Genomic DNA, 461373 nt, shown 5'->3' with positions numbered 1-461373 from the left:
GAGAGTCCGTTCGTCTATCGCCGGCTGCAGGAGGTGCTGGATGCCCACGCAGAGACGATCGACGTGCTGCACGTGCTGAAGCCGATCGGGGTGTGCATGGCGGGCGCGGACGAGTTCGATCCGTACAAGGATTAGCCGTCGCGCCGCTTGCGATCAGGCTGTCGGACATCGAGCCCGAAAATGAGCATTTTAAACAAATCGCAGCCAATCTGCTGTTCGAGGTGGCGAAGGAAAAGGAGATCGATCCGAGGCTGTAAACATGCCTCCGCAGGCGAGGCATCTTACGGCGGTCGCTTGAATCGGTCAACGAACGTGGCGCTCCGACGATCCTATCCGAAATCCGGTCCATGAGGGCTGGATTTCTTTTGCGCATGCCCAGCACGGGCCCCCACTCCCGACATAACATGCTCTATCCTATATATTCGCCGCCTGCCTGAGCGGGAGCGCAACGGATGTGAACGGCATCATTTCTATGGAGCGGGGGGGAAGCGGGCGATGACAACAATCACGATGGCCGCGGTCGGGGATTTGTTAATGAAGAAAAACATGATCGCCTCGGCCGCGCGAGAAGGCGGATTCTCGCCTATTTTTTACCGCGTAAAGCCTTACTTGAGAAAAGCGGATTTCACGATCGGCAATCTGGAGACGACCTTCTCCGGCAGCCGGTTCAAAGGAAAGCCCGGCAAGCTTCTGTTCAGCTCGCCGGACGCCTTCGCAGCCACGCTTCGCAGTCTCGGCTTCGATGTGCTCAGTACGGCCAACAACCATTGCATGGACGGGACATCGGCCGGATTGAAGCGGACGCTGAATGTCCTCGACCGGCACGGCCTGCGGCATACGGGCACTTACCGTTTCCGTGGGGAGTCCCGCCGGAAGCTCATCGTTAACGTAAAGGGAATCAGGATCGGCATATTGTCTTATACGTACGGAACCAACGGGATTCGCGTGCCGGTGCCCTGGATGGTCAACCGTATCGCACGCCATAAAATAGCGGCGGACGTGCGCAGCTTGAAGCGCGCTGCGGATTTAATCGTCGCATGCCTGCATTTCGGAAAAGAATTTCATTCGCGACCCAGTCGGGGACAGGTTCGCCTGATGCATCAATTATTCCGAAATGGCGTGAATGTCGTGCTTGGCGCGCATCCCCACGTCCTGCATCCGGTCAAAATGTATAAAGTGAAGGACAGGGACGGACGCGTCCGCAATCGGGTAGCGGCTTCCTCCTTGGGCAACTTCGTTTCGACCGAGCTGCCGCAGCATACGGCGAGATTAAGAGGCGCGATCCTGAAGCTGACCATTACGAAAAACGCAAAGGGAGAAACGGACGTACGGAAAATATCCAGCGTGCCCACCCGCATTTTGCAAAATGTCGGTCCTAAACGGGTGTATCGGGTTGTGCCGGCGAGATCGGATAAAATTTGATTCTGTCCGACTAACCCGGGTGTTTGGTAAACTAGAAGAGTCTAAGGAGATACTCGCTTGTGCCCTCGGCAGGATGTAAAGCAAGCCTGTTTGCTACGGCATCGCCAGAAAAGGGAGTGCGCCCAAACTACGGAGGAATCTATGCCATTTCCCATTGAAGAAAAGTTCGTCGTCGCGGTCGCTTCCAGCGCGCTGTTCGATCTGGAGGCTTCGGACAAGGTGTTCAAGGAAAAAGGAGAAGAGGAATACCGGCAGTACCAGCATGCGCACGAGGAAGAGGTGCTGCGTCCCGGCGTCGCCTTCCCGCTGATCAAGCGGCTGCTTAGGATCAACGGCGAGGCGCCGGACGACCAGCCGGTCGAGGTCGTGCTGCTGTCGCGCAACGATCCGGATACGGGACTGCGCGTGTTCAAGTCGATTCAGCATTACGGCCTGCCGATCACGCGCGCCGCGTTCGTCGCCGGACGCAATCCGTTTACTTATATGGACGCGTTCAACGCGTCGTTGTTTCTCTCGGCCGATCCCGACGACGTGCGCTCGGCGATCCGGGTGGGGCTGCCTGCGGCGCAGGTGTTCCCGACCGGTTTCGTCGACGACGACCGGGAGCAGGAGCTGCGCATCGCCTTCGACTTCGACGGCATTATCGCGGACGACTCCGCGGAAGGCATCTTCCAAGCCCAAGGCATGCAAGGCTTCCATGACAGCGAGCGGATGAACGCAGGAGAGGCGCTTCCGCCGGGGCCGCTCTTCCGGTTCTTCAGCGAGGTCAGCCGGCTGCAGAGGCGGGAATGGGAGAAAAGAAGACGGACCCCGACTACTCGCCGCGCGTTCGGATTGCTATCGTGACCGCCCGGAACGCACCGGCTCACGAGCGCGTCGTCACGACGCTGCGTGCTGCCGGCATTCGAGTGGACGACGCTTTTTTCCTCGGCGGCATCGAGAAGGCGCGCGTGCTTAAGGTGTTCCGGCCGCATATTTTCATCGACGATCAGGTCGGCCATATCGAAGGCGTGTCCGGCTATTATCCGACGGCGCACGTGCCGTTCGGAGCGATCAACGGCGTGACGTCCGCTTAAAACAGGAAGGAGTCCCTACCAATGAAAATAAACAATCCGATTGTAGCCGGCTGGTATGCAGACCCCGAGGCCAGAACGTATGAGGGAAAGCACTGGATCTATGCGACGCGCTCATTCACGGAGTATACGATGCAGATGAATCTGGACGCGTTCAGCTCGGACGACCTGGTCCACTGGGACAAACACGAGGGCATTGTAGACATGACGGATTTTCCCTGGGTATGGAGAGCGGTCTGGGCGCCGACGCAGATCGAGCATCGGGGACGATATTACCTCGTATTCGCCTCGAACGATATTCAGTCGAACGAGGAAATCGGGGGCTTGGAGATTGCCGTGGCGGATCGTCCCGAGGGTCCGTATCGAGGCTATCTTGGGAAGCCGTTGGTAGACAAGTTCATTCATCAGGCGCAGCCGATCGATGCGCACCTGTTCAAGGACGACGATGGAACCATCTATCTGTATTACGGCGGCTGGGGGCACTGCAACGTCGCGCGGATGAACGAGGAGATGACCGGGTTCGTTCCTTTGAAGGGCGGGGACGATGAAGTGTTCCGTTCCATCACGCCGGAGGGATACGTAGAAGGCCCTTGCATGATCAAGAAGGACGGGCTTTATTACCTGATGTGGTCCATGGGCGGATGGACGAACGGCACTTATCGCGTAGCATACGGCGTGAGCGACAGTCCGCTCGGTCCGTTCGAGAACGAGGGTACGATTCTGGAAAGGCAGGAGCCGATCGCGGAGGGGCCCGGTCACCACGGCTACCTGCACCTGCCGGAGACGGACGAATGGCTGATCGTATACCATCGCAGAACGATCGGCGACACGGAGCCGGGCAATCGCCGGTTATGCATCGATCGCATGCGAATCGGCCGCGGCAGGATCGAGCCGGTCGTCATGACCGATTCGTGGGAGTGCTGACGTCGCGGTCTTGAGCACGAAGCCCGATGTGAGAAAGAAGATGCCAGGCTTCCCCTTGGTTGCGGGAGGCCTGGTATCTTATAGATCGGTGAAGCGGCGCCGACGGTCCGAATTGCTTTTCTCCGTCCTGTATGGTATAGTTGGTTTATTGGAATTTTGACCTTAAATTCATCTATTGCAGAGGGTTATTATTTTAATGACTAACCTTGTGCAATATATGAATTTTTTATTTTGTACCTAAAATGAGAAGCTCATGTAAAAATTGGAGGTGTTTCTATGCAAACAGGAACAGTAAAATGGTTTAACGCAGAAAAAGGATTCGGTTTTATCGAGGTCGAGGGCGGCGAAGACGTATTCGTACACTTCAGCGCGATCACGGGCGAGGGCTTCAAGTCGCTGGATGAAGGCCAACGCGTCGAATTCAACGTAGTCCAAGGCAATCGCGGCCAGCAAGCCGAGAACGTCGTAAAACTGTAAATGAAGATTTAAATCCCCGAACGTATCGTTTTGGGGATTTTTTAATGAAGAGGCTTTTGTACGTGGATAGTAGCGCGTTCATCTAAGGGGGACGATCCATTGAATTATTCCTGGAATAAACCGTTGGAAAATTTGCCCGAAGAAATGACGACCATCTGGTCCTGCACCAAAGACGGCTGCAAGGGATGGATCCGGGACAACTTTTCGTTCGAGGACGTGCCTACGTGCATGATCTGCAAGTCGGTCATGGTCCGAAGCGAAAAGGTGCTGCCGATTCTGATCTCGTCGGACCACCAGCTCAAGCAGCATCGGAAAAACCAGCGGAAAGCGGCGCTGTAGGCCGTTCCTTGGCGCAAGCAGGCGTTTTTTTCCCATACGCGATCCTAGTCCGCAGCCTGCCGAGGTTGTGGATTTTTCTTTTTCCCACTAGAATAGGACCCGCAGGTATACGCTTGCAAAGCAATCTATCATCCGGGAAAAGAAGTGATAAGGTGAGACCGCTTCAGCTCAAGGCGCGGACGCACGCTTATCTGGACAAGCGTTTGACCGGGTCGTCCATGGACTACCGCAAAGTGATCGCGTTGTTCATCCCGATCCTGATCGACCAGGCCTTTATCGTAGGCCTGAACCTTGTGAACACCGCTATGATCAGTTCATCCGGCGTCGCGGCGGTCGGCGCGGTCAGCACGGTCGATTCGCTGAACATTTTCCTGATCAACGTCTTCGTCGCCGTGGCAACCGGAGGTACGGTCGTCGTCGCCCAATACAAGGGCAGCGGCAACGACGAGATGATCTCCAAGGCCGCCGCGGGCACGGTCGCATCGGTCGCGCTGCTGTCGCTGGGCATCGGCTTGTTGGTGGCGTCCCTGCATGCGCCCGTGCTGCAGGTATTGTTCGGCAGAGCGTCGGCCGACGTGCTGGACCATGCCCGCGTGTATCTGATCGGCAGCTGCGCGTCCTACCTCGGCATCGGCGTCGTTCAAGCGGTATGCGGCGCGATGCGGGGCATCGGGCGGTCCCGGGTGTCGCTGATCTTGTCGCTCATTATGAACCTGCTGTACGTGGTGTTGAATTTCGTCTTTATCAACGCACTCGACATGGGCGTGCTCGGCATGACGATCGCGGTCAATATCGCGCGCTATACGGCGGCCGTCTGCGCATTGGCGTACATTTTGCGGATCGACAGGTCGCTGCGCCTGCGCGTCGGTCAGCTGGTCCGCGTGCCGTGGGACATGCTGAAGAGGATCATGACGATCGGCGTGCCGTTCGCGGCGGAGCAGATGTTTTTTAACGGCGGCAAAATGCTCACCCAGGTGTTCATCGTCAGCATGGGCACCTACGCGCTCGCGGCGAACGCCATCGGCGGCACGATCGCCATGGTGTACCAGATTCCGGCAGGTGCGATGTCGCTGACGATCGTCACGGTCGTGGGCCAATGCATCGGCGGACGCAACGTCGGAGACGCCCGCAAGTTCATCAAGTCGTTTATCTGGCTCTCATCTTGCTCGTTCGTGGTGATGACCGCCATCTTGATGCCGCTCTTCCATCCGCTGGTGAGCCTGTTCCACCCGCCGGCCGACATCGTGGACGATATCTTCTGGCTGACGCTCATCAATGCGATCGCGCAGATCCCGCTTTGGTCGATCAGCTTCATCCTGCCCGCGGGACTTCGGGCGGCCGGGGACGCTCGCTTCACCTCGATCGCGTCGATGCTGTCGATGTGGCTGTTCAGGATCGTGCTCGGCTATATACTGGGGATTACTTTCGGACTCGGCATTATCGGCGTATGGCTCGCGATGAACTGCGAATGGGGCGTGCGGGGAATCTTGTTCCTCAAGCGGTTCCGCGGGGACAAGTGGTATGCGCGGAAGCTGATATGAAGATTCGCCAGTTTAGTGTGCAAGGGCAATCGTCCAAGCGCTGATTTAAAAAGGGATGAGGCAGAGTTGGTCTGCTTCATCCCTTTTTTTGCGGCGCCTTTTTCCTATGAAGGAGCACATGGAGTGATTCGCGCTTGCCGAAGGCCGGCGTTGTTCCTGGCTAGGAACAACCGGACGCTTCGCGCTTGCCGGAGGCCGGGGTTGTTCCCGGCTAGGAACAACCGGACGCTCCGCGCTTGCCGTAGGCCGGCGTTGTTCCCGGCTAGGAACAACCGGGCGCTTCGCGCTTGCCGTAGGCCGGGGTTGTTCCCGGCTAGGAACAACCGGGCGCTTCGCGCATGCCGAAGGCCGGCGTTGTTCCCGGCTAGGAACAACCGGGCGCTTCGCGCTTGCCGGAGGCCGGGGTTGTTCCCGGCTAGGAACAACCGGCCGCTCCGCGCTTGCCGGAGGCCCGCGTTGTTCCTGGCTAGGAACAACCGGCCGCTCCGCGCTTGCCGGAGGCCGGCGTTGTTCCTGGCTAGGAACACCTGGGCACCACTCGTTTGCCGCCAGCCGCGGGTGCTCCAGCCAGGAAAGCGGCCGCCCGAATGCACGCGCGACTAGCCCCGGCGTGCCGCCTCGCGGCCCGCCCGCACAAAGCGCGCCGCGGCTTCCATCTGCGGCACCGCGACGGCTTCCAGCGTGACGAAGCCGTGGGGCTTCTGCGCTTCGAGCTTCTCCCAGAAGCGGGCATAATGCAGCTGGCCAAGCCCGGCGGCCGTCTCTCGGACGCCGCCGTCCTCGGCGCGGACCAGATCCTTGGCATGGGCGCTGACGATTCGCGGCCCGAGCAGCCGGAAAGCTTCGTCGACGACCCGATCCTGATCGTCCAGCGTGCGGCCGTTCAGCAGGTTGCACGGATCGAGGACGACGCCGACGCACGACGACGGGAACCGTTCGATCGCGGCCGCCAGCGTCTCTGGCGTATCGATCAGGTGGCCCTGCGCAGCCTCCAGCCCGATGACCGCGCCCCACCGCTCGGCTTCCTCGACGAGCTCCTCGAGCGCGCGGTCGAGCAGGGCCGCGTGCTGCGCGAGACGGCTAGGGTCCTGGGGCGAGCCGACCTCGGTCGCCACGATCGGCGCGCCGAAGTGCCGCGCGTGACGCAGATGCTCCTTGAACCGGTCTACATTATAGCGATAGTTGTCCTCGTTCAGATCGATCAGGGAGGCGTAGCAGCCGAGTACGGCGATCCGAACGCCGCGGTCGGCGAACGCGCCGCCGATCTCGCTTGCCAGTCCGGGACTGAGCTTGCCGAGGGAGAAGTCGATATCGGCAATGGCCTTGGACAGCGCGAGCTGCACGTACGAGAAACGATGCTCGGCTACCTTCTCGGCCAATTGCGCATAAGGCAGCGTACCGAGCAAATGCGCCAATATTCCTACCGTCATAGGTCCGCTCCTTTCCTGCGCGTATGAACGCGCGCTTCATTGTTGATGGCGTTAACTTTCATTTCGACTTACGGCGTTAATCCTAATTCGACGCCGGGCCGCCGCTTCCTTCCTTGCCTCTTACCTCCGTTCCGCGCCGTTCCGTCTTCTCCGCCCTTTCTGTCAGGCATAACGATCGACCGGCTGGGGACAATGAGCGAATGCACACCATTCATGGGACGAAGGAGCGTAAGCTGAATTGGACAAGAAGTTCGTCAAAGAAACCCGCTGCGTCAAAACCTCCAGAGTATTCCCCACCGACGTCAACAATCACGAGACGCTGTTCGGCGGCAGGCTGATGTCCCACATCGACGACATCGCGTCGATCTCCGCCTCCAAGCTGTGCCGGGTCACCGCGGTTACGGCCTCGACGGACTCGGTCGACTTTCTGCTCCCGATCCGGCAGACGGATTCGGTATCGCTCGAAGCCTTCGTATCGTGGACGGGCAAGCGGTCGATGGAGGTATTCGTCAAAGTGATCCGCGAGGATCTTCGGACGGGCAAGCGCAGGATCGCGGCGACTTCGTTCCTCACGTTCGTGGGACTCGGCGACGACAATAAGCCTGTCTACGTGCCGCAGGTCATTCCGGAGACGGACGAGGAGAAGAAGCTGTTCGAGACCGCGGAGCACCGCAAGGAGATGCGCGCCATTCGGCGGGAACAGAGCAAGGCGTTCGCGGATTTTCTGCTGGCGAAGTACCCTTGGGAGTGAGGCGCGCGCCGGTTTCGGCGCTTTTTTTGTTTTTTCTGGCGAACGATCCCTTGACATCCTTTAATAATGTCATTATGATAATATAAAAATGACAGTATGAAATGAGGCGATCCCGATGGACTTCTATCTGGAAGACGAACACGTCGTTTCCCGGCTGGTGGCGGAATGGCGCAAGTACGGCCGGCTCGTCGTGGCGTACGACTACGACAATACCGTGTTCGATTATCATCGCGCGGGACTTTCGTTTGACGACGTGCCGCGGCTGCTCAGGGAATGCCAGGCGCAAGGCGCCTACCTGGTCGTCTTCACCGCCTGCGGCGAGAGACAGTACCCCGAGATCGCGTCCTACCTGAAGGACAACGGTATTCCGTTCGATGCGATCAACGAAGATGCGCCGTTCGTGCCTTCCTCGGGCGGCAGGAAGATCTATTTTAACATTCTGCTCGACGATCGGGCGGGACTCGGCTCGGCCTACCGGTGCCTGCAGGCGGCACTGAACATCATGAAGCGGGGAGCGTGAACGACATGATTCGGCTAAACGGACAGAAGCTGGACTTCGAGCCTTATCCGAACGGGGAGACACGGGTGAACGGGGAGCAGATCAGCGCGCTGGCTCTCGCAGAGAACGGCAACCGGATCGCCTTCAAGTACGAGACGGATGCGGACCTGATCAAGCTGATGTTCGTCAAAAGCTATCTCGACGATCACGGGCTCGGCCTGGCGTCGCTGGACATCTACTACATGCCATACAGCCGGATGGACCGGGCGGAGGGGGCTTCGGCTTTTACGCTGAAGTACACGGCGCGAATGATTAACGCCATGAACTTCGCGCGCGTGACGGTCGTCGAGCCGCATTCGGACGTCACCCTCGCGCTGCTCGACCGCAGCGGCGCGGTGTACCCGACGCTTGATCTGCTGGACAGGGTGACGGCAGAGACCGGATTCGATCCGGCGGCGGATTATCTGTTCTTCCCGGATGCCGGGGCGCAGAAGCGATACGGCCGGATTGAAGGCTTCAGGCAGCTGGTCGGCCACAAGGAGAGGGACTTCCGTACGGGACGCATTCAGAAGCTGGATGTCGCAGGCAGCGTCGATCGAACGGGGTTCAAGGCCATCGTCATCGACGATCTCTGCTCTTACGGCGGCACGTTCCTGCTGAGCGCGGAGCGGCTTCGCGAACTGGGGGCCTCGCACATATACCTGCTCGTGACGCACTGCGAGAACGCGATTCATCTGGGCAAGCTCCCGGCTTCGGGATTGATCGAGCGCGTCTACACGACGGACACGATTCTGGACGGGCCAAGCACGGACTTTATTCACATTTATCCGATTGGAGGCATGCTGCCATGACTATCGCCCATACCAACAACTACGTTTACCCTGCCACGCTACTCTGCGACTTTTACAAGGTGAGCCACAAAAACCAGTATCCGCAAGGCACGGAGCTCGTCTACTCGACCTGGACGGCGCGCGCAAGCCGTATTGCCGAGATCGACAGGATCGTAGCGTTCGGCTTCCAGGCCTTTATCCAGGAATACCTGATCGATTACTTCAACGACCATTTCTTCGGTCGGCCAAAGTCGGAGGTGGCGGAAGAATACAAGCGCGTCATCCGTCTTGCGCTCGGCGCTCCCGACCCGGATGCAGCCCATATCGAAGCGCTGCATGACCTCGGATACCTGCCAATCAAGATTAAGGCCGTTAAGGAAGGCAACCTCGTGCCGGTCAAGGTGCCGATGCTCACGATCGAGAACACGCAGCCCGCGTTTTTCTGGCTCACGAATTACCTGGAGACGCTCATGTCGTGCCAGCTGTGGCTGCCTGCGACGAGCGCGACGCTCGCCTTCGAATACCGCAAGCTGCTCGAGGACTTCGCGCTTCGGACGAACGGCGACGCAGCAGGCGTGCCGTTCCAGGGACACGACTTCTCGATGCGGGGCATGGGCTCGCTCGAGGCGGCCAAGGCCAGCGGCGCGGGGCATCTGCTCTCGTTCACCGGCACGGATACGATTCCGGCGATTCTGTATCTCGAGGACCATTACGGCGCCGATATGGAAAAGGAGCTGATCGGCACGTCGATTCCCGCCACCGAGCATAGCGTCATGTGCGCGCATGGCCGGGACGAGGCCGCATCGTACCGTTACCTGATCAAGAACGTATACCCGAACGGGTTCGTGTCGATCGTGTCGGATACGTGGGATCTGTGGACCGTCCTCGACGTCGTCATCCGCGGGCTGAAGGACGATATTCTGAGCCGGGACGGCAAGGTCGTCATTCGCCCGGACAGCGGCGATCCGGTCAAGATCATCTGCGGCGATCCCGACGCGGAGGAGCCGCTCGCGCGGCGCGGGGTCATCGAGATTTTGTGGGACATTTTCGGGGGCACGACCACCGCGCGCGGCTACAAGCAGCTGGACAGCCATATCGGCGCCATCTACGGAGACGCGATCACGATCGCGCGCTGCCGGGAGATCTGCGAGCGGCTCGCGGCCAAGGGCTTCGCGTCGACCAACATGGTGTTCGGCATCGGCTCGTTTACGTACCAGTACAACACGCGAGACACGTTCGGCTACGCGCTCAAGTCGACGTACGCGGTCGTGGACGGCGAGGAGCGGAAGATCTACAAGGATCCGAAGACCGACGCGGGCAAAGTCAAAAAGTCGCAAACGGGGCTCGTTCGCGTCGTCCAGCAGGACGATACGATGGCTTGTATTGATAATCTGAACAAGGAAGAATACGATCGATACAGCGGGATCGATCTCTTGGAGGACGTGTTCGTCGACGGGCGCCTCGTGCGCGAGCAGACGCTTGGCGACATCAGAGCCAGACTCCTCGGGAACCTGTAGGACGAAGCGATAGGAGCAAATATAGATGAACGATCAAAGTGCCGGGCATTATTCGGCCGCGGGGTTTCGCACGCCCGACGGCGCGCCCACGGACATCGTCGTGTTCACGATCACGAGGACCGAGCGGACGGGCGCGAAGAAGGCGCTGCCGCTCCGTCGTCTCGAGGTCATGCTCATTAAGCGGAAGCAGTGGCCGTGCGAAGGCTTGTGGGCGCTGCCGGGCGGCTTCACCCGCGAGGGCGAGACCGTCGAGGCGTGCGCGCGGCGGGAATTGCTGGAGGAGACCGGCGTAGCGGACGTGCGCCTCGCGTACTTTAACGTCTACAGCGCGCCGGACCGCGATCCGCGCGGCTGGATGATCTCTCACGCGTTCGTCGCGCTCGTCGAGGAGCGGTACGTGGCGAGCCGCAGGACGTCGGACGAAGCGTCGGACGTGCGGCTGTGGCCGGTCGAGGAGGCGCTCGCGGCGGAGCTGGCGTTCGACCACCGTACGATCGTGCAGGACGCCCTGGAGCGGATTCGCCGGGAGATGCTGACGACGACGATCGCCAGGGAGTTTCTGCCGGAGACGTTCACGATCAGCGAGCTGTACCAGGTGATCACGACCGTCGTGCCGACCTTCGAGGAGAAGAATTTCATCCGCAAGGTCACCTCCACGCAGAGCCGCAGAGGCATTCTGGAGGAGGCGCGCGACGCGGAAGGACGGCCGTTGATGTCCAATCGGTACTCACAACGGCCGGCGCAGCTGTACCGGTTCACCGATTATGCGCCGGAGCTGTCGATCTACGGTTAGAAGACGGGCGTTAAAATGAAAGATAACGGGGAGACGGAGGCGGAGAAAATGGAACTGGCGGAACGGATACGGGGCGGGCTGTACGGCGTGGCGGTCGGGGACGCGCTGGGCGGCACGACGGAGTTCATGTCCCCGCGGGAGATCGCGGCACGCCACGGCTATTTGACCGAAATCGTCGGGGGCGGCGTGTGGCGCCTTGAACCGGGCGAGGTGACCAACGACACGATGATGACGCTGTGCGTAGCGGATGGGATATTGGCAGCGCCCGACGATCCGAAGGAGGCGATCGGCGAACGGTTTTTGCGCTGGTATGCTTCCGGTCCCGAAGATGTCGGGAATATCATCCGGACCGTGCTCGCCACGTATGAGGGCGACTGGTTCCAGGCCGCGATGCTCGCGGATCTGGATCTCGGGCAAAGCGCGGGCAACGGTTCCCTGATGCGATGCCTGCCCGCGGCGCTGTGCTACCCGGCTTGGGCGGACGTGTCGCGCGTGTCGCGCATGCAGTCGAAGATGACGCATTACGACGAGCTCTGCAACGAGGCGTGCGAGATTTATAACCGGATCGCGTTCGCCATGTTGGACGGCGAGGCTCCGCTCCGCGAGGCGGTCGGCGCCGCCGTCGCGGGCACCCCGTACGAAGCGATGCTCTCGTCGAATCCCGACTGCGAGACCAGCGGCTATGTCGTGCACACGTTCCGCTGGGTGCTGCACCTGCTGCTGACGTCGAATTCTTTCGAAGAGGTCGTACAGCGGGCGGCGAATCAGGGCGGAGACTCGGACACGATCGGCGCGATCGCCGGCGGCCTGGCAGGCGTGCACTGGGGATTTGCGGGCATCCCGGAGCGCTATGCTGCCGGCATTCTCATCCGGGAGCGGCTGGACGCGACGTCCGAGCGGATCCTGGCGCTGCGTCGATCGCTGGCGCCGGGCGCTTAGCGCGGCTTTCAACTTCGCCGACCGGGCGTCCTCGCCCGTGGCTACTTCGCTCACGCTGTCCGAAGCCCCGTGCTGGCCGCGAGAATCCGTCGCGCAGCCAAGCGCAGAAACGGAAAAAACAAGGTATTCGGAGACCGCGTCCGGTTCGGACGCGGTTTTTGGACATGCGCGCTTACGCAGCCAACCCCCCTGTTTATGAGCTAATGATCGCTATTTTCGAAGGATTTCGGACAAGCAAACGCTTTCCTAGGATGAAAAATCACTCATATTTAAATTTTTCCTTTTTTAATGTCTGTATAATAGCGAACAGTGCTGATCATGGATTTCATTCCGCTAAAAAAGGAGATGAAGCTCATTCAACGGCTGACTAGAATCGCGACCCTGGCGCTAACGCTTTTCCTGGCGCTAGGCGCAGGCGCGACATTCGCAAGCGCGAATAGCACGAATAGCATCCTATACATAGCAGATGTAAAGGTCGACCTGAACCGAAGCTTATGGACGGTCGGCGGGTGGACTTACGCTCCGGTCAAGGAACTCGTCGAGCACATGGGCTGGACGCTCGAATACGACGGGGAGTCCGGACGCACCACGATTGCCAACGATCTGGGAGACGTGCTCGCTTTCAAGGCGGGATCGTCCGATGTCGCGCTGAACGGCCGCACCTATGACATCGGCGGCACGGTCCGTTTAAAGGACGGCGTCACTTACGCGCCGCTGCGCGTCGTCGCCGAATCGATGCACGCCAGCGTCGGCTGGAAGGATCAGGAGAAGGTCGCCGTCCTTCAACAAGAGGCGTTGTATACGGTCGTCGCGGGCGACACGCTCTGGCGCATCGCCGAGGCGCACGATACGACCGCGACCGCGCTGAAGGTTCGCAACGGGTTGGCGAGCGAAGCGCTGGCCGTCGGTCAGCAGCTCAAGGTGGTCGCGCCCGAATTCCTCGATCCGGACGTCTCCGGGCAGAAGGCGACCGCCGCTGCCGCGGAAGCGATCGATCCCGTCGAGCTGACGCTGCTCGCGAAGCTGGTGGAGGCCGAAGCGGGCAGCGAGCCGTACGAGGGCAAGCTCGCCGTCGCGAGCGTCGTCATGAACCGTCTGCACAACGACAGGTATCCCGACACCTTGCGGGGCGTTATTTACGCGCCTGGCCAGTTTTCGCCGGCCGGCAACGGCAGCCTGGAGCGGGAGACGCCTTCCAAGGACAGCCTCAAAGCGGCCAAGTCCGCCCTGTCCGGCGAGAACAACGTACCGGGGGCCTACTCTTTCTTTAATCCGCAGCTCGAGCCTGCCAAGGCCAAGCGGCTCAAGGCCATCAAGAAAATCGGCCATCATGTTTTCGTCTAACGATCGAATGTCGGTTTGCGAATGAAGAGCGGGGCCGAGGCCCCGCTTTTTTGCCGTATCGGGACATGCGCGGAGATTGGGTAAACTGATAATAGATTCTATGGAAAGAGGCGAAGGTCATGGAGAAAAGAACGTACGGCAAGACGGGCATGCAAGTAAGCGTACTCGGATTCGGCGGCGCGGAGATCGGGTTCGGCGACGCCGATCAGCGGGTCGTGGACAGGCTGCTGGGCAGCGCGCTGGACGCGGGGCTCAACCTGATCGATACGGCGGAGTGCTATAAAAACAGCGAAGAGCTCATCGGCCGTGCCGTCGCGGACAGGCGCGGCGACTATTTCCTGTTCACCAAATGCGGGCATGCCGCCGGCCTCGATCTGCCCGACTGGGATCCCCCGCATGCTGGCGCAGAGCATCGACCGCAGCCTCGAACGGCTCAAGACCGATTATGTCGACGTGATCCATCTTCATAGCTGCTCCGAGGAGGTGCTGAGGCAGGGCGACGTCATCGACGTGCTGAAGCGCGCCAAGGAACAGGGCAAGACACGGTTTATCGGTTACAGCGGGGATCATACGAACGCGCTGTACGCCGTACGCACCGGGGCGTTCGATTCGCTCATGACCTCCTTGAACATCGCGGACCAGGAAGCTGCGGACCTCACCTTGAAGGAAGCGGCCGAGCGAGGCATGGGCGTCGTCATTAAGCGCCCTGTGGCCAACGTAGCCTGGCGGCATGCCCAAGCGCCGGATCCGAAGGCCTACGAGTACCCGTACTGGCAGCGGCTGCAGAAGCTGAAATACGACTTCCTGGAAGGAGACTTGGAAGAATCGGTCGGCAAGGCGCTGCGCTTCGCGCTGTCGACGCCGGGCGTACACTCGGCGATCGTCGGGACCGCGAACCCGGACCGTTGGACGACCAACGCCAGGCTGTTGGCGAAGGGCGCGCTGCCTGCGGCGGAGTACGAGGCGATCCGCGAGCGTTGGCGCTCGGTCGCCGAGGCCGATTGGATCGGTTTGGAATAAAATTGACGAACGTATATTCCCTTTTTGCGGTTATTGTGGTTTAATAAAAGCAATACGTTAGCGGTGAAGCACACCCCGACGGTCGTCCATGACGGCTTGGTCGGGGTTTTTGCTTTTCCGGGGGGGGAGGGAGAGCAAAGGTGAGCTTGCGCATGCTTTTGCGGCGGAGTGCCGTGCATTATAATGGAGTTATTATAGCGGAGGAACGGGTATGAGCGGCAGGGAGAAGACCGCAGGCCCCTCTTTTCCGCACGATACGTCTTACCGTTACCTGTTATCGAGCAAAAAGTTGTTCGTCGAGCTCATCCGCTCGTTCGTTGCCCGCGAATGGGCCGAAGCGATCGACGAGTCCGATTTGGAAGCGATCGATCACGCATTCGTTTTGCCGGATTTCGGCCGGAGAGAAGCGGATTTGGTTTATCGGCTCCACATGAAGGACAGGGAGATTATTTTCTACTTGTTGCTGGAGCTTCAATCAACCGTGGATATGGCCATGCCATATCGGCTGCTTCAGTACCAGGTGGAGATCTGGCGTTATCTGCTCCGCAACCGTCCGGCTGCGGAGGGCGGCCGCTTCGGGCTCCCCCGCGATCGTGCCGATCGTGCTGTACAACGGCCAGCGTCCATGGACGGCGCCGAAGCGGTTTCGCGCGTTGATGGAGGGACAGGATGCCTTTGGCGAGGAGCTATTGGACTTTGAATATGTACTGATCGACGTAGAACGATACACTGAGCGAGAGCTCCTGGAGCTTTCGAATACGATCGGCGCCGTGTTCTTGCTCGATCAGACGGCGGACCGGCAGCAGCTGCACGATCGGCTTTCCAAACTGATGGGTACCGTGCGGTCGATGCCCGAGGAATTAAAAAAATCAATTTCTGAATTGGCTGGCGAATATGGTCGCAAAGCAGCTGCCGGAGCCGCGTGAAGCGTTCGACGAATTGATTCGTCATTTTAACGAGAGGGGAGACGGGACCATGGGACTGCAGCAGAACCTGGAGGCAATCCGGAACAGCGGCTTGGAAGAAGGACGCGAGCAAGGCTTGAGAAAAGGTTTGGAGCAAGGTCTTGAACAAGGTCTGGAGCAAGGTCTGGAACAGGGACTCGAGCAAGCGGCGTCTCGCATGCTCAGGCTTGGTCTTGACCTTGAAATCATCGGCGAAGCCACCGGTTTTTCTAAAGAAAAGCTGCAGAAGCTTCGCGAGCGATTGAAATAGATTTCAGGTTCTCTGCGGCGCTAAGCCGAGCCCAGGCCGCAGAGGACGACGCTGGTTTTAGCCGTTACGTTCCCGATTTAGCCTTTCCGCACTTCAAGCAATATCGCCTGCCGTACCTGCGCCCATAGCGCACGATCCTGCGTATCGCCGTCTGGTCTTCCAGCTTGACGAAGGGGCAAGGGTCCGGGCGGGTATTGACCTCCAGGATCCAGGGCTTCAGCCTGCGGTCGACGGCAATGTCGATGCCGAGCTCGTTCATGGCCGGGTATTCGCGTCCGAAGCGGCCCGCCGCCAGCAGCGCCAGCTCTTGCATGAGGCCGATCGTTTTTGCAGTCCCCGTACGGCCTGCAGCGGGCTGGAGCAGCCGCCCCGCTTCGTAGATCGTGCCGCCCTGGCTGCCGTTCGAGACGATCTTGCCCGGATGCGCGACGCGGCCCGCGATGCCGGTGACGACCCACCGGCCCGCCGCGTTTTTCTGCGTCATGATTCGAAAATCGAAATGCCGTCCTTCGTACAGCGGCACGCGTACGCCCTGTTGAATCAGATGGCGTCTCTGATCCGTCCAGCGCCGTATGGACCCGTACATCTCCTCATAAGAGCCGAAGTCATGCCGCTCGGTGCCGATCCGATAACGATAGCTGTTCGGCTTCCGTTCGACGCGCATGACGCCTATGCCCTGCGACCCCGTGTCGGGCTTCACGTAAACCATCCCGCACTTCCCCAACATATCCCGCAGCCGATCCGGAGAGAACGGTACGGTGAGCGGCACGTGTTTTCCCAGTTTACCGCCGCGAAGCAGCTCCGTCTTGATCAGCTTGCTGGACACGGTCTGTGCATAACGATTTTTCACGGCGCGCCCTCCCGCTTTTGCCTTTATCTATCATACGAACGAAAAGGGCCTTTTGCGATTGCCGCCGGTACGGCGCCGACTGCTTTCGCACGCGTACTTCGAACGTCGGGCCGCCCGTCGACATATGGTGATAGCAACCCGGTTTAGGCTTCGACCTCGACGGGCAAGGAGTGGATCGAATGTCCGAGCCTACGGGCCGCAAGGCGCTCGCCGAGCGGACGGCGCAGCGATTTCCTTGGTATCGCGGGCTCCCTGGCTGGGACGCAGCGCCGCCGGAGCCATTGCCTTTGATCACAGCTTCCGTGCTGGAGGCTTTTTTATTATACCGAAGACAATCCGCTCGCGCTCCGCAGCGATCTCTACTGCTACCGAACCTCGGGCACGAGCTCCGGGCGGCGCAAGACGATCTACTATTCCGAGCGGGACGAAGCGGAATACTTGCGCATCAAGCAGGGCGTCTTCCGCGACATTCTCGGAGACGGCGGCTATCGGACCGCGGCATCGGACATGGGGACGGGACATGCCGAAGCGACGGCCTCGAGCGTCTTCCGAAGCCTGGGCATGACGGTCGATACGCTGTCGTACCGGGAGCCGATCGAACGTCACGTCGAGCGGTTGCAGCATATTCGTCCCGAGGTGCTCTATACGATGCCTTCGATTCTGGACCGGATCCTGCTCGCGGCGGACGATCCGCCGTCCTTCGGCATACGGCAGGTCATCCTGGTCGGAGAGATCGCGGCGCCCGGCTGGATGAGGCACGCTGCCGGCAGACTCGGCATCGGACCGGACGCGATCGCCGACACGTACGGCTCGATCGAGATCGGCACTGTCGCTTATTACGATCGTCGGCACGGACGGTACTTGCTGGCCGAAGGCCTCGAGGCGGAAGGGATCGGCGCCGAGGCGCTCGGCGAAGCGTATGAGCCGCTGCCGGCGGGCGAGCAGGTGCTCGTGCTCACGTCGGCCGTCCGGGAGGCGTTCCCGGCGCTTCGCTACGTCACGTACGACGTCGTCCGCGACCTGCGTCCGATCGTCGCGGACGGCGTTCGCAGGCAGAGCTTTCAGAGCATCGTGAAGCGTATCGGCCCTGACCTTAAGCACGGGGAAAAAATCAGCATATACGATATCGAAAACGCGGTTTACCGGCACATCCGCGACGCGGTCGTCCGCGTCAACGTGGCGGGCAACGCCTTGCGCGTCCATCTGCACGGGGCATCGAATGCAGACCAGGCGCTGATCGGCCGGGTGCGCGCGGATCTGCAGGACCGCATTCCCGAGATCGGCGCCATGATTCGCGGCGGCATGCTGGCCGGCATCGAGGTCGTCGCCGAAGCCGGCTTCGACGACGAGCAGAGTCGCGGCGCCGTCAAAAACAAAAAAATCTTTTACACGTAAAGGTCGGGGTCGCATGAGGCTCGAAGGAGGCATCGCGGAAGCGATCGGGCGCACGCCGCTGATTCGGCTCGGACGGCTGTACGCCGGCGAACCGTTCGAGGTGCACGGCAAGCTGGAGTGGATGAATCCCGGGGGCAGCGCCAAAGACCGCCCGGCCCTGCACATGCTGCGCGAGGCGATCGGGCGCGGCGAGGTGTCCGAAGGCAGCGTGATCGTCGAGTCCAGCTCCGGCAATCTCGGCATCAGCCTCGCGCAGCTGTGCGCATATCTGGGGCTTCGGTTCATCTGCGTGGCGGATACCCGGACCACGCAGCGGCACCTGCAGATCATCCGGAGCTTCGGCGGCGAGATCGAGCTCGTGACCGAGCCGGACGCGCATACGGGTGAATACTTGCCTGCGCGCATTCGTCGGGTGCAGGAGCTGGTAAGCGAGATTCCCGGGGCCTACTGGACCAATCAATACGGCAATCCGGATAACGCGCTGGCCCATGCGGAGACGACGATGCGCGAGATCGGGGAGCGGCTGGAAGCGGTCGATTATTTGTTCTGCGGCGTCAGCTCGTGCGGCACGATCCGGGGATGCCGGGATTATATCCGCAGCCGCGATTGGCCGACGAAGATCGTAGCCGTGGACGCCGAGGGCAGCGCGCTGTTCGGCGGGTCCGACGGCCGGCGGAGATTTCCCGGTCTCGGCGCCGCGCAGTTGCCGGGCCTGCACGAAGAGTCGCTGGCGGACCTCGTCGTGCGCGTATCGGACGCCGATTGCGTGCGGGGTTGCCGGGCGCTCGTGCGGCGCGAAGCCATACTAGCCGGGGCGTCTGCAGGGGGCGTCGTCGCGGCGATCGGCCGGATGAGCCGAGACATACCTGCCGGCGCTGTTTGCGTCGCGATCTTGCCGGACCGGGGCGAGCGTTACATGGACACGGTGTACGACGACGAATGGGTTCGTCGGGAGCTCGGTCCCGAGACGGCGACTGGGTTGGAATCGGAACGGGGGACTTCCGCCCGGGCGGAAATCGAAGGTGGCAGCCGATGATCTATTTGCACGACGGTCATATCCGCGCGCTCGGCATCGATTGGCGCCGGCTGACCGGCGTCGTCGAGGCGGTCGTTCGCGAACGGGACCTCGGCGCGTGCGTCAGTCCGGTCAAAACGTATTTGCGCTTCGGGGACATGCGCAACCGTATCATCGCGATGCCGGCCTATGTCGGCGGGCCGTTCGGCCTGGCGGGCATGAAGTGGGTGGCGGGCTTCCCCGGCAATATCCTTCGCGGCCTGCCGCGCGCGAGCAACGCGATCGTGCTCAACGACGCGCATACCGGCATTCCCTTCGCTTTTATCCGGAGCGGGCTGTTGAACGGTCTGCGCGCGGCCGCGGTCAGCGGCCTCATGCTGAAGGCGTATATGGAGGCGCGGCAGCCGGAGGAAGTGCGGCTCGGCATCGTCGGCTGGGGCCCGATCGGCCGTCTTCATCTCGACATGTGCGCGGACCTGCTCGGCGATCGGTTGAAGCGTGCGGCGCTTTTTGATCTACGGCCGATCGATCCGGAGACGATTCCCGCTAGCCTGCGAGGCATCGTCTCCGTCGCGGACGATTGGCGCGAGGTTTACGGCGCATCGAACGTGTTCGCGACGTGCACGGTTGCCGCTGAGCGATACGTCGACGAGACGCCGCCGCCCGGCGCGCTGCTGCTCAATGTCTCGCTGCGCGACTACGAGCCCGGCAGCGTGTTCGGGAAGGCGATGCCGGTCGTGGACGACTGGTCCGAGGTATGCCGGGAAAATACGGATATCGAGCGGCTCCACGCAGCATTCGGACTCGGCGAGGCGGATGCGCGCACGCTCGCGGACGTCGTAACCAGGGATGCGCTGCTCGCTATTCCGGCGGGGATGCCGATCTACTTCAATCCGATGGGACTGGGCGTCTTCGATATCGCGATCGCGGGCGATTACGCGAGGCGCGCGGCGGAGCGCGGGATCGGAATTCCGCTGGATGAAGCGTGAATTCGAATAGGTCATAAGACATATTAGCCGGCGCCGGATCTTTCAGGGCGTCGGCTTTTTCGTTGGATGAAATGCGTATCTTCTGCCGCTCCGTTGCGCGTGACCGCAAAAAACTTGCTAAAGGCCGCGAATATTTGCGGTACCGCGCAATGGATTTTCGGTTACAGGCAAAAGGTGGGACTTTATGATTAATATAGTTCGAAATAACCGGTCAGGAGGCCATTATGAACATAGAGGCGAACACGTCGGCAATCGAGAGGGACGGGAAGAGCGAACGGGCGGACGAGCTGTTGCAGGATATTCTGCAGGCGACGCGCCAGGTCGTTCCGCTGTCGCTCAGCGTTACGGAACCTCGCTCGGCGGATGCAGAATGGCAGGATGAATGGGGCGTTCTAATCGGCGTTACGGGGGACATATACGGACGCGTCGTCATCTTGGGCGAGGGCGACGTGTTCGGCAGGCTCGGGGAATCGATGTTCGGCATGCTGCTCGAGGGGGGAGATGCTGCATTCTTTCGTCGGGGAGCTGGCCAATATGGTCACGGGACAGGCAGCGACGCTCGTTTCCGGCAGAGGTTATAGGATCGACATCACGCCGCCCACCGTCATCACCGGCCGCATGCACTTTTTCGGATTAAAAAAACGTCGTCAAGATGTCGGTCGCGTTCGAGCGAGCGGGAGAACTCCATTTCATCATATCCAGAGATACCGAAGGGAAGGTGTGACGCCATGGCAACGATATTGGTCGTAGACGATGCGGCGTTCATGCGGATGATGCTCAAATCGATTTTGCAAAAGAGCGGGCACGAGGTCGTCGGCGAAGCGGAAAACGGCGCGGTCGCGGTGGAGAAATACGCCATGCTGAAGCCGGATCTCGTGACGATGGACATCACGATGCCGGTCATGGAAGGGATCGAAGCGGTTCGATTGATCAGGGCGAACCATTCGGACGCGAGGATCATCATGTGCTCGGCGATGGGCCAGCAGGGCATGATCATCCAGGCCATTCAGGCCGGCGCGAAGGACTTCATCGTCAAGCCGTTCCAAGAGGATCGCGTCATCGAGTCGGTCAACAAGCTGCTCAAAGCCGAGGGGAGACCGGTGCCGTGATGAACCTTTCCGTTAAAAACCGACTGGCGATCGTGCTGTTGCTCATCCTGCTGCTGCCAAGCTCGGCGATCGGCTGGTTTGCCTACCGCAGCGCGGCGGGAGAGGTCAGGTCGCAGATTCGGAGCGCAGCAAAAGAGAGCGTGCAAGCGGCGGAGATGAAAATCCAGGACGAAATCTCGTCCGGCATGCAGGACGTCGACTACCTGTCGGGCCTGATGAGCGCGAAGCTGCTCGCGGGCAGCGACCCGGCCAAGGCGGAGGCGCTGCTCGCGCCCTTCCAAGCCGCCAAGCCGAATTACGAAAACGTCATCTTCGGAACGACGGAAGGAAAGACGGCGGCGGTGCCGCCTTCCGATCTGTCCGGGGACTACGATCCGCGAGAGCGCGACTGGTACAAGCAGGCGATGGCGCATCCGGGAACCGCGATCGTCTCCAACCCGATCGTGTCGGCCTCGAACGGCGAAATGATCGTCGTCATCGCCAAGACCGTCTCCGACGGAACGGGCGTCGTAGGCGCGGTCGTGGGGCTGAACGGGCTCAGCGAACAGATGAAGCAATACACCGTAGGTCAGCGGGGGTATGTATTCGTCCTCGACGGGAACCGCAATTACCTCGCCCATCCGTCGAGAAAGCCGGGGGGAACCGAATACCAACAGCTACATCCAGCAAGTGTACGGCACCGATAGCGGGGTCGCGCATTATACGCTGGATGGCGTGAAAAAAGAAGCGGCCTACGCGACGAACAAGCTCACCGGCTGGAAAGTCATGGGCACGATCGAGCTGACCGAAATCGCGGACGCGACGCGCGGCATTTTGTATACGACGCTTATCGTTGTCGCGGCTACCGCGCTCGTCGGTTTCCTGCTGGCGTACTGGCTGATCCGTTCGATCAGCGCGCCGTTGAAGCGCCTGATGCAGGCGACGGAACGGATCGCGGACGGCGATCTGACGGAGGAGGTGCCGGTTCGGAGCAAGGACGAGCTCGGCCAGCTCTCCTCGGCCGTCAATCGCATGATCCTCAAACTCAGGACGCTGATCGGCGACGTCGTACGTTCCTCCGAGAGCGTCGCGGCGTCGTCGGAGCAGATCTCGGCCAGCACCTACGAGATCGCCAGCGGCACGAACGTGCAGTCCCAAGCGGCCGTAGACATTCGCGAACGCTTCAGCGAGCTGTCCGCCGCGATCGCTGCCGTCGCCGAAGGCGCGGAGGCGGCAGCGCTGCTGGCGTCGCAAACTTCGGCGATCGCCCGGGATGGCGGCGCCGTCGTCAACCGTTCCGTGGCCAGCATGGGAGAAGTCAGCAACCAGGTCGCGCATTTGGCCGAAGATAGCGCCAAGATCGGCGAGATCCTCGAGGTGATCGGCGACATCGCCGAGCAGACGAACCTGCTGGCGCTGAACGCGGCGATCGAGGCGGCCCGCGCGGGCGATCAGGGACGCGGCTTCGCCGTCGTCGCCGACGAAGTCCGCAAGCTCGCGGAGCGCAGCGGAGAAGCGACCAAGCAAATTTCCGCGATCATCAAGGAAATGCAGCGCAACACCGAACGGAGCGTAGGGGCGGTCGCCGAAGGCGTGAGCCATTCCAGAGAGACGGGCGAAGCGTTCGAGCGCATCCTGTCCATGGTCTCCGCCACGGAGGACAAGGTCGGGGAGATTGCCGCCGCCAGCGAGGAGCAGGCCGCGCAGTCCGACGAGGTCAGACGCTCCATCGAGAGCATCTCCGCCGCCAGCGAGGAGGCTGCGGCCGCCTCCGAGGAGACGGCGTCGACTTCCCAATCGCTCGCGCAGCTCGCGGAGCGGCTGCACGAGTCCGCATCCGTCTTCAAGGTCGACTGACCGATACCGCCGCGATCGGCGAGAGCCAACACCGAGAGGAGCAACCGCCATGACGGCGCAAGAACAGTACGTGGAGTTCGGCATCGAGCGCGAGCAGTACGCCATCCGCATACAGGACATCCACGAGATCATCAAGATGCAGGACATCACGCATATTCCGGGCGTCATGCCGTACGTCAAAGGGGTCATCAACCTCCGGGGCAAGATCGTGCCTGTGCTCAGCCTGCGCGACCTGTTCGGGATGGAGGAGCAGCCCTATTCGAAGCAGACTCGCATCGTCGTCGTGAACCACGCCGTCGACACGGTCGGCATCATCGTCGACCGCGTCAGCAAAGTGACGACGTTCAACGACATTCAAGCGCCGCAGGGACGCTTCGGCGGGCTCGACGGCCGGCTGTTCACGGGGATCGGGCTGACGAGCGGCGGGTTGGTCGGCATCCTGCAGCTGGAGGAAGTTCTGCTTCAAGACTAGGGGGATACCGAATATGCTGTCTGAATACAAAGAGGTATTTCTGGAAGAGCTGGACGAGCAGCTTCAGCTGATGGACGAGGTGATCATGCGGCTAGAGCGGGATTGCGAGTCCGGCGAGGTGATCCAGAGCCTTTTCCGCGCGGCGCATACCTTGAAGGGTTCGTCGGCCGCCATGGGCTTCGAGGAGATGAAGCGCCTGACCCACCGGATGGAGCATCTGCTCGACCTGGTCCGGTCCAAGGAAAGAACGGTCACGCCGCCCTTGATCGACCTGCTGTTCCGTTCGCTCGACAGCCTCAAGCTGATGAAGGAGGATATCCTGAACCAGGATTGCATTACCGTGGACGTGTCCGCATGCTTGCAGGCGCTAGAGCGATTCGATTCGGAAAAAGAAGGCGGAGCTGCTCCAGGCCGCCGGCAAGTGGCGGACTCCGTTGCCGGCCAGACGGCGGAGGGGGGCTTCTGCCCCTGTCGCCGCCCCGGGCTTGAAGCGTCCGGCGCTGTCCTTATCGATCCGCCTTCACATGAAAAGCGCGCTCGAGCAAGGACTTCGCCTCTCCTGGGTGTCCGTTCGTCTGTCGCCCGATTGCTTCATTCAGGGCGCCAGGGCCTACGTCATCCAGACGATGCTCGCGGAGTGGGGCGAAGTGCTTCTAGCCTCGCCCGATTACGAGAGCATCGGCGAGAGCGGCGGAGATTCGCCGGAGCTGACGTATCTGTACGCGGGAACGCAGGAACCGTCCGAGTTGGCCGCGATGACGGCCGGTCTGGCAGACGTCGCGAGCGCGCAAGCCGAGCCTGTGCTCCCCGAGGAGGCGGAGATGGATTATCGTGCGCTGGAGCATGAGGAAGTGTCTCCGTCGCCAGTTGCGGTGACGGCTGCTCCGGCGACGGCCGCGAACGCGGGGCGCTCTGACCGGCAGCCCGCGTCGCCTCCGCCTGCGCCGCAGCCTCCAGCGGCCGCCAAGCCCAAAGCGCAGACGATCCGCGTGAGCGTGGAGCGGCTCGACGATCTGATGAACCTCGTCGGCGAGCTCGTCATCGACCAGACGCGCATCCAGCAGGTGGCCCGCACGCAGCGACGCCGCTTCCAGGACGATTCGGTCGGCGAGCTCGGGCATATCGCGGACCATCTCTCGCGGATTATCGGCGATCTGCAGGAGAGCGTCATGAAGGCCAGGATGCTGCCGATCGAGCAGCTGATGGGCCGCTTCCCGCGGATGATCCGGGATCTCTCCCGGGATCTGGGCAAGGAGCTCGAGCTCGTCATGGAGGGGCAGGACACGGAGCTGGACCGCACCCTCATCGAGGAGATCGCCGATCCGCTCATCCATCTCATCCGCAATGCCGTCGACCACGGCCTGGAGCTGCCCGAGGTTCGGGAGCGGGCGGGCAAGCCCCGCCAGGGCATCCTGCGCATCAAAGCCGCGCACGAAGACAATCAAGTCGTCATCTACGTCGAGGACGACGGGGCGGGAATCGATCCGGCGAAAATGCGGTCCTCGGCGGTCGCCAAAGGAATCATCACGCAGGAGGAAGCGGACGCCCTGGGAGACCGGGAGGCGATCGACCTGATCTTCCGGCCGGGGTTCTCTACGGCGCAGCGGGTGAGCGACGTGTCCGGACGCGGGGTGGGGATGGACATCGTGGCGAGCCATCTCGAAAAGCTGAACGGCATGATCGATATCCGTTCGGAGCTGGGCCGCGGGACGACGTTCAAGATCAAGCTGCCGCTGACGCTGGCGATCATCGTCGGGCTGCTGGTCAAGTGCAATGGCCAGACGCTGATCATCCCGATGAACAACATCGCGGAGATCGTGCGGGTTCCCGCCGAAGAGATTCGCTCCGTCCGCGGCCAGCCGGTCGTGCTGATTCGCAATCAGGTCATCCCGGTGGCGGATATCCGCGACAGATTCGGCGTTGCCGGGGCGAACGACAGCCGGAAGCAGATCCCGCTGGTCATCATCGGCTCCGCCGAGAAGCGCCTCGCCTTGACGGTGGACGAGCTCATCGGCAATCAGGAGATCGTCATCAAGTCGCTCGGCTCCTACATCGGCAAGGTGGAAGGCATCGCCGGCGCGACGATCCTGGGCGACGGCAGCGTGGCCCTGATTCTCGAGATATCGGCGCTGTTCGCAAGGACGGGCGCCCGATGAACGGTTAACGAAAAAACGGAGGGAACACCTATGAGCTGGTTCGGACATTTGAAAATATCCTTCAAGCTAGGCATCGCTTTCGCGCTGATGGCCGCGCTGTTAATCTTCATCGGAATGATGGGACTGGGTCAGCTTGGCAAGATCAACGACGCGCTAGGCAACATGTACGACAACAATCTGATCCCGATCGCAAGCCTCTCGGAGGCGCAAACGCAGTATGAACTCATCCGCGTTAACATTCGCGATTACAACGCGTTCGGCAAGACCGCTGCCGAAAAGAAGGAATACGAAGACCAAGCGCGGGCTGCTGCGGCTGAGTTGCTTCGCCAAGTGGATATCTACAGCAAGACTAAAATGACTGCTGAGGAAGTGGCGTTGTTCGCGCACTTTGATCCGGACTGGCAGGCATACGACGTAAAGCTCCAGGAGGCGCTCCAGCTTGCCCGAAACGATGAGCACGACGCGTTCATGAAGCTTATGCAAGGGGATCTCAAAACAACGGGCGCCGCCGTGTCCAAAGAAATCGACGACCTGGTGGCGCTGAACGTCAAGATCGCCAATGAAACGAGCGACAGCGGCGACAGCATGTACGCGTCTGCCCGCAAGTCGACGTTCGTCGTGATCGCGGCTGCGCTGCTGCTGAGCGTAGCGCTCGGTTTTTACATCTCCAGGCATATCTCCCGCCCGCTCCGCCGCACGGTCGAGCTTGTCGGCCGCGTGGCGCAGGGCGACCTGAGAGAGACCTCGGACATCGACACGCGGGACGAAGTCGGCAGTCTGGCGGCCTCTATCAATCGCATGATCGAGGATCTGCGGGGGACGGTCGCGCGCATTCAGTTTTCCGCCGAAAACGTATCTTCCGCCACGCAGCAAATATCGGCCAGCACGGAAGAAATCGCGGGAGGCAGCTCTACCCAGGCGAACTCCGCGCAGACGATGACCGAGCTGTTCAAGGAGCTGTCCGAGGCGATCGGATCGGTCGCCAGAAGCGCGGAGCACGCCTCGGACCTGTCGAACGCGGCGATGGAGATCGCGCAGGACGGCAGCCGGGTCGTGGAGGCATCGATTCAAGGCATGAACGAAGTGAACGCGCAGATGTCGCGGCTTGCGCAGGATTCGGAGCAGGTCGGCGAGATCGTCTCGGTCATCGACGATATCGCGGAGCAGACGAATTTGCTCGCGCTGAACGCGGCGATCGAAGCCGCCCGCGCGGGGGATCAAGGGCGCGGCTTCGCCGTCGTGGCCGACGAGGTGCGCAAGCTCGCCGAGCGAAGCGGAGAGGCGACCAAGCAGATCGCGCAGATCGTCAAGGGCATGCAGGCGAACACGCGGCGCAGCGTGGAGGCCGTGGCGAGCGGACTGGCAGGCTCGGAGCGCACGGGCGAAGCGTTCGGCGGCATCCTCGCCAAGGTGAGCGAGTCGGCGGGCCGGGTCGCGGAGATCGCGGCGGCGAGCGAGCAGCAGGCGGCGCAGTCGTCGGACATGATGGCATCGATCGAGAGCATCTCCGCCGCGGCCGAGGAAGCGGCCGCCAGCAGCCAAGAGACCGCGGCGACCGCGCAGACGCTCGCAGGCCTTGCGGAAGAGCTGAATGCGTCGGTGGCGATGTTCCGCACGCGCAAAGCATAGAGAAGGCGGGATGAACGATGATGGCAGCGAAAGCCGACGATCTTGACTTTGCGCAGTTCGTCGCGAAGCTGAAGGGCAAGACGAGCATTGACCTGCTGCAGTACAAAGAAGACCAGATGCGCAGGCGGCTCGCCACGTTCAGGGACCGGCGGGGCTATCGCACGTTTTGCGAGCTGTTCGAGGGCATGCTGCGCGACGCCGATCTGTACGAGGAATTTCTGGACCGCATGACGATCAACGTATCCGAGTTTTACCGCAACGCCAAGCGGTGGGAGACGCTGGAGAAAAAAATCATTCCCGATCTGGCCGCAAGCCGCGGCAAGCTCCGCTGCTGGAGCGCCGCTTGCTCGACCGGCGACGAGCCCTACACGCTGTCCATCGTGCTCTCCGGCCTGCTTAAGCGGCATGAATACGAGCTTCTGGCGACGGACATCGACAAGACGGCGATCAAAAAGGCGCGGGAAGGCCTGTACGGGTCCTCCTCGGTCCGAGAGGTACCGAAGCCGATCCTGAGCCGGCATTTCAAAGTGACGGGGGAAACGTACGCGATATCCGAGGAGATCAAGCGGAGCGTCACGTTCAAGCAGCACAATTTGCTCGCCGATCCGTACGAGCAGGGCTTCGACCTCATCGTATGCCGCAACGTGCTCATTTATTTTACCGACGCCGCCAAGGAAAGCGTATTCAGGAACTTCGCCAAGTCGCTGAACAAAGGCGGGTACTTATTTATCGGGGGGGACCGAGCAGGTCTTTCAACCGGAGCGGTACGGGCTGGAGACGACAGACGCTTTTTTCTATCGCAAGACGTGAGGTCCGCTTGGGCGGTCAAGGAAAGGAGAGGGACGCGATGGCTGCGATTCGGGTGCTGGTGGTCGACGACTCGATCTTCATGCGCAAGCTGATCAAGCGCCTGCTCGAGGAGGACCCGGCGCTGACCGTGCCGGGGGTGGCGACGAACGGCGCCGAAGCGGTGCGCATGGCCCAGGAGCTCAAGCCGGACGTCATCACGATGGACGTCGAGATGCCCGGCATGAACGGCCTGGATGCGGTATCCGCCATCATGAGGTCGCGCCCGGTGCCGATCGTCATGCTGAGCTCGCAGACGCAAGAGGGCGCCGTCGCCACCATTGACGCGCTGCGGCGGGGCGCCGTGGACTTCGTCGGCAAGCCTTCGGGCTCGACCTCCTTCGACTTGTACAAGGTGAGGACGGAACTGGTCGCGAAGGTCAAAGCGGCGTCCAAAACGCAAAAGGCGGCGCTGAAGACGCCGCCCGAGGCGAACCCCGCCGCCAAGCGCGCCGTCGCCGGCGCGGGCCGCGAGGATTCGCCGGGCTTCAGGACGTTCGGCCAGGTCGTCGCGATCGGCACGTCCACCGGGGGGGCCGCGCGCGCTGGATGCCGTCCTGTCGGCGCTGCCGGCGGGATTCCCTTACCCGGTGCTGGTCGTGCAGCATATGCCTCCGCGCTTCACCAAGTCGCTCGCCGAACGGCTGAACACGATCTGCGAGGTGCGCGTATCCGAAGCGGAGGACGGAGAGGCCTTGCGAGGAGGCTGCGTCTATATCGCGCCCGGCGACCGGCATCTGACCGTCGCGGAGAAGAACGGCGAGTATCTCGTGAAGCTCACGGAGGACCCGCTGCGAAGCGGCCACCGTCCTTCCGTGGACGTGCTGTTCGAATCGGTGACCCGCCTGTCCAAGCTGAAGCGCCACTACGTCATCATGACGGGCATGGGACAGGACGGCGCGAAGGGGATGCTGCTGGCCAAGGAACTCGGCGCCGCCTCGACGATCGCGGAGTCGCAGGAGACTTGCGTCGTATACGGCATGCCGCGGTCCGCGATCGAGCTTGGCTGCGTGGGGCATGTGTTGCCGCTCGGGCGAATCGCCGACAAGATCGTACAAGTCACGGGCAAGGGCTGAGCGTGGGAGGACAGGCGTTCGGATTGTTGGAAAAAGGGCAGTGCGCGTCATGGAAAAATGACGCTGCACCGCCCTTTTTTCGTGCGTTCACGCGCGCTGGCGCCCGAACGCGGGACTCGGAACGATCCGTTGAAAGACTAAAGGTAAAAAATGGAACGCCCCATTTTGAAAATTTAAGCAAATGTTCAGTGATTCGGACTAAAATTATGATCCAAGGATATCGAAATATATAGAATAGTGTCGAAATTTGCGCGAAAAAAGTTTGATTATATTACCAATGAGTAATTTACCATTCATCTTATTTTAGAATTTAGAAATATGGTGCGCGAGGAAGGGAATGCACGTGAAAAAATCGCCTATCATCTCTCAGCGAGCGTTGACTGCCACCCGGAACCAGACCTACAAGAAATCGTCTACGGCTTCGCTTGACCTGGAACGAATCAAAATGCGCCGCATCATGGAATCGGTAGGCGTGGCGATTTGTTCGTACGAGGCAGAGACGGGGCGCTGCGATTATTTATCCGATTCCGTGCTGTCGATTACGGGATACGAGAAGGAACAGCTGCAAGATATGCGCGCATGGAGCCGGATCGTGCATCCGGACGATTACGGCGAATTTCTAGCGCTGGACATGACGGTGCCGGACGTCAGGGAGACCGACCTGGAGTGCCGCATCATTCGCGCGGACGGAGAGCTGCGATGGCTGCGGGTCAGCGTCGCATTCCCGACGGACGCATCCGAACGCATTTTCATCAATGCGATCATTCGCGACGCGACCGCGGAAAAGCTGGCCGTCCGACAAGCGGCGGCGGACGCGCCGCGGGTCGACGCGGAGATGGCGGCGGCGTTCGCGCTCGAAGGAATGGACCTTCGTTTGGTCGAACAGAGCCCTGACGCGATCGTTTTTCACCGGGATTACCGGGTCGAATACGCCAATCCGGCGGCGAAGGCGCTGTTCGGCGCGGATAAGGAATTGACGGAAGCCAGAATTTTCGGGATGATCCATCCCGAAGATTTGGACCTGGCGCTGTCGCGCTTGTCGAAGGCGTACCGCGAGAGCAGCACGAGCGCGCCGGTCGAGCAGCGGATCGTGCGAATGGACGGCTCGTTCGTCCACGTGGAGGCCATCTCGGGTCCCGTGCCTTATAAGGGAGGCGTCGCGGCGATCTCCGTCCTGCGCGACATCACCGAACGCAAGCAGGCGGAGCGAGACCGGCTGGAGACCGAGAGACTGGTCCGGGAGAACGGCGAGCTGTACGTTCGCTTGCAAAATAGCCTGGACGGATTCTCGAGCGCCCTGTTCGGCATGGTCAAGGTATCCGAGATGGAGAGCCGCCTCATCCAGGTCGTGCGGGACGTACTCGGGACCGAAGAAATCTCGCTGCTGGAAGTTCGGCCCGATCGCCGCAGCGTCCTGCGCGGCGGGGCGCGCATTCCCCGCTGGCTGACTTCGGCGCCACGGGCGTGGAGCGCCGGCCTGCCGCTGTGCCGCCTCGTCGAAGGGCCGGACGGCTATCTCATCCGGATCGGGGATATCCGCACATCGGCCTGCGTGCTGTGCGTGGGCGAGCGCCCCGAGCCGCTTCGGCTCGAGCAGGTCCGCATATGGCTCGAGACGATCTGCCGTTACGTCAGCGTGCTGTATGACAACTTCCTCGTGATCGAGGATTTGACCCGGGAGGTGGAGTCGGCATCGACGCAGGCCGCCGTGCCGTCCAAGCTGCTCCGGCTGCTGTTCAAGCTGAACGAGCACGAGCGCAAGCGATTCGCCCAGGATCTGCACGACTCGGTGCTCCAGGAGCAGATCGTCTGGTATCGCAAGGCGGAGCAGATGATCGCCGATCCGACGCTGGACCCGGATACGCGGGGCAAGCTCCAGTCGATCGCGGAAGGATTGCTTGACGTCATGTACCAGATCCGCATGACGTGCATCGATTTGCGCCCGCCCATGCTGAAGGAAGCCGGGCTCGCATCCTCGCTGGCGTCGCTATTCGAGCTGACCCAGCTTCGCGCCGATTATGCGATCGACTACCAGCTGGGCGATATCGGGCAAGCTTTGTGCGAGGACCAGATGCTCGGCATATACCGCGTCGTGCAGGAGCTGCTCGCGAATGCGTCCAAGCATTCGCGGGCGACCCGGGTGAAGATCTCGCTCGCGGCGTCCGCAGGCTTGATTCAATTGCACTACGAAGACAACGGCGTTGGCATGGACATCGAGAAAGCGGAGAGCGCATTCGCAAGCATGGGCGTATACGGCATGAAGGAGCGCGTGCATAGCATGAGCGGCCAGATCGTTTTCTGCTCGGCTCCGAACGACGGGCTCTCCATCAGCATCCGCATACCGGCTGCCGGCTAGACCGGGCTGCGACGGGAGGGCATTCACATGATAGAAGTTTTGACGGTAGACGACCATCCCTCGGTCATGGAAGGAACGAAGCTGCTGCTCGAGCAGGAGGGCGACATCCGGGTGCGCTTCGCGAATACGGCCGCGGCGGCGATCGAGCTGACGGAGCGGCTGCGGTTCGACGTGATCCTCGTCGATCTGCAGATGCCCGATATGAACGGACTCGAGCTGTCGAAGCGCATGCTCGGCATCCGGCCGGACGCGACGATTCTTATTTATACGGGCTTTGACTTCAAAAATCACTTTAACCTGATGGTGGAGTCGGGACTCTCCGGTTTTCTGCCCAAGACGGTGAACAGGGAGCAGCTGGTGACGGCGGTCCGGTGCGCGGCGCGCGGAGAAGCCGTCCTGCCGCTGGAGTTGCTCAAGCAGCTCAGACGTCCGAGCGAGCCGCGTCCCGAGCCGCGCGCCGATCAAGCGTGCATGGCCGTGTCCGAGCGGGATCGGCAGATTCTGACGGAGATCGCCCGGGGCAAGAGCAACAAAGAAATCGCCCAAGCGCTGTTGATCAGCCAGCGGTCGCTCGAGTACGCGCTGACGGATCTTTTTCACAAGCTGAAGGTCAAATCGAGGGTCGAGGCCGTCATCAAAGCGCGCCAGCTCGGCATCGTGGACGAGACGGAACAGGGGGGCGGAGCGTCGGGACGACCTCCCGTTCGTCGGGCATCCCGGTCTGGACGCGATTTAAATATCGGCATGCGCCGAAATCCCCCGCTTGCATTAGCGGGGATGTTGCTGTATATTTATCTTAAATTAAAGATAAACAATTTAAAGATAAAGCGAATCGCCAACAGGCGAAGGAGACGATATCGATGACCCAGAAGACGTCCGGCATTCACCACATTACGGCATTCGTTCGCAACGCGCAGGAAAACGTGGATTTTTACGCGGGCGTACTGGGGCTGAGGCTCGTGAAGAAGACGGTCAACTTCGACGGACCGGAGGTCTACCACCTCTACTTCGGCAATGAAAGCGGAAGCCCCGGTACGGCGATTACGTTTTTCCCGTTCGGGCACGGCCGCAAGGGACTGATCGGCGGCGGGCAGGTGGGCTGGTCGACGTTCGCGGTGCCGGTCGGCGCGCTCCCCTTCTGGGAGGGACGTCTGACGAAGCTGGGGATCGCCTTCGAGCGGACGACGCGGTTCGGAGAGACCTTCCTGCGATTCCGCGACCGCGACGGGCTGCAGCTTGAGCTGGTCGAGCGCGAGCAGGGCGAGCCAAGCAAGTGGTCGTTCGGCGGCGTGCCGGCGGATAAGGCGATCAAGGGCCTTGGCGGCGCCGTGCTCTTCAGCCTCGCGCCGGACAAGACGATGGAGACGCTGGAGGGGCTGCTCGGACTCGAGAAGGTCGGCTCGGAAGGCGGCCTCGTCCGGTTCCGCGCGTACGGCGAGCTGGGCAATATCGTCGAGGTGCGGGAGGATGCCGCCCCGGGCGGTCATGGCGGCTCCGGCACGGTACACCATATCGCATGGCGCGCGAAGAACGACGAGGATCACCGCGTTTGGCGCGAGCGGACGCTCGTGCACGGCTTCCAGCCGACGCCGTTTACCGACCGGCAGTACTTCAATGCCATCTACTTCCGCGAGAGCGGGGGCATCTATTCGAGATCGCGACGGACCCGCCCGGCTTCGCCCGCGACGAGCCGACCGAGGCGCTCGGCGAGCGGCTGATGCTGCCCGAATGGTTCGAACCGAGACGCGCCGAGCTTGAAGCCGTGCTGCCGCCGATCGAGGTTCGCGTGCTGGACGCCGACCGGGCTTAATTTCAGGGATGCCGCGCAGGCCGCGCATGACGGCCGCGGCGAAGGGAGAGAGCAAGCATGATCGCGATCGATCCATCCGAACAGACCGAACGGGACAACTACAAACTCATGATCGGCAGCATCGTGCCGCGCCCGATCGCGCTGATGACGACGCTGTCGGCGGACGGGGTGGTCAACGCGGCGCCGTTCAGCTACTTCAATATCGTGACCGCCAATCCGCCGATGGTGTCGATCTCGGTCCAGCGCAAGGGCGGGGCCCAAAAAGGACACCGCGCGCAACGCCGTGGCGACCGGCAGCTTCGTCGTCCACGTCACCGACGAGTCGAACGTAGGCGCGGCGAATCTCGCGGCGGCAAATCTGCCGCCGGAGGAGAGCGAGCTCGGCTTTGCGGGCTTCACGGCCGTGCCGAGCAGCGCCGTGCCCGTGCCGGGGCTCGCCGAGGCGAAGATACGCATGGAATGCGTGCTCGAGCACGCCTATCCGCTGGGCGGAACGGCCGACGCGCCGGCGTGCGACCTGCTGATCGGGCGCGTGGTCCGCTTCCATGTCGCTGACGAGCTGCTGAGCGGCGGCAGGATCGACGCGCAGCTGCTGCAGCCGGTGAGCCGGCTCGCCGGCAACGCCTACGCGAAGCTGGGCGAAGCGTTTTCGCTGGATCGGCCGGAGTGAAAGGGCTTTGAAAAGCATGGCGCCTCCCTGTCTGGTATACTCGAATCAAAGCCCGGCGCCGCCGGGAAACGAGATTCGGAGGATGCCGGGGGGGAGGCGCCATATGTCTTTTCGCTACGAGATGTATGCTTATCGGGATATTCAGGAAGCGCATTCAGACGCACTGCTGTCGGGCAACGGGCTGTCGATCTCCTATTCGCCGCGGTTCAGCTACGGCTCGCTCTTTCAGGCCGCGACGCCGTTTATGGAGGAGACGGTGTCCGCGATCTTCCGGGCGCTCGGCACGACCAATTTCGAGCTGGCGCTGCGGGAGATCAACCAGGCGATCAGCCTGAACGGGCTCGTCGGGAATGACAGCGGCAGACTGCCGGGCCTGTACGCGGACATCCGCCATGCGCTCGTCCGTGTCGTGCAGCAGGTGCATCCCGAGAAGACCGATATCGACACCCCGGCAGACGCGCAGCCCGCGGAAGGCCGCAGACACGGAAGGCTCGCCGAGCTGGGCGTGCAGCTTGCCCGGTTCAAAGCGATTTTCACCACCTCTTACGACCTGATTCCGTATTGGGCCATCATGACTTCGCCATCCTCCTTCAAGGATTACTTTTTCGACTGCATTTTCTCGCCCTTGGTGCCGGAGAAGTACGCGGAGCGCATCCCGCTTCATTTCCTGCACGGCGCGCTGCACCTGTACACGGAGGACAAGCGCACGCGCAAGATCGTGGCCGAGAGCCGCCAGCTGACGCTGCCGCGCACGCTGGACCAGCTGTACCGAAGCGGGGACGCGGTGCCGCTGTTCGTGTCCGAAGGACTGAGCCGGCACAAAATGTCGCGCATTTTGGAAAACGAGTACCTCTCGTTCTGCTATGACAGCCTGAAGCGCTTGACCGGCGGGCTTACGGTGTTCGGCTTGTCGTTCGACGGGGACGAGCATATCGTCCAGGCCGTCCGCGAGTCGGCGCTAAGCCGCATCGCGATCGGCATCTATACGCCGGGAATGAGCCCCGAAGCGATCATGCTCGAGCAGGCGAGGTATGCAGGCAAGTTCGGAAGCGACCGCGAGCTGGTGTTTTTCGATTCGGCTTCGTTCGGAGAGGCGGGCGATGGATCAGCCTGTTGACAATCCCGCAGGACCTCCGTTAAAATGAGCAAACAATCGCAGATCGGAATCATGCCCGTGAAGAGCATCCAACTCGGAGGCGTTCCCGTCAAGAGCGGCCCGTTATCGCGAGATGCGGCCGCATCCTAAGTTTACCGGCCCCGCCCGTTACCGCGGAACCAAGAGGATGAGCCGCGCCCCGCGCGCCGGTTCATCAAGTTGGGTGGCACCGCGAGCTGACGCTCCTCGTCCCAATTCGGACGAGGGGCGTCTTTGCGTTTTCAACCGACTATCTTGGAGAAAGAGGCGAAGGAAAATGGATCGGACGTACAACTTCAATCCGGGACCGGCGGCGCTGCCGCTCGAGGTGCTGGAGCAGGGACGGGACAGCTTCGTGGATTATGGTGGGCAGGGGATGTCGCTCCTGGAAATGTCGCATCGCAGCAAGCCGGTGGAAGGCATGATCGCGGAGACGGAGCGGCAGCTGCTTGAGCTGATCGGCCTGCGGGATGCGGGCTACCGCGTGCTGTTCATGTCGGGCGGGGCGAGCGCGCAGTTCGCTTTGCTGGCGATGAACCTGTTGACGGCGGGCAAGGTCGGGCGTTACGTGCTGTCGGGAAGCTTCTCGGAAAAGGCGTACGAGGAGGCGCTGACGGTCGGAGCCGCGGAGGTGCTGGCGAGCGGCAAGGCGACCGGGTGGGCGAAACTGCCGGACGTGGAAGCGGCATTGGCGAGTCTGACTGAGGGAGATACCGCTTACGCCCATGTGACGACGAACAATACGATCGAAGGTTCGCAGTTCAAGACATTTCCGGACACGGGCGGCATTCCGCTGATCGGCGACATGACGAGCGACATATTGAGCCGGCAGATCGACTGGAAGAGATTCGCTATGTTCTATGCGGGCGCACAGAAAAACCTGGGACCGGCGGGCGTCACGGCCGTCGTGATCCGCGAGGACCTGCTGGCGGCGGCGGCGAATGCCAAGGTACCTGCGATTTTCCGATATGCAACCTACGCGAGCAACAATTCCCTGTACAACACGCCGCCGGTGCACAGCATCTACATGATGAAGCTGATGCTGGCTTGGACGGCCCGGGAAGGGGGCGTCGCCGCGATGGAGACGCGGAGCGCGGAGAAGGCAGCGATGCTCTACGAGGCGATCGACGGGAGCGGCGGATTTTACCGCGGCATCGTGGAGAAGCCGGACCGTTCGGCGATGAACGCGACGTGGCGTTTGCCGGATGAAGCGCTCGAGAAGGCGTTCGTGCAGGAGGCGCAGGCTGCCGGCTTTGCGGGTCTTGCGGGTCATCGGAGCGTCGGCGGGATCCGGGCCTCGATCTACAACGGCGTGCCCGTGGAGGCTTGCCGGGCGTTAGCCGGATTCATGAACGACTTCCGCAAGCGGCGGGGCTAGGGAAGGAGGCTGGCAAGCATGCTGGATATGACCTATATTCGCGAACATGCGGAGCTGCTGCAGCATACGGCGGACCGCAAAGGAATCGCGGTGTCGATTCGCGAGCTGCTGAAGCTGGACGCGTCGCGCAGGTCGCTGCTGCAGGAGGTCGAGGGGCTGCGGGCCGAGCGCAACAGGCAGAGCGAGGCAATCGCCGCGCTCGTCAAGTCGCAGCGGGCGCCGAGCGGGGCTAACGTTAGAAACGCCGGGGAACGGGGCGCGAGACTCGGCAATGCGGCGTTGCCTGGCGAAGCCTCGGGCGCCGCCGCATACGAAGCGCTGGTCGGCGAAGCAAAAGGAAAGGTGCGGGAGGCAAACGCGAAGCTCGAGGCGCTCGAGGCGCGGTTAACGGAAGTCTCGGCCGCGTGGCGATCGCTGCTCGAGCTCGTGCCGAATCCGGTATCGGCGGACACGCCGGACGGGCGATCGGACGCGGACAATGTCGAGCTGCGCCGGGTCGGAGAGATTCCCGCGTTCGCGTTCGAACCGCTGGATCATGTTCGGCTTGGCGAGCGGCTCGGCCTGCTCGATCTGGGGCGCGGGGTGAAGCTCGGAGGCACGCGGAGCTACGTGCTGAAGGGCATCGGCAGCCGCCTGCATCGGGCGGTGCAGCAGCTGGCGATGGACGTGATGGAGCGGCGGGGCTTCACGCCGCTCGAGCTGCCGGCCGTGATGCGCGGCGAGGCGTTCGAAAATACCGGCTTTTTCCCGGCGGGAAAGGACCAGACCTACGCGCTTGCCGAAGGCGACAAGTATCTGATCGGTACGTCGGAGGTCGGCCTGGTATCGTATTACGCGGGCGAGACGGTGAACCTGGAGGAACCGATCCGCCTTGCGGCAGCGACGCCATGCTTTCGAAGCGAGGTCGGCTCGGCAGGGCGAGACGTACACGGGCTGTATCGGGTGCATCAGTTCGCCAAGGTCGAGCAGGTCGTGGTATGTCGCGGCGAAGCCGCGGAGTCGGACGCGATGCTGGCGGAGATCACGGCCAACGCCGAGGAAATATTGCGGCTGCTCGAGCTGCCGTACCGCGTCGTGGCGGTCTGCATCGGCGACATGTCGCAGAAGACGCACAAGCAGTACGACATCGAGACGTGGATGCCGAGCCGCGGCGCTTACGGGGAGACGCACTCGTCGTCGAACGTGCTGGACTTTCAGGCGCGACGGGCGGGGATTCGCTACCGCGACGCGGACGGGACGCTGCGCTACGCGCACACCCTTAACAATACGGCGGTCGCCACGCCGCGCATCCTGATCCCGCTGCTGGAGAACCACCAGCGGGAGGATGGCTCGGTCTACGTGCCGTTGGCGCTGCGGCCCTACATGGGCGGCGCGGCGGAAATTCGGACGGAGCATGCCGAGGCGCGGGGCGGGGGTTAAGGTCGAACCTCGCCGAGACGCAGAGATCGCTCGCGGAAGAACTATACCGGACGCTGCAAGCAAGCGGCGTCGATCCCCTGCTCGACGACCGGGACGAGCGCATGGGCGTCAAGCTCAAGGATGCGGGTCTATTCGGCATACCGCTTCGCATCGTCGTCGGCAAGCGCGCGGCGGAGGGGATCGTCGAGCATTCGGAACGCTCGCGCCCGGAAGCCGAAGCGGTTTCCGCAGCGGATGCTGCGGGACGCTGCAAGCAGCGAGTGGCGACGACGTAGCGATAGACCAAAGAGAGCGGCGGTTCGCGGTAAGCCGCTCAGCTCCGTTCCGTCACGCTATTCGGCCTTGAACAGCCCGTCCAGATGTGCGGATACGATTCGCATCAGCCCGGCGGGGTCCAGATGCTCGGCGTAGATCGTATGATGGACGACGAGTCCGTCGACGAGCGCGTGCAGCAGGCGGGCCTCGAGCTCCGGATCGATGCCGGGCCGGGCGAGTCCCCGCTCGCACAGGGCGACGATCATGCGCTTGAAACCTTCATACAGCGCCTTGTGAGCCTCTTCGCTGAGCGCGCGGATCGCGGGATCGGACACCGCCTTGCCCGCGAACGCCAGCCAGACTTCGGCTTCCGCCAGGCGCTCTTCGTCCAGCGGCACGAGCTGCGCGACGATCGTCTCCATGTCCGCTCGCAGCTCTCCCGAGAGCGGAAGCCTTTCGATTCGCGCGCCGACCCGCTCGATCAGCAGGCGCATCGCGTAGGCGAGCAAATCGTGCTGCGCGTCGAAGTAATGCCGCAGCGCGCCGAGCGTCAGGCCTGCCTCCTCCGCGACTCTTCGCACGGATGCGCCGTCGATGCCCTCGCGCCGGACGAGGCGCCAGACGGCTTCGGCGATATGCTGTTTTCGTTTCTCATGGTCGACGATTTTTGGCATGTCCTTATTATAATACGATTGTATTATTAAAAGAAGCTGATATACTGGTCTTATTTAATACGATTGTATGGTAAAAGGAGAGGTTGAAATGCTCGGCGTCATCATCGGCTGCGAAGTCGCGTTCTGGGTGCTTATTCTGGCGGGGCTTGCTTGCCGTTACCTTTTGAAATGGAAAAAGACGGGCTCCGCCCTGCTCCTGCTGACACCGGTCGTCGATATCGTCCTGCTCGCGGTGACGGTCGCGCACTTGAGACAGGGCGCCGAAGCGACGTTCGCGCACGGACTCTCCGCGGTGTATATCGGCGTCTCGATCGCGTTCGGCCACGCGATGGTCCGGTGGGCGGACGAACGCTTCGCCCATCGGTTCGCCGGGGGGGGCGGCGCCGGCGCCCAAGGCGCGATTCGGACGCGAGCATGCGCGGCAGGAACGCCTCGGCTGGTTCAAGCATCTGCTGGCTTGGGCGATCGGCTGTCTCTGCCTGGCCGGCATGATCTACCTCGTCGACGATGCGAACGGCACGGAGCAGCTCGTCCGGGTCATCCGGCTCTGGTCCGTCGTGCTGGGCATCGACTTTTTGATCAGCTTCAGTTACACGATTTCTCCCAAAAAAGAAAAGCGTCCGTCTTGATCCGGTCTCGCCTCCATTCCACGCTGACCTTGACTATGGCTTCAACCTCCCGGATGGCCGGATCCCGATCATCTTTTCCCTCGCCAGCTAATAAGATGAGATAACGGCGCATGGGCCGAATCATCGGGCGAGGGGCGGGGGGAGCGGCATGTGGATCTGGCTGGCGTTTATGGTTCCGGCGTGCGCCGCGGGCTTTGTCCTTTTCCGAAGGAATACGATCCCGCAATCAGCTTCGCGGTCTTCTGAGACATCCCGACTGTCGGTCGTCATTCCGGCAAGGAACGAGGAGGAGAACCTGCCGCACCTGCTCTCGTCGCTTCGCGCGCAGCGTTATCGGCCGTATGAGATCATCGTCGTCGACGACGGATCCGCGGACCGGACAGGCCCGATCGCCAGAGAATTCGGTGCGACGCTCGTCGAAGGCTTGCCGCTGCCGGAAGGCTGGACGGGAAAGAACTGGGCGGTGTGGAACGGCTATTTGCGGGCGACGGGAGACTTGATCGCGTTTTTGGACGCGGACGTGCGGCTCGCGCCCGACGCGCTCGGCGCGCTGGTCGAAGCGAGGTCTCGCACGAACGGCGTCGTATCCGTCGTTCCTTACCACTACACGGAAAAGTTGTACGAACGGCTGGCACTGGTCCCGAACCTGCTCGGCCTATTCGCGTTTACGTCGCCGTTCGAGCGGGCCAACGCGCAGAAGGGGCTGTACGGCTCCTGCATCCTGACGTCGCGCGCCGACTACGAGCTTGCGAAAGGCCATGAGGGCGTCAAAGGCGAGCTCCTGGACGATTTGACGCTCGGGGCGCGGTTCGCCGAGGCCGGCGTGCCGGTCACGAATTTTATCGGTCGCGGCTTGGTGACGTTTCGCATGTATCCGGGCGGCATTCGCAGCGAAGTCGAGGGCTTCGGCAAAGGCGCGGTGCAGAGCACGGGCAAGCTCGCCAAGCCGACGGTGCTGCTGATCGCCTTATGGCTGGTCGGTTTGATTGGCGCCGAGGCCGCGCCATTCGTCCTCCATACGGCCGTGGCGCCCGCATGGGCGGCCGGCTATTTGCTGTATACGCTGCAGATCTATTATTTTTCCCGCCATACCGGGCGCTTCGGGCTTTGGCTGCCGGCGCTTCATCCGATCAGCACCGCGTTTTTCCTGTACATCATGCTTTACTCGTCGTATCGCGTGCTGATCGTCGGACATGTGCCTTGGAAAGGGAGAAAAATCCGCGTGAGGGGCGATTCGAAGTGACGTTCCTCCTCTGGTCGGCGGCGCTGTTCCTGTGCGGCTCGCTCATGTTCTCCTACTGGCTGGGCCTTGCGGCGCGCAGCAACCTTCGCGAGATCGGCGACGGCAATCCGGGTGCCCTGAATCTGTGGCGGGCGGCCGGCTTCGCATATGGCATCGCAGGAATCGCGCTCGACTTTGCCAAAGGCTTGGCTCCTGTAGCTATCATGCTCGCTTCCGGACGCATGTCGGGCTATGCCGCTGCCGCGTCTGCCTTGATGCCCGTACTTGGTCATGCCTTCTCCCCGTTCCTTCGGGGAAGAGGCGGCAAAGCGATCGCGACCACGTTCGGCGTCTGGTGCGCGCTCTCGTTCGAGAGCGCGCTCGCTTATGCGGTCATCCTCGCGGCGCTGCTCTTTGGCGGCCGCCTGACGCGAGGCCCAAAGAAGGCGTCCGCCGAAGCGGACGCCTTCCAGGTCGTGCTGGGGATGCTGCTGCTGTTCGTCTACGCGCTCGCACGCGCCTTCCCTGCGCCGATCGCGGCACTCGCGCTCGCGAACGGGCTGCTGCTTGCCTTTACGCATCGGCGCGAGCTGCGGCGATTGGCCGCGCGCAAGGGAGAGGATCGCATGCATCGCTAGCGAGCGACAGCCGCTAAAGTCGTAGACTGACAGCCAGCATTTAGCGAGCTGGAACGATAGCGCAGCTTTTCATTCGCGGCTTCTCCACATGGACTACAAACAATGCTTCGGATGTTATTAAGTCTGGGCTAAGACTTTGTTTCAAGTCTTAGTCCACCGCTGTTTCATTTAGTCAGCATAGAACTTATTTTTCGGCGTCGGAAGATTTTCAATCTTCATACACGCCGATAAATCTTACGACGCAAACGCCTTAGGCGCTCGTCTGCGCCATGCCCTCGGCGGCGTGCACCGGCGGGCGCTGTCTGACGATCGCCAGCATCGCGAACGTGCCGATCAGGAACAGGGCGCCGGCCGCCGAGAAGATGACCTCGAGCGGAAAGGACTTCTTGAGCGCGCCCGCCGCGGACATCGAGATGACCATCATGCCGGTGAACATCGGGCTCAGCACGCCGTTGACGCGTCCGATGATCGTCGGCTTGGACCACTTGAGGATCATCGTGCTGATGCCGATGTGGATGCAAGGGAAGACGAGCCCGTTAATGAACTGGACGACCAGCGTGAGCGGCACGCTCGTGGAATAGCCGACGATCACGGTGCAGACCGCGCCGAAGAACATGCCTGTAGCAAGCAGCGCCTGCGGCGGCACCTTCTGGGCGAACGCGGCGACGAGTCCGCCGCCGATGAGCATCGCGCCGCCGCTGACCATGAGCATGTACTGGAGGAAGTCCTCCGGCTTGCCGAGCCGTTCGATGACGACGAACAGGTTGAGCGCCTGGGCGGTGCCGACGGCGAGGCCCGCCAGCAGGAAGGCCAGTCCGAGCATGCGAAGCACGGGGCTCTGCCAGACGTAGCTGAATCCTTCGACGAATTCCCGGCGGAAATGGCTCTGCGCGGCATTGCGCTCCTGCGGCAGGTCGGCGGGCAGCCGGACGAGCACGGCCGCGGACAGCAGGAATGCGACGCCCATGACCGCGATCGACGTCTCCAGTCCGAAGCGGCTGTAGGCGAACGTGCCGAGCATCGGGCCAAGCACCATGAAGATGGCCATCAGGGACTGGAAGATAGCCATGCCCTGCTGCATCTGGGCTTCCGGCACGTGCTGCTTGAACAGGCGCATGCCGGAGGGCTGGGAGAACTGCGACAGGATGGCGGATATAAAGGTCACGAGGTAGACGGCATGCCAGGTGCCGAAGTGGATGCTGAGCAGCACGACGAATACGGACACGGCGGACAGCAGGTCGCACCATACCATCGTGCGCTTCGGCTTCCAGCGGTCGGCGAAGGTGCCGCCGATGAACGAAAAGACGAAGATCGGGGCGAACTCGGCGACGCTGATGAGCGAGATGGCGTAGGGGTCGTTGTCCGTCTTGGCCGCGACGTACAGCAGGATCGCGAAGTTGCGGACCCAGATGCCGATTTGCAGCAGGACGTTGGACAGCAGGATGGTTTGCAGGAAGCGGCTCGACAGCAGGCTGGGCGGCTTTCCCGTTGCGACAGGGGATGCCGAATTCATAGGTTCATACACTCCTTAATATTGGCGGCGTTCATAGCGATGCGGTCGGTTTTCACAAAGTAAACGCTTTTCCGGCTCGCTTTGTTGCTCGATTCTACCATAGCATACGAATGTTGCGAATATTTCTTTTGGATTGCTCTTTTTTTTGCTTTGGATCGCACGGTAGGGGAGATCGCGAATTCGTCCAAGCCCGTATCGGCGGGCATGGACGAATTCAGCAGAGCCTTGGCGCCTATCGCGGAAGTCGCCGGGCAGCTGTCGGACGCGGCGAACAACTACGGCCAGTGACGGAAAGGCGCCGGCGCAATCCGTGCGGACTGCGGATAGCCGACCAGCTCCATGAAGCCGTAGCCCGCGATCCGCGCCGGCGCCCCGTCGCCGTCCCGTCCGTCGCCTTCGAAGGAGACGACGCCTTCCCAGATCGCCCGCAGCGGTCCGAGCACGGGCATCTCCTGCCGGTCCATGAGCGGCGCGACGCGAAGCGCCATCCCGTAGTCGGGCAGCGATATCGTCCAGGCTACGGGATAGTCGGCGCCCGTCTCTTCGCTTCGCCAATGCCTTAAGGGGCGAAGAACGACACGGTCCGACGGCGCCGTCGAGCCGTCCCGCCCGATGAGCCTGGCCTCGGTGCGAGCTTCAGCGCCGTTTGCCATGCCCGAACCGGCCGGCCGCAGCCGGCTGACGAGCAGCTCGCGGCCGTCGTCGAGTTGCAGCCCGAACCAGTCCCAGCCCTCGCCCGTCAGCAGCCCGTAGCTGCGCCCCCATTGATGATCGAACCAGCCTTCGCCGCGCAGCGTCTCCGCGCGTCCTTCTTCGTACAGCTCTCCGTACACGCGGCTGCGCGTCTGGGAGTAATAGCGCAAGCCGTTAAGCCCGCCCGACTCGTCGATGACGGATACGGGCTTGTTCGGCGCGAACTTCAAGCGAAGCCGAGCGGTGTCGGCGCTCAGCGTCAGTTCGAAGCCGGCCTCGGCGTCATTCGCGAACGTCATCCGGTTCTGGCCGTAGGCGAGCCTGGTCGGACGGGCTTTGGCGGACGAAGACGGCATATAGCGATGCGGCTCGGGCAGGGCGCTCGCGAGCAGCCGGCTGTAGATGTCCCACGTATGTCCGTCGGTCGGATGCGCCAGCAAATAAGCGGGCAAGTAGACGCCGGCCATCTGGAGCGCGAGCGACCGGTCGAGCTCCGAATGACTTTCGAACCGCGCCCTGTCCAAGCGGGCGAGCGAGTGGATGATATAATGTCCTTTGGGGGCCGCCCATTCCCCGACGCGGAAAAAGGAAGCCATGACGGCGTAGCGCCCGCCCCTGCTCCCGGTCAGCAAGGCGTAGCAGTACCACCACTCCACGTTGGACAAAGGATGGGCGCCCGCATCCTCGGGCAAGGCGATGAGGCCGGAGCGGCTGATCATGGATCGCACCCGCTTTGCTTTTTAACCAAAGTATGTGGGCGCTTGGGCCGGGGTGAATAGCGTCGCGGTGGCAGATGCGGCTTCGCGCGGGGAATACGGGCGGTGGTATTCTTTCGGCGGTACGATTTATAATCAAGCTATAGCGCTATACTTGGATACAGGATATGAGTCCGGTCCGGGATTATTCATGGATAAAAGGCGGGATAAGATGGTTTACGCGTTTGTCATTGAGCCGGCGAGTTATATTGCGTTCGCGGACGAAGCGGAGCAGCTCGACAAGCTGAAGGAATGGGACCTGGTCTCCGAGAAGGCGACCAAGGCCAAGACGTTCTACTACAAGGGCAACGGACTGAAGGAAGCCTGCGGCATCGTCGGCTACGTCGATCATATGACCGCCGTCATCGAGCTCCCGAACAAGCAGAAGCACTGCATTCACCCCTCTTATTTGAAGGAAATGCAGGCGGCGAACTTTGGCCAGCGCTATGCGAGCGCCGCGGATACGGAGGATGCGGGAGGCGAGCGCGAGGAGACGGCCGCGGAGACTGCATCCGAGACGGCCCCCGTCGCGGCGAGCCCGGCATCGGCGTCTCCCCCGGGCGTAGAGGCGCCGGCAGAGGACGATCGTTCGGCGGCGGACGCGTTCGCTTCGTTCGTCGCATCGGGGGATGCGTCTCCTGCGTCTCCTGCTGCCACCAGGGCGCTGCCCAAGGCGAAGGCCGGTGCGGCGCGGTCGAAGAAGGTGCAGCTTCCCGAGGAAAAGGTCAAGCTGACGGCGACCGTCAAGGAGTTCACGACGGTGCCCAACCACTTCGCGGACAACGACGACGAGGTCATCATCTATGAGGCGGTCACAATCGCCGGCACGGAGACGGAGCTGGGCGAGGCATGGTCGAGCCACAGCGCCACGCTGAAGAAGCTTGAGCTCGAGGCGGGGGACAAGCTCACGTTCGAGGCCAAGGTCGTCGCCAAAAAGCTTGCGAAGCATCCGATTCCTTACAAAATCAACAATCCGGCCAAGATCGCGAAGGTATAACCGGCCGTATTCTGGAGGCTCCTGTAATCCGGCGCTCTTTCCTGCGTTGCATCGTCATCCGTCCGAACCTGCACCGGAAAAGTCGGACCTCTCCGTGTCGGTCTTGCTAATCTTGAAGGCGAAGGGAGGTCGTTCCGCATGAACGGACTTGACCGGTTGAACGAGGGGCTGGCGTATCTGGAGGCGCATCTCGCGGACGAGGAAGCGCCCGATATCGGCGAAGCCGCGCGGCGGGCTTGCTGCGGCGAGCATCATTTTCGCCGCATGTTCGCTTCGCTCGCGGGCGTGACGCTGACGGAGTACGTGAGGCGCAGACGCCTGACCTTGGCGGCGTTCGAGCTGATCGGCAGCGAAGCGAGAATCCTCGATATCGCGGTGAAGTACGGCTACGGCACGGCGGATTCGTTCGCCCGCGCCTTTCAGGCGATGCACGGCTTGGCGCCCTCCGAGGCGCGCCGGCTCGGCCGGCCGCTCAAAGCCTATCCGCGGATGACCTTCCGATTGACGATCGAGGGAGGCGACGAGATGAAGTATCGGTTGGTTGAAAAAGAGGCGTTTCGCATCGTCGGTATCATGAAGCGGGTGCCCCTGATCTATGAGGGCGTCAACCCGCACATCGCGGAGCTTTGGGGCCGTCTGACGGGGGGAATTGATCGCGGAGCTGAAGGGGCTGTCCGACGTCGAGCCGGCCGGATTGATCAGCGCTTCGGCGAACTTTTCGGAGGGAAGGAAAGACGGCGGCGAGGTCGACCAGTACATCGGTGCCGCGACGACGCGGGAATGCCCGGCGCACCTGAACGCGCTGGAGGTCGCCGCTTCGGAGTGGGCCGTATTCGAGGCGGTCGGCGCTTTCCCGTCCGCGCTGCAATCCGTCTGGGGGCGGATTTACGCCGAGTGGTTTCCGTCTTCGAGCTACGAGCTGGCGCCAGGTCCCGAGCTGCTGTGGAACGAGGGCCAGGACACGAGCAAGCCGGACTACCGGAGCGAGATCTGGATCCCGGTGCGAAGAAGACAATAAGGCGATGGTTAAGGAATCTCCCGAACCGCGGATAGCGGGGAGGGAGATTTTTTGTGCTGCGCTGCGATGATGTGCAAGCGAGGAAAGCAACGTTACTGGAATCGCGCCCGGAAACAAGCGAGAAAAGCGAGCTTACAGCGGTGTGCGGGCGAAAAGCGGGTGCTGCAAGCGCGAAAAGCACCGTTACTTAAAAGACGACCAGCTACAACCGCAGAAATTGCGATTACTGCGACGCGCGAAGTCCGATGTTTCGCAAACCATTATCAATCCATTTTGAAGCCATATTAAGAAAACAAACATCGACTCCTAAGTATACGCATTGTATGCGATTACACCTCCGAGCATAATGAGGCTATACCAAGTCAAGGGGGGATTCGAACATGATTACGACCGGCAAAAAAGGTGGCTGGCACCGCGATGGCGGGCTTCCTCGCCGTCAGCTTGGCAGCCTGCGGCTCTTCCAATAATGGGAACAACGGCGGCGACGCGGCGGCTTCCCCATCGGCTTCGGCCTCTACGCCGGCCTCGGCTTCGGCCAGCGCGCCCGCCTCCTCCAGCGCCGCCAGCGGCGAAAAAGTAACGATTACGTTCCAGAACATTTATCCGGACCCGACCGATCCGAAGTACAACATGCTGCACAAGATCGTGAAGCAGTACGAGACCGACCACCCGAACGTCCATATCGAGCTCGACTCGCTGAACACCGACCAGCAGAAGCAGAAGCTGAAGACGCAAGCCGCCTCCAACGAGGTGCCGGACATCACGATCGTCAACCCGTCCGCGCAGATGAAGCCTTACGTCGACGCCGGCCTGTTCGCGCCCCTCAACGAGATGGTCGAGAAGAACGGCCTGAAGGACTCGTTCCAATCCGGGATCCTGGACTACTACACCTTCGACGGCAACCTGTACGCGCTGCCCGACGGCAACAACATCGCGCTGCTCTACTATAATAAGGCGCTGTTCAAGCAAGCCGGCATCGACGCGCCGCCGACGACGTTCGAGGATCTCGTCGCCGACGTGAAGAAGCTGAAGGAAAAAGGCATCCAGCCGATGGCCATCGGCGAGAAGGACACCTGGACGGGCTCGTTCCTGTTCATGAACGTGCTGCTCCGCACGAACGGCGGTCCGGGCTTCCTGCAGGACATCGTCGACGGCAAGAAGACGTTCGAAGACCCGGCGTTCACGAGCGCGGTCGACGCGTTCGAGCAGCTCGTGCAAGCCGGCGCATTCCAGGAAGGCGCGACGAGCTTCGACTACAACGCCGGCGAGAACCTGTTCAAGACGGGCAAGGCCGCCATGTACTTCATGGGCAGCTGGGCGACCGGCGGCATCGAGGTATCCGACGCGAACAAAGACGGCAACGTCGGCGTGTTCAAGTTCCCGACGGTCGGCGGCAAGGGCGATCCGAACCAGTTCATGCTGGCGCCGGGCAGCGCGTTCGCGGTATCCAAGAACAGCAAGCACCTGCCGGAGACGCTCGACTTCCTGAACTACTTCATGCTGAACTATCCGAAGGAAGCGTTCGCGGTCAAGGGCGCCGTCGGGGTCGCGCAAAAGGTGGACGGCGACTTCAAGGCGGCAGGCTACTCCGACATGGCGATGGAAGTGCTCGCGATGTTCAAGGACGTCAAGGGCGGCGACATCTCCTTCGACAACACGATGAATCCGGCCACGTCTCAGGCGCATCTGTCCAGCATCCAGAACCTGTTCGTCTCCAAGAAGGATGCCGCGGCGGTCGCCAAGGAGCACCAGCAAGCTTACGAAGACAACAAAGAATAATCGGCGCTGACGATCGCGGTACGGAGGGGGACGCCTGGCGCCTCCCTCCGTCTCCGTATCGCCCATGCCGCCGAAGGAGGCGCCCGCCTTGAATGTGCTGAAGGTATCCCGCTGGACGATCGCGGCGTTCGTGCTGCCCTGTCTGCTGCTGTACGTCGGCCTCGTATTCGCGCCGATCATCGTATCCTTTTACAACGCCACCCTGAATTGGAACGGCATCGGCGTCGCTAAGCACGTCGGCCTCGACAATTTCCGCCGCATGTTCACGAACGACTCGGTATTCTGGCCGTCCGTCAGGCGGACGTTCATGCTGGCCGGCTTCTCCATGCTGGTGCAGCTGCCGCTCGCTTTGTTCGTCGCCATCCTGATCAGCCGCTTTGTCCGCAAGCCTAACTTTCTCGTATCGAGCTACTTTATGCCCGTCATTCTGTCCGTCGCCGTGATCGGGCAGCTGTGGAAGACCATCTACAACCCTGCGTCGCAGGGAGGCATGATCAATCAGATCCTCATCAAGCTCGGACTCGGTTCCTGGACGCATGCCTGGCTGTCGGAGCCGAAGGTGGCGATCTACGCCATCATCGTCATCGGGCTGTGGCAGTATCTGGGCTATCACATCCTCATTCAGTTCACCGGGATACAGAACATTCCGGCCGATATCTACGAAGCCGCCAAGATCGACGGCGCCGAGGGCTTCAAGGCCGACCGATATATTACCCTGCCGATGATCGTGCCGATCTTCAAGATCTCCGTCGTGCTCTCGTTCATCGGATCGCTACAGTCGTTCGACCTCATCATGGTCACGACGGCCGGCGGACCCGCGCATGCGACGGACGTTCTCGCCAGCCATATGTACAATATCTCGATTCTGTCGCAAAAGTACGGCTACGGCAGCGCCATCGCCTGCTTTCTCGTGGTCGTGTGCCTGGCCGCTACGGTCGTCATCAATCTCCTCTTCAACCGCATCGAAAAGCGTTACAACTAGTGCGGCGATCCTACGAAAGGGGGCGCTAACCCCATGAGCCAATCCGCCAGCATCGCCGTCCGGGAGCCGACCGTGCAAGTCCGTCGGCGTGGGTTCTCCCTTAAAAAGACGATCGTATTCGGCTTCTTCGGCGTCCTGCTCGTCACGCAGCTCTATCCGCTGCTGTGGCTGCTCATCTACTCGGTCAAGACCAACGAGGAGATCTTGTCGGGCAGCTTCTTCGCCCTCCCGGCTTCCCTGCAATGGAGCAACTATTCGAACGCGCTCGCCGGCGGCCGTTACTGGCACTACCTGCTGAACAGCGTGATCGTCACCTCCGTCACGATGGTCTGCGTCATCCTGCTCGCGTCGCTGGCCGCGTTCGCGATCACGCGCTTCCGCTGGAAATACGGCAACGTCGTCATGCTGATTTTCCTGATGGGCCTGATGATTCCGCTGCAGAGCACGCTGCTGCCGCTCATGCTCATTTTCAAAAACATTCACGTCCTGAATACCCGCTGGGCGATGATCCTGCCGTATATCGCGTTCCAGATTCCGATCGCCGTCTTCATCATGAGCGGCTTCCTGCGCACGATTCCGCACGAGATCGAGGAGTCGGCCATCATGGACGGGGCGAACGTGTTCCGCATTTTCCGCAGCATCATCCTGCCCGTGTCGGTGCCGCCGATCATGACCGTATGCATCCTGACGTTCATCAACGTGTGGAACGAGTACATTCTCGCCGCCACGTTCATCTCCAAGGAAGCGCTCAAGACGCTGCCGTTCGGCGTATACAGCTTCGTCAGCCAGTATTCGGTCAACTACGGGGCGATCGGCGCCTTCCTCGTGCTCGGAGCGCTGCCCGTCATCCTCGTCTACTTCCTGCTGGCCGAGAAAATCACGAAGGGCATGGTAGCTGGCGCAGTTAAAGGTTAAGATGTGGGGATGAGACGATTCCAATCCATCCACGGCCGCCTGTTCCTGATCTTCCTGTTCAGCATGCTCGGACTCCTGCTCGTCGTCAGCCTCGTCTACTACCAACGGGCGACCGAGCAGATCAGGGGCAGGGTCGGCGTGATCGCGGAAAAAAACATATCGCAGACGGTCGGCCTGTTCGAGCTCATGCTCAAAGGCTACGACAGCGTCACCAAGTCGCTCAACAGCAACAACGAGCTGATGCAGCTGCTGCAGCAGAAGACGCCCGCGGGCTCTCCGGAAGTCAGCTCGGTCAACCGGGAACGGCAGATAACGGACATCCTCGGCGCTATCTTCTATTCGCGCAGCGATATCGTCGGCATCCACGTCATCTCGAGCCAGGGCAAGGTATACAGCTTCGATCGCTCGGTCGGCTCTTCGACGCGGGATTACAATTCCACCGACTGGTATACCGAGCTGCAAAAGTCCAAAGGGGACATGCGCTGGCTCGGCGTCTTCCCGCAGGCGCCCATGAGCGGCGGGATCGACAGCCCGGTGTTCGCGTTCGGCCGCCAGCTGTTCGAGCTCAGCACGATGAAGTCGGTCGGCTACGTGCTGATCGAGACGGAGGAGGATCCGATTCTCTCCGCGCTGTCCAACGCCAGCATCGGGCCGGGCAGCAGCGTCGTCATCCGCGACTCGGCCGGGAACGTGATCGTCCGGACGAGGCCCGAGGTGGATGGGGACGGGGAAGCGTTGCCCGCCGATTGGCCGGGCACGCTGAAAAAGGGCGAGGTCGCCGTCCGCGACCGCCAGGACGCGCTGCTGACCGCGGCCCGGATCGGCACTGCGGACTGGACGGTCGTCGGCGTGACGCCGAAGCGCGACCTGAAGCTGGAGCTGAAGCAGACGCAGCGCTTCCTGCTCACGGTCGTCATCCTGCTCGTCGTCGCCGCGACGGCGCTCGCGACGCTCGTGTCGCGCTCGTTTTCCTCGCCGTTCAAGCGGCTGATTCAGCAAATGAAGCAGGTCGAGCTAGGGAACTTTCAGGGGCGGGTCCGCGTCCATTCCTATCAGGAGCTTAACGTGCTCGTCGGCTCGTTCAACCGAATGGTCCAGCAGATGGACAACTTGATCGAGCGGGAAAAGCTGTTGTCGATCAGCGAGAAAAACGCCCAGCTGCAGGCGCTGCAGTCCCAGGTCAATCCGCACTTTTTGTTCAATACGCTCGACATGATCTACTGGATGCTCGACGAGCGGGAGAACGACAGGCTTGGCCGCCTGATTCTGGCGCTATCCCGGATATTCAGATACAGCAGCGACTGGGAAGAAGCCTCGCGCGCGCCGCTCCGGCTTGAGCTCGAGCAGCTGCGCCACTATCTCACCATTATCGAGACCCGGCTGGGCGGCCGCGTGAATACGGAGATCGAAGTCGAAGAGCGCTGGCTTGGCGCTCAAGTGCCGAAGATGATCCTGCAGCCGATCGTGGAGAATGCCGTGAAGTACGGGCTCGAGCCGCTAAGTCGCGAAGGCGCGCTCCGGATCCGCTCCGAGGAGACGGAGGACGCGCTCGTCATCGTCGTCGAAGACAACGGCGTCGGCATGGACGAGGAGGCGCTGCTCCGCATTCGGCAGTCGCTGGAGGAGGCGGCGGCCGTGGCGCCGGGCCGGCAGGAGGATCCCGCGGGACGCCGGGGTATCGGGCTCGCGAACGTGCATCGCCGCATTGCATTGATGTACGGGGAAGGGTTCGGACTTCGGATCGAGAGCGAACGCGAGCGCGGCACGAAGATTACGGTTTCGTTTCCGAAACCTACAGAAGAGGGGGATTCCCGATGAATATTCTCGTCGTCGACGATGAGGAGATCATCCGCAGCGGCATCGAGCGGACGATCTCCCGCGGGTTCCCCCGAGCATCGCGTCCTGCTCGCCGGGAATCCGGAGGAAGCCGTGGAAGCGCTGCGGACGAGGCACGTCGATCTGGTGCTAACCGACGTACTGATGCCGGGCATGACGGGGCTCGAGCTGATGGCGTTCTCACGTCGGATGCAGCCGCAGGTCAAATGGGTGGTCATCTCGGCGCACTCCGAGTTCGCGTACGCGCAGGAGGCCGTGCGGCTCGGCGCCAGGGATTATATGCTCAAGCCGATCGGCAAGGAATCGCTCGTCGGACTGATCGAAGAGCTCGCGCGCGAGATCGCGGAAGAGAGCGAGCGCAACAAGGAAGCCGACCTGATGAAGCGCAATCTGCGGTTCCTCCGGGAAGGCGTATTCGCGCGATGGGCGTCAGGGCTCGACCTGGGCGGCATTGACGTCGCGCCGTTTACGGAGAGCCACCCGTACTTCAATCTGCTCATGGTACGTCTGGATAGCGACGCGGACACGAAGCTGGAGCACTTCATCGTGGAAAACGTGCTGACCGAACTTATGGATGCCGCCGGCAAAGGGTTCGTCGCGAGCATCGACGCGCACAGTCTGCTCGGGCTCGTGACGCTCCGGGAGGAGGCGGGGCTCGGCCTGCTGGTCGACAAGCTCCGCACGCATCTGAAGCGGTATTTGAAGACGCCGTTCCAGGTGCTGCACTCGGGGCGCATCGACGATCTGGCGGCCGTGCCCGGCGAGGTGCGCCGTATGCGGAGCGCGTCGGCCGCGCAGGTGTACGATCATTACGCGAGCGGCGGGGAAAAGGCAATCGAGGTGGCGGTGCAGTACATCCACGCGCACTTCGGCGCCGAGATTAATCTGGAGAAAGTGGCGTCGATCGTTTACCTGAACCCGGTGTACTTCAGCCAGCTGTTCAAGCAGAAGACAGGGACGGGCTTCAAAGAGTACGTCACCAACCTGCGAATCTCGCGCGCGATGGAGCTGCTGGGCGGATCGGAGCTGAAGATCGGGGACATCGCGGAGCGGGTCGGCTACCCCGACGTGCGTCACTTCTCGCAAGTATTCCGCAAGAAGGCGGGCTGCACGCCGTCGGAGTACCGGCAGGAAGGTATGGAGGCGGAGAGTCGCGATCCGCGGGATGCGGAGGGGCGGGACGTATAGGAGACAAACGGGCGGAACGCGAAAAGTGAGTGACAAGAAAGCCGTTAAGCATGAGTCTGTCCGGGCTGCGCAGAGTTACGCGCCACTGGCTGGCGTACGAAGAATCGGGGTTTGCCCCAGCGATAAAGTTGGATGAGGATGAACAACTCGATGATGCCGATCAGGTAGGCACCCAACACATCGCTTGCCCAGTGAGCGCCTAAGTATATGCGCGAGGGACCGACCAGCAGTACGGAGCCGCCGGATAGAATCAGCAGCAGCGTGCGTTTCCAGGACGGCTTAAGCAGGACATACGTCAGAAAGAACATAAACCCGAAGAAGCCCGTATAGAACATGACATGACCGCTTGGAAAACTGTAGCTTTGGAACATGCCGTTCACATGCACAAGGTCGGCAGCAGGCCGCGGACGGTGTATGACTACCTTCAGAATCAGGTTGGATACTTCAACGAACACGGCCGTAATCACCGAGGCAAGCGCCTCCCAGTGCAAGCCGAGGAGGAATAACATCAATACGAGCAGCAGCGGAACAATGGCCGCCTGAGGGGCATTGCCCGCCCAGCTGACGATACGCCACAGCGCTTCAATCAGCGGAGGATTCCATGATTGTACAGCATGTGTGATCGATAGATCGACCGGGAAATAAGCAGACTTCCGGACCAGCCAGGTCAATATGCCGAAGGCGATCACGAGCACCGCGATTCCAATCTGAAAGGCCACAGCCCGATGCCGCCGCTCATGCGGATGCGCTGCTTCGGCCTGAACCGTCTGCTGCGCTTTTTTTTGCGCGACGCCGGCTGGTTTCTTATCGCTCGCCGCAGCTCCTTGTTCCATTAATCTATTCATTCTGATTCAACTCCTTCAATCCTTCTTCCTCCTTAACCTCCATGACATAAGGAGAAACCGGGGCAGGCATATCCTCTTTGATTTCCTCCTGCGGCCTTTCCGTGGTGACCGCTAATTGCGGCGCATATACCCGCAGGGCGCCCGGGCAGACTTTGATCGTCGTCTTGCCTTTCCCGATAGGAATGCCGTCGGCCGCGACTTCGAGCTTGGGCTTCGTCTTGATCTTGACCTTGCGTGCCCGGAAGCGCTGAAGCTTTCCGTCCGGGATCAAGCCCTCTTTGGCGGTATTCTTGAAATACCGCAGCACCTCGGCTTTGTTGAATTCAGGATAGACCGAGATATCCAGGAGGCCGTCGCCCATCGAAGCGTCCGGCGCCATTAAATTTCTCGATGCGATCAGCGGCGAATTGGCGACGGTGACGAGCATCGATTCCACCTTGACCTTGCTGTCGTCGTCCAGCGTCATAACGACTTCAGGCTTGGGATCGAATTTCATAAACGTCGTAAAAGCGTCTTTAAGACCCGTTAATTTCCCTTTCGGCACTTTCTTCACCTTCGGATACATGGTCGCGGTCAGACCGATCGAGGTGCACATGACAAAATAGAATTTCTTGTGCTTCTTCGTCTTCACCCGTCCTAAATCCATCTTGCGCGCGCGGCCGGAGACGATAAGCGCACAGGCTTCTTCAGGATCCTCGGGGATTCCCAGACTTCCGGCGATATCGTTCATCGTGCCTCCGACAAGGATGCCAAGTCGGGTCTTCGAGCCGACCAGTCCGCGGATGACCTCAACGATCGTTCCGTCTCCTCCCATGGCGATTACCGTTTTGTATCCGTCCTTTACTGCTTTCTTGGCAATCTTGCAGGCCTTTTTCTTGGGAGCCGCATAAACGACATCCACCTCGATATTCTCATTCTTCAGGTACCGGACTGCCTTCTCCACCCGTTCGGGTGTTTTCTCGGCATCGCCGGAGCCTGGATTAACGATCAGTTTCACGCGTTTCGGCTTTTTTAGACATGTTTGTTTTCCCCCTTCTTAAATAGCAGCTCGATGACTGTAAATACCAGTGCCGTCCAAGCAAAGCCCATGGCCAGCCCGCCGGCGACGTCCGTCAGATAATGGGACCCCATGAAGAATCGGCTGAATCCGATATAGACCATTAGCAGCAGGGCGATGATGATCACCATGCCCCTCCACAGGCGGGAGGCGATTCTCGGGAGCAGCAAGTACGCCAATAACCCAAAGCCGATGACGCCGCTCATCGTATGGCCGCTCGGGAAGCTCGGATAGGGGATCGTCCCCCCCGATCGGATTGTCCAGCACGGGCCGATCGCGATGGAAGACGTTCGCCAGCCCGATCCAGAGCGCACCTTGACCGCCGCAGCCGATTGCGATCATCAGGAATTCTTTCCAGAACCGTTTATAGAGGAAATACAGTCCCATCAGCACGACAACGCCGATATAGCCATGCAAGCCCACATAGAACCCGGCCACCATGAGCGCTCTCACCCATGCAGGACTGGCTAGGGCTGACGTATGCATGCTGTTCTCCATTCGATTATCCCAAGCCATCATCGGACCCTGCGTATAGACGTTAAAAGCAAGTATTCCAAATATGGCCAGTCCAATGATCGTAATCCATACACCGATCATGGGCTTCCTGGCGAACCAATCGGGTGTTCTGAAATCCGTTGAAGCAAGCCGGTGCGTCTCGGTTCTTCTCTGAATAGATGTCGTCGCCATGCGAACACCGCCCTCTTCCCTATAGATGAATGCCGCGGTTACCTCTTAAGACGAAACCAAAGTGCAATGAACATGGAATAGAGGCCCATTGCGATTAAACCAGCAGCGACGATGCCCATCAGCCAGACCCCATAAGGCTGTCTCAGCAGCATCCGCAGCGCGCCGTCAAAGCCCTGCGCTTTGCCCGGATTGACTTGGTATGCCGATAACAGGACCAGAACGCCCACGATGATAAAAAGTACCCCGCGGGATACCATGCCGTAACGTCCCAGGTGTTTGACCCAAACGGCATGACGGGAGCTTAATCCGCGCGGCTGCGTCTGCCGGTCAAAATGAAGCCGGATACCGCGGTAAATCTGGATCAAGCCGACTGCAATGACGATCAGCCCTGCCAAGCCGGCCAACCAACGGCCTAAAGGCATGCTCAACACTTTCGCAACGGAATGCTGGGTTTGCGTAGTCTGCGCACCGTTATGAGCTTTTCCAGGCCCGCCTGCAAGGATGCGGTATGTCGGCCGAACGAGCAGGCCATAGGACACGGCGCTGCACAGGAATCCAATCCGCTCGAGAATTCCCTTCGGATCTCGGCCTACGCGGAGGGGATCGAACAAGGCGCGGACGAGCCCCCCATAAGGAGTAGCACACTAAGCCGATTAAGAGCAACAAGAGGAAAATCCAGCCTACGTGCTGTTTGCCGATCGCGGCAATGGCGCCCTGCTGATCGGTCGCTTGGCCGCCAGCGCCAAGTGCCAGCTTGACGGAGAAGAGACCCATGAAGAAATAAATAAGTCCCCGTGCCCCGTAACCGAGACGGGCCATCCATTCAACGACGGGATGGTAGGCCGCCTTGTCTGCCGCCTTCTTGCCGGTTTCTTTGATTTGCCCAAGGGCTTCGGAACTGCCTGACATAAGAACCGACCTCCTGTCTGCAATGGGATTCAATCTATAGCCGATCTCTCCTGGCTGTGAACAGGCGCATTTAATCATGCTACTGATCAATACATACCCCGCTTTGATCGATCCAATCTGCGACATGCAATCGGATACATCAATTTCAGGCAATGCTGGTAATTCGTCTATCTCCCTATCATCCATCCGTTTGTCCTTTTCCTTAAGCGGGTACAAAACGGGCATTACAGCACATGTTGAGGAGGTAGGCGGGCCATGCAGACCAATAAGAAGATTCATGATTCTCCCAGTGAGACGTTAATTGAATTTCTTAACTACTATCTTGTCGATGGTCCGCTCGAAGTTCTGACGGAAGATAAGCCGTTAATTGCATATATAACCGATCTCTTCCCAAGGGAAGAAGCAGTACGCCGTTATCGTCAAGAGCTCGGAGGCGTATTTACTTCTACAGAACAATTGAAGCAGATTCCCCAGCTGACGGAAGCGCATTGGACTGCGCTGGAAGAAGCGATCAAGGGGCTGGATGCAGTCAAGCTGCATGCCTTGGCTCCGAAGACCAGCTGGAACAACCGGATCGACGCCTACGCGAACGGACCGGACAGTCTGGAGATGATGCTGGGCGAACTCCGTAAAGCTGCGCGGTACATTCATTTGTCCGTGATGCTGTTCTTCAATGACCAATCGGGCAACCTCATCGCCGATGCGCTGATCGAAGCCCTTCATAGAGGCGTCGAGGTGCGCGTGATGGTCGATTTCACGGTTACCCTGCTGCATAGATTGAGATCCGATGCCGGTCATTTTGATGTGCTGGCCGACCGCATCACGCGTGCCGGCGGGAAGGTCGTGAATACCTTCCAAGTCTGCTACAACCAGAGCAAATGGGAAGAGATACGGAGGGAACTGGAGAAGCAGGGGGTTCAGGAAGAGGCCTTGTTCTTGCAGGATCTGGTTCAAGACGGACTGATCAACGGCCTCGATGTCGTGAATCACCGGAAGTTTATCGTGATCGACGGTCAGACGGCCATCATGGGAAGCCAAAATATCGGCGATATGCACTTATACCGGACCCCGCTCAAGACCTCCGGGTCGGTCAAGGTAGATGGAAGGGCGATGGGCATCCCCCCGCGGCCAAGAGGAATGGCATGATGGTTGTTTTCGCATTCAAGGCGCGGCGGTAGAGCACCTTCACCAGCTTTTCTATGACCAGTGGGTCGTATTAGGAGGAGATGTATTCGATGCCAAGGATCCCTTCTATTGGCCACTGGCGGATCGCAACTGCGGGGAGGAAGAATGTACGCTATTCACCTGTTTCCCCGGCAATCCGGTGAACCTGATCCAAGCGTACTTTCTGGATCTCGTCACTTATGCGGCGGAGGAGACGGTGATCGTCAATCCTTATCTGATCGATAAAGTATTCTGGGAGCGGCTGAAGGGTCTGCCTGCCGCGGAGGCCTCCCATATTGCCATCTGCAACCCGATAGCCGTCAATGACATTCCCATGAATGAGAAGTCCGTACGCTGCAATATGTATAAGCCCTGGGAGAATGGCATCACCTTCTACGATTATAGTAAAACCGGCCGCTTCTCCCACTGGAAGATCGCTTACGATAAGCGGTCGAACTGCGTTTTTCACGGTTCCTATAATTTAAATACGCGCAGCGCCATTCATGATTTTGAGATGGGGATGCTGGTCAGAAGCCCTTCTTTGGCCGGCAAAATCAAACAGATGATCGCGTACGACCTTCAGCAATCCGAGAAAATTGAGGATGAAGCGGAATTCTATAAATACCCGCTGCTTCATCCCGAATTTTATTTGCATGCGGGGGTCAGGTACTTCTGTTGATCGCACGACTGCCGACTGCATGGTCCTGAACAACAAGATGACCGCGCCGCTGCACTTCGGATTCCCGGAGACCGCGGAGATCGGCTTGCCGCCGGCGCCGTACAAGCGCCGGTTCGACGAGTTCGAGATCGGCGACTTCATGCTGGAGATGATCAACCGGGTGTGGGAGCGCAGATCGTTTAATTAGGTAAAACAATTTTACGATCCGAGCGCGGTCATCCATGACTTCTGCAATCGCGATCTGGTAGACGCGCAGGAGATCAAAGCATGTTCATCAGCTTCTTCGCCTCGATTCCGAACGGCAAGACCCATATCGACCGCATCATCTGCAACCGGCGCGGCTCCGATCTGCTTTATAGAGACGGGGGCGGATGCGGTGGCCGGATCGTCTGCCGGCGGCGAGGGGAGCTTCCCTGGCGTGTCATGGGTCGCTTGCGACTGCGACAAACCCGCCAGATACAGGGAAAGTCGAAGTTTGCAATAATAAGTCAGATATATTGACGCGAAATCCTGCTTGGATTAAGCTAACCATGTAAATTCCTATATTCGCGGATGAAGATGGCAGGGAGAGACTGCGCCGACGGCGCGGCACCGAAGGAGCAAGTCTTGACGGCCTGCCGGCCTCGAGATCAAACTTTCAGGTAAAAGTACCGCCATCCGACGCGCCTCTGGAGAGAGCGAACAGCCACCAAAGGGGTAAGGGCGAAGCGAACGCCTCGTCTAATCTCTCAGGTACCCGGGACAGAGCTTACGGCAGCTTGCCGTTGCTCTGTCCTTTTTTTGCCGTTCGGCGTTCATCGGGCGGGCAGCGGTGCGACCATAAACGAGAGGGATGAAGAAGATGAGCGAGATCAAGACGGGATTAGGCTACACGGAAGAGCACGAGTGGGCGGAGGCGACGGCGACCGTCGTACGGGTCGGCATCACCGACTATGCGCAGAGTTTGCTGGGGGACATCGTTTTCGTCGAACTGCCAGGCGTAGGCGATGCGCTCGCGGCGAACCAGCCGATGGGAACTATCGAATCGGTCAAGACGGTGTCGGATCTGTTCAGCCCGGTGGACGGCAAAGTCGTGCGCGTGAACGAAGAGCTGCTAACCGCGCCGGAGAAGGTCAACGCCGATCCGTACGGAGAGGGTTGGATCGTCGAGGTCGAGGTGGAAGGCGATCCCGCGGAGGCGGTCGGCGGATTGATGGATGCCGGGCAATACGAGGCGCTTCTGGCGAGTAAGTAGCGGGTTGGCCGCGGCTTCCAAGCCGATTGGTAGTGGCAGTGTCCCTGCGGCGGCCTTAGACGTATTTGGCGTGCAGCCTCGCATTCTCGCGAAGTAACGCTGACGAGAGCTACATCGACGCGCACCGTCTCGCATTTTTGCAAAGCAACGCTGACGAGAGCCACATCGATGCGTGCCGCCTCGCCGATGGATTTTCGCTGATTTCATTCGTTTTGCATAAACGTAAAAAGCGACGCCACTCCGCCAACCGCGGAAGAGGTGCCGCTTTTTTTCGTTCATTGCTACAATCCTGCGGAACTACTTCCCGTCCTTCGCAGCAGCACCCATCCGCATCAGCTGCGCAATGTCCCGGTCGTGGCTGCCGGAGGTTCCTTCCGCGCCCTGCGCCCGCAGGCGGTCGATCAGCGCGACGGCTTCGGGGCTCGCGATGGTGACGATGCGCTCGCCGAAGCCGCGGTCTTTCAGCCATTGCTCGGCCGCGGCCAGCGTATCCGTCGACTCCGTATCGACGGAGCGGATGCCGACGCCGCCGTGCGGACCGGGCTCGGGGCCTTTGCCGGACAGGCCGCCTGTGCTGCTCAGCAGCTTGCGCTGCAGGCGATCCGTCGAGGCGGCGGACGGTCCCCGGTCCTTGGCCGCGAGAAATACGGTATCGTTCGCGACGAGGACGCGAACGCCTGCCAGTCCGGCGCCCGCAAGCTCGGCCTCGAGGTCGGAGGAGGCGCCGCGGCCGCGCAGGCCGGAGCTGCCGATCCGGCTCATCACGCCGTTGCCCATGCCTTGCCCCGTCGCGCCGTATTGGTTGGTCGTCCGCGTCTTGTCCCGATCGACGCTCGGGATGACCGCCGGATCGTACAGGCCGGCGATCTGGGGCGGCTGAACGGACTTGAGCTTAAGACGATCGTCGACGATGCGCTGCGCATCTGCCGCTTGCCTCGCCGACTGCTCGCGCAGGCTGTGGCTCTGGCAAGCCGTCAGCGTTAGCACGCCTGCCGCGCAGGCGATCGCGAGCATCCGGCGCTTGGTTGCGATTGAGGTTGCGGTTGCCATGGCGAATCTCCACCTTATATTGGATTGGTTTAAAGTTAGCATGGCCAGCCGACGGAAATGCATAAGGACTTAATTTTGGAAAAAACTAATCGGGAAAATCCGGAATGAAAGTGGAGGTGAAAGGATGGCTGACCCGAATCAACCGGGCGGCTCCGGCCGCGACAAGGTCGAGCAGCCTTCCCGGCGGAAGTTTCTCGTCCAGGCCGGCTATGCGGTCGGGGGCGTCATCGTAGGCGGAGCGCTCGGCAGCCTGATCCGGCCGTCGAAGAAAACGGAGACCGCGCCTCAGACAGGCGAAGGCACGACGGCCGAGATTAAAAATTACAACCGCGCGCCCATGTTCTTTAACCAGGAGCAGCTTGGTATCGTATCCGCGGCTACGGAACGGATCTTTCCCGCGGACGACGCGGGCCCCGGCGCGCTCGCGCTCGGCGTTCCGTTTTTTATCGACCACCAGCTGGCCGGCGAATGGGGATTCAATTCCAGGGAGTATATGTCGCCGCCCTTTTATGCAGGGGAAAAGGTGCAAGGCTATCAAGGCCGGCTGAAACGGCGGGAAATGTTCGAGATCGGACTGCGCGAATTGGAGAACTACAGCCAAACGAAGTTTACGAAGGGCTTCGCTGCGCTTGCGCCCGAGCAGCAGGACGAAGTACTGAAGGCGTTCGAGTCCGACGAGGTGAAGCTGACGACGATCTCGGCGAGCGGATTTTTCAAAATGCTGCGGAGCAGCACGCTCGAAGGCGCGTACAGCGATCCGCTGTACGGCGGCAACGCGGACATGAACGGCTGGAAGATGCGCAGCTATCCCGGTAACCAGATGAGCTACGCGGACGTCATCGACAAGGATTTCTCGGTCATCGCGCCGAGCAGCCTGCAAGACCATCTAAGCGCCCACTAGGGCGGAGAGGACAGAAGCGATTATGGCCAAAACGCTGCCGAAAACGGACGTCGTCATCGTGGGCGTCGGCTGGGCGGGCGGCATCATCGCCGCCGAGCTGACGAAGAGCGGGCTGAACGTCGTCGGCCTGGAGCGGGGCAAGGAGCGCAAGACGGAAGACTACTTTATGGTCCACGACGAGCTGCGCTACGGGCTGCGGTACGAGCTGATGCAGGATTTGTCGAAGGACACGGTCACTTTCCGAAGCACGGAGAAAATCCGCGCGCTGCCGATGCGTTCGTACGGCTCGTTCCTGCTGGGCGAGGGGCTCGGCGGAGCCGGCGTCCACTGGAACGGTCAAACCTACCGTTTCCTGCCGTATGACTTCCAGATCCGCACGAAGACGATCGAGCGATACGGCAAGAGCAAGATTCCCGACGGCATGACCATCCAGGACTGGGGCCTTACCTACGACGAGATGGAGCCTTATTACGACAAGTTCGAAAAGCTAACCGGCATCTCGGGAGAGCCCAACCCGCTCGGCGGCAAGCGCTCGGCCGACTACCCGACGCCGCCGATGAAAAAGTCGCCCGCGCTCAGCATGTTCAGCGACGCGGCGTCCAAGCTGAAGCTCCATCCGTATATGATGCCGTCGGCCAATCTGTCGGAGGCCTACACGAATCCGGACGGCATCTCCCGCGCCGCCTGCCAGTATTGCGCGTTCTGCGAACGCTTCGGCTGCGAGTACGGCGCGAAGGCGGATCCGGTCGTCACCGTGCTCCCCGTGGCGCTGAAGACCGGCAAGTTCGAGATTCGTACGCACTCGCACGTTCGACGCATCCTGCACCAAGGCGGCAAGGCGACCGGCGTCATGTATACGGACGTCACGACGGGCGAGGAGCTCGTGCAGCCGGCGGACATCGTCGTCGTCACCAGCTACGTGTTCAACAACGTCAAGCTGATGCTGATGTCGGGGCTCGGCAAGCCGTACGATCCCGCGAGCGGGACGGGCGTGATCGGCCGCAACTATGCTTACCAGGTGCTGAAGGGCAACGCGGCCGGCTTTTTCGACGACAAGCAGTTCAACACGTACGCGGGCGCGGGCTCGCTCGGCGTGACGCTCGACGATTACAACGGGGATAACTTCGACCACACCGACCTGAAGTTTATCCACGGGGGCTCGATCAGCCTCAGCCAGACCGGCATGCGCCCGATCGCGAACAACCCCGTGCCCGGAGGTACCGCCTCCTGGGGGGCGGCGTTCAAGGCCAATTCGGTCAAGTACGCCAATCGCTTCCTGTCCGTGGGCGGGCAAGGGTCGTGCATGCCGTTCCGCCACCACTTCCTTGACCTCGATCCTACATACAAGGATGCGTACGGGGATCCGCTCGTGCGGCTCACCTTCGACTTCGAGGAGCAGGACCGTCAGCTCGCGCTGTACCTGTCGGGCAAATGCGCGGAGATCATGAAGGAGATGGGCGCGAGCCATATCGACCAGCTCAAGGAGCTCGGGCCGTACGAGATCACGACGTACCAGTCGACGCACAATACCGGCGGCGTCGTCATGGGCGCCTCGCCGGACACGTCCGCGGTCAATACGTACTTGCAGATGTGGGACGCGGAAAACGTGTTCGTCGTCGGCGCCAGCGCCTTCCCGCACAACTCGGGGTACAATCCGACCGACACGGTCGGCGCCCTCGCCTTCCGGGCCGCGGAGGGCATCTTCAAGTATCGGCAAAAGGGCGGCAGTCTGGTGTAATCGAATAGGCGAAGAGCCCCCCGCTTCGAGCGAGCGGGGCTCTTCGTTATGCTCCGGCTAGGGGTTAATCCTGTTTATGAAAGTTCATAACCTTGCAATGAGATCATTCTATTCGCTTTTTTCGGATGCCATAATGAATGAAGTGCCGGTTGGAAGAAGGGAGGCATTCGTCTGTTCCATCCTTCCGACGGATATGCCGCAATCGGGACACAATGACCAACGAAATGCAGGCATACGCGGCGCGAACGAGAATTTGCAGAAAATGGCGGCCGAACAAGGCGCGATCTACGTCGATTACCATTCGCGGATGACCCGCGAATACGGTCTCCGGCTGCGCGAAGAGCTTGCGGACGACGGTCTGCATCCGCATGTGCTGGGTTACGACATCATGGCCGGAGCGCTGCGCGAGACACTGGAGCAGAAGGGGATTCATATCTAAACGCGTGACGCGCTGGATATTGGGACCGCCTCAACAGTCATCCCCATGACGAAGAGGCGATCCTTCTTTTTATCTACGCGGGATCGTGCCGCCAAACGCGCCGAAGAAGTTCCAGCCAGAACCACTTTGCTGTCTCCGCCGCCAACGCGCCGAAGAAGTCCCAGCCAGAACCACTTTGCTGTCTCCGCCGCCAACGCGCCGAAGAAGTCCCAGCTAGAACCACCTAGCTGTCCCCGCCGCCAAACGCGCCGAAGAAGTCCCAGCCAGAACCACTTTGCTGTCTCCGCCGGCAAACGCGCCGAAGAAGTTCCAGCCAGAACCACTTTGCTGTCTCCGCCGCCAACGCGCCGAAGAAGTCCCAGCTAGAACCACCTAGCTGTCCCCGCCGCCAAACGCGCCAAAGAACTCCCAGCCAGAACCAACTTGCTGTCTCCGCCGCCAAACGCGCCGAAGAAGTCCCAGCTAGAACCAACTTGCCAGAACCAACTTGCTGTCCCCGCCGCCAAACGCGCCGGAGAAGTCCCAGCTAGAACCAACTTGCTGTCTCCGCCGCCAAACGCGCCGAAGAAGTCCCAGCTAGAACCAACTTGCTGTCCCCGCCGCCAAACGCGCCGAAGAAGTCCTAGCTAGAACCACTTAGCTGTCTCTGCCGCCAAACGCGCCCAAGAAGTCCCAGCCAGAACCACTTTGCTGTCTCCGCCGCCAAACGCGCCGAAGAAGTCCCAGCTAGAACCATTTCGCCGCGTGACCGCACCGCCAACGAAACAAAGAGGCTCCATCCAGAGCCTCTTCGCGTACCGCTTTTCGATTGTTTTAGCCCTTTACAGCGCCGGCCGTCACGCCCTTGGTAATCTGCTCGTTGAACAGCGCGTAGATGACGATCGCCGGCACGCTGGTCAGCACCATGACGGCGAACTGGGAGCCGTAGTCGGACGAGTACTGGCCCGCGAAGTTCATCACCGAGAAAGGCAGCGTCTTGAGCGCGTCCTTGCTGAGGAACGTCGACGCCATGATGAATTCGTTCCAGCAGTTCAGGAACGTCGTGACGACGACCGTCACGAGGGCCGGCGCCATGAGCGGCGCGATGATCTGGAAGACGATGCGGTAGATGCTGCAGCCGTCCATCACGGCCGATTCCTCGACCGCCTTCGGGATGCTCCGCAGGAAGCCCGTCAGCATGAACGTGCCGAGCGGCACGGACACGGCCGTATACGGCAGGATGAGGCCGAGGTACGAATCCGTCAGGCCAAGCTGCTTGAAGATGGCGAAGTTCGGCAGCAGCGTCGCATGGATCGGAATCATGATGCCGAGCAGAATGACGGAGAAAAAGAAGGAGCGCATCCGCCACTGCATGCGGGTGAACGCGTACGACAGCGTCAGCGACAGGACGACGGTGAGCACGATCGTGACGCCGGATACCAGCACGCTGTTCAGGAAGTATTTCAGGAACTTGCCGTCGATCCAGGCGTTCTTGTAGTTCTGCCATTGCGGATCGGTCGGCCACTTCAGGATGTGGTCGGAGTAGAAGTCCGCGCTGCTGTTGAACGAGAAGTCGACCAGCCAGATCAGCGGGAACAGCTGCAGGAGGGCGACGATCAGGAAAAAGATCCAGATGCCTGTCTTGTATCGCGATCTCATATTCGTCGCCTCCTTAGGCTTCCGCCGCGTCGCTGCGGATGAATTTGTTGCTCAGGTACGTCGCGACCAGACAGACGACGATGAACAGGATCGAGATGGCGTTGGCATAGCCGTATTGGCTGGCGGAGAACGCTTTGTTGTACAAGTAGACCGCGATGAATTGCGTAGAGTCGCCCGGGCCGCCGTTGGTGGTCAGGAAGACGAGCTCCATTTGCTTGAGCGCCGTGATCATGGCCAGCGTCACCTGAACGGCGATGACCGGCTTCAGCAGCGGCACGGTGATACGAAGGTGCAGCTTCAGGCCCGACGCGCCGTCGAGGCTCGCGGCCTCGTACAGATCCTCCGGGATGCCCTTCACGCCGGCGTAGTAGAACAGCAGTCCCCAGCCGAAGCCGGCCCATATCAGGATGAACAGCATCGTGCCGAGCGCCGTGCTGCTCTCGCCGAGCCAGGCGTGCTGCAGGGACTCCAGGCCGACGGCGGCCAGCAGCTTGTTCAGGATGCCGAACGTCGGGTCGAGCAGCGACAGCCACATTTTCGAGATGACGACGACGGAGATTACGCAAGGGATGAAGAAGATGGTGCGGAAAATCTTCTCCGCCTTGCCGCCGATCCGGTCGAGCAGGACGGCGAAGAAAATGCTGAGCGGATGCTGCAGTACGATGAAGCCGATGCCGAGCAGGACGGCATTGCGGAGCGCGATCCAGAATCTTGTATCGTGAAGGATCAGATCTGCGTAATTCTGCAGGCCGACCATATGGATTTTCGTACCCGGGGCTAGCGTGTCCGTGAGGGAGTAGTATCCGCTCAATAGGATCAGGGGCCAGAAAGGTAAGTATAAACAGCAGAAGACCTGGGAAAACGAAGAGGAAAATCGCCGTTTTATTGCGTAGCACTCGGTGCATAGGTACCCGCTCCATCCTTGAGAATACGGCGGGGACACGAATGCTGCCGTCCCCGCCGCTTTCCTTTATCTGTGGCTCATACGTGGCGTCGAATCGCGATTACTGGCTGTCGGCGGCGGCCTGCAGAGCGGCTACGAGCTCTTCGGGCTTCTGGCTGCCGGAGAAGAACTTGCCGAACGCGTTTTGCACGTCGTCCTTGAACTTCGGCGTGCCGTAGTCGATGAACGATGCGCCCGGGGTAGAAGTCGCCTGCACGAGCACGTCGGTCAACTGCTTCTGGACTTCGCTTTCTTTGCCGGTCAGCTCGTACTTCTGCGCCGGTACGGCTGCGCCCGTATCCCAGGCGACCTTCGCCCATTGGTTGGCGTTGAAAAGGTAATCGAAGAACTTCTTCGCTGCCTCGGGGTGCTTGGAGCTGTTCACCAGCGCGTACCCGCCGCCGTTCCAGGCGATCAGGTCGGTCGCTACGCCCTTGCCGTCCTCGGCGATCGGGAACTTGGCGACCTGCAGATTGTTGCGGAATTCTTCGGGCAGGCTGGCGTTGGTCGCCATGCCGGCTTCCCAGGAGCCCATGTACCACATCGCGGCTTTGCCCTGCGTGAACAGGTTCTGCGACGCGCCGTAATCGGCGGTCATGAACGCGTCCTGGAACAGCTTGTCGTCCCGCAGCTGCGCCATGTACTGCGCCGCCTTGAGGAAGCTCTCGTCTTCCGTGAACTTCTTCTTGCCTTCGACCGCGTCAAGGATGAGGTTCTGGTCGCCGCTGTAGCGCTGCACGATGTTCTGGTACAGCTCGCCGAAACTCCACAGATCCTTGCCGTTGATCGACATCGGCGCGATCTTCTTGGCGCGGAACGCCTTGATGGCATCCGTCAGTTCGGTGAAGGTCGTCGGCACTTTGACGCCGTTGTCGTCGAACAGCTTCTTGTTGTAGTAAATGACCTCGTAGTCGCTGTTGCGCGGCAGGCCGTACAGCTTGCCGTCGAACGTAAACGACTTGTAGACGCCCGGGAGGAAGTTGAACTGTTCGCCTTCGTAGGCGGCCGGGTCGATCGCCTTGACGTAGTTGGCCTGAACCAGCGTGCTCAGCTCGGCGCCGCCGTGGACCATCGTGATGTCGACCGGCTCGTTGGAAGCCATGTACGCCTTCAGCTTGTTCTTGAACGGCTCCTCGGCGAGCGCTTCGACGTCGATCTTCACGTTCGGGTTTTCCTTTATATAGTTGTCGATGACCGTCTGCTCGGCCAGCCCTTGACCGGACTTGCGGTCGGGCAGGTTGGAGAACAGGCGCAGCGTGACCTTCTCGTTGCTTGCCGCGCCGCTGCTGGCCGCACCGCTGCTTGCGCTTGCGTTCGGACTCGCGCTTGCGCTGCCTGCCGCGTTGTTGTTGCCGTTGTTGCCGCAAGCGGAGAGGACGGTGACGGATGCGAGGACGGCTGCCGTGGCGGTCAGGCCGCTCCATTTTTTATGCTTAGCCATTCGGTATTCCCCCCTGAACGATGGATTGTGGAGTGTGCGACGTTTCTGATTGCATCATAGCTTACAGTCCGGCTGCCGGTCAGTAGAGAAAAGAACGGGAAAGTTGAAGTTTATCGAAACCAAGAGCCGATCCGTTGTGGAATGTCCTGCGGTTGGCTATCATGAGTACAAACCGAGGGAACGCCTGGGGGAACGGCATGCTGCGCATCTACCTGAACATGAGTCTCACCTATAAGATCGTCATTTTATTTTCGCTGCTGATGACTATATTTTCCCTGGTGCTCGGGTACTATGCTTTCCGGACGTCGGAGAAGCAGATCGTCAGCAAGGTCAGCGCGACGAACCAGGGGGCCGTCAAGGCGATCGACAACAATGTCGCTTCGCTGCAGCGCGCGATGCAGAACTGGGTGACGGTGTTCAGCATCGCGCCCGTCATTCAGACGATGCTGGCGAAGGAAGCGGACGCGCAGGAGCCGCTCGATCCGCTCCTGTACAGCGACGCGAACTCTACGTTGATCGACCAGATGCTCGTCACCGGCAACTTCGATTATGTCGCGCTGTACGGCAGGACGGGCCAGCCGCTGTTCCAGCTGGCGACGGACGACAGCAGCGGGCCTTATTCGATCGAAGACATCAGGAATAGCGGCATCTACCGCAAGACGGTCGCGTTGAACGGTTCTTCCTATTGGTTTCCGCTCACGGAAGCGAACAATACGTTTATCCAGAACAACCGCAATGCCAAGATCGGCATGACCCGGGTCGTGCGCAACGTGAAAAACGGACGCAATATCGGCTTTATCTTCGTCGGCGTGAATGTGCAGACGGTGCTGAGCCGGTATCTGAACACGATGTACGACAAGGATCACGGCATCGTCATCCTGGATGCCGACGGCGTGCCGCTGTTGTCCGCGGGGATGCCTTTTTACGACGGTTCGGCGGCGGACACGGCGCGCATCCGTGCGCTGGCGAGCGGAGACGGCTCGGATGTCGTCACGGTCGGCGGCGAGAAGCTGCTGCTGTCGTACAGCACCGGCGAGAACGGCTGGCAGATCCTGTACGGCGTCCCGCTCAGCAACCTGACGCGGGAGCTGAATTCGATCAAGCTGTTCGTCATTTTATCGATCGCCGGCTGGCTGCTGCTGTGCATTCCGATTCTGATGCTGCTGTCCTCGTTCCTCACGGCGCCGCTCAAAAAGCTGCTGCTGTCGATGCGCCGGTTCCAGAACGGCCAGTTCGACGAGAAGATCGCGGTCAAGTACGGAGACGAGATCGGTCACCTGGGCCGCGGCTACAACAGCATGGTCGCCAACATCAAGACGCTCGTCGACGACGTCTACGTGCTCAAGCTTCGCGAGCAGGAAGCGGAGCTGAAGGCGCTGCAGTCGCAGATCAATCCGCATTTCCTGTACAACATGCTCGACACGATCTTCTGGGAGGCCGAGGCCGCGGGGCAGGACCGGATCAGCGAGATGATCATCAATCTGTCGCGGCTGTTCCGCCTCAGCTTGAACCGGGGCAAGAGCTTCACCAGCGTGGCGAAGGAACGGGAGCTGCTGGAGCTGTATTTGTCGCTGCAGCAGATGCGCTTCAAGGACCTGCTTGCCTACGAGATCGACATACCGGACGAGATCGGCGGCTTCGTCATTTTGAAGCTGAGCCTGCAGCCGTTCGTGGAAAACGCGATCGTGCACGGCATCGAGCGCAAGCGCGGAGGCGGCCGCATCCGCGTATCGGGCGTACGGGAGGGGAATCGCCTCCGATTCCGCATCGAGGACAACGGACCGGGGATGTCGGCGGAGACACTAGAGCGGATCCGGGAGATCCGCAGCGACGGCGATATTTACACCGCGAAGGATACCGGGGGGCTACGCCGTGCAGAACGTGCAAGAACGGCTGCGGCATTTTTACAAGGACGACTATCGAATCGCCTATGTCAGCGAGCCGGGACAAGGCACCGTCGTCGAGATCGAGATTCCCGCGACGACCGAGATGGAAGGGGGGGGCGGACGCATGATTCGTATGATGATCGTCGACGACGAGGAGCGGGCGCGCAGCGGCATCCGGACGCTGATCGACTGGGCGCAGCACGATATCGCGATCGTCGCCGAGGCCAGGGACGGGGAGGAAGCCCTCGAACGGATGGCGCAGGTGCCTGTCGATATCGTACTGACGGACATCCGGATGCCGGAAATGGACGGCCTCGAGCTGATCGAGCGAATTTCCAAGCAATATCCGGCCGTCAAATGCGTCATCATGAGCGGCTACGACGAGTTCTCCTATGCCCAGAAGGCGATGTCGCTCGGGGCCAGTCACTACCTGCTCAAGCCGAGCCGCAGGCAGGAGATTCTGGATCTCGTGCTCCAGCTCCGGGCGGAGATCGACCGGGAACGGCAGCAGTCGAGCAGGCTCGAGGAGCTGAAGGCGGGCTTCCGCGACAGCTTCCCGCTGCTGCGGGACAAGATGCTTGGCAGGCTCGTGCTGACCGACAATCCGCCGTACGAGCGGCTCCTCGCGAGCCTGAAGACGAACGGGATCGTCTTCGGCCATCCGTTTTACGGCGCGCTCGTCGTGCAGATCGACAACTTCCATTCGTTCCAGCAGCGAGTAGGCGACGAGGACGTCGAGCTGTACAAGTACGGACTCAAAAACATCGCCGAGGAGACGCTCGCTCCTCTGGGCATGTGCGCCGCCTTCGAGCATAACGACGACCTGATCGCGCTGCTGAACGCGGAGGAGATGCCGGACAGCGAGGCGATCGACCGCTATGCGCAGCGGATTCAGCAGAACGCGGAGACGTATCTCAAGTTCACGGTCAGTATCGGCATCGGCAGCGTGGGCGCCGAGATCGGCCATCTGCGTCTCTCGTATCAGGAAGCGGCGCGGGCGCTGGACATGCGGTTCTACATGGGCGACCGCAAGATCGTCGACTATATGGAGTCCGTGGATGGCGAGACGGATCGCACTTCTTATCCATTCGCGCTGGAGAAGGCGTTCATCCAGGCGGTCATGCACGGGGAAGAAGGCGCGATCCGCGAGCAGCTCCAGGCGTTTTTGCAGGCGCTGCGGCCGGAGAGCGCATCGAAGGAGCCGGTGCTGAATTCGATTTTTTCCCTGTTCTTCGCGCTGTATCGGCTGTGCATCGAGAAAAACGTCAACGTGCAGGAGGTGTTCGGCCGGGATCTGGCCGGGATCACGCATATGCTGGCCCGCTCGAGCCTCGAAGGAATCGTGCAGGCGCTGGACGAGACCGCTCGGCTCGTCGCCGCCCAACTGAACGCGAAGAAGAACGGGAACAAGCTGTTCGACGCGGTCATCGCTTATATCCGCAACAACTACAGCAAGGATATCAGCCGGGAAACGGTGGCGCGGGAGGTATTCATCACGCCCGGCTACGTGAGCCTGCTGTTCAAGCAGCAGCTGCAGACGAGCTTCCTTGATTATCTGCACCAGACCCGGATCGACCAGGCCTGCCGGCTGTTCGAGGACAGCGGGGCGCGAATCGCGGACGTGGCGCACGAGGTAGGTTATCAGGACGAGAAGTACTTCTTCCAGGTGTTCAAAAAGTATAAGGGGATGACCCCGAACCAGTACCGCAATCAATGAGCCTGAGCCGCTTGAGGACGGGATTCGAATGACAGGTGCGATAAGAATGAACGATAAGAATGAACCGCAGGGAGTGGACGAACTTGGATAAACTGCTGTACGGCGTCGCCTACTACGATGAATATATGCCTTATGACCGGCTGGCCGAAGATATCCGCATGATGAAGGAAGCCGGCATCAATACGGTGCGGATCGCCGAGTCGACCTGGAGCACGCACGAGCCGCAGAACGGCGTGTTCGACTTTTCCTCCGTCGACAGGGTGCTCGATGCGATGCACGAAGCGGGCATCCGCGTGATCGTCGGCACGCCGACCTACGCGGTCCCCGCCTGGATGGTGAAGGAGGATCCTGCCGTGCTGGCGGAGACGGCGGCGGGCGGACCCGGCCGCTACGGTGCCCGCCAGATCATGGACATTACGAACAAGACGTACCTGTTCTACGCGGAGCGGATCATCCGCAAGCTCATCGGTCGCGTCAAGGACCATCCGGCCGTCATCGGCTACCAGACCGACAACGAGACGAAGCACTACGATACGGCGGGGCCAAACGTCCAGCTGCGGTTCGTGAAGTACATGCGCGAGAAGTACGGCAGCCTGGACGTCGTTAACCGGCGGTTCGGACTGGACTACTGGAGCAACCGCATCGACAGCTGGGAGGACTTCCCTTCGGTAAACGGCACGATCAACGGCAGCCTGGGCGCCGAGTTCGCGAGGTTCCAGCGCGGGCTCGTGACCGAATTCCTGGCCTGGCAGGTCGGCCTCGTCCGCGAGTATGCGCGGCCGGATCAGTTCGTGACGCAGAACTTCGACTTCGAGTGGCGGGGGCACTCGTTCGGCGTGCAGCCTTCGGTCGACCACTTCGAGGCGGCGCAGCCGTTCGATATCGCGGGCGTCGACATCTATCATCCGTCGCAGGCCAAGCTGACCGGCGCCGAGATCTCGTTCGGGGGCGATATGACCCGGTCGCTCAAGGGATCGAACTATCTCGTGCTCGAGACGCAGGCGCAGGCGTTCCCGGATTGGACGCCGTATCCCGGCCAGCTGCGGCAGCTCGCGTTCAGCCATCTGGCCTCCGGGGCCAATATGGTCGCGTACTGGCACTGGCACTCGATCCACAATTCGTTCGAGACGTACTGGAAGGGGCTGCTCAGCCACGATCTCAAGCCGAATCCGGTGTACGACGAAGCGAAGACGGTTGGCAGGGACTTCGCGCGGCTCAGCGAGCAGTTGGTCAATCTGAAAAAGAAGAGCGACGTCGCCGTGATGGTCAGCAACGAGGCGTTGACCGCGCTCGAATGGTTCAAGCTGCCCGGCGGTTTGAAATATAACGACGTCGTCAGGTGGATGTACGACGAGCTGTACAAGCTGAACGTGCAATGCGATTTCATTCCCGCCTCTTGCAAGCGGCTGGCGGATTACCGCATGATCGTCGTGCCGGCCCTCTATGCGGCGCCCGACGATACGCTCGAACGGCTGAACGCCTACGTGCGGGACGGCGGCCACGTCGTCTATTCGTTCAAGTCCGGATTCGCGGACGATGTCGTCCAGGTGCGCGCCGCGCAGCAGCCCGGCATCATCCATGAGGCTTGCGGCGTCGGGTACAGCGTATTCGTAGAGCCGGACGCGGTCGCCTTGCGCGACGGCGCGCTGTCGTTCGATCCGGAGGCGCGAGAGGTGCGCACGTGGATGGAGCTGCTGACGCCGACGACGGCGGAGGCGCTCGCCTATTACGATCATCCGCATTGGGGGACGTACGCGGCCGTCACGCGCAACCGGTACGGAGCCGGCACGGCGACCTACGTGGGCTGCATGACGACGGCGGATGCGATGCGCCGCATATTCAGGGAAGCGCTGGCGAGCGCGGACCTGCTGGGCGCCGACCAGGAGCTCGTTTTTCCGATCGTCGTCAAGACCGGCGTCAACGGGCAGGGACGCGTCGTCCGTTACTATTTTAATTACTCGGATGCTCCGGTTACCTTGCGTTACCCGCACGGCGCCGGACGCGAATTGCTGGCGGACGTGCCGGTCGAGACGGGAGACAGTCTGCAGCTTGGGCGCTGGGACGTCAAGATTGTCGTCGCGGAAGTCTAGGCAGAATCGTTGAAATAAAAAATCCCTTCCCTGCCGACATGTTGCCGTCGGAACGGGGAAGGGATTTTTGTTTGCGTTCTTTTCCGCTTGGCGCCGCACCGCTTCAGGATGGATTCCGCTCCTTGATCAGCTCGGCGGCAGGCTCGTGCTTGTCGTCCTCGATGATGCCGCGCGTGGAACTGCGGAATTCGCGGAGCGTCTCGCCGAAGGCTTTGCCGAGCTGGGGGAGCTTGGCCGGGCCGAAGACGATCAGCGCGATGGCGAAAATGATCAGCAGTCCGGAGATGCCGATATTGTGGAACATCGTGGGTTCACCTCCTTTGAAGGCATTTGAACGTGTTCATATTTCGCAGGCTTAAACATCAACGCCTTTAACCCGTCGCCGGCCCCGCCGCGCGGCGCAGCCTGAACTGACGGTTCGCGACGAGCGCGCTGCACTCGAACAGCAGCAGGAGCGGCACCGTCACGGACAAGTGGGAAAAAAGGTCCGGCGGCGAAATGCAGGAGCCTACCACCGCGAGCCCTACATAGGCGTATTTGCGGATAAACTTGATGCGCGCAGGATCCAGCAGGCCGAGCTTCGTCAGGAATAGCATGACGAGCGGCATCTCGAAGGCGATGCCAAGCGGCATCAGCACGCCGAACATAAAGGCGAAGTACCGCTCGATCCCGTACATTTCCACGGCGCCCACGCGCTCGTTCATCGACTGCATGAACCGGAGCATCATCGGGAAGACGAGGAAGTACCCGAACGAGACGCCGCCGAGAAAAAGCAGGAACGACGCCGGAACGTAGCCGAGCGTCCCGCGGGCTTCCCTGCCGGTCAATCCGGGCCGGACGAACGCCCAAGCTTGATACATCGCGAGCGGGAACGTCAGCAGCGCGGCGAGCAAGAAGGCGCACCGGAGATAGACGAACAAGCCGTCGGTAAAGGAGAAAACGTGCCAATCGATCGGCGCGCCCGACGCCGCCCGCGACTTAAGCATCAGCAGGATGGAAGGGGACAGGTACAAGCCGGCGCCCATCGAAGCGACGAACCAGACGCCCGTGACGATCAGCCGCTTGCGCAGCTCGGACAGATGGCCGATCCATTCTTGATTCGCGTTCAAACGCCTCACCGCCGTTGCCATAAATTGCATAGCTTCGTCCTTATCGTGTCCAATATGCCCGGGGCTATTCCCAAGTCGCCAAGCAAGCCGTCGCGTGTATGCCATTCGGGGAAATGGAGAAACTTAACCGCAAACGGTCAGAAGGAGGTCAAGCTCGCAATGAGAAAATGGGCGGCAATCGCGGCGACAGCCGCGCTGCTGGCAATGACGACGGCGGCATGCGGAAAAAGCAACAATAACGCGTCCACGACGCCGCCGTCGAGCGAAGCGCCGGCATCGCCCGGCGGTACGACGACGGCATCCGGCGAAGACGCGGAGACGATCTACAAGGCGCAATGCATCGCCTGCCATGCCGCGGATCTGAGCGGCGGCGTCGGTCCGAATCTGACGAACGTCGGCGCGCGCCTGTCCGCGGACGAGATCTCGACGCGCATTCACAACGGCGGCGGCGGCATGCCCGCGTTCAAGGGAACGCTGACGGACGATCAGATCAACACGCTCGTGAACTGGTTAAGCACGAAGAAGGGCTGATCTCGCCGGCAGCGGGAAAAGCGCGGCAAAAAGCCCGCGAAGGCAAAGAGACGGACGTCTCCTGCTGACCGAGAAACGATAAAACGGACCCGTTCGCCTCTGCTTCAAGGGGGGAAGGGTCCGTTTGTTTTGCGGATTAGAGCCGCGCTTGCACGCCTTGCAGCACCTTGCTTCGCATGTCGGCGTCGACCGGGGCGCCGCGGGCCAGCTCCAGCGCCCAGAGCACCGCGCCGGTCGCGGGAGGCACGGCGAGCGGGAGGAAGCGGCAGCGGCGGCCGGTCAGCTCGCCGACCTCCCGCATATATCGCTGCATCATCAGCGGGCTCTCGGCTTTGATCCAGACGGAGCCGGACAGCACGATCTCGATCTCGTCGTTCGCGCCGAAGTCGAGATTGGCGATGCAGCCGGCCGTGGAGAGCGCCATCTGCCGGGCCGAGTGCGCCACCAGCGTGAGTGCGGCCTCGTCGCCCGCGTCCGCGGCGGCGAACAGCACGCGCATCAGCTCCGTGTTCGGGAGCGCGCGTTGGTATGCGGCTTCGGCGGCGCACGCCATGAACCGCTCGCGCGACGGCGCGCCGAGCAGCGCCATGACCGGCTCGGCCATCGCGGTCGGCGGTCCCAGCCGGTAGAAGCCGTCATAGACCGCGCGCACGACCTTGCGGCCCAGATAGTAGCCGCCGCCCTCGTCCCCGGCGAGCTCGCTGCCGATGCCGCCGACCTGCAGCCGCAGGCCGCTCGGCGAGATGCCGCCGGTGACGGCGCCCGAGCCGTTGACCGAGCAGATGCCGTAGCCGCGCTCGGTACCCGCCTTGATGCCGAGGAACGAATCGTTGTCCACGGCATACTGCCGCAGCCCGATCCGCCCGGCGATCCGGCAGAGCTCCTCCTGCTGCGTGGGCAGGTCGCAGCCTGCGAGGCCGAACGCCGCGGCATCGATCTGCGAAGGCGCGATGCCGCATGGCGCGAGCAGCTCGCGGATGCGCGCGTCCATCTCGCGGTGGGCGCCCGCATAGCCGTCTGCGAACCGCTCGTGGCTGCATGTGCCCGCGTTAATATGGTTGACAAAGCCGCCCTCGCGGTCGAACAGGAAATAGTCGGTCTTGCTGTTGCCGCCGTCCACGCCGATGACGTAGCCGCTGCCAAACCCCGCTCCGTTCATGGGTATCACGCTCGTTTCTTCTCGTTCATGTAACACATTTGCTTATTTATTCCGGTTCGCCTCGCGTTATTGAGGAAAAAACGTCCTCTACGCGGCCCAAACCGGCTCGCCCCGCTCCATAGAGGAAAAAACGTCCTCTATCGCGTCTCAAATCGGCTCGCCCCGCTCCATAGAGGAAAAAACGTCCTTTATCGCGGCCCAAACCGGCTCGCCCCGCTCCATAGAGGAAAAAAACGTCGTCTATCGCGGTCCAAACGGCTCGCCCCGACCAAACTAGCTTGCCCTGCCCAAACCGGCTTGCACCACTTCGAACTCGCTGCCGGTACTCACCCGAACTGCGGCAAATACGCCTTGTGCGCTTCCTTCAGCTCGTTGAAGCACGCCAGCGCCGTGTTGTAGTCGCCGACGAGCGGGTTCATGAGCAGCGCGCGCATCGCGGCGTCCTCGCTGCCGCTCACCGCCGCCGCTACCGTCTCGCGCTCGTACGCCTTCACCATCCGCATATAATCGATGATATGGCGATTCGCGAAGCCCGGCACCGCGACCGGCACCGCGCCGTCTTTGCCGATGACCGCTGACACTTCGACCGCGTCGTCGTCGTCCATGAATGTCAATGCGCCGCGATTCAGCAGATTAACGACATGCACTTCGCGCTTGTCGTTCCAGATCGCGTCCACGAGGCTGATCGCCACTTCCGAATAGTTGGCCCCGCCGCGCGAGGAGAGCAGCTCCGGTTTCACGTGCAGCTCGGCGTCCTCGTAAATCCGCAGCAGGTCCGCCTCGATGCCGATGCACTTCTCGCCGCGCGTCTGCTCGCTCTCCTTCAGCAGCTTCAGCTTCTTGTCCTTGAAGTAGTAATACTCGAGGTAGGAGGAGGGAATCGCGCCGACCATGTTCACCAGCTCGCGGCTGAAGCCGCTCGACGGAATGTTTTTCATCGCCTCGCTGTTGAGCCCGAGCTCGAGCGCCGTTTTCAGATAGTCCTTGCCGTCTTGTTCGATCGCGGTGATCCAGCTCAGGTGGTTAAGTCCGACATACGTCATCTTGGCGTCCGGCAGCGCGAGCGACTCGCGGATGCTCTTGTACATATTATACGGAACGTTGCAAAGGCCGAGCATCTTGACGCCGGTATGCTTGAGCAGCGCCTCGGTGATGATGCCCGCCGGGTTCGAGAAGTTGATCAGCCAAGCGTTCGGGCACAGCTCCTGCATGCGCTCCGCGATCTGCAACATGACCGGGATCGTGCGCATCGCCTTAAAAAAGCCGCCGATGCCGCAGGTCTCCTGACCGATCAGGCCGTACTTGAGCGGGATTTTCTCGTCGAGCACGCGGGCGGACAGCTTGCCGACGCGAATCTGCGCGAGCACGAAGTCGGCGTCCCGCAGCGCCTCGTCCAGGTCCTGGGTCAGCGTGACGCGGCAGGACAGATTTTCCGCTTCGATCATCCGCCGGCACAGGCTGCCGACGACGTTCAGCTTATGCGCATCGATATCCATCAGCACGAGCTCGCTGACGGGCAGGATGCCCTTGCGCTTGATGATGCCTTCGATCAGCTCCGGCGTGTACGTGCTGCCGGAACCGATAATCGCGATTTTCAGCTTGCTCATGACGTTCCTCCTGTGGGCCTTTTTCGGTGCAGCATGTCCTCTAAGCTCGGGCCCTTCATTTGCGGCTATTATAGCATGGGGTCTCCCTGCCAACAATAAAATATAGAAATTTTATTTCAGTATGATATATTTATTTCAAAATAATATTTCTAAGCTACAGAAGGCTAATCCGCTTCGCCGTCCCTTGTCTTTTGGAAAAAATGGCCTTACTATTTACTAAAATACGACAGAATGCGCAGGTACCTACCATGGCGATCCAGAACAATATATTGCTCAAGATCCGCGACATGAAGGACAGCATGACGCCCGTCGAACGGATGGTGGCCGAATACATCCTCGCCAATACGGAGGAGATTCCGCACCTCTCGATCAAGAGCCTGGCGCAGTTCAGCCGGACGAGCGACGCGTCGGTGCTGCGGTTCTGCAAGACGCTCGGCTACAGCGGCTACCGCAGCTTCATCGTGAGCATCTCGGCGTCGGTCGGCTCGATGGACGAGGAGCAGAAGGACGAGTACACCGACATCCAGCCGGGGGACGACCTGAACGTCGTCGTCGCGAACATCTCGTACAACAACATGAAGTCGATCGAGGACACGCTCAGCATCATCGACCGTGGGGCCGTCGCGAAGGCGGTCCAGGCGCTGCGTGAGACGAATCGGATCGTGTTTTTCGGCATCGGGGCTTCGGGACTCGTTTGCATGGACGGCGAGCAGAAGTTTTCCCGCATCAACAAGATGTGCCACGCCTATACGGACGGGCACAGCCAGCTCACGGCCGCCACGCTGCTCGGCAAGGGCGACGTCGCCTTCTTCGTCTCGAACTCGGGCGATACGATCGAGATTCTGGAGGCGCTCGAGATCACGCAGCGCGCAGGCGCGACTTCGATCGCGCTGACGAAGTTCAACAAGAGCGAGCTTGCGGACAAAGCAGACATCGTGCTCAGCATCTCGACGCCGGAGGTCACGATCCGCAGCGGGGCGATGGGGTCGCGCATCGCGATGCTGACCGTCATCGACATCCTGTTCGCGGGGGTCGCGAGCGCGGAATATCCGAATATCAAAAAGTATTTGTTGAAAACCCACAATATTTTGGCGGGCAAGCACCGCAGATAACGGTTGCAAACCTTGAAAGGCACTCTCGGCAGTGTCTTTTTTTTGTTGCTTTTCTGAAAATAAAAATGCAATTAAAATTTTTACAATGAAATTTTATTTCAAAAAGTATTGACGCTTACAAAGCGGAGGCGATAAGATAGAGCCCAAGAGGGGGCAATAAATAGATCCATGAAAGGACGATCCTCACAAACAAAGGGTAGGAGAATGGCCATGAACGAATATCTCGCGGGTCTAACCACAGAGAAGATCAATCCGGCAACCCGGACGATCGACGAGTGTACAACGGAGCAGATGCTGCATCTTCTCAACCGGGAGGATGCCGCCGTTCCGGCCGCGGTGGCGGAAGAAATTCCGAACATCATGGAGGCGGTGGACGTTCTGCATGCCCGGCTCAGGAGCGGGGGCAGAATGTTCTACATTGGCGCCGGGTCTTCCGGCAGAATCGGCGTACTGGACGCTTCCGAGTGTCCGCCCACCTTCGGGGTCGACCCTGAGCTCGTGCAGGGGCATATAGCAGGCGGGGACACGGCGCTTCGGACGGCGGTGGAAGGATTCGAGGACAACGCGGAGGAGGGAATGGCGCTCATCGAGCGCATCGGCGTGACCGACAAGGACGCGGTCGTCGGCATCTCCGCCAGCGGCAGCGCGGCCTTCGTCATCGCCGCGATCCGTCGGGCCGGGGAGATCGGCGCGGCCACGATCGGGGTCGTCAACAACAAGGGCTCGAAGCTCGGCGAAGTATGCGACATCTGCATCGCGCCCGTCGTCGGACCGGAGGTCATCATGGGCTCCACGCGGCTGAAAGCCGGCTCGGCGCAGAAGCTGGTGCTTAACATGCTGACGACGGCGACAATGGTCAAATTGGGGAAAACCTACAACAATCTGATGGTCGACCTCAAGGCGAGCAACAAGAAGCTGCAGGATCGCTCGATCCGCATCATCAAGGCCGCGACCGGCGTCGACGCCGAGACGGCGTCCGATTACCTGGCGCGGGCGTCGCAGAGCTGCAAGCTCGCGATTCTGATGATCGAGACGGGGCTCGCCGCTTCGGAGGCGGCCGCATCGCTGGCCCGCTTCGAAGGCAATCTCAAGGCGACGATCCGCGCGCACAAGCAAGTCGTTTAACCGGCAAGCGTTAGTCTTCATTCACCCGATTGAGGGGCCATCCCAAGGAGGAGTCATCCGAATGATGAACAAAGGCAAAGCACTCTCGCTCATGCTCGCAGCGACGCTGTCCGTATCCGCGCTGACCGCGTGCGGCGGCAACAACAACAAGAACGGCGCGGCCAGCCCGGCCGCATCCGGCTCAGCTGCCGCATCCGGCTCCGCCGATTCCGGCGCCAAAGATACGATCACGGCGCTGCTGCCGCCCGTATCGCCGACGTACCAGGACAATTTCGACCAGATGGAAAAGGACTTCAACGCCAAGTATCCGAACCTGACGCTCAAAATCGAGCCGGCCAGCTGGGAGGACATGACGCAGAAGCTCGACACGCAGGTCAACGCGGGCAGCCCGCCTGACATCGCGTTCATCGGCTCCGACGGCATCTCCAAGTACGTACAGCAGGGCATGGCGCTCGACCTGACGGACGTCGCGACGCCGGAGATGACGGGCGACTACGACGCTACACCGCTTGAGTACATGAAAAACGGCACGGGCCTGTACGGCTTCCCGGCGTATATGGAAGTCCACGCCCTCGGCGGCAACAAGGAATTCCTCGAGGCCGCGGGCATCGATTGGAAAAACGTTCAGAAAAACGGCTGGACCTACGACGTATTCCGCGACGCGATCAAGAAGGGCGTCGTGAAGAACGGCGAAGCGACTTCCCGCTACGGCTTCGTCTTCGCGACGGCAGGCGTCGCTTCCAAGGATTACCTCGGCATCATGGCCAAGAGCGCGGGCATGCCGGCGGCATTCAACAAGGATTTGAAGTACGCTTATACGAGCAAAAACTATCTCGAGCTGCTGACGGATCTTCGCCAGATGATCGACGACGGCTCGATGCCGAAGGAGCTGAGCTCCGTCGACGCCGGCAAGCGCTGGAACATGTTCCTCACCGGACAGACGATGATCACCGGCAAGGGCCTGGCGACGTTCGAGAACTCCGCGAAGAAGAACAACGCGAAGATCGACGCCAAGGACGGCAGCGCGGTGAAAGACAGCATCAAGGTCGACTACATCGTCCTGCCGGTACCGACCTTCGCAGGCGCGGAGCCGGTGTCCTCCACGGTCGTCGACGGTTACGTCGCGTTCCGCGGCAAGAAGGAGCCGACCGCCGAGCACAAGGCGAACATCGCGAAGGCCGCCTACTTCCTGTCGAGCGGCAAGGTCGCGGCCACGACGAACAACGACCTGTTCGCCGCCCATATCACCAAGAGCGGACGCGAAGCGGCGGCTTCCATGACGATCGACCGCAACCCGGACAACGTCGCCGCCGTCGAGACGATGCTCTCTCACGCCGCGCCGGCCCGCCCGGACATCCCGGCGGATCTCGGCGCCAAGGCGATCAAGATCGAAAACGAGGTCATCGTTCCGAAGATGCAAGCCTTGCTCGCCGGCGAGATCAAGCCGCAGGACATGTACGACGCGGTGAAGAAGGCCGCGATCGACGCCTTCGGCCAGGACGGCATCGTCCAAGATTAACGACGCATTCGCAATAACGCATTCGCGTACGGATAGCCGCGTGATCACCCCGCATGCGGCTATCCTTCTTCATAAGCGGACGCGAGGAGAGGAGTCCTGCACATGGCCCAGTCGGCACAACCGGTCAAAAAGCGCAAGATCAAAGGCGACGGCGCATGGGGCTACGCGTTCATCGCGGTCGCGCTCATCGTGTACGCCCTGTTTACGGCTTATCCGGTCTTCAGCGCGTTCATCATCAGCTTCCAGGAATACAAGCCGCTGGGTTCGACCTACATCGGCTTCGACAATTATACGGCGACGTTCAAGGACGACCTGTTCTGGAAGTCGATCAAAAACACGCTCGTCTACACCGTGCTGACCGTTCCGGTCGCGCTGCTGCTGTCCTTTCTCGTCGCGATCATGATCCTGCCGCTGCGCAAGAAGCTGCAGACGGTATTCAAGGCGGTCTATTACCTGCCCGTCGTGGCTTCGGGCGTCGCGCTCTCGCTCGTCTGGCTGTGGATCTTCGATCCGATGCCGGGCGGCATTTTTAACCAATTCATCGGCTGGTTCGGCGCCCACAACCAGAACTGGCTCGGATCGAGCGCCACGGCGATGTTCTCGCTCGTCATCATGGCGTGGCTGTCCAGTCACGGCGCGAGCATCATCATCTACCTGGCCGCCCTGCTCGGCATCGACGACAGCTACTACGAAGCGGCGGACCTGGACGGCGCGTCCTTCTTGCAGAAGCTATGGCATATCGTCATTCCGAGCCTGAAGCCGACGACGCTGTTCCTTCTGGTGACGGCGATCATCGGATCGTTCCAGGTGTTCCAGAACGCGTACCTGATGACCGGCGGCGGACCGGACCATGCGACGACAATGGTCGGCCTGCTCATTTTCGACAATGCCTTCAAGTACTTTGAATTCGGCAAAGCCGCGGCCCAATCGTTGATATTGGCGCTTATCATAGCTCTGGTCTCGCTGTTCCAGTTCAAGTTCCTGGGCAAAGACGTGGACTACTAGGGGGAAGGAGGCAACCGCAGATGTCACTTTACAATAACCATACCGGCAGCCGGGCGGGCAAGACCGCCCGCAATACCGTGATTGTCGTCCTTCTCCTGCTCTTCGCGCTGGCGACGCTGTTCCCCATCTACTTCATGGTGATCTCCTCGTTCGGGGACCCGGTCGAGGCGGGGGCCGTCAGCTATTCGATCTGGCCGGGCAAGTTCACGCTGGATTCGTATTCTTTTTTCTTCAACTATAGCGAGTATTCGTACCGGTGGATTCTGAACTCGACCATCGTCGCGGGCGCCGTGACGATCACGAACGTCTTCTTCGCGACATTGGCGGGGTATGCGTTCTCCAAGCTGCGCTTCAGGGGCAGGGGCGTGCTCTTCTCCATCCTGCTGGCGGCGATGATGATCCCGTACCAGGTGACGCAGGTGCCGCTGTACATTCTGATCGTCAACACGTTCCATATCGAAAATACGTACAGCGCGCTCATCCTGCCGGGCCTCGTGACGGTCTACAACGTCTTCCTCGCCAAGCAGTTCATGAGCAGCATCCCGACCGAGATCATGGAGTCCGCGAAGGTGGAGGGCTGCAGCCAGCTGCAGATTTTTTTCCGGATCATCATGCCTTTGTCCAAGACGGTCATGGCCGTCATCGCGATCCTGACGTTCATGGAGAGCTGGAATACGTTCTTCTGGCCGTTCCTCGTCACGAACACGATGGATATGCAGACGATCCAGGTCGGTCTGAAAAACTTCCGGTTTGCGAACACGACGTACTTCTCCCCCGATGATGGCGGGCGCGACGATCTCGGCGGTGCCGATGTTCATCCTGTTCTTCAGCCTGCAGAAGTACTTCCTCGAGGGCGTCACCGTCGGCGCGGTCAAGGGCTGATATGGGCGGGGGAAAGGAAGGGACTCGGCGGGTGGCGATGCCGGAGAGCGGCGAAGTTGCGGACGAGCGGCGCGGGACTGCGACGGCAGATCCGGCTGTGGCGGTAGAACGCAGCGAAGCCGACGGAGGATTCAAAGGCGGCGGGCAGCAGCAGCGCTCGCGGTTCGAGGCTGGTTCGATGCCGGGCATGTTCGGGGAGAAGGGCGAACCATCGCTGCTAGGCGCCTCAGAACCGGGGGCGGGCATATCCTGGGAGAAGGGCGAGCAGCTGCGGCGCTACGCGGTCGGCCTGATGTCGGGCACGTCCGTCGACGGCATCGACGCCGCGGCTGTCGAGATCATAGGCGTGCCGGGCGGGGACGGAGGAGTGTCCGTGCGCCTGCTCGCCTTCGAGAACAAGCCGTATCCGGCGGACGTGCGGCGCGAGATCTTCGAGTTGTTCGACCCGGCGCGGGCGACGGTGGACCGGGTGGGCGCGATGAACGTCCGCCTCGGACGGCTGTATGCGGACGCGGCGCTGTCCGTCATCGGCAAGGCGGGCCTCTCGCCGGCGGACGTGTCGGTCGTCGGCTCGCACGGGCAGACGATCTATCATGCGCCGGAGGCGGGCTTCACGGTGCAGATCGGCGAAGGAGCCGTCATCGCCGCGCGCACGGGCATTCCGTGCGTGTCGGACTTCCGTCCCGCCGACCTCGCGGTCGGCGGTCAGGGCGCGCCGCTCGTCCCGTTTACAGAATATTTGCTCTATCGCGAGCCCGACAGGACGCTGCTGCTGCAGAACATCGGCGGCATCGGCAATGTCACCGTCATCCCGGCGGGCTGCGGCCCTGAAGACGTTTACGCCTTCGACACGGGCCCGGGGAACATGCTCATCGACGGCGTCGCGAGCCTCGTGACGGGCGGCGCGCTCGCGATGGACGCGGGCGGCGCGCTGGCGGCGCGGGGCAGCGCGAACGAGACGCTGCTCGGCGAGCTCCGGCAGGACGCGTATTACGCGCTGCCCGTGCCGAAGTCGACGGGCCGCGAGCGGTTCGGCGCGGACTACTTGGAGCGCATCGTGCGCCGCGGCCGCGAGCTTGGCCTATCGGACGCGGATCTTGCGGCCACGGTCACGAGGCTCACCGCCTGGTCGATCGGCGACGCGTACGATCGGTTTATCGCAGCCAGGTATGCCGCGGATTTGATGATCGTCGGCGGGGGAGGCAGCTACAACCCCGTGCTCATGCGCGATCTCGCCGCCGAGATGGCGGCGCGCGGCGTGACGGTCGCGACGCAGGAGGCGGTGGGCGGCAGCAGCGACGCGAAGGAAGCGATCGCGTTCGCGCTGCTCGCGGACTACGCGATGGCGCGGCAGCCGGCCAACCTGCCGGCGGCGACGGGCGCGGCGCGACCGGCAGTGCTGGGAAGATCTCGTACTGAGCACAGTACGAGGCTTGGGCTGCAAGCGAGACAAGCGCTGTTGGAGCGTGGGTATTCGCGTGTGCGTGCGCAGTAGCAGTAAGCGAGGAAAGCGCGGTTACAGCGCGGAGCTTGAGTAGTAAGCGAGAAAAGCGCGGTTACAGCGCGGAGCTTGATCCTAGCTCAACGGCAGCGGCTACTTAACGGAGAGGGTGCAGGAGGATGACTCAACTGAAGGTAGCGACCTGGGAAGAACGATATGCGGACGCAGTCGTCGCGTTCTGGAACGAATCGGCCGTCCGCGACGGGTATAAGGAGCTGACGCGAGACACCTTCGCCGAGATCTTCACGGCGAACCGGTACTTCGATCCGGCCTGCGCGTTCGTGCTGCTGGACGGGGGAGAGGTTCGCGGCTTCGCTTGCGGCTGCACGGGCGACGATCTGCCGCTCGGAGATGCGGCAGGCTATATCACCTGCATCGTGCTGGCCGAAGGCTTCGACACGGACGCGAACCGGGCGGCGCTGCTCGAAGCGCTGGAAGCGCGCTTCCGCGCGCTGGGCAAGCGCCAGTCCGACGTACTGTTTTTTAACCCGATGCGCCTGCCTTGGTACATACCGGGCACGCCGGGACACGAGCACAACAACGCGCCTGGCGTGCCCGCCGACTCCGCGCTGTATCGCTTCCTCCTGAGCGAAGGGTATACGGATCGGGCGCGGCAGTGCGCGATGTACAGGCCGCTCGCGGACTTCGCGATCCCCGCGGATATCCGCGTCAAGGAAGCCAAGGCAGCGGAAGCGGGCTACGCGGTGGAACTGTTCGACCCGCGCAGACATACAGGGTTGGCCGAGATGCTGGCCGGTCTCGACAATCCCGCTTGGGAGCGGGAGATCGCGGCCTGCGCCGCGGACGGCGTGCCCGTCGTGATCGCGGCGGCGCCCGGCTGCCAAGCGGCCGGCTTCGCGGGACCGGTCGTCCGGCAGGACAACGGCCGGGGCTACTTCGCCGGCATCGGCGTCCACCCGGACCATGAGGGCCGCGGACTCGGGAGCATTTTGTTCTTCAAGCTTTGCGAGGCGCTGCGCGATGTCGGCGCCGATTATATGTCGCTGTTCACGGGGAGCAACAACCCCGCGATTCGAATCTACGAGAAAGCCGGCTTCACAACGGTACGTCAATTCGCGATCATGCGGAAGGAGCTAACACAATGAGCGACAAGCAGACGATCCTGGCCATCGGGGGCCACGTAGGAGATATGGAATTGACGGCGGGCGGCGTGCTCGCGAGTCATTCGCTCAAAGGCGACCGCATCGTGACGTTGGCGCTGACGCCGGGAGAGCGCGGCGTGCCCGCCGGACAGGACATGGCGGACTACAAGGCGCAGAAAATCCGGGAGGCGCAGGCGTTCGCGGAATTGCTGGGCGGCGAAGCGATCGTGTTCGACGACATCCCCGACGGCGAGCTGCCGGACGACGCGGCGATCCGCTGGCGCGTGTGCGACGTGATCCGCCAGGTGCGGCCGAGCATCATCATCACGCATTTTAAAAACAGCATGCACAAGGACCACATGACGACGCACCGGATCGTCAACGACGCGCGCTTCTTCGCGGGCCTGCCGTCTATCGAGCGGGAGCTGCCGGCAGCCTTCGCGGGCAAGCTGTATTATGCGGAAAACTGGGAGGATGCCGTCGACTATCGTCCATACGTTTATGTAGACTTTGACCAAGAGGCATACGACCTGTGGATCAAGGCGCTGTCGACGCACTGGTTCGTGACCGGCAGCAAGTCGTTCCCTTATATGGAGTATTACAAGCACCTGGCACGCGTGCGCGGCATCGAGGCGCGCAAGACATACGCGGAGACGTTCATGGTTCCCGAGGAGACGCTGCGCCTGCGTCAGTCGGAGCTGTAAGCGATGATCCTGAACGGCGTAGACAATATCGAGCGCTACGGCGGCCTTTTTTAGAGGGAAACGCCTCGGTCTGATCACGTCGCCCACCGGCCTATCGCGCGGCTTCAAGTCTACGATCGAGCTGCTGCATGAGCGGTACGCGCTGGCGGCGCTGTTCTCGCCCGAGCACGGCGTGCGCGGCGATCAGGATGCCGGCGGGCTGGTGGAGACGTATACCGACGAGCGGACGGGCGTGCCGGTATACAGCTTGTATAGGCGCGACTCGAAGCGGCTCACGCAGGAGATGCTGGACGCGGTCGACATGGTCGTCTACGACATCCAGGACGTCGGCGTCCGTTATTATACGTTTATCTATACGATGCTCTATGCGTTGGAGGACTGCGCCAAGGCGGGCAAGCCGTTCGTCGTGCTGGATCGCCTCAATCCGCTGGACGGCGTCACGGTCGAAGGCAATGTGCTGAAAGACGGCTACCGTTCGTTCGTCGGCGGTTATCCGTTATGCGTGAGGTACGGGCTGACGGCCGGCGAGGTCGCGACGATGGCGAACGCGCAGCAGGGCTGGGGCGCCGAGCTGCACGTCGTCCGCTGCGAGGGGTGGACGCGCGACATGTTGTTCCCGGATACGGGCAGACTGTGGATCCATCCGTCGATCGGCATCCCTCGGTTCGAAACGGCGCTGCTCTACAGCGGCACGTGCCTTTTTGAAGGGACGAACCTGTCGGAGGGACGGGGGACGACGTTTCCGTTCGAGATGATCGGGGCCCCCTTCATCGACGCGGAACGGCTTGCGGACGAGATGAACGGCTTGGCGCTGCCGGGCGTGTTTTTCCGGCCTGCCTACTTCAAGCCTTCCATCTCCAAGCATCAAGGCGCGTTCTGCCGGGGCGTTCAGCTTCATGTCACCGATATCCGCGCCGTGCGTCCGTTAGAAACCGGCGTGAACCTGCTATATGCGATCAAGCGCAATTTCGAGCAATTCTCGTTTCTTCCGCCGCTGCGGGAAGGCTCGCGTCCGTTCATCGACCTGCTCGGCGGGGACGACCTGTATCGGTCGGAGCGCGCGGAGGCGGACATGCCGGGATTGCTCGCGGGCTTCCGCGAAGAGAGCCGGGCGTTCGGGGAGATCAAGGCGCAGTTCCATTTGTATTGAAACGAAGCCGCGGACGACCGGAACGCTGCGCATGCGCAGCCGACCGGAGCCGCTTTTCTTTTAAGAAGGAGGAATCGCAGGATGGCGAGCGTGGAAGCGACATACCGGAGGCCGCAGTCGCTGCGCGAGAAGATCGGCCAGCTGATCGTGACGGGATTCCCCGGAGCGTCGGTCACGGAGGAGCTCAAGGCGCTCGTGCGGGATTGGAAGATCGGCAATATCATTTTGTTCTCCCATAATGCGGAAAACAAATCGCAGCTCGCGCGGCTGTGCGGGGACCTGCAGGGGCTCATTGGGACGGAGACTGGATATCCGGCGCTCATCTCGATCGACCAGGAGGGCGGGAGAGTGACACGCTTGCCCCGCGATGCCGTGAACGTCCCGGGCGCGATGGCGATCGCGGCCGCGGGAGATCCGTCGGGCGCGCTGACGGCGGGCCGAATCACGGCGGCGGAGCTGCGGGCGCTCGGCATCAACTTCAATCTGGCGCCCGTGCTCGATATTAACAACAACAAGCGGAATCCGGTCATCAACGTCCGCTCGTACGGCGATACGGCGGAGACCGTGGCCAAGTATGGCCTGCAGATGCTGCGCGGGCTTCAGGAAGGCGGCGTGCTGGCCGCGCTCAAGCATTTCCCGGGGCACGGGGACACCGAGGTAGATTCACACCTGGGCCTGCCGTCTTCGGGCAAAACGCTGGCGGAGCTGGAGGTGCTCGAGCTCCTGCCGTTCCGCGCCGCGATCGCGGCCGGGGCCGAGGCGATCATGATCGCGCACATGATGTTTCCCGCGATCGAGCCGCGGCGGGTGCCCGCTACGATGTCGTCCGTTATTGTCGAGGACTTGCTGAAGGGAAAGTTAGGCTACGAGGGGTTGGTCGTCTCGGACTGCCTGGAGATGGACGCGGTGAAAAAGTACTACGGCACGGCGCAAGGCGCGCTCGGCGCCTTGAAGGCGGGCATCCACCTGCTGTTCGTCAGCCATACGCCGTCGCTCGTCCGCGAGACGGTGCTGGCGATCGAGCAGGCCGTGCAGTCCGGCGAGCTGCCGATGGAGACAGTGGACCGCGCGGTGGACAAGGTGCTGTATTATAAGGAGAAATACGCTTCGGGATCGGAGGCGTCCCCGCTCTCCGTCGTCGGCTGCGAGGCGCACCGCAAGGAAGCCGCGGCGATCAGCGATGCGAGCATCTGCGTCGTGTCGGGAGGTCTCGACCCCTTGCTGCCGGGAGAGACGCGCACGTTGTTTGTCGGCAGTCTTCCGTACCGGACCGATCAGGCGTCGAGCCAGGTTGCGGGCGGTCTTAGCTTCCCCGACGTCATGGCGGACCGGCTGGGAGGCGGGCGGATGCTCGTTGGCATCGATCCGGTCGAAGCGGAGATCGATAGCGTGTTGCGGGAAGCCGAACGCTATGACCGCGTCGTGTACGGGCTATTCAACGGGATCGACAATCCGGGACAGCTCGAGGTTGTGCGCAGGCTCGTCGCCGCTGGCAAGCGGGTGACGGCGGTCGCGCTCGGCAAGCCGTACGATCTGGAGGCCTTGGAAGGCGTCGACTGCGGGCTCGCCGCGTTCGAGTACACGGCGCTGTCGCTGGAGTCGGTGGCACGAGTGTTGTCTGAAAAAGTTCGTCCTGCGGGACGCATCGGGAATGTGTGGCATCGTTAAAGAACCGCGGCGCCGGCCTCAGATTCGGAAGGGCGAACATCGTGCCAAAGCCATAGAGCGCGTATGACGACGGGGAAACGGCCGAAGGTTCCGGATAGCGGGTTTCCGGGTTCCGGTAACGGATTAAGCTTGGGCAGGATCGAGCCGGTGCGAACGTAGGCGGATACGACAGACTTCGGGAGCAAACGAATGGGATGAGGAAGGCGGGGGGAGGCGCGGATGATATATGCGGCGGGACTGGACGGAGGCGGCACGAAGACGGCCGTGACCGTGCTGGACGAGACCGGGCGCGCGGTGCTCGCGTTCGAGTCGGGCGGGATCAATTACAATGGGCGTGACGAGGCCGATATCCGGCGGAGCCTGGCGGAGATTGCCGGCGCGATCTCCGCGGCTTGCGGCGGTCCGGACGCTTGCCGGCAAATGGTTGTCGGCGCGGCCGGCGTCAGCAATCCGACGGTACCGGGCCGCCTGGTCGCCGCCTTGCGCGATGCCGGCTACGGAGGCGGCGTACATGTCGTGGGCGACCACGAGACGGCGCTGTTCGGCGCGCTGGAGCGCGAGCACGGCATGATTCTTATCGCGGGCACGGGATCGATCTGCTTCGGCCGGAGCGAATCGGGGCTGGTCCACCGGACGGGGGGCTTCGGCTACCTGATCGACGACGAAGGAAGCGGCTACAGCATCGGCCGCGATCTGCTCGCGGCCGTCGTGCGCGCCCATGACGGGCGGGCGCCGGCGACCGTGCTGACGGAGATGGTCTACGATCGGCTCCAGATCGGATCGGTGGAGGAGATCGTGCGCTTCGTCTATGACAAGGCTACCGGCAAGCAGGACATCGCGGCGCTCGCGCCGCTGCTCTCGGACGGCTGTGCGCTCGGGGACGAAGCCGCGCTAGGCATCGCGCGGCGCACGGCGTCCGAGCTCGTGCAGCTGGTGCTGCCCGTCGCGGAGCGGCTGTCGCTGGGCAACGGCGAGCTCGCGATGGCGGGCAGCGTGCTGCTGCGGAGCGCGCATGTGCGCGAAGCGTTTCAGGCGGGACTGCGCGAGCGCTGTCCCGGCATCCGGGCGGTCGCGCCCCGCCGGGACGCCTCGGCCGGCGCCGCGCTGATGGCGCTGCGCATGCTGGCGGACGCAAAGTGAGCGGATGCCCGCCTTGTCATCGGAGATGACGGGCGGGCGTTTTCGTATTATCAGGTCAGCCAGAATTTCTGGTTGGCCTTTTTACATGGCCGGTTTAAGATGGCGGTAGCCGGGAGAACGAGGGCGTTTTTCGGGAGTTTTACCCCGTCGCAAAAACTGTTCTCCCACTACCCCCCAATGACCATGTTTGAGCTGGTTGAGGCATTTGGACCTCGCATCACAAGCGAAGCTGTGGGATTGGAACCATCGTGGGAATGCCGGCTACGATTGTAGGAGGAGATGACATGAGACCGGTTGTCGGAGTGGATGTGGCGAAAGGGACAAGCATGCTCCAAGCGTTTACGGATCGGAACAAGCCGTACAGTAAGATTATCAGCATCACGCATACGGAGGAAGGGTGCGAGCGATTAGGAGGCTTGCTGGAGGAATTACGACAGATAACGAAGCTGGAGCCTGCGGTGGTGTTGGAAGCGACGGGGCATTACCATCGCAGTCTGGTTGCCTATTTGGAACGTGAAGGATATTGCCACTACATCGTGAATCCTCTGCAATCCAAACGTGCCAAGGGGACACAGCTGCGAAAGGTGAAGACGGACGCGGTGGATGCCTGGCATCTGGCCGAGATGTTCTACCGCGGGGATGTTAAGCCGCACCGAGCATGGAACGAGGAGATGACAGAACTGCAACATCTGACGCGGCAGCACGAGTTTATGACGTCTCTGCTCGTTCAAGCCAAACTGAATGCCAGGGCCCTGCTTGACCAGGTATGTCCAGCTTACGAGGACGTTTTCTATAACCTGTTCTCCTCAACCTCTTTACATGTCCTACGCTATAGGTTAAGCGGTGGCACCATCACGGTTGAAACGATTCGGGAAACAGCCGGCTCTTCACACGGAAAAGCATGGGTGCAGGCAAAAGCAGAGCAAATACAAGCTTTGCCTCCTCTGAGCCAGTCAAGCAAAGCGCAGCAGACAGCTCTGCTATGTATGGTGGAAACGATACTCGCTCAGCAAGAACAGCTTCGCCAACTTGAGAATGCCATCGAGGAGACGGCGCTGACGCTTCCGGAAGTGGAGCTGCTGAAGACGATTCCCGGCGTGGGGGATAAACTTGCGGCTGCCATTGCGGCGGAGATCGGGGATGCGGCTCAATTTAAGGACCCCAAGAAACTTGTCGCCTATGCGGGTCTTGATCCAGGTGTGCACAGCTCGGGGGAAGTTCACGGCCAGCAGCAGCCGTATTTCGAAAAGGGGTTCCAAACGCTTACGCAGAGCGCTGTATGTCGCTGTGCAGTGCGGGCTTAGAAAGGGTGTAAACGAACGGCTAAAAGCCTATTACGACAAGAAAAGGAAAGAGGGCAAGCCCTACAAGGTAGTCGTGATCGCTTGCGCCAACAAGCTTTTGCATCACGTCCATGCCATCCTCGTAAAAGGCGAGCCCTACAAAGCCTAAATTCCATATTCACCCAGAAGTATCCGCGCCAACGGAGGCTTCTTTGTGTTAGTTCAAAAACAGTATAGCAATAACGATGCCGCAATCCAACCACATAGGGTTGACAAACATTAGCTGGTTTTTGCGTACGCCCAGCATGGGCGTCATCTTTAGGGTGAAAGTCCCGAACGGGGGCTGGCGAGCGCCTACCGTAGCCAAGGGCAAGGGTGTCGGCCGTGAGGCAGAATCTGAAGGAAGCCGGAGGCAAATGCACGGGCCAAGGTATACGAACTGGATTCGAGGCAGGGTTAACCGGATGAGTCTCCTCAACAAGGCGAAATCCAAAGCCGCCAAGGGTTATCTCTGTAAACTCCAGTGGTCGCGGGCAGACAGATGACGTTCTTATCTGGGGAGACCTGTGGGATGGAAAAAAAAATGCGAAGTCACTTCGTAACCGCAACCGGGAGGTTGCGCTGAACCCACAGGAGTCAGCAGAGGTCATAGTACGCGAGTACGGGACGCCGGAAAGCGGAAGGGCCGAACCGAAAGGAGAGAGGAAACCGATGCGTTCGCGCGATGAGCAAAGACAGCTGAATATCCCGCAAGGGAGCTTGCTGCAAAGAGAAGCGGTGAAGCCGTCAGGGTATGCAGGAGCGCCGAGTTCAACGCCGGCACAAGTCGTCACTTCCTCTCGCGAAGCCAATGACGACGTGCTGGAGGGGGATGCTCGCAAGCGCGAACCTCAGGAACGCGTACAAGCGAGTGGTCCAAAACGGAGGAGCGCCCGGTGTGGACGGTGTAACGGTAGCACAGCTACAAGCTTACCTGAAAACGCATTGGGAGTCGGTGAAAACCGAACTCCTGACGGGAACTTACAGACCTGCGCCAGTCAGGCGGGTGGAAATCCCCAAACCCGGAGGCGGCGTAAGGCTGCTGGGCATCCCGACCGTCATGGACCGTCTGCTTCAGCAAGCGCTTCTGCAAGTGATGAACCCGATTTTCGACGCGGAGTTTTCTCCAAGCAGCTACGGCTTCCGGCCGGGCAAGCGAGCGCACGATGCGATGCGGCAGGCTCAATCCCACATCCAGAGCGGACTGCGCTGGGTGGTGGACATGGACCTGGAGAAGTTCTTTGACCGGGTGAACCACGACATGCTCATGGCCAGAGTCGCCAGAAAGGTAACGGACAAGCGTGTCCTAAAACTGATCCGTGCCTACCTAACCGCCGGAGTCATGGAGAACGGGGTTTTGCCAGCGCACGGAAGAAGGAACGCCGCAAGGCGGGCCGCTTAGTCCACTGCTTGCGAACATCCTGTTGGACGACCTGGACAAGGAACTCACCCGCAGGGGGCTGCATTTCGTTCGTTATGCGGACGACTGCAATATCTTCGTAGCAAGCAAGCGCGCCGGAGAACGCGTCATGGCGTCGATGATTCGCTTTGTAGAAGGAAAGCTAAGACTGAAAGTGAACCGGGAAAAGAGCGCGGTAGCAAGACCGTGGGAACGCAAGTTTCTAGGGTTTAGCTTCACGAACCACAGACAAGCGGCGATTCGGTTGGCGCCAAAGACGATTTCTCGGTTCAAGGATAGGATCCGAGAACTGACGGATCGTACGAAGTCTATGCCGATGGAGGAACGTATAAACCGGCTGAACCGCTATACGATGGGATGGCTCGGCTACTTCCGGCTGGCTGCGGCAAAGAGCCACCTCCAGCAATTCGATGGCTGGATTCGCAGAAGGCTGCGCATGTGCCTGTGGAAACAGTGGAAGCGAGTGCGAACGCGAATCCGCGAACTGAGGGCGCTGAGGGTGCCGGAATGGGCTTGTTTTGTCATGGCCAACTCTCGGCGAGGCCCGTGGGAAATGTCCCGGAATACAAATAACGCCCTTCCGACCTCCTACTGGGAGGCGAAAGGGCTGAAAAGTCTGCTTTCTCGTTATTTGGAGCTTTGTTAACCTTTTGGAACCGCCGTATGCGGACCCGCATGTGCGGTGGTGTGAGAGGACGGAGGCTAGCCGCCTCCTCCTACTCGATTGTACAGGCGGGGGATCGTCTCCATCAGGACCACCTTGGGCGCGTGTCCGGTCATGCGGGCTGAAGTAGTCTCCATCAGGACCACTTTGGGCGCGTGTCCGGTCATGCGGGCTGAAGTGTCTCCATCAGGACCACCTTGGGCGCGTGTCCGGTCATGCGGGCTGAAGTAGTCTCCATCAGGACCACTTTGGGCGCGTGTCCGGTCATGCGGGCTGAAGTAGTCTCCATCAGGACCACCTTGGGCGCGTGTCCGGTCATGCGGGCTGAAGTAGTCTCCATCAGGACCACCTTGGGCGCGTGTCCGGTCATGCGGGCTGAAGTAGTCTCCATCAGGACCACCTTGGTCGTGTTTCCGGTCATGTTTCCGGTCATGCGAGCTGAAGTAGTCTCCATCAGAACCACTTTGGGCGCGTGTCCCGTTAGATATGCCGATTTCGGTCTTAACTTAACTGCATGACCAATTATTCAAGCCCCGTGAATCCATACGCCCACCAGCAGCGCGGTGGCGCTGCCGAGCAGCATGCCGGCGACGGTGTCGCTCGGGTAGTGGAGACCGAAGTACACGCGGGACAGCGCGACGCCGGCGCCGATCGGGAGGAGCAGCGGGATCAGGGCGGGGCTCGCGACCATCCATGGCGTCAGCAGGGCGAAAGCCGCTGTCGTATGGCCCGACGGGAAGGAGGGATCCCGCAGCGGACGGGGGCCGGTCCTGGCTTGGGGCAATACTTGATAAGGGCGGGACCTGGGGGACAGGCGTTTGGCGAGCGCGACGGGAATATGGCTGATGACGACCGCTGCCAGCGCCTGCCAGCCAGCCGTGCGCCAGATGCCTTCGGCCAGCAGGCCGACGGCGAGGGAGACGCAGAGCGAGAACGTGGCTCCGCCGATCAGCGACAACAGCCGGAACAGCGCGGTCAGCGCTGCCCGGTTCCACCGGATGTTAATATAAAGGAACCAGTTGCTCTCGAAGCGGCTCAACATGCGATAGAACTGTGCCATGGCCATCTCTCCTTCGGCGCGCGGTCGCGGCTTCATGTGACACCAGTCTAACCGCGAATTGTCATTGGGGTATGAAGTTCCGTCGGCCTTACTGTAAAGGAACAAGCCTGCCGCGATTTGACACTCCGCTGATTCCGCGCTAATGCAGGCGCAGTACGATGGGCGTAAAACGCATCGTCGGAGGAGGAATCGTCGCATGAACGAGATCCGCCTGGCCTTGTTTACGGACACGTACGCCCCGGAGATCAACGGCGTAGCCAAAACGCTGCAGCGATGGACGGATTATCTGGAGAAAAGGGGGATCGCCTGCAAAGTATTCGCGCCGGCGGGTCCGCGGCGCGCGCCGGGCTACCAGGAGACGGCGGAGCGCCTCGCCAGCCTGCCGTTTTTCCTGTATCCGGAATGCCGGCTGGCGACACCGATCTCCGCCTCGGCGGAGCGCAGCTTGCTGGCTTTCAAGCCGACGGTGGTACATGTGGCCACGCCGTTCGGCACCGGCCTTACCGGGCGGCGCCTCGCGCTGAAGCACGGCATCCCGCTGCTCGCGTCGCATCATACGCACTTCGCGCGCTATCTTCCTTATTACAACCTCACCTGGGCGGGCGCGCTGCTCCGCAAGTACTTGCATTGGTTCCACCGTCCCTGCCGGCGTATTTTCGTGCCTTCGCCGTCCGTGCTCGAGGAATGCCGGCGCGACGGTTGGCTGGGCCTTCGCGTATGGAGTCGCGGCATCGACGCCTCGCTCTTCGGCAGAGAGGGAGACCGCGCGGGATGGCTGAGCGAGCACGGCCTGCCCGCTTCCAGCTTCCCGGTTCTGTGCGCGGGCAGGCTCGCGCCGGAGAAAAATCTGGGTACGGCGATGCGCGCTTTCCGCGGCTTCAAAGAAAAGACGAACGCCGACGCCCGGCTGGTGATCGCCGGGGACGGGCCGCAGGAAGGCGAGCTGCGCAGGCTCTCCGAGCAGCTCGGCATCGACGCGCTGTTCCTTGGCGCGGTGTCGCAAGGCGAGCTCCAGCGCTGGATGCAGGCATCCGACGCGCTGCTGTTCCCGTCGCCGACGGAGACGTTCGGCAATGTCGCGCTGGAGGCGATGGCCTGCGGCTTGCCCGTGATCGCGGCGAACGCGGGGGCGCTGCCCGATCTCGTGAAGGACGGCGAGACCGGCTTGCTCTGCCCGCCGGACGAAGCGGACGCCTTCGCAGCGGCGCTCGCCCGGCTGTATGAGGAGCCTGCGCTGCGCGAAGCGATCTCGGATCGGGCTTACGCGTATGCCGGGTCGCGCGATTGGGACGGCGTATTCGGCGAGCTGCTTGCTGAGCTGGCGGGCGTCTGCGGAGAAGCGTCAGCGATGTAAATAATTTCGCAAAATAACGATTGACCTTCACGTTGCGTCAACGTTTACAGTAAAGTCGTCGGGAGGCGATCGCATGGAATACACGGTACAGAAGCTGGGCAGGCTGGCGGGCGTAAGCGCCCGGACGCTGCGGTTCTACGACGAGGTCGGGATTCTGAAGCCGGCCAGAATCAGCTCGTCGGGCTACCGCATCTACGGGGCCGCGGAAGTCGACAGGCTGCAGCAGATACTGTTCTACCGCGAGCTCGGCGTCGGGCTGGACCGGATCAAGGAAATCATGGACGATCCGGACTACGACGGCGTGCGGGCGCTGCGGCTTCATCGCGAGGAGCTTCTCGAACGAAGGGAACGGCTGGATGCGCTGATCGCGAACGTCGAGCGCACCATCGACGCCCGTGAAGGAGGAACGGACATGAGCGACGAAGAGAAATTCGAAGGCTTCAAGGATAAGCTGATCGCGGACAACGAGGCCAAGTACGGCGCGGAGGTGCGCGCCAAATACGGCGACGAGACGATCGACCGGTCCAACGCGAAGCTGCGGGGGATGAGCGAGGCGGATTACGCCGAGATGAACAAGCTGGCGGACGAGATCCACGCCTCGCTGGCCCAAGCGTTCAAGACCGGCGACCCCGAAGGGGAAGCCGCTCGGCGAACGGCGGAGCTGCACAAGCAGTGGCTCTCCTACTCCTGGGGCAGCTATTCCAAGGAGGCGCACGCAGGACTCGCGCAGATGTACGTCGACGACGAGCGGTTCAAGGCTTATTATGAAAAGGAACCGGGCATGACGGCGTTTTTGCGGGACGCGATCGTGGCGTATACGCGGCAGTAACGCAACGTGGCATTCCAAAAAGAAGGCGGAATCGCGCAAGGTAGCTGCGCGATCCCGCCTTTTGCCGCCCTTACCGTACGTTCCATGCCCCGCAATCCGGCGCTCTACAAGCCGGTATACTGGATCGTGGGGTTCCAAAGCGTGCCGTCCGAAGTCAGATTGCTCCGCTTATTGACGATGAAGTAGATATAATCGCCCGCGGAGACGGACACGGAGACGTCGTGAGAGATGCCTGAGAAATCGTTGTAGGCCAGCGTTGCGGAACTTCCGACGCTGGGCCAGATTTGCGAACCGTTTTTCATGATTTTCAGGTTGACGCCGTCGCCGACTCCGCTGCCCGGCTCCTTCTTCGCGGTGCCGGAGATTCGGATTTTCCCCGCCTTCGGCGCCAGCCAGGCGCGAACGGAATCGTTCGCGTCCGGATGCTGAAGGACGCTGCCGACGAGGACATAGGTTTGCGCACCCTTCCAGCGTCCGTTTGCCGCGTCCCAGGTCATATCGCTGTAGGCGGAGCCGTCCCACTGCTTGTAATACCACTGGTTCGCGCCCTGGGTCTGGCTGAAGCCGCTCGAGGCTTCGTAAAGATCGTATTGAATCGTCGGGTCCCACCAGGTGGCGTCGGTCGATATCGTACCGCCTTTGTTGACGACGAAGCGGATCTTGTCGTTCTGGGCGACGCTAACCGTCAGGTTGTGCGCGAAGCCGTTCGTGTCCGAAGCGCCGATCGCTTGCCAGCCGCTCGCCGGCCAGATTTGCGTATTGTTTTTCATGATCTTGACCTGCACGCCGTCCCCGCCCAGCGCGTTGTCCGCCTTGCGCGCGACGCCGGAGACATTGACCGAGCCCGCCTTCGGCGCCGTCCACGTTCGCACGGAATCGTTCGTGTCGGGATGCTGCCAGCCGCCGCCGACGATCGCGTAAGTCTGCGCGCCCTTCCAGCGTCCGTTCGCGGGGTCCCATGTCATATTGCTGTAAGCGGAGCCGTCCCATTGTTCATAGGACCAGCCGTTCGCGCCCTGCGTCTGGCCGTAGCCGCCGGAAGCGGAGTATCGGTCGGCTTGATCGGCCGAGATCGTAATCGAGCGCCGATACAGGTCGTCGTGCTCGTAGTTGCCCCAGGTTTTGCGCGGATACAGAATGGAGAACGCGCCGTCGACCTCGCGGCCGTCGTCGGTCCCGCCTTCGTAATCGACGAAGGTCGAATACGGCTGCATGACCGAGCCCGGAGCGGCGACGTCCAGCGCGGCCTCCATGCTCCAGACGACGCCGTCGGAGGAAGAGTAGAGGTTAAGCCGGCTCGATTGATGCGTCTGCACGGTCATCAGATACTTGCCGAGCGCAGTGCTGTATGCAGCGTCCGAGTGCGCGTCTTCGTACAGGTAGGTGTTGTCGAGGACGGCGCTGCCGACGCTCGTCACGGCGTTCCCGGTCCAGCTGCCGTTGACGTATTTCGTCCAGGTCGTCGTCTGCAGATTGCGTGCCGCGTTCACGACGTCCTGTACGTTCGCCTTGGCTACGGCGACATGTCGCGGATAGCCCATGCCGTCCCCTTCTCCGTAGATGCCGTCGTTGAAGTACACGTAAAATTCGCCGTTTTGGACGATGTAGGGGACGCCGCCGATGTTGACGCCCGTATTTTTCGGCCGCACGATCTCGCCGCAGTATTCCCATGTCGCGCCGCCGTCGGTCGAGTAGACGATGCCGAGACTGAAGTTCGTAGGCAAGCCCGTCGGCTGCGGCGTCGACCATGCCTCGTTGTGCGTGAAGCCGAGCAGCTCGCCGGGTCCGATCTCGTACATGTTCATAATCCAGATCTTATAGGCGCTGTAGCCGGCGCCGAAGCCGTTTTTATTGATCAAATTGCTGCCGCCCGCCGACACGTAAGTTTGGAACGGAGCGTCCAGCGGGCCTTTCAGATGCTGGAGGAACTCGGCATGGTAAAAATGCATCGCGCTCGCGCTCTCCCGCAGCGTGGCGAACGATGCGTCCATCGTGATCGGCATCTGCGCGTCCGCGTAAAGCAGGTTCGGGCTGCCGACGTTGATCGTGTAAGGCAGATCGGGCCCCGACACGCTCACGTTGTCGAACGCCCAACTGCTCGTGCTCGCTGCAAGTCCGGCGTACCCGCTGGCGAAGGTCGAATCGGTATAGTCGATGCGAGGCGTAGACTCATTGTTGACGTACACCTTGATGTTGTGGGCGCTGTTGACGACCTTCAGATGGCGGTAGGTGCCGAAGGATAGGCCGGTGGCGGCCGACACAAGCACCTTGTTTACCTTGTACAGCTCGATGGTGCCGTTCGCCCGCACGTACAGCAGCATGCCGCTATCGAACGGACCGTCGTCCTGGCCCATTTTTTTGAACTGCAGGCCGGCCCAGCTCAGACTGCTGCCGCCGTTGTCGAGCAGCTTCAGATCCAGCTCGTAGGTGGCGTCGCCCCAACGCTTGCCTGCAATCGAGGTCCAGTAGGTGCCGTTCGCCGTCGCGCTCTGCACGTACTCGTCTCCCGCGGCGGACCAGGACCCCGACGCGGCTCTCCAGCCGCCTGCGCCGCCGGAGAACGTATCCTTGAGCCCGTTGCCGGCGGCATCCGCCGCTTGCGGTCCTGCCGCGAGCGCCAGCCCCGCCGTCAATAGCCAAGCCATCAGGCCGTACCATAGCTTTTTTCGCACGTCATTGCCTCCTCGATATTGTTGTAAGCGCAACCACGAAAAGCTTACACCCGAGGAAGGGAGAACGAAATGGACGAATCTCAGCATGCGGCTTGTAAAATTCGCAGGCTTGCTCGCGCAGTAACCTCCGCTGCACTTTCCGCTGCACCTTTAGGGGCGCCCTCCGTGGCACCCTCCGCGTGACGCTAAGCGGCACACTTCACGGACTGGGCATACCTGCCAAAGCCGGGGCGCAGCTAGTCGAAGCGCTGACCCCGCTTGTACTCCGTAGGCGTCATGCCGGCCCATTGCTTGAACAGCTTGCTGAAGTAATACGGATCGGGGTAACCGACCTGCTCCGCGATGTCCTTGAACAGCAGCCGGGGAAACTCGCGGATGAGCCGCTTCGCTTCTTCGATCCGCAGCTCGATCAGGTAATCGCCCGGCGACTTGCCCCGTTTGCTTTTGAACACGAAGCTCAGATAAGAGGGGTTCAGACCGAAGCGCTCCGCGAGGTCCGCGAGCGACAGATTGGAGGTGAAGTTCGCCTTCAAGTATGCCTCGACCTCCTCGGGCCATCCGGCGCCCTCCTCGTCAGAGCCGTCCTCCTCGCACAGCCGTCCGAATATCCGCGTTAGATGCGCCAGCGCGATCTCCGGTTGCGCCGCCCCCCATATCGCCTGGGCGATCTCATTTTCCATCCGCTCCGGCATGCCGTCCGTCCCCGCAGCGGTCGCATGAGGCGCGAGCTCGCTTGCGAGGCGCTGCAGCGTTCTGATCCACGTCGACCGCGGTAGACTGCCCAGTCCGATGTCGCCGATCGCCGCCGTCAGCGCCTGCATGAACTCCGGTTTCCTGCGCTTGCGCACAAAGGCGGTCATGTGCGACACGGCTGCGGCCGGAAGCTCCGCCCGCAGCGACTCGCCCGGCCCCTCGCCCGGAGAGAGGACGGCGAACGCCGCGCCGGCCATGCGGCTGAGCTGCGGCGCCGCCCGCCGGGCCAGCCGGAGCGCGCGGGGCACGCCGGCGATGCCGCCGCTGCGGAGCGGGATCGCCAGCACGGCGGCCGAGTCCGGGGAGTCCGGACCGCCGGCCGCCGCCCAGGCGCCGAGCCGCGTCCCGCCAAGCTCGTGCACGCCGAGCAGCAGGATGCACTCGTGCGACGGAGCGGCGAGCGCGTAGCATCGCTCGCCGTCCTGCAGCCATGCCTCCGCGGCGTTCCGCAGCTGCGCTGCCGGGAAGTCTTGCTCCAGCTCGGGAGGCAGCCAGGCGTACAGCAGCATATAGCTGGCATGGTAAAAGTACTCCCGCGCATACCGTTCCAGCTCCGCGCCCGCATGGGCGACGGACGAATGGGGCAGCAGCAGGCGCTGCAAAATAAACGACTCGACCAGCGTCTGGTTTTGCAGCAGCCGCCTGCGGAGCGAGACCAGCAGTTCGCCGATCGTAGCCTCGGTAGGCGGCTTCAGCAAGTAGTCGACGACGCCCATGCGGACCGCCATGCGCGCGTACTCGAACTGCTGGTAGCCGGTGAGGATGACGCAGAGCATGTCCGGGTACCGCTCGCGCACGCGTTCGAGCAGCGCTTCTCCGTCCATGACGGGCATGTGCAGGTCGGTGATCAGCACGTGCGGCTGCACGATATCCATCTCGAGCAGCGCCGCCGCGCCGTTATAGTACTCGCCGACGACCTTGAAGTCGGGATCGATGGCGGCGATTTTCTCCTTGATGCTGCGCAAAATGGGCGGCTCGTCTTCGACGATCACGACGCGGAACATCAGTCGCATTCCTCCTTGCGGACGATGATGACAATCTCGGTGCCCTCGGGCAGTCGGCCGACGTTGAAGCGGACCCGGTCGCCCCAGAACAGCCGGCAGCGCGCCAGCGTATTCTCGATGCCGACATGGCCGAGACCGCGCGAGGTGATCTGCGAGAGCTCGCCGTCCCCGTCCGCGCGCAGCGTCTCGATCCGCCGGCGCACGGCGGCCAGCGTCTCGTCGCCGATGCCGGCGCCGTTGTCCGCGATCGACAGCTCCCAGCAGCCGGGCTCGTCCTGCCTCGCGCGGACGGCGACGGATATATGCCACGGGGGGCTCGACCTGCCTGAAGGCGTGGGCGAAGCAATTTTCCAGAAAGGGCTGCACGATCAGCTTGGGTATCGGCTCTTCGGCCAGAAGCGGGTCGAGCGCGATATCGAATTGCAGCTGGAATTCGTAGCGAAGCTTCATGAGCTCCAAGTAGGCGCGGGCGTTGGCCAGCTCCTCGCGCACGGCGACGGGGGCGGCCGGCGCGACGCTGCTGTAGCGCAGCATCTGCGTGAGCGCGTAGCACATCTCCGCGACGTCGCGATCGTTCGCCTCTTCTGCATGCCGGCCGATCGAAGTGAGCGTGTTGTAAAGAAAGTGCGGGTTCGTCTGCGCATAGAGCGCCTGGATCTGCGCCGTGCTCTCGCGACTGCGAAGGTCGATGAGCTCGTTCATGGATCGGTGCAGCCGCTGCGTCATCTTGACGAAGGTCTCGTACAGGTCGTTCACCTCGCGGGAGTACGCGAACGCGCGAGGCGCCGGCGTCGCGGGATGGGAGTCGAGTTCTACGCTGCGCACGTACCGCTGCAGCCGGAAGATCGGCGACGTGATCGTGCGCGCGATCGCGTAGGAGAGCGCCAGCGCGAGCAGCTCCGCCGCGCCTATGATGACGATGCTGAGCTGATGGAGCCGCTGAATGGGCCTCAGCAGCGCTTCCTTTGGCTGCAGCAAGGCGACATTGAGGCCGGTATACGAGGAACGGGTCAGGTTGGCGACGTTCGTCTCTCCGGTATCGTGCCGCCGGATCTCGCTGCCGTCCGCCCCGCCTGCGAACGCCCGGCCGTCGAACGGGATGCGCGCAGCGCCGTAGGGATAGAAGATGCGCCCGTCGTCATCGTAAATAAACAGGCTGGCTTCGGCGGCATCCCGCCCCTCGGTCAGCGTCTGCTCGAGCAGCGCATAGGGCTGCTGAACCTCGATCAGCGTATGCGCGTTCAGACGCCGGGCGACCGAGAAGACAACCTCCGACGTCGTCTGCCATTCCGTCGGCCGGGGCGGCACGAGCAGCTTCTCGCCGCCGAGCGCCAGCGTATCTTCAATCCAAGACGCCTGGTGGAAGCGCTCCCGTAAACTTGGATACGTGTCCCAGTTCAAGCCGTAATCGATATAGTCGCCGTTCAGGTTGAAGACGAGAATGCGCTTGGCCGTCATCTGCGGTCCGTTGAAGTACTCGAGCAGATTCGTCAGCTTCTGCACTTTGACGAAGGCGGCGTAAGAGCTGTCGAAGTCCGGCTCGGGGGGCGAAAAATAGGCGGCAATATCGTTGTTGTACAAGATCTGCGCGGAAATCCGGTCAAGGTCCTTGTACATCCGGTCGATGGACGTGACGAACCTGTACAGCATCTGCTGGGTCGCCTCCCGGTTGCGCAGGTAGATGACGTCCGCCGTCTGTCGATAGTATAAGTAGCTGAGCAATCCGATGATGATGTTGACGCACAGCGTAAACGCCAGAAACAGCTTGACCCGTATGCTCAGCCGGCTTAGCATGACTCCACCTCTTGCTAGCAGTATAGCACCGACGGTCGCGCGGCGGCGCCGATCTAGGAATTTTACAGGCCGCCACCTGCACATTTTCCATTTCCATGACGGGGCGGCTTCATTATCGTTAGGAATACGGCACACGTGCTGCCATCATTCAACTCTGGAGGGTCAACCTATGCATGCAAAACAGATCAAGTCCGGCCTGACCGCGGCCGTGTCCGTGCTCATGGCCGCAGCGCTCGCAGCCTGCGGAGGAGGCGAGAGCGGCAGCGGCGCCTCGCCTTCCTCGTCCACATCCCCTTCGCCGTCCGCTTCGGCAAGCGCTTCCGCGAAGCCGTCGGAGACGGCCCCCGCCGCCAAGCCGGTGACGCTGTCCGTCATTATGCACGCCGACTGGGCCAAGGGCGGACCCTGGGAACAAATCATGAAGGGCTACGAGGAGAAAAGCGGCAACAAGGTCGATCTGCAGATCGTATCCGACAACTTCGAGCAGATGGTGCTGACCAAGATCGCGACCGAAGACATCCCTGACGTCCTCTTTTTCTTCAGCCAGAGCAGCGCCATCAAAAAGCTCAATCCGGAAAAAAACCTCGTCGATTTGTCGGGCGAATCCTACATTTCGCGGATCAATCCCACCATTTTGAAATATTACTTGCAGGACGGCGGCAAGGTGTACGGCATTCCGACGAGCGGGATGAACGTGTCGGGCGTCCTCTACAACAAAAAAAGTATTTGCCGACCTCGGCCTGTCCGTGCCCCGCACGTACGACGAGCTGCTCGCAGACGCCGAGAAGATCAAAGCCGCGGGCATCACCCCCTTCTACGAGGCGGGGAAGGACGGATGGCCGCTCCAGGTATTCACCTTCAGCGGGTTCGCCAATCTGCTCGCCAAGCAGCCCGACCTGATGGACAAGATCAACGCGCACCAGACGACGTTCGACCAGATCCCCGAGTTCGTGGATATGCTGCAGAAGCAGGCGGATCTCGTGAAAAAGGGCTATGCGAATAAAAACCTGTTCTCCGGCACGTACGATCTGTCGCTCGACGAGCTGGCTACCGGCAAGTCGGCCATGGTCATCAACGCGGACTGGGCGCTGCCGACGCTGCTGGCCAAGTACCCGGACGCGCCGGTCGGCATGTTCCCGCAGCCGTTCGAGGCGGACAGCTACGTCGGCATCAGCGATCCGCAGGCGGCTTTTGCTTTCAAAAATTCCAAGAACGTCGAGCAGGCCAAAGACCTGCTTGCCTACATCGCGGAGCCGGAAACGCTCAAAACGTATTATGACGCCGCCAAGACGATGCCGAGCTGGCTCGGCGTGGAAGCCGCGTTGAACGGAGGCACGGCCGATCTGCAGCCGGTCGTCGAAGCCGGGCGCGCCGCGCCGTTCTTCAACGGACTGACGGCCGTGTCGGTCGGCGACTATACGAAGGAGCTGCAGGCGCTGTACGGCGGCGACAAGACGGCGGCCGAAGTCGCAAAGGCGCTGCAGAAAAACATCGACACCGCCGCCAAGGCGGCGGGTCTCGCGGGCTGGTAAGCGGGTGGGCCCGGCCGGCGCGCCGGCCGGGCAGGAGGGAGCTGACACCACATGCACATCAAAAAAATGTACCCCCTATGGCTGCTGCTGCCCGTGCTGGCCGTCTACGGAGCGCTCTACATTTATCCGACGCTGTCGGGCTTCTATTATTCGCTGACGGACTGGAACATTTATAAAGAAAGCATCCGCTTCGTCGGCCTGCAGCAATACCGCGATCTGCTGGCGGCCGGGGATCTCGTCAACGCCGTCCGGCACACGCTCGTCTACGCCGCCATCGTCACCGTCTTCCAGAACGGGCTGGGCCTCGGCCTGGCCCTGATCCTGACGACCAGGGTGCCGGGCCGCAACGCGTTCCGCACGGTCTTTTTCCTGCCCTGCGTGCTCAGTACGCTCGTGATCGGGTATGTCTTCTCCGCCATCTACCGGCCGGAGGGGATCCTGAACGAGCTGCTGCGCTTCGTCGGTCTCGGGTTCGCGACGACGGACTGGCTGGGCAACGCCGACGTGGCGCTTTACGCCATCTCCGTCGCCAACGTCTGGCAGTATGCCGGCTTCGCGATGGCGATCTACATCGCCGGCATCCTGGTCATTCCCAAGGAGCTGATCGAAGCGTCGATCATCGACGGCAGCGGCTACCTGAAGCGCGTGCGCTACGTGATATTTCCGCTGCTCGCGCCTTCGTTCACCATTAACGTCATTCTGAGCCTGATCGGTTCGCTTAAAGTATTCGAGATCGTGTTCGCGCTGACGAGCGGCGGACCCGGCGACGCGACGGAGGTCGTCAACACGTACATCTTCGACCGGTTCTCGGACGGCCTGTACGCTTACGGTACGGCGGCCAACGTCTGTCTGTTCCTCGTCATCGCCGTCATCTCCTTCTACGCGCTGCACCTGCTGCGCAGAAGGGAGGTTCAGCTATGAGGATGAGCGGCGCGCTCACGGCGCTCAGGCTGGTCCTGCTGCTGGCGCTCAGCCTCATTGTCGTCGTTCCGCTGCTGTTCATCTTGCTCAGCGCGGTCAAGGACGCGCAGCAGGCGGCGCTCATGCGGCTCGAACTGCCCGACGCCTGGCATTGGAGCAACTTCAAGATCGTATTCGAGCAGGGCCGGATGCTGCGGGGGGCTGACCAACAGCGCGATCGTCACGACCGGCTCCGTCGTATTGTCTATCTCCATAGGCGTCATGGGCGCGTTTATCGCGGCCCGGCGGTCGGGAAGGCTTATCGCGGTCATTTATACGCTGTTCCTGGCGGGACTGATCGCGCCGCCCTCGATCATCCCGACCGTCAAGCTGATGCAGTCGCTGCACCTGAACAATCAATTTCTGGGCGTCATCCTGCTGTACGCGGCGCTGCAGACGCCGTTCATTTTGCTCATGATGACCGGCTTCGTCAAGGCGATCCCGCGCGAGATCGACGAATCCGCCTTCGTCGACGGGGCGAGGGGCTTCGGCCTTTTCATACGGATCATCCTGCCGCTGCTGCTGCCCTCGATTACGACGGCGACCGTATTCGTTTTTCTCGGCGTCTGGAACGACTTTCAATGGCCGCTCTACCTGCTCGGCAGCTCCGACATGTGGACGATCCCGATGTCCGTCTACATGTTCAAGTCGAAGTTCGGCACGGACTGGAATTACGTCTTCGCCGACCTGCTGATCGCGATGGCGCCCGTACTGCTCGTGTACGCCGTCGGTCAGCGGTTCATCATCGAAGAGATGACGGCCGGCGCGATCAAAGGGTGAGACTGCGGAAGGGAGGATGACGGTGGAAAAATTTGCTTTTGAACGCGCCGAGCCTGTCTGGCTGTCAGGGCTCGAAGACACGATGAATTTGACGGCTGGCTTCAGAGCCCGCGTCGTCGCCCCTGTCGGGCGGGGGGCGCGGCTGCGGATTGCCGCCGCGTCGATCTACCGCTGCTATGCGAACGGACGGTTCGTCGGACACGGTCCGGCGGCCGCGCCTCACGGGTACTGCCGCGTCGACGAATGGGCGCTTCCGGGAGACGGTGCGGAGCAAGAGACGATCGTGGCGATCGAGGTCGCCGGCTATAACGTAAACAGCTTCTATACGCTGGCGGAGCCCTCCTTCCTGCAGGCCGAGCTGCTGACATCTGACGGCCGCCCGCTCTGCTGGACGGGGGCGGACGGCGAGCGGGGGGTTCGAGGCCGGCGAGCTGCGGGAGCGGCTGCGCCGTACGCAGCGCTACAGCTTCCAGCGAGCCTTCACGGAGGCGTACCGGCTAGAGGCAGGCGCGGCGGACTGGCGATCCTCCGCAGCCGCCGTCCCGAGTGCAAGGTCGGACTGGGCGCGCGTGCCCGCCCGACTGGCGCTGCCCAGAGGCGTGCCGCTGCCGGCTTTATCGACGCTGCGGCCGCTCTGCGTAAGCGAATCCGGCGCCGTGGCGCATCGCCTGCCGCCCGACGGCTACCGCAAAGACCGGTCGCTGACGGGCGTCGGTCCGCTCTTCCTCGGCTATCCCGAGGCGGAGCTGGAGACGATCCCGTCGCTGCTGCTGCAAGAGATTGTCACGACCGAGCGGCACGCCTGCGATCGGCCTTATACGCCGGACGCGCCGCTGAAGGTCGAAGCGCGGAGCTACCGCATCGTGGACTTCGGCCGCGTCGCCGCGGGCTTCATACGGGCCGAGGTCGTCTGCGCGGAACCGGCGCGATTGTATCTGCTGTTCGACGAGGTGCTAAGCGGCGGCGAGGTCGACTTTCTGCGGCTCGATGCCGTCAATGCCGTCGCTTATGAGCTGGGTCCGGGCGTCCACCGGCTCGAGACGATGGAGCCTTATTCCCTCCGTTATCTAAAGCTGCTCGTATGGGAAGGGACGGCCGATGTCCGCGGCATCTCCGTCCGGGAATACGCGTGCGGCGATACTGTCCGGGGCTCGTTCGCGAGCGGCGACCCGGCGCTCGACGCGATCGTCGCGGCGGGCATCGAGACCTACAGGCAGAATGCAGTCGACATCTTCATGGACTGCCCGTCGCGCGAGCGCGCGGGCTGGCTGTGCGACAGCTTTTTCATGGCGCGCACGGCGGCGGCGTTGGGCGGCACGACGTTATACGAACGGCTGTTTCTGGAAAATTACGCGCTGCCCGAACGCTTCGCCCATCTCCCCGAAGGCATGGTGCCGATGTGTTACCCGGCCGACCACTTCGACGGCAATTTTATTCCGAACTGGGGGCTGTGGTTCGTCCTTCAGCTGGGCGAATACGCCGCGCGCAGCGGCGATGCGGACATGCTGGCGCGCCTGAGGCCGCGCGTCGAGTCGCTGATGCGGTACTTCGAGCCCTTCCGCAACGGGGACGGACTGCTGGAGCGGCTGGACGGCTGGATCTTCGTCGACTGGTCGCCGGCGCGCGAATGGGTGCAGGATGTCAGCTATCCGACCAACATGCTGTATGCGGCGGCGCTCGAGGCGGCGGGCCGGCTGTACGGCTCCGGCGACTGGCTGCGGCAGGCCGAAGCGGTGAGGAACGCGGTGCGGTCTCAATCCTATACGGGCGAATACTTCGCGGACCATGCCGTGCGGACCGCGGAAGGCTTGCGGATCGAGACCGGCCACGTGTCGGAGGCGTGCCAGTACTACGCCTTCTGCTTCGGCATCGCGGAGCCGGATACTTACCCGGAGCTGTGGCGCACGCTTGTGGAGCGTCTTGGGCCGCGCCGCCGCGGTATCAAGAGCGGGCGCGCGCCGGGCGTCGCGCCGACGAACCAGCTCATCGGCAACATGCTGCGCCTCGAGGCCCTGTCCGCCGCTGGCCGGGCCGACGTCATCGCGGCCGAGCTGCCCGACTTGCTGGGCGAGATGGCGAGCGCCACAGGCACGCTGTGGGAGCAGGACGAGCCGATCGCCAGCTGCAGCCACGGCTTCGTCAGCCACGTCGTCCATGTCGCGTATCGCGACCTGCTCGGCTTCCGCCATGTCGACCCGCTGCGCCGGACGGTTGTGCTCCGCCCGGGCCAGTTGGGGCTGCTGTCTTGCGCGGGCGCGCTGCCTGTCGGCGACGAGCTGTTGGCGTTGTCCTGGAGCTATGCCGACGGGAAGCTGTACATCGAGACGGACATCCCGGACGATTATGAAGTCGCGCTTGAGATTGAAGGGCCTTATACATGGCAACGGAAGGAGCGGCCGAGATGACGGAGGAGCAAGCATGGCGCAGTCCGGAGCGGTCCGGCATGCAAGTCGTCTGCTATGGCGGCGACCAACGCTTCTGGGCGATCGAATATACGGGCGGAAACGCAGCGGGCTGGACGTTCGGCAGTCCGGCGTTCGAACTGGAAGGGCGGATGGTGTCCGGCGCGCTCGCCTCGCTCGCGGAGACCGCGCCGCGCCGGACGCTGCCGTGCGGCGTGACCGAATACCGGGTGGGCGGACCGCTGCGCGACGCGCCGGGTACCGACCTGCATTGGATCGTGCGCGTGGCGGACGGCGGCAATCCCGTCGTCCGCTTCCGTTATGAGCTGGCGTCGCGGGACGGCGCGCGTTTGACGAAGCGTACCGGCAGGGACCGGCTGCGCTACGTCTCGGCCTCGCTCGACGGCTGCGAACTTACGGTCGAGCGGCGGCTGTCCGAATTCGTGGAACCGGTGCACAGCTATTGCCCGACCGAGCGCCCGGCGGACGAGCTGCATTTCAGGCGGGGAGAGACGTTGATGGGGCCGCTGCTGACTGCGGGAGACGGGAGCCGTCAACTGCTGCTCGCTTACGAGCATGGCTCCCAGTACCCGGACGCCTTCATTCAGTACCGGCTTCGGCCTGACCGTACGGTCGAACTGGAGGCGGTCAAGGGCAATTATCTGGACGGCAGCGCCCCGACGCCGGAGCGGCCCTATCGAACGGTATGGATGCAAGCGGCTGCGATCGGGGGAGACGAAGGCGCGCTCGCTTCGCATTACCGCCGCTTCGCCCTGCGGCACTGGTCGGAAAACGCGGAGAGCCGCAGGCCCTATATTTTCTATAACACCTGGAACTATCAAGAACGCGTCCGCAACGATCAGGGCGGCAAATATCTGGACCCGATGCGCCTCAAGCGGACGCTGCTCGATATCGACGCCGCGCACGAGCTGGGCGTGGAGGTATACGTCCTCGATACGGGCTGGTACGGCCGGACCGGCGACTGGCGGGCGGACCCGCAGCGCTTCCCCCGACGATCTGCGCGAGGTCAGGGCGCGGCTTGACGGCTACGGCATGAAGCTCGGGCTGTGGTTCAACCCGACGGTGGCCGCGCTCGGCAGCGACATGCTCGCCGCTCATCGGGACTGCGTCATGTCGGAGGAGGGGCGGGAGGCCGAGCCGGCCGAGGTGTGGGAGACGGAGGCGAGCGTGCCGCTCTGCCTTGCGAGCCGTTATGCGGACGCATTCGCCGGGGAGCTGATCCGGCTGGCTCGGGATTACGGCGTCCGGTATTTCAAGTGGGATGCGATCGCGCAGTACGGCTGCGACGCGCCCGGGCACGATCACGGCGACGCGGGACATACCCGCCTGGAACGGCGGGAGAGCTACGCGTTCCAGCAGGTGCAGGCCATGGCGCGCATTGTCGATCGGCTGTGCGCGGCATGTCCGCAGGCGATCGTCGACTTCGACGTGACCGAGGGCGGACGCGCGATGGGCCTGGCATTCCTGGGTTCCGGCAAGTACTTTCTGGTGAACAACGGTCCGTACTACTTTAATTACGATGTGCCGATCGACCGGGAGCGGGACAACTGGAACCTGTTTTTTCATCCCGGTCCCGCGCGAGGCTGGATCTGCCGCCGTCCGCTCGCCTACGATCGCTGGCTCCCGTCGACGCTGTTCCTCGCGCATTATTTGCCGGATGCGCCGCGGGACAACCAGCTGATCTCCCTTGCCTCGCTCATGCTCGGCCATAACGGCCTGTGGGGGGGATCTGCCGGCGCTGTCGCGAGCGGACCGCGAATTTATACGCGAGACGCTTGAACGCTACAAGCAAGTACGCGACGATATTGCGGACAGCGATCCGGTCCGCGAGGGGGGAGATCGGTGGAGCGGCGGAAGTGCATGAGAAGCTGTCCGCAATAAACGGCCGCGGTCTCGTCGCGCTTTTCTCGGCGACGCCCGGAAGCTATACTTACGCCACCAAGGGCAAGCCGACGCGGCCCGTCTGGCACTCCGAGCGAGTAAGCGTCGCATGGGACGCGTCGGGACGAGCGATCATCGAGGCCGAATTTCCCTCCTCCTCCGCGGCGATCGTCTTGTTCGGCGCGCAGTAGCGATTTCGGCGAGTACGGCAAAAAACAGCCTTTCTGCCTAAGCGTGCCACAGCGAACGCGTTACGTTCGCGCTGGCGCGACTTCAGGGGGGCTGTTTTCGTTTTGCGCGCATTCAGGCGACAGGGCCGCTCAACCTTCAAGTTTCAAGTCCGGCGCGGCGCGCCGTCCAAATATTTCTCCGTCAGCACCGTGAGCAGCTCGATGCCGACCTGGTTGTGCCCGCCTTCGGGCAGGATCAGGTCGGCGTACTTCTTCGACGGCTCGATGAACGCCTCGTGCATCGGCTTGACTGTCTCCATGTACTGGCGGTATACCGACTGGATCGTCCGCCCGCGCTCCTCGATGTCGCGCACGACCCGGCGCAGGATGCGCACGTCGGGATCCGTGTCGACGAATACCTTGATGTCGAGCAGCTCCCGCAGCTTTTCCTCGTACAGCACGTGGAGCCCTTCGAGGATGACGATCGGATTGGGGAGCAGTGCCTCCCGCGCGTCGGCTGAACGGCCGTAGAAGCCGAAGTCGTACACCGGCGCGTATGCCGTCCGCCCCGCCTTCAGCATGCCCAGATGCTCGACGAGCAGGTCGTTGTCGAACATCAGCGGATGATCGTAATTCATCCTGGCGCGCTCTTCCATGCTCAGGTGCGGATAATCCATGTAATAGCTGTCCTGCGAAATAAACGTGACCTTGCCGGCGCCCAGACGTTCGATGACGGAGCGCGCGACGGTCGTCTTGCCGGAGCCCGTGCCTCCGGCGATGCCGATGATCAGCATAAGTACGATCAACCTTCCCGCTTGCCCGGATTGAAGGGCTATTCTCGATTTCAGTATTGTAGCATAGGCCGGCGGCTCATCGCAGCATTCCTTCCGACGCAAAGTAGGTCTTTTCGCAGGGGAGTATATTCCTGTATACTTAAAAAATGAATGTCGACGCAGGTCGGAAAAATAGGATTTGCCATTCCTTTTGAAAACGCTGTCGTATGATAGACTGAAATTAGCGATTTGCGGATCCATCCTAAGTTAATCTACCAAAATGGGCCCATGACGCTGCGCAGCCCGGGAAGGATCTCCGATGACAGAGCTCCATGGCACCTATTATACGCCGTTGGTTGTTTTATCGGTGCTTATTTCCGTACTATCCTCCTACTGCTCCTTGGTCGTCTACGAGCGCGTGCTGAAGCTCCGGGGGAAGCTACCGGAATTTGTGGCTGCTGCTCGGCTCGACGGCCATGGGGTTCGGCATATGGTCCATGCATTTTATCGGCATGCTGGCCTATCATCTTCCCGTTGACATCCACTACCACCCGGGATGGCTCGCGATCTCCATCCTTTTACCCGTACTAGCCGTGTATGCGGCCTTCCGAATGATGGCCCGCGATCTGGCGAGCAATCTCGCCATGGCGATCGGCAGCTTCTGGCTCTGCGTCGCCATCGTCGGCATGCATTACAGCGGCATGGCCGCGATTCGCATGCCCTATGATCAGCGCTACGACTGGCTGCTGGTCGCGGCATCGATCGGCATCGCGTTCGCCGTGTCCTTCGCCGCGCTCAAGCTGTCCCACGCCAATCAGCAGAAGGGACAGGCCCCCAGCCAAGGCGCCAAAATGCTGCTCTCCCTCTTGCTTGGCGCGGCCATCGCAGGCATGCACTATACCGGGATGGCGGCCGTCTCGTTCGTGGGCACGGAAGCCGACGCGGCGCATGTGCGGGAGACGGCGGAGCGTATGCAAACGGGGAATGCTTTGCTGGCCGCCGTCATCGGCGGCTCGATGCTCTTTATCCTCGCGCTGGTCATGGCTAGCCAGATTTTGGACAAGCGGCTTGCGCTTCGGATTGCGGACTCCAACCAACGAAGATACGATTCGATTTTCGAGCATCATCCCGATATGGTATGCCTGTACGATCCGAGCGGGCGAATTCTCAAGGCCAATCCCGCTGCGGAGCGGATCATGGGGTATGCGGCGTCCGAGCTGCCGAGCAGGTTCCACAATGAGATGGTGAATCCCGACGAGTTCGAGCAGCTCAAGGCTTGCTTCATGGCTGCGCTGCAGGGCGAATCGGGCACGGTCGAAGTGACGGTTCGCCACAAAGAGGGGCATCTGCTCCATCTGAGCTGCACGATGGTGCCTTGGGTGGAGAACGGGCGCGTGCAGGATATTTATACGATATCCAAAGATATTACCGGCAGCGTCGAGACGGAGCGCCAGCTGCTCGCCGCCAAACGGGACGCGGAGGAGGCGCTGCGCGTCAAGAGCGACTTCCTGGCCGTGATGAGCCACGAGATCCGCACGCCGCTGAACGGCGTGATCGGCATGAGCGCGATTCTGCTCGAGACCGAGCTCAGCGAGGAGCAGCACGAGTTCGTGCAGGTGATCCACGGCAGCGGCGCGCTGCTGCTGTCGACGATCAACGACGTGCTGGACTATTCCAAGCTCGAAGCCGGCAAGATGCAGCTGTCGATCGCGCCTTTCAGCTTGCACGGTCTCGTGCGGGATACGGCGATGCTTTTCCAGACCCAATGCAAGCAAAAGGGGCTCGAGCTCGCTTGCGCGGTCGACGAAGGCTTGACCGATGGGATGCTCGGAGACGAGCAGCGGATCTGTCAGGTGCTGATCAACTTGGTCGGCAACGCGGTGAAGTTCACTGCCAAGGGCGGGATCGAAGTCGTGGTGCAACCTGGCGGGCACGGCGCGGCGGAGGTCGGACAGCGCGTTCGCTTCGAGGTCCGGGACACGGGCATCGGCATTCCGGGCGAGGAGCTGGAGCATTTGTTCCAGCCGTTCTACCAGGCGAAGAACGGCCGCGCCAAGCGACACGAAGGGACAGGCCTGGGCCTCGCGATCTGCAAGGATCTCGTGGAAATGATGGGCGGGACGATCTCCGTGACGTCGGTCGTCGGCGAAGGAACGTGCTTCGTTTTCGAGCTGCCGCTTGAGGCGGCATCGTTCGCAGGTCCGAATGCGTAAAGGGCCGCTGTAGCGGCGAATCACCAGAAGGACAATACAAGGCGTGGGCCGACTTGTACAAGCGGGCATCGATCACGCTGAAGGTGGAATCCAACCTGCGCAACGTCGGCCTCAAGCAATGATATGAACCGCGAGCAGGAGGGAGCGTATGGGCGATTCGGTCTATCGGTTCGAGCATGTGTGGCGCGTGGATCGGGATAAAGAGAGGCTGTGGGCGATGATCGCTGATTTCCGGTACGACGGTTGGTGGCCGAACGTCGAGATCGAGCGGATCGCGACGGGCGCTTCGGGCGACGGTTCGGGCAACGCGTACGCGTCCGTATTCCGACCCTGCGCGCTCTACGCGCTCAAGCTGTGCGTAGTCGTCGTCGAGAGCCGCCCGCCTACTGCGATCGCGCTGCGCGTTGCGGGCGACTTGGAAGGGCATGCCGTCGTTCGGCTGCACGGCGCCGGACGCGCGACGGAAGTGCATTTCCTGATGGAGCTGGCAACCAAGCGCAAATGGATGTCCGCGCTGGCGCCGCTCCTGCGTCCCGTCTTCGTCCGCAGTCACCGCCGGATGATGGCGGCGGGCGTCGCGGGCTTGGCGGCCTACCTGGACGCGGATATCGTGCCCGGCAGCGTCCATGCGCCTTACCGGCGGCTTGCGCGCGGGTAAGGTCGCGAGGCGCCGCAAGCATCGCAAGCAAAAACAAAGAGACCGTCCGAAGACGGTCTCTCGTACCCGAGCGGCGCTGCTTGATTGAACCGTATCCCGCGCCTCCAGCCGGATTAGAGACTGGATCGGGTAAGGGATACGTTCAACATATGGGAACTAATGTTGACGCACCTCCTTTCCTGTAACTGCATTCTATCACAGCTCCGGGCAAAAAAAGATAGTCTATTTAGAATAATCAGAATAATATATTTAGGCCGGTTCGCCGCCATCGCTTGGATGCATGGCGGGGCGATCTTTCGTGTAACCAGTTCCTTAACCGGATGGCCTGTTAGCCATATGAACGCTTAAAAAGGCGCGAAAAGCGTAACTTTTTCTCTTCAATATATTTCCTCATTTACTCTGCTTTCTGATTAACAATAACAATATGCGACTCGTTTGAATTAGCACTAAAAGGCAATGATATTTTTTCATTATTCATATAATTTAATGTCCAGTTTTTTGCTTCGGCAACTAAGAGTAATTTCGTATTAGGATACCATGGTCTATAGGTTTCTCCATTTTTTTTGTAAGCGATATTGAGAATTGACTTTGTATCCCAATAGCCAAAAATCTGTACGCTGTCTGCTTTCTTGCTGTTTAAAATAATTTCTTCCGGCAACTCGACAAGTATTCGATTGAGTTGGGAGGCTAAATAATGGGGTTTAGTACTGTCTTGTTGTTCATTTACAACTTCCACCAATTTCCCTGATTCAATTCTAATCGTGAAAACCAATATTTTTCCATCGTCAATAAAACTAATTTCAGAAGTAATGAATTCCTTTTCGGCATCTGAAAGACGGTGGTCGTATTCATTTTTGATGGTTTCCTCGAAGGATGGTGCGGAGGAAGGGATTGCTCGCGAGATCAAAACGCCGACATAAAATAGTAAAGGAAGGAGAAATATAAATGCGTCGATTTTATACTTCTTTTTCTTTTGTTTTAAAGTAAACAGATAAATAGATAACATCAAAGATATTCCGATGAAGTAGGGGAATAGTAGGATGATCAGGACGTCAAAGTGCGTTTGCGCGTACCAATACCCTAATCCCCATAAGACCAGCAAAACATAAAATATGTAAATTGTAATATTTAGTTTTTTATCCGGCATCCTCTGTTCCCCTTTTTAAAACACGTGCTTGATTTAACGAAATTATTGATAATTTTACCACCTACTTTAAGTTACAGGGAAATTTGTATTTGTCCAAATAAATTTGTCCACATACTACTAACGCCAAGCGGCGGACGAAGTCGTTCGTTCATTCAACGCTCCGGCGTGTAAAATAGACGTAAGGATAAATTTGGCGCAAGGGAGACGACGGCGATGATCCGAATCGGACTGACAGGCTTCGGCGATCACGAGGAGCTGTACGGCAAACTGAAGTCCGGGGAGCGGCTTCGCGAGTACGGCAAGCACTTCGACGTGGTAGAGATCGATAGCTCGTTCTATGCGGTGCCCTCCGTGAAGAATACGGCCAAGTGGACGGCGGACACGCCGGACGGCTTCAAGTTCGTCGTAAAGGCCTATCAAGGGATGACAGGACATTTGCGCGGCAAGAAAAACTACTTCGACGACGAAGAAACCATGTACAAGGCGTTCCACGAGGCGATCGCGCCCATGCGGGAGGCCGGCAAGCTGGCGGCCGCGCTGTTCCAATATCCGCCTTGGTTCGACTGCACCCGGCAGAACGTCGATTTACTGCGCCGCACGCGGGCATATATGGCCGACGTCCCGTGCGCGCTGGAGCTGCGCAACAGAAGCTGGTACGCCCCGGAATTCAAGGAGAAGACGATCGACTTTATGAAAAAGGAAAACTGGATCCACACGATCGTCGACGAGCCGCAGGCGGGAGAAGGCTCGATCCCGATCGTGCCGGTCGCCACGACGGACGACATGACTTACGTGCGGCTGCACGGGCGCAACGAGGGCGGCTGGCATGCAAGCGGGAATCCGGATTGGCGCAAGCTGCGCTACCTGTACCGCTACGATGCGGACGAGCTCGCCGAGTGGCGGGACCGGCTGCTGGCGCTGGAGAAGGGGACGGAGACGGTGTACGTCGTCTTCAACAACAACTCTGCCGGCGACGCCACCCCCAACGCCAAGGCGCTGATGGACATGCTGTCCGGCATGGCGCCGGAGGCGGCCGCGGCCCGTGCGGACGAGAAATATCCGGTCACGGTCTAAATGGCAATCGTCGATTAAAACAAAAAAATAGTTTTAATACAAAATTATTGATTATATCGATGCCTTCATGTAGAATTTTTGTTGAAAAGAACATTGGCGAGGACGGGGAAGGCATGCTGGAGCTGAGCTTTAACGATCCGGAAGGGCTGGTCAAGGTTTCGCACGCGCTCTCCACGCGGTCCCGCGTCGATATCCTCAGGTTGCTGAGCACCAAGCATATGAATGTGGCGGAGCTTGCGGAGACGTTGGGATTGCCGATGTCGACGGTCGCGAACAACGTCAAGATTCTCGAAGCGGCGAACCTGATCAATACCGAATTGCTGCCTGCTTCCCGCGGCGCCATGAAGGTGTGCAGCCGGAACTACGACGATATTCATATCGCCTTCAGCCTGGAGAAGTCGATGCCGAAGAAGGCGATCGACCTGTACGAGGTCGAAGTGCCGATCGGCCACTATACCGACTGCGAAGTTCAGCCGACATGCGGCATGGCGAACGCGGAGGGCATGATCATACGGGAGGACGAGCCTGCCAGCTTCTATCATCCCAAACATATCGGAGCCCAGATCATCTGGTTCCGCAAAGGCTACGTAGAGTATTTGCTGCCGCTCGAGCTGCCGCCCAAGGCGCGCATCGAAGCGCTGGAGCTGTCGGCCGAGATTTGTTCGGAAGCCCCGAACTACGATAACAACTGGCCCTCCGACATCTCCTTCTGGATTAACGGCGTCGAGATCGGCGTATGGACAAGTCCCGGGGATTTCGGCGACCGCAGAGGCAAGCTGAATCCGTCGTGGTGGCTCGACTGGACGACGCAATACGGCTTGCTGAAGACGTGGAGGATCGACGGCGAACGGACGACGCTGGACATGGAGCGGATATCGGGCGTCAAGCTGGGCGACCTGAACCTGATGCAGCGCCCGAACATTCGGCTGCGCATCGGCGTGAAGCCGGACGCCGTTCATGCCGGCGGCGTGAACCTGTTCGGCAAGCAGTTCGGCGATTATGAGCAGGATATCGTCATGAAAGTGCATTATTCGCTAGAAGATCGCATGACGGAAGACCTTTAATTACAGAATTTCTGTAATTCAAGGTCTTTTTGTTTGTTTTTAATACAAAAAAACGGTTTGAAACCGTTGACATGGTATAGTGAAGAAGTTATTATAGGCTCATAGATACAAAATAAATGTAATAAAACAATATTATTGTTTTGTATCTAATTACTTTTAGGATTAAGGGGGAGGCAAACATGAAGAAGAGCTATGGTTTGTCCGTAACGGCATTACTCTCGGTATCCCTCATGTTGAGCGCGTGCGGCGGCAACAACAACAACGGCGGCAACGCATCTCCGGCCGATTCGTCGGCGCCCGCATCCTCGGCACCGGCATCTTCGGCCGCGGCTTCTGAAAGCGCTGCACCCGCGGATAACGGCGGCAGCGGCGAAAAGGTCAATCTCAGCTTCTGGACGCTGTTCGACGGCGGCGACGGCGCGAACATGCAGGCGCTGGTCGACGAGTTCAACAAGACGCATCCGGACATTCAAGTGAAAAACACGAAGCTCGTATGGGGCGAGTACTACACCAAGCTCATTACGGCCGTCGGCAACGGAACCGGTCCGGACGTCGGCATCTCCCACACGTCCCGCCTCCCCGACCTGATCGACCAAGGCGTCGTGACGGCCTACGACGACGTCGCCCAGGACGCGGGCGTCGACTGGAGCACGTTCAACCAAAATCTCCTGAACGCGACGGTCGTCGACGGCGAACACTACGCGGTGCCGATCGATACGCATCCGTTCATTATGTATTACAACAAGAAGCTGCTGAAGGACGCCGGATTGCTCGGCGAAGACGGCAAGCCGGTGCTCGAGCAATCCGCCGACGGCTTCATCAAATTCCTCGATGCGCTGAAGGCGAAGCTGCCGGCCAAGACGACGCCGTTCGCCCTGTCCAACTCGAACGACGATCCGTACCGCCTCTGGTGGGCGCTGTATTCGCAGCTCGGCGGCAACGACGTCGTCGCCGACGACCTGAAGACGGCTGCCGTCGATGCCGACAAGGGCGCCAAAGCCGCCGATTATATTCAGAAGCTGTACACGAACGGCTATATCAAGAAGAACGATCCGGACTTCTACAAAAACTTCCAGAGCGGCACGGCTGCCATCATGATGACCGGCGTATGGGCGACGGGCACGTGGGAGTCGACGAAGGGGCTCGACTTCGGCGCCATGCCGATCCCGAAGATCTTCGACCAGCCGGCGACCTGGGGCGATTCGCACACGATCATCCTGCCGACGACCAAGGCGAACGATCCGGCCAAGCGCAAGGCCGCGGCAATCTTCGCGAACTGGATCGCGGACAACGGGCAGATCTGGGCGAAGGCGGGCCATATCCCATCCAAGCCTTCCGTGCTCGAGAAGGAAGAGTTCAAGGCGCTGCCGTACCGGAGCGACTATGCTTCCGTCGCCGACACCGTCAAGTTCAGCAAGCCGTCCACCAAGGTCTGGCAAATTCGCGACAACAGCTCCTTCAAATTCCTGAACGAAGTGTGGGCAGGCAAGATGACCCCTGCGGACGCCATGGCCAAAATGCAAGAGGCCACGCAGAAGATTCTGAACGAGTAGAGCTTGCATAGCGGCGCCTGGCGGGCTTGCGGTTCCTTAAGAGCCGCAAGCTTGCCCGGCGATCAGGGAAGAGGTGAAGCGCGAATGAGAATGAACAAGATGAGAGCGGACGTGCTTGCCCTGCTGTTCCTGCTCCCGTTTTTGGCCGTATATGGCTTATTCACGATCTGGCCGATGGTCAAAGGCGTTCAGATGACTTTTTACAAATGGACCTTGATCAAGAAAATGAAATACGTTGGCTGGGACAACTACAGCAAAATGTTCCACGATCAGGAAGTATGGGCGGCCATCTGGCACTCCGCGATCTTCGTCATCCTGACGACGCCGACGATGATCGTGCTCGCGATTGTGCTCGCAATGATCGCCAACCGCAAATCGCGGCTGCAAAAGCTATACCGCAGCGTGTTCTTCCTGCCCAGCGTGCTGTCGGTAGCGGTCGCCTCTTATTTGGGCCTTTTTGTTTTTCAGCCGTACAACGGCTTCGTCAATACGCTGCTCCATCTGATCCGGCTGCTGCCCGAGAATCGCGAGATCTTCTGGCTGACGGAACTGAGCCTGTCCTGGATCGCCCTTACGCTCATCACGCTGTGGTGGACGGTCGGCTTCAACTTTATTCTCTACCTGTCGGCGATGCAGGACATTCCCGACGAGATCGTCGAAGCCGCGAAGCTGGACGGCGCGAGCGACTCCGTGATTTTCTGGAAGATCACGCTTCCTTATCTGACGCCGATTACGAAGACGATCGCGATGCTGCAGATCATCAGCTCGTTCAAAGTCTTTTTTGCAAATCTATATCATCACGGGCGGCGGTCCGCTGGACAAGACGAGACCGATCATCCAGCTTATCTACCAGACCGGCTTCCGCAAAAACGATCTGGGCTACGCGGCTACCATGTCCTACATGCTGTTCGTCATCCTGCTCGTGCTGTCCGCCATCCAGTACTTCATCAACAACCGGAAAGGAGCGAATGCCTGATGTGGAAGTGGATCTATCGGATCGTATCCGTCATTTTCGGCTTCCTGTTCATCGCTCCGATCGTCTGGATGCTGGTCGTCTCCATTAAAAAAGGAAGGCATGAAAATCGTCACGCTCATAGACTGGTTCACGCCGCCGTATTCGTTCGCCGTGTACGAAGATATCCTGAGCGCCACCAAGCTGTCCAACTGGATGTTCAACAGCTTCTTCGTCGCGATCTGCGTCACCGTATTCACGGTCGCGTTCGCGGCGATGGCCGGGTTCGTCATGTCGAAGCTGCCCTTCCGCTATAAATCGGCCATGTTCTTCCTGGTGCTGTCGGGGCTGCTCATTCCCGGCGAAGCGATCATCATCCCGCTGTACCAGGTCGCCAAGGATATGAGCCTCTTAAACTCTTATCAAGGCCTCATCATACCCGCGCTCGCGTCTCCGGTCGCCGTCATCGTCCTGAAAAGCTTTTTCGACGGCGTGCCGAACGATCTGCTCGAGAGCGTGCAGATCGACGGCGGCGGCACCTGGCGCATTTTCACCCAGATCATGCTGCCGCTGAATCGTCCCGCGCTTGCCTCGATGGCGATCCTGACGTTCATCGGCTCCTGGAACAACTTCCTGTGGCCGTTCCTGTCGGTCACGGACGACAATCTGTTCACGCTGCCGATGGGGATCCCGACGCTGATGAGCCAGTACTCCGAGGATTACGTGAAGCCGATGGTCGTCAACACGATCTCGTCCATTCCGATCATTCTGCTGTTCATTATTTTCGAGCGCCAGATCATCAAGGGCGTCAGCCTGTCCGGGATTAAGGGATGAGCGCGCAGCAAGCGGTCAAGAAGCGGGAGCGGGCCATCGATCTCTTCAAAGGTCTGCTTGTCATCGGCATGGTGTACTGCCATACGCTTCAGTTTTTCAGCGATCAGCAGGTGTATCCGAACGGTCAGCCGTTCATCGACGCGATCAACCTGATCACCTTCTCCGGCTTCGTATTCGCCTTCGGCTACGTGTCGCAGCTTGCCTACTACGCGAAGACGTTCCGCAGGGCGGCGCCCCGCATGCTGGCCGCGGCGGCCAAGACGCTGGTCGCCTTCTACTTGTCCGGCACCGCCTACCGCGTGTTCATCGACGGGCGCGGCCTGACCTGGGCGAACATCAAGCCGATCCTGTTGCTGGACGACATGCCGGGCTGGTCGGAGTTTCTCGCTTCCTTCACGTACTTGACGATCGTCGGACTCGCGCTGTTCGTGCCGCTCAAGAAGCTGTCGGCGCGCAAATGGCTCGGCTTCGCCGTCGCCGCCGCGCTGCTGCTGGCGACTTGGATGCCGTACGGCTCCGTGCATGCGGCGCAGCTCGGTCCGCTCCTGGGGACGCGCGACTTCGCATCGTTTCCGGTCCTGCAGTATTTTCCGTATTACATCGTCGGCATGCTGTTCGCCCGTCACCGCATCGCATGGGATTGGCGGGTGCTGGCGGGTGCTGCCGCCTCGACCGGCGCGTTCCTGTGGAAGTGGCTGTCGGCCGAAGGTCAGGCGCTGCCCGGCAGATTCCCGCCGACCGTCTGGTGGATCGTCGGACCCGCGCTCGTCCTCTACGGCTATTACCTGCTGTCGAAGCTGATGGAGCGCTATCCGGCTCCCTTTGCGCCGATCGAGGCGATGGGCCGCAACGTGCTGTGGTTCCTCGTGATGAGCAACATGCTCATCTTCGCGTTAAAGAGCAAGCAGACCGACCTCATGCTCAGCGCTTCGGATAGCTGCTGGATGGCGCTCGCGTTGCTGACCGTCGTGTCCTTCAGCGTGTGGATCGTCACGAAGCCGTCCGGAGGGCGACCCCCGGCGGAAAGAGAGAGCCGTCCCGCCGCGGACGGCACGACATCTATGAATATGTCATCATCGGCATAGAAAAAGGAGCAGGAAAGCAATGACTGAACAATGGCGCAGCGAGTATCCGCGCCCGCAGTTCGTCCGGGAGCAATGGATGAGCCTGAACGGGGAATGGGAGTTCGAATTCGACGACGCACGGGTCGGGGACAAAGAGAACTGGTACGAGAAGGGCGCGTTCTCCCGCGTCATCAACGTGCCGTTCTGCTACCAGAGCGAGCTGAGCGGCATCGGCGACCCGTCGTTCCACGACGTCGTCTGGTACCGCCGGACGTTCGCGCTGCCGGACGCATACGCGGGCAAACGGATCTGGCTGCACTTCGGCGCGGTGGATTACGAGGCTGCGGTATGGGTGAACGGCAAGCTCGTCGCGACGCACGAGGGCGGGCATACGCCGTTTCGCGCCGACATTACCGAAGCGCTGAAGGACGGGGACAACGTCGTCGCCGTCAAGGCGGTCGATTACAGCCAGGACGTCACGCTGCCGCGCGGCAAGCAGTTCTGGGAGGAGAAGTCCGCGGGCATCTTCTACACGCGGACGACCGGCATCTGGCAGAGCGTGTGGCTGGAGCCGGTATCGCAGACGCACATCTCCCGCGTCCGCATGACGCCGGACATCGATCGCGGCGAGCTCAAGCTGCAGACGTTCGTCGGCGGCTTCGCGCCGGGGCGCGACGTGACGCTGGAGGCGACGGTGTCGTTCGAAGGTCAAGTCCTGTCTCGCGACGCGTTCACGATCGCACGGGAGGCGGAGAGCCGGTCGATCGGCATTCACGACTTCAACGACCACGGCCTTGGCCGCTGGTGGAGTCCGGAAAAGCCGCACCTGTACGATCTGAGGCTGCGTCTCCTCGTCGACGGCGAAGAGGCGGACCGCGTCGACAGCTACTTCGGGATGCGCAAGGTCTCGATCGAGGACGGCGTCGTGCAGCTCAACAACCGCCCCTACACGATGCGGCTCGTGCTGGATCAAGGGTACTTCCCGACGGGACTGCTTACCGCGCCGAGCGACGACGATCTGCGCCGGGACGTCGAACTGACCAAGGAGATGGGGTTCAACGGCGCGCGCAAGCATCAGAAGATCGAGGATCCGCGCTATCTGTACTGGGCGGACCGGCTGGGCCTGCTCGTCTGGGGGGAGATGGCCAATTCCTATCATTTCTCGGAAACGTACGTCGGACGCGTGACGAGAGAATGGCTGCAGGCGGTCGAACGGGATTACAATCATCCTTCGATCGTAGCTTGGGTGCCGATCAACGAGAGCTGGGGCGTCACCAACATCCTGGTCGACGAGCAGCAGCAGCAGCACGCGCTCGCCATGTACCACATGACCAAGTCGCTGGATCCGATGCGGCCCGTCATCTCCAACGACGGCTGGGAGCTCGTGCGGACGGATCTGGTCACGATCCACGACTACGAGTGGCGCCGGGACGTGCTGGCCGACCGTTACTCCGCGCTGGACAAGGCGCTGTCCGCCCGGCCGGGCAACCGATTTATCCTTGTGCCCGGCTACGAATACGAGGGGCAGCCGCTGCTGCTCACCGAATTCGGCGGCATCTCGTTCCGGAAGAGCGATTGGGAGGGCTGGGGCTACTCCGGCGCCGAGGACGACGAAGACTTCGTTCGCCGTCTGCGCGACGTGCTGGAGCCCGTGCGCGAGGCGCCGCTGATCCAAGGCTTCTGCTACACGCAGCTGACCGACGTCGAACAGGAGATCAACGGCCTGCTGACCTACGACCGCCGGCCGAAGGTGCCGCTCGCGGAGATCCGCAAGCTCGTGCAAGGCGACTGACCGAGGCGCCGACCGGCAATAAGCAGGGACGAGGGGCGTCCGCACCGGAAGCCTTTTTGTCCGAAGGAGGAGCGAACGCGATGAAGCGCGCGATCCGAACGGCGGGACGCTGGCTGCTTGCCTTGACGCTCGCGGCGAGCGGCACGGGCTGCGCCAGGGGCGGGGATCCGGCGCCGGAGGTGCCCGCCCGCACTTACGCCAATCCGGTCTCGCTGCCGGACGAGTGGGGCGAATACGGGCTCGGCGATCCGTTCGTGTTCAAATACGACGGCTATTACTACCTGTATGTCAGCACGCGGGATACGGACGCCGGCATCAAAGTCTGGCGATCGCCGAATCTGGTCGATTGGCATTACGAAGGGCTCTGCACGGAGGACCCGCTCACGACCGCGGCCTACGCGCCTGAAGTCCGCTATTGGAACGGCAAGTTCTACATGTACACGTCGCCAGCGGGCCAGGGCCATTACGCGCTCGTCGCGGACAGTCCGACCGGTCCGTTCAAGATCGCGACCGACAACTTCGGCCGGACGATCGACGGCACGACGTTCGTCGACGACGACGGCCGCTGGTACTTTTACTACGCGGGCTCCGGCGGCATTCAAGCCGCGCCGATGACCGATCCGCTGACGGTCGAGCCGGAGGAGGCCAGACCGGCGCGTACATGGATGGGTGGACCGAGGGGCCGACCGTGTTCAAGCGCGGCGGCAAGTATTACATGACTTATACGGGCAACCACGTGTTCAGCGCCGGCTATCGCGTGAACGCCGCGGTCAGCGACGATCCGCTGCGGGGGTTCGAGGGCTTTGCGGGCAATCCGTTGCTGCTGCGTACGGACGGGGCGACGGTCGGACTCGGGCATAACTCCTTGGTGCGCGGGCCGGATCTCGACAGCGACTACATGATCTACCACAACCTCGAAGGGCACGGCGTCGTCGGCCCGCTGCGGCACATGGACATCGACCGCGTCGTCTGGAACGGGGAGCGGTTCGCGGTCTGGGGACCGACGGCCGAGGCGCAGCCGGCGCCGGAGCCGCCTGCGTTCGAGGACCGCTTCGAGCGCGGCGAGCTCGGCAAGGCGTGGCGCAACGAGGGCAAAGGACGTTGGACGGTGAAGGCGGGCGAAGGCTTGCGTGTTAAGACGGACGGAGGGGACGCGAGCGCGCTGCTGATCGCGAAAAAGGACGCCGCGAGCGACTTTACGGCGGAGTATCACGTGAAGCTTGAATCCGGCGGGCGCGCGGGAGCGGTCTTCGCATATGCGGACGACAAGAACTACGGAACCGCGCTCATCGATGCGGACGCCCGGACGCTGCGCGTGCGGGTGCTCCGCAAAGGCAAGGCTGCGGAGCAAGCCGAGGCGCAGCTGCCGAACGGGGTGGACCCGGCGCAGCTGCACGAGCTTCGGCTGGAAAAGTCGGGCCTTGAGCTGCGGGTGTACGCGGACGAGATGAAGCTGGTTTCGCTGCAGTTGACGACGCCGCTCGAAGCCGGGAGCATCGGGTACGCGGCCGAGGGGACCGACGCCTCGTTCGGATACGTCGCGTTCAGCGACAAGGCGGACGGCAGCGGCTCCCTGACGGCTTACGCGCCGGTGCCGGGACGCATGGACGCCGTGCATGCCGAAGAGGCCGGCGGGAAGGCGAAGCTGGCGGACGATGGCGCAGGCGGGTTCAATCTGGCGGGCCTGGCAGGCGGCCAGAAGCTGAGCTACCGCGTGAACGTCGCCAAAGAAGGCGAGTATGGCATTCGGCTGCGCATGAAGCCCGTCGCGGAAGGAGCGAAGCTGCGGCTAACGACGGAGAGCGGCGGGACGGCGATCGAACTGCAGCCGTCAAGCCTGGGCGGCGCAGCCGAAGCGGGCGCATGGACGATCGTCGGCGCGGACGGCGTCAAGCTCCAAGCGGGCGCGCAGACGTGGAAGCTGGAGGTCGCGGCGGGAGAGGCGAGCCTCGCCTGGCTGGAGGCATGGGCCGATGTGCCGGTCGAGCCCGCGCAGGAAGGCTTCGACGATCGCAACGACTTCGGCTGGTCGCGTTACGAAGGCGAATGGTCGGTGCGGCAGGGCCAGCTTCGCGCTTCGTCGGTTCAGCCGGCCAAGTCGCTATGGGGTAATTACGGATATGCGGATTATGCGTTCGAAGCCGATATTACCGTCCCCGGCGCCGGCGGGCAGACCGGCATGCTCGTCCGGGCGACGGATCCCGCGAACGGCATGGAGCTGAACCAGAATCGAACGGATTTCATAAGAGGCTACTACGTCTACCTGGACGCGTCGGGCATACACCTGGTCAAGCAGGATTACGGCTCGATTCCGCTGGCTGACGCGGCCTACAAGCTACCGGAGGCGGGCGAATGGCTTCATCTCAAAGTCGAGGCTAGCGGCAATCGGATATCCGTGTACGCAGGGGGAGCAGGCGATCCGGTCATCCGCTACGAAGACCGAAGCGATACGCCGCTGCTGCACGGCAAAGCCGGCTTCAAATCGATCGACGCGGCCTCGCGGTTCGATCAGGCGAGCCTCGCGCCGCTCTGACGTTCCCCGGCCGCATACTTTTAAAAAAAAGGATTGGTGAAACGACATGTCGCTTAGCATGTATCGCGAAGAATACCCGAGACCGCAGTTCGTTCGCGAATTTTGGCTCGATTTGAACGGCGAATGGGACTTCGGCTTCGACGACGGCAACGAAGGAGAGTCGAGGCAGTGGTACCGGACGTTTCCGGGAGACCGCAAGATTCAAGTGCCGTTCGCCTACGAGACGAAGGCGAGCGGCATCGGCGAAGAGCAGTTCCACCCGTACGTCTGGTACCGCCGGACGTTCGAGGTGCCGGCCGAGCAGCGGGGCAAACGCGTCATCCTTCATTTCCAAGCCGTCGACTATATCGCCAAGCTGTGGGTGAACGGGGAATACGTCGGTCTCCACGAAGGCGGATATACCGCGTTTTCCTTCGATATCACGCGATATCTGAACGACGGCGTCAACGCGATCGTCCTTAAGGCGGAAGACAGCGACAGCTGCACGCAGCCGCGAGGCAAGCAGCGCTGGCGCGAAGCGAACTTCGGCTGCTGGTACGTGCAGACGACCGGCATCTGGCAGCCCGTGTGGCTGGAGTGCGTCGACGCGCGGCATGTGGAGTCCGTCAAGATCACGCCGGACGTCGACGCCAACGCCGTGCGCTTCGACTACCGGGTGCAAGGCCGGACGGCCGGCGCCGCGCTTCGATTGACGACGCGCATCGCTATGGACGGTGAGCTGATCAAGGAGACGAGCATCGCCGTCGACCGCGACGCCGTGTCGGCGAGCGTCGAGCTGATCAGCGAGGCGCGGGAATGGCGGGTCGAGCTCTGGAGTCCGCAAAACCCCAAGCTCTACGAGGTCGAGTTCGTGCTGACGGACGGAGATCGGGTCGCGGACCGCGTCAGCTCGTATTTCGGCATGCGCAAGGTGTCGATCTTGAAGAGCCAGATCCTTCTTAACAATCAGCCGATCTATCAGCGTCTCATTCTGGACCAAGGCTACTGGACCGACACCCATCTGACGCCGCCCTCGGTCGAAGCGCTCGTCAAGGATATCGACCTGATCATGGAAATGGGCTACAACGGCGTGCGCAAGCACCAGAAGATCGAGGATCCGCGCTTCCTGTACTGGTGCGACGTGAAGGGCTTGCTCGTCTGGTCGGAGGTTCCCGCGACGTACGAGTTCAACGACGAGGCCGTGTCGAGGTTCACGCGGGAGTGGCTGGACATCGTCCGGCAGCATTACAATCACCCGTCGATCATCACCTGGGTGCCGTTCAACGAGTCGTGGGGCATCGGCAACGTGTTCGCGGACCGCAAGCAGCAGCAGTTTACCGAATCGATCTATTACCTGACCAAGGCGATCGATCCTTACCGTCCAGTCGTCGTGAACGACGGCTGGGAGCATACGATCTCCGATATTCTCACGCTTCACGACTATGAAGAGGACGGGGCGGCATTCGCCGAGCGCTACGCCGGCAAGGAAGCGATCACGTCGAACGATATCGCCCACTGCAACCACAGATATGCGCTGGCGCAAGGCTACGAGTACCGCGGACAGCCGATCGTGATCAGCGAATTCGGCGGCATCGCCTTCCGCACCGACAAGGGCTGGGGCTACGGCAACCAGGTCGATTCGGAAGAGGCGTTCCTCGAACGGTTCCGGAGCATTACGCAGGCGATCAAGGATACCGATTACATTTGCGGGTACTGCTATACCCAAGTCTCCGACGTTCAGCAAGAGGTGAACGGGTTGCTCGCCGAGGACCGGACGCCGAAGATCTCGCTGGACAAGATTCGGGACGTCAATCTGGCCAAGGGCCGGGGCGGCTTGCTCAGATAATCGGCGGCATTGGCTGAAGGCATGCCGAGTCTACTTCGCGATAGGCGGTCACCCGCGGCTGTGGTATTATAAATTAAACTACAGCTAGACAGGCGGGATGGCTTATGACTTCCGAATTGCGCGTGGACCATTGCCCCGGTTGCGGCAGAATCTATCAGATTAATCTCAGGCAGCTGTGCGCGGCCTGCACCGCCGCCGAAGACGCGCTGATGAATCGTATGGAAAAAGAGCTTCGCGCGAACCGCAAGCTGACCACGGAGGAGCTGGCGGAGCGGGTAGAAGAGCGTCCCGAGCTGATCCGCGCGTGGATCCGTAAAGGGAAGCTGAAGGTATACGATTATCCGAACCTGACCGACGCTTGCGACCTGTGCGAGGCGCCAATCCGAAAGGGCAAGCTGTGCCAGAGCTGTTCGATGAGGATCCAGAGCGAGGTCGCGCATGTCTACGAGCAGGAACGGCTGATGCAGGAGCGCAAGCGCAGGGAAAATATCTTTTTTGAACAAGCGCAAATAAAAAAAGGGAAGCCGCGTCGCATAGGCGCGTGCTTCCCTTTTTTAAGAGCCGGCTAGACAGGAATCTCTTTATGCCGAATGGCGCCGCTCTCCACCTGGATGGTTGAGTGGCTGATGCCGAAGCGGTCTTCGATCAAGGAGATCGCGCGCTGCAGCACGTCCTGGCACTGGACCCCTTCCTCGACGAGGATGTGGCAGCTGAAAGAGTCGAGGCCGGAGGTGATCGTCCAGATATGCAGGTCGTGCACGTCGCGTACGCCGTCGAGCGTGAGCAGCGCGGACCTCACCTCTGCGTGGTCGATGCCGGCCGGCGTACCTTCCATCAGCACGTGGACCGTCTGCGCGATGACGAGCCATGCGCTCCGCAGGATCAGGACGGATACGACGATCGAGATGATCGGATCGGCGATGTACCAGCCGAAGGCCATCATAAGAATGCCGGCCGCGATGGCGCCGACGGAGCCGAGCGCGTCGCCGAGCACATGCAAGTACGCGCTGCGCATGTTGACGTTGTTCTCCACGTCGCCTTGGCGCGTGAGCGCCCAGGCGCTGGCCAGATTGGCGATGAGGCCGACGGCCGCGATCGCCATCATCGGGCCGCCGGACACCTCCGGCGGAGACGCCATCCGGCGGATAGCTTCGTAGACGATGAAGCCCGCGATGACGAACAGCGCGACGCCGTTGAACAGCGCGGCGAGAATCTCGAAGCGGTGAAAGCCGTAGGTGCGCTTCGCCGAGGCCGGACGGGAGGCGAACCAGAGCGCGGCCAGGCTCAAGGCCAGCGCGCTCGTGTCGCTCAGCATATGCCCCGAGTCCGACAGCAACGCGAGGCTGTCGGTTAGCAGCCCGCCGACGAACTCCAGCAGCATGATGCCCGCGGTGATCGCGAGGGCGATCGTCAGTCCTCGGCGGTCGCCTTCGCGCCCGTGATGATGCCCGCCGATCCCGTGATGGTGGCCGTGATGGCCGTGCCCATGCGCGTGTCCGTCATGGCCGTGCGCGTGTCCGTGGGCATGTCCGTGCGAATGATCGTGCGAATGACTGTCCTCGCGCTCGTGCGAGTGCCCATCCGAACGATCGTGCGAATGTCCTTCGCCGTGATCGTGCGCATGGGCGCAGGCGTCCGAATGCGCACGATCGCCGCCAGGATTTTGTGCTTGCGCGTTGTCTGCGGCCCGGTCGGCCGTCAACCGCTCGTTTCGTTTATCCATTGCAGTCAGCCCTTCCGTCCTAGCGAGCATTTTAACATATGAATACTTGCTCATATTATAATGTATTTAAACCGATCGCACAATGACGAAACCGCGGCATAACTCTCCCTCTTGCCTGAACGCGGTCTCGCCGGACCTCCGCTGAATAACCGCGAGCGAAGCGGGTATATAGTAGTATATGCCATAGCGGCTGATTAGAGGAGGCGAACGCCATGAGCAGTCCGATCGAGGGCATCAAAAAAGAAATGAACAGCATGAAAGGACATATCGATAGCATCAAATCCGACGTTCAAGATACGATCGGCAGCGTGAAGGATACCGTGTCAGAGGCGAAGGATACATTCAAGGGCTGGAAGAAAAAAGACGAGGTCGGCGTCATTCATAAAGAAGGCAATGCCTTCGTCGTTCGCGAGAACGGCGAGCAGGTAGGCGAGATCACGTTCATGCCGGACGGGGAGAACACCTGGCTGCTGAACCATACGTACGTATCGCCGGAATACCGGGGCGGCGACATCGCCCGTCGGTTGCTGGACAGAGTCGTCGAGGAGGCCCGCTCGGAAGGGAAAAAGATCGTGCCTTTGTGCTCCTACGCGCTCGTGCAATTTAAACGCAACGCCCAATACGGGGACGTCTGGCGCAAAAGTTAATCGTGTCTTGCGAATGGAGCGCACGGGCTGGGGCCCCTGCGCTCCTTTTTCTTCGTGGCTACGCGTTGACCTTGCGATAAGCGCCGGGGCTCCATCCCGTCTCGCGTTTGAACAAGCTGCAGAACTGCGAGTCGCTCGCGAAGCCGCAGTCCGCCGCGATCTCGGAGATGCTGCGCTTCGTCTCTCGCAGCAGCGTCCGGGCATGCGCGATTCGCCTGCCGAGCACATAGCGTCCGGGCGACGCGCCGGTCTGCGCCTTGAACAAATGGCGGTACCGGTCGAGACTGTAGCCCGCCATGGCGGCGAGCGAGCCGAAGTCGATCCGCCGGTGAAAATTTTCGTTCATATAATTAATGGCGTAACGGAACTTATCCTCCGCATACGCCGGCGAACCTCCGGTCAGCCTCCGCCGCCGAAGCGTCAGGACGAGCTGGGAGGTCAGCAGATCGAGCATGTCGGCGTAATCCTCGTCTTTATTTTTCATTTCGGGATCGACGGCTTACTTGCCCGGTCCAGACGAGCCGGTGGAAAGCGAGGCCGCCCGAGATCTGATTCGCCGGGCGATGGCGCGCGGTAAGGATGATCCTCTCTATGTCGTCGCCATCGGCGCGATCACCAACATCGCCTCGGCGCTGCTGCTACAGCCTGCCATAGCGAACCGGATCGTGCTCGTCTGGCTAGGCGGCCACGCTTTCCACTGGCAGGATACGCGCGAGTTCAATCTTGCGCAAGATCTGCATGCGGCTCGCGTCGTGCTGGACGCGGGCGTGCCGCTGGTTCTGCTGCCCTGCATGGGCGTCGTGTCGCATCTGACGACGACGCTATCCGAGCTGCGGGACTACGTTAAGGACCAAGGTCCGCTCGGGCAATACCTATACGAGACGTATCGCAATTGTATGGCTGATCACGTCGGGCACTCACGCGTGATCTGGGATCTATCCGCAATCGCATGGCTGGTCCGGCCAGAGTGGTGTCCGAGCGAGCTCACGCCGAGTCCGCGCGTGACCGACGACTGCCGCTGGGCCGAGGCGGAGGCGGAGTGGCGCCATCCGATCCGCTACGTGACGCATGTCGACCGGGACGCGATCTTCAGGGATCTGTTAGCGAAGCTGGATCAAGCGAGCGGGGCCGAGTGACGCGAGGGCGCAATCGGTAAGGCCAAACCGACCCATACAATTTAAAGCTATCCCCTTCGCGCAGGCGAAGGGGATATTGGCGTCGGACCAAATGGCAGCGACAGGCAAGTTGACGGACTGTAGGTCCCTTTCGAAAACTATTCGAAAGGATAGCGGCCTTAAAGGACTATAGTTCCGCTATGGCGACTCGCAGCTTCGATATCGCATGCATTCCAGGGAAACAGCGGATTCTGTGTCCGGCGCCTCTGGTTTCGTGTGTTTTATGCAGAATAGCGGAACCTGCGTCCGTAGAATTGGACGAGGTCGGCAGTGTCGGCCATTTCAAAATCGTCAGCTAAGATCAGTATTGGTCAAAATGAGCCTTGCGAGTGAGATAAATAGAGATTATGGTCTGAAAATCGCCTCAAAACGCCTGAAATCGGCTTTGGCATATGCGCCTGACAGGTCTATAATGGCATTAAGGTCAAAAAAGGTCAGAAGAGACCGCCCGGGGGAGGAGATGCGCAATGAAGATCGGCAATCCGTATGAAGCGCTCGGCGTCGGCAAGGACGCGACGAAGCAGGAGATCAAGAAGGCTTACCAGAAGCTGGCCAAGAAGTGGCATCCCGACGTGAATAAAGCCCCCCGAGGCGGAGTCGAAGTTCAAGGAGATCGCGGAGGCTTATGACATTCTAAGCCATGACGATAAAAAGCAGGCTTACGAGGAAGAACAGCGCTATGACGCGATGCGGCGCGAGTATGCGGGACGGGCAGGAGGCGGCGGACCGAGCGGCGCGCAGAACGGCGAAGCGTGGAGCTGGAGCGGAGGCGGTCAAGGCTCGGCAGGATTGTCCGAGGAGGAGCTGTACGAGATGCTCTTCGGCAATGGCGGGATCGGCAGCAGAGCGGGCTTCGGCGCCTACGGCAGCGCCTCCGGCGGGAGGAGCGGCTTCGGCGGTTACGGCGCTTATGGCGGCGGTCCGGGCGGGTTCGGCGCCGAAAACGCGTGGGACGCTTCGGGGTTCGATCCGTTCGGCGCGAGCGCGCGAACGCAGCATGCCAAGCTGAACGTCAGCCTGGAGCAGGCTTGGCAGGGCGCCAAGGTCAACGTGAGGGTCGGGACCAAAGACATCGCGCTTCGCGTGCCCGAACGAATGGCGGACGGCACCGTCATCCGGCTCAAGGGAGACGGCGCGAACGGCGTGCAGGAAGGCGACGAGCTGCTGATCGAGCTGTCCGTCGAGCCGAATGCATCGTATGCGCTCGGGGAAGACGGAGATTTGCGAGCGACCGTGGAGGCTGCGCCGTGGCAGGCCGTGCTGGGCGGAGAAGCCATCGTCCGGCTGCCGGACGGCGGCCAGGTCAAGCTTCGGATTCCGCCCGATTTTCCCGCGGGCAAGCAGCTGCGCATACCGTCCAAGGGCCTGCGCCGCAAGGACGGCGGATACGGCGACATTCTGTTCGACGTCGCGCTCGCCGTACAGCCGAATCCGAGCGAGGAGGAGCGGAATTTGTACCGCCAGCTCGCGGAACGCAGCAGCTTCAAGGCAGGCATTAAGCCGCGTACAAAAAGCTGATGCTTCGGGGCGCACGCTTAACCAGCATGAATCCGCTGCAAGCGGGACATCATTTTAACCGATAAGGAGAGACGCATATGGACTTCAACAAATATACGCAAAAACTGCAGGAAGCCGTCGCAGGCGCGCAATCGCTGGCCGGCGCGAGCGGACATCCGGAGATCGATTCGCTCCATCTGCTCGCAGCGCTGCTGAAGCAGCAGGACGGACTGCTGCCGCGGCTGCTGCAGCGGGCCGACATTCAGCCGGCCGAGATGGACCGGCAAGCGATGGGGCGGTTAATGAAACGCCCGCGCGTCGGCGGTTCGGATTCGGTCAAGCGGTACGCATCGCCGGCGCTCGTGGCCGTGCTGGAGCAGGCGGAGCGCGAAGCGGCGGCCATGACGGACGAGTACGTGGCGGTCGAGCATGCGGCGCTCGCGATGGCTTCCGCGCCGAGGGAAGGCAACCGCGACGTGCGCGAGCTGTTCGACGCCTTCGGACTGACGCGGGACCGGCTGCTCGCCGTCCTCAAGGAGATCCGGGGCCATCAGCGCGTAACGAGCCGGGAGCCTGAAGCGACGTACGAGGTGTTGGAAAAGTACGGGCGCGACCTCGTCGCCGAGGTGCGGGCGGGCAAGGTCGATCCGGTCATCGGCCGGGACGGCGAGATCCGGCGGGTCATCCGCATTCTTTCCCGCAAGACGAAAAACAATCCGGTACTGATCGGCGAACCGGGCGTCGGCAAAACGGCGATCGTCGAAGGGTTGGCGCAGCGGATCGTGCGCAAGGACGTGCCGGAAGGACTGAAGGACAAGACCGTATTTTCGCTGGATATGAGCGCGCTTGTCGCGGGTGCGAAGTACCGCGGGGAGTTCGAGGAGCGGCTTCAAGCCGTGCTGAAGGAAGTGAAGGAGAGCGACGGCCGTATCATCCTGTTCATCGACGAGCTGCATACGATCGTCGGCGCCGGCAAGACCGAGGGCGCGATGGACGCCGGCAACATGCTGAAGCCGATGCTGGCGCGGGGCGAGCTTCACTGTATCGGCGCGACCACGCTCGACGAATACCGGACGTATATCGAAAAGGACCCGGCGCTTGAGCGCAGATTCCAGCAGGTGCTCGTCAGCGAGCCGAACGTCGAGGATACGATCTCCATTTTGCGCGGCTTGAAGGAACGCTTCGAGCTCCATCACGGCGTTAAAATCCACGACAGCGCGCTGGTGGCGGCGGGCACGCTCTCCAACCGGTATATCGCGGACCGCTTCCTGCCGGACAAGGCGATCGACCTGGTCGACGAAGCCTGCGCGATGATCCGCACGGAGATCGACTCGATGCCCGGCGAGATGGACGAGGTCATGCGGCGCATGATGCAGATGGAGATCGAAGAAGCCGCGCTCAAGAAGGAGTCCGACGACGCGAGCAAGCGCCGGCTGGAGTCGCTTCAGCGGGAGCTGGCGGATCTCAAGGAAAAGCATCTGGGCATGATGGCGCGCTGGGAAAAGGAAAAAGCCGCGATCCAAGGCGTGCGCGAGCTGCAAAAGCGGCTTGAGCAAGCGCGCAAGGACTTGGTCGACGCGCAGGAGGAATACGATCTGAACCGCTCGGCCGAGCTGAGCTACGGCATCATCCCCGATCTTGAGCGTCAGCTCAAGGCGGCGGAAGAGGCGGCCGAGCAAGAAGGCGAGACGCGCCTGCTGCGGGAGTCGGTGACCGAGGAAGAGATCGCCGACATCGTCTCGCGCTGGACGGGGATCCCGGTCAAGCGTCTGGTCGAAGGCGAGCGAGACAAGCTGCTGCGACTGGAAGAGACGCTGCACGAGCGCGTCGTCGGCCAGGAAGAGGCCGTCGGTCTCGTCGCCGACGCCGTGCTGCGGGCCCGCGCGGGCATTCAGGATCCCAACCGGCCGATCGGATCGTTCCTGTTCCTGGGGCCGACGGGCGTAGGCAAGACGGAGCTGGCCAAGGCGCTCGCGGCGACGCTGTTCGACCGCGAAGACGGCATGATCCGGATCGACATGTCGGAGTATATGGAAAAGCACAGCGTGTCCCGACTGGTCGGAGCGCCTCCCGGATACGTGGGCTACGAGGAAGGCGGACAGCTCACCGAAGCCGTTCGCAGGCAGCCGTACACCGTCGTATTGCTCGACGAAGTCGAGAAGGCGCATCCCGACGTATTCAACGTCCTGCTGCAGCTGCTTGACGACGGCCGTCTGACCGACTCGCAAGGGCGCGTCGTCGATTTTAAAAATACGATCGTCATCATGACGTCGAACATCGGCTCCCCGCACCTGCTGCAGGGCGTGGACGACAACGGCGACATCGCGCCGGCCGTTCGCGACCGCGTCATGAAGGAGCTGTCCGGACACTTCCGGCCGGAGTTCCTGAACCGCGTCGACGACATCGTCTTGTTCAAGCCGCTGTCGCGGGACGAGATCGAATCGATCGTGCGCAAGCTGGCGCGCGGTCTGGCAGACCGCCTGTCCGAGCGCGGCATTGCCCTGCGGCTGACGGACGAAGCCGTCCGGTTCATCGCGAAGGAAGGCTTCGATCCCGTATACGGCGCGCGTCCGCTGAAGCGGTTCATCCAGCGTCATCTCGAGACGCGGGTGGCGAGGGCGCTGATCGCAGGCTCGGCGCCGGAAGGCTCGACCATGGCGGTCGAAGCATCGGAAGGCGGCTTGTCGGTGGAGATCCGGCAGGCCGGCGAGGTAGCGTCTGAAGCGGGGGAACCCGCCGCAGAGCGACTGCAGACCGTGTGATACCCAGCTTCATATACAGCCATCCGCTATTCCGGTTCGTGCCGGGGAGCGGATGGCTTTTTCGCGCGATAAACGTCTTTTTTTACGTTTGAACGGTATCCCCTTCGCGCAGGAAGGCTGGCAAAGCTCTATTCGACTCGTCTTCATTTGAAACGCCTCCATTTGATTCGTCTCCATTTGAACAGTGTCCCTTTCCGTCAGGCGGGGATAGTCGTGGGCTCGGAAGGGGAAGCAGCTTGTTCCTGACCGAAGGGGATATCGTTCAAATATGCGAACTGCGCGCATCTTCCTGATTGAAGGGGATATCGTTAAAATGCAAAATAGCGGAACAAACGGGAACGGTCCGTTGTCTTTATGGCGTAGGGGGAGGCGAGGCGCTTGGCGGACATCGAGGATCGTGACCTCAAATATCGCTCCGGGCTGGACGCGGGCGAGTTGACTGGATTGATCGCCAAGTACTGGCATGACGTATGGCAGTATGCGTTGTTTCTGACCCGGCGGGAACACATGGCGGAGGATATCGCGCAGGATACGTTCGTGCAGGCGATACGGGCGATCGATTCTTATCGGGGGGGGACGGACCGGTTAAAAATTGGCTGTTTCGGATCGCGCGCAATACGGCGTTCAATTATCGTAAGTCCGCTTTTTGGCGCAAGGTGACGCTCGTCGGTCTCATTCCGGACGGCCAGCGGGCTGCTTCTGCGGAGAGCGAATATTGGCGGAGCGAATTCGCGAACGAAGTATGGACAGCGGTGTGGGACTTGCCCCGGAAGTATCGCGAGCCGATCATTCTGTTCGCGCACTATGAATGGTCCTACGGCGAGATCGCGCGCTTGCTCGGCATCGCGGAAGGCACGGTGAAGTCTAGACTTTCGAGAGGCAGGGCGATGTTGGCCGGACGAATGAAAGGGGAGGAGAACAATGGGCAGCCGGATAACGGATGAGGACTTGAGGCGGGATGCGCTGTTCGCGAGGCTGAGAGTAAAGCCCTTAAGCGAGCGGCGGAGACTTGACGATCATAAGTTAGCCGCCATTCTGGCCACTACGGATGATCGCGTCCCCCCCTGCAAAGCGCGTTATGCGAAGATGGGCGATCAGGGGATGCGCTGCGCTGGCGGTTTTGCTGCTGCTGGCGGGATTCGGCTATGCTTGGGAAGCGCCGGGCGGATTCGCGGATCGGCGGCTGTCGAGCGCGATGGGGCTGCACGCCGGCGCGTTGCGCATTCCGATCGGACGCACGCCGGAGGAGGCGGTGGAAAAGTTTCGGCACTTCGATACGATGCGGGTCGTTCACCGCGAAGCCGTAGAGGGCGGCGTGCTGCTGTTCATCAAACGGAGTATGCAGCCGAACGGCACGGATCTGCAGATTGAATTCGTTCGCCATACGTGGCTGGGCTGGAAATGGGGCATGGGCGGAGGTTACGGCATCGGCTACGGCGAGCCGGGGGAGACGGGCGTTCGCACGCTGTTGAATTATATGACGATGCCCAACAAATATCCGGACGTACCCGGTCCTTATCCGTTGGCGGTTGGGGAGCTGACCGATGCGTCCATCTCAGGCGTCATTCTGAAGACCAGTGGCGGGAAACCGGGCAAATACGCAGCAAATGTCGTTGAATATGAACCGGGCAAGAGGCTTTGGTTCGTCCTGCTGCCCGGCTTCGCGTCGGTGCCCTATACGGTTCAGGCGCTGGATGCGGATGGGAACATCGCCGCGGAGAAGACGCTCAGCGACCCGGTCAACGATACGGGAGATATTAAAACAAGCGCGAATCGATAAATCGGTGATGGAGCGGAATGCGCTTCAGCTGTTCGTCGATTGGCCGCCGTCGACGTGGAGGACCTGTGCGGTGACGTAGCGGGAGTCGTCCGAAGCGAGATAGACGTAGGTCGGCGCGAGTTCGAACGGCTGTCCGGGACGGCCCAGCATCGTATTCGTGCCCAAGACAGCCACCTGATCCGGGGAGAAGCTGCTCGGGATGAGCGGCGTCCAGATCGAACCGGGGGCGACTGCGTTGACGCGAATGCCTTTGGGTGCCAGGTTGCGCGCCAGCGCGCGCGTCCAGCCGACGATGGCGCCTTTGGTCGCGGTGTAGTCGAGGAGCGTTTTTTCGCCGACATAAGCGACGACCGAGGCCGTGCCGATGATCGACGCGCCGGGCTTCAGGTAAGGAAGCGCCGCGCGAGTCGTATGGAAGTGCGAGAAGAAGTTTACTTTGAACGTATTCTCGAACTGCTCGTCGGTGATGTCCGCCAGCTCGTTTTGCTGAAACTGGATGCCGACGTTGTTGACGAGGACGTCCAGGCGTCCGAATGCTTTTGCCGTGTCGTGGACGATCGATTCGCACACGGCTTTGCCGCGCACGTCGCCGGGAAGCAGCAGGCAGCTTCGGCCGTACGCCTCGATGCAGGTTTTGGTACGCTCCGCGTCCTCGTGCTCGTCGAGGTAGGAGATGGCGACGTCGGCGCCTTCCTTGGCGAAAGCGATGGCGGCCGCAGCGCCGATGCCGCTGTCGCCGCCGGTGATCAGCGCGGCTTTGCCCTCGAGCTTGGCGCTGCCTTTGTAGTGCGGATTGTCGACGATAGGCTTCGGCACCATCAGATTCTCGATGCCGGGCTGACGGTATTGACGCTGCTCGGGTACGCTGATCGCGATATCCTCGTAGCGCGTGACGGTGCCGTAGCTGGGATAGAGGGGATAAGGGGCGTCGATTTTCGCCTCTTCGAATTTGAACTGCATGCTTCGTATTTGCTCCAGCTCGCGCTCGCTATCGCGTTTGTCGGTCATGTCGGCCTCCCGTGAATCGGCGACTCGCGCTTCGAACCTGGAAGCTGCGGGTCTTCCTCGATATCGTTATTTCTCACCCTATGCGGAAGCGGCTAGACGGGTGCCTAGCCGCTTCGGGGCGGGACGATGAAGAGGGCTTCGCGACGAGAGGACGACGTTGGGAGAAAAATGAGGTCAAAGCGTTTTGGTAAACGAGAAGCCGGGTTTGCGATAACCCATTTTCGTCTCGTAAAATCGGTGGGCATCCACGCGCGCGAACCCCGACTCCAAGGCCACCGTCTGGCATCCGTTCTCTTTTGCATACTGATGAACGTAATCGAGCAAGGTCTCGCCGTGTCCCTTCGAACGCTCGGAAGCTTTGGTGACCAGGTCATAGACGAATACATGCTTGCCAAAATAGAAATTCGTCATCATGATGACGCCGGCCAACGCTACGATTCGGCCTTCGTCGTATAGCGCAAGCATTTTGTAGCCTTGGGCATTCATTTCGCGTAACAAGCCGAGATAAGCGCCTTGATCCAAATTCGTCCGCAGCTCGTTCATGACCGGATACGCTTCGAGCCATTGCGTTTCTCCGGCTAATTCTTTAATCATCTTAAGTGTCCCCTTTGTATAGTCGTCTATCACCGACCGGCCCGATCCGACATAGGCTATGAGGCGAACAGCCCGATGGAGGGTGATCTATTGTGAAAGTGCCATACGCGTTCAGCAAGAAAGCGGACGCGCTGCTAATCAATGAATCGGACGCTATGGTTAAGGTCGCCTACGGAGATTTTTTTTACGCTGAATCTGCCGTTGATCGGTCCGCGTCCGCCGTACTACGCGCATCCGCGCTACGAAGGACATTACCCGCTCATTTGAACCCGCCTGCCGGGTACATCGAACGCCATGCAAAAACGCCTCTTTGCCAGAGGCGTTTTTGCGTCAGCCGTTCATTCCCCGCCGAAGCGTGATCAAGTCGCGCAGATCGTCGGTCGACAGCTCGGTGATCCAGCCCTCGGAGGAGGAGATGACGTTGTCGCTGAGCTGCTGCTTGCTCTCCAGCATCTCGTCGATGCGCTCCTCGAGGGTGCCGAGGGAAATGAACTTGTGCACCTGCACGTCCTTGGTCTGGCCCATTCGGTAGGCGCGGTCGGTCGCCTGGTTCTCGACGGCGGGATTCCACCAGCGGTCGAAGTGGAACACGTGGTTGGCCGCTGTCAGGTTCAGGCCGACGCCTCCCGCCTTGAGCGAGAGGATAAACACGCTCGGCTGCTCGTCCTGCGGCAGCGTCTGCGACTGGAAGCGCTCGATCATCCGGTCGCGCGCCGTCTTGGACGTGCTGCCGTTCAGGTAGAGCACGGGCTCGCCGAGCTCCTGGGACAGCACGAGGCGCAGCATCTCTCCCATGCCGACGTATTGGGTGAAAATGAGGCAGCGGTCGCCCTCGTCCCGGAGTTCCTTGACCATGGCGAGCAGCCGCTCGAGCTTGGCCGAACGGGAGACCAGCTCGGCCAGCTCCGCCTCCGAAGGCGCCGATGCTTCGTCGGCCGACTTGCCAGGCGACTTGCTTGGCAACTTGTCTGGCGACTTGCCTGGCGACGCGGACTCCGCCCCGCCGGCGCGCCCCTTTTTGTCCGCCGAAGCGGCAGCTGCCGTCGTCTCTTGTTCCTTGTTCAGCAGCGCCGGATGATCGCACACCTGTTTGAGACGGGTGAGCGCCGCGAGGATCGCGCCTTTGCGCTCGATGCCTTCGAGCGCCTTCATCCGTTCCAGCAGCTCGTTCACGGTCTGCTCGTAGAGCGCGCTCTGCTCGGGCGTCAGCGGGACGTAAGTCTTCATCTCGTTTTTGTCCGGCAGGTCGAGCTGGATGTTCGGATCTTTCTTCTTGCGCCGCAGCATAAAAGGTCCGACGAGGCGCTTGAGCTCGGCCGTTCTTCGCTCGTCATGGTTGCGCTCGATCGGCGTGGCGAACCGCTCCTGAAAGGCGCGCTGCGTCCCGAGGTAGCCCGGCGCGATGAAGTCGTAGATCGACCACAGCTCGGCCAGCCGGTTCTCGATCGGCGTGCCGGTGAGGGCGATGCGCTGTCCCGCGGACAAGCTGCGCACGGCGACGGACTGCTTGGTCTGCGCGTTTTTGATATTTTGCGCTTCGTCGAGGCAGATCGCCGCCCACACATAGGTCTGCAGCAGCTCCTGATCGAGCGACGCCGTGGCGAACGAGGTGAGCACGACATCGGAGCTCGCCGCCTGGGCGCCGAAGGCCTCCGCGTCCGTGATCCGGCCGCCGCCGTAATGCAGGCTGACCGTAAGCGAAGGCGCGAAGCGCGCGATCTCCTTCTGCCAGTTGCCCAGCACCGAGGTGGGGCAGACGATCAGCGCGGCGCGGCGCCGTTCCGGCGGCGTATCGTGGCGCAGCTGCAGCAGATAAGCGATGAGCTGGACGGTCTTGCCAAGGCCCATATCGTCCGCCAGCACCGCGCCGAGGCCGAAGCGCCGAAGCGAGGTGAGCCAGCCGAAGCCTTCGCGTTGGTACGTCCGCAGCGTGGCCTGCAGATCCGGCGGAGGTTCTGGCAGCGGCCACTCCGAAGGCCGTCCGAGCTGCGCGAAGAACGAGGCGAGATGCTCGTTCAGCTCGACCTCCAGCCGCACGCGCGCGGCGGACGCCTCCGCCGATTCCTCCGTCCCGGCGTCGTCCGCATCCTCTCCTTCGCCAAGCAGGTGAAGCTGCAGCACGTCTTGGAAGGAGAGGCCCGCGTGCTTGTCCATGCCCGTCATCATCCGCCGGATCTGCGAGAGCAGCGCCGGATCGAGCGCGATCCATTGGCCGCGGTGGCGGACGAGCCGCTGATTGCGCGCGACCAGCGCGGCGAACTCCTCTTCGCTGAGGTCCAGGTCTCCGATGGCGACGCGCCAGTCGAAGTCGATGATCGCGTCCAGCCCGAACAGCGAGCTGCCCTTGCCGCCGGACTCGGGCGCGATCTTGGCGCGCAGCCGCGGCTTCTTGCGGGTCGCCGCCTCCCACCAGGCGGGCAGCAGCACTCGCCAGCCGGCCTCGAGCAGCCGATTGCTATCGGCCGAGAGGAAGCGCCAGGCTGCTTCGTCGTCCAACGGCGCGCCCAGCAAGTCCCGCGGCCCGCCGGCGAGCCGTTCGGGCGGCAGCGCCGCCCGCAGCCGATCCAGCCAGCCGGGTGCCCGCTCGCTCGCTTCTTCGTTCCAGGCGGCCGGCCAGCGCCCGGACACCGAGCCGTCCGCGCCGAGCTTGGCGGGATGCACGATCGTCTCGTCCCGCTTGCTCTGCAGCGCGAGCTGCAGCCGCCAATCGTCCGGCGCGTTGCCCGCCGCATAAGGCTCGAGCAGCCGCAGGATCGGCCGGAACGGCGCCATGTCCGGCCGCCAGCCGATCGCTTCGAGCCAGGCGCGTTCGTCCATGCCGGCCGCGGACGCGGCGCTCTTGTCGAACAACAGCGGGTACTCCCGTCGCAGGTCGGAATAACCCGTCTCCGTACCGTAGTGACGCTCCCGCACGGCCGCCGAGAAAGCGGCGCGGAGGCCTTGCATCCATTCGCCGTCCGCCGGGTCCGCGCTCGCCGTCTCGCCGTCCTCCGCTTCTCGGTCAGCCGGCGGCAGCTCGCCTTCCCAGGTCCAGCGCAGCAAGCCGCGGCGATAATCGTCCAGGCTCGGCATGTATCGGCGCTCCTCGATCCAGCCCGCCAGGACGGGCGCCCATCTTGCGAGCAGCCGGCCTTCTCCGGCAATCCGCCACTCTACATGCCTCAGCAGGCGAGGCTCCGCGAAGAAAGCCAATACATGCTCGGCAGGGAGAATGACGATCTCCGCCTTGCCTCGAACCAGATCGACGCCCGCGGGCAGCTCGACTTGGCTCACGTCCAGATTCGTTCCGTAGAACGAAGCTTCGTGCCAGGCGAACAGCCTATGCTTCAGAAGGAGTCCGGGCACGTAGCCGTAGCCTTCCAATACCCCGTATATCAGCGCGTCGCCGTGCTCGCTCAGCCGCACGTCGACGCTGATCGTATCCCGCTGCGCGTTCATGACAGCTTTCCTTTCCGCAGCTCTTCCTGTAGCGCGCGCAGCCTGCTGTGGCGCAGCTCGAACAGCTCGTAAAATTCGATCCAGCGCTCCTCGCGCTTCATTTTCTTGTACAGCTTGGCGAGCCGCTTCAGCAGCTTCACCGCCGATTTGTAGCTGGCCCTGTTTTTCATCGCCACATAACGTTCGACCGCCTGATGGTAAAAAGGGAGCAGCGCATGCGGCGCTTCCTTCTCCAACGGCGCCAGCTCGGTCGCCCGGTAGTCGAGCGGCTCGCGGCCGAACGACAGCTGGATGTCGATCCATTCTTCGTACCGTCCCGCGGCGAGCAGCCGACTCTCGTAGATCGACTGGGAGGACGGCAGCAGCGACTCCAGCGTCTCCCACATCCGGGGCTCCGCCTCGGGCAGCTTGGCGACGACGGCATCCCACAGCCCGGCGTACGTCTCGAGCTCCCGCAAGCGCCTGCCGCTCATCAAGGGCCCCAGCTCGGTCAGCCATCGGAGCAGGCGCTGCCATTCTTCCCTCCGGGCGAGCTCGCCGAGCATCTCCGAGAGCTGAGCGACGTGGGCCGAGCCCAGACGGCCCGATTCGCCGGCGAGCAAGGCAAGCGCGCGGTCGTCGTCGTTCAGGCCGAATAGCATCCGCAGCACGGCCGCGTTCCATGCGCCTTTGCTCTGGGGAGGCAGGCCGGGCTCGGCCGCCTCGAGCTTGCGGAGCTCCTCCGCGCAGAGGGCTTCGCTTCCGTACGGGGGGCGCGAGCCACGTCTCCCACAGGCGGCCGTAATGCTTCAGCTCATAGTCCTGCGTCGGGCCGGGCGCCAGCATCGCTGCCCGGAGGATGTCGGCCGTCCCGAGCAGGCGATCGCGCGCGAGCGGTTCGTCCGCTGCGGGCAGCGGGCGATCCAGGCAGCCCATCGCGGCTTCGTGAAGGTCCGTCACGGCCAGATGCGTGAAATAGCCGAGGTACGAATTCGGCCCAAGCGCGGGGTTGCTCTGGGTCTCGGCCGCATGGCGCATGAGGAACAGCAGCGCGTTCAGCTCGAACAGCCGCTCCGCGACGGGCGGGAGCGCCGGCTTGATCTTGTAAAAGAGGCCGAGCGCCTGCTTCACGTACTGCGTGTTGCGCACTTGGCCGGCGATCGGCGCCAGGCACCTGCCGAACAGATCCAGCCACTCCGGGACGCTCATCTCGGGAATGCGGACCGCGTCTCTCGAGAGCCGCTCGATCTCGGCGTTCTGCTGCCGCCCGGCGGAGACGGGACGCGGGCGCGACGCAAGCGTCTTGGCGTTGGCCAGCGTCGGGACGGGATAGCCGTGGTAGCCGGCCCATGCCATGAGCACCGCTGTCATGTGCTTGCACGGGCGACCGACAGGACAGTTGCATTTGCCGTCCTCCAAGGCTTCGAGGTCGACCCGCGTCCGATAGGTCGCCGTGCCCGTCACCTCGGCCTGCAGATGCCGCATGTCCTCGGGATCGGATAGCTCGACGCGCCCTTGCTTGTAATATTGATAGCCGCGCTTAAGCGTCAGGTCGTCGAACGTTTCCGCGACGCGGCGCAGCAGGTCTTCCCACCGCGGGTCGTTTTCCGGCGGCGTATCTTCTGTGAACATCGATAGACCTCGCTTCGGTTTCCGGTTTACTAGGAGTTTTTATTATATCATTTCTCGCACACATGTTCGCAAAATGGCGCATTTTCGGCGCGCGAAATTTCGATATTTTTGTAACGCCGGACACATAATCGCGGTCGCCCGCTCTGTTAAGCTGACATAGCACGATACGTAAGAGAGGGAGAAAAGATGAGATTCATGGGAATCAAAAACGGAATCATAAACAGAATCGGAAAAAAAGCGATCGCGGCGATGGCCGCGGCGGCGCTGCTCCTGGGCAGTCTGGCGTCCGCGGGCGCGGATAGGGCGGTCTATGCCGCTGCAGAAGCGTACGCCACGTCGGCGACCGTGTCGCCGGGCACGGTAAAGGCAGGCGAAGAATTGACGATCGACGTTCGCGTGACGGCCGCGGAGGACGCCGCCGTGCTGCTCGACGCCGAAGTGTTCGATCCGGCGCTCGCGAAGGTCGGCCAAACGTTCAAGGACAACGTGCAGCTGCAGGCGGGCGTGGAAAAGACGGTCGCGTTCACCTGGCGCGTGCCGGCCGGCGCGGCGCCGGGCAAGTATACGATCAGCCTTGGCGTATTCGGCGCCGGCTGGAGCGCCTATCACAAGTGGCATGCCGGCGCGGCGTTCGTCAACGTAGAAGCGGGCGCCGGCAGCGGCGGTCAGACGCCGACGCCGGAGCCGACTGCGACGCCTACGGCAACGACAACGCCGACTGCGACGCCTACAGCGACGCCGGCACCGACTGCTGCGCCTAGTACGACGCCGAGCGCAACGCCGACCGCGACGCCTACGGCGTCCCCGACCGCCGCGCCTACGGCGACGCCGCCGGCCGGTCCGGCGCTCGAGGTTCGCGTCAAGACGGGGAACAAGGCGACCGCGCAAATGCCGACGCCGGAGCTCGAGATCTTCAACATGGGCGCGGCGCCGATCGACCTGGGCGGCGTAACGGCGCGCTATTACTTCACGATCGACGGCGAACGGCCGCTGTCGATCGGCTTCTGGAGCACCGTGGCCAAAGAAAAGGTGACCGCGCGCTTCGTCAAGATGCCGATTCCCGCAGAGACGGCAGACTACTATCTGGAGCTCGACTTCGCGGCCGATGCCGGCATGCTGAAGCCGGGAGCGAAGGCAGGCGTCTACACGTGGATTAACAAAGACAACTGGACCGACTTTACGCAGACCAACGATTATTCCTTTACGGGCGCCATCTCGTCCACCGCGAGCGATAAGGCGACGGCTTATGTCGACGGACAGCTCGCGTGGGGCGCCGAACCAAAGCTGCTGGACATCCCGGCCGCGCCGTCCGCCATCGCAGGCGAGCCAACCGAGACCGAAGTGCTGCTGTCCTGGGAGCCGGTCGAAGGCGCGACGAGCTATGACGTAAGCGCGGACGGCACGATCGTCCAAGGCATCGCGGAGACGTCTTACTTGGATTCGTGGCTCAAGACGGGGACAAAGCATACGTACAAGGTTCGTACGCGCAAGGGGGACAAGGCCGGCATCTGGAGCGGCGCCGTCGTCGTCCGCACGTTGGGCGAGCAGGACCTGCCCGCGCCGGTCAATGTCCGGGGCAAGACGACGGAGAACAGCGTCGCGCTGACCTGGTCCCCGATCGGAGAGGAAGTAACCGGCTACGAGGTTGAGGTCGACGGCGCCGTGACGGATGTCGGACTGGAGACCTCCTATGCGCATAGCGCGCTGGCCGCAGGCACGAAGCACGTATACCGGGTGCGGGCGAAGGACGGGGAGACGCGCGGCAAGTGGAGCGACAAGATCGTGACCAACACGGTGCTGACGCCGACCGGCGACTTCGACGTGCAATTCGAGATCGATCCGGATGCGGAGCGCGCGCCGATCAGCCCTTACATTTACGGCACGAACGACGATCTGACCGGCACCGAGCATTGGGGCGCGCGCCGCACGGGCGGCAACCGGCTGACCACCTACAACTGGGAGACGAACGCCTCCAACGCCGGCGACGACTACGGTCACAGAAGCGACGACTACGTCCCTTGGTATTATGGCGGCGTGCCGTACGGCGGCAATATGGACGAGCCGGGCATCGGCATCGCCGGCTTCCATCAGAAGTCGCTGGCGATGGGATCGTACACGCTGGCCACGCTGCAGACCGGCGGCTACGTCGCCGCGGACAAGGACGGGGCGGTTCAATCCTGGGAGACCGCGCCTTCGAACCGCTGGGTGCCGGTGTACGCCGCGAAGAACGCGCCGCTCAGCCTGACGCCCGATTTGAACGACAACGCCGTTTATATGGACGAATTCGTCAATTCGCTCGTTCACCGCTTCGGCGACGCGAGCACCGCGACCGGCATCAAGGGCTACTCGATCGACAACGAACCGAGCCTATGGCAGAAGACGCATCCGTATATGCATCCGGACAAGCCGGGCGCGGCGGAGGTGACGCACAAGGGCATCGAGCTCGCCAAGGCGGTCAAGAACGTAGATCCCTATGCGGAAATGTACGGCCCCGCCTCTTACAGCTTCGACGAGTTGTACAGCATGCATGCGGCCGACGATTGGGAGTCGCTGAAGAGCGGCGGTTACAAGTGGTTCATGGACTATTACCTGGACAAGTTCCGCGCGGCCTCCGCCCAGCAAGGCAAGCGACTGCTGGACGCGGTCGACTACCACTGGTATCCCGAGATTTCCGCGGGCGGCTCGCGCATAACGGATCTGGCTTCTTACAACAATCTCGAGGCGAACGAGGCCCGCATGCAGGCGCCGCGATCGCTATGGGACCCGACCTATACGGAGAACAGCTGGATCGGCCAATGGTACAGCGCGTTCCTGCCGATCCTGCCGCGGACGCAGCAATCGATCGACGCCTACAATCCCGGCACGAAGATCGCGATTACCGAGTATAACTACGGCGGCGAAAATAACGTGTACGGCGGCATCGCGCAAGCGGACGCGCTCGGCATTTTCGGCAAATACGGCGTTCATCTCGCGACCTTCTGGAAGATGGTGAACGGGCTGAAGGAGGCGCCTTATATCTCGGCCGCGGTCAAGCTGTTCACCAGCTATGACGGCCAAGGTGCGCACTTCGGTTCGATCAAGGTCAAGGCAGAGACGAACAACGTGGAGAACAGCTCGGTCTACGGCTCGATATCGGACGAGAACGCCGGCGAGCTGCACCTGATCGCGCTGAACAAAAACAACGATTACGCGATGAACGCGACGATCCATATCGCCGGCGGGACGCCATACCGGCATGCGCGCGTCTATGCGTTCGACGGCTCGCGTGCCGAGATCGTCGAGCTGCAAGGCGTGGCGGATATCGTCAACAATACTTTTACGTACAAGCTGCCTAAGCTGACGGCCGCACATATCGTTTTGACGCCATAATGACTTGTTCTCCTGCGAGGCCCGCGGATCTGATCCGTGCGCCTCGTTTTCTGCGTGCCCGGACGTATGCCGCCCCGTTTTCCGATGCAATATCTGCCAGGCGGGTAATACATACGTAACGGCAATCCGGCTTGATACGGCCAGACCGATTGCCGGTCGGAAGGAAGAGATCCGTATGCTTCACCACACAGCCGTCGCCCCGCTGTATCCTTGGGCCGGCAAGCCGTCGGCCTACGATATGATCGTCCTGCGGACGGGTCAGGACGGCAAGCTGAAGTCGCAGGCGCTGCCGGACGACGATGAATACGCGGACAAGCCCGAACGCCGGGAGGCGCTGCGCCAGCAGGACTTGGAGGACATCGGCCCGATCGGGGCCGCTTGGGATGACGGCGTCGCCAAGGAATTGACGCGCCTGCTCGCCCGGCTCAGCCGGGACCGCAATGTCCGCAACCGAAGAGCCGCCTATCTCGCGCTCATGCGCAAGGATTCGCTGGATGCGATCAGCCCGGCGCTTCAGGCCTTACATAAGCTTCCGGGATTAAACGCCGGCAATCTGTACGAAGAGGCGTTGTGGATGGCTCGGCATAGCGTGCATCGCAATGTCGTGAAGTTCGGACTCGCCTTGCTGAGCCAATACGGCAGCGAGCGGCACAGGGAGCTAACGTTCACGCTAGGCAAGCATGAGGAGTTCACGCTGTACGCGGCTTCTGCGCTCATGAGCATGGATCAGTCCAGCAAATCGCTCTGCGAGCTGGCGCGGTGCGTCGACGGATGGGGCCGGATTTACCTCGTCGAACGCCTCGATCCGGAGACGCAGGAGATTCGGGACTGGCTGCTGCGCGAGGGATTCCGCAATCGGATCGGCGACGGGCTGCTCGCCTATACTTGCGCGCTCAAGGGCGATTTGGAGGAGGCGCTTCAAGCGGATACGATCGATCCGTCGCTCTACGAGGGAGCCGGCGGGATCTTGGCTGCGCTGATCGCGGGCGGTCCGGCGGAAGACATCGACGACTATGAGCAGGCGATGCCCGTCATCGGCGAATATTTGCGTCACGCGGAGCGCATGTGCGCGGACGCCGCGCGCCTGGCCCCGGTTCGGGCGATCGAGCGCTTCCTCGAACAGGACGAACGCGTCTGGAAGAAGAGATACGGCAACGGCTGGACGCCCGAAGCGCGCCAGGCCTACCTGGCGATGTGCCGCTCGATCGCAGAGGGGGGCGTCGTCGATCGGACGCGCGGCGGATGAACGAACGATGCGTACATAAGTTTCAACTGACGGGCGATCGGCATCTGCTACCGTAGAGCAGTCGCCTGGATCTATTTGCGGGCTTTCGCAAAAAAAAAGAATGTCGCGCCTAACCCGCGACATTCTTTTTTTTGCTCAAACATTTTGATTAACTTTTTTTTCATATAAAAAAATTCAATATACGCTTTAAATTGGCCCATGTGGTGTATGAATGTGCGTTTTCTTAAATGATTGTTTAAAAATGCCTGCCCCTTTCCCTTCCGACAAGCCCTCCTTTTTTTTTCGCGGATAGGTACTCTAAAAAAGTCGTGTTTCTTCTATTAAAAATACATTATAAATTCCTTTCTTTAAATCCGGCAAAAGCATGCTAAAATAGGCCGCAGGAAACAATTGGCATGCTAAATAGATTGCCAATGTATTCATGCAATCCCATGTCGATCCGATATATCAATTATAGCTGCTTCGAAGCTTGCAATTATGGCTATTACTCCGTCTTTACCCAGTGTCAATCATATTCAAACATACGGAGGTTATCTTTTTTGAAAAAAATCGGTTTGACGGCAATGGCGTTCGTCCTAGGTGTCAGCATTACGAATTCGTTCGTGTCCGTACAGAACGCGCAAGCCGTCAGCGTTGCAAGTTTATATGCCGCTCCGCAAGATTTCGCGGTCGCGCAGGGGCAGAATCAATGGTTTTATCAAAAACGCGCAGGCTCGGTGTATAGCAATCTCGCCTACAACGCTGCCGAAGACCGTTGGCAAGCGGCCGCGAATACCGGCTATCCCTGGGTGAACAAGGACGCGATGCATCCGAGCAAGGACTTCGACGCCGTGCTGAAGTGGGTATCCCCGGGCAAGGGGACGATCACGATCGGCGGCACCGTCAAGAAGGGCGACAGCCAAGGCGACGGCATCCTCGCCACCATCAAGGTGGACAAGACGACGCTGTGGAGCGCCATCGTCAAGACGACCGACGGCAAGACGCCCGCGCTGAAACCGATCGCGGTGGAGAAGGGCACGTCCGTTTACTTCCAAGTCAACAGCAGGACGACGATGAATAACGATCATACGTTGTGGGATCCGACTGTATCCTTTACGGCTGCCGAGGCGCAGCCTGCGACGACGCCGTCAGTCACGCCTAGCGCGACGCCAACCGCGCAACCGGCTGCGACGGCGCAGCCGACCGCAACCGCGGCGCCAATCGCGCAAACGACCGCGACGGCGCAGCCGATCGCAACCGCGGCGCCAATCGCGCAAACGACCGCGACGTCGCAGCCGATCGCAACCGCAACGCCAACCGCGCAAACGACGGCTTCGCCCGTCGCGCTGCCGCTGGCTACGCCGGTGCCCGCGGACGCCTACGCGCTGTCCGTCGAGAGCTGCGGCGCCGTGGCGAACGACGGCAAGGATGACTACGGCGCGTTCGCGGCTTGCCTGGACAAGGCGAAGTCGCAGGGCAAGTACGTAGCCGTGCCGGAAGGCGAATATCACCTGAGCAAGATTCTGACGCTTGACGGCGTCAAGCTGATCGGCGCGGGCATGTCGAAGACGACGCTGATCTCCACGGACCCCTTGAACGGCTCGATCGATCTCAAGGGCAACAATGCCAAGCTGAGCAATGTCAAGCATGTCTACCAGACGACGGTCGCGCGGGGCAACGGCTCCAACGAGAAAAACAGCATCACCGTGCGGGGCGCGACGAACTTCACGATCGACCACGTCTACGTGTACAAGTCGAGCACGGCCGGCATTCTCGTTCAAGGCGCATCCAAGGGCGGCACCATCACGAACAACACCGTCGATTCCACCGGTGCGGACGGCATTCATATTACGGACGGCAGCAGCGACATCCTGATCGAAGACAATACGGTCAAAGCGACGGGCGACGATACGATCGCGGTCGTCAGCTACGCGCAGGACGGTCCCGCGGTGCATGACGTCACGATCCGCGGCAATGACGTCGGATACCTCTCCAAGGCGCGCGGCATCACGGTCGTCGGCGGCACGGACGTGCTGATCGAAGGCAATTCGGTGAAGGACACCCAGATGGCGGGCATCTATATCGCTTGCGAAGGCTCTTACAATACGGTGAACGTCGACCGGATCACGGTGAAGAACAATACGGTCGATCACGCGGGCATCCACGAGCCGGAAAATCATCCGAACGTGTTGGTCTATGCCTCGCAGGGCGTCATCGACAACGTGACGTTCACGGGCAACACGATTAAAAACGCGGCCCATCGCGGAATCGGCGTCTGGGGCGACGGGCAGATCAAAGACATCTACTTTACCGGAAATACGTTGATCAATACGGTAGGCGCGAATACGACTTTCAAGGCGGGCACCATTCATCTGAGCGACAACACGGGATTTTAAAGGCAGGCCAATCCGGTTATCCGGGTTGGCTTTTTTTTGTGTCCATACGGCTGCTTCATGCGGCTTCTTAACGTTTTCTAATGTGCGAGATTGTTTTACCCAGGTGCATAGGGGGTGAAACTCTGGTAAGTCCGATAAATCTAGGTCCGATAAATCTAAAAAAAGAGAGCCTAATGGAGGTCGGGATGGAAAGAATCCGGAAAAAACGCTATGCGCTAGGGTTTGGAGTCGCCCTGCTCGCGGTGCTGGTCGTCGTCTTGCTGTGGCCGCGCGGGGGGGGACGAGAAGGTGTCGGGGCCCGAGGGGCACCCCTCTCCCTCGTCAACGCAGGAGGCATCGCCTTCCGGCGTGCCGACGGACGAGCAGGACGAGCCGGCCTGGACGATCGAAGACGGCTCGCTGCATTGCCTGGCGGGAGCGGACGATCGCGAAGACGATCTGAAGACGCTTGAAGCTTGCACGGAGAAAGCCAAGGCGGACGGACTTCAGCTTCGCCTGTCCGAAGGCGAATATCGCATCGGCGACATCTGGGTCGTCGACGGCGTGAAGGTGCGGGGAGCGGGCGCGGACAAGACGATCATCGTATCGACCGATCCGAAGCGCGGCTCGATCGATCTGGAGGGCGGCGGCCCTTCGCTGAGCGACTTGAGCCACGTCTACGAGAGTACGGTCAAGCGGGGCAACGGCGAGAATGCGAAAAATAGCATCACCGTCAGAAACGCCAACGGCTTCCGCATCGAAAACGTGCATATCGACAAAGCGAGCACGGCGGGCATTCTCGTACAGGAGTCTTCCGAGGATGGCGTCATCGCGGACAACCTGATCGAGAATACGGGGGCCGACGGCATACACATCACGGACGGAAGCACCCGCATCCGAATCGAGAACAACAAAGTGTCCGGCACGGGGGACGACGCCATCGCGGTCGTCAGCTACCTGAAGGACAGCGCGGTGACGCACGACGTGACGATCGCCGGCAATGACGTCGGCTACGACTCCAAGGCGAGAGGCATATCTGTCGTCGGCGGCGAGGATGTCACGATCGAGCGCAATACCATCCAACGGACGGAGATGGCTGGCATCTATATCTCCGTCGAGAAGGAGTGGGAGACCGCCGATACGAAAAACGTCACGGTGCAGAAAAACACGATCGAGCATACGGGCATGCGCGAGAGCAGCGATCACCCGAACATTCTGGTCTACGCGTCGCAAGGCAAACTGGACGATATCACCTTCGACGCGAACACGATCAAAAACGCCGTGAACGACGGTATCGGCGTGTGGGGGGGACGGGGACCTAGGGAACATTTATTTCTCGAACAACGTCCTCAGCGATTCTAGCAAGTCCCCTACCAATTTCAAGGGCGGCAATATCCATCTGGAAGGAAACACAGGATTTTAATAATTCTTATTGACAAAGCGCGCCGTTGCGATAACGGCGCGCTTTTTCGCGTTTTTGAAAAATGAGAAAACCCACTTGAAAACGTTACCACTTTATGCTTGTTTGTTTCAGATTCGGAGCCGAAGGTTTAAGTTGGGGTCAAGAATGAGAGAGACGGACGAGCCGGCTAAAAGGGGTACCCCGCACCTACATAACCTGACCTTCCTCCAGGGGTCTTTCGTTCGTCGGGGTCGTCCAAATCTCCCAATCCGGCAAGGCGCAAAAATCACACAAAACGAAGCGGAGGCTATCTAGAATGGAGCTGCAGCACTACCTGAAGGTCGTTAAGAGATACTGGTGGATCCCCGCCCTGCTGGTCATCGTCATCTGCACGGCCGCCTATGTTTACACCAACAAGTACGTGAAGCCCGTCTATCAAGCGTCGACGGACCTGATCGTCAACAAGACCGAATCGACGGTCGCGGGGCAGCAGATCATCGACCAGAACTCCATCAACACCAACCTCATGCTTATCAACACCTACAAGCAGATCATCAAATCCCCGTCCGTCATGAAGCGCGTCGCGGACCAGCATCCCGAATTCGGCATGTCGGCTACCCAGATTAGCGACAAGATCGCGGTCAATACGATGAAGGACGCGCAGATCATCACGCTGGTCGCCAAGGCCGACGACTACGGCACGGCCGTGCAGCTCGTGAACGGCGTATCGAACGCCTTCCGCGGCAGCGTCACCGAACTCATGAAGCTTAACAACATTACGGTGCTCACCGAGCCGGATCCGCTGGCCGCGCCGGGTCCGATCAACAGCAGCCACACCGTCCTGTATATATTCAGCTTTCTGCTCGCCGCGCTTCTTGGCTTCGGCATCGCGTTTTTGGTCGACTACCTGGACGACAAGGTCAGGACCGCGGACGATCTCGAGAGCGAGCTTGGCATCACGATGCTGGCGAGCATCGGCAAGATCAAGCAAAAGGATATGGCGCAAGGCAAAGTCCGCACGGCGATTCCTTTCGCCAGGGAGGCCGCCGTACGCGGCAAGCAAGAGCTTAGACCCGCCGAAGAGCAGCGCTGACCTGCCAAGGCGAGCGAAGGAGGCGGGATCGGCCGGTCATGACGTTACGAAACATCCTCATCTACCGAGACAGTTTGTTGGCGCCATCCGAAACTTTTATACGATCTCAAGCGGAAGGCATGCGGTTTTACCGGGCCCACTATGCGGGCTCCAAGCGCAATGCGGGTATCGCCCTCGATCCCGAGCGCGTCACCGTGCTGAACGAGGGCGGCGCCGGCGGAAGGCTGCGCGAGCTGTTGTTCAAGGCGACAGGGCTCGGGTTCCCGCTCGAGCGCAAGTTCAGGCAGATGGATTTCCGCCTGCTGCACGCGCACTTCGGTCCCGACGGCGTGCTGGCCACGCCGATCGCGAGGCGGCTTCGCATCCCGCTCATCGTCACGTTTCACGGCTACGATGCGACGGTCAAAGACGAACACGCCCGCAAGTCCTACTACACGCACCGGCAATACATTCGCAAGCGAGAGCAATTGCAGCGATCCGCCGCGGTATTCATTGCCGTATCGGACTTCATCCGCGGGAAGCTGATCGAACAGGGATATCCTGCGGACAAGATCGTGCGCCACTATATCGGCGTCGATACGGAGCTGTTCAAGCCCGATCCGGAACAGGCACAGTCCCGGGAAAATATCGTGCTGTTCGTGGGCCGTCTGGTCGAGGTGAAGGGCGCTGCCTATCTTATACGGGCGATGAACGAGGTGCAGCGGCAAATGCCGGATGCAGAGCTCGTCGTCATCGGGGACGGGCCGCTCCGGGCGGAGCTTGAAGCGATGGCTGCCAGGACGCTTGGCAAATACCGGTTCCTGGGCACGCAGCCTCCCGACGTCGTGAAGCACTGGATGAGCCGCGCGAAGGTATTCTCGGTGCCGAGCGTGCCGACGCCGACGGGCGCAGAAGAGGCATTCGGCATCTCCTTCATCGAGGCGGCCTCGATGCGGCTCCCCGTAGCGAGCTTCCGCACGGGCGGCATCTCGGAGGCGGTGAGCCACGGCGAGACCGGACTGCTGGCCGCCCCGCACGACTGGCTCGACCTCGCGGCCGGCATCTCGCGGCTGCTGAGCGACGAAGCGCTGTGGCGGCGGATGAGCGCGAGGAGCAGGGAACGGGCTTGCGAATCGTTCGACCTGAAGGAGCAGAACCAGAAGCTGGAACGAATCTATCACTCCGTGCTGGCAGGCAATACAAGCCAGGCGACGGGCTACCAACTGATGCCGAGCCGCATCGACGCGTGAGCGGAAGGACACAGATCGTCGCAATCCTAAACAAGAGACAGGCAGGGATCTTCTATGACAAGAGAAAACGGCAAGCATCGCCAAATCGCCAAAGCGGGCCCCGGCTCCTCGGTGTTCGAATCCTACAAGAAACTGCGTACGAATATCCGGTTCTCCTCGATGGGACAAGCGGTCAAGCTGATCCTCGTCGCTTCGGCGGTCACCGGCGAAGGCCGCACGACGACCGCGATCAATCTGGCAATGAGCTACGCGCAGGAAAACAAAAACGTGCTGCTGCTCGACGCCGATCTCAGGCGGCCGGCGGTGGGACAAGCCTTCTTCCGCACGAGCCGAAACGGTCTAAGCGACATCCTGATCGGGCGCGGCAAGCCGGAGGACGCGATTCAGCAGACCGACGTCGCGGGGCTGTACGTGCTCCCGGCAGGCACCGTGCCGCCGAATCCTTCGGAGCTGCTCGGTTCCGAATCGATGCGCAGGCTGCTTGAGGAGCTGAAGACGCAGTTCGACGTGATCGTCGTCGATTCGCCGCCGGCCTCGTCGTTCGCCGACGCCCAGATCGTCGGCGCGATGTCCGACGGCGTCGTCCTCGTCGCCCGCTCGGGCAAGGTCACCAAGGAAGCCGTTCGCCGGACCCGTCTGGGCCTGGAGCACGTCGGCGCCCATATCCTCGGCGCCGTCCTGAACAATACGAACCGCGACCGCATTGAATCCAGCTACGCCAATTACTACGGATACGGGGGAGATTAAACCATGAGTCTAGTCGGCAACGAGCTTGAGATCGCCAGCCGCGCCACCGCCACGACGTCCGCCCAGCCTATCGTCCAGTCCACAGTCCAGAAAAGCGGAACCAACTATCTCTTCTTAAGCGCCAAGCGTGCGATCGACCTGCTCGGATCGGGCATCGGATTGATCCTCCTTTCCCCGGTATTTGCCGTTATTGCACTGCTCGTCAAGCTCGAGGATCCGAAGGGGCCCGTCTTCTTCAGGCAGCACCGCATCGGCAAGGGAGCAAGCATGTTCAACATCTACAAGTTCCGTTCCATGAACACCAACTCCGAGCAGCTGCTGCGGGAGGACAAGGCGCTGTACGCCAAATACGTAGCGAGCAACTACAAGCTCGAGCCGCATGAGGACCCTCGCATCACGCGCATCGGCCGCTTCCTCCGCAAGACCAGCCTCGACGAGCTGCCGCAGCTGTTCAACGTGCTGAAGGGCGAGATGAGCCTCGTCGGCCCGCGGCCCGTCGTCGCCCAGGAGCTCAAGGAATACCGGGATAAAAAAGCGCGAATTCCTGTCGGTCAAGCCCGGCATCACCGGCTATTGGCAGGTGAGCGGCCGCAGCGAAGTCGGCTATCCCGAGCGCGTCGACCTGGAGCTCTACTACGTTTACAATAAATCGCTCGCGCTCGACATCAAGATTCTGCTCGCGACGGTACGCAGCGTGCTGCTCAAGAAGGGCGCTTATTAAATCAACCAGATGTCATCGGGTACGGACAGGAGGACGACAGCCAAATGAAGGTCGCGATCGTTCACGAATGGTTGACGACATACGCGGGTTCGGAAAAAGTGGTCGAACAAATGCTCGAGGTGTATCCCGAAGCGGACGTGTTCGCCATGGTCGATTTCCTGCCGGAGAAGGACCGGGGCTTCCTCAAGAACCGGAAGGTCCGAACCTCTTTTCTGCAAAACATGCCTTTCGCCAAAAAAGAAGTATAGGCAGTACCTGCCGCTCATGCCCCTCGCCATCGAACAGTTCGATCTGTCCGCTTACGATCTCATTTTATCGAGCTCCCACGCGGTCGCTAAAGGCGTCATCACGGGGCCGAACCAACTCCATATCTCTTACGTGCATTCGCCGATTCGCTACGCTTGGGACATGCAGCATCAATATCTCAGGGAATCGGGCCTGCAGCGCGGCCTGAAGGGCGCCTTCGCCAAGTGGATGCTGAGCCGCATGCGGATGTGGGATTACCGGACCGCCAACGGCGTGGATTATTTTATCGCCAACTCCGAATTCATCGCCAGCCGCATCTGGAAGGTGTACCGCAGAGAGTCCAGCGTCATCTATCCGCCCGTCAACGTGAACGCCTTCGCCTACCGCGAGGACAAGGAAGACTTCTACCTGACGGCGTCCCGCATGGTCCCCTACAAGAAGATGGACATGATCGCCGAAGCCTTCGCCGGCATGCCGGACAAGAAGCTGGTCGTCATCGGCAGCGGACCCGACATGGAGAAGGTCAAGGCACAGGCGGCCAAGGCGCCTAACATCCAGGTGCTCGGCTATCAGCCGGACGCCGTGCTGATCGACCATATGCAGCGGGCCAAGGCGTTCGTGTTCGCGGCCGAAGAAGACTTCGGCATCACGCCGGTCGAGGCGCAGGCTTGCGGCACGCCCGTCATCGCGTACGGCAAGGGCGGATCGCTCGAGACCGTCCGCGGCCTCGGCGTTCCGCAGCCGACGGGCGTCTTCTTCGAGGAGCAGACCGCGGCGCAGGTGATGGCGGCCGTGAGCCGGTTTGAGAATGAAGGCGGCGCGATCCAGGCAGCGAACTGCCGCAAAAACGCGGTGCGCTTCTCGCCGGAGTCGTTCCGCAAGAAGCTGCAGCAGCACGTCGACAACAAGCTGCATCAAAATACGCGCCAGGCGGGAAGCGTCCAGGCCGTTCTATAGGGGAAAAGACAACTATGAAACTGACTTTCATCGGCACCGGGTACGTCGGGCTCGTATCCGGCGTCTGCTTCTCGGAGATCGGCAACGACGTCACTTGCCTGGACAAGGATCTGGGCAAGATCGAGCGCCTGAACCGCGGCGAAGTGCCGATCTACGAGCCGGGCCTTCAGGAGCTCATCGCCAAAAACCGCGAACTCGGGCGCCTGCGCTTCACCGGCGAGTTGACGCCTGCCGTGGAGGGCGCCGAGGCGATCTTCCTCTGCGTCGGCACGCCGCCGCTGCCGAACGGCGAAGCGAACCTGGCGTTCATTGAGCAGGCCGCGCAGGAGATCGCGCTCGCGATGAACGGCTACAAGATCATCGCGACCAAGAGCACTGTGCCGGTCGGCACGAACGACCGTATCCGGGATATCGTCTCGCGGCTCACGCCGCATCCGTTCGACGTCGTCTCGATTCCAGAATTCCTGCGGGAGGGCTCGGCCATCTCGGACACGCTGCACCCGGACCGCATCATCATCGGCACCGACAGCCCCGAGGCGGCGGAGAAGATCGCCGAGCTGCACCGGCCGCTGACCGATCGGATCATGGTGACCGACGTGCGCAGCGCGGAGATGATCAAGTACGCGTCCAACGCCTTCCTCGCGACCAAGATCTCCTTCATCAACGAGATCGCCAACATCTGCGAGAAGGTCGGCGCGGACGTCACGGACGTCGCGAAGGGCATGGGCCACGACCGGCGGATCGGCCCGTCGTTCCTTCAAGCCGGGATCGGCTACGGCGGCTCCTGCTTCCCGAAGGACACGAACGCGCTCATCCAGATCGCGGGCAACGTCGACTACGAGTTCAAGCTGCTGAAGTCGGTCGTCGAGGTCAACCAGGGCCAGCGCTTCAACGTGATGACGAAGCTGCGGCGCTCGCTCGGCGAGCTCGGCGGCAAGCGGATCGGCGTCTGGGGGCTGGCGTTCAAGCCGGACACCGACGACGTGCGCGAGTCGCCGGCGCTGGACATCATCGGCGCGCTGCTGGCCGAAGGCGCGGAGGTGCAGGCCTATGATCCGGTGGCGACGGCCAACTTCCGGGCAATCTTCGAACAGTCGGACGAGGTCGTCTGGAAGGAAAATCCGATCGAGGCGGCGCGGGACTGCGACGCGTTGTGCCTGCTGACCGACTGGCCGGCGTTCAAGTCGCTGTCCCTGCCCGAGGTGCAGGCGGTCATGCGGCAAAACATCCTGATCGACGGCCGCAACGTGTACACGAGCGAGCAGGTGAACGAGGCCGACCTCCGATACTACTCGGTCGGACGGCCGCATGTCGGCAGCCTGTCGCAGTTCGAGGCGGAGCCGGTCGCTTTTTATGGCAGGTGAACGCGCCGCGCCGGCGCAATCAAGACGAGGGAGTGCCCGTGAGATGAGAAAGAATGCTTCGGTCTGGTGGATGAACCCGACCATCCTGTTCGCCATCGTGATGGGGGTCGTCATCGCGGGCGCTTACCTGATCCCGGCCCAGAACTACCTGATGTTCTATCGCGTCGAGAAATTCATCGACAGCGGCAACATCTGGCTCGCCGTCTATCCGGCAGTCGCCTTCGTCCTGGGCGGCTTGCTGTCGTCGATGCTGAACAAGGGCGTGAAGCCCGTATCGGTGCTGCCCGATGCCGTGCTGAAGCGCGACAGCTTCATCAAGTTCGTCGTCTACGCCCTGTTCGCCATGACGCTGTTCGGCTACGCGGTCTACTTTCTGATCATGGTCCGCAGCGGCTTCACGGTGGCGCTATTCTTGTCCGTCATCAAGGGAGAGCCCGGCGCCATCTATTCGATCAAGCAGAACTTCGACAAGATTACGGGTGTCACCTCGTTCACGAACTTCGGCATCGCCTTCACGATCCTCGCGACCTACTACCAATGCCTGAAGGGGAAAAAGACGTTCCTGCCCGCGATGGCGGTCGTCTTCCTGCTGACGCTCATGCGCTCGATCTTCTTCTCGGAGCGGCTCGCCTTAATGGAGATTCTGGTGCCGGCGGCCATCATCTGGATCTCGATGCGCCTGAAGCAGGGAAAACGGGTGCCGTTCGTCAAGCTGTATCCGCTCATCGGCATCGTGTTCGTCATCGGGTTTTTCGGACTCAGCGAGTACTTCCGTTCCTGGCTGAGCTACTACGTCCACATCTATCCTTCGTTTTGGGAGTTCGTGGTCACCCGGTTTTTCGGCTACTACGTCACCGCGCTTAATACCGGCACCTTATACATAAGAGAGCTCGGGTTTCCGTCGATCCCGTTCCCTTACTACACTTGGGAGTGGCTGTGGAAGATTCCGCCCGGCGGCGAGGCGTACGCCAACGTATACGGCGTGCGGCCGATGGGCCTGCTGGACAACATACTCTCAACGATGGGCAATCCGGAGTTCAACAATCCATCGGGGCTCATGCTCCCTTATCACGATTACGGCTTCGGCGGGGCGCTGGTCTACATGGCGCTTCTCGGTTATATCAGCGGCGTGCTGTACGCGCACTTCCGCAACAATCACACGTTCGGCATGCTGATGTACCCGATCTGGATGGTGGGCATCCTGGAGTTTCCGCGTTACCTGTACTTCACGAGCGGCCGGTTTTTCCCTTGCTGGGTCGTGCTGCTCCTGTTCACGCTGGTCCTGCATTACAACAAGCGAAAAATCAAGAGCTGGCGGCTCTCGGGGGTGAACCGGACATGACCATGCAGAGAATCTATATCAACGGCCGATTCCTGACGCATCCCGTCACGGGCGTGCAGCGATACGCGATCGAGGTGCTTCGCTCGCTCGACGCGTTGGTCGGGGAACGCGACGCGGCGGTCGAAGGATACGAATTCGTCGTGCTGGCGCCGAAGGGAGAGCTGAAGCCGATCGGCCTTCGCCATATCCCGACGAAGCAGGCGGGGCGCGGCTCCGGTCACGCCTGGGAGCAGCTGAGCCTGCCGGCGCTCAGCGCGGACGGATTCCTGCTCAGCCTGTGCAACACGGGGCCGATGACCAAGCGAAGCCAAGCCGTCACGATGCACGACGCGGCGGTATACGCGGCGCCGGATACGTACTCCTTCGCTTTTCGCGCCTGGTACAAGGTGCTGCAGCGCGTGCTCGGCATGAACGCGAAAGGCGTCTTGACCTGCTCGGCATTCTCCCGCGCGCAGTTGACCGAGCACTTCGGCGTTCCCGCGCGCAAGATCAAGACGATCTACCACGGTCGGGAGCATATCCTTCGGATCCAGGCCGACGAGACGGTATTCGAGCGTCACGGACTGACGCGTCCTTACGTGCTGGCGGTCAGCAGCATGAGCCCGAACAAGAACTTCGCGTCCGTCGCGAAGGCGATCGAGCTGATGGGCGACGTCGGCTTCGACATCGTCATCGCCGGCGGCAGCAGCAAGATCTTCAAGCCCGCCGGCGGCCGGATCGGGGGCGAAGTCAAGACGCTGGGCTACGTGACGGACGAAGAGCTGAGAGCCCTGTACGACCGGGCTTCCTGCTTCGTCTTCCCCTTCTTTCTATGAAGGATTCGGCTTCCCGGCGCTGGAGGCGATGGCCTGCGGGTGCCCCGTAGTCGCCTCGAATGCCGCTTCGATCCCCGAAGTATGCAGGGATGCCGTGCTCTACTGCGACCCGCGCGATCCGGCGGACATCGCGGCCAAGATCAGGCGTCTCATGGAGGACGACGGGCTGCGGACGCAGCTGCGCGAGCGGGGGCTTGCGAGAGCCGGCACCTTCTCCTGGGACAAGTGCGCGAGGGAGACGCTGGACGCGGTCCGGCCGCATCTGGCCGCGGCCGAACCGGCGTACGTTCCGGAGCGGGAGAGGGGGTATAGCCGATGAACATCGTGTTCGCGAGCCATACGTACATGGGCGGACCGTTCGTCGTCGGCTCCCACCATCTCGCCCGCGAGATGAAGCGGCTCGGCCATCGCGTCCTCCACATGAGCACGCCGCTGAGTCCCATGCATCTGCTCAAGTATAAGGACCGGGATATCCGCGCGCGGCTCAAGATTTACCGGGGGCAGCCCGAGGCCGAACCGGACCAGGCGGCGAACAGCGTACCGATGTCGCTGCTGCCGTGGGAGCTGGCCGGACCGATCTACGCCCGCACGGGCAAAAACTGGACGCTGCCGCGCATGAAACGGCTGCTGCGCGAGCAGGGCATGGACAGCGTGGACTTGCTGCTCATCGACCAGCCGCGGTTCGCCGGGCTCGACGCGATCGTGAAGCCCGCCGTCACCGTGTACAGGCCTACCGACCTGTACGCCCAAATGACGGGCGATCGCTCGATCGCCGCTGCCGAAGCCGCCATCATGGCGCGGGCGCACGGCCTTGTCTCCACGTCGGAGCCGGTGCTCGAGGAGCTGCTGCCGTACAATCCGGCGCTGCCGAGCCTGCTGCTCGAGAACGGCGTCGAGTACGAGCACTTCGCGCGAGGCGGCGCGGAGCCCGAGGATCTGCGGGCGATTCCCGGACCCCGCGCCGTCTACGTCGGCGCGCTCGACGAGCGGCTCGACCTGGGCGCGCTGCGCAAGCTGGCGGACGCTCGCCCGGAGCTTGCGCTCGTCGTCATCGGGCCGTACGACGACGCGACGGCCGCCGTATTCGCCGGTCGGCCCAACGTGCATCTGCTCGGCCCGAAGAAGTACAAGGACGTGCCGAGGTACCTTCACCATGCCGACGTCGCGCTGCTGCCGCTGAGCGGCCATGCGGCCAACAAAGGGCGCAGCCCGATGAAGCTGTATGAGTACGCGGCCGCGGGGCTGCCGGTCGTCGTGACCGAGACGCCCGAGCTGCTGCGTCGCGAAGAGCCGTTTCTGTACTTTTACCGGCACGCGGACGAATTCCCGGGCCGAGTGGGGGGAAGCGATCGCCGCGAAGCACGGCCGCGACCGCATCCGCGCCTTGGCCGAGCGCCATGCCTGGGACGCCAAAGCCAAGACGCTGCTTGAATTCGCCGAGGGCCTTCGGCGGACAGCCTCATCCAAGGAAGTGACCCGATCATCATGAGCTCGCTCAAGAAAAAGGGATCGCGGCGGCCAAGTGGTCCACGCTCGCGACCGTCGTCTCCATCGTCGTGCAAGTGCTGCAGCTCGTCACCGTCTCCCATTTGCTGACGCCCAAGGACTACGGTCTCATGGGGATGGTCATGGTCATCGTCGCGGCTGCCGTCAATCTGACCGACATGGGCATCTCCAACGCGATCATTCACCGGCAGGACGTCACCAGGGACCACCTCTCGAGTCTCTACATACTGAACCTGGCGACGAGCTTCTTCATCAGTCTGGCGATTTTCCTGTCCGCGCCGCTCGTTGCGGCCTTCTATCACGAGCCGGATCTCGTGAACCCGGTCCGATGGATGTCGCTGCTGTGCCTGATCCCGGCTTTCGGCCAACAGTTCGAGGTGCTGTCGCGCAAGGAGCTTAAGTTCAACGCGATCTCGAAAATCCAGATCGCCGCCTACTTCGCGGGCTTCCTGATCGCGATCGCGGGCGCTTATTACGGCTACGGCGTCTACGCGCTGGTCGGCTCCTATCTGGGCAACGCGCTTGTCCGCTCCGCCGCCCTCATGATCATGGGCTGGCGCAGATGGACGCCGGCACTCCATTTCGCGCGCGACGACCTCAAGGGTTATCTCAGCTTCGGCGTCTATCAGATGTCCTCGAATCTCCTTCAATCCTTTATCTCGAATCTGGATTATCTGATTCTGGGCCGCATGTACGGCGCGCAGACGCTGGGCTACTATTCGTGGGCCTATCAGCTCTGCATCATGCCGGTACAGAAGCTGACGCCGCTCATCAACTCGGTCACGCTGCCGATTTTCGCCAAGATTCAGGACGACCTGACGCAGCTGCGCAAGGGTTACATCAAGATCGCCGAAGGGGTCAGCTATCTGAACGCGCCGATCTACCTGGGCCTGCTCGTCACGGCGCCGATGCTCGTCACGTTCGCCTTTAGCGAGAAATGGCTGCCCAGCGTGCCGCTGATCCAGATCCTGTGCGTCATGTTCCTCATCCGCTCGCTCGTCGTCACCGTCCAACCGCTGCTGCAATCCAAAGGGCGAATGGACATGTACTTCCGCTATACGCTGCTCTGCATGGCGGTGCAGGTGCCCGGCCTGTTCATCGGCGCTTATCTCGGCGGCATGATCGGACTGTGCTATGCGTTCGTCGCGGTACAGATCGTCATCTTCTGCATCCAGTACAGCTACGCCGTACGGCGCGTGCTGGGGCCGTGCCTGTCCCCGCTGCTGCGCGGAATCGCGCCCGGATTGCTATGCGGATTGGTCATGGTCGTCGGCGTGCTGGCCTTCGATTGGCTCTCCCGGGCGCTGTTCGAGCTCAATACGGGCTTTATCCTGCAGGTCATTTGCGGTGCGCTGCTTTACTTCGCTGTCATATTCTATTTCAACCGGAATCTGATTCACGCGGTACGCGATAAGGTATATAGGAGACATAAGTCCGTGAAGCCGGGGTGACGCCCACGCGGCGCCCCCTGAGATCATATCGCCACCTCCCCCTTATCCCCGTCGTCATGTCCTGCGAACATTAACCGTCGCACTTTTCACAGCAGATAGGAGGGTACCATACGAATGACTAAAGTCAAAAAAGCGATCATCCCCGCAGCCGGCCTCGGCACGAGATTTCTTCCTGCCACGAAGGCGATGCCCAAAGAAATGCTCCCGATCGTCGACAAGCCGACGATCCAATACATCGTTGAAGAAGCGATCTGCTCGGGCATCGAGGATATCATCATCGTGACCGGCCGAAGCAAGCGCGCCATCGAGGATCACTTCGACAAAAATCACGAGCTCGAGGCGGATCTCGAATGCAAGCAGAAAAACGAACTGCTGGAAATCGTCCGGGGCGTCACGAACCTCGTCGAGATTCACTGCGTCCGGCAGAAGGAGCCGCTCGGGCTCGGACATGCCATTTGGTGCGCCCGCAAGTTCGTGGCCGGCGAGCCGTTCGCGGTACTTCTCGGCGACATGATCATCGAGAGCGAGGTGCCCTGCCTGAAGCAGATGATCGACGTCTACGACGAGCGTGCCGGCAGTATTATAGCTGTAGAAGAAGTGCCGTGGGAGAGCGTGTCCAGCTACGGCGTCATCCAGGGCGACATGATCAACAAGCGGCTGAACCGGATCACGAATCTGGTCGAAAAGCCGAAGGTCAACCCGCCGTCGAACCTGGCGATGATCGGACGCTACATCCTCGATCCGGCGATCATGGATATCCTCGCGCATCAGCAGCCCGGCGTGGGCGGCGAGATCCAGCTGACGGACGCGATGAAGCAGCTCGCTACGCGCCAGAACATGTACAGCTACCGCTACGACGGCAAGCTGTACGACGTCGGCAGCAAGCTGGGTTTCCTGAAGGCGAACATCGACTTCGCGCTGAAGCGCGAAGAGCTCGGACTGGGCTTGTGGGAGCACCTGTACGAGCTGACCGGCTCTGCCGAAGCCGCGGGCATAAAGGAAGAACGCAGAATCGGCTAAGCGGACGCGAGTCCAATTCAACGCGAGCTCAAGCGGGAGAGCAAGAGAGAACATCATGCAGAACATCTGGAGGGGAAAAAATAGAATGAAATTAGTACTGCTGTCCGGGGGTTCCGGCAAAAGACTGTGGCCGTTGTCCAACGATGCGAGAAGCAAGCAGTTCCTCAAGGTGCTCGAGAACGAAAACAAAGAAATGGAATCGATGGTCCAGCGGGTGTGGGGGCAGATTCGCGCGGTCGGACTCGATCAATCGACCGTGATCGCGACGGGCAAGCAGCAGCTCGACATCCTTCAGAGTCAGCTCGGCCAAGTGCCGATCATCGTCGAGCCCGAGCGGCGGGACACGTTCCCGGCGATCGCGCTGGCGGCGGCTTACCTGTATTCGCTGAAGCAGGTCGACCTGAACGAGACGGTGTGCATCCTGCCCGTCGACCCGTACGTCGAAGACCGGTTCTTCGAGCGGATCCAGGATCTCGAGGACGTGCTGAACCGTACGGACGCGAAAATCGCGCTCATGGGCGTGACGCCGACGCTGCCCTCCTCGAAGTACGGCTACATCGTGCCAGAGCAGGGAGCCGGGGACGATTCGTACAGCCGCGTGGCGCGGTTCACGGAGAAGCCGTCCGAGGAGAAGGCGAAGTCGCTGATCGCCGAGGGCGCGCTGTGGAACTGCGGCGTGTTCGCGTTCAAGCTCGGCTACTTGATCGGGCTGTTGCTCGAGCGCGGAGTGCCGATCCAATACGAGGAGCTGCAGCGGAGCTACGACAAGCTTGCCAAGATCAGCTTCGACTACGAGGTCGTCGAGAAGGAATCCGATATCGTCGTCATTCCTTACGACGGCTACTGGAAGGACCTCGGCACTTGGAATACGCTCACGGACAACATGGGCGCCTGCGTTATCGGCAACGGCATGCTGAGCGAGGACAGCGCCAACACGCACCTGGTAAACGAGTTGGACATTCCGGTGACGATCATCGGCATCCAGAACGCCATCGTCGCGGTCAGTCCGGACGGTATCCTCGTATCCGAGAAAAACGCGAGCCCGCGGATCAAGGACATGGTCGTGCCGAACCAGCGGCCGATGTACGAAGAGCGGACGTGGGGCTGGTATCGCGTGCTCGATTACTCCAAGAGCCCGGACGCGGAGGTGCTGACCAAGCGCATCTGTCTCAAGTCCGGCAAGCACCTGAACTATCACTATCATGCGGAGCGGACCGATACGATGACCGTCGTCTCGGGTGAAGGAGAACTGGTGCTTGGCGAAGAATTATATATCCTGAAGCCGGGAGACGTATTCCGAATCCCAGCCGGTTCCTACCACGCGCTGCGCGCGGCGACAGATATGGAATTCATCGAGATTCAGCAGGGAGAATCGGTGAAGGAAGACGACGAGATCGATCTCTACGGTACCTGGGAGGAGATGGAGTTCCATTGTCTGTCAAGAGGAATCCCCTCGTAAAAAAGAGTTCTCGTCATCGCGTCCGCGGCGGTGCTGCTGCTTGTGCTCGGCGCGGGCGGATATGCGTGGTACCTATACCATGAAGCCACGGACACGATCAGCGACATCTATCAGCCGATCGGCACCGTCCCCCCGGCGGGGGACGGCACGCAGGCCGTGGCCGGCGGCGCGGGAGCGGGCGGCGGCGAGGCCGGGAAGGCTACGGGCGCCGTTCAACTCGCCGCGTCGGGCGATGCCGACCCATCCGATACGGCGCGCCGCATCGTCGACCTGAACGCCAAGGACCCGTTCACGGTGCTGCTGCTCGGCGTGGACGAGCGGAGCGGCGACGTCGGCCGGTCCGACACGATCATGGTCGTCGGGGTCAATCCGGCCAAGCATTCCGTCCTTCTCTACAACATCCCCCCGAGATACCCGCACCGAGATCGTCGGCAAAGGCACGACGGACAAGATCAACCACGCGTACGCCTTCGGCGGCGTCGACATGTCGATCCGTACGGTCGAGCGTTTCATGAACATGCCCATCGACTACTATGTGAAGGTCAATATGGAAGGCTTCGAGCGGATCATCGATATTCTCGGCGGCGTGTCGGTGGACAATCCGTTCGGCTTTACGATCGACGGCGTCACCTACCCGCAGGGACGTCTTGAGCTCGACGGCGAGAATGCGCTGCTCTATTCCCGCATGCGCTACGACGACCCGAAGGGCGATATCGGCCGCATCGAGCGTCAGCAGTCGGTGCTCGGCGAGCTGATCGGCAAGGCGAAGCGGCTGAAGACCGTCGCGAAGCTGCCGGACATTCTCGACCAGATCCGGGCGAACGCCAAGACGAATCTGACGGCGGACGATATGAAGGCGCTGTTCAACAACTACCGCAAGGAAATCGATACCGTCAGCAAAGACCAAGTCAACGGCGGCGGTCAGCGCATCGGCGGGATCTACTATTATATGGTCAGCGAGCAGGAGCGGGCGCGCATGCACGACAAGCTCGCCGCGCAGCTTGCGGACGACGGGGTTTAACCGGAAAGCTCGCTTCGCGTATGGCCGTCGTGCCGGCGCGAGACGGGCTTTTATTTCTGTTAGATAGAAGGGAGGCATACGCGGCATGGCGATCAATTTGTTTTTCGTGCCTCATCAGGACGACGAGGCGCTGACGTTCGGCGCGGGCATCCGCAATCATCTCGACGTCGGCGACGAATGCCACGTTATTCTCTATACGGACGGGCGTTCCTCTGGTGTGCGGCGGCAGCTTAACGGCGAGACGAGGAGCGCACTCGCCAGGCGCTATTACGATCCGGCCGCGGAAGGATACGGCTATCTCGAGGAGGCGGATATGGTGCGTCTGCGCAACGACGAATTCCGCCGGTCGTGCCTCGCGCTGGGCGTCCCCGAGACGCATATTCACTTTGCGGACGGGCAGATGCGGGACGGGTCGACGACGGTGGAGGGCTGCGAGGAGGTGATCCGCGAGTATTTGAGGAGGTATCCCGACGCGCGGGTCAAGGCGTTCACGGATCTGGGCGGCAACCACGCCGATCACGCCAACATGGGGCGCGCCGCGCGCCGGCTGGCGCGGACGGGCGCGATCGCGGACCTTCGCCTTTACGTCGAGCCGTACAATCTTCGCAACGCGAAGCGGGAGGCTAAGCGGATGGAGCTGCTCGTCGAGCGGTCGCGCGACCATTCGCACAAGGTCGTCGCATCCCTGCAAGAGTACAAACGCTGGGATCCGGCCCGCGGGCAGCTCGCGATCGGCTATCATTCCGTCAAGCGCTGCTTCGACCGGGCGATCGCGAAGCCCGTCTCTTATTATCACAAGCCGTAGCAGTTTAGCTTCGCGGCGCTCGAATGTCGCGGATCGGGGTAAGGGATAGAGAGTACGAGAATAGAGAATGACGATGGAGGTGCACGGACATGAGCGCATTGTACGATAACGGAACGCCCGAGGTACGGCCCGAGGAGGAGATCGTCGCGGAGCGGGAAGGCAACGGCTACATCCTGCGCGGCGTCAAGGGCAGGATCGGCCAGATCACCTATACGATGGCGGACGCGGACACCTGGATCATCGATCATACGTCGGTGGACGGCGATTACCGCGGGCGCGGCCTGGCGCGGCAGCTGCTGGACTTCGTCGTCGAAGAAGCGAGGGAGAAGGGGCGCAAGATCATCCCTTCCTGCTCTTACGCGCTGCAGCAATTCCAGGCCGACCCGTCGCTCACCGACGTGTGGGCCGAGGGAGACGCGAGCCGCTACTCGGATTCTTACAGCAGCAACGGCGTCGAGTCGCGCTGAGCCATTCCAGTAACGGCTCATTCATGAATAATGCCGACTGGACAGCCCCGCATGATCCTAGCAGGATTGTGCGGGGTATTTGTCGTTTCGGGGGGCGGCGGGGGAAGAGGTTCGGAGAGCCTTGGGCTGTGCCGATAAGCGCAAATGGGCGCTAACGCCGCCTCCGTGACGCTCACGGGTGCGCCGATAAGCGCCTAGGGGGTACTATCGTTGAGCGAGATAGCCGGAAAAACCGGCTAACGGGGCCGAAGTTAGTGTGCAGAGGCTGAGATAGCCGGAAAAACCGGCTAACGGGGCCGAAGCTAGTGAGTTCGAGGCCGAGATAGCCGGAAAAACAGGCTAACGGGGCCGAAGCTAGTGTGTACGAGGCCGAGATAGCCGGAAAAACCGGCTAACGGGGCCGAAGCTAGTGTGTACGAGGCCGAGATAGCCGGAAAAACCGGCTAACGGGGCCGAAGCTAGTATGTTCGAGGCCGAGATAGCCGGAAAAACCGGCTAACGGGGCCGAAGCTAGTGTGTTCGAGGCCGAGATAGCCGGAAAACCGGCTAACGGTTCCAAAGCTAGTGTGTTCGAGGCCGAGATAGCCGGAAAAACCGGCTAACGGGGCCGAAGCTAGTGTGCAGAGGCTGAGATAGCCGGAAAAACCGGCTAACGGGGCCGAAGCTAGTGTGCAGAGGCTGAGATAGCCGGAAAAACCGGCTAACGGGGCCGAAGCTAGTATGTTCGAGGCCGAGATAGCCGGAAAAACCGGCTAACGGGCCCAAAGCTAGTTTGTACGAGGCCGAGATAGCCGGAAAAACCGGCTAACTAAGCGACAGGACACTGGCACGAAAAATCCCTCCTCCCGTTGGGAAGAGGGATTTTTATGTGCGTGAAAGATCAGACGATATACGTATCCGAGTTCAGCGTATTGTTCGTCCGGAACGTGTCGTAGATATGCGCGCGGCGGTCGGGATCCGTGTCCACGAGCACCAAGATCCGGCCAGAATTCAGATCCTCGTCGTAGCGCTTCGCTTCATCCTCCGGAATGCCGAGGCCGATGAGACCGCCGACGATGCCGCCCGTGCCGGCGCCGACAGCCAGGCCTGTGAGCGTCGCCGCGATCGGCCCCGCCGCGAGGATCGGTCCGATGCCCGGCACGACGAGCAGTCCCAAGCCGGCCAGCAGGCCGGTCAGGCCGCCGACCACGCCGCCCGTCGCCGCGCCGGCCGCGGCGCCTTCGGGCGCTTCGGTGCCGGTCTCTTCCGTGACATAGTCCAGGTCGTCCCGGTTTTTGCTGATGACCGAGATGTCGTCCGAGGTATAGCCTTGACGCTTCAGGTCCTCGATCGCTTTTACCGCGCCTTGCTCGGTATCGAATACGCCGACGATTCTGCGTTCCTGGGTGCCGCGTTCCTGTGCCATGACGAATCCCTCCTGAATGGATCGAATTTGGTTTAACGTCGAAGCGGATGCTTGAATAGGGCCGTTCAGTATCTAATACCCACTATGGGCCATTCTCATGCAGCGGTTCGGTTAATAAAGGCGGAAGCGGGTAAATATAACGGTTGGCGCGGTCAGCGCGGCCTGCAACCGAATTCGGAGGTGACCATGCGATGGAAAAACCGTTTGCCAATCAGTCCATGGCAGCCGATACGCACCTAGAAGACCCGATGCAGCTGCATAATCGGACGGTAGACGCGCTCGAGGGGCTGTCCGGCGTACATCCGGGAAAAAGGCGCGTGCATGCGAAAGGCCTTTGCTGCCGCGCGGTCTTCAGGCCGAGCGGATTTGCGGCAGGGCTTACGATCGCGGCGCATTTGCGCGATAAGACCGCGGAGATCGAGGCGATCGTCCGCTTCTCGGGCAGCTCGTCCGACCCTTCGCTGGCCGATGTCCTGTCGCCGGGCAAAGGGCTGGCCGTGCGATTCATGCCGGCGGGCGGCGATGTCTCGGTGCTGACGGCGGTGACGGTCCCGGTTTTCTTCGCCAAGTCGCCGGCGTCGTTCCTCGACCTTATAAAGGAAGCGAATCGTTTGAAGGGCGGCGGCATCGAAGCGATTGCCGCCGCGGCGGAGCTGGCCGCGCACTTTCCGGAGGCGCGTCATGCGATGGCGCATGTCGGCAAACTGCGTCCTCCGGCGAGCTATGGCACATGCCGCTACTATGCGATTCATGCGTTCATGCTCGTCGACGAGAAGGGGAATCGCAGGCCGGCGAAGTTCGAGTGGATGCCGGAGCTCGGCGTCGAGACGCTGTCGATCGGGGAGCTGAAGTCGCTGCCGGAAGACTATCTGGAGCGCGATGCGGCAGAACGTATTAAGAAAGCGCCGCTTCGCTTTCGCTTAAATATCGTACTGGGGCGGGAGGAGGATCCCACGGACGATCCCACCCTGCCGTGGCCCGACGACCGGGAACGGATCGAGGCCGGCATCCTGGACGTCACGGACGTCATCGAGGAGCCGGACGGGCTGCTGATGGATCCGACTATCACGGGCGAGGGCATCGAGCCTTCGGACGATCCGATCCTCCGGTTTCGCAGCCCCGTGTACGAAGAGTCGATGCGAAGGCGAAGTCGCGGCGAATAAGCGGGCGGTGCGGGCGTTTTCGGCTCGCGCCGCTTATTTGTTTGTTATACGCTTTCATTGACGAATGAACGCTTTCACATTTAAACTGTAGTTTAAACTCATAGGACAAGGGGCCAAGAAGAGATGAAGAAAAGAATTTGGGCATCGGCGCTCCTCTCGCTCGCCATGCTGGCGACGGCGGGCTGCGGCGCGAAGGGCAACGGCAACAACGAAAACGGAGCGGCCAGCCCGTCGGCATCGCCGTCGGCGGGCGCTTCCGCAAGCGCAAGCGCGTCAGCGCCTGCGGACGACAAGACCTACTCGATCGCGATCTCGCAGATCGTCGAGCACCCGTCGCTGGACGCGACGCGCGAAGGCTTCATCGCCGCGCTGAAGGATGCCGGCCTCGAAGAAGGCAAGAACCTCAAGATCTCGCTGAACAACGCGCAGGGCGACCAGAACACGAACTTGTCGATCGGCCAGAAAATCGCGTCGGAGAAGTACGATCTCGTCTTCGGCATCGCGACGCCTTCCGCGGTCGCATTGGCGCAGTACGTAAAGAATACGCCGATTCTGTTCGCGGCCGTCACCGATCCGCTCGACGCCAAGCTGGTAACGAATCTGGACAAGCCGGGCGCCAACATCTCCGGTATTTCCGACACGAACCCGGTCGCGGTGCAGCAGCTGATGGATTTCATCGCATCCGATTTTCCGAACGTGAAGAAGGTCGGCCTCGTCATCAACGAAGGCGAATCGAACGCCGTCGTCATGGCGAAGAACGCCGAAGAGCAGCTCAAGAAGCACAACATCGAGCTGGTTAAGGCGCCTGTCACGAACACGTCCGAGGTGAAGCAGGCAGCCGAGTCGCTCGTAGGCCGCGCGGACGCGCTGTTCATCACGCTGGACAACACGGTCGTCAGCAGCGTCGACGCGATCATCAAGGTCGCCAACGACAATCACCTGCCGTTCTTCTCCAGCGACCGCGATACGGTCGAGAAGGGCGCTTTTGCCACCTATGGCTTTAAGTACTACGACCATGGCTACCAAGCCGGCCAGATGGCGGTCGAAGTGCTGAAGAACGGCGCCAACATCGGCGACATGAAGGTCGGCATGCAGGAGAAGCTCGACCTGATCCTGAACCTCAAGGCCGCCGCCGCGCAGAACATTACGGTGACGGACGATATGAAGAGCAAGGTGCAGGACCCGACCAACAACATTATTCAATAGGAGTAGGTGTCGTCATTGATCCATTCCCTGACCGGCGCAGTCGAGCTTGGCTTCATGTATGCCTTGATGGCGCTCGGGGTATACATCACGTATCGCATCTTGGATTTCCCCGACCTGACCGTAGACGCCAGCTTCACGACGGGAGCCGGCATCGCCGCGGTGATGATCTCGCACGGCCAGGCCCCTTGGCTCGCGACGCTGGCGGCCTTCGGCGGCGGTCTGGCGGCGGGCATCTGCACCGGCCTGCTGCATACCAAGGGCAAGGTCAACGGCCTGCTCGCGGGCATTATCATGATGATCGCGCTTTACTCGATCAACATACGGATCATGGGCAAGCCGAACATCTCGCTGCTTAATACGGACACGCTGTTCTCCGGCGTCGCTTCGCATGAGTGGCACGATTTCCGCCTCGCGTACATCGTCGTCCTGTTCGCGGTCGCGATCGTCGTCAAACTGCTGCTCGACGCGTTCTTGCATACGGACCTCGGGCTCGCGCTTCGCGCGACGGGCGACAACAAGCGCATGATCCGCAGCTTCGGCTCCAACACGGACCTGACGACGATCCTCGGCGTCAGCCTGTCGAACGGCCTCGTCGCGCTGTCGGGCGCGCTGATTGCCCAAGACGGCGGCTCCGCCGACATCTCCATGGGCATCGGCATGATCGTCATCGGGCTCGCCTCCGTCATCATCGGGGAAGCGATGCTCGGGCCGAAGCGCGTCTTCTGGGCGACGCTTGCCGTCGTGGTCGGCTCCTTAGCCTACCGGATCGTCTTCGCGCTTGCCTTGCGCGCCGAATTTTTGCATCTGAAGGCGACGGACCTTAAGCTGATCACCGCCGTCATCGTCATCCTGGCGCTCGTCATCCCGACGATGAGCCGATCGGCCAAACAGAAGCAGCAAGCGAAGCGCCGCACGGCCGAGCTGGCGGCCGGCATGCGCGGCAAGGGGGCGATCTGATGCTGGAGATCTACCAAGTATCCAAGCTGTTCAACCCCGGGACGGCGGACGAGAAAATCGCGCTCATGGACATCAACCTGAAGCTGAACGAGGGCGACTTCGTCACGGTCATCGGCAGCAACGGAGCAGGCAAGTCGACGCTGATGAACATCATCTCGGGCGTCATGCAGCCCGATATCGGCGACGTCCGGATCGACGGGCAATCCGTCGCGTCGAAGTCCGAGTCCGAGCGCAGCAGATGGGTCGGACGGGTGTTCCAGGATCCGATGGCGGGCACGGCGCCCAACATGACGATCGAGGAAAATCTGTCGATGGCCTATGCGCGCGGCAAGCCGCGGGGCTTCGGCTGGGCGGTGACGGGACGCAAGCGCGCCCTTTTCAAGGAGGAGCTGAAGCGTCTTGGCATCGGTCTGGACGCAAGACTGCGCGCCAAGGTCGGACTGCTGTCCGGCGGCGAGCGGCAAGCGCTCAGCCTGTTGATGTCCACGTTCACGCGGCCGGGCATCCTGCTGCTCGACGAGCATACGGCCGCGCTTGACCCGGCCCGCGCAGAGCTGATCACTCGTCTTACCGAGGAGATCGTCCGCAGCATGAAGCTCACGACGCTGATGGTCACGCACAACATGGAGCAGGCGATCCGTCTCGGCAACCGCCTCATCATGATGGACAAGGGACGCATCATCCTCGACATCCCGCCTGAACGCAAGCAGGACCTGACCGTGCAAAAGCTGCTCGGCGAGTTCGAACGCATCAGCGGCCACAAGCTGGCGGACGACCGGGTGGTACTGGGCTAATTCCTGAGAGCGTATTATGGCATGCCGGTTGGAAAAAGTATAAGGGCGAAGCGGACAACCGCTTCGTCCTTTTTTTGACGGCTCAAAAAGTATAAGTTTTACCTGCAGAAGCGCTTATTTTTAAGCAGGGGGCTGCTTTGGAGGGAGAGCAAGCGCAAATGGAACTGAACTTGAGACGGTTGAGCCGGGAGGAGGAGCGGTAAGTGTTCAAAAGCAGTTAATCGGCGCGCTACCCGAGGCTACTGAGGAAATAAGTGTTCAAACGCATTTATTTGGTTCAAACCGGGTCAAAACGTTCGAACGCGAATAATTAATTGCGTCTCAACACTTAATTGCCCAAGGACGTCGTGATCTAGGAAATTAACTGCGTTTCAACATTTATTTTATAAGCGGCGGGCACAAGAACGCAAAGCCCGAAGGCTTTGCGTTTGATCTGGCGCAAACTTCACTCTTGCGTTCATTTCTTAACGCGATTTATCAATAAATCGCGCGCGGACGTGCGAGGACGCGATAATACAAGAGCCGCTTGCTTGTAACCGCTCTCTTGATGCGCTAACCGGCTGCGGCGCTGTTTCATCTCCTTCGGCGGCAGTTTACATGGAGATGAAACGTGACGTATGATTCATTTCGTGATTCAACATCCTAATCGCTGAATCCCGCGGGAGCGGGAACGGGGGAACCAACCGGGTGCCGCGCATGCGCGCCCAGGGGTGAATCGCTTGGCTATGCCAGGCGTAGGGCTGCTTGCCGAGCCCGAATCCGACAGCTAACCTCGCAAGCGTCCGGAAGAGGAACCTGCGCCGCTATTCGCCTACGAATAAGCTGCGGGAGATCCTTTCCCGCGGCATTTTTTTTATGCGCCGGAGCGGCGCCGGAACAGCAAAGGAGATAACCCCATGGTTAGCAAAGTAAAACGGTTACTGATCGGCCGGCCCATGAAGAGCGCGGAGATCGAGGGCGCGAAGCTGGGGAAATTCAAGGCGCTCGCCGTACTGTCGTCGGACGCCCTGTCATCGGTAGCGTACGGCACGGAGCAGATCCTGCTCGTGCTCATGGCGGCGGGATTCGCGGCCGTCTGGTACTCGGTGCCGATCTCGCTGGCGGTACTCGGACTTTTATTCATCCTCATCCTGTCTTATCGCCAGACCATTTATGCCTATCCGGCAGGCGGCGGCGCCTATATCGTGGCCAAGGACAATCTCGGCGTCTCGACGGGACTCCTGGCTGGCGGCTCCCTGCTGGTCGATTATATATTGACGGTCGCGGTCAGCTCGTCCGCGGGAACGGACGCGATCACGTCGGCATTCCCGTCGCTGCATGAGCATCGGGTCTTGATCGCGCTCGTCATCATCCTGATCCTGACCGTCATGAACCTCCGGGGCGTGACCGAGTCGGCTTCCATGCTCGCCACGCCAATCTACCTGTTCGTCGTCGCGATCTTCGTGCTCATCGCCGCGGGCATCGTCAAGTACGCGACGGGCGGCGCCGCCGCCCATACCCCGGAGTTCGGCGCCGCCGTGTCCAACGTGAGCCTTTTCCTGCTGCTTAAGGCGTTCAGCTCCGGCTGCTCGGCGCTTACCGGCGTCGAAGCGGTGTCCAACGCGATTCCTGAATTTCAAAAAGCCCGCCGAGCGCAACGCGGCCGCCACGCTGATCATGATGGGGACGATTCTGGGCGCGATGTTTATCGGCATCAGCCTGCTCGCTTACTGGTACGGCGTGGCGCCGGACGAAAAGCAGACGGTCGTCTCGCAGATCGCCGAATCGACCTTCGGGCGCGGTACGATCTATTACGTCATCCAGGCGCTGACCGCGCTCATCCTGGTTCTGGCGGCGAATACGGCATACTCCGCGTTTCCGCTGCTGGCCTTTATGCTGGCCAAGGACAAATACATGCCGCACGCCTTCATGGTTCGCGGCGACCGGCTCGGTTACTCCAACGGCATCATTTTTCTCGGCGTATTTTCCGCGCTGCTCGTCATTCTCTTCCACGGCAATACGGAAAACCTGATTCCGCTGTACGCGGTCGGCGTCTTTATCCCGTTCACGCTGTCGCAGCTCGGCATGATGGTGCGTTGGATCCGGCTTCGCCCGCAGGGCTGGGTGACGCGCCTGATCGTCAACACGATCGGCATGCTCACGACGCTGAGCATCACGCTCATCTTCATTTTCACCAAGTTTACGCATGTATGGATGGTCTTCGTTTTCCTGCCGATCGTCATGTGGACCTTCTTCGCCATCGCGCGCCACTACCGGAATACGGCCGACGAGCTCCGCATCGATCCGACCAAGGAAAAGCCGTGCATCAAGGGCAGCACGATCGTGGTGCCGGTGGCGGGCGTCACCCGCGTCGTCATGAACTCGCTCAGCTACGCCAAGTCGCTTACCGACAACGTGGTCGCCGTCTATGTCGGCTTCGATGACGAGGAGATCGAGCGCATGGAAAAAAGATGGGCCGACTGGGATCCCGGCGTCCGGCTCATCACGCTGAGGTCCAGCTACCGCAGCATCATCCGGCCGATCATGAAGTTCATCGATACGATCGAGTGGAAAACCGCCGAGACCGACCATATCACCGTCCTCATTCCGCAGTTCATCGCCAAGCACTGGTGGCAGCATATCTTGCACAACCAGTCTAGCCTGCTGCTCCGCGCGTACCTCTACAATCAGAAGGACGTCATCATCGCGACCGTGCCTTACCACTTGCGGCGTTAACGTTCATCTTGCGCTTTACGATCGTCTCGTCCGCGGTTCGCGGGCGAGGTTTTTTTTGTATCGTAATTCCGCACACACATCCCATAGGAATGTACATCGTCGGCCAGTTTGTAAGCGCTTATAATTTAAAAGAAAGCATCATCATTATCCGGGAGGAGGAGGTTCGCAACGCCGCAAACTGTGCCTGGGTCGCTGATCAGCCGCTGAAGACGGAAGGGACCGGAAAGTCGCGTTATCCATTTTAAAAGGAGGCAGATCATGTTCATGAAATTGCAGACGGGAAAACGGAAGCCGTGGACGGCTTCTTTGCTGGCGCTTGCGCTGATGGCCGGACTGCTCGCCAACCTGGCCGTACTGCCGGCGTCCAAGACTTATGCGGACGGTCCGAATCTGGCGGCGAACAAGCCGGTGACCGCAAGCTCGTACGCGGACGTGTATCAAGCGGGCAATGCCGTAGACGGCAACGCCGGCACCTACTGGGAGAGCGCGAACAACGCATGGCCGCAGTGGATCCGGGTCGACCTGGGCGCGGCTTCGTCGGTCAATCAGGTCGTGCTGAAGCTGCCGTCCGGATGGGGAACGCGCTCCCAGACGTTGTCCGTGCAGGGCAGCCTTAACGATTCGACGTACAGCACGATGGCGGCCTCCGCGTCTTATTCATTTAACCCGGCGACCGGCAACGCGGTGACGATCAGCTTCTCAGCGACCAGCGCGCGTTACGTCAAGGTCAACTTCACGGCCAACAGCGGCTGGCCCGCCGGCCAGGTTTCCGAGCTGGAAGTGTACGGCGCCGTCTCTCCGCCGGCCAACAACGTATACGAAGCCGAGGCCGCGGCGCTGTCCGGCGGGGCCAAGGTGAACTCGGACCATACCGGATATGCGGGGACGGGATTCGTGGACGGCTATTGGACGCAGGGCGCGCAGACGCAGTTTACCGTCAATGCGGCGGCAGCGGGCAACTACGCGGTCGCGCTGAAGTACGGCAACGCGAACGGCGCAGCCAGAACGCTGAGCGTCTACGTGAACGGCGCGAAGGTGAAGCAGACGACGCTCGCGAATCTCGCCAACTGGGACACGTGGGGAACCCAGTCCGAGACGTTTGCGCTGAACGCGGGCAGCAATACGATCGCCTATAAATACGATACAACCGACTCCGGCAACGTCAACCTGGACCAAATTGCGCTCACCGCGGTGTCCGCCACGCCGACCCCGACGGCGACGCCAACCGCAACCCCGACGGCGACGCCAACCGCAACCCCGACAGCCACGCCAACGGCCACGCCAACGGCGACGCCGACGGCAACGCCAACGGCGACGCCGACGGCAACGCCTACAGCTACGCCGACCGCAACGCCAACGGCTACGCCTCCGCCGACCGGCTCCAACTTGGCGCAGGGCAAGCCGATCACAGCTTCGTCCGTCAACTGGACTTATGTGGCTACGAACGCCAACGATGGGAATACGGCTACCTACTGGGAGAGCAATACGAACAGCTACCCCGCCACGCTGACCGTCTCGCTCGGCGCGAACGCCAGCATCTCCCAGATCGTGCTGAAGCTGAATCCGGACAATGCCTGGGCGACGCGCACGCAGACGATCCAGGTGCTGGGCCGCGATCAGAACGCGACTGCATTCAACAACCTGGTCTCGTCCGCGCAGTATACGTTTAACCCGGCGACCGGCAATACGGTCACGATCCCTGTCAGCGCTACGGCCAGCGACGTGCAGCTGAAGTTCACGGCGAATACGGGTGCGACGGGCGGGCAGGTGGCCGAGTTCCAGGTCATCGGCGTACCCGCGCCGAATCCGGATCTGACCGTGACGGGCTTGTCCTGGACGCCGTCCGCGCCGGTCGAGACGGACAGCGTCACCCTGACGGCGACCGTCAAAAACGCCGGCACGCTGGCTTCCGCGGCGACGACCGTCAATTTCTACCTTGGCACGACCAAGGTAGGGACCGCGAACGTCGGCGCGCTCGCGGCAGGCGCTCAAGCCAATGTCAGCGTCAACATCGGCGCTAAGGACGCAGGCAGCTACGCCGTCTCCGCCAAAGTCGACGAAGATAACGCCGTCATCGAGCAAAACGAGAACAACAACAGCTACACCAGCGCTTCCAACCTGTCGGTCAGCCCGGTTCAGAGCTCGGACCTGGTCGCCACGTCGGTGAGCTGGAGCCCGAGCAATCCGGCAGCGGGCAATACGACGAATTTTTCCGTCATTCTGAAAAATCAAGGCACGATCGCTTCGGCCGCCGGCGCGCACGCCGTCACGCTGACGCTGACGGATGCCACGACCAATGCGGTCGTGAAGACGCTGACCGCCAGCTATACCGGCACGCTCGCCGCCGGCGCGTCCAGCCCGTCGATCGCCCTTGGCAGCTGGACCGCGGCTAACGGCAAGTACAACGTCAAGGTCCAGATCGCGGCCGACGGCAACGAATTGTCCGTCAAGCAAGCGAACAACGTCTCCACGCAGCCGTTGTTCGTCGGTCGCGGCGCGAACATGCCGTTCGACATGTACGAGGCCGAGGACGGCACGATCGGCGGCGGCGCAGCCGTCGTCGGACCGAACCGCAACATCGGCGACCTCGCCGGCGAGGCTTCCGGCCGCAAGGCGGTCACGCTTAACTCGACCGGCAGCTACGTGCAGTTCACGACCAAGGCGAGCGCCAATACGCTGGTCGCCCGCTTCTCGATCCCGGACGCGCCGGGCGGCGACGGCATCGACGCGACGCTGAACGTCTACGTCAACGGCACGTTCGCCAAGGCCATCGACCTGACGTCCAGGTATGCCTGGCTGTACGGCTCCGAGACCGCGCCGGGCAACAGCCCGGGCTCCGGCTCGCCGCGCCACATTTATGACGAAGCGAATCTCATGTTCGACACGACGATTCCGGCGGGCAGCACGATCCGCCTGCAGAAGGACGCGGCCAACACGACGAGCTACGCCATCGACTTCATTAGCCTCGAGCAGGCGACGCCGATCGCGAATCCCGACCCCGCCAAGTACGTCGTGCCGACGGGCTTCACGCACCAGGACGTGCAAAACGCGCTCGACAAGGTGCGGATGGATACGACCGGCAACTACGTGGGCGTCTACCTGCCGGCGGGCACGTACACGACGTCGAACAAGTTTCAGGTATACGGCAAGGCGATCAAGGTCATCGGCGCAGGTCCGTGGTATACGCGCTTCGTCGCGCCTTCGAACCAAACCAACACCGACATCGGCTTCTCGGCGACGTCCACGGCGAACGGCTCCACCTTTGCCAACTTCGCCTACTTCGGCAACTACACGTCCCGGATCGACGGACCGGGCAAGGTGTTCGACTTTTCCAACGTCGCCAACATGACGATCGACAACATCTGGACCGAGCACATGGTGTGCATGTACTGGGGCGCGAACACGGACTACGTGACGATCAAAAATTCGCGCATCCGCAACACGTTCGCCGACGGCATTAACATGACCAACGGCAGCACGAACAACCTGATCTCCAACAACGAGGCGCGCGCGACCGGCGACGACAGCTTCGCGCTGTTCTCGGCGATCGATGCGGGCGGAGCCGACGAGAAGGACAACATTTTCGAAAACCTGACGTCCATCCTCACCTGGCGCGCGGCCGGCCTCGCGGTATATGGCGGCTACGCCAACACGTTCCGCAACATTTATATCGCGGATACGCTCTGCTACTCGGGCATCACGATCAGCTCGCTCGACTTCGGCTATCCGATGAACGGCTTCGGCGCAAGTCCGACCACGAACCTGCAAAACATCTCGATCGTGCGCGCGGGCGGTCACTTCTGGGGGCAGCAGACGTTCCCGGCCATCTGGGTGTTCTCCGCGTCCAAAGTGTTCCAGGGCATTCGCGTGAGCGACGTGGATATCGTCGATCCGACGTACCACGGCATCATGTTCCAGACGAAGTACAACGGCTCGCAACCGGAAAATCCGGTTACCGACACGATCTTCACCAACATCACGATCTCGGGCGCGCAAAAGAGCGGCGACGCGTTCGACGCGAAGAGCGGCGTCGGCATCTGGGCCAATGAACTGCCCGAGCCGGGCCAAGGTCCGGCGGTCGGCTCCGTTACGTTTAACAATCTGAAGTTCAACAATGTCGTGACGCCGATCAAGAATACGACCTCGACCTTTACGATCAACGTCAATCCTTAATTAAGGACGCTAAGCAGTCCGTTCGCCGTCAGGCGGGCGGGCTGTTTGCGTTAGCGGCAGCAATCATTAACGACGCATTTCTTTCAACGGATTAACTTTCGATAATCGTCTTCGCCTTCCCCGGCCCCTTACAATAGCGGCAGAAGCCGGACTGCGCGCCGGCAAGCGGGGAGGAATTCAATTGAAACGCAAGACGAGTATGCTGATGTGTCTGGCGCTGCTGTTCGGCCTTATTCCCATATACGGAATCGGAGAGGCCGCCCATGCAGCTGCGCCGGCGATAGAGCCGCAGTTGGTCGCGGGTTATTACCACAACGTCGGCCTGTCGACGGACGGTACGATGTGGGGCTGGGGCGGCAACGAATTCGGCGGCCTCGCGGACGGCACGCAGACGAATCGCGCCGCGCCGGTCGCCGCCTCCGGCATGACCGGCGTCGCTTCGATCGCGGCGGGCGTGCGGCAGTCGTTCGCGGTTAAGCAGGACGGAACCGTATGGGCTTGGGGTTCGAACAATAACGGACAGCTGGGAGACGGCACGACGACGGACAGGCTGCTGCCCGTTCAGATCGCGATCGACGACGTGTCGTCGCTATCCGGCGGCATCGGTTATCATACGCTGGCTTTGAAGAAGGACGGAACGGTATGGGCTTGGGGCAAAAACGACAACGGCGAGCTTGGCGACGGCACGCTGACAAGTCGTTCGGTACCGTCCGCCGTTCCCGGTATGACGGATATCGTCGCGGTATCCGCCGGCGGCTATCATAGCCTCGCCTTGAAGGCCGACGGAACGGTATGGGCTTGGGGGCTTAATTCGGCGGGCGAGATGGGCAACGGAACCGAATCGGCAGCGCAGAAGACGCCGGTGCAGGTAACGGGCCTGGATCATGTGATCGCGATCTCCGCCGGCAATTATCATAATCTGGCCATCAAAGAAAACGGTACCGTGTGGGCATGGGGCGACAACAGCTGGGGCGCGCTCGGCGACGGGACGACGAGCAAACGAATCGTGCCGGTCCAAGTGCAGGGGCTGGGCGACGTCAAGGCGGTGTCCGCCGGCGGCTGGCATAGCGTCGCGTTAAAGGGGGGACGGGACCGTATGGACTTGGGGGCTGAATACGCACGGCCAAGTCGGCGACGGGACATATGCGCTCAAAAATGTGCCCGTGCAGCTGGCTGGCCTTACCGGTATCGTGCAGGTCGCGGCCGGTTCGTTTCACTCGGCTGCGCTTCGCAACGACGGTTCGGTCTGGGGCTGGGGCTACGCCGGTTACGGGCAGCTCGGTACCGGCAACTTTAACGAGTCCGTCTCTCCGGTTCAAAGCAAGGCGTGGCTCGATGGCATAACGCCGGACGTAGCTAATGGTACGATCGCGGCATCGGGAGTCACGACGGACAGCGCTGCGCTGACGTGGACGAAGGCGACCGACGATATGACCGAGCAGTCCGGTTTGCAGTATCGCGTCTATCGTTCCTTTAAAAACAATATTCAGTCGGTTGCGGACATGGAATCCAAGGGCATCGCCGTCAATACCTATACGGCGGATCTCGACAGCGTTCAGCTGACGAATTTAATTGACGGCATGCCTTACTATTTTAACGTCATCGTCAAGGACAAGGCCGGCAATAAAACGGCATATACGATGCAGCAGGTGGTCACGGTCGCGATCCCGACCTACAGCGTCATCTATCGAGGGAACGGCCACACCTCCGGCAAGGTGCCGGTGGACGAATACTATTACTATGCGGACGAGCAGGCCGAGATCCTGGGCAATTCCGGCGGGCTGGTCAGAACCGGATACGCGTTCGCGGATTGGAATACGGCGGCCGACGGTACCGGCACGTCCTATGCGGAAGGCGACCTGGCTACGATTGGGCAGGAGGACCTCGTGCTTTATGCGCAATGGACGAAAAATCCGACGTATAAGGTGTTGTATGACGGCAATGGAGAAACGGGCGGCACGGGTCCGGTCGACAACGAAGAATACGAGCCTGGCGCTGTGGCGACCGTCTTGAGCAATGCCGGCGGCTTCGTCAAGGGCGGCTATGCCTTTGACGGTTGGAATACGGAGCCGTATGGAGACGGTACGCCGTACGCGGCGGGGGGATTCGCTCGCGATGAGCGCCGCAGACGTGACGCTGTACGCGCAGTGGGAGATCGATACGGGAGAAGGGCCGGGACCGGATCCCGATCCCGATCCGGTGGCCGCGCCAAAGCTAACATCGCTCCAGCTATCGACGGGCGTATGGAGCGCTGCCTTTGAAGCGGAGACGCCGGAGTATACGATTACCGTATCGGAAGAAGTCGCTTCAGTCGACGTCAAGGCGGCAGCAGCGAACGAACGTCAATCCGTGACGGCCAGCGTCTACGACGCGAAAAACCTGAGGATCGGCGGCCCAGTCGTGCTCGGCGCCGAATCCCGGCCCGTTTCGCTTGACGCATCGGCAGCCTCCCTGCTGATTGCCGTCGTCGCCGAAGACGGCAGGGCGTTGACTTACACGCTGCATATCCGAAGAGAAAAAGCGCAGGATCCGGCAACGCCCACACCAGTGCCGACAACGACGCCAGTGCCCACAGCGACGCCTGCGCCGACCCCGCCTCCGTTCAAACTGACGATCGGCGGGACCGAGCAATCCCTCATCGGATCGGCGACCATGAACGTGCGCGATCTTAACGTGCAGCTGCGATCGTCGGCGCTAAGCGCCGGCTTGTCGGCCGCGGCCGACGGGACCTCGATCGCGATCACTGCGCCGGACGATGCGTTGAGCCTGACCGTGCGGTTCGACAAAGCGGCGCTTAATGCGATGAAGGAGAAGCGCGCATCGCTCGAGCTCGTGACGGCCCAAGGGAGCTATACGCTTCCGATCGCGGATCTTCCGGTAGAGACGGCCGATGGCGCGACAATCGGCTTGACCGTGAGCCGAGGAGGAGATGGGACTGCGTTGCAGCTGTCCCGGGCGGCAACGGATTCGGGGTATGCCGTCATCGGATCGCCAGTGTCGTTCGAATTGAAGGTAGACGATGCAGGCCGAGCGACGGTCGTCGACAGCTTCCACTCCTTTGTAAAAAGAGAGCTGCCGCTGCCGGCAGGCACCGATCCGGCAGGCGTAACGGCCGTCGCAATCGAACCCGACGGCAACCTGCGGCCGGTTCCGACGGAGATCGTAGCCCGCGACGGCCGGTATTACGCAGTCGTTCGCAGTCTGACGAACAGCGCCTACGCGCTCGTCCGATCGACGGCGCTCGACTTCACGGATCTAAGCGGGCATTGGGCAGGCGAAGCGATCGCCGACATGGCGGCCCGGCTGATCGTGAACGGCTACACGAGCGGGGAATTCCGCCCGAACGGGGCCGTCAGCCGCGCGGAATTCGCCGCGATGCTGATCCGTGCGCTGGGCCTGCCGCAAACGAACGGCGGAACGACCGCGTTCACGGATCTGAAGGTAGGGGCCTGGTACGGAGGCGCCGTCGCACAAGCGGCGGCATACGGCTTGCTGCTCGGCGGCAGCGACGGTCGATTCCGGCCGGACGAGACGATCACCCGCGAGGAGGCGTTCGCGGTGGTCATGCGCGCGGCGAAGCTTGCCGGCATTCAAGGCACGGCAGCGACGGTGGATTCGGACGGCATCTTGCTTGCATTCGCCGATGGCGCCGAGATTCAAGGATGGGCGCGCGAAGATGTAGCTAGCGCCGTGCAGGTAGGTCTTATACAAGGCGCAGGAGGCCGGCTTGATCCAGGTGAGGCGGTGACCCGCGCCGAGACGGCCGCTATGCTTCGTCGCTTGCTCGTGCAGGCGGGCTTAATCCAAGATTAACGTTCACACAGAGAGGGACAACCCCGGCGGTCTGCCTGGCGCGTCCTTCTCTTTTTTTTGAAGGTCGCTCGATTAATTGCCTGCGATTCCCGTCAATTTGGTACAATAAGAAACGGTCAAGCGCAAGAAGAGTTACCGGCAGTCAAGGAGGCATCGGAATGGAAAAAACGGCGCAGGACGTCGCGGCCTGGATGGTGAGCGAGATTCGCCATCGGGGAATGTTGAAGCAGGAGGAAGCGGTCGTTTATATCCGCGAGCAGTTCGGCGAACGATTCGTGTTCGTGAACGAACGCGGCCATACGGCGCTCGACCGCGAGGTGGTCAAAGCGTTTCGCAAGCTCCACGGAGGCCGCGTCGCTTGGGATCGCGACGGTTTTTTCTGGGGATGGACCTGAAGCGGCCGGATGAGGGCGCGACAAGCGCAGCTATATATAGGGATCATGACAAGGAGCGTGCATGCATGCTGAGCTTCGAGCAAAAGCTGGCGATCGCCGACGAATTCAAAGAGCTGACGCGCAAGGACGTATCACTCGGCCGCGTCAATTATCAATTCGAAGGCAGCGCCTTCGACAAGAAAAACGTCATATATCACTTGCACCGCAGCGGCAACGGCTTCGTCTATGCGGGGCGGCTTGAAGGCTACGACACGGACGACAAAGGTTTCGCGAATATCGCGGCATTCTCGGAGGAGCAGCTGCGAACGATCGTCGCGGCATCCATCGATTCGCTCAGAGGCGAAGCGGGCGAAGCATCCGAGCCGGCGCTTGAAGAAATCTGGCGGAACGAGAAGCGGCAGACGCTGGAATTAAAGTACGACGAAGAAGATGCGATGTGGTACGTCTATGCGGGCCTTAACTTGGACGGCGCCTTCGACTCCTATGACGAAGCCGCGGCTTACTTGATGGAAGAGGGATTCGCCAAGGCCTGAAGCGTGCTTTGAAGAGGGCGGAAATCCATGAAAGGACCATTTTGGATTTGCCATCCGTTCTTTTATGGGCTATGATGGATATAATGCATGTACGTGGAGAATCATATATCGTCAAGGTTCCATGGCAGTTAGCGAAGCCTTGTCGCGTATATGATTTTTTTAGTTTTGACGGTTCGAGGCTGCTTGTGTTACGCCCAATACAAGGAACAAGGCTAAGCCTTGGAGAGGAGCGCTCCATGTACAATTCCCGCAAAAAACCGGTTGAAGAGGTCCCCCCTCGAGCCGACTTCCGTATGGTCCTGCGCCAGCGATAGCTGCAACGGATGGATTCGCGAAAATTTTGCGTTTTCGGACGAACCGGCATGCACGCTCTGCGGATCGCCGATGGAAAAGACCGAGCGCATGCTTCCCGCCCTCGTGAACACGAGTCTGTCGATGTCGAGCCGCAGCTGAGGCTGACCGCCGCATCGAACTTGGGTACTCGCGATCGCGCCCGATGCCGTTTCTCCTTATGGAGAGCGGCATCTTTGCATCTGAGAGGGGAATTCGCGTATCTCCAAAAAAAAGTTGCGCGGCCCTGTTTAAGATCCTCCGTATTTGGTTAAGCTATATACGAGCGACGCTTTACCCTGCCGAGGGTAGTGAAGCCGGCAAGGAAGAGCGTTTTCTTGTTCTGCCTTACATTGGACCATTTCTGCATTTGCGTTCCTGGACAAGATATGATAAGATGAATCTAATCTAAATCTTGACCTGAGTTCACATATTGTAGAGGGTTATTATTTTAGAAGATTTAATAACCTTGTACAATATGTGAATTTTATTTTCTACGCAAAATAAAGGTCATGTAGAAAAAACATTTTTGGAGGTAATACCAAATGGCTCAACAAGGTACAGTTAAGTGGTTCAACGCAGAAAAAGGCTTCGGTTTCATCGAAGTTGAAGGCGGCAACGACGTATTCGTTCACTTCTCCGCTATCGTCGGCGAAGGCTTCAAGACGCTTGACGAAGGCCAACGCGTTGAATTCAACGTTGTTCAAGGCAACCGCGGTCCGCAAGCTGAGAACGTTGTAAAGCTGTAATTTGATTTTAAGCGGCGGCGACGCCCTTAAATAGCAAAGCCCGGCCTATGGCCGGGCTTTTGTGCGTGCATGAACCTTCATTCGGTTGCTTGCTCCTGCCTTTCGGGCGCTCATGCCGCGGCCAAAGACGAGGCGCGTGCGATCGCCTCCGAGATCTTCTGCTCGAACGCGTATTGATTTTGCTTGGCCTCGTTGATCTGGCCGGCTATTTTGAGCAGGCTCGCAAGCGCGTTGGAAGCGTCCCGAGGGGCGTTCTTTTTCGCGGCTGCATTAAAGCTGCTCCAGAGCGTCTTACCAGCCTGCTTTGCGGCAGAAGCGGCCCGTTTTTCCGCTTGAATGCGGGTCTTCAGCCCGTCGATCGATTCCAGCGGCTCCTTGGCTCGCTTCGACTTCGCGGTGGCGGCGCTTTTGGCGAGCTTGAGCTTGTCTTGCTTGGCTCGAATATCGTCGCGGGCGAGTTGAACCGTCACCTTCATAATATCGGCTTGAAGCTTGAGCGCCGCGTTCAGATCTTTGTTTTTCAACATGCGTGCCGCTTCGATCCGCTTGTTGAGCGCCGTGTAACCGTCGAAGAGCGGCTTGTACTTAACCTGCGCAGCCTTGACCTGCCCGTCCAGCTTGGCGATCTCGTCGGCGTCGATGTCTTTGATCCGCTGCTTGGCCGTCTTCAATTGCAGCTCGTTGCGATCGTGCAGGGCGGCGGTCGCTTCGTCCGTCTGATCTCCCTTGGCCTCCAGCGACACGAGCGCGTCGTGTTGAGATGCGATCTTGGCGCGCAGGGCCGGCTCCGTCGCTGCGTTCATCTTGTCGTAAGCGGTCTTGGCCGCCGCAGAGAAGGTGAACGACGCGGCCTCCGACACCCCCGGCAACATCGCAAACCACGTCAGTACCGCCGCAAGCACTACTTTACATCCCCATCGCATAACGAATTTCCTCCCTGAAAAGTTTGAATGGACAGCAAAAAAAGCACCAGCAAGCAAGGCCTTGGCCTTGACTCACGGGTGCTTCCCCTGTCGGATGATAAGTATTCTGTTCGTTCAATATACACGGAATAGAGGTTGGAAGTCAATCCCTTTTTTGAGAACGTACATTCCCGTCGGGAGCGGGCGAATGATTATTTCTGGATCAGCACCGGCGTTTTGCTCGGAACCTCGTCGTACAGCCAACGGATGTCTTTATTGTGCAGGCGTATGCAGCCGGCGGATACGTATTTGCCGATCGATTTTTCATTGTTCGTGCCGTGGATGCCGTATGCGTAGGAGACATTGCCGTTTTTCAGCGTCACCTTAAGGCCGAGCCAGCGATCGCCCAGCGGATTTTTGGGGTCGCCGCCTTTGATTTTTTCCTTGTAATAGGGGCGATTTTTAATTTTCTCCTGAATGACGAAGAGCCCCTCGGGGGTGTACGATGGCTTGGCGCCGGTCGCGACCGGGAATGATTTGACGAGCTTGCCTTCTTTGAAGTAAGCCAGCTTGTTGAGCGATTTGTCGATAACGATGAAGTTCTCGTAGCCGCTGTACTTGGCATCCAGTTGAATCTGGGCGGCGGATGCCGCGGACGCGGTACCTAAGGGAATCAGGCAAATCATGCAGATGAACAGGCCGAGCAACATCGAAAAAGCTCTTTTCAAATGGATCGCCTCCTTGCGCTGTTCCCCATGGATATGCGCGAGAGGAGGCGAATATGGTTGGATAAGCTCAGGTTTTCCGCTTCAGCTCGAAAAATTCGCAGTCCCGCCTATTGTGATAGGCCAGCTCGCTGACGCTTGTCTGAATGACGACGGTGTTGTCGTCGAAGCGAAGAATGACGCCGCCGCTGTCCACGATATGGTCGTCTTTGAAGACGCGCATGCGAAGCTGACGCTCCATTGCCTCTTGGAAATCCGCGTCCGTCGTCAGCCTGCGGTTGATTGACATAAGGGTACCCCTTTCTTGGCCCGGTTCCGCTAACGTTCGAGTCGGGGCGGTCGGGAGTCATGGAAGAACGGCTCTATCCATCATAATGCCGGGGAACGGCGATATCAATGATCCACCGCTGGCTAACCTTTGCTTATGACCGTCGAACCTGTTCGAAGGGGATGCCGTTAAAACTTACGAAACATACGAAAGGGAAGTTCCGCCCCGTACACCGGGACGAACGCCCGCCCGCCTCTCCGCATACGATGTAGCAGTCTTCGAGGAGAGGCAGAGGGTGATGATATTGGAGATAGCCCTGACTTCCTTGCATTGGGTGTACCTGGCTTTTATTTTATTTATCATGGCGATGCTCGTCATGCGCCGGGATACGATGCTGGTGTGCGTGTTCGGCATTCTTGCGCTGGGCTTGATCGCGACGGACAGCCTCGGCAGCTCGGTATCGGGCATATTCAACAGCTTCATTTATGCGATTAAAGAGCTCATCGGCACGATCCTCATCATCTCGATCATCGTCTCGATGAGCCGGATACTGATTCGGACGGGGATCAATGAGGTCATGGTTGCGCCGCTCACGCGGTTCATCCGGACGCCCGCAATGGCCTATTGGGGCATCGGGATCATCATGATGGTCACTTCGTGGTTTTTCTGGCCGTCGCCCGGCGTCGCGCTGATCGGAGCGGTGCTGCTGCCGGTCGCCACACGCGTCGGACTGCCGGCGCTCGGGGCCGCGATGGCGATGAACTTGTTCGGACACGGCATCGCGCTGTCCGGCGACTATATCATCCAGGGCGCGCCGAAGCTGACGGCGGACGCAGCCGGTCTGCCCGTGTCGCAAGTCATGGAGGCGAGCGTTCCGCTCGTGGCGGTGATGGGCGTCGTCACGACGGCGACGGCGTTTTGGCTGATTCGGAGGGACTTGAAGCGCGGCGCATTCCGCGACGGCTTGGTCGCGGAGCCGCCCGCAGGCGACGCCGGCAGGAAGAACGATGCGATTCCGATGGCGCCCTCGCTTAAGCGGGTGCTTGCCGCGATTATTCCGCTGCTGTTCCTGGCCGACGTCGGCGCCATGATCGCGTTCAAGCTGCAAGGCGGCGATGCCACGGCGCTCATCGGCGGCACGGCCGTGCTCATCCTCATCGGCGTGACGCTGCTGGCGCATGGCGACCGGGGGGCTCGAGGCCACGACGGATTACCTCATTGAGGGGCTGCAGTTCGGCTTCCGCGTATTCGGCCCCGTCATACCGATCGCCGCCTTCTTCTATCTTGGCGATTCGGCGTTCGCGGACCTGATCGGCAAGCTGCCTGCGGGCTCGCACGGCATCGTGAACGATCTTGGCGTTGCTCTCGCGAACGCGGTGCCGCTGAACGGCGCGGTGAGCTCCGTGACGCTGACCGTCGTGGGCGCCATTACCGGGCTCGACGGCTCGGGCTTTTCCGGCATCTCGCTGGCGGGCTCCATCGCGAATATGTTCGGCGCTTCGGTCGGCGGCACCGACACGTTGACGGCGCTCGGTCAAGTCGCGGCCATCTGGGTGGGGGGCGGCACGCTGATCCCGTGGGCGCTCATCCCAGCGGCGGCCATTTGCGGCGTCAGCCCGTTCGAACTGGCGCGGCGCAATCTGCTGCCGGTGCTGATCGGACTCGCGGTGACGACCGTCGTCGCGATGTTCCTGATCTGACGCGTCGCGCGGGCGTCATCCGAACGCCCAAGGAAAAAAAAGGGGAGGCCGTCAATCGGCTTCCCCTTTCACGCGTTTTATGACTTTCGATACTGGTTCGGCGACAGCCCCGTGAGTTTTTTGAACACCTTGCTGAAATACTTTTCATCCTGGTAGCCGACCATCTCGGCGACCTGCGCGATTTTAAAGTGCGGATTCTCGAGCAGCAGCTTCGCCTTGTCGATGCGGATGCGGCAGAGGAAGTCGATCAGGTTTTCCCCGGTCTCCTGCTTGAACCGGCGGGAGATATACTCCCGGCTTAAATAAAATTGGCTCGCGATGTCCTGCAAGGTGAGCTCCTTGTTGTAATGCTGCTCGATGTAGCGGACGACGGCGGGAATCGCGCTCTGAGCTTGTTGACCGGCGGCCGAGCGGCTGCGGGCATAAGCGGTCAGAAAATCGCGCAGCATCGCTTCCAGGCGGTCGAGATCGAGTCGTCCGTGCGCGTCCATCGGGATGACGCCGGACGGATTCGGGTCTTCGTCCGCCTCTCCGGAGAGAGCTCGTCCGTCGCCCGGCGCGTCCGCCCGCGTGCCTTTCGTCTCGCGCCACCGCCGCAGCATCTCGGCAAGATCGGTCCTCCACCGCTGCAGTTGCTCGCCGCTGATGCGGGGCATGCGGCGCACCTCGGCCATCCAGCGGGCGACGGCATCCCCGATCTGCCTGTCGGAGCCGCCAAGCACGGCGAGCCGGAGTCCTTCCTCGAAGGCGTCCAGCCGCGGCGCCGCAAAGGAGGGACGGGCGCCCGCCGATTCGGGCTGGTAATAGTAAGCCCGCTCCGCGAGCAGGTTCCGATCGTGCAGCGCGGAGCGGGCCGATTGATAAGAGATGGAGGCGCCTTGGGGAAAAGGTTGCGCGGTGCCGATACCGAAATCGAAGCGGCACTTGAGCGTCATAAAGCAGCCGTCGTTGATCTCGGAAAGCGTCTCCTCCAATGTCGGATCCGGACGTGCCGCGCGGGAATCGGTCCATACAAACAGCAGGATCTCGTTTTCCGCGCGAAGATTGCGGCAGGCGATGCCGCGGTCGCTTCGCCGCAGCACTTCGTCCGCGATGTTCGTCAGCGTAAAATAGAGCAGGTCCCGATGGCGGGCGTACCGGTCCGCCACCTCGGCCGAAGCCGAATCGACGTCCAGGACGGCGACGAGACAGGAGGACGGATGCGGCGCGCCGGACTCGCTCAGCAGGACGGTTTGCGCGTTGCCGTAGGGATCGCTGCCGCCAAGCAGGTCGGAAAAAATACGGTCGCGCATGACCGGGCGAAGCTGGTTGATCTCCATATTCCGCGCCAGCTCGTGCTTGCGGGATTGATCCTGCTCGTTCCACCTCGCGACCGCGCGCGCCAGCGCGCCGGTCAGCTGTTCGGGATCGATCGGCTTGAGCAGGTAATCCTGCCCGCCGTGCTGCATCGTGCCGCGCACGAGGTGAAAATCGTCATGACCGCTAATGACGATTTTCTGAATCTCGGGCCTGTGCGCTTGAAGCCAGGCCAACAAGTCAAGACCGCCACGTACCGGCATCATCATGTCGGTGACGACGATGCCCGGGCGCACGCGCTCGATGAGCGCGGACGCTTCCTCGCCGTTGGCCGCTTCGTGAACCTCCCGTATGCCGAGCGTCTCCCAATCGACGAGCAGCCGGACGGCCTCCCGGACATGGCGCTCGTCGTCTACGATGACGACCTTCATCTCGTTCCCTCCTTATCGTCGCGGGCTCCGGGCGCTTGCTCGCCGGCCGGCATATCTTCCGCGGACGGCGTCTGCCGAAGCGGAATCCGGAGCGCGGCTTTGAATCCGCCGCCCGGCGAAGCGTCCACCGCCATGCCCGCCTCTTCGCCGAAGTACAAGCGAAGCCGCATGTGGACGTTGGCCAGACCGATCTGCCCGCCCGTGACGTCTTCCGCGGCCGCGCGGTTCAGGCGGGCGCGAAGGTGCTCCAGCGGTCCCGGCTCCATGCCCCGGCCGTTGTCCGCGACCTCGACGCGCAGCCATTCGCGCTCGCCCTCCAGCCAAGCGCGAACGTACAGGCGGGCGCCCGCCTGACCCGCGGCGCCGGCCTCGCCAGTTCCGCTCGCTCCGGCTATTGCCGCTTCTATTTCAGCGCTAACGCCGCCTGCGCCGCCATCTCCCGGGCTACCGCCCGCCCCCGGCTCGTAGCCGTGCTTGAAGTAATTTTCGACGAGCGGCTGAAGCAGCATTTTCGGAACCGCGACATCCATCGTCTCCGGATCGATCTCGTAGAATGCGTCCAGATCCTCGCCGAACCGCTGCTTCTGCAGCTCTAAGTAAGCCTTGGCATGGGCGAGCTCCGCCGACAAGGGCACGATGCTCTCCTCGGTGTGCATGCTGTACCGCATCATCCGGGCCATGGCCGCGACGAGCCCATAAACCTTGGGCGCGTTCGACTGCAGCGCGAGCGTCCCGATGGATTGCAGCGCGTTGTTCAGGAAATGGGGGTTAATCTGGGCTTGCATCGCCTTCAGCTGGTTCGTCTTGTTCGCGAGCGCCAGCTTGTACTCCCGGTTGATCAGCTCCTCGATCGTCGATACCATCGTGCCGAAGCGCCGCTCCAGGACGCCGAATTCATCGCTGCTCCGGGCGAGGCGGGCGTCCGCGCCCGCGCTCCATTTGCCGGCTTGAACCAGGTTCATGCGCGCGATCAGCTTCTTGATCGGGCTGGTGAACTGCACGGACACGACGAGCGTCGCGATGACGGCGATGATGAGCGACAGCGCGATGATCAGCGAGTTGATCGTGCGGATGCCCTGCGCATTCTGGTACAGATAGGCGTAGGGCAGCTGCTTCACGACGATCCAGTCCATGAACTGCGTCTGCAGCGTATCGTAGACCACATAGCCGGAAAAGGCCGAATCCGACCACTTGAAGTCCCCGGTGCCGCCGGGATCCGTCAGCAGCTTGCGCGTCCAGCCTGTATTTTTAAGCAGATCTCCGTCCTCCGGCTCCTTGCCGCATACGACGTTGCCTCCGCGGTCGAGCACGTACAGCTTCTCCTCCTCCGACAGCGCGAGCCGCCCGCAGATGTCGCCCAGCTCGGTCAGCAGGACGTCGATCGACAAATAGCCGATGACCTGGTCGCTCGGCGTGCGAATGATCGGCCGCCTGAGCGTGATCACGTCCCGTGCGGATACGGACTGCCGCGAATCGAGCGCGTAGCTCGCGCTCTTGTGAGCCGGCTCCATGAACGGCGCCGGGTCGTCCGCGCGCCCCGCGGGCCAGCCGCCTTCGGCTTCGTGTCCGCTGCGGAACAGGCCTCGCGCCAGCAGATAGGACCAGCTGTCTTCGCCTCGTCCGATTTGCAGATGGATCTGGTGAATTTCTTTGTTCGACTGGTACATGTTCAAGAGGTGCTGGTAGATGGTCGTGCGATAGGCGAGATCCGCGGCCTCCGCATCCGCGCCGGGCGCCGTAAAGCGCTCGATGATGGCGTACAGGGAAGTCGGCGAATTGATCGAGTTGTAGACGCTTAACGAGTTGCGGTTGAGCGTGTTCATGTAGTTCAGGATATTGTCTTTGCCGACCTCGAGGAGGCTGCGGTTTTCCGCGATCGCCTTGCCCGTCACCTGGTTTTTGATATAAAAATCCGAGATGACCATGGACAGCGCCATCGGCACGATGGTGGCCGCGAGGAGCAGCGCCATTAACTTGGTGCGAATGCTTTTTTTCAAGGCGGTTCCCCCCGAGGTCAATATATTACACCAAACCCATCATATCTATCGGTGGTCGATGCCGCAATATGGCTTTATATTTTACATAACGGAAAGGGAGTGTGCCTCATGATCAAACGCGGCGGTAAATCCGGAGAGTGGCTGCAGCAGCTCGTATTCGTGGGACCCGGCCTGATCGCTTTCTCGATCATCGTGCTCGTGCCGTTTCTGCTCGGGTTTTACTACTCGTTCACCGAGTGGAACGGCCTCGACCTGAACAAGGCGCAGTGGACGGGCATGGACAATCTGAACCGTATTTTTATGCGCGACGACAAATTCTGGGCCGCCTTCGGCTTCACGCTTCGCTTCACGGCGGTCACGGTGCTGGCGTCGAACCTGCTGGCGTTCCTGCTGGCGCTGATGCTGACGCGGGCGCTCAAGACCCGCAACTTGCTGCGGACGGTCTTCTTCGTGCCGAACGTGATCGGCGGCATCCTGCTCGGTTATATCTGGCAATTCATCTTCACCAAGGGCTTCAAGACGATCGGGGAAATGACCGGCTGGTCCTTCTTCGAGCAGCCCTGGCTCGGCACGGCGGGCACCGGCTTCTGGGGGCTCGTCATCGTGTTCGTCTGGCAGTCGGCGGGCTACATGATGGTCATCTACATCGCGGCGCTGACCGGCGTGCCGAAGGACATGCTCGAGGCGGCCACGATCGACGGCGCGGGCTACTGGCAGAGCATCCGCAAGGTGACGCTGCCGCTCATCATGCCGGCGGTCACGGTATGCTTGTTCCTCACCATCTCCAATGCCTTCAAGATGTTCGACCTGAACCTGTCGCTCACCAAGGGCGGCCCGGGCACGTCGACCCAGTCGCTAGCCTACAACATTTACGCGGAAGCCCTGGTCAACAACCGCTACGGGCTCGGCACGGCAAAAGCGATGCTGTTCTTCCTGGCCGTCTCGCTGATCGCGGTGACGCAGGTATGGCTCACCAAGCGCAAGGAGGTGGAGGCCTGATGAACCGCGACCGCTCGCTTCGCTACCGGCTCGCCGGCATCGAGATATTCGCGATCTTGCTGGCACTGCTGTTTCTCGCTCCGTTTTACTTCGTGCTGGCGAATTCGCTTAAGACGCTGGGCGAGATCCTCGTCGACGCGGCTTCGCTGCCGGAAGCCTACAAGTTCACGAATTACTCGCGGGTATGGGAGATGATTCGCTTCCCGACCGCGCTTCGCAACTCCGTCGTCATCACGGCGATCAGTGTCGCCGGCATCGTGACGATCAGCTCGATGACCGCCTACCGGCTCGTACGCAGGCCGACGCGCTTCAACAACCTGCTGTTTCTCGCGTTCATCTCGTCGATGATTATCCCGTTCCAGTCGGTCATGCTGCAGCTGGTGCGCGTGACGAGCATTCTGGAGCTGCGCGGCGACCTGCTCGGCATCGTCGTTTGTTATCTCGGCTTCGGACTCGCGCTGTCCGTGTTTTTATTCCACGGCTTCATCAAGGGCGTGCCGCTCGAGATCGAGGAGGCCGCGGTGATGGACGGCTGCTCGCCGTACGGCGTGTTCTGGCGGATCGTCTTCCCGCTGCTCAAGCCGATCGCCGTCACGGTCGTCATTTTGAATACGCTGTGGATCTGGAACGACTACCTGCTGCCCGTGCTTATCATCGGATCGAACAAAGACCTGACGACGATTCCGCTCGCGGTCACGCGGTTTTTCGGCCAATATACCAAGCAGTGGGATCTCGCGCTCGCCGGTCTCGCCATGAGCGTCACGCCGATCGTCGTGCTTTTCCTGCTGCTGCAGAAGCACATCGTCGAAGGGATCACTTCCGGATCGGTCAAAGGTTAGGCTGGATCAATATGTTACACTTTTGACAACAACATCGTCGGTTTTGTGCAAACGTTTTCTCCACTATACTCGACACTGTAGCCAGATGATTGAATACATGGGAGGTCATGACATGAAACGCATCTCCGCAGGCATCTTGATCGCATCGCTCCTGACGGTCGCCGCAGGCTGCGGCAACAACAACAACGGCAACGCTTCGCCGGCATCTTCGGAAGCCGCTTCGGGCGCCGGGTCGTCCGCGCCGGCATCGTCCGCGGCAGCATCCTCCGACGCGCCGAAGAAAGACGTCACGATCAAAGTGTTCCAGTTCAAGGTCGAGATCGCCGACGCCTTGAACAAGATGGCCGAAGCCTATGAAAGGGAAACGGGCGTCAAGGTCGACGTCGAAACGCACGGCGGCGGCGAGGACTACAACGCGCTGCTGAAGGCCGAGATCGCTTCGGGCTCCGAGCCCGAGATCTTCAACTCCGAAGGCTATGCGGCGCTCCAGCCGTACTATGATCGCGCGACGGATCTGTCGGGCGAATCCTGGGCCGCCGACGTCGTCAACTCGGCTGCGGCGCCGGCCCAGGTGGACGGCAAGCTGCTGGGCATGCCGATGAATATCGAGGGCTATGGCATCATTTACAACAAGGACTTGTTCGCCAAGGCAGGCATCACTGAGCTCCCGAAGACGCTGACCGAGCTCGAGGCCGCGGCCAAGAAGCTGCAGGACGCCGGCATCACGCCGTTCTCCACGACGAACGAATGGTGGTCGATCGGCCATCACACGATCAACGTCGGTCTCTCCGAGCAAGCCGATCCCGTCAAGTTCATCGAGGACAACAAGGCGGGCACCGCATCCTTCAAAGGCAATGAAGTGTTCGGCAAATGGATCAACTACGTCGATCTCGTCTTCAAGTATTCCCAGAAGGATAAGCTCACGACCGACTACGCGACCCAAGTCGCCACGTTCGCCAGCGGCAAAGCGGCCATGATCCAGCAAGGCAACTGGATCCAAGGCGATGTCGACAAGGTAGCGAAGCTCAACCTCGGCATGATGCCGATCCCGATCGACGACAGCGGCAAGGCGCGCATCTACACCGGCCCGGCGAACTTCTGGATCGTCAACAGCAAGTCCAAGAACGCCGAAGAGGCAAAGAAGTTCCTGGCGTGGATGGTCACTTCCGAGACGGGCAAGAGCTACATTACCAAGGAGTTCAAGTTCATCCCCGCGCTCGTTACGATTCCTGCGACCTCGGAGGACATCGGTCAACTGGGCGCGGCCGTATCCGAGCAGGCGAAGGATGCGGGCGGCTGGAACTGGGGGCGGTACCCGGACGGCGTCATCCAGGGCTGGGGCGCGGCGATGCAGGAGTATCAAGGCGGTTCGATCGACAAGGACAAATTGTTCGAAAAGTTCGATCAGGCCGTCAAGGATATCGTGAGCAAATAAGAAGCTACTATTTATATAGTAGAAACAGGTGCGCACGAAGATCAGGGCTTCATGGGAGGAATGCCTCTCGTGAAGCCCTTTTCGGCCTATCGGAACAGGCTGAAAGGCGAGCGGACTTGCCTGCCCGGCATTTGCAGGCATTCGTCGGTTATACCTCGCGCAGGCGGATTGCGAACAGGGAGCTGCGTCCAATCATCCCCTTGCCGGGCGGCTCCGCAGAAATGAGCGCGTTTCGTGCGTGAAAATAAAAATCTTAGTGAATTATACTTATGTTTAATATAATATTCCATTTCGTGTTAACTTTTGAAGCTAAAATTAATTATTTCCATTGCCATCCTTGCATTCTAGCTGATAGAATGATTGCTGACTAGAAAGCAGGAGGTTATTCATGTTGAGAAAGCTGACATCTATTATATTGACTGCCGCGCTGGCAGTCGGCCTGTCCGCATGCGGCGCGAAGGAGTCGTCCAACGCGAACGCGGGCGTGGCGTCCTCGGCGGACGCGGGCGAGATCACGCTGAAGTTCGCGACCGACGCGAGCTACGCGCCGATGGAGAGCATGGACAAGGACAAGATCGTGGGCTTCGACGTCGATTTCCTGGACGCCGTCATGAAGGAAGCCGGCTACGACTACAAGCTGGACAACACGGGCTGGGACCCGTTGTTCGCGGATCTGGGCGGCGGCAATCACAAGTACGACGGGGGTATTTCATCGATCTCTATTACCGACGACCGCAAGCAGACGTTCGATTTTACCGTTCCTTACTTCGAATCGGTGAACATGATCCTGACCAAAGAGAACAAGCCGGTTAAGGACGCCCTTGAGCTTAAGGACAAGAAGGTCGCCGTTCAGGGCGGCACGACCGCCGAGACGCTGATGAAGGGCATTATGGGCGACGACAATCCGAACCTGAAGCGCTTCGACAGCAACACGCTGGCGCTGATGGAGCTGGAGAGCAACGGCGTCGACGCCGTCGTCGCGGACTTCGCGGTCGTGCAGTCTTACGTGCAGCAGAATCCGGACAAAAAGTTCAACGCGATCTACGACCGTACGAACTTCGCGTCCGAGTACTACGGCATCCTGCTGCCGAAGGATACGGACCCGGCCGTTAAGGAGAAGATCGACGCGGCCGTCGAAAAGGTGCGCGCGAGCGACGAATACAAAGCGATCTACAAAAAGTGGATCGGCGTCGAACCGGATACGAGCAATTTGGTTACGGCGAAGTAAGATCGGGCATAATCAGCAACGATTAGGAAGCAGAGGGCATGCGGCCCGGGCAGACCGGGCGCATGCCCTCTTTTGATGAGAGAGGGTGCAGGCGTGTATTACGCGTTTAGATTCGATATTATCGAGGATTACTTGCCCCTGCTGCTGAAGGGGACGCTGCTGACGATCGGCATTTCGCTGGCGGCGATCGCCATCGGCGTCGTGTTGGGGCTTTTCATAGGCTTCGGCAAGATGGCCCGGTTCTGGCCGCTGCGGTGGCTGATGAGCGGCTACATCAACGTGTTCCGAGGAACCCCGCTCATCCTGCAGGTGCTCATCATCCACTTCGGCGTGATTCCGCCGATCCTGGGGACCACCAACGGCATCGTCGCCGCCATTCTGGCGCTCGGGCTCAACTGCGCGGCTTACTCCGCGGAGATCTACCGGGCGGGCATCGAATCGATCGACGCCGGGCAGCGCGAAGCGGCGTACTCGCTGGGCATGACCCATGCGCAGACGCTGCGCCACATCATCGTGCCGCAGGCGGTGCGGCGGATGATCCCGGCGTTCGGCAACGAATTTATCGTCCTCGTGAAGGATTCTTCGTTCGTCGCATGGATCGCTGTGCCCGAGATCATGTACTGGGCCAACGCGGCCAAGGGACAATACTACAAAGTATGGGAGCCTTACCTGGCCGCGGGCGTGATCTATTTTGTGCTCACGTACACGCTTAGCAAGCTGCTCCTATGGTTCGAGAGGAGGGTGAAGTGATGGAGCCGATCATTCGAATGCGAGGGGTCGCCAAGTCCTTCGGCAAAAACAAGGTGCTTCACGACATTAACCTGGAGGTCGCGCCGCGCGAGGTGGTCGTCGTCATTGGTCCTTCCGGCTCCGGCAAGTCGACGATGCTGCGCTGCATCAACCTGCTCGAGCGCCCGGACGAAGGCGAAGTCGTCATCGACGGGCATTCGCTCATGGCGAAGGGCACGAACATCGCGGACATCCGCACCGAAGCGGGCATGGTGTTTCAGCGTTTCAACTTGTTCCCTCATATGAAGGTGATGGACAATTTGACGCTGGCGCAGGTGCAGGTGCGCGGACGCAAGTCCGAAGAAGCCAAGGAGCGGGCGATGTCGCTGCTGCGCAAGGTGGGGCTCGAGGACAAGGCGGACGCCTATCCGGACTCGCTGTCCGGCGGGCAGGCCCAGCGGGTCGCGATCGCGCGCGCGCTCGCCATGGACCCGAAGATCATGCTGTTCGACGAGCCGACGTCGGCGCTCGATCCCGAGATGGTCGGCGAAGTGCTCGCGGTCATGAAGGAACTGGCCGCGGAAGGGATGACGATGGTCGTCGTGACGCACGAGATGGGGTTCGCGCGCGAGGTCGGCGACCGGATTCTGTTCATGGAGTCGGGGACGATCGTCGAAGAAGGCCCGCCCGAGCAGTTGTTCGAACGCCCGCGCACCGAGCGGACCCGGCTGTTTCTTTCCAAAGTGCTGTGAAAAAAACGACGCTCTTTCCGCGGCCGCGGCGGCCAAGGAGGGAGCTTTTTTTAATGAGGAATCGCTTGGCAAGCCGAAGTTTGTCTGCGTTTAACTACATTTAAGCAAGCGATACGGAACTTTGTCCAACCGTGCTTCGTTTAAGTTAGAGGAGCGTAAGTAAGGGTAAGGACCTATTTATTCCAGACCTTTTCAATTTATTCCCATTCAATGCGGTCATATCGGCCCGATTTGGCCGGCAGGAACGCTTAAGAAGCCGGATTTTCAGCTTTTTTCGCGGCTTATGTCTTTTGACATGCGGCTGCATTCGAGGCATAATTAGAAACGTTGTTTACAGACCGATTACAAAAAAAAGATAGAGATTGCGCGCATGGATACTGTCTGCAAATAAGGCTATGCTGCAAGAAGGAGAGTGCTGAAGATGCGACTTTGGAATGCGATTAAATCCAAGCCGATCCTATGGTTTTCGTTGATATTGCTCTTAAAAGGCGCCCTGGCTTGGTTCGTCATCTTTGACGACGGCCCGTCCTGGATGACGGTGCTGACCGAGATTCCGTTCATTCTGATCGTCTTCTGCCTGATCGAGTGGTTTGCGTCCAAGCGCAAGCTGCTCTATTACATGATCGTCAACCTGTCGATTACCCTGCTCTACTTCGCCGTTCTTATGTACTACAAATACTACGGCGTCATCGTCACCTACCATGCGCTCGAGCAAGCGGACAAGGTGACGAAGGTGGGAGAGAGCACCTACTCGCTGCTTGATCCGTACTACCTGCTGATCTTCATCGATATCGTCATTTTCGCGTTCTATATGGTCCGGCCGAAGTATATCGCCCGCTTCACGAGCATCGGCATGCGCAAGGTGAACCGCACTGCGCTGCTCGCGACGTTCATCGTATCCGCCGCGCTCTGCATCTTCAACATCTGGCCTAATCACGCCAGCATGAACGAGAATAAAAAAGGCAGAGGGCATGGGCATTCTCAATTACGAGGTTTACACCATTTTCGCGGACAGCACGGTGCAAGAAGAAGCCATCGACATGAAGGAGATCAATCAACAGTCGATCGACGCGCTTAAGGGCGGAGAGCAGTCCGTCGACCCGGCGCTCTGGGCTGCGGCCAAGGGCAAGAACCTGATCGTCGTGCAGATGGAGTCATTCCAAAATTTCCTGATCGGCCTCACGATCGACGGCCAGGAGATCACGCCTAATATCAACAAGCTGGCGGCCGGCGATTTCTACTTCAACAACTTCTACACCAACGTCGGCCAGGGCACGACGTCCGACGCCGAGTTCGTCGTCAACACGTCGCTCTACGTGCCGCATCACGAGGCCGCCACGTCTTCGAACTACATGGATAAGACGCTGCCGAGCCTGCCGCGCCTGATGTCGTCGAACGGCTACAATACGGCGACGTTCCATACGAACAGCGTGGATTTCTGGAATCGTTCGTTGTTGTACAAGGCGATCGGCTTCGACAAATATTACGACCAAGCGTTCTACGGCGACGACGATCATATCGCGTTCGGCGCTTCCGACGAAGTGCTGTATGCCAAGACCGTGCCGGAGCTGGCCAAGATGGACGCGGAGGATAAGCCGTTCTACGCGATGGTCATCTCGATGAGCGCGCATCACCCTTACCGGATTCCCGAAGCCAAGGACAAGATCAAGCTGCCGGCCGAGTACGACGGCACGCTCGTCGGCAATTACATTCTGGCTCAGAACTATGCCGACTATGCGATGGGTCAGTTCCTTGAAGAGCTGAAGTCCAGCGGCCTGTGGGACGACAGCGTCATCGTATTTTACGGCGACCACCAGGGGCTGCCGCTATACTCGCTGGACAACAAGGAAAAGGGACTGATGCAGGGCATCTTCGGTCGCGAGTACGGCTACACGGATATGTTCAACATTCCGTTTATCGTCCACGCGCCCGGCGTCTCGTACGGCAAGACCTTCGAGCAAACGGGCGGTCAGATCGACGTCCTGCCGACGGTCGCCAACCTGCTGGGCGTGTCCGTGAAGGACCAGATCCACTTCGGCGAGGATCTCATGAACCGCACGAGCAACCTGCTGCCGATGCGCCACTTCCTGCCGACCGGCTCGTTCGTCAACGACACCTCGGTGTTCCTGCCGGGCGTCGGGTTCGAGGACGGCACTAACTACGACGTCAAGAACAACAGCATCAGCGCCGGCGGCTCTACCGAAGCGCAGTACAATGCGGCGCTTCGCCTGCTGAACATGTCGGACAGCTACGTCAAGCAGCTGCCCGAGCTGCCGCTGGACGGCGGTCCCGTATCGGGCGCCGAATCCAAGTGAGGCGAAGCTTGCGCGATGACGGACGGAGAAGCCGGGTGAATCCCGCGCTTCCCCGTCCGTTCTCTTTTTGGGTATCATATAGACATAGAATATCGAAGCTGAAGGAGTCTACCGAACATGCCCGGACAAGCTAAACATACGGCCGCCATTTCCCTTGGCGTCATGGGGGGCGGGATTTCTGGCCACGTTCCCCTTCGGAGGCTGGGGCGGCGCGCTGCTCCACGGCGGCTTCGAGGCCGGGCTCGTCGGCGGTCTCGCCGACTGGTTCGCGGTCACCGCCCTGTTCCGCCACCCGCTCGGCATCCCGATCCCGCATACGGCGCTGCTGCCGCGCAACCGGGACAAGGTCGTCCGCTCGCTCATCCAGGCGATCGAGACCGAGCTGCTAACCAAGGAGAGCATCGTCACCAAGACGACTGAATTCAAGATCGGCGAGCGGCTGCTCGATCTGCTGGAGACGCATCGCGAGGACGCCGCCGCCGTGGCCGTTCGCGTGAGCGAATTCGCGCTGGAGCATCTGCCGATGGACCGGATCGTTCCGGTGCTCGCCCGCGCGCTCGAGTCGAAGATACGCGAGCTCGATACGGCAGGCCTGCTGCGCAAGCTTGGCGACGAGACGCTGGCCAGAGGCTACGATGAGAAGGCGCTGGCCTTCCTGATCGACAAGGCAGGCGGGCTTGCCTCCCGCGAGGAGACGCGGCGGCAGCTTGGCATCATCGGCGCGGCGGCGCTGCAGAAATTGCAGGTCGGCGGGCTGATGGGGTTTGCCGTGAACGCGTTTATTTCCTTCATGGATGAGGAGAAGATCGGCGGCCTGCTCCAAAACGCGATCGTCGGCACGCTGTCGGAGATGCAGCAGCGAGAGGACCACCCGCTTCGCGAGATGCTTCTCAACGGGATGAGGAACGCCATTCGCAATCTGCCGGAGTCGGCTGCCGTATCGGTCGAGCTCGAAGGCTGGAAAGCGCGTCTGGCGGACGGCGGCGCGATCGAGCGCCAACTTGCCGGGTGGCTGGAGGATCTGCGCGTCAAGGCGCTGGCCTTCGTGCGCGAGCCCCGTTTCACCGATGATTACGTACTGCCTGCTATATCCGGCCTGCTCGCCAGCCTCAGGGCTAACCCGCAGGTGATCGAGCTGTTCCAGACGTGGGTGCAGGAGCGGATCTCCGGCTTCGTCGAACGCAATCACTGGAAGATCGGCAAGCTCGTCAAGGAAAATATCGACAAGCTGGACAACGATGCCTTGATCGAGATGATGGAGGACAAGATCGGCGGCGATCTGCAGTGGATCCGCGTCAATGGCGCCGTCTGCGGCTTCCTCATCGGATTGGCGTTGGAAGGGATCAATCTGCTCGTATAGGAGCAACTAGAATTTTCGGCAGGTGCGGGGCGCATGCGACCCGCGCCTATTCGAGGTTGGTTCGAAGCGTGAAAAGCCGATGCGCTTCCGTCAAATTATTCGTTCGACCGCGTGCTGGGGGGGAGCGATTTGCTATAATGGTTACAAGCTCCCAAGAGGCGGTGCACCGTGAACGATATCAGCGCGTTTTTGCGTATCTTTTTTTATCAACGTCAGCACGATGCTGACGCTCCTTTACCTGGCAAGCTTGCTATACAAATACGTCGTTTATAAGTGGCCCTCCGCGTGGAAGGAAACGCTGTTTATCGTACTTGCGATCGCGTGCGGCTGGACGACGATGAAGCTCGGTTTCAGCTTTTCGAAGACGGTCATGTTCGACATGCGCTATTTGGCCGTCATCGTCGCGCCGCTGTTCGTGCGAAAATGGCTGTCGGTTCTGGTCATCGGGCTCGGCATCGGCCTCGCGCGTCTGTCCTTCGGGGTCAATCAGGCAGCGCTCGTCGGCAGTTTTAACGTCGTCGCGATGAGCTTGCTCGTACTCTTCATCCTATGGCTGGCGCGCAGCAGGCGGTGGCCGGAGCTCCGCAAGATGGTCACGATCGTCATCTCCGTCAACGTCGGCAACGTGGCGTTTATCGCGCTGTTCGGCATCATCCCCCCGCAGACATTACCTGGTCGATATCGCGCCGGGCACCTTTCTCGTCAGCCTGTTTTTATGCTTCGCCTTCATGTTCATCCTGCGGGAGTTCATGACGGAGGACAAGCGCTCGCACAAGCTGAAAATCTATGCGGCGCGGCTGGAAAAGCAGTACCGCATCTCCGAGGACAAGGGACGTTCGCTCGAGCAGGCGAAGCAGGAGCTGGAGACGATGTACGCCCAGGTCCAATCGGCCTCGCGTTATAAAACCGAATTTCTCGCCAACATGTCCCATGAGCTGCGTACGCCGCTGAATTCGGTGCTCGTGCTGGCACAGCTGCTCGAGGAGAACGTCGACGGCCGGCTCAGCGAGGAGGAGGTCGGCTACGCCCGCATCATCCATCATTCCGGCAAAGAACTGCTCGGCCTCATCAACGACGTGCTGGACTTGTCGAAAATCGAGGCGGGCCACCTAGAGCTTGACCGCTCGGTGTTCAGCGTACGCGAGCTGCTCGGTCATATGGACGAGCTGTTCCGCCCGATCGCGGCGCGCAAGCGGGTGACGTTCACGCTGCGCAGCGAGCCGGACGTGCCCGAATATTTACACACGGACGAGCAGCGGTTGAAGCAGATCATCAACAATCTGCTGTCCAATGCCTTGAAGTTCACGCATGAAGGCCATGTGCGCTTCGTCGTCTCGCGCGTGCCCGAAGGCGGGCCGCTGGCAGAAGGCGGTTTGGCCTTCGGGGTGGAAGACACCGGCATCGGGATCGCGGCAGACAAACAGGAGGCTATTTTCGACGCGTTCTTCCAGGCCGACGGCTCGATCAGCCGCGCATACGGCGGAACCGGGCTCGGCCTGTCCATCGCGAAGCAGTTCGCGATGCTGCTGGGCGGCGATATCCGGCTCGAGAGCGAGCCCGGTCGCGGCAGCCGATTCACGCTGCTCCTGCCATGGCCGGCGCTGGTCACTTCGGCGGCTGACGCGCTGGCGCCGTCGGGGCGGGATCCGGCCAAGGTGGAAGAGGCGGCGTCCCTGGAGGCGCCGCCGAGGCAGGAGTCGAGGCGTCCTGGGGGCGGCGGCGTCCCGGCATCCGGCGTGCCCGCGACACATCATCTGCTGATCGTGGACGACGACGAGCACAACGTCTACTCGCTGCGGGTCGCGCTCGCGGCGAAGGGCTTCGGCGTCGTGACGGCCTCTTCCGGAGGCGAGGCGCTAGGCTTGCTGTCCGGGAACGCGAGTATCGATCTCGTGCTTATGGACATTATGATGCCGGGTATGAGCGGTCTAGAAGCGATCGGTCGCATTCGGGCGATGCCCGGCCGCAGGGAGCTGCCGATCATCGCCCTTACGGCGAAGGCATTCGCGGAGGACGGCGATGATTGCCTTCGCGCGGGAGCGGACGGCTACATGACCAAGCCGGTGAACTTGAACGAGCTCGTCCGCGAGATCGGCGTTCGCATACGGCAAGGACGGACGAAGGGGGAAGGCGTGAACAGCAGGGAGCCAGGGCGAGGGGCAAGACCGGAAGCGCAAGTGACGGATCAAAGCCATACAATGACGCTAGTCCGTATTTGAGAGATGCAGGCAACCTACAGGAATAGAGATTGGGGGCACGCGGTCATGGGGGGGAACGGGCAAGGGAATATCGGAGGCGCTGCTGGCGCACGTTCGAGAGGCTGCGGCAGCTACCGAACGCGCCGGCAGTTTGTCGCCGGATATCCTGGAGCGGATCTACGAGGAGCGCCTGTTCAAGCTGTTCGTGCCGGATGAGCTGGGCGGACGCATGACGCCGCTGCCGGATGCCGCGCGTATTTTCGAGCAGGCAGCCTATGCTGACGGCAGCTTCGGCTGGCTGGTGACGATCGGCTCGGGCGGCGGCTTTTTCGCGGCGACGCTGCCGGCGGAGACGGCCGAGACATTGTTCATAGACCGGCGCGCGGTCATTGCGGGCAGCGGCCATCCGACGGGCATCGCGACGGCAGTGCCGGGCGGCTACCAGGTGAACGGCAGTTGGAAATATTGCAGCGGGTCCGGGTATGCCAGCTTTTACACCGCGAATTGTATCGTGGAGCGGGGCGGCGAAGCGGGCGGTGATAACGACGGTCCTGATAATGATCGCGCGCCTGAAATTCGTTCGTTCGCCTTCCTGCCCGATCAAGTGGAGATCGTCCGGGACTGGAACGCGATGGGGCTCCAAGCGACGGAAAGTCATACGATCCGCGTCGCGAGTGCGTTCGTGCCGGAAGCGCGGACCTTCGATATCGCGTCCGAGCCGCGTTACGACGATCCGATTTACCGCTATCCGTTTTTGCCGTTCGCGCAGGTTTCGTTTGCGGCGGTCGTTCTTGGGCTGGGACGGCGATTCCTTGATGAGGCCGCCGCGCTCGCGGACGCGAAGCGGGGCGAGTGGGACCGCGCTTATGAGGGCAGGCACGGGGAGGTTTCAGATGCGATCGCGGGGCAGCGACTGCTGCTGGATGCGGCTTCCGACCGGTTTTATCGGGAGACCGAGTCATCTTGGCGGACGTTTGCCGACATGCGCGTGTTGTCGGAAGAGGCGGCGAGTCGAGTTAGCAGCGCCTGCGTCGATGTCGCGCGATCGGCGGTGGCGGCCGCGCATGCGGTATGGCCAATGCTGGGCATGACCGCGCTGATGCAGCGGGAGACGGTCAATCGCGCGTGGCGCGATCTGCATACGGCCGCGCAGCACGGCGTGCTGAATATGTAGCTTTGCAGACGGAAAGGGGAGAGGCGGCATGCTGCTGATGAACGAAAAAATAAAAGCCTCCGAGGTTGCGCTGACTGGGCTGCGCGGAGAGGATTTAGGAATCGTCGGACGGGAGGAAGCGCTCGCGATGGCAAGAGAAGCGAAGGTGGACCTCGTCTGCACTTCGCTCCTCAGCAGCCCGCCGCCGTGCAAGCTCGTCGCGCGTGGCGCCGCCAAGCAGACGGACGCGCAAGAAAAGAAGGCGGAGCGCATCCAGGGCGGCGCGGTCAAGACCAAAGAACTTCGGCTGACCGCGCACATCGAGGAGCACGACTACGAGACCAAGCTGCGCCAGGCGGAGAAGCTGCTGACCTCGGGGCACGCCGTGCAGCTCACGGTCAAGCTGGCAGGCGCCAAAGAAGGCGAGCGCGCCAAGGCGCTCATCGATCGCATGCTGAAGGAGCTTGCGCCGCACGGCACGCGAGAGACCGGGATCCAAGTCAGCGGCAAACAGGCCGCCGTGAAGGTGAATCCGGCCTGAGCGCCGGAGTGTCAGCAGAGCGCCGGGAGTTTGGTGGAGTGATGGGAGATCTGCGATGGCGCCCGTAGCCGCGCGAAAGTCCCGATCGCCTTCTCTACAGAAGGCGACCGGTTCGCTCGCTCCAGCAACCCCCATAAAAAAACGAACAACGCTCCTCCTCGAGGAGCGTTGTTCGCTTTGCGCGGCTCGGGATGCGATGTCCTATATTACCTGCACCTCGCGTCCCGCCGCCCGCTTATTTCCCCGTCAGCTGGTCGAACAAGCCGCCGTCGGCGAACTGGGTACTGTTGAGCTCCTCCCAGCCCGAGAGGTTGTCGTCGACCGTGAGGACGGTCGTCTCGGGGAACTGCGAGGCGAACTGCTCGGCGATGGACGCGAACCGCGGGCGGTAATAGTGCTCCGCGGCGATCTGCTGCGCCGGCTCGGTGAACAGGAAGTCCGCGTAGCCGTTGGCCGCTTCGCGCGTGCCCGCTTCGGTCGCGTTTTTGTCGACGACGGACACGATCGGCTCGACGGCGAGCGTGACGGGCGGCACGACGACTTCGATCTTGCCCTGCGCTTCGCCGACGGCCAAGGCCAGCGCCCGCGCTTCCGTCGTAAGCCAGACATCGCCGTCTCCGCCGAGGAAACGCGCCTGCGCAGCCGCTTCGTCGGCATCCAGCGCGCCCGCGTTCGCGTACACGCTCTTTACGAACGTCTTGGCGGCTTCCTCGTCGGCCGCTTGGTCGAAGGCGTACGCCCAAGCCCCCCGCATACGTCCACCTGGCATCGCTGTACGTCTTCGGATCCGCCGCCACGAGCTTGACGCCCGGCGCGGCGATGTCGTCCCAAGTCTTGATGCCTTTCGGATTGCCGGTTCGAACGGCGAACGCCACTGTGGTGTAAAAGGGAGAGCTGTTGTAGTCGTAGCGCTGCTGCCAGCCTTCCTCGACCAACCCTGCGGCCTGGATCGCATCGATGTCGGTGCCGACGCCGAGCACGGCCAGGTCGGCCTTGAGCGTACCGCCGTTCACGGCGTCTTTCTCCACGGAAGAAGGACCGGTCGTTTGCTTGATCGACACGTCTTGCCCGGTCTTGGACTTCCAGTCGCCAGCGAACGCGTCGTTCAATGCGGCGAACAACGACTCCGTCCCGTCCGGCGAGACGCCGCTGAGCGTGAGCGCCTTGCTGTAGTCCGAGCTGGCGGACGGCGAGGCGTCCCCAGCCGCCGCATCCATCGGCTTGCCGTCCCCCGAAGCGCAGGCGGACAGGGCCAACGCAGACGAGATCAGCATCGCGGCGGTTAGGACAGGAAGCTTTCTATTTCTTTTCATCATCGGTATGACGCCCCTTCAAGCCCTTATTAGTAATTCCAATAGGAAAAATAGGTTTAACGGAGCGATTGTAGCAACTTCGGCTGAAAAGTGTCAATAGATAATTGTAAAATAAAGTTTATAAAACCTAGTTGACAGGTTGGAATAATGAATTGTATGATCGATCCAAGAAATGGATTCACCTACCGGACGACCGGAGGCCCGATATGCATTTCTCCGCCGCAGACCGAGAACGCCGATAGGCGTCAGGCTGCATCCCTTGATCATGCTAGCTGGCCGCTCATGCCGCCGCATCGCGGATCAACAGGGGACGAGGACGAAAGGACGCCAATTCGGGTACTTCATCCTCGTGCGGAGAAGCGGATCGCGGCCTCTTTGTTTTCCGATAAAAAAACCAAATGGGGACAAAGGGAGAATGCAAAGATGAAAAGAAGCCTGCAAATCGCCATGTTCGTAATTCTGGCGTTCGCGCTGACGACTTCCAGCGCGTTCGCGGCCGTATCGAAGAAGAACGAAAAGAAAAGCATCACCCTGCTGAACGTATCCTACGATCCGACCCGCGAGCTTTACGTGGACTACAATGCGGCATTCGCGAAGTACTGGAAAAAGAAAACCGGCCAAAGCGTCACCGTCAAGCAATCCCACGGCGGCTCCGGCGCCCAGGCCCGCTCCGTCATCGACGGCCTCGAAGCCGACGTCGTCACGCTGGCGTTGGAATACGACGTCTCCGCAATCGAACAGAAGGGCCTGATCAGCAAAGGCTGGCAGAGCCGTTTGGCCAACAACAGCGCACCGTACAAGTCGACGATCGTCTTCCTCGTGCGCAAGGGCAATCCGAAGGGCATCAAGGACTGGGACGATCTCGTGAAAAACGACGTGAAGGTCATCACGCCGAATCCGAAGACGTCCGGCGGCGCGCGTTGGAACTACCTCGCGGCCTGGGCTTACGCGCTCAAGCATAACAACAACAGCGACGACAAAGCCAAGGCTTTCGTCAAAGATCTTTTCACGCACGTTCCCGTACTCGACACCGGCGCGCGCGGCTCGACGACGACGTTCGTAGAGAAGGGCATCGGCGACGTGCTCCTCGCGTGGGAGAACGAAGCGTTTCTCGCGAAAAAGGAGTACGGCGACAAGTTCGAGATCGTCACGCCGTCGCTCAGCATTCTCGCCGAACCGACCGTAGCCGTCGTTACCAAAAACGTGCAAAAGCACGATACGCGCCAAGTCGCTACCGCCTATCTGGACTACCTGTATACGGAGGAAGGCCAACGCATCGCGGCCCGCAACTTCTACCGCCCGATCAATCCGAAGGTCGCGCTCGAGTATTCGAAGCAATTCCCGAAGCTCAATCTGGTCACGATCAAGGACTTCGGCGGATGGGATAAGGCGCAGAAGACGCACTTCTCGGACGGCGGCACGTTCGACCAGATCTATCTGAAGAAATAAGCCGGCGCGACAGCGTTCACGCTCGACATGCAGTCATCTTCCAATATGAAGGGGTAACCGAGATGTTCTATAGCCGCAGCATCCAACAACGTATCGCCAAAACCGCGCTCGCCGTCGCCATCGGCGCGCAAGCGCTCGCCTTCGCTGCCGTGCCGGGCGCCTACGCGGCGCCTGCCGCGAAGCCTTATGTGTCGGTGGACGGCACGAGCCAGCAATCCCTCTGGGCGCCCGTCACGAAAAACGGCGCGACGTACGGACCGCTCGCTGGCGTCTCCGCCGCTCTGGGCGCAGCGGGCAAGTACGATGCCAAGACGAACACGATCTCGATCAAAAAAGGCAACCGCCTGATCATTCTTCAGCCCGAGTCGAAGACGGCGAAGGTGAACGGCGCGAAAAGCGCGATCGTCGCGGCGCCGATCCTCATCGGGGGCGTGCCTTACGTGCCGCTTCGGTTCGTCGCCGAATCGCTCGGCGCTTCGCTCTCGTGGAACGCATCGACCGGCGCCTATGAAGTGAACACGCGGCTGCATCCGTTCACCAAGGACGGCAACACGTCGTTCGTTAACGTCTACGGGGAATCCGTGATCGGCGCTACCTACGGCATCGCGAGCGCGTTCAGCGGCGGCCTGTCGGTGCTGCAGCAAGGCGACGCGTTCGGTTACGAGGATCGCAGCGGCAAGATCGCGATTCCGGTGCAATACAGCAGCGCGTACGACTTCTCCGACGGTTTGGCGCTCGTCACTTCGAAGGACGGCACGCAGAGCTACATCGACAAGTCCGGCAAAGTGGTGCTGAACCCGGCTTACGACGAGCTGTTCGACTTCTCCGAAGGATTGGCCGCGGTTCGCAGCGGCGACAGCTTCGGCTATATCGACAAGACGGGCAAGCTCGTCATTCCCGCGCAGTACGAGGACGCCTTCTACTTCAGCGGCGGTCTCGCGGCCGTGCAGATCGACGGCAGCTACGGCTTTATCGACAAGACGGGCAAGCTGGTCATTCCGGCAAAGTACCAGTCGGTATCGGACTTCAAGGGGGGGGGCTGGCGCTCGCTTCAACGCTCGTGAGCGCGGAGACTGACGGCGTCGAGCAATCGACCGGCGTATTCGGCTACCTGAACGCGAAGGGCGAATGGGCGATTCCCGCGCAATACGAGGAAGGCTACGCCTTCAGCGACGGGCTCGCGGCGGTCGTTAAAGACGGCGCCGTTCAATTCATCGACAAGACCGGCAAGACGGTATTGGAGACGGACTACGACGACGTCGGCGACTTCAGCGAAGGTCTGGCGGCGTTCGAGCAGGACGGCAAGTACGGCTATATTAACAAAAAAGGGCGCTGTCGTCATCGAGCCGACCTTCGATCAGGCGGATGCCTTCAAAGACGGATTGGCGTACGCCATCAAGGGCGAATGGGAAGGCTTGATCAACGCGAAGGGCGCGTTCGTCGTGAAGAAGGCTTATGTAGTGCCCGTAGAAACTGAGGGAGCTGCGGCCAAGTAATGTTTAAGAAAAGTCTCATTCCAGGCGAATTCATTTCGCGGGATGAGGCTTTTTTAATATTGGCGAACCAGGCTGGGGCTGCTTTCTCAGGGCTTGAAAATCGAGCCTTCGAAACGGCGGCTTCGCTCGTTGCGGGAGACTGCCGGAGGGAGGAGGTCGGCCGCGTTACTTTAAGATTGTGCGCGATCTCCCATGCGAGACGCTGCAGATCGTCCAACGACTCGGCGATCCGGGCCGCGGCGATGGCGGCGTCGGCGAGCGGTTTGGCGCTCGGCGGCATTCCGGCACCGCTTGGTACGCCCTCCGCCATTTTGCGCGCGCAAATTTGCATGTGAAGGGCGGCGGCCCGGATGAAACCGGCCATCGCCTCTTCCTGACACGTGACGGCTTGCCGCAACGTCTCTTCGAGGAGCGACCGCAGCTCTTGGCTTCGCGTTTCTGTCGTCATGCCGACACCTGCTTTCCCTCGCCGTGCCTAATGGACGCGACTGTGCTTGTTTGAGCCTATGAGGAACGCCCCTTCCTATAGAACCCATCAACGTCGAGCAATCTTGCTACGGCCCGCGCGCATGACAAACGGGCACCCGCAGGGGTGCCCGTCTTTAACTTCATTAATGTTTAATCGAATTCATCTTTTACATCGTCATCTGCACGATCTTCTTCACGTTGTCGTACGAGACGACCTTCCAGCCCAGCAGCGTGCCCATGTCGCGAAGCGGGACGACGACGCGTCCGCTCTTGACGGTCAGCTTGGCCGCGAGCGTTTTTTCTTCGCCGTTGTACATGTACTTGTTCGAGCCGATCGTGAACGTGTACGTATCCTTGTTGTTGCTCTTTTTCATGTAAATTGTCTTCTTGCCGTTGTAGTTGATGCGCGCGCCGGACTTGTCGGCGATGACCGCGAACGGCACGAACGTGACGCCGTTCTCGATGTAAGGCGTCGTGTCGAGCGTCTCGACGCCGTCGTCGATGCCGATGTTGTGGTTGCCGACCTGGAACCACAGCTTCGACGGCATCGGCGTTTCTTCCGCGTATGCGGCGGCACCCGTAGCGGACATCGCGATGGCGGCGCCGAGCACCAGCGCGGCTGTTTTCTTCATGGACTTTTTCATGAAAGATCACTCCTTAGTAGGATGATATGTAATACGCCAGAGGTACTGGCGAATATTTCATGAATTTTATACCCCGAAGTTTTAATTTGCAATCAATACGGGACAACAAATATTGGATTAAATGTTCAGCAGCTCGCGAATCTCGTCTTCTGTCATAGCGGAGAGGCTCTCTTCGCCCGGTTGGATGACCTCGGCGATGAGGTCGCGCTTGCGCTGCTGCAGCTCGACCATCTTTTCCTCGATGGTTCCTTCCGCGACGAGCTTGATGACCTGCACGACGTTTTTCTGCCCGATCCGGTGCGCCCGGTCAGCCGCCTGCTGCTCGACTGCCGGATTCCACCACAGGTCGTACAGGATGACCGTATCGGCGCCGGTCAGATTCAGGCCCGTGCCGCCCGCGCGCAGCGAGATCAGGAAGATATCGTGCTCGCCCTCGTTGAACCGGGCGCACAGCTCGACGCGTTCCGCCGCGGGCGTCTGGCCGTCCAGGTAGAAGTAGGGCAGACCGCGCAGCGACAGCTCGTCGCGGATGATCGCGAGCATGGACGTGAACTGGGAAAACAGCAGAATTCGCTTGCCCGCGTCCAGCGCGTCCCCTAAGATCTCAAGCAGCTGGTCCAGCTTGCCGGAGCTGCCTTCGTAGCCTTCGACGAACAGCGCCGGATGGCAGCAGAGCTGCCGAAGCCGCGTGAGGCCGGCCAGAATCCGCATGCGGCTCTTCTGGAAGCCCTCGTGTTCGAGCTGCTGAAGCGTCTCGGTTTGGAGTCTGGACAAATAAGCGACGTACAGCTTCTTTTGATCGTCGGTCAGCTCCGAATGCTGCAGCGTCTCGATCTTGTCGGGCAGCTCCTTCAGCACGTCGCGCTTCATCCGGCGCAGCAGGAAGGGACGCACGCGCTTCGCCACGAGCTCGCGGGAGAGCGAGGCGAATTCCCGCCGGCTGCCGAACAGCTCGGGGAAGACGGCGTCGTACAGCGACCACAGCTCGTCGAGCGAATTTTCGATCGGCGTGCCGGTGAGCGCGAAGCGAATGCCCGCCTGGATGCGTCCCACGGCCTGCGCGGTCTGGGTCGCATGGTTCTTGATCGCCTGCGCTTCGTCGAGGAAAAGGCAGTAGAACTTCAGCTCCCCCGTACAGCTCCATGTCGCGGCGCAGCAGCGGATAGGAGGTGATCACGACGTCGGCGTCCTCCATGCCGGATAGCGTGTCGGCGCGCTCGTGCTTGTCGCCGGCGGCCATGCGGACCCGGAGACCGGGCGCGAAGCGAGAGAGCTCGTGCTTCCAGTTGAAGATGAGCGAAGCCGGCGACACGATCAGCGCGGGACGCCCGGAGGCGCGGATCTCGTCTGCGACGGACGCGATAAAGGCGATCCCTTGGAGCGTCTTGCCGAGGCCCATGTCGTCCGCGAGCACGCCGCCGAACCGGTAGTGCGCGAGCGTGCGCATCCACTGGTAGCCGAATTTTTGATAGTCGCGGAGCGTTGCCTTCAAGCCGTCCGGAATCGGGAAATCGAGATTGTCCGGATTGCGCATGTTGTCGAGCAGCTCGCGCAGCGCCCGCGTGAGCCTGACGCTGCCGCCGCGAACGTCGGCGTCCATGAGCGGCAGGCCTCGCACGGCTGCGAGATCGAGCCGCGAGCCCTTGATCTCGGATTTGCGGATGCCCATCTCGTCCATGAGCCGGGAGATCTCGGCATAGCTGGCGTCCTCAAGCGATAGTAGGCCGCCGCCGGACAGGCGGTAATAAGGCTTCTTTTCGACCAGATTGCGCAGGATGTCGCGGATCTCGTCGTCGTCGATGCCCTCGACGTCGAAGCGCACCTCCAGCCAGGAGGCGTGCGCGTCGTAGTCGATCGTCATGCGCGGCGCAGGAGGCAGGTCCTGGATGAGCCGCCGCATCGGCGCCGTCGCGTTGACCTGGACGAGCCGCTCGAGCTCGGGCAGCAGCCGGTATTGGAATCGGTAGATCTGATCTTCTTCTTCCAGATACAGCTCGCTGCCGTTGTACTTGAACGAAGCGCGCTCGATCAAGGCCATGATCCGATGCTCGGTGTCGACGTCGCGCACGAGGATGGCGTCATTGTCGATGGCGTCGCGCCGCAGCGGGCTGTCCGCCTGCAGGGCATTGATCTCCTTGTCGCCGTAACGGTAAGTGAGCCGGGCGAGCAGCCTGCCGTTCAGCCAGTCGAGGTCGAGCCGCGCGGCGAGCGGCGGACTGACGATGCGGTCCGCGATCGGCTGCGCGATGTCCACCCGTCCGATCCGCTTGAGGGAGGGGACGACGCGGTCCAGGAAAGACTCCATCTGGGCGGGCGCGATCAGCGCTTGCTTGGCCGGCTTGTAGGCGAACATCCGCTTGAGCTCTTCGAGACGCCGGATCGCCGCGTCGCCGGTGCGATGGAGCGTTCCGTCCGCAAGAATAAAACCGTAATTTTCCAGAATGACGAGCTTTTCGAGGCCGCGGATGTCTAGCCGGTAGCCTTCGAGGTCTTCGGCGCTGTCCAACTCGAAGACGAGGGGCAGCGGCTCCTCGGTCACGGCGACGGCGTCGGCGGTCCGCATGCCGTACTCGAAGCGGACGTTCGCGCGAGCGAACAGCGGCAGCAGGTCCTCCCAGGCGAGGGGCGGCAAGATGAGCAGCCGGTCCATCGCGAAGGCCATGCCGCCGGGAGCCGCGCGGAAGGCGTCGCGATAAGCGGCCTCGCTGCGCGCGACGACGATGAGCTTGTCGACGATCGCGCGGTCCTCGGGCTTGAAGACGTGAACGGCGGGATCGTAGACGAAGTGCTTGGCGAAGACACACGATTGCCCGAGCTCGATCCGTTCGAGGAACTCCTTGAGCTTCGGCACGACATACAACCGCTTCGGGCCGACCTTCATCTCGATCGCGAGCAGCGGAGAGCGGGTATTCTCCGTTACGGCCTTGCAGATGAACTCGACGTCGAGCGGGACGATCTCGCCGGCCTCGGTCCCGCTATCTTCGACCGCGTCAGCCGCTCCGGCGGGGCCGTCGAAGAGCGAGATCAATCCTTTTGTAAAGAGCAGGTCGCGAGTCGGGATCAGCGCTTCCCGCTTGACCGAAGGCGCCGCGGGAAAAGGGCGTTCCTCCGGCTCGGGCGCCCGCTCTTCGTGGAGATGGATCAGCGCGGCGGCGATATGCTCGCAGTAATATTGCGAATGCGCGGCCGAGCAATCGCAGCGGGCGTCGACGATGCCGGAGTCGCCCAGGTCGATGCGCACGCTACGGCGCCCTTCGGCGCCCCATACGTACGCTTCGTACCGGCGTTCGTCCTTTTGCTCGTCGGCGGCCAGCGCCTTGCCCGCTTTATCCAGCTTCATGCCGCGCTCGTAAGCGGTTTGCCCGCACAGCAGCTTGATCTGCTGGAGGGACGGGTGATAAATCATGCGTAAGCTTCCTTCCCCGCGGCAGCGCGCGCGAATGGTAATATTTCATTATACCACAGCCCCGATCGCTTTTAGACGATGCCCATACCCCCCTCTGCATGCTATACTGTGAAGAAAACGTTTTTATGGCAAGAGAACCTTATCCTATAGCTTTGGCGAAGCGGTTCGCTTCGTAAGTTGTCAGCTGCGTTAACGATCAAGTGTATTAAATGTCAGCCTTATTAAAGGGCAATTGAAGGAGAATCGGACATGAACCGCAACGGATATACATTGACAAGGCCGGCGGCACGCTGGGAGGAAGGCATGCTGTGCGGCAACGGCACGATCGGGGCGATCGTGATGGGGGGAAGCCGCATCGGAGCGAATCGTTTTGGCTCACGAGCGGCTGGTCGTGCCCTTCAATCAGGGGATCGAGCCGATCGGGATGGCGCCTCGTCTGCCGGCCATCCGCGAGCTCATCGCGGCGGGGCGCGAGGCGGAGGCCTGCAACACGATCGTGGACCTGTACCGGCAGGAGCATGACGGCGACGACAGGCTCGTATGGACCGAGCCCTTCTTTCCAGCGGCGGAGCTGCGCATCGCGACCGAGCTCGCGGACGGCTGCGCCGGTTACCGCCGCTCGCTCGATTTTGAGAACGGCGAAGCGAGCGTCCAGTTCGACGACGGCGACCGTGCATTGGCAAGACGCGTCTTTGCATCGAGAACCGCGCAAGCCTGCGTCATTCAGCTGGAATCGGGCGGGCTGGCGGCCAATTATGAATTGTCGTTGGGCGAGCCGCTCTATACGGAAGCGGATGCCGAGTTTTATCGGTCCCATTTCTACGCCGAACCTGAATTCGTCGCGCATGCCAGCGACGCGCGGCAGGCTGTCGTCCGCATCCGGGAGTTCGCGGGGACCGGCGCCGGCTATGCGACCGTAGCGATCGTGGCGGCCTGCGACGGCGAGGTGTCGTTCGCTGATGCGAAGGTAGCGATCAGAGCGGCCAAGACGGCTCTGATCCTGGTATCTCTGGTCGTCATCGACGATCTGGCAGCGTTCTCCGCCGCGCATGAAGCCAGCCGGCTGTCCGCGCTGCCCGCCGCCTACGAGCGGTTGCTGCGCGAGCATGCGTCGGTCCACCAAGAGCGCTATTCGCGAATCTCGCTGCAGCTGCAGGATGACGCGCTGCCCGCAGACGACGAGGCGCTATGGGCGGCGGGCAGGCAAAGCGGCAGCGCGCCGGCTTCGTTCATGGAGAAAATTTTTAACGCCGGGCGTTACGAGATCTTATCCAGCTGCGGCGGGCTGCCGCCGAACCTGCAAGGGGTATGGGCCGGCGTCTACCCCGTTCCGTGGAGCAGCGATTACACGCAGAACGGCAACGTGCAGACCGCGATATCCGGCCTCTTGCCGTCGGGGGACTTCGAGAGCCTGCTGAGCTACTTCGATTACCAGGAAGCAAATCTGGCGCATTACCGCGAGAACAGCAGGAGGCTCTTCGGCTGCCGGGGCATTCATATACCTTCCCGTACGAGCGCCGGCGGCTACGACATCCACTTCAGCACGGCTTATCCGATGCTGTTCTGGACGGCGGGAGCGGCTTGGGCCGCTCATTTTTACTATGACTACTGGCTCTATACGGGAGATGACGAATTCTTCAGGACACGCGCGCTGCCGTTTATGAAGGAGGCGGCTTTGTTTTACGAGGACTTCCTGATTCCGGATGCGGACGGCCGCTGGCTGTTCATCCCTTCCTATTCGCCGGAAAACACGCCTATGCATCGGGAAAGTTCGGCAACGGTCAATGCGACGATGGACATCGCGGTCGCCAAGGCGCTGTTCACGAATCTGATCGTCGGCTGCCGAACGCTCGGGCTAGAGGACGAACCGGTCGAAAAATGGGAGGACATGCTGGCGAAAATGCCGGCCTATCAGGTCAATGAAGACGGAGCGCTTAAGGAATGGGCGGCGCCGCAATACGCGGACAATTACGATCATCGCCATGCCTCGCAGCTGTACATGCTCTATTACGACATTCCCGAAGAGATCCGGCGCGACCGCGCTTTGTATGAAGCGTGCGAGACGACATACCGGCTGAAGCGGGAGCGGAAAAAGAACGAGCAGGGCACGATGGCTTTCGGGCTCGTGCAAATGGGGATGGCCGCCGCGCATCTGCAGGACGCGGAGATGGTGGAGACGATGCTGCAGTCGATGGCGAACAACAACTATTACGCCACCTTCGCATCCTCTCACGATTACGGACCGTCGCTATTCAACGCCGATATCAGCGGAGGCGTGCCTGCCCTGATTCTCGAAGCGATCGCCCAGTCCAGTCCGGTGACGGATCCGCAAGGCCGGATCGAGCGCTACGATCTTCGCCTGCTGCCTGCGCTGCCGGCAAGTCTGCACGGAGGCGAACTCCAAGGCTTGCGGTTGAGAGGCGGCTTCAGCCTGGATATCAGCTGGCGGAACGGCGTTGTCGAAGCGTACGTCGTGCACAACCCTTTTGATCGAAAGTATCGGATCGTTCATTAAGGGAAGTAATCGCCTAGTTGTTAAACTTCATTTCCAATGCGCAAAAGCCCTCGCGCCGTATCTGGCGGAGGGCTTTTTGCGAGCGGATTTACAGTATCGGGACGGCGTCAGGCCTTTTCCCTGAGGCCCACGATATGAACGAGCTGCGGCGTCGACACGACCTTGATGACATGATGCGCCTTGTCGTACTCGACGCTGCCGGAGCCAGCGCTTGCAGACTTCTCCGCGCCCAACACGTAGAAGAGATCGTCGGCCAGCGTGCGGATGCACACGTCCTTTTCCGCCTGGGTCAAGTCCGCCCACTCCTGCGCCTCCATCTCGAACGTATCGTAGCAGTCCGGGATGGTCGCCAGCGCCTCGGAGAGCTCATCCAGAATCTCGTCGTAGGGTCTTGTATACCGAATGGCCATGTTCGCTCACTTCCTTTCGTATGTCCACATTATAGCTTATTTTTACCAAGCGCGAAGCGTGCGGCAGGCCCGATTCCGTCGGCGGCTGGCAATTGCATGCATCGCTTTATTTGAAGGCGGCAAAGGACTATAATGATGAAGTTGATTTTGGTTGGTCCGGTTAACTTGCAGTTTACATTAATCGGCCTCTTAGGCGAGCGTTTTACATTTAAATAGAGGGACGGTCTTGTATTCTATGATGGCATGGCAACGGGTGCGGTTTTGGCTTACGAAGCCGTTTGTGCTTTTTTCCCTCCTGATGATTCTGAAGATGTACCTGGCGGGGTACGTCATCTTCGAGGGCTGGCGGCTGTGGCTGCCGCTCGCGACGGGGCTGCCGTCCGTGTGGGTCGTCTTCTGCCTGATCGAACTGCTCGCGCCCAGGCGCAAGCTCGGCTTGTATTTGACGGCGAACGGCGTTCTGACGTCGGTCTATTTTGCCGTGATTATGTATTATAAATATTTTGGCGTCATCGTCACCTATCACGCGCTTCAGCAGGTCAACCAGGTGACCGAGGTCAAGGGGGAGCGTCTTCTCGCTGCTCCATCCGTATTTTCTGCTCATCTATACGGACTTCGTCGCGCTGCTGCTCCTGCTGTGCCTGAGCAAGTCGTTCCGCGCCTGGGGACGCGGGCTCAAGGTGCGCGAACGGCGCAGCGTGCTGTCCGTCATCGGCGTGCTGGCGCTGGCCGCATGCATCTTCACCGTCTGGCCCTACCGGCACAGCATGAACGAGGTCGTGCAGGCGGAGAAAATGGGAATTATCAACTATGAAGTCTATGCTGCGTTCGCGCCTTCCAAGGACGAGCACGTCGACGTCTCGGGCATGACGCAGTCGCAGATCGACCAGCTTAAAGGCTACACGCCGCCGTCCGGCACGCCGCTCTATTGGGGCAAGGCGAGCGGGAAAAACGTGCTGGTCGTCCAGATGGAGGCGCTGCAGAACTTCCTGATCGGCAAGTCCGTGGACGGTCAGGTTATCACGCCGAACCTGAACGCGCTGGTCGGAGACAGCCTGTACTTCGACCGATTCTACCAGCAGGTCGGCCAGGGCAATACGGCGGACGCCGAATTCGTCGTGAACACGTCGATGTTCGTGCCGAGCCACGGCGCGGCTTCGCAGGAGTACGCGGGCAAGGAGTTGCCGAGCATGCCGCGTTTGTTCGGCGCGAACGGGTACGATACCGCGACGTTCCATACGAACGACGCCGTGTTCTGGAACCGTACCGAATTGTATCCGGCGCTCGGCTGGCAGACGTATTACGACAAAAAGCTGTTCGGCGACGAAGACACGGTCATGTTCGGCGCCTCCGACGAAGTGCTGTACGCCAAGTCCACCGCGAAGCTGGCGGAGATGGCGGCGAGCGGCAAGCCGTTCTACGCGCAGCTGATCTCCATGTCCGGCCATCATCCGTACAAGATTCCGTCCCGCAAGTACAAGATGGAGCTGCCGGACCGCTTCAAGGGCACGCTCGTCGGCGACTACATCCGCGCGCAGAACTACGCGGACTTCGCCCTCGGCGGGCTGATCGCCGATCTGAAGGCGCGCGGGTTGTGGGACGACACGACGATCGTGCTGTACGGCGACCATCAGGGTCTGCCGATCTACTCGCTGACGGCCGGCGAGAAGAAGCTCATGAAGGAGCTGCTCGGCCGCGATTACGTGCTGACCGACATGCTTAATATTCCGCTGCTCGTCAAGCTGCCTGCAGGGGCGGCGGAGCACCGCACGGTCGGCACGCTGGGCGGGCAATCCGATATTTTCCCGACGATCGCGAATCTCGCGGGCCTGTCGATGTCCGATCATCTTCATTTTGGCCAAGATCTGCTTAATTCAACCGGGAATATGCTGCCGGAACGCTATTATTTGCCGACGGGCTCCTATATCGACGACAGCGGCATGTTCATCTCCGGCACGGGCTTCGAGGACGGGCGCACGCTCGGCTTCCAGGACGGCGGAGAGACGCCGGGCGGCGACAGCCGCGCCAACTATGACAACGCGATGAAGCTGCTCAGCATGTCCGACGGGTACGTGCGATCCCTGCCGGACCGCAAATAGCCGTCCCGAGGAGGGGATCTGCATGAAAACAATTCGGATGGCGTCCTTCAAGCGGTTCGCGCCGCTGCTCGCCATGCTCGTATTCCCGGTGCTTGGCATGATTTACGCGGCCGTGAACCGGGGGGGCGGACACGTCTGGCAGCTGGTAACGCCGCTCGACCGCGCGGTTCCGTTCGTCTCATGGTTCGCCGTGCCGTATTCCGTATGGATCGTTTATATCTACGCGTGCGTGCTGTTCTTTTTTCGTCAAGGACGTCCGAACGTTCTATCGCGCCATCGCGACATATACGATCTGCGCGCTCGTTTGCTACCTCGTCTACAGCGTCTTTCAGACGACCGTGCCCCGACCGGATCTTGTCGGGCACGATCCGCTGACTCGTCTTGTCGCTTATATTTATCATCGGGATCAGCCGTTCAATTGCTTTCCGAGCATTCACTGCTTCTCGAGCTACATGGTGTTCCGCATGCTGGCAAGCAGCAGCTTCAAGACCCGCCGCAGCCTGACGCTGGTCGGCATCGGCTCCGGACTGATCATCCTGTCGACGCAGTTCATCAAGCAGCACGTCCTGCTCGATCTCGTCGCCGCGATCGCGCTCGTCGAGCTGGCGCTGCCCGCGGTCATGCTGGCCGAGCGCTGGCTCGCCAGAGAAGTGCCGGTGGCGGAGCGTTCGTATTATAGCTCTTAAGGAAAAAGCTGCATCCCCGTCGTCGCGACGGAGATGCAGCTTTTTTGTATGGCGATGGCGTTGTGGCGCAGATGCGCTTATCTGCGGCGCGAAACCGCGGCGCATCGCCCGCTACCGCGCGAACAGCTCGCAGTAATATCGCGTGATCTGCTCCCGGTCCAAGCCCATCCCTTCGCGCATGTGAATGATGCCGGCGGGGTTCAGAGAGCTGAGGAGAATATGCGCTTTGGCGGATGCGCGTTGCCAAGCCGCGTCGCGTTCCTCCCGGCCCGCCGCCTTCGCCTCCTGAGCGGGAGCTGCGCTAGCATCGTATCCCGGCTCCAGCTCGGCGTACAGGCCGGTCAGCTTATCCCAGACCAGGCGGTACATCGGCGAGCGAAAGAAGGCGGACTCGTCCTCGCAGTCATGGACCGTGTGGATCGGCAGCAGCAGCTGAAATTTTTCGTCGATGAACTGAATAATGTATTGAAGCACGCCGCCGATCCGCTCGGAGGCGGGCAAGTCTTTGTTGGTCAGTAGAAAAGCCTCCAGCTGCTTCACCGTATCCATGCCGACCTGCTCGGCGATCGCCGCGCACAGATCTCCCTTATGGGCATAACAGCGGTAGAGCGTGCCTTGCCCGACCCCGGCCGTCTTGGCGATCTGATGCATGCTGACCGTCTGGACGCCTTGCTCCGCGAACAGCTTCTTCGCGGCCTGCAGGATCAGGCGGCAATTCTCGGCGGCGTCGCTGCGCTTGCGTGGCTTGATCATCGAGGGACGCTCCTTCCAATGATTAGAATTTCGCGTTGACAAACGGACAATTGTCCGGTAACATGGCAATGAAAAGCGGACATCTGTCCGCTTAAAGAAGCCGCGGCCCTTTATGGCCTTGAATGAATCTATTGTAACGTTGAAGCCAAGCGGCGGTCAACGGCGCGATAGGTCGAAGAGAGGCGCGGGGGCGAGCGGCGACTCAAGGGAGAGTGGAGCGCTACAATGCAAGCCAATGCTGCATCGCCAGGTCAGCCGACATCCATTCGGGATGTATTCGCGCCGCTGATCGCCATCATCGTCGGCATTTTCATGGTCATCCTGGACGGGACCGCCGTGAACGTCGCCCTGCCACAGCTGATGGTCGAGTTCAAACAAAACAGCCTGTCGCTCGTCCAATGGACGGTCACCGGCTACGCGCTGGCGCAAGCCGCCGTCATTCCGCTCGCGGGCTGGCTGTCCGACCGCTTCGGCGCGAAGCGGGTGTTCCTGATCGCGATCGGTTTGTTCACGATCGGATCGATCCTGTGCGCGCTGTCCAATTCGGTCGAGATGCTCATCGCTTTCCGCATCCTTCAAGGTCTCGGCGGTGGCGTCGTGAGCCCGATCGCCATGGCGTTTATCTACAGGCTGTCGCCTCCGGGCAAAGTCGGGCAGGTCATGGGCATGCTAGGCATCCCGATTCTGCTCGCGCCTGCGCTCGGCCCGGTCATCGCCGGCTGGCTCGTCGAATACGCGAGCTGGGAATGGATTTTCCTGCTTAACCTGCCGATCGGCGTCATCGGCATTCTGCTCGGCATCCGCACGCTGCCGAAGATGGATCGCCAATCCGTCGCTTCGCTCGATATGCTGGGCATCATCCTGGCGCCGATCGCGTTCGCCGCGCTCGTGTACGGCGTGTCGGAGGGCGGCAAGACGGTGGCCACGGGCAACAACTGGACGGCGTCAACGACGCTGACCGGCATCGGCATCGGCGTTGTCGCGCTTATCCTGTTCATCATCGTCGAGCTCAGGCGTCGCGATCCGCTGCTCGAACTGCGGGTATTTCGCTCCAGCACGTTCACCCGCGGCATCATCGTCCAGTGGGTATCGCAGATCGCTTTGTTCGGCACGATGTTCCTCGTCCCGATCTTCCTGCAGCAGGCTAAGGGATACTCGCCTTTCGAGACCGGCTTGATCATGATTCCCCAAGCGCTCGCCTCTGCGATCATGATGCCGATCGGCGGCAAGCTGAGCGACAAGTTCGGCGCCCGCCCGCTCGTGCTCGCAGGCATGATCGTCACGACGGCGTCCGCCTTCCTGCTGTCCGGCATCTCCGCAGACGCCGGCGTGAGCGCGATTATCCTGCCGCTGGCTTTGCTCGGCGCCGGAATGGGATTGTTCATGATGCCGCTCAATACGTACCTGATCCAATCCGCTCCGCAAAATCTCGTCGGCCGCGTGACCTCGCTCACGAACGCCGCGCAGCAGGTCATGATGTCGTTCGCGGTAGCAGGTCTCACGACGCTGTCCGCATCGCGAATGAAGGATATTATGGTCGACAAGCAACTGCAGGCACCCGATCTGCACACGTACGCGGATGCGTTCGGCTTTACATTCCTCGTGCTGACGGGCGTCGCCGTCGTGGGCCTCGTGCTCGGCGTGCTGCTCTCCAAGCCGAAAAACCCGCTGCCCGAAGGGGAAGCCGGAGCCGAGATGCACATGATCGTCGGCTAACGCGCGTCCGTCCGCGTTCGCGCGCGGACGGACTCCGTCCCAATTGGACGACCCCCGCAGGGTACCTGCGGGGGTCTGATTTGTATTGCTATGCTATTGAACTTGCCATACAAGCGAAACCGCGCAATTCTTCCTGTAAATCACATGCACGAAAGCAACGAAAGCCCTGCCTCTCAGTCGTTCTTGCGGCTCCGATGACCGCGCCAGTCTTGAATTCGTGTCCTTCCAGCAGCCTTGGTAAAAAGGAATGATGTGGAAACGGGAGGGGGGTCGACCCCTATTGAGAGGAAAAATAAGAGGGTTAACACTTGTCTAATATATTATAATACATGAAGGCAATATATATTGTCAATGTCGAGACGGCAAGCAGGGGATTGACCGCGAATTGCGGATTCGTTAGAATAACAATGTAAACACGCGTTTACAACCCCGGATTGGCGTTCTAAAAGGATGGCTATACATGAAGAAAACGGAAATCAACTCGGTCGAGATCGCAAGGCTTGCCGGCGTGTCCCGAAGCACGGTCAGCCGCGTCATCAACAACTACGCCAACGTGCCGCCCGAGACGCGCAGGAAGGTCATGGAGGTCATCGACGCCTACCATTACGTGCCGAACCTGTCGGCGCAGGTGCTCGCGGGCAAGGGCACGAGGACGATCGGCCTGTTCGTCATCGAAGCCGGCCGCGTATCGGGCGACATGCTCACGAACCTGCTGCTGGCGAGCGTCGTCGAGCATGCGTCCGCGCGCGGTTACTACGTGCTGACCTATATTATCCGCAGCACGTCCGACGCGGACAACGTGCGGGGCGTCAAGGACGCTTTTTACCAGCGGCGCGTGGACGGGGGCATCTTCATCGGCGCGGCCAACGAGGAGCCCCTCATCGAGGAGCTGATCGGGGAAGGCTTTGCGATCGGCGTCGTGGACCAGCACTTGCCCGACAGGAACGAAGGCAACCGGATCGTCGCCAACTTCGACAATGCCTATGGCATGAGCTTGGCGGTCGGCTATCTCTCCGAGCTGGGTCATCGCGATATCGGCATCGTGAACGGCGACATGAACCGCTACTCCGGCATCGACAAGTACAACGGCTTCCTGCAAGCGATGCGCGAGCACGGCTTGGAGGTGCGCGAGCCTTGGGTGCGGCCGGGATCCTTCCACGAAGAGGCCGGCTACCAGGCGGCGCGCAAGCTGCTGGAAGAAGAGAAGCGGCTGCCCACGGCGATGATCATGGCCAACGACAGCATAGCGTTCGGCGCGATCCGGGCCTTTCAGGAGGCGGGCATGTCGGTGCCTGCGGACATGTCCGTCATCGGCTTCGACGATCACGCGCTGAGCGCCAGGTACAAGCCGGCGTTGACGACGGTGGCGATCGATTTCGGCGAGATGATGCGCAGCCTGACGGACTACGTGATCGGCCATATCGAAGGCGCCGAAGGCACGGCGATTCGTTACATGTCTAGATCCAAGCTTATTCGGCGGGAGTCCTGCCGTCCGATCGGTCAATCGTCAATCAGAGACACAGAATAAGTGGCAGAAATTAGGCGGCAGAAAACAAGTGACAGAGGAGCGATTGAACGTGGAGAAAAACTTGCTGGGCAACAAAACGATTACGCAAATCGGTCTGGTCGTCCGCGACATCGAGAAAACCTCGCAAGCGTACGCCGACTTCTTCGGCGTCGACAAGCCCCACTGGTTCTGGACGGACGCGCCCGAGGTCGCGCGCACCGAGTACGGCGGACAGCCCTCGCAGGCGCGGGCGAAGCTGGCGTTTTTCGACATGGGCTCGCTGCAGCTCGAGCTCATCGAACCCGACGAGCACCCGAGCACCTGGCGCGAGTCGCTCGAGCGCGACGGCGAGGGCTTTCACCATATCGCCTTCGTCATCGAAGGCATGCAGCAAAAAGTCGAGCTGCTCGGCCGCCACGGCCACAAGCTGCTGCAGAAGGGCGAGTACACGGGCGGGCGCTATGCCTATATGGATACGTCGTCCGAGCTGAAGCTGCTGGTCGAGCTGCTGGAGAACGATCGATGAACCTGCTTATCACGGGAGCTGCGCGCGGCCTCGGATACGAGCTTGCCAAGCTCGCGGCGGCCCGCGGCCATGCGGTGGCGGCCTGCGTGCGCGACGCCGGCCGCGCGGGAGACGGTCTTGCGGAGCTCGCCGAACGCTATCCGGGTCTCGTCCGCATCGAGACGCTCGACGTATCGGAGGAGTCGCAGGCGCGGGCGCTCGCCGCGAAGCTTCGCGACGAAGGCTTCGTCTTGGATGCGCTCGTGAACAACGCGGGCATCCTGCTGGGCCGAAGCGGCGGCATCGCCTCCCTGGAGATGGACGATCTGAAGCGTACGTTCGAAGTGAATCTTTACGGCCCTTTGATCGTGGCCAAGCATCTGACGCCGCTCATGCGAGAGAGCATGTCGGGTGCGGAGATCGTCGTGCATGTCGCCTCGGATGCAGGCAGCTTTGCGGGAGCGTACGGCGGAGACTACCCTTATGCGCTGTCCAAGATCGCGCTGTCGATGTTCACGAAGCAGTTGAACGAAGAGCTGAAGCCTAGAGGCATCCGGGCGCTCGCCGTTCATCCCGGCTGGATGCGCACGGACATGGGCGGACAGGCGGCGCCGCTGTCCCCGGCGGAGAGCGCGCTCGGCATTATCGACCTCGTCGAGGGTACGACCGAAGTGCCGGCCGAGACTTGGTTCGTCGATTATACGGGCAGGGCTATGCCGGTTTGACCGCCTTACGACAATATACAGGATGGACGCGCTTTTCCGGGGATCGGCTGCCGGCGGAGCGCGTCTTTTTGTCGAGCGGGCCAGGAAGGTCGGATCCATATCACGTCGCGTTAAATCTGAAACGGCTTTGCCGAAGACGGCGTATACAAAGGTGTCGGCCATCGACTTGAACGATTGTTCGAATGGAATTGAATGCGGATTTATTATCTAGCGATGGAAGTAAGAATAACGTGGTTCACTGGCGCTAATTGACATTTGAACGGTCGTTCGATAGGATGGCAGAAGAAGCGTGCGGACGCGGCGTTGCGATCCTAACGCCATGCTCGTGTCGGCGGTTAAAGAGATCAAAGGAGCGGAGTGCATGAGGAGTATTATCGGGTTTTCGCTGAAAAACAAATTCGCCGTCTGGATGATCACCATTATCGTTCTCGTGGCCGGGTTGTATTCCGGTCTGAACATGAAGCAGGAGAGCCTGCCCAACCTGTCGTTTCCGTATTTAAGCGTCACGACGGTCCTGCCGGGCGCAGCCCCGCAAGGCGTCATCGAGCAAGTGACGGAGCCGCTGGAGCAGCGCCTGCAGAGCGTCGAGAACGTGAAGAACGTGACGTCGACGTCGATGTCGAACGTATCCAACATCAATCTCGAATTCGACTTTGGCCAAAATATGGACAAGGCGATGAGCGACGTCCGCGAAGCGATCGCGGCGGCGAAGCTGCCCGAAGGCGCGCAGACGCCGACGATCTCCAAGTTCTCGATCAATACGTTCCCGGTCATGTCGCTCAGCGCATCGGGCGAGGGCAGCCTGGAGGACCTGACGAAGATCGTGAGCGAAGTCGTGAAGCCGGCGCTCGAGGATATCCCGGGCGTGGCGTCCGTGCAGATCTCGGGCCAATCGGTCAAAGAGGTCAAGCTGGCCTTCGACCAAGCCAAGCTCGCGCAGTTCGGCATGACCGAAGCTTCGGTCGAGCAGATGATCCAGGCGTCCGCGGTCGAAGTGCCGCTGGGCATTTTCACCATGGGCAAGTCGGAAAAATCGATCCTCGTCGACGGCGGCATCGTCACGTTGGACGACCTGAAAAACCTCGCGATCCCCGCGGTGCCCGCATCGGCCGGCTCGGGCGCATCGGGAGCCGGACAAGGCGGCGCTGCGGCAGGCGGTGATGGCGCTAACGGCGCTGCCGGAGGCGCAGTCGGCAACGGCGCGGCAGGCAACGGCGCGGCAGGCGCAGGCAACGGAGCCGGCGCGGCGGCGGGCATCCCGACCGTCAAGCTGAGCGATCTCGCCAGCGTAGAGCTCGTATCCCAATCCGAATCGGTATCCCGCACCAACGGCAAGGACTCGATCGGCATCCAGATCGTCAAGTCGAATGACGCCAACACGGTCGATGTCGTCAACGCCGTCAAGGACAAGGCCGAAGAACTGAAGGCAGACCATCCGGATCTGTCGCTGACGACGCTGCTCGACCAGGGCAAGCCGATCGAAAAATCGGTCGAGACGATGCTGAACAAGGCGCTGTTCGGCGCGCTGTTCGCGGTCATCATCATCCTGCTTTTCCTGCGCAACATCCGCACTACGCTGATCTCCATTTTGTCGATCCCGCTGTCGCTCATCATCGGCGTGCTGCTGCTCAAGCAGTTCGACATCACGCTTAACATCATGACGCTGGGCGCGATGACGGTCGCGATCGGCCGGGTCGTGGACGACTCGATCGTCGTCATTGAAAATATATACAGGCGGATGTCGCTTACGGGCGAAAAACTAAGAGGCAAGGAACTCGTGCTGGAGGCGACGCGCGAGATGTTCATGCCGATCATGTCGTCGACGATCGTCACGATCGCCGTCTTCTTGCCGCTCGGTACCGTCAGCGGTATGGTCGGTCAGCTGTTCCTGCCCTTCGCGCTTACGATCGTATTCGCCCTGCTCGCCTCGCTGCTCGTGGCGATTACCGTCGTGCCGATGCTGGCGCACACGTTGTTCAAGAACGGCGTGAAGCCGGGCAAAGGGCATGGCCACGAGGACAAGCCCGGCAAGATGGCGCTGGGCTACCGCCGGATTCTGTCCGCCGCGCTGCGCCACAAGGTGATCACGGTCGTCATTTCGGTCGTTATCCTCGTCGCGAGCCTGTTCCTGATCCCGGTCATCGGCGCGAGCTTCCTCCCCGAAGAGGAAGAGAAGTACACGATGATCACCTATTCGCCGGAACCGGGCGCCTTGCTGTCCGACGTCGAGGCGCGCGCGCTCAAGGTGGAAGAGGCGCTGCTCAAGGATTCGGATATCACGAACATGCAGTATTCGATCGGTGGCAGCAACCCGCTGTCGCCCGGACCATCCAAGAGCGGTCTGTTCTACCTGCAGTTCAAAAACGAGACGAAGCATTTCGCCGACAAAAAGGAGAAGCTCGTCGCAGACCTGCAGGCGCTTGTGCCTGAAGGAACGTGGTCGGAGATGGACTTCTCCGGCGGCGTCGGCGGCAGCACGTTCAGCATGAGCATCTACGGCGACGACCTGACGGCTGTCGGTACGGCGGCGAATCAAGTCGCCGAGCTGATGAAGAAAGACAGCAATTTCAAGAAGGTCGATACGAGCTTGTCCAAGACGTACGAACAGTATACGCTCGCGGCGAATCAGCAAAAGCTGAGCCAATACGGCCTGACGGCCGGCCAAGTCGCGATGGCGCTTATGCCGAAGCAGCAGTCCCAAGCGCTGGCCCGGATCCAAGAGGACGGCAAGAAGTACGACGTCTTCGTGGAAAAGGAAACGGCGACCTACGGCGGCATCGAGGATATCGGCAACGTCAAGCTGCAATCGCCGCTCGGCATTCAAGTGCCGATCAAGGACGTCGTCGACGTCCAGGAAGGCACGGCGCCGAATTCGATCGCGCGGGAGAACGGGCGTCTGGTCGCGACGGTAAGCGCCGAGATCACGGCGTCCAACGTCGCCAAGGCTTCGTCCGACTTGCAAGACAAAGTCGACGAGCTGAAGCTGCCTGAAGGCGTCGAGATCAGTTACGGCGGCGTCACCGAGCAGATCAACGAGACGTTCACGCAGCTCGGATTGGCCATGGCCGCGGCGATCGCGATCGTTTACCTGGTGCTCGTGCTGACGTTCGGCGGCGGTCTGGCGCCGTTCGCGATCATGTTCTCGCTGCCGTTCGCCATCATCGGCGGCCTGGTCGCGCTCTGGCTGACGGGGGGAGACGCTCAGCGTATCCGCGCTCATGGGCGCGCTCATGCTGATCGGCATCGTCGTCACCAACGCGATCGTCCTGATCGACCGGGTCATTCACAAAGAGCAGGAAGGCCTCTCCACAAGGGAAGCGATCCTGGAAGCGGCGGGCACGCGTCTGCGCCCGATCCTCATGACGGCGCTCGCCACGATCGGCGCGCTGCTGCCGCTCGCGTTCGGCTTCGAGAGCGCGGGCATCATCTCCAAGGGGCTTGGCGTCACCGTCATCGGCGGCCTGGTCAGCTCCACGTTGCTCACGCTGCTGATCGTGCCGATCGCTTACGAGACGCTGATGAAGCTGCGCGCGAAGCTGAGCCGCAAGTCCAAGCCGAGCGTTTAAGGTTGAAGCTAGCTTCTTCCGCAAGGGAGGGTCCGATATGAATGCCCGCAAGCATCAGATTATCGAAGCGGCCATGCGCTGCTTTGCGCGGAAGGGATTCCACGCAACGTCCATCCAGGAGATCGTCGACGAACTGGGGATGGCGAAGGGCTCGATTTACTTTTACTTCAAAGGCAAGGAAGAACTCCTGCTGGCCGTCATCTGGCACTTCGTCGAGCAGATGATGGCAGAGCTTGCCGTGCTGCCGGATGAGCGGCAGCTCGGCCCGCGCGAGCAGTTCAGGCTGCAGCTCGTACGGCATTTCGAGTACTTCCAGAACAATTGGGATTTTCTCATGATGCTGATGCAGGAGCCGCAGGCCAATATCGGGCAGGAGCAGAAGTCCAAGCTGCTGCACGAGCTGCGACATCGGCTGTTGATGTGGAAGCGTCAGTATATCGTCGCGATCTATGGCGAGGCCGCCGCCGCATACGGCCGGGATGGCGCGCATCTGCTCAGCGGCATGCTGAACGAGGTCATGCACACCTGTCTGCTGGAAAAGCGGAAAATGAAAGGCGAGCGAGTCGGGGACTATTTGCTGGAACGGCTCGACGACGTGATGGCCGGATTTGCCGGACGAGGCTCCGCGCCGCTCATGGACGAAGAGGAGACGAAGCGCGGACTGGACGGCGAGTACGGCGCCGCGCTGCGCGAATTCGTCCGTACCGTCGAACAAAGCGGTCCGGAGGAGCTCGCGCCCGAACGCCGATCCGACCTGCTCGAGGCGGCGGGCAGACTGATCGAGGAGATCGGCCAGCCGATCCCGGATCGCATCCTCGCACGCAGCCTGTACGCCTATCTCAAGGCGCTTTGCCTGCCGGCATGGCGCGCCCGTCTTGAAGCGGCGGGCGCCATGCTGAAGCTTGAACCGTAAAAAGCGGCCTGCCGCCCTCTTCATCCCTCAGGATGATCAGGCGCGGCAGGCCGCTTTGCAGTACGGTCGCAATTTTCACGAGCTTCGCTTTAAACTTCGGTCTCGATCGTGAAGTCCGCGTCCAGACTATCACCCGGCGGCACCAGGATGAGGCCTTCTTTGCGGTTAAACGCTTCGTTCAATGCGGTCCAAGGCTCGACGCAGACGAAGGGCTTGCCTTCGACGGACCAGAACACGACGACGCCGAATACGTCGCTGTAGCTCAGCTTGATCCTGCGTCCGGACGGCGACGGGAAGGAGATCTCCGGCGTCTTCGGATCGAGAAGCGCGACCGATTCGACCAGGCTGCCGAGGTCGAACGCGCCTTCGAACGGCTTGACTTGACCGTCATTGTAGTCGAGTGCCTTGGTGGCATCGGATGTGTACTTGAGCTGCTTGTCAGCCGATATAAAGTAAGGGTGGAACCCGGCCTGTACCGGCATATCCCGCTCGGACAGGTTGTTGTAGGACTGCTCGATATAGAGCTTGCCCGCTTTGAGACGATAGGTGAAATGAAGCTCGAATTCGAAAGGATACGATGCGAGCGTCTCCTCGTTGCTGTGAAGCTCGAGCGTCAGCGCGGCTTCGTCTTCGTCCGCGTAGGCGTTTACGACTTCCCACGCGGAAGTGCGGGCGACGCCGTGGTTGCGCATGCGGTAGGTTTGTCCTTCCCACTCGTAGGTGCCGCCTTGAAGCTGGCCGCAAATGGGGAACAGCACCGGAATCCCGCCCCGAATGTTCGCAGCCGGGTCAATGAAGGTGTCTCGGTCGAGATAGAGCAGCTCCTCGCCGTTCAGGCGGCAGCCAATGACGATGCCCCCGCGTTGCGGGCATACGGTCACTTTGGAATCCGTCGCGCTGTCCGTCAATTCGTAGACGACATATGTATCGGTGCGGTTTGTTATTCCGTAGGTTTTCGTTTTCGTGTTCTCGCTCATTGAGCAGGCCTCCGATCCGATGTGCCGCAGCGGGTCCTGCATGGCGGCTTTCGGTTCATTATAACAAGTTCGTTACCCTTATGGTAACCGAATATGACGGCAATTGCGAAGGTTGAACGACAATTTTAGCTGTCATTTCCTGGGCAGTGATGTCGGACGCCGGCGAGACGGTCGGGCTCTATACCCATTTTGCGGGGAGATGCAACCCGCTGCGCAATTAAATCGTCTAATTCGGTAGATTTTCCAACAGACAGGAGCGTGTCATCATTCCTAATCCTCACGTATCGACACCCGGAGGTGCCCCTGGCGGGCGGTCCCGGGCGGAGGTCTATGCCAATAAGTCTACGCGCTCGGCTTCGGGCCAGCACCGCAAGAAAAATAGAGCTTGGCGGCGTTTCGTCGCTTTTTTCTGGACGATGGTCGTTCTCGCGCTGGCGTTTGCCATTTGGTTTTTCGTGACGCCGTCGGGCACTTCGGTTCGCTATCGACTGGCGGATGCGATCATCACGACGCAGCATCGCGACTACGCGAAGTATCTGATCGGCAAGGAAGGGCTAGAAGCCCGGGTGGCCGCTTATGCCGAGCAGTTCAAAGACATGGGCGAAGAAAAGGATACCCATGAGATCGCGCTTCCCGCGGACGCGCCGCACGAAGACGACGCGACGGCTTCGGAGCCGCTTACGTCGGTCGAAGAAGTCGACGGCAAGGGCTATCACGGCTACCTGCTGACCGTATCGGATCCGACCAAGATTCGGCTCGTCGTGCCGGAGAAGGCGGGCAAGGGCGAGAAGGTGCCGAGCATGGTCAAGCGGACCGGCGCGATCGCGGGCGTCAATGCCGGCGGCTTCGCGGATCCGAACTGGCAGGGCAACGGCTTCCAGCCGATCGGGCTCGTCATCACGCAGGGCAAGATTTATTACAACGGGCTGGGCAAGAACAGCAGCACGCAGATCGTGGGGCTGGACAAGAACGGCAAAATGATCGCGGGGCATTATTCGATCAAGGAGCTCTTGGACCTCGGCATCTCCGAGGCGGTCAGCTTCGAGCCGCGGATCATCGTGAATGGCAAGGGACTGATTAAAAACCACGCCAACGGCTGGGGCATCGCGCCGCGAACGGTCATGGGCCAGCGGGCGGACGGCAAGATTCTGTTCCTGATCATCGACGGCCGGCAGATCGGCTACAGCATCGGAGCGGACTTGTACGATTGCCAGCAGATCATGCTGGAGCACGGGGCGGTCATCGCGGCCAACCTCGATGGCGGCTCGTCCACCGTGCTCGTCAAAGAGGGCGGCGAGCTTGTGAACAAGCCTTCGTCCAAAGGCGAGGGCGGACGATACTTGCCGACGGCATTCCTGGTATTCAACGATCCGGCTTCGGTGGATGTGCCGAACGTCTGGGCCGGGCTAACGCCGCAGGACATCGATCCGAGCAAATGGTAAAGTCGATGGCGCGTTGAGGCCTCGTGAAATCCGGGGAGGCTTGAGCGCGGTAAAGCGTGACCGTAAAAGCATGACCGGGAAAGCATGACCGGTAAAGCATGACCGTAAAAGCATGACCGGGAAAACATGGCCGGGAAAGCATGGCCGGGAAAGCATGGCCGGGAAAGCATGCCCGGTAAAGCATGACCGGTAAAGCATGACCGGTAAAGCATGACCGTAAAAGCATGACCGGGAAAGCATGGCCGGAAAACCATAAAGGAAGGCTGCCGAACCGCATCCAGCGGCGATGGCGGCCTTCCTTTTTTCGAGGTCGGATGTCGTGCCGACCGGCCTCAATACATCATCGCGCCGAGCGGACCGTCCTCGTCGATGATGTCTTGAATGGCGTATACGGAAATCGGGAAGTAGGGAAAACCCCACGCGTAAGGGACCAGATCGTAGAGCTGGAAGTAAATGACGAGCGCTTTGTCCGCGATGTAGTAATCCTGGTCCGCCGCGATGCCGGGATAGGAGGACAACAGCGGGAGCTTGCGCGCCTTGATCTGGGCTTCGATGAGCGCATTGAGCTTCTTTTCGTAATCGGCGCCCTTCTTAAACAAGTCCTTAAGCTTGTAAGAGCGGCCCGTGTCCGCATCGAAGGTCAGCGACTTCTGGATCGTATTGCCGTGCGCGCCGCCCGTGAACACATAGTTAAGCAGCGACAGGCTAAGGACGCCTCGTTGGTTCGTCTTCACCTCGAACGTGCCGTCCATCTCCTGTACGTCGGGAGACGGATAGCCCTGGGTGGACATCAGCGACGTCTCTTCGCGCTTGATCGCTTCGTTCATGGTCTTGCGGGCTGCCTCGCCCGTGCCGCCCGTGATGACGGGCGTACTGAGCTTCAGCGGAGGCTTCTCGGTCCGCTCGATCGAGATCGGGAGCATCAAGGTCTGTACGTTCATTTTCATTCCCCTTTGCCTGCGCTAGGCGATTGTCATCACAGCTTATGCGCGGGGAGAGAAGGGGGTGCCGGGCATGGAAGTACGAGAGGGGCCGGCGGGTATTGAAGAAGTGCCTCGGATGTCGTTAGAAAAGCGCCAACTGCACGGGCTGGCACGGCGAAGCGCCTGCGTCGCTTGGAAACGGCGAATCGGCCGCCGGGCTGGTGGGCGAAGCAGCATGAGCGCTGGCTGGCGCTGAACCCAAGGCATAAGCGGCATCGCCCTTCGGTACCTCCATAGCGCCGATCTCGGAAAGTCCATAGCGCTTCATCTGCGCTGCGATTCGGGCGTAGACCGGTCGGCGGTAGCTGTCCGGCAGCCGCGCAGAATGCCAGTAAAGCTTGCCGTAGGCTTCGGCGAGCTCGGGGTAGGCTGCGCGCAGCACCGAGAAAAACCAGCTCTTGACCTCCGGCGTCGACAACCGCAGGAACGACGACATCATATGGCGGACGCCGGCGTTCGCCAGCGCTTCGACGAGCGCCTCGGTATCGGATTCGCCGTCGGTGAGCAGCGGCAGAATCGGCGCGCCGAAGGCGTGCACGCGAATGCCGGCCTCGGTCAGCGTGCGTGCGCATTCGAGCCGGCGCGCGGGCGAAGGCGTAGAGGGCTCGAACGTCCGCCAGATTCGGGTGTCCAGCGTATGAATGCTGATATTCACCGAGGCGCCGGGTAGTGCGCGCAGCAGGTCGAGGTCCCGCAGCACAAGCGGCGAGCGGGTGGTGATGCTGACGCCGACGTCGAATTCGGCGAGCGTCTCCAGGCAACCGCGCGTCAGCCTGGCCTTGGCCTCGAGCTGTTGGTACGGGTCCGTCGCGGTGCCGATCGCCACGTGCGAAGGGAGCTTGCCCCGCGCGCGCATGCGCTGCAGCTGGGCGCGCAGAATGGCCGGCGCATCGTCCTTGTAGAAGATTCGATGTTGGAACGCGTCGTCCGCCGCCTCGCCGAGATAAGCGTGCGTGCTCCGCGCATAGCAGAAGCTGCAGCCGTGCTGGCAGCCCCGGTACGGATTAATGGACCAGTCGAAGGGCATCGACGGGGCGCTTACTGCGTTCAGGATCGTTTTGGCCCGCATGGGCAAATATTGAGTCGGATTCATCCTGGGGCCTCCTCCGAAGCATACGAATTAAAATAGGAACATTTGTTCCTGTTTTAGAATAGCAAACTTCAGGAGGAGAGTAAAGAAGGGAGATTGCCAGCAGGGTATTGCAGGATGGGGGGAGAGGGAAGTACGGTGCTGTCCATGGGAAGTACATCCGCCTGGAGAGGCTTCGCAGGAGGCAAAGGGCTTTCGGTGGAGAAGACATGTGGCCGGAGGAGGCTGACGACCTGCAAGGTGCTTTCGAGGGATAGTGCGAACGTAGGAGCGAGCGCCGGAAAAACCGGGTGCTGACGTGGACAGCACCCGGTTTGTGACGTTGTTAAGAAGTCTCTTTTCCTGGCTCCTCATCTGCCGCGCGCCGGGTGGCGAGCCGAATGATCCATCTTAGCAACGGTGGAATGGCGAAGAAGATGAAGAAAGTCCGGAACAGCTGGTACCCGGCCACGGTCGACAGGTCCGCGCCGATCTCGTGAGCGACCAGGCCCATCTGGTCCATGCCGCCGGGCGCAAGGCTGAGCAAGGCCGTAGGCAGCGACAGCGGATGAATCTTTGTCAGCAGGAAGCTTAAGCCGATCGCGCAGGCGAGCAAACCGATGCCGCTTAGCGCCGCGAGCGAGAGGATGCGCAGTTTGCGTTCGAGCTGCGCGGGCTTTAGCAGAAGGCCGACGTAGGTCCCGATGGCAAGCTGCGCCGCGTCGATGATCGGCGCCGGCAGCGCCGGTCCGTGCAGGCCGGCCGCTTGGAGCAGCGCCGCGCCGAGCGCGGGGGCGAGCAGGAAAGCCGTCGGAAATCGGACTTTGTCGCCCAAAAGCGCAAATAGCGTGCAAACGACGGCGTAAATGGGCAGCGCGGGCCAAAGCCCGGCCCAGTCGTTGTGCTCGCCCGAAGTTGCGACCGCGCTTACGGCGTCGCCGACTTGAAAACCGAATATCGGGCTGAAAATCAGCAGCGGAATGCAAATTACGATCATCATCAGCCGTACGACCTGGATGATCGTAACGACGGTCAGATTGACGCCCTTCGTTTCCTCCGCCAATATGAGCACCTGCGTCAGTCCGCCGGGTATGCTGCCCATCAGCGCGGTGAGATAGGGGATTCCGCCGAGCTTCGCGACGACGGCGGCGAGGGTCGCGCACAGCAGGAGCAGCATCGCGGTCATCAGCAGCATCGTAGGCAGCTGCGCGCCCATCTCTCGCAGCGCGGCGCCGGTGAGCGACAGGCCGATCGTATAGCCGACGGCGATCATGCCCGCGTTGCGCACGGGGCTCGGCCAATGATATTTGCCCCGCCATATCGAAGAGCCGCTCAAGACGCCGATCATGGGTCCGAGAAGCCAAGGCAGCGGCCAGCCTAACAGATGCATCAGGGTACCGCCCGCCATCGCGGTGACCAGCGCGACGAGCCCCCGAACCGACCGGCCGGGGGCAAAATTCGAAACATTCGCGTTCATGATGTCGTATGTCCTTTCTTGAACGAATGCCGGGACTGCCGCAGCGCGACCAGGATCAGCCGCCCGCCATCTCCTTCAGCCAAATGACCGCCTGCGTGCGATCGTTCGTTCCGATCTTGTCGTAGATGGTGCTCACGTAATTTTTAACGGTGCCTTCGCTCATGAACAGCTGGCCGGCGATCTCCCGGTTCGTTCTGCCCTCGACCATCAGCGCGATGATGCTGAGCTCGCGGTCCGTGAACTTAAGGCCGTCGGTCCGGCCGCGCGCGCGCAAGCCCGTCGGCTTGCCTGCATGCGGGGAGGCGAGGCGGGCCGCCAGCTTGGCCGCGATGCCGGCGGGCAGCATCATCTCGCCGCGGGCGGCGTCCCGGATCGCCTGGAGCAGCTTGTCGCTCTGGATGTCCTTGAGCAGAAACCCCACGGCGCCGCTCGCGAGCGCTTCGATAATATAATCGTCCTCGTCGAACGTGGTCAGCATGAGCACTCTTACGCCAGGGGCGTCCTGCCGGAGCTTTTTTGACCGCCTCGATGCCGTTCATCACGGGCATGCGGATGTCCATGAGCACCAGGTCCGGCTTGTGCCGGATCGCGAGCGCGCATGCGTACTCGCCGTTCTCGGCGGTCCCGACGACCTCCATGTCGTCTTCGAGCTGTATTATCGTCTGCAGACCGTCCCGCATAAGCGTCTGGTCGTCGGCGATCAGAATCCTATACACCCGCGTTCACTCCTTTGAGCCTCATTATAAGGCACATTCGGTCCTTATCGAACCCCCCATAAAGGAATATCAAAAAAAAATCGAAAAAGGGCTTGACTATGGGCGGCGAATTCGGTATTCTGTTTAAGTGTTCGCTGATGTAGCTCAGCTGGTAGAGCAACGCATTCGTAATGCGTAGGTCGGGGGTTCGAATCCCTTCATCAGCACCATAAGACGCCAACGACGGCGCGGTTTCCGAATTCGGAATCGCGTCTTTTTTTGTTGTTTGAGGACTGATTTTCTAAGATTTTCTAAGGTCCGATTTATCGTCTGAATATGATTCGATTTGTTGCATGCATACCCTGCGGGGGTATGTTGAGATCATATTTACAATCGGGTAAAGGAGATGACGCTCGAAAATGATAAGATTATTGGTGTTGCTCGGCCTTGCTGCCGCGTTAGTTGTAAGTGGATGCGGGAACTCAAATAATAACGAATCTATAGTAAGCAGCACATCAAACGAAATAAGCCGTTCAGATGACATGAGCCATTCGGAGATGAGCGCAAATGCAGAAGTGCCTGCCGGACTGAAGGAAGCTGAAAATCCGACTTTTAAAGCAGGGAGCCAGGCGATCATTCAAGCAGACCATATGCCCGGAATGAAAGGCGCGGTCGCAAAAATCGTCGGGGCTTATGATACGACGGCGTATGTCGTTACCTATACGCCGACGACCGGCGGCGAACCTGTCAAAAACCACAAATGGATTATTCATCAGGAAATTAAAGATGCAGGCGATAAACCGTTTGCGCCCGGTTCGGAAGTTATCATAGAAGCGGATCACATGCCTGGGATGAAAGGTGCGACGGGGAAGATTGAATCAGCGAAAGCGACCACAGTATACATGTTTGATTACACGCCGACTACGGGGGGGAGATGTAGTCAAAAACCATAAATGGGTTACAGAAAGCGAATTGTCTGCCGAATAAGTCATGAAATCATTGTTCGTTGTCGGATGATGAGATCGCCACAGTAAGCGAGCTTTCTTGTCAGCCTTTTGCAACGCGACGTCTGTCGCGGTGCAAAAGGCTTTTTTTATAGGCAAAAAAAAGTGACCCCTCGGGGTCACGGCGCGTTCCGCTTATTTTTTCGCTGCCAGCCAAGCGGTTAGCGTGGCGATCTGATCGTCCGTCAGCGTTCCCTTAAAGGCCGGCATGCCGCCGCCGCCATTCAGGATCTGCTTGTGAATGTCCGCTTCGGACATTACCGAGCCGACCTTCGTCAGATTGGGGCCCATGCCGCCCTGCAATTGATCGCCATGGCAAGCCAGGCAATTGCTCTTGTAGATGGCCGTGGCCGCTTCGGCGTCGACCGTGGCGGGCGCTTCGCCGGCCGACGCGGAAGGCGCGGCCTCGTGCGTACCGGCAGACGGTTCTTTTTCCCTCAAGGAGAAAAACACCATCAAAATGGCGATCAAGCAGCAAGCGGTAATTAAGCCGGGCATGAACCATCTTTTCATCGTTCGAGTTCCTCCTTTTACGCATCTTTAGATTAAGATTACCCGTTTCTCCGAATGTTAGTTAGGCCCGAACGGGCTACTTCATGATTTAATGGTAAAAAGATGCGTGGACTTTTTTGTTATCGGGGCATTAAAATTGTTTAATGATTGAAAGCGGTTAAAGCCGGTTCGTGCCTGTACCAGCGGGTAATAATAAGAGCAAGGCCATTCCACCCTTGAAGGAGTGATTCAAATGGCACGAGCAGATCCAGACGTCAGCACGAGGCGCGAAGCCAACATGCACGGCGGAGAAGCGAGGGCAAGATCTCCGGATCGTGAACACGACTACGAAGAGTTGGGACGCGCAAATGCCGAATCAAGGGCATCATGGGATCAGAAGGCCGGGCTGCAGCCGGATATCGGGAACCAGGTTCGTGACGATCACGGCAGGTTCGCGAGCGAACGTTGAAGCTGTTAGGCAGTGATTCCGGATACGAATGGCATGGCAAACTTGCTATCGCCTAAGGACAGGATGTGATTCCGTTGAACCAGGAAGGACAGCGCGGAATCGCGGAGTTGAAGTAGCGCTCCGCAGCATCACGGCCAAGGGTTTGAGTTGACGCTTGCTCAGGTCACCGCCACAGCCCGCAACAATCCTCGGTTCGAATGAGGCAGGGCTTAACAATCGGGCAACCGTCTGAAATGTTCCCGGCACCCGCGCGAAGCGAACGAATGAATTGTTGTTGTCGAGGATGATCATTCTTATAGAAGTCAGGGAGCAGAACGCGGCAACGCAAGCCGCGTTCTGCTTCCGTACATACAAAATGAACAAGAGGTGATTCGATATGGCAACCGTTAAGCAAGGCCTCCGTAAGGTCGCGTTTTTGCTGGAGGAAGGCTACGAGGATTCGGAAATGAAAAATCCATACGACGCGTTGGTTGAAAACGGCAACGATATCGACATCATCAGCACGGAAAAGGGCAAGGAGCTGAAAGGAAAGAAGGGAACGGTGACGTACACGTCTCATCTGGCGGCGGGCGATGCAAAAGCCGGAGATTATGAAGCCATCGTCATTCCGGGCGGCGGCTCGCCGGCCAAGCTCCGGGAAGATCCGGCTGTCATCGCGTTCGTCGCCGAAGCGGACAGCGCCGGCATCCCGATCGCGGCGATCTGCCACGGTCCGCAGGTGCTCGCGAAGGCGGGCGTACTCAGCGGCAAGACGCTGACGGCGACAGCGTCCATTCAAGAGGAAGTCGAAGCCGCCGGCGGCGTATTCGTGGACCAAGAAGTCGTCGTGGACGGCAATCTGATCACGTCGCGCAAGCCCGAGGACGAGCCCGCGTTCATTCGCGAGACGATCGCGAAGCTCGGCGTGTCGGCCTACTGAGCCTTTGTTTGAGATTGAAGGATGCGCGGCAGCGATGCCGTTCGCATCCTTTTTGGCGTTAAATAGGCGGCTCGTCGCCCGGAATGGACGATTGGTTTTTTTCCAGGGCGACCTCCGCGGGCGATTCCCGGTTCATTCTGCCGATCTCCTCCCAGAGGACGGCCTCGAAAGCCCGGCGCTGAAATTGGTCTAGCCGAACGTCCGCCAGTTCGCAGGTCACGCCGAATCGGCTGGCCAGCTGCTGCACCGCCTCGCCGCGAACGGCAGGAAGCTTCATATCCTTGATCATCGAAAAGGGCATCGAAGCGTAAAGGACGAACCGCTTCGCCTCGGCCTCCTGATGCTCCAAAAAAAGACCGGGGCATCACCGTCTGATTGCCTGCGTGCCGGAGAATGTGGCATAGCTCGTGCAAATAATCCTCCCATTGCCGTTCGGCCGTCAGGCGCAGGTCGATCAGCACCGACCGTATCCCCATCCACTCGAGCGCTTTGCTGGATTCGCTCATATAATGAACCCATACGTCCAACCGGTCGGACACTTCCTCAATGGTCAACTGATCGGGCGTCAAGATCCCGGCTCTGAGCCATAGCGCCTCGATCCACTGTTCGAAGGGCGTCGGTTGATAATATTGGAGCATCTATGGCACCTCGAAATGAGAATGTATGTTCGGTCGAGCGGCGAAAAGAAACGCCCGAAGGCGCGGCTTTGACTATTCTTTATCCCGATCCGATTTGCGGAGACGTTCCTGTTCCCTGATAAACGTCCAAAAACGCAGCATCTCCTCTTGCCGGGCTTCGGGCGCATCCAGGTAATCTTTGAAAAACAATCCGTGCTCCGGGTTGCGCATGAATTCCTCGAATGCCGCCGCTTCCGTAGCGGGCGCCGCCGTTCCTTCGAGCGTCGAATCGTTCGTTAGACCAAGGAGATAATCGGCGGTCGTCTTGTAATACTCGGCGAAGCGGCCAAGCAGGTCGGGCTCGGGCTTGCGGTCGTCGGATTCGTAGCGCGATAGCTGGACATTGCTGATCCCCAGATCCTTGGCGGCGGTCAACTGCGTCTTCCCGAGTCGCTCGCGCCGTTCTCTGAGCCGGCTTCCCAACGTCATGACCATCTTTCCCTCCGGTAAGAAGTTACCTTTATCCTAACACGGTTTTTCCGTAATGGCAAATTTATTTCCAATAATCCATTAAATAAGGAATTGACAGTTGCCATGTTGGCAATATATGATGGATGCACAACTAAATATACGAACAAATGTTCCTAATTCGATTTAGCGTTCTATGTTAATGAGAAGGATTGAACCTTTAACAAAATGCTGTTGCATGTATCGTGAACGGCCTTATTCAGATCATGGTTTGCCATTTTGGCAAAGAGGGGTGTTTACCAATGAATGATATTACGGATCAAGCTACGCCGGAAAGCTATCGCCACACGCGCCGTCTGCTGATGATCGCGGCGGACAAGCTCACGCAGCGGATGGGAGCGTTAGAAGACCAGGCAGGAAAAGAGAGCGCCGCAGGAAAGGCCTGGTTCGATCTGGACAGGCAGCGGAGGCTTGTCATCGACATGATCGCCAGCTGCTCCTATATTATCGACTGGCTGGAGACCGGTCGCATGCCGGGCAACCGCAGGGGAATCGAACGGCGGGCGGGCTACCAGCGGGAGGTCCCGACCGATCCTTCGGTACTGTCTGCCGTGCTGGAAGGGAGAAGCTCCCAGAATACCCGGGAATCGACCGTCCACCTAGACGGCGCGCCCAGCTTGGCGCTTGAGCGAGCGCTTTGCGGACTAACTGAAAGGGAGCGCGAATGCTATAGGCTATCCCAGGCCGAAGGATTTACGCTCGCCGAGGCGGCGGACGTACTTAAAATCAGCAAGTCCAGCGCAAGTACGTATCTGCTGAGAGCGAGGCGCAAGATCGAAGCGAACCTGCGCGATGGCGGCGGCAGCAGCGTCGGATAGCTTGTCGTACGTTTGCCACCAATAGATGAGAATGCGAACAAGTGTTCTTAAAAAATGGCTGCAGCAAGGCGCTTAGGCGCGGCGGCATGAAGGCGAGGGAGCTTCGGTGAGCGGAGACGAAGGTTGGATGCAAGCGCTCGCGAGTTGGACGGCGCAGACGCTTGACGACGCCGAGTGGCAAGTGTACGAGCATGCATGGCCCGCCGATTATGAGCGGCCTGCCGTGTTGTGGCGGCTGACAGGCGTCGAGACGAAGACCGGCAATGCGGCCTTCGGCGAGGAACTGCGGCGCTACGCCGGGCATGTGCTAGGGCGGGATCCGGCGCAGGAAGCGGACGCGGTCGCAAGGCTGACGAGCGCGCTGAACGCCGCGGTCAAGCTGCCGCTCGACGCGGCGCAACGGCGGTATCTGCTCGTCGGCGAGGCCGTTGCCGACCTCAAGGCGGACGCGATCGCGACCGGGCAGCTCGGCTTGGCGCTGAACCGGAAGAACCGCCGGCCTTCGGAGACGGCGCCGCTGATGCAGGAAGTCGCGTTTCAACAAAAAGAAGAATAGAGGTGGCCGGCGAATGGCGGGGAAAAAACAAGGCGACGACACGGTCGCGACTTACGGCAAGGATGAGCTGATCGCCTATGCGGGCGAGCTGTTCGGCGTCAGCCCGGAGGCAGTGCAAGGCGCTTTGCACGGTTCGGATGCCGGAGAACGCTTCACCATCGAGAGCGCCAGGGCGCTCGTCGACAATTTCATGAACAGGAAGGTGAACTGAGCATGGCTGGAGGCACTTGGAATCAGACGGATCTGCCGGTATTGCCCGGCTTCTATATGGCGTTCCGTTCGGCGGCCGCGGCCGCGGTGCAAGCAGGGGAACGAGGCGTCGTTATCATGCCGGTCAAAGCTCACTGGGGACCGGTCAAGCAATTCGCGGAGGTGACGAGAGAGGCCGACATCGCGAGCCTGTTCGCGGTCGACGAGACGGGCGGCGCTACGGCGTACACGTCGCTTCGCTTCGCGCTGCTCGGCGGCGCGAGCAAGGTGCTCGCTTACCGGCTGTCGGACGGTACGGACGCGAAGGCGTCCAAGACGCTGAAGGACGGGGCCGGCACGCCGGCTGACGTGCTGAAGCTCGAAGCCAAGCAGACCGGGGCGCGGGGCAACAACTTCAAGGTGACGGTGCAGGTCAATCCGGCGGATGCCGCCATGAAGGACATCAAGCTGTTCGAGGGCAGCACGCTCCTGCGTACCTTCACCTTCGCCGACGGCTCGGTGCAGGCGGCCGTCGATGCCGTCAACCAGGACGTGGCCAACGTCTGGGTGACGGCCTCCAAGATCGCGAGCGGTAACGGCTCGCTGGCGCCTGTAGCCGGGGCCGCGTTGACGGGCGGCGCGTCGGGCATCTCGGGCATCGCGAACGCGGACTATGTGAACGCGCTATCCGCCTTCGAGACGCAGACGTTTAACACGGTCGCGCTCGACGGCGTATCCGATGCGCAGTTGCACGCAAGCCTGGTTGCCTGGGTGGCGCGCATCCGCGGCGAGGGACACGGCGCGATCGCCGTCCTCGGCGGCTCGCTCGCGGACGACAAAGCGGCGGATGCCGTCGGCAAAGCCGCGCAGCGCAGCGCGTCCTTCAACCACGAAGGCATCGTGAACGTCGGCACGGGCGCCGTGCTGGCCGACGTCGAATACAGCTCCGCGCAGGTGGCGGCGTATGTCGCCGGCCTGATCGCCGGCCAGCCGCTGAACGGGTCGACGACGTACGCATCGTCGCCGTTTCAGGATGTCGTGCGCCGCTGGACCCGCTCCGAGCAGGAGCAAGCCGTGCGCGGCGGCGTCTTCCTTCACGTTCACGACGGCCGCATGGTCAAGGCGCTGCGCGGCGTGAACAGCCGCGTGACCTTGGCTTCCGGTCAGAACGCGGCCTGGAAGAAGATCCGGACGATCCGCGTGCTCGACAGCGTGAACGCCGATCTCCAGCGCACCGCCGAGGACCAATATATCGGCAAGGTGAACAACACCGAAGAGGGCCGCCTTGCGCTGATCGGCGCCTGCAAGCAGTACTTGGACGCGCTGGCGTCGGCCGGCGTCATCGAAGCGACGGGATACGACGTCGCGGTCGATGCGTCCATTCCCGCGGCGGCGGACCAGGTGTTCCTGAAGTGGGAAGCGCGCTTGACCGATGTGGTCGAACAAATTTTCGGCACGTTTATCGTGCAATAACGAGGGGGACTACGGCAAATGATGGATCCGACCAGAGCGATTCTCGGCACTTACGGACAAGTGTTCATCGACGGCACCTGGCAGACGAATATCAACCACCTGGAGGCTTCGGTCGAGGTGGAGAAGCGGGAGCTCAAGCTCGCCGGCTCGGAGTGGACGCAGCACAAGCTCGGCGCCAAGAAAGGCACCGGCACGATGAGCGGCTACAAGGTGACGAGCGATATGATCTCGCGCGGCTTCGCCAAGTTCAATATTATCAACAAGCTGTCCGATCCGGAGGCGTACGGCTTCGAGCGCATCCAGCTTACCAACTGCGTGGCGGACAAGCTGCAGCTGGCCAACTGGACAGCGGGCGAGGAAGTGGCGGAAGAGACGGCATTCACGTTCGAGGGCTACGTGCTGCTCGATCCGATCAAGGCGAACTAAAGGAGGCGCAGGCATGACGATCGACATCGGTCAAATGACGGAAGAACAAGTGCTGCAGCGGCTGCTTGACGCCGACACGCTGCCCGAACGCACGGTGCTGCTGGAGCGGCTCGGCATCCCGGTGAAGGTCCGGGGGCTCACGGGCAAGCAGGTATTCGGCATCCGCGAGCGCTGCACGGAGCGCAAAGAAAGACGCGGCCAGACCGTCGAACGGCTCGACGAGGAGCTGTTCAACGTGTCGCTGATCGCAGCGGCCACCGTGTCGCCCTCCTGGGGCGACGGCAAGCTGCTCGCCAAATTCAGCGCGAGCAGCGCCGAAGAAGTCGTGAAGCGCATCCTGCTCGCCGGCGAGCTGTCGGCGCTCGGCGACGTCGTGCTCGACCTCTCCGGCTTCAACACGGAGCTCGAAGACGTAAAAAACTGATCGCCTCCGGGGCGCTGGCCGGCATGCTCCATGCCATCTGGGTCCGGCACCATCTGCGCCCCGGACAGTTCTGGCTGCTTCCCCGGGGGGAGCAGCTCTTTTTTGATGGCGAGCATGGAGCTTGAGCTCGAAGCCGAGCGCGGGCAGAACGGCGGGAGAGGAGGTTAGGCATATATGGCGGAAAACGCTGTGCCTTACGATTACATTATCGATGCCGACGGGTTGAAGGAGAGCGTGACGCTGCTGCGCACGGTCACCCGTTACATGGACAGCATCCAGCGGCGTCTGGACCGGCTGTCCCGAATGCGGGTGGTCATTCCGATTCGGCTGAGCGATTGTTTGTGCGAGCCGATCAAGCGGATCAGGACGCACTTGGAGGCGCTCACCAAGAAAGACTGGAGAATTCGCGTTCAAGCCAGCTTTACGGAGAAAATGAAGGCCGCGATGAAGGTGTCGGTTAAGACGGTCGTAAAGACTTCCGTAAAGACCGTCGTAAAAACCGTCGTAAAAACGATCGTCAACACAAGCGTCAACGTGGATGTGCGCGTCACGGCGCTGGCGATAGCCGCAGCGGGAACCGGTGCCGGCGCCGCCGGCGGACAAGGACCTCCCGATAAAGGGAAGGACAAATCCTTGTGGGAACGCATTCTCGACTACGTGAAGGATCTTGGCAAGGAAATTCTTGACGTATACAAGGACCGCCTGAAGGAATGGGCCGTCGGCATGATCGACAAAGGTATCAAGACGCTTTCCGGCATACCCGGGATGGGTTGGCTTAAAATATTGCTTCCGGAAGAGAAAGAAGAAGAAAAAGGCAAAGACAACATCACCGTCAAGGTCAATTGTGTTTGCCGTTGCAAATGCCAAGGAACGTCTTATGGCGGAAACGGGGGGCGTGGCGGACGCGGTGGACGCGGCTCGCGCGGCGGCGGCCGAGGCGCCAGAGCCGGCGGCTTGCTCGGACGGGCGGTCGGCGGATTGGGCAGAGCGCTCGGCGGGCTCATCCGTACGGTAGGTAAAGGGCTGATCGTCAAGACGCTTCTCGGCGGAGGGAAGCGTATCGCGGGAAGGGCTTTGTCGGCAGGAAAAGCTGTCGCAGGCAAGGCTTTGGAGAAAGGCAGGATGGCAGCGGGCCAAGTATTAGGTAAGGGCAGAGCGGCTGCGGGTCAAGTCATTGATAAAGGTAAGGCAGTCGCGGGACGGGCGGCGAGCGCGGTTAAAAACGCCGCGAGCAGCGCCTGGGACGCAGGCAAAAGTACCGCCGGCCGGCTATGGAGCGGCGAGAAGGCGCTGGCAGGACAGGCGTTGGACAAGGGCAAGAACGCCGCCGGTCGTGCAGCCGGCGCGGTGAAGAGCGCGGCTAGCAATGCCTGGGGAGTCGGTAAGGCGCTCTGGGGCAAATTGCGCAGGGGCGGCGATTTAGCCGACAAGGCAGGGGACATCGTCTCTGCGCCTGCTTCCGGCAAAGCATTCAAGCGCTTGCTGAAGGTTGGCAAGATCGGCGGCAAGCTGCTGCGTCCGCTTGGCGCGATCTCCGACGTGGCCAGCATCGTCACGGCCAAAAACGGAGACGAGCGAGCGAAGGCGATCGGCAGCGCGGCCGGCGGCTGGGCCGGCGCGGCGGGAGGCGCCGCGATGGGCGCCGCCATCGGATCGATAATTCCGGGAATCGGCACCGCAATCGGCGGATTGGTCGGCGGCGCGATCGGCGGTCTTGGAGGCAGCGCCGTCGGCGAAAAGTTGGGCTCCTACGCCAAGAAGGCGTTTGGTTGGTTAGGCAGGAACAAGCATAAGAAAAAAAACGACACGTCAGCGGCTGGGGACTTGTTACCCTCAAACGAACCTGCGTCTTCTTCTGCCAAAGGGTTCGGGCTTGCGGCCATTCAAGCAGGCGGTTTGCTCGGCGGAGCAGCCATTTCTCGGTTCTCCTTAGGCGTTCCCGTGCTGCCTTCCGTTCAACAATTAATGAATCGCTCCTTGTCCCAGATACAGGCGCTTCCGGCGCCCGCCACACCTTTAAACCCGACGAATCCGGGTGCGACTCGCGGACAGGGAACCTCTCAATCGGCCCCAACGATTAACATCAATATCCCCGCAGGCGCCGTCCAACTGACGGTCAAGGAGACCGAGATCGACTACAACGCCATCACGGCGCAGGTCGGCACCCGACTTTCGGCCTCGATCCGGCAGACGCTGGAGAACCGGCCTTAATATAAAATACCGCGCGGCGGAAGGGGGAGAAACGTGGAATTTTACCTGATCGACGCGGCGGGAAAGGACAAGTTCCGATTCCCCGTCAATCCGGAGGAAGTCTCGATCCGGCGCGAAAAGCAGCTCGAAACGGTCAATATCCTCTCGCTCGGCGAAGTGGATATGGCGCAGGAAGAGAAGCTGAAGGAGGTCTCATTCTCCTCCTTCTTTCCGGCGGACCAGGATCCGATCGGCTCGATGAACCTGCTCACGAGCTATATGGTCAGCAAGCAACCGGTGCGTCTCCTCATCACGGAGGCCGGTATTAACATACTCGGCTACATCTCCTCCCACGCGACCAGCTTGCGGGGCGGCGAGCCGGGCGACATTTACTTCGATCTCGCGATTCGCACTTGGCGTGAACCGAAGGTTCGGACTACGGCTTCGTCTGGCGCCACGATCCGAACGGACATGAAGCCGGTTCCGAAGACGTACGCGGTTCGCCAAGGCGACACGCTCTATGCCATCGCCAAGCGGGAACTCGGCAGCAGCGCGAGATGGAACGAGATTTACGCGAAAAACAAAGCGCTGATCGGCAACGACCCGGGCCTGATCCGTCCGGGGCAGAAGCTGGTGATGCCGTGAGCTACGAGGTGGTTTTGGATGGGAAGTATTATTTGGGCGACCTGGCGGAAGAAATCACGCTGGAAGATTCGCTGGAGGAGATCGCTTACCGGGCGAACATTCGCCTGACGGTTCAACCGGGACTGCCGGCGATCGCGCCGGGCCAAGAAATTCGCATCTCGGGCGTGCCTTACGGGGCATCCGGCATGGCCTATCTGCTTCATCCTGCGCTCGTGTGGGAGTGCGAGAGCGAGCGTTCGGCGGGCAGCGGCAAGCATTTGAACGTCACGGCTTACGACAGGACGCTGTATTTATCCAAATCCGAGGACGAACGGCTGATGCCGGACGGTCAGACGGCGGCGGAGCGGCTTGCATCCTACGCTTCAGGCTGGAACATTCCGCTCGCGACGCTGCCGGACACGAAGATCAAGCTCAAGCGCAGCGTGAAGCGCAGCCAATCGATTTTCAGCATGATCCTCGAGGATCTGAAGGAGACGGCGAGAAAGGGCGGCGATCTGTATCGTCCGCGCATGACGCCAAGCGGGTTGACGCTCGTTAAGCTGGGCGGCAATGAGGTCGTTTGGCAGTTGGAGTCGCTGGAATCGGTCAGTCAGAAACGAACGCTCGAGGGGGCCGTCACGCAAGTGAAGGTACTGGGCAGCGAGGGAAGCGAGACGAAGCTGTCTCCCGTGCTGGCGATCGTCAAAGGCGAGATCGACAAGTACGGCACGCTGCAAAAGGTGCTGCAGGACTGCGCGATCGAGACGCCCGCCCAGGCGCGCAAGGCCGCGGAGCCGTTGCTGCTAGGTTTGCAGGAAACGATGTCGGTAACGGCGCTCGATATCAACCTGATTCGGGCGGGAGACATGGTCGAGCTGGACGGACAGCGCCTGTTCGTGACGTCCGTCCGGCATCAGCTGGGCGAGCCGGGGCACATGCAGCTGGAGCTGGCTCGCGAAGCCAAGGTGAGGAGGGATTATTGTGGCTGATCCTTACAAACAGCTGGCCTCCGCGCTGGAGAGCCGCATGAATCGGGTGGCGGCCAAGCAAGTCGCGGGCGTGCCCGCGGAGCTGGGGACGATGACGGGAGCCGGCTTGAAGCTGGATTCTTTTAAATATGAAATGCCGGATTATTTGCAGGCGGAGGGCCTGCAGCTGATGCCGGGGGACCGGGTGCTCGCGATCCCGGTTGCGGGCGGCAGTCAGGCCATCGTCGTGTGCAAGGTGGTGAGCGCGGGTGGCTAATTTATTTCCGGCGGCGACGATCGGTGCGGAAGTGCTGCCGGACGAGACAGAGGCTTTTAGCGCATCGTTTGGTCGAAGCTGGCGGTTCGATTTTGATGCGGGGGGAGTTCGTGCTGACGCCTACAGGGAAAATCGCGGAGGCTTCGGCAGATGCCGAGGCATGGCTTGAATGGTGCCGCAAAGCGCTCGCTACCGAGCGGTACAGGCATCTCGTTTATTCACGGCTATATGGGCAGGAGTTCGAGTCGCTCATCGGGCTTGGACTGTCCCGTGCTGCCGTTGAGAGCGAGATCGCGCGCATCGCCTCGGAGACGCTGCTGGCCGATCCGCGGACGGCGCGCGTTGGAGGATTTGTTTTTACATGGCAAGGCGATGCCTGCAGCTTCGCCTGCTCGGTGACCAGCGTGCGGGACGAAGCGGGAACGATTGAGGGAAGCGTGGTGAGCTTGTGATGACGGCGTTGCCGGATTATTTGACGGAGCAAAAGGAAGAGCGCATTCTGGCGCGCATGCTGGGACGGATCCCGACGGACGTAGACAAGGCTGAGGGTTCGTATATTTGGGACGCGCTCGCGCCTGCGGCGTACGAGCTGTTCTTGTCTGCGGGCTGGGCGCAGGAGGTGCTGCGGCGCGGATTCGCGACGACGACATTCGGCGCTTACCTGGATCTCAGGTGCGGCGAGCATGGCGTAGAGCGTCGTCCGGCGGAGCGGGCAACGGGAAAGGTGACGTTCGCGGGCGCGTCGGGCGTCGTGGTGCCGGCGGGCACCCGCGTGGCCACGGCAGCGGATGCCGTCACGTCGACGCCGTCGGTGGAGTTCGAGACGGTTGAGACGGTGACGATCGGAGGCGTCGGGCTGGTCGAAGCGGGCGTGACGGCCGTCGAGGCTGGCGTTTCGGGCAACATCGCGGCCGGGGCGATCGCGGTGCTGGTCGAACCGGTGCCGGGCGTAACGGGTATCGCAAACGCCGCGGCGATGAGCGGTGGCGCCGAGACTGAGAGCGACGCGTCGCTGCTGGAACGTTATCTGCTCAAGGTGCGCAATCCGGGTACGAGCGGCAATCGGGCGGATTATCTGCAGTGGGCGCTCGAGACGGACGGCGTGGGCGGCGCGCAGGTGCATCCGCTGTGGAACGGGCCGGGCACGGTGAAGGTTTATGTGCTGAACCAGGAAAAGCGCGCGGCTTCCGCTGCGATCGTGGCTGCAGTGCAGGATGTGATCGCGCCGGGGACGGCGGGCACGGGAGCGGGCAAGGCGCCGATCGGAGCGAGCGTGGTCGTGGCTGCGCCGATCGAGCTGCCGATTGTCATCGGCGTTAAGTTGACGCTTCGCGTCGGCTGGACGCTCGCGCAGGCGGTGTCGGGCATTCAAGAGACGCTGACGGCGTATTTGAAGTCGCTTGCCTTTGCCGATTCCGTCGTTCGTTATTCGAAAGTAAACAGCCTGCTGCTCGACGTTCCAGCCATCGTGGATCTCTCGGATTTGACCATGAATGGCGGCATCTCCAACGTAACGGTCGGGATCGGTCAGGTCGCGGTGCCCGGGGCGGTGAACGCGAGTGTCTGAGGCGGTAACGATCACGAGCGCACGGGGACAGGTGATGCTCGGCTATTTGCCGGGTTACTATGCTCCTTCGCGAGTCATGTGCTCGCTGATGGAAGCGGAGGGAACAGAGCTAGATCTGCTCCAGCGCGCGCTGGACGAGACGCTGACACAGTTTTTCGTAGACACGGCGACGTGGGGCTTGGATCGCTGGGAGAGCGACCTGGGCATCGCGACGGATCCGTCTAAACCGCTGGACCAACGGCGCAGCCTGGTGAAGTCCAAGCTTCGCGGGACCGGGACGGTGACGGTCGCGTTAATGCGCAGCGTAGCGGAGTCGTTCGATAACGGCGCGATCGAGGTGACGCAGCAGCCGTCGCTTTACACGGTGACGATCCGGTTCGTCGATACGGTCGGGCGGCCGCCTAACCTGGACGATATCAAGGACGCCTTGAACGCGATCGTGCCCGCGCATCTGGCCGTGTCGTATTCGTTCAGGTACTTGACCGTTAACGAGGTTAACGGGCTGACGATCAATCAAATGCAGAGTCATCCGCTGACGGACTTCGCGCCGTTCTTGGATGCATAGGAAAGGGGGCGGCTTATCGCATGGCTATTTTCACGAGCATATTGAACTTGCTGAAGAAGAACCCGGCGACGGACGGCGCGGATACGTTCAATATCCAGACGATGCTGAACGACAACTGGGATAAGATTGACGCGGCCTTGGCGCTGAAGGGGGGCTAACGGGAGTGTTCGCGCGGCGACGGTGAGCAACACGACGCTGTCGGGCTTGCAGACGGTGGATGGCGTTTCGCTGGCCGCGGGCGATCGCGTGCTGGTCAAAGACCAGACGACGGGCAGCCAGAACGGGATCTACGTGGCAGCCTCCGGCGCCTGGGCGCGGGCGGCTGACGCGGATGCGTCCGTGAAGTTGGCCGCCGGGGTGTCATTGTACGTACGGGAAGGGACGATCAACGCGGGCAAAAGCTTTGTGCTGAGTAATGCGGGGGCGTTGACGTTAGGGACGACGGCGTTGACGTTCGCGCAACTGAGCGGCGCAGGTGCGGCAAGTGACGCCGTGATCGGGAACCGCACGGCAACCGACAGCGCGACGCCTGCGATGTCCGGTACGCTGACGGGGCTATTGTCCAGTCTCTTTACCTTGGTCAAAGGGATTACCGGCAAATCGAGCGCCCTGACCGGTCCGGCGATCACGCTGGAGGCAACGAAGTCGCACGTGGACGCGGGCATGGCTCATGGCGCCGTATCCGCGCCGACGGCGTCGACGATGATGGCGCGCGACAGCGCCGGCCGTGCGCAGGTGGCGGCGCCGTCCGCGGCGGCGGACGTGGCGAGAAAAGATACCGTCGACGCAGCGATCGCGACCGCGGCATTAGATGCGACAGCTAAGGCAAACGCCGTTCAAAGCAATTTGACGACTCATATTTCTAGCAACTCCCATATTCCGTACGCAGTCGCCACGGGTTCCGCTAATGCATATTCCGTTACGATTTCTCCCGAGCCGTCTTCTCTCGCAGCCGGAGTCGCGCTCGCGGTTCAGATCAATGTCGCCAATACTGGCGCATCCACGATTAATGTCAACGGCTTAGGCGCAAAGAGCATTCTGACGTCCAAAGGTGCCGCATTGACTTCGGGGGAAGATGGTAGCGAATGGTATCTATACGCTTAGGTATAACGGCACAGCTTTTATATTACAGGGTGAAGGGGGGGGGAGTATGGAACAGCTACTAATGCCCAAGTTCTGTCCGGGTTTACTATTGGTACAGAGGCGGGTATCGCAACTGGATCGATGCCAAACAGGTCAGGAATTCAGCTGGGAGCAAGTGCAGTCTTGAGCGATGGTGGCGGTGGAATATTACTGACTCCCCTGGCGGGTTATTATGATGGCTCGACGAGCAAGTCAACAGCATGGGATCCAAACTTTATTCCAACCAACATCATGAGTGGTAAGACTATTTTTGGGTTAACAGGAACGGCGATCCAGGGCAAACGATATGCCGCAGGCACAGCTTCTACACATACATCTGTAATTTTTACCCGAATTGATGGTACCCTGCAGAATATGGCCAAGCTGGATGTAACCGGTCTCAATTTCACGCCACGGGCAGTCATTATTTATGATCAGAATGGATATTTTTGTACCGCATTGCAAACAGATGCGCCGGTATATTCAGGCAATCAAGTATTCCTTGCCTCTGGAACTTACATGCTGCTTATAAGTCCCGCTTCAGTTTTCGCAGGTGGTTTTTCACTACCAGTGAGTCAATGGGACATTTTGTATTATTGGTATGCGTTTGAATAAGAAGTGGATCAAAGATCTTAAATGTAGAGATTTATTTCGGCCAGCGACTGGGAATGTAATAACAACATGCAATTTACCCCCAAAATTTCAGCCGCTGTGAATTATAAAAATTTTTTCTTGAGGGGGGGGCGAAATGGAACAACTGAAACAACTACTATCCAACGCCTGGTGTGCGGCCGCAGCTGGTGGCAAGGAGGCATTCGCGGGCGGAATGGGGGCGGCTATCGGCATGCTTCTCACTTCTATTTTAGGCGGATGGGACAAAGCGCTTGAAGTGCTGTTTACGCTCATTGTCTTGGATTACGTTAGTGGTGTCACTGGTGCGGTTAAAAATCACAATTTGAACTCGGACAAACTCTACTGGGGAGGCATTCGGAAAATCGTCGTTCTGGCGGTAGTCGCGCTTGCGGCCCAACTTGACAACTGGTTACAGCCGGGTGTGCCACTGTTTCGGACCGCAGCAATCTACTTCTATGTCGGGAGAGAGGGTCTCAGCCTGGTTGAGAACTTCGGCGCACTGGGCGTCACGCTGCCTGTCACCATTACGAAGCGGCTGGAACAGTTTAATCAAAAGGGAGAGGATTCGACGGTCAACCCTATAAGGGAAAATGGTACCAACGGAAAATGATGAATATAACTCTTCTGAGCATTTGTTGTAACTACTTGTAGTACGATTGCCAGAAAAGTTTAAGGAGCGGACCCCACGGCTTCGGACAAGCACTATTTTGAGAAAGACTTTTTTAGAAGAAAGAGGAGGTGGCGGTAGACAGCTCTATATCGGCAGAATCACGCTTACAAAGCCGGTAGCCCGATCCCCCAAGAATATTCCCTTCACAATAGCGGTGGATGAGGCAGGAGCGATCTCCCTCAGTTTACAGGCGTCGTCTACGCATATGTTTACTCTTCCGAATGCTTACGCGCTCGGCAGCACAAATGTCGGAGGTGCATCGATGACACTCCGCGAAGTGGAATCGCATCGTAGTAGAACATGTTTGAAGCCGTTTCTCGCATTAGGACAAGTGCCGTGCCACCAACGCTTGTCCCCGAATAAAATACAACAACCACGACCTCATCATTTCTTCCTCACAGTCTTTTAACACTCCCAAGAAAGGAGCCACCCCCATGGCCAAAGGCATCGACAAAGCCACGCCCGTCACGGCCGCCCAGGCCAAGTCGTTCGCGTCCGCAGGCTACGCCTTCGCAGCGCGTTACCTGGTGCCGCCGTCGTACGGCTGGAAGCGGATGACCGCGGACGAGGCGAAGCTGATCACGGCGGCGGGCATGCGGATCGTCTCGGTGTACGAGACGACGGCGAATCGCGCGGCGAGCGGGGCGGACGCGGGGCGCGACGACGGGCTTGCCGCCAACGCGGAGGCGCTTGCCGTCGGGCAGCCGAAGGGCACCGTGATCTACTTCGCGGTGGACTACGATGCGCAGTCGAAGGATTTCGACGCCATCGAGGCGTACCTGAAGGCGGCGGCCAAGCAGATAGCGGGCTACGAGACGGGCGTCTACGGCTCTTATGCGGTCGTCGAGGAGATGGCGAAGCGCGGCGCTTGCGCGCATTTCTGGCAGACGTACGCGTGGAGCCGGGGCAAACGCAGCGATAAAGCGAACATTTTCCAATACAAGATCGACACGACGGTATCCGGCATCCCGCTGGACTTGAACGAGTCCTACGGCAACGAAGGCTGGTGGGACACGAATCCGAGCAAGAATCCGGGCACAAATCCGGACACGAATCCGAACACGAGTCCCGAGCACGACGAGGAGGAGATCACGATGAAGCCGGAGGACGCGGAGAAGATCATCAAGTTCCTGTCCGCAGCATGGTTCGCGGCGACGACGAAGACGGATAAGGCGGAGTTCAACCGCCTGGCCAACGAGGTTCGTAAAGCTGCGGGCATGCCGACCGAGTAAGAAGGAGTTTCCCGCCGGCCGACGAAGGTTATATCTTATTATAACTTTCCGAAGGTCGGTGGGCTGCATGCCTCAAGGCAAGTACTTCAGGATCGGCTACGGCATCATTGTCGTGCTGGTGATCGTCTTTTTTGGCTTCCAAGGTCAGGTTCATTTTTAACCCGCTCGTGACGGTGCTCGAGGTGCTGCTGCTGCCGATGCTGCTGTCCGCGATCATGTACTATTTGCTGCGGCCGGTCGTCGTTGTATTGGAAAAAAGGGGCCTCACCAAGCCGATGGCGATCGCGATCGTGTACTTGGCGCTGGCTGCGTTGTTCACCTTTTTCATCATGCTGGTCGGCCCGATCATCCGCGATCAGATCGACAGTCTCATCGACAGCGTGCCGCAGCTCGTCCAGCTCGCGCAGGATCAAGTGAACAAGCTGCAGGAGTACGAATGGGCGACCAAGTATCTGAATGATCCGAAGTTCGATCTGACGTCGCGCATCCCGGATCTGGTGAACGGCGTCATTTCCAACACGGGCAATGCCTTCAACAAGATCATGGGCTGGATCTCGCAGTTCGTGCTGCTGCTCTCTACGGTTCCTTTTATCGCGTACTATATGCTCAAGACCGGCTACAAGGTACCGGACTATGTCGTAAAGATCGTGCCCGACAAGCACGACGATCAAGCCAAGTCGATCATGATGGAAATGGACAAGGCGCTCAGCGCCTACATACAAGGCAAGATTCTGGTGAGCGTCGGCCTCGGCATCATGATGCTGACCGGCTACCTCATCATCGGACTCAAATACGCGCTGCTGCTCGCGATCGTCTTCACGTTTCTCAACGTCATCCCGTATGTCGGCGTGCTCATCGGCTCGGTGCCGAGCGTCATCGTCGCCTTCATTGATTCGCCGTGGAAGGTCGTCTGGACGATCGTCGTCATCGTGATCGCGCAGCAGATCGAGGACCGGCTGTTGTCGCCGCAGATCATGGGCAAGAAGCTCGACATCCATCCGCTCACCATCATCATCGTGCTGCTCATCGTGGGGAGCTTGTTCGGCTTGCTGGGCATGTTCCTGGCCGTGCCGGGCTATGCAGTGCTGAAGGTCATCGTGACGCATCTCTACCAGATCTATCGCCTGCGGAAAATCGAGATTATCGAGTGAGGCATGAATCGTCCCGTTCACCGGATTCACCTTAAGCCCAATCCCGTGCATACAATGACTGCAAACAGGCGAATGCCCTGAGCCGTTTCGGCTGGAGGCATAGGGGAGGCTGGACGGTAATGCCGACGATAGCGAACTTTCCGGAGGATCTGCTGGAAGAACATAAGAATTGGCACCATGCGCATCACGTAGACGATCCGTCGCAGCTGCGTCCGGGATACGGCTCGCAGTTCCTTCAGTTTCACCGCGGATTCATCCGCAGGGCGCTGGATTGGTACGGCCGGCAAAGTTACGATTCGTCCTTGGTCGCGCCCTGGCAGCGCGTGCCCGAAGAGATCCGGCAGGCGCCGTGCTACGATCGGTCCGCGGAGGCAAGGATTCTTATGCAGCCGCAGACGTTTCGGACGGCCGACGAGCTGGGACTGTTCATCGAGGGCTCCGGCCTTCACGGGTGTATTCACGAGACGGCGGCGGCCGTATTCAACGAGCCTGATCTCAACGACTTCGACGTCGCCCCGCGCAACACGGTGTTCTACAACATCCACGGCATGATCGACGGATGGTACCGCAACTGGGAAGCGGCGGGCCGCGTCAATCAAGGCATGCTGGAATGGGGAGGTCGCTTCGCGGCGGGTGCGGGCGAACGGGGCGACTCGGCCGAGACGGAGGAAATGCTCCGGTACGTGCCGGAGAGTGGGCGCTGGTGGCTAGGCGGTGTTCCGGAAGGGAACTCGGCGCGAGGAAAGTTCCTCCCTCTGAACTGGCGGCTTGTCGGGGAAAACGGCGTGCTCGGCGCGAAGCCAGACGCGCGTTTCCTGCGGGTATGGGATACGGACGGGGACGGCCGGAGCGAGGTGCTGTATTACAGCTTGCCCGACGGGAAATGGTGGGAAGGCAAGCTGAGCTCCGGCAAGCTGAACTGGCAGGAAATTAAGCGGTCGTTAGCGTGATGAAAAGCGCAGCCCCGGAACGAGTCGGTTCCGGGGCTGCGCTTTGTTTGTGCTCGATTAGGGAAAGAAGTCCCAACTGAAACTACCTGAACGTGCCTTGCCGTTCTATGGATTGAAGTAGTCCTAATGGGGACTACCTGAGTCGGCATTGTCGCCTGAGGGCTTGAAGAAGTCCCAGTTGGGACTTCTTGAGTCGGCATTGCCGCCCAATCGTTTGAAATAGTCTTCGTCGGGACTTTCCGAGCCGGCATTGCCGAGGAAGGCTTGAAGTAGTCTTCGCTGGGACTATCTGAGCGGCATCGCCACCTGATGGATTGAAATAGTCCCATCTGGAACTTCCTGACCGCACCACGCTGCCCGATGACCTGAAGTAGTCCTAACTAGAACTACTGCCTTCCATCAACAAGAGGCCGAGGCCGGCCAGCTCTTCACGCTGCAGCCGGAAGGTTTCCGGCCCACGGTCCGTCACGTAGCCGTACACCTCGCTAACCTCGCGGTCGATGTACCTTACGCCCTGGGCGAAACCTTCGTCCTGCTCGCGAAACGTGCCGAGCGGCGCCAAATCCTCGAGCGAGACGCGAAGCCCCAGCTCCTCCTGCAGCTCGCGGACCGCGTCCCGCACCGTCTCGCCGGCGGACAGATGCCCGGCCGCCGTGATGTCGAAGCGGTCGGGATTGGTGTCCTTGTCCCGGCTGCGGCGCTGGAACAGAATGCGAGCCCGGCCGTCCTCGCCGCGGCGCGCGAGCCAGCAGTGGAACGTATGATGCCACAGCCCGCGGGCATGCGCCTCCGAACGCGTTGCCGTGCCGATCGGCCGGTCCAGTTCATCGTAAATATCGAACCGCTCCTCCGGCTTATGCTTTGCGCTGTTACCCATCTCCCCGCCGCCGCTCACTTCCTCCTTGCTTCCCATCTCCTCGTCGCAGCTCACTTGTTCCTTGCTTCCAGTCTCCTCGCCGTCGCTCGCTTGTTTCTCGCCGTCGCTCGCTTGTTCCTCGCCGCTCATGCGCTTGCCGTTGCCTCAAGCTCCGACGTGCAGTGCGCGCAGCGCACCGCCTTGATCGGCACGACGGACAGGCAGTACGGGCATTCCTTCGACGACGGTTCGGCGAGCGGCTCGTCCTTTTTTGCGGCCCTCGGTCAGCTTGTTGATGACCTTCACCAGCATGAATACGCAGAAGGCGATGATGAGGAAGTTGATGAGGATATTAATGAATTGCCCGTAAGCGATGACCGGCGCGCCGGCTGCGCGGACTTCTTCAAGCGAATGCTCGTTAATAGGCACTTTAGGAGATTCCTTGTAATCGCCGATTTTCCAGAACAAATCCTTAAAATCCACGCCCCCCAGCAGCCGCCCGATCGGCGGCATGACGATATCGTTGACGAGCGAGGTGACGATCTGTCCGAACGCGCCGCCGATGATGACGCCGACCGCCAGGTCGATGACATTGCCGCGCATCGCGAACGTCTTGAACTCTCCTGCCATTTTTCTTAACATTTCATGCAAAACCTCCATTTTTTTTAAGTTGGAAAAAGTAGGATTTTCTTAAAACTTGTCGAAGTCTATCACAAAGCATTCACATCTCCATCACATCTTCGACTGCGGGGGATCAACACGATGTACGATTCCGAGACGTCCTGGAAGATCGGTCTTCTGCTGTTGGCGCTGATTATCAGCATAATCGCATCCTACACCATGTTCAACTTCACAGGCAATCTCCAGCGCAAAGACAATCACTTCCGCGTATTTTGGCTGTCGGGCGGAGCCTTTGTATTCGGCATCGGGATGTGGGTCAAGCAATTTCTGACTACGCTGGCATGGGACCAGACGATCGTTTTCACATGGGCGGCCGTCGTTTCGCTGCTGTTCACGATCTTTTTTCAGTTCGATGGCTTTTGTCATGCTCGCTTTTCAAAATACGATCCGATACCGATTGGCCGCCGGCAGCTTCATCCTGGCCTTCGGCGTCGCCTTCATGAGCTACTTCGGCGAATTGGGGGAGGCCGTATCGGAGATCCGCACGGCGACGGTCTACATCGTGCTCGGCGTCCTCTTACTGTTCAGCGGGATCTATGCGGCGCTTCGCCTCTCGGAATGGCCCGGGGAGCGGAATAAATGGCTGGCGAGCCTGACGCTGGGGATGGCCGTATTCGTCGAGAGCCAGATCTCGAAGCAAGCGATGCTGCTGCAATATCGGGACAGCGCCGCGTACGCGTCCGCCGACCGGCTGCAGGAGGATATTTACCGGCTGTCGATCATTATCGGCATCGGCATGCTGCTTATTTTGACTTCGACGCTGTTTACCTGGTATATCGACAAGCGCATGAATCATATGGATGAACGGTACAAGCTGCTCGTCGAAAACTCGCTGGACACGATCGCCATTTTCAAAAAGGATAAATGGGTGTTCGTGAACGAAGCGGGACTTCGAATGTTCGACGCGACCGAGCCGGACGAGCTGCTGGGTTCTTCCATCTTCGCGTATCTGCTGCCCCAGGACCACGACAGGGTGCGGGAACGCATGCACAATCTCGCCCTGACAGGCAACAGCGGCCCGCTCGAGCAGGAGTGGGTCACGCTCAAGGGGCGGACGCTCAATACGGAGATCGTCGAGTTGATGACCTCGATCGAGAACGAGCCCGCCCTGCAGATCATCATCCGCGACATCTCCGAACGCAAAAAAAACGAAGAGCTGCTGATCAACTCGGAAAAGCTGTACGTAGCGGGTCAACTGGCGGCCGGCATCGCGCACGAGATTCGCAATCCGCTGACGTCGCTGAAGGGATTTCTTCAACTGCTTTCTTCGGGAAGAAAAAACAACGGCACGTACTACGACATCATGAAGTCGGAGCTCACCCGCATCGAAAATATCGTCAGCGAGATGCTCATGCTGTCCAAGCCTCAGGTGTATGAGCTGTCTTACCACGATATCCGGCACGTCATGCGCGAGACCGTCACGCTGCTCGAGACGCAGGCGATCCTGCACAGCATTCAGATCGAGAGAGACTTCGGTCCGGATCCGCTCTGGATCTACGGCGTCGAGAGCCAGATCAAGCAAGTGTTCATCAACGTCATCAAAAACGCGATCGAAGCGATGACGGACGGCGGCGCGATCCACGTCCATATGAAGCGAATCGACAATTCGGTGCGCATCCGCATCATGGACGAAGGGCCCGGCATCGAGGACAGCCAGCTCGCCAAGATGGGGCAGCCGTTCTACACGACCAAGGACAAAGGGACGGGACTCGGACTGATGGTCAGCTACAAGATCGTGGACAACCATCAAGGCAAGATACAAGTTTACAGCCAGCTCGGGAGCGGCACGACCTTCGAGATCTTGCTGCCGTTCCGTTATCCGGACACCGCGCCGGTCAAGACCGGATGACGCAAGAGCGTCCGCAATCGCCTTTCGAGGAGGGATGAATGGGGTTATAACTAAGAGAATCCAAGTGAACCTGAAAGGGAGGCAGCGATCATGTCCCACCACTCGAAGGCCGTCATCATCACGGCTAGAGGCAGAAGCACCTTTACGGAAGCCCAAGCCGCGCGGCTGGAAAAGACGGCCGATGTCCGGTTCCTCCCGGCGGAGGGGCCGATTCCGCCCGACGACCTCGTCGACATGCTCAAGGAGGCGGACGTGTGCGGGCTGACGCCGCGTTCCGTACCGTCGATCGACGGCTCTTGGCTGTCCCGTCTGCCAAGGCTCCGAGGCATCGCCGTGTTCGCGACCGGCGTGGACTATATCGATACCGACTGGCTGCGCGCCCGCGGCATCGCACTCAGCCATCTGCCCGAGTACTCGGCGGATTCGGTGGCCGAGCACGCGCTCGGCATGATGCTGACGATGTCCAGGCGCATCCACCTGAGCCAGGATCGCGTGCGCGGTCGCGTGCCGCCCGGCACGAGCGTGCTCGGGTTCGAGCTGCGCGGCAAAACGCTCGGCATCGTCGGGCTCGGCCGGATCGGCACGCGCGTCGCGGAGCTGGCCGCCGCCTTCGGGATGCGCGTGCTGGCATGCGACCCTCGCGGGAAAAACGCGGCGGGCGTCCGCCTGGTCGGCCTCGACGAGCTGCTCGCCTCCAGCGACATTGTCAGCTTACATATGCCTGCGCAATGGCAAGGGCCTGCCGCCTTCGGCGAGGCGGAGCTTGCCCGCATCAAGAGCGGCGCGACGCTAATTAACGTATCGCGCTGCGCGCTGGTCGATCCCTACGCCGTGGTGCACGCGATCGAGGAAGGCCGTCTGCGCGGCTATGCGGTGGACGATCTGTTTCCGATCGCGGACAAGGACGATCGCGCGGCGAAGCAGATCGCCGAAGGCCGGCTGCTGCAGACGGGGCATACGGCCTGGTATTCCGTCGAAGTGCTCGAGCGGGGTTACGATACGTGGGTAGACAATATTTGCGGGCTCGCGACCGGGGAGCCGCTGAATCTGGTATAAGGCAGGGCGCATGATGCAGCTGAAAATGAACCTGAGAAGGAGGTCGGCGCATGCGAGCGTCTGAGAGAGAGGCGAGCGGTTCGGGCGGCGTGGCGGCAGGGGGGGCAGTTGCCGTCTGCCGGAAAAAGGCTGCTGGTGGCGCTATGGCTGGCCGTCTTGCTGTTCACGGTCGGCATGATCGCAGCCGGTTGGCCGCGATATTGGATTTACGTCGCCGCGGAGACGACGCCGCAGGGTTGGCTCGAGAGCGTGCTGCTCGTGCTGGCCGCGGCGGTGGCGGCGCTGAACGCCTTCGCGGCGTCGCTAGAAAGAGGGAACGGGAGCGCGTTCGGCGGGCGTAGCCGCGAAGCAGGGAATAGTGCGCTAGATAGCAATGAAGCCAGGAAGACAGCGCAAGACAGTCATCATGAAGCGGGGGGAGATGGCGCCGGATGCGCTATCGAGCGGACGGAGAAGGCGCGGCGGATCTCTTCCCGCCGCGCGATCCGGGACAGGCGCCGCCCGTTTGTCCGCATGGATCGCGAGGCATGGCGCCTGGGGCTGGACGATCACGGCCGCGGCCTTCGCCTGGCTGGCGCTCGACGAGCGGTTCGCGCTGCACGAGCGGCTGCGGGACCGCTACTTGAAGCAGACGGGCATCCGGCTGTTGCCCTGGATGGAAGCGGGCGATTGGCTCATCCCGTTGTACGCGGTTTGCGGGCTGGCGGCGGTATGGGCGTTGTGGCGCCTGCTTGGCAAGGGCAGGGCCGCGCGCGTTTTTTCGCGGCGGGACTCGTGCTTGCTTTTTGCGCCGTCTCGATGGACACGATCGACATCCGCAGCCTGGGCAAGAGCAGCGAACGGCTGCTGCAGACGATCGAGGAATGCCTGGAGACCGCCGCGATGACGGCGTTCGCGTCGGCGTTCCTGTCCGTGCTGACCGGCCGGCTGTCCGCATGGTATAATAAAGCTTCGATTCGGCGGGACATACGGGATGGAGACGCCAGATAGAGGAGGAGTTTTATCGTGGCGGAGCCGCTTAAAAATATGTACGACGAAGCTTTTTTTAAGAGAATTCGGGGCTCGGGTCACCCGTGCGTGGCAGCCGTTCGACACGGATCGCTTCGTGCGCCTCTCGCTCGCGGAAGGGTGGGAAGCGCTCGCTCTCAAGGCGCGCATTCGCCGCATCTCCCTGTCGCTTGGCGCCGTGCTGCCGGATGACTACGAGCGTGCGCTTGATATCTTGGAGGGGATAGCCGACGAATGCCGCGGCTTTCCTTATTTGTTTTTCCCCGACTTCGTCGAGTCGTTCGGGCTATCCCACTGGGACAGGTCCGTGCGCGCGCTCGCGCTGTTCACGCGGTCGTCGTCCGCCGAATTCGCGGTACGTCCCTTTATCAAGCTGGATTGTGCGCGCATGATGGCGCAGATGCGGGCATGGAGCGCCGATCCGGATGAGCACGTGCGCAGGCTCGCCAGCGAGGGCTGCCGTCCGCGGCTGCCGTGGGCGGACGCGCTGCCGGCGTTCAAGCGGGATCCGTCGCCGATCCTGCCGATCCTGGAGGCGCTGAAGGCCGACCCGTCCGAGTACGTGCGCCGCAGCGTCGCCAACAACCTGAACGACATCTCCAAGGACCATCCCGGTCTGGTGATGGAGCTGGCGGCCCGCTGGCACGGGGCCGATCCGCAGACGGACGCGCTGCTGCGCCATGCCTGCCGCGGACTGATCCGGGGCCGGGCCGACGAAGACGCGATGCGTCTGTTCGGACTGCTGCCCGCGCCGGAGGCGGTCGTGCGCGCATGGTCCGTCTCGCCGGAGGCAGCCGCGATCGGGGACGCCGTGATGATCGCCTATTCGGTGGAGCTGCTGTTGCCCGAAGCGGAATCGCGCAAGCTGAGGCTCGAGCTCGCGGTGACCTATCCGCGCAGCGCCGAGGGGAGCGGCTACCGCAAGCTGTTCAGGCTGGCTGAGCGACAGGTTGCGGGCGGCGGTGCGTTAGAAGGGACGAGGAAACTCTCCTTTAAGGACCTGTCCACCAGACGCCACTATCCGGGAACGCACACGCTCGCCCTCGTCGTCAACGGGAAAGAAACCGCGACGACCGCGGTGGTGCTGGAGGCTGCAAAGGAGGCGGCGCCTTGACGATCGGAGCCCGCGTATTCAAGACCGGCCTGTCCGTAGCGATCGCGCTCTGGATCGGCAGCCTCATCGGTCTGAAGCTGCCGCTCATCGCGGCGATCGCCTCGGTCGTGATGATCCAGCCTTCGATTTACCGCAGCTGGGTTCAAGTGCTCCAACAGCTGCAGAGCAACGTGCTCGGCGCCGCCGCGGCGATCGCCGCGGTGTGGCTGGTCGGCAGCAGCCCGCTGTCTATCGGCATCGTCAGCGTCCTGATGATCCTGCTTTGCATTCGCCTTCGCGCCGAGGAGACGATCGGCCTCACCGTCGTGACCGTCGTCGTCCTGATGGAGGCGCACGGCCTCGGCTGGCCGCTGGTCATGGACCGGCTGGCGGCGCTGCTGACGGGCATCGTCACGGCCTTCGTCGTCAACATCGCGATCGCGCCGCCGCGCCATCGCGGCCGGTTCGTCGCCCAGGTGAAAAAGTCGCAGACGCTGCTGTCGCTGCTGCTGCGGACGGCCGTGTCCAACGAGCTTCGCGAGAACGTGTTCAACCGGGAGCTATCGGGGTTGAAGGGACAGCTTCGCAAGCTCGAAGACGCCTATGACCTGTATGCCGAGGAGCGGGTCGTCCGCAAGGCGTCCCGGGCGGACCGCGCTCGCCTGCTGGTCGTGTACCAAGGCATGCTGAACGCGCTGGAGCGGGGCGTCACGCTGATCGAGGCGGTGGAAGTACACTACTTTGCCGCGGCTGCGGACGGGGCGTGGCGTCGCGAGATTGACGGTCACATCGAGTCGCTCTGCGCCTATCACGAGCATTTGATGTGGAAATGGGACGGGCTGCTAAAGCCCGGCGCCTCTGCCTCCGCGCCTCCGCCCGAGTCGTCCGCGCTCCTGGAGAGCATCGCATGCTCGGCGGAGATGGAGCGCGCGGACAAGACGCGCCTGGCCGTCGTCGCTTCGGCGATCTACGCCTATGAGGAGCGGCTGCGCCGGCTCGACAAGCTGATCGAGCATTGGCTGGACCGCAGAGACGGCTCGACGGAGGACTCGGAGCGGCTGCTGGGACTGTAGCAGCGCGCACGACTAGCGGTAGTTACGCGGAAAAACCGCGTATCTGTGTGAGAAATGTTGCTCGGAGGACGGTGTTACGCGGAGAAACCGTGTAACTATGGAGCAAGCATCACGCAGTGTTCGCCATCATTTTATCGTGCGTTGCCGATAAGCGCGAAAGGGCACTATCGCCGCCTTGTTCGCCGACCGAGCGGCCGCATTCGTTGGCCTAGCGGCCGAATCTCGCTTCAATCAAAAAATCGGCGATCGCCACCCGACTGGGGGGCGATCGCCGATTTTCATGTGGAACCTTTGGAACCCCGGTCCACCTGTCTGCGCGGATGTTCGATTTTTTCCTGCTTGTTGATATCCTTTTCCTTAGGGACCAGGCGCGGGTCCGTCTCGCCGTCGTGGTGGTTGTCGTATACCGCCTCGACCCATTCCCATTCCGTGCTGCCGACCATCGGGTCGGACGGATATTCGTCCCCGCGTTCGAGCTTCAGCTCGCGTCCCCACTCGTCGCGGTAGATGCCGTCGGATTCGACCTTATCGCCCGATAACGGCAGCATTTCGTTATTTTCGCTCATCTGAAGACACCGCCTCGCTAGAATTACTTGCCGTGCTTGCGCATGGCGGAATGGTCGGATTCGGATTGGAGGCGGCTGGCCGCGTCTTTGCCGGAGCCCGTTCTATCGGCTTTGGACTGCGCTTTTCTGGCCTCGATCTGAGCGCCTGACGGTTGTTCGCCGGACATGGCGATCCCTCCTTCCGGTGATATCGTCGACTCCCGGATAGGTTGCCACGCGCACGGCGTCCTTATGCCGGGCGTTCAGCATAAGGACGCCCGGCATAAGGACGCCCGGCATAAGGACGCCCGGCATAAGGACGCCCGGCATAAGGACGCCGCGCTATCGGCGACTTTTGGCATCTGAAGCCAGGCTCTGTGCCAAGCTCCATGCCGGCCTCGGATGCCAATGTCGGTCCGCCCGCGACCCGCAGCGCGGCGCGACAACTCAGCCCACGTACCGGCCCTCGAGCCTTTTGCCCGCTAACCACAGCGCGGCGAGGATGACGGCGGCGACGAGCAGCCGCCACGGCTGGTGGACGAGCGCATTCAGATCGTGGCCAAGAAAGCAGAGCGTGAAGATCATCACCGCTTTGCCCATGATGATGGCGGTGACGAACGTATGCGTGGGAATTTTGGAGATGCCCGATGCGATATTAACGACGGCTGAGGGGGAGAACGGCAGGCAGGACAGAATAAAAATCGGCGTGAACCCTTTGCGCTCCACCCAAGAGAAGAGGCGCTCCATGCGGGGCAGTCGCTTGCGGATGCGCTCGCCGTAGCGGGAGCCGAAGCGACGGGCGAGCATGAAGACGAGGATCGCGCCGCAGCTGGCGCCGATCCAGGAATAAAGGAAGCCAAGCCATAGTCCGTAGGACAAGGCATTGCCCACTACGATGACGATGAGCGGCAAAAAAGGCAGCAGCGACTCGGCCAGGGGCAGCAAGATTCCCGGCAGCGGCCCGAGAGCCGAATAGCGGTCGAGCAGCGCCTGGATATCGTCCAGACTCATGCCTTTTAGATAAGTCATCCACTCCTGCCAGCGCGTGGCGGCAAATGCGGCGATTCTGTCGGACAATAGCTGAAGCATAGATTACCTCACATGCGCTGTGCGGGCTTTTCCCCGCGGAACAGGCGGAATGGGAACAGCAGGTAGATGACGCCGATGACCGCGAAGATAACCGCCGTGCTGAGCACGACGGACGGCTCGCCGAAGCCCGTGGCCGCGAAGCCTCCGATGATCGGGCCGAGGAGGCCGCCGACGCCTTCGACGGCGGAGAGTACGCCCCAGCCGAGACCCTTTTTGATCGGGCGGCACGTAAGCCGCGAGCAACGCGTTCCATGCGGGCAGCACGGCCGCGTAGGACAACCCGAGCGTGACGGCCCATACAAAGGCGAGCACGGTCACGGGTCCGAGCGTCAAGCCGTAGAGCGCCACGCCGAACAGGATGAAGCCGACGACCAGAAACCACTTTTTCCCCAGCCGGTCCGACAGCCTGCCCATCGGGATCAGCCCGAGCGCGGTGAAGCCGCCGCCGGCAAGCAGGAGCAGCGTATATTGCCAGGAAGCCATCCCGAGATGATCTTTTACGAAGCTGGGCAGGATCGGTTGCAGCATGCCGGCCGCCAGCGTCTGCAGGATCATGCCGGGCAGCAGCAGGCGCATGTCCTTTAAGTGCGTGCCGAGCACGGCCAATTGCTTGCGAAAAGGCACGGCAGCCACGTCGGCGTGCGCTTCCTTCGGTATCATCAGAGAGAGCAGCCAAGCGCCGGCGGATACGAGCACCATGATCCAGTAACTCGCTATCTCGCTGTGGACGAGCACCAGATTAAGGACGACGGGACCGGAGCCGAGGCCGACGAGCCAGATCATGTACAAGAAGCCCATCTGGGCGCCGCGGCTTTCCTCCTTGACCTTGGTCAGGCAATAAATCCAGATCGGCGAGATGCCGAGTCCGTACAGTCCCGCGGCCGAGATGAAGATCCAGGGCACGTCCGCCCAACCGATTAGCGCCATCCCGGCCAGGGAGGCGAGCAAGCCGATATTAATGATCTTTTTTGACGTGAAACCGGTGGACGAGGTAACCCATCCCAAGTTTAAGCGCCGTATCGATCAAGTAATGCGCCGTAATGGCCGCGCCGATGACGTCCAAGTCCAGTCCGAGCGTCTCCTTGCCGTAGATGGGCAAAAAGCCGATGAGCGCCGCGCCCCGCACGAACTCCACCAGATACAGGATGATGGCCAGCAGCGATATTTCTTTGGTAAACATCGATTTGATCGAAGCCGTCTTCAACGGAATTCTCCTTTGAAGCCCTCTGGCGCACAAGCGGCGGGCGGGATGCATGACCTCACCATTATAGCCATAATTTGCATGCGATCAAAGTCGCGTTGCGGTCTCCGGTCAGATCAGCAGGTTGAACAGCAGCGGATCTTTGTTCAGCTCCATATACCGGAACCCTTTATGGTTCATGCGCTCGACCAGAGGGCCGTAGTCGTCCGGACTCTTGAGCTCGATGCCCACGAGCGCGGGGCCGTTCTCCTTATTATGCTTTTTCGTATATTCGAATTGAACGATGTCGTCGTCCGGCCCGAGCACGTCGTCCAGGAACTCCCTGAGCGCGCCGGAGCGCTGCGGGAAGTTGACCATGAAGTAATGCTTGAGTCCTTCGTAGATCATCGAGCGTTCCTTGATCTCCTGCATCCGGTCGACATCGTTGTTGCCGCCGCTAACGACGCAGACGACGCTGAGGCCGGCCAGCCGTTCCGCAAGCATAGGCAAGGCAGCGACGGTCAGCGCGCCGGCAGGTTCGGCGACGATCGCATGCTCGTTGTACAGCTCGAGGATCGTCGTGCATACCCGCCCTTCCGGCACGACGATCACTTCGTCGAGCAGGTCTCGGCACAGCGCATACGTGAGATCGCCGACTCGCTTGACGGCGGCGCCGTCCACGAACTTGTCGATCTCTTCGAGCGGTACGACCTCGCCGCGTTCCATCGCGGCCAGCATCGAGGGAGCGCCTTCGGGCTCGACGCCGATGATGCGCGTATTCGGGCTGACGGCTTTGACGTAGGCGGCGACGCCCGCGGCGAGCCCGCCTCCGCCGACCGTCACGAGCAGCACGTCGACCGGTTCCTTGCAAGCCTCCATGATCTCTTTACCCACCGTTCCGTTGCCTGCGATGATGCGCGCATCGTCGAAAGGGTGCACGAAGGTCATGCCCGTCTCGCGCACCGCCCGCTGGGCTTCGGCATAGGCGTCGTCGAACGTATCGCCGATGAGTCTGACCTCGACTTTGTCCCCGCCGAACAGCTCGACCTGTCCGATCTTCTGGCGCGGCGTCGTCGCGGGCATGTAGATGATGCCCGGAATGTCGAGCGCGGCGCAGGAATAGGCGACCCCCCTGCGCGTGATTGCCGGCGCTCGCGCAAATGACGCCGCGTTCGCGCTCTTCCGTCGGCAGGCCGGAGATCAGGTTGTAGGCGCCGCGAATCTTGAAGGAGCGCACGACCTGCTGGTCCTCGCGCTTCAGATGGATCCGGCAGCCGTGCTTGGCCGACAGCCGCTGGTTGAACTGCAGCGGAGTGGGGGACACGACGCCGCGAAGCGTATGGGCCGCGAACAGAATATCCTCCATTCTGATGGAGGCAGGTGCGCTGCGGGGTAATGAGTCTGACAAGGTCATCATCTTCCTTCCTGATCCTAAATGAATAGCCGCCCCCGAAGGGACGGCTGGCTGTGGCGCGGGCAGGGCGTCAGATCCGCGCGGCGATCGAACCCTGTCCGACGTTTGAATTACTAATGTTATACTCTTAAGAAGGGATACAAGTCAATTCGCGCGCGGGATGCGCGCTCTTGCTTGCGCGAGGATCAGTCCAAAGGAGGCTTTCCGTTGAAAAAACTGCTGTTCGCGTTCATTGCCCTCGTCGTGCTGATCGCCGTGGGAAGCGTCATATTATATCAATTGATCAAGCCCGCCGAGCGTCTGGACCTGGCCTACGAGCCGGTCAAACTCGAGAGCAAGGCCTTGCAGATGTTCAGGGACCTGTCGACGGAGCTCGTGCTGTCCGAGACCGACGTCAACAATCTGGCCAAGGAATCGATCGCGCGCAACCCGATGTACGGTCCGGACGTGCTGATCACGGGCGCCAGGTTCCGCTTGCTCGCGGAAGATCGTCTGGCTGCGGACGTCAACTTGAAGATCAAGGATCGGATTCCCGTCGGGTTGACCATCGTATACCGGTTGAAGTGGGTTTCGCCCAATCTGACGGCGGAGGTTCAGGAGGCTTCGATCAGGGGCGTGCCGTTGCCCGCGGACCGGTTCGACGACGTCGTCATCCCGCTGGGGGCGGAGCTGCCGAAGGTCGTGCGAATCAAGGACGTTTCTTCGGACGCGGACGGCCTTAAGGTTTCTTTTCGCATGCCTTCCGCAAACGAGCTTCGCGAGTTGATCGGCGGCCTTTAATCAGGCCGTCGACCGTCCGGGGGAAACAGGTCAAAGATTGAACGGACCGCCGAATCAAGCTATAATCGAGATCATAAGCGGTATTAAATAATGAATCGACGCATACGGATTAGTAAGCGTTTACATGAATAGGAGGAGCCGCCATGAAAAGAAGGTCCGGCTTCCGCGCCCTGCCGGCCGCCATGCTGGCATTCGCCGCCGCGGTATGGCCGGGCCCGAAGGCGGAGGCGGCGCCGTCCGCCGCCCGCGCGGCTGCGGAGCGCATTGAATCGCAAGGCATGCTTCCTTTGTTGGCGGCCATGGCGATCGGCATCGCCGTATCGGTTATCGCGGTACTTGCGTTTCTGCAGATGACCTCCCGGGGTAAGAGTATGAAGGAGGACGAGTCCAGGCCTGCGAATTCGGACTTGTTTGCCTCGAACCAAGCCGGATCCGGCTCCAATGACGAGGCGGAGGAAGGCGACGATCTCGGCTATACGATCCCGCTGCGGAGCTTAGGCGACGCGTCGGACGGCATCGAGCGGCGCAAGGCCGCGATCGCCGGCGCCCACGAGCCTCGGCTCGTAGGCGTCGCGGGTCAGCTCGCCGGCGCCAGTTACAGCCTGGCGGACAGGCCTTTGGCGATCGGCAGGGACGGCCACCAATGCGAGCTCGTCTATCCGGACGGGCACGCCGAGATCAGCCGCAAGCACTGTACCGTCAGCTACGATTCGTCGCGCGGGGTTTTTTCGTTGGTCGACCACGGTTCCTCCAACGGTACATACTTGCCGGACGGCACGCGGCTGGCGGCGGGAGATCGGCGAGAGCTCAGGGCTGGCGATCGATTTAGCCTGCCAGGCGGGGAGCAATGGTTCGAGGTAGACGTCTGAAGACGGTTTTTCTGTTAAACCTCTGGTCGAACTGGTATAATGAGGCGAACGGGAAGTAAACATCTAAATATAGGCAGCCGGGCGTCAACTCTGTACGAATCTTGCGGGAAGTTTCCGCCGGGAGGGATTATGGCATGGCAAAGCGCGGTCATAACGAAGTTCAGGAGAGTCTGCAGGAGCTAACGAGAATTTTTCGCCCCAAGGATCCGCGCAAGTTCGTCAAGGACTATATCCGGAAATACAGAATCACCGGCGGCTATGAAGATGAACTAACCGTTATCGTTGAACGCGAGCTGATGAGAATCAACTCATCCGCTTCCTGACCACCGATTTTTCGCAAGGCCTCTGCGATTGGGGCCTTGTTTTTTTGTTTAGCGGCATTTTAGATCTTTCAACGCGCTTTCAGGTTTCTTTTCGCTTTTGGCGCTTCAATTAATAAAGAGGGTTGCAGCAGAGACCGCTCGTCTTTGCGCAACCCGCTATCATTATGTTCATCGCTTGGCCGTTCCGTTCATGCTTCCGCCGCGCGCCGTGGGCTCCGGAACCGGGATCGGCACCTCGTCACCCGCCGCGAACATATACTTGGCCAGTTTATTGAAGCTTGGCGTAAGCGGGGCGAGCGGCTGGCCGTCCCACGAAGCTTTGGCGTAGCCGAGCAGTTGGTTCATGTACTCCATGTTGGCGGAGATATGGACGCCCGTCACGTTGGGCGCCATCTTGCGAACCTCGTTAGAAAGCGTCTGGCGGAATTCGGTCGACAGATCCGAGATGTCCTTATGCGAAAAGGAGGAATTGTACGGCGTCACGATTTTCGTTAAATCCCATGAAGTGCTGCCCGTATCCACGTTATATACGCCTTCGGTCGTGCCTGTGTTGTCCTGCTCGCGGGTGCGCAAGCCGCCGTGCGATCGGATACCCGTAGCGGTTTGGTCCGTGGTAATGCCGACGTAGGCATTTTTATCCGTCAACATGACGATGGCGTTCGCGACGCCGGGGACGTTGGACAAGCGGTAAGACATGGCCGAGCTGTATTCGAAATAACGGTTGTCGTGCGCGCGCGGATCGGTGACGACATGGCTGTAGGCGCGGACGCCGGACATTTTCGGGTCGTTCGCCGTCCTGCTGCCGTAATCGTTGGCGCTTTGCTGATGATGGGCTTTATAATTGCAGCCGCCCAACGCGCCTGTCAGCGCGGCTGCGAGCAGACATACGTTCGCGCAACGGCGCTTATTCATTACGGGCTCCTCCTCGAGATCTGCATGCGATGCGACTAGTGTTCGCCGCGGCGGCAAAAGTATGCCAGGCCCGACGTACATAAAACAAGCCGACAATGGTAAAAGCTGATGGAAAGGGCTGCGGCGCCGCGATCGGGAGATCCGGGGCTTTGCGGCCGAAGAAAGCCTTTGCAGGAAGGTCCGAAAGGGACCGATAAACGCAAAAATGAGCCTTGAAACCCTTGTGGCGCAACGATTTTGACAGTTTTGAGAACAATTTGTGAACTGTTGTGTGAACATTGACAAACTGTCGTGCCAATCTTTATATTTATTAGAGGGTTTAGGCACGTGCGTGACCAAAGTTCGACATCGCGCAACACATGGATCGCCGCCGCCACAGTCAGAGAAGAGGGCGATCCGTGATTATGTCAAAGTGGGGATGAATGGATGATGAATCGGTGGCGCGTATTAAAGCGGTTGCTTCCGCTAATGGCCGGCATGGCGCTATTGCTGTCGGCATGCGGTAGGGACGACCTGTCGACGCTGAGCCCGCAGGGCCCCGTCGCGCAAAAACAATTTGACCTGATGACGCTCTCGATCTCGATCATGGCGCTAGTCGTTGTCGTCGTGTTTGCGATCTGTATTTACGTACTGATCCGCTTCCGCCGGCGCAAAGGCGACAACACGATCCCGAAGCAAGTCGAAGGGAATCACACGCTGGAGATTATCTGGACGGTCGTTCCGATTATTTTGCTGCTTATTCTGGGCGTGCCGACGATCAACACGGTTTTCGGTCTGTCCAAGGACTATTCCAAGGATCCCGAGGCGGTGCAGGTTACCGTTACTTCTCACCAGTACTGGTGGGAGTTCGAGTATCCGGAGTACGGCATTAAGACCGCGCAGGAACTGATCGTGCCGACAGGGCGCAAGATTCAGTTCAAGCTCGCGTCCGGCGACGTGACGCACGCTTTCTGGATTCCTTCCATCGGCGGCAAGATCGATACCAACGCGGGTCTTGGCACGACGAACAAACTGTACCTCGAATTCCCCAACGAAGGCGTATTCAGAGGCAAGTGCGCCGAGCTCTGCGGCCCTTCCCACGCTTTGATGGACTTCAAGGCGAAGGCCGTCAACCAGGCTTCGTTCGACCGCTGGGTCGCGGCGATGAAGGCGCCGGTAGCCATGCCGGCCGACGAGAAAGTCAAGGCCGCGTTCGAGAGCAAGTGCCTGACCTGCCATGCGATCGGCGAGACGAACGCAGGCAGCGCGGCGCCGAACTTGACCGGCGTCGGCAGCAGGCTGACCGTCGGCGGCATTCTGTACAACGACGAGAAGTCGGTCGAGGAGAACCTGAAGGACTGGATCTCCCATGCGCAGACGATCAAGCCGGGCAACCAAATGCCGGACGTCAGCACGAACGTAAAGTACGGACCTGGCAAGGGCACGACGGCAACCGGCCTTACCGAAGAAGAGCTCGACGGCATCGCGAAGTATCTGGCCGGCCAAAAGCTCGAATACTAATACTCTAGCTTCTGCGGGGAATGAAGGAGGACGCGGCTTTGGCTGCACACGCGCACACGGTCAAGCGTTATCGGGGCTTGATGGACTGGCTGACGACCGTCGACCACAAGAAAATAGGGATCTTGTACTTAATCGCCGGCGGATTGTTCTTTCTGGTCGGCGGCCTTGAGGCGATCCTGATCCGGATTCAACTGATTAAGCCCATGAACAATTTCGTCGGGGCGGATACCTTTAACCAACTGATCACGATGCACGGCACGACGATGATCTTCCTGGCGGCGATGCCGATGCTGTTCGCGCTCATGAACGCGGTCATCCCGCTGCAGATCGGGGCGCGCGACGTCGCGTTCCCGTTCCTGAATTCTCTCGGCTTCTGGACCTTCTTCGCCGGCGGCGTCCTGCTGAACATCAGCTGGTTCGCGGGCGACATTCCGGATGCAGGCTGGACGTCGTACGTACCGCTGGCAGGCCCGACTTACGGCGGCGGCCACGGCGTCGATTACTACCTGATGGGCCTTCAGATTGCCGGTATCGGCACGCTGATCGGCGGCATTAACTTCATGGCGACGATCATCAACATGCGCGCGCCGGGCATGTCCTTCATGCGCATGCCGATGTTCACCTGGACGATCTTCATTACTTCCGCCCTGATCGTGTTCGCCTTCCCGGTACTGACGGTCGGCCTCGTCGCACTGACGTTCGACCGCTTGTTCCAAGCGAATTTCTTCGAGACGGGCAACGGCGGCAACGCCGTGCTCTGGGAACACATCTTCTGGGTGTTCGGTCACCCCGAAGTTTACATCCTGATCCTGCCAGCCTTCGGCGTCATCTCCGAAGTCATCAGCACCTTCTCGCGCAAGCGGCTGTTCGGCTATAGCTCGATGGTATTCGCGACCGTGCTGATCGCGTTCCTCGGCTTCATGGTTTGGGCGCACCATATGTTCACGACGGGCCTCGGCCCTGTGGCGAACGGCCTGTTCTCCATCGCGACGATGCTGATCGCGGTGCCGACGGGGGTCAAGATCTTCAACTGGCTGTTCACGCTCTGGGGCGGTTCGATCTCGTTCACGTCCGCGAGCCTGTTCGCGATCGGGTTCATCCCGACGTTCGTCATGGGCGGCGTCACCGGCGTCATGCTGGCCGTCGCGCCGGCTGACTTCCAGTATCACGATACGTACTTCGTCGTCGCTCACTTCCACTACGTCATCGTAGGCGGATTGATCTTCGGCATCTTCTCCGGCCTTCACTACTGGTGGCCGAAGATGTTCGGCCGCATGTTGAACGAGAAGCTGGGCAAGGCAACGTTCTGGACGTTCTTCATCGGCTTCCACCTGACCTTCTTCATCCAGCACTTCCTGGGTCTGATCGGGATGCCGCGCCGCGTATGGACGTATCTGCCGGGTCAAGGCTTCGACACGATGAATGCGGTCAGCACCGTCGGCGCGTTCCTGATGGGCATCGGCACGATCATCTTCGTCGTCAACGTCATCGTCAGCGCGGCGAACAAGAAGCCTGTCGCGGACGATCCGTGGGAAGACGGCCGCTCGCTCGAATGGTCGATTCCTTCGCCGCCGCCGGAGTATAACTTCAAGCAGCTTCCGCTCGTGCGTTCCTATGACGCCTGGTGGAACGAAAAGCAAAAAAGGCAACGCCGAAATGCCGCCGGCCGAGCCGGTCGGACCGATCCATATGCCTTCGCCATCGATCCTTCCGCTCGTCATGAGCATCGGATTGTTCGCAGCGGCGCTGGGCTTCATGTACGACCATCTGGTCGTTGCCATCGCAGGGCTCGTCGTCACCTTTGGCAGCATGTTCTGCCGCTCCGTGTTCGACGATCACGGCTTCCACATCGAGCCTGAGGAGCAGGAGAAAGGGGTGCACGCATGAGCGCACACGACCATCAATTAGACGGACACCTTCCTCATGAGCCCGAAAAGGCGACGTTAGAAGGCCGCAATAAAATTCTCGGCTTCTGGTTGTTTCTCGGCGCGGAGACGGTTCTGTTCGGAACCCTCTTCGCCGCCTTCATCGCGCTTCGCCATCAGACCCTTGACGGTCCGACGCCCGACCATCTGTTCGAGCTTCCGATGGTATTCGCCGCCACGATGATCCTGCTGGTATCGAGCCTCGCGAGCGTTTTCGCGGTTCAGGCCCTTCACCAGCATAAGGTCAAGCAGATGATCGTTTGGCTGATTATTACGATCCTGCTGGGCCTGAGCTTCCTCGGACTCGAGATTTACGAGTTCAACACGTACGTATCCGAAGGCCACAAGCTGACCACGAGCGCATTCAGTTCCTCGTTCTACACGCTGGTCGGCTTCCACGGCGCGCACGTCGCGTTCGGCGTTCTCTGGATCGGGCTGCTCATCGCCCAGATCTTCAAGAAGGGCCTCACGGTCGTCACCGCTCCGAAGATCTACGTGTCCGCCATTTACTGGCACTTTATCGACGTCGTCTGGGTATTCATCTTCACCGTTGTATACCTGATGGGAAAGGTGGGTTAACCTCATGGCCAACGACCATTCGGCAGCCGCTTCGGAACCCAAGAGACGTCATCGGCACGAGGGACCGCAGAAGCACGTCGTCGCTTTTGTTCTGTCCTTAGTACTCACGATCATCGCTTTCGCCGCGGTTTCCGCCGGCGAGATCAACACGACGTTCACGTACATCATCCTCGTGTCCATGGCGCTGCTGCAGGTGTTCGTCCAGCTGGCGTTCTGGATGCACTTGAAGGATCGCGGACACCTGTTCGCGACGATGGGCATCGTCTTCGGTATCATCGTCGTATTCACGATGGTGATCATGGCCCTGTACTGGGTTTGGTGGTAAAATAAGAAGAACTGAAGAGAGGCGGGCCTAAAAGCCGCCTCTCTTTTTAACGGTTCAGGCGATTTGCGCGGGTATTCGGCGTATAATCGGCTGTATGGACCTTTGCGGACACAGGATCCGCTATTCTCGGATTGAAGGGGATTAACGATGCCGCTTTTCGAGAATAACGGATCGTATGTCCGCCATCAATGGTGGAATGTCACTTAAGGCACGAATGAAGGATCGTAAGTCCGACAGCAAGAAGATTGAAGCGATTGAAAGGAGGAGCTACGATGGGAATGGGATTGGAATACTTCTCGTTCGCCGACCTATGGAGCCCGGTCATGATGGTCATCGCTCTTTTGATCATCATTTTGTATTCGCTCGTCACGGGACCTTGGCGGGAACGGTTCGATCATAGCGAGCCCGTCTCCAAAAAGCGGCAAGCGGCGTTTATTGCAGCCATCGTGCTGCTGTATCTGGCGCAAGGCGGCCCGCTTAGCTTGATGGGTCATCTCATGTTTACCTTCCACATGACGGCGATGGCGATTTCCTATTTTATCGTGCCGCCCATGCTGATTTACGGGGTGCCGGCCTGGCTGTGGCGGTCCGTTTTCTCAAAGCCGTTTTGGAGGCCGCTGCGTTTTCTCATGAATCCGTTGCTGGGGTTGTTCGCGTTTAACCTGCTGTTCTCGGTGTACCATATGCCTGTCAACCATGACTGGATCATGACGCACTATGTCGTGCACGGCTTCTATTACTTTTTGATGCTCGGCGCGGCGATGATCAGCTGGTGGCATGTCATGTGCCCGGTCGCGGAGTGGAGCAAGCTGACGAATCTGCGCAAGCTCGGCTTCATTTTCCTGAACGGTCTGCTGCTGACGCCGGCCTGCGTGCTCATTATTTTCGCGACCACGCCGCTGTTCAGCGTCTACAACGACCCGGACGTATGGGCCAAAGCGATGGGCTACTGCATCGCGGGCGATCCGGCCGCTTTCCTGGCGCAGTTCAAAGGCGGACCGGCGTTTTTCAGCCTGCTCGCGCCGACGGACGACCAGCAGCTCGGAGGCATCATCATGAAGCTGCTGCAAGAGTTCGTCAACATCGCTGCGCTGTACACCGTCTTTATGCAGTGGTACCGGAGAGAGCGCGCGCAGGATGACGATCCCGCGTTCGACCATGCGGCGTCCAGCCGTTTGAACAATGTGTGAAGTGGCGCGTACTGAATTGAACTAACGGCAAAGGCAGGTTACAATGGGAGCAGTTGTCCAACATTTATGGAGCGGGTGAGCCCACTTGTCAAGCTATACCATTATGCCTACGATCAGCACGAGCTTCATCGCGCTTAGCGCCATTCTCGTGGCGATCGGCTGGAATCAGATTATCCGGGGCAAACGCGAATCCCATAAAAAAGACGATGATCGCGGCTGCGATCGCGGCGGTCGTTTTCTTCATCATTTACGTATCCCGCACGATTTTCGTCGGCAATACCGAGTGGGGCGGACCGGATCACCTGAAGACGATCTATTTGATTTTCCTGCTGTTCCATATTACGCTGGCGATGGTCGCGGCCGTATTCGGCATCACGACGCTGGTCCTCGGTTTCAAGGAAAAATATGCGAAGCACAGGCGATGGGGCCGCGTCACCGCCGTCGTTTGGTTCATCACCGCGATCACGGGCATTACCGTATACGTGCTGCTGTACCTGCTCTATCCGGGCGGCCATACGAAGCCGGTCATCGACGCCATCTTCGGCTGGTAAAAAGAATAAATCTTCGAATGCTCACCCTCCGACGAGACGTCGGGGGGTGTTCTGCGTCGTGAACAGGTTCGCTTGGGTTCCTTGACAAACTGAAGCGGCTTTTTCGGTGCCTTTGCCAAATGTAGGTCAAGTAAATTTACACGACAGCCCCGCTTTCCTATACTGCTCATACATACAAGCAGAGGGGATGAGTCGGATGCACGATCGCTGGCATGCCTACATCCGGCAGGATATAGAGCTGGAGCCGACCGGCAGCGGGATATTGGATGGCATGGCGTTCGCGGCAAAGGACGTGTTCGCCGTCAAAGGGTATGTCCCGGGTGCCGGCAGTCCGGATTGGTCCCGGACGCATACGGTCGCCGCCGAGCATGCCCGTGCCGTCGAACTGCTCCTCGCGAGCGGTGCGCGGCTTAACGGCATGACGCATACCGACGAACTGATGTATAGCCTGAACGGCGAAAATTACAACTACGGAACGCCGGTCAATCCGAAGGCGGAGCAGCGCATCCCGGGCGGCTCATCGAGCGGATCCGCCGTAGCGGCCGCAGCGGGGCTCGCCGACATCGCGATCGGCACCGATACCGGGGGATCCGTACGTATTCCCTCCTCCTATTGCGGCATCTACGGTTTCCGTCCGACGCACGGGCGCGTTTCGCTGGACGGCGTGGTGCCCCTCGCGCCGATGTTCGACACGGTCGGATGGATGTCATCCTCGGCCAAGCTCGCGGCTGCGGCCGGCGCGGTGCTGCTGGAGGAAGGCGACGAAAAGGCGAATAGGACGCGTCCGCGACGACTGCTCGTCGCGGACGACGCGCTGCGAACGGCCGACCTGGCGACGCAGTCGGCATTGACGCCGCTGATCGCGGAGCTGGCTTCGTCCTTCCCGGCAAGCGAGCGCATCACGATCGCAGAGGAAGGTCTGGAAGCATGGATGCGGATCTTCAAGCTGCTCCAAGGTGTTGATATTTGGCGGACGCACGGACCATGGATCGAGCAAGCCAGACCTCGATTCGGTCCCGGCATCGCCGAACGGTTCGCATGGACGCGGACGCTGGCGAAAGACGATTGCCGCAGGGAGGCGGCGGCGTTGGCCGATATTCGCGCAAGGCTGTCCGCCTTCCTCGGAGACGACGCCGTGCTGGCGATTCCGACGGCGACAGGTCCGGCGCCCCTTCGCAATACGCCGCCCGAGGAGATGGAGCAGCTTCGCGTCCGTACGCAGCAACTGTCTTGCATCGCGGGCATCGGCGGCTTGCCGCAGATCACGCTGCCTTGGGCGGAGGCGGACGGCTGCCCGGTGGGGCTGTCTCTCCTGGCCGGCCCGGGACAGGATATGACGCTGCTGCGGTGGGCGGCCGAATGGGAATCGCGCCGTTCGGGCGCCATGGATGCGGCGGGCAGGCCATGACAGCGCTAGCGGCCTGATTTGGGAGCGCTAACGGCGTTAATCGTGTTCGACGCAGAGGAGATGGAGTGATGAGCAGATCGGCAGTCGGCAAGCGGGCGATGGTCGTCAGCCCGCATTATCTGGCGTCGGAAGCCGGCGCGGACATTATGCGCCGGGGGGGCAACGCGTTCGATGCCGCCGTCGCCGTCAGCGCTTGCCTGGGCGTCGTCTATCCGCATATGACGGGATTGGGCGGCGACTGCTTTTGGTTGACGTACCGGGCCGGAGAAGGCCGGGTTCGCGCGTACAACGGCAGCGGGCGATCCGGCGGAGCTGTCGACAGGGAATGCTTCGCCGGCATGGCGGCGATTCCGCATCGCGGCGCTCGCAGCGCGATCACGGTGCCGGGCATGGTCGACGGCTGGGCGGCCGTACAGGGCGAGTACGGCAGGCTGACGCTCGCCGAGGCGCTTGAACCGGCGATTCGATACGCATCGGAAGGATTTCCGCTGTCGCCGGATCAGCATTTTTTTTACCATGAAGTGCAGGGAGCTGCTAGCGGAGTATGCGGAGACTGCCGCGATCTATCTGCCGCGAGGCGAGGTGCCCGCAGCCGGGGACCGGTTCGTGCAGCGCGAGCTCGCCGCGACCTTGCGGGCGGTCGCCGAAGGCGGGCGCGAGGCGTTCTACGAAGGCGAGATCGCGAGGGAGATCGTCGCCGCTATGGTTCAAGCGGAGGGCCTGCTGAGAGAGGCCGACTTCGCCGCGCACCGGGGCGGCTGGGAGGCGCCGGTGCGCGGCGTCTATCGCGGCTACGCGCTCTACCAGGCGCCGCCCAACTCCCAGGGCTTCGCCGGCATTATGGCGCTTCAGGCGCTTGAGCGCTTCGATCCAGCCTCGACCGCGCACGGTTCCTACGCTTATTACCATCGAATGATCGAAGCGATCAAGCTCGCCTTTATAGACCGCAACCGGGAACTGACGGACCCCGACTTTCACAGCTTGCCGCTTAGCCGCCTGCTTAGCCAAGCCTATGCCGACGACCTGGCCGGACGGATAGACCCGAGCCGGGCGTTGGACTTCGACAGTCCGCCAGCCGGCAGCGACACGGCCTATGCCGCGGTCGTCGACGAGGAGGGCAATGCCGTCTCGTTTATCCAGAGTCTGTACTTCGAGTTCGGTTCCGGCTTTACCGCGGGAAAAACGGGCATCCTGCTGCAAAACAGGGGTTCCTTTTTCTCGCTGGACTCGAAGCATGTCAACGCGCTGGAGCCGAACAAGCGGACTTTCCATACGCTGATGCCCGCTATGGCGTGCCTGGACGGCAAGCCGCGCTTTTTGTACGGCACCCAGGGGGGAGAAGGGCAGCCCCAGACGCAGACGGCGATTTTCACGCGAATGGCGGACTACGGGATGGCGCCGCACGAAGCCGTCGCCGAGCCGCGCTGGCTGTGGGGGCGGACATGGGGCGAGGCGTCGCGAGAACTGAAGCTGGAGAGCCGGATCGACAAAGAGACGGTTCGGCTGCTGGCGGAGGCCGGACACGACGTGCGCGTCGTGGACGCGTACGACTATCGGATGGGGCACGCGCACGCGATCTCGATCGACGGCGACGGCATTCGGCGCGGCGGCACCGATCCGAGATGCGACGGCGCCGCCGTCGGCTGGTAGCGATTGGCGAATCGACGGCACGGCGAACTTGGAATGGACGGCCGACACGCGAAGCGACTGGAACGGGATGGATGGCTGTCCCGATCGCGAACGGAGACCGAATCAATGCCGGATCGAATAACGAATTGAATGCCGAATTGAATGCCGAATTGAATGCCGAATTGAATGCCGAATTGAATGCCGAATCGACGGCTTTGCGCCGCTGGCGAATCGGGTGCGATAATGAAAGTTAAGGTTCTGACAGAAACAGCCGTACGGCATCCCTGAATTATAACGGGTGTCGTGCGGCTGTTTTCGTAGTGCCTGGCTTAGCGCGCGAGCCGGGCGGTGATGAAGGTCTCGATGTCGTAGGCTTTGAGCGGCTTGCTGATGTAGTAGCCCTGCATCTCGTCGCAGCCGTGCTGGGCAAGAAATTCGGATTGGGAGAGCGTCTCGACGCCCTCGGCGACGACCTGGAGGTTCAGGTTATGCGCGAGCGAGATGATCGTCGCCACGATGGACCGGTCCTTCGTTTCGGAATGCATCTGGCGAACGAAGGACTGGTCGATCTTGAGGCGGTCGACGGGGAAGCTTTTGAGGTAGCTCAGCGAGCTGTAGCCTGTGCCGAAGTCGTCGATCGAGATGGATACGCCGAGCGTCTTGAGCTGGCGCAGCGTCTCGATCGAACGGCTCACGTCCATCGTCATCGATTCGGTGATCTCCAGGTCGAGGAGCTCGGGGGACATGCCCGTCTCCCGGACGATGCGCTCCACCGATTCGGCGAAGTGGGGGCTGACGAACTGCCGGCTCGACAGGTTGACCGACATGCGCAGCGGCCCGACCTCCGAATGGCTCCAGCGCCGCGCGAGCGTGCAGGCGGTGCGGAGTGCCCACTCGCCGATCGGCACGATCATGCCGGTCTCTTCGGCGAGCGGGATGAACTCGGCGGGCGAGATGAGTCCTTTGCTGCTATGCTGCCAACGGATGAGCGCCTCCACGCCGACGACCTTGCCCGTCGCGAGCTCTACCTGCGGCTGATAGACGAGGAAAAACTCGCCGCGGTCGAGCGCCTTGCGCAGCTCGTTCTCTAATTGGACGCGTTCGAAAAGGGAGTCGTTCATCGACAAATCGTAGAAATTGTAGGTGTTCTTTCCGTTTTCCTTCGCGGAGTACATCGCGGTATCCGCGTTTTTCATGAGCGAAATTAACGAGTCGCCATCCTCCGGGAATAGCGCGATACCGATGCTGGCGGTGATATGGACGTCCTTGCCCCGCAGCGAGAAGGGGATGTCCAGCTCCCGGTTGATGCGAGCCGCGATCGCCTGCGCTTCCTCGCGCGAGGTGCCGCCCGTCAGCAGCACGGAAAACTCGTCTCCGCCAAGCCGGGCGACGATGCCCGCATGCTTGACCGCGTCGCTCAGCCGATCGGCTACGGACCGGAGCAGCAGGTCTCCGACGTCGTGCCCCTGGGAATCGTTGACCAGCTTGAAGCGGTCGATGTCGAGAAAAAGAACGGCGGCCGACTGCCCGTCCTGCTGCTGATCCGCGATCGCCTTGACGAGCTGCTGCTCGAATAGGCGGCGGTTGGGAAGTCCCGTCAGCTCATCGTGATGCGCCATATAATTCATTTGCCACTCGGCTTGCTTGCGCTCCGTGATGTCGCGGACGATCGTATACACGCCGACCACCTGTCCTTCGACGAGCACGGGCACGTTCGTGTTGTTCACCTCGAGCCGTTGCCCGCCGCGGTGGATGAGCGCGCAGTCGAAGTTGCGGGAGTGTCCTGTTATCGTGTGCTGGAAGTTAACGGCGACCGTATGCCGGTACTCGGGGGAGATCATGTCTTTCAACTTGAGCTTGGAGAGCGCCTCCCAATCGTAGCCGGTCAGGCGGAAGGCGGCCAGGTTGGCGTCCAGCAGCTTGCCATCGAGACTGTACGAGAAGACGGCGTCCTGGCTATGCCTGAACAGCGACTCGATCCGCATGTCCCGCTCCAGCTGGCGGCGCATCTGCGCCTTCCAGAATCGCTCCATGAAAATGGACGCGAACGCGATCCCGATCACGAACAGCGTAGCGAACCCGAGGAAAAAGGAAATCATGGCGGAGGAGCCGCTCTGTCCCGCGGCCGGGACGTCCTCCGGGGACGACCAGGATGCAAGCGCCAGGCCGATATGGATCGACGCGGTAAAGGCCGTGCCGAGCAGCACGCCCGCGATGGCCTTGCGCCGCGGACCCCGCGATGTCTGGAATTTGTAAGCGATCCAAAGGACGACGATAAACATGAAAGCGACGCCGAGCGTGAACGAGACGAATGTCGCGGTGTCAAAACGCGGGAGCAAGCTGCATCGCATGGCGTTAAGGCCGGCATATGGCAGGACGGCCGCGCAGATACCCGCTATGCCGCCGCGTAGAAGCAACGCCCGCTTGCGAAGCTTGGACCGGCTGACGGCCCGAAGAATCAGCGCGGCGGACGTCGCCGCGATCGTCAGCGTCAGGATCACCGTGCAGTAATCATAGTCGATGCCGGTCGACCATTTATACGCATTGATTTCGTAAAAACAGACGGCCCAAATGCCCGCCCCCATAACCGCGGTCCCGCACGCCAGCCAGGCGAGGCGAGCGCGTCCCTTGGAAGCCGCTGCATATTGAAGCGCCATGCTAAGTCCCGTATAGGAGGCGATGGACGCGATCAAGCAGGATAAAACGACCATGGTCGCATTGTATGAGCTCTGGAGTTCGATCAACGTGACCATCCTAACTTTGGCAATGATTGACATGAATCGACATAACCTGATTTTACCGGGTTAACCGCGCGTTGAATAGGCCTATTTATTCAAGTAGGTATAAAAAAAAGCATCCTTCGTATCAAAGGGAGCCGCCGACTGCAGAGGTGCGAGCAAAAACGAGAAGCGCAAAACGAGAGCCGCCAGGCTGAGGAGAACGCGAAAAAACCGCCGGGACGGCTTGTCCGGGCGGGTCGTCATCTTACCGTTAATCTTTAAGCGCGTTAACGAATGCCTTCGGAATATCCGTCTCGAAACGCAAATGCTCGTCGGTCGAAGGATGGATGAAGGCGAGCACTCTCGCATGCAACCCTAGGCGGCCGAGGATCTTGGAGCGCGCCCCGTACTTTTTGTCGCCGACGACCGGGTGGCCGATGTCCTGCATATGGACGCGGATTTGGTTTTTGCGGCCGGTCTCGAGCTTGACCTCGAGCAGCGAGAGCTGCGACTTGGCCTCGAGCGTCCTGTAATGCGTCACCGCATGCTGGCCGTCGTTCGGGTAGGGGCTGGAATACATTTTGAGCGTCTTGCTCTCCTTAAGCCAGGAGGAGACCGTGCCTTCGGCGCGCGCGACGCGGCCTTCGACCAACGCGACGTAGATCCGCTCGGTGACGGCTTCCTGCCAGTTGTTCTGGAGCGACTGCTGGATCTCTTCGCGCTTCGCGAACATCATGACGCCCGAGGTGTCCCGATCGAGCCGGTGAACGACGAAGATCCGGCTGCGGGGGATCCGTCCGCCGCACATGCTCGGTGAGCTGCCGATAGGCGGTCAGTTCGTTCTCCTGCGCCGAAGCGATCGAGAGCAGGCCGGCATCCTTGGCGACGACGATCAGGTCGTCGTCCTCGAACAGGATGGATAAGCCGACCAGCGGCGGGACTTCTTCGATCCGTTCGCGACTGACGGAGACGGAGGCGCCCGGCGCAAGCGGATGGTTGTACGCGGTGACGGTGATGCCGTCGACGGACACTTGGCCGCGGGCAAGGATTGCCTTGATCGCGTTGCGTCCTTGGCCGCTCAGCTTGGCGAGCAGGAACGGCAGCAGCTCGGCCGGCTCCTGAACCGCGAAGCTTCGCGAGCCTCCGCCGGCTTGGCGCTTCGGTTCGCTTGGCCGGCCGGCCGGCGCTGCCGTCTTGCCTCCGGGACGTCCCTTCGCGGGCCCCGCAGCTTCGGAACCGCGTCCTCCGCGACCCGGCCTCGGTTGACCGCCGTCGCGGCCTCTTGGCATTCCGCCGTTCCCGTCCCGCTTCCCGCTTTCAGCGCGTTGCTTGCCGTTTTGTCCTCGTCCGCCTCGATCGTTTTTCCCGTTCATATCTTTGTTCCCTCCGGTCGTCGCGCCCGTCCGCATCTGCCGTGCGGCGGGCGTGGTGTCTTTATTCTAATAGATTAAGCCAGTTGCAACAAATCCGGATAAAAGCTGCTTCGAGGCAAATTCCAGATTAAGGATTGACATGACTTCCCAGCAGTGTTTATACTGTGTATAAGGATATACACACAGTATGGGTGACGGAGGCGAGCAAATGTCTGGATGGCGCGCGACGAAGGCGCTGGCGGCATTCGAGTTCAAGCGCGATTGGTTGGGTCTGGTGTTCACGACCGTGTTCGCCCTATATGTCGGCACGATTATCAGCGCGCTTGTCGACGATCGATTTAGCGGCAGCGGCGTGTCCCGCTATTTGAGCGGAATGGCAGACTGGCTGTACACGTTCACGATTCCGGCTTTCGGCTGTGCAATGAACCGAACGATGTTCGCTTACTGGAGGGGGAGACGTCTTCACCAAACGCCTGTCGCATTGGCGGACGATGCCGATTCCCGTAGCGCGGATGGCGAGCGCCCGCATGCTGCTCGCGGGGACGGCGTTGGCTGCGATCGGCGCGATCTTTTTCACCGTCCAGTACCTGCTCGCGCCTGCGCTTCGAGACCGGGTGTCCCCCGGCGAGTGGGTTGCTGCCGCGGTAATCTGGCTCTGCTACGGTTTGATCATGAACGCGGTCATCCTGTACCTGGAGATGGGTTTCAACGGGAGAACCTACGTCAAGGCTTACATGACCATTTGCCTGGTGCTCGGGATGGTCTCGCTAGGCGCTGCTTGGCAGGGCTTCAGCTTTGTCGGCGGACTGTTAGCGTCGATTCGCGAAGCGCCGGCGCTGATGCCGGCCTTGGCCGCAGTGATCGCGGCAGCCGTGCTTTACGGGATGCGGCTGGCGATCGTCAAGCGAATGGAGCGCAGGAGCTACACCTTTTAATCAAGTAACGGGAGGAAATGAGGCGAGGCGGTTTGTGGATACCCGTTCATATCGATGAGAATCGGCCCGAGCCTCTGTACCATCAAGTGGAGGTCCAGCTGCGAAGCCTCATCCTGAGCGGCCAGCTGGCGGAGGGCACGCTGCTGCCGTCCATCCGGGAGTTCGCGGCCGATCTCAGATGCAGCGCCATCACGGTGCGAAGAGTGTATCAGGATCTGGAGAACGAAGGGCTGCTGCGCACGAGGCAAGGGACGGGGACGTTCGTTGCGGGCATCGACCAGTCGGCGCGGGATGAATTTCGGCTAGAGCGCGTCGTCGAGGCGTTCGAGCGTGCCGTAGAGACGGGCCTTCAGCTGCAGTGCAGCCGCGAGGAGATGGAGCGAATCTGGCGCGATGCCTATGCGCGCAAACGTGCGGAAGCCGACGGGGATAAGGGGGGCCAGCGATGAATCGCGGATTGTACGGCTTGGAGCAAGCGGAGAGCGACAAGGCGGTCGTTGCGTTGAGAGGGGCGGCGGTCCGGCACGACGGATTCGCGCTCGGACCGCTCGATTTGTCCGTGCCGGCAGGAATGGTGACCGCCATCGTCGGACCGAACGGGTCCGGCAAGAGCACGCTGCTGCGCCTGCTGCTCGGGCTTGCGCCTTGCGAGGGAGCGGCGGAGGTGCTCGGCCGGCATCTGTCGCCGGACAGCGACGCGGAGCTGAAAGAGCGGATCGGCTTCGTGACCGAGCTGCCCCACGCTTATGAAAGTCACCTCACCGCCGACGAGAAAGCGCGCTTCGCTTCTCTTTGGTACCCGAGCTGGAGCTGGGAACGGTACGAGCGGCTGATGCACGGCTTCGAAGCCGACCGGACCCAAAAGCTCGGCAAGCTGTCGAAGGGCATGCGCCGCAAGGCCGAGCTCGCGGTCGCGATGGCGCATGACCCGGAGCTGCTGCTGCTCGACGAGCCGTCGTCGGGCCTCGATCCTTCGGCATGGAAGGCGCTGCTGGACGAACTCACGCGGTACATGGACCGGGGGGACCGTACGCTGATCTTCGCGACGCACATCACGGAGGAGGTGCGCCGGCTCGCGGACTACGTGCTGTTCATGCATCGCGGCCGTTGTCTCGGGCTGTACGAGAAGGACCGGTTGTTCGAGGGGTGGCGGGTGCTGGCGGTTCAACGGGCGGACGGGACAGCCGGCAGGGAGGACGCGGCGCGGCTCCTGAAGCAGGCGCCGGGCGTCCAAGGGGCGCAGGAGTCGGGGCCCGGCATCTGCCGGATCGAGTCCGACGCGCCGGAGGAGACGGAAGCTTACTGCCTCTCGGCCGGCTACCGGATCCTGTCCTCGCAGCGCATGGAATTGGAAGAGATCATGGCTTGTCTAGTCCGGAAGGGGGGATGCGGGAAGATGAATCCGCTGGTAATCGAAAAGGTGTTCAAGCAATACGGGGACAAAACCGCCGTCAACGGGCTCAGCTTCGAGGTGGCGCAAGGGGGAAATCTACGGGCTGCTCGGCGCGAACGGCGCGGGCAAGACGACGACGATGCGCATGGTGCTCGGGCTCATTCTCCCTGACGGAGGCAGCATCCGCTACCGCGGGAAGCCTTACAGCACCGAACAGCTCTCGATGCTGGGTTATCTGCCGGAGGAGCGGGGCATGTATCCGAAGATCAAGGTGAGCGAGCAGATTCTGTATCTGGCTCAGCTGCGGGGCATGTCGCGCCGGGATGCCGACGCGAACCTGAAGCGGTGGCTCGACCGGTTCCAGGTGCCGGAATATTACAACAAGAAGGTCGAGGAGCTCTCCAAGGGCAACCAGCAGAAAATCCAGTTCATCGCCGCGGTCATTCACAAGCCGAGCATCCTCATCATGGACGAGGCGTTCAGCGGTCTCGATCCGGTCAACGTCGAGCTGCTGAAGTCGACGGTCAAGGAGCTGCGGGACGAAGGCGCGAGCATCGTCTTCTCGACGCACCGGATGGAGCACGTCGAGGAGCTGTGCCGCAACATCACGATCATGCACAAGTCGAATCCGGTGCTCCAGGGGCCGATTCGCGAGATCAAGAGCCGTTTCCCCAGGGAAAAGGTCGTGATCGGCGCGGAGAAGGAGATCTCCGGGCTGGACCGGATCCCGGGCGTACTGTCCGCGACCCGCACGGAGCGGGGCTACGATCTGGTCGTCTCCCGCAAGGAAGCCGCGCAGGAGATCCTGAAGCACGCGATGGCGCAAGGCACGGTCGAACGCTTCGAGCTGCTGGAGCCGACCCTGAACGAAATCTTCATAAAGACGGTAGGTGAGAGCCATGAATAGCATGCGTACGGTCATTGCCTTCACGATGCGGAACAAACTCCGCAGCAAATCCTTCATTATAACGACGATTATTCTCGGCGTGCTCCTCGTGGTCGGCGCGAACGTGCCGTACTTCATCGACAAGCTGACGGGGCCGGGCTCGGCCGCGAAGGTAGGCTATGTTGACGGCGAGCAGGGCGAGATCGTCAAGGGACTGGAGCAGCAGTTCGGGCAGGCGGAAAAACAGAAGGTGCAGCTCGTGCCGGTCGAGGCGTCCGGGTCCGAGGCCGACAAGTCGGCCGCCCTTCAACAGGCGATCGACGACGGCAAGATCAAAGGCTATCTTACCTTTACCGAAAATAAAGAAATCGGATTCCCGGACGTCGTCTACCACTCGAAAAAGATGCTCGACACCGATACGGCCGGCGCGCTCCAAACGGGACTTCAGTTCGTCAAGACCGAGCAGGCGGTCCGTGACGCCAAGCTGACCGCCGAGCAGTTCGCGAAGCTCACGGCGCCGGTCAAGCTCGACACCGTCCAGATCGCGGACGGCGGCGGCAAGACGGAGGCTGAGCAAGGGACGGCCATCGGCCTGACCTACGCTATCCTGATCCTGCTGTTCATGTCCGTCATGATCACCGGCCAGCTGATCGCGACCGAGATCACGGCCGAGAAGAGCTCGCGCGTCATGGAGATCATCGTCACGAGCGTGGCGCCGCTTAAGCAGATGTTCGGCAAGGTCATCGGCACCTTCCTCGTCGGCCTGCTCCAACTCGTCGTGCTCGTCGGCGCGACCCTCATCAACTTGACGCTCCCCCACAACAAGGGCGCGCTCGAGAAGTACGGCATCGACCTGTCCAGCGTCGAGCCCAAGATGATTATTTTCGCGATCGTCATGTACCTGCTCGGCTACTTCCTGTACGCCATGCTGTTCGCCGCCATCGGCTCGCTCGTGAGCCGCACGGAGGATCTCAGCCAGACGTCCATGCCGGTCACGATGCTGTCGCTCGCAGGCTTCTACATCGCCATCTACGGCCTGACGAATCCCGAGAGCTCGTTCATCACCGTCTGCTCGTTCATCCCGTTCTTCTCGCCGTTCATCCTGTTCCTGCGCATCGGCCTCGCCGATCCGGCCTGGTGGGAGATCGTCCTGTCGGTCGGCATCCTGATCGTGTCCGTGCTGGCCATCGGCTGGCTCGCCGCCAAGATCTACCGCGTCGGCGTGCTTATGTACGGCAAGAAGCCTTCGTTCAAGGAAGTGTTCAAGGCGCTGAAGGCGTACAAGGTGTAAATGAATTGCGGGTGAAACTATGGGGGCAAGTCGGAGAGAACATTCGGCAGCTATGGACGCGTTTTGAAGTTAACCGTTAATAGGGGCGTGAACGAACGATGGACAATAAGAAGGTTGCAATGGCGACTCTGATGCTGTCTACGATGTGAATTGTGTTGTCGAGCGTGCTTGGCAAGGCAGATGCGAATTCCGTTGATTTCGTCAAAGGATTGTTCGTGGGCGTCGGCATCGTAGGTGGCTTGTACGGACTGGTAGAGGTCGCCAAGCGGCGCCGCGCTAACCGGATGTAATTGATTTGCTTGACTAGTAAAAAAGGCCATGCGAATGGTTCCCCTTTTTTGCTGGTCGAGAAGCAAGCGGTAAGCGAAAAGATCGCTGTAGCTATGAACGGCTACTGCGATCTTTTTTGTTTTTAATCTGCCCCATGCTTATTCGACAGGTCGTTCAAATAAACAAGCGGGCGCCGCACGGAGGTTTGGAAGATTGTATGGAAATGACCGAGTATAAGACAATTTACGCTCGTAGTGCGACGGAAGGGGATGTGACACTTTTAAAGGAGAAGCGCCTTAGCAGGATAAGCGGGCGAAAGGTGCTTCAACGAATGCCGCATCGGCAACGGAAAGGAGGAATTGAGGAACGTTCGGCAAGGGAAGGACAAGATCGGATTCGACGCTTCATGCAAGACCATTCGATGAAAAGGATGTGTCCGAATGCTGTCGATCGTCAAAAAAGTCAGGCCTTTCACTGCTTGTCGCCGCATTAATCTCCTCGCCTCTGACCTTTTCCCCCGCCGCCCGCGCGCACGCGGACGCCGTCGAGACGAACGTCGCGCTCGGCCATGCGACCGTCACCGCGAACGGCCTCGTCAAAAACGCGCTCTCGCTCGCCAAGCTCGTCGACGGCGACCGGCAGGCGTCCAATTACTTGCTGATCGACGCAACCGCCGGGCCCAAGTGGGTTCAGCTCGATCTCGGCGAATCGTTCGACGTCACGCGCGTGAACGTATTGAACGACTTCAATCCTTCAGAGCCTCGGACCGGCAGGGACATCATCGTCCAGCTGTCCAACGACCCTTCGTTTGCAAACGGCGTCACGACCGTGTTCAACAACGATACGGACAACACGGCCGGCCAGGGCGCAGGGACCGACGCTTCTTATCTGGAGCCGACGGACGGCAGCGGCAAGACCGTGACGCTCTCTTCCCCCGTGAATGCGCGGTACGTCCGCTCCTGGGCGAACGGACACGTCCGGTCCTCGAACAACTCGGTCCAGACCGTCAATACGCCTGTCGAAGTGGAAGTGTATGCCGCCGTTCCCGCGACGAATACGTCGCTGCCGAGCGCAGTCGGCCTGACGGCGGGCAGCGCCTCGGTCAACAGCGCGAGCTTGTCCTGGACGAGTCCGGGACCGTCGGCCGTCAGCGGCTATGACATCCGTTACTCGACCTCTCCCATTACGAGCGCGAACTGGGACAACGGTCTCGTCGTCAAACGGGTGACCGGCGAGCCGTCCCCCGCAGCGGCTTCCACCGCCCAGAGCATGATCGTGAAGGGGCTGTCCTCCGGCACGCCGTTTTACTTCGCCATGAAGACGGTCGGCAGCTCGGGACAGGTATCGGCACTCTCCTCCTCCGTCCAAGTCTCGACCCTGCCGGTCGCCAACATCGCCCTCGGCAAGCCGGTCACGTCGAACGCAGCCAGCTCGACCGGACAGCCGTTCCCGGCCTTGACGGACGGCGTGAAGACGCGCGACGCTTATTTGCTCTATAGCGTCGCCGACGGTCCGAAGTGGGTGCAAGTCGATCTGGGCAAAACCTACGACATCGCCCGGATCAATATTCGCAACGATTGGGGCGCCTCCGCGGACGTCTATCGGTACGCCCGCGACATCGTCGTCCAACTGTCCAACGACGCGAGCTTCGCGAGCGGCGTCGTCACGGCGTTCAACAACGACGGCGACAACAGCGCCGGGCTAGGCGCCGGCACGGACGCCGAATACATGGAGCCGGCCGACGGCAGCGGCAAGGACATCTTGCTCGCCGACACGGTCGGCGCGCGTTATGTCCGCTACTGGGCGAACGGCCATGTCCGGGTCAACGGCTCGGTTAATACCGTCGACACGCCCGTCGAGCTCGAAGTGTACGCGGATCCCCAGGACAGCTCGCCGCCCGCCGCGGTGGCGAACCTGGCGAGCACCTTCGTCTCCTGGCAGTCCGCCGATCTCGCCTGGACGGCGCCAGGCGGCGACGGCAATACGGGCACGGCGGTCGCTTACGACCTACGTTACGCGACGAGCGCGATCACCTCGTCCAACTGGTCCTCCGCGACGCCTGTCTCCGGCGTTCCGGCGCCGAAGACGGCCGGCTCGGCCGAGTCGTTCACGGTGACCGGACTGACGCCGGGCACGACCTATTACTTCGCGCTGAAAGCGAAGGATCTCGTCAACGAATCGCCGATCTCGAACGTCGTGACGATCACCACGCCGACGGCGGACACGGTCGCGCCGGCCGCCATCGCGAACCTCCAGGCGACCCAGGCGATGTTCAAGTCCGTCAAGCTGACCTGGACGGCGCCGGGCGACGACGGCTCGAACGGCAAAGCCGCCAGCTACGACGTCCGTTATTCGACTTCGCCGATCACTGCGTCCAACTGGGCGTCGGCGACGCAGGCGGAGGGCGAACTGCCGCAGCCGACGGCGGGCACGCCTATGCAATTCAAGGTGACGGAGCTGACCGCAGGCGTTACGTATTACTTCGCGGTCCGGACGACGGACGCCGTAGGCAACGTATCGGGCCTGTCCAATCCCGCGAGCGCCACGATCGCGACGCCGGCGGCCGACGCCGTCACGGTCTCCTCGCTCTCCGCCCTGCAGACGGCGATCGACGGCGCGCCGGCAGGCGGCCGCGTCATCACGCTGGCCGCGGGCACCTATAACCAGACGACGCCGATCAATATTACGGGCAAGAACAATATCACGATCCGGGGCGCCGGCAGCAATTACACGGCGACGGTCGTGAAGGGGCTCGGCATCAACAACAGCGCGCTCGACATCAATTTTAAGGTCAACGACTCCGATTATGTCACGTTCAAGAACATGACGATTCAGGATTCCTATTATCATGCCATCCAGGTCAATCTGGGCTCGAAGTACTTCCATGCCGACGGCTTGAAAACCTGGGACAACGGCGAAGGCGGCTTCAAGACGACCTTCGACCTGAACAGCGGCAGCGGGTACACCGATTACGGCATCATCGAGAACTCGCTGATCGGCTACACCGCGAGCGGCATGCGCAGCGTCGTGGAAGGCGTCGACCTGATCGCCTCCAAGGGCTGGATCGTGCGCGGCAATCGCGTCGAGAACGCCAAGACGTCGAATAACGGCGGCGGCTACGGCATTTTCGCCAAGGGGAATTCCATCGATACGATCTTCGAGAACAACGTGATCGTAGGCAGCTTCGTCGCCCTGTCGTTCGGCGGCGGCGGCACGGGGGCGACCTTTTTCCGCAACCAGGATCAGACCTACGAGCATCGCGGCGGCATCATTCGCAACAATGTCGTCTTCGGCGCTACGGATACGGGCGTCTACCTGAACAAGGCCAACGGCTACAAGGTGTACAACAATACGATCCTGAACACCGGATCCGGCGTCGGCGCCATCGAGCCGCGGTTCGCCGGCACGAGCGGAGAGGTGCGCAACAACCTGATGACCGGCACGGTCAAAAACCGCGACGGCGGCACCTCCGTCGCGAGCAACAACATCACGGGCGCGACGGCAAGCTGGCTGGTCGATCCGGCGGGCGGCGACTATCGCCTGCATCCGTTCAACGGGATGGCAGCCAGAGACGTCGGCATGACGCTGGCCGACGTGCCGACCGACATGTACGGCGAAGCCCGTCCGTACGGCAGCGCGTACGACGTCGGCGCCGACGAGTTCGCGCCGAGCGAGACGACGCCGCCGGCCGCCATCGGCAATTTGACGGCAAGCGACATAACGTCCCGTACGTTCCTGTTGACATGGACGGCGGCGGGCGACGACGGCAACACGGGAACCGCGTATGCGTACGACATTCGCTATGCGAATGCCCCGATCACGGAAACGAATTGGAGCAGCGCGCAGAAGGCGGACGCGACGCCGCTGCCTGCGGCCGCAGGGACTTCGCAGTCGGTTAAGATCGTGGGCCCCACGGCAGGCAGCGTCATTTATGCGGCCGTGAAGACGGTGGACGACCAAGGCAACGTGTCGCCGCTGTCAAACATCGTACAGGTTAACACGCCTGCGGCGTCGGGTTCCGAATTCACGCCGACCGACGACGCCTATGTGGCCGCCTCGGGCGACAGATCCGGCACAAGCCAATCGCTGATCATTCTGAACAACGGCAACAGCACGTATTGGAGTTATTTAAAGGCCGACTTCACCGGTTATTCCGCGACGCATGCCGAACGCGCGGTCTTGAAGCTGTACGTATCGGACATCCCGAACAATCCAAGCCGGCCGCATGCGCTCGCCGTCACCGGACTGATCAACGACAGCTGGTCGGAAAGCACGGTCAACAGGCTCACCTTGGCCGACGAGACCGGCGCCGTCCCGCTGGGATCGATCCAGTTCAGCAAGCCGGGCTGGTATGAATTCGACGTCACGGCGTTTATTAACAGCCAGATGACCGACAAAATCGTCACTTTTAAAATTAGCGATCCGCAGGCTCAAGCGGCAAGAGTGGAGCTGAACAGCTCGGAGCATCCGTACAACAAGCCTTACTTGCTTATCAGCGAAACGGACGATGTCGCGCCGGCGGCGATCGCCAATCTTGCGGCCGGCAATAAAACGCTGAGCAGCGTCGAACTGAGCTGGACGGCGCCAGGCGACGACGGCAACGTCCGGACGGCAAGCGAATACGACGTTCGGTACGCCGCTTCGCCGATCACCGAGTCGAACTGGGCGAACGCCACGCCCGTGACCGGGGAGCCCTCGCCGCTGGCGGCGGGCACCGCGCAGAAGTTCACCGTGCTGGGCTTGACGCCGGGCGCGACGTACTACTTCGCGATGAATACGCGGGACGACGCGAACAACGAGTCGGCTCTCTCCAACGTGGTTCAAGTCGTCCTGGAGACGACCGTCAACGTCGCGCGCGGCAAGGCGGTCACCACGAACGGCGCGGTGTCCAGCGGCTCGGTCTCGGTCGTGACGGACGGCGCGCGAGCTTCGAGCGGGTACGCGCTGATCAGCGTCGCCGACGGTCCCAAATGGGTGCAGGTAGATCTGGGTCAGGCTTATGCGATCAGCCGCATCAACGTGCTGAACGACTGGGGCGGGGTCTCGGGCATCGCCAGGACGGGGCGCGACCACATCGTGCAGATCTCCAACGATCCGACGTTTGCATCCGGCGTCACGACCGTCTTCAACAACGACGCGGACAACAGCGCGGGACTCGGCGCGGGCAGCGACGCGGCCTACCAGGAGCCGACCGACGGCTCGGGCAAAAACATCGCGCTGGCGACGCCCGTCAGTGCCAGGTACGTCAGGTCCTGGGCCAACGGGCACGTGAGAGTCACGGGGGAGACGAATCTGGTCAATACCCCCGTGGAGCTCGAGGTGTACGCGAATCCCGGAGATGCGACGGCCCCGGGCGCGATCGCGAATCTGTCCGCGTCCGGTACGACCTGGAAGTCGACCAACCTGTCGTGGACCGCTCCGGGCGACGACGGCACGACCGGTACGGCCGCTTCCTATGACATCCGCTACTACACGTCCAGCATCACGGAAAACAACTGGAACAATGCCGTGCAGCTGACGAACGAGCCGGCTCCGGCGATCGCGGGCACGACGCAGACGATGGCGGTAACCGGACTGCCCGCGGGCGCGTCGCTGTTCTTCGCGATGCGGACGTTCGACGAGGCGTCCAACGCCTCGGCCCTGTCCAACGTCGTGCCCGTCACGACGGCGGCGAACGATCCGACGCCGCCTGCGGCGATCGCCGATCTGCAGGCGGCGAACCCGGGCGCGCGCAGCGTGCAGCTGACCTGGACGGCGCCGGGCAACGATGGCAACAACGGCTTGGCGGAAGGCTACGACGTCCGGTACTCGACTTCGCCGATTACGACCGAGGCCCAGTGGGCCGCGGCGACGCAGGCGGAGGATGAGCTGGCGCAGAAGAGTCCCGGCCAGACGATGAAGTACCAGGTCAACCAGCTTCAGACAGGCGCGACCTATTACTTCGCGGTCAAGACGTACGATGACGGCGGCAACTACGGCGGCCTGTCCAACTCCGTCAGCGCGACGACCGCGACACCGACGCCGGACAGCGTGACGGTCGCTTCGCTGTCCCAGCTGCAGCAGGCGATCGACCAGGCGCCCGCGCAGGGCAGGGTCATTACCCTCGCCGCAGGGACTTACAGCCAGACGGCGACGATCAATATCAACGGCAAAAACAACATTACGATCCAGGGCGCGACCTCGAACTACGACGACACGGTCGTCGCCGGGCCGGGCATCGACGCCTCGAGCATGGATATCAACTTCAAGGTCAACGACTCAGACTATGTGACGTTCAAAAACATGACGATCCGCGATTCTTACTACCATGCGATCCAGGTGAACTCGGGGTCGGATTATTTCCGCGCCGATCATCTGAAGACTTGGGACAACGGGGAAGGCGGCTTCAAGTCGACCTCGGGCGGCAGCCTGGATCTGCCTTACGCGGACTACGGCACGATCGAGAACTCCTTGATCGGCTACACGACGGGCGGTACGCGCAGCGTCGTGGAAGGGGTAGACCTGATCGCGGCCAAGGGCTGGATCATCCGGGGCAACACCTTCCAGAACGCGAAAATGTCCGGCGGCGGCGTCGCCTATGCCTTCTTCGCCAAAGGCAATTCCATCGACACGCTCGTCGAGAACAACGTGTTCCAGAACAGCTTCATCGCCATGTCGTTCGGCGGCGGCGGTACCGCGCCGCAGTACTTCCGGAACGGAGATACGTCGCTTGAGCACCGCGGCGGCATCATGCGCAACAATGTCGTGTACGGAACGGCCGACGCGGGCGTCTATATGAACAAGGCTTCCGGCTTCAAGGTTTACAACAACACGATTCTTGGCGTTCCGTCGGGCGTAGGCGCCGTGGAGTCCAGGTTCGCAGGAAGCAGCGGCGACGTGCGCAACAACCTGATGGACAAAGCGGTGAAGCTCCGCGACGGCGGCGCGGCTACCAGCAGCAACAATATTACGAACGGCACCGCGAGCATGCTGGTCAACGCGGCCGCCGGCGATTACCATCTGAACGCGGCCACCGCCTCGGCGGCGATCGATACCGGCTTCGCGCTGCCGGCCGACGTGCCGCTGGACATGGACGGCCAGCCGCGTCCGTCCGGCTCGGCCTACGACATCGGCGCCGACGAGCTCAGCGCGACCCCTGCCGCGCCAACCGGCCTTACGGCCAGCTTGGTTAGCGGCAACGTCCAGCTGGCCTGGAACGTCGTGTCCGGCGCAACTAGTTATACGGTGAAGCGCGCGACCGTCGCAGGAGGTCCGTATACGAGCTTGGCCACGGGCCTCACGACGAATGCCTATACGGACAATGCCGCAGCGGCGGGCGCGACCTACTATTACACTGTCTCCGCCGCGAATGCGGCCGGGGCGGGGCCGAACGCCGCCGAGGCATCCGTCACCGTTCCGCTGGCAGCGCCGACCGGTCTTACCGCGACAGGCGGCAGCGGCAAGGTCAACCTGGGCTGGACGGCTTCTGCCGGCGCGACCGGCTATAACGTGAAGCGCGGCACCGTCAGCGGCGGCCCGTACAGCATCGTCGCGACGAGCGTGACCGGCGCCGTCTACGCCGACACGACCGTCGCGAACGGGACGACGTATTATTATGTCGTGAGCGCCCTTAGTTCGGGCGGCGAGAGCGCGGACTCCGCGCAGGTATCGGCCACGCCTTCGAGCGGCGCGGCGCTGAATAGGACCGGTTGGACAGCGGCAGCTTCGTCTGCCACCTATGGGACGGCTGCTGCGCTGGACGGCAATGCGTCGACGCGCTGGGCGACGAGCGCCGCGCAGCAGGTCGGGCAGTACTATCAGGTCAACATGGGTGGGGCCAAGACGTTCAACAAGATCACGCTGGACTCTACGGGCGGCAGCGATTATCCCCGTGCTTACGAAGTATACGTCTCCTCCGACGGCACGAACTGGGGCACTGCAGTCGCGAGCGGCACGGGCAGCGGCAACGTGCAGACCGTCGCTTTCCCCGTGCAGACGGCCCAGTATATCAAGGTCGTGCTGACGGCCGCGGCCTCCCCGTGGTGGAGCATTTACGAGTTCAACGTGTATGAGCCTTAAGCGCCCGTCTTAGAAATCCTTCTTAAGCTTCAACAGAAAGCTAGATCCGCTTCCGACCGACCGCCGGCGGCAGCCCGATTTCGGGCCGCTCCGGCGGTTTTCGCTATCTTATATCTTGACGCTTTTCGGCAAAATACGGCATACTTATTTGTGGTAAATAATAGTAAATCAATTTATATACCTTATGGAATGTATATGATTCAAAGAAAGCAAAAGGGAGAGACCGTTTTGCAAAAAAAACAAGTTCCAGTTAAAAAGAGAAGCGACGTACCGGATGCTGGTTGAAGCGGGCTGGCATTGCTTTGCGGAGAAGGGATTTGCGTCTACGACGTTGGCGGACATCGTATCGCGCACCGGACATACGAAGGGGGCGTTTTACGGTCATTTTCAAAGCAAAGAGCAGCTGTTTATGCACGTACTGGACTTCCAGATCGAAGTAACGGAAGGCTGGTGGGATATTCCCAGGGAGTATAGCCCCTCCGACTGCACGCTTGAGGAAGTGATCGGATTCACGCTTGCGCGACTTGGCGAGCTGATGAAGGGGATCGACAACTGGATCGTGACGCTCGTCGATTTTTATCAGCAGACCAAACGGGACGAAGCGATGCAGCGGCTGCTTAAAGAAAAATATCGCCGGTGGATCGCGGGGATCGAACGCTTGATCGTGTCGCTGCAGGACAAGGGATGGATCGCGAAGGAAAAAGATCCGCGCCCGATCGCGATGCAAGTGATCGCCTTCAACGAAGGGTATACGATCTTCTCGGCGTTGTTCGGCGGAACGGACCCGCAGGTTTTGATCGAGGGGCTGGTGAAGCTAATTCGGTAGCCGAAGGGCTCGCTCCGTTCGCTTTTATATTCGGAAGATAAAAGGAGAAAGAAGAATGAAGCGCAAAGCGATCGCAATCATGCTGGTTTTCTTAATGGCTTCGGCCGTCCTGTCCCATGCGGCGGGGACGCTTCGGCATGCATGGGCCGCCGACGCCGTCTGGACGCCGATTAACAGCGCGTCGGATTTGTATCATGTCCGCGACGACCTGGCAGGTCATTACAAGCTGATGCAGGATATCGACCTGGCCGTGTATAGTGCCGGTGCCGGCTGGGAGCCGATCGGGACCAACGCAAGCGGATTTACGGGCAGCTTCGACGGCAACGGTTTTGCCATCCGGAATTTGACGATCAATCGGCCTGGCATGAATAGTGTCGGGTTATTCGGCTTCGCAGACCATGCGACGATTGCCAACGTGCATCTGACGAACGTAAACGTGATGGGGCATTCCGATGTTGGCGGGTTAGCCGGCTTCTGGGATAGTTCTTCTATTAGCCGCGCCTCCGTTCAAGGCACGGTGTCCGGTGTTGAAGTTGTAGGCGGTTTGGTTGGCTATAACAGCCTGTCAAACATCTCCGACAGCTACATGGCCGGGCATGTCGCTGTCGTACCGGGAACTGGCGATAGCTTCGGCGGATTGATCGGCTACGGTACCGGCAACGGCGCCCGAGGTTCGATCGCCCGGTCGTATTCGACCGCTGCCGTCGATCCCGGCACGAATGCCGGCGGTCTGGTCGGACGGATAGACGGTCCTGTAGTGGTGACATCCGCCTACTGGGACACGGAGACAAGCGGGCAGTCCGCTTCCGCGGCGGGCACGGGCAAGTCGACCGCGCAGATGCTGCAAAGGTCGACCTATTCGGGCTGGGACTTCACCGGGAACGGTACGAACGACCCGGTCTGGGGCATGGTGGAGGGCGCCGCCTATCCGCTTCAATACAGCGATTACAAGAAAGTAGCGCTCGACTCGCTGAACGTAACGGATACGGGTGGCGTGGCGCAGGAGCTGGATCGCGATTTTGCCGGCGACTACGGCATTTACGAAGTTCGGGTGGGAAGCGAGACCGACCAGGTGGAAGTGTCGGGATCGCCGCTCGCCGCGGGTTCAATCGTTTCGATAGACGGAAAAACAGATTCGGAGACGCTAGCGCTGAATCCGGGAACAAATATATTCGAGATCAAAGTCAGCGACGCTGACGATCCGGCCGCGCTCAACGTGGTCTACAAGCTGACCGTCAACCGGGAAGACGGAAGCGCGCAATATCCGCATCGCATCGCGACCGCGGAGCAGTTGTCCAAAATCGGAGATACGTCCGTCGGTTACGAGCTGGACGACAGCTATGAACTCGAAGCGGATATTGATTTGACCGTATTTTCCGCGTCCGCCGGATGGAAGCCGATCGGCAGCGGGATATCGCCGTTTACAGGCTTATTCGAAGGGAACGGCCACACGATCGCGAATGTAAACGTCCATCGTCCGGCTTCCGATGAACAGGGTTTGTTCGGCGTCACGTCCGGGGCGAAGATCTCCGATGTCTCGATCGTGAATGCGGATATTGCCGGCGCAGACAAGGTCGGCGGATTGATCGGTCGCGCGGGGAACACGGTTGTAGACGGCGTATCCGTCCAGGGGGAGATCTCCGGCGCAAGCGATGTCGGCGGCCTCATCGGTACTGCGGATGCCCTGACTTCCTTGAACGAATCGTACGCTGCGGCCGCTGTGCAGGCGGTTAGCGGCGGCGGCGGGCTCATCGGCTCGGGAGCGGCAGCCGGATCGGTGACGCATGCATTCTGGGACAGTGAGCGCAGCGGGCAAGCTTCCTCGGCAGGCGGCGGCACGCCGCATAGCACGGGGGACATGATGAAGCAAGCGACCTATACCGGCTATAGCGGATCGGTGTGGGCGTTCGGCATCGGGAAAAGATGGGGTATCGTCGAAGGAACGACTTATCCGATGCCGTATGCCAGCCTTCAAGGCGTGAGTCCGGCCGCCATCGCGGTCGCGGCGCCCGGTACCATGCTGACGATGACGCCCTCCGTTTTTAATGCCTCGACAGGCATCTACGCGATTGCGCTCGAAGCGCCGGTTCCTCAAGCGGAGTTCACGGTGACGCCGTCAGTGGGGCAAACCGTCTATATCGACGGCGTTAACGGCAATACGCGCGAAGTTGATTTGAACCTGGGCGACAAGCCGGTCGAGATCGTCGTGAAGGGCGGCAACGGGCAAATTGGCGTGTACCGGTTCACGCTTGCCGTGCCGTCGCCTTCGGCGGCCGTTATATCCGTTCCGCCGGACGACATCTACGGCATAGGCGACGAACTGAATTTTGTGGTCGCCTACGATTATCCCGTCGACGTCGATTCCGCCGCGCCGCCGAAGCTGCCGATCGAGCTGGATAACAGCGCAGGTCTGTCCGCTACGTATGAAGGCATGTCCGGCGGCGATCCGCGCAAGCTGCAGTTCCGCTATACCGTTCAAGAAGGCGACCGCGCTGCGGCCGGTATCCAACTGGGGGGATGCGCTCGTCGCCCCCTCAACTTCGTCCGTGACGACAATAGGCAGTCCCGTGTCCCTGGATCTGGCGAGTCCGCTGCCGGATACGAACGGCATCGTCATCGACGGGGAGCTCCCCGAGATTGCGTTGACGCCTGCGACGACAGCGCCGGTGGGCGGTCCCGTGACGATCGCGGTGGATACGGACGGAACGGGTACGAACATAGCCGCGGTCAAATGGGCGGCGGGGAACCGGAACGTATCTTATTTTGACGGGGCGGGAACGACCTTGACAGGCGGAACGTTCGAAGCCGCGGATAACGGCACTTACACGGTCTACGCCATAGACGAAGCCGGCAACGAACGGGTCGAGGAGATTGCCATCGCGAATATCGTGAATAAGGCGCCAACCATTGCGCTGGACTACACGCCAAAGTCAGCTGCCGCGGACGGGGTCGACATCACGGTGTCGGCAGCCGTCGCGGACGATGCGGCGGGCAATAAAATAGAAGCGTTGAAGTGGGCGGCTGGTTCGTTAGCCACAGCTGACTTCGATGACCCGGACGTCGGGACCGACGTTCCGTCCTCTGGCTTGTTCCATGTGAGCGCGAACGGCAACTATACCGTGTTTGCGGCGGATTCGGCAGGGAACAGGCAGGTACAATCGCTTGTTATAGACAATATCATCGATTCTCCGGTGACAAACGTTCCTTATTCGAACCCGGTTGTGAATCAGGCGTCGTATTATCTCGTTCCCGGACGCGAGTATACGCTATCGATCGAGGGGCTGGAGCTGTACGTCCCTGCGGATGCGATCAAGCAAGCGACCAACGTCACGCTTAAAAAAGGTGACGGAAGAAGCAAAGAGCTTGCTCCAACCCGGTCAATTGATCTTGTCCGACGTCTATGAATTGCTGAAGGATACGCCGGGCAAGTTCGACGTTCCCGTGCGCCTGCGACTGAACGTCAAGAGCCATTCCTGGGCCGACGATCAACATCCGGCATTGGTTTATTATGACGAAACCCAGGCAAAATGGACGGCCATCGGAGGTAAGCATTCCGGAGGCACTTTGGCAGGCGAGACGGATCATTTCACCAAATTTGCCGTTATTCTCGTGGACGACGAACCGACTTCTGAGCCGCCGATTCCGGTGCCGACCGACATCGCCGGGCACTGGGCCGAGCAGGAGATCGAGAGCGCCGTCGCCAAGGGAATCATCGCCGGCTATCCCGACGGCACGTTCCGGCCGAACCTACCGGTCACGCGTGCGGAATTCGCAGTGCTGCTGAATCGCGTACTGGCATTGCCGGGAGGCCACTCATCGAGCTTCGAAGATCAGGGCGATATTCCGGCATGGGCAAGCGAGGCCGTGGCTGCTGTCGAGGAAGCGGGCATCGTCAGCGGTTATCAGGACCGTAGCTTCCGACCCGGCGCTCCATTGAGCCGAATCGAGACGGCCGCGCTGATCGCAAGGGCCGCGCGATTGCCTTTAACGAATAAGGAGCGCACTTCCTTCGCCGACGATGCCGCGATCGCCGAGTGGGCGCTGCCCTATATTAATGCGGCATTGAAAGCGGGGCTTGTAGAGGGTCAAAGCCTTAACAGGTTCAATCCATTGGCCCCGATCACGCGAGCCGAAGCGGTCGTGCTGCTGGCGCGGCTGGCATCGTTGCGGTAAGGATATTCGCGAACCGATTCAGGCAGCAATACGCGCATAAGCAAGAGGACTGTCCCGTCATTCGAGATGACAGGGGACAGTCCTCTGTTTGTGCGGGCCGAAGCCGAAGCCGATGGGATCAGATCGCGTACGGCGTCGCTTCCATCTGCTCGGCCTTGGCGACGGCCGCTTCGAGCGTCATGCCCGTGAACAGCTGCGCATGCAGGAAGCGACCGCTCCGCCGATCGTCGACGAACGCGCCGACGGAGATGCCCGGGATGACGGACTCCACGGCGTTGGGCGCCTGGGGCCCGCCCAGATCGGTACGGCACCAGCCCGGATCGGTCAGGCTGATGACGACGTCCGTCCCGTCCAGCCTGGAGGCCAGATCCTTGGTGAACTTGTCGAGCGCGGCTTTGCTCGCCGCGTATCCGGCTTGCTCGGGTTCGTTGCGGATGCCGCTCGTCGTGTTGATCACGCGCCCATGGCCGCGTTCGATCATCTTGGGGATCAGCCGGTTGCAGATCAGCGCCGCCGAGATGAAGTTGATCTTAAGCTCTGCTCGAAGTCGCTGACCGGCGTCTGCCAGTAGTCCGTCCGATAGGCGATCTGTACCGCGGCATTGTTGAACACGATATCGACCTGCGTACCCTTCGCTTCGATCTCGTTCAGCATGGCTTCGACTTCGTCCGTCGCACCAAGCTCCGCGCTTACGGCATAGGCTTCAATGCCGAGCGAACGAACCTCCTCGACCACGGAAGCCGTATGCTCGGGCTTCCTGCTGTGCAAGATCAGATTGCAGCCCTGCCGGGCCATGAAGATCGCCGTCTGATAGCCGACGCCGCGGCTCGCGCCCGTAATCAGCGCCCATTTTCCTTTTACGTTATACATCGAACGATCCATCCCTTCTCTTGTGAACGCGCGTTCATAATAATGTTTTCATTATAATAGCGGGGCGCGGCAAAGACAACTTTGTCATGGGACGAAGCTGTATAAGCGATCTATTCGATTCGTTGCGACTGCTGCTCCTGCCTCGCTTATCCTCGTTATTCGCCCAAATATAAATCGATAACGCCCGCGCCATGCGTTCGCGCAGACGCCGAAGGGAATTGGTCGTATACTGCCCGCCGACAAGACCGAAGTAAGGGATCTCGATCGAAAAAGCCATCGGCACGTTTTCCTGAATCATAAACGAAGAGCAGGTGGGATACGGCTGGTTCCAGTCGTCGCCCCCCCTCGATATCGTAGGCCGGATCGTACGGGATGTCCCGTGCGCCGTCCAATCCCCGCGACAGCTCGCTCAGCGCTTGCCCGAAACGCTCGATCCTGCGGTCCGCCTCGGTGCCCGTTTTAACGATAAAGACATGGTCGTTCCACTCTTCCCATCTGTGCGGACAATGCAAATCCATGCCGGCGACGGGCCGCAAAGCGCGCAAATATCGCATGATCGACGGCGTTGATCCGGTCGAAAAATTTCTCGAAATGCCGTACTAGGTAGGGCAGCGAAAAAGCGAAGTATATCACGGGGCAATCGGCGGCGAAGCGTTAAACGAACGAGTGGTTGATAGCGTTTTCTTTATGCTGCCCCTCAGTATATCGCCTGCGAGCGAAGGGATACATAGCATCGTTTTTGTTTTGATACCTCCATTTGAGGTATCCCGTTTGTCATCCAAAATGAAGGTATCAAATCAAAAATAGCGCTAATGCCGAAGATCAAGGCGGGCTGAAAGCGAGAAAACCAACGTTACTGAGCCGAGTTGTGGCTGTAAGCGAGAAAAGCGCGGCTATAGCGGGACAATGAGGCTCAAGGTGGGCTGTAAGTGAGAAAAGCAACGTTACCGGGCAGGGGCTGGTGTGAGCTTGTAGCGACGGTGTAGACGGTAGCGTCGATCGGTGCGCGCATGATCGACTCAAGCAGCAAGAAAGGTACAGCCTCCTAGTTTCCGCAGGGGCTGTACCTTTCGCTTCGGGCGATCTTTCTATCGGTATTGCTTATGTTCGCGGCGTCATTAGCGAACGGCGTCCGATGGCGCCGTCGCCACGAGCGCTGCCGGATCCGGGGAGCGGGAGGACCCTCTCGCGATCAATTGCGTGTCCACGAGCACCTTCGAGCCGACGAGCGAGTCGGATTCGATCGCTTCGACGATCATGTCGACCGCGAGGCGGGCCATCCGTTCCTTTTCTACGTGCACGGTCGTAAGCTCGGGAGACACGATGAGCGCTTCGGAGATGTTGTCGAAGCCGACCACGGAGACGTCCTCCGGCACGCGGTAGCCCAGCTCGACGAGCGATTTGATCGCGCTGATCGCGATGTAGTCGCATTCGCAGAAGAAGGCCGTCGGCATCGGCTGCCGCGATTCCCGGTAGGCGGACAATCGCTTCTTCAGCGCGTCCTGGGAAGCGAGGATGGTGGGCGCTACCGAGAAGACATGCTCCGGCGACAGCTCCCGCCCGTGCTCCTGCAGCGCCTGCATGAACCCGGCGCGGCGGTCGTCGAAGTTGCGGATGCGAATATCGGAAGCGATGTAGCCGATGTCGCGGTGACCGAGCCCGCACAGATGCTGACCCGCCTGATAGGAACCAATGACGTTGTTAATCTGAATAAAAGGAATCGGGAGCGTCTCGAAGCAGGTGTCCAGCACGACAAGCGGGGCGTTCAAGCGATCGGCGACCTGTTCGAGCATCGCTTTGTTCAAGTTCGTGCCCAGCAGAATGACGCCGTCGGCGCGCTTGTCCTCGGCGATCGCCCGGATGCCTTCGTCGAACGCGGACATGTCTACGGAGGAGAACAGCAGGGAATAGCCGCTCGCGCGGCATCGTTCCTCGATATAGTGAATCAGCTCCCGGAAGAAGGGCTGCTGGTAATATTGCTCCAAGACGATGCCGGAGTTGGCGAACACAAGGAACGTGATCGAGGCGCTCTGCGGTTCGCGGGCCGCGGTTCGCGACTTGGGCTGGTAGCCGTTTTCCTTGGCGATTTGAAGGATCCGGTCCCGCGTTTCCGGACCGATGCCCCCTTTCCCGTTGAGCGCCAGCGACACGGCGGCTTTGGATACGCCGGCGAGCCTGGCGATGTCTTCCATCTTCATGAAGAGAGTCTCCATTCGTTCCGTTTAGTAAGTTTAGTTTAATGTTAATTTCGTTAAGAAGCAAGAGATGTTCTTTTTGTTTAGTTAATTTAGTTTAAAATTCAACTAAAATAATGATTTTATTTACTTAAAATGCATTGACCAGCAGAAAAACCAGTGATAAATTGAACTCATGAAATCAAACGACCTCCAATAAGTTTAGTTAGTTTACTGAAGAGGAGACTCTACACATGAGCAGATTGAAGCTGGGCTATGCGCCGACCCGACGTTTCGTATTTAGCGCTGAAGACGCTTTCCGCTACAAAGTGATGATCAAGGAAAAAATCGAAAGCTTCGGCCTCGACATCGATATCGTCGACCTGGAGGGGCTCAATCAAGAGGGACTGCTCTACGACGACCATATCAACGCCGACCTGATCGCCGACCGGTTCAAGCAGGAAAAAGTGGACGCCGTGTTCTTCCCGCACTGCAACTTCGGAACGGAGGATACGGTGGCGCGCGTCGGCAAAGCGCTGGGCAAGCCCGTCCTGCTATGGGGCCCCCCGCGACGAAGCGCCGCTTGAGGACGGCATGCGCCTGCGAGATACGCAGTGCGGCCTGTTCGCCACCGGCAAGATTCTGCGCCGCTTCAACGTTCCTTTCACCTATGTCACGAACAGCCGGGTGAACGATCCCGTTTTCGAGCGGGGCTTCACGAACTTCGTCGCCGCCGCGAACGTGGTCAGAAAATTCCGCAGCCTGCGGATCCTGCAGATCGGCCCGCGCCCGGCTTCCTTCTGGACGATGATGTGCAATGAAGGGGAGCTGCTGGAGCGGTTCGGCATCGAGATCCATCCGATCACGCTGGTCGATATCCAGCGCGCTTCGCAGAAGATCGAGAAGGGCAGCAGCTCGGAGCTGGCGGAAGCGATCGATTATATTAAAGCGAAGCTGGACTGGTCCGAAGTGACCGAAGCGGACGTCCGCCGGATCGCCGCCCTGAAGGTCGCGATGAAGCAGTACGCCCTGAACACCGGCAGCACGGCGATCGCGATCCAATGCTGGTCGTCCCTGCAGGACGCCATGGGGATCATGCCTTGTCTGGCCAACGCGATCCTGACCGACGAGCAGATCCCGGTCACGTGCGAGACCGACATTCACGGCGCGATCACCTCCGTCATGGTCCAAGCGGCCACGCTGAACCAGCACCCGACGTTTTTCGCCGACCTGACCGTCCGCCATCCCGAAAATCCGAACGGCGAGCTGCTGTTCCACTGCGGCAACTTCCCCCGTCTCCCTGACGGTCGAAGACAAGCCGAAGCTGCGCAAGCACTTCCTGTTCGACGACCATTCGCCGGGCACGCACGAAGGCGAGATCAAGGGCGGCGACATGACGCTGGCGCGCTTCGACGGCGACCACGGCGAGTATCAGCTTTTCCTCGGCAAGGCCCGGGGCATTCAAGGCCCGTATACGCGCGGCTCGTACGTCTGGGTGGAAGTGAACGACTGGCCGCTGTGGGAAGAGAAGCTGGTCAAAGGCCCTTATGTCCATCATTCCGTAGGCATTCACGCGAACGCGATTCCGGCCCTGTACGAGGCGTGCAATTATATCCCGGGTCTGACCCCCGATGCGGTCGATCCGACCGAACGCGAGATTCAGGCCTGGCTCCGCGGCGCGGGATTGTGAATCAAAGGAGGCATTCATCCATGGAAACGACGGCACTTAAAGCGAAAGCCGCGCAGATCCGCATGGACCTGCTGAAGATGATTCACGGCGCCAAGACGGGGCATACGGGCGGCTCGCTCAGCAACACCGACATTTTGACGGCGCTCTACTATCGCATCATGAAGCTTGATCCCGCAAATCCGAAGTGGGACGGGCGCGACCGGTTCATCGCAAGCAAGGGGCATTCGGTCGAATCCCTCTGGTGCATCCTCGGCGACCTCGGCTTTTTTCCCAAGGAAGAGCTGAAGACGTTCAGCCAGTTCGGCACGCGGCTGATCGGGCATCCGAACAACAAGGTGCCGGGCATCGAAATGAATACGGGCGCGCTGGGCCACGGGCTGGCCATCGGCGTCGGCATGGCGCTCGCGGCGAAGCGGGACGGCAAGGACTATCGGGTGTTCTGCTTGATGGGCGACGGCGAACAGGCGGAAGGCTCCGTATGGGAAGCCGCGATGGCGGGTCCGCACTACAAGCTGGATAACCTGGTCGCCATCATCGACCGCAACCGGCTTCAGATCAGCGGATCGACCGAGGAAGTGATGGGCCTCGAGCCGCTCGAGGAAAAGTGGGCGGCCTTCGGCTGGCACGTCGTATCCATCGACGGCAACGACATGGAGCAACTGGTGCGCGCTTTCGAGGCGGCGCCTTCGATCCCGGGCAAGCCGACGCTGGTCATGGCGAACACGGTCAAAGGCAAGGGCGTGTCCTTCGCCGAAAACGTGGCGCACTGGCATCATCACGTGCCGAACGACGAGCAGCTGGCCTTGGCGCTCGCCGAGCTGTCCGCCGCAATCGAGAGCTACGAGCAGGAAGGGCTGGTGCGTTAACATGGCGAATACGATACCGAACCGTCAGGTCATTTGCGATACGCTGCTGGAGCTGGCCAAGGAGGACCGCGACATCATGGTGCTCGCCAGCGACTCGCGGGGCTCGGCCGCCATGGCTCCCTTTGCCAAGGCGTATCCGGACCAATTCGTCGAAGTCGGCATCGCCGAACAGAACATCGTCGGCATCTCCGCGGGCCTCGCGCATAGCGGCAAAAAGCCGTTCGTGACCTCGCCGGCTTGCTTCCTCAGCATGCGAAGCATCGAGCAGATCAAGGTGGACGTCGCTTATTCGGCCACGAACGTGAAGCTGGTCGGCATCAGCGGGGGCGTCAGCTACGGCGCGCTCGGCATGTCCCACCATTCGGTGCAGGATCTGGCCGTTTCGCGGGCGATTCCGGGCCTGGCCGTCATCCTGCCCGCCGACCGTCACGAGACGAAACGCATGACCGAGGCGCTCGTGAAGCACGAGGGCGGCGCGTACATCCGCATCGGGCGCAATCCGGTCGAAGACGTCTACGAGAACGACGACTACGAATTCGTGATCGGCAAGGCCGTCACCCTGCGCGAAGGCGGCGATCTGACGATCATCGCGGCAGGCGAGACCGTTCGCGTCGCGCTCGACGCCCATGAAGCGCTTAAAGAAGCAGGGGTGTCCTGCCGCGTGATTAACATGCATACGATCAAGCCGCTGGACGAGGAAGCGGTCGTCAAGGCCGCCTCGGAGACGGGACATATCATCACCGTCGAGGAGCACAGTATTCATGGCGGTCTCGGCGCCGCGGTGGCCGAAGTCGTCGTACAGCACAAGCCCGTGCCGATGCGCATTCTCGGCATCCCGGACGAGCCGGCCATCGCGGGCAAGAGTGCAGAGGTATTCGATCATTACGGCATCAGCGCCGGCAACATTAAAAAGATCGCCCTCGATCTGCTGGGCAGATAAGGACGGCCGTTTATGGAAAAGTATATCCTGGCGGTCGACCAGAGTACGGCAGGCACGAAGGCCTTGCTCGTCGACCGGTCCGGCCGGGTCGTAGCGAAGAGCAGCGCGGAGCACCGGCAAATGTATCCGAAGCCGGGGTGGGTGGAGCACGATCCGCTCGAGATTTACGACAACGTGAAGCGGACGGTGCGCGAAGCGCTGAAGCTGGCGGGCATCAAGCCCGCCGCTTTGGCCGCGCTCGCGATCACGAACCAGCGGGAGACGGCCGTCGTCTGGGATCGCGAGACCGGCCTTCCCGTCTACAACGCGATCGTCTGGCAATGCCAGCGCACGGCCGACCGGTGCGAGGCGCTGCGAGCCGCCGGACACGAACGGTCGGTGCGGGCCAAGACCGGACTGATGCTCGATCCGTACTTCTCCGCCGCCAAGTGGGACTGGATCCTGACGCATGTTGAAAGCGCTAAACCGCTGCTGGCGCAAGGCCGCTTGCTCGTCGGCACGATCGACAGCTGGCTGATCTGGAAGCTGACAGGCGGGAAAACGCATGCGACCGACTACACCAACGCGAGCCGGACTTCCCTGTTCAATATCCATACGCTGGACTGGGACGACGAGCTGTGCGGACTGTTCGGCGTGCCGCGGGAGATGCTGCCCGAGGTCAAGTCTTCGGACGACGCATTCGGATACACGGACGACGCGGATCTGTTCCCCGAGCAGCTCCCCATATCCGGCGTCATCGGGGATTCCCAAGGCGCCCTGTTCGGGCAGCTGTGCCTTGAGCCGGGCATGGCGAAGGCGACCTACGGCACGGGAACCTCGGTGCTCATGAACACCGGCGAACGCCCCGTCGTATCGGATCAAGGGTTGGTGACCGCCATTGCCTGGGGAAAAGGCGGCCAGATAACTTATGCGCTCGAAGCCGTCATCCGCAGCTCCGGCGACAGCGTGAAGTGGGTCAGGGACAATCTCGGGCTGTTCGATTCGTTCGAGGAGCTGGAGGCCATGCTGCGGCAGACGCCGGACAATGAAGGCGTCTACCTGGTGCCCGCCTTCGTCGGACTTGGCGCTCCCTATTGGGACCCGTACGCAAGGGCCGCGATCGTGGGCATGAGCCGGGCGACCGGCAAAGGCCATATCGTCCGCGCGGCGGTCGAGAGCATCGCCTACCAGGTGCGCGACGCGGCCGAGCTGATGGTGCGCGAGACGGGCATCCCGCTGAAGAAACTGCATGCGGACGGCGGTGCCTCCGGCAATCCCCTGCTCATGCAGTTCCAGGCGGACTTGCTGAATCTGGCCGTGTCGCGGTCGGCGGTCGCGGAGCTGTCGGCGATGGGCGCCGTCTATATGGCGGGACTCGGCGTCGGCTATTGGGCATCGCTGGACGAGATCGCGCGCTTCGGCGCCGCCGGGCAGCCATACGCCCCGGCCATGGACGCTGTCGAGCGCGAGCGATTGTACGCAGGGTGGCAAAAAGCGGCGGCTTCGGTGCTAAGCGCCCCTATCAAACCCAACGCCTTGGAGGAGGTCAACCGAGTATGACGTATACCGAGAAGACCCGCATCGGCATCATCTTTAAAAACGAAGCGGCCCGCGCCGTTCTGATCCGCAGGCTGCCGGACTTGCTATCCTCGCCGCCGCATATGCTGTCGCTCTTCAAGAGCTTGACGCTGGAGAAGGTGTACGCCTTCCGCCAGGAAGAATTGGGGCAGTCGGATTGGATCGCCAAGACGCTGGCGGAGCTCGCCGAAGTCGCGTCCGATCACGCGGATGCGGAGCCGATTGCCGAAGCCGCGCCTTCCGCCGAATACGAGCCGGCCGACGTCCCGGAGGCGTCCGCAGCCGTTCAGGCGCCGGACGAAGCCGAGCAGTGGGGCGTCTACGAGATCGCGCCGGTTCGCCGACGAGGGGGGGAGAGCCGTTCGTCTATCACGGGCATTTCTCGTGGATTTACGCGCTGAACGACGACTGCCGCCTGGACTACGACGGGCAGCCGGTCACGGCGGACGGCAGGGAAGTGTCGCTGATGGAATGGCTGGCGCTGCAGAAAAAATAGCCGATCCGCCGACCGGCCGTCTAAAATAAATAAATATAGCTCGATGCAAGCTCGATCAAGGCGGCCCGCGTTTTCAAAAGCGCGGGTTTTTGGCCGCTTGCGAGGTTGGACAGCCGGCTTCGGACGAGCGCGTCGCTCGTCGCCGCGTCGGCCTGCCCTCTATCATATGCCCATCGCAAAGCGCTGTAAAATGCGGCAAGCGCGGACAAAATCCCCATGCGGGCAAATTTGCTTGCCGCGGCAAACCGCGGTCTCTTAAACGATGCCTTTTGCGAGGAACCTCGCCGACGCTCGTACGCGCGCACGCGCGCATCGAATCAATCCCGCGACCTGAACCGATAGCCGACCCCCGGCTCCGTCAAAATAAACTGGGGCCGGGTCGAATCCGCCTCCAGCTTCTTGCGCAGGTGTCCGATGTACACGCGCAGATAGTGGCTGTCGGACTCGCTGAACGCGTCGCCCCACACCTGCTGCAGCAGCTGCCGCTGGGTGACGACCTTGCCGGCGCTCGTCGCGAGCACTCTAAGCAGCTCGTATTCGGTGGGCGTCAGCTTGACCCGCTCGCCGTCCAGCTCCACGACGCGGTGCACGAGATCGATCGAGAGCGCGCCGAACGTCAGCGTCGGTTCGTTGGCCGAATCGGACGCATGCCGCAGCGCCACCCGGATTCGCGCGACCAGCTCGCCCATGCCGAACGGCTTGGTCACATAGTCGTCGGCGCCGCCGTCGAGCGCGACGATCTTGTCTTCCTCCCGGTCTCTGGCCGTCAGCACGATGACCGGCGCGCGCGACCATGCCCGGATGCGGCTTAGCACTTCAAGCCCGTGCAGATCGGGCAGCCCCAGGTCGAGCACGATCAGGTCGGGACGGACCTCGATCGCTTGCCGCACGCCATCCTCGCCGGTCGCCGCCTCGTGAATGCCGAAGCTGTACGCCTGCAGCGTCACGCGCAGCAGCTTGCGGATCTGCGGCTCGTCGTCCACGATCAATATTTTTGCGACTTGCTCATTCATCCCCATCCCGCTCCGTTCCATGGTCCTTCGGCCGCTCCCGCGGCTCGTCCGCCGCGCTGAGCGGCAAGGCGATCGTCACGACCGTCCCCTGCGGCTCGTTCCGCCTGGCCGAGATCGTGCCGCCGTGCAGCTCCACGATGCCTTTGCAGATCGCAAGCCCCAAGCCTGTGCCGGTGATCTGTCTGGTCGCGTCCGCGCGGTAAAATTTCTCGAATATCCGCCGGTATTCGTCGTCCGCGAGTCCGATCCCCCCGATCGGCGACGGCGATGAGGAGCCGGTCCGCGCTCACAGACACGGCAATGTCGATATCGCTGCCGTCCGGACTATACTTGACGGCGTTGCTGAGCACATTCACCAGTACCTGCTCCAGCAGCACATCGTCGCCGCGTATGAACGGGACCTGGCCGGGCAGGCTGACCCGCAGCTTTCGATTCTCCTGAAAGTCTTTGACCTGCGCCAGCGCCACTCCGATCAAATCCTCGGCATCGCACCAGTTTTGCCGCAGACGCAGCATGCCGCTCTCCAACTGCACCATGCTGAGCAGATTCCTCACAAGCCGGTTCATCCGCATCGCGCCGTCGCGAATATTGACCAGCAATTCCTTGCGGTCCTCGGGCGAAAAAGGCGCGTCGTCGGCGGTCAGCACGGTCGCCGAACCGATGATGGCGGCCAGCGGCGTCCGCAGCTCGTGAGAGACGGAGTCGAGGATCGCCGTGCGCAGGCGTTCGGACTCCGCCGTCAGATGGGCGATCTTGGCTTCCTCGGCCAGCTTTGCGCGGGCGATCGCGCCGGCCGCGAGGCCGGCGAGCGCCTCGAGCATTTGCAACTGACCGGCAGTCAGGCCGCTCCTGCGCGCCTTCAGATTGAGCGCGAGCACGCCGTAGACGCGGTCCTCGGCGCGCAGCGGCAAGTAGCAGCCGTGCGCGTCCCGCAGCGTATGCGAGCCGTAGCCGACCGCTTCGCCGTGATCGAAGGCGAGCCTGGCGGTCGCCTTTTCCGCGTCGCCTTCTCCCCAGCCGCCTTCGCCGCGGTCGCCGTCCGCGCCGGCGCGGTGCGCGAGCGCCAGCTTATCCTGCTCGTCCGGCAAGTAGACGACGGCTTCGGCGTCCATCGAGCGCGCCGCCTCGCGCGAGACGCTGTCCAGCAGGGCGTCAACGTCGGCGATCTCGCTCATCTGCCGGCTCAGCGCGTACAGGGCGGCCGTGTGCGCTTCCCGCTGCTTCGCATACGCCAGCTGCTGCTTGAGCCGCGAGGCGAGGCTGGCGGTCAGCGCGGCGACGGCCACGTAGACGGCGAACGACACCAGATAACGCAGGTCGGCGACCGTGAAGCTCAGCTTCGGCGGAACGAAGAAAAAATCGAATGCCAATATCGCGAGCACCGCCGCGTAGATCGCGGAACGAAGGCCCCACCAGACGGCGCTGACGAGCATCGGAAATAAATAAAGGAGCGCAATGTTCACCAGGTCCAAAGCAAAGGTGAGCGGCTGCAAGGCTATCGTCATGAACGCGATCAGCAGCGTGATGCCCGCGTAGGCCTTCCAGGTCGTCCGCATGGCTTGGGACATCTGCACGATTTTCACTCCCCGGCTGCCCGGTTGTCGGCGTCTTTTTTCTTAAGGTTACTGTAAATAGGGGAGAAAATAAACCGCGATACGGCGTAAAAATCCTATAAAAATCATAGAGAACCGGAACGAGGCCGAGATAATAGACGGATGCCGGAGCGTTCCGCCTTTTTCATTTTCCAATCCGGCGATTTCTGACGAATTCCGTCCATTTCGGATATTGGCTTTATTTACAGTATAGCCGGCCGGGCGTAAGATACGTGCATTAACGGCGCCTTGCCGACGTCTTGGCGACGGACTCGACCGTCTTGCGGAGAGAAGGGATGAGGGAGCAGCATCGTTCGTTTCGTTGAAACGCTGAATCTTGGCACGAACAAGAGCGGGGGAACCGACCGGAGCCGCAATCGGCTCCAAGGGGTGAATCGCCGGGCACGCATCCGTGCCGGCGTAGGGCGACTCTCGCGCCCGAATCCGACAGCTAACCTCGCAAGCGTATGGGAGAGGCAACACTTGTCGCGTACGACGTTAAGACGTCCTGTCTTGATCGGGAAGCCGCGGCGAAGGTTCCTCCTTTGCCGGGCTTCTTTTTTTGTTGTCTTTTTCCGCTGTTCGGAGAAGGAAGGTCGAATGAATCACAAGGAGCGTGTGACCCATGATGGACGTTTGGATGACGATCGCGCTGCTCGCCGCCTTCGCGCTGGTCGTCGGATTCGTATACTGGTGCGACCGATCGATCGACGAGGCGGGGGGAGAGGGCGCATGACGATCGTGCTTGTTTTCACCGGCCTGCTGCTGATCTACCTCGTGTACGCGCTGCTTCACCCGGAGAAATTTTAACGACGCGCCTCGCAAGCGCCGCCCGAGCTTAAGGAGGAACGGCCATGGATGTATTGCAAATCGTCATCGTGATCGGCATGCTCGCGCTGATCGCCAAACCGCTTGGGAATTATGTTTATCTCGTCTTTTCGAACGAGTCCAATCGCACCGACAGGCTGTTCGGCTGGGTCGAGAAGCCGATCTTCGCGGCCATCGGCCTGCGGCATCGCGCCGGGATGACCTGGAAACGGTACGCGCTCAGCTTCATCGCCGTCAACTTCGCGCTCGTGGCGGTCAGCTACGTCCTGCTGCGCGCGCAGAACGGACTGCCGCTCAATCCGAACGGCATCGGCGGCATGGAACCGACGCTGGCGCTGAATACGGTCATCAGCTTCATGACGAATACGAATCTGCAGCACTACAGCGGTGAGACGGGACTGTCTTACTTTTCTCAGATGGCCGTCATCATGATGATGATGTTCACGTCCGCGGCGACCGGCTTCTCGGTGGCGGTGGCCTTCGTCAGAGGCATCACCGGCAAGGGCAAGACGCTGGGCAACTTTTTCGAAGACTTCGTCAAGGCGCACACGCGCATTTTTTTCCCGCTCGCCCTCGTGGTGACGTTGGTCTTGGTCGCGCTGCAGGTGCCGCAGACGCTCGATCCGACGCTGTCGGTGACGACGCTTCAGGGGACCGCGCAGCAGATCGCGATCGGGCCGGTCGCTTCGCTGGAGGCGATCAAGCATCTGGGCACGAACGGCGGCGGCTTTTTCGGCGTGAACTCGGCGCATCCGTTCGAGAATCCGAACGCGCTGACGAACGTGATCGAGATCTTGTCGATGTGGGCGTTGCCCGCTGCGCTGCCCTTCATGTACGGCCGTTTCGCGAAAAACGGCAAGCAGGGCTGGGTCGTTTTCTCGGCGATGATGGCGTTGTTCCTCGTGTTCCTCACGGTCGCTTATACCGCGGAGAAGAGCGGCAACCCGGCGCTTGAGGCGCTGGGCATCGACGCATCGCAGGGAAGCATGGAGGGCAAGGAGGTGCGCTTCGGCATCGCCCAGTCCGCGCTGTTCACGACGGTGACCACGGCTGCGACGACGGGGACGGTCAACAACATGCACGATACGCTGACCCCGCTGGGCGGCCTGGTGCCGCTCGCCGAGATGATGCTGAACGTCGTCTTCGGCGGCAAGGGCGTGGGGCTGGTCAACATGCTGATGTACGCGATGCTCGCCGTGTTCATCTGCGGCCTGATGGTCGGCCGGACGCCGGAATTTCTCGGTCGCAAGCTCGAGCCGCGGGAGATGAAGCTGATCGCGGTCGCCATTCTGGCGCATCCGTTCATTATATTGGCGCCGACGGCGATCGCCTTTCTGACCGATCTCGGCAAGGGATCGATATCGAATCCGGGCTTCCACGGCATCTCGCAGGTGCTGTACGAATATACCTCGGCGGCGGCGAACAACGGCTCCGGCTTCGAGGGACTCGCGGACAACACTTCGTTTTGGAACATCACAACCGGCCTGGTTATGTTCTTCGGGCGCTACGTCTCGATGATCGCGCTGCTGGCCGTCGCCGGATCGCTCGTGCGCAAGCAGTGGGTGCCGGAGACGATCGGCACGTTCCGCACGGACAATGCGCTGTTCGCCGTTCTGCTGGTCGGCACGGTCATTCTGATCGGCGCGCTGACCTTCCTGCCCGCGATCGTGCTCGGACCGGTCGCGGAGCATCTGACCATTCGCCAATAAGAGACGGAGTGAGCTGTCGTGAACGAAAAACGAAAAAAGAGCCTGTTTTCCGTACCGCTGGTCGCCGGAGCCTTGAAGGCGAGCGTGATCAAGCTGAATCCGGCGGTCATGATGAAAAATCCGGTCATGTTCGTGGTCGAGGTCGGCACGGCGATCGTGCTGCTGATGACGCTGCTGCCGGGCTACTTCGAAGCGGAGGACCGCATCGGCTTTAATCTGGCCGTGTTTCTCATCCTGCTGTTCACGCTGCTGTTCGCGAACTTCGCCGAAGCGCTGGCTGAGGGACGGGGCAAAGCGCAGGCCGACACGTTGAAGCGGACGAAAAAGGAAATTACCGCGAACAAGCTCTTAAATGGCGGCGCCGCGGTCAAGACCGTGCCCTCCACCGAGCTGCGCAAGGGCGATATCGTCGTCGTGTCGCAGGGCGAGATGATCCCCGGCGACGGCGAGGTCGTCGAGGGGCTCGCCTCCGTCGACGAATCGGCGATTACCGGCGAATCCGCGCCGGTCATCAAGGAAGCGGGCGGCGACTTCAATTCGGTCACGGGCGGCACGCGCGTCGTCAGCGACCGGATCAAGGTGAGGATCACGAGCGATCCCGGCGAGACGTTTATCGATCGGATGATCGCGCTGGTCGAAGGCGCCAAGCGGCAAAAAACGCCCAATGAGATCGCGCTGAACACCTTGCTCATCAGCCTGACGCTCGTTTTCCTCATCGTGGTCGTCACGCTCGGACCGATCGCGTCCTACGTGGACGTCAAGCTGGAGGTACCCGTGCTGATCGCGCTGCTCGTCTGCCTCATCCCGACGACGATCGGCGGATTGCTGTCGGCGATCGGCATCGCCGGCATGGACCGGGTGACGCAGTTCAACGTGCTCGCGATGTCGGGCAAGGCGGTCGAGGCCGCGGGAGACATCAACACGATGATCCTGGACAAGACGGGCACGATCACCTTCGGCAACCGGATGGCGAGCGACATCGTTCCCGTCGGCGGCGCCGGGGGTGACGAGACGGCCGCCTGGGCGGCGATCGCGTCCTTGCAGGACGAGACGCCGGAAGGCCGCTCGGTGCTGGAGTGGATGAGGAAAAACGGAAAGGCGTTCGACGCCTCGCTTGCCGACGGCGGCGGCTTCGTCGAATTCAAGGCGGAGACGCGCATGAGCGGCATCGATCTGTCGGACGGACGCCGCGTGCGCAAGGGCGCCGTCGACGCCGTCCGCAAATGGGCAGCGGCGCAAGGCGGCGCGGTCCCGGACGATTTGGGCAAGCAGTCGGACCGCATCGCTTCGGAGGGCGGCACGCCGCTGGCCGTAGCGGTCGACGAACGGATCTTCGGCGTCGTCTATCTGAAGGATACGGTGAAGCCGGGGATGAAGGAGCGGTTCGACCAGCTCCGCGCGATGGGTATCAAGACGATCATGTGCACGGGAGACAATCCGCTGACCGCGGCGACGATCGCCAGGGAGGCGGGCGTCGACGACTTCATCGCGGAGAGCAAGCCGGAGGACAAGATCGCGGTCATCCGCCGCGAGCAGGCCGACGGCAAGCTGGTCGCGATGACCGGCGACGGCACGAACGACGCGCCCGCGCTCGCGCAGGCCGACGTGGGCCTCGCGATGAACAGCGGCACGACGGCCGCCAAAGAAGCGGCCAACATGGTCGATCTCGACTCGGACCCGTCCAAGATCATCGAAGTGGTCGCGATCGGCAAGCAGCTGCTCATGACGCGCGGCGCCTTGACGACCTTCAGCATCGCCAACGACATCGCCAAGTATTTCGCCATCATCCCGGCGATGTTCATGCTGGCGATTCCCGAGATGGACGCGCTGAACGTCATGCGGCTCGGTTCGCCGCTGTCGGCGATCTTGTCGGCGTTAATTTTTAACGCCATTATCATTCCGCTGCTCATCCCGCTCGCCATGAAGGGCGTCGCCTACCGGCCGATGAGCGCCGCCCGTTTGCTCGGCCGCAATCTGTTCGTCTACGGCGCGGGCGGCGTCATGGCTCCTTTTATCGGCATCAAGCTGATCGACCTGATCGTTCACGCCTGGATCTGACGGGCGGTCGCGGCAGCGAAGGCGATTAAACCTATTAATTATTAATGAAAGAAGGAATCGGCCATGGCTACGCTTGCGCAGGATCGGCAAGGCGGCGAGGAAGAGCGCTCCGGCGGCTCGATGCTCTGGATCGCTATTCGCCTGAGTCTGCTGTTCATCCTCTTGTGCGGGATTGTTTATCCGCTTGTCAGCACCGGGCTCGCTCAGTTGCTGTTTCCCCATCAGGCGAACGGCAGCCTGCTCAAGGACAAGGCGGGCAACGTGGTAGGCTCCGAGCTGATCGGACAGTCCTTCGCGGACCCGAGCTACTTTCAGGGGCGCGTATCGAGCATCGACAATAAGGCGGAGGCTTCCGGCTCGAACAACTACGCGCCTTCGAATCCGGACCTGCTCGCCAGGGTCAAGGCATCGATCGCGGCGTGGCAAAAGGACAATCCGGATGTGCCGATCGACCGGCTGCCGATCGCGCTCGTCACCAATTCGGGCTCGGGGCTCGATCCGCATATTACGCCGCAGTCGGCGCTTGTGCAGATTCCGAGGATCGGCAAGCTGACCGGCCTGTCCGCCGCCGAGCTGACGTCGCTGGTCGACGCCTATACGGAGGACCGCGACCTGGGCGTCTTCGGGGACAAGCGGGTGAACGTGCTGAAGCTGAACCTGGCTTTGAAGGAAAAGCTGGGCAAATAACGTCGCAACAAGCCCTGTCCGCGCTGGTGCCGGACGGGCGGTTGCCGCCCGAAGGCTCGCGCGAATGGAGAGCTCGAACGGATTGCTCGAATGAATGGCTCGAACGGATGGCTCGAATGAATGGTTGAATGAGTCGCGCGAGCGGGTGCTGGAACGAATGGCTCGAAAGGCTTTATCGAATTTCGCAAATAATCGAGGTGTATGGCTTTGCCGGTCGCCAGGCTTAACGGAACGTCGATCTACTACGAGATGCAAGGAAGCGGCACGACGATTCTTTTCATTCACGGACACGGGTGGAACCATAGCATGTTCAAACCGCAGTTCGACTACTTTTCCAAGCGGTACCGGACGATCGCCTGCGATCTTCGCGGCAACGGGCGGTCGGGCGAGCTGCGCCAATCCCCCCGACGACATCATCGATACCCAGTGCCTCGATCTAATCCTGCTGCTCAATTCGCTCGGCATTCGCCAAGCCGTGTTCGTCGGCATCGACTACGGCGGCTTGATCGTGCAGCAGATCGCCAGACAGTACCCCGAGCGGGCGGCCGCGATCGTCATCGCCGACAGCTTCTGCCGCGTCGATTCGTCCACCGTCTTCAGCAAGCTCCAGCTGGCGGCGGCGTATATGAGCTGGCTCGACTACTATGCGCCCGGCGAGCTGCTTCTTCCCTCGCTGCGGCTTGCCTATCAGAGATGGGCGCCAGCCTACGACGAGCTCCGGCGGAACGTGCTGAACCGGAGGCCCCGCGAGCTGTACCGGCAGCGGCTGGCGACCAGGCGGATCGACTACACGGATCATCTAAGGACTTTCCGCGGTCCGGCGTTAGGCGTGGCGGGCGATTATACGGCCTACGGCATCGCCTGCATGGAGGAGCTTGTCGCCTGCCTGCCCCAAGCGGGTCTGGCCGTCATCGCGGACGCTCGCGGTCCGAGCAGCCTTTGCCGGCCGGATGCTTTTAATCAGGTCGTCGAGCAATTTCTGAACCGGCACGCGATCCGATCGTTCGGGGAGGCGGGGAGCGGGTGACGGAATATCGGCGGAAAACGCCGGAGGAGATTTTATACGCCATTTCCAAGCTGCATCGGGGGCGGCTGAAGATCATCATCGGGGCGGTCAGCGGCTCGGGCAAAACGTATCACATGCTGCGGGAAGGCAATCAGCTGAAGCAGCAGGGGATCGACGTCGTCATCAGCGCGGTATCGACGATGCAGCGGTCGGAAACGGTCGAGCAGGCGCTGGCGCTTGAGCGGGTGCCGAGCATTCATTGGACGAAGGACGGCCGGGAGCGGAAGGATCTGCCGCTCGACGCCCTGCTCGCCCGCAATCCGGAGGTGGTGCTCGTCGACGATCTCGCCCATCGCAACCGGGAGGGCGCGAGGTTCGGGACGCGGCTTGAAGACATTCTTTATCTGATGGACAAAGGCATCGGCGTCATCGCGACGATCAACGTCTACGAGCTGGCGGACGAAGGCGAGATCGTCTACAAACTCACCGGCATTCGCGCCGAGGAGACGGTGCCCTCCGACACGCTGGAGCTGGCGGACGAGGTGCGTCTGATCGACGTGTCGCCCGAGACGATGCTGAAGCGGATCGACGATGGGCTGCTGGGCGAGCGGCGTCATCCGGCGATGTGCCGCCGCGGCAACCTCGGCGTGCTGAGAGAGATCGCGCTGCGGCTCATGGCCGAGGGCGTGAACGATTCGCTGGAAAAGCATCGTGAGGCGCTCGGGCTCGTCGGTCCGTCCGGCGCCGCGGAGCGAATCCTGGTCGCGGCCCAATATCACTGGAACGGCTCGCTTCACGTGCGCAGAGGACAGCAGATCGCCAGAAGGCTGAACGGCGAGCTGATCGTCGCGACGTTCGTGCGGCCGAGTCGGGCGCTGACGAAGGAGCAGCTGACGTTCAAGCGGTCCATTCAGAAGCTGGTCGAGAAAGTGGATGCCCGTTTCGAGGAGCTGCCGCTGCCGCATGCGCGCAAGCTGCCGGCGCTGCTCGTGCGCTATGCCGTCGACAACAAGGTCACGCGCATCGTCATGGGACATTCCAACCGGAACCGCTGGCAGGAAAAATGGCAGGGCTCCATCGCGAACCGCGTGCTGCGAAAGACGAGGAACATCGACGTGTTCATCATGGCCGATCGCGCCGCCCACGCGGGCGAGCGCATCCTGCCGATCAAGCCGAAGCCGCATGCGGACGCGGACCGGTTCCGCCGTCTCAGCTCCGGCGAGATCGAACGGGAAATCGAGACGATTCGCCGCGGCACCTTTAAAGTGTACATCGGAGCGGCGCCCGGCGTAGGCAAAACCTTCAAGATGCTGCAGGAGGGAAACAGCCTGAAGGCCAAAGGCGTCGACGTCGTCATCGGCCTGCTCGAGACGCACGGCAGGAAGGAGACGAGGGACCAGGTCGGCGGTCTCCCGATCGTGCCGAGAGCCAAGATTGACTACCAGTCGGCGCGGCTCGAGGAGATGGATACGGAGGCGATCGTCGCGCGTCATCCCGAAGTCGTGCTCGTCGACGAGCTGGCGCACACGAACGTGCCGGGAAGCCTTCGCAAAAAAAGGTACGAGGATGTCATCCGCCTGCTCGACAACGGCATTTCGGTCATTTCGACCGTCAACGTGCAGCATCTCGAGAGCTTGAACGACGCGGTGGAGCAGCTGACGGGCGTTCGCGTGCGCGAGACGGTGCCGGACGCGATTCTGAAGCTGGCCGACGAGGTGGAGCTCATCGACGTGACGCCGCAGATGCTGCAGCAGCGGATGCGCGAAGGGAAGATCTACGCGCTCGAGAAGGTCGACCAGGCGTTAGGCTCCTTTTTTAAAATAGGCAATCTGATCGCGCTGCGCGAGCTCGCGCTCCGGGAGCTGGCGGACGACGTGGACGAACGGCTCGAGGCATGGGATCGCCATGCTTCGCTGCGCGGACAATGGCGGCGGCAGGAGACGATCTTCGTCTGCGTGGACGCCGGGCCGCGCTCGGAGCGGCTCATTCGCCGCGGCTTTCGCATCGCGCACCGGCTCAAGGCGGAGTGGCATGCACACTACGTGCGGCCGGACGGGGAATCCGGAGCCGATGCCGAGAAGCGGCTCGACACGCTGCGCCAGCTGTGCGAACGTCTGGGAGGCAAGCTGGAGGCCGAGAAGCGGGACGGCCGCCGGATCGGCGAAGCGCTGCTGGCGCGTATGAACGAACTAAACGCGACGCTGCTGATCATCGGCCAGTCCCGCAGGCCGCTATGGCATTCGCTGATCAGGGAGACGGTCGTGCATTTCATGCTGCGCCGCGCGCGCGGCACCGACATGCTGATCGTCGCGGACTTCGACCGTGGCGCGGCGGAGTGAGCGGATCACCTGCGGCGCACGCGGCGAGGGAGTGGCCGGCCCACACCGGACGAACCGCTCAGGAGTTCCTGGATAGGAATTCCTGCGGTCCACGCCCCGCACGAACCGCCCGGGAGTTCCTGAATAGGAACTCCTGCGGCCCACACACCGGACGAACCGCCGGGGAGTTCCTGGATAGGAACTCCTGCGGCCCACGCCCCGCACGAGCCGCCCGGGAGTTCCTGAACAGGAACTCATGCGACCCACGCCCCGCACGAGCCGCCCGGGAGTTCCTGAACAGGAACTCATGCGACCCACGCCCCGCACGTGCTGCCCGGGAGTTCCTGGATAGGAACTCCTGCGGTCCACACACCGCACGAACCGCCTGGAAGTTTCTGGATAGGAACTCCAGCGGTCCACGACCCACACGAGCCGCCGGGGAGTTCCTGGATAGGAACTCCAGCGGCCGCCACACACCGCCCGAGCCGCCCGGGAGTTCCTGGATAGGAACTCCAGCGGTCCACGACCCACACGAACCGCCGGGGAATTCCTGGATAGGAACTCCGGCGGTCCACGCCCCACACGAGCCGCCCGGGAGTTCCCGGATAGGGACTCCCGCGACCCACACGCCTACACGCCCACACGCATCGCACGAACCTCCGGGAGTTTCTGGATAGGAACGTCTGGGCCCGGGCAAGAGGACGCTCCTGGATGGGACGGCTTCGGTCGTTCTTAGCTGGGAGAGGACATACGAAGCCGGCCATTTTTGTTCGTGTAATAAGCCATGCTGACGAACGCGCAAAAACTGCCGACGGACGAACATTGTCGGCCGATCCGACTGATTCTATGATATTGCTGAACTGGCGGGGAAGGAGATGAAGCGCGAGCAGCCGGAAGGGCATCGCAATTTGTAAGCGCATTCAAATCTTATTTCCAATTTATTTCTAGTTAAAGAGGAGACCTGGATGATGAGAATAATGACCAAACCGACGGCCGTCGCCCTGTCGCTTGCCCTGCTTGTCCCCGTCGCTTCCGTCGCGGGCAAGGCGGAGGTGGCGAACGCGGATCCGATCGTGGCCGGCAGCGACTGGCGGGCGATCGACACGACGATGGCCGTGGCGCCCGGCAGCGCGCTGGATTTGTCGTTCCTGAACGACGCGCCCGCGGGAGACAAGGGCTTCGTCCAGATCGACGCGGACGGCGATTACGTATTCGAGGACGAACCGGCGAAGAAGGTGAAGTTCTACGGCGGCAACCTGAACGGCAGCTACGGCACCGATCCGACGCACGCGGAGATGGTCGTGATCGCGGACCGGCTCGCCGCCATGGGCTACAACGTCGTGCGGTATTCCTCCGTGGACCAGAACTATGACTGGGCTAAAGGTTTGATGGCGAAGCCCACCTCCACCACGGTGACGCTGAACGCGGCCAAGCTCGACAATTTCGAGTATTTCAACGCCTTGCTCAAGGCGCGCGGCATTTATATCGACATGGACATTTTGGCGTATGCCGATTTCTCCGGCGTCCCGAGCCTGAACACGTACGGCGCGACCGCGTCCAAGTATTTGGCGACGCTCATGCCGGACGGGATCGCCATCTGGAAGTCTTTCGCGAGCCAGCTCCTGTCGCACGTGAATCCGTATACCGGTCTTGCGCTGAAGGACGATCCCCAGCTGATGGGACTTTCCCCGGTCAACGAATCGCTGCTCTACAACGCCAGCTTTTCCGACGCCAACTTCAACAACTGGATCAAGACGGACTTCAACGCCTATTTGACCGGCAAAGGGCTGCCGACGGTGTCGACGTTTCCGACGAGCTTCTGGTCGCCGTCCGGCGTCCGGGACCTCATGACCGCGTACTTTACCGAGAAGCAGTTCGCGGCCAACGGCGACATGAAGTCGTACTTGAAGAACGTTGTAGGCGTCCGCGCGCCGATCGGCGGCATCAACTACATTAACGATTCGCTGGCCAACTACTGGCGGACGCAGGCGGACGTTCAGGAGACGCATCTATACAACGGGCTGGTCAACGGAAGAGGCGTCTTCACTTACAACCCGCTTACGCATCCGCGCTACAGCACCGTGTTCGATCCTGCGACGGCGGCTAGCTACGCTCCGCAGTACGGTTCGTCGATTATCAAAAATTACATTCCCGCCCTGGCGCTCGGCCAGCTGTACCGGAAGCCCTTCGCGCTGACGGAGTTCAACCAGGAGTTCCCGACCGACGGGCGAGACGAGCTCGGCTTGATCTCGTCCGCGGCCGGGGCTTACAACGGCTGGGATATGATGAACCGCTTCGACTTCAGCAGCCGGGTGAACGAGGCGGTCAACGAGGCGCCGCTCGGCGGCGCCATCTCCTTCGACTCCGTCACGGACACGCTGGCGACGATGTCGGAGTATCAGAGCGCGCTTCTGTTCCGCAGGGGACACGTCGCGGAGAGCGAGCCGAAGTTCGTCATCGTCAGGGATAAAAATTGGGTGACGACGCACGGCTCCGCGACCGAAAACCAGGATCAGGAGCGCAACCGCATGATGATTCCGCATCTGTTCAAGACGGTGACGGTATACGCGGACCACCCGGCCGCGCCTTATGCCATCTACAAGATCACGCCCGATCTGACGCCGGCCGATATCGAGGCCGGGGATATCCCGAGCGCCAATGAGATTACGATCACGAACGCGATGACGATGAAGGAGGTCGCGGAGACGTTCATCGACGCGCTCGACGACGCGGGGCTCAAGGCATCCATGAAGGATGCCCTGGACGACGACCTGCTGGTCTCGGATACCGGCGAGCTCGCGTTCGACCTGAACACGAATACGTACCTGATCAACACGCCGTACGCGGCGGCGGCCGTCGGCACGTTGGACGGCAGCGGCTACGAGCTCGGCGCCGTCACGCTGCGCGGAGACCTGGCGCACGGCACGGTGTCGGCTTTGTCGCTCGACGACGAACCGCTGGACGAGAGCGGCCGGATCCTGCTCGCCTATACGACCGACGCCGCCGGGACCGGCGAGTACGAGGTGACGTCCGGCGGCCTCACGACGTATCACCAAGGCACGCTGCCGACGCTCGTGAAGTACGGCCTGGGCGAGTTCAAGCTCGATACGACGCGCACGCCGTCGGCTTACAAAGCCTACAAGCTCGCGCAGAACGGCGTGCGGCTGGCGGAGGTGCCCGTCACGGTGACCGGCACGACGATCTCGGTGCCGCTGGAAACCGACAAAGGCTACGCGTTCGAGCTGGTGTACGATCCGGTCACCGGCACGGATCTGACCGCGCCGACGGTGCCCTCCGGCGTCGCCGCGGTGTCCGACACGGCCGCCAAGGTGGAGCTGTCTTGGACCAAATCCACGGACAACGTCGGCGTCTCCGGCTACAAGCTTTATCGCGACGGTACGCAGATCGCTTCGCTTAACGGCAACGTCACGCGTTACGTCGACAAGAGCGTTACGGGGCTTACGACGTATCACTATGTCGTGAAGGCGTTCGATCCGTCGGGCAACGTTTCTGCGGGAAGCGGGCCGACCGCCGTCACGACGAGCGATCTGCTGTTCAAGGAGCAGTTCGAGAGCGGTACGGCGGCCGGCTGGACGGTGGCCAGCTCCTGGGGCAACTTCAGCGTCGTCTCGAACGGGGGCTCGTACGTCTATCTGGCCGACAACTTCGACAAAGGCGGCTCCAAGTCTACGGCCGGGGACGCGGGCTGGACGAATTACAGCGTGGAGGCCAAGATCAAAGCCGATCAGTGGCAGAGCCTTTACGGCAGGATCGGACTTGTAGCGCGGTTCGCGGACAAAGACAACTACTATTACGTGTACTACGACAACAATCTGGGGCAGTTGACGCTCCGCAAGGTCGTAGGGGGCACGGAGAGCACCGTCGCTTCAACCTCGTTGACGCTGAGCACGGGCGCGCAGCATCTGTTTAAGCTCGAGTTGAACGGGAGCGCGATGAAGGCCTACGTCGACGGAACGCTCAAGATCAATGCGACGGATGCTTCACTCGCAAGCGGGAAAATCGGCGTGTACACCCATTTCGCCCAGGCGTATTTCGACGATGTCGTCGTGAAGCAGGTATGAGCCGTAAGAACCTGAAGGGCGGTAACCTTACAAAATCGCAAAAACGCCAGACAAGGCAGCATTGGCGTTCGAGGACCTGCGCTTTAACATGAAGGTCAAGCGATCGAATCGCCGGACGGCTCTCGAAGCGCCGCCCGGCGGTTCCGTTGAAACCTTGGAGGTGCACCTCGCATGCAGACTTCGCAAGCCGAGACGCCGTCGCCGGCGGACAAGAAGAGCAAAGCCAAACGACCTATCATCGACTGCGACATTCACCAGATTTCGGGATTGGAAGAGATCAAGCCTTATTTGCCGCGGCATTACCGGGAGATGGTCGAGGCGTACGGACCCGCGTATCCGGGCGGCATGCATTTTAACGGCGGGGTCGGCGGACGGATGGCCGACGCTTATCCGGAGGAAGGCGGCCGCGCCGGCAGCGATCTGGCGCTCATGCAGCGGCAGCATCTCGACCGCTACAACGTCGCGTACGGCATTCTGACCGGGGAAGGCTACGGTATGCAGGCGACGATCAACTACGACTACGCGGCTGCGACCTGCAGCGCGATTAACGACTATACGATCGAGCATTGGCTGTCGCGGGACAGCCGGCTGCGGGGCTCGGTCATGATCCCGAAGCAGGAGCCGCGGCTCGCCGCGAAGGAGATCGACCGCGTCGGCGGCAGAGCCGACATGGTGCAGGTCATCGTCTGCAACGGCGCGACGCTGCCCTACGGCAACCGGTATTACGATCCGATCTACGAAGCGTGCGTGCGGCACAACCTGCCGTTTACGATCCACGTCGGCCTGGAAGGCGAGGGCATCAACAGCCCGCCGACGGGCGCCGGGTACGTGACGAACTACATCGAGACGCGCTGCGCGCGGCCGTCGACGATGGCGGCGCATCTGGCCAGCTTTATTTTCGAAGGCACGTTCGAGCGCTTCCCGACGCTTAGGGTCGTGCTGCAGGAAGCCGGGGTCCTCTGGCTCGCGCCGCTCTTGTGGAAGATGGACCAGGAGTGGAAGGGGCTCCGCGTGCAGACGCCGTGGGTCCGCAAGCGCCCGAGCGAATACTTCCGCGAGCATGTCCGCGTCACGACGCAGCCGATCGACGAGACGCCGAACCGGGCCCTATTCGACGCCCTGCTGGACAGCATCCATGCCGACGAAACGCTGATGTACTGCAGCGATTACCCGCACTGGGACTACGATTCGCCCAAGCAGGCGCTGCCCCGGCTGGCCGACGCCCTGGCGGACCGGGTCTATTACGACAACGCAGCCGAACTGTACGGTCTGCCGACGCGAGAGAAGGAGGCGAAAGGATGAGCGCGACGGAACAAGAGCAGCAGCGGTCCGATACGCGGGGAACGGATTCGGCCGAGCCGAGGCGGTCCGCCGGCTCTTCGGGCAAGCGGTTCCGCGCCGCGCGCGTAGCGGAGATCCCGCCCGGCGCGCGCAAGATCGTCGAAGTGGAGGGGCGCAGCATCGGCGTTTACAATATCCAGGGCGCCTTTCATGCGCTGCGCAACGTTTGTCCCCACCAGGGAGCGGAGCTCTGCAAGGGGCTCGTGACCGCGGCCGTCGTGTCCTCGGGGCCGGGAGATTTCCGCTTCGAGCGGGAAGGCGAGATCGTGCGCTGCCCATGGCATCAGTGGGAGTTCGACATTAAGACGGGCTGCATGGTCGTCGACGGGAAGGTGCGAACCAAGTCTTACGAGGTGACCGTGGAAAAGTTCGGCGTATCGGTCGAAGAGGACTACGTGATGATTCATCTATAGCGGCATGAACGACGGTGTCATGGACGACGGTGTCATGAACGATAGCGGCATGAACGCATAGAAAACCTCTCCGGGCGATGAGGTTTTTTATGCTGAAGGCCGATTGACAGCGTTTGGAAAGCGCTTGCTATAATAGGGGGGGATTATGCGGAAAGGGGATGTGTCATGCAGGAGACCGCCATCGAGTGGTTCGAGTCGCAGCTGTTCATCCCCGACGCCTTGGCCTGCAAAGGGGGCATCTGGCCGCTTCGCATCGGCCGAAACGTGGCGAAGCCGACTTATCGGACGGGCCTGAAGATCCTGGAATACTACAACGTGCACTTTGTCGCGGAGGGCAAGGTCGAGTTCGATCACGGCGGCGAGCGGGTCGTGCTGTCCAAGGGCGATTGCTTCGGCATGTTCCCCGGAGATACGTATCGTTACAGCTTGGCGCCGGGCTGCCATGAGCTGCAGATGACATGGATCTCCATGGACGGTCCGCATGTCCCCGGGCTCTTCGAGCGCGCGGGCCTTAGCCGGCACATGCCCTTCCTGACGGGCGTGCTGGGCAAGGAGCTCGAATCCGCGCTGCGGCTGCTCTTTCATCCCCGAAAATACGACTTGAAACGGCATCTCGAGCTGTGCGCCGTTTTGTATCAGGTGTTCGCGCTGCTCGTTCCGCAAGGCGAGGCGGAGCGGACGCGCCAGGGCATCGACAGCTGGATCGCCCGCAGCGTCGCCTATATGGATACCCATTATGCGGAGAAAATCACCGTTCACGACGTGGCGGATTACCTGTCCCTTCACCGCGCCTATTTCTCCAAGCTGTTCACGGAGCGGATGGGGATCTCCCCCATCCGCTATTTGCAGAAGCTGCGCATGGACAAGGCGGCCGACCTACTTCACGCAGGCTACGCGATCGTGGAGATCGCCGCCATGCTCGGCTATTCGGACGCCTATGCGTTTACGCACGCGTTCAGCAAATTTTACGGCATGCCGCCCGGCCATTGGCGGAAGGCGAGGCGCAGCGCGTCCGAGGCCGGGACGGAGGCGACGGATTGAGACGGACGCAGGGATTGCAGTTCAAGCTGTCGCTCACCTTTATCCTGATTCTGATCCCGCTCGTGATCGTCAGTCTGTTCGCGAACAACTACTCGCAGCGGATCATGAACGAGCAGATTCGCGAGCGCACGAAGGGCGCCCTGCAGACGACCCTGGCCTACATGGACCAGATGGCGAGCAACATGGATCAGCAGACGCTGCTCATCAGCTCCAACCCCAGCATCGTCAACATCTGGCGGGACAAGCGGGACCCGTTCGTCCCGGACAATCTGTACGACGTCCACACCGTGCAGCAGCAGCTGAATTCCCTGACCAACATCAACGGCTCGATCAAGGAGGCCTATATCCTGCACGGCGAGAGCGGCAACGGCGTCTCGACGACGCTCGGCGGCATCCGCTGGCCTCGGATCAAGGAGGAAGCCTGGTTCCGGCAGGCGGTGAACGGCGTCGGGGCGCTGTTGATGTACGTCCCCGGATCGGGGGGCGGAGACGACGATAGCAGCGGCGGCGGCGAGAGCGGCAACGGCGACGGAACCAACCGATACCTGAAGGACGACAGCCTCTACTACATCCGGCTGCTCGACGTGCTGAGCGAATCGCCGGAGCCCAACGTGCTGATCTTCGCCGTCCGCAAGACGGCGCTGCAGGAAGTCATTCAGCATTTGCAAACGTCCGCGGACATGAATATCTCGCTGTTCTACGGCGACAAGCGGATTCTCGAGACGAACGCCGGGGCGGCGCGCGTCCGCGGACAGGAGCTGTTCACGATACGCGAGTCGGGCGGCGCGTGGTCCATTCAGCTGGAGCAGCCGAAGGCGGAGATCTTCAAGCAGTCGCGCCGGCTGCAGCTGTTCACCTACCTGACGATCGTGCTCAGCATCCTGCTCGCCATGTGGATCGCCTGGTTCGTCTATATCCAGATTTTACGGCCGCTCTATCAGCTGTCAGGCGCGTTCAAGCTGGTCAAGAACGGCAATCTGACGCATCAGATCAAGCATGTCCGCCGCGACGAGCTGGGCCATGTCATGGACGGATTCAACCAGATGGCGGCCGCCCAGCGCATCATGATCGAGGAGAATTACGAGAAGGAGCTGCGCCTCGCCAAGTCGGAGTTCAATCTGCTGCAGTCCCAGATCAACCCGCACTTTTTGTACAACACGCTCGATTCCATCTATTCCGTCGCCGTCAAGCACGGCATGCGGGAGATCAGCGACATGGTGATGAACCTGGCCAAGTTTTTCAGGGTCAGCCTAGGCAAGGGCAGGCAGGACTTCACGCTCGCGGAGACGGCGGAGCATCTGATGTACTACATTCGCGTCCAGCAGATGCGCACGGCGCATTTCACCGCGGACATCGAGCTGGCGGAAGATACGAAGGGGATGCCGGTGCTGAAGCTGCTGCTGCAGCCGATCGTGGAAAACGCGATTATCCACGGCATCGAGAAGGATGCGATGGACGGCGAGCTGCGAATCCGGTCCCGTCTGGACGGGCGCGGACTGATCGTCGAAGTGGAGGATACCGGCGCGGGCATGCCGCCGGCCAGGCTGGAGGAGATTCGCCGGGAGCTGGGCACGATCACGAGCAAGCTGTACCGGCTGCCGCAGGACAGTCCGTCAAGCCGCTTTTTCGGGCTCAAGAACGTCAAGTCCCGGCTTAAGCTTTATTACGGCGAGGCGGCCGATCTGCTCGTGGAGAGCGAGGAATACGTCGGGACAAAGGTAACGCTGATCATTCCGATGCGGACGGAGGAAAGCGCATGAAGCTGCTGATCGTCGAAGACGAATACCGCGTCCGGGAACGGATCGCGCTCGGCATCCCGTGGGAGGCGCACGGCATCGAGGTGGCCGGCGCGGTGGAGAACGGCAGGGAAGCGATCGCCGCGATGCGCGAGGCGCATATCGATATCGTCGTTACGGACATTCACATGCCGGACGTCGGCGGGCTGGAGCTGGCCAAGCTGATGAAACGCGACCATGCGCACGCGAAGGTCATCATTTTGACCGGCTACGATCAGTTCGAATACGCCCGCGAGAGCATCGACCAGGGCGTGTTCAAATATTTGGTGAAGCCGGCGGAGAACGAGCTGATCCTGGACACCGTCCTCAACGCCAAGCGGCTGCGCGAGCAGGAGCTGTACGACCGCCACAACCTGTCGCAGCTCGAACGCCGGTGGAAGGAGCATCTGCCCCGCCTGAAGGAGCTTTTCTACAAAAATTGGCTGAACGGCCGCTACGCCGGCTGGGAGCTTGCCAAACGCAGCGAGGAGATCGGCTTTGCCCTGCAAGGAAGGACGCTGCTGTCCGCCGTGGTGGACATGGACCCGACCGCGGGCAACGACGCCAGGTTCCCGCCGGACGAGCGCGCGCTGCTGCAATTTGCGTTGTTTAACATCGCCAAGGACGTGCTGGCTGAGGCGGACGAAGAGGATGCAGCGTTCGAGGCCATCGCGCTGCAGGACGACGACGGCTTGACGGCGGTCATCTTTATCGCCTCTTCCGCGGCCGGCGGAGAAGCGCTTCGCCAGCTTGCGGATCAGCAGCTCGGGAAGCTGCTCAGCACGGTGAAGGACTGCCTGAAGCTGACGGCGAGCGCGGGCATCGGCGCCGAAGTGACCGATCCCGCGCTGCTGCCGGTCGCGTACAAGCAGTGCCGCATGGCGCTGCAGGAGCGAATCGTGCTGGGTCGCGAGACGATCATCCGCTACCGGCACGACGTCCCGGCCGACGCGTCCTGGCTCAACATGAACGACATGGAAAAGGAGATCGAGATCGCGATCGATACCGGCAGCGAGGGCAGGAGGGCGGCGCTGATCGCGGCGCTCATGGAGAAAGGCTTCTCGCCCGGCCGCCAGCTCGCGGACGCCAAGGAGATGCTGCTGCGGATCACGGCGCTGCTCACGCGGATCGTCCATGCGCACGGCTGGAGCCTGCGGGAGACGCTCGGCGCCGACTACGAGGACTTTATGAACTTCAACCAGTTGCTGACGAAGGAGCAAGTGACGACCTGGCTGGAGCGGATGATGGCGCGCATCGGCCGCTCCGTCGCGGAGCGGCGCCGATCCGGCACGCACGTGACCGTCGGAGAGATCATGGCCTACGTCGAAGCGCATCTGGGCGAGGAAGAACTCAGCCTTTATACCGTCGCGGCCAAGCTGTATATCAATTACTCGTACGCGAGCCGGATCATCAAGGAAGTGACGGGCAGCTCCTTCTCGGAGAGCGTGCTTCGCCTGCGGATGGAGAAGGCGAAGGCGCTGCTCGCGGGAGGCGCGAAGGTGTACGAGGCGGCGGAGCAGGTCGGCTACAAGCACGTCAACTACTTCTCGAAGAACTTCCAGAAATATTGGGGAATCAAGCCGAGTGACATACAAGCTTGAATGTATAGGGCAACGACACTTTAAGCGAGCGGCGCTCAAAGGCGTCCGGATCCATTGGTATTGCGGCACCCCAAAGCATCGGCATTCGACGAACCCGGTCGGATGCCGTTTTTTTTGCCAACAACCGCAAATATGTTGCGTTTAAAGTAAAACCATTCGTCTACTGCCGCGATCGGGCCCGCGCTATAGTTGATGCAGGGACCCAAACGGCTGACGAAGGAGACGAACATGGCGAAAACGAATACGGGACTGCCGCGTCCCGACTTGGCGGCGACGGGCGGTCCGCTGAGGGCGATTCGCAAGCACTGGGATTTGTACTTGATGGCGCTGCCCGCGATCGCGTTGATCGTGATTTTCAAATATTTGCCGATGTACGGCGTCATTATCGCATTCAAGGACTACAACCCGATGCAGGGGATGCTGGACAGCGAGTGGGTCGGATTCCGGTTTTTCCGCGAGCTGTTCCTGTTCGACGAGTTCCCCCCAGGTCGTGCGGAACACGGTGGCGATCAGCCTGATGAAGCTGGTCTTCGGTTTCCCGGTACCGATTATTCTGGCGCTGCTGCTTAACGAGATGAAATATATCCGGCTCAAGCGGACGATCCAGACAATGACGTATTTGCCTCACTTCATCTCGTGGGTGATCATCGGCGGGATCGCGATCGACCTGCTGTCCCCGAGCAGCGGAATGGTCAACAAAGCGATCGGGCTCATGGGCTTCAAGCCGATCTTTTTCCTCACCGAGGAGAGCTGGTTCCGCTGGATCCTGATCGCGTCGGACATCTGGAAGGAAGCGGGCTGGGGCGCGATCATCTTCCTGGCCGCGCTCATCGGGATCAACGACGAGCTCTATCAGGCCGCTACCGTGGACGGGGCGAACCGCTGGCGGCAGATCTGGCATATCTCGGTGCCGGGGCTTCGCGCGACGATCATCGTGATCCTGCTGCTGCGGATCGGCAACATTTTGGACGCCGGCTTCGAGCAGGTGCTGGTCATGTACAATCCGACCGTCTACGACGTATCCGACATTATCGACACGTACGTGTTCCGCGTGGGGCTCGGTACGATGCAATTCAGCCTGACGGCGGCTGCGGGGCTGTTCAAGTCGATCATCGGCTGCATCCTGCTGGTGCTGGCCAACACGCTGGCGAGACGGATGGGCGAAGAGGGGGTGTACTGACCGTGCAAACGCAAAAGCTTGGCGTCAAGGGCTTCCGGGGCGATTCGATATTTCAACTCCTGAACGCGGCGTTTTTATCGTTGATCTCGGTTTCCATGCTCCTGCCGTTCATTCATATCGCGGCGAAGTCGCTAAGCGATCAATCGTACGTCGTCGCGAAGGACGTGTGGCTGTGGCCGAAAGGGCTGAATTTCTCTTCGTACGACTTCGTGCTCTCGTACAAGCAGTTTTACGTGTCGTTCGGCAACTCGCTGTTCATTACCGTCGTCGGCACGTTGATCAGCATGGCGGTCACGCTGCTTGCGGCGTACCCGCTCGCCAGAAACGGACTGCCGTACAGACGCTTTATGATGCTAATCTTCGTCATCACGATGTTTTTCAGCGGCGGCCTCATTCCAACCTATCTGATCGTGAAGGACGTCGGCCTGCTGAACAGCCTGTGGTCGGTCATTTTGCCGGGCGCGCTGGCGCCGTTCAACCTGATTCTGATCCGCAATTTTTTCAGCGGGCTGCCGGAGGCGATGGAGGAGTCGGCGCGCATGGACGGCGCCTCCAGCCTGCGGATTCTGGCCCAAATCTACGTGCCGCTGTCCATGCCGGCCATCGCGACGATCTCGATGTTCTACGCCGTCGGCTATTGGAACAGCTTCTTCCAGGCGATGATGTACCTCACGGACAGGAGCCTTATGCCGCTGCAAGTGTTCCTGCTGCAGCTGGTATCGAACGACAAACCGGCCGACATGGTCGTCAACGACGTGCTGAGCGGCGTGACGCCGGAATCGATGCGGGCCGCGGCGATCATCTGCGTCGTCCTGCCGATCCTGTGCGTGTATCCGTTCATCCAGCGTTACTTTGTCAAAGGAATCATGCTCGGCGCGGTGAAAGGGTAGAGAAGCTTCCTTTCCCGGCCGGCACATCGCAGTCGCAAGTATAGAGTGTAGACAATCCATTTACGGGAGGCTCGCGCAAGTATGTTGAAGACAAAAAAAAGAACGAAAAGAACGAAAAGAACGGCCGTCGGCATCGGCGTCATGGCGTTGATGCTGCTCGCGGCAGGATGCGGCGGGAACGATAGCGGCAACAAGACCGCGGACAAGACGGAAGGACCGTCTACTTCCGCGGCAACGGCGAGCGACAAGGGAGGCGCCAAGAGCACGGAGCAAGCGAAGGCGCTCAAGGACTTGAAGATCACCCGCCTCTATCACGGGGCGATGGAGACGTTTAAGGGCGCCGACACGATCAACAGCAACAGGCTGATCGACAAGTTGCGGGAGGCATCCGGCTTCAATATCCAATACGAAGCGCTCCCGCTCGAGAATCCGTCCCAGAAAATCTCGATCATCTTCGCTTCCGGCGACGTGCCCGATATTATGACGATCGCCGGCAAATCCGATTACTTCAAGCTGGCCAAGCAGGGCGCGCTCGAGCCGCTCGACGATCTGATCGCCAAGGAGATGCCCAACGTCTCCAACATGGCCGGCCAGGAAGCGCTGGACGCCGTCAAGTTCGACGGCAAGATCTACGCGATTCCGTACCGCCAGGCCCAGAAGGTCGGCAACGGTCTGCTGGCGCGAACGGACGTCCTGAAGGAGCTTGGGCTTAAGGAGCCGGGGACGCTCGACGAGTTTTACGAGACGATGAAGACGATCAAGGAGAAGAAAAACATCGCGCCGCTGTCGATCGCGACGTCCAATCCGGGCTACTTCTTCGACGGCTTCACGCCTTTCGCCGCGGCCTTCGGCGTCGCCACGCCGACGAAGATCAAGGACGGCAAGCTGGTGTTCTCGTGGGTGCAGCCGGAGTACAAGGAATTTTTGGAGACGATGAAACAATGGTACGACGAAGGCTTGCTCGACCAGGAATTCGCGATCAAGAAGGGCACGCAGGAAACGCTCATTAACGGCACCGCAGTCTTTACCCCGATGTACTGGGGGGAGCGTGCCCGAGATCGACAATGCTTTGAAAGACAAGAACGAAGGCGGAACCGTCGGCTTCATCGCGCCGCCGGTCGGCAAGAACGGGGAGTCCGGCCTGCAGGACAGCTCGATTTCCACAACCTACATCATTATTCCGAAGCAGGCTAAGAATAAGCTCGGCGCCGCGCAGTATCTGAATTTCCTGTACACGCCGGAGACCGACGAGCTCGTCAACTACGGCATCGAAGGCACCGACTACACGAAGAAGGACGGCGTCATCACCCAAACGCCGGAGCAAAGCGCCAACATCCCATGGCGTTCGATCTACCCGCTCGGCGACACGGACGCCGGGTTCGCGGCGAGGCTGAAGGCCAAGGGACTGCTGCCGTACTACGAGCCGCTGCTTCAATACAAGAAGCTGCGCGAGGAAACGAACTACGCGCCGTCCGTCGAAGCGTACGACGCCAAGTTCACGGAGCTGCGCAACTACATGGAGGAGAATTCCATGAAGTTCATCATGGGCAAGCGCAGTTTATCGGAGTTCGACAGCTACGTGAAGGACTTCAACGCCAAAGGCGGGCAGGACGCGATTGACGCGATGAACGCGTGGTTTGCGAGTAAGTAATCGAGAGGTGTCTTAACAGATTCCCGGCGTGTTGATTCATGGCGCGTCCTGCTTAGAGGCTCTGTATGGAGCCTCTTTGTGTTTGTTGGAGGCGCGGTCCTGCCGTGTGCTCGCTTGCGCAGCCGCCACCGTGCCCGTCTGCCGCTCGCGCTATACTCCTACCATCTCGCTGACCCGCCCCCCCGTCGATCGCATGATGCTGTAGAATAGCGCAAAATTGGGCTATACTCGACCAACTTCCCCGGCTCGCTTCCCGCCGCGCGCATGATGCTCTAGCATAGCGCAAAATTGGGCTATACTCGACCAACTTCCCCGGCCCGTTTCCCCGTCGCTCGTGCGATACTGTAGAATAGCGCAAAATTGGGCTATGCTCGACCAACTTCCTCGGCTCGCTTCCCCGCCGCTCGCATGATCCTGTAGAATAGCGCAAAATTGGGCTATACTCGACCAACTTCCCCGGCTCGCTTCCCCGCCGCGCGCGCGATACTGTAGAATAGCGCAAAATTGGGCTATACTCGACCAACTTCCCCGGCCCGTTTCCCCGTCGCTCGCGCGATACTGTAGAATAGCGCAAAATTAGGCTATGCTCGACCAACTTCCCCGGCCCGCTTCCCCGCCGCTCGCATGATGCTCTAGCATAGCGCAAAATTGCGCTCTTCTCGTACCCACGCCAACGCCTTGGCCCAAGCCAGCTCACATGAACGCAGGTTGGGCAACGATAGCCGGAAAAGCGAATAGCCGCCCCGTCAGCTCATGACTTTTGGGGCAGCTCCTCTTTTGATGGTTGGCGATTCAATCTTGTAGCTTAGAGAGCGCCGTCCTTAAAAGCTCAGCGCCGCTTCGCGAGCCTTCGCGATCGCGTCGGCTTTGATGTCCTGCGCCTTGTCGGCCTGCGCGGCCATGCCTTCTACATAGACGGCCTCGAAGCTGGGGACGCCCAGGAATTTCAGGACCGCTTCGAGGTGGCGGTGCGCCATTTCAAAGTCCGCGTATACGCCCTCGGACAGCACGCTGCCGCTGGCCTGGATCTGGAACGCCTTTTTCTTCGTGAGCAATCCGACCGGGCCGTCGGACGTGTAGCGGAACGTCTTGCCGGCGACGAAGACGGCATCGATATAAGCTTTGAGCACCGGCGGGTAAGAGAAGTTCCAGACCGGATTGACGAAGATATATTTATCCGCGTCCAGAAACTGCTCGACCAGCTCGTCGAGACGGCCGATCTTGGCCTGTTCGAGCAGGGACAATTGCTCGAAGGCATTCCCCGCGTGCATTTTGGAACGGGCACCGAACACCTCGCCGTCCAGGAACGGAATATCCGCTTGGAAAAGGTCGATGTGAACGATCTCGTCGTTCGGATTCGCTTCGCGGTAAGCTTCTACGAACGCCTTGCCGACGGAGAGGCTATAGGAATGTTCGTCGTCGCTCGGATTGGCGGTGATATACAATACTTTGTTCATGAGATGCACGTCCTTCTATAGGGAGTATGATTGCGGAATGACGGACATAGAACGACGGTCTCTTCCGTTCTGTGACAATGGGCATATGAAGCCGTCGGCAGGAAAGAATACGCGTGACCATCGGCTGAAAAAGCGCGGCGAATGCTGTCACAAAGCAAGAGCCGGCCTCGTTTTATTAACAGGCGGACTCTACGCCGAAGCCCATGCGAATGGAAGTGGACGGCATCTATGCAAGCGCAGTTATATACGAAATATAAAGCTTTGCTGTTCAAGCTTGCTTATCAGCTGACAGGATCGGTATCCGACGCGGAGGACGCGGTGCAGGACGTGTTCATCAAGATCGCGAACGTGCCGCCCGAGCGGCTGGCCGAGCCGAAGGCTTATCTGTGCAAAATGGTCACGAACCGTTGCAAGGACCTGCTCAAATCCGCGCGGAAAAAGCGCGAGGAATATTTCGGCGAGTGGCTGCCGGAGCCTTTTCCAAGCTCGGACGACGACGCGATGGAGGCGGTCCTCCGCGAGGATCTGCTCACGTACGGCATGATCGTGCTGCTGGAGCGGCTGTCGCCCTCGGAGCGCATCGTGTTCGTCCTCCGCGAGGCGCTCGGATTCGCGTACAAGGAGATTGCCCAGCTCATCGAGAAAAGCGAGCCGAACTGCCGCAAGCTGTTCAGCCGCGCGAGCGCAAAGATGGGGCTGTCGGCCGAAGAGGAGCATGCGCGCCCCGAAGCGGAGCAGCGGCAGTGGGTGGACGGCTTTTTTGGACGCGCTCAAGGCAGGCAACGTCAATCGCGTGCTGACGATGCTCGATCCGGACGTCGTGCTCGTCGCGGACGGAGGGGGCAAGGTGCTCGCCGCGGCCCGACCGATCGTTTCCCGCGACCTGGTGGCGAAGTTCTTGCTTGGTCCGGTGCTTCAATCTGCGACATTCGACGGCAAGGTGCTGATGGAATTGGGGCATATGAATGGACAGCTGGGCATCGTTATCCGGTCGGAGACGGGCGGCATCCAAACGATCGGACTGCTGCGCGTAGAGGAGAATCTCATCCGAGAGCTTTATCTGATCCGGAATCCGGACAAGCTGCAGCATCTCGCGGAAGGCGGAATTTCGGAAAAAGTCGGTCTGTTCGAGTCTGGAGATTAGGGAAGCGCGGTCGGCCTGACTACGATCTCATTCACGGACACATCGTCAGGCTCGTTAAGCGCGAAGGCGATTGCGCGGGCGATCGCATACGGAGAGATGCCCATGCCGGCGATCTGGTTGGTCATCGCTTTCGTCTCGGGACTGCCGATCGAGTCAAGCAGCTCCGTCTCCGTCAAGCCGGGAGAGACGATGGTCGACCGGATGCGGGAAGCGGGCGATTCCTCCTGCCGCAGCCCCTCCGAGATCGCCCGGACGGCGAACTTGGTCGCGCTGTATACGGCGGATGTCGGATTGACGTGGTAGCCTGCCACCGAGGAGAGGTTGACGATATGTCCCGATCGCTGTTCTCTCATGACGGGCAGCACCGCCGCGATGCCGTACAGGACGCCTTTGACGTTGACGTCGATCATGCGGTCCCACTCGTCGACCCGCAGCTCGCTTAGCCGGGAGGCGGGCATGACGCCCGCATTGTTGACGAGCGCATCGATGCGGCCGTACTGCTTCAAGGCGAAGTCCGCGAGCTTTTTCATATCGTCGTACGAAGCGACGTCCGCTTGAATCGAGACGGCTTGTCCGCCGTCCCGTCGGATCTGTTCGACGACAGCCTTCAGCCGGTCTTCCCTTCTGGCAGCCAGTACGACCTTGGCGCCTTGGTGCGCGAGCAGCTTGGCCGCGGCTTCCCCCGATTCCGCTGGAAGCGCCGGTGATGACGACGACTTTCTCGTTTACGTTTTGCATGGAATCCCACTCCTCTATTTATTATTTATTCAACAATAGTCGCATATCTGACTATTGCTGATTTTTATTATAAAGAGAAGCGGCGACCGTTCAATCGTTAATCCATGCCGTTTTGTACGATATCCGACGTATGGGGGCACATTGTCTAATATCTCATAGGGCGCCATATCCGGCACCGCGGTTCACAGCACGTATTTCTCGAACAACTCGCCGACTTGCTTGGCTGCGAGCTCGGCGGGAAGCGGCATCCGGTTCAGGATCCACCATTCCGCGGTGCCGACGAAGGCGGAGGCCAAGAAGCGGGCGACCAGCTCCAGGTCTATGTTCTGCCGAACGGCCTGCGCGCCGATCTTCGCCTTGGTGCCGGCAGCGATGCTCTGAAGCAGCCGATCGCGGAAGACGGACGTTTTCTGATTGGACAGCATCGCATAGAAAAACGCGAAATTCGCTTCGAAGTAAGAAAACATCGGCTTAAGGTCGTCGATCGGATTGATCGCTTCCGCGGCGCAGGCGGCGAGCATCTTGTCGAGATGGTCTTTGATGCATTGATCGAGCAGGTCGTATTTGTCGGCGTAGTGAAGATACAGAGTGCCGCGGTTGACGTTGGCTCGGTCGGCGATATCGTTGATCGTGATGTGGTCGAGATCCTTTTCCGACACGAGCGCAAGGAACGCCTTCGTAATGGCGTCCCGGGTGCGCAGGATTCGTCTGTCCGCCTTGGCCGGCTTTTCCATTTCGCGCGATCTCCTCTGCTCAGTTTTCTATAGAATAGCATGCGCAACGGTTGACTAATGGACTTTTGTTCATGATCGTGTTGCTGCAGGGAGAGCGGTCTCCTGTAAGCGAGAAATGCGCGGTTGGAGCGGCGCGGTCCGCGGAGGCAGGCGCTGTAAGCGAGGAATGCGCTGCTGCAGGGAGAGCATGCCCGGTAGTCTCTTGTAAGCGAGAAAGTGAGCTCAGAAGCGCGGCCAAAGAGCTTGACTCCGGCGCTCGGGAACTCCGGCGATTTCCGGCGCACGCGCTTAACGACGCGCAAAAAGGTACAGCCCCCATTAGAAGTTCAAGGGGACTGTACCTTTCATTTTACACGTCGGCTTAGCTCAAGCCCGCCTTGGCCAATCCGAACGCAGCGTCCGCCGAGCCCGGCACGGTTTTAAAGGCGACGTTGATCCGGTTCCACGCATTGATCGCCATGACGGAGAACGTCAGGTCGGACAGCTCTTTTTCCGAATACTCCCCGCGCACGCGCTCGTACACGTCGTCCGGCACGCCATGCTCCGGCAGCTTGGTCAGGATCTCGGTCCACGCCAACGCGGCGCGCTCGCGGGGGCTGAACAACGTCGATTCGCGCCAGATCGGCAGATGGTAGAGGCGCAGCTCGCTCTCGCCATTGATCTTCGCTTGCTTGACGTGCATATCCAGGCAGAAGCCGCAGCCGTTGATCTGAGAGGCACGGATGTGAACGAGATCGAGAATTTTCAGTTCGACGGAGCTGCCATGCTCCGCGTTGCTGAACTCCATCATTTTCTTGAAAAACTCGGGCGATTGCGCCATGTAGTTAATGCGTTGCGTCATATCCGTAACGCCTCCTCGGTAATGTTGTTTTGTCCTGCATAGATATAACGACGGAGGCTCCGGTTGTGTGACAAAACTCCGCTTCGCGAACGTCTGAACGTCAGCTCGCCGCTTGCTGCCGCTTGCGGATGCTGCCGACGATCCACAGCAGGAGGGGGAGCGCGATGTAGAGCGCGGGGTAGAATACGTCGGTCAGCCAAACATTGCGAAACAAGTACGACAGCTGCACGATCCGCGCGCTATAAAGGACATAGCCCAGCCATACGACTGTCAATAGGCCTGCGATTCGTCTCCAGTTGCGGTAGCCGCTCCATTCGGCCAGCCCGTAGCTGAGGATAAACAAGCAGATCGCCAGCTTGATGAAGGCGCCGAGCAGCCAGAGCGGGATATAGAAGACGTCGATGTTTTGGATAAAGTTGAGGATGGATACCATCTTCGTCAGCGAGTAGACGGGAACGACCATTTTGGCCGCCATGTCCGGACCAGTCACGGTCAGCATCGCGAATGTCGCGAGCAGGCCCCAGCCCGCGGACACCGCGGTTCCCCACAAGATCCCGCGCGACGCGGTCCGTTTGTTTTCGGCAAAAAAGTAAAGCATGAGGATGATCGTAGGGTCAAGCATATAATTAAACGAATTGAAGGCCCCCATGCCGATCGCCAGCCATCCGGAATCGGCGTAAACGGGGAGGATCCGCTTCAGGTCCATTTCCTGCGGATTCAGGAACAGTTGAACGTACAAGATCAAGATGAAGACGGGACCGATCACCTCCGCGCACCGGCTGACCGCCGTGATTCCGCCTTTGTACACCGCGTAAAAGACGAGGAAGAGCATGCACAGGAGGACTGCGGGCATCGGCGTGTTGTGAAGCATGACGAGGTTTTGAAAGTTCGCCATGTCCTTGACGGTCGCGGACATCTGCAGGAACCAATGCGCGAAGTAAACCGTGACGACGATTTTGCCGAAGACGGTGCCGAGCAGGTCCTTCGTCATTCGCACCAGCGACTTGCCCCGATTTTGCATGCATAGCCGCAGCGTCATCCAGGTCACGCCCATCATGAGGCCTCCCCCCGAGGAGGATCGAGATCCAAGCGTCCTGACGCGCCTCGTTGACGGCAATCGTGATCGGAATGTAAGAGAACATGATCATGGACGAGATGCTGGTCATCCAGAACAACTGGTAGCCGCTTAATTTCATCGTGCTCCCCCCTCGCTGCGCATTCATTTCATTTGCCCGCCGCTCGAACCCACGGAGACGAGCCGAATATCGGCTTTGACGTTCAAGTCGAGCGTTTTGAATTGCTCGTCCCAACTTTTCCGCCGGTTTTTCCACCAATACGGATTATGCCGGTGCAGATGCTCGCCGATGCCGAAGATGTCGGGTCCCCACTGTTGAACCTTGTTTACCGTCCGTTGGAATTCTTTTTGAATTTCCGCGTTCATGTACCTTTCCGTGTCGGTCATGTTCCGGATTTGGGACAGGTCGAGCGAGGTGGTGTTTTCCAAGAGGTAAGCTTGCGCTTTGACCACCAATTCGGCGCATTTCGAATCGCCGCAGCTTCTCGTGCGAATCTTGCGCTTGAGGTGCACGAGCCTGAAGGACAGATAGCCCTGCCCGTTTTTCCAGGGGATCGTCATGCCCTGATAAGCTCCCTTGCCCGACATCCAGACCGCGGCGGCGCTCTCGTCTTCATCCAGGATGCCTTTGACGCGGAGCTGTTTGTTCAAGACGGCAAAGCCGGACAGCGCGGCGAACGGTACGGGCGCCTTGACGCCCGTCTTCAGCTTCCTGATCTGCAGCACCGGCAGCAAGGGACGAACGCCGTCGGTATAGTGCTCAAGGATGAGCTGCCTGGACGAAAAGTGCGTCAACCCGTTGATCTGAAGCTCCTTCCCGGCGGCGATGCTCGTGAGACGCTCCAGGGGATGCCGAAGCATGAGGATCTCCTTGGCGCTGCCGCCTCGCACCACGATCGTCGTGTCGCGCATGTTGTTGGCGGGATCCCGTCCCAGCTTGTCGAATAATTTGCCGGCGTCGTCCTCATTGAAGAAGGCTTCGCTGACCGCGATCAAAACGCGGTGACTCGTCATGAGTCTCCGGGACATTTTTCTCTGGATTTTTTCGGAGGCTTCGAACACGTCCCTGCCGGTCGCGGACATGACGATAGAGCTCCCGGCATCGCTTCCGCCGCCCTTATCCCGCGGTCCGCTTAACTGCGACGGAATGACGATCTGATCGCTGACCTCGATCAGTCCGTCTTCCGCCCGGTCGACGGCCGTCCCCATCACGAAGGCGAGCTGATTCGGCTCGACGAAGTCCTTGCAGGCCGATAATGCGACCCATGCGAAAAGACAGCAGGGCAGAAGAAATAAGGACCGCATCAGCTTTGGCGTCCTTTCTTGTTCCTGCCGTTTTTCATCCAGAACGGGTATCGGATGAACAGGTCCTTGATCCGCTTGCCGTCGAACGGCGCGACCGGGCTCAAGTACGGCGTGCCGAACGACTCCAGCATGACCAGGTGGATCAGCAGGAAGATGATGCCGTAGGCGAAGCCGACGAAGCCGAGCATGCCCGCAACGAATAGCAGCATGTAGCGGAGGAGCCGGAAGGGGAGAGTGGCGCTGTACCGGGGTATCGTGTACGCGGCGACGCCCGTCAAAGAAATGACGATGATGATGGGCGTAGAGATGATGCCGGCTTCGACGGCGGCCTGCCCGATGACGAGCGCGCCGATGATGCTGACGACCGGACCCAGCTGATTGGGGAGGTGGACGCCGGCCTCTTGCAGCCCGTCGAAGACGAACATCATCAGGAACACCTCGATCACCGTCGGGAACGGCGAGTTCTCCCGCGCGGTCGCGATGCTGATCATGAGATAGCTCGGCACCATCTCCGGATGGAAGGTCGAGAGCGCCACGTAGATCGCCGGCAAGGCGAAGGAGATGAAGGTCATGACGTACCGGATGAACCGGGTGAGCATCACGAACGTGAATCTCTCGAAGTAGTCGTCCGCGGACTGCAGCCCGGACCAGAAAGAAACGGGAAGGACGAGCGCGAACGGCGTTCCGCTCGTGAGGAGGGCGACCTTTCCCTGGAGCAGGCTCGCGGTTACGATGTCGGGACGCTCGGTATTTTGAATTTGCGAAAACAAAGAAAACGAGTTGTTTTCGATCCATTCCTCGATATAGGACGAGTCGATGACGCCTTCCAATTCGATGCCCTTCAGCTTCTCCCGAACGCTGGCCAGCACCTTTTCGTCCGCTTTTCCTTGCATGTAGACGAGCATGACTTCGGTGCGCGTATATTCGCCGATCGTAAAAGATTCCATCTTCAGGTCCGCGTGCAAGATTCGCCGCCGGATCAGCGACTGATTCGTGCGGATATTTTCGACGAAGCCTTCCTTCGATCCGCGCAGCGTCGACTCCTTGAGCGGCTCCTGGATGCTTCGCTTCTCGTAGCCCTGGACCTGCGCGACGAGCGCCGACGCTTCGCCGTCCGCCAGGATCGCCATATTGCCCTGCAAAATATGCTTGACGAGGCTCTCGAGCGATTCGTCCGTCAGCACGTTCGCTAGCGGCACCCATTCGCGCCTGAATGTCTCCGCCAGCGTCCGCATGCGGTCGATGCCCTCCGGCAATCCGCCGAAGAGCAATGGCTTCAGTACGTTACCCTCGATGCTCTCGACGCTCGCCATGCCGTCCAGGTAGACGAGCAGCAGCGGCGTCCGGTCCTGCAGCGCGAAGGCGCGGAAAACGATATCCGAGCTCGGGTGGAACCGTTGCCTGAGATAGGCTTCGTTTTCCTTCAGGCTCCGACTGACGGCGTTGGCGTTCAAGACCGTTCACCCCTTTGCGACGGATTCCTTAGCAGGAATATTATGGGCGAAGCGGGATTCGTCTATGCAAAACGAAGCGGCGGCAGCCAAGGCGGCTGCCGCTGCTTTATTGCGTATTCCAAAGCTTATTTCCCGCGCGTGAAGTGATACAGGTCGCCCGCCGGCTGCGGAAGGTCCGGCCAGGTACGGCCTTCGCCGTTGAACTGGGGCAGCCAGGGCGCGAGCGCTTCCAGCATCTCGTCGACCATGCGCCATACCTGCTCGGTGCTGCAGACGGCGGCCGTGAGCGGGTCGTGCAGCACGGCGAGCTTCACGAGCTCGCGGTTGCCGGTCAGCGCGGCTTCGACGGCCATCTCCTGCACGCTGATGCTGGCGCGGCAGGTGGCGGCGCAGGCCATCGGGAGGTCGCCGATGTACGTCGGCGCGATGCCGTTGCGGTCCACGTAGCACGGGATCTCGATCGTGGCGCCGTCCGGCAGGTTCGTGATCATGCCGCGGTTCTCGATGTTGAAGTTCCCGCGGTACGTCTTCCCCGTCTCCAGCGCCTCGATGATGTACGAGCCGTGCTCCTCCGAGCGCTGTCCGAGCGGGATGGACGCGATCTCGCCGCTCAGCATCTTCGGGTACGTCTCCTTGTAGTCGACGAAGCGCGTCAGGCAGTGCTCCAGATAACCCGCCGTCACCCCGCCGATCCATTCCTTGTCGTTGATCCACTTGGACATGTCGGCGGATTTCTTGCGGTACCAGGGGGAGGTATTCGCTCAAGTGACCGTTCGACTCCGTCGAGTAGTAGCCGAACCTGCGCAGCACGTCGATGCGGCACGGCTCTCTTTGCGGCAGCGTCGGGTGGTTCTCGAACGCTTCGAGTAGATGCGGCGTCAGATCCTTGCCCTTGTGGGAAATGTTGACGAACCACGTCTGGTGGTTAATGCCCGCGCAAATCTGGTCGATCTCGTCCTGAGGCAGGCCGAACGCTTCGGCGATCTGCTCGTGGCCATGCTGCACGCCGTGGCACAGGCCGACGACCCGGACGCCGCCGGCGCGCCGGATGGCCCACGTATTCATCGCCATCGGGTTGGAATAGTTGAGCAGCAGCGCGTTCGGCGCGAGCTCCCGCATGTCCTTGGCGATGTCGAGCAGCACCGGGATCGTGCGAAGCGCGAAGAATACGCCGCCGGGGCCGAGCGTGTCGCCGACGCATTGCTCGACGCCGTACTTGAGCGGGATCTCGATGTCGTGGCGGTACGCCTCGAGACCGCCGACGCGAGCGAGGCAGATGACGTAGTCGGCGTCCTTGATCGCTTCGCGCTGGCTGGTCGTCGGCACGATCTTAACGTCCGTCAGGCCGTTCGTCTCGAGCATGCGCTCGCTCAGCTTGGTCACCATCTCGAGCGTCTCCGGATCGATGTCCATCAGCCGGAATTCGGTATCGCGGAATTCGGGCACCGCCATCAAGTCCATGATCAACCTGCGGGTAAAGTTAATGCTTCCGGCCCCGATCATTGCGATTTTCAACATTTTATATCGACCTCCGTATGAAATAATTGCGCATTACATCCTCTCGGCTAATATCATAGAATCCTGATATGCGGGGCGTAAATAGCATAATATTTTCACCGGATTGATAAAATATTGCGCCGTTCGCGAACGGTGTGTCAGTCGATAAAAATGTGGTGCTCGGGGATGTCGTCCGTACTGTCGCGGAACTGCTGGGGCGAAGCGTCCATCAGCTTGCGGAACACTTTGCCGAAGTAGCTGCCGTTGTCGAAGCCGGTCGCCGCGGCGATGGCCCCGATGGGCTGGTTGGTCTGCCGGAGGAGCCGGGACGCCTGTTCGATCCGGATCTTGGTCAGATAATGGATCGGCGTAATGCCGGTATGCTTCAGGAAAAGCCTGCAAAAGTGATACTTGGACATGCCGGCTTCGGCGGCGATCTGCTCCAGCGTCAGGAAGCGGTGGTATTGCGCGTCCATGAACTTCAAGGCGGCGGCGACCGCATCGGGAACGGGGCGTCCGGCGTCCGGCTTGCCGTCGACGGCCCGCAGGCAGGCCACGATCCATTCGTACAGACGGACGGACAGCTCGTACTTGTCGAGCCCCGTTTTCGCCTGTGCATTCTCCATCATCTCCCACAGCATGGCGATCGGCTGCGCGTTCGGCTTGAACGACACGACCGGCCCGGCCTTCGCGACGATATCGTTCCAGTAGCCTTCGACATGCCGGCCCGCCGCCGTCAAAAAGATAAACTCCCAAGGCTCGCCGCCGGCATCCGGGCTGTAGTAATACTCGTGATTGTCCGGCACGGTTACGAAAAAACCGTGGTGCTTCGGAATGCGATAATGCTTGCCCCCGATCGTCAGATTGCCTTCCCCCGACAAGGTGTACTGGAACAGCGCGAACTTGTCCCCGCGCGTCCGCCCGTTCCAGCGGTAGCTGTCGCTCACGGCGCTCTCCCAGCCGATCGTCCGGATCGCCATCAAGGCATCCGTCGGTTCCGCGTATCGGAATCCAAAGTTGGTTCTGAGCAATATAATGCGACCTCCAACTCAATTATTTGCGATTGAAGCAAGGACGAATATGGCCTACATTCAAAAATAGGAATGATAAATTTGCAAATATTGTACTACGAGGGAAAGGGGCGATGGAAGATGCCGACGATCGATATGCCGCTTGAGCAGCTCGGCACGTATGCAGGGAGGAATCCGAAGCCCGCCGATTTCGACGCCTATTGGGCGCGGGCGCTCGCTGAGATGAGGGATGTCGACCCGGCGGTGGAGATCGTCGAGAGCGGCTTCGAGGTCCCGGGCGCGGACTGCCTGCATCTGTACTTCACGGGCGTCGGCGGTGCGCGCATTCATGCCAAGTACGTGCGGCCGAAGCACGCGAAGGAGCCGCATCCGGCGGTGCTGCAATTCCACGGCTACGCCCATCATTCGGGCGACTGGATCGACAAGCTGGGGTATGCGGCGGCGGGCTTTTCCGTGCTGGCGATGGACTGCCGCGGACAGGGCGGGAGGTCCGAAGACAAGGGCGGAGCCAAGGGGACCACGTTCAGAGGACATATCATACGCGGTCTCGACGATCACCCGGACCGGCTGCTTTTCCGCGATATATTCCTGGATGCTGCGCAGCTGGCGGGCATCGCGATGTCGCTGCCGGAGGTGGATGCCGGCAAGGTGGGGACGATCGGGGGCTCGCAGGGCGGTGGGCTCGCGCTGGCCTGCGCGGCGCTTGAGCCCCGCATCCGGCGCGCGGCGCCGAGCGTGCCTTTCCTGTGCGACTACAAGCGCGTATGGGAGATGGACCTGGCGAGAGACGCCTACGAGGAGCTGCGCACCTATTTTCGCCTGTTCGATCCTCAGCATAAGCGCGAGGAAGAGATTTTCGAGCGGCTCGGCTATGTCGACGTTCAGCATCTGGCGGACCGGATCCGCGGCGAAGTCATGATGGGCGTCGGGCTGCTGGACACCGTATGTCCGCCGTCCACGCAGTTCGCGGCTTACAATAAGATCGTCGCGGGCAAGCAGATGGAGATTTATCACGACTACGTGCACGAGCGTCTGGCCGACTTCGAGGACAAGGCGCTGCAATTCATGCTGGGCATGTAGCGCGGCGAAAGGGGGAGGCGCGCGGAGCGATACGAAGAGGAGCGACGCCGCCCCTCTTTTTTGCTATTCTGATGTGGAAGCGGCGTGCCGGCGATATCCCGGCGCAGCCAGATCGCTGCGGAGGGTTGCTATGGGAACTTTTTTGAAAGCGCTAACAATTTATCCCAAGCTCGTGTTGTCTTTTTTTGCTCATGATCATCCCCATCTATCTGTCCAGCCTGCTCATGAACCAGTCGGGTCATGACGTCGTCAAAAAGCAGATCTCGGCTTCGATGGCGTCGCGCGTTCATTTTTACCTGTCCTCGCTGGAGACGGAGCTGGCCCGGCTCCGCCGCCTCCAGATGGAGTACGTAAGCGACGACGACCTGCTCAGCCTGGGCACGGCGGTCTCCCGGATGAACGACTTCGAGCGCTCGCGCACGATCTTGTCGGTGAAGAGCAAGCTCTATCTCCTCAAGAGCTCCAGCCCGTTCGTAGAAAACGTGAAGCTGTACGTCCCGGCGCTGGGGCGCAGCATCATGGCCAACAACTACGACGACACGATCCCGGCCGCGGAGCTTGCCGCCATGCTCGAGCCGCGCAACTTGAGCGCGCCCGTCTTCGGCTTTGGGGACCGGCTGCTGCTGAGCGGCGTGTATCCGGACGCGATCTACGTGAACCGCCAGCCGGTGCTGGCCATCGAGATCGAGCTGTCCAAGGCGGAGATCGTCCGCACGCTCGCGTCCATGGCGAACGGGGAACAGGGCGGGGCGGCGTGGTTGAGCGCGGACGGCGCATGGAACGTGGCGTCGGGCCTTCGGCCGCCGGTGCTGTCCGAGCTGTCCGGGGCGATCGGAACCAAGCCGGCGGACGACCGCGCGTCCGCGCCGGGCCAGTTCACGATGAAGACGGAGGCCGGTTCCTTTTTCGTGGCCCATGAATATTCCCCGGTTCTCGATTCGACGCTTGCGGTGCTGGTGCCGGCGGAGAAGGTGATGCAGCCGCTCAACCGCCACCGCGACTGGATCTGGCTGCTCTCGCTCATCGCGCTGGTGCTGGTCGTCGCCTTTTCCTACTGGATTCACCGGCTCATCCACAAGCCGATCAAGCGGCTGGTCGTCTCCTTCCGCAAGGTGGAGAAGGGCGACCTCGGCGTCCGGGTGTATCATCGCAACCAGGACGAGTTTCACTACCTGTACAACCAGTTCAATCACATGCTCGGCCGGATCGAGACGCTCATCGGCGAGGTGTACGAGCAGCAGATCCGCTCGCAGCGCTCCGAGCTCAAGCAGTTGCAATCGCAGATCAATCCGCACTTTTTCTACAACAGCTTCTTTATCCTGCAGGGCCTGGTGCAGATGCGGGAGCACGAGCTGGCGGACAAAATGTTCCGTCATCTGGGCAGCTACTTCCAGTTCATCACGCGAAACGGGGCGGAGACGGTCACGCTCGAGCAGGAGATGAAGCACGCAAGCTCGTACGTGGAAATTCAGAAGTTTAGGTTCTCGGGCACGGTCGAGGTCGAGCAGGAGGAGCTGCCCGCCGGCTGGACGCAGGCGGAGGTGCCGCGCCTCATCGTGCAGCCGCTCATCGAGAACGCCTACTTGCACGGACTCGAGAACAAGACTGGCGACGGCCGGCTGCGCATCGGCTTCCGGGAAGAGCCGGACGGCCGGCTGCGCATCGAGATCGAAGACAATGGCGAGGCGCTGGACGACGTTCTGCTGGAGCGGCTGCGCAAGTCGGTGTCCGCGGCGGATCGCGCGATCGAGACGACCGGCCTGCTCAACATCCACCGCAGGCTGCAGCTCAAGTTCGGGCCGGACTGCGGCCTGTCGCTGTCGCGCAGCGCGCTGGGCGGGCTGAAGGCGGAGCTGACGATACGCAAAGACGAGGAGGATACGGCATGATTCGATTGCTGATCGTGGACAATGAGCGCTGGATCGTCGACAGTCTGCTGGACCTGTTCGGCCGTCCGGGCAAGCTTGAGCTCGAGACGTTCGGCGCCTACTCCGCCAAGGAGGCGCTGGAGGCGCTGCAGCGGATGAAGATCGACATCGTCCTGTCGGACATCCGGATGCCGGGCATGGACGGACTGGCGCTGCAGCGGGAGATCGTCAGGCAGTGGCCGTGGTGCAAAATTATTTTCCTGAGCGGCTACGACGACTTCGACTATATCCAGCAGGCGCTGCGGGGCGGCGGGGTCGACTACCTGCTCAAGACGGAGGGCCACGACGCGGTCGTCGCGGCCGTCGAGCGGGCGGCGGCGCAGCTGTACGAGGCGGTGGAGTCGCGCCAGCTGATCCTGAACGCGGAGCGCCAGATGCAGCTGGCCAGGCCGCTGCTCGTGAACGAGTATTTGCTCGCGCTGGCGGGCGGCGATCCGGAGGCGCTTCGCAAGCGGCATGCGAGGCTGCCGGAGCTGCAGTTGCCGCTGGACGCGGACGCCGAGACGCTGCTCGTGCTCGGGCGGGTGGACGATTGGCGCGACGGCTTCAGCGGCGGCGACAAGCATCTGATGCTGTACGCCATCGCGAACATCGCGGAGGAGTACCTCTCCAAGTCGCTGTCCTGCGCGACCGTGAGCTTCGAGCAGAACAAGCTGCTGTGGTTCGTTCAGCCGAAGCCGGGGCCGGATGCGGACGGCGCCGCTTCGGCCGCGCCGCCGCAGACGGCGGAGGACGCGCGCAGGCGTTTCGTCCGGCTCGTCCAGGGGACGATCGAGACGATCCAGGGCGCGTGCAAGCAGCTGCTGCAGCTCAGCGTCTCCTTCGCGGCCGCGGACGAGCCGAAAGACTGGGAGCGGATCCCCGGACAGTTCCACGCGCTGAAGCGTCTGCTCGGCCGCGGCCTGGGCCTGGGACAGGAGCTGATCCTGCTGGACCGGCCGGCTCGGGACGGCGCCGGCGAGCTTCCGGACGTCCGGACGCACGAGACGCGCAGCCGGCTGGAGCGGGTCGGCACGCTCGCCGCTTATTTGGAGAACGGCGACAACGCCCGTTTTTTCGAGGAGTACGGCCGGCTGATGGCGCTTGGCGCGGGAGACGGGAGAAGCGCCGAGCTGCTGAGGCTGGAAATCTACTATTCGCTCGTCCCGATTTTCCTGTCGGAGATCGGCCGCTGGGGCATCCAGGAAGAGCTGGGCGGGACGATCGATCTCGGCAGGCTGACGCGATTCGACGTCCATCCGTCCTGGCATGCGGCGGAGGAATACTTCGCGGCGCTGGCCGAGCGTCTGTTCGCGCTCAAGCGCGCCGAGCGGTCGGAAAGCGAAGACGACCTGATTCGCCTCGTGCGGCGCTACGTGGCGCACAACCTGGCGGGCGATCTGTCGCTCACCCGCATCGGCGAGGTCGTCGGCTACAATCCGTATTATCTGACCCGGCTGTACAAGCAGCTGACCGGCGAAGGGCTGACCGACTACATCGCCGCAACGCGTCTGGCGGGCGCGCAGAAGCTGCTCGCGGGCCATCAGCTGACCGTGCAGGACATCTCGCGGGCCGTCGGTTTTATGACCGAGCAGTCCTTTTACCGCTTCTTCAAGAAGGAGACGGGCCTGACGCCCCAGGAGTACAAGGAGCGGCAGGCGATATCCAAAACGGATAATGGAATGTAAAAATCGGCGAGTAGAGAGCGCTTCCGCGCCGGCTCTATAATGAGCTCATGCAAGGCAAGACGCATTCATTCATGAGCTCTAAGGGGGAACCGAGATTGAAAAAGAACCAACGCATCGCGCTCGTCTGCGGCATCCTGGCTTGCGCGCTCGCGGCGACCGGCTGCAGCGACTCGGGCAAAAACGCGGCAAGCAACGAGCCGTCCGGCAAGGCGTCAGGCTCGTCCGCGGCATCCGGCACGGCGCCGGCGTCCGCATCGGGCGAGACGGAGAAGGCCGACCCGTTCGGCAAGTACGACCCGCCGATCGAGCTTCATATCGCCCGGGCGGTCGACCAGACGTGGACGTATCCGAAGGGCGACAGCATCGACAACAACGTCTGGTACCGGGAATACGAGAACCTGCTCGGCATCAAGGTCGTGCACGATTGGACCGCGCTGGCGAGCGAATACAACCGCAAGCTGAACGTCTCGATCGCCTCCGGCAGCCTGCCCGAGCTGTTCGCCGTCTCGGCCAGCCAGCTCAAGCAGCTCGCCGATGCCGGCCAGCTGGAGGATCTGACGGACGTTTACGAGAAATATGCTTCCGACCACACCAAGAAGCTGCAGCACGGCGACGGCGGCGCGGCGCTGGCTTCTGCCACGTTTAACGGCAAGCTGCTCGCGATCCCGGTCGTCAACGCGCCGATCTACGAGCCGAATTTGCTCTGGGTACGCACGGATTGGCTCAAAAAGCTGAACCTGTCCGAGCCCAAGACGCTGGACGACGTGTTCAAGATCGCGGAAGCGTTTACGAAGCAGGACCCGGACGGCAACGGCAAGCCGGATACGTACGGCCTGGCGGTCAACAACTATTTGTACGGCCCGATCACCTCGATCACGGGGCTGTCCAACGCCTTCCACGCCTATCCGCAAACGTGGGTCAAGGACGCCTCGGGCAAGGTCGTCTACGGCTCGACGCAGCCGGAGATGAAAAAGACGCTGGCCAAGCTGCAGGAGATGTACAAGGCCGGCGAGCTCGACCGCGAATTCGGCGTCAAGGACGGCAACAAGGTCGCCGAGGACATCGCCGCCAACAAGTTCGGCATGGCGTTCGGCGCGAACTGGAACCCGTACGTGTTCCTCGACGCCGTCAAGAAAAATCCGGGCATGGACTGGATGCCGTTCCCCGTGCCTTCGGTCGACGGCACGCCGACCAAGGCGAACGTCGGCTTCTCCGCCAGCGGCTATGTCGTCGTGCGCAAGGGCGCCAAGCATCCGGAAGCGGCCATTAAAATGCTCAACCTGCACGAGGAGGTCGTACACGGCTCCCGACGCAACGAAGGCCAATTCATCACCGTCGAAGAGAACGGCGAGCGGATCAATACGTCGCGCCTGTCAGTCGTGCAGTCCGGCGTATCCGACCAGGGCGTGCTCGAGTCGCTCACCCTGCTGCGCAAGGCGATCGAGACCGAGGACGAGAGCCTGCTGAAGGACGCGTTGACCGAGACCGACAAGTACGGTCCGACGGTCGACTACCTCAAGACGGGCAATATGGAAAACTGGGCGGTCGCCCACCAGTACTTCGGCTTCGTGACCACGATGGACAATTACACCGGAGACCGGCTGCTCATGACCACTTTCGGCGGCCAGACGCCGACGATGACCGACAAGTGGGCGACGCTCGACAAGCTGGAGAAGGAGACGTTCACGAAGATCATCATGGGCGCCGCGCCTGTAGACGAATTCGATACGTTCGTGGCGGACTGGAACAAGCTCGGCGGCGAGGCGATCCTGAAGGAGATCAACGACTGGCTGAGCGCGCAGAAGTAGAAGCGAACGCGCGGACGCTCGCGGCATAGACAGGCGGAAGGGGAGACGGTCCTGGCCATCGTCCCCTTCTTCCGTCATGCCCCGAATCGGCGTCCGATCGCGCCGAATGAGGAAAAAAAGGCGGTGAAGTACGAAATGAAAGCGGCAAAATGGATGCGGGAATTGCCTTTGCACCTGCTGCTCCTGCCCGGCCTCGTCCTGGTGCTCGTTTACAGCTACGTGCCGATGCTGGGCGTCGTGATCGCGTTTCAGAAGTTTACGATCTTCAGCGGCTGGTTCGGCTCCCCGTGGATCGGGCTGGACAACTTCAGGTTCGTGCTGGATATGCCCAACACCGGCCAGGTCATCTGGAACACGCTGTTTATCGCCTGCATGAAAATCATCGCGGGGCTGTTCGTCCCGATCGTGGTCGCGCTGCTGCTCAACGAGGTGACCCGCTCGTTCATCAAGCGCGGCGTGCAGACGCTGATTTACCTGCCCCATTTTCTCTCCTGGGTCATTCTGGGCGGCATTCTCATCGATCTGCTGTCGCCGTCCGAGGGCATCGTGAACGCCATGCTGGGCAAGCTCGGCATCGAGCCGATCTTTTTCCTGGCGGACAACCGCTGGTTCCCGGCCGTGCTGATTATCTCCGACGTCTGGAAGGAGTTCGGCTTCAGCACGATCGTCTACCTGGCCGCGATCACGAGCGTGAATCCGACGCTGTACGAGGCGGCGGTCATGGACGGGGCCGGACGCTGGAAGCAGACGCGCCATATTACGCTGCCCGGCATGATGCCGATCATCGTGCTCATGGTGACGCTGAGCCTCGGCAACGTGCTGAACGCCGGCTTCGACCAGGTGTTCAACCTGGCCAACCCGCTCGTATACGAGAGCGGAGACATCCTCGACACGATGATCTACCGGATCGCGTTCAACGACGCGCAGTACGGCGTGGCGACGGCGGTCGGGCTTTTCAAGTCCGTCGTGTCCTTTTTGCTTATATCGGTCTCCTACTGGCTGGCCTACCGGCTGGCGAACTATCGCATTTTCTAGAGAAAGGAGAGATTCCGCTTGCATCACGTTTCCCCGGCCAGACGGCTGTTTCTCGTCGCGAACGCCGCGTTTTTAAGCTTGCTCGCCATCCTGTGCTTTCTGCCGCTCGTCCACGTCCTCGCGGTGTCGTTCAGCGAGAGCGCGGCGGTCTCCGCCGGGCAGGTCACGTTCTGGCCGGTCGATTTTTCGCTGAAATCGTACGACTTCATCATCAGCAGGCCCGAGTTCATGCGATCCTTCGTCATCACGCTCGAGCGGGTGCTGCTCGGCACCGCCATCAACATGCTGCTGACGATCACGATCGCGTACCCGCTGTCCAAGGAAGTCCGCAGCTTTCGGATGCGTACGTTTTACGTCTGGATCTTCGTCTTCACGATCCTGTTCGCCGGGGGGGCTCGTCCCCTGGTATATGACGATCAAGTACACGGGCCTGCTCGATACGGTCTGGGCGCTCGTCATACCGGGAGCCGTCCCGGTGTTCAACGTCATTTTGCTGCTCAACTTTTTCCGCGGCCTGCCCAAAGAGCTGGAGGAGTCGTGCTTCATCGACGGCGCCGGCCATCTGCGCACGCTCTGGACCATCTACGTGCCGCTGTCGCTGCCGGGCCTCGCCACCGTCGGCCTGTTCACGATCGTCGGACACTGGAACGCCTGGTTCGACGGCCTGATCCTGATGAACAAGCCGGAGCATTATCCGCTCTCTTCCTACTTGCAGACGATCATCATCAATTTCGACTTTTCGCAGGTGAAGCAGGAGGATCTGCACAAGCTGGAGGCGATCTCGACCCGCACCTCCAAGGCGGCGCAGATCATCGTCGGCGCGCTGCCGATTCTGCTGGCTTATCCGTTTTTGCAAAAATACTTTGTCAAAGGCATCGTGCTGGGGAGCGTGAAGGAGTAAATGAGCGACTTTTTTTACCGGCCGGCGGACGGCGTGTTGGCGGACGTCATCCCGTTCTACGAGGACGGCGAGTTCAAGCTGCTGTATCTGAAGGATTGGCGCGACAAGGAAAACTTCGGCGAAGGGACGCCCTGGTTCCTGCTCGGGACGAAAGACTTCGTGAACTATACCGAATACGGCGAGGTGCTGCAAAGAGGCGGCGAATCGGAGCAGGATCTGTACATTTATACCGGCTGCATCCTGAAGGTCGGCGAGCTCTATCACATTTTTTATACGGGCAACAACTTCCACTATCCCGCCCAGGGCAAGCTCCAGCAGGCGGTCATGCATGCGACCAGCACCGATCTGCTTCACTGGACCAAGCTTCCGGAGGACGCCTTCTATGCGCCCGCCGACCGCTACGAGCAGCATGACTGGCGCGATCCGTTCGTCTTCTGGAACGAGGAGGCCGGGGAGTACTGGATGCTGCTGGCGGCGCGGCTCAAAGAGGGACCGAGCCGGAGGCGGGGCTGCGTCGCGCTGTGCGCTTCGAAGGATCTGAAAAGCTGGGAAGTGCGCGAGCCGTTTTGGGCGCCGTCGCTGTATACGACCCACGAATGCCCGGATCTGTTCCGAATAGGGGAGTGGTGGTATCTGGTGTACTCGACGTTCTCGGATCGCACCGTGACGCACTACCGGATGAGCCAGTCGCTGGCGGGACCCTGGCTGGCGCCGGAGAACGACACGTTCGACAACCGCGCCTTCTATGCGGCGAAAACGTGGACCGACGGCGAGCGGCGCTACGCCTTCGGCTGGAACCCGACGCGGGAGGGCGAGCACGACGAAGGCACGTGGCAGTGGGGCGGCAACCTGGTCGTGCACGAAATCGTGCAGCAGGCCGACGGCTCGCTGACGGTGCGGATGCCGGATTCGGTGCGGGCGGCGATGGCGCGGCGGGCGGAGGTTGCGCTGCGCGAGGCAGTCGGCGGGTGGCGGATTGGCGGAGGAAGCGGAGACGCCGGCACGGCATCGATTCGAGCGGCGGATGCCGGCGAGAGCGGGGAAGCTGCGGGTGAATTCGAGAGCCTAGAGGCTTCGGGTGAACTCGAGAGCGCCGAGGCTGCGGGGGTATGCAAGGCAACTGCCGAAGCGCCGGATTCGTTCGCGGCTGCCGCTGCGTCATCGCTGCCTTCCAGATGCAGGCTGTCGGTGACCGTGACATTCGGCGCGGACACGCGCGGCTGCGGCGTGCTGCTTCGGACGGACGAGGCGCTGGACCGGGGCTACATGATCCGTCTCGAGCCCGGGCGGCAGCGCCTCGTCTTCGACCGCTGGCCGAGAAAGGGAGACGTTCCCTTTGAGGTCGGTCTCGAGCGTCCCGTCGCATTGACGCCGGGCGTCGCCTGCCGGCTCGACATCGTGATCGACGGCACGGTTTGCGAGGTGTACGTGGACGATACGGTCGCGATGAGCGCGCGGCTGTACGACCACCGAGAGGGGGGATGGGGGCTGTTCGTGAGCGAAGGCAGCGCAAGCTTCGATACCGTATTGCTTGAACCGTAGTGCTCGGAAAGCAACGATCGGAAGGGGATGCGACGATGAACGCAAGTTGGAGCAGGAAGTGGAAGAAGACGATGATGGCGGGGCTGGCAGCCGTTATGATCTGGGCCGGCGCGCTGGCGGGAGGAGGTCCGGCCGCGGCCGACGGTCCTTCCGTGACCTTGAACGCCTCGACGGGCGCAGTGAATTTTACCTACGGCACGGTGACGCTGGCCAAGGGGGAGCGGTACGGCGCTGACCGGCATCCGGCACCGGACGCTGGGCGGCGGCAGCGGATTGTGGAACGACACGGCCGTCTCCGCCGCGACCGTCAAGAAGGGACATACGACCTACGCGCAGACCTGGGGCAGCGGCCAGAGCCTGGCCGAGCTCGAGACAACAGTGGCGGCCAAGTACGACGGCACGCTCACAGTCAGCCAGAACGCCGAGACGCAGACGGGCGGCATCTCGGGCGTCCAGTGGGGACTGGTCGTCCCCGATACGTACGACCTGATCCTGCCGGTGCTGGGCGGCATCCGGCTCACGGCCGAATCGCCGGACGCGGCGTACGGCTTCCAGCAGTTCGATTACCCGAACATCTGGGAAGCGCAGATGTTTATCATCCAGGGCAATGGCGGCGGCATGCTCGTCCACGGCGACGATGACGCCCGGTTTTTCAAGTCGCTGCACGTGAAGCACGAGAACGGCAACTTTTACGTCGGCGTGGAGACATACGCCCCTGCGCCGTTCGCCCAGGTGCGCAAGGCCGTCTCTACCGGCTGGCGGCTGAAGGCTTATACGGGAGACTGGGTGAACGGGGCGACGCTGTACCGGACGTGGGCGGACAAAAAGTTCGACCTGTCCAAGCTGTCGAAGCTGCAGCCGGCATGGGCCAGGGACGTACAGTTCACCGTGCTGACGGATCTCGAGGACGCGCAGACGCTGAATGCGCTGGCGCAGGAGGTGGAGCCATCGCAGACGCTGCTCGTCGTGCCCGGCTGGCGCGAAGATCCGTACGACGTCGACTTCCCGGACTATACGCCGAAGGCCGATATCGCGGCCAAGATTCAGGCGGCGCAGGCGCTCGGCTTCAAGGTCATGCTGTACGTCAATATTTTCGGCGTCGACCCGAACAATCCGGCCTTTGCGGCCATGCAGCCGTATCAGGTCAAGGATCCATTCTCGCTGCAGCCCGTTTTCTCCGAATATACCGCGGGTTCGAGTCACATCAAGTTTGCGCAGATCAATCCGGCTTCGCAGGCTTGGCGGACGCTGTTCGTCGGCAAGATGGCGCAGCTCGTCCAGTCGCTCCATCCGGACGGCATCCATCTCGACCAGTCGCTGCTCATGTACAACGATGCCAATGGCGCCATCGACGGCCGCAACATGCTGCAGGGCAACATCGCGCTGCACCGCGAGCTGAGAGAGCAGCTTCCATCTAATGTAGCGCTCGGCGGCGAGAGCCTCAACGAGATCACGACCCGGTACGAATCGTTTGCCCAGCGGCACGCGTACGGCATTTTTTCGCAGACCGGCACCTGGGACGACAGCAAGATCGACCAGGTCGTGCCGGCGAGCTCGGCCATCTTCGCGCCTTATACGACCATCTACGGACATCCCGATCATGCGAATCCGCTGACCGAGGACTATTTCATCGCCTGGCACAAGGTCGTCCAGAACCGGCTCGGCGCCGTTCCGATGCTGACCCGGCCGAACTACGCGCAAGTCGCGAACCCGTCGCCGCTCATGGCGCAGCTGTTCGCGGAGGCGCGCTGGTACCAGGACAACAAGCCGCGGCTCGACTTCGGCCAGTGGGATGCCAATACGCTGTTCGCCTTCAAGACGGCAAGCGGGAAGTCGGCCAAGTACGAGCGGGATGCCTATGGAGAAAAGCTGACCGCTTACGGGGCCGGAAGCTCGGGCGGGGATGTCGGCGTGCTGCGGTACTTGTACGGCTCGGACAGCGTGACGCTGCCCGGACGGATTCCGGGCTGGTATCTGTATGACAGCGCCAAGCTGTTCGGCCTGAACCCCGCCAAGACGTATCTGTATCTTGATCTGCCGCGCGACCAGACCGCATTCCACATCGACGGGATGCCGGCGGACGTCGCGATGAAGTCCGTGGCGGTCCATACGAATCACACGGTGCTCTCCCTGCAGGATCAGCAGCAGCCGGGGGCCGTCGACTTCATGAACTACGCCGGTCCGATCCGCGCGGGCGAGAAGCTCGCCGACGGTACCGTTCATCAGACGGCAACGGCCTTTTCCTCGACGAACGGATTCTCGTATACGTTTGCGCAAGGCGGGACCGTGCAGCATTGGGGCGATCGCATTCTCGCGCATCCGCCGTACTCGGGCGTGTGGCAGGGCGGACATACGTGGCTCGAGTTCGACGTCACGCTGCCCGCTGACCGCACGCCGACCTTTGAGACCGGCGTCCAGCTCGGCTCGGAGGTGAACGTGGCGAGCAGCGACGGCGTGACGTTTAAGGTATATGCCTGGGAAAAGGCGGCGCCCGCCGCCACGCGGCCGGTGCTGAGCAAGGAGCAGTTCAGCCACAGCGCGACGCCGACGCCGGTATCGCTGGATCTGTCTTCGTTCAAGGGTAAAGAGGTTACGATTCGCATGGAGACGCATCCCGGCACGACGGTCGACAACGACTCCGCCGTCTGGGTGGCGCCGCATGTCGCGCTGGCGCAGACGGGCGCTGCTCGCAGTGTGGATCTGACGCTCGTCAGCCCGCGGCAGCTCGCGTCGGTGGCTTCGGCGTCCGGACTGGCGGCGTACACGTCGCTCGGCGCGAACCGCTACAAGATCACGGCGCCCGCGACGGATCAAGTGTATCTGATTTATAGCGCGGGCGGGACCGTGCAGCTCCCGCTGTCGCTGTCCGCGCAGGCGTTCGACTCGAATCTGCAGTTCGAGGACGGATCGACGGCGCCGCCGCAGGATCCGTTCGGAGGCAAGGTCGGCACCGGCGCCGTGCTGGGCGTGCAGAAGCAGGGGCTCGACGCGCATCCGCCGCAGCATGGGCAGACCCGCATCGACTACGTCGTGACGCTGCCTTCGGGCGGCGCGAAGCTGACCGGGTTCGCGGGCATCAAGGACGGCGCGGAGGATTCGCAGGGCGTCGGCTTCCGCGTCGCCGTGAACGGTAGCGAGCTGTGGGCCGACGATCTGCAGCCCGGCGGCGCATGGACGCCGTTCAGCGTCTCGCTTTCCGCCTACGCCGGCAAGACCGTCGTCATCACCTTGATTACCGACTCGCTGGGCGATTACGGCTACGACTGGGCGTTCTGGGGGGGAGCCGAAGCTGGAGGCGTTGCCTTAGCGCAAACGTTGGGTAAGCAGGTAAGTTTGAGAAATAGCATGCCGATGAGCCGCACGGATGACCGTGCGGCTTATTGGCGTGCAATTGGGGAGGAGCCGGGGCACGGAGCAGCGCGTGTGCAGTTGATAGAGGAACTACCTTCCTCTATCGGCCTGAAGGTAGCTGGTTAGGAAGGCGATAGAGGAACTTTCTTCCGCTATCGGTCCCGAGGTAGCTGGTTTGTCAGTTGATAGAGGAACTTTCTTCCGCTATCGGACCTAGGGTAGTTGGTTTGGGAGTTGATAGAGGAACTTTCTTCCGCTATCGGCCAAGGATATTTGGTTTGGGAGGCAATAGAGGAACTTTCTTCCGCTATCGGCCCCAGGGTAGCTGGTTTGTGAGGTCATAGTGAAACTTTCTTCCGCTATCGGCCAAGGATATTTGGTTTGGGAGGCAATAGAGGAACTTTCTTCCGCTATCGGCCCTAGGGTAGTTGGTTTGGGAGGCAATAGAGGAACTTTCTTCCGCTATCGGCCCTAGGGTAGTTGTTTTGGGAGTCGATAGAGGAACGTTTTTCCTCTATCGGCCCCGAGGTCGTTGGTTTGGGTGCAATAATAGAAATTTTTTTTCCATTATCCGCCCCGAGGTAGCGGAATGCGCAACAGCTAGCGGTCATTTTGTCGTTATCGCTCTTAAGTCCCGGCCGGTTAGCCGACATACTCCGCAGCAGGCAGCCCCCGCACGCCGACATCGGCGCAGAAGAGGCCGCCCGCGTGCGGCTGCGCCGCCAGCTCGGCTTCGCCGAGGCCGACGCGGGCCGTCGTGATGTACAGCCGGTCCAGCCGCTCGCCGCCGAACGCGCATGAGGTCACCTGCGAGGCGGGCACCGGCACGGATAACAGCTTTTCCCCGGTCGCCGGATCCCATCGGGACACCTGCCAGCCGCCCCAATGGGCGATCCACAGCATGCCCTCGGCGTCGATGGTCATGCCGTCGGGCGAGCCCTCGTCCGTCGGCATCTCGACGACGACGCGGCGATTCGCGACGGCGCCCGTCGCCGTGTCGTAATCGAAGGCGACCACGCGCTGCGTCGGCGTGTCGATATAGTACATCGTGGCGCCGTCGCCGGACCAGGCCAGTCCGTTCGAGATGCTGACGTCCTGGACGAGCGTCTCGACGGCATGTCCGGCGTCCAGGCTGTACAGCGCGCCGCGGCCGGGCTCGTCGTTCATCGACATTGTGCCCGCCACGAAGCGCCCGGCGGGATCGCATTTGCCGTCGTTGAACCGGTTGCCGGGCACGGACGCTTCGACCTCCGCAAGACGCGTCAGCCCGCCGCCGGCCGAATCGCAGACGTAGAAGCCGTCCTGCAGCGTCAGCGCGAACCCGCCCGAGCGCCGGGGCACGATCGAACTCACATAGGGAGCCAGCTCGATCATGCCGTCGCTCGCCGGCTCCTCCCGATGATGGACATGCACGCGATGGGACAAAATGTCCACCCAGTACAGGCTATTGTCGCGCGCGTCCCATACGGGCCCTTCGCCCAGCTGCGCCTGCGCGTCGCAGGCGAGCTCTACCTTTATTTTCGAATCCGCTGCCATCGTATCGAACCTCCATTCGCGATCTAACGTAACATGCGCGCCGCGTTTCGCTCAAGCCGCGATACTTGTATACATGCTTACCGCCACGTCAGCTTGAGCGTATGCAGGTAGTCGAACAACGCCTCCCGGAACGACTCCGGCCCCGCGGCGGCGGCCTCGATCAGCTTGGCCACCTGCGCGCGGGTCCGGCCTGCATGAGGCGCCTGCCACCTCCAGACGTTGCGATGCCAGAACAGGCGGGAAGCGTACGTTTGAAAAGCTTTTGTCATCTCGCTATTATTGCAGCGCTGGATCAGTCCGTTCAGCAGCTCGAATTCGAACGCGGCGAAGGCACCCTGGTTCTCAAGGTCCCCGTCGCACAAGGCGCGGTACGCTTCCGATCTATCGCGAGACCAAGCCTGCAGCGACGCTTGCCCGGCAGGGAAAACGGCGCTGACGGCGAATAACGCCATGGAGGCAATGAGCTCCAGCAAATCGCCCACGCGCTGCGACGAGGAGTCGAGGATCAGCACGCCGTGCTTGGAGGCGATCCGCACGTAGCCTTCCAGCTCGAGTTGCTGCAGCGCGGCGCGAACCGGCGTACGGCTCATATCGAGCTGGCGCCCGAGCTGAACCTCCGAAGTGACCGAGCCTTTGGGATATTCCCCGTTTTCGATCATGTCCAAAATGCGGGCGTAAGCTTGTTGGCGCAAGGTCGGTTTGCCCATTCGTGAAGTCCTTCTCTCTCGCGGGATTCGATGAATCGAGTATGATAATCATAGAACATGCGCAATCGGAAAGGAAGATCGAGAGACGATGCCCGAGAACGGTATGACATTGAGGGACGAGGCTTTTCGGCAAATGAAAGAGCGGATCGTCCAGGGAGAATGGGGCGGAGGAACGTTTCTGTCGGAGCGGCGTCTCAGCGAGACGCTTCAGATGAGCAAGACGCCGATCCGGTCGGCGCTGGACCGTCTGGAGATGATGGGACTGGTGAAGCTGATGCCGAACCAGGGCTTCGTCGTGCAGGAGATCTCGCTTAAGAAGATCATGGACATCTACGAACTGCGGCTGTCGCTCGAGACGTTCGCGGTCTGCAGGCTGACGGGCAACATGGACCGGGCCTTTTTCGAGCGGCTGGACGCCAATCTGGACAGGCAGGCGGAGGCGGCGGAGCGCGAGGACATCGTCGGGTATGTCGAACTGGACCGGCAGTTCCACGAAGCGATCATCGCCGGGCTGGCCAACGAAGAATACGCCGACGCGATGTCTCGGATACAGGACAAGTTTTTGATGGCCGTGCGGACGACGTTTTATAAAAACAAAAGCCGGCTGTGGGGGAGTATGGAGGAGCACCGGAAAATCCGGGACGCGCTGGCCGGCGACGATCCGTCGCTCACCGAACGGCTGATTCGCGGCCACATCGAATTCGTGAAGCAGATCATGCTCTAATGCGCCGATGCGCCGGTCCATTGATGTATACAAGTGTGACATCTTGAGCGTCTAATTCCGCCGTGCTACGTTTAACTCATCCTTTTCAGACGGAGGTTAAGCGGCATGAAAATTACGGACGTGCGCACTTATATCGTGGGGAACCCGTGGAAAAACTGGCTGTTCGTGCAATTGGATACGGACGAGGGATTGACCGGCCTAGGGGAAGGCACGCTGAACGGGCTGGCCAAAACGGTCGAAGCCGCGATTCACGAGCTGAAGCATCTCGTGCTGGGCATGGATCCTTTCGACGTGGAGACGATCTCGCTCAAGCTGATCCGCGACGTCTATTCGGACGGCGGGCAAGTGCAAGGCTCCGCGCTGGCGGCGATCGAGACCGCGTGCTGGGACATCATGGGCAAGGCGACCAAACAGCCGATCTACAAGCTGCTCGGCGGCAGGTGCCACGACAAGCTGCGCTGCTACGCCAACGGCTGGTACCGCGGCGGCAACGACGAAGAGAGCTTCTACAACCAGGCGAAGGAAGTCGTCGAAAAGGGCTATACGGCGCTGAAGTTCGATCCGTTCGGCGCGGCCTGGCGCACCGTCGAGCGGGCCGATTTTGCGAACGCCGTCCGCAACATCGCCGCCGTCCGCCAGGCGGTCGGGCCGGACGTCGACATCCTCATCGAGGGGCACAACCGGTTCAGCGTGCATACCGCCCTGCAGTTCGCCGAAGCGATGGCGCCCTACAGCCCGACCTGGTTCGAAGCGCCGGTGCCGCCGTCCCGCGTCTCGTCGGTCGTCGAAGTGGCGAAGCGCAGCCCGGTGCCGATCGCCTGCGGCGAAGACTACTACAACCGCGAGCAGTTCGCCGAGCTGCTGAAGCACGACGCGGTCCATATCATCCAGCTCGAACCGCAGTTTCTCGGCCTGACCGCCTCCAAGCAGATCGCCGGCATGGTCCACGCGCACAATGGCGTTACCGCGCCGCATAGCGCCCAAGGCCCGATCTGCTCGATCGTCTGCTCCCACCTGAATATGGCGACGCCGAACTTTTTCATTCACGAGATTTTCGACGACTTCAACCACTCGTGGGCCCAGGACATCTTCAGCCCGCCGTTCAAGGTCGTGGACGGCTATCTCCAACCGCCCGAACGGCCGGGTCTCGGCGTCGAGTTCAACTTGGAGGAAGCCGCCAAGTATCCGTACGCGCCGGGTCACTGGCTGCCGCTGTTCAAGCAGGGCTGGGAGAAGCGGGAGCCGGTCGAATCGTGAGGAGGGAACAGGCATGAAGGCGCTAGTCTATGAAGGACCGCGCACGATGAACGTGAGGGAAGTCCCGCTGCCGGCGCTGCAGCCGGACGAGGTGCTCGTGCGCGTGTCGCACGCGGGCATCTGCGGCTCCGAGCTGGGCGGGTATCTCGGGCACAATTCGCTGCGCAAGCCGCCGCTGATCATGGGGCACGAGTTTGCGGGCACGATCGCGCAGGTCGGCGAGCGGGCGGCCGGCTTCCAGGTCGGCGATCGGGTGACGGCGAATCCGCTGGTCACCTGCGGCGAATGCCGGTACTGCCTGAACGGGGCGTCGCAGCTGTGCGGCGCACGCCAGCTGCTCGGCGCGCACCGGCCGGGCGCGTTCGCGGAGTTCGCGGCGGTGCCGGCGCGGAACGTATACCGGCTGGACGACCATGTCTCGTTCGCGGAGGGCGCGCTGGCCGAGCCGTACGCGTGCGCGATCCACGTCTGCCGCCTGCTCGGGCTCGCGCCGACGGACCGGCTGCTTATCTATGGCGCGGGTCCGATCGGACTGTTCGCGCTCCAGGCGGCGTCCGCGTACGGCGTCCGCGATGCGGTCGTCGTCGATCTGAACGCGTCGCGGCTCGAGATCGCCCGCGAGCTGGGCGGCATCGCGGTGACGAGCCTGGACGACCTGCCGGACGGGATCGGCGAAGGGTTCGACGCGGTCATCGACGCCGTCGGCGCGGAGGCGACGCGGCAGCGGAGCGCGGCGGCCGCGCGTCCGGGAGGGACGGTCGTCTTCACCGGACTGCACGAAGCGGACAGCCGGCTGCCGGTCAATGACATGATCCGCGCCGAGATCGGCACGAAGGGCGCATTCGCCTACTCGCGCGACGACTTCGAGACGGCGCTGCGCTGGATCGGGCAGGGGCGGATCAACCTGCTGCCCTGGACGGAGACGACTTCGCTTGCCGAAGGCGGCGCCGCCTTCGAGAAGCTGATCGGCGGGCCGGGCAAGATCGCGAAGATTTTTCTAACGATAGAACAGGAGGCGCAGCTTGGATGAAGCTCGTGCAGTTTTACGACAGGCAGGATGAAGCGCGCAAGCTTCAGGTAGGCGTACTTAAGGGAGAAGACGAGGTTGTCGCTTTAAACGTGAAGGGGACGATGCGGGACGTCATTGAGTCGGGAGACGTGGAGGCATTGGCGCAAGGGGCCGCTTATCGGCTGTCTGACGTGAAGCTGCTGTCGCCGCTCACCGATCCGGAGAAGATCGTCTGCATCGGACTGAACTATCACGACCACGTGATCGAGTCCAACATGCAGGTGCCCAAGGTGCCGGTCCTGTTTCCCAAATACAACAACTGCCTGACCGGACACGAGGACGAGGTGGCCATACCGGCCGAAGTGACGCAGTGCGATTACGAGGTGGAGCTGGCGGTCGTTATCGGCAAGACGGCCAAGCGCGTACCGCTTGAATCGGCCATGGATTATGTGTTCGGCTACACGGTGCTGAACGATGTGAGCGCGCGGGATATCCAGCTGAACGAGCCCCAATGGACGCGCGGCAAGGCGATCGACGGCTTCGCGCCGACGGGGCCGTGGATCGTGACCGCCGACGAGATCTTGGATCCGGGCAAGCTCGGTATCTCGCTCAAGCTGAACGGCGCGACGATGCAGGATTCGAACACGAAGGAACTGATTTTCGATATCCCGTACCTGGTCTCGTTTCTCTCCAATACGATGACGCTCCGGCCGGGAGACATCATCAGCACGGGGACGCCGCCGGGCGTCGGCATGGGGAAGAAGCCGCAGGTGTGGCTGAAGCCGGGCGACGTCGTCGAGGCGACGGTCGAAGGCATCGGCACGCTGCGCAACACGTTCGTGTCCGAGCGAATCCGATGAGCGAAGAGGTGCGGCGATGAGCTGGGAAAATAAAGTCGTGATCGTAACGGGCGGCGGAGGCGGCATCGGACGCGCGGTCGCGATGCGGTTCGCGGGCGCCGGCGCATCGGTCGTCGCGGTCGGCCGCACGCTGTCGAAGGTGCAGGACGTCGCCGACGAGATCGCGGCGGCGGGCGGTCGCGCGATCGCGATGGCCGCCGACGTCTCGTCCGAGGCGGACGTGACGCGGGTCATTCGGGATGCGCGAGAAGCGTTCGGCCGGATCGACGTCATGGTCAACAACGCCGCGGTATGCCCGCAGGTCCGGCTGACCGACATGAGCCTGGACCAGTGGAACGGCGTCATTACGAACAATCTCACGTCGGTCTTCCTGTTCTGCCGGGGGGGTCGTTCCGGTCATGCTGGAGCAGGGCGGCGGCGTGATCGTGAACGTCAGCTCGGTGCACGCGCTTGCGACGCTGGACGGCTACTCGGCCTACGCGGCGTCGAAGGCGGGCATCGCGGGGCTCACGCGGGCGATCGCGCTCGACTTCGCGAAGCAGAACATCCGCGCCAATACGGTGCTGCCCGGCGCGGTGCGGACGCCGATGCTCGAGAGCAGCGTCAAAAATCTCGATACGCCGCGGGACGAGATCATGAAGCAGTGGGACGAGTCGCAGCCGATCGGCCGCGTCGGGCAGCCGGAGGAGATCGCGTCCGTCGTGATGTTCGCGGCCAGTCCCGACAACTCGTTCATGACGGGCGCCACGCTGGTCGCCGACGGCGGCATGACGGTGGAGCTGTAGTCGCGGACATAGCGCAATTTTGCGCTATGCTTGAGCCTGAAGCGAGCGGACGGCAGTCGGCGGAAGTGCGCGCATGCGAGCATAGCGCAATTTTGCGCTTTTGTTGAGCCTGAAGCGGGCGGGCGGCGGTCGGCAGAAGTGCGCGCATGCGAGCATAGCGCAATTTTGCGCTATTGTTGAGCCTGAAGCGAGCGGACGGCGGTCGGCAGAAGTTGAGTCCATATAATTGTGTAAAATGGATGGCCTCTTGAAAATAAGGAGAGCCATGAAATAGAACCTCGTCTAGAATGGAGTTGTCGAGACAACATTCAAGGGAGAGGGCTATTCATGGCTCAGTATCAGATTACACTAGACGAGGCACTATTGCATCAATTGTTTATTGGACAGGCACGTGACGAGGGAGTGGCCAAGCTGCTGGAGACGGTGCTCAACCAGGTGTTGAAGGCGCAAGCAACAGATCAACTGGAGGCCGAACCTTACGAGCGTACGCAAACCCGTCAAGGCCAGCGAAACGGCAGTTATGCGCGAGGATTAACGACACGGGTAGGCAAGCTGCAGCTGGAGGTTCCGAGGTTTCGAGACGGCCAGTTCTCCACAGAGCTATTCGCCCGGTATCAACGTAGTGAGCAGGCGCTGGTGACATCCCTTATGGAGATGGTCGTGAACGGCGTCTCGACGCGGAAGGTTCAGCGGATTACAGAGGAACTTTGCGGTACAACGTTTTCGAAATCCACAGTGAGCGAGCTGTGTAAGCAGTTGGATCCGCTGGTGGAGTCTTGGCGCACGCGTTCCTTGGAGGAAAAGAGCTACCCGTTTGTCATTGTGGACGCCATGTATGTCAAAGTTAGAGAGAACGGTCGGGTGCGCTCCCGTGGCGTGTTAACCGGCTACGGCATCAACGAGCACGGTAACCGTGAGGTGCTTGGAATTTCCATCGACGATACCGAGTCCGAAGCGAGCTGGAGTGCATTCTTTGAGGGCTTGAAGCAGCGTGGACTCCATGGCGTAGACCTGGTCATCAGCGACACGCATGGCGGCCTTGTCCAAGCGATTAAGCATCACTTTCAAGGGGCGACATGGCAAAGGTGTCAGACGCATTTTACGCGAAATATTCTAGATGTCACGCCGAAGGCACTACAATCCGAAATAAAGGCGGCTCTGCGCTCGATATTCGAAGCGCAGAACCTGGAGAGCGCGAGAAGGCTGCTGGAAGAAACGCAAGAGATGTACCAGGAGAAAGCGCCAAAGGCCATGGAGACGCTGGAGCGAGGATTTGACGACGCCACAGCGGTACTGGCATACCCGGAAGAGTACCGGGTAAGAATCCGGACCTCGAACGGCATGGAGCGAGTCAACCGGGAGATCCGTCGGCGAGAATCGGTTATACAGATTTTTCCGAACCGTGAATCGGTTATCCGATTAATCGGTGCCGTGCTCATGGAGCTCGAAGAATTATGGAGCAACAAGCGCTTCATGGACATGACAAGGTACCATGCGTGGCAGAAAGAGCGTGCGAAGAATCAAAAGTAAGCAACAAAATTCGTCGACGAGGATTTTACACATAAATATGGACTTGACCTCGGCAGAAGTGCGCGCATGCGAGCATAGCGCAATTTTGCGCTATGCTTGAGCCTGAAGCGGGAGGGCGGCAGTCGGCGGAAGTGCGCGCATGCGAGCATAGCGCAATTTTGCGCTATTATTGAGCCTGAAGCGAGCGGGCGGCGGTCGGCAGAAGTGCGTGCAAGCGAGCATAGCGCAATTTTGCGCTATGCTTGAGCCTGAAGCGAGCGGACGGCAGTCGGCGGAAGTGCGCGCAAGCGAGCATAGCGCAATTTTGCGCTATGCTTGAGCCTGAAGCGAGCGGACGGCGGTCGACTGAAGTGTGTGCATGCGAGCAAACGGGACGAAGCGGGAAATTCCTAGCTTCGTCCCGTTTGCGTTTTGCGGCGTATATTTGTTTACCGGTTCGTTACCGGATGGATACAACCTTTCTGCATTTTTGAAATATCTCGCTGATACATTGATAGAAAAAGCTAGCGAGGTGATCGACTTTGAAACGTTGGCGCAAACCTTTAGGCCTGTTGGCCGTCGCCGCGGCGCTGGGCGGATGCGGCGCGCAGCCGCTTGGCGGCTCGGAGGCCCAACAAGCCGGCGCTCCTCATACGCCGCCGGCCTCGCACGCCGGCGCGCCGATCTCCCAGGCTGTCTCTCAGACCGGCAACCCGGCCGGCGAAGCGACGCCGATCCCGCTGTCCGTCAAGCAGACGAAGCCGATCGAGATGATGTTCGCCGGCGACACGATGATGGACGGCAGCGTCAAGGAAGCGATTCGCCGGCACGGCGCCGATTATCCGTTCAGTCAGATCAAAGACGAGGTGAGCGCCGCCGATTATGCCGTGCTTAATCTGGAGACGTCGGTGACGGAGGCGTCGGATAAAGACCTGAACCAGCGCTTTAATTTCAAATCGGAGGCAGGCTCGCTGGAGGGGATCAAGCGCGCGGGCTTCGATATGGTGTCGCTCGGCAACAACCACGTGCTCGATTACAAGGAGAAAGGACTAAGAGATACGCTCAACAACGTCGAAAAGGCCGGCTTGCGCCATGTCGGCGCGGGCCTCGACGTGGAGGAGGCTTTTCGCTTCGAGACCGTTCGGCTGAACGGCGCTACGGTCAAAATAGGCGCGGTGACGCGCTTCATGCCGACGACCGCCTGGATGGCGACCGCCAAGAAGCCCGGCGTCGCCAGCGCTTACGAACCGGAGAAGGTTCTCGCCGCCATTCGCGACGCGAGCGCGGGTGCGGATTACGTCCTTGTTTTCATCCATTGGGGCGTGGAAAATACGACGTCCCCGCAGCCCTGGCAGCGCAAGCTGGCGGCGGATATGCTGGACGCGGGCGCCAGCGCGGTCATCGGGAGCCACCCGCATGTGCTGCAGGGCTTCGAGTTTCACGAGGGCAAACCGATAGCGTACTCCATCGGCAATTTCCTTTTTCCCGACTACGTGAAAGGAAAGAAGGCGGACACGGGCCTGCTCAAGCTTACGCTGGATAAAGGGCAGGTCGGCATTTCCTTCCACCCGCTTTCTATCCGGAACAACCGGATCCTGAGGCGGGATGCGGCGTACGAAGCCGCGCAGCTGGCCTATCTGGAAGACCTGTCCTTCGGCGCAGAACTGCACGATCAGGCGTTTCTCGAGAAAAATAAAGGCCGAACAGCGCTAGATTAAGACTTCCGGCGGATCGGGAGAACCTCTTCAGGTCCGGCGGCGAACTCATCTCAAGGCCGTTCCGGCCTGCCAGTCCCTTCCATTAAAGTGAAGGTACCAATTCACGGAAGGGAAGCGGGGATATGAGGAGCGATACCGTCCAAGGGGCGAAGCGCGGACAACGATGGTTCGAAGGAGAAAAGGGGCTGCTTTTAACCGGTCTGCTCGGATTTGTGCTGGCGGCGGCGTGCGGGATTTGGACGCTGATGAACGGAGGAGAAGTCCCGCCGGGCGGCGACGTCTCCAAAGCGTTCTCGTTCAACGCGGCGCTGGGCGTTTTTCTGCTGTCGACCGCGGCGATCCTGCCGGTGTCGGCGCTGGGCGAACGAAGCCGAGCTTGGTTCAGGAGGGTTTATATCGGTCTCGCCCTGTACGCATACGGCGCGGAGACGATTCAAAACTTCCGCGGCGTCAATCCGAGATTCGTCGAGAACGGCGCGGCCCTCGACCAGGCGGTCGGCAATCTGTTCGCGTTCGTCGCGCTGCTTCTCGTTTTGTTCTATCTGTACGTAGGCGTGCAGTTTTTCCGCGCGAGAGCCTATAGGCTTCGTCCGGAAGTGGCGATCGGCATCCGCTACGCCATGATCGCCGTCACCGTCTCGTTCGCGGCAGGCATCTGGATCTCGGTCAACCAGGGCCGGCTCACCGGCGCGGACGGCAACATCATTTGGCTGCACGGACTCGGCTTCCATGCGCTTCAGGCCGTACCGCTGGTCGCCTGGCTCGTGGAGCGGACCAACGCGAATGCGCGGGCGCGTCGCGCGCTGGTTCATATCGCCGGCATCTCGTATCTGCTCGGACTCGCCGCGATCGGCTGGCGGACGATAGACGGCCGGTCCCTGATGGAATGGTCGCCGCTGCCTATCGCAGCAGGCGTCTGCTTCCTGATCTCGCTGGCCGCCGGCGCGTCGGCGCTGCGCCGGGCCGTGCGGATCGCGGACGGGCGACGGCAGTAAACGGACAGTGGGAGCATAGCTCCTTATTAGCACCAATCGAATAAGCATAACGCTCTTTAAAAAAACCGCGTTCGCGCGGTTTTTGCGTTTTCAAATAAGACGCTAAAAGAAAATCGCTCCAAAATAAGACGATATATGCCTAATGGCCGCAAAGTAGGCGTGCCTCAGAAGTAGCCGAGCATGTCCTTCGCTTCCTCGGACATCAGGCCCGGCGTCCAACGAGGCTCCCAGACCATGTCGACGTCGATGCGCGGCTTGCCGGTGCGCTCCTGCAGCATCCACTTGACGGCGCCGACGATCGTATCGTGCAGCGGGCATCCGGGCGTGGTCAGCGTCATTTTCACGTAGATCAGGTCGGGCTCCTCGCGCAGCTCATACACGAGGCCCAGATCCACGATGTTGACGCCCAGCTCGGGATCGTACACTTCTTTTAGCATGGAACGCAGATGTTCGACGTTGTCCATGTAGGTTCACTCCCTTCGGGATATCGGATTAACGGGCGAACACGAGACCGATCATAGCGATATAAGCGACGGAGAAGAGGGCAGACGCGGTGCCCGCGATCGCGATCAGCATCGGCGCGCCGGCGGCGATGCCGGCCAGCAGGAGCAGGCTCGACGCCGCGATCGCGGCTAAGCCGGCGTTCGCTTTTCGGTCGTTCAGCAGGTTGGCCATGAGCGGCGTGCCCGGTTTGCCCGCTTGCTTGCCGTATTTATGCGTCCACCAGAGGAACGGCACGATCTTCGAGGCATAGCCCAGTATCGTGAAGCTGACCCAACCGACCAGATACACCCAGCCTGCCGACAGCACCGAACGGGCGCTTAGCATGCGGTCCGGATACGCGAGGCCGTAGATCAGCATGGCGATCGTCAAGCAACCGAACGCCTGGCTGCCGTACACGGTCCAGCGTATGCCGGCGCCGGGATTGCGCTTGTGGCGGTGCTTGCGGATCTGCAGCAGATGGACGTTGTAGAGGACGACCGCCGCTCCCAGCAACGACGCCGCGAACCAGACGAACCGGACGTTGCCGCCGGCCAGGAAGGCCGCCGCGCCCGCGAGTACGGCCGCGTTCCACAAGGCCAGCACCCACGTCTGCAGCCGGGTCGGATAATCGTGCGACAGATAGAACATCGGCAGCATTTTGTAGCTGAAGCCCGTGATGAGCAGCCCGAACCAACCGATCGTCCCGAGCCAGATATGGGCGCCGAAGATGCGCTCGTGGTAGGCGGCCCACTGTCCGGTCGCGAAGTTGATGCCCATCGCGAGGCCGGAGAGGCCGGTCAGCGCCAGATAGAGCACCGCGCACGCGGCGCTGATCGTGACCGGATCCCACTTCGAGGCGCGGATCAAGGTGACCGCGATATTCCAGGCGAAGGCGAGGATGCCCGCGAGCGCCAGCGTGGCCGACGCTGCCAGCCAGTAAATCTTGCCTTCGATGAAGCCGTACAGCAAGCCGGTCAAGCCGACCGTGAACGATACGTAATGGACGTACCCGAGACGGATGCTGTAGAGGCTGGATTGGAGGATGACGCCGATCAGTTGATAGACGGCGCCCATGGCCAGCATGGTGGCCCATCCCAGGACGAACAAGTGAACGTGGAACCAGCCGTTCTGTTCGCGCAGCTCCTCGCCCAGCCACCCGGACAGCGACGACAGGGAGGCGGCTTGGAAGAGCACGAACCCGATGATTCCCGTGACGATGAACAGAAAGGGAAGGCGGGACATAAGCGCGTGCCTCCTTACGGTTTTCGAATGCGTACCTTGGCCGAGCCGTCGGATTGCTCCTCTACCGTATAAGGGTAGCCGAGGCCGTGCAGCTCCTCGATCAGGAACATCGGGACGCGGTCGTTGTGAATGACGACCGCGTCCCCGCTGCGGCAGCGGTCCAGCGCGGCCAACGTGCGCATCATCGGCTTGGGAGGCTCCAGCCCGCGGTTGTCGAGCTCCACGATCCGGGGCGCTGCAGCCGCGCCGTCGGCCTGGGCGCCGGTATCGTCGGCGAAAGTGCCCTGACCCGGCGCTCCGCTTGCGTCGCCAGCACACACGCCGTCGCTGGCTGGCGCACGATCGGCCGCCCCGGCGCCGGCGCCGGGATCCAGCAGCCAGCTTTTGTTTTTCTTGTGGACGAAAGTGGAGATCCAATGCTCTTTCCCTGCTTGCTCCGCCTTGCCCGCCAGCCCCTTCATCTTGAGCACGCCGAACAGCGGCGTCGGCTTGAACGTGGCGTGGAGCACGAATATTTCGTCGGCATTCAATGACTTGACCGTATCCATAATCAGCGAGAACGGCTCCAGCTTTTTGCGAAGATGGGGCCTGACGTCCAGCTCGACGACGCGTGCGGCGCTCCGATCCATGGCTTGGCGACCTCCTTCTTGTTATTCGGCGGCTAAGGGTGCTGTCTGCCGTTTGGCTTGCCCGTACAATGCGGCCATGCCGCCGTACAGCGCGTAGAAGAAAGCGTCCGGCGCATCCATGGAGAAGGACAGGTATTCCTTCGGATCGATGCCGAGCATCTTCTCGAACAGGCGCGCGCTGTCGTAAGCGTAGAAGCAGAAAAACGTGAAGCCGAACGCAGGTATTTTCTCGAACAAGGTGACGATCTCGGATGCGTATTCGTCGAGGCCGGCCGCGGCCTCGCGAATCATGAAGACGGCGTCTTCGAGCGTCGCCTCGATCCGGATCGTGGTCGCGTCGACGATATGGACCGTTGCCATGGCGCCCTCGCCTCCGTCTTCCGTCAGATTTTGCCGATTCTTACTTGATAGACCGCGGGTCCTTGTTGGATATAGCTCCAATCGAATCGTCCGGGATTCGAAGACTCGAATTGGTAGCGCAGCGGCACGGGGTCGTGGTCGTTGATCAACAGCATCGCCTCGCCGGGCGACAATTTGTCGAACGTCTCGAAAATGACTTTGTGCTTCAGATGCGGGGGATATTCGGTGGCGTTGACCGTAGCGGCGAATGAGCTCATGGTTAGATTCCTCCTGGTCGGATAGTGTGATCATGTTCCCGATTATAGAGAGGATGCCGCGGGCTCATTGTGAGCCGCGTCACACTTCTAAAAAAAAAGCTGCAGGCCGAGCCCGGCCCTGAGTAAGGCTTCGCCGTGACTTGCGTCACAGCTGGGCCCGGCGCGCTGTTTTATACTTTTTCCGATACAGAACTGGATGGCGCAAACCGGCAGGCGGGGGCGCCCGGGGGAAGGAGCCTGATACGAATGGCACAGAAGCTTATCGATAAATACGGCAGGGTTCACGATTATCTGCGAATCTCGGTCACCGACCGGTGCAACTTGCGCTGCGTATACTGCATGCCCGAGGAAGGCATGCAGTTCGAGCCCGATCACCGCATCATGACGAACGAGGAGATCGCGGACGTCGTTGAAACGCTGGCGCCGCTCGGGATTCGCAAGCTGCGTATCACGGGGGGGAGAACCGCTCGTTCGCAAAGGCCTGGACGGGCTGATCGGCCGGCTGTCCGCGATTCCGGGCATCGAGGACATTGCTTTGTCCACCAATGGCATTTACCTGGCCAAATTCGCCGAAACGTTGAGAGCGGCGGGAGTCGCCCGCGTGAATATCAGCCTGGACTCCCTGCAGCCGGACCGATTCGCCAGGATCACCCGGGGCGGGGATGTATCGCGGGTACTCCAAGGGCTGGCGGCCAGCCGGTGCGCCGGCTTCGATCCGATCAAGCTGAACGTCGTGCTCATGAAGGGGATCAACGACGACGAAGTCGAAGCGTTCCTGCGGATGACGCTGGAGGAGCCGATCCACGTCCGGTTCATCGAATACATGCCGATCGGGTACGAGGGACGCGATTGGAAGGCGGGCTATCTGCCGCTCCGCCACGTGACCGAGACGTGCGACCGGCTTGGCTGGCGCTACGCGCCCGTCAAGGATGTGTACGGCAACGGCCCGGCGGAGAGCTACCGGCTCGAAGGAGCGCCGGGCACCTTTGGCCTGATCCATCCGGTCAGCGACCATTTTTGCGCGACGTGCAACCGGCTCAGGCTGACCGCGGACGGCAACATCAAGCCTTGCCTCTATTGGTCGGACGAGTTCAACGTACGCAAGCACGTCGGCGATCGGGCCGCGATCGAGGCGATGTTCCGCAGGGCGCTGGACGAGAAGCCGGAGTCCCACGAGATGGCGCTTGCGCTGGACGGCGCGAAGCAATCACGGCTGCCGACGGCAAGACGGATGTCCCAGATCGGCGGATAAGCGAGCGGCACGCGATCCGCCGGGCTAGCAGGACTGCTCCGCGTTCGATAGCTGTTCAAAAGCCGTTATTTCCCTGGATCGCGAAGTCCTGGCGGGAATAAGTGCTGAAGCGCAGTTAAAGGGTCACTTTTGAACGTGATGGCCCGGTTTTGATTTCATTAATTGCGTTTGAACACTTATTTCATCTCCGGTCCGGTTCAGCGCGCAGATTAACTGCTTTTGAACACTTATTGCCCGCCAGCTCCCCGCTCAACTAGATCAAGATCAGCGCGACACCTCCAATTTACCAGGCAACGGTTTCTTTCTGTTTCAAAAACGATAGGGGCCATCTCTAAGGTCGGTTAATGAGCCTTTTGAGAAGGCCCCCTTTCATTCCTCCCTGTCGTTCGTCCTTCCGCGCGCGGCAAAAAAGCCCCCGCCTGTCATCCAGAAGGGGGCTGCAACCATGGGCCTACAGGTTTTCCGCGTAGCGTTCGTCGGGCAGCTTCGTGAGCGTCACGTAGAGGCGCACCGGATCGGAGCCGTTATTCTCGAAGGAAAAGTTCGCTTCGCCTCCGCAAGTCACCGCATCCTCCGCCTCTACCGCGAGCCGGCGCTGGTCGAGCACGAGCTCTCCCTTCCCCTCCAATACGAGCAAATAGACCGTCGAGCCGGGATGCTTATGCACCGGCAGCCGCTGCCCTGGCAGAAAATGAAGCACAAAGGTCACGCTGCCTTCCGTCTTGAACACGACGCGCTTGGTAAAGGATTCGGGGTTGTAGGCCTTCAGCGCGCCGAGCGATATTTTTTCCGCGTCCATCGTTGAACCTCCCTGACGGCTCCCGCGAGCCGGTTGCTCTTGCTTCATTCCGATTGTAATCCAGTCGGATGCAGGGGATTGTGACCTGAATCACAAATGAACGCCGATCTTCCGCGAAGTTTTCCCGCGGTCCGCTCGGATCATGAAGGTTTTATGAACTTGTCGGATTTCGCATTATTTTTAGCCGAACCGTGATTTATATCACATTGGTCGCGAGTGTCCGGATGATACATTGAGGAACAGAATGCGAGCAGCAGACAGGTGGATCGCGCACCGGGAACAGGAGGAAAACCATGGGCAAGTCCAAATCGCCGTTCTACGAGAAGCTCAAATACTTTTCCAAGCGGGAGCGTCATGCCGACGGATGGAGCGAGGTGTCGCCGGCAAGCAGGGACTGGGAGGACGTCTACCGCAGAAGGTGGCAGCACGACAAGGTCGTGCGTTCGACGCACGGCGTCAACTGCACGGGCTCCTGCAGCTGGCAGATCTTCGTGAAGGACGGCATCGTCACATGGGAAAATCAGGCGACCGACTACCCGTCGACCGGGCCGGACATGCCGGAGTTCGAGCCGCGCGGATGTCCGCGAGGTGCCAGCTTCTCCTGGTATCTCTACAGTCCGCTGCGCGTGAAATATCCCTATGTCCGCGGTGTGCTGCTCGAACTGTGGAGAGAGGCGCTCAAGCGGGAGGGCGATCCGGTGAAGGCGTGGGCCAGCATCGCCGAAAACCCGGAGCAGGCAGAGCGCTACAAATCGGCCCGAGGCAGAGGGGGGACTCGTGCGGGCTTCGTGGGAGGAGACCACGCAGATCGTCGCAGCCTCGATGATTCATACGATCAAGCGCTACGGGCCTGATCGCGTGCTCGGCTTCTCGCCGATTCCCGCGATGTCGATGGTCAGCTACGCGGCGGGCTCGCGCTTTTTGTCGCTGGTCGGCTCGCCGCTGCTGAGCTTCTACGATTGGTACGCCGACCTGCCGCCGGCATCGCCGCAGATCTGGGGGGGACCAGACCGACGTGCCGGAGAGCAGCGACTGGTACAACTCCGGCTACATTCTGGTGTGGGGCTCCAACCTGCCGATGACCCGCACGCCGGACGCGCACTTCCTCGCGGAAGCCCGTTACAAGGGGACGAAGGTCGTGTCCATCAGTCCGGATTATGCCGAGTACGTCAAGTTCGCGGATACGTGGATGTCGGTGAAGCAGGGGACGGACGGCGCGCTGGCCATGGCGATGGGCCACGTGATCCTCAAGGAATTCTACGTGGACAACGAGACGGATTACTTTATCCAGTATGCCAAGCAATACACCGACTTCCCCAATCTGATTCTGATCGAAGAGCGCGACGGCGGCTACGCGCCAGGCCGCTTCCTGCTGGCGGACGATCTGGGCCAGGGGGGTCAACAACGCCGAGTGGAAAACGGTCGTCTACGACGACAATTCCGGTACGCTCGCGGTGCCGAAGGGCAGCCTCGGATTCCGCTGGGGCGAGGAGGGCACCTGGAACCTGCGCATGGAACAAGCGGACGGCGGCGGACCGATCGACCCGCGCTTGTCCATGCTCGGCGTCCATGACGAAGTTCTGAAGCTCAAGCTCCCGTACTTCGACGACGCTGGCAGCCATGTGATGGAGCGCGCCGTGCCGGTCAAGCGCATTCAAAGCGGCGGCAAGACACGGTACGTGACAAATGTATACGACCTGGTGCTGGCCAAATATGGCGTCGACCGGGGCCTTGCGGACGATGCGGGCGCCGATGCCGGCGCCGGCGGCGAACCGAAGCCTTTCACGCCGGCCTGGCAGGAGGGGATCACGGGCGTCGACCGCGGCACCGTCGTGCAGATCGCGCGCGAGTTTGCGCGCAATGCGGTCGACACCAAGGGCCGGTCCATGGTCATCATGGGCGCGGGCATCAACCACTGGTACAACTCGGACGTCATCTACCGGGCGATCATCAACCTGGTCATGATGACCGGCTGCCAGGGCGTCAACGGCGGCGGATGGGCGCATTACGTCGGTCAGGAGAAGCTCCGGCCTGCGGAAGGGTGGCAGACGATCGCGTTCGCGAGAGACTGGACGGGACCCGCGCGGCTGCAGAACGGCACTTCGTTCTTTTACTTCGCTACGGATCAATGGCGGTACGAGGAGACGGGGACCCAGGGCCTGGTCACCCCGCTGGCGGGGAAGCCGCGGTACGACCACGCGGCCGACTACAACGTCATGGCCGCCCGGCTGGGATGGCTGCCGTCCTATCCGCAGTTCAACCGCAATTCGATCGAGCTGTACAAGGACGCCGAGCAAGCCGGCGCCCGCACCAAGGAAGAGATCGGGGCCTACGTCGCCGGCCGGCTCAAGGACCGAAGCCTGCGGTTCTCGATCGAGTCGCCGGACGATCCGGAGAATTATCCGCGCGTGCTGTTCGTATGGCGGGCGAATCTGATCTCGAGCTCGGGCAAAGGACACGAGTACTTCCTGAAGCACCTGCTTGGCGCCAAGAACGGCCTGCTCAACGACGATTCGGTGAGCTTCAGGCCGCGCGAGATCGACTGGCAGGCGCAGGCGCCCGAAGGCAAGCTGGACCTGATGGTCAACCTCGACTTCCGGATGGCCGGGACCGCCCTGTATTCGGACGTCGTGCTGCCGGCCGCGACCTGGTACGAGAAGAGCGACCTGAGCAGCACGGACATGCACCCGTTCGTGCATCCGTTCAACCCGGCGATCTCCCCGCAGTGGGAGTCGCGCTCGGACTGGGACATTTTCAGGGAGCTGGCCCGCGCCTTCTCGGACATGGCGGCGCGGCAGTTCGACGCGCCGCAGAAGGATATCGTCGCGACGCCGCTGCTGCACGATTCGCCCGACGAGCTGGCCCAGCCGCACGGTATCGTGCGCGACTGGAGCAAGGGCGAGTGCGAGCCGGTGCCCGGCAAGACGATGCCGCACATTCACGTCGTCGAGCGGGATTATGCGGCCGTCTACGAGAAGATGATCTCGCTCGGGCCGCTCGTCAAGGATAAGCCGATCGGCACCAAGGGCATCTCCTGGAGCGCGGCGGAGGAGTACGACAAGCTCAAAGGCATGCTGGGCGTCAACCGGCGCCAGGGCCTCGCCCAAGGCTGTCCCGATCTGAGCACGGACCGCAACGTGGCGGAGGCGATCCTCACGCTGTCCTCGACGACCAACGGCAAGATGGCGGTCCGCGCCTGGGAGTCGCTCGAGAAGAAGACGAACCTGCATCTGAAGGATCTGGCGGAGGAGCGTTCCGAGGAGTGCTTCACGTTCGAGGAGATCACCTCGAGGCTCAAGACGGTCATCACCTCGCCCGCCTTCAGCGGATCGGAGAAGGGCGGGCGGCGGTATTCCCCGTTCACGACCAACGTGGAGCGCCTCATTCCGTGGCGTACGCTGACGGGCAGGCAGCAGTTTTATATCGACCACGAGCTGCTCCGCGAGTTCGGCGAGACGCTGGCGACGTTCAAGCCGACGCTGAAGCCGACGCCGTTCCATCCGAACAGCAAGCGGCCGGTGGAGGGCGGCAAGGAGATCGTCCTGAACTATATGACGCCGCACAGCAAATGGTCGATCCACAGCATGTACTACGATTCGCTGCCGATGCTGACGCTGTTCCGCGGCGGTCCGACGATCTGGCTGAACAACGAGGACGCGGCCGACACGAAGATCGCCGACAACGACTGGATCGAGTGCTTCAACCGCAACGGCGTCGTCGTCGCCCGCGCCGTCGTATCGCACCGCATCCCGCGGGGCATCGCCTTCATGTACCATGCGCAGGACCGGCATATCAACGTCCCGGGAACGCCGATCTCGCAGACAAGGGGCGGCACCCACAACAGTCCGACCCGCATCCACGTCAAGCCAACGCATATGATCGGCGGGTACGCGCAGCTGAGCTACGGCTTCAACTATTACGGTCCGACGGGCAACCAGCGGGACCTCAACGTCATCATAAGGAAGCTGCAGGAGGTGGACTGGCTTGAAGATTAAAGCGCAAGTCGGCATGGTCATGAACCTGGACAAGTGCATCGGCTGCCATACGTGCAGCGTCACTTGCAAAAACACGTGGACGAATCGTCCCGGCGCCGAATACATGTACTGGAACAACGTCGAGACCAAGCCGGGCGTCGGCTATCCGAAGCAGTGGGAGGACCAGGATCTCTACAAAGGGGGCTGGGAGCTGAAAAACGGCAAGCTCGAGTTGAAATCGGGCATCCGCGCCAAGCGCCTCCTGAACATTTTCCACAATCCGGACCAGCCGACGATGGACGATTACTTCGAGCCGTGGACCTACGAATACGAGAAGCTGACGAACAGCCCGCCGCGCGAGCACCAGCCGGTGGCAAGGCCCAAGTCCAAGGTGACCGGCAAATATATGAACCTGGAGTGGGGCCCGAACTGGGAGGACGATCTGGCCGGCGCGAACGTGACGGGCCTGGACGATCCGAACCTGAAAGGTCTCGAGGAATCGATCAAGATGGACTTCGAGCAAGTATTCATGATGTACCTGCCGAGAATCTGCGAGCACTGCATCAATCCGTCATGCGTATCCTCCTGCCCGTCCGGCGCCATGTACAAGCGGGAGGAGGACGGCATCGTGCTCGTGGACCAGAATGCCTGCCGAGCCTGGCGCTTCTGCGTGTCTGAGCTGTCCTTACAAGAAAGTGTACTTCAACTGGAAGACGAACAAGGCGGAGAAATGCACGCTCTGCTTTCCGCGGATAGAAGCCGGCCTGCCGACGATCTGTTCGGAGACCTGCGTCGGCCGGATTCGCTATCTCGGCCTCATGCTCTACGATGCCGACAAGGTGAAGGATGCGGCGTCCGTCCCCGACGAGAAGGATCTGTACAATGCGCAGATGGGCGTCTTCCTCGATCCTAACGATCCGGAGGTCGTCCGCGAAGCCCGCAAGGCGGGCATCCCGGAGGACTGGATCGAGACTGCCCAGCGCTCCCCGATCTACAAGATGGTCATGGATTGGAAGATCGCGCTGCCGCTGCATCCGGAATACCGGACGCTGCCGATGGTCTGGTACGTGCCGCCGCTCTCTCCGATCACGAACCGGATCGAAGGACAGGGAAGCGCGCTCGATCCGGGAGATATTTTCCCGGCGATCGACAGCATGCGGATTCCCGTCGAATATCTGGCGAATCTCCTGACCGCAAGGGATACGGGCATCATCCGGGACGTGCTGCGCAAGATGGCGGTCATGCGGATTCATATGCGCAACAAGCAGACCGGTCGCGAGAGCGACCCGGCGCTGCTGGACGGCATCGGCCTAGACGCGCAGACCGTCGAGGACATGTACAGGCTGCTCGCTATCGCCAAATACAACGACCGCTTCGTCATCCCGCCGGCGCATCGCGAGCAAGTCGCCGACATGTTCAACGAGCAGGGCGCTTGCGGGCTGGACTTCGCGGGCGGCCCCGGCTCATGCGGCGTATTCTGATCGGAGGACAATCGGATGAACAACGAAACCAAGCAACGCCTGCTGGGACTGCTGTCCCATCTGCTGCAATACCCGGACAGCGAGTGGCGGGAGCGTCTGCCCGACATTCGCGGGGAGCTGGAGCCGGCGCCGGACGCCTGCCGGCGGGAGATCGCCGCATTCCTGGACGAGGCCGAGGCAGTCGACGGCGTGATCTGGCAGGATCGCTACGTGCGGACGTTCGACTTCGGCAAAAAGTCGAATATGTATTTGACCTACGGCCGGCACGGGGAGGAGCGGGAGCGGGGGGCCCGCGCTGCTCGAACTGAAGCGGCGCTATGCCGAGGCGGGCTTCGAGCTCGTCGGCAGCGAGCTGCCCGACTACCTGCCGCTCATGCTGGAGTTCGGCTCCGCCGCGCCTTGGGAGGCAGCGGAGCGCGTTTTCGCCGGCGCGGCGGCGCCGTTGTCCGCGATCCGGGAGGAACTGGAGGCGGAGCGGAGTCTTTACGCAGGGCTATTCGGACTGCTGCTGCAGATCGTCGGGACGATGGCGCCGGCCTCGGACCTTGAGGCGGCGCCGGCGGGAAGCGGGGGGAACTGAGGATGGCGGATCTATTGCTGTGGGGCGTGCTGCCGTATGGGGTCGTCGTGTTTTTCCTGACCTCGATTCTCTGGCGATATGCGACGAATCCGTTCGGCTGGACGTCCAAATCCAGCGAGATGCTCGAGAAAAAATGCTTCGATGGGGCAGCCTGCTTTTTCACTTCGGGCTTCTGGCCGTCCTGGCCGGACATATCGCAGGCTTATTGGTGCCTGTATCCGTGTACCGTTATTTAGGTGTTAGCGATGAAGCTTACCATATGGCGGCCGTCTCCGGCGGGCTGCCGGCGGGCGTCGCTACGCTGGCCGGCGCGTTGATCCTGCTTTACCGCAGGATGACCGTGCCGCGCATCCGCTCGACCAGCAGCGCGGGAGACAGGGTCGCGCTCGTCATGCTGGCGATCGTCCTGATTACCGGCCTGACAGCCACCACGCTTAATGCGGTCAACCACACGGATTTCGACTACCGCACGACGATCAACCCCTGGCTTCGCGGCCTGATCGTATTCCGGCCCGATCCCGACTTGATGCGTACCGTGCCGATCGCGTTCAAGATTCACATCCTGACGACCTTTGTTTTGTATCTGGTATTTCCTTTTACGCGGTTGGTGCATGCCCTCAGCTTGCCGCTTGGTTACCTGAAGCGCAGCTACGTCGTCTATCGCCGCCGCGGCTAATATCGTTCATCACAAAAAAAAGGGGAAATGTCCGTGAAAAATACCGGAAAGCTTCAGCTGCCGCTGCAGACCGTCAGTTTGATCGCGGGCTTCATGACCTGGGTCATCCTCTCGTCGCTGCTGCCTTATATTAAGGAAGATATCGCGCTGACCGCGCAGCAAGCTACCTGGGTGACGGCTACGCCGATCATTCTGGGGTCGATCCTGCGGTTCCCGCTCGGCTTCTGGACCAACCGGTTCGGCGCGAGATGGAGCTTCACCATCAGCTTCGTCGCGCTGCTCTTCCCGGTTTTCTACATCAGCGTCTCCGATTCGTTCTTCGATCTGATCGCGGCCGGCTTTTTCTTGGGCATCAGCGGCGCCACCTTCTCCATCGGGGTCACCTCGCTGCCTAAGTACTATCCGAAAGAGCGGCACGGCGCGATCAACGGGATCTACGGGATGGGCAACGTGGGCACGGCCATCACGTCGTTCATGGCGCCGTCGATCGCCTCGCATATCGGCTGGCAGCCGACCGTTCGCCTATATCTCTTCCTGCTGGCCGGACTGGCGTTGTTCAATCTGCTGCTCGGCGATGCCAAGGAACCCCGGTTCACCGTCTCGCTGAAAGAGCAAGTGCGCGCCGTCTATAAGAAAGACAAATTGTGGCTCCTCAGCCTGTTCTACTTCATTACGTTCGGCTCCTTCGTCGCCTTCACCGTCTACCTGCCCCAATTCCTCATCAACAACTTCGGACTGACCAAGGTGGACGCCGGATTCCGCACGGCGGGCTTCATCGCGCTGGCGACGGTGGCCCGCCCCGTAGGCGGATGGCTGTCCGACCGCTGGAATCCGTTCAAAGTGCTGATGTTCGTGTTCGCGGGTCTCACCTTGTCCGGGGTTCTGCTGTCGTTCTCCTTGTCCTTCAGCTGGTTCACCTTCGGCGTGCTGGCCGTCGCGCTCTGCGCGGGCCTTGGCAACGGGGCTGTGTTCAAGATGGTGCCGATGTACTTCTCCAAGCAAGCGGGCGTCGTCAACGGCATCGTCTCGGCGATGGGCGGTCTCGGCGGCTTCTTCCCGCCGCTCGTCCTGACGACGCTCCTCAGCGTCACCGGCCACTACTCGATCGGCTTCATGGCGCTGTCCGAGTTCGCGCTGGTCAGCTTCGTGCTGATCATCTGGATGTTCTATCAAGAAAAGCTGCGCTTGTCCGCCAACATCCTGGAGCATACGGTCGAGGCGATGCTCGTCACGGATACGAACAGCGTCATCCAGTTCGTCAATCCCGCGTTCACGGCCGTCACAGGCTATACGGCGGCGGAAGCCGTCGGGCAGAAGCCGAGCCTGCTCAAGTCGGGCAAGCAGCTCAAGCCTTTCTATGACGAGTTGTGGCGCTCCGTTCGTGAGCATGGCTACTGGCAGGGAGAGATTTGGAACAAACGCAAAAACGGCGAGGTCTATCTCGAATGGCTTAATATAACGGCCATCAAAAACGATGCCGGCGAAGTGAAGTATTATGCGGGCATGTTCAGCGATATTAGCAAGGCGAAGACAAAGGATACGGGAAACGCGGCCTCATGAATCGCATGAATCTCATGAAGGCGGGGTCGCTTATTCGAACGCAGAAATAGAAAAATGCCCCGAAGCCGCTAGCGGGATTCGGGGCATTTGGCTATTGGCGGCGCGATCTAACGCTGCTCTCTTTGCAGCTTCAGCGCCTCAAGGTCGATGAGGACGATGCGGCTGCGGTCGACCTGGAGCAAGCCTTCCTTGCTCATTTGACTCAGGAGCCGGTTGACCGTCTCCCGCGTCGTGCCGACCGAATTGGCGAATTCCTGGTGCGTCATCGGGAGATTGATCGTAATCTTGCGTTCGTCCGTGTGGCCATGCTGTTCGGCGAGCTGGAGGAGGAAGGCAAGCACGCGATGCTTGATGTCCTGACCCGACAGCACCTGCAGCTTTTCCTGGAGCTCCCGGATCTTCGCGCCCATCACGTGCATCATCTTGATGGCGATCGAGGGCGTGCTCATCATTAGAAGCTCGAACTGCCTGACCGGGATCGCGACGAGCCGCGTATCGACGATCGCTTCGGCGGTGGCGGGATACGGATGCTGGTTGAAGAAGCCGGTGTGGGGGAACATATCCTCGGTTTTCAGGAACGAGACAATCTGCTCATGGCCGTTTTCGTCCGTCTTGTAAGTTTTGACCAAGCCGTCCTGGATGAAGTAGACCGCTTCCTTGTCGCTTCCTTCCGTGAAGATCACCGTTTTTTTGGCGGCGAAGCGCGCGATCGCGATCTCCTCGACGCGCCCCAGCTCCGCGGCGCTCAAGTCTTGGAACAGCGGCACAAGCCGCAAAAAATCGGACGTGCTATCCTTCGTCACCGTCATCATCCTCTCCTGTGCGGCAATTGCTCGTATATCATCTATTCGACTAGAAAAATCAGCGTTTGGGCTTGCCGCTCGCGGCCGCCGTTCGACAATTGTGCGGCGGGCGGAAGCAGGCAGGCCGTCGACCGGCAAAGGAGGCAGAACGTAATGGAGGAAAGGGCAAGCGACGCGAGCGCCAAGTTCCATCGGAGGGCGCTGGCCGTAACCGGGGCACGCGAGCTTCTGTTGAGTCGGATCAGCCCGGCAGGCGAGGTCGAGACAGAATTGACCGAGGCCGTCGGCCGAATACTGGCGGAAGACGTCAGGACGGCGGAGCCCCTGCCGCATTTCAGCAGGTCCGGCATGGACGGCTATGCCGTCCGGAGTGCGGACACCGGAGGCGCGAGCGCGGCCAGGCCCGTCGAGCTGGAGGTCGTGCAGCACATCCCGTGCGGGACCGCGCCGGCGCTGCCGATCGGCCCCGGCCAAGCCGCGAGGATCATGACCGGCGCCATGGTGCCCGAGGGCGCGGACGCCGTCGTCATGCTGGAGATGACGGAGACGATATCGCGCGGCGGCCGGGAGCGCGTACGGCTCCGCAAGACGATCGAACGCGGAGCCAACGTCGCCCCGGTCGGCGAGGAGGCGGCCCGGGGCGACGTCGTGCTCCGCGCAGGGGAGCGAATCGGCGCCGGTCAGGCCGCGCTGCTCGCCGCGCTGGGCTATGCCCGAGTGCGGGTGTCCCGCAAGCCGGTCGTCGCGGTCGTCTCCACGGGAACGGAGCTGCTGCGGATCGACGAGCCGCTGGCGCCCGGCCGGATCCGCAACAGCAACGCGTACATGCTGGCGGCGCAGATCGCGTCCGCCGGGGGCGAGCCGCGGCTCGCCGGCGCCGTGCCGGACGACAGGGAGAGGGCGGAGCGGATGATATACGACCTGCTTAACGCGGACATCGATATGCTCCTGACGACCGGCGGCGTCTCCGTAGGCGACTATGACGTAATGGCGGATATTTTTCTTAGCTGGGAAGGAGAGACGCTGTTCAATAAAGTCGCGATGCGGCCGGGCAGCCCGACGACGGCGGGCATATGGAGAGACAAGGCGATGCTCGGGCTGTCGGGCAATCCGTCGGCGTGCTTCGTCGGCTTCGAGCTGTTCGCGAGGCCGGCGATGGCCGCCATGCAGGGCAGCGCCGAGCTTGAGAAGCCGGGGATGACCGCTTATCTGGAGGCGGACTACCTCAAGGTCAACGGCTTCGCGAGGTATGTCCGGGGGGATCTGGCATTGCCGCGAAGGGCGGAATCTGGTCCGGCCGGCTGGAATGGACAAGTCGAGCGAGCTGTTGTCCATCGGGTCCGCAGACTGTCTCATCGCGCTCCCGCCGACCAAGACGGGCTTCAAGGCCGGTACGCTGGTCGATATCGTCCCGCTCCGGGGAGGGATGGCGCCGTGAAAAAGAGAGGCATCTTCATCTCGCTTGCGGGAGGGATCGCGCCGTGAAAAGGGGAGACATCGTCATCCCGCGGGAGCATGGCGGCTGGGCGATGGTCGGCGTGCCCTTTTTGTTCGGCATGATGGCCGGCCATCCGCGATGGGTGCATGCGCCTTTGTTTTTGGCCTGGTTCCTTTTTTACTTGAGCTCATACCCGCTGCTGCAGGCAGTCAGACGGAGAAGAGACAGCGCGCGGTGGCTCCGGTGGGCCGCGCTCTACGGGGCGGCCGCGATGATCTGCCTGATTCCGCCGCTGCTGGACGACCCGACGCTGTTGTACTTCGGCATTCCGCTGACGCTGCTGATCCCGGTGCTTGCCTGGCATGCCAAGCGCAAGTCCGAGCGCGCGATCTGGAACGATCTGTGCGGCATCCTGATCTTCTCACTGGGAGGAGCCGCCGCTTATTTATACAGCGGAGGCGGCTGGGATCGCGATATGGCGGCGATCGTCCTGTTTTCCTTCCTGTACTTTTCGGGCACGGCGTTTTTCGTCAAGAGCGTGTTCCGCGAGCGGAAAAACAAACGCTGGACGCGGTACGCCTGGGCGTATCATCTGTTGCTGCCGTTCGTTCCCTTGGCGATCGGCTATCCGTACTTGGCCTTTGCTTTTCTCTTTCCGCTGGCGCGCGCGCTCGCCTTGGCCGGACGCGCTATGCGCCCTATGACGGTCGGCATGATCGAGATCGGGGGGAGCGGCGCAGTTTCTGATCTTGGCCGTCCTGTTGTTCATGTAAACGAGAGGTTGTCTGTTAATGCCGGGAAAGCAAAAACGGGACGAAGCGGCTGCTTCATCCCGTTTGCATGGTAGGCCGATGATCCGGAAGACCGTCTTGCGCTGCTGCAGGACATCCCCTCTCTTCGCGAATCAGACCGTTGGGTCGTCCCGCGATTTCCGCTCAGTGTCCGCCGCAATTGCCGCCGCAGCCGCAGCTTCCCTTGACGACCTCTTTTTCGCCGGCAGCCGGTTGAACTCTACCGTCTTCATGAAGAATTGGCTGACCAGGTTATGGAGATGGCTGAATTCCCGCTGGGCGTATAGGAACTGGCGGATCACTTCGTTCTCGTACAGGGCTTGTTCCTGCCGATCGTATAGCTCCATCTCCGTCTCGGACGTCTCCTCGGCTTGCCGTTCCTTCTCCTCGAGGACGCGGTGCAGCTCCATGAAACGCTCATATTGCGCGGTCGCGTCGGAATCCGCGGCGAACCGGTCGATCGACGCCCGCAGCGCCTTGTAAGCCTCCTGTTCCAGCAGTCCCGCGCCGAGCTCTTCCATTTTCCCGTATACGAAGTCTGTATCCAATTTAACGATCATTCGCTCGTCCTCCTCGTCAGGTTGTACGTTACTACTTTACAATGGACCTGGCCCTCCGGCTGTGATCGGCCTCACACTTGGAGCGATCTGCGGCGTCGGATGTCGAACCATCTAATGTCCCATCGGCATGCCGCCGTGGTCCGTTCCGTCCTTCGTGACCCGCAGCACGGCGACAGCTCCTTTGGCGGCGTCCTTGAATTGGTGCGTGACGATCGGATAGTCTCCCTCCTCGAGCACCGTGAATTCGACGACGGCCCCGCCTCCTGCCGGGATGAGCGCCGTCTGCAGCCCGCGCTGCACATTGGCGGGGTTGCCGTCGGCGAAGACCCGGTCGAGGATCGTGCCGACCACGTGGAAGGAGGAGACTTCGTTCGGCCCGGCATTGACGACGTACAGCCGGATCCGTTCGCCGGGCTTCGCGAGCAGCGGATGCTTGGACAGCGCGAAGTCGGAGCCGTTGAACACGACATATTCCGGCGCTTCGCCCAGCATCGCATCGTAGTCGTTTTCCTTGTACCATTCGCTCTGCACGAGCGTATATTCGCGGTCGACCGAGGCATCGCCGGGATACCCGTCCTTCGGTTCCACGATGATCATGCCGTACATGCCGTTGCCGATATGCAGCAGGACAGGCTGCGTCCCGCAGTGGTACATGAATACGCCGGGCGTATCGGCCATGTAGGTGAACTCGCCCTCTTCGTTCGGCATCACGTCGATAAATTTCTTGCTGGGCGCGGCATGCACGGCGTGCAGGTCCACCGAGTGTTGCATCGAGGGGGTCGATGTTTTTTAAAACCAGATGAATCGTATCGCTCTCCTTCACCCGAAGCACGGGCCCGGGCACCGTGCCGTTAAACGTCCATGCCGCGTAGTATTCGTCCTCCGAGATCTCGACGCTCGTCGTCTGAGCGGTCAATTCAATGCGGACCGTATGGCCTTGCCGAACCACGACCGGGGGGACGGGCGGCTTTTTGACGAAGGCTTCGTCCGAAGCGGAAGCCGCCGCCGGCCGATCCGATCGGCTTGACCCGTCGCAGCCGGAGACGGCCAGGGCAAGCAGCGCGGACAGGCAGACGACGGCGGCTGACTGCAATTTTCGTGACATAGGCTGGACCTCCTCGCGTTAATAGCGGTATGTCACAACCATACGATATTTGACGACGCGACATTGTGACGGGAGACACAGAGGGCGAACGATTTTCGCGCGTTCGAGCCCGATTTCCCGCGGTTGGTCCTGATCTCAGCCTTCCTGATCGCATGCTTCCATTCTAATCGACTTCGCGAGCCGCAGCCCGGTAGCGCCCCGGCGATACCCCGGTCGACTTTTTGAACAGGTTCTGGAAGTACGTCTCGCTCTTGTAGCCGACCTTCTCCGCGATTTCGGCCATCGGCAGCTTCGTCGTCTCCAGATACTGCTTGGCCACCTCGATGCGGTAGCGGATCAGGTACTGAATCGGACTCATCCCCGTCTCCGCCTTGAACACGTGGATGAGATGATACGGATTCGTATAAGTCAAGCCGGCAAGCGTCTCGAGCGTGACGTCGTACGGATAGTTCTCTTCCATATATCGTCTGGCCAGATGCACGAGCTCCTTGTTGGGGCGCCGCTTCACCTGATCCTCGGCCGAATAATGCAGCAACCGCGCGATGCGGCCCGTCAGCGCGCGCAGCAATCCGTTCGCGACGACCGCCGACTCGGGCAGCGGGCTGCTCCATTCTTCGATCATGTCGACGAACAGCTTCTTGATCGGCAGAAAATGCTCGTGCAGCTCCAGCATAGCGGACTGCGAGGAGCCCGACAGGCAGTCGGCCGGCATGCCTTGTAGTTGAAGCCCCGTGTACGCGACGTAGACGGCGGCGAATTTGTCGCTGGTCGACCTTTCCTCGTGCCAGATGCCCCGGTTGTACAAGAGCAAGCTGCCCGCCTTGCCCCGATAGCGTTTGCCGTCCACGCGAAATTCCCCCTTCGCCCTCCAGGATCAGGAAAACCTCGCCGTTCAGCTCGTGCTGGTGAAGCGGGAAAAGAAAGGGCGCGCCCTTGCTTCCGTGAATGAGCGACCCGCTCAGGATCTCGGGCGTCCCGGCGACGATCGAGTGCCGCATGGCCATTCTCCTCCGAATCTCAATTTTCAATAGCCAAATCCCGCAACTCTCCGCATTGTCCCTTGATCTGTCTGTATTGTAGATTATAAGCGACGAGAGGTTCAATAGCGCTTTCATAACGAATCCATAGATTCGCGGAGAAGGGGACATGAGCGAGATGGCCATTCATTTCAATAAACGGAAGCTGAGCGACGAGACGTTCGAAGCCTGCTCCGTCTTCGACGTCGACGGCGACGGCGTGCTCGATATCGTGAGCGGCGGCTACTGGTACGAGGGCCCCGACTTCGTCCATAAACACAAGATCTGCGAGCTGGCGACCTACGCGCATTATCGCGACGACTTCTCCGACTTCCCGATGGACGTAGACGGGGACGGACGGATCGACATCGTGACGGGCTCCTGGTGGGGAGGCGCGCTCAAGTGGCGGCGCAACCCAGGGAACTCGGACGCGGAGTGGGAAACGATCGAGATCGATCCCTCTACGCCGATCGAGACGATCCGCTACTTCGACATCGACGGCTGCGGCGTGCCCGAGATTTTCCCCAATACGCCCGAGTCGCCGCAAGCCTTCTATAAACTGATCGTAGACGAGAACGGCAAGGGCACGGGGGAGTTCAGCAAGACCGTCATCTCCGAGGGGAAAAGCGGACACGGCATGGGCTTCGCGGACATTACCGGCAACGGCCGCACGGACATCGTGCTGTCGAACGGCTGGTTGGAGCAGCCGGAGGATCCCTTTGCGGGACCGTGGACGTTCCATCCCGAGTTCTCGCTCGGCTCGGCCAGCGTGCCGGTGCTCGGCTATGACGTAAACGGCGACGGCCTGTGCGACCTGATCGTCGGCCAGGCGCATGACTACGGCCTGCACTGGTACGAGCAGCGCCGCGAAGCGGACGGCTCCCGCAGCTGGATCCGCCATGACATCGATACGACGGCATCGCAGTACCACGATCTGATGCTGGTCGATATCGACCTCGACGGCGAGCCGGAGCTGGTCACCGGCAAGCGCTATCTGGCCCACGACAACGATCCCGGCTTCGACGATCCGCTCTTCCTGTATTACTTCAAGATCAATGGCGGCGCCTTTGAGAAGCATGTCATCGACTACGGACCCGCGGGCGAGGGCTCGGGCAACGGCATTTATATGTGGATCCAGGACATCACCGGCAACGGCTACCCCGACATCGTCGCGCCGGGCACGGAAGGCCTCTATTTATTCGAAAACTTGGGACCCAGGGAGTGAGCGCGATGAGCAAGCTGAAAATCGGATTCGTCGGCGTCGGCGGCATGGGGCAGATGGCGCATCTGTCCAACTACGCGGTATTGCGCGATCAATGCGAGGTCGTGGCGCTGGCCGAGGTGCGCCCGGGACTCGCGCGCACGGTGGCGGACCGCTACGGCGTACCGACCGTGTATGCCAATCATCTGGAGCTGCTGCATGACGCAAAGGTGGATGCGATCGTCGCGCCGCAGCCGTACCGCACGCATATCAACCTCATCCCCGACATTCTGAAGGCGGGCATCCCGGTGTTCACCGAGAAGCCGATCTCGCTCACCGTCGAGGCGGGCGAGGAGCTGGTCCGGCTCGCGGACGCGCACGGCACGCTGCATATGGTCGGCTACCACAAGCGCTCCGACCCCGCGATGGAATACGCGAGCAAGGTCATCGAGCAGTGGAAGGCAAGCGGCGAATTCGGCAAGCTGCAGTACGTCCGCGTCACGATGCCGCCTGGCGACTGGATCGGCGGCGCGGACGCGCCGCTGAATTCGGACGAACCGTATCCGGACGCCGCGCTTGAGCCGGGGCCTGCATCCTTCACGGACGAACAAACCCGCCAGCTGGATTCCTTCGTCAACTATTACATCCATCAGGTCAACGCGATCCGCTTCCTGCTGCGCGAGCCGTACAAGATCACGTTCGCCGACCGCCGCGGCGTGCTGCTCGCGGGCGAGAGCGACGGCGGCGTCACGGTCGCGCTCGAGATGGCGCCTTACCATACGTCGACCGAGTGGCACGAGAGCCTGCTCGTCTGCTTCGAGCGCGGCTTCGTCCGCGTCGACCTGCCGCCGCCGCTCGCCCGCCAGCAGGCGGGCAAGGTCACGATCATGCGGGACGGCAACGGCGCGCCGTCCTACGAGATTCCCGTCATGCCGAACCTGCATGCCATGCGCAAGCAGGCGATGAACTTCATCGCCGCGGTGCGGGGCGAGCGTCCGGCGCCTTGCGAGTCGAAGGAGGCGCTGGAGGACCTGAAGCTCGCCAGGGATTATATCCGCTTGATGCAGCAGTACCAATAAAGCGCGAAGGGACGGGATCGTATGAGAAGAGTCGCGATCATCGGAGCCGGCAGCATCGTTTTCTGCAAGACGCTGATGCTGGACATCATGGCGACGCCGGAGCTGGAGGATACCGAGTTCGTATTGATGGCCCCCCTCCACCGGCAAAACCTCGCAGGTCAAGGCGTTCGCCGACCAGGTCATCGAGAAAAACGGGCTCAAGTCGCGCGTCCTCGTGACGACCGACCGCAGGGAGGCGCTGGCCGGCGCGAGCTATGTCATCACGTCGTTCCAGGTGGGCGGCGTGTCCGCCTTCGAGCTGGACTACAAGATTCCGATGAAATACGGCGTCGACCAGTGCATCGGCGATACGCTCGGACCGGGCGGCGTATTCCGCGCGCTGCGCAGCATTCCGGTCATCCTGGACGTGGCGCGGGATATGGAGGAGCTGTGCCCGAACGCGACGCTCCTGAACTACGTCAACCCGATGGCCATGATCTGCTGGGCGCTCGGCGAGACCAACATTCAATATGTCGGCCTGTGTCACGGCGTGCAGACGACGCTCGACCTGATCGCGGGCTATACCGGCGTGCCGAAGGAAGAGATCGACTACGTCTCCGCGGGGATCAACCATATGGGCTGGTTCACGAAGCTGTCCCACAAGGGCCAGGACCTTTACCCGGCGCTTCGCGAGAAGTTCGAGCAGCCCGAATTCTACGTCAACGAGAAGGTGCGCGGCGAGGTGTTCCGCCACTTCGGTTACTTCATGACCGAGTCGACCGGCCATTTGTCCGAGTACGTTCCCTGGTTCCGCAAAAACCGGAAGGCGCTCGACCTGTACTGCGACGAGCCCTCGTTCGGCGGAGAGTCCGGCGCGTACTATTCCTGGTGCGCGTACGTCGCCGAGAAGTACAAGGACCAGGACATTCTGGCGGACGAATCGTACGATTTGCCGCCCCGGAGCGTGGAATACTGCGCTTATATCATCGAGGCGCTCGAGACGGGCAAGACGTTCAAGTTCAGCGGCAACCTGCGCAATAACGGCATGATCGCCAACCTGCCTGCAGACTGTTGCGCGGAAGGCGCCGTATTCGCGGACCGCACGGGCATCCACCGGACCGTCATCGGCGAGATCCCGCCGCAGTGCGCGGCGCTCAACATGACCAACATCAACGTGCAGCGGCTGGCCGTGCTGGCTGCCAAATCCGGCGATCCGGAGACGGTCGTGCAGGCGATCGCGCTCGATCCGCTCACGTCGTCTGTGCTGACGCTGAAGGAGATCCGCGACATGGTCACGGAGATGCTGAACGCGCAGCGGCAGTGGCTGCCGCAGTTCGCAGGGCGCCTGCCGCGTCAGACGCCGACGATCGAGACGCCCGAAGGCTTGCAGCGGGCCGAGGTGCCGATCGATCCGGCGTTGGCGGTGTTCTCGCGGTTCGGCGAGCTGGCGAAGTAAGGTACGGAACCCCGCGTCGGGGGATTGACAGTTTCGTCCTTTTTCGACCATAATGAGGGAAATGATCGGGGAAGCACCCCGCAGAGCGCGCGATGGATCGCGGGGCTTTGCGGGGTGTTTTTGCGTAAGGGGCGAGGGACAGTGGAGGAGAAGATAGACGCAGGCAAGAGGCTGGTCAAGAAGACGCACGGTACCCGGTTCATTGACGAGCGCTATGAAATTATCGGCGGCGTACGGTACGACTTTCTCACCTCGCCGAATTTCGTGCACCAGGATATACTGGGACAGTTGTTTCTTGCGTTCCACGCCTCCTGTGCTCAGGATGGGGTGATCCTGCTCGCGCCGATGGACGTCCACTTCGACAAGGACAACATTTTGCAGCCGGACCTGCTGTATATTAGCCGGACGCGCAGCGACATCATACGGGATGGCTATGTTTATGGCGCGCCGGACTTGGTCGTCGAGATTTTGTCCGACAGCACGGCGCGGAAAGACAAGACGATTAAGAAGGCGACTTACGAGCGGTTCGGCGTCGCCGAATATTGGCTCGTCGAGCCCGAGTACCGGCTGGTCGATCAGTTCGTGCTGACCGAAGGAGAATACCGGCTCATCAAAACGTGGACGGAGGAGGAAGCGATCGTTTCATCGGCCGTGCCGTGTCTTGCCGTGAATTTATCCGAAATATTCCGGCAAACGATCTAGCCCGGTTTTTAGTGCAATTGGTACGGATTTCTGCATTGTCCCGCTCCCCGCTTCTATAGTAGAGTAAGTCCATCCATACACCGGGGAGTTTGACATCCAGACCATGCACAAGTCCGCTTTAACTCAATTAATCGTATCCATGGCCATCTTCGGCTCGGTCGGCTTCTTTTCCTCGCGCACGGGCCTGCCGGCCGTAGAGCTTGTCTTCGTCCGCTGCGTATGCGCCTTCTCGATCCTGCTCGCGGCCTGGCTGCTCACCGGCAGCTTCAAACGAGAGCGCTGGGACGCCAGGGAGACGCTCATCGTCATCGCGTGCGGCGTATCGAACCTGCTCAATTGGGTGTTTCTGTTCACGGCGTTCAGGCTCATATCCGTCACGATCGCGATCTCGCTGTACCATCTGGCTCCGATTCTCGCGCTGATCGCGGGCGGCCTCATCTTCCGGGACAAGCTCGGCAGAACGGCGATCCTCTCGCTCGCGGGATGCTTCGCGGGTACGCTGCTCATCATGGGGGCAGGCGGCTTCGGCGGCTCTGTTTCAAGCTGGAAAGGCATGGTTTGCGGCGTTCTGGCGGCCTTATTCTATGCGGCGACGATGCTGCTCGGCAGAAGCGTCCGGCAGACGAGCGTGTATGCGACGACGTTTATCCAGATGGCGATCGGCCTGGCGCTCCTGCTGCCGTTCGTGCATTTCAATGCTTATGAAGGGCTCGCCCGCGCCGATTGGACCTATGCCGTCACGACCGGCATCGTCCATACCGGGTTCGTGTACCTGCTCTTTTTCGGCAGCATTCGTCGCCTCCCGTCGCCGGTCGTCGCGGTGTTCGTCTTCGTCGATCCGGCGGTCGCCATTCTGCTCGATATTGCCGTAGACGGCTTTCGGCCGGACGGGCTGCAGTCGGCGGGCATCCTGCTGCTGTTCGGGAGCCTGCTCGCCGCGTTCGCGATGCCGAGCGGAAGGTGGGGGAGGCACGTGGAGAGATAGGCGCTTCCGGATGGGCGCGCGATGTGAAAGTCCCGGTCAGCGAGAAGGATCACGAGGTCTCGGTGGTGAGTGCCGAGGCTTCTTTTTGTTGCAGTTATCCAATGACGTAAAGAAAAGGTGGATAATTGCTTCATCATCACTTAAAGTAAAAAATGGAAATTATGATCGAATTGAGGGTGTTCATGTTGAAGAAAATTATAATCGCGATGTCGATGGCTTCTCTATTAGCCGCCGGCTGCGCCAAGGAGCCCGAGCTGCCGGAGCCTGTCACGATTAAGGTGCTCGCCTGGAACGCGAACGTGTTCAATGCAAAATATGGCAGCTTTTATATTGCTACGCATCCCGACGACGATCTGGAAGTCATCTCGGTCGTCGAGCGGCTCGAACAGAACGGCGGCGGCGACCCTGACGCGGTCGTGGACGAGCTGATCGAGAAGGAAAACCCGGACGTGATCGCGCTCCCGCACAACTTCTTTGAGCGGGCGAGAGACAAGAGCGCATTGCAACCGCTAGACGATCTCGCCAAGAAGGCCAGGTTCGATCTAGCCGGGATCTCCCCTTCCGTAATCGACGCGTTAAGCGCGGAAGGAAAGCTGTTCGGATTGGCGGCCACTTTTACCGGACACGCGCTTTATTACAACAAGGCACTCTTTGATCGCTATAAGATCGCTTATCCGACTGATTACATGACCTGGGACGAGGTGTTCGCTCTGGCGACGCGATTCGCCAAGGCGCCCGCCGGCGATGAGCCTGCCGAATTCGGACTCGACTACGCTTCTTCGGTAAATCCGTTCATGATGGCGTTAAATATTGGCGAAACTGACGGGATAAGCGTGTATGCGAATGGCAAGTTCACGTTAAATACGGAGGCATGGGAGCATATTTTTCAGAACGTGAAGTCTTGCCTCGCATCGGGAGCTTGCCTGGACAGGGCGAAGACGAACAAGCCGGCTGTATCGAGCCTGAAGGAGAGCCAGTTGAATGACATGCCTTTCCTGAATGGTCGGGTAGCGATGGCGGTGAACGACTCGCGGCTCTTCCGAACGCTGGGCGGGGGCGGATATGAGTCGATCGAATGGGGCATGGCAACCGTGCCGGTGAGCGAGCGAGAGCCGGATACGGGAGCGGCGGCGGTGCCGGACGACGTACTCACGATCCCCAAAAATGCGCCTCAGCCTGCCGCGGCGTGGCGGCTGCTCCAATATATCGGTGGCGAGGACTATGCCAAAGTGCTCCCGCGCATCGATCCGTCAAGCTTGTCGGCCAGAAATTTGGGAGACGATCAGTCCGACGACGACAAGGCGGTTTTCTACAAGCTCCGGCATCGAAATCCATCGTTTGCCGCTTCCTTAAGTGCGCTGTCGGTGACGGTACTCAATCGGATCGAAGAGATCTCTCGCATGTATACGCCGCAGGCGATGTCCGGGGGAAGTGTCGGTCGCAGATGTCCTGAAGCGCATGGAGTCCGAAATGCAGTCGGCGTTGGATCGCGAAAAAGAGAATTCGGAGAGCGATTCACCCAAGACGCTAGGCCGCGAATAAAGCTTGGGGAAATGAAACTTTAGCCAAAGAGCCGGCGTTCTCTGCTATACTCAGCTTTAAATGAGAAGAGAGCGAAGAGGAGGAGGATCGCCGGCATGGCGCAAACGCATCACAGACCCGAGCTTTTTCGCAGCAGAGGCCTAAGCGATTCGGGCAAGGTTTCGTTTATCGAACTGTTTTTCGATTTGATTTTCGTATTCGCCGTCACGCAGCTGTCCCATTCGCTGCTCGAGAACTTCACGTGGATGGGCGCGCTCCATACGGCCATGTTGACGATGGCGATATGGTGGGCATGGAACTACACGACCTGGGTCATCAACTGGCTGAGTCCCGACGCGCTTCCGGTACGAATTATGCTGTTCTCGCTCATGCTGATCGGCCTCGTCATGTCCACGTCGATTCCCGAGGCGTTCGAGCATGCCGGCCTGTATTTCGGCATCTCGTATGCCGCATTCCAGATCGGTCGTACCGCCTTCACCGTATGGGCGCTCGGGCACGGCGCGCCGGTCAATCAGATTAACCTGGTGCGGATTCTATGCTGGCTCATTTTATCCGGCGTCTTTTGGGTCGCGGGCGGGACGCAGGAGGGCGAAGTCCGACTGGCGCTATGGGGCGCGGCGCTGCTCATCGACTATGTCGCGCCGTCGCTCGGTTTCTGGGTACCTCGAATCGGCCGCTCGACGGCTGAAGACTGGGCGGTCGAAGGTTCGCATATGGCGGAACGCGCCGGGCTGTTCATTATTATTGCGCTCGGAGAGTCCATTATCGTCATGGGCGCCACCTTTGCCGGATTGGAAAGGAATGCGGAGACGGTGTTGGCGTTTCTCGTCTCGTTCTTGGGCACGGTGTCCATGTGGTGGATTTACTTCGAGACGACGTCGCGCATCGGCCATCACTATATCGTGAACGCGAGAGTCCCGGGAGAACTGGCGAGAGCGGCCTATACGTATACGCATCTGCTGCTGGCGGGAGGCATCGTGCTGTCGGCGGTGGCGGACGAATTTCTGCTCGCGCATCCTGCCGGGCACCTTGATCAGGGCGTGGCATTGGTCATTTTGGGTTCCCCGGCCCTTTATCTTCTGAGCAACGCGATCTTTATCTGGATCGTATCGCGCATGTTCGCGGTTCCGCATGCGACGGGGCTTGTCGCCCTTGGCGCGCTTGCGGCATTCTCCCATGCACTGAGCCCGCTGGTCCTGTCTGCCTTGGCCGTTTTTGTTCTGCTGGCCGTCGCCGTCTGGGGCAGCCGATTCTCCAGCCGCTTGTGCACGCTCGTCCCCAAGCATCACGGCTGAACCATACAGTCCAGCCATTCGCTGCCGGAGCAGCCGTCCGTATGACGGTTCCGGTGGCTTTTTTTTGCGTGCGAATGCTTACGTCAGCGTGCCACTCTGCCGAGGAAGTCCAATGTAGAAACAAACCGGCTCTTCGCCACACCGCCACATCGCAGGAAGTCCTATATAGAAACAAACCAGATCTCCTGGACATCGCCGTATCGCAAGAAGTCCCACCTAGAAACAAACCGACTCTCCGCGAAACCGCCACGCCGTAGGAAGTCTCATGTAGAAACTATCCGGCTCTCCGCGACACCGCCACGCCGCAGGATGTCCCATGTAGAAACAAACCGGCCCTCCGCGACACCGCCGCACCGGGGGGAAGTCCTATGTAGAAACAAATCAGCTCGCCACGACACCACTGCGCCGCGGGAAGTCTCATGTAGAAACAAACCGTCTCGCCGCCACACCGCCACATCGCTGGAAGTCCCGCCTAGAAACCAACTGGCTCTCCACAACACCGTCATGCTGCTGGAAGTCCCATGTAGAAACAAACCTGCTCACCGCCACACCGCCGCGCCGCAGGAAGTCCCGCCTAGAAACAAATCGGTTCTTCGCGACATCGCCATGCTGCTGGAAGTCCCAACGAGAAACAAACCAAGCAAGCGCGAAAAATAGCCTTCCCCAAAATCTCAAAAGGGGTGTTGACAAATTACTCGAAATCAATTATCTTTAATTCAAGAGATAAACGAACTCAACAAACCGCGAAATGAGGAATGACGAATGGCCGGCACGATGAAGTGGACAGTGACGAGGTTGATTCGAGCGCAAGGCATTGGCTGGCGGGAACCGATTTAGAATGCGAAGTTTTCGCCACCCTAATATCTTTAATTAAAGAAAATTAAAACTAACATTTTAAAGGGGAGAATTATCATGATGGATACGGGATTGCTGATCATTCGGATCGTCGTAGGATTGTTGTTCGTGGGGCATGGCGCCCAGAAGCTGTTCGGGATGTTCGGCGGCTACGGCCCGAAGGGGACGGGCGGCTGGATGGAGTCGGTCGGCATCAAGCCGGGCGTCGCGATGGCTGTAGCCGCGGGACTAATGGAGCTGCTCGGCGGCGCATTGTTCACGGTGGGCTTGATGACGCCGGTGGCCGCGGCGCTTATCGCGCTCGCCATGATCGGCGCGATCGTCAAAGTCCACGCACCCAACGGACTGTGGGCGACCGCCAACGGTTACGAATACCCGCTCGTGCTGCTGGCCGTCGCGATCGGAGTCGCCTTTGCCGGCGCCGGCGCATATTCGCTCGACAGCGCGCTCAACTTATTTTAACCAACAAAACCTAAATGCCGCTTCCTAATAAAAACAAGGAGTGATTTAATCATGACGATCCAAACCGCAGGCATCCACCATATCACCGCATTCGCCAGAAATCCGCAGGAGAACGTCGACTTCTACGCCGGCGTCCTGGGCCTCCGTCTCGTTAAGAAGACGATCAATTTCGATGCCCCCGAGGGTATACCACCTCTACTTCGGCGATAAGTCCGGCAGCCCCGGCACGATCATTACCTTCTTCCCGCATCCGAACTCCCGCAAGGGCCGGGTCGGCGGAGGCCAGGTCGGCGTGACGACTTACGTCGTGCCGGTCGGCGCCTTGGGCTTCTGGGAAGAACGCCTGTCCGGCTTCGGCATCTCGTTCGAGAAGACGTCGCGCTTCGGAGAGAACTTCGTGCAGTTCGAAGACAACGAAGGCCTGCGCCTGGAGCTCGTCGAACGCGAGGAAGGCGCGAACAGCGAATGGTCGTTCGGCGGCATCACGCCGGATAAGGCGATCAAGGGCTTCGGCGGCGCCATCCTGTTCAGCGCGAACGTCAAGCAGACTGGCGCGGTCCTCGAGCATGTGCTCGGTATGGAGCGCGTCGGCGAAGAGGACGGCTACACCCGCTACCGGGCATTCGGCGACATCGGCAACATCGTCGACGTCCCGACGGCCGACATGCCGTGGGGGACGCCGGGCGCCGGCACGATTCACCATATCGCCTGGAGAGCGAAGGACTTCGATGAGCACGTACAGTGGCAGCAAACGGTCAGCGAAGCCGGCTTCCATCCGACCGAGGTCATCGACCGCCAATACTTCAACGCGATCTACTTCCGCGAGAGCGGCGGCATTCTGTTCGAGATCGCGACGGATCCGCCCGGATTCGCGAACGACGAGCCGGCCGACGCTTTGGGCGGCAAGCTGATGCTCCCTTCGTGGTACGAGCCGCACCGCGAGCAGATCGAAGCGAACCTGCTGCCGATCGAAGTGCGCGAATTAATTCCCCAGGCTCTTCAATCCGAACCGGATTCGGTGTAAATTGGAGAGGTGCGCGCAAGTAAAATAAACCAATTCATATCGGAGGGCAAACATGGGCAAAATCGCGGTATTCGGATTCGGACGTATCGGCAGGCAGCTGCTCAGGGTCGCTCTTCAAGACAATCTTTTCGTACCGGTGTCGATCTCGGACATTAAGGACGAGGCCACTTTGGCCGCGTTGTTCGAAGTCGATACGAACTATAAAAGGTGGCCCGAAGCGGTATCCGGCGGCGAAGGCAGCATCGTCATCGGCGGCCGGGACATCCAGTACATCAACTCGGCGAGCGAGGTGCCGGACTGGCAGGCGCTCGGCGTGGATCTGGTCATCGACTGCACCGGCCGTGCCGTGACGCGTTCCGTCGCCCAGGTTCACCTGGACCGGGGCGCCAAGCGCGTACTCGTCAGCGGCCCGAGCAAGACGCTGGACGATTGCGACGCGGTGCTGCTGAAGGGCATCAACCTCGACCACTTCGATCCGGACAAGCACAAGATCATCAGCATGGCAAGCTGCACGACCAACGCGCTGGCTCCGGTCGTCAAGCTGGTGCGCGAGAACTTCGGCATCAAGCACGGCCTGTTCTCGACCGTCCATTCCTACACGAACACTCAGTCGCTGACGGATCAGCCGATGAAGGATCGCCGCGACTCTTGGGCGGCAGCCGAGAACATCATTCCGTCGTCTTCCGGCGCGGCCAAGGCGCTTAAGTTCATCTGGCCGGATCTTCAGATCACGGGCAAGGCGTACCGGATCCCGACCCGGACCGGCAGTATCGCCGAGCTCAACCTGATCACCGAGAAGCCGGTCACGGCCCAGGAGATCAACGACATGTTCCGCGCCGCGGCCGCCGAAGGCGAACTCAAGGGCGTGCTGGACGTGCTGGAAGGCGAATGGGCGTCCTCGCGCATCGTCGGCGACTCGCATTCGTCGATCATCGACCTGCCGCTGACGCAGGTACAAGGCGACATCGTGTCGATCGCGGCCTGGTACGACAACGAGTGGGGCTACGCTTCGAGACTTGCCGAAGTCGCGGCTTATCTCGCGAATCGCTAACGCAATGAAGGGACGGCCGGCCAGCCAGGCGGTCGTCCTTTGTTCATCTATCGGAATATTGGATCCGGCACTTATCGCCGCATTAATCCAAAGAGAGGGGCATCCGGATGAAAAAGATCGGCATCATCGTGGGGAGCTTGAGGGAGCAGTCGTACAATCGCATGATCGCGGCCACCGTGCCGGAGCTTGGCCTGGCGGAAGAGGCCGCTTACGAATACATATCGATCGCGGATTTGCCCTTGTACAACGCGGACGTCGACGTCGGCGACGGCCCCGAGGCCGTGCGGCTTTATCGCGAGGCGATCCGCGGCGCGGACGGGCTGCTGATCGTGAGCCCGGAGTACAATTCGGGCATTCCAGGCGTGCTCAAAAACGCGCTGGATTGGGCATCGACGCCGACCCGGACGGCCGCGCTTATCCATAAGCCAGTCGGCATCGTCGGTTCGACGCCCGGTCCCAAAGGCACGATCCTGTCGCAGCAGCAGATCCGGCAGACGCTGGAGGCGACGCAGGCGTGGGTGCTGCCTTTTCAGAAAATGTACATCTCGCAGGTCATGGACAAGGTGGATGCCGAGCGCGGCCGTCTGACGGACGAGACGACGCTCAAGTACTTGAAGCGGTACGTGCAGACGCTGCTTGGCTGGATCGATCAGGCAAAGGGATTGCAGTGAACCGTCGAATAAACGCAGGATCGAAGCAGGTCGGCCGGCATTTCCGGTTGGCCTGTTTTTGTTTCCCGGTCCATGTGCTTGGAATCGGCTACCATCTTCGTAAGATCACGCCTTATAGGCGAGCGAATCGCCTTACTATAATAAAGCTGTACTTGAACTCGGGGAAGGGAGGGCGGATGCAAGCAGCGGAAAAAGCAGGCGAAGCATTTGGCAACAAATCGGTCAATTCAAAATTGTAACCGCTATCATTGTGCGCTAGGCTTCATATCGTCTTCAAAACCATTTCGAGGAGGACTATAATGCGACACAAGCACGCAGCATGGACGCTCGCCCTAATATTGCTGATGACCGGATGGATCTCGGCCGCAGGCATCCTCTCGCCCGCGTTCGCGGCCGGAGGAACGAATCTGACGATCGGCAAAACGATTACCGCCAGCGGCCAATCGCAGACATACACGCCGGACAACGTGAAAGACGGCAATGCAAGCACGTATTGGGAGAGCACGAACAACGCTTTTCCGCAATGGATACAGGTCGACCTGGGCGCGAGCGTCAGCATCGACCAGCTCGTGCTGAAGCTGCCGCCGAGCTGGGAGTCGCGGACGCAGACGCTGGCCGTTCAGGGCAGCGCGAACGGCTCTACGTTTTCCAATATCGTGGGCTCCGCGAACTACACGTTTAATCCGGCCGTCGCCAGCAACGCCGTCACGATCGACTTCACGGCGACGTCGACCCGGTACGTTCGACTGAGCTTCACCGCGAATACGGGCTGGCCTGCGGCGCAGCTTTCCGAGCTGGAGATCTACGGTGCTGCAGGTGCGACGCCTACGCCGACACCGACACCGCCTCCGGGTACGTATCAGGCGGAGTCCGCCGCGCTCTCGGGCGGGGCTAAGGTGAACACCGACCACACAGGCTATGCGGGAACAGGCTTCGTCGACGGATACTGGACGCAGGGCGCGACGACGACCTTCACGGTCAGCGTACCTGCGGCGGGCAGCCGGAACGTGACGCTGAAGTACGGCAACGCGAACGGCGCCGCCAGAACGCTGTCCATCTACGTGAACGGCGCGAAGATTCGTCAGACCACCCTGGCGAACCTGGCCAACTGGGATACGTGGGGCACGCAGACGGAAGCGCTCAATTTGAACGCGGGCAGCAATACGATCGCGTACAAATACGATGCGGGCGATTCCGCCAACGTGAATCTGGATCAGATCGCGGTGGACGCGGGCACGACGCCGACCTCCACGCCGACGGCGACACCAACGGCAACGCCAACCGCAACGCCGACAGCGACGCCAACCGCGACCCCGACGGCAACGCCAACGGCGACGCCAACCGCAACCCCGACAGCGCCGCCGCCGCCGGGCGGCAACATCGCGATCGGCAAGCCGATCGTCGCCTCCTCCAACACCCAAGCTTTCGTGGCGACCAACGCGAACGATGACAACACCGCCACGTACTGGGAGGGCGGCGGCAACCCGAGCACGCTCACGCTCGACTTCGGCGCCAACCAGAACATCACGTCCATCGCGCTGAAGCTCAATCCGGCGACGGAGTGGGGCACGCGCACCCAGACGCTTCAGGTGCTCGGCCACAATCAGTCGACGACGACCTTCTCGAACCTGGTCTCCTCGCAGACCTACACGTTTAACCCGGCATCCGGCAACACGGTGACGATCCCCCGTGACGGCGACGGTGAAGCGACTGCAACTGAACATCACGGCGAATACCGGCGCGCCTGCCGGACAGATCGCGGAGTTCCAGGTGTTCGGCACGCCGGCCGCCAATCCCGACCTGACGATTACGGGCATGTCCTGGTCGCCGGCCTCGCCGATCGAGACCGACGCGCTCACGCTGAACGCGACCGTTAAAAACAACGGCACCGCGGCATCCGCGGCGACGACGGTCAACTTCTACCTGAACGGCGACGCCGCCGGCACCGCGCAGGTCGGCGCGCTGGCTGCGGGCGCATCCACCAACGTCTCTGTGAGCGCAGGCGCCAAGACCGCGGCATCCTACACGCTCTCGGCCAAGGTCGACGAGAACAACGCCGTCATCGAACAGAACGAAGCGAACAACAGCTATACGAACGCAGCGCCGCTTACGGTCGCGCCCGTTTCCAGCTCGGATCTGATCGCCGCGACTTCGTGGTCGCCGGTCACGCCGACCGCGAATAGCGCCGTCAGCTTCACGGTCAATTTGAAAAATCAGGGCACGATCGCTTCGGCAGCCGGCGCGCACGCGATCTCGGTCGCGATCAAAAACGGCGCAGGCACGACCGTCCAGACGCTGAACGGCTCCTACAGCGGATCGCTCGCGGCAGGCGGTTCCGCGAATGTCGCCATTCCGGGCACGTGGACGGCGGGGAGCGGCAGCTACACGGTGACGACGACCGTCGCCGCGGACGGCAACGAAGTCCCGACCAAGCAGACCAACAATGCGAGTACGGCGAACCTGACCGTCTACGCGGCGCGCGGCGCCAGCATGCCGTACTTCCGGTACGACACGGAGGACGCGACGAGAGGCGGCGGCGCCACGCTGCAGGCCGCGCCGAACTTCGACCAGGCATTGATCGCGTCCGAGGCGTCCGGCCAGAAATACGTGGCGCTGCCGTCGAACGGCTCCTATGCGCAGTGGACCGTACGCCAGGGGCAGGGGGGCGCGGGCGTCACGATGCGCTTCACGATGCCCGACTCCGGCGACGGTATGGGCCTGAACGGCTCGCTTGACGTGTATATCAACGGGACGAAGGTAAAGACGGTATCGCTGTCGTCGTATTACAACTGGCAGTACTTCTCCGGCGACATGCCGGCGGACGCGCCGGGCGGCGGACGACCGCTTTTCCGCTTCGACGAGGTGCACTGGAAGCTGGATACGCCGCTTGCGCCGGGCGACACGATCCGGATTCAGAAGGGGAACGGGGACAGCCTGGAATACGGCGTCGACTTCCTGGAGATCGAACCGGTGCCGGCCGCCATCGCGCGTCCGACCAACGCCGTATCGGTCACCGACTACGGCGCCGTGGCGAACGACGGGCAGGACGATCTCGCGGCGTTCAAATCCGCGGTGACGGCGGCCGTCGCCGCAAGCAAGACGCTGTACATTCCGGAGGGTACGTTTAACCTGAGCAGTATGTGGGAGATCGGCTCTGCGAGCAGCATGATCAACAACCTGACCGTGACGGGCGCGGGCATCTGGCATACGAACATCCAGTTCACGAACCCGAACGCGGCAGGCGGCGGCATCTCGCTGCGCATCTCCGGCAAGCTTGATTTCAGCAACGTGTACATGAACTCCAAGCTCCGGTCGCGCTACGGCCAAAATGCGATCTACAAGGGCTTCATGGATAACTTCGGCTCGAACTCCACGATTCACGACGTTTGGGTCGAGCATTTCGAGTGCGGCTTCTGGGTCGGCGATTATGCGCATACCCCGGCGATCTACGCGAACGGGCTGACGATCGAGAACAGCCGCATCCGCAACAACCTGGCCGACGGCGTCAACTTTGCCCAGGGCACGAGCAATTCGATCGTCCGCAACAGCAGCCTGCGCAACAACGGCGACGACGCGCTGGCCGTCTGGACCAGCGACACGAACGGCGCGCCGGCCGGCGTGAACAATACGTTCTCCTACAACACGATCGAAAACAACTGGCGCGCGGGCGGCATTGCCTTCTTCGGCGGCAGCGGCCACAAGGCGGACCACAACCTGATCGTCGACACGGTCGGCGGCTCCGGCATCCGGATGAACACCGTGTTCCCGGGCTACCATTTCCAGAACAACACCGGAATTGTCTTCTCGGACACGACCATCATTAACAGCGGCACGAGCAAGGACCTGTACAACGGCGAGCGCGGCGCGATCGACCTCGAAGCGTCCAACGACGCCATCCGCAACGTCACGTTCACGAACATCGACATTATCAATACGCAGCGCGACGCGATCCAGTTCGGCTACGGCGGCGGCTTCCAGAATATCGTGTTCAACAATATCAACATCAACGGCACGGGCCTCGACGGCGTGACGACGTCCCGCTTCTCAGGACCGCACCAGGGCGCGGCGATCTACACCTACACCGGCAACGGCGCGGCGACCTTCAACGGCCTGACGACGAGCAATGTCGCCTATCCGAGCCTGTACTACCTGCAGCCGGGCTTTAATCTGACGATTCAATAGAGCACCAGACGCTCGGCTGCATGTGCTGCGAGCCCATACGATCGAAGGAAGATAGCCTCCCGTTTTCGGGGGGGCTGTCGCTGTCTGCAGGCCCGTTTCAACGCGCGCGAAGCGCCGCTGTAAATAATGGAATACGGGCGCTAAAGATGAATATCGAAAATGTAAAACCCGGTGCAGCCTGCGATGAATCGCGCATAGGCGGGATAAACGACGCTTGATACGATGTAAACGCGATCACGCGCCGCATCGCGACGAGAACGGCATGGCGCAATCGTCAAGCCGGAGGAGGGAGGTCCGCCCGGATAACCGAGGAATGGTGGCCGCATCAAATTGTATCCGCTTACAGTTTTTAAAATCCGTACGAGACGAGAGGAGCAATGAGATGAAACGATTGTTCGGAATGTCGATCCACTCGCTTAATCTGGCGCTGATCCTGGCGCTGCTATGGGGAATGCTGGCGCCTACGGCAGCTTTTGCCGACGATTATTGGAGCCTGAGCCGCAGCGGGACTGCCGCGATGAAGGTGCAGTTGTCGACGCCGCCCAAGTTCTCCAACAGCAGACAGCTCGTCAACGTGACTTCGAATACGGCTTACAATGCGAAGATCTGGGTGAAAGGAACCGGCTCCCTCCTGCTGCTCGTCAAGGCCGGCAATTGGGGGGCGACGATCGCCCAGCAAAAATGCGACGCTTCGAGCGGGTGGACGTCGTGTTCGGTCGCGTTCAATTCCGGAAGCAGCACGCAAGTCACCTTTATTGTTGCCGACAACTACGCGGGCACGTCGGCCGTATACGTCGACGACGCATTCCTCGGAACGGCCGGAGGCGCGAACCTGCTGCAGAACGGCGGATTCGAGAGCGGCAATGCCGGCTGGACGATGAGCACGAACGGCCTTTGGACGATCGTCCAGTCCAGCTTCGGTTCCTATACGTATCAGGGCGACTGGTCGCTGCAGGCGACGATCCCCAGTACGCCGACTTTTTCAGGCATGACGCAGACGATAGCCAATGCGGCGCCGAATACGAGCTACGTCGGGAAAATATGGGTGAAGGGAGGCATCGGAATTCGGCTGCTCGTCAAAGCGGGCACCTGGGGGGGCCAACCTTGGCCAAGCGACGTGCAGCGCCAATGCTTCCGGATGGACGGAATGCGCGACGCCTGCCTTTAATACGGGCAGCAACACGCAGCTTACGTTTGTCGTGTCCGACGGCGCGCCGGGTTCGGGCGGCGTCGTATTCATGGACAGCGCCTTTCTCGGAAGCCCGTCGGGCACGAACCTGCTCAAGGACCCCGGCTTTGAGGATGGCTACGTCAACCCATGGAACATCGCCAACAAGCAAACCTGGGTCATCGACAATTACGGCGTCAATCCGCCCCAGGCGCCGCCGGCGCCGGTCGAGGACGGTACGATATACGTCCATCCGGACGGCGCGAACGGCGCGTTCACCAGCATCAGGCAAGCCGTGAAGGCGGCCAGAGCGGGCACGACCATTATCGTGAAGGACGGCGTGTACGCGGAAGGTCCGATCTACATGACGTATTCCGGGACGGCCAGCCGTCCGATCGTCCTGAAGGCGGAGGCGGACGACGCGGTCGTCAAGAGCACGATCGAGGTGTACGGCCAGTATGTCCGCATCGAAGGACTGCAGTTCGACGGCGAAAGCCAGTACTCGGGTACGCCGGGGGGTTCTGCGCAATGCGATCAGCGTGTATGCCGATCATGTCCAAGTCGTGGACAACCGCTTCAAGGATTACGTCGGCTATGCGGTCATCGCCGAATATAAGGCCGGGCAATTGCCCCAAGACACCTACATCGGACACAACTATGCGAATAAAACCGCTTCGGCATTCCAGGTAGGCAGCAATTCGATCGTCGAGTACAATGAAGTGGAGCAAATCAGCGTCCATAATACGGATGAGCCGCAAGGCGATTTCTTGCGCGTGTTCGGCAGCGACATCGTCGTGCGGCACAACTACCTGCACGGGACGCGTCTTGCCGATCTGTACAGACCCTCGACGCCAAGCGATCCTGCGCATGCCGACGTCGTTCAGTCCTGGGACGATTCCAATATCGACGTCAAACGTGTGCTGATCGAGAACAACGTATTCCTGGGTTTCTATCATCAGGGCCTGATGCTGGAGAACGATAAAAACGGCGTGAACGGCATTTACCGCATCTCGGACTGGACGATCCGCAACAACGTGTTCGGCGGCGTAGCTTCCTCCGGCGCCTTCCTGGGCAAGACGAACGGGGGCATCCCGAATATGGTGTTCGAGAACAACACCTTCACCGGCGCCAAGACGAACGGCCAGCAAGCTTTCTTCGGCATCAATGCGGTCGGCACCGGCGGCTCCGCGACGCTGCGCAACAACATATTCGTCGGCTTCGGCACGTCCACCTACGGGGCTTCGGAAGGGTCGACCATTGACGCGGATTACAATTTGATCTACAACGGCAGCGTGCCGGTCGTCACGGGACCGAACGATATTATCGGACTCGATCCGAAGTTTATCGCGTTCGATCCGCTGCGGACGGAAGCGAATCTCGTCCTCAACGACTGGCACCTGGGCGCCGACTCTCCGGCTATTAACAACGGCACGACGAGATCCTTCGGCGCCGATCTCGACGGCAACGTCAGGCCGACCGGCCCGGGCTTCGATATCGGCGCCTACGAATTTACGGGCACGGTCGGCAATATCCCGCCTGTCGCCGCGCTCATAGGCGTGACCGACGGACAGGTGGAGACGGTTAACGATACGCTCTCCGTCCAGGTCAACGCCAAAGATTCCGACGGGATTCAGAAGGTGGAGCTTTACCGGGACGGTCAACTGATCGATACGAAAACGGCGCAGCCGTTCGAATTCGACTACACGGTGCTCTCGGGCGTACAGCGGCTGAAGGCGGTCGCCTACGATACGACCGGATTGTCGTCGCCGACGCGCGAGGCGCTGCTGGTCGGCTCCAGCGGGTCTTACGTACTCGCGAAGCGCGATTGGCAGAACGTCGGCTTCACCTCCGTCACCGGCCAGGCAGTCGTCGAATACAACGTCATTCCGACGAGCGATTCGATCAACGGCGTGATCGGACTGTCCGGCAGCCCGGCGAGCGCATACAGCGCCCTGGCCGCGATCGTCCGCTTGAATCCGACCGGCCAGTTCGATGCGTATACGACCGGCGGATACGCAAGCGAATCCACGCTCAATTACGCGAAGGGGACATCGTACAAGGTCAGGCTGGAGATCGACGTGCCCGCCAAGAAGTATCGCGTATTGATCACGCCGCAAGGCGGACAGACGCAGGTGATCGGCGAATCGTTCTCCTTCCGCGCGCAGGCGACGGCTCTGAGCAATCTGGCCGTCTTCGCGGAAACGGGCAATATGCTGGTCACGGATTTCCAGGTGCTGCCTTACAGCAGACAAGAGGTATAACAAGGGGATTCCCGCCCATGAGATAACCCGGGGCGCCATTAACTTCGAGAGAGAGGGACGGGAAACCGTCTTTCTCTTTCGTCTTTTTTGCGGAGCCGCATCCCACTTAAGAGGTGCTTCTATGAGCAAGCTATTTTTGAACCGCATTTATTTGGGCATCATGCTTTCTTTCGCGCTTGTCCTGCTGATCCCCATGGGATTGCTGGGCACGTTGATCATCTCGCAGGTTCGAAACGCGCTGGAGGAAGAGACGAAGAGCTCGGCGCTGTCGGCGCTGAACCAGACGAAGCTGGCGATCGACACGCGCGTGATGGAGCTGGACGAGATGTCCTATCAAATTTCCACGAACCGCTTTCTTCGCCAGCTCTTTAACGCGGACGGCGCCGCGGGACCGGACCAATATTTCACCATCACCGATTTCGCAAGGGATTTTTCCGGCATTTCATCCGTCAACAAGTTTATTTCGGATGCCTTTATATACATGAAGAAGGACCGCACCTTCCTGACGCCGGTGACGAATTACTCCGCGGACCTGATCTACAGAAGCTACGGGCCGAGGGATTCGACTTACGAGCAATGGCTGGCGGAGCTGGAGCAGGCGCACGACGGCCAGCTTCGGGCGTCCGCGCAGATCGGCACGATCGCGGACAAAGGCGTCAAGTCGATTATTTACTCCCGCACGCTTCAGTCTCAGGGCGGGCAGTCCACGGCCACGATGCTGGCTTATATCCGCGAAGGCACGATCCGCTCCCTGTTCGAATCGCCGAGCAATCGCCTGAAGGGCGACTACTATATCGTCGACGAGAGCGGCGCCGTTATTTTCTCGACCGATCCGGACAATGCCATCCTGAAGTCGCCGATGCTGAGCGGGACGCATCAAGGGAATTTTGCAAGCTATCGGCTGGACAAGCAGTCTTATATTGCCGTGGCGGTGCCTTCCCAGGTGAGGGGCTGGAGCTATTACTCGGTCATCCGGCAGGACGTATTCATGAGCCGGGTCGATTGGATTCAAGGCATGATCTTGGCCGTCATGGCGGCGTGCCTGCTGCTCGGCTTCGCGCTGTCGGTCTATTTGTCGCGAAAAAAACTATTTGCCGATCAAGCGGATTATCTCTTCTATTAATAGGGGAGGGAAGACGGAGCCGCATCTTGCGATCGATTATGACACGCTCATCGGCAAGATCGAAGAGACGTACGATAAAAAGTCCGAGCTCGAGCATCAGTTCAAGCAGCAGCTCCACAGTATCCGCTCGAATTTCATGAAAAAGCTGCTCATGAATACATACCGGAATCAAGGCGAGATCGACCGCATGCAGGAGGTGCTCAACATCCGGTGGAAGTCCGAATGGTTTAACGTCCTATTGATACGGATCGACGACTTCGCGCCGCTGACCGAGCAGGGCGACGGCTACCGTCCCGACCTGGTTCGTCTCATCATCGTCAATATCGCCGAAGAGCTGTTCAACCAGCGTCATCAGGCGTTCTCCTATGAGGAGGAAGGGCAAATTACGCTGCTGGTCAATTACGGCGATCTGTCGGAGGCGGACATGTACCAGGAGACCGCGGACCTGATGAAGCAGCTGATCCAGTTTATCGGCGATCGCTTCCGAATCGATCTGAGCGCCGGCGCGGGCAATGTATGCCGGGGGCTAAGCGGCGTTCCGGGCGCTTGGGCCGAGGCGAAGCTGGCGCTGAGCCAGCGTTTGCTTCACGGGAAGCATTCCCTGACGATGTACCGGGATATTCCGCTCAGCAGCAATAGCTACTACTATCCGATGGATCTCGAGCTGCAAATCATGAACCATGTGCGAATCGGCGATGCCGAAGGCGCGGAGCGGCTGCTGGACCGGATCTACGAAGAGAACTATGTCAACCGCCGGCTGCCGGTGTACCTGGTCAACTGCCTGTTCTTCGACATGGTCGGCACGATCGTCAAGGTGCTGGACGGCGTGCAGGCCAATCACGAAGAGGTGTTCGGCGAAAACGCGGATATGGTCGCCACGCTCATGCAGTGCGATACGGTGGACGAGATGCATCAGGAAATCAAGGAGATCTTGCGGAAGGTATGCGTCTATCTGCTGGACAGGCGGGAGAGCAACAACAACGATCTTCGCGATCGCATGATGGCGTATATCGAGGCGCATTATTCGGACAAGGAGCTGTCGCTGCTCGTGGCCGCCGATTATCTGGGCATGTCCAATTCTTACTTGAGCCGCTTCTTCAAGGACCATACCGGCTACAACTTCATCGATTACGTCACGCGGCTGCGCATTCAGCGGGCGAAGGACCTTCTCTCCGGCACCGACCTGTCGATCACGGAGATCGCCGACAAGGTCGGCTACGGCAGCGCCAACTCCTTCATTCGAAGCTTCAAGAAGCTCGAATCCATCACCCCCGGGCAGTTCAAGGAAGGGCGCTGACGGTCTACGTAAAGAACGGCATACATCGGAAAAAAAAGAATACCGGACATGTAAACAACGGAACAGGCGAAAATGACATGGCGATATACAGCTTCCATGCGCGCTTGGTACGCTTCCTTCAGGCCGAACCGGCTCGAGCGTCAAGCGCCGGAACGGGCCGACCATACGATGAGGGGGACACGATGGATGGCAAGCATCTCCGCAGCATTCAAGAAAAAGTCGACTTGGGGAACGATCCTGCTGGCGACGGCGGTGTCGGTAACCGGTTGCAGCACAAAAAACGAGACGTCGGCAACGAACGGTGCATCGGCGCCTGCCTCGACGGCGCCTGCTTCCACGGCGGCCGGAACGAATTCGCCGCAGGCTTCGGCGCAACCGCAAGAAGGCATGTATCCGATCGCGAACGCGGACAAACCGATTACGCTTAAGGTGTGGACGGCGGCAGACCCTATTTTAAAGTATTTCAAAAATTACGGCGAGGTGCTGGCGTTCCAGGAGATGGAGAAGGCGACCGGCGTCAAGATCGAATGGATTCACCCTTCCGCCGGACAATTGCAGGAGCCGTTCAACCTGATGATCGCTTCGCGCGACTTGCCGGACGTCATCCTTTACCCGTGGGGCAACTCGCAGTTTCTGGCAGGCGGCGCGGACAAGTACGTGAAGGACGGCGTCATCATTCCGCTTAACGAATACATGAAGAACGCGCCCGATTATGCGAAGGTGCTGGAGTCGTATCCGGAGATCAAGAAGCGGGTGACGAACGACCAGGGGGAAATGGACTATATTTCCTTAATGCAGCCCGATCTGACGATGCGTACGTACAACGGCTTCATGATCAGACAGGATTGGCTCGACAAAGCCGGCATGCCGATGCCGCGTTCCACGGACGATCTGTACAAGACGTTGAAGGCGTTCCAGGACAAAGACGTCAACGGCAACGGCAAAAAGGACGAATACATCAGCGCCACGGGCATGGACAAAGGCATCCTCGGCATCGAGAAGCTGCTCTACCCGTTCGGCGCGACCGCCGGCAACGACGCGTTCATCCAGCGCGACGGCAAGGTCGTGTACAGCCCGGCGGATCCGGCCTTCAAGGAAGGCGTCGCCTATCTGAACAAGCTGTACAAGGAAGGGCTGCTGGATCCCGAATACATGCTGAACGACAATACGAAGCTGCAACAGAAGTATACGAACGGAACCGTAAGCGCTTCCTACTCTTCGGCGGGACGCGTGGCGAGCTGGGCGCCCGGCATTCAAGCGGCCGATGCCAATGCTGCGCTGGCGCCGATTCCTTCCCTGACCGGCCCGGACGGCAAGGGCTACTGGTTCGAAGGGAATACGGCGAATATTACGAATCCGGGCGTCAGTCTGGCGATCACGACCGCCAACAAGCATCCGGCCGAGACGATGGCATGGTGGAACTGGGTATTCACGCAGGCAGGTAAAATGGCGTTCAACTACGGCAAGGAAGGCGTCACCTACGAGATGGTGGATGGCAAGCCAAAGTTTACGGACATGATCACGAAAGACCCGCAGGGCCGCACGCAAAACGAAATGCTGACGCTGACCGCGCCGGCGGCCGGTCTTCCGACACTGAACGATCTCGAGGCGACGAAGCTGCAGAAGTCCGAGGTGGAATGGAAAGCCTTCCAGACCTGGGGCGACAACATGCCGGACAACTCGGGCATCATGTCCCCGGTCACGTTCAACGAACAGGAAATGGACGTGATGACCGCGAAGAAGCCGGCGATCGACGATTACCAGAAGCAAATGCTCGACAAGTTCATTACCGGCAGAGTATCGCTGGACAAATGGGAGACCGAGTTCGTGCCGCAGCTGAAGAAGCTTGGCATTGACGAAGTTACGGCAGCGTACCAATCGGCGCTGGAGCGCTACAATCAACGATAAGCGATTCGGGCGGAAGGCCGGCGCGTCCGCCGGCTTTCTTCCCCGTCGCCGCGCACGCGGAAGGGAGAGGATGCGATGAGGGCGCTTCGCAAGCATAAATACATTTATTTGATGATGCTGCCGGTCATGGTTTATTTTATCGTTTTCTATTACGTGCCGATGGCGGGGCTTGCGCTCGCGTTCAAGGACTACACGTTAAAGTACGGCTTGATCGGCAACCTGTTCGAGACGCCGTTCGTGGGCTTCAAGCATTTCGAGGCGTTTTTCTCCAGCGTGGCCTTCAAGCAGGTGCTTACGAATACGATTTTGCTCAGCTTGTACGGGATCATCTTTTCTTTTCCCGCGCCGATCATTCTGGCGCTGCTGCTTAACGAGCTGCGCGTCAAATGGTTTAAAAACACGGTGCAGAGCATCACCTACATGCCGCACTTCATCTCGCTCGTCGTCATCAGCGGCATCATCATCGACCTGACCTCCCTCAACGGATTGATCAACACGATCATCGGGGCGTTGGGCGGCCAGAAGATCACGTTTTTGCTGGAGCCCGCCTACTTCCGGACGATCTTCGTCGCCTCTGAAGTATGGCAGCAGGTCGGCTGGAGCTCCATCATCTACTTGGCCGCGATCGCCGGCATCGATTCGGAAATGTACGAGGCGGCCGTCATGGACGGCGCAGGACGCTGGCGGAAGATCGTGAGCATTACGCTGCCCAGCCTGCTGCCGACGATCATGGTCCTGCTGATCCTCCGGATCGGACAGATGCTCAACATCGGCGTGGAGAAAATCATTCTGCTGTACCAGCCGATGACCTACGAGACGGCCGACGTCATCTCTTCCTACGTGTTCCGGCAGGGCATTCTGAACCTGCAGATCAGCTATACGACCGCAGTCGGCTTGTTCAACTCGGCCATTAACTTCGCGCTGCTCGTATGCGCCAACTGGCTGAGCAAAAAAAACGACGCAGAACAGCTTGTGGTAAGGAGGACAATACGAAATGGTTGCGAAACGTTCGCTCGGCGATATCGTTTTTGATACGGTCAATATCGTATTCCTGACCTTGCTGGTCGTCGCCACGCTGTACCCGTGCCTTTACGTGCTGCTCGCCTCCTTGAGCGAGCCCGCGGAGGTGGCGCGGGCGCAAGGCCTGCTGTTTATTCCCAAAAAGCTGCAGCTGGGCAGCTATGCGCTCGCCTTCGACAATCCGAATATTATATCCGGCTATATCAATACGATCGTGTACGTCGGTCTCGGAACGGCGCTGAACCTGCTGATGACGCTGATGGGCGCCTACGGCTTGTCGAGGAAATATTTGTACGGCCGCAATTTGTTTATGTTCGTCATCGTGTTCACGATGTTTTTCTCCGGCGGCCTCATTCCGATGTACTTGACGTACAAGTCGCTCGGATTCTACGACAACATGGCGGCGATGATCGTTCCGTATGCGATCAATGCCTTCTATTTAATCATTCTCCGGACTTTTTTTCAGACCATTCCGGACAGTCTCGAGGAGTCCGCCAAGATCGACGGCGCCAACGATTTTACGATTCTGTTCCGGATCATGGTGCCGCTGGCGCTGCCGGCGATGGCCGTCGTGACGCTGTACTATGCGGTCGACAACTGGAATACCTATTTGCGCGGCGTCATCTTTTTTGCAGGACCGTGACTTGTACCCGATTCAGGTCATCCTGCGCGAGATTCTGATCCAGAACGTCACGAGCTCGCAGAACGGCGACATCACGTCGGAGGTGGCGGAAAACGTGAAGTACGCCACGATTGTCATCGCGACCTTGCCGATATTGTGCGTGTATCCGTTTTTGCAGCGCTACTTCGTGAAGGGCGTCATGATCGGCGCCGTGAAGGGTTGAGGCCGATGGACGATTTTAAATCGCCTTCCAGCCGCTACCGGCCGATCGCATTCTGGTCCTGGAACGACAAGCTGGAGGCGGCCGAGCTGGTCCGGCAGATCCGGGAGATGGACGAACAGGGCTGGGGTGGCTTCTTCATGCATGCGCGCGCCGGACTGGAGACGCCCTATCTGTCCGAAGAATGGTTCGACTGCGTCAAGACTTGCGTGAACGAAGCCAAATCGAGAGGCATGCAGGCTTGGATCTACGACGAGGACACCTGGCCGAGCGGCTGGGCGGGCGGCTTGATTCCGAGACTCGGCGAGGAATACCGCGAGAAGCATCTCTTTCTGGCGGAAAACGAAATTCCCCATCACCCCGACGACATCCGCATGCTGAAAATATACAAAGCGAACAGGCGATACGCGGCGGAAGCCGCGTACTATAGAGATCGCTCGTCCGCGTACAGATTGGAAAATATAGCGGAAATTACGCAAAAAGAGGCCGCCAGGGAACACGCGGACGAAGTGATCCTGTATTTCTATCAATGGACGGCGCCGCTGACGAATCCGAGGTATCGGGGCGCGAGCTACGTCGATCTGCTGAATCCGAAGGTAGCCGAAGCCTTTATCGCGTCGACGCACGAGCGTTACAAGCGGGCGATCGGCGCGGAATTCGGCGCGACCGTGCCCGGGAGCTTCACGGACGATCTGACCGTGCTCTGGAATATTTGGGGAGAAAGAAGCAGGCGCTGCCGTGGACGACGTCGATTCCGGAGCGGTTTATTGCCAGATACGGCTACGACTTGCTGGACTGCTTGCCCCAATTGTATTTTCCGCTGGAAGGCTGCGAACGGGTGCGAATCCATTTTCACGATCTGGTGAACGATCTTTTCGTGGAGAGCTATACGAAAATACTGCACGAATGGTGCGAGCAGAACGGCTTGAAGTCCACCGGCCATCTGATGGGCGGCGATCCGATCCTGTCGTACATGCGGCACTTTGAATATATGCAGGTTCCCGGGATCGACCATCTGGCGCTGGGGAGCGATCAGCTGCTCGGCCTGCGCCAGCTCGACAGCGCCGTCTGTCAATTCCGCAAGGAAGGCGGACTCTGCGAAACGTTCGGCGCGGCCGGGCAAAACCTGACGATGGAGGACCAGAAGTGGGTTTGCAACTGGCTGTTCCTGAACAGCGTCACGGTGCTGACGCCACACTTGTCCTCCTATTCGCTTCGGGGGAGCCGCAAGCGGGACCATCCGCCCAACCTGTTCTATCAGCAGCCGTGGTGGGGCGACAACCGGCTGATGGCCGATTATCAGGCGCGGGTGAGCTATGCGCTTAGCCAGGGCGTCAGGGTCAAGGACGTGCTGGTGCTGCATGTACAGGACAGCGCATTTGCGGCGCATACGCCCCTTCGTCCGGAAGCCGGCGGGCTGGCGGCGAAGAAGCTGGAAAAGGTGCTCCGCCGTCTGCTGGAGGCCCGTTACGACTTCGACCTGGGCGACGAGAGCATCCTAGCGCGGCACGGATCGGTAGAGGGGGCCGAGCTGGCGGTGGGGCACGGACGGTATCGCTGCGTCGTCATTCCGCCTGTGCTGACGATCCGCGCGAGCACATTGACGCTGCTGGATGCCTTCATGAAGGGCGGCGGCGTCGTGATTTATTTAGGGGAGCCGCCGGCTATGGTCGACGGACTGCCGGGCGGCGGCCTCGCGTACGAGGCGCTGCTGCAAGGCGCCTTGCCGGCGGGCCTGCACCATCTGGAGGCGCTGCTGCGGTCGAAGCTGCCGCCGCGCATCCGGATCGAGGAGACGAACGGCGGGGCGGCCGCGTCTATTTATTGTCATCAGCGCCGGGTTGACAGCGGCTATGTGTACTTCATCATCAATCACGGCAGAACGAATGCGGCGGAGCTCCTCATACGAATACCGGAGATAGGCCGGCTGCGCGTGATGAACGCGGAAAACGGGGAGATGGAGGAAGCTGTCGTTGAGCTTGAGGGGGCTGCGGATCATCGTGAGGTAGCCCGGGGCCATGGTGAGGATGTTTTTGACCATCTTGAGAATGCGTCGGACTATTGCGAGGATGCGTCGGACTATCGGGAGGAGGCGTCGGACTATCGGGAGGAGGCGTCGGACTATCGGGAGGATGCGTCGGACTATCGGGAGGATGCGTCGGACTATCGGGAGGTAGTAGCTTCGGTGGTTCGCGAGGATGGTTCCCCGGTTCGCCCGGGCAGCGGCTTGACGTATCGGACCACGCTCGCGCCAAGCGGATCGTTGATCCTCCTGCTCGATACGGAGGAGGCGCCATCGACAGGTGGCGGCATACGCCGGCAGTCGCATGCCGAGCGCGCCGTCCCGATCGCGGATTGGGAGCTTCGGCCGCTCGAGCCGAACATGCTGCTGCTGGACCATTGTTCCGTCCGCTTGCCCGGACAGCAGGAGGACGGCGTTCCGCTGATTCACTGGAAGGCAGAGCAGTCGATTCGCGAGGCGAACGCGGCGGCGTATACGGTTACTTACGCCTTCCGCATCGCAAGCTGGGACGGACGGCAGGCCGAGCTGATCCTCGAATCGCCCGAGCGCTATACGATCGCCGTCAACGGGACGGTCGTCGATGCGAAGCCGGAAGGCTGGTGGAAGGATATCAGCTTCAAGCGGATTCCGCTGCCGCAGGGCTGTCTGAGACAGGGCGACAATACGATCTCGATATCGGGTACGAACGCGGACGCGCCTTCCATAGAGGCGGCATACTTGATCGGAGATTTCGGCGTGGAGCTGCAGGATAGGCGGATCGGCGTCCTGAACCGGCGGGAGGATCGCTGCGCGGGCGCGGATCTGACCTTGGAGGGATATCCCCTTTATGCAGGCAGCGTCGTTCTATCCGCCGAGGTCCCGCTAGCACTCAAGCCCGATGCGCGTTATGTGCTGACGATGGACGCGATGGAGGCGATCACGGCCCATCTGTCCGTCAACGGCGCGGATGCCGGCGCGATGCTGTGGCGGCCTTACGAGATCGACGTGACCGACTTGCTGCGCGAAGGCCGGAACCGGATCTCGCTGCGGATCGCGAGCTCGCTTCACAATTTGCTGGGCCCTCATCATCACTGGGAGGGAGAGATCAAGGGGCCGATGGTGCACTTCGGCAGCTTCACCGATGAAGCCAACTGGAGCCGGACGTATGCGCTGTGCCCGTTCGGGGTGCAGGGCGTTCGATTGGTGGAGTGGCAAGAGAACGTCAAGCGCAATGGCGATTAACTTGACACGGTCGAGGCGAGGTCAGGGAGCAAGCAGCAGGAAGCAGGGGCAGGGAACCGGAAGCTGGTTGATTGTTGCTGATTGACGGTTGACGGTTGCTGGGTGCTTGGGCGAGGCTGGGTTGGCTGGGAGCGATAAGTGTTCAAAAGCAGTTAATCGGCGCGTTGATCGGGGGTGCGGAGAAAATAAGTGTTCAACCGCATTTATTTTCTTCAAAACGGGTTCAAAAAGGCTCGAACGTGAAGGATTAGTTGCGTTTCAACACTTATTTGCTCAAAGACGTCGTGATCGAGGAAATTAACTGCGTTTCGACACTTATTTGTTCTAAGGCGTCGTGACCAAGGCCACGAACTGCGTTTTAACCGCTATTGGAGAGACTGCGAGAAAAAGGACGCCAAGCCCGCGGGCTTGGCGTTTTTCCTGCTGCAATCGCCTTTTCAGCGCATTCGACAGCCTTTCAGCTATTTAGTTATTCGACGACCTTTTCAGCCCATTCGACGAGCCGGGTCGGGAATGGATCTGGCTGGATAGTGGCCCTCGGCCGCAGATTCGCCGGTCTCCGAGCGACTATTCGATGCCGCCTCTTACCGCGCCGTCACGCCCACCGCAGCTCGACCATCTGATGGCATTCGACGACGGGCACCGTATACGTAACCGCGCCATTTCGCATTTCGTACGGGAGCTCCGTCATCTGCGGCACGAGACGAATGCCGGCGATCGCGCGATCCGTCCGAACCTCGCATTGAACGTCGTACACGGGGAGCAGGTCTTCGACGATCTCGACGTCCTTCCCCCGCCGGACGGGCGAGGCGTAGAGCAGATGATGGATCAGACGGCGTTCGCCCGGCTGCTCCTGCAGCGTCGTCACGCCCTGCGCCGGCAGGCTTACGCGAAGCGCGGGCTTGGGGAGCAGACGGCTTAAGGCATAGTCGGCAATCTGGCGAAGCGACAGGCTGCCGTTGTCCGCGTAGTCCGCGAACAGATTCCAGCCGATGTAGATGCCGGCGTCATGCTCGACCATGGCGTACTCGCGGCTGCGCTTGTCGTTCGGCGTATGGCGGTGAGAGGAGAAGGCGAACGCGTCCCGGTTGAAATACGGATTTTCCCGGTAGCCGAGCACGGTGCCCCCGCCAACCTCGATTCGTTGTCCTTCGCCGTACATGACGCTCGCCGCGCCTTCGCCCGGGCCGAACGCCGCCGCCGGCACGAAGTAGTCCGGGCAGAACGGATTGGGACCCGTCCAGCGCGCGCCGAAGTCGACGGCGAAACCCGAGCCGTCCGGCCGCAGCGCGGAGGTGCCCGTCGCGAGCACTTTGCCGCCCTGTCGGACGAACGCCTCCAGCTTGGGGGCGACGACCTCGTCCGCGGGAATGACGTCCGGCAGGACGAGCACCGCGTATTTGCTCCAGTCCGAGCTCGTGTCGACGACGTCGAACGGCCGGTGCGTCTCGAGCAGCATCCGGACCGCGCCTTTGTCCGCCTGGGCGAGCCGGCTGCTCGCGCCTTCGAAGCGGCCCGACGCTTCCACGCCGAGGACGGCAATGTCGGCGACGTTGAGGGCGTCCTTGCACCAGGCTTCCTTGGCCTCCACCTCGCGGTAGGCTTCCCCGATCAGCCGGTACGTCGCCACGTCCATCAGGCCGTCCGGGTGCAGTTGGTCCCCGACGGAGCAGCCGGCGCCGTTCGCCAGGCTGAGCGCCGCCTCGTACCGCAGCGCGTTCGGATGCTTGAAGCCGCCGAATTCGCCCCAGGACAAGTGGAACTTGCCGGTCATGCCGAGAAACGGACGACCGAGCTGCTGCACGTACCGCGCGGACAGCGGGAAGTGGTCGTAGCCCCAGCCGCCCGTCGGCAGAGACTCCAGCTCGAGCTGATGCGTGTTCAGGAAGGCCAGGTCGCGTCTGCCTTGCGGAATATGACCGCCGTTGTGGAATACCGGCAGGCCGGGGCGGTGCTTGTGGACGGCTTCGTTCGTCCGCTCCGCGTAACGGAAGTAGGTTCGCTCCCGCAAGGGCCGCATCGCGGCCTCGTCGCGAGGGTCGATGCCTTCCGCGCGCGCGGCCCTTACGCAGAACTGACAATAGCATTTGCGGATGCCGACGATGTCGAGGAAGATGCCGTCCGCGTCGTACTTCTGCACGACCTCCTCGATCTGGGCGACGAGCATATCGAGGTAGGGCGTGTTCATGCAAAACTCGTGATAGCCCGGCGTGAGAAAGTCGGGCGCCCATTGCGTCGATTCGTCGGCGCGGCGAACGAGCCACTCCGGATGAAGTCGGGCGAGCTTCTCGTCGAGGCCTGCCGACAGATAGACCGGCGTCTTGACGCCGATCGCATGCGCGGCTTCGATCTGGGCGCCGAGCAGGTCGAACGTCAGATGCGGGTGCATCTCGTTCCCGGTGGAAGGGTGGTACGCCCAGCCGTGATGGCATTTCGAGAACACCGTGATCGAGTCGACATGCCCGAGCTTCAGCATCGCCTGGAACTGCTCGGCCGAAAACGACGCGCCGATCCCTTCGATCAGCTCCGACGTGTGAAAATCCAAATGTACCTGGCGAAAACGCATGGGACAGCCCCCCTTGGGATACTTGATATGCCCTCAGTGTAAGGCGGGCAGGCATCTGCGGATAGGCATCGAACCGACAACCTCTAGCACAAAACCGACTTCAGCGTTTATGATGGATAAAACGACGGGAGCGGGAGGGACGCAAGTGGAATGCATTCAGTGGCAAATGCCGCCGATGCCGCAGTTGGTGACGGCGGGGCACGGAACATGGCGTCCGGGCATGCAGCATTTCCGGCGTTCCTTCAACCTTTACGACATCGTGTTCGTGAAGTCGGGATGCCTGTACATGGCGGAAGACGGCGTGGAATACGCGATCGGTCCCCATCATTTACTCGTGCTGGAGCCGGGGAAGGTGCATGAGGGGTATCGGCCCTGCGAAGCCGAGACGGAGCTTTATTGGTTTCACGTTAAGCACGATTCCGAACATCGCGTGGTCGACTCTGACGACATTCCATGGTCGCTCGTGCTGCGCAAAGGCACCGACAAGGACCTCCAGCCGGGCATGCAGCCCGTCTACATTCCGAAGTTCGGGGCGTTCCGGATGGACGAAGCGTGGGCGGCGCTGGAGCGGCTGGTCAAGCTGCACGACCGGCTGACGGTCGATGCGGTATGGCGCATGCAGGCCGCGTTCGTGCAGCTGCTGTCCGTCATGCAGCAGTTCGTCCGGGGCTCGGCGGCCGAGACCCGTTCGAGCCGGCTGGCGGGGGGAGGTGGCGGATTATTTGCGCCGCGCCGCCTTCGAGCCGTTCGAGATCGAGGCGCTCGAGCGGGAATTTCATTTTCACCCGGACTACATCGCCCGCTGCATGAAGCGGCATACCGGCATGAGTCCGGTCGAGTACGTGCGGCATGTCCGAGTGGAAAAGGCGCGCAGGCTGCTGGAGCATTCGCCCGAGCTGTCCGTCAAGCAGATCGCGGAGTCCGTCGGGATCGCTGACCCGAACTATTTCGGCCGCCTGTTCCGCAAGGAAGCCGGCATGTCGCCCGCCGCCTACCGCAGGCTGCATGCGGGTTACGCGTAGATTGTGCGTCTTAAACGGGGATGCCGCGGCGGGACGAGCCTCTGAAAAAAAGACTAGTGAGGTCGGGCGGAATTGTGCTATGATGAACGCAAAGTTAATGTCCGGTAGGAGAACAGGAGACACCACGACGATCGGCCGCGCTTGATGCGCAGCCGGAAGTTGCGGTGTTTTTTCTTATGCCGGCATCTCCATGGCATGTTCGTGGAGACAAACCGATAGGTATAAGTAAATTCGCGTCGGCGCCCCGACGTGGAGGGAGGTGGCTGTCAAAATCGCGGCATCGCTCGTTTTGATAGCGCTATCATTTAATGGATCGTATTTTATCTGACAAAAAAGGGGACTTCGATATCGATGGCCAAGTCGACTTCGTTTCTGAAAAAACCGCTGGGCATGCTTTCGCTGTCGCTCGCGCTCATCATCGTGGGCAGCTTTTTGGCGGGCATGTTCAACACTTCGTTTTACGACGTGAAGGTCAAGGAGGTCTCCTTCAAAGGCGATCACGGCACGCTGGACGCGCTCCTGTACATGCCAAAGGGAGCGGGCGCGAACGACCCGCGTCCGGTCATCGTCACGACGCACGGCTACTTAAATTCCAAGGAAATGCAGGACGCGCCGGCGATCGAGATGTCCAGACGCGGCTATATCGTCCTGGCGCTCGACATGTACGACCACGGCGACTCGCGGTGGAGCGCGGACATCCCGGTGAAGGATATGTTCGGCACCTTTTGGATTTACTCGCAGTTCGACGCGGCGAAGTATGTCTACCAGCAGCCTTATACGAAAAAAGACGAGAAGGGCAACGCCTATATCGCGGTCAGCGGTCACTCCATGGGCGGCTTCTCCTCGCTCGTCGCGATGTACATGGACGAGATGAACGCGCTGAAGACAGGGTACCGCATGATCTACGCAGGCATCCCGGCAGGCGCGGACTTCTCGTACGCCGCCGCGATCGCGCCGCAGGATCAGATGCAGGCCGCGTTCGGCAGCCGGACAGTCGGCGTGATCGCCGGCAAGTACGACGAGTTCTTCTTTAACAAGTCGGATGCGGAGAAGAGCGCTTCGGAGAAAAAAGTGAAGGGCACCGTCACGAGCAAAAACTTCGCCTCGACGGCTTCCGGCGAAGCGTTCCTCGGTCTGCCGTCCGGGCAGGCCGGCGATTCGGGCAAGTTCTATCAAGTGGCGTCCGGCGATCTGAAGCTTGAGGACAAGGTCGTCCGCCCTTCGCAGTCCGGCGAACGCGTCATCTTCACGCCGAATCAGACGCATCCTTGGAACCACATCTCTCCGGCGGCGACCGCGGATCTCATTTCCTTCTACGAGCATGCGTTCAAAGGTGTAACATCGCCGAATCAACCCAATGCGGATCTCGGATCGGGCCACCAAATCTGGTGGCTGAAGGAAGCGTTCAACGCAGTTGCGCTGGTCGGATTTTTCCTGCTGTTCGTCCCGCTGATCACGCTGCTGCTGCGGGCGCCGTTCCTCCGCGGCGCGGTCACGGGTCCGATCTCTACCGTCTCGGCGCCTGCGGGCGGCAGGCAGAAGACGGTCTACTGGCTGGCGGTTGCATTTAGTACGCTGATCCCCGCGATTCTGTTCCCGACGCTCATGGATAAATCCGCGCACGGGCTGAACGTGCTGAAGATCATCAGCCTCGTACTGGCAGGCCTCGGCGTGCTGGCGTTCGCCGCCGGCTTCGCTCGGGGCAAGTCGCGCGCAAGCGCATGGCTGGCGCGCACGCGCATCGGTTCGCTTATCCTCGCGGTCGTCGCTTTCGCCATGTGGCTCATTTTCCAATACGCGGAGCATCTGTTCCCGCTGGGCACCTTCTTCAACGAGCCGACGACGAACCAGATCGTGTACTGGGCGCTCGTGTCGGCGGCGATCATGGTGTTTATCACCTTTGCGTTCCACTACTTCGTGAAGCGGGATGCGGGCACGAAGTTCAGCCAGTACGGCATCAGCCTGAACCCGACGGCGATCGCCGCGAGCCTGTGCGTCGCATTGCTGGCCGCGCTGGGCGGCTATCTGCTTCTGTTCGCCGTGCAGGCCGTATTCGGCACCGACTTCCGCCTCTGGGTGCTGGCCGTGCGTACGTTCCAAATGGAGCACTTCGTGACGGCGCTGCGGTATATGCCTTTCTTCCTGATCTACTATTTCGTCGGTACGATGGCGCTGAACGCGAATACGCGGGGGCAGCGCGGCGGTTACTTCTGGGCGATCGTGCTGAACATGGGCGGCCTGGCGCTGTGGCTCGCGTGCCAGTACGGCAAGGACTTCCTCACGGGCATGGCGCTGTATCCCGGCCAGGCGCTGAACGGCATTCTGCTGTTCGCGCTGGTACCTTGCCTCGCGGTGGCGGCCGTGTACTCGCGCAAGCTGTTCGAGAAGACGAACAACGTGTGGCTGGGCGCGTTCCTGAACGCGATCCTGTTCACGATGATCTCGGTGGCGAACACGGCCCTGTTCTGGAACCTGGTGTAATCAGGATTAGCGGGGTCGGCCTTGAACGAACGGGAGCATCGATATATAGTTAGTAAAGAAGCAATATAACGGTGAAGGAAGAGCCTGCCGGCCGCAGGCTCTTTTCCTTGGCCGCCGGCAAACGGAGGATTCTATGGAGCAGCAAGCCTACTATGCGATCGGCATATTCCTGATCATCTACGCATTGATCGTCTCGGAGAAAATCCACCGCACCGTCATCGCCATGATCGGAGGCGTCGCGATGGTCGCGGGCGGCATCGTCGATCAGGAAACGGCGATTCACCATATCGACTTCAACACGTTGGGCCTGCTGATCGGCATGATGATCATCGTCAGCGTCGTCTCGGATACGGGACTGTTCCGGGCGATCGCCGTCCTGGCGGCCAAGCGGGCGAAGGGAGAGCCCGTCCGCATACTGATCCTGCTGTCAATCCTGACGGCGGTCGCCTCGGCGTTTCTCGACAACGTGACGACCGTGCTGCTCATGGCGCCCGTTACCTTCGGCATCGCGAGACAGCTGCGCGTCCCGCCCGTCCCTTTCATCATCGCGCAGTTCATGGCTTCGAACATCGGCGGCACGGCCACGCTGATCGGGGATCCGCCGAACATCATGATCGGCAGCGCGGAGAAGAGCCTGACGTTCATGTCGTTCATCTGGAATCTGGCGCCTATCGCCGGCATCGTGCTGCTCGTCTATATTCCGTTCTATATCTGGCTGTTCCGCAAGCAAATTCGCACGACGCCGGAGCTCAAGGCGGAGCTGCTTCGCATGGAAGCCTCGGATCTCATCACGGACCGCAGGCTGCTCGCGAAGAGTCTGACCGTGCTGGGACTTACGATCGCGGGCTTCTTCCTCCACCAAAGCCTGCATCTGGAATCCGCTACCGTGGCGCTGGCGGGCGCTTTTCTGCTCCTGCTGCTCGCCGGCGAGCGCAAGATGGAGGAGGCGTTCACCCGCGTGGAGTGGACGACGATCTTTTTCTTCATCGGCCTGTTCGTGCTCGTATCGGGTCTCGTGGAGACCGGCGTCATCGCCGAGCTGGCCGCGCGCGCGATCGATTGGACCGGCGGCGATCTCGTGGCCTCGTCGATGCTGATCCTGTGGCTGAGCGCGATCGCCTCCGCGTTCCTGGACAATATCCCGTTCGTCGCGACGATGATCCCGCTCATCCAGGAGATGGGCCGCATGGGCGTGACCGATCTGGAGCCGCTTTGGTGGAGTCTCGCGCTCGGCGCCTGCCTCGGCGGCAACGGCACGCTGATCGGCGCCAGCGCCAACTTGATCGCGGCCGGCCTATCGGCAAAAGAGGGCCATCCGATCCGCTTTCTCGCCTACATGAAGATCGGATTTCCGCTCATGCTGCTGTCGATCGTCTTGTGCAGCGGGTATATTTATGTCCGGTATTTGATGTGACGGACTTTGACGATCGCGTTCGTGAGGGGGGAGATTCGGCGCTATGTCCGAGCTGCAGGAACTCGCCGAGCGCATGGAGCGCCTGGTGCGCGTAAGGTTTGCCGGCGAACGACATGAACTTGGGGACGTAGAATCTCTAATCCTCGCCTTCCTCAGCAGTCCCCGCCTCTTGCTGCAGCATCGTCCGTCTGGCCGCGATAAGCGATTGCGTTTAACGGTATGCATAGGAAGCGGCATGTATGGTCAACGGCGTTAAGGAAGCGGCGGGATCTCCTTTCCGCCGTTTTGCCGCCGCTTTGTGAACGCGTGTTAATTTTTTGTCCGAATCGCTTTGCTTTCTCGTCTTTATCGGTTAAGGTAGAGTTATCTGATGGGAAAAAGGAGACTCGATCATGGCGGAACAACGCATCGTAAAGTGGGGCATCATGGGACCCGGAGGCATCTCCGACAACTTCGCCACCGAGCTTCCGCACGCGCCGGGCGCGGAGCTCGTCGCCGTCGCGGGACGCTCGCTTGAAAAGGCGCAGGCGTTCGCCGCGAAGTTCGGCATTCCGCGCGCCTACGGCAGCTGCGAGGAACTGGCGGCCGATCCCGACGTCGAGATCGTCTACGTCGGCACGCTGCATCCGATCCACAAGGAGAATGCGCTGACGCTGCTTCGCGGCGGGAAGTCCGTGCTCTGCGAGAAGCCGTTCACGATCAACGCCGCCGAGGCCAAGGAGATCGCGGATCTGGCGCGCGAGAAGGGCCTTTTCCTCATGGAGGCGATGTGGACGCGGTACCTGCCCGCCGTCGTCAAGGTGCGGGAGTGGCTGGACAGCGGCGTCATCGGCGACGTGCGCATCGTGAAGGCCGAGTTCGGCTTCGATGCCGGCTGGAATCCCGAGGGCCGGCTGCTGAACAAGGAGAAGGGCGGCGGCACGCTGCTCGACGCCGGCATCTATCCGGTGTCGTTCGCTTCGATGATCTACGGCGGGGAGCAGCCCGCCAGAATCGAGAGCTCCGTCGTCATCGGCGAGACGGGCGTGGACGAGCAGTTCTCGCTGCTGTTCGAATACGAAGGCGGACGTACGGCCGCTCTGCACGGGTCGGTGCGGCTGTCCATGACGAACGAGGCGGTCATCTACGGCACGAAGGGGCGGATCGAGGTGCCGAACTTCCTGTTCGCCAAGGCTGCGACGCTGCACGCGAACGGGGCGGAGACGGTCGCCTTCAAGCACGAGCTCGAACCGTCCGGCCACTTTTACCAGGCGATCGAGGCGATGGAATGCCTGCGCGCGGGCCGCCAGGAGAGCGCGATCATGACCGTAGACGAAACGGTGCGCATCATGGAGACGCTCGACCGGATTCGCAAGCCGTGGGGACTCAAGTATCCGAGCGAGGCATAATGAAGCTGAATAGCGGCTGAAATAGGCGATGTAGGGCTTAGGAGGTGAGACCTTGATCGCAGCAACGAAAAGCGGAGCGGTAAGAGGCGGCGCGGAAGACGGGATGCTGGCGTTCAAAGGCATTCCGTACGCCGAGCCGCCGACGGGCTCGCTTCGGTTCAAGCCGCCGGTGCCCCTGGCGCCGTGGGAAGGCGTCCGGGACGCTACGGCATATGGCAGCCGGGCCTTGCAGGAGCGAAGGGAGCCCGGCTACGTTTACTCGGAGGATTGCTTGAATCTGAACGTGTGGACGCCAGCCGCGGACGGGAAGAAGCGGCCGGTTATCTTTTTTATACATGGCGGCGGCCACTTCGAAGGCTCGAACTCGGACGCGAAATCGTCCGGGCCTCGCCTCGTCGGCCGGCAAGAAGCCGTCATGGTGTCGGTTAACTATCGGCTGGGCGCCTTCGGCTACCTGCATCTGGCGCATGCGTTGGGAGCGGAATACGCGGCTTCGGGCAACTGCGGCCTGCTGGACCAGCTGCTTGCCCTGCGCTGGGTGAGGGACAACATTGCCGCGTTCGGCGGCGATCCGGACCAGGTCGTGCTCATGGGACAGTCCGCCGGAGGCAAATCCGTGGCGGCGCTGATGGCGACGCCGGCCGCGCAGGGGCTGTTCAGCCGGGCGATCGTACAGAGCGGCGGCGTGCAGTGCGTTCGGGACCGCGCGACGGCGGCGGCGCTCGCCGACCTCACGCTCGGAGCGCTCGGGATCGGCGACGGCGGTTTGCGGGCGGAGGCGCTGCTCGGCATGAGCGCCGAGACGCTGCTCGCAGGGCAGATCGAGGCGAGCCGGCGTATCTCGCCGGCGCATTTGTTCGGGCCGGTGATCGACGGCCTGACGATGGTCGAGGCGCCGGAGCGCTATCTGGCCTCCAGCCGAGCGAGGGGCGTGCCCGTGCTCATCGGGTATGCGAGGGACGAACTGGCGTCCGAGGGCGACGACGCGCCTGCGGACGAAGCCGATGCGCGGGCGCAGCTGACCAGCAGGTTCGGCGCGAATGCGGCGTACGTGCACGAGCGTTACCTCGAGCTGCTCGCGCTGACGGATGCGCGGCGCGCATACGGCGCGCTGCTGACGCAGTATGTCTACGCCAACGCCAGCCTCGCGCTCGCGCAACTGCTGGCGGAGAACGGACACCAGGTGTGGTGCTACCGCTGGGACTTTCAAGGCAGCCGTCCGCCGGGGCATTCATCGGAGATGCCTTATCTGTTCGGCGTCGCCGCGGAGGAAGACGCCGAAGGCTATTTGCCCGAGCATGCGCATATGGCGCGTCTCGTCCGCGATACGTGGATGGCGTTCGCGCTGACCGGCGATCCGGGCCATCCGGGGCTGCCGAGCTGGCCCAGCTGCAGCAGCACGGGGGAGTTCGGGTACTGGCTCGTGTTGGACGATCCGCCGCGCGTAGAGCCGCTTAACTTGCAAGCGTACGACAAGCGTTTCCCGATGCAGGTCATCCGGCTGGAAGCCTCCGGGGCGTCCGCACATGCGGATTAAGGACGACGCGAACGCGAGATGGGCAGCCGCCGCGCCTCGCACGGGGAACTGCGCGAGCGAACAAAGTCAACAAGCTCGCGACCGAGCCGGTCAAGGCGAGAACGGAGCTTTGGAAGGAGAAGTGAGTACATGAACCGCGCGTTGGCGCTTGGGAATTACCGGGATGCGAAGTACCATCCGTTCGAGGGCGTGGACCGCGAACTCAAGGACATTTTCGAAGGCAGCATGGCGGTCGATTGCGTCGAAGACTATGGGGCGCTTAACGCGGCTAACCTTTCAGGCTATCCATTATTCATATCGTATGCGGAGTTCTCGGATACGCCCGTCGCGCCGGAGCAGGAGGCTGCGCTGCTCGCGTACGTCGCGCAGGGCGGCGGGCTGCTGGCCATCCACAACGGCATCTCGCTGCAGCGGAATCCCGCGCTCGCGAGCCTGATCGGCGCCCGGTTCACAGGGCATCCGCCGTACGGACCGCTGCCGGTCGCCGCGAGCGGCGAGCCCCATCCGATCACGGAGGGTCTCGTGCCTTTCGTCATCGACGACGAGCCGTATCGCTTCGACATGAATCCGCTCATGAAGTCGTCTCCGCTGCTCGAGTACGAGCACGAGGGCGAGCGCTGGCCGGCCGGCTGGGCGCACCGCTTCGGGTTGGGAAGGGTCGCCTATCTCATGCCGGGCCATTCGCGGTCTTCGTTTTTGCACCCGTCGTACCGCGCGCTCATTCTGAGAGCGGGACTATGGGCGGCTGCGGGAAGCGGAGAGGAGACGGGAGTATGAAGCATGCCGTCGTGACGGGCGCGGATCGGGGACTCGGGTTCGCGCTGACGGAGCAGCTGCTGGCTGCGGGCTATACGGTGTTCGCAGGGCGGTACCTGGAGCAGTGGGAGGGGCTCGACCGGCTGCGGGACGAAGCGGGCGAGCGGCTCGTGCCGGTGGCGCTGGACATCGGCAGCGAAGAGAGCGTACGGCGCGCCGCCGAGACGGTCGCGGCGCGAACGGGGAGCATCGATCTGCTCGTGAACAATGCGGGCATCGCCGGTCATCAGGACGACAATATTTTCGGCGAGATCGACTACGAGGCGATCCGCAGGATGTACGAAGTCAACGCGCTCGGTCCGCTGCGCATGGCGCAAGCGTTCCAGGCACAGCTGCTGGCGGGCGGGGATAAGCTCGTCGTCAACGTCTCCTCCGAGGCCGGCCAGATCAATCAAACCTGGCGCGAGGGCTGGTACGGCTACTGCATGTCCAAAGCCGCGCTCAATATCCAGTCCAACATTTTGCACAATCAGCTTCGGGCACATGGCGGCAAGGTGCTGGTCGTCCATCCGGGTTGGATGAAAAGCTACATGAGCGGCGAGTTGAACGAGGATGCCGCGATTACGACGGCCGAGGCGGCGGCCGGCATTTTGCGCGTCATCGGCGCGTATTTGGCCGACGGGGACGCGGCGGCGCGTCCGCATCCGGCGTTTCGGGACTATTCGGGCGCGGAGATGAGCTGGACGTAGCGTCGATCGGAAATACCATACGGGACGAGGCGGCGCTTGCCGCATCGTCCCTTTTCTTATGCCGGCAGATCCGGTTGTAAGGGCTAGCGAGCTGTGAGAGCTATGGATTTGCGTATCGGAAGCGGACGCCGGCTTGATCGACGGTTCCGAAGACGGCACGTTCTCGCCGAAGGGCATGACGACCCGCGCGCAAGCGGCGAACGTCATCTATAAGCTGCTCAACCGCTAATCGAACACGAAAACGCGTCGGTCTCTATCTAAAGAGCCGGCGCGCTTTTTTGCCGCGGATAATTCATCCTGCCAAGGGACAATCTACGATCGCGCGGTTGCGGCCAATCGCGTATTTCGCTTAATGTCGGACATGGACTTCGAGGTGAACTGATGGACAACTTTTCCAGTCCTTTTCGCGCCAGACGCTACCTAGCGTACGTCAGCATGTTCGGGACGACGCAGATTCACAAACGGAATCCGTATACGGTCGCTTTTTGGTCGACGGCGTTCCCGGGCTTCGGCCATCTGTTGCTGAACAAGTATATCCGGGGATACTTGCTGGTCTTATGGGAGTTTTATATCAACCAGAAAATTCACCTGAATCTTGCCATCGTCCACTCGTTCAACGGCGAGTTCCAAGCGGCGCGAGACGCGCTGGACCCCAAGTTTATGTCCCTGTATATCCCCGTCTATTTGTTTGCGATCTGGGACAGCTACCGGACGGCGGTCGACATGAACAAGGTGTACGTGCTGGCGCGCAGGGAAGACGCGAGGTTCAGCGAGTTCAGCATCGGCGCGCTCGAGGTGAATTATCTCGACAAGCGGAAGCCATGGATCGCCGTCGTCTGGTCGATCGGCATACCCAGCGTCGGCCAGCTCTATCTTCATCGCATTGTGCTCGCTACCTTCATTCTGCTTAGTACGATCGTGCTCGTACGCGAATCCCATATTATTCTCGCCATACACGACCTGATTCTGGGCGATTTTCGATCGTCCAAGGAGGCAGTGGACGCCCAGTGGCTGCTGTACGCTCCCTCCTTTTACTTTTTTTACGATCTACGACGCTTATGTCACCACCGTAGAGAACAACAAGCTTTTCGACCATTCTTTAAGGAGCCACCTCGTTCGAAACTACCAGCCGCCAGGCGTCACATTAACGATCGGGAGCAAAGTAGACTGATGCAGATATTCGCGACGTTCGATTACTCGACCCTGCTCGAGATCGCCATTACGGAGTTGGAGGCGCACGGCGTATCGTCGATTTATGCGGTGCCGCTGGATTTGCGCAAGGAAGAGCCGCGGCTGTTGGACAGCTTGCACCGCGCGGACGGCCTGTCCTTCTTGGACAAAGGCATGGTCCTGGCCTTTATGTTCGCTACGGTCGGGGCCAGCAAAGGGTTCGTCTGGGCCTGGGGTCCGGTGATCTGGGGGCTCATCGGGGCAGCCATCGGATTCGCGTTAGGCGTCGCGATCAACGGGCTCCTTTATTTGAGGACGCGTCGCAAAAATCGGACTGCGCTCCTCAAGGGCAAGCGAGGGGGACGTCATCCTGGTCGTCACTTGCGACGATGAAAAGGCAGCAATCGTGGCTGATATCTTGTGGGACCACAAGGCGCTCGGCTTGGCCAAAACGAAATAACCGACATCGGAACCGGAGGTAGTGCCATGCATGCCGGAAATTGGTTTGCCTACGCCAGCGCCGTAGCGGCCATTGCCGCGCTGATCTTTTCGCCCAGGCGGCTTACGAAAAAGGAAATTTACATCACGTACTTCGTCATGATCGCGCTCACGATCTATACCGATCTTTGCTTTGGACTTTTGCTCGATCTCTACGATTTTATCAATCCCGACGTGTCGCTATCGGACCTTGTCTTGCAGGCCGCGCTTCCGCCGACGGCCGGCGTGCTGGCCCTGAACTATATGCCGGCCGGCAACAAGCTGTTCGCGCTCTATCTGACCGTCATCGTCGCCCTGGCTCTTTTGTTCGAATGGTTGTCGCTCAAGACCGGCTATCTGGTATACAAAGGCTGGTCGCTGTACTATTCGCTTCCTATCTACGCATTGGGCTTGCTGTTCCTGCGCTGGCATCTGCGTTTCATTCGCAGAGAAGGCTGATCGCGACCATACGAAAAGGCTTCATTCCGGCAGTAGCGGAGCGAAGCCTATTTTTTGCGTGGGATGCTGTACCTCTAATACAGCTGCTCCGCGCTCCAATCGCCGCCGATCGGGCCTTCGGTCGGAGCGGGCAGACGCAGCTCGCGAATCGCCTGCATCAAGAACGAGGCGTCGTGCCGGATCTCGCCGTCCGGCATGAAGAAGGCCGGCGGCGCTCCCTCGGGTCCGGGATTCAGCCGCTCCAGCGCGGCAATGTCCTTGGCATAGGGTGCGGCGTCCCAGCGAATCTTGGCGAGGTTGTCCTCCGCCACTTTGACGGGAATCCGGCGCACTCTGGCGATCAGCTCGGCCGCTTCGCGCAGATGGCGGCGAACCCAGCGGTGCACCCGCAGGTGCGCTTTGAGGTAGGCGATCCCGACCGCGGGATGCCGCGCCAGCCAGCTCTCCTCCATGACGACGCCGGACAGGAAGTCGTCTCCGAGGCCTTCGGCCCCGACGACACTGCCTAACCCGTAGTGGCGGGCCAGGCTCGCATAAGGCTCGCCCATGAAGCCCCCGCCGATCGCGCCGCGGGCCATGTCGGCCATGCATTCGTCCAGGTCGCGGTGCACGATGCGGGCATCGTCCGTACCGAATCGATGGAGCAAGCCCGACAGCCGTCCGCCGGCGCTGGATTGGGCGACCGTGGCGATCTGAAGGTCGGAAGTCCGCGACGGACGGCGGATATCCACGTTGTTGCCCAATACGAGCGAGATGCCTTGGCCGCCGGCCGTTTTTCCGTCGAACGCGAGCAGCACGGGGCGAAAGTCGGGCAGCAGGCGGCTTAGCGAAAACGCGAGCGAAATCGGATAGTCGCCCATCGAAGCGATCTGGATATGCCCGCCGATCATGCCCTGCACGAGGGCCGGGCCGTGCGCGCCGTCATGCCAGCGAACCTGGACGACGCGTTCGGGAATGAGCTTTGCGAGTTCTTCCTCGAACCAGCCCAGCTCTTTCATCATGAGCGCCGTCCATATTTGCGCCCATCTGCTCTGGTAGCCGACGTTCACGACGAGCGGCTGCAGCGCCGCGACCGTTCGGCGTCCCTCCTGGCGTTCGGCATCGGGCGCCTCGAGCCGCTTCGAAGCATGAAGCTTGAACCACCGTTCCAGCTCGTTTTTATCGATCATGATTTCTTTCCCGATTTTCGTATAAGGAAGCTGCTTCTTCCTGCGCCATCGGTCAAACGTAGAACGGCTGACATCCAGCAGTTCCAACGCTTCTTGCAAAGTAATGAAGTCGAATCGCTTGGACGGCATCGTTAATTCACATCCTTCGGCTCTGAATGGCGGCGTGGAGGCTCGTTCATGGTCATTCGTGGTCACTTGCGGTCAGTCGCGGTCAACTTCGTTGACGGTCTGAAAGGCCGGTTTTATAGTCGATTATAGAAATAATAACTAAGTAAGTCTATAGGATATTAAGTCATTCGGCAGACCGTAGTCGGTTTGCATGAAGTCGAGGAGGGGATTGGAGTTGAAGAGGAAAACCGTGCAAGGCTGGGCAGGCGCGTCGCTGACGCTGCTGCTCGGATCGTCGATCTTGCTGTCGGGCTGCGGCGCATCGGCGGCAACGGACAAGGAAAGCAAGTCTGACGGAGGATTGGAGGTCAAAGAGTTGCGTTATCAGGGAGGTGTCGGTTCTGCAACTTTCCCTGAACTGGCGGAGGATCTGGGGTACCTGGCGCCGCTCAAGCTCAAGTTCGTCGGTAATACGATCAGCGGCCCGCAGGATATTCAGGCGACGGTGACCGGTGACACCGACTTCGGGGGCGCGTTCAACGGCGCGATCGTCAAGCTGATTGCCGCCAAGGCGCCGATCAAGGCGGTCATCGGCTACTACGGCGTGGACGACAATACGTGGACAGGCTACTACGTGCTGGACGGCAGCCCGATCAAGACGGCTCGCGATCTGATCGGCAAACGCATCGCCGTCAACACGCTAGGTGCGCATCATGAATTCGTTATCAAGGAATATTTGCATCGCGCCGGACTGACGCCCGAAGAGATCAAGAAGGTGACGCTGGTCGTCGTACCTCCGGTCACGTCGGAACAGACGCTGCGCGCGAACCAGATTGATGCTGCGGCGCTAGGCGGCGTGCTGCGGGACAAAGCGCTCGAGCGGGGCGGCATCCATCCGCTGTTCACGGACCAGGAGCTCTTCGGCAACTTCAGCGCGGGCAGCTACGTGCTGACCGACAAGTTCATCGCGCACAACCCGAACGCGGCCCGCAAATTCGTCGAGGCGACCGCCAAAGCGATCGAATGGGCCCGCAATACGCCGCGCGAAGAGGTCGTCGCCCGTTACGTGCAGATCATCGAGAAGCGCGGCCGCAAGGAGGACGCATCGACGGTGAAGCTATGGAAGAGTACGGGGGTCGCGGGCAAGGGAGGGTTGATCGCGGACAAGGAATTCGATACGTGGATTAATTGGCTAATTAACGAGGGCGAGCTCCAAAAGGGAGATTACAAGGCGGCGGATCTTTACACGAACGCGTTCAATCCCTATTTGAACGAAAAATAAGCAAGATCACGAAGGAGGCAGATTCATGACGACCGAGTCCAAGATCAGCATCCGGCACGTGCACAAGGCATTCGGCATCCAACGCGGCTCGAAGCAGCTTAAGGCAGAAAACCAGCCGGTCTATGCGCTTCAGGATATCAATCTCGAAGTCAGGCAAGGCGAGTTCATGGTCATCGTCGGACCGAGCGGCTGCGGGAAGTCGACGCTGCTCGATCTGCTCGCCGGCCTCACGAAGCCGGGAAGCGGCCAGATTCTGCTGGACGGCAAAGCCATCTCGGGACCGAATCTGGACCGGGGCATCGTATTCCAGCAGTACGCGCTGTTCCCTTGGAAGACGGCGATCGCCAACGTAGAGTTCGGTCTCGAGGCGAAGGGTGTCGGCCGCAAGGAAAGACGGGAGACCGCGCAGCGGTTCATCGATCTGGTCGGGCTCGGCGGCTTCGAGCACCGCTACCCGCACGAGCTCTCGGGCGGCATGAAGCAGCGGATCGCGATCGCGCGGAGTCTCGCATACGATCCCGAGGTGCTCCTCATGGACGAGCCGTTCGCGGCGCTGGACGCCCAGACGCGGGAGACGCTCCAGAGTGAGCTGCTGCGCATCTGGGAGGCCACCGGCAAGACGATTATTTTTATCACCCACGGCATCGAAGAAGCGGTCTATCTGGGCCAGCGCGTAGCGATCATGACTTCGCGTCCCGGCCGGATCAAACGGGTGATCGACATCCCTTTCGAATCGCGGCGCAGCGAGGAGGATCTGCGTTCGAATCCGGACTTCGTGAAGCTGCGCCACGAGATCTGGGAGCTGCTGAAGGACGAGGTCTCCAGAGCCCAGGAGCAAGAGAAGTCCAAGACGCTCGACGCCTATGCGGAAGGAAGATCGTCGGCGAAAGGGGGCGTGCGCCATGGCTGAAGGCAATGTGGCGAAACCGCTGATCCTGCAGGGGAGGAACGCCGGCGGCGCGCTGGAGCGCGTGACGGCAAAGGCGCGCAGAGCTTTTCGCAACAGCGTCGCCATCCTGTTGTTCCTGACCGCCTGGGAGATCGTTCCGCGGACCGGGATCGTCAACGTAACGTTTTTTCCCCCTTTTAGCGAAGTGGTGAACGCCTGGTGGGGTCTGCTGCGCGCCGGGGATCTGCAGGATCATCTGGCCGCCAGCCTGACGCGCTCGATCAGCGGATTTTTGCTCGCCAACCTGATCGCCATTCCGCTGGGCCTGGCGATCGGGTGGTGGAAGACGGCGGCGGACTATCTGAATCCGTTTCTCGAGCTGATGCGCAATACGGCCGCTTTGGCCATCCTTCCGGTCTTCATCCTGCTGCTCGGCCTGGGCGAGACGTCCAAGATCGCGATCGTGCTTTACGCCAGTCTGTTCCCGCTGCTGCTCAATACGATCAGCGGCGTCAAAAACGTCGATCCGCTGCTTGTAAAGTCGGCGCGTTCGATGGGCTTGTCGTCCGTCAGCCTGTTCCGCAAAGTCATCGTTCCCGCCGCGCTGCCGACGATGTTCGTGGGCATTCGGCAGGCCGGCGCGAGCTCGATACTCGTGTTGGTCGCCGCCGAGATGGTGGGCGCCACCTCGGGATTGGGCTATCTGATACAGTACGCGCAGTTCAGCTTCCTGATTCCGCAGATGTATGCGGGCATTATTACCATTTCCGTCCTCGGCATTATCGTCAACTATTTGCTGCTCGCGCTGGAGCGCCGTCTGACAGACTGGAAGCAGACCTACGGGGAATGAGCCGAATCGGTGGTCAAGGGCGTGCGTTATTAACTTACATTGAACGGAGGAAAATCATTATGAGCGCAAGCGACCGTCAGATTAAATTAGGCGCGTTTTTTATGATACCCGGCCATCACGTGGCCGCCTGGCGTTATCCCGAGGCGTCGGCCTCGGAAGTGCTGAGCTTCGATTTCTACAAGAAGCTTGCGCAGACCGCGGAGCGGGGCAAATTCGATATGGTCTTTCTCGCCGACGGCTACGCGATCTCGGAAAAGTTCCCCCGAGGCCGTCGCCCAGACGGTGACGGTCCGCCCGGAGCCGCTGACGCTGCTGTCGGCGTTATCCGCCGTCACTTCGCATGTCGGGCTGGCGGCGACCGTCTCCACGACGTTCAACGAGCCCTTTCACGTCGCCCGCAAGTTCGCCTCGCTCGACCATCTGAGCGGCGGACGCGCGGCATGGAACGTCGTAACGTCGGCCAATCCGGCCGAGGCGCTGAACTTCGGCAAGGATGAACTGCTGCTGCATTCGCTTCGCTACGACCGGGCGGAGGAATTCGTCGGGGTCGTCACCGGCCTGTGGGACAGCTGGGAGGACGACGCGTTCGTCTTCGACAAGGACGGCGCTGTATTCGCCGATCGCGGCAAGCTCCATACGCTGAACCACAAGGGAAAGTGGTTCGACGTGCGCGGCCCGCTCAACGTGGCGCGTCCGGTTCAAGGCCATCCGGTCGTCATCCAGGCGGGCTCCTCGGAGCCGGGCAAGGAGCTGGCCGCGCGGACGGCCGAGGTCATTTTCACCGCCTGGCAGACACTGGAGGAGGCGCAGCTGTTCTATGCCGACGTCAAAGGCAGGCTGGCGAAGTATGGCCGAGCGCCGGACGATCTCAAGATCATGCCGGGCATCTTCCCGATCATCGGGCGCACGGAAGCGGAAGCCGCGGAGAAGAAGGCGCTGCTGGAGGAACTCATTCCGCAGGAGGCGGGCATCAGCCTGCTCTCCAACTTGATCAGCTTCGATCTGTCGCCGTATCCGGTGGACGGACCGCTGCCCGATCTTCCCGAGCTTGCCCAGATCAACGGCGGCAAGAGCCGGTTCAAGCTGCTCAAGGATCTGGCGGAGCGAGAGGGGCTCACGATCCGGAAGCTGTACCAGCGAATCGCAGGCGCCCGCGGGCACCGCGAGATCAGCGGCACGCCGTCGTCGATCGCCGATCAGCTCGAGGCGTGGTTCCGCGGCGGCGCGGCCGACGGCTTCAACATCATGCCACCGTATCTGCCGGGCGGCCTGGAGGAATTCGTCGACCTCGTCGTCCCGGAGCTCCAGCGCCGCGGGCTGTACCGTACCGAGTACGAAGGCAAGACGCTGCGCGACAATCTGGGCCTTCGCAGGCCGCTGCATCCTGCCGAACTCGAACGGACGGCGGCGGGCCAATCGGTCGTCGGTTGAGCGGCTTGGCGGGCGTTAATATGGATTGAAATTCCGGCAAACGACAAAAACGGGAAGAGACGGCCTCGGCCGCTTCTTTCCGTTTTGTCATTTTCGCTGACTTGACTTACTTTGCCTTCAGCGCCACGGCAATCTCCGCCGCGACCTTGGCGTTGTGGTACACGAGCTGGATGTTCGTGTCGAGGCTGCTGCCGCCGGTCAGCTCCTTGATCCGTCCGAGGAGGAAGGGCGTCACGCGCTTGCCGGCAATATGCTGGGCATCGGCTTCGTCCAGCGCCTGGCGGATGACGGCTTCCATCTTGTCCGCAGGCTGGGCGTACTCGGCCGGCACCGGATTGGCGACGATGGCGCCGCCCGCAAGGCCCAGGTGCCACTTCGTGCGCAGCATGGCGGCGACCTCTTCCGGCGTGTCCAGCCTGAAGTCGACGCCGAAGCCGCTCTCGCGGGCGTAGAACGAAGGGAATTCGTCCGTCTTGTAGCCGACGACGGGCACGCCCTGGGTCTCCAAATATTCGAGCGTACGGCCGATGTCGAGGATGGACTTGGCGCCTGCGCAGACGACGGCGACGTTCGTCTGGGCCAGCTCGGTGAGATCCGCGGAGATGTCCATGCTGTTCTCGCCGTCGCGGTGGACGCCGCCGATGCCGCCGGTGGCGAACACTTCGATGCCAGCCATCGCGGCGCCGATCATCGTGGCCGACACCGTCGTCGCGCCGATCTTGCCGGAGGACAGGATGTACGCGAAGTCGCGGCGGCTGACCTTCTCGACCTGCGGCGAATTGGCGAACGCCTCAAGCCCTTCCGCGTCAAGGCCGATCCGGATGCGGCCGTTCATGATGCCGATCGTCGCCGGGACGGCGCCGTTTTCGCGGATGATGTCTTCGACCTTGCGGGCCATCTCGATATTTTGAGGATAAGGCATGCCGTGCGAGATAATCGTCGTCTCCAGCGCGACGACCGGCTTGCCTTCGTTCAGCGCGTCCTGGACTTCTTTGGTCATTTGGAGATAAGGGTTCATGAGATCGATTCCTTCCGCTAGATGGATTTGGGTAAATTAAATTTTCGCTTCGCGGACGGCTTCGGCCAGCCGTTCCTCGTTCAGTTGCTCGGAGGAGGAGCTCGCGGTCTCGAGCGCGATACGCGCGGCGGCCAGGCCGGACCGGCACGCGTCCGCGAAGGGCTCCCCGCGCAGCACGCCGTAGGCGACGCCGGCGAGGAACGCGTCGCCGGCCCCGGTGACGTCGACGACCTTGACCGGCAGCGCCGGCAGATGAAGCTCGCCTTCGGGTCCGGCGCAGTAGGCGCCATGCTTGCCGAGCGTGATCAGGACATGGCCGGCGCCCCGCGCCAGGATCAGGCGGGCGAGCTCGGCCCATTCGTCCGCTCCGCCGTCCGCCGGCTGTCCTTCGTCGCCCCGCCCGGCTAACTGGCGCGCTTCGGCGAGATTGGGGAATACCGCCGCGATGCCGTCCAGCCTGTCCGGCAGCTTCTTCGCCTTCTCCGGCGAGATCGGGTCCACGAACAGCGGTAGACCGGCGTCGCCGCAGCGGCGGGCAAGCCAAGCGAGACTGTCGGCCGGGAGATTCGCATCGGCCACGACCAGCTTCGACGCGGCGATGTGCGGCCACTTCTCCTCGAGCGTGCCGGGCGTGATCCGCTCGTAGATCTCCATGTCGGCGAAGGCGATGAACATCTCCCCGTCCTCGCCGAGAATGGCGGTGTAGCTCCCCCGTCTTCTCGCCGCTCAGCACGAGGGACGGCCCGATGTCGACGCCCTGGCTCGCCGTACGCTCAAGCAGCCAGCTGCCCGCCTTGTCGTCGCCGACCGCCGTCAGCAGCGAGACGCGCGCGGAGAGCGCGGCGAGGTTGGCCGCGATGTTGCGCGCGACGCCGCCGCAGCTCTCCGCGACCGCGACGGGATTGGACGCGCCGAGCCGCAGCGGCTGCTTGCCGCGGGCTTTGCTGTCCAGGTTCGCGCCGCCGATGCAGAGCACGGAGCCCTCTTCGGCGAGCACGTACGCCCGGCCGCGAATGCTGCCCTTGCGGGTCAGCGCCGCGATGTAGCCGGCGACCGCGCTTCGGGAGATGCCGATCGCGTCCGCGAGCTCCTGCTGCGTGACGAAGGGATTGCGCCGGATGAACGACAGAATTTGTTGCTCGCGGTCCATAGGCAGCTCCTTCAGCTCGCTTTTTAAACATATGTCTTTATTATAAACAGATGTTTGAGAGCGTGCAACTCATTTGGACCAAGAAGGAGGTGCGGCGAATGCAAGCAAACATTGACGAGCAGGCACGCGGAAAACTATAATCCGTAGTGTGAAGGATGTGTCGAACATGAAGCTGCAAAATTTCAAATTTCACGGCAACGGCCTGGAGCGATTTTTCGGCCCGCTCGAAGCCAGGATCATGACCGCGCTGTGGGACGCGGAGGGCGAGCTGACGATCAAGGAAGTTCAGCTAGCGCTGAACAAGGATAAGGAAATGAGCTTCAACACGGTGATGACGGTAATGAATCGGCTGGTGGACAAAGGGATTTTGAGCAAAAAGGCGGATTCCAAATCCCATCGCTATCGCCCGGTGCTCAGCCGGGACGAATTTCTCGAGGCGCAGTCGAAGGAGCTGACCTTCGAGCTGGTGCAGGCGTTCGGCTCGCGCGCCGTCGCGCATATGGTCGATGCCTTGGAGCAGGTCGATCCCGATCTGCTGGACCAGCTGGAGCGGCAGCTCAAACAACTTAAAAAAGGAACGATAAACATGTGGGAAGCCCGCTCGAGATGGCTGCTGGCCGCATCGTTGTCCGTCTCGGCGTTCGTAGCCGCGCAGATGGCGATGTTCGCGCTCAAGGTCGTATGCGGAATCAGGCTGCCGTTCGTGCTATTCGACTACTGCGTCGCATGGTTCCATTACATAGGATTTCCGATATCGCTTCCCTTGATGAGCGCGGTATTCGTCTCGACGCTGGCCTTCTGCGCGAGACAGCTCGTCCGCGAGGCGATCTTCTCGAGGCGTTTCGCCGGCATGCTGCGGCGGACCGCGGACGCCCGCCTGTCAAGGCGCTATGCGCGCCGGTTCGGTTTTGGCCCGCGGCGGTTGACGATCATCCGCGCGGACGCGCCTGTCGCGATGACCGTCGGCTTTTTCCGGCCGCGAATCGTATTGTCCACGGGCCTGCTTCGGATGCTGGAGCCAGCCGAGCTCGCGGCGGTGGTCGCGCATGAGCGGCATCATCTGAGGCGGCGCGATCCGCTCGCGCTGTTCGCGCTGTCGCTCGGCCGCACGGCGCTATGGTACGTCCCGCTGCTCGGCTGGGCGGAGGACAAGTACAAGACGGCGATCGAAGTGCTGGCGGACCGTCATGCGATCGCGTCGTCGAACGGCGGCGCCAAGGAGCTGGGCAGCGCGCTGCTGAAGCTGCTGCGGCAGGGCGGGCCAGCGAAGGTTCCCGCCGCCAGCGCCTCCTTCGCCGACGCGTCGGTCAACTTGCGCATCCGGCTATTGCTGGATCCTCAGTACAGCCCTTCGTGGAGACCGCCGCTCGCCGCTACGTCGCTCTCTTTAGCGGTGCTGGTACTCATGGTGGCTTTAGTCTAATAATAGAGAGCGCAACGACCCGCTCCCGGATCGCGTATACTTAGGCATGAAGGAGGGATCGCCATGCGCAGCGTCAAACCGGGCCTGTTGGAACGTCGTCGATACTGGCTCGTCTATATCGTGCTCTTTGCCGTCATCGCGATCGATCAGTTGTCCAAGATCGCGGTCCGCAGCTCGTTGCCTGTAGGGGACAGTCATTTGTTCTGGCCAGGCGTACTGCGGTTTACCCATTTCGAAAATACGGGCGCGGCGGGCAGTTCGTTCGAGGGTTGGGGACGAATTTTTATTCCGGTGGCGATCGCGGTCGTCGTCTGGGTCGTCTACGCGCAGCGCAAGGGCAAGCTGACCAATCCCTGGCTCGCGGCGGGCGCCGGGTTCTTCGCCGGCGGCGCCGTCGGCAACGCGATCGACCGGCTGCTCTTCGCGCGGGTGACCGATTTCCTGGAATGGACGGTCGGCGGAGGCATCATGAACTTGGCCGATATCGCGATCAACATCGGCGTGCTGCTCGGGATCGTCGGGATGCTGCTGGATGCGCGGGCGGCTAAGAAAGAGCCGGAGCCAGACATCGGGGAACCGAGGGAATGCTGATTCGCTGCATAAAACTAAGAAGCTTCACGGTCCGCTTAAAACGGCCGAGAAGCTTCTTTTCATGTAGATCGGTTACTTTGCCGCGCTGCTCTCCGGCTTGGCGAACGTGTGCGTCTTGGTCCAGTGCGCGCCGCTGTCTTGCGACACGTAAAGGACGGAGGAATTCTGCGAATCGGTAAGAATCCAGGAGACTTGCTTGGCGTCGGCGGCTGCGATCAGCTGCTTGCCGTATCCCGGAAGCTGCGGCTTGTCGTTTACCCAAGTCTTGCCGCCGTCCGTCGTGTAGCCCAGCGTGTTCGGGTTGTCGCAAGCCTGGCACTGGCCGCCCAGGAAGGCTGTCTTCGTGTCGACGACGTAAAGCGTGCCCGGCGAGCTGCCTTCGTTGGACGGCACGCCTTTGTCGTCCATTTTAAATCCGGGAGCGGGCCCTGCGCCCGCGGTGCTGTTGGCGACGACAGGCTGCCAGCTCTTGCCGCCGTCCGCGGTGTGGAAGAGCGAATACGACGTCTGGGTCATTCCCGAACCGCCGATCAGCTCGATCCAGGCGTCGTTTTTGCCGGCGGAGCGAATGACCGCGCCGTTCAACTGCTCTTCCCAAGCCTTCGAGTAGACGGAGGTCCATGTCTTACCGCCGTCTTGCGTGCGAAGGAAGCTGAACTTCTGCCCGGCGACCTGGGTGACGGCCCAACCGTTGCTGCGGTCGTGGAAATAAACGTCGCCGACCTGACCCTTAGGAACAGAAAGCTCCTGCCACGTCTGGCCGCCGTCCCGCGTCGTCCATGATCCGCTAAACGCCTCGTTTTCATTGACGAAATGGAAGAAGGCGTAGCTCGGAATCTGTCCCGCGTCGCTCCAGTTTTTGCCCCCGTCCGTCGTCTTCACGAGCTTAACGGCTTTGGCGTCCCCGATATCGAGAGTGGCCCATGCTTGCTGATCGTTCAGCGCGAAAATTTGCAGCACTTCGTAATCGTGCTTGTACTGCGTATGCCAGCTTTTGCCGCCGTCGTCGGTTCTGGCGATCCAACCTTTGCCGCCCGTCCAGCCGCTCTTGGTGCCCGCCATACGGAGCGCCGTCGGCGTTCCGAGGACGGCCTGCTGCGGTTCGGACGCTGCCGCGGACGGCGCGGCGGTCGGCGACGCGCTTGGTTCCGCGGAAGCAGTCTGCGCGGGGACGGCGGAAGGGGGAGGCTGCCGCTGCGTCGGAGCTCGAAGCCGTCGGGGACGTCGTGCCTGCGGCGTCGGACGCAGGTACGGTAGCGGATACGGACGCTGTCGCGTCGCCGGAAGACGCTGCGTTTCCATTCTGGCCGCATGCGGCAAGCGACGCTGCGAGTATGGACGAGGCCAGCAGGAGGCTGAGCCTTTTGAACTTCGGCATGGCTGTCATCTCCGTTTCTTCATGTTGGTAGTAGTTTAACCTTCATGAAGTTAGACGAACCGCAGGGACGGGAAGTTGCCGGACGAATATCGGGGGGTTGGAAATGGCGAGCCGAATGGAAGGAAAAGGGGGGGGTAATGTAAAATGAAAAGCTATGATGAACCATTTTCGAGGAGGTGTCTAAGTGAAGGGGAATGACGATTGGCCCAAAGGATTATCCAAGCCGGCGCTGCGCGCGCTGACCGGCGCAGGTGTCGAACGGCTCGATCAGTTGGCGGACTGGCAGGCGGGGGGACATTCTCAAGCTGCACGGCATGGGCCGCAAGGGGATCGATACGCTGGAGCAAGCGCTCGCGGAGCGGGGATTGTCGTTTAAAAAGGCGGAGGCGTGACGCGAGGGTGGATCGCCTGCATAATAGCAGGCGATGGCGCCCGACCGCGGCCTAGAGGCGGATAGCCTGCTCAACGTCAGGCGATGCCGCCGACTCTCGGTCCTGCGCCCAACGCACGCGCTCCGTTCAACAAACTCAATCCAGCAGCCGCAGCTCCCGCGCGCGGCTTAGCGCCTGCGTGCGCGACGAGACGCCTAGCTTGGCGTAGACACGGCTCAGGTACACCTTGACGGTGCCCTCCGTCAATTGAAGCTTAGCGGCCGACTCGCGGTTCGTCGCGCCGCGATCGAGCTCCTGGAGCAGCGCCAGCTCCTTGTCCGTGAGCGGCTCGATCAGCCTTTCGCCGTCATGGACGACTCCGGCGCCTGCCGCGCCCACCGCGCCCGCCGCTTCGAGCTCCGCCTCCAGCCTGACGACGAGATCATCGACGTACGCCGTCGGTACGCCGCCATGTGCCCCATTGCCAGCTAGCGCCCCATCGCCGGACAGCGCTCCTTCGCCGACGGCGCCGGACTGCAGCCGCTTCGCGCGGTACGCCCGCAGCAGCGCCAGCATCGGCCTGCCCTCGTCGGTGAAGCTGCGCACATAACCGTTCGCCGCGCCTGCGGCAAGCGCCTCGTGAAGCCGGTCCAGGCCCGCTTCGCGCCGGCCGCGCTGCCACTCGAGCAGCGCGCTTAACACGGCGGCGTCCACCGTCGTGATGAGGCTGCGTTCGCGAACCCCCAGCGCGGAGAGGCCTTCCAACAGCTTCAGCGCTTCCTTTTCCTTTCGTCTCGCGCCTAATAGCCTGGCCAGCGTCATATATTCCGTTTCCCGATACAACGTGGGCGCGTCGACGGGGCCGACGCCGGTCCGCTTCAGGAGTCGTTCGGCACCAGCGAGATCGCCTTCGGCCAGCGCAAAGCGGGCCTCGTACGCGGCCAGCGGCATCTCCCATCGCGGCTCGTCCCAGTCGCGGGCCGTTTCCGCCGTCGCTTGCAGCATGGCGCGCGCTTCTTCGCCGCGTCCGCGAGCCAGAAGGCATCGCGCCATCGTGATCCGACAGGGGACGTACAGGCCCGCGCACCGTTTCAGATAGGCGACCGTCTCGACCTCCTTCAGCAGCGAATCCGCTTCCGCCAGCCGGTCCCATTCGTAGTAGCCTTCAGCAAGGGACTGCAATACGTACTGCGAGAATAGCGATTGCTTCCAGCCGTGGGCGCTCATGATGTCGACTATCCGCAATGCGATGACGTTCGCGCTCGGAGGGATGGCGCCGTTCAATCCGAACAGCGTGCGCCTCACCAGCGGCTCGCTGCGGTTGTAGTTCAAATTGTAAAACAGAGGGCTCTCCGGCAGCATATCCGGAATGCGGTCGGCGTACTTCAACCATTGATCGTAGTCGCCGGTAGAGAAGGCGTAGTTGACTTTGACGAAAAAAAAGCCGCTCTGCAATTGTCCGCGCCGTTCGCCGTCGGGCAGCGCTTGGATGTCCGGCTCGAGCGAGATCAGCGCGGACTCCGCCGCAGGGTACTGACCGGTGACGACGAGCGCGAACGCGCGAAGCAAGTGCAGCTCTGCAGGCAACGACGAGGGCGAGATCGCCGCCATCCAGCGCAGCAGCGTCGAGAATTCGCCGCGTCCCAGCACGCCGTACAGATGGCGCTGCAGCAAATCCGCGGCAAGTTCGTCGTTGCCCCCTTGAATGACCTGCTCCATCGCTTCGTCGTGGAGGCCGAGCTCGCTGAATCGCAACGCCGCGACGCGGGAGAGATGCCTCGCGCGCGCAGCGTCTTCGCGCAGCAGATGGCCCTTCAGTACGTCGCGGAAAATATGATGGTATCTGAACCAGACGCCGCCGTCGTCCAGCGGGACGAGAAACAGGTTGCGCCTGCGGAGCTCGCCCAGCATTCGGATCCCGTCGTCGCGGCCCGTCAGGGCGTCGCACGTAGCGGCGTCGAACCGCTCTGGCACGGACGTGTCGAGCAGAAAGCGCCGCAATTCGTCGGGCAGCCGGGCCAGCACCTCTTCCGCTAAATACGCCATAATGTTTTCATGGCCGTTCGCTATTTGTCCTTCCGGCCGGTTCAAGGACTGAAGATCTTTGCCTACGAGCGACACGGACAGGATCTGGACGATCGCCGCCCATCCTTCCGTCCAGGCCATAATCCGGTCGACCTGCTCGGTCGTCAGGCTGAGCTTGGCCGTATGCTCGCAAAACCGGCGCGTCTCTTCGGTCGTGAACGTCAATTCGCCGCCCGCGATCTCGGTGCTCTGACCGCGCGCGCGCCACTTCGCGGCTTTGACCGGGGGCTGCGCGCGGCTCGCGATGATCAGGTGTGCGCCATCGGGCAAATGATCGATCAAATACGCGAGGCCGTCATGGATCCGCTCGTCATGGACGGCGTGGTAATCGTCCAGCGCGATCGCCATACGCTGCCCGGTCCGCAGGGCGTATTCGTCCATTTCCCCAAGGAGCATGTCCATCATCGTCTCCCGCGAAACGTTCGGGTACGCATCGAGGAGAGGAAGCGCCCGCTGCGGAAGCTCGGGGATGACGGCGCCGATCGCTTGAATGAAGTAACGCCAGAACTTGGCCGGATCGTTGTCCGTGTCGTCCAGCGACAGCCATGCCGCAGGATCCGCCCGTTCCGTCAGAAATTGGGCCAGCAGCGTCGTCTTGCCGAAGCCGGCCGGCGCGATAAGCAGCGTCAGCCTGCCGCCGCGGACGGCTTGGTCCATCCGCTCGAGCAGTCTCGTCCGGACGACGCCGTCGCGGCGAACGGGAGGGATGCGTATTTTCGTTCGCAGGATCATATCGGAAGGCAAGCAGCATACCTCGATTCGACAGGTTTGGTAACAAACTTATACTGTTTCTAAACAGGTATTCGGCGCGCGCGCGTCATTTTCCTTTTTGACAGATGCTGTCGAAAGTTAACGAAAGTAAATCGATTTCTCTCCCGTTTCCCTGGTAGGATAGGCACCAGACGGAATGCGCGAGGAGAGGATGATCGAGGTGGCATGGGGAAAAGGAGTCAAGGTGTGGGCGTGCGCCATCGCGCTGTCCATGCTGGGCACGGGTTGGGGTAGCGCGGCTTCGGCTGCGGAGCTCCCGGGGCACTGGGCCCAGGACACGCTGAATGCGTGGATGAATAAAGGTTGGCTGGCGGGCTTCGGCAGCGGCGGGCTGCAGCCGGACCAGCCGGTCACGCGCGCGGAATTCGCGACGCTCGCCGTTCGGGCCTTCGGGCTTCAAGCGGACGGTGCGGGCGCGGGGAAATATAGCGACGTTCGCGAGGGAAGCTGGTATGCGGGAGCGATCTACGCGGCTGCCGGCGCGGGCATTTTGTCGGGCTACCCTGATGGCACCATTCGGCCGTCCCGAAGCGTCACGCGCGAAGAAGCTGCCGTCGTACTCGCGAAGCTGGACGGATTGTCTGAAACGGGGGCCATTGAGCCGGCTTTTTCCGATGCGTCGGATGTCCGGTCGTGGAGCAAGGCGTCCGTCGGTTCCGCGGTTTATTCGAAGCTTCTCGGCGGCTATCCCGACGGCACGTTCCGTCCGGCCAAGGCGATGACCCGCGCCGAAGCCGTCGTAGCGCTGGACAAGGCCTGGGCGCTACGCGAGCGGACACGCACGACCGTATACGACAAAGCCGGCGTCTGCGGACCTGCCGAAGGCACGCAGGAGATCGCCGGCAGCGTGTCGATCGCGGCGCCGGGCGTGACGCTGCGCAACACGGTCGTCCGCGGGGATTTGACGATCGGCGCCGAGGTCGGCGAGGGCGACGCGCAGCTTGAAGGCGTGACCGTCGACGGGAAGCTGACCGTCGCCGGCGGCGGCGAGCACAGCGTGCACCTGTCGAACGCCAAGCTGGGCCAGGTCGTCGTGAACAAGCTGGCCGGCAAGCTGCGGCTCGTGCTGGAAGGCACGACGTTCGTTACGCAGCTCGATTTCCGTACGCAGGGCTTGCTGGTCGTGCCTCCGGGCTCGTCCGTAGGCAGCTTGAACGCGTATGCGGTCATCTTTGTCACAGGTTCTGGCAAGATTAACGCCGCTCATCTGTTCGTCTCGGGCTCTTCGTTCGAGCAGGCGCCGGGCAGCGTGGAGCGAGAAGCGGGCGTGCTGCTTCAAGGCGAGACCGGGGCGACCGGCGGGAATGCATCGTCCGGCGGGAATGCGCCAACGCCTGCACCGACGCCGAGCGAAGAACCGAGCCCGTCTCCTTCGCCGAGCGCGGGGCCAAGTCCGTCTCCTTCGCCGAGCGCGGAGCCGACGCCGACGCCCGGACCGGTTATTAACGGCGTAAAGGATGGAAAAACCTATACGGCAGCCGTTACGCCGGAGCTCGGCGATGGCAGCGATATGGCATCGCTCGAACTGACCAAGGATGGCAAACCCGTTGCAGACTTCGAGCTTGGCGGCGAATTGTCCGAGACAGGCGCCTACGTTTTGACCGCGACTAACGCGGGCGGCGGGGAGACTGTAATTCGTTTTAAGCTGTCGGCTGACGTGAAGCTGAGCGTCAACGATTATGACTATACGAAATTCGAGGGAATCTTGAAGGTTCGAGTTCATGTTGATAACCAAGGCCTTGATCTATATAACGCAGTGAACGGAATCGAACTGACGCTGCCATACTATGAAGGCGATATGCTGGAAGTCGACTACAGCTATGCCGGCGAAGAGGATTGGTCTGCGTTCGACTTGGTGAGAGTCGAAGGTACGGACCGGTTTGTCGGTCATTACCCGCAGGAACCTTACAAGCCATACGATCTGCCGGCGGGAACGGCGTTCGATCTCGATTATGAGGTGTACATCGATCCATCTACCAAAGATCGGGATCTGAGTTTAAAGGCCTGGATCTCCGACGCATCGGCCCTATCTGAGGAGGCGGCTTTGTTTAAACTGGATCCCTTGCTCGTTCCTCTTGCGTTCGATTCGTTGGGTCCGATCTCGGATCTCTCTGTAGACGACACTCAGCCAAACGATGCATCGACGGTTACCTTAAAATTCTCAGAGCCTGTCGAAGCGACCTACTATTATATTGAGTACCAAGATGGGGTCAAGTTCAAAGATTACTTTACATTCTATATGGGGGAATTGGATCGCAGCGCTAACCACGTTACGCTCAAAGGCCTTACACCAGGTTTAAATTATAAGTTCCTCCTCGTTGTTTCGGACGGATACAACCAGGGAAGATCCAACGAGGTGGAATACACGACGCCAAACCTCCCGCCGCCACCCCAACCTAGCGAATAGATTGCGAAACGGGCTCCCATATCCGGTTGTCAGGAATGCCTTCGGCATCCCCGGCAGCCGGATTTTTTGCTGGCGGCTGCAAGTCGCTATGCTATAATGGTAGGCATTGCTCCGGGACACGGAGCCGCGGTTCGAGACCTCCCGCGTCATCAAAACTAGGAGGAAGTCCAAAATGTTCAACCTGCTCTGGGGCGTAGGATTCGTCGCGGTCAACTTCGCGCTGTTCCTCGTCTGCTACCGCCTGTTCGGCAAGAACGGACTGTACACCTGGATCGGCGCCGCGACGCTGCTCGCGAACATCCAGGTCGTCAAGACGATTGAGATTTTCGGCATCGTCATGACGCTCGGCAACACCATTTACGCCACGATCTACCTGACCACCGACCTGCTGAACGAGAAGTACGGGGAGAAGGAAGCGCGGAAAGCGGTCTGGTTCGGCTTTTTCACGATGATCATGTCGCTTGTCATCATGCAGATGGTGCTTCACTTCAAGCCGGGCGCCGACGACTTCAGCCAGGAAGCGCTGCACACCATTTTCGGCATCACGCCGCGAATCGTGCTCGGCAGCCTGTGCGCGTACTTCGTGAGCCAGTTCCTGGACGTTCGCATTTTCAGCCGCTTGAAGGTCGCCTACCCGAGCCGGTCCCAGCTGTGGATCCGCAACAACGGCAGCACGGGGCTCAGCCAGCTCGTCGATACGCTCATTTTCAGCTCGATCGCCTTTATCGGCTTATATCCCTGGGACGTCTGGTGGGAGATCGCCATCACGACCTACGTACTGAAGTTCGTCATCTCCGCCGCGTCGACGCCGGTCATCTATTGGGCCCGAAGCTTCAAGTTCGCGGACGAACGATAAACCATATTCATTTCACACTGCGCTGACATAGACTTGATATCCCCAGAACATGACGCCATTATAGTGTATCTAACAGCATATTCAGGGTAGAGCCGATGAGAAAACCCGAACACGAAACTTCTGCGATTTGCGGATCCTCGTGTTTGGGTTTTCTTTTTTGTCCGCGGCGACGGCGGTGCGAAGGTTAACACTTAAATGATCTCGCTGTGACATTAGGGGCGTAAGGTAAGGAGGAATTCAATCCGGGGAGGCACCATCCATGACCGAACAACGCAGCTCATTGCCGATCATCGCTTCTATCACGAAGCCCGAACAGCTTGAAACCGTAATGAAAAGCTGCGTAAAACGCGTCAACCTGATGACAGGCGATATTTTGCAACTGTCCGGCATCGTCCGCGACCTGCATCAGGCAGGCAAGCAGGTTTACGTTCATATCGAGATGGTCGCCGGCATTGGCCGCGACAATAGCGCCATCCAGTATCTGGCCGATGCGTTCGCGGTCGACGGGATCATTTCGACGAGGACGAATACGATCGCGGCTGCCAGAAAGGCGGGGATGCGCTCTATACAGCGCGTGTTTGCGATCGACACCGCTGCCGTTGAGACCGCCATTAAAATGGTCGCACAATCGCAGCCCGACGAGATCGAGATCATGCCGGGATTGATGCCCCGGGTGATCCGGGAGATCAAGCAGCGGATTCAAGTCCCCTTGATCGTAGGCGGATTGATTCGCACCGAGGCGGAGATTCAGGAAATGCTGGAGAGCGGAGCCGACCACATTTCCATCGGAGATACAAAGTTCTGGTGAAGCAGCCGAAGGAGACTTGACATGCGAAGTCGCAAGCTTGGGAACTCGGGCGCCTTAATAAAGCCTTATGTGTACATCGCGCCTGCCGTACTGTTGCTGCTGTTGTTCGTTTATTACCCGTTCGCGAAAACGATGGTGCTCAGCTTGAGCCTTACTTCGCCTGCGGGCGGGTTCGTGAAGTGGAACGGCATGTCGAACTATACGTCCATGTTCGTGTCCCCCGACTTTTACGACATGCTCCTCGTTACGTTCAAGTTTTCCATCGCCGTCCTGACGGGCTCGCTCGTCGCGGGATTCTTCATGGCGCTGCTGGTCAACTCGGATCGGCGCGGCTACACGATCTTCAAGACCGTCTACACGCTTCCGATGGCCGTCTCTTCAGCGGCGATCGCCGTCGTCTTCAGCTTCGTGCTGCATCCGGTCAACGGGCTGCTGAACGAGGCGCTCGGCACGGATATCAATTGGCTGAATAGCCCCAAATGGGCGATGGCGGCCGTGATCATGGTGACCGTATGGCAGAATGCATCGCTGAATTATATTATTTTGCTCGCTGCCCTTAAAGGGGTGGACCGTAGCTTGTACGAAGCGGCGGAAGTCGACGGGGCGGGCTACTGGAAGAAGCAATGGATGGTCAGCTTGCCCGGCGTCTCGCCAACCTTGTTTTTCCTCGTTATCGTCAATGCCATCGTTGCCTTTCAGGCGTTCGCCCAGATCCATGTGCTGACCGCCGGCGGGCCGTACAACAGCACCGGCATTATCAGCTACAACATTTACCTGGATGCGCTGCGGAAAAGTCATTTTGGGTTGGCGTATGCGCAATCCGTATTCCTGTTCGTAGTAATCCTCGCGATCACCCGCATTCAATTCTATATGGAGAAGAAGGTCAGCTACTGATGAGACAAGCTCTGCCTATGCACCGCAGCCTGCTGTTCAATCTCGTCGCCGGGCTGCTGATCGCTTTTCCGGTACTGTACGCGCTGCTGATGAGCCTGATGTCCCCCGCCCAGATGTACGAGACGGGCATTCAATGGATACCCGCGCCGATCCATTGGGCGAATTACGCCGAAGCGCTACGCATGGTGCCGCTGCTTCACTTTTTTGCCAATTCCGTTTTCGTCTCCGCCGCGATCACATTGCTGCAGCTGGCGATCGGAATCGCAGCGGCCTTCGCCTTCGCTTTCTTCCGGTTCAGAGGCAAGTCCGCGCTGTTCTATCTGATTTTGTCTTCCATGATGATCCCGGCACAATCGATAGTTCTGGCAAACTTCACGACGATCAGCCGGCTGGATTTGATGGACACGTACCTGGCATTGATTTTGCCCGCCGCCGCCTCGGCGTTTACGATTTTTAATTTAAGACAGAGCTTCATGCATCAGCCTGCCGAGCTTCGGGAGGCGGCCAGCATGGACGGCTGTACGGACTTCAAGTTCATGACACGAATTGTCGTGCCCGTCAATCGGGCGATGATCAGTTCCTGTGCCATGATCGGCTTCATCTTCTCGTGGAACGATTATTTATGGCCTCTGCTGGTCACGAACGATGAGAAAAAGCGCACGATCCAGATCGGCATTTCGATGATGCACGATACGTACTCGACCACGTACGGTCCGATCATGGCGGCCGTCACGATCACGCTGCTGCCGTCGATCGTCATCGTCTACATGGGTCAGAAGCAATTGGTATCGGGATTGGCGGCCGGCGCGGTCAAGGGCTAGACGACGCGAAAACGTACAGGACGTATAGGAGGTGATGCGGACACAGGGCGAACCTTTAGGCCCCGGAGCGAGCTTTATATATCGGTATTCATTCCGTTCATTAGGGAAAGGGAGCAGCAGGCCGTATGAAAAAAATCAAAAATATCGCTGCCATGGGCTTCAGCCTGCGCTATCCGGAAAACACGATGCTGGCCTACGAACGAGCTTTCGCCGCCGGAGCCGACCTTGTGGAGGTAGATGCGCGTTTCACGAAGGATCGGATCGTCGTGCTGAGCCATGATGACAGCATTGACCGCACCACGGATGGAATCGGCAGGCTGGACGCGTACACCTATGAAGAATTGAGGGTGTTTGATGCTGCCGGGCATTTTCGAAGCGGCGCGGCCTTCAAGCCGGGGGGCCTAGGTTCCAGAGGCTTTGAGCACTTCTCCTTTACCCCCGTCTCTGACCTGCAAGCAGGCATCGACCTGCCCTTTAGCCGCATACCAAGGCTTGAGGATCTGCTGGCGCTGCTCAAGATAAACGGCGGCGCGGCCATTATCGAGATTAAGAGCCGCAAGGACGCGGAGGCCGGCATCGGTGCGGCCATCTGTGCCTTGATTCGGCAATACGGACTGGAAGACCGCTGTTACGTGTCATCGTTCGACCACGAATATATTCACGCACTAAGTGTCAAGGCGCCCGATATTCGATATGCGGTCATGTTCATTGGCCAACTGCACGATGCAGGCCGATACGTAAAGGCGCTGGGCGCATCGATGCTGCAAAACAGCTTCCTGCAGATAGACGATATAACGAGGACGATCCGGTCTTGCGCACGGCATGGCATCGAATTGTGCGTCTGGTCCCCAAGAAGAACGGATACGGCGCCGTATAATCGGGAGCTGCTGGCGTATGGCGTGGATGGGATCGTCACCCATGATCCAGGACTGGTGAACACGCTATTGGCGGATTTGTAACAATCTGTGCCTCGCCCGATTCGCATAGAGACAATTCCAGGATGGATAGGAGAATGAATACGAATGAAAAAAACAACGGCCTTAATCATGACAGGATGTCTGGCGGGGATGCTGGCGGCCTGCGGAAACACGCAAAATACGACCGCTATTTCGGCTGCGGCCGACGGCGCCGAGCCGACGGGCAGCGCGAGTGCCGCAAGCGCGCAAGCGCCGGCGGACAACGGCAAGCCGACGGAGATCGTGTTCTGGAACTCCTTTACCGGTGAAATCTACAAGACGCTGGAAGAGATCATCGCGGAATACAATGCGTCTCAAAATAAAGTGCATGTGACCAGCCAATTCCAAGGGACTTACGACGAAACCTTGACGAAGTTCAAATCTTCCATGGCCAGCGGCTCAGGTCCGGACGTTCTGCACATGTACGAAGCCGGCACGCGTTATATGCTCGATAGCGGCTATGCGGTTCCGGTTCAGGATTACGCGGCGGCGGACGGCTTTGATCTGAACCAGCTGAACGATATGGCCCGGTCCTACTACACGGTGGACCATGCCTTGTGGTCCATGCCGTTCAACTACGGGCAAGCGGTATTGTTCTATAACAAGACGGCCTTTGAAGAAGCGGGGCTCGATCCGGAGTCGCCGCCGCGCACGTATGCCGAATTCAAGGACGCCGCGCAGAAGCTGATGGTGAAAAAGAACGGCAAGGTGACGCGTTACGGCGCGACGATCAGCGTGTACGGCTGGTTCATGGAGCAGCTGATCGCGGGCCAGGGCAAGCTGTACGTCAACAATGACAACGGACGCTCCGGCCGGGCGACCGCGCTTGAGGCCGACAAGAACGGCGCATTGCTGAATGTATTCAAGGAATGGCAATCGTTCGCCAAGCAGGAGAGCGTCGTCAATTTCGGCAAAGACCTGAGCGCAGGTTATCAGGCGTTCGTGGCCGGCAAGGTCGCCATGCTGCCCTTCGTGTCGGGTTATTACAACTATGCGACGGCGGCGATCAACGGCAAGTTCAAATTGGGCGTAGGCTACTTTCCGATGCTGGACAAGACCGCGGAAGGCGGCTCGCTGCTGGCCGGCGCCTCCTTCTGGATGATCGATCACAAGGACGAAGCGAAAAAGAAGGCCTCGTGGGAATTCATCAAGTACATGGCTTCCAAAGAAGTACAAGCCAAATGGACGCTAAGGACCGGCGACATTGCAATCAATAAAGGCTCGTACGAGATGCCGGAAGTTCAAGACTACCTCAAGGTCAACCCTGCGATCCAGGTGTCGTTGAACCAGGAGAAGGCTTATCCGAACAACAACTTCACGCAAGGCGCCGTGTTCGGCGTCATGCCCGAAGCGCGCCTGAGCTTCGAGGAGAACATGGACAAGATTCTGGCGGGCGCGCAGACGCCGGAGCAGGCGACCGAGAAGTTCGCGGCCGACGTGAACAAGTCGCTGGCGGATTACAACGCAAGCATCGGCAAATAAGGCGGCGGGGGCGTGAAAATGGGACATACGCAAATCATCGCGGCGATGGGCTACAGCGGCATTTATCCGGAAAATACGCTGCTGGCATACCGCAAGGCGATCGAGGCCGGCGCGGAGGGCATCGAAGTGGATGCCCATCTGACGAAGGACGGCGTCATCGTGCTGAGCCATGACGACGATATCGGCCGGACGACGGACGGCACGGGAAAAATCAGAGATTTTACGTACGAAGAGCTGAGGAGCTTTAATGCGGCGCATGCTTTTCGGGAGGAGGCGGAGCCAGGGACGGTCCCTCAGTTGTTCGTATCCAAGCCTAGACCCGGGGAGCGGGCGGAAGCCATCGGGTTTCAGGAGATACCGAAGCTCGCGGACCTGTTCGGTCTGGTCGGCAACCAAGCGGTACGCGTCATCGTGGAAATGAAAGGCACGCGGGCGTCCAATCCGGATATGGGGCGGCTTGTCGCAGAGATGATCGTGGAATACGGCATGCAGGAGCATGCTGTCATCTCCAGCTTCGATCATGAATATGTGCACGATTTGAGCGCGGCCTATCCGGCATTGGCGTTTGCGGCGATCACGACGGCGGACAGGCTGTACGATCCGGGCGCTTATGCGAAGCGAACGGGAGCGAGACAAATTCATCCTTATTCGACGGCGGTCACGCCCGAGATGGTCCGCTCCTGTCATGAGCATGGCGTTGAAGTGGTGGTCTGGTCGGTCGGCGAGACGGACGAAGAGGCGGAAATGCGGCAAATGATAGAGATGGGCGTGGACGGCGTCATGACGCATTATCCCAACCGGTTCTATCCGATGCGCCGGCCTTGAACAGAGGTCGCAGCGAATGGGCAAAAGAACTTTGATTATCGGCCATCGCGGCGCGGCCGGAGAGGCGCCGGAGAATACGCTGGCGTCCTTCCGGACCGCGGTGACGCAAGGCGCGGATGCCGTGGAGCTCGATATCCATCTGTCGGCGGACGGAGAGATCGTCGTTTGTCACGATCCGACGGTAGACCGGACGACCGACGGAGCGGGATCGATCGCGCTGTTGACGGTCGCCGAGCTGAAGGGGCTGGACGCCGGGAGCTGGTTCGACCCGCGCTACGCATCGGAGAAGCTGCCTCTGCTCGAAGAAGTGCTCGCGCTCGTTCCTGCCGGCATCATGATCAATATCGAAGTAAAGTGTCGGTACAGCATTCGGCTGGAGAAGCGACTGCGCCAGCTGCTG

Annotated in this window: 362 protein-coding genes, 1 tRNA gene, 60 pseudogenes and 4 riboswitches (2 of these 427 only partly in view); of the genes and pseudogenes, 319 read left to right on the top strand and 104 right to left on the bottom strand. The window is 61.0% G+C overall.

What is annotated here, in order from left to right:
• The 7 genes and pseudogenes from OMP38_RS20400 to OMP38_RS20370 form a co-directional block, all read left to right on the top strand.
• Positions 1-135, top strand: a pseudogene (locus OMP38_RS20400) (RtcB family protein); it begins 1091 nt to the left of the window's first position.
• Between the two features lie 360 nt (positions 136-495).
• Positions 496-1422 carry a CapA family protein gene (locus OMP38_RS20395; RefSeq protein ID WP_277566709.1) on the top strand — a complete coding sequence of 309 codons (927 nt, stop codon included), beginning with the start codon at positions 496-498 and terminating at the stop codon, positions 1420-1422.
• Positions 1423-1563: 141 nt separating this feature from the next.
• A pseudogene (locus OMP38_RS20390) lies at positions 1564-2498 on the top strand (5'-nucleotidase).
• A 21-nt stretch (positions 2499-2519) separates the two neighbouring features.
• Entirely contained in the window at positions 2520-3419 is a 900-nt protein-coding gene (locus tag OMP38_RS20385) for a glycoside hydrolase family 43 protein (RefSeq protein ID WP_277566708.1), read from the top strand.
• Between the two features lie 276 nt (positions 3420-3695).
• On the top strand, positions 3696-3896 hold the full coding sequence (locus OMP38_RS20380) for a cold-shock protein (RefSeq protein ID WP_090117032.1): 201 nt from the start codon (positions 3696-3698) through the stop codon (positions 3894-3896).
• A gap of 99 nt (positions 3897-3995) precedes the next feature.
• Complete coding sequence (locus OMP38_RS20375; protein WP_217594140.1) at positions 3996-4235, top strand: cold-shock protein; 240 nt, start codon at positions 3996-3998, stop codon at positions 4233-4235.
• A gap of 152 nt (positions 4236-4387) precedes the next feature.
• Positions 4388-5776, top strand: a complete 1389-nt coding sequence (locus OMP38_RS20370; protein ID WP_277566707.1) for an MATE family efflux transporter — start codon at positions 4388-4390, stop codon at positions 5774-5776.
• A 599-nt stretch (positions 5777-6375) separates the two neighbouring features.
• Here OMP38_RS20370 and OMP38_RS20365 read toward each other — a convergent pair.
• The gene (locus tag OMP38_RS20365) at positions 6376-7206 is read right to left on the bottom strand and encodes a sugar phosphate isomerase/epimerase family protein (RefSeq protein ID WP_277566706.1); all 831 of its coding nucleotides are present in this window, start codon (positions 7204-7206) and stop codon (positions 6376-6378) included.
• A 238-nt stretch (positions 7207-7444) separates the two neighbouring features.
• Between OMP38_RS20365 and OMP38_RS20360 the strand changes: the two genes are divergently transcribed.
• The 11 genes and pseudogenes from OMP38_RS20360 (at position 7445) to OMP38_RS20310 (ending at position 16114) form a co-directional block, all read left to right on the top strand.
• Entirely contained in the window at positions 7445-7957 is a 513-nt protein-coding gene (locus tag OMP38_RS20360; RefSeq protein ID WP_277566705.1) for an acyl-CoA thioesterase, read from the top strand.
• A 115-nt stretch (positions 7958-8072) separates the two neighbouring features.
• Positions 8073-8477, top strand: a complete 405-nt coding sequence (locus OMP38_RS20355; RefSeq protein ID WP_277566704.1) for a hypothetical protein — start codon at positions 8073-8075, stop codon at positions 8475-8477.
• Positions 8478-8482: 5 nt separating this feature from the next.
• Positions 8483-9307 (top strand): ribose-phosphate pyrophosphokinase, encoded by an 825-nt coding sequence (locus OMP38_RS20350; protein WP_277566703.1) that lies wholly within the window; start codon positions 8483-8485, stop codon positions 9305-9307.
• Complete coding sequence (locus OMP38_RS20345; protein ID WP_277566702.1) at positions 9304-10803, top strand: nicotinate phosphoribosyltransferase; 1500 nt, start codon at positions 9304-9306, stop codon at positions 10801-10803. Before OMP38_RS20350 ends, OMP38_RS20345 begins: the two co-directional genes overlap by 4 nt.
• 25 nt (positions 10804-10828) lie before the next feature.
• Positions 10829-11596, top strand: a complete 768-nt coding sequence (locus OMP38_RS20340; RefSeq protein WP_277566701.1) for an NUDIX hydrolase — start codon at positions 10829-10831, stop codon at positions 11594-11596.
• A gap of 15 nt (positions 11597-11611) precedes the next feature.
• The gene (locus OMP38_RS20335; RefSeq protein ID WP_277566700.1) at positions 11612-12535 is read left to right on the top strand and encodes an ADP-ribosylglycohydrolase family protein; all 924 of its coding nucleotides are present in this window, start codon (positions 11612-11614) and stop codon (positions 12533-12535) included.
• A 345-nt stretch (positions 12536-12880) separates the two neighbouring features.
• Positions 12881-13879 carry a cell wall hydrolase gene (locus OMP38_RS20330; protein ID WP_277566699.1) on the top strand — a complete coding sequence of 333 codons (999 nt, stop codon included), beginning with the start codon at positions 12881-12883 and terminating at the stop codon, positions 13877-13879.
• 119 nt (positions 13880-13998) lie between these two features.
• Positions 13999-14899, top strand: a pseudogene (locus OMP38_RS20325) (aldo/keto reductase).
• Positions 14900-15110: 211 nt separating this feature from the next.
• The gene (locus OMP38_RS20320; protein WP_277566698.1) at positions 15111-15599 is read left to right on the top strand and encodes an Rpn family recombination-promoting nuclease/putative transposase; all 489 of its coding nucleotides are present in this window, start codon (positions 15111-15113) and stop codon (positions 15597-15599) included.
• Positions 15493-15825 (top strand): Rpn family recombination-promoting nuclease/putative transposase, encoded by a 333-nt coding sequence (locus OMP38_RS20315; protein ID WP_338130556.1) that lies wholly within the window; start codon positions 15493-15495, stop codon positions 15823-15825. Before OMP38_RS20320 ends, OMP38_RS20315 begins: the two co-directional genes overlap by 107 nt.
• Positions 15826-15874: 49 nt before the next feature.
• Positions 15875-16114 (top strand): RpnC/YadD family protein, encoded by a 240-nt coding sequence (locus OMP38_RS20310; RefSeq protein ID WP_277566696.1) that lies wholly within the window; start codon positions 15875-15877, stop codon positions 16112-16114.
• 64 nt (positions 16115-16178) lie between these two features.
• Here the strand turns inward: OMP38_RS20310 and OMP38_RS20305 are convergent, their stop codons facing one another.
• Complete coding sequence (locus tag OMP38_RS20305) at positions 16179-16964, bottom strand: YheC/YheD family protein (RefSeq protein ID WP_277566695.1); 786 nt, start codon at positions 16962-16964, stop codon at positions 16179-16181.
• Between the two features lie 438 nt (positions 16965-17402).
• On the opposite strand from OMP38_RS20305, the gene OMP38_RS20300 reads away from it, so the two are divergent.
• The 22 genes and pseudogenes from OMP38_RS20300 to OMP38_RS20195 form a co-directional block, all read left to right on the top strand.
• On the top strand, positions 17403-18359 hold the full coding sequence (locus OMP38_RS20300; protein WP_277566694.1) for a phenylacetate--CoA ligase family protein: 957 nt from the start codon (positions 17403-17405) through the stop codon (positions 18357-18359).
• Positions 18360-18372: 13 nt separating this feature from the next.
• Positions 18373-19395: a 2,3-diaminopropionate biosynthesis protein SbnA gene (gene sbnA, locus OMP38_RS20295; RefSeq protein ID WP_277566693.1), complete on the top strand. Its 1023-nt coding sequence runs from the start codon at positions 18373-18375 to the stop codon at positions 19393-19395.
• On the top strand, positions 19392-20363 hold the full coding sequence (locus OMP38_RS20290; RefSeq protein WP_277566692.1) for a 2,3-diaminopropionate biosynthesis protein SbnB: 972 nt from the start codon (positions 19392-19394) through the stop codon (positions 20361-20363). Before sbnA ends, OMP38_RS20290 begins: the two co-directional genes overlap by 4 nt.
• 224 nt (positions 20364-20587) lie before the next feature.
• Positions 20588-20944, top strand: a complete 357-nt coding sequence (locus tag OMP38_RS20285; RefSeq protein WP_277566691.1) for a hypothetical protein — start codon at positions 20588-20590, stop codon at positions 20942-20944.
• Complete coding sequence (locus OMP38_RS20280) at positions 20865-21113, top strand: chemotaxis protein CheX (protein WP_338130555.1); 249 nt, start codon at positions 20865-20867, stop codon at positions 21111-21113. Before OMP38_RS20285 ends, OMP38_RS20280 begins: the two co-directional genes overlap by 80 nt.
• Complete coding sequence (locus tag OMP38_RS20275; protein ID WP_277566689.1) at positions 21092-21472, top strand: response regulator; 381 nt, start codon at positions 21092-21094, stop codon at positions 21470-21472. The genes OMP38_RS20280 and OMP38_RS20275 overlap by 22 nt, the downstream gene beginning before the upstream one ends.
• Entirely contained in the window at positions 21472-22158 is a 687-nt protein-coding gene (locus OMP38_RS20270; protein WP_277566886.1) for a cache domain-containing protein, read from the top strand. Before OMP38_RS20275 ends, OMP38_RS20270 begins: the two co-directional genes overlap by 1 nt.
• Positions 22142-23308, top strand: a complete 1167-nt coding sequence (locus OMP38_RS20265) for a methyl-accepting chemotaxis protein (protein WP_277566688.1) — start codon at positions 22142-22144, stop codon at positions 23306-23308. The genes OMP38_RS20270 and OMP38_RS20265 overlap by 17 nt, the downstream gene beginning before the upstream one ends.
• A 49-nt stretch (positions 23309-23357) precedes the next feature.
• Positions 23358-23780, top strand: a complete 423-nt coding sequence (locus OMP38_RS20260) for a chemotaxis protein CheW (RefSeq protein WP_277566687.1) — start codon at positions 23358-23360, stop codon at positions 23778-23780.
• A gap of 13 nt (positions 23781-23793) precedes the next feature.
• Positions 23794-24015 (top strand): annotated as a pseudogene (locus OMP38_RS20255) (Hpt domain-containing protein); the annotation flags it as partial.
• A gap of 199 nt (positions 24016-24214) precedes the next feature.
• Entirely contained in the window at positions 24215-25936 is a 1722-nt protein-coding gene (locus tag OMP38_RS20250; RefSeq protein ID WP_420869684.1) for a chemotaxis protein CheW, read from the top strand.
• 30 nt (positions 25937-25966) lie between these two features.
• Positions 25967-27565, top strand: a complete 1599-nt coding sequence (locus OMP38_RS20245) for a methyl-accepting chemotaxis protein (RefSeq protein ID WP_277566685.1) — start codon at positions 25967-25969, stop codon at positions 27563-27565.
• Between the two features lie 20 nt (positions 27566-27585).
• A pseudogene (locus OMP38_RS20240) lies at positions 27586-28375 on the top strand (CheR family methyltransferase).
• Positions 28376-28412: 37 nt separating this feature from the next.
• Positions 28413-29487: pseudogene (locus OMP38_RS20235) on the top strand (protein-glutamate methylesterase/protein-glutamine glutaminase).
• Positions 29488-29830: 343 nt separating this feature from the next.
• Positions 29831-31843 carry a PAS domain-containing sensor histidine kinase gene (locus OMP38_RS20230; protein ID WP_277566684.1) on the top strand — a complete coding sequence of 671 codons (2013 nt, stop codon included), beginning with the start codon at positions 29831-29833 and terminating at the stop codon, positions 31841-31843.
• Between the two features lie 27 nt (positions 31844-31870).
• Positions 31871-32707: a response regulator gene (locus OMP38_RS20225; RefSeq protein WP_338130554.1), complete on the top strand. Its 837-nt coding sequence runs from the start codon at positions 31871-31873 to the stop codon at positions 32705-32707.
• Positions 32704-33653, top strand: a pseudogene (locus tag OMP38_RS20220) (ring-cleaving dioxygenase). Before OMP38_RS20225 ends, OMP38_RS20220 begins: the two are co-directional and overlap by 4 nt.
• Positions 33654-33710: 57 nt before the next feature.
• A pseudogene (locus OMP38_RS20215) lies at positions 33711-34323 on the top strand (flavin reductase family protein).
• Between the two features lie 103 nt (positions 34324-34426).
• Positions 34427-35440, top strand: a complete 1014-nt coding sequence (locus OMP38_RS20210) for a DUF4917 family protein (RefSeq protein ID WP_277566683.1) — start codon at positions 34427-34429, stop codon at positions 35438-35440.
• A 295-nt stretch (positions 35441-35735) separates the two neighbouring features.
• Entirely contained in the window at positions 35736-36836 is a 1101-nt protein-coding gene (gene serC / locus OMP38_RS20205) for a 3-phosphoserine/phosphohydroxythreonine transaminase (RefSeq protein WP_277566682.1), read from the top strand.
• Between the two features lie 18 nt (positions 36837-36854).
• Positions 36855-38255 carry a serine--tRNA ligase gene (gene serS, locus OMP38_RS20200; RefSeq protein ID WP_277566681.1) on the top strand — a complete coding sequence of 467 codons (1401 nt, stop codon included), beginning with the start codon at positions 36855-36857 and terminating at the stop codon, positions 38253-38255.
• A gap of 29 nt (positions 38256-38284) precedes the next feature.
• Positions 38285-38530, top strand: a pseudogene (locus tag OMP38_RS20195) (His/Gly/Thr/Pro-type tRNA ligase C-terminal domain-containing protein); the annotation flags it as partial.
• Between the two features lie 57 nt (positions 38531-38587).
• On the opposite strand, the gene OMP38_RS20190 reads toward OMP38_RS20195, so the two are convergent.
• Positions 38588-39184, bottom strand: coding sequence for a TetR/AcrR family transcriptional regulator (locus OMP38_RS20190; RefSeq protein ID WP_277566680.1), 597 nt, complete (start codon positions 39182-39184; stop codon positions 38588-38590).
• Positions 39185-39272: 88 nt separating this feature from the next.
• Here OMP38_RS20190 and OMP38_RS20185 point away from each other — a divergent pair.
• The 3 genes and pseudogenes from OMP38_RS20185 (at position 39273) to OMP38_RS20175 (ending at position 41673) form a co-directional block, all read left to right on the top strand.
• Positions 39273-39813, top strand: a pseudogene (locus tag OMP38_RS20185) (hypothetical protein).
• A 148-nt stretch (positions 39814-39961) separates the two neighbouring features.
• Positions 39962-41056: a glycosyltransferase gene (locus OMP38_RS20180; RefSeq protein WP_277566679.1), complete on the top strand. Its 1095-nt coding sequence runs from the start codon at positions 39962-39964 to the stop codon at positions 41054-41056.
• On the top strand, positions 41053-41673 hold the full coding sequence (locus OMP38_RS20175) for a glycerol-3-phosphate acyltransferase (RefSeq protein WP_277566678.1): 621 nt from the start codon (positions 41053-41055) through the stop codon (positions 41671-41673). The genes OMP38_RS20180 and OMP38_RS20175 overlap by 4 nt, the downstream gene beginning before the upstream one ends.
• 250 nt (positions 41674-41923) lie before the next feature.
• Here the strand turns inward: OMP38_RS20175 and OMP38_RS20170 are convergent, their stop codons facing one another.
• Positions 41924-43186, bottom strand: a complete 1263-nt coding sequence (locus tag OMP38_RS20170; protein ID WP_277566677.1) for an MFS transporter — start codon at positions 43184-43186, stop codon at positions 41924-41926.
• A gap of 150 nt (positions 43187-43336) precedes the next feature.
• On the opposite strand from OMP38_RS20170, the gene OMP38_RS20165 reads away from it, so the two are divergent.
• On the top strand, positions 43337-43474 hold the full coding sequence (locus OMP38_RS20165) for a hypothetical protein (RefSeq protein ID WP_277566676.1): 138 nt from the start codon (positions 43337-43339) through the stop codon (positions 43472-43474).
• Here OMP38_RS20165 and OMP38_RS20160 read toward each other — a convergent pair.
• Entirely contained in the window at positions 43462-44598 is a 1137-nt protein-coding gene (locus OMP38_RS20160) for a lipocalin family protein (protein WP_277566675.1), read from the bottom strand. The two genes, OMP38_RS20165 and OMP38_RS20160, sit on opposite strands and share 13 nt — an antisense overlap.
• Positions 44599-44806: 208 nt before the next feature.
• Here OMP38_RS20160 and OMP38_RS20155 point away from each other — a divergent pair, with 208 nt between their 5' ends.
• The 7 genes and pseudogenes from OMP38_RS20155 to OMP38_RS20125 all read left to right on the top strand — a co-directional run bounded on the left by OMP38_RS20155 (position 44807) and on the right by OMP38_RS20125 (position 53349).
• Positions 44807-45631: a hypothetical protein gene (locus OMP38_RS20155; RefSeq protein ID WP_277566674.1), complete on the top strand. Its 825-nt coding sequence runs from the start codon at positions 44807-44809 to the stop codon at positions 45629-45631.
• 138 nt (positions 45632-45769) lie between these two features.
• Positions 45770-46649, top strand: a pseudogene (locus OMP38_RS20150) (AraC family transcriptional regulator).
• 402 nt (positions 46650-47051) lie between these two features.
• On the top strand, positions 47052-48428 hold the full coding sequence (locus tag OMP38_RS20145; RefSeq protein WP_420869683.1) for an extracellular solute-binding protein: 1377 nt from the start codon (positions 47052-47054) through the stop codon (positions 48426-48428).
• An 88-nt stretch (positions 48429-48516) separates the two neighbouring features.
• Positions 48517-49410: a carbohydrate ABC transporter permease gene (locus OMP38_RS20140; protein ID WP_277566673.1), complete on the top strand. Its 894-nt coding sequence runs from the start codon at positions 48517-48519 to the stop codon at positions 49408-49410.
• 33 nt (positions 49411-49443) lie between these two features.
• Positions 49444-50325, top strand: coding sequence for a carbohydrate ABC transporter permease (locus tag OMP38_RS20135; RefSeq protein WP_277566672.1), 882 nt, complete (start codon positions 49444-49446; stop codon positions 50323-50325).
• Between the two features lie 9 nt (positions 50326-50334).
• Positions 50335-52143: a sensor histidine kinase gene (locus OMP38_RS20130; protein WP_277566671.1), complete on the top strand. Its 1809-nt coding sequence runs from the start codon at positions 50335-50337 to the stop codon at positions 52141-52143.
• An 18-nt stretch (positions 52144-52161) separates the two neighbouring features.
• Complete coding sequence (locus tag OMP38_RS20125) at positions 52162-53349, top strand: helix-turn-helix domain-containing protein (RefSeq protein ID WP_338130552.1); 1188 nt, start codon at positions 52162-52164, stop codon at positions 53347-53349.
• A gap of 44 nt (positions 53350-53393) precedes the next feature.
• Here OMP38_RS20125 and OMP38_RS20120 read toward each other — a convergent pair whose 3' ends face one another.
• The 5 genes from OMP38_RS20120 to OMP38_RS36080 form a co-directional block, all read right to left on the bottom strand.
• Positions 53394-54194, bottom strand: a complete 801-nt coding sequence (locus OMP38_RS20120; RefSeq protein ID WP_277566670.1) for a phosphatase PAP2 family protein — start codon at positions 54192-54194, stop codon at positions 53394-53396.
• Complete coding sequence (locus OMP38_RS20115; RefSeq protein ID WP_277566669.1) at positions 54187-55191, bottom strand: diacylglycerol/lipid kinase family protein; 1005 nt, start codon at positions 55189-55191, stop codon at positions 54187-54189. The genes OMP38_RS20120 and OMP38_RS20115 overlap by 8 nt, the downstream gene beginning before the upstream one ends.
• A gap of 14 nt (positions 55192-55205) precedes the next feature.
• Positions 55206-55565 (bottom strand): phosphatase PAP2 family protein, encoded by a 360-nt coding sequence (locus OMP38_RS36085; protein WP_420869682.1) that lies wholly within the window; start codon positions 55563-55565, stop codon positions 55206-55208.
• 411 nt (positions 55566-55976) lie between these two features.
• Entirely contained in the window at positions 55977-56489 is a 513-nt protein-coding gene (locus OMP38_RS20105) for a DUF1206 domain-containing protein (RefSeq protein ID WP_420869714.1), read from the bottom strand.
• Positions 56410-56712, bottom strand: coding sequence for a DUF1206 domain-containing protein (locus OMP38_RS36080; RefSeq protein ID WP_420869713.1), 303 nt, complete (start codon positions 56710-56712; stop codon positions 56410-56412). Before OMP38_RS36080 ends, OMP38_RS20105 begins: the two co-directional genes overlap by 80 nt.
• Between OMP38_RS36080 and OMP38_RS20100 the strand changes: the two genes are divergently transcribed.
• The 5 genes from OMP38_RS20100 (at position 56623) to gcvH (ending at position 59924) form a co-directional block, all read left to right on the top strand.
• Entirely contained in the window at positions 56623-56844 is a 222-nt protein-coding gene (locus OMP38_RS20100; protein WP_277566666.1) for a hypothetical protein, read from the top strand. The two genes, OMP38_RS36080 and OMP38_RS20100, sit on opposite strands and share 90 nt — an antisense overlap.
• 258 nt (positions 56845-57102) lie before the next feature.
• Entirely contained in the window at positions 57103-57993 is an 891-nt protein-coding gene (locus OMP38_RS20095; RefSeq protein ID WP_277566665.1) for a phospholipase D-like domain-containing protein, read from the top strand.
• Complete coding sequence (locus OMP38_RS20090) at positions 57947-58690, top strand: phospholipase D-like domain-containing protein (RefSeq protein WP_277566664.1); 744 nt, start codon at positions 57947-57949, stop codon at positions 58688-58690. Before OMP38_RS20095 ends, OMP38_RS20090 begins: the two co-directional genes overlap by 47 nt.
• A gap of 19 nt (positions 58691-58709) precedes the next feature.
• The gene (locus tag OMP38_RS20085) at positions 58710-58877 is read left to right on the top strand and encodes a hypothetical protein (protein ID WP_277566663.1); all 168 of its coding nucleotides are present in this window, start codon (positions 58710-58712) and stop codon (positions 58875-58877) included.
• 365 nt (positions 58878-59242) lie between these two features.
• A riboswitch (glycine riboswitch) is annotated at positions 59243-59353 on the top strand.
• Positions 59354-59356: 3 nt separating this feature from the next.
• Positions 59357-59437, top strand: a riboswitch (glycine riboswitch).
• Between the two features lie 94 nt (positions 59438-59531).
• Positions 59532-59924 carry a glycine cleavage system protein GcvH gene (gene gcvH / locus OMP38_RS20080; protein ID WP_277566662.1) on the top strand — a complete coding sequence of 131 codons (393 nt, stop codon included), beginning with the start codon at positions 59532-59534 and terminating at the stop codon, positions 59922-59924.
• Between the two features lie 297 nt (positions 59925-60221).
• On the opposite strand, the gene OMP38_RS20075 is transcribed toward gcvH, so the two are convergent.
• Positions 60222-60974, bottom strand: a complete 753-nt coding sequence (locus tag OMP38_RS20075; RefSeq protein ID WP_277566661.1) for a hypothetical protein — start codon at positions 60972-60974, stop codon at positions 60222-60224.
• A gap of 124 nt (positions 60975-61098) precedes the next feature.
• On the opposite strand from OMP38_RS20075, the gene OMP38_RS20070 reads away from it, so the two are divergent.
• The 3 genes from OMP38_RS20070 (at position 61099) to OMP38_RS20060 (ending at position 64052) form a co-directional block, all read left to right on the top strand.
• Positions 61099-61875 carry a gluconate 2-dehydrogenase subunit 3 family protein gene (locus tag OMP38_RS20070; protein WP_277566660.1) on the top strand — a complete coding sequence of 259 codons (777 nt, stop codon included), beginning with the start codon at positions 61099-61101 and terminating at the stop codon, positions 61873-61875.
• Positions 61876-61897: 22 nt separating this feature from the next.
• A complete protein-coding gene (locus OMP38_RS20065) occupies positions 61898-63613 on the top strand; it encodes a GMC family oxidoreductase (RefSeq protein ID WP_277566659.1) in 1716 nt (571 codons plus the stop codon).
• A gap of 76 nt (positions 63614-63689) precedes the next feature.
• Complete coding sequence (locus tag OMP38_RS20060; RefSeq protein WP_338130551.1) at positions 63690-64052, top strand: SGNH/GDSL hydrolase family protein; 363 nt, start codon at positions 63690-63692, stop codon at positions 64050-64052.
• 813 nt (positions 64053-64865) lie between these two features.
• Here OMP38_RS20060 and OMP38_RS20055 read toward each other — a convergent pair.
• The 3 genes from OMP38_RS20055 to OMP38_RS20045 form a co-directional block, all read right to left on the bottom strand.
• Positions 64866-65690 carry a carbohydrate ABC transporter permease gene (locus tag OMP38_RS20055; protein ID WP_090116974.1) on the bottom strand — a complete coding sequence of 275 codons (825 nt, stop codon included), beginning with the start codon at positions 65688-65690 and terminating at the stop codon, positions 64866-64868.
• A gap of 13 nt (positions 65691-65703) precedes the next feature.
• Positions 65704-66501: a carbohydrate ABC transporter permease gene (locus OMP38_RS20050; protein ID WP_277566657.1), complete on the bottom strand. Its 798-nt coding sequence runs from the start codon at positions 66499-66501 to the stop codon at positions 65704-65706.
• 193 nt (positions 66502-66694) lie between these two features.
• Positions 66695-68074 (bottom strand): extracellular solute-binding protein, encoded by a 1380-nt coding sequence (locus OMP38_RS20045; RefSeq protein ID WP_277566656.1) that lies wholly within the window; start codon positions 68072-68074, stop codon positions 66695-66697.
• 161 nt (positions 68075-68235) lie between these two features.
• On the opposite strand from OMP38_RS20045, the pseudogene OMP38_RS20040 reads away from it, so the two are divergent.
• The 4 genes and pseudogenes from OMP38_RS20040 to OMP38_RS20030 form a co-directional block, all read left to right on the top strand.
• Positions 68236-69915 (top strand): annotated as a pseudogene (locus OMP38_RS20040) (sensor histidine kinase); the annotation flags it as partial.
• Between the two features lie 148 nt (positions 69916-70063).
• A pseudogene (locus OMP38_RS36075) lies at positions 70064-70372 on the top strand (response regulator); the annotation flags it as partial.
• A gap of 270 nt (positions 70373-70642) precedes the next feature.
• The gene (locus OMP38_RS20035; RefSeq protein WP_277566655.1) at positions 70643-71677 is read left to right on the top strand and encodes a helix-turn-helix domain-containing protein; all 1035 of its coding nucleotides are present in this window, start codon (positions 70643-70645) and stop codon (positions 71675-71677) included.
• Positions 71678-71760: 83 nt separating this feature from the next.
• Positions 71761-73767: a beta-galactosidase gene (locus OMP38_RS20030; RefSeq protein WP_277566654.1), complete on the top strand. Its 2007-nt coding sequence runs from the start codon at positions 71761-71763 to the stop codon at positions 73765-73767.
• Between the two features lie 103 nt (positions 73768-73870).
• Here the strand turns inward: OMP38_RS20030 and OMP38_RS20025 are convergent, their stop codons facing one another.
• On the bottom strand, positions 73871-74071 hold the full coding sequence (locus tag OMP38_RS20025) for a twin-arginine translocase TatA/TatE family subunit (RefSeq protein WP_271751671.1): 201 nt from the start codon (positions 74069-74071) through the stop codon (positions 73871-73873).
• A 67-nt stretch (positions 74072-74138) separates the two neighbouring features.
• Positions 74139-74885 (bottom strand): twin-arginine translocase subunit TatC, encoded by a 747-nt coding sequence (gene tatC / locus OMP38_RS20020; protein ID WP_420869712.1) that lies wholly within the window; start codon positions 74883-74885, stop codon positions 74139-74141.
• Between the two features lie 150 nt (positions 74886-75035).
• Here tatC and OMP38_RS20015 point away from each other — a divergent pair, with 150 nt between their 5' ends.
• Positions 75036-75407 (top strand): c-type cytochrome, encoded by a 372-nt coding sequence (locus OMP38_RS20015; RefSeq protein WP_277566652.1) that lies wholly within the window; start codon positions 75036-75038, stop codon positions 75405-75407.
• Between the two features lie 136 nt (positions 75408-75543).
• Here OMP38_RS20015 and OMP38_RS20010 read toward each other — a convergent pair whose 3' ends face one another.
• Both OMP38_RS20010 and OMP38_RS20005 read right to left on the bottom strand, forming a co-directional pair.
• A complete protein-coding gene (locus tag OMP38_RS20010; protein WP_277566651.1) occupies positions 75544-76566 on the bottom strand; it encodes an N-acetylglucosamine kinase in 1023 nt (340 codons plus the stop codon).
• A gap of 326 nt (positions 76567-76892) precedes the next feature.
• A complete protein-coding gene (locus OMP38_RS20005; protein ID WP_277566650.1) occupies positions 76893-78173 on the bottom strand; it encodes a 6-phospho-beta-glucosidase in 1281 nt (426 codons plus the stop codon).
• Between the two features lie 248 nt (positions 78174-78421).
• On the opposite strand from OMP38_RS20005, the gene OMP38_RS20000 reads away from it, so the two are divergent.
• The 13 genes and pseudogenes from OMP38_RS20000 to ltrA all read left to right on the top strand — a co-directional run bounded on the left by OMP38_RS20000 (position 78422) and on the right by ltrA (position 94470).
• Entirely contained in the window at positions 78422-79285 is an 864-nt protein-coding gene (locus tag OMP38_RS20000) for a MurR/RpiR family transcriptional regulator (RefSeq protein ID WP_277566649.1), read from the top strand.
• Between the two features lie 210 nt (positions 79286-79495).
• Positions 79496-80410 (top strand): N-acetylmuramic acid 6-phosphate etherase, encoded by a 915-nt coding sequence (gene murQ, locus OMP38_RS19995; protein ID WP_277566648.1) that lies wholly within the window; start codon positions 79496-79498, stop codon positions 80408-80410.
• A gap of 61 nt (positions 80411-80471) precedes the next feature.
• Entirely contained in the window at positions 80472-81929 is a 1458-nt protein-coding gene (locus OMP38_RS19990; RefSeq protein ID WP_277566647.1) for an ABC transporter substrate-binding protein, read from the top strand.
• Positions 81930-82031: 102 nt separating this feature from the next.
• Positions 82032-82934 (top strand): carbohydrate ABC transporter permease, encoded by a 903-nt coding sequence (locus OMP38_RS19985; protein ID WP_277566646.1) that lies wholly within the window; start codon positions 82032-82034, stop codon positions 82932-82934.
• Positions 82935-82954: 20 nt separating this feature from the next.
• Positions 82955-83816 (top strand): annotated as a pseudogene (locus tag OMP38_RS19980) (carbohydrate ABC transporter permease).
• A gap of 37 nt (positions 83817-83853) precedes the next feature.
• Positions 83854-85311, top strand: a complete 1458-nt coding sequence (locus OMP38_RS19975; protein WP_338130594.1) for an anhydro-N-acetylmuramic acid kinase — start codon at positions 83854-83856, stop codon at positions 85309-85311.
• A 125-nt stretch (positions 85312-85436) separates the two neighbouring features.
• Positions 85437-86423 (top strand): GNAT family N-acetyltransferase, encoded by a 987-nt coding sequence (locus OMP38_RS19970; protein ID WP_277566644.1) that lies wholly within the window; start codon positions 85437-85439, stop codon positions 86421-86423.
• Entirely contained in the window at positions 86420-87124 is a 705-nt protein-coding gene (locus OMP38_RS19965) for a PIG-L deacetylase family protein (RefSeq protein ID WP_277566643.1), read from the top strand. Before OMP38_RS19970 ends, OMP38_RS19965 begins: the two co-directional genes overlap by 4 nt.
• 25 nt (positions 87125-87149) lie before the next feature.
• The gene (locus OMP38_RS19960; RefSeq protein WP_338130593.1) at positions 87150-88274 is read left to right on the top strand and encodes an exo-beta-N-acetylmuramidase NamZ family protein; all 1125 of its coding nucleotides are present in this window, start codon (positions 87150-87152) and stop codon (positions 88272-88274) included.
• An 81-nt stretch (positions 88275-88355) separates the two neighbouring features.
• The gene (locus tag OMP38_RS19955; protein ID WP_277566642.1) at positions 88356-89942 is read left to right on the top strand and encodes a glycoside hydrolase family 3 protein; all 1587 of its coding nucleotides are present in this window, start codon (positions 88356-88358) and stop codon (positions 89940-89942) included.
• A 219-nt stretch (positions 89943-90161) separates the two neighbouring features.
• Positions 90162-91082, top strand: coding sequence for an N-acetylglucosamine kinase (locus tag OMP38_RS19950; RefSeq protein ID WP_277566641.1), 921 nt, complete (start codon positions 90162-90164; stop codon positions 91080-91082).
• Positions 91083-91366: 284 nt separating this feature from the next.
• Positions 91367-92534: pseudogene (locus tag OMP38_RS19945) on the top strand (IS110 family RNA-guided transposase).
• Between the two features lie 542 nt (positions 92535-93076).
• Positions 93077-94470 (top strand): annotated as a pseudogene (gene ltrA / locus OMP38_RS19935) (group II intron reverse transcriptase/maturase).
• Positions 94471-94651: 181 nt separating this feature from the next.
• On the opposite strand, the gene OMP38_RS19930 reads toward ltrA, so the two are convergent.
• Both OMP38_RS19930 and OMP38_RS19925 read right to left on the bottom strand, forming a co-directional pair.
• Positions 94652-94921: a hypothetical protein gene (locus OMP38_RS19930; RefSeq protein ID WP_277566638.1), complete on the bottom strand. Its 270-nt coding sequence runs from the start codon at positions 94919-94921 to the stop codon at positions 94652-94654.
• Between the two features lie 93 nt (positions 94922-95014).
• Positions 95015-95548: a phosphatase PAP2 family protein gene (locus OMP38_RS19925; RefSeq protein ID WP_277566637.1), complete on the bottom strand. Its 534-nt coding sequence runs from the start codon at positions 95546-95548 to the stop codon at positions 95015-95017.
• 196 nt (positions 95549-95744) lie between these two features.
• On the opposite strand from OMP38_RS19925, the gene OMP38_RS19920 reads away from it, so the two are divergent.
• Complete coding sequence (locus tag OMP38_RS19920; protein WP_277566636.1) at positions 95745-96902, top strand: glycosyltransferase family 4 protein; 1158 nt, start codon at positions 95745-95747, stop codon at positions 96900-96902.
• A gap of 73 nt (positions 96903-96975) precedes the next feature.
• Entirely contained in the window at positions 96976-97731 is a 756-nt protein-coding gene (locus OMP38_RS19915; protein WP_277566635.1) for a MerR family transcriptional regulator, read from the top strand.
• Between the two features lie 104 nt (positions 97732-97835).
• Here OMP38_RS19915 and OMP38_RS19910 read toward each other — a convergent pair whose 3' ends face one another.
• From OMP38_RS19910 to OMP38_RS34870, 3 genes are all read right to left on the bottom strand, one after another.
• The gene (locus OMP38_RS19910) at positions 97836-100403 is read right to left on the bottom strand and encodes a hypothetical protein (protein WP_277566634.1); all 2568 of its coding nucleotides are present in this window, start codon (positions 100401-100403) and stop codon (positions 97836-97838) included.
• Positions 100404-100639: 236 nt separating this feature from the next.
• Positions 100640-103954: a helix-turn-helix domain-containing protein gene (locus OMP38_RS19905; protein ID WP_277566633.1), complete on the bottom strand. Its 3315-nt coding sequence runs from the start codon at positions 103952-103954 to the stop codon at positions 100640-100642.
• Positions 103955-104116: 162 nt separating this feature from the next.
• Entirely contained in the window at positions 104117-104329 is a 213-nt protein-coding gene (locus tag OMP38_RS34870) for a hypothetical protein (protein WP_338130550.1), read from the bottom strand.
• A gap of 371 nt (positions 104330-104700) precedes the next feature.
• Between OMP38_RS34870 and OMP38_RS19895 the strand changes: the two genes are divergently transcribed.
• Both OMP38_RS19895 and OMP38_RS19890 read left to right on the top strand, forming a co-directional pair.
• The gene (locus OMP38_RS19895; protein ID WP_277566632.1) at positions 104701-105486 is read left to right on the top strand and encodes an ABC transporter substrate-binding protein; all 786 of its coding nucleotides are present in this window, start codon (positions 104701-104703) and stop codon (positions 105484-105486) included.
• Between the two features lie 51 nt (positions 105487-105537).
• Positions 105538-106407, top strand: coding sequence for a carbohydrate ABC transporter permease (locus OMP38_RS19890; protein ID WP_277566631.1), 870 nt, complete (start codon positions 105538-105540; stop codon positions 106405-106407).
• On the opposite strand, the gene OMP38_RS19885 is transcribed toward OMP38_RS19890, so the two are convergent.
• Positions 106398-106661 (bottom strand): hypothetical protein, encoded by a 264-nt coding sequence (locus OMP38_RS19885; protein ID WP_277566630.1) that lies wholly within the window; start codon positions 106659-106661, stop codon positions 106398-106400. The two genes, OMP38_RS19890 and OMP38_RS19885, sit on opposite strands and share 10 nt — an antisense overlap.
• On the opposite strand from OMP38_RS19885, the gene OMP38_RS19880 reads away from it, so the two are divergent.
• The 5 genes from OMP38_RS19880 to OMP38_RS19860 all read left to right on the top strand — a co-directional run bounded on the left by OMP38_RS19880 (position 106648) and on the right by OMP38_RS19860 (position 111721).
• The gene (locus OMP38_RS19880) at positions 106648-107226 is read left to right on the top strand and encodes a carbohydrate ABC transporter permease (RefSeq protein WP_277566629.1); all 579 of its coding nucleotides are present in this window, start codon (positions 106648-106650) and stop codon (positions 107224-107226) included. The two genes, OMP38_RS19885 and OMP38_RS19880, sit on opposite strands and share 14 nt — an antisense overlap.
• Positions 107227-107795: 569 nt before the next feature.
• A complete protein-coding gene (locus tag OMP38_RS19875) occupies positions 107796-109631 on the top strand; it encodes an alpha-L-rhamnosidase-related protein (protein WP_277566628.1) in 1836 nt (611 codons plus the stop codon).
• Positions 109604-110671 (top strand): alpha-galactosidase, encoded by a 1068-nt coding sequence (locus OMP38_RS19870; RefSeq protein WP_277566627.1) that lies wholly within the window; start codon positions 109604-109606, stop codon positions 110669-110671. Before OMP38_RS19875 ends, OMP38_RS19870 begins: the two co-directional genes overlap by 28 nt.
• Positions 110672-110681: 10 nt before the next feature.
• Positions 110682-111428: an alpha-amylase family protein gene (locus OMP38_RS19865; protein ID WP_277566626.1), complete on the top strand. Its 747-nt coding sequence runs from the start codon at positions 110682-110684 to the stop codon at positions 111426-111428.
• Entirely contained in the window at positions 111425-111721 is a 297-nt protein-coding gene (locus OMP38_RS19860) for a hypothetical protein (protein ID WP_277566625.1), read from the top strand. Before OMP38_RS19865 ends, OMP38_RS19860 begins: the two co-directional genes overlap by 4 nt.
• Before the next feature lie 143 nt (positions 111722-111864).
• Here OMP38_RS19860 and udk read toward each other — a convergent pair whose 3' ends face one another.
• Positions 111865-112494 (bottom strand): uridine kinase, encoded by a 630-nt coding sequence (gene udk, locus OMP38_RS19855; RefSeq protein ID WP_277566624.1) that lies wholly within the window; start codon positions 112492-112494, stop codon positions 111865-111867.
• Between the two features lie 428 nt (positions 112495-112922).
• Between udk and OMP38_RS19850 the strand changes: the two genes are divergently transcribed.
• A complete protein-coding gene (locus OMP38_RS19850) occupies positions 112923-114686 on the top strand; it encodes a sensor histidine kinase (RefSeq protein WP_277566623.1) in 1764 nt (587 codons plus the stop codon).
• A 148-nt stretch (positions 114687-114834) separates the two neighbouring features.
• Positions 114835-115344, top strand: a complete 510-nt coding sequence (locus OMP38_RS19845; protein ID WP_277566622.1) for an SRPBCC family protein — start codon at positions 114835-114837, stop codon at positions 115342-115344.
• Positions 115345-115738: 394 nt separating this feature from the next.
• Here OMP38_RS19845 and OMP38_RS19840 read toward each other — a convergent pair whose 3' ends face one another.
• Positions 115739-116491, bottom strand: a complete 753-nt coding sequence (locus OMP38_RS19840) for a hypothetical protein (RefSeq protein WP_277566621.1) — start codon at positions 116489-116491, stop codon at positions 115739-115741.
• Positions 116492-116704: 213 nt separating this feature from the next.
• Here OMP38_RS19840 and OMP38_RS19835 point away from each other — a divergent pair, with 213 nt between their 5' ends.
• The 11 genes from OMP38_RS19835 (at position 116705) to OMP38_RS19785 (ending at position 129751) form a co-directional block, all read left to right on the top strand.
• Positions 116705-117565, top strand: a complete 861-nt coding sequence (locus tag OMP38_RS19835; protein WP_277566620.1) for a DUF72 domain-containing protein — start codon at positions 116705-116707, stop codon at positions 117563-117565.
• Positions 117566-117678: 113 nt separating this feature from the next.
• Positions 117679-118629, top strand: coding sequence for an ArsR/SmtB family transcription factor (locus OMP38_RS19830; protein WP_277566619.1), 951 nt, complete (start codon positions 117679-117681; stop codon positions 118627-118629).
• A gap of 179 nt (positions 118630-118808) precedes the next feature.
• The gene (locus OMP38_RS19825) at positions 118809-120182 is read left to right on the top strand and encodes an ABC transporter substrate-binding protein (RefSeq protein ID WP_277566618.1); all 1374 of its coding nucleotides are present in this window, start codon (positions 118809-118811) and stop codon (positions 120180-120182) included.
• Between the two features lie 84 nt (positions 120183-120266).
• Positions 120267-121451, top strand: coding sequence for a carbohydrate ABC transporter permease (locus OMP38_RS19820; RefSeq protein WP_277566617.1), 1185 nt, complete (start codon positions 120267-120269; stop codon positions 121449-121451).
• The gene (locus OMP38_RS19815; protein WP_277566616.1) at positions 121351-121968 is read left to right on the top strand and encodes a carbohydrate ABC transporter permease; all 618 of its coding nucleotides are present in this window, start codon (positions 121351-121353) and stop codon (positions 121966-121968) included. Before OMP38_RS19820 ends, OMP38_RS19815 begins: the two co-directional genes overlap by 101 nt.
• Complete coding sequence (locus OMP38_RS19810; RefSeq protein WP_277566615.1) at positions 121965-123053, top strand: acyltransferase family protein; 1089 nt, start codon at positions 121965-121967, stop codon at positions 123051-123053. Before OMP38_RS19815 ends, OMP38_RS19810 begins: the two co-directional genes overlap by 4 nt.
• Before the next feature lie 19 nt (positions 123054-123072).
• On the top strand, positions 123073-124824 hold the full coding sequence (locus tag OMP38_RS19805) for a glycoside hydrolase family 2 protein (protein WP_277566614.1): 1752 nt from the start codon (positions 123073-123075) through the stop codon (positions 124822-124824).
• 80 nt (positions 124825-124904) lie between these two features.
• Positions 124905-125543, top strand: coding sequence for a family 43 glycosylhydrolase (locus OMP38_RS19800; RefSeq protein ID WP_277566613.1), 639 nt, complete (start codon positions 124905-124907; stop codon positions 125541-125543).
• A complete protein-coding gene (locus OMP38_RS19795; protein ID WP_277566612.1) occupies positions 125513-127357 on the top strand; it encodes a 3-keto-alpha-glucoside-1,2-lyase-like domain-containing protein in 1845 nt (614 codons plus the stop codon). Before OMP38_RS19800 ends, OMP38_RS19795 begins: the two co-directional genes overlap by 31 nt.
• Positions 127358-127403: 46 nt before the next feature.
• Positions 127404-129182: a glycoside hydrolase family 2 protein gene (locus OMP38_RS19790; RefSeq protein WP_277566611.1), complete on the top strand. Its 1779-nt coding sequence runs from the start codon at positions 127404-127406 to the stop codon at positions 129180-129182.
• A 104-nt stretch (positions 129183-129286) separates the two neighbouring features.
• Positions 129287-129751: a hypothetical protein gene (locus OMP38_RS19785; RefSeq protein ID WP_277566610.1), complete on the top strand. Its 465-nt coding sequence runs from the start codon at positions 129287-129289 to the stop codon at positions 129749-129751.
• Here OMP38_RS19785 and OMP38_RS19780 read toward each other — a convergent pair.
• Positions 129748-130905, bottom strand: coding sequence for a cation diffusion facilitator family transporter (locus tag OMP38_RS19780; protein ID WP_420869680.1), 1158 nt, complete (start codon positions 130903-130905; stop codon positions 129748-129750). The genes OMP38_RS19785 and OMP38_RS19780 overlap by 4 nt on opposite strands.
• A 212-nt stretch (positions 130906-131117) precedes the next feature.
• Here OMP38_RS19780 and OMP38_RS19775 point away from each other — a divergent pair, with 212 nt between their 5' ends.
• On the top strand, positions 131118-131552 hold the full coding sequence (locus OMP38_RS19775; RefSeq protein WP_277566609.1) for a GNAT family N-acetyltransferase: 435 nt from the start codon (positions 131118-131120) through the stop codon (positions 131550-131552).
• A gap of 58 nt (positions 131553-131610) precedes the next feature.
• On the opposite strand, the gene OMP38_RS19770 is transcribed toward OMP38_RS19775, so the two are convergent.
• Entirely contained in the window at positions 131611-132036 is a 426-nt protein-coding gene (locus OMP38_RS19770; protein ID WP_277566608.1) for a helix-turn-helix domain-containing protein, read from the bottom strand.
• A gap of 19 nt (positions 132037-132055) precedes the next feature.
• On the opposite strand from OMP38_RS19770, the gene OMP38_RS19765 reads away from it, so the two are divergent.
• The 7 genes and pseudogenes from OMP38_RS19765 (at position 132056) to OMP38_RS19735 (ending at position 138766) form a co-directional block, all read left to right on the top strand.
• Positions 132056-132688 carry a nucleoside hydrolase gene (locus tag OMP38_RS19765; RefSeq protein WP_277566607.1) on the top strand — a complete coding sequence of 211 codons (633 nt, stop codon included), beginning with the start codon at positions 132056-132058 and terminating at the stop codon, positions 132686-132688.
• 506 nt (positions 132689-133194) lie between these two features.
• Positions 133195-133379 (top strand): annotated as a pseudogene (locus tag OMP38_RS19760) (DnaJ domain-containing protein); the annotation flags it as partial.
• Positions 133380-133414: 35 nt separating this feature from the next.
• Positions 133415-134245, top strand: coding sequence for a DnaJ C-terminal domain-containing protein (locus OMP38_RS19755; RefSeq protein ID WP_277566883.1), 831 nt, complete (start codon positions 133415-133417; stop codon positions 134243-134245).
• A gap of 77 nt (positions 134246-134322) precedes the next feature.
• Positions 134323-136986 carry an ATP-dependent chaperone ClpB gene (gene clpB, locus OMP38_RS19750; protein ID WP_277566606.1) on the top strand — a complete coding sequence of 888 codons (2664 nt, stop codon included), beginning with the start codon at positions 134323-134325 and terminating at the stop codon, positions 136984-136986.
• Between the two features lie 378 nt (positions 136987-137364).
• Positions 137365-137646, top strand: coding sequence for an RNA polymerase sigma factor (locus OMP38_RS19745; RefSeq protein ID WP_277566605.1), 282 nt, complete (start codon positions 137365-137367; stop codon positions 137644-137646).
• Entirely contained in the window at positions 137583-137930 is a 348-nt protein-coding gene (locus tag OMP38_RS19740; protein ID WP_277566882.1) for an RNA polymerase sigma factor, read from the top strand. Before OMP38_RS19745 ends, OMP38_RS19740 begins: the two co-directional genes overlap by 64 nt.
• A 134-nt stretch (positions 137931-138064) precedes the next feature.
• Positions 138065-138766: a hypothetical protein gene (locus OMP38_RS19735; RefSeq protein ID WP_277566604.1), complete on the top strand. Its 702-nt coding sequence runs from the start codon at positions 138065-138067 to the stop codon at positions 138764-138766.
• A gap of 24 nt (positions 138767-138790) precedes the next feature.
• On the opposite strand, the gene OMP38_RS19730 is transcribed toward OMP38_RS19735, so the two are convergent.
• The 5 genes and pseudogenes from OMP38_RS19730 to OMP38_RS36070 all read right to left on the bottom strand — a co-directional run.
• Positions 138791-139774: an SDR family oxidoreductase gene (locus OMP38_RS19730; protein WP_277566603.1), complete on the bottom strand. Its 984-nt coding sequence runs from the start codon at positions 139772-139774 to the stop codon at positions 138791-138793.
• A 174-nt stretch (positions 139775-139948) separates the two neighbouring features.
• Positions 139949-140368, bottom strand: a complete 420-nt coding sequence (locus OMP38_RS19725) for a GNAT family N-acetyltransferase (protein ID WP_277566602.1) — start codon at positions 140366-140368, stop codon at positions 139949-139951.
• Positions 140369-140698: 330 nt separating this feature from the next.
• A complete protein-coding gene (locus OMP38_RS19720; protein ID WP_277566601.1) occupies positions 140699-143806 on the bottom strand; it encodes a DEAD/DEAH box helicase in 3108 nt (1035 codons plus the stop codon).
• Positions 143803-144456 carry a hypothetical protein gene (locus OMP38_RS19715; protein ID WP_277566600.1) on the bottom strand — a complete coding sequence of 218 codons (654 nt, stop codon included), beginning with the start codon at positions 144454-144456 and terminating at the stop codon, positions 143803-143805. The genes OMP38_RS19720 and OMP38_RS19715 overlap by 4 nt, the downstream gene beginning before the upstream one ends.
• 724 nt (positions 144457-145180) lie before the next feature.
• A pseudogene (locus tag OMP38_RS36070) lies at positions 145181-145270 on the bottom strand (hypothetical protein); the annotation flags it as partial.
• A 333-nt stretch (positions 145271-145603) separates the two neighbouring features.
• Here OMP38_RS36070 and OMP38_RS19705 point away from each other — a divergent pair.
• The 17 genes and pseudogenes from OMP38_RS19705 (at position 145604) to OMP38_RS19625 (ending at position 167738) form a co-directional block, all read left to right on the top strand.
• A complete protein-coding gene (locus OMP38_RS19705; protein WP_277566598.1) occupies positions 145604-148786 on the top strand; it encodes a glycoside hydrolase family 44 protein in 3183 nt (1060 codons plus the stop codon).
• 175 nt (positions 148787-148961) lie between these two features.
• Entirely contained in the window at positions 148962-150032 is a 1071-nt protein-coding gene (locus OMP38_RS19700; protein ID WP_277566597.1) for a hypothetical protein, read from the top strand.
• A gap of 539 nt (positions 150033-150571) precedes the next feature.
• Complete coding sequence (locus OMP38_RS19695; RefSeq protein WP_277566596.1) at positions 150572-152407, top strand: right-handed parallel beta-helix repeat-containing protein; 1836 nt, start codon at positions 150572-150574, stop codon at positions 152405-152407.
• A 288-nt stretch (positions 152408-152695) separates the two neighbouring features.
• Complete coding sequence (locus OMP38_RS19690; RefSeq protein WP_277566595.1) at positions 152696-153748, top strand: right-handed parallel beta-helix repeat-containing protein; 1053 nt, start codon at positions 152696-152698, stop codon at positions 153746-153748.
• Positions 153749-154104: 356 nt separating this feature from the next.
• On the top strand, positions 154105-154881 hold the full coding sequence (locus OMP38_RS19685; protein WP_277566594.1) for a YveK family protein: 777 nt from the start codon (positions 154105-154107) through the stop codon (positions 154879-154881).
• A 38-nt stretch (positions 154882-154919) separates the two neighbouring features.
• A complete protein-coding gene (locus tag OMP38_RS19680) occupies positions 154920-156110 on the top strand; it encodes a glycosyltransferase (protein WP_277566593.1) in 1191 nt (396 codons plus the stop codon).
• A 54-nt stretch (positions 156111-156164) separates the two neighbouring features.
• The gene (locus tag OMP38_RS19675; RefSeq protein WP_277566592.1) at positions 156165-156857 is read left to right on the top strand and encodes a CpsD/CapB family tyrosine-protein kinase; all 693 of its coding nucleotides are present in this window, start codon (positions 156165-156167) and stop codon (positions 156855-156857) included.
• Positions 156858-156860: 3 nt separating this feature from the next.
• Positions 156861-157578 (top strand): annotated as a pseudogene (locus tag OMP38_RS19670) (sugar transferase).
• Between the two features lie 44 nt (positions 157579-157622).
• Positions 157623-158781, top strand: a pseudogene (locus OMP38_RS19665) (glycosyltransferase family 4 protein).
• Positions 158782-158795: 14 nt separating this feature from the next.
• Positions 158796-160145: a UDP-glucose dehydrogenase family protein gene (locus tag OMP38_RS19660; RefSeq protein WP_277566591.1), complete on the top strand. Its 1350-nt coding sequence runs from the start codon at positions 158796-158798 to the stop codon at positions 160143-160145.
• A gap of 43 nt (positions 160146-160188) precedes the next feature.
• Positions 160189-161487, top strand: a complete 1299-nt coding sequence (locus OMP38_RS19655; protein WP_277566590.1) for an O-antigen polymerase — start codon at positions 160189-160191, stop codon at positions 161485-161487.
• Positions 161484-162302, top strand: a complete 819-nt coding sequence (locus OMP38_RS19650) for a glycosyltransferase family 4 protein (RefSeq protein ID WP_277566589.1) — start codon at positions 161484-161486, stop codon at positions 162300-162302. Before OMP38_RS19655 ends, OMP38_RS19650 begins: the two co-directional genes overlap by 4 nt.
• A gap of 28 nt (positions 162303-162330) precedes the next feature.
• The gene (locus OMP38_RS19645) at positions 162331-162621 is read left to right on the top strand and encodes a glycosyltransferase (protein WP_277566588.1); all 291 of its coding nucleotides are present in this window, start codon (positions 162331-162333) and stop codon (positions 162619-162621) included.
• Complete coding sequence (locus OMP38_RS19640; protein WP_277566587.1) at positions 162618-163733, top strand: glycosyltransferase; 1116 nt, start codon at positions 162618-162620, stop codon at positions 163731-163733. The genes OMP38_RS19645 and OMP38_RS19640 overlap by 4 nt, the downstream gene beginning before the upstream one ends.
• A gap of 77 nt (positions 163734-163810) precedes the next feature.
• On the top strand, positions 163811-165259 hold the full coding sequence (locus OMP38_RS19635) for an MOP flippase family protein (protein WP_277566881.1): 1449 nt from the start codon (positions 163811-163813) through the stop codon (positions 165257-165259).
• 114 nt (positions 165260-165373) lie between these two features.
• Complete coding sequence (gene galU, locus OMP38_RS19630) at positions 165374-166279, top strand: UTP--glucose-1-phosphate uridylyltransferase GalU (RefSeq protein ID WP_277566586.1); 906 nt, start codon at positions 165374-165376, stop codon at positions 166277-166279.
• An 85-nt stretch (positions 166280-166364) separates the two neighbouring features.
• Complete coding sequence (locus OMP38_RS19625; protein WP_277566585.1) at positions 166365-167738, top strand: sugar phosphate nucleotidyltransferase; 1374 nt, start codon at positions 166365-166367, stop codon at positions 167736-167738.
• 72 nt (positions 167739-167810) lie between these two features.
• Here OMP38_RS19625 and OMP38_RS19620 read toward each other — a convergent pair whose 3' ends face one another.
• A complete protein-coding gene (locus OMP38_RS19620) occupies positions 167811-168251 on the bottom strand; it encodes a hypothetical protein (RefSeq protein ID WP_277566584.1) in 441 nt (146 codons plus the stop codon).
• Here OMP38_RS19620 and OMP38_RS19615 point away from each other — a divergent pair.
• From OMP38_RS19615 to OMP38_RS19605, 3 genes are all read left to right on the top strand, one after another.
• Positions 168163-168759 (top strand): LCP family glycopolymer transferase, encoded by a 597-nt coding sequence (locus OMP38_RS19615; protein WP_338130592.1) that lies wholly within the window; start codon positions 168163-168165, stop codon positions 168757-168759. The genes OMP38_RS19620 and OMP38_RS19615 overlap by 89 nt on opposite strands.
• An 85-nt stretch (positions 168760-168844) precedes the next feature.
• Positions 168845-169564, top strand: a complete 720-nt coding sequence (locus OMP38_RS19610; RefSeq protein WP_277566583.1) for a PIG-L family deacetylase — start codon at positions 168845-168847, stop codon at positions 169562-169564.
• 89 nt (positions 169565-169653) lie between these two features.
• Complete coding sequence (locus tag OMP38_RS19605) at positions 169654-170031, top strand: GNAT family N-acetyltransferase (protein WP_277566582.1); 378 nt, start codon at positions 169654-169656, stop codon at positions 170029-170031.
• Between the two features lie 880 nt (positions 170032-170911).
• Here OMP38_RS19605 and OMP38_RS19600 read toward each other — a convergent pair.
• Complete coding sequence (locus OMP38_RS19600; RefSeq protein WP_277566581.1) at positions 170912-171436, bottom strand: general stress protein; 525 nt, start codon at positions 171434-171436, stop codon at positions 170912-170914.
• A gap of 191 nt (positions 171437-171627) precedes the next feature.
• Here OMP38_RS19600 and OMP38_RS19595 point away from each other — a divergent pair, with 191 nt between their 5' ends.
• The 14 genes and pseudogenes from OMP38_RS19595 (at position 171628) to OMP38_RS19525 (ending at position 188264) form a co-directional block, all read left to right on the top strand.
• Positions 171628-172599 carry a catalase gene (locus OMP38_RS19595; protein ID WP_277566580.1) on the top strand — a complete coding sequence of 324 codons (972 nt, stop codon included), beginning with the start codon at positions 171628-171630 and terminating at the stop codon, positions 172597-172599.
• Positions 172600-172722: 123 nt separating this feature from the next.
• Positions 172723-173805, top strand: a complete 1083-nt coding sequence (locus OMP38_RS19590; protein ID WP_277566579.1) for an ABC transporter substrate-binding protein — start codon at positions 172723-172725, stop codon at positions 173803-173805.
• A 54-nt stretch (positions 173806-173859) separates the two neighbouring features.
• On the top strand, positions 173860-174762 hold the full coding sequence (locus OMP38_RS19585; RefSeq protein WP_420869711.1) for an ABC transporter permease: 903 nt from the start codon (positions 173860-173862) through the stop codon (positions 174760-174762).
• Entirely contained in the window at positions 174762-175556 is a 795-nt protein-coding gene (locus tag OMP38_RS19580; RefSeq protein ID WP_277566577.1) for an ABC transporter ATP-binding protein, read from the top strand. The genes OMP38_RS19585 and OMP38_RS19580 overlap by 1 nt, the downstream gene beginning before the upstream one ends.
• A 637-nt stretch (positions 175557-176193) precedes the next feature.
• Positions 176194-176352, top strand: a riboswitch (cyclic di-AMP (ydaO/yuaA leader).
• Positions 176353-176563: 211 nt separating this feature from the next.
• Positions 176564-178271 (top strand): annotated as a pseudogene (locus OMP38_RS19575) (APC family permease).
• A 258-nt stretch (positions 178272-178529) separates the two neighbouring features.
• A complete protein-coding gene (locus tag OMP38_RS19570; RefSeq protein WP_277566576.1) occupies positions 178530-182444 on the top strand; it encodes a galactose-binding domain-containing protein in 3915 nt (1304 codons plus the stop codon).
• A gap of 199 nt (positions 182445-182643) precedes the next feature.
• Positions 182644-183510 (top strand): annotated as a pseudogene (locus OMP38_RS19565) (RCC1 domain-containing protein); the annotation flags it as partial.
• 43 nt (positions 183511-183553) lie between these two features.
• Positions 183554-183613: pseudogene (locus OMP38_RS34865) on the top strand (hypothetical protein); the annotation flags it as partial.
• 21 nt (positions 183614-183634) lie between these two features.
• Positions 183635-184705: an InlB B-repeat-containing protein gene (locus tag OMP38_RS34860; RefSeq protein ID WP_338130549.1), complete on the top strand. Its 1071-nt coding sequence runs from the start codon at positions 183635-183637 to the stop codon at positions 184703-184705.
• Complete coding sequence (locus tag OMP38_RS19545) at positions 184644-186257, top strand: S-layer homology domain-containing protein (RefSeq protein WP_338130591.1); 1614 nt, start codon at positions 184644-184646, stop codon at positions 186255-186257. The genes OMP38_RS34860 and OMP38_RS19545 overlap by 62 nt, the downstream gene beginning before the upstream one ends.
• 158 nt (positions 186258-186415) lie before the next feature.
• Positions 186416-186652: a DUF6953 family protein gene (locus OMP38_RS19540; RefSeq protein WP_277566574.1), complete on the top strand. Its 237-nt coding sequence runs from the start codon at positions 186416-186418 to the stop codon at positions 186650-186652.
• Positions 186653-186717: 65 nt separating this feature from the next.
• Complete coding sequence (locus OMP38_RS19535) at positions 186718-187185, top strand: hypothetical protein (RefSeq protein ID WP_277566573.1); 468 nt, start codon at positions 186718-186720, stop codon at positions 187183-187185.
• A 219-nt stretch (positions 187186-187404) separates the two neighbouring features.
• Positions 187405-187638: a cold-shock protein gene (locus tag OMP38_RS19530; RefSeq protein ID WP_420869679.1), complete on the top strand. Its 234-nt coding sequence runs from the start codon at positions 187405-187407 to the stop codon at positions 187636-187638.
• 422 nt (positions 187639-188060) lie between these two features.
• Positions 188061-188264 (top strand): cold-shock protein, encoded by a 204-nt coding sequence (locus tag OMP38_RS19525; RefSeq protein WP_090118053.1) that lies wholly within the window; start codon positions 188061-188063, stop codon positions 188262-188264.
• Between the two features lie 110 nt (positions 188265-188374).
• Here the strand turns inward: OMP38_RS19525 and OMP38_RS19520 are convergent, their stop codons facing one another.
• The 3 genes from OMP38_RS19520 to OMP38_RS19510 form a co-directional block, all read right to left on the bottom strand.
• On the bottom strand, positions 188375-189187 hold the full coding sequence (locus tag OMP38_RS19520; RefSeq protein ID WP_277566572.1) for a hypothetical protein: 813 nt from the start codon (positions 189185-189187) through the stop codon (positions 188375-188377).
• 191 nt (positions 189188-189378) lie between these two features.
• A complete protein-coding gene (locus OMP38_RS19515; protein ID WP_277566571.1) occupies positions 189379-189894 on the bottom strand; it encodes a L,D-transpeptidase in 516 nt (171 codons plus the stop codon).
• A gap of 67 nt (positions 189895-189961) precedes the next feature.
• Entirely contained in the window at positions 189962-190180 is a 219-nt protein-coding gene (locus OMP38_RS19510; RefSeq protein ID WP_277566570.1) for a hypothetical protein, read from the bottom strand.
• 283 nt (positions 190181-190463) lie between these two features.
• Between OMP38_RS19510 and OMP38_RS19505 the strand changes: the two are divergent.
• A pseudogene (locus OMP38_RS19505) lies at positions 190464-191859 on the top strand (hypothetical protein).
• A 77-nt stretch (positions 191860-191936) separates the two neighbouring features.
• Here OMP38_RS19505 and OMP38_RS19500 read toward each other — a convergent pair.
• Both OMP38_RS19500 and OMP38_RS19495 read right to left on the bottom strand, forming a co-directional pair.
• Positions 191937-193586, bottom strand: a complete 1650-nt coding sequence (locus tag OMP38_RS19500) for a response regulator (RefSeq protein WP_277566569.1) — start codon at positions 193584-193586, stop codon at positions 191937-191939.
• Positions 193583-195583: a cache domain-containing sensor histidine kinase gene (locus OMP38_RS19495; RefSeq protein ID WP_277566568.1), complete on the bottom strand. Its 2001-nt coding sequence runs from the start codon at positions 195581-195583 to the stop codon at positions 193583-193585. Before OMP38_RS19495 ends, OMP38_RS19500 begins: the two co-directional genes overlap by 4 nt.
• Positions 195584-195691: 108 nt before the next feature.
• On the opposite strand from OMP38_RS19495, the gene OMP38_RS19490 reads away from it, so the two are divergent.
• The 13 genes from OMP38_RS19490 (at position 195692) to infC (ending at position 209132) form a co-directional block, all read left to right on the top strand.
• A complete protein-coding gene (locus OMP38_RS19490) occupies positions 195692-196582 on the top strand; it encodes a carbohydrate ABC transporter permease (protein ID WP_277566567.1) in 891 nt (296 codons plus the stop codon).
• Positions 196582-197421 carry a carbohydrate ABC transporter permease gene (locus OMP38_RS19485; protein ID WP_277566566.1) on the top strand — a complete coding sequence of 280 codons (840 nt, stop codon included), beginning with the start codon at positions 196582-196584 and terminating at the stop codon, positions 197419-197421. Before OMP38_RS19490 ends, OMP38_RS19485 begins: the two co-directional genes overlap by 1 nt.
• A 112-nt stretch (positions 197422-197533) precedes the next feature.
• A complete protein-coding gene (locus OMP38_RS19480) occupies positions 197534-198856 on the top strand; it encodes an ABC transporter substrate-binding protein (RefSeq protein WP_277566565.1) in 1323 nt (440 codons plus the stop codon).
• A 388-nt stretch (positions 198857-199244) separates the two neighbouring features.
• Entirely contained in the window at positions 199245-200084 is an 840-nt protein-coding gene (locus OMP38_RS19475; protein WP_277566564.1) for a transporter substrate-binding domain-containing protein, read from the top strand.
• Positions 200085-200177: 93 nt separating this feature from the next.
• On the top strand, positions 200178-200834 hold the full coding sequence (locus OMP38_RS19470; RefSeq protein ID WP_277566563.1) for an amino acid ABC transporter permease: 657 nt from the start codon (positions 200178-200180) through the stop codon (positions 200832-200834).
• Between the two features lie 8 nt (positions 200835-200842).
• A complete protein-coding gene (locus OMP38_RS19465) occupies positions 200843-201565 on the top strand; it encodes an amino acid ABC transporter ATP-binding protein (RefSeq protein ID WP_277566878.1) in 723 nt (240 codons plus the stop codon).
• A gap of 421 nt (positions 201566-201986) precedes the next feature.
• Positions 201987-202643: an LTA synthase family protein gene (locus tag OMP38_RS36065; RefSeq protein WP_420869678.1), complete on the top strand. Its 657-nt coding sequence runs from the start codon at positions 201987-201989 to the stop codon at positions 202641-202643.
• Complete coding sequence (locus tag OMP38_RS19460) at positions 202537-203880, top strand: LTA synthase family protein (RefSeq protein ID WP_420869677.1); 1344 nt, start codon at positions 202537-202539, stop codon at positions 203878-203880. The genes OMP38_RS36065 and OMP38_RS19460 overlap by 107 nt, the downstream gene beginning before the upstream one ends.
• Positions 203881-204034: 154 nt before the next feature.
• Positions 204035-205240 (top strand): DUF445 domain-containing protein, encoded by a 1206-nt coding sequence (locus tag OMP38_RS19455; RefSeq protein WP_277566562.1) that lies wholly within the window; start codon positions 204035-204037, stop codon positions 205238-205240.
• A gap of 220 nt (positions 205241-205460) precedes the next feature.
• On the top strand, positions 205461-206144 hold the full coding sequence (locus tag OMP38_RS19450; protein WP_277566561.1) for a hypothetical protein: 684 nt from the start codon (positions 205461-205463) through the stop codon (positions 206142-206144).
• The gene (locus OMP38_RS19445; RefSeq protein WP_277566877.1) at positions 206110-207459 is read left to right on the top strand and encodes an ATP-binding protein; all 1350 of its coding nucleotides are present in this window, start codon (positions 206110-206112) and stop codon (positions 207457-207459) included. Before OMP38_RS19450 ends, OMP38_RS19445 begins: the two co-directional genes overlap by 35 nt.
• A 130-nt stretch (positions 207460-207589) precedes the next feature.
• Complete coding sequence (locus OMP38_RS19440) at positions 207590-208612, top strand: acyl-CoA dehydrogenase family protein (RefSeq protein ID WP_277566560.1); 1023 nt, start codon at positions 207590-207592, stop codon at positions 208610-208612.
• A 28-nt stretch (positions 208613-208640) separates the two neighbouring features.
• Entirely contained in the window at positions 208641-209132 is a 492-nt protein-coding gene (infC, locus tag OMP38_RS19435; protein ID WP_277566559.1) for a translation initiation factor IF-3, read from the top strand.
• 235 nt (positions 209133-209367) lie between these two features.
• On the opposite strand, the gene OMP38_RS19430 is transcribed toward infC, so the two are convergent.
• Together OMP38_RS19430 and OMP38_RS36060 are read right to left on the bottom strand one after the other, a co-directional pair.
• Complete coding sequence (locus OMP38_RS19430; RefSeq protein ID WP_277566558.1) at positions 209368-209901, bottom strand: substrate-binding domain-containing protein; 534 nt, start codon at positions 209899-209901, stop codon at positions 209368-209370.
• Between the two features lie 37 nt (positions 209902-209938).
• A pseudogene (locus OMP38_RS36060) lies at positions 209939-210349 on the bottom strand (substrate-binding domain-containing protein); the annotation flags it as partial.
• 519 nt (positions 210350-210868) lie between these two features.
• Here OMP38_RS36060 and OMP38_RS19420 point away from each other — a divergent pair.
• The 4 genes and pseudogenes from OMP38_RS19420 (at position 210869) to OMP38_RS36050 (ending at position 213390) form a co-directional block, all read left to right on the top strand.
• The gene (locus OMP38_RS19420) at positions 210869-211894 is read left to right on the top strand and encodes a sulfate ABC transporter substrate-binding protein (RefSeq protein ID WP_090118096.1); all 1026 of its coding nucleotides are present in this window, start codon (positions 210869-210871) and stop codon (positions 211892-211894) included.
• Between the two features lie 62 nt (positions 211895-211956).
• Entirely contained in the window at positions 211957-212958 is a 1002-nt protein-coding gene (locus OMP38_RS19415) for a WG repeat-containing protein (RefSeq protein ID WP_277566556.1), read from the top strand.
• A pseudogene (locus OMP38_RS36055) lies at positions 212955-213191 on the top strand (WG repeat-containing protein); the annotation flags it as partial. The gene OMP38_RS19415 and the pseudogene OMP38_RS36055, both read left to right, overlap by 4 nt.
• Positions 213192-213207: 16 nt before the next feature.
• Complete coding sequence (locus OMP38_RS36050) at positions 213208-213390, top strand: WG repeat-containing protein (RefSeq protein WP_420869710.1); 183 nt, start codon at positions 213208-213210, stop codon at positions 213388-213390.
• A 635-nt stretch (positions 213391-214025) separates the two neighbouring features.
• Here OMP38_RS36050 and OMP38_RS19405 read toward each other — a convergent pair.
• The 4 genes and pseudogenes from OMP38_RS19405 to OMP38_RS19400 all read right to left on the bottom strand — a co-directional run.
• On the bottom strand, positions 214026-214502 hold the full coding sequence (locus OMP38_RS19405) for a copper amine oxidase N-terminal domain-containing protein (RefSeq protein WP_277566554.1): 477 nt from the start codon (positions 214500-214502) through the stop codon (positions 214026-214028).
• Positions 214503-214619: 117 nt separating this feature from the next.
• Positions 214620-215213: a DEAD/DEAH box helicase gene (locus OMP38_RS34855; RefSeq protein ID WP_338130590.1), complete on the bottom strand. Its 594-nt coding sequence runs from the start codon at positions 215211-215213 to the stop codon at positions 214620-214622.
• 6 nt (positions 215214-215219) lie between these two features.
• Positions 215220-215588 (bottom strand): annotated as a pseudogene (locus OMP38_RS34850) (SNF2-related protein); the annotation flags it as partial.
• 109 nt (positions 215589-215697) lie between these two features.
• Positions 215698-217842 (bottom strand): annotated as a pseudogene (locus OMP38_RS19400) (SNF2 helicase associated domain-containing protein); the annotation flags it as partial.
• A 418-nt stretch (positions 217843-218260) separates the two neighbouring features.
• Here OMP38_RS19400 and OMP38_RS36045 point away from each other — a divergent pair.
• Together OMP38_RS36045 and OMP38_RS36040 are read left to right on the top strand one after the other, a co-directional pair.
• A pseudogene (locus tag OMP38_RS36045) lies at positions 218261-220195 on the top strand (glycosyl hydrolase family 95 catalytic domain-containing protein); the annotation flags it as partial.
• Positions 220184-220423 carry a glycoside hydrolase family 95-like protein gene (locus tag OMP38_RS36040; protein WP_420869709.1) on the top strand — a complete coding sequence of 80 codons (240 nt, stop codon included), beginning with the start codon at positions 220184-220186 and terminating at the stop codon, positions 220421-220423. The pseudogene OMP38_RS36045 and the gene OMP38_RS36040, both read left to right, overlap by 12 nt.
• Positions 220424-220530: 107 nt before the next feature.
• On the opposite strand, the gene OMP38_RS19390 is transcribed toward OMP38_RS36040, so the two are convergent.
• Positions 220531-220833 carry a hypothetical protein gene (locus tag OMP38_RS19390; protein ID WP_090118071.1) on the bottom strand — a complete coding sequence of 101 codons (303 nt, stop codon included), beginning with the start codon at positions 220831-220833 and terminating at the stop codon, positions 220531-220533.
• Positions 220834-221068: 235 nt separating this feature from the next.
• Between OMP38_RS19390 and OMP38_RS34835 the strand changes: the two genes are divergently transcribed.
• The 3 genes from OMP38_RS34835 to OMP38_RS19380 all read left to right on the top strand — a co-directional run bounded on the left by OMP38_RS34835 (position 221069) and on the right by OMP38_RS19380 (position 223618).
• Positions 221069-221647 (top strand): hypothetical protein, encoded by a 579-nt coding sequence (locus OMP38_RS34835; RefSeq protein ID WP_338130547.1) that lies wholly within the window; start codon positions 221069-221071, stop codon positions 221645-221647.
• Positions 221601-222932, top strand: a complete 1332-nt coding sequence (locus OMP38_RS19385; protein WP_338130588.1) for an LTA synthase family protein — start codon at positions 221601-221603, stop codon at positions 222930-222932. The genes OMP38_RS34835 and OMP38_RS19385 overlap by 47 nt, the downstream gene beginning before the upstream one ends.
• A 338-nt stretch (positions 222933-223270) precedes the next feature.
• Positions 223271-223618, top strand: coding sequence for a phosphatase PAP2 family protein (locus OMP38_RS19380; protein ID WP_477100077.1), 348 nt, complete (start codon positions 223271-223273; stop codon positions 223616-223618).
• Between the two features lie 111 nt (positions 223619-223729).
• Here the strand turns inward: OMP38_RS19380 and OMP38_RS19375 are convergent, their stop codons facing one another.
• Positions 223730-224371 (bottom strand): TetR/AcrR family transcriptional regulator, encoded by a 642-nt coding sequence (locus tag OMP38_RS19375; protein ID WP_277566553.1) that lies wholly within the window; start codon positions 224369-224371, stop codon positions 223730-223732.
• 225 nt (positions 224372-224596) lie between these two features.
• Between OMP38_RS19375 and OMP38_RS19370 the strand changes: the two genes are divergently transcribed.
• The 6 genes and pseudogenes from OMP38_RS19370 to OMP38_RS19345 all read left to right on the top strand — a co-directional run bounded on the left by OMP38_RS19370 (position 224597) and on the right by OMP38_RS19345 (position 233303).
• Positions 224597-226087, top strand: a complete 1491-nt coding sequence (locus tag OMP38_RS19370) for a DHA2 family efflux MFS transporter permease subunit (protein ID WP_277566552.1) — start codon at positions 224597-224599, stop codon at positions 226085-226087.
• A gap of 460 nt (positions 226088-226547) precedes the next feature.
• Positions 226548-227615 (top strand): LacI family DNA-binding transcriptional regulator, encoded by a 1068-nt coding sequence (locus OMP38_RS19365; RefSeq protein WP_277566551.1) that lies wholly within the window; start codon positions 226548-226550, stop codon positions 227613-227615.
• A 49-nt stretch (positions 227616-227664) separates the two neighbouring features.
• Positions 227665-228120, top strand: a complete 456-nt coding sequence (locus OMP38_RS19360; RefSeq protein WP_277566550.1) for a VOC family protein — start codon at positions 227665-227667, stop codon at positions 228118-228120.
• Complete coding sequence (locus OMP38_RS19355; protein WP_277566549.1) at positions 228117-228824, top strand: SDR family NAD(P)-dependent oxidoreductase; 708 nt, start codon at positions 228117-228119, stop codon at positions 228822-228824. Before OMP38_RS19360 ends, OMP38_RS19355 begins: the two co-directional genes overlap by 4 nt.
• 361 nt (positions 228825-229185) lie before the next feature.
• Positions 229186-232390 (top strand): annotated as a pseudogene (locus OMP38_RS19350) (efflux RND transporter permease subunit).
• A gap of 37 nt (positions 232391-232427) precedes the next feature.
• Complete coding sequence (locus OMP38_RS19345; RefSeq protein ID WP_277566548.1) at positions 232428-233303, top strand: TetR/AcrR family transcriptional regulator; 876 nt, start codon at positions 232428-232430, stop codon at positions 233301-233303.
• An 89-nt stretch (positions 233304-233392) separates the two neighbouring features.
• Here the strand turns inward: OMP38_RS19345 and OMP38_RS19340 are convergent, their stop codons facing one another.
• Complete coding sequence (locus OMP38_RS19340; protein ID WP_277566547.1) at positions 233393-234280, bottom strand: aldose epimerase family protein; 888 nt, start codon at positions 234278-234280, stop codon at positions 233393-233395.
• A 416-nt stretch (positions 234281-234696) separates the two neighbouring features.
• Between OMP38_RS19340 and OMP38_RS19335 the strand changes: the two genes are divergently transcribed.
• Positions 234697-235722 carry a phosphodiester glycosidase family protein gene (locus tag OMP38_RS19335; RefSeq protein ID WP_277566546.1) on the top strand — a complete coding sequence of 342 codons (1026 nt, stop codon included), beginning with the start codon at positions 234697-234699 and terminating at the stop codon, positions 235720-235722.
• A 332-nt stretch (positions 235723-236054) separates the two neighbouring features.
• On the opposite strand, the gene OMP38_RS19330 is transcribed toward OMP38_RS19335, so the two are convergent.
• From OMP38_RS19330 to OMP38_RS34830, 5 genes and pseudogenes are all read right to left on the bottom strand, one after another.
• Positions 236055-236669, bottom strand: a complete 615-nt coding sequence (locus OMP38_RS19330; protein ID WP_277566545.1) for a DUF3298 and DUF4163 domain-containing protein — start codon at positions 236667-236669, stop codon at positions 236055-236057.
• Between the two features lie 118 nt (positions 236670-236787).
• Positions 236788-237798, bottom strand: coding sequence for an SPL family radical SAM protein (locus OMP38_RS19325; RefSeq protein ID WP_277566544.1), 1011 nt, complete (start codon positions 237796-237798; stop codon positions 236788-236790).
• 322 nt (positions 237799-238120) lie between these two features.
• Positions 238121-239251, bottom strand: a complete 1131-nt coding sequence (locus OMP38_RS19320; RefSeq protein ID WP_277566543.1) for an AbrB family transcriptional regulator — start codon at positions 239249-239251, stop codon at positions 238121-238123.
• A gap of 55 nt (positions 239252-239306) precedes the next feature.
• Positions 239307-239729, bottom strand: a complete 423-nt coding sequence (locus tag OMP38_RS19315) for a LuxR C-terminal-related transcriptional regulator (protein ID WP_338130546.1) — start codon at positions 239727-239729, stop codon at positions 239307-239309.
• Between the two features lie 100 nt (positions 239730-239829).
• A pseudogene (locus OMP38_RS34830) lies at positions 239830-239931 on the bottom strand (DNA-binding response regulator); the annotation flags it as partial.
• Positions 239932-240100: 169 nt separating this feature from the next.
• On the opposite strand from OMP38_RS34830, the gene OMP38_RS19310 reads away from it, so the two are divergent.
• Positions 240101-240176: transfer RNA gene (locus OMP38_RS19310), tRNA-Thr, on the top strand.
• 189 nt (positions 240177-240365) lie between these two features.
• Positions 240366-240933, top strand: a pseudogene (locus tag OMP38_RS19305) (YdhK family protein).
• 152 nt (positions 240934-241085) lie between these two features.
• On the opposite strand, the gene OMP38_RS19300 reads toward OMP38_RS19305, so the two are convergent.
• Complete coding sequence (locus OMP38_RS19300) at positions 241086-241463, bottom strand: c-type cytochrome (protein WP_277566542.1); 378 nt, start codon at positions 241461-241463, stop codon at positions 241086-241088.
• A 232-nt stretch (positions 241464-241695) separates the two neighbouring features.
• Here OMP38_RS19300 and OMP38_RS19295 point away from each other — a divergent pair, with 232 nt between their 5' ends.
• Both OMP38_RS19295 and OMP38_RS19290 read left to right on the top strand, forming a co-directional pair.
• A complete protein-coding gene (locus OMP38_RS19295; protein ID WP_277566541.1) occupies positions 241696-241911 on the top strand; it encodes a hypothetical protein in 216 nt (71 codons plus the stop codon).
• Between the two features lie 376 nt (positions 241912-242287).
• Positions 242288-242830: a type 1 glutamine amidotransferase domain-containing protein gene (locus tag OMP38_RS19290; protein ID WP_277566540.1), complete on the top strand. Its 543-nt coding sequence runs from the start codon at positions 242288-242290 to the stop codon at positions 242828-242830.
• 58 nt (positions 242831-242888) lie between these two features.
• Here OMP38_RS19290 and OMP38_RS19285 read toward each other — a convergent pair whose 3' ends face one another.
• The 3 genes and pseudogenes from OMP38_RS19285 to OMP38_RS19280 form a co-directional block, all read right to left on the bottom strand.
• Positions 242889-243179: a hypothetical protein gene (locus tag OMP38_RS19285; RefSeq protein ID WP_277566539.1), complete on the bottom strand. Its 291-nt coding sequence runs from the start codon at positions 243177-243179 to the stop codon at positions 242889-242891.
• A gap of 79 nt (positions 243180-243258) precedes the next feature.
• Positions 243259-243306 (bottom strand): annotated as a pseudogene (locus tag OMP38_RS36035) (hypothetical protein); the annotation flags it as partial.
• A 234-nt stretch (positions 243307-243540) separates the two neighbouring features.
• Positions 243541-243936, bottom strand: coding sequence for a helix-turn-helix domain-containing protein (locus OMP38_RS19280; protein ID WP_277566538.1), 396 nt, complete (start codon positions 243934-243936; stop codon positions 243541-243543).
• A gap of 281 nt (positions 243937-244217) precedes the next feature.
• Between OMP38_RS19280 and OMP38_RS19275 the strand changes: the two genes are divergently transcribed.
• The 20 genes and pseudogenes from OMP38_RS19275 to OMP38_RS19180 all read left to right on the top strand — a co-directional run bounded on the left by OMP38_RS19275 (position 244218) and on the right by OMP38_RS19180 (position 259810).
• Positions 244218-244793, top strand: a complete 576-nt coding sequence (locus tag OMP38_RS19275) for a sigma factor-like helix-turn-helix DNA-binding protein (protein ID WP_277566537.1) — start codon at positions 244218-244220, stop codon at positions 244791-244793.
• A 106-nt stretch (positions 244794-244899) separates the two neighbouring features.
• Entirely contained in the window at positions 244900-245349 is a 450-nt protein-coding gene (locus tag OMP38_RS19270; RefSeq protein ID WP_277566536.1) for a hypothetical protein, read from the top strand.
• A gap of 13 nt (positions 245350-245362) precedes the next feature.
• Positions 245363-245560: a YqzN/YkzM domain-containing protein gene (locus OMP38_RS19265; protein ID WP_277566535.1), complete on the top strand. Its 198-nt coding sequence runs from the start codon at positions 245363-245365 to the stop codon at positions 245558-245560.
• 2 nt (positions 245561-245562) lie between these two features.
• On the top strand, positions 245563-247011 hold the full coding sequence (locus tag OMP38_RS19260) for a phage tail sheath family protein (RefSeq protein WP_277566534.1): 1449 nt from the start codon (positions 245563-245565) through the stop codon (positions 247009-247011).
• A gap of 18 nt (positions 247012-247029) precedes the next feature.
• Complete coding sequence (locus tag OMP38_RS19255) at positions 247030-247437, top strand: phage tail tube protein (RefSeq protein ID WP_277566533.1); 408 nt, start codon at positions 247030-247032, stop codon at positions 247435-247437.
• Between the two features lie 13 nt (positions 247438-247450).
• The gene (locus OMP38_RS19250; RefSeq protein ID WP_277566532.1) at positions 247451-247861 is read left to right on the top strand and encodes a phage tail assembly chaperone; all 411 of its coding nucleotides are present in this window, start codon (positions 247451-247453) and stop codon (positions 247859-247861) included.
• A gap of 174 nt (positions 247862-248035) precedes the next feature.
• Positions 248036-250072, top strand: coding sequence for a TrbL/VirB6 family protein (locus OMP38_RS19245; RefSeq protein ID WP_277566531.1), 2037 nt, complete (start codon positions 248036-248038; stop codon positions 250070-250072).
• Between the two features lie 33 nt (positions 250073-250105).
• Positions 250106-250696, top strand: coding sequence for a LysM peptidoglycan-binding domain-containing protein (locus OMP38_RS19240; protein ID WP_277566530.1), 591 nt, complete (start codon positions 250106-250108; stop codon positions 250694-250696).
• Positions 250693-251664, top strand: coding sequence for an XkdQ/YqbQ family protein (locus OMP38_RS19235; protein ID WP_277566529.1), 972 nt, complete (start codon positions 250693-250695; stop codon positions 251662-251664). The genes OMP38_RS19240 and OMP38_RS19235 overlap by 4 nt, the downstream gene beginning before the upstream one ends.
• Entirely contained in the window at positions 251657-251920 is a 264-nt protein-coding gene (locus tag OMP38_RS19230; protein WP_420869676.1) for a hypothetical protein, read from the top strand. The genes OMP38_RS19235 and OMP38_RS19230 overlap by 8 nt, the downstream gene beginning before the upstream one ends.
• Positions 251913-252372, top strand: a pseudogene (locus tag OMP38_RS19225) (DUF2634 domain-containing protein). The gene OMP38_RS19230 and the pseudogene OMP38_RS19225 overlap by 8 nt, the downstream one beginning before the upstream one ends.
• On the top strand, positions 252372-253487 hold the full coding sequence (locus OMP38_RS19220; RefSeq protein WP_277566873.1) for a baseplate J/gp47 family protein: 1116 nt from the start codon (positions 252372-252374) through the stop codon (positions 253485-253487). Before OMP38_RS19225 ends, OMP38_RS19220 begins: the two are co-directional and overlap by 1 nt.
• Positions 253480-254052 (top strand): YmfQ family protein, encoded by a 573-nt coding sequence (locus OMP38_RS19215; RefSeq protein WP_277566528.1) that lies wholly within the window; start codon positions 253480-253482, stop codon positions 254050-254052. Before OMP38_RS19220 ends, OMP38_RS19215 begins: the two co-directional genes overlap by 8 nt.
• A 20-nt stretch (positions 254053-254072) precedes the next feature.
• On the top strand, positions 254073-254210 hold the full coding sequence (locus tag OMP38_RS19210) for a hypothetical protein (RefSeq protein ID WP_277566527.1): 138 nt from the start codon (positions 254073-254075) through the stop codon (positions 254208-254210).
• A 22-nt stretch (positions 254211-254232) separates the two neighbouring features.
• The gene (locus OMP38_RS19205) at positions 254233-255156 is read left to right on the top strand and encodes a hypothetical protein (RefSeq protein WP_277566526.1); all 924 of its coding nucleotides are present in this window, start codon (positions 254233-254235) and stop codon (positions 255154-255156) included.
• A 162-nt stretch (positions 255157-255318) separates the two neighbouring features.
• A complete protein-coding gene (locus OMP38_RS19200) occupies positions 255319-255789 on the top strand; it encodes a hypothetical protein (protein WP_277566525.1) in 471 nt (156 codons plus the stop codon).
• 133 nt (positions 255790-255922) lie between these two features.
• Positions 255923-256417, top strand: coding sequence for a phage holin family protein (locus OMP38_RS19195; protein ID WP_277566524.1), 495 nt, complete (start codon positions 255923-255925; stop codon positions 256415-256417).
• A gap of 494 nt (positions 256418-256911) precedes the next feature.
• On the top strand, positions 256912-257709 hold the full coding sequence (locus OMP38_RS19190) for a DUF1906 domain-containing protein (protein ID WP_277566523.1): 798 nt from the start codon (positions 256912-256914) through the stop codon (positions 257707-257709).
• A gap of 131 nt (positions 257710-257840) precedes the next feature.
• Positions 257841-258860, top strand: coding sequence for an AI-2E family transporter (locus tag OMP38_RS19185; protein ID WP_277566522.1), 1020 nt, complete (start codon positions 257841-257843; stop codon positions 258858-258860).
• Positions 258861-258979: 119 nt separating this feature from the next.
• Positions 258980-259810, top strand: a complete 831-nt coding sequence (locus tag OMP38_RS19180; protein ID WP_277566521.1) for a hypothetical protein — start codon at positions 258980-258982, stop codon at positions 259808-259810.
• A 376-nt stretch (positions 259811-260186) separates the two neighbouring features.
• Here OMP38_RS19180 and OMP38_RS19175 read toward each other — a convergent pair whose 3' ends face one another.
• The 3 genes and pseudogenes from OMP38_RS19175 to OMP38_RS19165 form a co-directional block, all read right to left on the bottom strand.
• Entirely contained in the window at positions 260187-260816 is a 630-nt protein-coding gene (locus OMP38_RS19175) for an NUDIX hydrolase (RefSeq protein ID WP_277566520.1), read from the bottom strand.
• Positions 260813-261308: pseudogene (gene mscL, locus OMP38_RS19170) on the bottom strand (large conductance mechanosensitive channel protein MscL). The gene OMP38_RS19175 and the pseudogene mscL overlap by 4 nt, the downstream one beginning before the upstream one ends.
• 90 nt (positions 261309-261398) lie before the next feature.
• Entirely contained in the window at positions 261399-261713 is a 315-nt protein-coding gene (locus OMP38_RS19165) for a hypothetical protein (protein ID WP_277566519.1), read from the bottom strand.
• On the opposite strand from OMP38_RS19165, the gene OMP38_RS19160 reads away from it, so the two are divergent.
• The 5 genes from OMP38_RS19160 to OMP38_RS19140 all read left to right on the top strand — a co-directional run bounded on the left by OMP38_RS19160 (position 261712) and on the right by OMP38_RS19140 (position 267426).
• Complete coding sequence (locus OMP38_RS19160; protein ID WP_277566518.1) at positions 261712-263196, top strand: ATP-binding protein; 1485 nt, start codon at positions 261712-261714, stop codon at positions 263194-263196. The two genes, OMP38_RS19165 and OMP38_RS19160, sit on opposite strands and share 2 nt — an antisense overlap.
• A gap of 90 nt (positions 263197-263286) precedes the next feature.
• On the top strand, positions 263287-264252 hold the full coding sequence (locus tag OMP38_RS19155) for a 2-hydroxyacid dehydrogenase (RefSeq protein ID WP_277566517.1): 966 nt from the start codon (positions 263287-263289) through the stop codon (positions 264250-264252).
• Between the two features lie 108 nt (positions 264253-264360).
• Positions 264361-265242, top strand: coding sequence for a hypothetical protein (locus tag OMP38_RS19150; protein ID WP_277566516.1), 882 nt, complete (start codon positions 264361-264363; stop codon positions 265240-265242).
• A gap of 115 nt (positions 265243-265357) precedes the next feature.
• Entirely contained in the window at positions 265358-266374 is a 1017-nt protein-coding gene (locus OMP38_RS19145) for a DNA alkylation repair protein (RefSeq protein WP_338130545.1), read from the top strand.
• Positions 266371-267426, top strand: a complete 1056-nt coding sequence (locus OMP38_RS19140; RefSeq protein ID WP_277566515.1) for an FUSC family protein — start codon at positions 266371-266373, stop codon at positions 267424-267426. Before OMP38_RS19145 ends, OMP38_RS19140 begins: the two co-directional genes overlap by 4 nt.
• Positions 267427-267704: 278 nt before the next feature.
• Here the strand turns inward: OMP38_RS19140 and OMP38_RS19135 are convergent, their stop codons facing one another.
• The 6 genes and pseudogenes from OMP38_RS19135 to ilvA form a co-directional block, all read right to left on the bottom strand.
• Positions 267705-267992 carry a transposase gene (locus OMP38_RS19135; protein ID WP_277566514.1) on the bottom strand — a complete coding sequence of 96 codons (288 nt, stop codon included), beginning with the start codon at positions 267990-267992 and terminating at the stop codon, positions 267705-267707.
• Between the two features lie 23 nt (positions 267993-268015).
• On the bottom strand, positions 268016-268159 hold the full coding sequence (locus OMP38_RS19130) for a hypothetical protein (RefSeq protein WP_177244180.1): 144 nt from the start codon (positions 268157-268159) through the stop codon (positions 268016-268018).
• 259 nt (positions 268160-268418) lie between these two features.
• Positions 268419-269060 (bottom strand): TVP38/TMEM64 family protein, encoded by a 642-nt coding sequence (locus tag OMP38_RS19125; RefSeq protein ID WP_277566513.1) that lies wholly within the window; start codon positions 269058-269060, stop codon positions 268419-268421.
• Between the two features lie 3 nt (positions 269061-269063).
• Entirely contained in the window at positions 269064-270065 is a 1002-nt protein-coding gene (locus OMP38_RS19120) for an MFS transporter (RefSeq protein ID WP_338130544.1), read from the bottom strand.
• Complete coding sequence (locus OMP38_RS34825; RefSeq protein ID WP_338130543.1) at positions 270016-270264, bottom strand: hypothetical protein; 249 nt, start codon at positions 270262-270264, stop codon at positions 270016-270018. The genes OMP38_RS19120 and OMP38_RS34825 overlap by 50 nt, the downstream gene beginning before the upstream one ends.
• 108 nt (positions 270265-270372) lie before the next feature.
• A pseudogene (gene ilvA / locus OMP38_RS19115) lies at positions 270373-271654 on the bottom strand (threonine ammonia-lyase IlvA).
• Between the two features lie 207 nt (positions 271655-271861).
• Between ilvA and OMP38_RS19110 the strand changes: the two are divergent.
• The 3 genes from OMP38_RS19110 (at position 271862) to OMP38_RS19100 (ending at position 273626) form a co-directional block, all read left to right on the top strand.
• Positions 271862-272434, top strand: a complete 573-nt coding sequence (locus OMP38_RS19110) for a hypothetical protein (protein WP_277566512.1) — start codon at positions 271862-271864, stop codon at positions 272432-272434.
• Positions 272435-272577: 143 nt separating this feature from the next.
• On the top strand, positions 272578-273303 hold the full coding sequence (locus tag OMP38_RS19105) for an FHA domain-containing protein (RefSeq protein ID WP_277566511.1): 726 nt from the start codon (positions 272578-272580) through the stop codon (positions 273301-273303).
• A 134-nt stretch (positions 273304-273437) separates the two neighbouring features.
• Positions 273438-273626, top strand: a complete 189-nt coding sequence (locus tag OMP38_RS19100) for a hypothetical protein (RefSeq protein WP_090109397.1) — start codon at positions 273438-273440, stop codon at positions 273624-273626.
• A gap of 168 nt (positions 273627-273794) precedes the next feature.
• Here the strand turns inward: OMP38_RS19100 and OMP38_RS19095 are convergent, their stop codons facing one another.
• Positions 273795-274538, bottom strand: a complete 744-nt coding sequence (locus OMP38_RS19095; protein WP_277566510.1) for a hypothetical protein — start codon at positions 274536-274538, stop codon at positions 273795-273797.
• A 426-nt stretch (positions 274539-274964) separates the two neighbouring features.
• On the opposite strand from OMP38_RS19095, the gene coxB reads away from it, so the two are divergent.
• The 8 genes and pseudogenes from coxB (at position 274965) to ggt (ending at position 283666) form a co-directional block, all read left to right on the top strand.
• The gene (gene coxB / locus OMP38_RS19090; protein ID WP_277566509.1) at positions 274965-276038 is read left to right on the top strand and encodes a cytochrome c oxidase subunit II; all 1074 of its coding nucleotides are present in this window, start codon (positions 274965-274967) and stop codon (positions 276036-276038) included.
• Between the two features lie 20 nt (positions 276039-276058).
• Positions 276059-277925 (top strand): annotated as a pseudogene (ctaD, locus tag OMP38_RS19085) (cytochrome c oxidase subunit I).
• Complete coding sequence (locus OMP38_RS19080) at positions 277922-278542, top strand: cytochrome (ubi)quinol oxidase subunit III (protein ID WP_277566508.1); 621 nt, start codon at positions 277922-277924, stop codon at positions 278540-278542. The pseudogene ctaD and the gene OMP38_RS19080 overlap by 4 nt, the downstream one beginning before the upstream one ends.
• A 4-nt stretch (positions 278543-278546) precedes the next feature.
• Positions 278547-278867, top strand: a complete 321-nt coding sequence (locus OMP38_RS19075; protein WP_277566507.1) for a cytochrome C oxidase subunit IV family protein — start codon at positions 278547-278549, stop codon at positions 278865-278867.
• 272 nt (positions 278868-279139) lie between these two features.
• Positions 279140-280057, top strand: coding sequence for a cytochrome c oxidase assembly factor CtaG (gene ctaG, locus OMP38_RS19070; protein WP_277566506.1), 918 nt, complete (start codon positions 279140-279142; stop codon positions 280055-280057).
• Between the two features lie 103 nt (positions 280058-280160).
• Positions 280161-280608: pseudogene (locus OMP38_RS19065) on the top strand (DUF420 domain-containing protein).
• A 196-nt stretch (positions 280609-280804) separates the two neighbouring features.
• Positions 280805-282016, top strand: a complete 1212-nt coding sequence (locus OMP38_RS19060) for an amidase (RefSeq protein WP_277566505.1) — start codon at positions 280805-280807, stop codon at positions 282014-282016.
• 68 nt (positions 282017-282084) lie between these two features.
• Positions 282085-283666: pseudogene (gene ggt / locus OMP38_RS19055) on the top strand (gamma-glutamyltransferase).
• Positions 283667-283974: 308 nt separating this feature from the next.
• On the opposite strand, the gene OMP38_RS19050 reads toward ggt, so the two are convergent.
• Positions 283975-286389: an EAL domain-containing protein gene (locus OMP38_RS19050; protein WP_277566504.1), complete on the bottom strand. Its 2415-nt coding sequence runs from the start codon at positions 286387-286389 to the stop codon at positions 283975-283977.
• Positions 286390-286636: 247 nt separating this feature from the next.
• A pseudogene (locus tag OMP38_RS19045) lies at positions 286637-287654 on the bottom strand (RluA family pseudouridine synthase).
• 575 nt (positions 287655-288229) lie between these two features.
• Between OMP38_RS19045 and OMP38_RS19040 the strand changes: the two are divergent.
• From OMP38_RS19040 to OMP38_RS18990, 11 genes and pseudogenes are all read left to right on the top strand, one after another.
• Positions 288230-288673 carry a hypothetical protein gene (locus tag OMP38_RS19040; RefSeq protein ID WP_277566503.1) on the top strand — a complete coding sequence of 148 codons (444 nt, stop codon included), beginning with the start codon at positions 288230-288232 and terminating at the stop codon, positions 288671-288673.
• 32 nt (positions 288674-288705) lie between these two features.
• Positions 288706-289122, top strand: coding sequence for a GntR family transcriptional regulator (locus OMP38_RS19035; RefSeq protein WP_277566872.1), 417 nt, complete (start codon positions 288706-288708; stop codon positions 289120-289122).
• Positions 289119-289724: pseudogene (locus OMP38_RS19030) on the top strand (ATP-binding cassette domain-containing protein); the annotation flags it as partial. The gene OMP38_RS19035 and the pseudogene OMP38_RS19030, both read left to right, overlap by 4 nt.
• Before the next feature lie 345 nt (positions 289725-290069).
• Positions 290070-290973 (top strand): annotated as a pseudogene (locus tag OMP38_RS19025) (ABC transporter ATP-binding protein).
• On the top strand, positions 290966-292243 hold the full coding sequence (locus OMP38_RS19020) for an ABC transporter permease (RefSeq protein WP_277566502.1): 1278 nt from the start codon (positions 290966-290968) through the stop codon (positions 292241-292243). Before OMP38_RS19025 ends, OMP38_RS19020 begins: the two are co-directional and overlap by 8 nt.
• Before the next feature lie 155 nt (positions 292244-292398).
• On the top strand, positions 292399-292533 hold the full coding sequence (locus OMP38_RS19015; protein WP_277566501.1) for a hypothetical protein: 135 nt from the start codon (positions 292399-292401) through the stop codon (positions 292531-292533).
• Positions 292534-292945: 412 nt separating this feature from the next.
• Complete coding sequence (locus OMP38_RS19010) at positions 292946-300571, top strand: fibronectin type III domain-containing protein (RefSeq protein WP_277566500.1); 7626 nt, start codon at positions 292946-292948, stop codon at positions 300569-300571.
• 274 nt (positions 300572-300845) lie between these two features.
• Positions 300846-301397 (top strand): TetR/AcrR family transcriptional regulator, encoded by a 552-nt coding sequence (locus OMP38_RS19005; RefSeq protein ID WP_277566499.1) that lies wholly within the window; start codon positions 300846-300848, stop codon positions 301395-301397.
• A gap of 55 nt (positions 301398-301452) precedes the next feature.
• Positions 301453-304164 carry a cadherin-like beta sandwich domain-containing protein gene (locus tag OMP38_RS19000; protein WP_277566498.1) on the top strand — a complete coding sequence of 904 codons (2712 nt, stop codon included), beginning with the start codon at positions 301453-301455 and terminating at the stop codon, positions 304162-304164.
• Positions 304076-304801: a hypothetical protein gene (locus tag OMP38_RS18995; RefSeq protein ID WP_277566497.1), complete on the top strand. Its 726-nt coding sequence runs from the start codon at positions 304076-304078 to the stop codon at positions 304799-304801. Before OMP38_RS19000 ends, OMP38_RS18995 begins: the two co-directional genes overlap by 89 nt.
• Positions 304761-305570 (top strand): S-layer homology domain-containing protein, encoded by an 810-nt coding sequence (locus OMP38_RS18990; RefSeq protein WP_277566496.1) that lies wholly within the window; start codon positions 304761-304763, stop codon positions 305568-305570. Before OMP38_RS18995 ends, OMP38_RS18990 begins: the two co-directional genes overlap by 41 nt.
• Positions 305571-305916: 346 nt before the next feature.
• On the opposite strand, the pseudogene OMP38_RS18985 reads toward OMP38_RS18990, so the two are convergent.
• The 3 genes and pseudogenes from OMP38_RS18985 to OMP38_RS18975 all read right to left on the bottom strand — a co-directional run.
• Positions 305917-306365 (bottom strand): annotated as a pseudogene (locus OMP38_RS18985) (SDR family NAD(P)-dependent oxidoreductase); the annotation flags it as partial.
• Positions 306366-306595: 230 nt separating this feature from the next.
• On the bottom strand, positions 306596-306994 hold the full coding sequence (locus tag OMP38_RS18980) for a hypothetical protein (protein ID WP_277566495.1): 399 nt from the start codon (positions 306992-306994) through the stop codon (positions 306596-306598).
• Positions 306995-307558: 564 nt separating this feature from the next.
• On the bottom strand, positions 307559-308638 hold the full coding sequence (locus OMP38_RS18975; RefSeq protein ID WP_277566494.1) for a LacI family DNA-binding transcriptional regulator: 1080 nt from the start codon (positions 308636-308638) through the stop codon (positions 307559-307561).
• A gap of 230 nt (positions 308639-308868) precedes the next feature.
• Between OMP38_RS18975 and OMP38_RS18970 the strand changes: the two are divergent.
• From OMP38_RS18970 to OMP38_RS18950, 5 genes and pseudogenes are all read left to right on the top strand, one after another.
• Positions 308869-310304: pseudogene (locus OMP38_RS18970) on the top strand (L-fucose/L-arabinose isomerase family protein).
• A 20-nt stretch (positions 310305-310324) separates the two neighbouring features.
• A complete protein-coding gene (locus OMP38_RS18965) occupies positions 310325-311170 on the top strand; it encodes a transketolase (RefSeq protein ID WP_277566493.1) in 846 nt (281 codons plus the stop codon).
• Position 311171: 1 nt separating this feature from the next.
• The gene (locus OMP38_RS18960; RefSeq protein ID WP_277566492.1) at positions 311172-312110 is read left to right on the top strand and encodes a transketolase family protein; all 939 of its coding nucleotides are present in this window, start codon (positions 311172-311174) and stop codon (positions 312108-312110) included.
• A gap of 12 nt (positions 312111-312122) precedes the next feature.
• Positions 312123-313649, top strand: coding sequence for a glycerol kinase GlpK (gene glpK / locus OMP38_RS18955; RefSeq protein ID WP_277566491.1), 1527 nt, complete (start codon positions 312123-312125; stop codon positions 313647-313649).
• Positions 313646-314068 (top strand): hypothetical protein, encoded by a 423-nt coding sequence (locus tag OMP38_RS18950; RefSeq protein WP_277566490.1) that lies wholly within the window; start codon positions 313646-313648, stop codon positions 314066-314068. The genes glpK and OMP38_RS18950 overlap by 4 nt, the downstream gene beginning before the upstream one ends.
• A 412-nt stretch (positions 314069-314480) precedes the next feature.
• Here OMP38_RS18950 and OMP38_RS18945 read toward each other — a convergent pair whose 3' ends face one another.
• Together OMP38_RS18945 and OMP38_RS34820 are read right to left on the bottom strand one after the other, a co-directional pair.
• Entirely contained in the window at positions 314481-315182 is a 702-nt protein-coding gene (locus tag OMP38_RS18945; RefSeq protein WP_277533117.1) for a response regulator, read from the bottom strand.
• Positions 315169-316681, bottom strand: a pseudogene (locus tag OMP38_RS34820) (ATP-binding protein). Before OMP38_RS34820 ends, OMP38_RS18945 begins: the two are co-directional and overlap by 14 nt.
• A gap of 405 nt (positions 316682-317086) precedes the next feature.
• Positions 317087-317249: riboswitch (cyclic di-AMP (ydaO/yuaA leader) on the top strand.
• Between the two features lie 251 nt (positions 317250-317500).
• Here OMP38_RS34820 and kdpF point away from each other — a divergent pair.
• From kdpF to OMP38_RS18855, 17 genes are all read left to right on the top strand, one after another.
• The gene (gene kdpF / locus OMP38_RS36030; protein WP_368859185.1) at positions 317501-317578 is read left to right on the top strand and encodes a K(+)-transporting ATPase subunit F; all 78 of its coding nucleotides are present in this window, start codon (positions 317501-317503) and stop codon (positions 317576-317578) included.
• 44 nt (positions 317579-317622) lie between these two features.
• On the top strand, positions 317623-319305 hold the full coding sequence (kdpA, locus tag OMP38_RS18930; protein WP_277566489.1) for a potassium-transporting ATPase subunit KdpA: 1683 nt from the start codon (positions 317623-317625) through the stop codon (positions 319303-319305).
• 18 nt (positions 319306-319323) lie between these two features.
• Positions 319324-321363, top strand: a complete 2040-nt coding sequence (gene kdpB / locus OMP38_RS18925) for a potassium-transporting ATPase subunit KdpB (protein WP_277566488.1) — start codon at positions 319324-319326, stop codon at positions 321361-321363.
• Between the two features lie 63 nt (positions 321364-321426).
• Complete coding sequence (gene kdpC / locus OMP38_RS18920; RefSeq protein WP_277531395.1) at positions 321427-322050, top strand: potassium-transporting ATPase subunit KdpC; 624 nt, start codon at positions 321427-321429, stop codon at positions 322048-322050.
• A 94-nt stretch (positions 322051-322144) separates the two neighbouring features.
• The gene (locus tag OMP38_RS18915) at positions 322145-323077 is read left to right on the top strand and encodes an alpha/beta fold hydrolase (protein WP_338130542.1); all 933 of its coding nucleotides are present in this window, start codon (positions 322145-322147) and stop codon (positions 323075-323077) included.
• Positions 323074-325395, top strand: a complete 2322-nt coding sequence (locus OMP38_RS18910; RefSeq protein ID WP_277566487.1) for a universal stress protein — start codon at positions 323074-323076, stop codon at positions 325393-325395. The genes OMP38_RS18915 and OMP38_RS18910 overlap by 4 nt, the downstream gene beginning before the upstream one ends.
• A 944-nt stretch (positions 325396-326339) precedes the next feature.
• Positions 326340-329456, top strand: coding sequence for a fibronectin type III domain-containing protein (locus OMP38_RS18905; RefSeq protein WP_277566486.1), 3117 nt, complete (start codon positions 326340-326342; stop codon positions 329454-329456).
• Between the two features lie 171 nt (positions 329457-329627).
• Complete coding sequence (locus OMP38_RS18900; protein WP_277566485.1) at positions 329628-330758, top strand: amidohydrolase family protein; 1131 nt, start codon at positions 329628-329630, stop codon at positions 330756-330758.
• Positions 330755-331210 carry a Rieske (2Fe-2S) protein gene (locus OMP38_RS18895; RefSeq protein WP_277566484.1) on the top strand — a complete coding sequence of 152 codons (456 nt, stop codon included), beginning with the start codon at positions 330755-330757 and terminating at the stop codon, positions 331208-331210. Before OMP38_RS18900 ends, OMP38_RS18895 begins: the two co-directional genes overlap by 4 nt.
• A 165-nt stretch (positions 331211-331375) precedes the next feature.
• Positions 331376-332251 carry a helix-turn-helix domain-containing protein gene (locus OMP38_RS18890; protein WP_277566483.1) on the top strand — a complete coding sequence of 292 codons (876 nt, stop codon included), beginning with the start codon at positions 331376-331378 and terminating at the stop codon, positions 332249-332251.
• Positions 332248-334011, top strand: a complete 1764-nt coding sequence (locus tag OMP38_RS18885; RefSeq protein WP_277566482.1) for a sensor histidine kinase — start codon at positions 332248-332250, stop codon at positions 334009-334011. Before OMP38_RS18890 ends, OMP38_RS18885 begins: the two co-directional genes overlap by 4 nt.
• Complete coding sequence (locus OMP38_RS18880) at positions 334008-335627, top strand: response regulator (protein WP_277566481.1); 1620 nt, start codon at positions 334008-334010, stop codon at positions 335625-335627. Before OMP38_RS18885 ends, OMP38_RS18880 begins: the two co-directional genes overlap by 4 nt.
• A gap of 228 nt (positions 335628-335855) precedes the next feature.
• Entirely contained in the window at positions 335856-336197 is a 342-nt protein-coding gene (locus tag OMP38_RS18875; RefSeq protein ID WP_277566480.1) for a hypothetical protein, read from the top strand.
• A complete protein-coding gene (locus OMP38_RS18870) occupies positions 336118-336807 on the top strand; it encodes an ABC transporter permease (protein ID WP_277566479.1) in 690 nt (229 codons plus the stop codon). The genes OMP38_RS18875 and OMP38_RS18870 overlap by 80 nt, the downstream gene beginning before the upstream one ends.
• Before the next feature lie 2 nt (positions 336808-336809).
• Positions 336810-337697, top strand: a complete 888-nt coding sequence (locus OMP38_RS18865) for a carbohydrate ABC transporter permease (protein WP_277566478.1) — start codon at positions 336810-336812, stop codon at positions 337695-337697.
• A gap of 81 nt (positions 337698-337778) precedes the next feature.
• Entirely contained in the window at positions 337779-338891 is a 1113-nt protein-coding gene (locus tag OMP38_RS18860; protein ID WP_277566477.1) for an extracellular solute-binding protein, read from the top strand.
• A complete protein-coding gene (locus tag OMP38_RS18855) occupies positions 338803-339348 on the top strand; it encodes a type 2 periplasmic-binding domain-containing protein (protein ID WP_277533122.1) in 546 nt (181 codons plus the stop codon). Before OMP38_RS18860 ends, OMP38_RS18855 begins: the two co-directional genes overlap by 89 nt.
• A gap of 821 nt (positions 339349-340169) precedes the next feature.
• Here OMP38_RS18855 and OMP38_RS18850 read toward each other — a convergent pair.
• Positions 340170-340805 (bottom strand): FMN-dependent NADH-azoreductase, encoded by a 636-nt coding sequence (locus tag OMP38_RS18850; protein ID WP_277566476.1) that lies wholly within the window; start codon positions 340803-340805, stop codon positions 340170-340172.
• Positions 340806-340946: 141 nt separating this feature from the next.
• Here OMP38_RS18850 and OMP38_RS34815 point away from each other — a divergent pair.
• Together OMP38_RS34815 and OMP38_RS34810 are read left to right on the top strand one after the other, a co-directional pair.
• A pseudogene (locus tag OMP38_RS34815) lies at positions 340947-341438 on the top strand (sigma-70 family RNA polymerase sigma factor); the annotation flags it as partial.
• Between the two features lie 127 nt (positions 341439-341565).
• Positions 341566-341949: a sigma-70 family RNA polymerase sigma factor family protein gene (locus OMP38_RS34810; RefSeq protein ID WP_338130541.1), complete on the top strand. Its 384-nt coding sequence runs from the start codon at positions 341566-341568 to the stop codon at positions 341947-341949.
• Here the strand turns inward: OMP38_RS34810 and OMP38_RS18840 are convergent.
• From OMP38_RS18840 to OMP38_RS18800, 9 genes and pseudogenes are all read right to left on the bottom strand, one after another.
• Positions 341946-342687, bottom strand: a pseudogene (locus OMP38_RS18840) (SDR family oxidoreductase). The gene OMP38_RS34810 and the pseudogene OMP38_RS18840 sit on opposite strands and share 4 nt — an antisense overlap.
• 182 nt (positions 342688-342869) lie before the next feature.
• Positions 342870-343421: a TetR/AcrR family transcriptional regulator gene (locus OMP38_RS18835; protein WP_277566475.1), complete on the bottom strand. Its 552-nt coding sequence runs from the start codon at positions 343419-343421 to the stop codon at positions 342870-342872.
• 361 nt (positions 343422-343782) lie between these two features.
• A complete protein-coding gene (locus OMP38_RS18830) occupies positions 343783-344262 on the bottom strand; it encodes a carboxymuconolactone decarboxylase family protein (RefSeq protein WP_277566474.1) in 480 nt (159 codons plus the stop codon).
• A gap of 100 nt (positions 344263-344362) precedes the next feature.
• Positions 344363-345319 carry a GerAB/ArcD/ProY family transporter gene (locus tag OMP38_RS18825; RefSeq protein ID WP_277566473.1) on the bottom strand — a complete coding sequence of 319 codons (957 nt, stop codon included), beginning with the start codon at positions 345317-345319 and terminating at the stop codon, positions 344363-344365.
• A gap of 162 nt (positions 345320-345481) precedes the next feature.
• Positions 345482-346642, bottom strand: coding sequence for a Ger(x)C family spore germination protein (locus OMP38_RS18820; protein ID WP_277566472.1), 1161 nt, complete (start codon positions 346640-346642; stop codon positions 345482-345484).
• A complete protein-coding gene (locus OMP38_RS18815) occupies positions 346642-348096 on the bottom strand; it encodes a spore germination protein (RefSeq protein WP_277566471.1) in 1455 nt (484 codons plus the stop codon). The genes OMP38_RS18820 and OMP38_RS18815 overlap by 1 nt, the downstream gene beginning before the upstream one ends.
• Before the next feature lie 125 nt (positions 348097-348221).
• Entirely contained in the window at positions 348222-348818 is a 597-nt protein-coding gene (locus OMP38_RS18810) for a family 4 glycosyl hydrolase (RefSeq protein ID WP_277566470.1), read from the bottom strand.
• Between the two features lie 58 nt (positions 348819-348876).
• Positions 348877-349548: pseudogene (locus OMP38_RS36025) on the bottom strand (family 4 glycosyl hydrolase); the annotation flags it as partial.
• A 203-nt stretch (positions 349549-349751) separates the two neighbouring features.
• Positions 349752-350624: an AraC family transcriptional regulator gene (locus OMP38_RS18800; RefSeq protein ID WP_277566468.1), complete on the bottom strand. Its 873-nt coding sequence runs from the start codon at positions 350622-350624 to the stop codon at positions 349752-349754.
• Positions 350625-350744: 120 nt separating this feature from the next.
• On the opposite strand from OMP38_RS18800, the gene OMP38_RS18795 reads away from it, so the two are divergent.
• From OMP38_RS18795 to OMP38_RS18760, 8 genes and pseudogenes are all read left to right on the top strand, one after another.
• On the top strand, positions 350745-351704 hold the full coding sequence (locus tag OMP38_RS18795) for an alpha/beta fold hydrolase (protein ID WP_277566467.1): 960 nt from the start codon (positions 350745-350747) through the stop codon (positions 351702-351704).
• A 191-nt stretch (positions 351705-351895) separates the two neighbouring features.
• Positions 351896-353593: a sensor histidine kinase gene (locus OMP38_RS18790; protein WP_277566869.1), complete on the top strand. Its 1698-nt coding sequence runs from the start codon at positions 351896-351898 to the stop codon at positions 353591-353593.
• Positions 353590-355299 carry a response regulator gene (locus OMP38_RS18785; protein WP_277566466.1) on the top strand — a complete coding sequence of 570 codons (1710 nt, stop codon included), beginning with the start codon at positions 353590-353592 and terminating at the stop codon, positions 355297-355299. The genes OMP38_RS18790 and OMP38_RS18785 overlap by 4 nt, the downstream gene beginning before the upstream one ends.
• A gap of 95 nt (positions 355300-355394) precedes the next feature.
• On the top strand, positions 355395-357107 hold the full coding sequence (locus tag OMP38_RS18780) for an extracellular solute-binding protein (protein WP_277566465.1): 1713 nt from the start codon (positions 355395-355397) through the stop codon (positions 357105-357107).
• A 135-nt stretch (positions 357108-357242) separates the two neighbouring features.
• Positions 357243-358142, top strand: coding sequence for an ABC transporter permease (locus OMP38_RS18775; protein WP_277531446.1), 900 nt, complete (start codon positions 357243-357245; stop codon positions 358140-358142).
• A gap of 18 nt (positions 358143-358160) precedes the next feature.
• Positions 358161-359043 (top strand): annotated as a pseudogene (locus OMP38_RS18770) (carbohydrate ABC transporter permease).
• The gene (locus OMP38_RS18765) at positions 359044-360585 is read left to right on the top strand and encodes a glycoside hydrolase family 32 protein (RefSeq protein WP_277566464.1); all 1542 of its coding nucleotides are present in this window, start codon (positions 359044-359046) and stop codon (positions 360583-360585) included.
• Positions 360586-360858: 273 nt separating this feature from the next.
• Entirely contained in the window at positions 360859-364062 is a 3204-nt protein-coding gene (locus OMP38_RS18760) for a DUF6259 domain-containing protein (RefSeq protein WP_277566463.1), read from the top strand.
• 516 nt (positions 364063-364578) lie between these two features.
• Here the strand turns inward: OMP38_RS18760 and OMP38_RS18755 are convergent.
• Positions 364579-365472: an SMP-30/gluconolactonase/LRE family protein gene (locus OMP38_RS18755; protein ID WP_277566462.1), complete on the bottom strand. Its 894-nt coding sequence runs from the start codon at positions 365470-365472 to the stop codon at positions 364579-364581.
• 77 nt (positions 365473-365549) lie between these two features.
• Complete coding sequence (locus OMP38_RS18750) at positions 365550-366179, bottom strand: GntR family transcriptional regulator (RefSeq protein ID WP_277566461.1); 630 nt, start codon at positions 366177-366179, stop codon at positions 365550-365552.
• An 88-nt stretch (positions 366180-366267) separates the two neighbouring features.
• Here OMP38_RS18750 and OMP38_RS18745 point away from each other — a divergent pair, with 88 nt between their 5' ends.
• The 9 genes and pseudogenes from OMP38_RS18745 to OMP38_RS18710 all read left to right on the top strand — a co-directional run bounded on the left by OMP38_RS18745 (position 366268) and on the right by OMP38_RS18710 (position 375036).
• A complete protein-coding gene (locus OMP38_RS18745) occupies positions 366268-366903 on the top strand; it encodes a GntR family transcriptional regulator (protein ID WP_338130540.1) in 636 nt (211 codons plus the stop codon).
• Positions 366904-367008: 105 nt separating this feature from the next.
• Positions 367009-368160: a mandelate racemase/muconate lactonizing enzyme family protein gene (locus tag OMP38_RS18740; RefSeq protein ID WP_277566460.1), complete on the top strand. Its 1152-nt coding sequence runs from the start codon at positions 367009-367011 to the stop codon at positions 368158-368160.
• Positions 368161-368173: 13 nt separating this feature from the next.
• A complete protein-coding gene (locus OMP38_RS18735) occupies positions 368174-369190 on the top strand; it encodes a galactitol-1-phosphate 5-dehydrogenase (RefSeq protein WP_277566459.1) in 1017 nt (338 codons plus the stop codon).
• A complete protein-coding gene (locus OMP38_RS18730) occupies positions 369187-370029 on the top strand; it encodes a fumarylacetoacetate hydrolase family protein (RefSeq protein ID WP_277566458.1) in 843 nt (280 codons plus the stop codon). Before OMP38_RS18735 ends, OMP38_RS18730 begins: the two co-directional genes overlap by 4 nt.
• 16 nt (positions 370030-370045) lie before the next feature.
• A pseudogene (locus OMP38_RS36020) lies at positions 370046-370402 on the top strand (SDR family NAD(P)-dependent oxidoreductase); the annotation flags it as partial.
• Between the two features lie 25 nt (positions 370403-370427).
• Positions 370428-370814 carry an SDR family NAD(P)-dependent oxidoreductase gene (locus OMP38_RS18725; RefSeq protein ID WP_277566457.1) on the top strand — a complete coding sequence of 129 codons (387 nt, stop codon included), beginning with the start codon at positions 370428-370430 and terminating at the stop codon, positions 370812-370814.
• Positions 370815-371141: 327 nt separating this feature from the next.
• Positions 371142-372344 carry an IS256 family transposase gene (locus OMP38_RS18720; RefSeq protein ID WP_277564084.1) on the top strand — a complete coding sequence of 401 codons (1203 nt, stop codon included), beginning with the start codon at positions 371142-371144 and terminating at the stop codon, positions 372342-372344.
• Between the two features lie 521 nt (positions 372345-372865).
• On the top strand, positions 372866-374041 hold the full coding sequence (locus OMP38_RS18715; RefSeq protein WP_277566456.1) for a CapA family protein: 1176 nt from the start codon (positions 372866-372868) through the stop codon (positions 374039-374041).
• A 122-nt stretch (positions 374042-374163) separates the two neighbouring features.
• Positions 374164-375036 (top strand): hypothetical protein, encoded by an 873-nt coding sequence (locus tag OMP38_RS18710; RefSeq protein WP_277566455.1) that lies wholly within the window; start codon positions 374164-374166, stop codon positions 375034-375036.
• Positions 375037-375200: 164 nt separating this feature from the next.
• Here OMP38_RS18710 and OMP38_RS18705 read toward each other — a convergent pair whose 3' ends face one another.
• From OMP38_RS18705 to OMP38_RS18685, 5 genes are read right to left on the bottom strand one after another with little or no spacing between them, the layout of a single operon-like run.
• Positions 375201-375500: a metal-sulfur cluster assembly factor gene (locus OMP38_RS18705; RefSeq protein WP_277566454.1), complete on the bottom strand. Its 300-nt coding sequence runs from the start codon at positions 375498-375500 to the stop codon at positions 375201-375203.
• Between the two features lie 28 nt (positions 375501-375528).
• A complete protein-coding gene (locus tag OMP38_RS18700; RefSeq protein WP_277566453.1) occupies positions 375529-376761 on the bottom strand; it encodes a hypothetical protein in 1233 nt (410 codons plus the stop codon).
• 14 nt (positions 376762-376775) lie between these two features.
• Entirely contained in the window at positions 376776-377390 is a 615-nt protein-coding gene (locus OMP38_RS18695; RefSeq protein ID WP_277566452.1) for a DUF2249 domain-containing protein, read from the bottom strand.
• A 21-nt stretch (positions 377391-377411) separates the two neighbouring features.
• Positions 377412-377750, bottom strand: a complete 339-nt coding sequence (locus OMP38_RS18690; protein WP_277566451.1) for a hypothetical protein — start codon at positions 377748-377750, stop codon at positions 377412-377414.
• A 23-nt stretch (positions 377751-377773) separates the two neighbouring features.
• Complete coding sequence (locus OMP38_RS18685; RefSeq protein WP_277566450.1) at positions 377774-378007, bottom strand: DUF2249 domain-containing protein; 234 nt, start codon at positions 378005-378007, stop codon at positions 377774-377776.
• A gap of 246 nt (positions 378008-378253) precedes the next feature.
• On the opposite strand from OMP38_RS18685, the pseudogene moaA reads away from it, so the two are divergent.
• Positions 378254-379259: pseudogene (moaA, locus tag OMP38_RS18680) on the top strand (GTP 3',8-cyclase MoaA).
• A gap of 451 nt (positions 379260-379710) precedes the next feature.
• Here moaA and OMP38_RS18675 read toward each other — a convergent pair.
• Entirely contained in the window at positions 379711-380058 is a 348-nt protein-coding gene (locus OMP38_RS18675) for a cupin domain-containing protein (protein WP_277566449.1), read from the bottom strand.
• A 293-nt stretch (positions 380059-380351) separates the two neighbouring features.
• Here OMP38_RS18675 and OMP38_RS18655 point away from each other — a divergent pair.
• The 5 genes and pseudogenes from OMP38_RS18655 (at position 380352) to OMP38_RS18635 (ending at position 388329) form a co-directional block, all read left to right on the top strand.
• Positions 380352-384053: pseudogene (locus OMP38_RS18655) on the top strand (nitrate reductase subunit alpha).
• A pseudogene (gene narH / locus OMP38_RS18650) lies at positions 384043-385513 on the top strand (nitrate reductase subunit beta). Before OMP38_RS18655 ends, narH begins: the two co-directional pseudogenes overlap by 11 nt.
• Positions 385514-385808: 295 nt before the next feature.
• Positions 385809-386093, top strand: coding sequence for a nitrate reductase molybdenum cofactor assembly chaperone (locus OMP38_RS36015; RefSeq protein ID WP_420869708.1), 285 nt, complete (start codon positions 385809-385811; stop codon positions 386091-386093).
• Positions 386094-386095: 2 nt separating this feature from the next.
• A pseudogene (gene narI, locus OMP38_RS18640) lies at positions 386096-386769 on the top strand (respiratory nitrate reductase subunit gamma).
• A gap of 33 nt (positions 386770-386802) precedes the next feature.
• Positions 386803-388329 carry a nitrate/nitrite transporter gene (locus OMP38_RS18635; RefSeq protein WP_277566444.1) on the top strand — a complete coding sequence of 509 codons (1527 nt, stop codon included), beginning with the start codon at positions 386803-386805 and terminating at the stop codon, positions 388327-388329.
• Positions 388330-388436: 107 nt separating this feature from the next.
• Here the strand turns inward: OMP38_RS18635 and OMP38_RS18630 are convergent, their stop codons facing one another.
• Positions 388437-389141: a Crp/Fnr family transcriptional regulator gene (locus tag OMP38_RS18630; protein ID WP_277566443.1), complete on the bottom strand. Its 705-nt coding sequence runs from the start codon at positions 389139-389141 to the stop codon at positions 388437-388439.
• A 144-nt stretch (positions 389142-389285) separates the two neighbouring features.
• Here OMP38_RS18630 and OMP38_RS18625 point away from each other — a divergent pair, with 144 nt between their 5' ends.
• Together OMP38_RS18625 and OMP38_RS18615 are read left to right on the top strand one after the other, a co-directional pair.
• Entirely contained in the window at positions 389286-390617 is a 1332-nt protein-coding gene (locus OMP38_RS18625) for a molybdopterin molybdotransferase MoeA (RefSeq protein WP_477100076.1), read from the top strand.
• On the top strand, positions 390614-391417 hold the full coding sequence (locus OMP38_RS18615; protein WP_277566442.1) for a YwiC-like family protein: 804 nt from the start codon (positions 390614-390616) through the stop codon (positions 391415-391417). Before OMP38_RS18625 ends, OMP38_RS18615 begins: the two co-directional genes overlap by 4 nt.
• A 57-nt stretch (positions 391418-391474) precedes the next feature.
• Here OMP38_RS18615 and OMP38_RS18610 read toward each other — a convergent pair whose 3' ends face one another.
• Together OMP38_RS18610 and OMP38_RS18605 are read right to left on the bottom strand one after the other, a co-directional pair.
• A complete protein-coding gene (locus tag OMP38_RS18610) occupies positions 391475-391921 on the bottom strand; it encodes a YlbF/YmcA family competence regulator (protein ID WP_277566441.1) in 447 nt (148 codons plus the stop codon).
• Between the two features lie 111 nt (positions 391922-392032).
• Entirely contained in the window at positions 392033-392680 is a 648-nt protein-coding gene (locus OMP38_RS18605) for a multicopper oxidase domain-containing protein (protein WP_420869675.1), read from the bottom strand.
• 161 nt (positions 392681-392841) lie between these two features.
• Between OMP38_RS18605 and OMP38_RS36010 the strand changes: the two genes are divergently transcribed.
• A complete protein-coding gene (locus OMP38_RS36010; RefSeq protein ID WP_420869674.1) occupies positions 392842-393048 on the top strand; it encodes a hypothetical protein in 207 nt (68 codons plus the stop codon).
• A gap of 141 nt (positions 393049-393189) precedes the next feature.
• Here OMP38_RS36010 and OMP38_RS18600 read toward each other — a convergent pair whose 3' ends face one another.
• A complete protein-coding gene (locus OMP38_RS18600; RefSeq protein WP_277566440.1) occupies positions 393190-393873 on the bottom strand; it encodes a helix-turn-helix domain-containing protein in 684 nt (227 codons plus the stop codon).
• A 299-nt stretch (positions 393874-394172) separates the two neighbouring features.
• Here OMP38_RS18600 and OMP38_RS18595 point away from each other — a divergent pair, with 299 nt between their 5' ends.
• From OMP38_RS18595 to OMP38_RS18495, 21 genes and pseudogenes are all read left to right on the top strand, one after another.
• Positions 394173-395267, top strand: a complete 1095-nt coding sequence (locus OMP38_RS18595; RefSeq protein WP_277566439.1) for an FG-GAP repeat domain-containing protein — start codon at positions 394173-394175, stop codon at positions 395265-395267.
• Positions 395268-395272: 5 nt separating this feature from the next.
• The gene (locus tag OMP38_RS18590; RefSeq protein WP_277566438.1) at positions 395273-396322 is read left to right on the top strand and encodes a Gfo/Idh/MocA family protein; all 1050 of its coding nucleotides are present in this window, start codon (positions 395273-395275) and stop codon (positions 396320-396322) included.
• A 163-nt stretch (positions 396323-396485) separates the two neighbouring features.
• Positions 396486-397757 (top strand): annotated as a pseudogene (gene melA, locus OMP38_RS18585) (alpha-galactosidase); the annotation flags it as partial.
• A 141-nt stretch (positions 397758-397898) separates the two neighbouring features.
• The gene (locus OMP38_RS18580; RefSeq protein WP_277566437.1) at positions 397899-398459 is read left to right on the top strand and encodes a Uma2 family endonuclease; all 561 of its coding nucleotides are present in this window, start codon (positions 397899-397901) and stop codon (positions 398457-398459) included.
• A gap of 103 nt (positions 398460-398562) precedes the next feature.
• A complete protein-coding gene (locus OMP38_RS18575; RefSeq protein WP_277566436.1) occupies positions 398563-399444 on the top strand; it encodes a DMT family transporter in 882 nt (293 codons plus the stop codon).
• 182 nt (positions 399445-399626) lie between these two features.
• Positions 399627-401009 carry an ABC transporter substrate-binding protein gene (locus OMP38_RS18570; protein WP_277566435.1) on the top strand — a complete coding sequence of 461 codons (1383 nt, stop codon included), beginning with the start codon at positions 399627-399629 and terminating at the stop codon, positions 401007-401009.
• Positions 401010-401081: 72 nt separating this feature from the next.
• Complete coding sequence (locus tag OMP38_RS18565) at positions 401082-402281, top strand: low temperature requirement protein A (protein WP_277566434.1); 1200 nt, start codon at positions 401082-401084, stop codon at positions 402279-402281.
• Between the two features lie 912 nt (positions 402282-403193).
• Positions 403194-403598, top strand: coding sequence for a DoxX family protein (locus OMP38_RS18560; RefSeq protein WP_277566433.1), 405 nt, complete (start codon positions 403194-403196; stop codon positions 403596-403598).
• Between the two features lie 51 nt (positions 403599-403649).
• A pseudogene (locus OMP38_RS18555) lies at positions 403650-404622 on the top strand (ring-cleaving dioxygenase).
• A 52-nt stretch (positions 404623-404674) separates the two neighbouring features.
• Entirely contained in the window at positions 404675-405673 is a 999-nt protein-coding gene (locus OMP38_RS18550) for a type I glyceraldehyde-3-phosphate dehydrogenase (RefSeq protein WP_277566432.1), read from the top strand.
• Positions 405674-405780: 107 nt separating this feature from the next.
• The gene (locus OMP38_RS18545; protein WP_277566431.1) at positions 405781-406344 is read left to right on the top strand and encodes an NADPH-dependent FMN reductase; all 564 of its coding nucleotides are present in this window, start codon (positions 405781-405783) and stop codon (positions 406342-406344) included.
• A 299-nt stretch (positions 406345-406643) separates the two neighbouring features.
• Positions 406644-410526 (top strand): annotated as a pseudogene (locus tag OMP38_RS18540) (CARDB domain-containing protein).
• 382 nt (positions 410527-410908) lie between these two features.
• On the top strand, positions 410909-411694 hold the full coding sequence (locus OMP38_RS18535; protein ID WP_277566430.1) for a hypothetical protein: 786 nt from the start codon (positions 410909-410911) through the stop codon (positions 411692-411694).
• A gap of 31 nt (positions 411695-411725) precedes the next feature.
• Positions 411726-412310 (top strand): chondroitinase-B domain-containing protein, encoded by a 585-nt coding sequence (locus OMP38_RS18530; protein WP_277566429.1) that lies wholly within the window; start codon positions 411726-411728, stop codon positions 412308-412310.
• A complete protein-coding gene (locus OMP38_RS18525) occupies positions 412234-413955 on the top strand; it encodes an Ig-like domain-containing protein (protein WP_277566428.1) in 1722 nt (573 codons plus the stop codon). The genes OMP38_RS18530 and OMP38_RS18525 overlap by 77 nt, the downstream gene beginning before the upstream one ends.
• Before the next feature lie 121 nt (positions 413956-414076).
• Positions 414077-415078: a cache domain-containing protein gene (locus tag OMP38_RS18520; protein ID WP_277566427.1), complete on the top strand. Its 1002-nt coding sequence runs from the start codon at positions 414077-414079 to the stop codon at positions 415076-415078.
• Positions 415047-416375, top strand: a complete 1329-nt coding sequence (locus OMP38_RS18515; protein ID WP_277566426.1) for a helix-turn-helix domain-containing protein — start codon at positions 415047-415049, stop codon at positions 416373-416375. Before OMP38_RS18520 ends, OMP38_RS18515 begins: the two co-directional genes overlap by 32 nt.
• 186 nt (positions 416376-416561) lie before the next feature.
• Positions 416562-418283, top strand: a complete 1722-nt coding sequence (locus OMP38_RS18510; RefSeq protein ID WP_277566425.1) for a type 2 periplasmic-binding domain-containing protein — start codon at positions 416562-416564, stop codon at positions 418281-418283.
• 75 nt (positions 418284-418358) lie between these two features.
• Positions 418359-419315, top strand: coding sequence for an ABC transporter permease (locus OMP38_RS18505; RefSeq protein ID WP_277566424.1), 957 nt, complete (start codon positions 418359-418361; stop codon positions 419313-419315).
• Positions 419278-420148: pseudogene (locus OMP38_RS18500) on the top strand (carbohydrate ABC transporter permease). The gene OMP38_RS18505 and the pseudogene OMP38_RS18500 overlap by 38 nt, the downstream one beginning before the upstream one ends.
• A gap of 709 nt (positions 420149-420857) precedes the next feature.
• On the top strand, positions 420858-423389 hold the full coding sequence (locus tag OMP38_RS18495) for a hypothetical protein (protein ID WP_277566423.1): 2532 nt from the start codon (positions 420858-420860) through the stop codon (positions 423387-423389).
• A gap of 595 nt (positions 423390-423984) precedes the next feature.
• On the opposite strand, the gene OMP38_RS18490 is transcribed toward OMP38_RS18495, so the two are convergent.
• Positions 423985-425955, bottom strand: a complete 1971-nt coding sequence (locus tag OMP38_RS18490; protein ID WP_277566422.1) for an alpha-amylase family protein — start codon at positions 425953-425955, stop codon at positions 423985-423987.
• A 602-nt stretch (positions 425956-426557) separates the two neighbouring features.
• Here OMP38_RS18490 and OMP38_RS36005 point away from each other — a divergent pair.
• From OMP38_RS36005 to OMP38_RS18440, 10 genes are all read left to right on the top strand, one after another.
• Complete coding sequence (locus tag OMP38_RS36005; protein ID WP_420869673.1) at positions 426558-426977, top strand: helix-turn-helix transcriptional regulator; 420 nt, start codon at positions 426558-426560, stop codon at positions 426975-426977.
• Positions 426978-427328: 351 nt separating this feature from the next.
• Positions 427329-429458 carry an alpha/beta hydrolase family protein gene (locus tag OMP38_RS18480; RefSeq protein WP_277566420.1) on the top strand — a complete coding sequence of 710 codons (2130 nt, stop codon included), beginning with the start codon at positions 427329-427331 and terminating at the stop codon, positions 429456-429458.
• Between the two features lie 133 nt (positions 429459-429591).
• Positions 429592-430872 (top strand): ArsB/NhaD family transporter, encoded by a 1281-nt coding sequence (locus OMP38_RS18475; protein WP_277566419.1) that lies wholly within the window; start codon positions 429592-429594, stop codon positions 430870-430872.
• A gap of 392 nt (positions 430873-431264) precedes the next feature.
• Positions 431265-432260 carry a Gfo/Idh/MocA family protein gene (locus OMP38_RS18470; RefSeq protein WP_277566418.1) on the top strand — a complete coding sequence of 332 codons (996 nt, stop codon included), beginning with the start codon at positions 431265-431267 and terminating at the stop codon, positions 432258-432260.
• Positions 432261-432312: 52 nt separating this feature from the next.
• Positions 432313-433797: a carboxylesterase/lipase family protein gene (locus tag OMP38_RS18465; RefSeq protein ID WP_277566417.1), complete on the top strand. Its 1485-nt coding sequence runs from the start codon at positions 432313-432315 to the stop codon at positions 433795-433797.
• A 129-nt stretch (positions 433798-433926) separates the two neighbouring features.
• Positions 433927-434574: a ThuA domain-containing protein gene (locus OMP38_RS18460; RefSeq protein ID WP_277566416.1), complete on the top strand. Its 648-nt coding sequence runs from the start codon at positions 433927-433929 to the stop codon at positions 434572-434574.
• Entirely contained in the window at positions 434571-435302 is a 732-nt protein-coding gene (locus tag OMP38_RS18455; RefSeq protein WP_277566415.1) for an SDR family NAD(P)-dependent oxidoreductase, read from the top strand. Before OMP38_RS18460 ends, OMP38_RS18455 begins: the two co-directional genes overlap by 4 nt.
• 133 nt (positions 435303-435435) lie before the next feature.
• Positions 435436-435531 carry an S-layer homology domain-containing protein gene (locus OMP38_RS18450; protein WP_277566414.1) on the top strand — a complete coding sequence of 32 codons (96 nt, stop codon included), beginning with the start codon at positions 435436-435438 and terminating at the stop codon, positions 435529-435531.
• Between the two features lie 152 nt (positions 435532-435683).
• On the top strand, positions 435684-436865 hold the full coding sequence (locus OMP38_RS18445) for a hypothetical protein (RefSeq protein WP_277566413.1): 1182 nt from the start codon (positions 435684-435686) through the stop codon (positions 436863-436865).
• A gap of 93 nt (positions 436866-436958) precedes the next feature.
• Complete coding sequence (locus tag OMP38_RS18440) at positions 436959-437408, top strand: CBO0543 family protein (protein ID WP_277566412.1); 450 nt, start codon at positions 436959-436961, stop codon at positions 437406-437408.
• A 74-nt stretch (positions 437409-437482) separates the two neighbouring features.
• Here the strand turns inward: OMP38_RS18440 and OMP38_RS18435 are convergent, their stop codons facing one another.
• Complete coding sequence (locus tag OMP38_RS18435) at positions 437483-438706, bottom strand: helix-turn-helix domain-containing protein (protein ID WP_277566411.1); 1224 nt, start codon at positions 438704-438706, stop codon at positions 437483-437485.
• A gap of 214 nt (positions 438707-438920) precedes the next feature.
• On the opposite strand from OMP38_RS18435, the gene OMP38_RS18430 reads away from it, so the two are divergent.
• The 4 genes and pseudogenes from OMP38_RS18430 to OMP38_RS18415 all read left to right on the top strand — a co-directional run bounded on the left by OMP38_RS18430 (position 438921) and on the right by OMP38_RS18415 (position 443137).
• On the top strand, positions 438921-439967 hold the full coding sequence (locus OMP38_RS18430; RefSeq protein WP_277566410.1) for an ABC transporter substrate-binding protein: 1047 nt from the start codon (positions 438921-438923) through the stop codon (positions 439965-439967).
• Positions 439968-439992: 25 nt separating this feature from the next.
• A complete protein-coding gene (locus OMP38_RS18425) occupies positions 439993-440877 on the top strand; it encodes an ABC transporter ATP-binding protein (protein ID WP_277566409.1) in 885 nt (294 codons plus the stop codon).
• On the top strand, positions 440870-441706 hold the full coding sequence (locus tag OMP38_RS18420) for an ABC transporter permease (RefSeq protein ID WP_277566408.1): 837 nt from the start codon (positions 440870-440872) through the stop codon (positions 441704-441706). The genes OMP38_RS18425 and OMP38_RS18420 overlap by 8 nt, the downstream gene beginning before the upstream one ends.
• Before the next feature lie 59 nt (positions 441707-441765).
• A pseudogene (locus tag OMP38_RS18415) lies at positions 441766-443137 on the top strand (LLM class flavin-dependent oxidoreductase).
• Between the two features lie 106 nt (positions 443138-443243).
• On the opposite strand, the gene OMP38_RS18410 reads toward OMP38_RS18415, so the two are convergent.
• The 3 genes and pseudogenes from OMP38_RS18410 to OMP38_RS18400 all read right to left on the bottom strand — a co-directional run.
• Positions 443244-444155, bottom strand: coding sequence for a pseudouridine-5'-phosphate glycosidase (locus OMP38_RS18410; protein WP_277566407.1), 912 nt, complete (start codon positions 444153-444155; stop codon positions 443244-443246).
• Positions 444156-444191: 36 nt separating this feature from the next.
• Positions 444192-444830: a PfkB family carbohydrate kinase gene (locus OMP38_RS18405; RefSeq protein WP_277566406.1), complete on the bottom strand. Its 639-nt coding sequence runs from the start codon at positions 444828-444830 to the stop codon at positions 444192-444194.
• A 103-nt stretch (positions 444831-444933) separates the two neighbouring features.
• Positions 444934-445305: pseudogene (locus OMP38_RS18400) on the bottom strand (PfkB family carbohydrate kinase); the annotation flags it as partial.
• A 166-nt stretch (positions 445306-445471) separates the two neighbouring features.
• Here OMP38_RS18400 and OMP38_RS34805 point away from each other — a divergent pair.
• On the top strand, positions 445472-446728 hold the full coding sequence (locus tag OMP38_RS34805) for a BlaI/MecI/CopY family transcriptional regulator (protein WP_338130539.1): 1257 nt from the start codon (positions 445472-445474) through the stop codon (positions 446726-446728).
• A 63-nt stretch (positions 446729-446791) separates the two neighbouring features.
• Positions 446792-447319, top strand: coding sequence for a signal peptidase II (gene lspA / locus OMP38_RS18385; protein ID WP_277566405.1), 528 nt, complete (start codon positions 446792-446794; stop codon positions 447317-447319).
• Between the two features lie 72 nt (positions 447320-447391).
• Here the strand turns inward: lspA and OMP38_RS18380 are convergent, their stop codons facing one another.
• Positions 447392-448621 (bottom strand): YCF48-related protein, encoded by a 1230-nt coding sequence (locus OMP38_RS18380; protein ID WP_277566404.1) that lies wholly within the window; start codon positions 448619-448621, stop codon positions 447392-447394.
• A gap of 327 nt (positions 448622-448948) precedes the next feature.
• Here OMP38_RS18380 and OMP38_RS18375 point away from each other — a divergent pair, with 327 nt between their 5' ends.
• On the top strand, positions 448949-449089 hold the full coding sequence (locus OMP38_RS18375) for a helix-hairpin-helix domain-containing protein (protein ID WP_277566403.1): 141 nt from the start codon (positions 448949-448951) through the stop codon (positions 449087-449089).
• 135 nt (positions 449090-449224) lie between these two features.
• On the opposite strand, the gene OMP38_RS18370 is transcribed toward OMP38_RS18375, so the two are convergent.
• On the bottom strand, positions 449225-451897 hold the full coding sequence (locus OMP38_RS18370; protein WP_277566402.1) for a winged helix-turn-helix domain-containing protein: 2673 nt from the start codon (positions 451895-451897) through the stop codon (positions 449225-449227).
• Positions 451898-452084: 187 nt separating this feature from the next.
• Here OMP38_RS18370 and OMP38_RS18365 point away from each other — a divergent pair, with 187 nt between their 5' ends.
• From OMP38_RS18365 to OMP38_RS18325, 9 genes are all read left to right on the top strand, one after another.
• Complete coding sequence (locus tag OMP38_RS18365; protein WP_277566401.1) at positions 452085-454331, top strand: S-layer homology domain-containing protein; 2247 nt, start codon at positions 452085-452087, stop codon at positions 454329-454331.
• A 172-nt stretch (positions 454332-454503) separates the two neighbouring features.
• The gene (locus OMP38_RS18360) at positions 454504-455187 is read left to right on the top strand and encodes a queuosine precursor transporter (protein WP_277566400.1); all 684 of its coding nucleotides are present in this window, start codon (positions 454504-454506) and stop codon (positions 455185-455187) included.
• Positions 455188-455446: 259 nt separating this feature from the next.
• Positions 455447-455995: a glycerol-3-phosphate responsive antiterminator gene (locus OMP38_RS18355; protein WP_277566399.1), complete on the top strand. Its 549-nt coding sequence runs from the start codon at positions 455447-455449 to the stop codon at positions 455993-455995.
• Between the two features lie 21 nt (positions 455996-456016).
• A complete protein-coding gene (locus tag OMP38_RS18350; RefSeq protein ID WP_277566398.1) occupies positions 456017-456889 on the top strand; it encodes a carbohydrate ABC transporter permease in 873 nt (290 codons plus the stop codon).
• Complete coding sequence (locus OMP38_RS18345; protein WP_277566397.1) at positions 456889-457710, top strand: carbohydrate ABC transporter permease; 822 nt, start codon at positions 456889-456891, stop codon at positions 457708-457710. Before OMP38_RS18350 ends, OMP38_RS18345 begins: the two co-directional genes overlap by 1 nt.
• A gap of 125 nt (positions 457711-457835) precedes the next feature.
• Positions 457836-458669 carry a glycerophosphodiester phosphodiesterase gene (locus tag OMP38_RS18340; protein WP_277566396.1) on the top strand — a complete coding sequence of 278 codons (834 nt, stop codon included), beginning with the start codon at positions 457836-457838 and terminating at the stop codon, positions 458667-458669.
• A gap of 63 nt (positions 458670-458732) precedes the next feature.
• Positions 458733-460148, top strand: a complete 1416-nt coding sequence (locus OMP38_RS18335; protein WP_277566395.1) for an ABC transporter substrate-binding protein — start codon at positions 458733-458735, stop codon at positions 460146-460148.
• 18 nt (positions 460149-460166) lie between these two features.
• Positions 460167-460973, top strand: coding sequence for a glycerophosphodiester phosphodiesterase (locus OMP38_RS18330; RefSeq protein WP_277566865.1), 807 nt, complete (start codon positions 460167-460169; stop codon positions 460971-460973).
• Positions 460974-460989: 16 nt separating this feature from the next.
• On the top strand, positions 460990-461373 hold the 5' portion of the coding sequence (locus OMP38_RS18325) for a glycerophosphodiester phosphodiesterase (RefSeq protein ID WP_277566394.1). 351 nt of this gene lie beyond the right edge of the window; the window shows 384 of its 735 coding nt (coding positions 1-384); it begins with the start codon at positions 460990-460992; the stop codon falls past the right edge of the window.

The organism is Cohnella ginsengisoli, from assembly GCF_029525555.1.
Lineage (GTDB): Bacteria > Bacillota > Bacilli > Paenibacillales > Paenibacillaceae > Cohnella > Cohnella ginsengisoli.
This window is presented reverse-complemented; position numbering and strand designations above follow the sequence as displayed.

Excerpts from the sequence above, each read along its gene's own strand:
- OMP38_RS20395 (WP_277566709.1), top strand. The coding sequence starts at position 496 with ATGACAACAATCACGATGGCCGCGGTCGGGGATTTGTTAATGAAGAAA.
- OMP38_RS20385 (WP_277566708.1), top strand. The coding sequence starts at position 2,520 with ATGAAAATAAACAATCCGATTGTAGCCGGCTGGTATGCAGACCCCGAG.
- OMP38_RS20380 (WP_090117032.1), top strand. The coding sequence starts at position 3,696 with ATGCAAACAGGAACAGTAAAATGGTTTAACGCAGAAAAAGGATTCGGT.
- OMP38_RS20365 (WP_277566706.1), bottom strand. The coding sequence starts at position 7,206 with ATGACGGTAGGAATATTGGCGCATTTGCTCGGTACGCTGCCTTATGCG.
- OMP38_RS20355 (WP_277566704.1), top strand. The coding sequence starts at position 8,073 with ATGGACTTCTATCTGGAAGACGAACACGTCGTTTCCCGGCTGGTGGCG.
- OMP38_RS20350 (WP_277566703.1), top strand. The coding sequence starts at position 8,483 with ATGATTCGGCTAAACGGACAGAAGCTGGACTTCGAGCCTTATCCGAAC.
- OMP38_RS20345 (WP_277566702.1), top strand. The coding sequence starts at position 9,304 with ATGACTATCGCCCATACCAACAACTACGTTTACCCTGCCACGCTACTC.
- OMP38_RS20340 (WP_277566701.1), top strand. The coding sequence starts at position 10,829 with ATGAACGATCAAAGTGCCGGGCATTATTCGGCCGCGGGGTTTCGCACG.
- OMP38_RS20335 (WP_277566700.1), top strand. The coding sequence starts at position 11,612 with ATGAAAGATAACGGGGAGACGGAGGCGGAGAAAATGGAACTGGCGGAA.
- OMP38_RS20330 (WP_277566699.1), top strand. The coding sequence starts at position 12,881 with ATGAAGCTCATTCAACGGCTGACTAGAATCGCGACCCTGGCGCTAACG.
- OMP38_RS20320 (WP_277566698.1), top strand. The coding sequence starts at position 15,111 with ATGAGCGGCAGGGAGAAGACCGCAGGCCCCTCTTTTCCGCACGATACG.
- OMP38_RS20310 (WP_277566696.1), top strand. The coding sequence starts at position 15,875 with ATGGGACTGCAGCAGAACCTGGAGGCAATCCGGAACAGCGGCTTGGAA.
- sbnA (WP_277566693.1), top strand. The coding sequence starts at position 18,373 with ATGAGGCTCGAAGGAGGCATCGCGGAAGCGATCGGGCGCACGCCGCTG.
- OMP38_RS20290 (WP_277566692.1), top strand. The coding sequence starts at position 19,392 with ATGATCTATTTGCACGACGGTCATATCCGCGCGCTCGGCATCGATTGG.
- OMP38_RS20285 (WP_277566691.1), top strand. The coding sequence starts at position 20,588 with ATGAACATAGAGGCGAACACGTCGGCAATCGAGAGGGACGGGAAGAGC.
- OMP38_RS20280 (WP_338130555.1), top strand. The coding sequence starts at position 20,865 with ATGCTGCATTCTTTCGTCGGGGAGCTGGCCAATATGGTCACGGGACAG.
- OMP38_RS20275 (WP_277566689.1), top strand. The coding sequence starts at position 21,092 with ATGGCAACGATATTGGTCGTAGACGATGCGGCGTTCATGCGGATGATG.
- OMP38_RS20270 (WP_277566886.1), top strand. The coding sequence starts at position 21,472 with ATGAACCTTTCCGTTAAAAACCGACTGGCGATCGTGCTGTTGCTCATC.
- OMP38_RS20260 (WP_277566687.1), top strand. The coding sequence starts at position 23,358 with ATGACGGCGCAAGAACAGTACGTGGAGTTCGGCATCGAGCGCGAGCAG.
- OMP38_RS20245 (WP_277566685.1), top strand. The coding sequence starts at position 25,967 with ATGAGCTGGTTCGGACATTTGAAAATATCCTTCAAGCTAGGCATCGCT.
- OMP38_RS20225 (WP_338130554.1), top strand. The coding sequence starts at position 31,871 with ATGATAGAAGTTTTGACGGTAGACGACCATCCCTCGGTCATGGAAGGA.
- OMP38_RS20210 (WP_277566683.1), top strand. The coding sequence starts at position 34,427 with ATGTCTTTTCGCTACGAGATGTATGCTTATCGGGATATTCAGGAAGCG.
- serC (WP_277566682.1), top strand. The coding sequence starts at position 35,736 with ATGGATCGGACGTACAACTTCAATCCGGGACCGGCGGCGCTGCCGCTC.
- serS (WP_277566681.1), top strand. The coding sequence starts at position 36,855 with ATGCTGGATATGACCTATATTCGCGAACATGCGGAGCTGCTGCAGCAT.
- OMP38_RS20190 (WP_277566680.1), bottom strand. The coding sequence starts at position 39,184 with ATGCCAAAAATCGTCGACCATGAGAAACGAAAACAGCATATCGCCGAA.
- OMP38_RS20180 (WP_277566679.1), top strand. The coding sequence starts at position 39,962 with ATGTGGATCTGGCTGGCGTTTATGGTTCCGGCGTGCGCCGCGGGCTTT.
- OMP38_RS20170 (WP_277566677.1), bottom strand. The coding sequence starts at position 43,186 with ATGAATTCGGCATCCCCTGTCGCAACGGGAAAGCCGCCCAGCCTGCTG.
- OMP38_RS20160 (WP_277566675.1), bottom strand. The coding sequence starts at position 44,598 with ATGATCAGCCGCTCCGGCCTCATCGCCTTGCCCGAGGATGCGGGCGCC.
- OMP38_RS20155 (WP_277566674.1), top strand. The coding sequence starts at position 44,807 with ATGGTTTACGCGTTTGTCATTGAGCCGGCGAGTTATATTGCGTTCGCG.
- OMP38_RS20135 (WP_277566672.1), top strand. The coding sequence starts at position 49,444 with ATGAGCCAATCCGCCAGCATCGCCGTCCGGGAGCCGACCGTGCAAGTC.
- OMP38_RS20130 (WP_277566671.1), top strand. The coding sequence starts at position 50,335 with ATGAGACGATTCCAATCCATCCACGGCCGCCTGTTCCTGATCTTCCTG.
- OMP38_RS20125 (WP_338130552.1), top strand. The coding sequence starts at position 52,162 with ATGAGGAGATCATCCGCAGCGGCATCGAGCGGACGATCTCCCGCGGGT.
- OMP38_RS20120 (WP_277566670.1), bottom strand. The coding sequence starts at position 54,194 with ATGAATAGATTAATGGAACAAGGAGCTGCGGCGAGCGATAAGAAACCA.
- OMP38_RS36080 (WP_420869713.1), bottom strand. The coding sequence starts at position 56,712 with ATGGGTCTCTTCTCCGTCAAGCTGGCACTTGGCGCTGGCGGCCAAGCG.
- OMP38_RS20095 (WP_277566665.1), top strand. The coding sequence starts at position 57,103 with ATGCAGACCAATAAGAAGATTCATGATTCTCCCAGTGAGACGTTAATT.
- OMP38_RS20090 (WP_277566664.1), top strand. The coding sequence starts at position 57,947 with ATGGAAGGGCGATGGGCATCCCCCCGCGGCCAAGAGGAATGGCATGAT.
- OMP38_RS20085 (WP_277566663.1), top strand. The coding sequence starts at position 58,710 with ATGGTCCTGAACAACAAGATGACCGCGCCGCTGCACTTCGGATTCCCG.
- gcvH (WP_277566662.1), top strand. The coding sequence starts at position 59,532 with ATGAGCGAGATCAAGACGGGATTAGGCTACACGGAAGAGCACGAGTGG.
- OMP38_RS20075 (WP_277566661.1), bottom strand. The coding sequence starts at position 60,974 with ATGGCAACCGCAACCTCAATCGCAACCAAGCGCCGGATGCTCGCGATC.
- OMP38_RS20070 (WP_277566660.1), top strand. The coding sequence starts at position 61,099 with ATGGCTGACCCGAATCAACCGGGCGGCTCCGGCCGCGACAAGGTCGAG.
- OMP38_RS20065 (WP_277566659.1), top strand. The coding sequence starts at position 61,898 with ATGGCCAAAACGCTGCCGAAAACGGACGTCGTCATCGTGGGCGTCGGC.
- OMP38_RS20060 (WP_338130551.1), top strand. The coding sequence starts at position 63,690 with ATGAAAGTTCATAACCTTGCAATGAGATCATTCTATTCGCTTTTTTCG.
- OMP38_RS20055 (WP_090116974.1), bottom strand. The coding sequence starts at position 65,690 with ATGAGATCGCGATACAAGACAGGCATCTGGATCTTTTTCCTGATCGTC.
- OMP38_RS20045 (WP_277566656.1), bottom strand. The coding sequence starts at position 68,074 with ATGGCTAAGCATAAAAAATGGAGCGGCCTGACCGCCACGGCAGCCGTC.
- OMP38_RS20025 (WP_271751671.1), bottom strand. The coding sequence starts at position 74,071 with ATGTTCCACAATATCGGCATCTCCGGACTGCTGATCATTTTCGCCATC.
- OMP38_RS20015 (WP_277566652.1), top strand. The coding sequence starts at position 75,036 with ATGAGAAAATGGGCGGCAATCGCGGCGACAGCCGCGCTGCTGGCAATG.
- OMP38_RS20010 (WP_277566651.1), bottom strand. The coding sequence starts at position 76,566 with ATGAACGGAGCGGGGTTTGGCAGCGGCTACGTCATCGGCGTGGACGGC.
- OMP38_RS20005 (WP_277566650.1), bottom strand. The coding sequence starts at position 78,173 with ATGAGCAAGCTGAAAATCGCGATTATCGGTTCCGGCAGCACGTACACG.
- OMP38_RS20000 (WP_277566649.1), top strand. The coding sequence starts at position 78,422 with ATGGCGATCCAGAACAATATATTGCTCAAGATCCGCGACATGAAGGAC.
- murQ (WP_277566648.1), top strand. The coding sequence starts at position 79,496 with ATGAACGAATATCTCGCGGGTCTAACCACAGAGAAGATCAATCCGGCA.
- OMP38_RS19990 (WP_277566647.1), top strand. The coding sequence starts at position 80,472 with ATGATGAACAAAGGCAAAGCACTCTCGCTCATGCTCGCAGCGACGCTG.
- OMP38_RS19985 (WP_277566646.1), top strand. The coding sequence starts at position 82,032 with ATGGCCCAGTCGGCACAACCGGTCAAAAAGCGCAAGATCAAAGGCGAC.
- OMP38_RS19975 (WP_338130594.1), top strand. The coding sequence starts at position 83,854 with ATGCCGGAGAGCGGCGAAGTTGCGGACGAGCGGCGCGGGACTGCGACG.
- OMP38_RS19970 (WP_277566644.1), top strand. The coding sequence starts at position 85,437 with ATGACTCAACTGAAGGTAGCGACCTGGGAAGAACGATATGCGGACGCA.
- OMP38_RS19965 (WP_277566643.1), top strand. The coding sequence starts at position 86,420 with ATGAGCGACAAGCAGACGATCCTGGCCATCGGGGGCCACGTAGGAGAT.
- OMP38_RS19955 (WP_277566642.1), top strand. The coding sequence starts at position 88,356 with ATGGCGAGCGTGGAAGCGACATACCGGAGGCCGCAGTCGCTGCGCGAG.
- OMP38_RS19950 (WP_277566641.1), top strand. The coding sequence starts at position 90,162 with ATGATATATGCGGCGGGACTGGACGGAGGCGGCACGAAGACGGCCGTG.
- OMP38_RS19930 (WP_277566638.1), bottom strand. The coding sequence starts at position 94,921 with ATGACCGGAAACATGACCGGAAACACGACCAAGGTGGTCCTGATGGAG.
- OMP38_RS19925 (WP_277566637.1), bottom strand. The coding sequence starts at position 95,548 with ATGGCACAGTTCTATCGCATGTTGAGCCGCTTCGAGAGCAACTGGTTC.
- OMP38_RS19920 (WP_277566636.1), top strand. The coding sequence starts at position 95,745 with ATGAACGAGATCCGCCTGGCCTTGTTTACGGACACGTACGCCCCGGAG.
- OMP38_RS19915 (WP_277566635.1), top strand. The coding sequence starts at position 96,976 with ATGGAATACACGGTACAGAAGCTGGGCAGGCTGGCGGGCGTAAGCGCC.
- OMP38_RS19905 (WP_277566633.1), bottom strand. The coding sequence starts at position 103,954 with ATGCTAAGCCGGCTGAGCATACGGGTCAAGCTGTTTCTGGCGTTTACG.
- OMP38_RS34870 (WP_338130550.1), bottom strand. The coding sequence starts at position 104,329 with ATGACGGACAGCGTCACCGGCTTGGCGGCGGGGGCCGTCTCCGACGGC.
- OMP38_RS19890 (WP_277566631.1), top strand. The coding sequence starts at position 105,538 with ATGCACATCAAAAAAATGTACCCCCTATGGCTGCTGCTGCCCGTGCTG.
- OMP38_RS19885 (WP_277566630.1), bottom strand. The coding sequence starts at position 106,661 with ATGGAGATAGACAATACGACGGAGCCGGTCGTGACGATCGCGCTGTTG.
- OMP38_RS19870 (WP_277566627.1), top strand. The coding sequence starts at position 109,604 with ATGGCAACGGAAGGAGCGGCCGAGATGACGGAGGAGCAAGCATGGCGC.
- OMP38_RS19865 (WP_277566626.1), top strand. The coding sequence starts at position 110,682 with ATGAAGCTCGGGCTGTGGTTCAACCCGACGGTGGCCGCGCTCGGCAGC.
- udk (WP_277566624.1), bottom strand. The coding sequence starts at position 112,494 with ATGCTGATCATCGGCATCGCCGGAGGCACGGGCTCCGGCAAGACGACC.
- OMP38_RS19845 (WP_277566622.1), top strand. The coding sequence starts at position 114,835 with ATGGGCGATTCGGTCTATCGGTTCGAGCATGTGTGGCGCGTGGATCGG.
- OMP38_RS19840 (WP_277566621.1), bottom strand. The coding sequence starts at position 116,491 with ATGCCGGATAAAAAACTAAATATTACAATTTACATATTTTATGTTTTG.
- OMP38_RS19835 (WP_277566620.1), top strand. The coding sequence starts at position 116,705 with ATGATCCGAATCGGACTGACAGGCTTCGGCGATCACGAGGAGCTGTAC.
- OMP38_RS19830 (WP_277566619.1), top strand. The coding sequence starts at position 117,679 with ATGCTGGAGCTGAGCTTTAACGATCCGGAAGGGCTGGTCAAGGTTTCG.
- OMP38_RS19825 (WP_277566618.1), top strand. The coding sequence starts at position 118,809 with ATGAAGAAGAGCTATGGTTTGTCCGTAACGGCATTACTCTCGGTATCC.
- OMP38_RS19820 (WP_277566617.1), top strand. The coding sequence starts at position 120,267 with ATGAGAATGAACAAGATGAGAGCGGACGTGCTTGCCCTGCTGTTCCTG.
- OMP38_RS19815 (WP_277566616.1), top strand. The coding sequence starts at position 121,351 with ATGTTCAACAGCTTCTTCGTCGCGATCTGCGTCACCGTATTCACGGTC.
- OMP38_RS19810 (WP_277566615.1), top strand. The coding sequence starts at position 121,965 with ATGAGCGCGCAGCAAGCGGTCAAGAAGCGGGAGCGGGCCATCGATCTC.
- OMP38_RS19805 (WP_277566614.1), top strand. The coding sequence starts at position 123,073 with ATGACTGAACAATGGCGCAGCGAGTATCCGCGCCCGCAGTTCGTCCGG.
- OMP38_RS19800 (WP_277566613.1), top strand. The coding sequence starts at position 124,905 with ATGAAGCGCGCGATCCGAACGGCGGGACGCTGGCTGCTTGCCTTGACG.
- OMP38_RS19790 (WP_277566611.1), top strand. The coding sequence starts at position 127,404 with ATGTCGCTTAGCATGTATCGCGAAGAATACCCGAGACCGCAGTTCGTT.
- OMP38_RS19785 (WP_277566610.1), top strand. The coding sequence starts at position 129,287 with ATGACTTCCGAATTGCGCGTGGACCATTGCCCCGGTTGCGGCAGAATC.
- OMP38_RS19780 (WP_420869680.1), bottom strand. The coding sequence starts at position 130,905 with ATGGATAAACGAAACGAGCGGTTGACGGCCGACCGGGCCGCAGACAAC.
- OMP38_RS19775 (WP_277566609.1), top strand. The coding sequence starts at position 131,118 with ATGAGCAGTCCGATCGAGGGCATCAAAAAAGAAATGAACAGCATGAAA.
- OMP38_RS19770 (WP_277566608.1), bottom strand. The coding sequence starts at position 132,036 with ATGAAAAATAAAGACGAGGATTACGCCGACATGCTCGATCTGCTGACC.
- OMP38_RS19755 (WP_277566883.1), top strand. The coding sequence starts at position 133,415 with ATGCGGCGCGAGTATGCGGGACGGGCAGGAGGCGGCGGACCGAGCGGC.
- clpB (WP_277566606.1), top strand. The coding sequence starts at position 134,323 with ATGGACTTCAACAAATATACGCAAAAACTGCAGGAAGCCGTCGCAGGC.
- OMP38_RS19735 (WP_277566604.1), top strand. The coding sequence starts at position 138,065 with ATGCGAAGATGGGCGATCAGGGGATGCGCTGCGCTGGCGGTTTTGCTG.
- OMP38_RS19730 (WP_277566603.1), bottom strand. The coding sequence starts at position 139,774 with ATGACCGACAAACGCGATAGCGAGCGCGAGCTGGAGCAAATACGAAGC.
- OMP38_RS19725 (WP_277566602.1), bottom strand. The coding sequence starts at position 140,368 with ATGATTAAAGAATTAGCCGGAGAAACGCAATGGCTCGAAGCGTATCCG.
- OMP38_RS19720 (WP_277566601.1), bottom strand. The coding sequence starts at position 143,806 with ATGAACGCGCAGCGGGATACGATCAGCGTCGACGTGCGGCTGAGCGAG.
- OMP38_RS19705 (WP_277566598.1), top strand. The coding sequence starts at position 145,604 with ATGAGATTCATGGGAATCAAAAACGGAATCATAAACAGAATCGGAAAA.
- OMP38_RS19700 (WP_277566597.1), top strand. The coding sequence starts at position 148,962 with ATGCTTCACCACACAGCCGTCGCCCCGCTGTATCCTTGGGCCGGCAAG.
- OMP38_RS19685 (WP_277566594.1), top strand. The coding sequence starts at position 154,105 with ATGGAGCTGCAGCACTACCTGAAGGTCGTTAAGAGATACTGGTGGATC.
- OMP38_RS19680 (WP_277566593.1), top strand. The coding sequence starts at position 154,920 with ATGACGTTACGAAACATCCTCATCTACCGAGACAGTTTGTTGGCGCCA.
- OMP38_RS19675 (WP_277566592.1), top strand. The coding sequence starts at position 156,165 with ATGACAAGAGAAAACGGCAAGCATCGCCAAATCGCCAAAGCGGGCCCC.
- OMP38_RS19660 (WP_277566591.1), top strand. The coding sequence starts at position 158,796 with ATGAAACTGACTTTCATCGGCACCGGGTACGTCGGGCTCGTATCCGGC.
- OMP38_RS19655 (WP_277566590.1), top strand. The coding sequence starts at position 160,189 with ATGAGAAAGAATGCTTCGGTCTGGTGGATGAACCCGACCATCCTGTTC.
- OMP38_RS19650 (WP_277566589.1), top strand. The coding sequence starts at position 161,484 with ATGACCATGCAGAGAATCTATATCAACGGCCGATTCCTGACGCATCCC.
- OMP38_RS19645 (WP_277566588.1), top strand. The coding sequence starts at position 162,331 with ATGGCCTGCGGGTGCCCCGTAGTCGCCTCGAATGCCGCTTCGATCCCC.
- OMP38_RS19640 (WP_277566587.1), top strand. The coding sequence starts at position 162,618 with ATGAACATCGTGTTCGCGAGCCATACGTACATGGGCGGACCGTTCGTC.
- galU (WP_277566586.1), top strand. The coding sequence starts at position 165,374 with ATGACTAAAGTCAAAAAAGCGATCATCCCCGCAGCCGGCCTCGGCACG.
- OMP38_RS19625 (WP_277566585.1), top strand. The coding sequence starts at position 166,365 with ATGAAATTAGTACTGCTGTCCGGGGGTTCCGGCAAAAGACTGTGGCCG.
- OMP38_RS19620 (WP_277566584.1), bottom strand. The coding sequence starts at position 168,251 with ATGAAACGCTCGACCGTACGGATCGACATGTCGACGCCGCCGAAGGCG.
- OMP38_RS19610 (WP_277566583.1), top strand. The coding sequence starts at position 168,845 with ATGGCGATCAATTTGTTTTTCGTGCCTCATCAGGACGACGAGGCGCTG.
- OMP38_RS19605 (WP_277566582.1), top strand. The coding sequence starts at position 169,654 with ATGAGCGCATTGTACGATAACGGAACGCCCGAGGTACGGCCCGAGGAG.
- OMP38_RS19600 (WP_277566581.1), bottom strand. The coding sequence starts at position 171,436 with ATGGCACAGGAACGCGGCACCCAGGAACGCAGAATCGTCGGCGTATTC.
- OMP38_RS19595 (WP_277566580.1), top strand. The coding sequence starts at position 171,628 with ATGGAAAAACCGTTTGCCAATCAGTCCATGGCAGCCGATACGCACCTA.
- OMP38_RS19590 (WP_277566579.1), top strand. The coding sequence starts at position 172,723 with ATGAAGAAAAGAATTTGGGCATCGGCGCTCCTCTCGCTCGCCATGCTG.
- OMP38_RS19585 (WP_420869711.1), top strand. The coding sequence starts at position 173,860 with ATGTATGCCTTGATGGCGCTCGGGGTATACATCACGTATCGCATCTTG.
- OMP38_RS19580 (WP_277566577.1), top strand. The coding sequence starts at position 174,762 with ATGCTGGAGATCTACCAAGTATCCAAGCTGTTCAACCCCGGGACGGCG.
- OMP38_RS19570 (WP_277566576.1), top strand. The coding sequence starts at position 178,530 with ATGTTCATGAAATTGCAGACGGGAAAACGGAAGCCGTGGACGGCTTCT.
- OMP38_RS19540 (WP_277566574.1), top strand. The coding sequence starts at position 186,416 with ATGGAAAAAACGGCGCAGGACGTCGCGGCCTGGATGGTGAGCGAGATT.
- OMP38_RS19535 (WP_277566573.1), top strand. The coding sequence starts at position 186,718 with ATGCTGAGCTTCGAGCAAAAGCTGGCGATCGCCGACGAATTCAAAGAG.
- OMP38_RS19525 (WP_090118053.1), top strand. The coding sequence starts at position 188,061 with ATGGCTCAACAAGGTACAGTTAAGTGGTTCAACGCAGAAAAAGGCTTC.
- OMP38_RS19520 (WP_277566572.1), bottom strand. The coding sequence starts at position 189,187 with ATGCGATGGGGATGTAAAGTAGTGCTTGCGGCGGTACTGACGTGGTTT.
- OMP38_RS19510 (WP_277566570.1), bottom strand. The coding sequence starts at position 190,180 with ATGTCAATCAACCGCAGGCTGACGACGGACGCGGATTTCCAAGAGGCA.
- OMP38_RS19500 (WP_277566569.1), bottom strand. The coding sequence starts at position 193,586 with ATGAAGGTCGTCATCGTAGACGACGAGCGCCATGTCCGGGAGGCCGTC.
- OMP38_RS19490 (WP_277566567.1), top strand. The coding sequence starts at position 195,692 with ATGATCAAACGCGGCGGTAAATCCGGAGAGTGGCTGCAGCAGCTCGTA.
- OMP38_RS19485 (WP_277566566.1), top strand. The coding sequence starts at position 196,582 with ATGAACCGCGACCGCTCGCTTCGCTACCGGCTCGCCGGCATCGAGATA.
- OMP38_RS19480 (WP_277566565.1), top strand. The coding sequence starts at position 197,534 with ATGAAACGCATCTCCGCAGGCATCTTGATCGCATCGCTCCTGACGGTC.
- OMP38_RS19475 (WP_277566564.1), top strand. The coding sequence starts at position 199,245 with ATGTTGAGAAAGCTGACATCTATTATATTGACTGCCGCGCTGGCAGTC.
- OMP38_RS36065 (WP_420869678.1), top strand. The coding sequence starts at position 201,987 with ATGCGACTTTGGAATGCGATTAAATCCAAGCCGATCCTATGGTTTTCG.
- OMP38_RS19460 (WP_420869677.1), top strand. The coding sequence starts at position 202,537 with ATGGGCATTCTCAATTACGAGGTTTACACCATTTTCGCGGACAGCACG.
- OMP38_RS19450 (WP_277566561.1), top strand. The coding sequence starts at position 205,461 with ATGCTGACGCTCCTTTACCTGGCAAGCTTGCTATACAAATACGTCGTT.
- OMP38_RS19445 (WP_277566877.1), top strand. The coding sequence starts at position 206,110 with ATGTACGCCCAGGTCCAATCGGCCTCGCGTTATAAAACCGAATTTCTC.
- infC (WP_277566559.1), top strand. The coding sequence starts at position 208,641 with ATGCTGCTGATGAACGAAAAAATAAAAGCCTCCGAGGTTGCGCTGACT.
- OMP38_RS19430 (WP_277566558.1), bottom strand. The coding sequence starts at position 209,901 with ATGCCAGGTGGACGTATGCGGGGGGCTTGGGCGTACGCCTTCGACCAA.
- OMP38_RS19420 (WP_090118096.1), top strand. The coding sequence starts at position 210,869 with ATGAAAAGAAGCCTGCAAATCGCCATGTTCGTAATTCTGGCGTTCGCG.
- OMP38_RS19415 (WP_277566556.1), top strand. The coding sequence starts at position 211,957 with ATGTTCTATAGCCGCAGCATCCAACAACGTATCGCCAAAACCGCGCTC.
- OMP38_RS19405 (WP_277566554.1), bottom strand. The coding sequence starts at position 214,502 with ATGAAAAAGTCCATGAAGAAAACAGCCGCGCTGGTGCTCGGCGCCGCC.
- OMP38_RS34855 (WP_338130590.1), bottom strand. The coding sequence starts at position 215,213 with ATGCGGATTCTGGCCGGCCTCACGCGGCTTCGGCAGCTCTGCTGCCAT.
- OMP38_RS19390 (WP_090118071.1), bottom strand. The coding sequence starts at position 220,833 with ATGGCCATTCGGTATACAAGACCCTACGACGAGATTCTGGATGAGCTC.
- OMP38_RS34835 (WP_338130547.1), top strand. The coding sequence starts at position 221,069 with ATGATGGCATGGCAACGGGTGCGGTTTTGGCTTACGAAGCCGTTTGTG.
- OMP38_RS19385 (WP_338130588.1), top strand. The coding sequence starts at position 221,601 with ATGAACGAGGTCGTGCAGGCGGAGAAAATGGGAATTATCAACTATGAA.
- OMP38_RS19375 (WP_277566553.1), bottom strand. The coding sequence starts at position 224,371 with ATGATCAAGCCACGCAAGCGCAGCGACGCCGCCGAGAATTGCCGCCTG.
- OMP38_RS19370 (WP_277566552.1), top strand. The coding sequence starts at position 224,597 with ATGCAAGCCAATGCTGCATCGCCAGGTCAGCCGACATCCATTCGGGAT.
- OMP38_RS19365 (WP_277566551.1), top strand. The coding sequence starts at position 226,548 with ATGAAGAAAACGGAAATCAACTCGGTCGAGATCGCAAGGCTTGCCGGC.
- OMP38_RS19355 (WP_277566549.1), top strand. The coding sequence starts at position 228,117 with ATGAACCTGCTTATCACGGGAGCTGCGCGCGGCCTCGGATACGAGCTT.
- OMP38_RS19345 (WP_277566548.1), top strand. The coding sequence starts at position 232,428 with ATGAATGCCCGCAAGCATCAGATTATCGAAGCGGCCATGCGCTGCTTT.
- OMP38_RS19340 (WP_277566547.1), bottom strand. The coding sequence starts at position 234,280 with ATGAGCGAGAACACGAAAACGAAAACCTACGGAATAACAAACCGCACC.
- OMP38_RS19335 (WP_277566546.1), top strand. The coding sequence starts at position 234,697 with ATGGTCGTTCTCGCGCTGGCGTTTGCCATTTGGTTTTTCGTGACGCCG.
- OMP38_RS19330 (WP_277566545.1), bottom strand. The coding sequence starts at position 236,669 with ATGAAAATGAACGTACAGACCTTGATGCTCCCGATCTCGATCGAGCGG.
- OMP38_RS19325 (WP_277566544.1), bottom strand. The coding sequence starts at position 237,798 with ATGAATCCGACTCAATATTTGCCCATGCGGGCCAAAACGATCCTGAAC.
- OMP38_RS19320 (WP_277566543.1), bottom strand. The coding sequence starts at position 239,251 with ATGAACGCGAATGTTTCGAATTTTGCCCCCGGCCGGTCGGTTCGGGGG.
- OMP38_RS19315 (WP_338130546.1), bottom strand. The coding sequence starts at position 239,729 with ATGCTGACCACGTTCGACGAGGACGATTATATTATCGAAGCGCTCGCG.
- OMP38_RS19300 (WP_277566542.1), bottom strand. The coding sequence starts at position 241,463 with ATGAAAAGATGGTTCATGCCCGGCTTAATTACCGCTTGCTGCTTGATC.
- OMP38_RS19295 (WP_277566541.1), top strand. The coding sequence starts at position 241,696 with ATGGCACGAGCAGATCCAGACGTCAGCACGAGGCGCGAAGCCAACATG.
- OMP38_RS19290 (WP_277566540.1), top strand. The coding sequence starts at position 242,288 with ATGGCAACCGTTAAGCAAGGCCTCCGTAAGGTCGCGTTTTTGCTGGAG.
- OMP38_RS19280 (WP_277566538.1), bottom strand. The coding sequence starts at position 243,936 with ATGACGTTGGGAAGCCGGCTCAGAGAACGGCGCGAGCGACTCGGGAAG.
- OMP38_RS19275 (WP_277566537.1), top strand. The coding sequence starts at position 244,218 with ATGAATGATATTACGGATCAAGCTACGCCGGAAAGCTATCGCCACACG.
- OMP38_RS19265 (WP_277566535.1), top strand. The coding sequence starts at position 245,363 with ATGGCGGGGAAAAAACAAGGCGACGACACGGTCGCGACTTACGGCAAG.
- OMP38_RS19260 (WP_277566534.1), top strand. The coding sequence starts at position 245,563 with ATGGCTGGAGGCACTTGGAATCAGACGGATCTGCCGGTATTGCCCGGC.
- OMP38_RS19255 (WP_277566533.1), top strand. The coding sequence starts at position 247,030 with ATGATGGATCCGACCAGAGCGATTCTCGGCACTTACGGACAAGTGTTC.
- OMP38_RS19250 (WP_277566532.1), top strand. The coding sequence starts at position 247,451 with ATGACGATCGACATCGGTCAAATGACGGAAGAACAAGTGCTGCAGCGG.
- OMP38_RS19245 (WP_277566531.1), top strand. The coding sequence starts at position 248,036 with ATGGCGGAAAACGCTGTGCCTTACGATTACATTATCGATGCCGACGGG.
- OMP38_RS19220 (WP_277566873.1), top strand. The coding sequence starts at position 252,372 with ATGACGGCGTTGCCGGATTATTTGACGGAGCAAAAGGAAGAGCGCATT.
- OMP38_RS19210 (WP_277566527.1), top strand. The coding sequence starts at position 254,073 with ATGGCTATTTTCACGAGCATATTGAACTTGCTGAAGAAGAACCCGGCG.
- OMP38_RS19195 (WP_277566524.1), top strand. The coding sequence starts at position 255,923 with ATGGAACAACTGAAACAACTACTATCCAACGCCTGGTGTGCGGCCGCA.
- OMP38_RS19190 (WP_277566523.1), top strand. The coding sequence starts at position 256,912 with ATGGCCAAAGGCATCGACAAAGCCACGCCCGTCACGGCCGCCCAGGCC.
- OMP38_RS19180 (WP_277566521.1), top strand. The coding sequence starts at position 258,980 with ATGCCGACGATAGCGAACTTTCCGGAGGATCTGCTGGAAGAACATAAG.
- OMP38_RS19175 (WP_277566520.1), bottom strand. The coding sequence starts at position 260,816 with ATGAGCGGCGAGGAACAAGCGAGCGACGGCGAGAAACAAGCGAGCGAC.
- OMP38_RS19160 (WP_277566518.1), top strand. The coding sequence starts at position 261,712 with ATGCTCGCTTTTCAAAATACGATCCGATACCGATTGGCCGCCGGCAGC.
- OMP38_RS19165 (WP_277566519.1), bottom strand. The coding sequence starts at position 261,713 with ATGACAAAAGCCATCGAACTGAAAAAAGATCGTGAACAGCAGCGAAAC.
- OMP38_RS19155 (WP_277566517.1), top strand. The coding sequence starts at position 263,287 with ATGTCCCACCACTCGAAGGCCGTCATCATCACGGCTAGAGGCAGAAGC.
- OMP38_RS19135 (WP_277566514.1), bottom strand. The coding sequence starts at position 267,992 with ATGAGCGAAAATAACGAAATGCTGCCGTTATCGGGCGATAAGGTCGAA.
- OMP38_RS19130 (WP_177244180.1), bottom strand. The coding sequence starts at position 268,159 with ATGTCCGGCGAACAACCGTCAGGCGCTCAGATCGAGGCCAGAAAAGCG.
- OMP38_RS19125 (WP_277566513.1), bottom strand. The coding sequence starts at position 269,060 with ATGCTTCAGCTATTGTCCGACAGAATCGCCGCATTTGCCGCCACGCGC.
- OMP38_RS19105 (WP_277566511.1), top strand. The coding sequence starts at position 272,578 with ATGAAAAGAAGGTCCGGCTTCCGCGCCCTGCCGGCCGCCATGCTGGCA.
- OMP38_RS19100 (WP_090109397.1), top strand. The coding sequence starts at position 273,438 with ATGGCAAAGCGCGGTCATAACGAAGTTCAGGAGAGTCTGCAGGAGCTA.
- OMP38_RS19095 (WP_277566510.1), bottom strand. The coding sequence starts at position 274,538 with ATGAATAAGCGCCGTTGCGCGAACGTATGTCTGCTCGCAGCCGCGCTG.
- coxB (WP_277566509.1), top strand. The coding sequence starts at position 274,965 with ATGATGAATCGGTGGCGCGTATTAAAGCGGTTGCTTCCGCTAATGGCC.
- OMP38_RS19080 (WP_277566508.1), top strand. The coding sequence starts at position 277,922 with ATGAGCGCACACGACCATCAATTAGACGGACACCTTCCTCATGAGCCC.
- OMP38_RS19075 (WP_277566507.1), top strand. The coding sequence starts at position 278,547 with ATGGCCAACGACCATTCGGCAGCCGCTTCGGAACCCAAGAGACGTCAT.
- ctaG (WP_277566506.1), top strand. The coding sequence starts at position 279,140 with ATGGGAATGGGATTGGAATACTTCTCGTTCGCCGACCTATGGAGCCCG.
- OMP38_RS19060 (WP_277566505.1), top strand. The coding sequence starts at position 280,805 with ATGCACGATCGCTGGCATGCCTACATCCGGCAGGATATAGAGCTGGAG.
- OMP38_RS19040 (WP_277566503.1), top strand. The coding sequence starts at position 288,230 with ATGCCGATTCCCGTAGCGCGGATGGCGAGCGCCCGCATGCTGCTCGCG.
- OMP38_RS19020 (WP_277566502.1), top strand. The coding sequence starts at position 290,966 with ATGAATAGCATGCGTACGGTCATTGCCTTCACGATGCGGAACAAACTC.
- OMP38_RS19005 (WP_277566499.1), top strand. The coding sequence starts at position 300,846 with ATGCTGGTTGAAGCGGGCTGGCATTGCTTTGCGGAGAAGGGATTTGCG.
- OMP38_RS19000 (WP_277566498.1), top strand. The coding sequence starts at position 301,453 with ATGAAGCGCAAAGCGATCGCAATCATGCTGGTTTTCTTAATGGCTTCG.
- OMP38_RS18980 (WP_277566495.1), bottom strand. The coding sequence starts at position 306,994 with ATGCGATATTTGCGCGCTTTGCGGCCCGTCGCCGGCATGGATTTGCAT.
- OMP38_RS18975 (WP_277566494.1), bottom strand. The coding sequence starts at position 308,638 with ATGAAGATGGAAGACATCGCCAGGCTCGCCGGCGTATCCAAAGCCGCC.
- OMP38_RS18965 (WP_277566493.1), top strand. The coding sequence starts at position 310,325 with ATGGAAACGACGGCACTTAAAGCGAAAGCCGCGCAGATCCGCATGGAC.
- OMP38_RS18960 (WP_277566492.1), top strand. The coding sequence starts at position 311,172 with ATGGCGAATACGATACCGAACCGTCAGGTCATTTGCGATACGCTGCTG.
- glpK (WP_277566491.1), top strand. The coding sequence starts at position 312,123 with ATGGAAAAGTATATCCTGGCGGTCGACCAGAGTACGGCAGGCACGAAG.
- OMP38_RS18950 (WP_277566490.1), top strand. The coding sequence starts at position 313,646 with ATGACGTATACCGAGAAGACCCGCATCGGCATCATCTTTAAAAACGAA.
- OMP38_RS18945 (WP_277533117.1), bottom strand. The coding sequence starts at position 315,182 with ATGGGGATGAATGAGCAAGTCGCAAAAATATTGATCGTGGACGACGAG.
- kdpF (WP_368859185.1), top strand. The coding sequence starts at position 317,501 with ATGACGATCGTGCTTGTTTTCACCGGCCTGCTGCTGATCTACCTCGTG.
- kdpA (WP_277566489.1), top strand. The coding sequence starts at position 317,623 with ATGGATGTATTGCAAATCGTCATCGTGATCGGCATGCTCGCGCTGATC.
- kdpC (WP_277531395.1), top strand. The coding sequence starts at position 321,427 with ATGGCTACGCTTGCGCAGGATCGGCAAGGCGGCGAGGAAGAGCGCTCC.
- OMP38_RS18915 (WP_338130542.1), top strand. The coding sequence starts at position 322,145 with ATGGCTCGAACGGATGGCTCGAATGAATGGTTGAATGAGTCGCGCGAG.
- OMP38_RS18905 (WP_277566486.1), top strand. The coding sequence starts at position 326,340 with ATGATGAGAATAATGACCAAACCGACGGCCGTCGCCCTGTCGCTTGCC.
- OMP38_RS18900 (WP_277566485.1), top strand. The coding sequence starts at position 329,628 with ATGCAGACTTCGCAAGCCGAGACGCCGTCGCCGGCGGACAAGAAGAGC.
- OMP38_RS18895 (WP_277566484.1), top strand. The coding sequence starts at position 330,755 with ATGAGCGCGACGGAACAAGAGCAGCAGCGGTCCGATACGCGGGGAACG.
- OMP38_RS18890 (WP_277566483.1), top strand. The coding sequence starts at position 331,376 with ATGCAGGAGACCGCCATCGAGTGGTTCGAGTCGCAGCTGTTCATCCCC.
- OMP38_RS18880 (WP_277566481.1), top strand. The coding sequence starts at position 334,008 with ATGAAGCTGCTGATCGTCGAAGACGAATACCGCGTCCGGGAACGGATC.
- OMP38_RS18875 (WP_277566480.1), top strand. The coding sequence starts at position 335,856 with ATGGCGAAAACGAATACGGGACTGCCGCGTCCCGACTTGGCGGCGACG.
- OMP38_RS18860 (WP_277566477.1), top strand. The coding sequence starts at position 337,779 with ATGTTGAAGACAAAAAAAAGAACGAAAAGAACGAAAAGAACGGCCGTC.
- OMP38_RS18850 (WP_277566476.1), bottom strand. The coding sequence starts at position 340,805 with ATGAACAAAGTATTGTATATCACCGCCAATCCGAGCGACGACGAACAT.
- OMP38_RS18835 (WP_277566475.1), bottom strand. The coding sequence starts at position 343,421 with ATGGAAAAGCCGGCCAAGGCGGACAGACGAATCCTGCGCACCCGGGAC.
- OMP38_RS18830 (WP_277566474.1), bottom strand. The coding sequence starts at position 344,262 with ATGACGCAACGCATTAACTACATGGCGCAATCGCCCGAGTTTTTCAAG.
- OMP38_RS18825 (WP_277566473.1), bottom strand. The coding sequence starts at position 345,319 with ATGATGGGCGTGACCTGGATGACGCTGCGGCTATGCATGCAAAATCGG.
- OMP38_RS18820 (WP_277566472.1), bottom strand. The coding sequence starts at position 346,642 with ATGCGGTCCTTATTTCTTCTGCCCTGCTGTCTTTTCGCATGGGTCGCA.
- OMP38_RS18810 (WP_277566470.1), bottom strand. The coding sequence starts at position 348,818 with ATGTCCAAGTGGATCAACGACAAGGAATGGATCGGCGGGGTGACGGCG.
- OMP38_RS18795 (WP_277566467.1), top strand. The coding sequence starts at position 350,745 with ATGCCGACGATCGATATGCCGCTTGAGCAGCTCGGCACGTATGCAGGG.
- OMP38_RS18790 (WP_277566869.1), top strand. The coding sequence starts at position 351,896 with ATGATCATCCCCATCTATCTGTCCAGCCTGCTCATGAACCAGTCGGGT.
- OMP38_RS18785 (WP_277566466.1), top strand. The coding sequence starts at position 353,590 with ATGATTCGATTGCTGATCGTGGACAATGAGCGCTGGATCGTCGACAGT.
- OMP38_RS18775 (WP_277531446.1), top strand. The coding sequence starts at position 357,243 with ATGAAAGCGGCAAAATGGATGCGGGAATTGCCTTTGCACCTGCTGCTC.
- OMP38_RS18765 (WP_277566464.1), top strand. The coding sequence starts at position 359,044 with ATGAGCGACTTTTTTTACCGGCCGGCGGACGGCGTGTTGGCGGACGTC.
- OMP38_RS18755 (WP_277566462.1), bottom strand. The coding sequence starts at position 365,472 with ATGGCAGCGGATTCGAAAATAAAGGTAGAGCTCGCCTGCGACGCGCAG.
- OMP38_RS18750 (WP_277566461.1), bottom strand. The coding sequence starts at position 366,179 with ATGGGCAAACCGACCTTGCGCCAACAAGCTTACGCCCGCATTTTGGAC.
- OMP38_RS18745 (WP_338130540.1), top strand. The coding sequence starts at position 366,268 with ATGCCCGAGAACGGTATGACATTGAGGGACGAGGCTTTTCGGCAAATG.
- OMP38_RS18740 (WP_277566460.1), top strand. The coding sequence starts at position 367,009 with ATGAAAATTACGGACGTGCGCACTTATATCGTGGGGAACCCGTGGAAA.
- OMP38_RS18735 (WP_277566459.1), top strand. The coding sequence starts at position 368,174 with ATGAAGGCGCTAGTCTATGAAGGACCGCGCACGATGAACGTGAGGGAA.
- OMP38_RS18730 (WP_277566458.1), top strand. The coding sequence starts at position 369,187 with ATGAAGCTCGTGCAGTTTTACGACAGGCAGGATGAAGCGCGCAAGCTT.
- OMP38_RS18725 (WP_277566457.1), top strand. The coding sequence starts at position 370,428 with ATGCTGGAGCAGGGCGGCGGCGTGATCGTGAACGTCAGCTCGGTGCAC.
- OMP38_RS18720 (WP_277564084.1), top strand. The coding sequence starts at position 371,142 with ATGGCTCAGTATCAGATTACACTAGACGAGGCACTATTGCATCAATTG.
- OMP38_RS18710 (WP_277566455.1), top strand. The coding sequence starts at position 374,164 with ATGAGGAGCGATACCGTCCAAGGGGCGAAGCGCGGACAACGATGGTTC.
- OMP38_RS18705 (WP_277566454.1), bottom strand. The coding sequence starts at position 375,500 with ATGGACAACGTCGAACATCTGCGTTCCATGCTAAAAGAAGTGTACGAT.
- OMP38_RS18700 (WP_277566453.1), bottom strand. The coding sequence starts at position 376,761 with ATGTCCCGCCTTCCCTTTCTGTTCATCGTCACGGGAATCATCGGGTTC.
- OMP38_RS18695 (WP_277566452.1), bottom strand. The coding sequence starts at position 377,390 with ATGGATCGGAGCGCCGCACGCGTCGTCGAGCTGGACGTCAGGCCCCAT.
- OMP38_RS18690 (WP_277566451.1), bottom strand. The coding sequence starts at position 377,750 with ATGGCAACGGTCCATATCGTCGACGCGACCACGATCCGGATCGAGGCG.
- OMP38_RS18685 (WP_277566450.1), bottom strand. The coding sequence starts at position 378,007 with ATGAGCTCATTCGCCGCTACGGTCAACGCCACCGAATATCCCCCGCAT.
- OMP38_RS18675 (WP_277566449.1), bottom strand. The coding sequence starts at position 380,058 with ATGGACGCGGAAAAAATATCGCTCGGCGCGCTGAAGGCCTACAACCCC.
- OMP38_RS18630 (WP_277566443.1), bottom strand. The coding sequence starts at position 389,141 with ATGATGACGGTGACGAAGGATAGCACGTCCGATTTTTTGCGGCTTGTG.
- OMP38_RS18625 (WP_477100076.1), top strand. The coding sequence starts at position 389,286 with ATGGAGGAAAGGGCAAGCGACGCGAGCGCCAAGTTCCATCGGAGGGCG.
- OMP38_RS18610 (WP_277566441.1), bottom strand. The coding sequence starts at position 391,921 with ATGATCGTTAAATTGGATACAGACTTCGTATACGGGAAAATGGAAGAG.
- OMP38_RS36010 (WP_420869674.1), top strand. The coding sequence starts at position 392,842 with ATGCGGACCGTATGGCCTTGCCGAACCACGACCGGGGGGACGGGCGGC.
- OMP38_RS18595 (WP_277566439.1), top strand. The coding sequence starts at position 394,173 with ATGAGCGAGATGGCCATTCATTTCAATAAACGGAAGCTGAGCGACGAG.
- OMP38_RS18590 (WP_277566438.1), top strand. The coding sequence starts at position 395,273 with ATGAGCAAGCTGAAAATCGGATTCGTCGGCGTCGGCGGCATGGGGCAG.
- OMP38_RS18575 (WP_277566436.1), top strand. The coding sequence starts at position 398,563 with ATGCACAAGTCCGCTTTAACTCAATTAATCGTATCCATGGCCATCTTC.
- OMP38_RS18570 (WP_277566435.1), top strand. The coding sequence starts at position 399,627 with ATGTTGAAGAAAATTATAATCGCGATGTCGATGGCTTCTCTATTAGCC.
- OMP38_RS18565 (WP_277566434.1), top strand. The coding sequence starts at position 401,082 with ATGGCGCAAACGCATCACAGACCCGAGCTTTTTCGCAGCAGAGGCCTA.
- OMP38_RS18560 (WP_277566433.1), top strand. The coding sequence starts at position 403,194 with ATGATGGATACGGGATTGCTGATCATTCGGATCGTCGTAGGATTGTTG.
- OMP38_RS18550 (WP_277566432.1), top strand. The coding sequence starts at position 404,675 with ATGGGCAAAATCGCGGTATTCGGATTCGGACGTATCGGCAGGCAGCTG.
- OMP38_RS18545 (WP_277566431.1), top strand. The coding sequence starts at position 405,781 with ATGAAAAAGATCGGCATCATCGTGGGGAGCTTGAGGGAGCAGTCGTAC.
- OMP38_RS18535 (WP_277566430.1), top strand. The coding sequence starts at position 410,909 with ATGAAACGATTGTTCGGAATGTCGATCCACTCGCTTAATCTGGCGCTG.
- OMP38_RS18520 (WP_277566427.1), top strand. The coding sequence starts at position 414,077 with ATGAGCAAGCTATTTTTGAACCGCATTTATTTGGGCATCATGCTTTCT.
- OMP38_RS18510 (WP_277566425.1), top strand. The coding sequence starts at position 416,562 with ATGGCAAGCATCTCCGCAGCATTCAAGAAAAAGTCGACTTGGGGAACG.
- OMP38_RS18505 (WP_277566424.1), top strand. The coding sequence starts at position 418,359 with ATGAGGGCGCTTCGCAAGCATAAATACATTTATTTGATGATGCTGCCG.
- OMP38_RS18490 (WP_277566422.1), bottom strand. The coding sequence starts at position 425,955 with ATGCGTTTTCGCCAGGTACATTTGGATTTTCACACGTCGGAGCTGATC.
- OMP38_RS36005 (WP_420869673.1), top strand. The coding sequence starts at position 426,558 with ATGCGGTATGGCGCATGCAGGCCGCGTTCGTGCAGCTGCTGTCCGTCA.
- OMP38_RS18480 (WP_277566420.1), top strand. The coding sequence starts at position 427,329 with ATGGCCAAGTCGACTTCGTTTCTGAAAAAACCGCTGGGCATGCTTTCG.
- OMP38_RS18475 (WP_277566419.1), top strand. The coding sequence starts at position 429,592 with ATGGAGCAGCAAGCCTACTATGCGATCGGCATATTCCTGATCATCTAC.
- OMP38_RS18470 (WP_277566418.1), top strand. The coding sequence starts at position 431,265 with ATGGCGGAACAACGCATCGTAAAGTGGGGCATCATGGGACCCGGAGGC.
- OMP38_RS18460 (WP_277566416.1), top strand. The coding sequence starts at position 433,927 with ATGAACCGCGCGTTGGCGCTTGGGAATTACCGGGATGCGAAGTACCAT.
- OMP38_RS18455 (WP_277566415.1), top strand. The coding sequence starts at position 434,571 with ATGAAGCATGCCGTCGTGACGGGCGCGGATCGGGGACTCGGGTTCGCG.
- OMP38_RS18445 (WP_277566413.1), top strand. The coding sequence starts at position 435,684 with ATGGACAACTTTTCCAGTCCTTTTCGCGCCAGACGCTACCTAGCGTAC.
- OMP38_RS18440 (WP_277566412.1), top strand. The coding sequence starts at position 436,959 with ATGCATGCCGGAAATTGGTTTGCCTACGCCAGCGCCGTAGCGGCCATT.
- OMP38_RS18435 (WP_277566411.1), bottom strand. The coding sequence starts at position 438,706 with ATGCCGTCCAAGCGATTCGACTTCATTACTTTGCAAGAAGCGTTGGAA.
- OMP38_RS18425 (WP_277566409.1), top strand. The coding sequence starts at position 439,993 with ATGACGACCGAGTCCAAGATCAGCATCCGGCACGTGCACAAGGCATTC.
- OMP38_RS18420 (WP_277566408.1), top strand. The coding sequence starts at position 440,870 with ATGGCTGAAGGCAATGTGGCGAAACCGCTGATCCTGCAGGGGAGGAAC.
- OMP38_RS18410 (WP_277566407.1), bottom strand. The coding sequence starts at position 444,155 with ATGAACCCTTATCTCCAAATGACCAAAGAAGTCCAGGACGCGCTGAAC.
- OMP38_RS18405 (WP_277566406.1), bottom strand. The coding sequence starts at position 444,830 with ATGTTCATCGCCTTCGCCGACATGGAGATCTACGAGCGGATCACGCCC.
- OMP38_RS34805 (WP_338130539.1), top strand. The coding sequence starts at position 445,472 with ATGAAGCTGCAAAATTTCAAATTTCACGGCAACGGCCTGGAGCGATTT.
- lspA (WP_277566405.1), top strand. The coding sequence starts at position 446,792 with ATGCGCAGCGTCAAACCGGGCCTGTTGGAACGTCGTCGATACTGGCTC.
- OMP38_RS18380 (WP_277566404.1), bottom strand. The coding sequence starts at position 448,621 with ATGGAAACGCAGCGTCTTCCGGCGACGCGACAGCGTCCGTATCCGCTA.
- OMP38_RS18360 (WP_277566400.1), top strand. The coding sequence starts at position 454,504 with ATGTTCAACCTGCTCTGGGGCGTAGGATTCGTCGCGGTCAACTTCGCG.
- OMP38_RS18355 (WP_277566399.1), top strand. The coding sequence starts at position 455,447 with ATGACCGAACAACGCAGCTCATTGCCGATCATCGCTTCTATCACGAAG.
- OMP38_RS18350 (WP_277566398.1), top strand. The coding sequence starts at position 456,017 with ATGCGAAGTCGCAAGCTTGGGAACTCGGGCGCCTTAATAAAGCCTTAT.
- OMP38_RS18345 (WP_277566397.1), top strand. The coding sequence starts at position 456,889 with ATGAGACAAGCTCTGCCTATGCACCGCAGCCTGCTGTTCAATCTCGTC.
- OMP38_RS18340 (WP_277566396.1), top strand. The coding sequence starts at position 457,836 with ATGAAAAAAATCAAAAATATCGCTGCCATGGGCTTCAGCCTGCGCTAT.
- OMP38_RS18335 (WP_277566395.1), top strand. The coding sequence starts at position 458,733 with ATGAAAAAAACAACGGCCTTAATCATGACAGGATGTCTGGCGGGGATG.
- OMP38_RS18330 (WP_277566865.1), top strand. The coding sequence starts at position 460,167 with ATGGGACATACGCAAATCATCGCGGCGATGGGCTACAGCGGCATTTAT.